General features: G+C 59.4%; 402 protein-coding genes, 15 tRNA genes, 2 pseudogenes and 1 riboswitch (2 of these 420 cut by a window edge). Of the genes and pseudogenes, 237 read left to right on the top strand and 182 right to left on the bottom strand.

Going from position 1 to position 461373, the window contains the following annotated elements; translation table 11 throughout:
• Both FY550_RS03005 and FY550_RS03010 read left to right on the top strand, forming a co-directional pair.
• A protein-coding gene (locus FY550_RS03005) for an Lrp/AsnC family transcriptional regulator (RefSeq protein WP_070981585.1) crosses the window boundary here: on the top strand, nt 1–201 show its final stretch. The gene continues 264 nt to the left of window position 1, outside the view; 201 of the gene's 465 nt are visible here — the last part of the coding sequence; its start codon lies beyond the left edge, outside the window; it ends in the stop codon at nt 199–201.
• Nucleotides 202–482: 281 nt separating this feature from the next.
• Nucleotides 483–1904: a sugar porter family MFS transporter gene (locus FY550_RS03010; protein ID WP_070981588.1), complete on the top strand. Its 1422-nt coding sequence runs from the start codon at nt 483–485 to the stop codon at nt 1902–1904.
• 110 nt (nt 1905–2014) lie between these two features.
• On the opposite strand, the gene FY550_RS03015 is transcribed toward FY550_RS03010, so the two are convergent.
• Together FY550_RS03015 and FY550_RS03020 are read right to left on the bottom strand one after the other, a co-directional pair.
• Nucleotides 2015–3709 carry an NAD-dependent malic enzyme gene (locus FY550_RS03015; protein WP_070981590.1) on the bottom strand — a complete coding sequence of 565 codons (1695 nt, stop codon included), beginning with the start codon at nt 3707–3709 and terminating at the stop codon, nt 2015–2017.
• Nucleotides 3710–3825: 116 nt separating this feature from the next.
• Entirely contained in the window at nt 3826–4665 is an 840-nt protein-coding gene (locus FY550_RS03020; RefSeq protein WP_070981592.1) for a CvfB family protein, read from the bottom strand.
• A gap of 84 nt (nt 4666–4749) precedes the next feature.
• Nucleotides 4750–4830: riboswitch (Fluoride riboswitch) on the top strand.
• Nucleotides 4831–4930: 100 nt separating this feature from the next.
• Here FY550_RS03020 and crcB point away from each other — a divergent pair.
• The 11 genes from crcB (at nt 4931) to FY550_RS03075 (ending at nt 15014) form a co-directional block, all read left to right on the top strand.
• Nucleotides 4931–5329, top strand: coding sequence for a fluoride efflux transporter CrcB (gene crcB / locus FY550_RS03025; RefSeq protein ID WP_070981594.1), 399 nt, complete (start codon nt 4931–4933; stop codon nt 5327–5329).
• Nucleotides 5326–5664 (top strand): DUF190 domain-containing protein, encoded by a 339-nt coding sequence (locus tag FY550_RS03030; RefSeq protein ID WP_070981595.1) that lies wholly within the window; start codon nt 5326–5328, stop codon nt 5662–5664. The genes crcB and FY550_RS03030 overlap by 4 nt, the downstream gene beginning before the upstream one ends.
• 143 nt (nt 5665–5807) lie before the next feature.
• Nucleotides 5808–6854, top strand: coding sequence for a phosphate ABC transporter substrate-binding protein PstS (gene pstS / locus FY550_RS03035; protein WP_139148772.1), 1047 nt, complete (start codon nt 5808–5810; stop codon nt 6852–6854).
• Between the two features lie 107 nt (nt 6855–6961).
• Nucleotides 6962–7909 carry a phosphate ABC transporter permease subunit PstC gene (gene pstC / locus FY550_RS03040; RefSeq protein ID WP_084388288.1) on the top strand — a complete coding sequence of 316 codons (948 nt, stop codon included), beginning with the start codon at nt 6962–6964 and terminating at the stop codon, nt 7907–7909.
• A 16-nt stretch (nt 7910–7925) separates the two neighbouring features.
• A complete protein-coding gene (gene pstA / locus FY550_RS03045) occupies nt 7926–8762 on the top strand; it encodes a phosphate ABC transporter permease PstA (protein ID WP_070981597.1) in 837 nt (278 codons plus the stop codon).
• A gap of 24 nt (nt 8763–8786) precedes the next feature.
• Complete coding sequence (gene pstB / locus FY550_RS03050; RefSeq protein ID WP_084388289.1) at nt 8787–9725, top strand: phosphate ABC transporter ATP-binding protein PstB; 939 nt, start codon at nt 8787–8789, stop codon at nt 9723–9725.
• Nucleotides 9726–9905: 180 nt separating this feature from the next.
• The gene (locus tag FY550_RS03055; protein ID WP_070981600.1) at nt 9906–11576 is read left to right on the top strand and encodes a BCCT family transporter; all 1671 of its coding nucleotides are present in this window, start codon (nt 9906–9908) and stop codon (nt 11574–11576) included.
• Between the two features lie 289 nt (nt 11577–11865).
• The gene (locus FY550_RS03060; RefSeq protein WP_149054349.1) at nt 11866–12591 is read left to right on the top strand and encodes an extensin-like domain-containing protein; all 726 of its coding nucleotides are present in this window, start codon (nt 11866–11868) and stop codon (nt 12589–12591) included.
• Nucleotides 12592–12795: 204 nt separating this feature from the next.
• Nucleotides 12796–13236, top strand: a complete 441-nt coding sequence (locus tag FY550_RS03065) for a VOC family protein (RefSeq protein ID WP_070981605.1) — start codon at nt 12796–12798, stop codon at nt 13234–13236.
• A 122-nt stretch (nt 13237–13358) separates the two neighbouring features.
• A complete protein-coding gene (gene purE / locus FY550_RS03070; RefSeq protein WP_070981607.1) occupies nt 13359–13859 on the top strand; it encodes a 5-(carboxyamino)imidazole ribonucleotide mutase in 501 nt (166 codons plus the stop codon).
• Between the two features lie 36 nt (nt 13860–13895).
• Nucleotides 13896–15014 carry a 5-(carboxyamino)imidazole ribonucleotide synthase gene (locus FY550_RS03075; RefSeq protein ID WP_070981609.1) on the top strand — a complete coding sequence of 373 codons (1119 nt, stop codon included), beginning with the start codon at nt 13896–13898 and terminating at the stop codon, nt 15012–15014.
• Between the two features lie 51 nt (nt 15015–15065).
• Here the strand turns inward: FY550_RS03075 and FY550_RS03080 are convergent, their stop codons facing one another.
• Complete coding sequence (locus tag FY550_RS03080; RefSeq protein ID WP_070981612.1) at nt 15066–15407, bottom strand: hypothetical protein; 342 nt, start codon at nt 15405–15407, stop codon at nt 15066–15068.
• A 363-nt stretch (nt 15408–15770) separates the two neighbouring features.
• Nucleotides 15771–17399, bottom strand: coding sequence for a ribonucleotide reductase N-terminal alpha domain-containing protein (locus FY550_RS03085; protein WP_070981614.1), 1629 nt, complete (start codon nt 17397–17399; stop codon nt 15771–15773).
• A 273-nt stretch (nt 17400–17672) separates the two neighbouring features.
• Here FY550_RS03085 and FY550_RS03090 point away from each other — a divergent pair, with 273 nt between their 5' ends.
• Nucleotides 17673–18371, top strand: coding sequence for a winged helix-turn-helix domain-containing protein (locus FY550_RS03090; protein ID WP_084388291.1), 699 nt, complete (start codon nt 17673–17675; stop codon nt 18369–18371).
• Nucleotides 18372–18444: 73 nt separating this feature from the next.
• Nucleotides 18445–20082, top strand: coding sequence for an ATP-binding protein (locus FY550_RS03095; RefSeq protein ID WP_149054350.1), 1638 nt, complete (start codon nt 18445–18447; stop codon nt 20080–20082).
• A 5-nt stretch (nt 20083–20087) separates the two neighbouring features.
• Here the strand turns inward: FY550_RS03095 and FY550_RS03100 are convergent, their stop codons facing one another.
• Both FY550_RS03100 and FY550_RS03105 read right to left on the bottom strand, forming a co-directional pair.
• Nucleotides 20088–21020, bottom strand: a complete 933-nt coding sequence (locus FY550_RS03100) for a LysR family transcriptional regulator (RefSeq protein ID WP_149054351.1) — start codon at nt 21018–21020, stop codon at nt 20088–20090.
• Nucleotides 21021–21175: 155 nt separating this feature from the next.
• On the bottom strand, nt 21176–22261 hold the full coding sequence (locus FY550_RS03105) for a metal-dependent hydrolase (protein ID WP_070981620.1): 1086 nt from the start codon (nt 22259–22261) through the stop codon (nt 21176–21178).
• Nucleotides 22262–22351: 90 nt separating this feature from the next.
• On the opposite strand from FY550_RS03105, the gene FY550_RS03110 reads away from it, so the two are divergent.
• Complete coding sequence (locus tag FY550_RS03110; RefSeq protein WP_070981623.1) at nt 22352–23044, top strand: uracil-DNA glycosylase family protein; 693 nt, start codon at nt 22352–22354, stop codon at nt 23042–23044.
• A gap of 74 nt (nt 23045–23118) precedes the next feature.
• Here the strand turns inward: FY550_RS03110 and FY550_RS03115 are convergent, their stop codons facing one another.
• Entirely contained in the window at nt 23119–25350 is a 2232-nt protein-coding gene (locus tag FY550_RS03115) for a TonB-dependent siderophore receptor (protein WP_070981625.1), read from the bottom strand.
• Nucleotides 25351–25505: 155 nt separating this feature from the next.
• Nucleotides 25506–25910, bottom strand: coding sequence for a DoxX family protein (locus FY550_RS03120; RefSeq protein WP_070981628.1), 405 nt, complete (start codon nt 25908–25910; stop codon nt 25506–25508).
• A gap of 219 nt (nt 25911–26129) precedes the next feature.
• Between FY550_RS03120 and FY550_RS03125 the strand changes: the two genes are divergently transcribed.
• Nucleotides 26130–26573 carry a VOC family protein gene (locus FY550_RS03125; protein WP_070981911.1) on the top strand — a complete coding sequence of 148 codons (444 nt, stop codon included), beginning with the start codon at nt 26130–26132 and terminating at the stop codon, nt 26571–26573.
• Nucleotides 26574–26660: 87 nt separating this feature from the next.
• On the opposite strand, the gene FY550_RS03130 is transcribed toward FY550_RS03125, so the two are convergent.
• The 7 genes from FY550_RS03130 to FY550_RS03160 all read right to left on the bottom strand — a co-directional run bounded on the left by FY550_RS03130 (nt 26661) and on the right by FY550_RS03160 (nt 35428).
• A complete protein-coding gene (locus tag FY550_RS03130) occupies nt 26661–27359 on the bottom strand; it encodes a phosphatase PAP2 family protein (protein ID WP_084388294.1) in 699 nt (232 codons plus the stop codon).
• Nucleotides 27360–27373: 14 nt separating this feature from the next.
• A complete protein-coding gene (locus tag FY550_RS03135; protein ID WP_149054352.1) occupies nt 27374–28090 on the bottom strand; it encodes a phosphatase PAP2 family protein in 717 nt (238 codons plus the stop codon).
• A gap of 251 nt (nt 28091–28341) precedes the next feature.
• Entirely contained in the window at nt 28342–31191 is a 2850-nt protein-coding gene (locus FY550_RS03140) for a valine--tRNA ligase (protein ID WP_070981635.1), read from the bottom strand.
• A 147-nt stretch (nt 31192–31338) separates the two neighbouring features.
• Entirely contained in the window at nt 31339–31770 is a 432-nt protein-coding gene (locus FY550_RS03145) for a DNA polymerase III subunit chi (RefSeq protein ID WP_149054353.1), read from the bottom strand.
• A gap of 117 nt (nt 31771–31887) precedes the next feature.
• Nucleotides 31888–32634: a glucose 1-dehydrogenase gene (locus tag FY550_RS03150; RefSeq protein ID WP_070981640.1), complete on the bottom strand. Its 747-nt coding sequence runs from the start codon at nt 32632–32634 to the stop codon at nt 31888–31890.
• Nucleotides 32635–32705: 71 nt separating this feature from the next.
• A complete protein-coding gene (locus FY550_RS03155; protein ID WP_233350264.1) occupies nt 32706–33806 on the bottom strand; it encodes a branched-chain amino acid aminotransferase in 1101 nt (366 codons plus the stop codon).
• A 125-nt stretch (nt 33807–33931) separates the two neighbouring features.
• Entirely contained in the window at nt 33932–35428 is a 1497-nt protein-coding gene (locus FY550_RS03160) for a leucyl aminopeptidase (RefSeq protein WP_070981645.1), read from the bottom strand.
• Between the two features lie 211 nt (nt 35429–35639).
• Here FY550_RS03160 and lptF point away from each other — a divergent pair, with 211 nt between their 5' ends.
• Genes lptF through FY550_RS03175 form a run of 3 tightly spaced genes read left to right on the top strand, consistent with a single transcriptional unit; the run spans nt 35640 to nt 38829 of the window.
• Nucleotides 35640–36725, top strand: a complete 1086-nt coding sequence (lptF, locus tag FY550_RS03165; protein WP_149054354.1) for an LPS export ABC transporter permease LptF — start codon at nt 35640–35642, stop codon at nt 36723–36725.
• Nucleotides 36725–37786, top strand: coding sequence for an LPS export ABC transporter permease LptG (gene lptG, locus FY550_RS03170; RefSeq protein WP_149054355.1), 1062 nt, complete (start codon nt 36725–36727; stop codon nt 37784–37786). Before lptF ends, lptG begins: the two co-directional genes overlap by 1 nt.
• Nucleotides 37783–38829 (top strand): protein kinase family protein, encoded by a 1047-nt coding sequence (locus FY550_RS03175; protein WP_070981649.1) that lies wholly within the window; start codon nt 37783–37785, stop codon nt 38827–38829. Before lptG ends, FY550_RS03175 begins: the two co-directional genes overlap by 4 nt.
• On the opposite strand, the gene FY550_RS03180 is transcribed toward FY550_RS03175, so the two are convergent.
• From FY550_RS03180 to FY550_RS03195, 4 genes are all read right to left on the bottom strand, one after another.
• Nucleotides 38802–39833, bottom strand: coding sequence for a glycosyltransferase family 2 protein (locus FY550_RS03180; protein WP_070981651.1), 1032 nt, complete (start codon nt 39831–39833; stop codon nt 38802–38804). The two genes, FY550_RS03175 and FY550_RS03180, sit on opposite strands and share 28 nt — an antisense overlap.
• Nucleotides 39834–39838: 5 nt before the next feature.
• Nucleotides 39839–42244: an ELM1/GtrOC1 family putative glycosyltransferase gene (locus tag FY550_RS03185; RefSeq protein WP_070981653.1), complete on the bottom strand. Its 2406-nt coding sequence runs from the start codon at nt 42242–42244 to the stop codon at nt 39839–39841.
• A gap of 135 nt (nt 42245–42379) precedes the next feature.
• Nucleotides 42380–44812 carry a mitochondrial fission ELM1 family protein gene (locus FY550_RS03190; RefSeq protein ID WP_168169373.1) on the bottom strand — a complete coding sequence of 811 codons (2433 nt, stop codon included), beginning with the start codon at nt 44810–44812 and terminating at the stop codon, nt 42380–42382.
• A gap of 145 nt (nt 44813–44957) precedes the next feature.
• Nucleotides 44958–45674, bottom strand: coding sequence for a hypothetical protein (locus FY550_RS03195; protein WP_070981913.1), 717 nt, complete (start codon nt 45672–45674; stop codon nt 44958–44960).
• A 231-nt stretch (nt 45675–45905) separates the two neighbouring features.
• Here FY550_RS03195 and cysC point away from each other — a divergent pair, with 231 nt between their 5' ends.
• The 8 genes from cysC (at nt 45906) to FY550_RS03235 (ending at nt 54773) form a co-directional block, all read left to right on the top strand.
• Nucleotides 45906–46556, top strand: a complete 651-nt coding sequence (gene cysC, locus FY550_RS03200; RefSeq protein WP_070981657.1) for an adenylyl-sulfate kinase — start codon at nt 45906–45908, stop codon at nt 46554–46556.
• Between the two features lie 77 nt (nt 46557–46633).
• The gene (locus FY550_RS03205; protein ID WP_070981659.1) at nt 46634–47611 is read left to right on the top strand and encodes a sulfotransferase family protein; all 978 of its coding nucleotides are present in this window, start codon (nt 46634–46636) and stop codon (nt 47609–47611) included.
• Complete coding sequence (locus FY550_RS03210; RefSeq protein WP_070981661.1) at nt 47612–48679, top strand: sulfotransferase; 1068 nt, start codon at nt 47612–47614, stop codon at nt 48677–48679.
• A gap of 20 nt (nt 48680–48699) precedes the next feature.
• Nucleotides 48700–49860, top strand: coding sequence for a glycosyltransferase (locus FY550_RS03215; RefSeq protein ID WP_070981663.1), 1161 nt, complete (start codon nt 48700–48702; stop codon nt 49858–49860).
• Between the two features lie 25 nt (nt 49861–49885).
• A complete protein-coding gene (locus FY550_RS03220; protein WP_070981665.1) occupies nt 49886–50917 on the top strand; it encodes a glycosyltransferase family 2 protein in 1032 nt (343 codons plus the stop codon).
• A gap of 7 nt (nt 50918–50924) precedes the next feature.
• Nucleotides 50925–52172: a glycosyltransferase gene (locus FY550_RS03225; RefSeq protein WP_070981667.1), complete on the top strand. Its 1248-nt coding sequence runs from the start codon at nt 50925–50927 to the stop codon at nt 52170–52172.
• Nucleotides 52173–52240: 68 nt separating this feature from the next.
• Nucleotides 52241–53479, top strand: coding sequence for a glycosyltransferase (locus FY550_RS03230; RefSeq protein ID WP_070981669.1), 1239 nt, complete (start codon nt 52241–52243; stop codon nt 53477–53479).
• A 49-nt stretch (nt 53480–53528) separates the two neighbouring features.
• The gene (locus tag FY550_RS03235) at nt 53529–54773 is read left to right on the top strand and encodes a glycosyltransferase (RefSeq protein ID WP_084388298.1); all 1245 of its coding nucleotides are present in this window, start codon (nt 53529–53531) and stop codon (nt 54771–54773) included.
• A 109-nt stretch (nt 54774–54882) separates the two neighbouring features.
• Here the strand turns inward: FY550_RS03235 and FY550_RS03240 are convergent, their stop codons facing one another.
• The 6 genes from FY550_RS03240 to FY550_RS03265 form a co-directional block, all read right to left on the bottom strand.
• Nucleotides 54883–56595 (bottom strand): ABC transporter ATP-binding protein, encoded by a 1713-nt coding sequence (locus FY550_RS03240; RefSeq protein ID WP_070981671.1) that lies wholly within the window; start codon nt 56593–56595, stop codon nt 54883–54885.
• 48 nt (nt 56596–56643) lie between these two features.
• Complete coding sequence (spt, locus tag FY550_RS03245; protein ID WP_070981674.1) at nt 56644–57858, bottom strand: serine palmitoyltransferase; 1215 nt, start codon at nt 57856–57858, stop codon at nt 56644–56646.
• Entirely contained in the window at nt 57855–58103 is a 249-nt protein-coding gene (locus tag FY550_RS03250) for an acyl carrier protein (RefSeq protein WP_070981676.1), read from the bottom strand. The genes spt and FY550_RS03250 overlap by 4 nt, the downstream gene beginning before the upstream one ends.
• Nucleotides 58104–58169: 66 nt before the next feature.
• Nucleotides 58170–59090 carry an NAD-dependent epimerase/dehydratase family protein gene (locus FY550_RS03255; protein ID WP_070981677.1) on the bottom strand — a complete coding sequence of 307 codons (921 nt, stop codon included), beginning with the start codon at nt 59088–59090 and terminating at the stop codon, nt 58170–58172.
• Complete coding sequence (locus FY550_RS03260) at nt 59087–60865, bottom strand: fatty acyl-AMP ligase (RefSeq protein ID WP_070981678.1); 1779 nt, start codon at nt 60863–60865, stop codon at nt 59087–59089. The genes FY550_RS03255 and FY550_RS03260 overlap by 4 nt, the downstream gene beginning before the upstream one ends.
• Nucleotides 60866–61058: 193 nt before the next feature.
• Entirely contained in the window at nt 61059–61520 is a 462-nt protein-coding gene (locus tag FY550_RS03265) for an HIT family protein (protein ID WP_070981679.1), read from the bottom strand.
• Between the two features lie 331 nt (nt 61521–61851).
• Here FY550_RS03265 and FY550_RS03270 point away from each other — a divergent pair, with 331 nt between their 5' ends.
• Nucleotides 61852–62673 (top strand): nucleotidyltransferase family protein, encoded by an 822-nt coding sequence (locus FY550_RS03270; RefSeq protein ID WP_070981681.1) that lies wholly within the window; start codon nt 61852–61854, stop codon nt 62671–62673.
• Nucleotides 62674–62691: 18 nt separating this feature from the next.
• Here the strand turns inward: FY550_RS03270 and FY550_RS03275 are convergent, their stop codons facing one another.
• Together FY550_RS03275 and FY550_RS03280 are read right to left on the bottom strand one after the other, a co-directional pair.
• Nucleotides 62692–63489 (bottom strand): phosphocholine cytidylyltransferase family protein, encoded by a 798-nt coding sequence (locus FY550_RS03275; protein ID WP_199287842.1) that lies wholly within the window; start codon nt 63487–63489, stop codon nt 62692–62694.
• 82 nt (nt 63490–63571) lie between these two features.
• Nucleotides 63572–64564, bottom strand: a complete 993-nt coding sequence (locus FY550_RS03280) for a metallophosphoesterase family protein (RefSeq protein WP_070981683.1) — start codon at nt 64562–64564, stop codon at nt 63572–63574.
• Between the two features lie 101 nt (nt 64565–64665).
• On the opposite strand from FY550_RS03280, the gene FY550_RS03285 reads away from it, so the two are divergent.
• From FY550_RS03285 to bfr, 7 genes are all read left to right on the top strand, one after another.
• On the top strand, nt 64666–65814 hold the full coding sequence (locus FY550_RS03285; RefSeq protein WP_070981685.1) for a CDP-alcohol phosphatidyltransferase family protein: 1149 nt from the start codon (nt 64666–64668) through the stop codon (nt 65812–65814).
• Nucleotides 65807–66808, top strand: a complete 1002-nt coding sequence (locus FY550_RS03290) for a diacylglycerol kinase family protein (RefSeq protein ID WP_149054356.1) — start codon at nt 65807–65809, stop codon at nt 66806–66808. Before FY550_RS03285 ends, FY550_RS03290 begins: the two co-directional genes overlap by 8 nt.
• The gene (locus FY550_RS03295; RefSeq protein ID WP_070981692.1) at nt 66805–67755 is read left to right on the top strand and encodes a hypothetical protein; all 951 of its coding nucleotides are present in this window, start codon (nt 66805–66807) and stop codon (nt 67753–67755) included. The genes FY550_RS03290 and FY550_RS03295 overlap by 4 nt, the downstream gene beginning before the upstream one ends.
• A gap of 59 nt (nt 67756–67814) precedes the next feature.
• On the top strand, nt 67815–68585 hold the full coding sequence (locus FY550_RS03300; RefSeq protein WP_070981695.1) for an aspartyl/asparaginyl beta-hydroxylase domain-containing protein: 771 nt from the start codon (nt 67815–67817) through the stop codon (nt 68583–68585).
• 97 nt (nt 68586–68682) lie between these two features.
• Nucleotides 68683–70203, top strand: coding sequence for an aldehyde dehydrogenase family protein (locus tag FY550_RS03305; RefSeq protein WP_070981698.1), 1521 nt, complete (start codon nt 68683–68685; stop codon nt 70201–70203).
• 149 nt (nt 70204–70352) lie between these two features.
• A complete protein-coding gene (locus FY550_RS03310) occupies nt 70353–70583 on the top strand; it encodes a (2Fe-2S)-binding protein (protein WP_070981700.1) in 231 nt (76 codons plus the stop codon).
• 158 nt (nt 70584–70741) lie between these two features.
• A complete protein-coding gene (gene bfr / locus FY550_RS03315) occupies nt 70742–71239 on the top strand; it encodes a bacterioferritin (protein WP_070981703.1) in 498 nt (165 codons plus the stop codon).
• A gap of 24 nt (nt 71240–71263) precedes the next feature.
• On the opposite strand, the gene FY550_RS03320 is transcribed toward bfr, so the two are convergent.
• The 3 genes from FY550_RS03320 to FY550_RS03330 are packed head-to-tail and all read right to left on the bottom strand — an operon-like array spanning nt 71264 to nt 73145.
• Nucleotides 71264–71491 (bottom strand): DUF1653 domain-containing protein, encoded by a 228-nt coding sequence (locus FY550_RS03320; protein WP_070981706.1) that lies wholly within the window; start codon nt 71489–71491, stop codon nt 71264–71266.
• Nucleotides 71488–72348: a tRNA cyclic N6-threonylcarbamoyladenosine(37) synthase TcdA gene (gene tcdA, locus FY550_RS03325; protein ID WP_070981708.1), complete on the bottom strand. Its 861-nt coding sequence runs from the start codon at nt 72346–72348 to the stop codon at nt 71488–71490. Before tcdA ends, FY550_RS03320 begins: the two co-directional genes overlap by 4 nt.
• Nucleotides 72345–73145 carry a pseudouridine synthase gene (locus FY550_RS03330; protein WP_070981717.1) on the bottom strand — a complete coding sequence of 267 codons (801 nt, stop codon included), beginning with the start codon at nt 73143–73145 and terminating at the stop codon, nt 72345–72347. The genes tcdA and FY550_RS03330 overlap by 4 nt, the downstream gene beginning before the upstream one ends.
• A gap of 87 nt (nt 73146–73232) precedes the next feature.
• Here FY550_RS03330 and FY550_RS03335 point away from each other — a divergent pair, with 87 nt between their 5' ends.
• From FY550_RS03335 to FY550_RS03355, 5 genes are all read left to right on the top strand, one after another.
• Nucleotides 73233–74123: a hypothetical protein gene (locus FY550_RS03335; protein WP_070981720.1), complete on the top strand. Its 891-nt coding sequence runs from the start codon at nt 73233–73235 to the stop codon at nt 74121–74123.
• A gap of 89 nt (nt 74124–74212) precedes the next feature.
• On the top strand, nt 74213–74935 hold the full coding sequence (locus FY550_RS03340; RefSeq protein WP_070981723.1) for an SIR2 family NAD-dependent protein deacylase: 723 nt from the start codon (nt 74213–74215) through the stop codon (nt 74933–74935).
• Between the two features lie 115 nt (nt 74936–75050).
• The gene (locus FY550_RS03345) at nt 75051–75998 is read left to right on the top strand and encodes a bile acid:sodium symporter family protein (protein ID WP_070981725.1); all 948 of its coding nucleotides are present in this window, start codon (nt 75051–75053) and stop codon (nt 75996–75998) included.
• Nucleotides 75995–76765, top strand: coding sequence for a tRNA-uridine aminocarboxypropyltransferase (locus FY550_RS03350; protein WP_070981727.1), 771 nt, complete (start codon nt 75995–75997; stop codon nt 76763–76765). The genes FY550_RS03345 and FY550_RS03350 overlap by 4 nt, the downstream gene beginning before the upstream one ends.
• 27 nt (nt 76766–76792) lie before the next feature.
• Nucleotides 76793–77080 (top strand): putative quinol monooxygenase, encoded by a 288-nt coding sequence (locus FY550_RS03355; protein ID WP_070981729.1) that lies wholly within the window; start codon nt 76793–76795, stop codon nt 77078–77080.
• Between the two features lie 13 nt (nt 77081–77093).
• On the opposite strand, the gene trkA is transcribed toward FY550_RS03355, so the two are convergent.
• The 6 genes from trkA to def all read right to left on the bottom strand — a co-directional run bounded on the left by trkA (nt 77094) and on the right by def (nt 82512).
• Complete coding sequence (gene trkA / locus FY550_RS03360) at nt 77094–78467, bottom strand: Trk system potassium transporter TrkA (RefSeq protein WP_070981732.1); 1374 nt, start codon at nt 78465–78467, stop codon at nt 77094–77096.
• Between the two features lie 152 nt (nt 78468–78619).
• On the bottom strand, nt 78620–78826 hold the full coding sequence (locus FY550_RS03365) for a dodecin (RefSeq protein WP_070981734.1): 207 nt from the start codon (nt 78824–78826) through the stop codon (nt 78620–78622).
• Nucleotides 78827–78871: 45 nt separating this feature from the next.
• Complete coding sequence (locus FY550_RS03370; RefSeq protein ID WP_070981736.1) at nt 78872–79561, bottom strand: nicotinamidase; 690 nt, start codon at nt 79559–79561, stop codon at nt 78872–78874.
• A 77-nt stretch (nt 79562–79638) separates the two neighbouring features.
• Nucleotides 79639–80967 (bottom strand): 16S rRNA (cytosine(967)-C(5))-methyltransferase RsmB, encoded by a 1329-nt coding sequence (gene rsmB / locus FY550_RS03375; protein WP_149054357.1) that lies wholly within the window; start codon nt 80965–80967, stop codon nt 79639–79641.
• Nucleotides 80964–81929, bottom strand: a complete 966-nt coding sequence (gene fmt, locus FY550_RS03380; RefSeq protein WP_070981739.1) for a methionyl-tRNA formyltransferase — start codon at nt 81927–81929, stop codon at nt 80964–80966. The genes rsmB and fmt overlap by 4 nt, the downstream gene beginning before the upstream one ends.
• A 76-nt stretch (nt 81930–82005) precedes the next feature.
• Nucleotides 82006–82512: a peptide deformylase gene (def, locus tag FY550_RS03385; RefSeq protein WP_070981741.1), complete on the bottom strand. Its 507-nt coding sequence runs from the start codon at nt 82510–82512 to the stop codon at nt 82006–82008.
• 215 nt (nt 82513–82727) lie between these two features.
• Between def and FY550_RS03390 the strand changes: the two genes are divergently transcribed.
• The 5 genes from FY550_RS03390 (at nt 82728) to aroE (ending at nt 87275) form a co-directional block, all read left to right on the top strand.
• Nucleotides 82728–83693 (top strand): LysM domain-containing protein, encoded by a 966-nt coding sequence (locus FY550_RS03390; protein WP_070981744.1) that lies wholly within the window; start codon nt 82728–82730, stop codon nt 83691–83693.
• 11 nt (nt 83694–83704) lie between these two features.
• Nucleotides 83705–84802, top strand: coding sequence for a DNA-processing protein DprA (gene dprA, locus FY550_RS03395; protein WP_070981746.1), 1098 nt, complete (start codon nt 83705–83707; stop codon nt 84800–84802).
• A 90-nt stretch (nt 84803–84892) separates the two neighbouring features.
• The gene (locus tag FY550_RS03400) at nt 84893–85465 is read left to right on the top strand and encodes an L-threonylcarbamoyladenylate synthase (RefSeq protein WP_070981748.1); all 573 of its coding nucleotides are present in this window, start codon (nt 84893–84895) and stop codon (nt 85463–85465) included.
• Between the two features lie 32 nt (nt 85466–85497).
• Entirely contained in the window at nt 85498–86445 is a 948-nt protein-coding gene (gene hemF, locus FY550_RS03405) for an oxygen-dependent coproporphyrinogen oxidase (RefSeq protein WP_070981750.1), read from the top strand.
• A complete protein-coding gene (gene aroE, locus FY550_RS03410) occupies nt 86442–87275 on the top strand; it encodes a shikimate dehydrogenase (protein WP_070981753.1) in 834 nt (277 codons plus the stop codon). Before hemF ends, aroE begins: the two co-directional genes overlap by 4 nt.
• A gap of 7 nt (nt 87276–87282) precedes the next feature.
• Here aroE and FY550_RS03415 read toward each other — a convergent pair whose 3' ends face one another.
• Nucleotides 87283–88089, bottom strand: coding sequence for a M48 family metallopeptidase (locus FY550_RS03415; RefSeq protein WP_199287843.1), 807 nt, complete (start codon nt 88087–88089; stop codon nt 87283–87285).
• A 101-nt stretch (nt 88090–88190) separates the two neighbouring features.
• On the opposite strand from FY550_RS03415, the gene FY550_RS03420 reads away from it, so the two are divergent.
• On the top strand, nt 88191–89048 hold the full coding sequence (locus tag FY550_RS03420) for an ATP-binding protein (RefSeq protein WP_070981756.1): 858 nt from the start codon (nt 88191–88193) through the stop codon (nt 89046–89048).
• Nucleotides 89049–89241: 193 nt separating this feature from the next.
• Here the strand turns inward: FY550_RS03420 and der are convergent, their stop codons facing one another.
• The 14 genes from der to FY550_RS03490 form a co-directional block, all read right to left on the bottom strand.
• Complete coding sequence (der, locus tag FY550_RS03425; RefSeq protein WP_070981758.1) at nt 89242–90648, bottom strand: ribosome biogenesis GTPase Der; 1407 nt, start codon at nt 90646–90648, stop codon at nt 89242–89244.
• 136 nt (nt 90649–90784) lie between these two features.
• Nucleotides 90785–91963: an outer membrane protein assembly factor BamB gene (gene bamB / locus FY550_RS03430; protein WP_070981760.1), complete on the bottom strand. Its 1179-nt coding sequence runs from the start codon at nt 91961–91963 to the stop codon at nt 90785–90787.
• Complete coding sequence (locus FY550_RS03435) at nt 91960–92637, bottom strand: YfgM family protein (protein ID WP_070981762.1); 678 nt, start codon at nt 92635–92637, stop codon at nt 91960–91962. Before FY550_RS03435 ends, bamB begins: the two co-directional genes overlap by 4 nt.
• Nucleotides 92638–92695: 58 nt before the next feature.
• The gene (gene hisS, locus FY550_RS03440; RefSeq protein WP_233350265.1) at nt 92696–93982 is read right to left on the bottom strand and encodes a histidine--tRNA ligase; all 1287 of its coding nucleotides are present in this window, start codon (nt 93980–93982) and stop codon (nt 92696–92698) included.
• A 57-nt stretch (nt 93983–94039) separates the two neighbouring features.
• A complete protein-coding gene (gene ispG, locus FY550_RS03445; RefSeq protein WP_070981766.1) occupies nt 94040–95155 on the bottom strand; it encodes a flavodoxin-dependent (E)-4-hydroxy-3-methylbut-2-enyl-diphosphate synthase in 1116 nt (371 codons plus the stop codon).
• Nucleotides 95152–96195 (bottom strand): RodZ domain-containing protein, encoded by a 1044-nt coding sequence (locus FY550_RS03450; RefSeq protein ID WP_070981768.1) that lies wholly within the window; start codon nt 96193–96195, stop codon nt 95152–95154. The genes ispG and FY550_RS03450 overlap by 4 nt, the downstream gene beginning before the upstream one ends.
• Before the next feature lie 18 nt (nt 96196–96213).
• Nucleotides 96214–96975 carry a type IV pilus biogenesis/stability protein PilW gene (gene pilW, locus FY550_RS03455; RefSeq protein ID WP_149054358.1) on the bottom strand — a complete coding sequence of 254 codons (762 nt, stop codon included), beginning with the start codon at nt 96973–96975 and terminating at the stop codon, nt 96214–96216.
• 158 nt (nt 96976–97133) lie between these two features.
• Nucleotides 97134–98297, bottom strand: coding sequence for a 23S rRNA (adenine(2503)-C(2))-methyltransferase RlmN (gene rlmN, locus FY550_RS03460; protein WP_070981920.1), 1164 nt, complete (start codon nt 98295–98297; stop codon nt 97134–97136).
• An 87-nt stretch (nt 98298–98384) separates the two neighbouring features.
• Nucleotides 98385–98813, bottom strand: coding sequence for a nucleoside-diphosphate kinase (gene ndk, locus FY550_RS03465; protein WP_070981772.1), 429 nt, complete (start codon nt 98811–98813; stop codon nt 98385–98387).
• A 156-nt stretch (nt 98814–98969) separates the two neighbouring features.
• On the bottom strand, nt 98970–99296 hold the full coding sequence (locus tag FY550_RS03470; RefSeq protein WP_070981774.1) for a HesB/IscA family protein: 327 nt from the start codon (nt 99294–99296) through the stop codon (nt 98970–98972).
• Nucleotides 99297–99354: 58 nt separating this feature from the next.
• Nucleotides 99355–100563, bottom strand: a complete 1209-nt coding sequence (locus FY550_RS03475; protein ID WP_070981776.1) for a cysteine desulfurase family protein — start codon at nt 100561–100563, stop codon at nt 99355–99357.
• A 63-nt stretch (nt 100564–100626) separates the two neighbouring features.
• Nucleotides 100627–101094, bottom strand: a complete 468-nt coding sequence (gene iscR / locus FY550_RS03480) for a Fe-S cluster assembly transcriptional regulator IscR (protein WP_070981778.1) — start codon at nt 101092–101094, stop codon at nt 100627–100629.
• Between the two features lie 67 nt (nt 101095–101161).
• The gene (gene cysE, locus FY550_RS03485; protein WP_070981780.1) at nt 101162–102046 is read right to left on the bottom strand and encodes a serine O-acetyltransferase; all 885 of its coding nucleotides are present in this window, start codon (nt 102044–102046) and stop codon (nt 101162–101164) included.
• A gap of 69 nt (nt 102047–102115) precedes the next feature.
• Nucleotides 102116–102883: an RNA methyltransferase gene (locus FY550_RS03490; protein WP_070981782.1), complete on the bottom strand. Its 768-nt coding sequence runs from the start codon at nt 102881–102883 to the stop codon at nt 102116–102118.
• 312 nt (nt 102884–103195) lie between these two features.
• Here FY550_RS03490 and FY550_RS03495 point away from each other — a divergent pair, with 312 nt between their 5' ends.
• On the top strand, nt 103196–103981 hold the full coding sequence (locus tag FY550_RS03495; RefSeq protein WP_325062972.1) for an inositol monophosphatase family protein: 786 nt from the start codon (nt 103196–103198) through the stop codon (nt 103979–103981).
• A gap of 92 nt (nt 103982–104073) precedes the next feature.
• Here the strand turns inward: FY550_RS03495 and secF are convergent, their stop codons facing one another.
• The 5 genes from secF to queA form a co-directional block, all read right to left on the bottom strand.
• Nucleotides 104074–104982 (bottom strand): protein translocase subunit SecF, encoded by a 909-nt coding sequence (secF, locus tag FY550_RS03500; protein WP_139148774.1) that lies wholly within the window; start codon nt 104980–104982, stop codon nt 104074–104076.
• 11 nt (nt 104983–104993) lie between these two features.
• Nucleotides 104994–106844 carry a protein translocase subunit SecD gene (gene secD, locus FY550_RS03505; RefSeq protein WP_149054359.1) on the bottom strand — a complete coding sequence of 617 codons (1851 nt, stop codon included), beginning with the start codon at nt 106842–106844 and terminating at the stop codon, nt 104994–104996.
• A 152-nt stretch (nt 106845–106996) separates the two neighbouring features.
• Nucleotides 106997–107338 carry a preprotein translocase subunit YajC gene (yajC, locus tag FY550_RS03510; RefSeq protein WP_070981785.1) on the bottom strand — a complete coding sequence of 114 codons (342 nt, stop codon included), beginning with the start codon at nt 107336–107338 and terminating at the stop codon, nt 106997–106999.
• 116 nt (nt 107339–107454) lie between these two features.
• On the bottom strand, nt 107455–108573 hold the full coding sequence (gene tgt, locus FY550_RS03515; RefSeq protein WP_199287877.1) for a tRNA guanosine(34) transglycosylase Tgt: 1119 nt from the start codon (nt 108571–108573) through the stop codon (nt 107455–107457).
• 57 nt (nt 108574–108630) lie between these two features.
• On the bottom strand, nt 108631–109680 hold the full coding sequence (gene queA, locus FY550_RS03520) for a tRNA preQ1(34) S-adenosylmethionine ribosyltransferase-isomerase QueA (RefSeq protein ID WP_070981789.1): 1050 nt from the start codon (nt 109678–109680) through the stop codon (nt 108631–108633).
• Nucleotides 109681–109828: 148 nt separating this feature from the next.
• On the opposite strand from queA, the gene FY550_RS03525 reads away from it, so the two are divergent.
• A tRNA-Leu gene (locus tag FY550_RS03525) sits at nt 109829–109916 on the top strand.
• A 210-nt stretch (nt 109917–110126) separates the two neighbouring features.
• On the opposite strand, the gene FY550_RS03530 is transcribed toward FY550_RS03525, so the two are convergent.
• Nucleotides 110127–111038 carry an ATP-grasp fold amidoligase family protein gene (locus tag FY550_RS03530; protein ID WP_070981791.1) on the bottom strand — a complete coding sequence of 304 codons (912 nt, stop codon included), beginning with the start codon at nt 111036–111038 and terminating at the stop codon, nt 110127–110129.
• A gap of 679 nt (nt 111039–111717) precedes the next feature.
• Here FY550_RS03530 and FY550_RS03535 point away from each other — a divergent pair.
• On the top strand, nt 111718–113496 hold the full coding sequence (locus FY550_RS03535) for a methyl-accepting chemotaxis protein (protein WP_070981792.1): 1779 nt from the start codon (nt 111718–111720) through the stop codon (nt 113494–113496).
• Between the two features lie 147 nt (nt 113497–113643).
• Here the strand turns inward: FY550_RS03535 and FY550_RS03540 are convergent, their stop codons facing one another.
• Entirely contained in the window at nt 113644–113937 is a 294-nt protein-coding gene (locus FY550_RS03540) for a DUF4282 domain-containing protein (RefSeq protein WP_070981793.1), read from the bottom strand.
• A gap of 213 nt (nt 113938–114150) precedes the next feature.
• Between FY550_RS03540 and FY550_RS03545 the strand changes: the two genes are divergently transcribed.
• Nucleotides 114151–114351 (top strand): DUF2158 domain-containing protein, encoded by a 201-nt coding sequence (locus FY550_RS03545; RefSeq protein WP_070981795.1) that lies wholly within the window; start codon nt 114151–114153, stop codon nt 114349–114351.
• An 84-nt stretch (nt 114352–114435) separates the two neighbouring features.
• Here the strand turns inward: FY550_RS03545 and FY550_RS03550 are convergent, their stop codons facing one another.
• The 4 genes from FY550_RS03550 to FY550_RS03565 all read right to left on the bottom strand — a co-directional run bounded on the left by FY550_RS03550 (nt 114436) and on the right by FY550_RS03565 (nt 117591).
• Nucleotides 114436–115224 (bottom strand): OBAP family protein, encoded by a 789-nt coding sequence (locus tag FY550_RS03550; RefSeq protein WP_070981796.1) that lies wholly within the window; start codon nt 115222–115224, stop codon nt 114436–114438.
• 187 nt (nt 115225–115411) lie between these two features.
• Nucleotides 115412–115837: a universal stress protein gene (locus tag FY550_RS03555; RefSeq protein WP_070981798.1), complete on the bottom strand. Its 426-nt coding sequence runs from the start codon at nt 115835–115837 to the stop codon at nt 115412–115414.
• Nucleotides 115838–116045: 208 nt separating this feature from the next.
• Nucleotides 116046–117155, bottom strand: a complete 1110-nt coding sequence (locus tag FY550_RS03560) for a Gfo/Idh/MocA family protein (RefSeq protein WP_070981922.1) — start codon at nt 117153–117155, stop codon at nt 116046–116048.
• 85 nt (nt 117156–117240) lie between these two features.
• Nucleotides 117241–117591: a glycine zipper domain-containing protein gene (locus FY550_RS03565; RefSeq protein ID WP_070981800.1), complete on the bottom strand. Its 351-nt coding sequence runs from the start codon at nt 117589–117591 to the stop codon at nt 117241–117243.
• A 421-nt stretch (nt 117592–118012) separates the two neighbouring features.
• Between FY550_RS03565 and FY550_RS03570 the strand changes: the two genes are divergently transcribed.
• Nucleotides 118013–118510, top strand: coding sequence for an NUDIX hydrolase (locus tag FY550_RS03570; RefSeq protein WP_070981802.1), 498 nt, complete (start codon nt 118013–118015; stop codon nt 118508–118510).
• 16 nt (nt 118511–118526) lie between these two features.
• Here FY550_RS03570 and ehuA read toward each other — a convergent pair whose 3' ends face one another.
• From ehuA to ehuB, 4 genes are all read right to left on the bottom strand, one after another.
• Nucleotides 118527–119309: an ectoine/hydroxyectoine ABC transporter ATP-binding protein EhuA gene (gene ehuA / locus FY550_RS03575; RefSeq protein WP_070981804.1), complete on the bottom strand. Its 783-nt coding sequence runs from the start codon at nt 119307–119309 to the stop codon at nt 118527–118529.
• A gap of 39 nt (nt 119310–119348) precedes the next feature.
• Entirely contained in the window at nt 119349–120041 is a 693-nt protein-coding gene (gene ehuD / locus FY550_RS03580) for an ectoine/hydroxyectoine ABC transporter permease subunit EhuD (RefSeq protein WP_070981807.1), read from the bottom strand.
• Nucleotides 120042–120043: 2 nt separating this feature from the next.
• The gene (gene ehuC, locus FY550_RS03585) at nt 120044–120712 is read right to left on the bottom strand and encodes an ectoine/hydroxyectoine ABC transporter permease subunit EhuC (RefSeq protein WP_070981809.1); all 669 of its coding nucleotides are present in this window, start codon (nt 120710–120712) and stop codon (nt 120044–120046) included.
• A gap of 116 nt (nt 120713–120828) precedes the next feature.
• Nucleotides 120829–121701 (bottom strand): ectoine/hydroxyectoine ABC transporter substrate-binding protein EhuB, encoded by an 873-nt coding sequence (gene ehuB, locus FY550_RS03590; RefSeq protein ID WP_070981812.1) that lies wholly within the window; start codon nt 121699–121701, stop codon nt 120829–120831.
• 244 nt (nt 121702–121945) lie between these two features.
• Between ehuB and FY550_RS03595 the strand changes: the two genes are divergently transcribed.
• Nucleotides 121946–122440 (top strand): glutathione peroxidase, encoded by a 495-nt coding sequence (locus FY550_RS03595; RefSeq protein ID WP_070981813.1) that lies wholly within the window; start codon nt 121946–121948, stop codon nt 122438–122440.
• Between the two features lie 295 nt (nt 122441–122735).
• Nucleotides 122736–125159, top strand: a complete 2424-nt coding sequence (ybiO, locus tag FY550_RS03600; RefSeq protein WP_070981924.1) for a mechanosensitive channel protein — start codon at nt 122736–122738, stop codon at nt 125157–125159.
• Nucleotides 125160–125205: 46 nt separating this feature from the next.
• Here ybiO and FY550_RS03605 read toward each other — a convergent pair whose 3' ends face one another.
• Nucleotides 125206–125610, bottom strand: coding sequence for a DUF7079 family protein (locus FY550_RS03605; RefSeq protein WP_070981815.1), 405 nt, complete (start codon nt 125608–125610; stop codon nt 125206–125208).
• Between the two features lie 163 nt (nt 125611–125773).
• On the opposite strand from FY550_RS03605, the gene fabV reads away from it, so the two are divergent.
• The 16 genes from fabV (at nt 125774) to FY550_RS03685 (ending at nt 160641) form a co-directional block, all read left to right on the top strand.
• Nucleotides 125774–126976, top strand: a complete 1203-nt coding sequence (gene fabV, locus FY550_RS03610) for an enoyl-ACP reductase FabV (RefSeq protein WP_070981817.1) — start codon at nt 125774–125776, stop codon at nt 126974–126976.
• Between the two features lie 22 nt (nt 126977–126998).
• Nucleotides 126999–127646, top strand: coding sequence for a DUF2959 family protein (locus FY550_RS03615; RefSeq protein WP_149054360.1), 648 nt, complete (start codon nt 126999–127001; stop codon nt 127644–127646).
• Between the two features lie 297 nt (nt 127647–127943).
• On the top strand, nt 127944–142799 hold the full coding sequence (locus tag FY550_RS03620; protein WP_149054361.1) for an Ig-like domain-containing protein: 14856 nt from the start codon (nt 127944–127946) through the stop codon (nt 142797–142799).
• 134 nt (nt 142800–142933) lie between these two features.
• A complete protein-coding gene (locus FY550_RS03625) occupies nt 142934–145174 on the top strand; it encodes a type I secretion system permease/ATPase (protein WP_070981928.1) in 2241 nt (746 codons plus the stop codon).
• Nucleotides 145158–146561 carry an HlyD family type I secretion periplasmic adaptor subunit gene (locus FY550_RS03630; protein WP_149054362.1) on the top strand — a complete coding sequence of 468 codons (1404 nt, stop codon included), beginning with the start codon at nt 145158–145160 and terminating at the stop codon, nt 146559–146561. The genes FY550_RS03625 and FY550_RS03630 overlap by 17 nt, the downstream gene beginning before the upstream one ends.
• A gap of 64 nt (nt 146562–146625) precedes the next feature.
• A complete protein-coding gene (locus FY550_RS03635) occupies nt 146626–147978 on the top strand; it encodes a TolC family outer membrane protein (protein WP_084388313.1) in 1353 nt (450 codons plus the stop codon).
• A 93-nt stretch (nt 147979–148071) separates the two neighbouring features.
• Nucleotides 148072–150036, top strand: coding sequence for an EAL domain-containing protein (locus FY550_RS03640; RefSeq protein WP_149054363.1), 1965 nt, complete (start codon nt 148072–148074; stop codon nt 150034–150036).
• A 74-nt stretch (nt 150037–150110) separates the two neighbouring features.
• Complete coding sequence (locus FY550_RS03645; RefSeq protein WP_199287844.1) at nt 150111–150785, top strand: transglutaminase-like cysteine peptidase; 675 nt, start codon at nt 150111–150113, stop codon at nt 150783–150785.
• 181 nt (nt 150786–150966) lie between these two features.
• Nucleotides 150967–152175: an aspartate aminotransferase family protein gene (locus FY550_RS03650; protein WP_070981936.1), complete on the top strand. Its 1209-nt coding sequence runs from the start codon at nt 150967–150969 to the stop codon at nt 152173–152175.
• Nucleotides 152176–152188: 13 nt separating this feature from the next.
• On the top strand, nt 152189–153247 hold the full coding sequence (locus tag FY550_RS03655; protein ID WP_070981939.1) for an arginine N-succinyltransferase: 1059 nt from the start codon (nt 152189–152191) through the stop codon (nt 153245–153247).
• The gene (astA, locus tag FY550_RS03660) at nt 153241–154299 is read left to right on the top strand and encodes an arginine N-succinyltransferase (protein WP_070981941.1); all 1059 of its coding nucleotides are present in this window, start codon (nt 153241–153243) and stop codon (nt 154297–154299) included. Before FY550_RS03655 ends, astA begins: the two co-directional genes overlap by 7 nt.
• Nucleotides 154300–154338: 39 nt before the next feature.
• The gene (gene astD / locus FY550_RS03665) at nt 154339–155838 is read left to right on the top strand and encodes a succinylglutamate-semialdehyde dehydrogenase (RefSeq protein ID WP_070981972.1); all 1500 of its coding nucleotides are present in this window, start codon (nt 154339–154341) and stop codon (nt 155836–155838) included.
• Entirely contained in the window at nt 155835–157190 is a 1356-nt protein-coding gene (gene astB / locus FY550_RS03670) for an N-succinylarginine dihydrolase (protein WP_149054364.1), read from the top strand. The genes astD and astB overlap by 4 nt, the downstream gene beginning before the upstream one ends.
• A gap of 95 nt (nt 157191–157285) precedes the next feature.
• Nucleotides 157286–158254: a carbohydrate kinase family protein gene (locus tag FY550_RS03675; RefSeq protein ID WP_070981944.1), complete on the top strand. Its 969-nt coding sequence runs from the start codon at nt 157286–157288 to the stop codon at nt 158252–158254.
• 165 nt (nt 158255–158419) lie between these two features.
• Complete coding sequence (gene eat, locus FY550_RS03680; RefSeq protein ID WP_149054365.1) at nt 158420–159853, top strand: ethanolamine permease; 1434 nt, start codon at nt 158420–158422, stop codon at nt 159851–159853.
• A 71-nt stretch (nt 159854–159924) separates the two neighbouring features.
• Entirely contained in the window at nt 159925–160641 is a 717-nt protein-coding gene (locus tag FY550_RS03685) for a type 1 glutamine amidotransferase (protein WP_070981945.1), read from the top strand.
• 10 nt (nt 160642–160651) lie between these two features.
• Here FY550_RS03685 and FY550_RS03690 read toward each other — a convergent pair whose 3' ends face one another.
• Nucleotides 160652–161884 (bottom strand): mechanosensitive ion channel family protein, encoded by a 1233-nt coding sequence (locus FY550_RS03690; RefSeq protein ID WP_070981947.1) that lies wholly within the window; start codon nt 161882–161884, stop codon nt 160652–160654.
• Nucleotides 161885–161967: 83 nt separating this feature from the next.
• Nucleotides 161968–163071, bottom strand: coding sequence for an FAD:protein FMN transferase (locus tag FY550_RS03695; RefSeq protein WP_084388314.1), 1104 nt, complete (start codon nt 163069–163071; stop codon nt 161968–161970).
• Nucleotides 163072–163347: 276 nt separating this feature from the next.
• On the opposite strand from FY550_RS03695, the gene FY550_RS03700 reads away from it, so the two are divergent.
• The gene (locus FY550_RS03700) at nt 163348–164820 is read left to right on the top strand and encodes a carbon starvation CstA family protein (protein WP_070981949.1); all 1473 of its coding nucleotides are present in this window, start codon (nt 163348–163350) and stop codon (nt 164818–164820) included.
• 121 nt (nt 164821–164941) lie between these two features.
• On the opposite strand, the gene FY550_RS03705 is transcribed toward FY550_RS03700, so the two are convergent.
• The 6 genes from FY550_RS03705 to FY550_RS03730 all read right to left on the bottom strand — a co-directional run bounded on the left by FY550_RS03705 (nt 164942) and on the right by FY550_RS03730 (nt 170279).
• Nucleotides 164942–165733, bottom strand: coding sequence for a transporter substrate-binding domain-containing protein (locus tag FY550_RS03705; protein WP_149054366.1), 792 nt, complete (start codon nt 165731–165733; stop codon nt 164942–164944).
• A gap of 110 nt (nt 165734–165843) precedes the next feature.
• Complete coding sequence (locus FY550_RS03710; protein ID WP_070981952.1) at nt 165844–166674, bottom strand: transporter substrate-binding domain-containing protein; 831 nt, start codon at nt 166672–166674, stop codon at nt 165844–165846.
• A gap of 62 nt (nt 166675–166736) precedes the next feature.
• A complete protein-coding gene (locus FY550_RS03715; RefSeq protein WP_149054367.1) occupies nt 166737–167465 on the bottom strand; it encodes an ABC transporter permease in 729 nt (242 codons plus the stop codon).
• Entirely contained in the window at nt 167465–168169 is a 705-nt protein-coding gene (locus FY550_RS03720) for an ABC transporter permease (RefSeq protein ID WP_070981959.1), read from the bottom strand. The genes FY550_RS03715 and FY550_RS03720 overlap by 1 nt, the downstream gene beginning before the upstream one ends.
• 9 nt (nt 168170–168178) lie before the next feature.
• Nucleotides 168179–168949 carry an ABC transporter ATP-binding protein gene (locus FY550_RS03725; protein WP_070981961.1) on the bottom strand — a complete coding sequence of 257 codons (771 nt, stop codon included), beginning with the start codon at nt 168947–168949 and terminating at the stop codon, nt 168179–168181.
• Nucleotides 168950–169223: 274 nt separating this feature from the next.
• The gene (locus tag FY550_RS03730) at nt 169224–170279 is read right to left on the bottom strand and encodes a succinylglutamate desuccinylase (protein ID WP_233350266.1); all 1056 of its coding nucleotides are present in this window, start codon (nt 170277–170279) and stop codon (nt 169224–169226) included.
• A gap of 122 nt (nt 170280–170401) precedes the next feature.
• Here FY550_RS03730 and FY550_RS03735 point away from each other — a divergent pair, with 122 nt between their 5' ends.
• The gene (locus tag FY550_RS03735) at nt 170402–170896 is read left to right on the top strand and encodes a hypothetical protein (protein ID WP_070981962.1); all 495 of its coding nucleotides are present in this window, start codon (nt 170402–170404) and stop codon (nt 170894–170896) included.
• A 1-nt stretch (nt 170897) separates the two neighbouring features.
• On the opposite strand, the gene FY550_RS03740 is transcribed toward FY550_RS03735, so the two are convergent.
• A complete protein-coding gene (locus FY550_RS03740; protein ID WP_070981963.1) occupies nt 170898–171215 on the bottom strand; it encodes a DMT family transporter in 318 nt (105 codons plus the stop codon).
• A gap of 31 nt (nt 171216–171246) precedes the next feature.
• Nucleotides 171247–171585 (bottom strand): DMT family transporter, encoded by a 339-nt coding sequence (locus FY550_RS03745; RefSeq protein WP_149054368.1) that lies wholly within the window; start codon nt 171583–171585, stop codon nt 171247–171249.
• A 149-nt stretch (nt 171586–171734) separates the two neighbouring features.
• On the opposite strand from FY550_RS03745, the gene FY550_RS03750 reads away from it, so the two are divergent.
• Nucleotides 171735–172316: a TetR/AcrR family transcriptional regulator gene (locus FY550_RS03750; protein WP_070981964.1), complete on the top strand. Its 582-nt coding sequence runs from the start codon at nt 171735–171737 to the stop codon at nt 172314–172316.
• A 9-nt stretch (nt 172317–172325) separates the two neighbouring features.
• Here the strand turns inward: FY550_RS03750 and FY550_RS03755 are convergent, their stop codons facing one another.
• The gene (locus FY550_RS03755) at nt 172326–172874 is read right to left on the bottom strand and encodes a lipocalin family protein (RefSeq protein WP_070981969.1); all 549 of its coding nucleotides are present in this window, start codon (nt 172872–172874) and stop codon (nt 172326–172328) included.
• 130 nt (nt 172875–173004) lie between these two features.
• On the opposite strand from FY550_RS03755, the gene FY550_RS17165 reads away from it, so the two are divergent.
• Nucleotides 173005–174660: a methyl-accepting chemotaxis protein gene (locus tag FY550_RS17165; RefSeq protein ID WP_149054369.1), complete on the top strand. Its 1656-nt coding sequence runs from the start codon at nt 173005–173007 to the stop codon at nt 174658–174660.
• 207 nt (nt 174661–174867) lie between these two features.
• On the top strand, nt 174868–176544 hold the full coding sequence (locus FY550_RS17170) for a methyl-accepting chemotaxis protein (protein WP_325062973.1): 1677 nt from the start codon (nt 174868–174870) through the stop codon (nt 176542–176544).
• 61 nt (nt 176545–176605) lie between these two features.
• Here the strand turns inward: FY550_RS17170 and FY550_RS03770 are convergent, their stop codons facing one another.
• From FY550_RS03770 to FY550_RS03780, 3 genes are all read right to left on the bottom strand, one after another.
• Nucleotides 176606–177694 (bottom strand): tartrate dehydrogenase, encoded by a 1089-nt coding sequence (locus tag FY550_RS03770; protein WP_070975712.1) that lies wholly within the window; start codon nt 177692–177694, stop codon nt 176606–176608.
• A gap of 305 nt (nt 177695–177999) precedes the next feature.
• Nucleotides 178000–178506 (bottom strand): hemerythrin domain-containing protein, encoded by a 507-nt coding sequence (locus FY550_RS03775; RefSeq protein WP_233350267.1) that lies wholly within the window; start codon nt 178504–178506, stop codon nt 178000–178002.
• Nucleotides 178507–178676: 170 nt separating this feature from the next.
• Nucleotides 178677–179855 carry a TauD/TfdA family dioxygenase gene (locus FY550_RS03780; RefSeq protein WP_070975718.1) on the bottom strand — a complete coding sequence of 393 codons (1179 nt, stop codon included), beginning with the start codon at nt 179853–179855 and terminating at the stop codon, nt 178677–178679.
• A gap of 292 nt (nt 179856–180147) precedes the next feature.
• Here FY550_RS03780 and FY550_RS03785 point away from each other — a divergent pair, with 292 nt between their 5' ends.
• On the top strand, nt 180148–181524 hold the full coding sequence (locus FY550_RS03785) for a glycosyltransferase (RefSeq protein WP_070975720.1): 1377 nt from the start codon (nt 180148–180150) through the stop codon (nt 181522–181524).
• Here FY550_RS03785 and FY550_RS03790 read toward each other — a convergent pair.
• Nucleotides 181509–182186 carry a TVP38/TMEM64 family protein gene (locus tag FY550_RS03790; protein WP_070975722.1) on the bottom strand — a complete coding sequence of 226 codons (678 nt, stop codon included), beginning with the start codon at nt 182184–182186 and terminating at the stop codon, nt 181509–181511. The genes FY550_RS03785 and FY550_RS03790 overlap by 16 nt on opposite strands.
• Nucleotides 182187–182383: 197 nt before the next feature.
• Here FY550_RS03790 and FY550_RS03795 point away from each other — a divergent pair, with 197 nt between their 5' ends.
• Nucleotides 182384–183289 (top strand): LysR substrate-binding domain-containing protein, encoded by a 906-nt coding sequence (locus FY550_RS03795; RefSeq protein ID WP_070975725.1) that lies wholly within the window; start codon nt 182384–182386, stop codon nt 183287–183289.
• 38 nt (nt 183290–183327) lie between these two features.
• Here the strand turns inward: FY550_RS03795 and FY550_RS03800 are convergent, their stop codons facing one another.
• Complete coding sequence (locus tag FY550_RS03800) at nt 183328–183768, bottom strand: DoxX family protein (RefSeq protein WP_084387899.1); 441 nt, start codon at nt 183766–183768, stop codon at nt 183328–183330.
• Between the two features lie 114 nt (nt 183769–183882).
• On the opposite strand from FY550_RS03800, the gene FY550_RS03805 reads away from it, so the two are divergent.
• Entirely contained in the window at nt 183883–184788 is a 906-nt protein-coding gene (locus FY550_RS03805; RefSeq protein ID WP_070975728.1) for a LysR family transcriptional regulator, read from the top strand.
• A 15-nt stretch (nt 184789–184803) separates the two neighbouring features.
• On the opposite strand, the gene FY550_RS03810 is transcribed toward FY550_RS03805, so the two are convergent.
• Nucleotides 184804–185613 (bottom strand): M90 family metallopeptidase, encoded by an 810-nt coding sequence (locus tag FY550_RS03810; protein WP_070975730.1) that lies wholly within the window; start codon nt 185611–185613, stop codon nt 184804–184806.
• A 48-nt stretch (nt 185614–185661) separates the two neighbouring features.
• Nucleotides 185662–187218, bottom strand: coding sequence for a carbon-nitrogen hydrolase family protein (locus FY550_RS03815; RefSeq protein WP_149054370.1), 1557 nt, complete (start codon nt 187216–187218; stop codon nt 185662–185664).
• Between the two features lie 193 nt (nt 187219–187411).
• Between FY550_RS03815 and FY550_RS03820 the strand changes: the two genes are divergently transcribed.
• Nucleotides 187412–188131: a glutathione S-transferase N-terminal domain-containing protein gene (locus tag FY550_RS03820; protein WP_070975732.1), complete on the top strand. Its 720-nt coding sequence runs from the start codon at nt 187412–187414 to the stop codon at nt 188129–188131.
• Between the two features lie 78 nt (nt 188132–188209).
• Here the strand turns inward: FY550_RS03820 and cadR are convergent, their stop codons facing one another.
• Complete coding sequence (gene cadR, locus FY550_RS03825) at nt 188210–188641, bottom strand: Cd(II)/Pb(II)-responsive transcriptional regulator (protein ID WP_070975734.1); 432 nt, start codon at nt 188639–188641, stop codon at nt 188210–188212.
• Between the two features lie 79 nt (nt 188642–188720).
• Between cadR and FY550_RS03830 the strand changes: the two genes are divergently transcribed.
• The 3 genes from FY550_RS03830 to FY550_RS03840 all read left to right on the top strand — a co-directional run bounded on the left by FY550_RS03830 (nt 188721) and on the right by FY550_RS03840 (nt 193667).
• On the top strand, nt 188721–191114 hold the full coding sequence (locus tag FY550_RS03830) for a heavy metal translocating P-type ATPase (RefSeq protein WP_149054371.1): 2394 nt from the start codon (nt 188721–188723) through the stop codon (nt 191112–191114).
• Between the two features lie 205 nt (nt 191115–191319).
• The gene (locus tag FY550_RS03835; protein ID WP_070975737.1) at nt 191320–192426 is read left to right on the top strand and encodes a YncE family protein; all 1107 of its coding nucleotides are present in this window, start codon (nt 191320–191322) and stop codon (nt 192424–192426) included.
• Nucleotides 192427–192503: 77 nt separating this feature from the next.
• Nucleotides 192504–193667: a M20 family metallopeptidase gene (locus tag FY550_RS03840; RefSeq protein ID WP_233350268.1), complete on the top strand. Its 1164-nt coding sequence runs from the start codon at nt 192504–192506 to the stop codon at nt 193665–193667.
• A 31-nt stretch (nt 193668–193698) separates the two neighbouring features.
• Here FY550_RS03840 and FY550_RS03845 read toward each other — a convergent pair whose 3' ends face one another.
• The gene (locus FY550_RS03845) at nt 193699–194118 is read right to left on the bottom strand and encodes a GNAT family acetyltransferase (protein WP_070975739.1); all 420 of its coding nucleotides are present in this window, start codon (nt 194116–194118) and stop codon (nt 193699–193701) included.
• A gap of 120 nt (nt 194119–194238) precedes the next feature.
• On the opposite strand from FY550_RS03845, the gene FY550_RS03850 reads away from it, so the two are divergent.
• The 7 genes from FY550_RS03850 (at nt 194239) to speB (ending at nt 199595) form a co-directional block, all read left to right on the top strand.
• Nucleotides 194239–194622, top strand: coding sequence for a winged helix-turn-helix domain-containing protein (locus FY550_RS03850; RefSeq protein WP_070975741.1), 384 nt, complete (start codon nt 194239–194241; stop codon nt 194620–194622).
• A 119-nt stretch (nt 194623–194741) separates the two neighbouring features.
• Entirely contained in the window at nt 194742–195548 is an 807-nt protein-coding gene (gene modA / locus FY550_RS03855) for a molybdate ABC transporter substrate-binding protein (RefSeq protein WP_070975744.1), read from the top strand.
• Nucleotides 195549–195623: 75 nt separating this feature from the next.
• Complete coding sequence (locus tag FY550_RS03860; RefSeq protein ID WP_070975746.1) at nt 195624–196211, top strand: malonic semialdehyde reductase; 588 nt, start codon at nt 195624–195626, stop codon at nt 196209–196211.
• 17 nt (nt 196212–196228) lie between these two features.
• Nucleotides 196229–196924, top strand: coding sequence for a molybdate ABC transporter permease subunit (gene modB / locus FY550_RS03865; RefSeq protein ID WP_070975748.1), 696 nt, complete (start codon nt 196229–196231; stop codon nt 196922–196924).
• Nucleotides 196925–196931: 7 nt separating this feature from the next.
• Nucleotides 196932–198032 (top strand): molybdenum ABC transporter ATP-binding protein, encoded by a 1101-nt coding sequence (gene modC, locus FY550_RS03870; RefSeq protein WP_070975751.1) that lies wholly within the window; start codon nt 196932–196934, stop codon nt 198030–198032.
• Between the two features lie 15 nt (nt 198033–198047).
• The gene (locus tag FY550_RS03875) at nt 198048–198560 is read left to right on the top strand and encodes a GNAT family N-acetyltransferase (RefSeq protein WP_070975753.1); all 513 of its coding nucleotides are present in this window, start codon (nt 198048–198050) and stop codon (nt 198558–198560) included.
• Between the two features lie 135 nt (nt 198561–198695).
• Complete coding sequence (gene speB, locus FY550_RS03880) at nt 198696–199595, top strand: agmatinase (protein WP_149054372.1); 900 nt, start codon at nt 198696–198698, stop codon at nt 199593–199595.
• Between the two features lie 18 nt (nt 199596–199613).
• On the opposite strand, the gene FY550_RS03885 is transcribed toward speB, so the two are convergent.
• Nucleotides 199614–201251, bottom strand: a complete 1638-nt coding sequence (locus FY550_RS03885; RefSeq protein WP_070975757.1) for a diguanylate cyclase domain-containing protein — start codon at nt 201249–201251, stop codon at nt 199614–199616.
• 463 nt (nt 201252–201714) lie between these two features.
• On the opposite strand from FY550_RS03885, the gene FY550_RS03890 reads away from it, so the two are divergent.
• The 5 genes from FY550_RS03890 to FY550_RS03910 all read left to right on the top strand — a co-directional run bounded on the left by FY550_RS03890 (nt 201715) and on the right by FY550_RS03910 (nt 205808).
• Nucleotides 201715–202845 (top strand): glycerophosphodiester phosphodiesterase, encoded by a 1131-nt coding sequence (locus tag FY550_RS03890; RefSeq protein ID WP_199287845.1) that lies wholly within the window; start codon nt 201715–201717, stop codon nt 202843–202845.
• Between the two features lie 94 nt (nt 202846–202939).
• Nucleotides 202940–203251, top strand: a complete 312-nt coding sequence (locus FY550_RS03895; RefSeq protein ID WP_070975759.1) for a hypothetical protein — start codon at nt 202940–202942, stop codon at nt 203249–203251.
• A 69-nt stretch (nt 203252–203320) separates the two neighbouring features.
• Nucleotides 203321–204052 (top strand): alpha/beta fold hydrolase, encoded by a 732-nt coding sequence (locus FY550_RS03900; protein ID WP_070975762.1) that lies wholly within the window; start codon nt 203321–203323, stop codon nt 204050–204052.
• A 77-nt stretch (nt 204053–204129) separates the two neighbouring features.
• Nucleotides 204130–204654, top strand: coding sequence for a GNAT family N-acetyltransferase (locus FY550_RS03905; protein WP_233350269.1), 525 nt, complete (start codon nt 204130–204132; stop codon nt 204652–204654).
• 5 nt (nt 204655–204659) lie between these two features.
• Nucleotides 204660–205808, top strand: a complete 1149-nt coding sequence (locus tag FY550_RS03910; protein WP_199287846.1) for an MFS transporter — start codon at nt 204660–204662, stop codon at nt 205806–205808.
• A 4-nt stretch (nt 205809–205812) separates the two neighbouring features.
• Here FY550_RS03910 and cra read toward each other — a convergent pair whose 3' ends face one another.
• The gene (gene cra, locus FY550_RS03915) at nt 205813–206814 is read right to left on the bottom strand and encodes a catabolite repressor/activator (RefSeq protein WP_070975764.1); all 1002 of its coding nucleotides are present in this window, start codon (nt 206812–206814) and stop codon (nt 205813–205815) included.
• A gap of 217 nt (nt 206815–207031) precedes the next feature.
• Here cra and ptsP point away from each other — a divergent pair, with 217 nt between their 5' ends.
• The 4 genes from ptsP (at nt 207032) to FY550_RS03935 (ending at nt 213492) form a co-directional block, all read left to right on the top strand.
• A complete protein-coding gene (ptsP, locus tag FY550_RS03920) occupies nt 207032–209917 on the top strand; it encodes a phosphoenolpyruvate--protein phosphotransferase (protein ID WP_070975767.1) in 2886 nt (961 codons plus the stop codon).
• The gene (pfkB, locus tag FY550_RS03925) at nt 209917–210870 is read left to right on the top strand and encodes a 1-phosphofructokinase (protein WP_070975775.1); all 954 of its coding nucleotides are present in this window, start codon (nt 209917–209919) and stop codon (nt 210868–210870) included. Before ptsP ends, pfkB begins: the two co-directional genes overlap by 1 nt.
• Before the next feature lie 100 nt (nt 210871–210970).
• Nucleotides 210971–212719: a fructose-specific PTS transporter subunit EIIC gene (locus tag FY550_RS03930; protein ID WP_070975777.1), complete on the top strand. Its 1749-nt coding sequence runs from the start codon at nt 210971–210973 to the stop codon at nt 212717–212719.
• A gap of 86 nt (nt 212720–212805) precedes the next feature.
• Nucleotides 212806–213492: a type 1 glutamine amidotransferase domain-containing protein gene (locus FY550_RS03935; protein ID WP_070975780.1), complete on the top strand. Its 687-nt coding sequence runs from the start codon at nt 212806–212808 to the stop codon at nt 213490–213492.
• 87 nt (nt 213493–213579) lie between these two features.
• Here the strand turns inward: FY550_RS03935 and FY550_RS03940 are convergent, their stop codons facing one another.
• Nucleotides 213580–215634: a choline transporter gene (locus tag FY550_RS03940; RefSeq protein WP_070975783.1), complete on the bottom strand. Its 2055-nt coding sequence runs from the start codon at nt 215632–215634 to the stop codon at nt 213580–213582.
• 275 nt (nt 215635–215909) lie between these two features.
• On the opposite strand from FY550_RS03940, the gene FY550_RS03945 reads away from it, so the two are divergent.
• Both FY550_RS03945 and FY550_RS03950 read left to right on the top strand, forming a co-directional pair.
• On the top strand, nt 215910–216572 hold the full coding sequence (locus tag FY550_RS03945; protein ID WP_084387901.1) for a YoaK family protein: 663 nt from the start codon (nt 215910–215912) through the stop codon (nt 216570–216572).
• Between the two features lie 145 nt (nt 216573–216717).
• Entirely contained in the window at nt 216718–217266 is a 549-nt protein-coding gene (locus tag FY550_RS03950; protein WP_070975785.1) for an O-acetyl-ADP-ribose deacetylase, read from the top strand.
• 12 nt (nt 217267–217278) lie between these two features.
• Here FY550_RS03950 and FY550_RS03955 read toward each other — a convergent pair whose 3' ends face one another.
• Entirely contained in the window at nt 217279–218094 is an 816-nt protein-coding gene (locus FY550_RS03955; RefSeq protein WP_070975787.1) for a helix-turn-helix transcriptional regulator, read from the bottom strand.
• Nucleotides 218095–218239: 145 nt separating this feature from the next.
• On the opposite strand from FY550_RS03955, the gene FY550_RS03960 reads away from it, so the two are divergent.
• The 4 genes from FY550_RS03960 (at nt 218240) to FY550_RS03975 (ending at nt 222510) form a co-directional block, all read left to right on the top strand.
• A complete protein-coding gene (locus tag FY550_RS03960) occupies nt 218240–218749 on the top strand; it encodes a 2Fe-2S iron-sulfur cluster-binding protein (protein WP_070975790.1) in 510 nt (169 codons plus the stop codon).
• Entirely contained in the window at nt 218746–219732 is a 987-nt protein-coding gene (locus tag FY550_RS03965; protein ID WP_070975792.1) for an FAD binding domain-containing protein, read from the top strand. The genes FY550_RS03960 and FY550_RS03965 overlap by 4 nt, the downstream gene beginning before the upstream one ends.
• Nucleotides 219729–222029, top strand: a complete 2301-nt coding sequence (locus tag FY550_RS03970; RefSeq protein ID WP_070975795.1) for a xanthine dehydrogenase family protein molybdopterin-binding subunit — start codon at nt 219729–219731, stop codon at nt 222027–222029. The genes FY550_RS03965 and FY550_RS03970 overlap by 4 nt, the downstream gene beginning before the upstream one ends.
• Before the next feature lie 229 nt (nt 222030–222258).
• Complete coding sequence (locus tag FY550_RS03975) at nt 222259–222510, top strand: hypothetical protein (protein WP_070975797.1); 252 nt, start codon at nt 222259–222261, stop codon at nt 222508–222510.
• 115 nt (nt 222511–222625) lie between these two features.
• On the opposite strand, the gene FY550_RS03980 is transcribed toward FY550_RS03975, so the two are convergent.
• The 3 genes from FY550_RS03980 to FY550_RS03990 form a co-directional block, all read right to left on the bottom strand.
• Nucleotides 222626–223621, bottom strand: coding sequence for a hypothetical protein (locus FY550_RS03980; RefSeq protein ID WP_070975800.1), 996 nt, complete (start codon nt 223619–223621; stop codon nt 222626–222628).
• Between the two features lie 145 nt (nt 223622–223766).
• Nucleotides 223767–224468, bottom strand: a complete 702-nt coding sequence (locus FY550_RS03985) for a response regulator (protein WP_070975802.1) — start codon at nt 224466–224468, stop codon at nt 223767–223769.
• A gap of 3 nt (nt 224469–224471) precedes the next feature.
• Nucleotides 224472–225959: an ATP-binding protein gene (locus FY550_RS03990; RefSeq protein ID WP_149054373.1), complete on the bottom strand. Its 1488-nt coding sequence runs from the start codon at nt 225957–225959 to the stop codon at nt 224472–224474.
• Between the two features lie 240 nt (nt 225960–226199).
• On the opposite strand from FY550_RS03990, the gene FY550_RS03995 reads away from it, so the two are divergent.
• Nucleotides 226200–226757, top strand: coding sequence for a gluconokinase (locus FY550_RS03995; protein WP_070975804.1), 558 nt, complete (start codon nt 226200–226202; stop codon nt 226755–226757).
• Here FY550_RS03995 and FY550_RS04000 read toward each other — a convergent pair whose 3' ends face one another.
• From FY550_RS04000 to FY550_RS04020, 5 genes are all read right to left on the bottom strand, one after another.
• Nucleotides 226758–227789: a LacI family DNA-binding transcriptional regulator gene (locus tag FY550_RS04000; RefSeq protein WP_070975806.1), complete on the bottom strand. Its 1032-nt coding sequence runs from the start codon at nt 227787–227789 to the stop codon at nt 226758–226760.
• Nucleotides 227790–227832: 43 nt separating this feature from the next.
• On the bottom strand, nt 227833–228708 hold the full coding sequence (locus tag FY550_RS04005) for an SMP-30/gluconolactonase/LRE family protein (RefSeq protein WP_070975808.1): 876 nt from the start codon (nt 228706–228708) through the stop codon (nt 227833–227835).
• Between the two features lie 92 nt (nt 228709–228800).
• Nucleotides 228801–229994 (bottom strand): fumarylacetoacetate hydrolase family protein, encoded by a 1194-nt coding sequence (locus FY550_RS04010; protein ID WP_070975810.1) that lies wholly within the window; start codon nt 229992–229994, stop codon nt 228801–228803.
• A 123-nt stretch (nt 229995–230117) separates the two neighbouring features.
• Entirely contained in the window at nt 230118–231515 is a 1398-nt protein-coding gene (locus FY550_RS04015) for a sugar porter family MFS transporter (protein ID WP_070975813.1), read from the bottom strand.
• A 177-nt stretch (nt 231516–231692) separates the two neighbouring features.
• Nucleotides 231693–233039: a glycosyltransferase gene (locus FY550_RS04020; protein ID WP_149054374.1), complete on the bottom strand. Its 1347-nt coding sequence runs from the start codon at nt 233037–233039 to the stop codon at nt 231693–231695.
• 171 nt (nt 233040–233210) lie between these two features.
• Here FY550_RS04020 and FY550_RS04025 point away from each other — a divergent pair, with 171 nt between their 5' ends.
• Complete coding sequence (locus tag FY550_RS04025) at nt 233211–233753, top strand: DUF2585 family protein (RefSeq protein ID WP_070975821.1); 543 nt, start codon at nt 233211–233213, stop codon at nt 233751–233753.
• Nucleotides 233754–233756: 3 nt separating this feature from the next.
• Here FY550_RS04025 and FY550_RS04030 read toward each other — a convergent pair whose 3' ends face one another.
• The 10 genes from FY550_RS04030 to FY550_RS04075 all read right to left on the bottom strand — a co-directional run bounded on the left by FY550_RS04030 (nt 233757) and on the right by FY550_RS04075 (nt 244811).
• Nucleotides 233757–234527 carry an SDR family NAD(P)-dependent oxidoreductase gene (locus tag FY550_RS04030; protein ID WP_070975824.1) on the bottom strand — a complete coding sequence of 257 codons (771 nt, stop codon included), beginning with the start codon at nt 234525–234527 and terminating at the stop codon, nt 233757–233759.
• A 95-nt stretch (nt 234528–234622) separates the two neighbouring features.
• Nucleotides 234623–235552: a Gfo/Idh/MocA family protein gene (locus FY550_RS04035; RefSeq protein ID WP_070975826.1), complete on the bottom strand. Its 930-nt coding sequence runs from the start codon at nt 235550–235552 to the stop codon at nt 234623–234625.
• Nucleotides 235553–235660: 108 nt separating this feature from the next.
• Nucleotides 235661–237451 (bottom strand): IlvD/Edd family dehydratase, encoded by a 1791-nt coding sequence (locus FY550_RS04040; protein WP_070975828.1) that lies wholly within the window; start codon nt 237449–237451, stop codon nt 235661–235663.
• 125 nt (nt 237452–237576) lie between these two features.
• On the bottom strand, nt 237577–238368 hold the full coding sequence (locus FY550_RS04045; protein ID WP_070975830.1) for an ATP-binding cassette domain-containing protein: 792 nt from the start codon (nt 238366–238368) through the stop codon (nt 237577–237579).
• Entirely contained in the window at nt 238365–239399 is a 1035-nt protein-coding gene (locus FY550_RS04050; RefSeq protein WP_199287847.1) for an ABC transporter permease, read from the bottom strand. The genes FY550_RS04045 and FY550_RS04050 overlap by 4 nt, the downstream gene beginning before the upstream one ends.
• Nucleotides 239400–239402: 3 nt before the next feature.
• Nucleotides 239403–240509, bottom strand: coding sequence for a sugar ABC transporter substrate-binding protein (locus FY550_RS04055; protein ID WP_070975835.1), 1107 nt, complete (start codon nt 240507–240509; stop codon nt 239403–239405).
• 46 nt (nt 240510–240555) lie between these two features.
• Nucleotides 240556–241758: an aldose epimerase family protein gene (locus tag FY550_RS04060; protein WP_070975838.1), complete on the bottom strand. Its 1203-nt coding sequence runs from the start codon at nt 241756–241758 to the stop codon at nt 240556–240558.
• 537 nt (nt 241759–242295) lie between these two features.
• Nucleotides 242296–243069, bottom strand: a complete 774-nt coding sequence (locus FY550_RS04065) for a FadR/GntR family transcriptional regulator (RefSeq protein WP_199287848.1) — start codon at nt 243067–243069, stop codon at nt 242296–242298.
• A gap of 207 nt (nt 243070–243276) precedes the next feature.
• A complete protein-coding gene (locus FY550_RS04070) occupies nt 243277–244200 on the bottom strand; it encodes a lysine exporter LysO family protein (protein ID WP_070975840.1) in 924 nt (307 codons plus the stop codon).
• A gap of 35 nt (nt 244201–244235) precedes the next feature.
• On the bottom strand, nt 244236–244811 hold the full coding sequence (locus FY550_RS04075; RefSeq protein WP_070975842.1) for a hypothetical protein: 576 nt from the start codon (nt 244809–244811) through the stop codon (nt 244236–244238).
• A 247-nt stretch (nt 244812–245058) separates the two neighbouring features.
• On the opposite strand from FY550_RS04075, the gene FY550_RS04080 reads away from it, so the two are divergent.
• On the top strand, nt 245059–245616 hold the full coding sequence (locus FY550_RS04080; protein WP_070975845.1) for a DJ-1/PfpI family protein: 558 nt from the start codon (nt 245059–245061) through the stop codon (nt 245614–245616).
• A gap of 19 nt (nt 245617–245635) precedes the next feature.
• Here the strand turns inward: FY550_RS04080 and FY550_RS04085 are convergent, their stop codons facing one another.
• From FY550_RS04085 to FY550_RS04100, 4 genes are all read right to left on the bottom strand, one after another.
• Entirely contained in the window at nt 245636–246556 is a 921-nt protein-coding gene (locus FY550_RS04085; protein ID WP_070975847.1) for a 2-hydroxyacid dehydrogenase, read from the bottom strand.
• A 77-nt stretch (nt 246557–246633) separates the two neighbouring features.
• Nucleotides 246634–247581, bottom strand: a complete 948-nt coding sequence (gene corA, locus FY550_RS04090; protein WP_070975849.1) for a magnesium/cobalt transporter CorA — start codon at nt 247579–247581, stop codon at nt 246634–246636.
• A gap of 117 nt (nt 247582–247698) precedes the next feature.
• Nucleotides 247699–249189 (bottom strand): chemotaxis protein CheW, encoded by a 1491-nt coding sequence (locus tag FY550_RS04095; RefSeq protein WP_070975852.1) that lies wholly within the window; start codon nt 249187–249189, stop codon nt 247699–247701.
• Complete coding sequence (locus tag FY550_RS04100) at nt 249186–250568, bottom strand: methyl-accepting chemotaxis protein (RefSeq protein ID WP_084387918.1); 1383 nt, start codon at nt 250566–250568, stop codon at nt 249186–249188. Before FY550_RS04100 ends, FY550_RS04095 begins: the two co-directional genes overlap by 4 nt.
• 411 nt (nt 250569–250979) lie before the next feature.
• Between FY550_RS04100 and doeA the strand changes: the two genes are divergently transcribed.
• The 6 genes from doeA (at nt 250980) to eno (ending at nt 258118) form a co-directional block, all read left to right on the top strand.
• Nucleotides 250980–252167, top strand: coding sequence for an ectoine hydrolase DoeA (gene doeA / locus FY550_RS04105; protein WP_070976128.1), 1188 nt, complete (start codon nt 250980–250982; stop codon nt 252165–252167).
• A gap of 77 nt (nt 252168–252244) precedes the next feature.
• Nucleotides 252245–253252, top strand: coding sequence for a N(2)-acetyl-L-2,4-diaminobutanoate deacetylase DoeB (doeB, locus tag FY550_RS04110; RefSeq protein ID WP_070975857.1), 1008 nt, complete (start codon nt 252245–252247; stop codon nt 253250–253252).
• Nucleotides 253253–253347: 95 nt separating this feature from the next.
• Nucleotides 253348–253827 carry an Lrp/AsnC family transcriptional regulator gene (locus FY550_RS04115; protein ID WP_070975859.1) on the top strand — a complete coding sequence of 160 codons (480 nt, stop codon included), beginning with the start codon at nt 253348–253350 and terminating at the stop codon, nt 253825–253827.
• Nucleotides 253828–253940: 113 nt separating this feature from the next.
• Nucleotides 253941–255602: a CTP synthase gene (locus FY550_RS04120; RefSeq protein ID WP_070975862.1), complete on the top strand. Its 1662-nt coding sequence runs from the start codon at nt 253941–253943 to the stop codon at nt 255600–255602.
• 10 nt (nt 255603–255612) lie between these two features.
• The gene (kdsA, locus tag FY550_RS04125) at nt 255613–256476 is read left to right on the top strand and encodes a 3-deoxy-8-phosphooctulonate synthase (RefSeq protein WP_070976130.1); all 864 of its coding nucleotides are present in this window, start codon (nt 255613–255615) and stop codon (nt 256474–256476) included.
• 340 nt (nt 256477–256816) lie between these two features.
• Nucleotides 256817–258118, top strand: a complete 1302-nt coding sequence (gene eno / locus FY550_RS04130; RefSeq protein WP_070975865.1) for a phosphopyruvate hydratase — start codon at nt 256817–256819, stop codon at nt 258116–258118.
• 534 nt (nt 258119–258652) lie between these two features.
• On the opposite strand, the gene fdxA is transcribed toward eno, so the two are convergent.
• Together fdxA and mutS are read right to left on the bottom strand one after the other, a co-directional pair.
• On the bottom strand, nt 258653–258988 hold the full coding sequence (gene fdxA / locus FY550_RS04135) for a ferredoxin FdxA (RefSeq protein WP_070975867.1): 336 nt from the start codon (nt 258986–258988) through the stop codon (nt 258653–258655).
• Between the two features lie 188 nt (nt 258989–259176).
• Entirely contained in the window at nt 259177–261729 is a 2553-nt protein-coding gene (gene mutS / locus FY550_RS04140) for a DNA mismatch repair protein MutS (RefSeq protein ID WP_149054690.1), read from the bottom strand.
• A gap of 419 nt (nt 261730–262148) precedes the next feature.
• On the opposite strand from mutS, the gene FY550_RS04145 reads away from it, so the two are divergent.
• From FY550_RS04145 to FY550_RS04190, 10 genes are all read left to right on the top strand, one after another.
• A complete protein-coding gene (locus tag FY550_RS04145; RefSeq protein ID WP_070975870.1) occupies nt 262149–264035 on the top strand; it encodes a hypothetical protein in 1887 nt (628 codons plus the stop codon).
• 157 nt (nt 264036–264192) lie between these two features.
• A complete protein-coding gene (locus tag FY550_RS04150; protein ID WP_070975872.1) occupies nt 264193–264687 on the top strand; it encodes a CinA family protein in 495 nt (164 codons plus the stop codon).
• A gap of 166 nt (nt 264688–264853) precedes the next feature.
• Nucleotides 264854–265939, top strand: a complete 1086-nt coding sequence (recA, locus tag FY550_RS04155; protein WP_149054376.1) for a recombinase RecA — start codon at nt 264854–264856, stop codon at nt 265937–265939.
• Nucleotides 265940–266036: 97 nt separating this feature from the next.
• The gene (locus FY550_RS04160; RefSeq protein ID WP_070975874.1) at nt 266037–266501 is read left to right on the top strand and encodes a regulatory protein RecX; all 465 of its coding nucleotides are present in this window, start codon (nt 266037–266039) and stop codon (nt 266499–266501) included.
• Between the two features lie 217 nt (nt 266502–266718).
• Nucleotides 266719–269328 carry an alanine--tRNA ligase gene (alaS, locus tag FY550_RS04165; RefSeq protein WP_070975876.1) on the top strand — a complete coding sequence of 870 codons (2610 nt, stop codon included), beginning with the start codon at nt 266719–266721 and terminating at the stop codon, nt 269326–269328.
• Between the two features lie 72 nt (nt 269329–269400).
• On the top strand, nt 269401–270651 hold the full coding sequence (locus tag FY550_RS04170) for an aspartate kinase (RefSeq protein WP_070975879.1): 1251 nt from the start codon (nt 269401–269403) through the stop codon (nt 270649–270651).
• 177 nt (nt 270652–270828) lie between these two features.
• Entirely contained in the window at nt 270829–271026 is a 198-nt protein-coding gene (gene csrA / locus FY550_RS04175) for a carbon storage regulator CsrA (RefSeq protein ID WP_070975882.1), read from the top strand.
• A 115-nt stretch (nt 271027–271141) separates the two neighbouring features.
• Nucleotides 271142–271234, top strand: a tRNA-Ser gene (locus FY550_RS04180).
• 88 nt (nt 271235–271322) lie between these two features.
• Nucleotides 271323–271399, top strand: a tRNA-Arg gene (locus tag FY550_RS04185).
• A gap of 71 nt (nt 271400–271470) precedes the next feature.
• Nucleotides 271471–271547, top strand: a tRNA-Arg gene (locus tag FY550_RS04190).
• A 46-nt stretch (nt 271548–271593) separates the two neighbouring features.
• On the opposite strand, the gene FY550_RS04195 is transcribed toward FY550_RS04190, so the two are convergent.
• From FY550_RS04195 to FY550_RS04225, 7 genes are all read right to left on the bottom strand, one after another.
• On the bottom strand, nt 271594–272625 hold the full coding sequence (locus FY550_RS04195) for a tRNA dihydrouridine synthase (RefSeq protein WP_233350270.1): 1032 nt from the start codon (nt 272623–272625) through the stop codon (nt 271594–271596).
• A gap of 146 nt (nt 272626–272771) precedes the next feature.
• Nucleotides 272772–274259 (bottom strand): tripartite tricarboxylate transporter permease, encoded by a 1488-nt coding sequence (locus tag FY550_RS04200; RefSeq protein WP_149054377.1) that lies wholly within the window; start codon nt 274257–274259, stop codon nt 272772–272774.
• A gap of 42 nt (nt 274260–274301) precedes the next feature.
• Nucleotides 274302–274829, bottom strand: a complete 528-nt coding sequence (locus FY550_RS04205) for a tripartite tricarboxylate transporter TctB family protein (RefSeq protein WP_084387904.1) — start codon at nt 274827–274829, stop codon at nt 274302–274304.
• Nucleotides 274826–275833 (bottom strand): tripartite tricarboxylate transporter substrate binding protein, encoded by a 1008-nt coding sequence (locus tag FY550_RS04210; RefSeq protein WP_084387905.1) that lies wholly within the window; start codon nt 275831–275833, stop codon nt 274826–274828. The genes FY550_RS04205 and FY550_RS04210 overlap by 4 nt, the downstream gene beginning before the upstream one ends.
• Before the next feature lie 133 nt (nt 275834–275966).
• Nucleotides 275967–276500, bottom strand: a complete 534-nt coding sequence (locus tag FY550_RS04215; protein WP_070975888.1) for a chromate transporter — start codon at nt 276498–276500, stop codon at nt 275967–275969.
• On the bottom strand, nt 276497–277063 hold the full coding sequence (locus tag FY550_RS04220; protein WP_407657385.1) for a chromate transporter: 567 nt from the start codon (nt 277061–277063) through the stop codon (nt 276497–276499). Before FY550_RS04220 ends, FY550_RS04215 begins: the two co-directional genes overlap by 4 nt.
• A gap of 11 nt (nt 277064–277074) precedes the next feature.
• Nucleotides 277075–278637 (bottom strand): gamma-glutamyltransferase family protein, encoded by a 1563-nt coding sequence (locus tag FY550_RS04225; RefSeq protein ID WP_149054691.1) that lies wholly within the window; start codon nt 278635–278637, stop codon nt 277075–277077.
• 242 nt (nt 278638–278879) lie between these two features.
• Here FY550_RS04225 and FY550_RS04230 point away from each other — a divergent pair, with 242 nt between their 5' ends.
• Complete coding sequence (locus tag FY550_RS04230) at nt 278880–279527, top strand: GntR family transcriptional regulator (protein ID WP_070975895.1); 648 nt, start codon at nt 278880–278882, stop codon at nt 279525–279527.
• 8 nt (nt 279528–279535) lie between these two features.
• On the opposite strand, the gene FY550_RS04235 is transcribed toward FY550_RS04230, so the two are convergent.
• The 5 genes from FY550_RS04235 to phbB form a co-directional block, all read right to left on the bottom strand.
• The gene (locus FY550_RS04235; RefSeq protein ID WP_070975897.1) at nt 279536–280162 is read right to left on the bottom strand and encodes an IMPACT family protein; all 627 of its coding nucleotides are present in this window, start codon (nt 280160–280162) and stop codon (nt 279536–279538) included.
• A gap of 15 nt (nt 280163–280177) precedes the next feature.
• Nucleotides 280178–280657 (bottom strand): LexA family protein, encoded by a 480-nt coding sequence (locus FY550_RS04240; RefSeq protein WP_070975899.1) that lies wholly within the window; start codon nt 280655–280657, stop codon nt 280178–280180.
• Between the two features lie 212 nt (nt 280658–280869).
• A complete protein-coding gene (gene phaC / locus FY550_RS04245) occupies nt 280870–282573 on the bottom strand; it encodes a class I poly(R)-hydroxyalkanoic acid synthase (RefSeq protein WP_070975901.1) in 1704 nt (567 codons plus the stop codon).
• A gap of 72 nt (nt 282574–282645) precedes the next feature.
• Nucleotides 282646–283824: an acetyl-CoA C-acetyltransferase gene (locus FY550_RS04250; protein WP_070975903.1), complete on the bottom strand. Its 1179-nt coding sequence runs from the start codon at nt 283822–283824 to the stop codon at nt 282646–282648.
• Nucleotides 283825–283885: 61 nt separating this feature from the next.
• Nucleotides 283886–284629 (bottom strand): acetoacetyl-CoA reductase, encoded by a 744-nt coding sequence (gene phbB, locus FY550_RS04255; RefSeq protein ID WP_070975908.1) that lies wholly within the window; start codon nt 284627–284629, stop codon nt 283886–283888.
• 266 nt (nt 284630–284895) lie between these two features.
• On the opposite strand from phbB, the gene FY550_RS04260 reads away from it, so the two are divergent.
• Together FY550_RS04260 and phaP are read left to right on the top strand one after the other, a co-directional pair.
• On the top strand, nt 284896–286011 hold the full coding sequence (locus FY550_RS04260; protein ID WP_070975910.1) for an AraC family transcriptional regulator: 1116 nt from the start codon (nt 284896–284898) through the stop codon (nt 286009–286011).
• 152 nt (nt 286012–286163) lie between these two features.
• On the top strand, nt 286164–286874 hold the full coding sequence (gene phaP, locus FY550_RS04265) for a TIGR01841 family phasin (protein ID WP_070975913.1): 711 nt from the start codon (nt 286164–286166) through the stop codon (nt 286872–286874).
• Between the two features lie 39 nt (nt 286875–286913).
• Here phaP and phaR read toward each other — a convergent pair whose 3' ends face one another.
• Nucleotides 286914–287450, bottom strand: a complete 537-nt coding sequence (phaR, locus tag FY550_RS04270; RefSeq protein WP_070975915.1) for a polyhydroxyalkanoate synthesis repressor PhaR — start codon at nt 287448–287450, stop codon at nt 286914–286916.
• 281 nt (nt 287451–287731) lie between these two features.
• Between phaR and smc the strand changes: the two genes are divergently transcribed.
• The 5 genes from smc to FY550_RS04295 all read left to right on the top strand — a co-directional run bounded on the left by smc (nt 287732) and on the right by FY550_RS04295 (nt 295811).
• Nucleotides 287732–291232 carry a chromosome segregation protein SMC gene (gene smc / locus FY550_RS04275; protein ID WP_149054378.1) on the top strand — a complete coding sequence of 1167 codons (3501 nt, stop codon included), beginning with the start codon at nt 287732–287734 and terminating at the stop codon, nt 291230–291232.
• A gap of 206 nt (nt 291233–291438) precedes the next feature.
• Nucleotides 291439–292953 (top strand): cell division protein ZipA, encoded by a 1515-nt coding sequence (locus tag FY550_RS04280; RefSeq protein ID WP_070975917.1) that lies wholly within the window; start codon nt 291439–291441, stop codon nt 292951–292953.
• A 134-nt stretch (nt 292954–293087) separates the two neighbouring features.
• Nucleotides 293088–295148, top strand: a complete 2061-nt coding sequence (ligA, locus tag FY550_RS04285; RefSeq protein WP_070975920.1) for an NAD-dependent DNA ligase LigA — start codon at nt 293088–293090, stop codon at nt 295146–295148.
• The gene (locus FY550_RS04290) at nt 295141–295416 is read left to right on the top strand and encodes a YheU family protein (RefSeq protein ID WP_070975922.1); all 276 of its coding nucleotides are present in this window, start codon (nt 295141–295143) and stop codon (nt 295414–295416) included. Before ligA ends, FY550_RS04290 begins: the two co-directional genes overlap by 8 nt.
• 134 nt (nt 295417–295550) lie before the next feature.
• Complete coding sequence (locus FY550_RS04295) at nt 295551–295811, top strand: hypothetical protein (protein WP_070975925.1); 261 nt, start codon at nt 295551–295553, stop codon at nt 295809–295811.
• An 83-nt stretch (nt 295812–295894) separates the two neighbouring features.
• Here FY550_RS04295 and FY550_RS04300 read toward each other — a convergent pair whose 3' ends face one another.
• Nucleotides 295895–297211, bottom strand: a complete 1317-nt coding sequence (locus FY550_RS04300) for a 2-hydroxycarboxylate transporter family protein (protein ID WP_070975927.1) — start codon at nt 297209–297211, stop codon at nt 295895–295897.
• Nucleotides 297212–297466: 255 nt separating this feature from the next.
• On the opposite strand from FY550_RS04300, the gene FY550_RS04305 reads away from it, so the two are divergent.
• Nucleotides 297467–299059, top strand: a complete 1593-nt coding sequence (locus tag FY550_RS04305; protein WP_070975930.1) for an ATP-binding protein — start codon at nt 297467–297469, stop codon at nt 299057–299059.
• A 43-nt stretch (nt 299060–299102) separates the two neighbouring features.
• Nucleotides 299103–299834, top strand: coding sequence for a response regulator (locus tag FY550_RS04310; RefSeq protein WP_199287849.1), 732 nt, complete (start codon nt 299103–299105; stop codon nt 299832–299834).
• Here FY550_RS04310 and mnmC read toward each other — a convergent pair whose 3' ends face one another.
• The 3 genes from mnmC to FY550_RS04325 all read right to left on the bottom strand — a co-directional run bounded on the left by mnmC (nt 299835) and on the right by FY550_RS04325 (nt 302968).
• On the bottom strand, nt 299835–301862 hold the full coding sequence (gene mnmC / locus FY550_RS04315) for a bifunctional tRNA (5-methylaminomethyl-2-thiouridine)(34)-methyltransferase MnmD/FAD-dependent 5-carboxymethylaminomethyl-2-thiouridine(34) oxidoreductase MnmC (protein WP_084387906.1): 2028 nt from the start codon (nt 301860–301862) through the stop codon (nt 299835–299837). It lies immediately after the preceding gene.
• Between the two features lie 219 nt (nt 301863–302081).
• Nucleotides 302082–302381 (bottom strand): YciI family protein, encoded by a 300-nt coding sequence (locus FY550_RS04320; protein WP_070975935.1) that lies wholly within the window; start codon nt 302379–302381, stop codon nt 302082–302084.
• Nucleotides 302378–302968 (bottom strand): septation protein A, encoded by a 591-nt coding sequence (locus tag FY550_RS04325; RefSeq protein WP_149054380.1) that lies wholly within the window; start codon nt 302966–302968, stop codon nt 302378–302380. Before FY550_RS04325 ends, FY550_RS04320 begins: the two co-directional genes overlap by 4 nt.
• Nucleotides 302969–303087: 119 nt before the next feature.
• Between FY550_RS04325 and FY550_RS04330 the strand changes: the two genes are divergently transcribed.
• Both FY550_RS04330 and FY550_RS04335 read left to right on the top strand, forming a co-directional pair.
• On the top strand, nt 303088–304053 hold the full coding sequence (locus FY550_RS04330; RefSeq protein ID WP_139148607.1) for a PHP domain-containing protein: 966 nt from the start codon (nt 303088–303090) through the stop codon (nt 304051–304053).
• Entirely contained in the window at nt 304050–304670 is a 621-nt protein-coding gene (locus FY550_RS04335; RefSeq protein WP_070975937.1) for an L-threonylcarbamoyladenylate synthase, read from the top strand. Before FY550_RS04330 ends, FY550_RS04335 begins: the two co-directional genes overlap by 4 nt.
• Nucleotides 304671–304714: 44 nt before the next feature.
• Here the strand turns inward: FY550_RS04335 and FY550_RS04340 are convergent, their stop codons facing one another.
• Both FY550_RS04340 and FY550_RS04345 read right to left on the bottom strand, forming a co-directional pair.
• Nucleotides 304715–305716 (bottom strand): ion transporter, encoded by a 1002-nt coding sequence (locus FY550_RS04340; protein ID WP_070976141.1) that lies wholly within the window; start codon nt 305714–305716, stop codon nt 304715–304717.
• 56 nt (nt 305717–305772) lie between these two features.
• On the bottom strand, nt 305773–306666 hold the full coding sequence (locus FY550_RS04345) for a CYTH domain-containing protein (RefSeq protein ID WP_070975940.1): 894 nt from the start codon (nt 306664–306666) through the stop codon (nt 305773–305775).
• Nucleotides 306667–306767: 101 nt separating this feature from the next.
• On the opposite strand from FY550_RS04345, the gene FY550_RS04350 reads away from it, so the two are divergent.
• The 3 genes from FY550_RS04350 (at nt 306768) to argA (ending at nt 310179) form a co-directional block, all read left to right on the top strand.
• Nucleotides 306768–307448 (top strand): TIGR00153 family protein, encoded by a 681-nt coding sequence (locus tag FY550_RS04350; protein ID WP_070975942.1) that lies wholly within the window; start codon nt 306768–306770, stop codon nt 307446–307448.
• Nucleotides 307449–307495: 47 nt separating this feature from the next.
• Nucleotides 307496–308761, top strand: coding sequence for an inorganic phosphate transporter (locus tag FY550_RS04355; protein ID WP_149054381.1), 1266 nt, complete (start codon nt 307496–307498; stop codon nt 308759–308761).
• Between the two features lie 107 nt (nt 308762–308868).
• Nucleotides 308869–310179, top strand: coding sequence for an amino-acid N-acetyltransferase (gene argA / locus FY550_RS04360; protein WP_070975944.1), 1311 nt, complete (start codon nt 308869–308871; stop codon nt 310177–310179).
• A 65-nt stretch (nt 310180–310244) separates the two neighbouring features.
• On the opposite strand, the gene FY550_RS04365 is transcribed toward argA, so the two are convergent.
• Nucleotides 310245–310484, bottom strand: a complete 240-nt coding sequence (locus FY550_RS04365) for a hypothetical protein (protein WP_139148608.1) — start codon at nt 310482–310484, stop codon at nt 310245–310247.
• 515 nt (nt 310485–310999) lie between these two features.
• On the opposite strand from FY550_RS04365, the gene FY550_RS04370 reads away from it, so the two are divergent.
• Genes FY550_RS04370 through FY550_RS04385 form a run of 4 tightly spaced genes read left to right on the top strand, consistent with a single transcriptional unit; the run spans nt 311000 to nt 314790 of the window.
• Nucleotides 311000–312490: a HAMP domain-containing sensor histidine kinase gene (locus tag FY550_RS04370; protein ID WP_070975948.1), complete on the top strand. Its 1491-nt coding sequence runs from the start codon at nt 311000–311002 to the stop codon at nt 312488–312490.
• Between the two features lie 7 nt (nt 312491–312497).
• A complete protein-coding gene (locus FY550_RS04375) occupies nt 312498–313037 on the top strand; it encodes a hypothetical protein (protein ID WP_070975950.1) in 540 nt (179 codons plus the stop codon).
• A gap of 43 nt (nt 313038–313080) precedes the next feature.
• The gene (gene glrR, locus FY550_RS04380) at nt 313081–314421 is read left to right on the top strand and encodes a two-component system response regulator GlrR (RefSeq protein WP_070975952.1); all 1341 of its coding nucleotides are present in this window, start codon (nt 313081–313083) and stop codon (nt 314419–314421) included.
• Nucleotides 314422–314445: 24 nt separating this feature from the next.
• A complete protein-coding gene (locus FY550_RS04385) occupies nt 314446–314790 on the top strand; it encodes a hypothetical protein (RefSeq protein WP_149054382.1) in 345 nt (114 codons plus the stop codon).
• A gap of 167 nt (nt 314791–314957) precedes the next feature.
• On the opposite strand, the gene xseA is transcribed toward FY550_RS04385, so the two are convergent.
• A complete protein-coding gene (xseA, locus tag FY550_RS04390; protein WP_070975957.1) occupies nt 314958–316289 on the bottom strand; it encodes an exodeoxyribonuclease VII large subunit in 1332 nt (443 codons plus the stop codon).
• A 132-nt stretch (nt 316290–316421) separates the two neighbouring features.
• Here xseA and guaB point away from each other — a divergent pair, with 132 nt between their 5' ends.
• From guaB to guaA, 3 genes are read left to right on the top strand one after another with little or no spacing between them, the layout of a single operon-like run.
• The gene (gene guaB, locus FY550_RS04395) at nt 316422–317888 is read left to right on the top strand and encodes an IMP dehydrogenase (RefSeq protein ID WP_070975960.1); all 1467 of its coding nucleotides are present in this window, start codon (nt 316422–316424) and stop codon (nt 317886–317888) included.
• Between the two features lie 17 nt (nt 317889–317905).
• Nucleotides 317906–318145 carry a hypothetical protein gene (locus tag FY550_RS04400; protein ID WP_139148609.1) on the top strand — a complete coding sequence of 80 codons (240 nt, stop codon included), beginning with the start codon at nt 317906–317908 and terminating at the stop codon, nt 318143–318145.
• Nucleotides 318142–319716, top strand: coding sequence for a glutamine-hydrolyzing GMP synthase (guaA, locus tag FY550_RS04405; protein WP_070975962.1), 1575 nt, complete (start codon nt 318142–318144; stop codon nt 319714–319716). Before FY550_RS04400 ends, guaA begins: the two co-directional genes overlap by 4 nt.
• 269 nt (nt 319717–319985) lie before the next feature.
• Here guaA and FY550_RS04410 read toward each other — a convergent pair whose 3' ends face one another.
• Nucleotides 319986–320564, bottom strand: a complete 579-nt coding sequence (locus tag FY550_RS04410) for a flavodoxin family protein (RefSeq protein WP_070975964.1) — start codon at nt 320562–320564, stop codon at nt 319986–319988.
• A 262-nt stretch (nt 320565–320826) separates the two neighbouring features.
• Between FY550_RS04410 and FY550_RS04415 the strand changes: the two genes are divergently transcribed.
• The 3 genes from FY550_RS04415 (at nt 320827) to FY550_RS04425 (ending at nt 322988) form a co-directional block, all read left to right on the top strand.
• Nucleotides 320827–321732 (top strand): LysR family transcriptional regulator, encoded by a 906-nt coding sequence (locus FY550_RS04415; protein WP_070975966.1) that lies wholly within the window; start codon nt 320827–320829, stop codon nt 321730–321732.
• Nucleotides 321733–321946: 214 nt separating this feature from the next.
• Nucleotides 321947–322441, top strand: coding sequence for a cupin domain-containing protein (locus FY550_RS04420; protein ID WP_070975968.1), 495 nt, complete (start codon nt 321947–321949; stop codon nt 322439–322441).
• A gap of 112 nt (nt 322442–322553) precedes the next feature.
• Nucleotides 322554–322988 carry a GFA family protein gene (locus tag FY550_RS04425; RefSeq protein ID WP_070975971.1) on the top strand — a complete coding sequence of 145 codons (435 nt, stop codon included), beginning with the start codon at nt 322554–322556 and terminating at the stop codon, nt 322986–322988.
• 139 nt (nt 322989–323127) lie between these two features.
• Here the strand turns inward: FY550_RS04425 and FY550_RS04430 are convergent, their stop codons facing one another.
• The 3 genes from FY550_RS04430 to FY550_RS04440 all read right to left on the bottom strand — a co-directional run bounded on the left by FY550_RS04430 (nt 323128) and on the right by FY550_RS04440 (nt 329735).
• A complete protein-coding gene (locus FY550_RS04430) occupies nt 323128–327261 on the bottom strand; it encodes a hypothetical protein (RefSeq protein WP_070975974.1) in 4134 nt (1377 codons plus the stop codon).
• 347 nt (nt 327262–327608) lie between these two features.
• Nucleotides 327609–329102: a DUF2252 domain-containing protein gene (locus FY550_RS04435; protein WP_149054383.1), complete on the bottom strand. Its 1494-nt coding sequence runs from the start codon at nt 329100–329102 to the stop codon at nt 327609–327611.
• Nucleotides 329103–329339: 237 nt separating this feature from the next.
• Nucleotides 329340–329735: a RidA family protein gene (locus FY550_RS04440; protein ID WP_070975976.1), complete on the bottom strand. Its 396-nt coding sequence runs from the start codon at nt 329733–329735 to the stop codon at nt 329340–329342.
• 154 nt (nt 329736–329889) lie between these two features.
• On the opposite strand from FY550_RS04440, the gene FY550_RS04445 reads away from it, so the two are divergent.
• Nucleotides 329890–331122 carry an amino acid deaminase gene (locus FY550_RS04445; RefSeq protein ID WP_070975978.1) on the top strand — a complete coding sequence of 411 codons (1233 nt, stop codon included), beginning with the start codon at nt 329890–329892 and terminating at the stop codon, nt 331120–331122.
• Nucleotides 331123–331383: 261 nt separating this feature from the next.
• Here the strand turns inward: FY550_RS04445 and FY550_RS04450 are convergent, their stop codons facing one another.
• Nucleotides 331384–332307 (bottom strand): LysR family transcriptional regulator, encoded by a 924-nt coding sequence (locus tag FY550_RS04450; RefSeq protein WP_070975981.1) that lies wholly within the window; start codon nt 332305–332307, stop codon nt 331384–331386.
• Between the two features lie 148 nt (nt 332308–332455).
• Here FY550_RS04450 and FY550_RS04455 point away from each other — a divergent pair, with 148 nt between their 5' ends.
• The 4 genes from FY550_RS04455 (at nt 332456) to FY550_RS04470 (ending at nt 336480) form a co-directional block, all read left to right on the top strand.
• Entirely contained in the window at nt 332456–333121 is a 666-nt protein-coding gene (locus FY550_RS04455) for a glutathione S-transferase family protein (protein ID WP_070975984.1), read from the top strand.
• Between the two features lie 69 nt (nt 333122–333190).
• Nucleotides 333191–334882, top strand: coding sequence for an FAD-binding oxidoreductase (locus FY550_RS04460; protein ID WP_070975986.1), 1692 nt, complete (start codon nt 333191–333193; stop codon nt 334880–334882).
• Nucleotides 334883–335047: 165 nt separating this feature from the next.
• Complete coding sequence (locus tag FY550_RS04465; RefSeq protein WP_070975989.1) at nt 335048–335542, top strand: glycoside hydrolase family 3 protein; 495 nt, start codon at nt 335048–335050, stop codon at nt 335540–335542.
• 47 nt (nt 335543–335589) lie between these two features.
• Nucleotides 335590–336480, top strand: coding sequence for a LysR family transcriptional regulator (locus tag FY550_RS04470; RefSeq protein ID WP_070975991.1), 891 nt, complete (start codon nt 335590–335592; stop codon nt 336478–336480).
• A 76-nt stretch (nt 336481–336556) separates the two neighbouring features.
• On the opposite strand, the gene FY550_RS04475 is transcribed toward FY550_RS04470, so the two are convergent.
• Both FY550_RS04475 and FY550_RS04480 read right to left on the bottom strand, forming a co-directional pair.
• Nucleotides 336557–337957, bottom strand: coding sequence for a PQQ-dependent sugar dehydrogenase (locus tag FY550_RS04475; protein WP_420843349.1), 1401 nt, complete (start codon nt 337955–337957; stop codon nt 336557–336559).
• A gap of 35 nt (nt 337958–337992) precedes the next feature.
• Nucleotides 337993–338421, bottom strand: coding sequence for a DUF2231 domain-containing protein (locus FY550_RS04480; RefSeq protein WP_070975996.1), 429 nt, complete (start codon nt 338419–338421; stop codon nt 337993–337995).
• A 187-nt stretch (nt 338422–338608) separates the two neighbouring features.
• On the opposite strand from FY550_RS04480, the gene FY550_RS04485 reads away from it, so the two are divergent.
• The 3 genes from FY550_RS04485 (at nt 338609) to FY550_RS04495 (ending at nt 342769) form a co-directional block, all read left to right on the top strand.
• Nucleotides 338609–339361: a DeoR/GlpR family DNA-binding transcription regulator gene (locus tag FY550_RS04485; protein ID WP_070975999.1), complete on the top strand. Its 753-nt coding sequence runs from the start codon at nt 338609–338611 to the stop codon at nt 339359–339361.
• A complete protein-coding gene (locus FY550_RS04490) occupies nt 339354–340484 on the top strand; it encodes an MFS transporter (RefSeq protein WP_070976001.1) in 1131 nt (376 codons plus the stop codon). The genes FY550_RS04485 and FY550_RS04490 overlap by 8 nt, the downstream gene beginning before the upstream one ends.
• 413 nt (nt 340485–340897) lie before the next feature.
• The gene (locus FY550_RS04495) at nt 340898–342769 is read left to right on the top strand and encodes a sensor domain-containing phosphodiesterase (RefSeq protein ID WP_139148610.1); all 1872 of its coding nucleotides are present in this window, start codon (nt 340898–340900) and stop codon (nt 342767–342769) included.
• A 54-nt stretch (nt 342770–342823) separates the two neighbouring features.
• Here the strand turns inward: FY550_RS04495 and FY550_RS04500 are convergent, their stop codons facing one another.
• Nucleotides 342824–343690 carry an aldo/keto reductase family oxidoreductase gene (locus FY550_RS04500; RefSeq protein ID WP_325062974.1) on the bottom strand — a complete coding sequence of 289 codons (867 nt, stop codon included), beginning with the start codon at nt 343688–343690 and terminating at the stop codon, nt 342824–342826.
• 115 nt (nt 343691–343805) lie between these two features.
• Here FY550_RS04500 and FY550_RS04505 point away from each other — a divergent pair, with 115 nt between their 5' ends.
• Nucleotides 343806–344729, top strand: a complete 924-nt coding sequence (locus tag FY550_RS04505) for a LysR family transcriptional regulator (RefSeq protein ID WP_070976008.1) — start codon at nt 343806–343808, stop codon at nt 344727–344729.
• A gap of 76 nt (nt 344730–344805) precedes the next feature.
• On the opposite strand, the gene FY550_RS04510 is transcribed toward FY550_RS04505, so the two are convergent.
• Nucleotides 344806–345402, bottom strand: a complete 597-nt coding sequence (locus tag FY550_RS04510) for a TetR/AcrR family transcriptional regulator (protein WP_070976010.1) — start codon at nt 345400–345402, stop codon at nt 344806–344808.
• A 101-nt stretch (nt 345403–345503) separates the two neighbouring features.
• Here FY550_RS04510 and FY550_RS04515 point away from each other — a divergent pair.
• Nucleotides 345504–346127 (top strand): annotated as a pseudogene (locus FY550_RS04515) (SDR family oxidoreductase); the annotation flags it as partial.
• 162 nt (nt 346128–346289) lie between these two features.
• Here FY550_RS04515 and FY550_RS04520 read toward each other — a convergent pair.
• Nucleotides 346290–347198 carry an alpha/beta fold hydrolase gene (locus FY550_RS04520; protein WP_070976014.1) on the bottom strand — a complete coding sequence of 303 codons (909 nt, stop codon included), beginning with the start codon at nt 347196–347198 and terminating at the stop codon, nt 346290–346292.
• A gap of 87 nt (nt 347199–347285) precedes the next feature.
• Here FY550_RS04520 and FY550_RS04525 point away from each other — a divergent pair, with 87 nt between their 5' ends.
• Nucleotides 347286–347756, top strand: coding sequence for a MerR family transcriptional regulator (locus tag FY550_RS04525; protein ID WP_070976018.1), 471 nt, complete (start codon nt 347286–347288; stop codon nt 347754–347756).
• Entirely contained in the window at nt 347743–347883 is a 141-nt protein-coding gene (locus FY550_RS04530; protein ID WP_084387908.1) for a DUF2256 domain-containing protein, read from the top strand. The genes FY550_RS04525 and FY550_RS04530 overlap by 14 nt, the downstream gene beginning before the upstream one ends.
• Before the next feature lie 72 nt (nt 347884–347955).
• Here FY550_RS04530 and FY550_RS04535 read toward each other — a convergent pair whose 3' ends face one another.
• Both FY550_RS04535 and FY550_RS04540 read right to left on the bottom strand, forming a co-directional pair.
• Nucleotides 347956–348426 carry a DUF3237 domain-containing protein gene (locus FY550_RS04535; RefSeq protein ID WP_070976021.1) on the bottom strand — a complete coding sequence of 157 codons (471 nt, stop codon included), beginning with the start codon at nt 348424–348426 and terminating at the stop codon, nt 347956–347958.
• 54 nt (nt 348427–348480) lie between these two features.
• Complete coding sequence (locus tag FY550_RS04540) at nt 348481–349386, bottom strand: LysR family transcriptional regulator (RefSeq protein ID WP_070976023.1); 906 nt, start codon at nt 349384–349386, stop codon at nt 348481–348483.
• 113 nt (nt 349387–349499) lie between these two features.
• Between FY550_RS04540 and FY550_RS04545 the strand changes: the two genes are divergently transcribed.
• Together FY550_RS04545 and FY550_RS04550 are read left to right on the top strand one after the other, a co-directional pair.
• Nucleotides 349500–350240 carry an SDR family oxidoreductase gene (locus tag FY550_RS04545; RefSeq protein ID WP_070976025.1) on the top strand — a complete coding sequence of 247 codons (741 nt, stop codon included), beginning with the start codon at nt 349500–349502 and terminating at the stop codon, nt 350238–350240.
• Between the two features lie 38 nt (nt 350241–350278).
• Nucleotides 350279–350497 (top strand): tautomerase family protein, encoded by a 219-nt coding sequence (locus tag FY550_RS04550; protein ID WP_070976028.1) that lies wholly within the window; start codon nt 350279–350281, stop codon nt 350495–350497.
• A gap of 71 nt (nt 350498–350568) precedes the next feature.
• Here the strand turns inward: FY550_RS04550 and FY550_RS04555 are convergent, their stop codons facing one another.
• Nucleotides 350569–351849 (bottom strand): MFS transporter, encoded by a 1281-nt coding sequence (locus FY550_RS04555; protein WP_070976030.1) that lies wholly within the window; start codon nt 351847–351849, stop codon nt 350569–350571.
• A gap of 252 nt (nt 351850–352101) precedes the next feature.
• Nucleotides 352102–352692: an NADPH-dependent FMN reductase gene (locus FY550_RS04560; RefSeq protein WP_070976033.1), complete on the bottom strand. Its 591-nt coding sequence runs from the start codon at nt 352690–352692 to the stop codon at nt 352102–352104.
• Nucleotides 352693–352916: 224 nt separating this feature from the next.
• Here FY550_RS04560 and yghU point away from each other — a divergent pair, with 224 nt between their 5' ends.
• From yghU to FY550_RS04610, 10 genes are all read left to right on the top strand, one after another.
• Entirely contained in the window at nt 352917–353783 is an 867-nt protein-coding gene (gene yghU, locus FY550_RS04565; protein WP_149054384.1) for a glutathione-dependent disulfide-bond oxidoreductase, read from the top strand.
• Nucleotides 353784–353978: 195 nt separating this feature from the next.
• Nucleotides 353979–355382, top strand: coding sequence for a protoporphyrinogen oxidase (hemG, locus tag FY550_RS04570; RefSeq protein WP_084387909.1), 1404 nt, complete (start codon nt 353979–353981; stop codon nt 355380–355382).
• Between the two features lie 165 nt (nt 355383–355547).
• Nucleotides 355548–356807 (top strand): dicarboxylate/amino acid:cation symporter, encoded by a 1260-nt coding sequence (locus FY550_RS04575; protein ID WP_070976035.1) that lies wholly within the window; start codon nt 355548–355550, stop codon nt 356805–356807.
• A 169-nt stretch (nt 356808–356976) separates the two neighbouring features.
• A complete protein-coding gene (locus FY550_RS04580; protein ID WP_149054385.1) occupies nt 356977–357633 on the top strand; it encodes a thermostable hemolysin in 657 nt (218 codons plus the stop codon).
• A complete protein-coding gene (locus FY550_RS04585) occupies nt 357623–359110 on the top strand; it encodes an AMP-binding protein (RefSeq protein ID WP_070976040.1) in 1488 nt (495 codons plus the stop codon). The genes FY550_RS04580 and FY550_RS04585 overlap by 11 nt, the downstream gene beginning before the upstream one ends.
• Entirely contained in the window at nt 359107–359793 is a 687-nt protein-coding gene (locus FY550_RS04590) for a TenA family transcriptional regulator (RefSeq protein ID WP_070976042.1), read from the top strand. Before FY550_RS04585 ends, FY550_RS04590 begins: the two co-directional genes overlap by 4 nt.
• Entirely contained in the window at nt 359780–360589 is an 810-nt protein-coding gene (locus FY550_RS04595) for an SDR family oxidoreductase (RefSeq protein ID WP_149054386.1), read from the top strand. Before FY550_RS04590 ends, FY550_RS04595 begins: the two co-directional genes overlap by 14 nt.
• 8 nt (nt 360590–360597) lie before the next feature.
• Complete coding sequence (locus tag FY550_RS04600; protein WP_139148611.1) at nt 360598–361233, top strand: tetratricopeptide repeat protein; 636 nt, start codon at nt 360598–360600, stop codon at nt 361231–361233.
• 12 nt (nt 361234–361245) lie between these two features.
• Nucleotides 361246–361905, top strand: coding sequence for a response regulator (locus FY550_RS04605; RefSeq protein ID WP_070976046.1), 660 nt, complete (start codon nt 361246–361248; stop codon nt 361903–361905).
• Entirely contained in the window at nt 361902–363269 is a 1368-nt protein-coding gene (locus FY550_RS04610; protein ID WP_149054387.1) for an ATP-binding protein, read from the top strand. The genes FY550_RS04605 and FY550_RS04610 overlap by 4 nt, the downstream gene beginning before the upstream one ends.
• 4 nt (nt 363270–363273) lie before the next feature.
• Here the strand turns inward: FY550_RS04610 and cyoD are convergent, their stop codons facing one another.
• The 5 genes from cyoD to FY550_RS04635 all read right to left on the bottom strand — a co-directional run bounded on the left by cyoD (nt 363274) and on the right by FY550_RS04635 (nt 369305).
• Entirely contained in the window at nt 363274–363621 is a 348-nt protein-coding gene (gene cyoD, locus FY550_RS04615) for a cytochrome o ubiquinol oxidase subunit IV (protein ID WP_070976051.1), read from the bottom strand.
• Nucleotides 363618–364241: a cytochrome c oxidase subunit 3 gene (locus FY550_RS04620; protein WP_070976054.1), complete on the bottom strand. Its 624-nt coding sequence runs from the start codon at nt 364239–364241 to the stop codon at nt 363618–363620. Before FY550_RS04620 ends, cyoD begins: the two co-directional genes overlap by 4 nt.
• The gene (locus FY550_RS04625) at nt 364238–366343 is read right to left on the bottom strand and encodes a cbb3-type cytochrome c oxidase subunit I (RefSeq protein WP_070976056.1); all 2106 of its coding nucleotides are present in this window, start codon (nt 366341–366343) and stop codon (nt 364238–364240) included. The genes FY550_RS04620 and FY550_RS04625 overlap by 4 nt, the downstream gene beginning before the upstream one ends.
• Nucleotides 366340–367230 (bottom strand): ubiquinol oxidase subunit II, encoded by an 891-nt coding sequence (locus FY550_RS04630; protein WP_070976058.1) that lies wholly within the window; start codon nt 367228–367230, stop codon nt 366340–366342. Before FY550_RS04630 ends, FY550_RS04625 begins: the two co-directional genes overlap by 4 nt.
• A gap of 422 nt (nt 367231–367652) precedes the next feature.
• Complete coding sequence (locus FY550_RS04635; RefSeq protein ID WP_168169264.1) at nt 367653–369305, bottom strand: methyl-accepting chemotaxis protein; 1653 nt, start codon at nt 369303–369305, stop codon at nt 367653–367655.
• Nucleotides 369306–369813: 508 nt separating this feature from the next.
• Here FY550_RS04635 and FY550_RS04640 point away from each other — a divergent pair.
• The 4 genes from FY550_RS04640 to FY550_RS04655 all read left to right on the top strand — a co-directional run bounded on the left by FY550_RS04640 (nt 369814) and on the right by FY550_RS04655 (nt 373418).
• The gene (locus FY550_RS04640; protein ID WP_199287850.1) at nt 369814–371274 is read left to right on the top strand and encodes a catalase; all 1461 of its coding nucleotides are present in this window, start codon (nt 369814–369816) and stop codon (nt 371272–371274) included.
• A 131-nt stretch (nt 371275–371405) separates the two neighbouring features.
• Entirely contained in the window at nt 371406–372263 is an 858-nt protein-coding gene (locus FY550_RS04645; RefSeq protein ID WP_070976065.1) for a Clp1/GlmU family protein, read from the top strand.
• Between the two features lie 141 nt (nt 372264–372404).
• Nucleotides 372405–372866, top strand: coding sequence for a GNAT family N-acetyltransferase (locus FY550_RS04650; RefSeq protein ID WP_070976067.1), 462 nt, complete (start codon nt 372405–372407; stop codon nt 372864–372866).
• A complete protein-coding gene (locus tag FY550_RS04655; protein WP_070976069.1) occupies nt 372867–373418 on the top strand; it encodes a putative glycolipid-binding domain-containing protein in 552 nt (183 codons plus the stop codon).
• 18 nt (nt 373419–373436) lie between these two features.
• On the opposite strand, the gene FY550_RS04660 is transcribed toward FY550_RS04655, so the two are convergent.
• Together FY550_RS04660 and FY550_RS04665 are read right to left on the bottom strand one after the other, a co-directional pair.
• The gene (locus FY550_RS04660; protein WP_070976071.1) at nt 373437–374162 is read right to left on the bottom strand and encodes a YebC/PmpR family DNA-binding transcriptional regulator; all 726 of its coding nucleotides are present in this window, start codon (nt 374160–374162) and stop codon (nt 373437–373439) included.
• A gap of 100 nt (nt 374163–374262) precedes the next feature.
• Nucleotides 374263–375510, bottom strand: a complete 1248-nt coding sequence (locus tag FY550_RS04665; RefSeq protein WP_070976073.1) for a cation:proton antiporter — start codon at nt 375508–375510, stop codon at nt 374263–374265.
• 327 nt (nt 375511–375837) lie between these two features.
• On the opposite strand from FY550_RS04665, the gene FY550_RS04670 reads away from it, so the two are divergent.
• The 3 genes from FY550_RS04670 (at nt 375838) to FY550_RS04680 (ending at nt 379020) form a co-directional block, all read left to right on the top strand.
• Complete coding sequence (locus tag FY550_RS04670; protein ID WP_233350271.1) at nt 375838–376932, top strand: type 2 periplasmic-binding domain-containing protein; 1095 nt, start codon at nt 375838–375840, stop codon at nt 376930–376932.
• 113 nt (nt 376933–377045) lie between these two features.
• Nucleotides 377046–377486, top strand: a complete 441-nt coding sequence (locus tag FY550_RS04675; protein WP_070976075.1) for a tripartite tricarboxylate transporter TctB family protein — start codon at nt 377046–377048, stop codon at nt 377484–377486.
• Between the two features lie 16 nt (nt 377487–377502).
• Nucleotides 377503–379020: a tripartite tricarboxylate transporter permease gene (locus FY550_RS04680; protein WP_070976078.1), complete on the top strand. Its 1518-nt coding sequence runs from the start codon at nt 377503–377505 to the stop codon at nt 379018–379020.
• Between the two features lie 111 nt (nt 379021–379131).
• Here FY550_RS04680 and FY550_RS04685 read toward each other — a convergent pair whose 3' ends face one another.
• Nucleotides 379132–380460 carry an MFS transporter gene (locus FY550_RS04685; protein WP_070976080.1) on the bottom strand — a complete coding sequence of 443 codons (1329 nt, stop codon included), beginning with the start codon at nt 380458–380460 and terminating at the stop codon, nt 379132–379134.
• A 135-nt stretch (nt 380461–380595) separates the two neighbouring features.
• Between FY550_RS04685 and FY550_RS04690 the strand changes: the two genes are divergently transcribed.
• Entirely contained in the window at nt 380596–381207 is a 612-nt protein-coding gene (locus tag FY550_RS04690) for a DUF1003 domain-containing protein (RefSeq protein WP_149054388.1), read from the top strand.
• A 48-nt stretch (nt 381208–381255) separates the two neighbouring features.
• Here FY550_RS04690 and FY550_RS04695 read toward each other — a convergent pair whose 3' ends face one another.
• Nucleotides 381256–382176: an AraC family transcriptional regulator gene (locus FY550_RS04695; RefSeq protein ID WP_070976082.1), complete on the bottom strand. Its 921-nt coding sequence runs from the start codon at nt 382174–382176 to the stop codon at nt 381256–381258.
• A gap of 212 nt (nt 382177–382388) precedes the next feature.
• Between FY550_RS04695 and FY550_RS04700 the strand changes: the two genes are divergently transcribed.
• Together FY550_RS04700 and tadA are read left to right on the top strand one after the other, a co-directional pair.
• On the top strand, nt 382389–383456 hold the full coding sequence (locus FY550_RS04700) for an NAD(P)-dependent alcohol dehydrogenase (protein ID WP_070976084.1): 1068 nt from the start codon (nt 382389–382391) through the stop codon (nt 383454–383456).
• Nucleotides 383457–383547: 91 nt separating this feature from the next.
• Nucleotides 383548–384084, top strand: a complete 537-nt coding sequence (gene tadA, locus FY550_RS04705; protein WP_070976086.1) for a tRNA adenosine(34) deaminase TadA — start codon at nt 383548–383550, stop codon at nt 384082–384084.
• Here tadA and FY550_RS04710 read toward each other — a convergent pair.
• The gene (locus tag FY550_RS04710) at nt 384071–386011 is read right to left on the bottom strand and encodes a GGDEF domain-containing protein (RefSeq protein ID WP_070976088.1); all 1941 of its coding nucleotides are present in this window, start codon (nt 386009–386011) and stop codon (nt 384071–384073) included. The genes tadA and FY550_RS04710 overlap by 14 nt on opposite strands.
• Nucleotides 385998–387500, bottom strand: coding sequence for a membrane-bound lytic murein transglycosylase MltF (gene mltF / locus FY550_RS04715; RefSeq protein ID WP_233350272.1), 1503 nt, complete (start codon nt 387498–387500; stop codon nt 385998–386000). The genes FY550_RS04710 and mltF overlap by 14 nt, the downstream gene beginning before the upstream one ends.
• 167 nt (nt 387501–387667) lie before the next feature.
• On the opposite strand from mltF, the gene purL reads away from it, so the two are divergent.
• Nucleotides 387668–391570, top strand: coding sequence for a phosphoribosylformylglycinamidine synthase (gene purL, locus FY550_RS04720; RefSeq protein ID WP_070976092.1), 3903 nt, complete (start codon nt 387668–387670; stop codon nt 391568–391570).
• Nucleotides 391571–391645: 75 nt separating this feature from the next.
• On the opposite strand, the gene FY550_RS04725 is transcribed toward purL, so the two are convergent.
• Together FY550_RS04725 and FY550_RS04730 are read right to left on the bottom strand one after the other, a co-directional pair.
• Nucleotides 391646–391966, bottom strand: coding sequence for a putative quinol monooxygenase (locus tag FY550_RS04725; protein WP_070976094.1), 321 nt, complete (start codon nt 391964–391966; stop codon nt 391646–391648).
• Between the two features lie 169 nt (nt 391967–392135).
• Nucleotides 392136–392549, bottom strand: coding sequence for a hypothetical protein (locus FY550_RS04730; protein ID WP_070976096.1), 414 nt, complete (start codon nt 392547–392549; stop codon nt 392136–392138).
• 79 nt (nt 392550–392628) lie between these two features.
• On the opposite strand from FY550_RS04730, the gene FY550_RS04735 reads away from it, so the two are divergent.
• The 12 genes from FY550_RS04735 to FY550_RS04790 all read left to right on the top strand — a co-directional run bounded on the left by FY550_RS04735 (nt 392629) and on the right by FY550_RS04790 (nt 400982).
• Nucleotides 392629–394443, top strand: a complete 1815-nt coding sequence (locus FY550_RS04735; protein WP_407657378.1) for a DEAD/DEAH box helicase — start codon at nt 392629–392631, stop codon at nt 394441–394443.
• 118 nt (nt 394444–394561) lie between these two features.
• Nucleotides 394562–394639, top strand: coding sequence for a pyrroloquinoline quinone precursor peptide PqqA (pqqA, locus tag FY550_RS17210; RefSeq protein WP_121171783.1), 78 nt, complete (start codon nt 394562–394564; stop codon nt 394637–394639).
• Nucleotides 394640–394671: 32 nt separating this feature from the next.
• On the top strand, nt 394672–395559 hold the full coding sequence (pqqB, locus tag FY550_RS04745) for a pyrroloquinoline quinone biosynthesis protein PqqB (RefSeq protein WP_233350273.1): 888 nt from the start codon (nt 394672–394674) through the stop codon (nt 395557–395559).
• Nucleotides 395556–396329 carry a pyrroloquinoline-quinone synthase PqqC gene (pqqC, locus tag FY550_RS04750; protein WP_199287851.1) on the top strand — a complete coding sequence of 258 codons (774 nt, stop codon included), beginning with the start codon at nt 395556–395558 and terminating at the stop codon, nt 396327–396329. Before pqqB ends, pqqC begins: the two co-directional genes overlap by 4 nt.
• Complete coding sequence (gene pqqD / locus FY550_RS04755) at nt 396326–396610, top strand: pyrroloquinoline quinone biosynthesis peptide chaperone PqqD (RefSeq protein ID WP_070976103.1); 285 nt, start codon at nt 396326–396328, stop codon at nt 396608–396610. Before pqqC ends, pqqD begins: the two co-directional genes overlap by 4 nt.
• On the top strand, nt 396607–397773 hold the full coding sequence (pqqE, locus tag FY550_RS04760) for a pyrroloquinoline quinone biosynthesis protein PqqE (protein WP_070976105.1): 1167 nt from the start codon (nt 396607–396609) through the stop codon (nt 397771–397773). Before pqqD ends, pqqE begins: the two co-directional genes overlap by 4 nt.
• Nucleotides 397774–397884: 111 nt before the next feature.
• Nucleotides 397885–398796, top strand: a complete 912-nt coding sequence (locus FY550_RS04765; protein ID WP_070976108.1) for a segregation and condensation protein A — start codon at nt 397885–397887, stop codon at nt 398794–398796.
• Nucleotides 398797–398820: 24 nt separating this feature from the next.
• Nucleotides 398821–399633: an SMC-Scp complex subunit ScpB gene (gene scpB / locus FY550_RS04770; RefSeq protein WP_070976110.1), complete on the top strand. Its 813-nt coding sequence runs from the start codon at nt 398821–398823 to the stop codon at nt 399631–399633.
• Between the two features lie 10 nt (nt 399634–399643).
• Nucleotides 399644–400579 carry a 23S rRNA pseudouridine(2605) synthase RluB gene (gene rluB, locus FY550_RS04775; RefSeq protein ID WP_149054389.1) on the top strand — a complete coding sequence of 312 codons (936 nt, stop codon included), beginning with the start codon at nt 399644–399646 and terminating at the stop codon, nt 400577–400579.
• Between the two features lie 70 nt (nt 400580–400649).
• Nucleotides 400650–400725: transfer RNA gene (locus FY550_RS04780), tRNA-Lys, on the top strand.
• A 48-nt stretch (nt 400726–400773) separates the two neighbouring features.
• A tRNA-Lys gene (locus tag FY550_RS04785) sits at nt 400774–400849 on the top strand.
• Between the two features lie 57 nt (nt 400850–400906).
• Nucleotides 400907–400982: transfer RNA gene (locus tag FY550_RS04790), tRNA-Lys, on the top strand.
• Nucleotides 400983–401033: 51 nt separating this feature from the next.
• Here the strand turns inward: FY550_RS04790 and FY550_RS04795 are convergent.
• The gene (locus FY550_RS04795) at nt 401034–402497 is read right to left on the bottom strand and encodes a M48 family metalloprotease (protein WP_149054390.1); all 1464 of its coding nucleotides are present in this window, start codon (nt 402495–402497) and stop codon (nt 401034–401036) included.
• Nucleotides 402498–402647: 150 nt separating this feature from the next.
• Here FY550_RS04795 and FY550_RS04800 point away from each other — a divergent pair, with 150 nt between their 5' ends.
• Both FY550_RS04800 and FY550_RS04805 read left to right on the top strand, forming a co-directional pair.
• Entirely contained in the window at nt 402648–402881 is a 234-nt protein-coding gene (locus FY550_RS04800; protein WP_070976151.1) for a sulfurtransferase TusA family protein, read from the top strand.
• A 58-nt stretch (nt 402882–402939) separates the two neighbouring features.
• Nucleotides 402940–404022 carry an AI-2E family transporter gene (locus tag FY550_RS04805; protein ID WP_070976154.1) on the top strand — a complete coding sequence of 361 codons (1083 nt, stop codon included), beginning with the start codon at nt 402940–402942 and terminating at the stop codon, nt 404020–404022.
• A gap of 18 nt (nt 404023–404040) precedes the next feature.
• On the opposite strand, the gene FY550_RS04810 is transcribed toward FY550_RS04805, so the two are convergent.
• On the bottom strand, nt 404041–404526 hold the full coding sequence (locus FY550_RS04810; protein ID WP_070976157.1) for a peroxiredoxin: 486 nt from the start codon (nt 404524–404526) through the stop codon (nt 404041–404043).
• Between the two features lie 228 nt (nt 404527–404754).
• Between FY550_RS04810 and dapA the strand changes: the two genes are divergently transcribed.
• The 4 genes from dapA (at nt 404755) to purC (ending at nt 408153) form a co-directional block, all read left to right on the top strand.
• Nucleotides 404755–405639, top strand: coding sequence for a 4-hydroxy-tetrahydrodipicolinate synthase (gene dapA / locus FY550_RS04815; protein WP_070976159.1), 885 nt, complete (start codon nt 404755–404757; stop codon nt 405637–405639).
• Complete coding sequence (gene bamC / locus FY550_RS04820; RefSeq protein WP_070976162.1) at nt 405636–406568, top strand: outer membrane protein assembly factor BamC; 933 nt, start codon at nt 405636–405638, stop codon at nt 406566–406568. The genes dapA and bamC overlap by 4 nt, the downstream gene beginning before the upstream one ends.
• Nucleotides 406568–407332 carry an MBL fold metallo-hydrolase gene (locus FY550_RS04825; RefSeq protein WP_070976165.1) on the top strand — a complete coding sequence of 255 codons (765 nt, stop codon included), beginning with the start codon at nt 406568–406570 and terminating at the stop codon, nt 407330–407332. Before bamC ends, FY550_RS04825 begins: the two co-directional genes overlap by 1 nt.
• A 107-nt stretch (nt 407333–407439) precedes the next feature.
• Nucleotides 407440–408153 (top strand): phosphoribosylaminoimidazolesuccinocarboxamide synthase, encoded by a 714-nt coding sequence (gene purC / locus FY550_RS04830; RefSeq protein WP_070976167.1) that lies wholly within the window; start codon nt 407440–407442, stop codon nt 408151–408153.
• A gap of 6 nt (nt 408154–408159) precedes the next feature.
• Here the strand turns inward: purC and tsaA are convergent, their stop codons facing one another.
• Together tsaA and FY550_RS04840 are read right to left on the bottom strand one after the other, a co-directional pair.
• The gene (gene tsaA, locus FY550_RS04835; protein WP_070976215.1) at nt 408160–408909 is read right to left on the bottom strand and encodes a tRNA (N6-threonylcarbamoyladenosine(37)-N6)-methyltransferase TrmO; all 750 of its coding nucleotides are present in this window, start codon (nt 408907–408909) and stop codon (nt 408160–408162) included.
• 129 nt (nt 408910–409038) lie between these two features.
• A complete protein-coding gene (locus FY550_RS04840; protein WP_168201478.1) occupies nt 409039–409473 on the bottom strand; it encodes a DUF2267 domain-containing protein in 435 nt (144 codons plus the stop codon).
• A gap of 194 nt (nt 409474–409667) precedes the next feature.
• Here FY550_RS04840 and FY550_RS04845 point away from each other — a divergent pair, with 194 nt between their 5' ends.
• Nucleotides 409668–410198, top strand: a complete 531-nt coding sequence (locus tag FY550_RS04845) for a GNAT family N-acetyltransferase (RefSeq protein ID WP_070976169.1) — start codon at nt 409668–409670, stop codon at nt 410196–410198.
• 41 nt (nt 410199–410239) lie between these two features.
• Nucleotides 410240–410725 carry a hypothetical protein gene (locus FY550_RS04850; protein WP_070976172.1) on the top strand — a complete coding sequence of 162 codons (486 nt, stop codon included), beginning with the start codon at nt 410240–410242 and terminating at the stop codon, nt 410723–410725.
• A 115-nt stretch (nt 410726–410840) separates the two neighbouring features.
• Here the strand turns inward: FY550_RS04850 and FY550_RS04855 are convergent.
• Together FY550_RS04855 and nadC are read right to left on the bottom strand one after the other, a co-directional pair.
• Nucleotides 410841–411770, bottom strand: a pseudogene (locus FY550_RS04855) (SDR family NAD(P)-dependent oxidoreductase).
• Nucleotides 411715–412572, bottom strand: a complete 858-nt coding sequence (nadC, locus tag FY550_RS04860) for a carboxylating nicotinate-nucleotide diphosphorylase (protein WP_070976175.1) — start codon at nt 412570–412572, stop codon at nt 411715–411717. Before nadC ends, FY550_RS04855 begins: the two are co-directional and overlap by 56 nt.
• 129 nt (nt 412573–412701) lie before the next feature.
• Here nadC and ampD point away from each other — a divergent pair, with 129 nt between their 5' ends.
• The 7 genes from ampD to FY550_RS04895 all read left to right on the top strand — a co-directional run bounded on the left by ampD (nt 412702) and on the right by FY550_RS04895 (nt 421901).
• Nucleotides 412702–413253: a 1,6-anhydro-N-acetylmuramyl-L-alanine amidase AmpD gene (gene ampD / locus FY550_RS04865; protein ID WP_168169266.1), complete on the top strand. Its 552-nt coding sequence runs from the start codon at nt 412702–412704 to the stop codon at nt 413251–413253.
• Nucleotides 413254–413655: 402 nt separating this feature from the next.
• The gene (gene aceE, locus FY550_RS04870; protein ID WP_070976177.1) at nt 413656–416343 is read left to right on the top strand and encodes a pyruvate dehydrogenase (acetyl-transferring), homodimeric type; all 2688 of its coding nucleotides are present in this window, start codon (nt 413656–413658) and stop codon (nt 416341–416343) included.
• Nucleotides 416344–416412: 69 nt separating this feature from the next.
• Nucleotides 416413–418500 carry a pyruvate dehydrogenase complex dihydrolipoyllysine-residue acetyltransferase gene (gene aceF, locus FY550_RS04875; RefSeq protein ID WP_070976179.1) on the top strand — a complete coding sequence of 696 codons (2088 nt, stop codon included), beginning with the start codon at nt 416413–416415 and terminating at the stop codon, nt 418498–418500.
• Nucleotides 418501–418747: 247 nt separating this feature from the next.
• The gene (adk, locus tag FY550_RS04880) at nt 418748–419416 is read left to right on the top strand and encodes an adenylate kinase (RefSeq protein ID WP_070976185.1); all 669 of its coding nucleotides are present in this window, start codon (nt 418748–418750) and stop codon (nt 419414–419416) included.
• A gap of 130 nt (nt 419417–419546) precedes the next feature.
• The gene (gene tsaB / locus FY550_RS04885) at nt 419547–420227 is read left to right on the top strand and encodes a tRNA (adenosine(37)-N6)-threonylcarbamoyltransferase complex dimerization subunit type 1 TsaB (protein ID WP_070976187.1); all 681 of its coding nucleotides are present in this window, start codon (nt 419547–419549) and stop codon (nt 420225–420227) included.
• Between the two features lie 15 nt (nt 420228–420242).
• Nucleotides 420243–421043: an undecaprenyl-diphosphate phosphatase gene (locus FY550_RS04890; RefSeq protein ID WP_070976189.1), complete on the top strand. Its 801-nt coding sequence runs from the start codon at nt 420243–420245 to the stop codon at nt 421041–421043.
• Nucleotides 421044–421049: 6 nt separating this feature from the next.
• On the top strand, nt 421050–421901 hold the full coding sequence (locus FY550_RS04895) for a class I SAM-dependent methyltransferase (protein ID WP_084387921.1): 852 nt from the start codon (nt 421050–421052) through the stop codon (nt 421899–421901).
• Between the two features lie 67 nt (nt 421902–421968).
• Here the strand turns inward: FY550_RS04895 and plsB are convergent, their stop codons facing one another.
• Nucleotides 421969–424431, bottom strand: a complete 2463-nt coding sequence (plsB, locus tag FY550_RS04900) for a glycerol-3-phosphate 1-O-acyltransferase PlsB (RefSeq protein WP_084387922.1) — start codon at nt 424429–424431, stop codon at nt 421969–421971.
• Between the two features lie 125 nt (nt 424432–424556).
• Between plsB and FY550_RS04905 the strand changes: the two genes are divergently transcribed.
• On the top strand, nt 424557–425687 hold the full coding sequence (locus FY550_RS04905) for a phospholipase D-like domain-containing protein (protein WP_070976191.1): 1131 nt from the start codon (nt 424557–424559) through the stop codon (nt 425685–425687).
• A gap of 1 nt (nt 425688) precedes the next feature.
• Here the strand turns inward: FY550_RS04905 and FY550_RS04910 are convergent, their stop codons facing one another.
• Nucleotides 425689–426354, bottom strand: a complete 666-nt coding sequence (locus tag FY550_RS04910; RefSeq protein ID WP_070976192.1) for a YecA/YgfB family protein — start codon at nt 426352–426354, stop codon at nt 425689–425691.
• A 167-nt stretch (nt 426355–426521) separates the two neighbouring features.
• Between FY550_RS04910 and FY550_RS04915 the strand changes: the two genes are divergently transcribed.
• The 3 genes from FY550_RS04915 to FY550_RS04925 all read left to right on the top strand — a co-directional run bounded on the left by FY550_RS04915 (nt 426522) and on the right by FY550_RS04925 (nt 430077).
• Entirely contained in the window at nt 426522–427028 is a 507-nt protein-coding gene (locus FY550_RS04915; protein WP_070976195.1) for a SprT family zinc-dependent metalloprotease, read from the top strand.
• Nucleotides 427029–427200: 172 nt separating this feature from the next.
• Nucleotides 427201–429159 (top strand): acetate--CoA ligase, encoded by a 1959-nt coding sequence (gene acs / locus FY550_RS04920; RefSeq protein ID WP_070976197.1) that lies wholly within the window; start codon nt 427201–427203, stop codon nt 429157–429159.
• Between the two features lie 252 nt (nt 429160–429411).
• The gene (locus tag FY550_RS04925) at nt 429412–430077 is read left to right on the top strand and encodes a response regulator (RefSeq protein ID WP_070976199.1); all 666 of its coding nucleotides are present in this window, start codon (nt 429412–429414) and stop codon (nt 430075–430077) included.
• Between the two features lie 63 nt (nt 430078–430140).
• Here FY550_RS04925 and FY550_RS04930 read toward each other — a convergent pair whose 3' ends face one another.
• The gene (locus tag FY550_RS04930; RefSeq protein ID WP_070976201.1) at nt 430141–434106 is read right to left on the bottom strand and encodes a hybrid sensor histidine kinase/response regulator; all 3966 of its coding nucleotides are present in this window, start codon (nt 434104–434106) and stop codon (nt 430141–430143) included.
• Nucleotides 434107–434509: 403 nt separating this feature from the next.
• On the opposite strand from FY550_RS04930, the gene FY550_RS04935 reads away from it, so the two are divergent.
• The 13 genes from FY550_RS04935 (at nt 434510) to FY550_RS04995 (ending at nt 444448) form a co-directional block, all read left to right on the top strand.
• Nucleotides 434510–434725 carry a hypothetical protein gene (locus FY550_RS04935; RefSeq protein ID WP_139148616.1) on the top strand — a complete coding sequence of 72 codons (216 nt, stop codon included), beginning with the start codon at nt 434510–434512 and terminating at the stop codon, nt 434723–434725.
• 77 nt (nt 434726–434802) lie between these two features.
• Nucleotides 434803–435684 carry a tRNA 2-thiocytidine(32) synthetase TtcA gene (ttcA, locus tag FY550_RS04940; protein ID WP_070976206.1) on the top strand — a complete coding sequence of 294 codons (882 nt, stop codon included), beginning with the start codon at nt 434803–434805 and terminating at the stop codon, nt 435682–435684.
• Nucleotides 435674–436384: an alpha/beta family hydrolase gene (locus tag FY550_RS04945; protein WP_139148617.1), complete on the top strand. Its 711-nt coding sequence runs from the start codon at nt 435674–435676 to the stop codon at nt 436382–436384. The genes ttcA and FY550_RS04945 overlap by 11 nt, the downstream gene beginning before the upstream one ends.
• A gap of 94 nt (nt 436385–436478) precedes the next feature.
• Nucleotides 436479–436554 (top strand) — tRNA-Val (locus tag FY550_RS04950).
• 25 nt (nt 436555–436579) lie between these two features.
• Nucleotides 436580–436656 (top strand) — tRNA-Asp (locus FY550_RS04955).
• Nucleotides 436657–436686: 30 nt separating this feature from the next.
• A tRNA-Asp gene (locus tag FY550_RS04960) sits at nt 436687–436763 on the top strand.
• 29 nt (nt 436764–436792) lie between these two features.
• Nucleotides 436793–436869 (top strand) — tRNA-Val (locus FY550_RS04965).
• A 35-nt stretch (nt 436870–436904) separates the two neighbouring features.
• Nucleotides 436905–436981 (top strand) — tRNA-Asp (locus FY550_RS04970).
• 250 nt (nt 436982–437231) lie between these two features.
• Nucleotides 437232–438335 carry a threonine aldolase family protein gene (locus FY550_RS04975; RefSeq protein ID WP_407657380.1) on the top strand — a complete coding sequence of 368 codons (1104 nt, stop codon included), beginning with the start codon at nt 437232–437234 and terminating at the stop codon, nt 438333–438335.
• 258 nt (nt 438336–438593) lie between these two features.
• Entirely contained in the window at nt 438594–440516 is a 1923-nt protein-coding gene (locus FY550_RS04980; RefSeq protein WP_070976208.1) for a PrkA family serine protein kinase, read from the top strand.
• Between the two features lie 96 nt (nt 440517–440612).
• Nucleotides 440613–441896, top strand: a complete 1284-nt coding sequence (locus FY550_RS04985) for a YeaH/YhbH family protein (RefSeq protein WP_149054392.1) — start codon at nt 440613–440615, stop codon at nt 441894–441896.
• A 12-nt stretch (nt 441897–441908) separates the two neighbouring features.
• Entirely contained in the window at nt 441909–443462 is a 1554-nt protein-coding gene (locus FY550_RS04990) for a SpoVR family protein (protein WP_070976210.1), read from the top strand.
• Nucleotides 443463–443593: 131 nt separating this feature from the next.
• A complete protein-coding gene (locus FY550_RS04995) occupies nt 443594–444448 on the top strand; it encodes a DNA/RNA non-specific endonuclease (protein WP_070976213.1) in 855 nt (284 codons plus the stop codon).
• 196 nt (nt 444449–444644) lie between these two features.
• Here FY550_RS04995 and FY550_RS05000 read toward each other — a convergent pair.
• The 3 genes from FY550_RS05000 to FY550_RS05010 form a co-directional block, all read right to left on the bottom strand.
• A tRNA-Leu gene (locus FY550_RS05000) sits at nt 444645–444731 on the bottom strand.
• A gap of 18 nt (nt 444732–444749) precedes the next feature.
• Nucleotides 444750–444836: transfer RNA gene (locus tag FY550_RS05005), tRNA-Leu, on the bottom strand.
• A gap of 154 nt (nt 444837–444990) precedes the next feature.
• A tRNA-Leu gene (locus FY550_RS05010) sits at nt 444991–445077 on the bottom strand.
• A 215-nt stretch (nt 445078–445292) separates the two neighbouring features.
• On the opposite strand from FY550_RS05010, the gene rnr reads away from it, so the two are divergent.
• From rnr to FY550_RS05055, 9 genes are all read left to right on the top strand, one after another.
• Nucleotides 445293–447848, top strand: a complete 2556-nt coding sequence (gene rnr, locus FY550_RS05015; protein ID WP_149054393.1) for a ribonuclease R — start codon at nt 445293–445295, stop codon at nt 447846–447848.
• The gene (gene rlmB / locus FY550_RS05020) at nt 447845–448705 is read left to right on the top strand and encodes a 23S rRNA (guanosine(2251)-2'-O)-methyltransferase RlmB (protein ID WP_084387924.1); all 861 of its coding nucleotides are present in this window, start codon (nt 447845–447847) and stop codon (nt 448703–448705) included. The genes rnr and rlmB overlap by 4 nt, the downstream gene beginning before the upstream one ends.
• Nucleotides 448706–448849: 144 nt before the next feature.
• Nucleotides 448850–449278, top strand: coding sequence for a 30S ribosomal protein S6 (gene rpsF, locus FY550_RS05025; protein WP_070976233.1), 429 nt, complete (start codon nt 448850–448852; stop codon nt 449276–449278).
• A 21-nt stretch (nt 449279–449299) separates the two neighbouring features.
• Nucleotides 449300–449527 carry a 30S ribosomal protein S18 gene (gene rpsR / locus FY550_RS05030; RefSeq protein ID WP_070976236.1) on the top strand — a complete coding sequence of 76 codons (228 nt, stop codon included), beginning with the start codon at nt 449300–449302 and terminating at the stop codon, nt 449525–449527.
• Between the two features lie 21 nt (nt 449528–449548).
• Nucleotides 449549–450403 carry a hypothetical protein gene (locus tag FY550_RS05035; RefSeq protein WP_070976239.1) on the top strand — a complete coding sequence of 285 codons (855 nt, stop codon included), beginning with the start codon at nt 449549–449551 and terminating at the stop codon, nt 450401–450403.
• A 12-nt stretch (nt 450404–450415) separates the two neighbouring features.
• Nucleotides 450416–450862, top strand: coding sequence for a 50S ribosomal protein L9 (gene rplI, locus FY550_RS05040; protein WP_070976242.1), 447 nt, complete (start codon nt 450416–450418; stop codon nt 450860–450862).
• Nucleotides 450863–451066: 204 nt separating this feature from the next.
• On the top strand, nt 451067–452452 hold the full coding sequence (dnaB, locus tag FY550_RS05045) for a replicative DNA helicase (protein WP_149054394.1): 1386 nt from the start codon (nt 451067–451069) through the stop codon (nt 452450–452452).
• 120 nt (nt 452453–452572) lie between these two features.
• Nucleotides 452573–452866: a hypothetical protein gene (locus FY550_RS05050; protein ID WP_070976244.1), complete on the top strand. Its 294-nt coding sequence runs from the start codon at nt 452573–452575 to the stop codon at nt 452864–452866.
• Nucleotides 452867–453398: 532 nt separating this feature from the next.
• Nucleotides 453399–453701 carry a DUF6482 family protein gene (locus FY550_RS05055; RefSeq protein WP_070976246.1) on the top strand — a complete coding sequence of 101 codons (303 nt, stop codon included), beginning with the start codon at nt 453399–453401 and terminating at the stop codon, nt 453699–453701.
• A 10-nt stretch (nt 453702–453711) separates the two neighbouring features.
• Here FY550_RS05055 and FY550_RS05060 read toward each other — a convergent pair whose 3' ends face one another.
• Complete coding sequence (locus FY550_RS05060) at nt 453712–455280, bottom strand: cryptochrome/photolyase family protein (protein ID WP_070976248.1); 1569 nt, start codon at nt 455278–455280, stop codon at nt 453712–453714.
• Between the two features lie 142 nt (nt 455281–455422).
• Between FY550_RS05060 and hemH the strand changes: the two genes are divergently transcribed.
• Nucleotides 455423–456409, top strand: a complete 987-nt coding sequence (gene hemH / locus FY550_RS05065; protein ID WP_070976251.1) for a ferrochelatase — start codon at nt 455423–455425, stop codon at nt 456407–456409.
• Between the two features lie 15 nt (nt 456410–456424).
• Here the strand turns inward: hemH and FY550_RS05070 are convergent, their stop codons facing one another.
• The 6 genes in view from FY550_RS05070 to FY550_RS05095 are tightly spaced (at most 12 nt apart) and all read right to left on the bottom strand, a layout consistent with a single transcriptional unit that may run on beyond the window.
• Nucleotides 456425–456796 (bottom strand): Na+/H+ antiporter subunit G, encoded by a 372-nt coding sequence (locus FY550_RS05070; protein ID WP_233350274.1) that lies wholly within the window; start codon nt 456794–456796, stop codon nt 456425–456427.
• Nucleotides 456797–456808: 12 nt separating this feature from the next.
• A complete protein-coding gene (locus FY550_RS05075) occupies nt 456809–457078 on the bottom strand; it encodes a K+/H+ antiporter subunit F (protein ID WP_070976253.1) in 270 nt (89 codons plus the stop codon).
• On the bottom strand, nt 457072–457557 hold the full coding sequence (locus FY550_RS05080; protein WP_070976255.1) for a Na+/H+ antiporter subunit E: 486 nt from the start codon (nt 457555–457557) through the stop codon (nt 457072–457074). The genes FY550_RS05075 and FY550_RS05080 overlap by 7 nt, the downstream gene beginning before the upstream one ends.
• On the bottom strand, nt 457554–459104 hold the full coding sequence (locus FY550_RS05085; protein WP_070976258.1) for a monovalent cation/H+ antiporter subunit D: 1551 nt from the start codon (nt 459102–459104) through the stop codon (nt 457554–457556). Before FY550_RS05085 ends, FY550_RS05080 begins: the two co-directional genes overlap by 4 nt.
• Entirely contained in the window at nt 459101–459445 is a 345-nt protein-coding gene (locus FY550_RS05090; protein WP_070976260.1) for a Na+/H+ antiporter subunit C, read from the bottom strand. The genes FY550_RS05085 and FY550_RS05090 overlap by 4 nt, the downstream gene beginning before the upstream one ends.
• On the bottom strand, nt 459445–461373 hold the 3' portion of the coding sequence (locus tag FY550_RS05095; RefSeq protein WP_070976263.1) for a monovalent cation/H+ antiporter subunit A. Its footprint extends 867 nt past the window's final position; 1929 of the gene's 2796 nt are visible here — the last part of the coding sequence; the start codon falls outside the window, past its right edge; it ends in the stop codon at nt 459445–459447. Before FY550_RS05095 ends, FY550_RS05090 begins: the two co-directional genes overlap by 1 nt.

Below are 461373 nucleotides of genomic sequence, written 5' to 3' on the forward strand. Positions count from 1 at the left end.
ACACACATTCTCGACATTCCGGAAGTCAGCGACTTTTATCGCATCAGCGGCGACTACGATTACCTGCTCAAGATCGTCACCCGAGATATTGCCAGCTTCGATCGGGTCTACCAGCGTCTGATCGACGGTTTCGAGATCGATACCGTGACCTCCTGTTTCGTCATGGAGGTGCTGGCCGAGGATCGCCCGCTGGCGTTGTGATAATGCTGTTGTCGTATGGCTTCGGTTGATGATCCATCCCGGTCCATGCTTTGTTTTCAGTGTCGCTTATGGGCAGGGAAGGTGCGGTCCGGCCTCACGCTGGCGGCGATTTCATGCGCCACAATCCGCGTATCGGTCATGTTCGGGCAGCGCTGCCTGGCGGTTGGTCGAATCGGTCTGGCGCAAACCGGGGATGATTAACTAGGCTTGTCAGTCTGTTTTGAAAATTAAAGTCACTTTAAATTGTATGCTGAAACGATTCAGCCTTGCGGGAGCAACTCATGAACCAGTCCTCTGCTTCGGCAGTACAACGTGGGCCCGGCGGCAGAACCCTGGTGATCCTGGTGTCCATCATTGCGGCACTGGGTGGCCTGCTGTTCGGGTATGATACCGGCATCATTGGTGTGGCCCTGCTGGGGCTGTCGAAACAGTTCGCCCTTGACGATACCCTCAAGCAGGTGGTCACCAGTGCAATCATTTGCGGGGCGTTGGTAGGGTGTCTGTGCACCGGACCCTTATCGGATCGGCTGGGGCGTCGCTGGTCCATCGTACTGGTCGGACTGGTCTTCAGCGCCGGTTCGATTCTCTCGGCACTGGCGCCGAGTGTCGGCGTGCTGATTGCGGCTCGCTTCATGCTCGGGCTTTCGGCCGGTAGCGCGACCCAGATCATCCCGGTCTATATCGCCGAGGTGACGCCACCGGCTCACCGGGGCAAGCTGGTGGTGATGTTCCAGTTCATGGTGGTCTTCGGCATTCTGGTGGCCTATCTGGTGGGTTACGGCCTGGGCGAACAGTGGCGCTGGATGTTCGGACTGGGTGTGATTCCGGCGGTCATCCTGATGCTGGGGATGCTGTTGTTGCCTGAAAGTCCCCGCTGGCTGATCAGTCATGGTCGGGAAGAGCAGGCGCAGGGCATTCTCGAACGCGTGCGTCAGAGTCGTGACGAGGCGCGCCAGGAAATCAGTGAAATCAAGGAGGTCGCCGCGCGACCCGAAGGTACCTGGCGGGATCTGTTCAGTGACTGGATCCGGCCGGCACTGATTGCCGGGTTCGGTATTGCCATGTTCTCTCAGATCACCGGCAATAACGCCATCATCTACTATGCGCCCACTATCCTCAGTAACGCCGGCTTTGATGAAAGCGCCTCCGTGCTGGCGGCGATCGGTGGCGCTGTCATGATCAATCTGGCCACGGTATTCGGCATCTTCATGGTCGACCGTATCGGACGCAAGCGCTTCCTGCTTTGGATGGTGCCCGGCTCCGCCGTGGCGCTGGTGATCATGGGGGCCCTTTTCCTGGGGGGAGCACCCGAATCGGGCGTCGGTCAGTGGGTACTGGTGGCTTGCCTGGCCATCTACATGGCGCTCAATTGCAGTTTCGGGGTCTGCCTGTGGCTGATCAACGCCGAGGTCTATCCGCTGTTCGTGCGTGGCAAGGGGGCCAGTGTCGGTGCCTTTAGCCACTGGATATTCAATCTGCTGGTCAGTCTGACCACGCTGTCGCTGATCAATGCGCTCGGGACTTCCGGGGCCTTCTGGCTCTATGCCCTGATTACCGTGCTGGCACTGGTGTTCATCGTGCGTTATATCCCCGAGACGAAAGGGCGGACCCTTGAGCAGATCGAAGCGGACCTCAAGGCTGGCACCTTTTATCCCAAGGATCGTCATAACAAGCAGGCGAGTGCCCTTGGCACCACGCGCTGACAGAAGCGGCGAGTGAGGCGCGCTCACTCTGCCGGGATGGTGTGATAAAAAAGGACCGGTCCCTTGTCAGGGCCGGTCCTTTTGCTTTCATGGGGCTGTCGGGCAGCCGATCAGTAGGAAGCGCGACGATAATGGCGATAGCGAGGCAGCCAGAAGTTGGCTTCTATCGCCTGATTGATATCCTCATCGCTGCTCTGCAGGGCCACCCCGTCTTCCTGGGCCCGTTTGGCGACAGCAAACGCGATGGTTCGGCTGACGCTCTGAATGTCAGACAGCGGTGGCAGAACCGCCCCATAGCCATCAATGGCTACAGGGGAGCAGTCTGACAGGGCGCGTGCGGCTGCCGTCAGCATGCCGTCAGTGATACGCGAGGCGTTGACGGCAATGGCGCCCAGGCCTACACCGGGGAAGATATAGGCATTGTTGCACTGGGCGATGGGGATGCGGCGTTCGTTGACCGTGACCGGCTGGAACGGGCTGCCGGTGGAGACCAGTGCTTCACCGTTGGTCCACTCGAGGATGTCCTTGGGTGTGGCTTCGACCCGTGAGGTGGGGTTGGAGAGCGGCATCACCAGCGGGGCGCTGCAGTGCTGGTGCATGGTCTTGATCACTTCTTCGCTGAACAGTCCACGCTGGCCGGAAACGCCGATCAGGATAGTGGGTTTTGCATTGCGCACCACATCGATCAGGGCCAGATCGCCTTCTTCATCCGTATCCCAATCGGAGAGATCTTCCCGACGCTGCACCAGCTGGCGCTGGAAATCGACCAGATTGGTCATGTCGTCAGTGAGCAGGCCATAACGGTCAATCATGTAAATGCGGCGGCGTGCTTCGGTTTCGCTCAGCCCTTCTTCCTGCATGGCCTCGACAATCTGTTCGGCGATACCACAGCCGGCGGAACCGGCGCCGACGAAGCTGATGGTCTGCTCGGAGAGCTTCTCGTTCTTGGCCTTGCAGGCAGCCAGCAGGGTGCCCAGTGCGACTGCGGCGGTGCCCTGAATGTCATCGTTGAAGCAGCAGACTTCATCGCGGTAGCGCTTCAGCAGAGGCATGGCGTTGGCCTGGGCAAAATCCTCGAACTGGATGATGGCATTCGGCCAGCGGCGACGGATGCCCTGAATGCACTGATCGACAAAATCGTAGTACTCATCTCCGGTAATCCGCTCATGGCGCCACCCCATGTACATCGGATCATCGAGCAGATCGGGGTTGTTGGTGCCGACGTCGATCACGACCGGGAGCGTATAGGCCGGGCTGATGCCCCCGCAGGCGGTGTAGAGCGAGAGCTTGCCGATGGGGATACCCATGCCACCGATGCCCTGATCGCCCAGGCCGAGGATACGCTCGCCATCCGTGATAACGACTACCTTGACGTTGTCCTTGGTAGCGCTGTGCAGAATATCGTTGATGTGATCGCGGTGCGGGTAGGAAATGAACAGTCCGCGATGTGAGCGGTAGATCTGTGAAAAGGACTGGCACGCTTCACCGACCGTGGGGGTATAGATGATCGGCAGCATTTCCTCGAGATGTTCTTCCAGCACGCGGAAGAAGAGCGTTTCGTTGCTGTCCTGGATCGAGCGCAGATAGATGTGCCGATCCAGGTCAGTGGTCTGCAGGCGGTACTGCTGATAGACGCGTTCGGCCTGCTCTTCGATGGTTTCGATATTCTGCGGCAGCAGTCCCACCAGATTGAAGGCCACCCGCTCCTCGAGCGTAAAGGCGCTGTCCTTGTTGAGAAGCGGCGTTTCGAGCAGCGTGGGACCGGAGTGGACGATATAAAGCGGGCGGGACGAGGTCTGCGACATGGGACGACTCACAGCATGGGAAGTTGAAACACACGGCATCGAGTATAACGCAACGAACCGTCACGGGAGATGACCCTGCCAAATGGCAAAGACTACCTTCAGCAGGGCCGTTGCCATCAGCGGCGCAACTCGATCCGGTCCGGGTGGATCAGGATCAGTTGGCGCTTGTAGAGACCGCCAATGGTTTTCTTGAAGGTGGCCTTGCTGACACCGAAGGTCTGCTTGATCAGCTCCGGTGAGCTGCGATCGCTGATGGCCAGGGTGCCGCCGCCGCTCTCAAGACGTGCCATGATCTGCTCGCCCAGGGCATCGGCGATCTGCTCGCGTGGCGGGTTAAGCCCGAGATCGATTCGACCATCATCGCGCACACGGCGAATATAACCCTGAATGCGCATGCCGGTCCGCAGGGGCTGATGGACTTCCGAGTGGTGCAACAGCCCGGTATGGGTGTTATCGACAATGGCATTGAAGCCCAGATCGGTAGGGCCGGTGATCAGCAGTTCAACCGGCTGCCCCTTGTCATAGCGAGGTGGCACCAGATCGAGATGCCGGTTAAGGCGCATGGTGGCGGTAATACGATGGGTGCGCTCATCCAGATAGGCATGCACCAGTCTGTGATCACCCGGTTCGGGATGTCCACGGACTTCCGAATGCGGCAGCAGCAGATCCTTGGGCAGGCCCCAGTCGAGAAACAGACCTACCGGGGTGCGCTCGATGATTTTGAGTGATGCAAACTCATCTACCTGAATCGCCGGCTGCCGGGTAGTGGCGATCGGGCGATCCTCGCTGTCCAGGTAGATGAATACGCTCAGCATGGTGCCGATACGGCAGTCATTATCGGCCGGCATATCGCGGCGGGGGAGAAGAATGTCGCCAAAGCGATCACCATCGAGGTAGAGCCCGAAGGAGACCTGTCTGACAATCTTCAGTGTATTGAAGCGGCCCATCTGCAGCATGACCGGTCTCCATTGGTTGAATCAGAGTCTTATTCTACCGCATTGCGGGGGATGACTTGTGCCCGCTTCGCGAGTGTGGCAAAAATTGATAAGGGAGATGGCATGCCTCCCGAATGCGCCCGTATTCAAACCATCACGTCCGTGATTGATGATGCCTGCAGTACGCAGCCGAAGTGCGTCTGCAGGCAGGAGATTCCTACCTGCGCCAGGTGCGTGCTTCGACGAGCGAAATATTCAGTCCGTTATCGTCGGAGGAAAAGAATTCATGTGGTTATCCATGGTTGCCATTGGTGCTGGCGCTGCACTCGGCGCCAATCTGCGCTGGTTGCTGGGCCTGGGGCTGAACTCGCTTTTTCCTGCCATTCCTCCGGGGACTCTGGTGGCCAATCTGCTGGGTGCCTGGTTGATCGGTATTGCCATCGCCCTGTTTGCGGCGCTGCCTGAACTTTCCCCTCAATGGCGCATGTTCATTGTGACCGGCTTTCTGGGCGCACTGACCACCTTCTCCACCTTTTCTGCCGAGATGTTTTCGAATCTGCAGGCCGGCCGTTACGGCATGGCGCTGACCGGAATCGGTATTCATGTGGCAGGGTCGCTGATCATGACCGGGCTGGGCATGGCCACCCTTGTCGCCATTCGTCAAATAATGGGAGTCGCGAAATGAGCAGCAGACATCAGGGATTCGAGGTCATTTTCATCGCGCCACAGTCACGTCGACATGGTCATCGCACGGCAATTGACGCCGTTGTGGCGACTGCCGAATCAATGGGGATCACTCGGGTGACACGCCGTGACGACGCCCTGGGCAGCGGTTTTGATGGCCATGTCCATTCGGCGCATTTCTTCGAATTGGCCGACCAGCCGGTGGAGCTGATGTACGTACTCGAAGGTGATCGCGCCGAGCAGCTGATCGATGCCGTGGACCAGGCCGGCATTGAGGTCTTCTTTCTGCGTCGGGCGGTCGAGTACGGTCAGTTGGGTCGTGCAGACGAAGGCTGATCGAGCGCCGGAGCGATTTCGATCTGCCTCCTTGTCTCGGGCCGAGGGCTGCAATAAAACTGACATATTGCCTTGTTAGCTTGTGTCCAGCCGGAAAGGCGAAGCCTCTCTTATCGCAGGGCAAGGTCTCAAGGAGTCAAGTCATGTTGAAGCGTGTTGCAGCCACTCTGCTCTCTACCTCGCTGGTACTGGGCGCTACCTCGGCCACGGCGGCTGAAACAATCACCGGTGCCGGGGCAACCTTCCCGTATCCGGTCTACTCCCAGTGGGCCGATGCCTATCAGGACAAGACCGATATCGGCCTTAACTACCAGGCGATCGGTTCAGGTGGCGGCATTCAGCAGATCACGGCGAAGACCGTAACCTTTGGTGCCTCTGATGCCCCCATGAAGCCTGATGAGCTCAAGAAGAACCATCTGGTGCAGTGGCCGCAGATCATGGGCGGTGTCGTGCCGGTCGTACACATTGAAGGCATCGACAAGGGCGCGCTGAAGCTGGATGGCAAGACGCTGGCCGATATCTACCAGGGCAAGATTACCCGCTGGAACGATGATGCCATTGCCAGGCTCAACCCTGACCTCGACCTGCCGGATCAGCAGATTACGCCGGTCTATCGTGCAGAGGGCTCGGGCACCAATTTCCTGTTTACTCACTACCTCACTCAGGTCAGCGAAGATTTCGCCAATAATGTCGGCGAAGGCAAATCCGTGGCGTGGCCGAGTGGTGTCGGCGCCAAGGCCAACGCAGGGGTGGCCAGCCAGGTCGGCAGCACCAATGGGGCGATCGGTTATGTCGAGTCTGCCTATGCGACCGAAAACAACCTGAACGTGGCCCAGCTCGAGAACAAGGCCGGTAATTTCGTGACGGCCAATCCCGACAGCTTCAAGGCAGCTGCTGCCAATGCTGACTGGGAAAACGCGCCCGGCCTGTACCTGGTGCTGACCAACCAGCCGGGTGACAACAGCTGGCCGATCGTGGGTGCCTCGTTCATCCTGATGCACACCAAGGTGCAAAATGCTGATGCAGCCAAACGTGCGCTCGACTTCTTCGACTGGGCGTACAAGAACGGGGGTGAGGCCGCTTCCAAACTGAACTATATCCCGATGCCACAGAACGTGGCGGATATGGTGCGCAAGGAAATCTGGTCGCAGATCAAGGGGCCGAATGGCCAGCAGGTCTGGCAGCAGTAAGCTCGCCGCTGATCTGTCGAGGAGGCTGCGGGCAATATGCCCGCAGCCGTTTTTCCATATCTCTCCGGCAATAATGCGAAGAGTATTTTCAGCGATGATGGGATGCCATGACTTCTACTCGTAGTGTCAGCGCCAGTCAGCAGCAGGATCTGCTGGGTGCCAACGCGCGTGAACAGGCCGCGCTCAGGCGCAATGGCATCATCGACAGGATCTTCGAGAAAGGAACACTGACGCTGGCGCTCGCCGTGCTGGCCTTGCTGGGCACCATCATGGCGTCGCTGATAGTGGCCGGCTGGCCGGCGCTACAGGAGCTGGGCTGGTCCTTTTTCACCGGTGATCGCTGGGCCGCCAATATCGAACACTTCGGCGCGTTGCCCGCTATCTATGGCACGCTGGTGACCTCGATTATCGCCATTATTATTGCTGTACCTGTGTCGCTGGGTATCGCGATCTTTCTGACCGAGCTGTGTCCGGTCTCCCTGCGCCGAGTACTGGGGACCATGGTGGAGCTGTTGGCCGGGGTACCCTCGATCATCTATGGCATGTGGGGGGTGGAGGTGCTCAGTCCTTTCCTGCGTGAGCATTTCCCGACGCTTTTTCCGGCCGGTACCGGACTGACGACAGCAGGGCTGATTCTGGCGATCATGATCATTCCCTTTATCACCGCCATTACCCGTGACGTCATGGTGACAGTGCCAGCGATGATGCGTGAGTCTGCCTATGGGATGGGCTGCACCACCTGGGAAGTGGTGCGCAATGTCATTTTTCCATCCGTTCGCGGGGGGATTGTCGGGGGTGTCATTCTCGGCCTCGGCCGTGCGCTCGGGGAAACCATGGCAGTGACTTTCGTCATCGGGAACAATCTGTTCCTGTCGCCCACGCTGACCGGACAGGGCACTTCCATTGCCGCTCTGATTGCCAACCAGTTTCCCGAAGCGGACGGTCTGCAGCGCTCGGCCCTGTTGCTGCTGGGACTGGTACTGTTCGTGATTACCTTTATCGTGCTGGCCATCGCTCGTCTGATGCTGCGACGTATCGAGAATCGGGCTCCCTGAGCCGAGGAGAAACGCGATGAATCCCGTTTATCAACGCCGTCGCCGACTCAATCGCTTCGTGATGGTGCTGTGTCTTGCTGCTGCCCTCTTTGGTATTGCCTGGCTGCTGATGATCCTGGTGTCGCTGCTGATTCAGGGGCTGCCGGCTCTTTCGCCCAGTGTTTTCTTCGAGCGTACCCAGATGTCGGGTGGGGGACTGGGCAATGCCATTCTGGGCAGTCTGGTCATGACTGCACTGGCCACTGTCGGGGGCTCGATCATTGGTATTGCCGCTGGCACATGGCTGGCTGAATATGGCGGCCGCTCGCATCTGGCCAACACCATACGTTTCATCAATGACGTATTGCTGTCGGCACCATCGATCATTGTCGGTTTGTATATCTACGCCATCATCGTGCTACCGATGGGCCACTTCTCGGGATGGGCCGGTGCTGCCTCGCTGATGGTGCTGATTATTCCGGTCGTTATCCGCTCGACCGAAGACATGCTGTTGCTGGTATCAGGCACCCTGCGCGAAGCAGCATCGGCCCTGGGGGCACATCGCTGGTGGGTTGTGATCCGGGTCTGCTATACCGGAGCAAAGGCCGGCATCATTACCGGGATTCTGCTGGGCTGTGCCCGTATCAGCGGGGAGACGGCGCCGCTGCTGTTCACGGCACTCAACTCCAACCAGTGGGTGTTCAACCTGAACAGCGAGATGCCCAACCTGCCGATGGTGCTCTACCAGAACATGACCATCAATTCATTCATTCCAGCCAAGGTTGATCTGGCGTGGACGGGGGCACTGATCCTGACGGCCGCCGTACTGATTCTGAATATCCTGGCGCGTTTCATTTCCGCCAGAAAAGGATGAACCATCAGGCTCGGGAGTCCTGACATGACCCAAACTCAAGCACGCTCCGCGCCCAACGCTGTCGAGGGCAGCTCCACTCCGGTCAGTGAGCGCCCCACCACACGCCAGGCGCACGATGGCGATCACGCTGCGGCTTCGACACCGGAAAGCAGCGATGAGACCCGCGCCCGTAACGAAACGAGCTCCTCGGGCAGTGAGCAGGCGCAGCATGAAGCCAAGTTGCTGGTGCGCGACCTGAATTTCCATTACGGGGATTTCCAGGCGCTGAAAAACATCTCCATGGCGGTCCCGGCCAATCAGGTCACGGCCTTTATCGGGCCTTCCGGTTGTGGCAAGTCGACCCTGTTGCGCTGCTTCAATCGTATTCACGATCTCTACCCGGGGCTCAAGACCCAGGGCGAGTTGCTGCTGGATGGGCAGAACGTCCTCGACCGCAAGGTCGACGTCAATCTGCTGCGCGCCCGTATTGGCATGGTCTTTCAGAAACCCACGCCGTTTCCGATGTCGGTCTACGACAATATTGCCTTTGGGGTAAAGCTTTACGAGCGCCTTTCGAAGCGTGATATGGATGAGCGCGTGGAGTGGGCGCTGAAGAAGGCGGCGTTGTGGGACGAGGTCAAGGACAAGCTCAAGCAGAGCGGTCAGGCGCTCTCCGGTGGTCAGCAGCAGCGCCTGTGCATTGCCCGTACCATCGCGGTCAAGCCTGAGGTGATTCTGCTGGATGAGCCGACCTCGGCACTCGATCCCATCTCCACGGGGTATATTGAAGATCTGATCAACGAGCTCAAGCGTGACTACACCATCGTGATCGTCACTCACAACATGCAGCAGGCGGCTCGCGTCTCGGATATTACCGCCTTCATGTATCTGGGTGAGCTGATCGAGTGTGATGATACCGATACCATCTTTACCCATCCGGCCAACAAGCAGACCGAAGACTATATAACAGGTCGTTATGGATAAATTCTTCCGGATAATCCAGGATTAATTCGGGGAAGAGGGGACGCCACCAGGCGTCCCTTTTTCATCCGGGCCCGGTCGACCCTTCAGCAAATCACGCATGACGATGGTGTCATCGTGACGTCTGGAGGGAGTTGACTAGACTGGTGACGATCATTCAAACGAAAGGGGAGCCAGCGCTTCATGGCCATTCCTCCACGTCAGCGTGTCTTTATCGCTTCGGCACTCGTGATTGCGATCCTGGTAGCAATAGGGGCCATCTTTCCCGATAGCTTCAGCGCAGGAGCTTCTGCAGCACTGAACGGTGTCACGCATCTGTTTGGCTGGTTCTACATGTTCTCGGTATTCGGGTTCGTGATCTTTCTGCTGGTGCTGGCATTCAGCAAATACGGCAAGATTCGGCTCGGCCCTCAGGAGAGCAAGCCCAACTACAGCTTTTTCTCCTGGGTCAGCATGCTGCTGGCCGCCGGCTTCGGGGTAGGGCTGGTGTTCTACGGCATGGCCGAACCGATGACGCATTTCGCCAATCCGCCCTATGGCGATATGGAAGGCGGTACCCCTCAGGCCGCGCGTTATGCCATCCAGTATGCGTTCTTCAACTGGGGTGTACACCAGTGGGCCGCTTTCTCGGTGGTCGGGCTGATCATCGCTTATACCCAGTTTCGCAAGGGGCAGAGTGGTCTGGTCTCTACGGTCATGTCACCGCTGACAGCAAAACTGGGACGCGGTCGAGTACTCGCCGGCGGCATTCTCAATACCTTTGCCGTAGTCGCCACGGTGATGGGTGTGGCGACGTCGATCGGACTGGCCGTGCTACAGATCAACGGCGGCCTTCATGCCGTTTTCGGCGTGGCCGAAGGCTTCAAATGGCAGGCCATCATCCTGTTTGCCATGTTCGTCTGTTACATGGCTTCGGCAGTTTCCGGGCTCGACAAGGGCATCAAGCGCCTGTCGAATCTCAACATGGCACTCGCCATCGGGCTGATGCTCTATGTCCTGATTACCGGGCCGACGATTGCCATCCTGGAAACCATTACTCTCGGCATTGGTGATTATCTGCAGAATTTCTTCATCATGAGTCTGCGCCTGTCGCCCTACAACGATTCCAGCTGGGTCGATAGCTGGACCGTGTTCTACTGGGCCTGGGTGATTGCCTGGTCGCCGTTCGTGGGGACTTTCGTGGCTCGCGTATCGCGGGGGCGTACCATCAAGGAGTATGTTTTTGGGGTTCTGGTCGTGCCGCCGCTGCTGGCCTGTCTGTGGATTGGCGTATTCGGCGGTGCCGCGCTGCACATGGATCTCTTCCAGGGGACGAACCTGGCGCAGGCAACCAGCGACAATATCACCACGGCTCTGTTCAACATGCTGGACCTGATGCCGTTCTCGTTTGTGATCTCGCTGATCGCCATGCTGCTGATCTTCATTTTTCTGGTCACTTCCGCAGATTCGGCGGCCTATATCGTTGCTCAGATGACCGACAAGGGGTCGCTCAATCCGCCGATGTACAAGAAGGTGACCTGGGGGATTCTGATCGCGGCCATCTGTCTGATCCTGATTACGGCAGGGGGCAAGAGCGGCTTGTCCGGCTTGCAGTCGGCTGCCGTGGTCTCGGCGCTACCTTTCACGCTGATTGTTTATGGCATGGTTTACATGATCCTCAAGGAGCTGCGGGCCGATCGTCGGGCGATGCTGCGTAATCTCTATCGTCAGCATGGTGATACCCCGGTGGGGGCAGATGCCTTCGAGGCTGATGAACTCTCGGGGACCCATGAGGAGCGTATTCGGCGCTCACCGGGGACCATTCGCAATCGTCAGATCAATTTCCGTGGCGGTACCAGCTCCGGGGATGAGTAACTCCGTGCAACCGGGGTGGCAGCGCTGCCCCGGTACATGCTGATAGGAAGAGGCAATGTGAATGATGCATTCTAACAATTAGCAGGTTAATGAATGTCGCAGTATATTGATTCTCGTCCGGGACGCCAGACCCGGATATGCTTCGTTTCCTGCATCCTTGATGCATTGCAACACCCCCACCTGTCCCGCGTACCTCCTACGCGGGATTTTTTTGTCTGTATAACTGGTGCCCGGGAGCAGGGCGACTGCTGGTTAAGGGATATGACTATTTTCGATAGAGGGAGATGACATGCGCTATCTCCTGCTGATGATTGTTGTTGCGGCTGGCGTTTTTCTGGCCGGTCTCTGGCAACACTGGGAAGGCTGGCCGTGGCGAGACGTTCCTCGGCGTTACAATCCGTTTGCCCCATTGCATGTTGATGATCCGCCATCCCTGTTGACTCGAATCAAACGCGAACGCATTGCGCACGATCCAAAGGCATGCCGGGCCACCCTGGAGCAGGCTCGGCGGGCCGGTGAAGTGGCGTATCGGGCGGTAGGCAGCCCCTCCATCGGTCAATGCCAGCTGCATCATGCTGTACGCATTCGTTCAACCAGCGTCGATTTCAACCACTCCTTTCTGGCGTCCTGCCCGCTGGCAGTCGCCTGGCTGCGTTTCGAGCGACATCAGTTGCAGCCGGCTGCCCGGGACCTTTTCGATGCCCCGGTACGCCATGTCATCCACTATGGCAGCTTCGCCTGTCGCAATATCTATCATCGCAAGGATGCTCGACGCAGTGCGCATGCGACGGCCGAAGCGCTTGATATTGCTGCCTTTCGGCTGGCGGACGGTACGTCTGTCAGCGTGCAGAAAAACTGGGCGAAGCACTCGGATGATGATCGACGCAGCCGTTTTCTGCATCGCATTCATGAGGGGGCCTGCCAGGAGTTCTCCACTGTACTGGGTCCGGGATACAACGCTGCTCACGCCAATCACTTCCATCTCGGCGTGGATGGGTTCAGTGTCTGTCGTTGAGGCGCAGCCTGGCAGGACAGGAGTTTTTGACTGCGTCAGCGAAAAAGGCGGGACGCAGTGATGTGACCTTCATGGAAGGCATTTGCGAGCGTGATAATGCTGCTCGCTCACCGTTTGTCACACAAGTCCCGTAACACCGGGGTGATCTACTGGTCATAATAAGCAGCACGCAGGGCCCGATTACGGACGAAAGGAGTACCGTGCATGTTCAGCCATATCCAGCTTGGCGCGCGAGATCTACCGCGGCTGGCCGCTTTCTACGACCATATCCTCGAACCGCTCGGTCTTGTGCGGCTGGAATCTGTCAGTGACGGCGGACCTCCGGATGTCATCTGGCGCCGTCCCGGTACCCAGTGGCCGCTGTTCATTCTGCAATATCCCTGGAACGGGCTGCCGGCCACCTGGGGCAACGGTAGTCAGGTGAGCTTTTCGGCGCCCTCCAGGGAGGCAGTGGATCTGGCCTGGCGACGGGTAGTCGATCATGGCGGGCTCAGCGAGGGTGTGCCTGATCTGAGACCCAATTATGGTCCGGATTTTTATGCGGCTTATGCCAGAGACCCGGAAGGCAACAAGCTCTGTTTTGCGTATGCAGAACGACTCGATGCCGTGATGGCAGGGGCCGAGATGGCGCATCAGCACGCCTGACGCGTGTGCCAGGTCGAAAGTGGTTTCAGCTCTTTCTCGGTGGTTCACTTGACGGTATGCTGCTCGGTTTTCCGGCCGCGGTCATGCGGTCGTTGCGCTGACACGAATTACGGGATCGCATCATGCAGGTACGCGTCGGGGTGATCATGGGCTCCACATCGGACTGGCCGGTCATGGAGCACGCCGTCAATATGCTCGAACAGCTGGGTGTGGCATGCGAAACACGCATTGTCTCCGCTCATCGCACGCCCGAGCTGCTGTTCGAGTACGCCGGGCAGGCTGCCGAGCGGGGTCTTGAAGTGATCATCGCCGGCGCTGGTGGTGCGGCGCACCTGCCGGGGATGGTGGCCTCGCGCACACCAGTGCCGGTACTGGGGGTGCCGGTGGAGTCGAAGGCGCTCAATGGCCTTGATTCACTTTTGTCGATCGTACAGATGCCGGGAGGAGTTGCCGTGGGTACGCTGGCCATTGGCAAGGCCGGTGCAACCAATGCCGGGCTGCTGGCGGCTCAGATCATTGGCACACATGACAGCAGTGTTCGCGAAGCCGTCGAGCGTTTTCGTGCCGAGCAGAGCCAGAAGGTAATGGATCAGCCTGACCCTCGAGCCTCGTCATCATCCTGATCTACCCAAGTTACACGAATAACGGAACCTCGCGTCATGCGCATCGGAATTCTCGGAGCAGGACAACTGGGTCGCATGCTGGCCCTGGCGGGTATGCCACTGGGTCAGCGGTTTGTATTTTATGATACGACCGGCTCGCCCAGTGCCGGCATCGGTGAGGTGATCAGTGATCCGGAGCGTGCCCAGGTCGAGAGCTTTCTTGAACAGGTCGATCTGGTGAGTTTCGAGTTCGAACATCTGCCGCTGGATCTGGTGGAATTCATCGAGACACGCAAGCCCGTATTGCCCGGTAGCCGAGCGCTGAAGATATGCCAGCATCGTGGCGAAGAGAAGGCCCTGTTTGATCGGCTCGCTATTCCCACGCCCGAATATCGACTGGTTGACAGTGCTGAAGCACTGTGCGCCGCTACCGAAGAACTGGGGGCGCCTGTCGTCGCCAAATCGGTCACAGAGGGCTATGACGGCAAGGGGCAGGCGGTGCTGCGGCATCCTGATGAAGCCGAGGCGGCCTGGCACCGCATTGGCCATCCGCAGCTGATCGTGGAAACAATGGTCGATTTCGTGCGCGAAGTGTCGATCATCGCTGTGCGCAGTCGCGATGGTGAGGTGCGCTGCTATCCGATGGCGGAGAATCAGCATGTCGAAGGCATTCTGCGCTATTCGGTGGCACCGTTGCCGGACCTGGCGGCTTCGACCCAGCAGCAGGCGAATGCGTATATCCAGTCATTACTCGAGGCGCTTGATTATGTCGGCGTGCTGACCCTGGAGCTGTTTCAGACCCATGATGGCCAGCTGTTGGCCAACGAGATGGCGCCCCGGGTGCACAACTCCGGTCACTGGAGCCAGGATGGCGCTGTCACCAGTCAGTTCGAGAATCATCTGCGTGCCGTGGCAGGGCTGCCGCTGGGCAGCACCGAGGCGCGCCTGCCCAGTTGCATGATCAACATGATTGGCCGGGAAGCCGATGCCAGGGCGCTGTTGTCACTGCCTGATGTACATCTGCACCGTTATGACAAGAGCGAGCGGCCCGGTCGCAAGCTTGGCCATGTCAATGTCGTGGCCAATGACCATGCCACGCTGCTGGAGCGGGTACGAACCTGCGTGACCTGTCTGCCCGAGGCACCGCCCGTCTCATTCAGTTTCGAGCATGACTGAACGCAAAACGCCCCGCAGTGCGGGGCGTTCGATGTAACGGGCGCCACTTTCTCAGTGCGTGGCAAGGCTTGAGTCGCTGCGGTTGACTGCCCGCAGCGGTACCACGTTGTCCCGGGGAACGTGACGATTGAGCCACTGATTGATGCGCTGTGGTCCGTAGCCTTCCATGGGATCCGCCATGCCCATGACATAGACGGCTTCGGTATTTTCGGCATGCAATCTCAACTGGCGCATCAGGTGTTCGGCGGATTGTTCGGTAGCGACCAGCCAGGTGGTTGCAGATAAGGCGGTCCACGAAACACAGCGATCGAGTTCGCGCTCGATGCGCTCGAAACGCCGGGTTTCCGGCGCTACAGTACAGGTCACGATATAGGCGTTAAGCTGAACGGACATCTGTTCCCTCCCGAGTCGATCGGTTAAGTCCTTGATTGCCTTGACTCGAACAGGGATGGCGGTCAAACTTTAATCACCAGTGGGTAGGCCATCGCCTGCTCGGCACGTGAAAGCGCCAACTTTCGACGTGCTTTTCATGACACCCCGGCGCGCCAACGCCGGGGTGTTTCTGTTTGTACCGGCTTCATGCTCTTTTGACAACGATTGAATAAATCATTGTTAATAAATATCTTTTTCTCAAGATGTCGGTAATTTCCGATAACATGAACACTCTGGCCTGGCTATGGCGGCTAACTCTGGAACGCAAAAATTCGAATCGAGCGACGACTTCGGCGGCCGTGTGCAATGGCCTTGCCGATGCCTTCATTTCAGAGTCAGCGAGCGAAGCCCCAGCCGCCAGGCCTTGTAGATGTAATAATCGAGTGCTTCGGCCGAGCGCTCTATCAGCGGTGGCATGATCGCCCAGGCCTGGTCGAATTCGCTTTGGAGCCGGGCCGTTTCCTCCAGTGACAGTTCTTCGCCCTCAAGAGGAATCGGTAATTGCGTCAGGTCAGGGGCAAGGCCATTGGCCATCAGGGCGAGATTACGGATACCGTCTCGTGAAATGTCATGTCGTAACGCTTCGGTGGCAAGGGTTTCCTCGGCAGCCGGCAAGTCGCACCACTGATCTCCGCGCTCATGCCGGATCATGCGTGCAGCGTCCTGTGGCAGAGCGCCCTGCTGCCAGAGCGAGCCATGAAAAGCGGGACAGGGGCCGCGCTCGCAGGCCAGTTGGTGTGAGGCTCGCATGATGGCATGCGCGAAATGGCTGATGAGGGTTTCAAGTGATGAGTATCGATCAGAGGGGGCGGCATCGATACCGTCCAGCGCAGCAGTAACACCACCGGGCGCAATGCCCTGTGAGCGGTAGTGGCACAGCGTATGACCTGATCGAGCATCGGGGGCCAGCAGCTCGATGGCGTTATCGAGCATGCGCACGGCCAGCCGAGCGGTATGTTGCAGCCGTTTGTGGTCAACATGTGACCCGTCAAGGTGGCGCTCGAGGTTGATGATGCCTCGCACAGCCGTTGCCACGGTATCGGCATCGCTGTTCAGCAGCAGGGCGCCATCCGCGCTGGGCCCATGTATCATGCCGGCATGGCGCTGCAGACTGGCCAGGTTGCAGGTATCGCGAAACATCAGTCCCGGACCGCTGTTGTGGCTCAAGAGCTGCAAGAGCCGTTGCCATAGCGTACGGGCGCGGACACACTCGTGAGGCAGACCGGGTTCCTGGGCAACCCGTTGCTCGTGTGCCAGATATCGCGCCTCGAAGGCGGCGCCGTAAAGTCCATTCAGTTCCGGACACTGATGGGGTGGCAGCAGGGTCCAGTTGCCGTCTTCCGCCAGCCTTTTCATGAACAGATCGGGTAGCCACAGCATAGTGGTGACGGTCGGATCAGACACGATCCCGGTCAGGAAAGTCTCCAGGTCGGCATGCCAGACATTCAGGCCGATACAGCATCCGGCAAATGAGGGTGGCCAGGTATCGGCAGCGAGTGATGACCAGTCCAGCGTATCCCCCGAACACCATTTGCTGGTGTAATTGCAAGCGCCGGGAGTGGCCAGTGTCATTATGCCTTCCAGGGTCGGTGCCGAGGATGTGCCGACATGACGCAACACCTGGGCAGCGGGCAGAAACTCGCCATTGCTCATCAGGGTAAAGAAGGTGAGTGCCTGTTCGTCGGGATGGGATTCGTGACGTGCCAGCCCCATCGCCACGCGCATCAGCAACCCGGGTGATGTTTCTTCGGGAAATGCCCGGAACGACCGGTTATCGATGCTGCCAAAGGGGTGAGTGGTGCATTGTGCCACTGCCCGAGCCAGGCGGGGCAGATCGAAACGGGTCAGCTGCGGTTCGAGCCATCCCGCTTCGATACCCTGCATGAGAGTATCGATGAAATCTCGGGCGCCGGCGGTCCTGTGGCTGCCCAACGAAGATGAATGAGGGCTCATCGTCGGCTCCCTGTGGCTGGTGAAACGAGGAACGGGTAGTATGACCCGGCCTTGCATGGCACGATCGCACCATGAGCGGGGATGGGTCCTGTGAAATAATGCAATATTCGCTGCGGCAATTGGGCCCGATTGAAAAATCCATTAGATTAATGGGCCCTGTTGAGCGGCAGATACGCTCGGCCGCGCGGATTACTTCCTACAAGCGCCGCGCCTGATAACGGCACGGATGCTCTCCTTCAAGACGATCGGACGGATACAGCCTTGAATACGCCCATGACTGCTCAGGAACACATTCTCATCATCGAGGACGACGAACGTCTGGCAGCCCTGACGCGCGAGTACCTCGAAGGCAATGGCTTTCAGGTCACCGTCGAGCATGATGGCAGCAACGGAGCGGAGCGTATTCTGGCCCTGCGCCCTGATCTCGTGATCCTCGATCTGATGTTGCCGGGTGAGGACGGTCTGTCAATCTGCCGGCGAGTACGTCAGCAGTACCCCGGACCGATCCTGATGCTCACGGCACGTACCGATGACATGGATCAGGTGCTTGGGCTGGAAATGGGGGCTGATGATTACGTTCCCAAACCGGTTCCTCCGCGTGTGCTGCTGGCGCGCATGCGAGCGCTGCTGCGTCGTGCTGATGCTGCCGAGGCGGCAGGGGGTGAAACACGACTCGAATTCCGCGATCTGGTCGTGGACTCTTCCACTCGCGAGGCCTGGCTCAATGGCGAGCGCATCGATCTGACCAGCGCCGAATTCGATCTGCTCTGGTTGCTGGCGTCCAATGCGGGCCGAGTGCTGACCCGTGAAGAGATATTTTCTGCTCTGCGCGGTATTCGCTATGACGGTCAGGATCGCTCGATCGATGTCCGTGTTTCCCGCATTCGCCCCAAGATTGGCGATGACCCCCATCACCCCCAGCGAATCAAGACAGTTCGCAGCAAGGGTTATCTGTTCGTCCGGGAGCTGTAATCATGGCGTCCGGCGTCCGCACTATACGCCTGTTCGAGGTTATATCGACCTGTAGCAGGGGAGGCGGACGCTGATGTCGCGAGGTTCGACCGGCGGGGTCTTCCTGCGTGTTTATATTGCCCTGGTAGCAGCGCTGCTGGTGATTCTGGCCGTCGGCCTTGTGGGTGTTTCACTGGTCAATGACTGGCGGGCGGACCAGTACCGTCAGCGTCTGGCCGAGGCGCCAATGACGCTGCTGACAGCACTGGTGGCTGCCCAGCCGGAGGAGCGCCGCAATGCCTGGCTCGAGCAGGAGCAGGAACGTACCGGTATGGGGTTGGCACTGACCGATACCGAAATGCTGGGGCTGGGCTATTGGGAACGGCGTGAGCTGGATCGGGGAGAAGTAGTGACTCGTCCCGCCAGTGGCGATTCGGGATGGCGACTCTTTCATCGCATGCCGGACTCGGACACGCTGCTGGTCGCGCATTTTACCGGTCTGTCCGAACGTCAGCCGCAGCAGCTGATGCTGATGCTGCGTCAGTGGCTCGATGCCGTGCCGGAAGACCAGCGCGAGGCGCGCTTCCAGACCCTGCGTGATCAGACCAGCCTGACCATGGGTATTGGCAGCGGCAGTCCGGCAGGGCTTTCCTCGAGTCAGCTGGAGCAGCTTGATGCCAACCAGGTGGTCATGAATGTTGAGCCTGAAAAGCCCAGTCTGACACTCTATACCCGGCTGGCGGATGGGCGCTGGATCACGGTCGGACCGGTCAGGCCCTTCGAGCCACTACCGGTGATCTCCATCGGTGTGGTGATGATGGTCATGCTGATTCTGATGGGCATCATCGTGTATCTGCTGGTGCGAGGCGTCGAATCGCGTCTGAGGCACATGGAGCGGGCCGCATCCCGTTTTGCCGCCGGTGATTTCGATGCGCGCGTCGAGGCGCGCGGCAGCGATTACCTCGGTCAGTTCGGGGCTGCCTTCAACAGCATGGCCGCTCAGGTACAGGCGGTACTCTCGGCCCAGCAGGAGATGATGCGGGCTGTTTCCCATGAGTTTCGTACACCGGTTGCCCGTATTCGCTTTGCCCTGCAGATGGTCGAAGACATGAGTGATTCGCCGACCATCAGACGTCAACTGGCGGAGGTCGATGGCGATATCGAATCGATTGACCGGTTGATTGATGAAATCCTCGCCTATGCTCGCCTCGATAGTGCTACCGAATCCGGCATGATGTTCGAACCGGTGCCAACGGCACTCATGCCGTTGGCTGAACAGGTGATCGGCTCGCTGGCACCCATGTATCCTGCGCTCGATATCACCGTGCGTGGCGATTCACCTACCGCTGATGTGGATGCCCGTTATATTCAGCGTGCCCTGCAGAATCTGGTCTCCAACGCCTGTCATCATGCTCGTCAGCGGGTCATGGTAACGATCAGCGTAGAGGAAGAGGTCGTCACTCTTGATGTCGAGGACGATGGGCCGGGGGTTCCTCGCCGTGATCGCAAGCGCATCTTCAAACCCTTCACCCGCCTTGATGACAGTCGGACTCGTCGTGGTGAGCGACAGGGCGGCTATGGGCTGGGCCTGGCCATCGTGGCCCGTGTGGTGCAATGGCATCAGGGGCAGGTCGCCGTCGATAGCTCGACTGTTCTGGGAGGGGCCAGATTCTCCCTGGTATTGCCCTTGCAGCGTGGCGATGAAGAGTCTTCGACTTCATCGACCCCATGAACACCTCAGCGGTGGCTGCCTTCACCCGCCGGCCGAATACCCGAGAGTACTGAAAATGAAGTTTCCCGGGCGGTACGCAGGAAATCTTCCATCCATGGCTGGCTCAGTTGTTCCTCGCGTATCGCGGCATAAAGTGTACGCCACAGACCGTGTTCTCCCAGTGACAGGGCGCGCACATAGCCGCGCTCGAGATATTCGGTCAGTGCCCAGTTGGGCAGGGCGCTGACGCCTCGCTCGCTCGCGACCAGCTGCATCATCATGATCGTCAGTTCGGCGGTGCGGATTTCGCGTGGGGCAATACCTGCCGGCGTCAGAAAATGCGAAAAGACGTCCAGTCGCGCCTGTTCTACCGGATAGGTAATGAGCGTTTCATCACGCAGGTCCTGTGGTTCGATCCAGTCCCGGCTGGCCAGTTTATGCTGGCGGGCTACCGCCAGCAGGCCTTCATAACGAAACAGCGGCGCATAGTGTATGCCGGTCAGCGGCTGGGGATCGGCGGTAATGACCAGATCCAGTTGTTCGCTGGACAGCAGGGGCAGGGGATCGAAGCTTTGGCCACTGGGGATGTCGACTTCCACCTCCGGCCAGTGATCGCGAAAGTGGTCGATGGTCGGCATCAGCCACTGAAAGCAGCTATGGCATTCAATGGCCATGTGTAACCGACCTTGTTCGCTCCCCGCCAGACGGCTCAGATCGCGTTCGGCCAGACGGATCTGTGGCAGTACCTGCTCGGCCAGTGTCAGAACACGCTGGCCCGCACGGGTGAATTGCACCGGGCGGGTTTTGCGATGGAAGAGCGGGCTACCGATACGCTCTTCCAGATCCTTGAGCTGATGTGACAGGGCAGACTGGGTGAGATGCACCCGTTCGGCGGCCTCCACCAGCGAACCGGTATCACGCAGGGCAATCAGGGTACGAAGATGACGGAACTCGAGCATTGTGAATTTTGTTCATTTTCCGAGTTGAGTGATTGAGCGCTTCTCAATCGTGCCTGTTCATGACACTGAACGCCAGCGCGACATTCGACGAGGCGCTTCATGAATCTGACAGGCGCACGTCGATTTGTCATTGCTTCATTCCGGGGGCGGCATGTTCAGAGCTCGTCTGTCGCCCGGCCGTGACGGCATTCCGAGGCCAGCAGTTGGGCATGTATCGCTGCCTGGCGGGCCAGGTCTGCCGGGCAGAAGGCTGTCGGGTCGACAATGCGTCTACCCAGTGCCTGCAGGGTGTTCAGTGAGCCATGGCGCCCATCAGAACTTCGCGCCGGAATCGCCTGCCAGGCGGCGTCTGGCGTATCCCGGCGGGCAATGGCAAAGGCGAAACTGTAGTTTCCCGGTAACCCCATACGCATGTCTGTCACTACCAGGCGGTTATCGATGATATCAAAGCGTCGAAATGGACCCGCGAACCATGCCAGCCGACGGCCTGCGGCAAACTTCAGTGTTGCAGGTGCCAGCTCGGTCGAGCGCGAGAAACTGTCCAGTTGTAGTTCATCAGCATCATCAAACAGGCTGATCATGCCCTCGAGCTGACGCTCGTCGTCGATGACGGTGACCCGCCACAGCAGACTGGTCAGCGGTGCCGGTTGAACCATGACGGCCTGATCCTCCAGCCCGCGGGCAGCCAGTTCCGGCGTCAGACGCGCCATGACCTCGGCTTTGGCGCCTATCGTAAAGGCCAGATAGAGCGACGACAGGCCGAGACCGATCATGGAGATGCGCCGCGGTTGACCCCGGATCAGGCCTGCGATCAGGGCGATCAGCATCGGCAGGGTATAAAGCGGATCGATAATGAAAATGGTCTTCCAGGCCACCGGCGGCGAGGAAATCGGCCACAGCAGCTGGGTACCGTAAGTGGTGAAGGCATCCAGTAGCGGATGGGTCAGCAGAATCAGGGCACAGAACCACCACCAGCGTTTGAAGCCAATGGCTCGTGTATGCCGCCAGCGCGATAGCAGTATCGCCAGCAGAGTAGCGACGCCGGTCAGTACCAGCAGGGAGTGACTGAAACTGCGGTGGTAGGTGTAATCGGCGACGGCATCACCGAAGTCGAGAAAACTATCGAGATCGGGGATTGTCGCCAGTACGGCGCCGGCGACGAGTGCGCGCCGGCCAAGCTGGCGGCCCAGTACGGCGCCGCCGAGGGTAGCGCCCAGACACGCCTGGGTGACCGAATCCATGTCCTCTCCTTGTGCTTCAGCGCAAACATGCCTTCCGCCCGCTACCCTGTGTAGCAGACAGCATCATCCATGGGTTTCAGGGAGTGTGGCATGCCGCTCGACAAGCGCCATCGCGAAGCCTTCAGGCAGTTATCAGCCGAGACCGAAGGCATCGACACGCAGATCTATCAGCGCTTCGGGCGCGATCCTGGCGAGCCCATTATCGGGCTGGGCAAGCGCAATGCGCGGCTGGGCTTCTTCGGACGTGATCCGGGTCGTGACGAGGTCAGGCACGGTGAGCCCTTTATCGGGGCTGGTGGGCAGATCGTTCGTCGGGTGCTCAGCGAACACCTGTATGGTGAGCCGCCGGCCGATTTCGAAGCGGCACAGAAGCTGGGCCGGGATTTCTTCTGGATCAATACGGTGCCCTACAAGCCTACGGGTAACAAGGCCTGGTCGATGAAGGTCAAGCGACGCTTTCATCCACTGATGCGCGAACTGCTGGTGACCCTCTGGGAGGGGCGCACCCTGATTACGCTGGGACGAGAAGCCTTTCTCTGGTTTGGCATCGATCAGCCGAAGGAAGAGCGTGATCGCTTGGAGGCGTTCTGGAAGCGGGAAGACCGTTTCGAGTCCTGCTGTGAGGTCACGCTGGAAGATCCGGAGGGTCGACAACAGACCTTCACGCTCTACCCGCTGCCGCATCCCTCGCCGCTCAATCAGACCTGGTATGCGCGCTTTCCCGGCCTCTTGAAGCAGCGGCTGGAACAGATCGAGCTGACATCTGATTCGCTGACTTTCTGACCGCTTTAGCCCACGAGGCATGAAAAGGGCGCCATCGCATTGCGATGGCGCCCGTACAGCCGTTGACCGACCAATCAGAAGCGATAGCTGACGGTGGCAGTCACGTTGCGTTCCTGGCCGTAGTAGCAGTTACGCAGGCTGGTGCAGGAAGAGACGTACTTCTTGTCCAGCAGGTTGTTGGCGTTGACCCGGACATTCAGCCCGTTCAGATCGGGCGTGAGCTGGCCCAGATCATAGGAGGCCATGGCGTCGACCAGAGTATAGGCCGGCACCTGCGTGGTGTTCTCATCATCCGCCCAGCTGCTGCCGACATAGCGTACCCCGGCACCCAGTGCCAATCCATTGAACCGACCACTGTCGAAGTCGTACTTGCCCCAGGCGGAGGCCATGTGGCGCGGGGCCTCGTAGGGTGTATTGCCTTCGGTGTCGTCCGTGGTTTTGACGTACTCCATATCGGTATAGGTGTAGGCCGCCAGCAGTGAGAACTGCTCGGTGAGATGGGTCTTCGCCGAGAGCTCTACCCCGTGGGTGCGCACCTTGCCGATGGGCTCATAGTAATTGGTGTCGGGGATCGATTCGGCCACATTGGTCTGGGTCAGACGGTAGACCGAGACGGTGTACTGATCCTCGGTGCCTGGCGGCTGATACTTGACCCCGGCTTCATACTGATTGCCCTCGGTCGGTCCCAGGATGTCACCATCTTCGCCTTCACGTGTATTCGGATTGAAGGACTCCGAATAGCTGAGGTAGGGCGAAATGCCGTTATCGAAGGCATAGAGCAGTCCCGCACGGCCGCTGAAGTGACTCTGGTTGTCGCGGGCGCTGGAGCCGTCATTGCGATCATCACTGGTCGCCCGGGCCCAGTCCTCGCGGCCGCTCAGATTCAGGCGCCAGCCGCCCAGTGCCAGCTGATCCTGCAGATAGACGCCGGTCTGCTCCACCTTGTGGCGGAAACTGTCGGCGGGTCTATTGTAGGTGACGCCGGGATTGCCATAGTCCGGATCAAAGGCGTTGATCGGGTTGGCATTGCCGAACTGCCAGGTACCGGTGTTCTGGCGGTGCTGGTAATCCAGCCCCACCAGCACGGTGTGTTTGACCGGGCCGGTATCGAAATCGGCCTGCAGCTGGTTGTCAACGGCATAGGCCTTCAGTGACTCATTGGAGCGGCTGGCACCGCGGTTCAGCATCTCGCCATCATCGACGTAATTCCTGCCATCGCTACCGACCGTGCTGTAGATCTGGTTGTAATCGATATCCATCGACAGGTAGCGGAAGTTCTGGCGCGCGGTGAAAATATCGTTGAAGCGATGCTCGAAGTGATAGCCGAACATCCGCTGGTAGCGATCGAAACGGTTGTAGCCGGGGTCACCATCGAAGAAGTGGCGGCTGATCTTGCGGCCATTGTGATCATGAATGGTGCCATCTGCCGGCACGAAGCCGTAGAAGCCGCTCTCGGGGTCATGTTGCAGATAGGCCATCAGCGTCAGCGTAGTGTCCTCGTCGGGGGCGAAGGTCACCGAGGGCGCAATGGTGTAGCGCTCCTGCTTGCTGTGGTGATACATGGTGTCCGAGGCGTCCGCCTGACCGACCAGCCGATAGGCGATGGTCTGGTCCTCATTGACCGGACCGCTGAAATCGAACCGGGCGGCGCGCTGACCGTTGGTGCCGAACTCCGTCTGCAGTTCGTGATAGGGCTGAAAGCGCGGACGCTTGCTGGTCAGGGCCACCATGCCGCCGGGCTGGTTCTGCCCGTAGAGCACTGAAGAGGGGCCCTTGAAGACATCGACACGCTCGAGGAAGTACGGGTCGATCTGGGGGGTGTTATAGGCGCCGGCATCGCCGAGTAACTTCAGCCCATCGAGATAGACATTATCGAGATTACTGGTCCCGCCAAAGCCGCGCAGGGTGATGAAGTCGTAGCGACTGTTGCCGGCACCGCGCCCACTGGCAAACACCCCCGGCGTGTAGCGCAGGGCCTGCTGGACCGATTCGGAGCCCTGATCCTCGATCTGCTGCCGGGTCACCACCGAAACCGACTGCGGCGTCTCGTTCAGTGGCGTATCGGTCTTGGTGGCACTGGTACTGGTATCGGCGGTATAGCCTTCGGTCGGCGCCAACGCGTCGCGCAGTCGATCCGACGTGACGGTGACGGTCTGAGCGGTGGTCGTCGTAGTGGCCGTGGTGGTGCTGGCGGTGTTATCGCCCTCGGCCAGTGCCGGCTGGGCCAGCGTGCCGAGTAGTGCGGTCAGCAGCAGGGAGCGGCCGACAGGAGGATGGAAATGGTAGCTGGGCGATGACGCTGACATGATCGCTTTGTTCCCTGGAATAAAGGCCCGTGCGGCGGGTCGTTTATCGAATACTCCGGTGCCTGAAAGAGAATGTTATTGATATTCAATCTCATTCGTGAGCCAATCCTACACCGGATGACAGGATTACGCACCCCCTCCGGCTCAGGATTGTTTCAGTCGGGCCGCACGGCATAACGGCCGCTGCCGATGAACAGCACGGCCAGGGCCGCACTGAGCAGTAGCACTTCCGTTTCGATGGCCCAACCACCGACCTGGTCGAGGGAGAACAGTGCGCCGCGCCTGAACAGCAGGAGGGCAACCAGCATATTGACCGCAGCGAGTGCGCCGCCCAGCCGGGCTCGCCATCCCAGTAACATCATCAGCGGGGCAACCAGCTCGCCCACAAAGACCAGCCAGGCAGCCTGTTCGGGCACGCCCCAGTGCTGTAACCGAGCGCCGATAGGGTGCACTGCGCTGCCATTGCCGACCTTGGCGATGCCATGCAACAGCAGGGTGATGCTCAAGCCCAGGCGCAGCAACAGCTTACCGACGGCTTCGTTGTAGAACAGGGTCATCATGATTCGGCTCCGATAATGGCGGCCATGACAGACTTTGCCAGCAATGCGGGTACAACCTGATGCAGGCCGCTCATTCGTGGAAAAGGCTCTCACCGGGCGGCCGTTACTTTGCCATCCCGGGCCATGGCATACCAGCGATCACTGGTTGAGCCTGCTATCATTGGCGCTGTCATGAGCATGATCGAGCACTATCGATCACCCATACGCGTGGAGCACTTTATGCAATATCTGCACACCATGGTTCGAATCAGCGACATCGATGAGTCGCTGCACTTCTTCTGCGATCTGCTCGGGATGAAGGAAGTGCGCCGACGGGAGAGCGAAAAGGGGCGTTTCACCCTGATCTTTCTCGCGGCCGACGAAGATGAGCAGCGCTCCAGCGAGCTCAAGAGCCCGGAACTGGAGCTGACGTGGAACTGGGATCCCGAAGAATTGACGAAGGATGCTCGCAACTTCGGTCATCTGGCCTATCGCGTGGAGAACATCTACGACACTTGCCAGAAACTCATGGACAACGGTGTAACGATCAATCGTCCGCCTCGTGATGGTCACATGGCGTTCGTGAAATCGCCCGACGGTATTTCGATCGAGCTGCTGCAAAAGGGCGATGCGCTGGATGCGCGCGAGCCCTGGGCGTCGATGGAGAATACCGGAAGCTGGTAACCCTGTAATTCCGGCTATTGTCGCAAAACCGCTCGATACACCGTATCGAGCGGTTTTTTCATGGCAAACGGGTGCTCCCGACAAGATCTAGCGTGTGGCGGGGCCGGGGATCAGGCGACCGATTCGTTCCACCAGCGTTGGAGCCAGCGGTGTGCACAAAAGCCAGGGCAGGATCAGCAGGGCGATCGACAGTGAGCCCATGTAGACATCGCTGAACCAGTGCGCGCCGACCATGATGCGTGGAGCGCTGAGCAGTACCACAAAGGCCATGCTCATCCATGCCGGTCGTCGATCGGCAAAACGCAGCATGAAGCCCGCGAAGATCATCAGCATCAATCCGTGATCTCCCGGAAAACTGTTATGAGCGCCATCCTTGGTAGGAATCGTAACGACATCGGTCAAATGGCGAGCGTGCTCGAAAAAACGCGTCGGGCTGGGATGACCGTAGCGGATGCCCTTGTCGGTCAGTAGCGCCATCAGTGCTGCGGTAAGCAGCATGGTCAGGCCAATACCCAGCCAGCGCCGGGTACGCTGTGGACGAGGGTCACGATGCATGGCATACCAGAACAGGACGCCCATGACGGCAAATGAGGCTGCGTCGAACAATCGATGATTCAGGATGGCCAGCAGATCATCCCACCATCCTCCCTGGGGCGAGATCAGGTCGTTGAAAAACCAGAAGATATGATCATCCAGATCGGTCCATACCATCAAATGCGGCAGACCCCAGCTGAGCAATAACAGAATACCCAGCGTGTTGAACAGCATGATGCGCTTGAGATACATGAGCCTTCCTTCCATCAGTGCCGCGGCCGGCTGATCACGCGCTGCTGAAGCAGTACCAGTGCGCGATCGAGAGGACCGACAAGTCCGTTGATAACAGGGGTGCAGAGCAGCCAGGGCAGGATGACCAGGGCCATGGCCAGTGAGCCCATGTAGACGTCGCTGACCCAGTGAGCGCCAACCATGATGCGTGGCGCGGTGGCGATTACGGTCATCAGCACCGCTGTCAGGGCAATTCGGCGCACCGCAAAGCGCAGCATGAAGCTGGCAAAGATCATGGCCATCAGTCCGTGATCACTGGGAAAGCTGTCCGATGCAGTATCCTTGGCCGGCAGGGTGGTCAGACTGCTCAGATGGTTGGCCTGGGGGAACCAGAGGGTGGGGCTGGGCCGCGCCAGCAGCAGATGATCATGCAGCAGACTGCCCAGCAGGGCAGCCACGATCGCCATGACCACCGAGATCGCCAGCCATTTGTGCCAGCTGCCCTGCCGATCCAGGCGCATGGCCATGAACAGCAGCACAAGCATGATGACAAACAGCACCTGATCGAATGCCCGGGTGTTGAGCAGCGCCATCAGTTCGGTCCAGTGGGGGTAGAGCGGCGTGATGAACTGATTGAAAAAGAAAAAGACATCGTCATCCAGTGATGTCCAGAACAACAGGGACGGTAGCCACCAGCTCAGTACCAGGGCAGCACCTGTCAGATTGTAGAAAAGTATCGGGCGCAGTTTCATGACGCGGATCGATGTTTACGGGCCAGCCCTCATGATAATTTAATCCTTTCATAAGGAACAGTGTTTTGTAACTGACTGTTCCTGAATGAACTACAGGCTCACCCAAATGATTGGCGTCTGCTTTGAGGGGATTTTATTGCTCGCAGGGGCTGGCTTGCTGGCAGGGCGACGGTTCACCTGATCCGGGGGCTGCAAGAAAAGGGCCCTGCAGTCGTCGACTACAGGGCCCTTTGCCCGGGGCTTGCGCCGGTTCAGGCTTCCAGCGCTTCGATGGTAGCTCGCTGCTCGCGCAGCACTTCACGATTTGACTGCGCCTCACGCAGTTTACCCTGTTCCTTTTCCACTACTTCGGCAGGAGCTTTTGCGGTGAAGTTCTCGTTGGCGAGTTTCTTCTCGATGCCGGCAATCACCTTATCCTGCTTTTCCAGCTCGCGATCAAGACGAGCCAGTTCGGCGTCCCGGTCAATCAGTCCGGCCATGGGCACCCGGACCTCCATGGCGCCAACACGCTGCACTGCAGATACCGGTACCTCATCGGGGGCGGCGAAGCGGACACTTTCCAGCCGCGCCAGTTTGCCGAGAAACAGCGCGTTGTCTTCCAGTCGCTGGCGGTCGCGCTTGTCACCGTGGGTGAGATAAACCGACAGGGTGCGCCCTGGCGCGATATTCATCTCGCCCCGGATCTCGCGGATGGCGACGATCACACCCTTGAGCCACTCGATGTCCTCGATGGCAGCTTCGTCGATGCGGGTGGTCTCCGCTACCGGCCAGGGCTGGGTCATGATCGAGGTGCCGAGACGCTCGACGTCGACACCGGCGAGGATCGATACTTTCTGCCAGATCTCCTCGGTGATGAACGGCATCATCGGATGGGCCAGGCGCAGAATGGCCTCGAGTACCTGCACCAGGGTCCGGCGAGTCCCCCGCTTGGCTTCCAGCGGAGCGGCTTCATCCCATAGCACCGGCTTGGAGAGTTCCAGGTACCAGTCGCAATACTCGTTCCAGATGAACTCGTAGAGCGCCTGGGAGGCGTGATCAAAGCGGTACTCTTCAAGCGCTTTGGTGACCTGGGCTTCGGTCTGCTGCAGCCGCGAGATGATCCAGCGATCGGCCAGCGACAGCGTTACTTCGCCATCAAGCCCACAATCCTCGCCCTCTGTATTCATCAGCACGTAACGGGCAGCATTCCACAGCTTGTTGCAGAAGTTGCGATACCCTTCCAGCCGGCCCATGTCGAACTTGATGTCGCGTCCGGTCGTCGCCAGCGACAAAAAGGTGTAGCGCAGGGCGTCAGTACCGTGTGCCTCAATGCCGGCCGGAAATTCCGTCTTCGTCGCCTTGGCGATCGATTTCGCCTTCTGCGGCTGCATCATGCTGTCGGTGCGCTTTTCGACCAGGGTGTCGAGCTCGATGCCATCGATCAGGTCAATGGGATCAAGCACATTGCCCTTGGACTTGGACATCTTCTGCCCCTGGGCGTCACGTACCAGTCCGTGCACATAGACGGTTTTGAAAGGTACCTCGCCGGTAAACTTCAGGGTCAGCATGATCATTCGGGCGACCCAGAAGAAGATGATGTCGAAACCGGTCACCAGGGTGCTGGTCGGGTGGAAGGTTGCAAGCTCCGGGGTCTGTTCCGGCCAGCCGAGTGTTGCGAAGGTCCACAGTCCCGAGCTGAACCAGGTGTCGAGTACATCCTCGTCCTGATGCAGGGCCAGATCGGCAGCCAGCCCGTGTTTTTCGCGGACTTCGGCTTCATTGCGCCCTACGAAGACGTTGCCCGCCTCGTCGTACCAGGCCGGGATCCGATGCCCCCACCAGAGCTGGCGCGAAATGCACCAGTCCTGCAGATCACGCATCCAGGCGAAGTACATGTTCTCGTAGTTCTTCGGCACGAAGCGGATATCGCCGTTCTCGACGGCAGCGATCGCCGGCTTCGCCAGCTCCTCGACAGCCACGAACCACTGATCGGTCAGCAGTGGTTCGATGACATCGCCCGAACGATCGCCATAGGGCAGGGTATTGGTGATGGTTTCGACCTTCTCCAGCAGCCCCAATGCCTCCATATCAGCGACAATACGCTCCCGTGCCTCGAAACGAGGCAGACCACGATAGGCCTCGGGCAGGGTCGGGTCGATATCGTCACGAGGCTGGCCGTCCAGGGTAAATACCTCGGCCACCTCGCGGATGTGCGCCTGGCGGGTGAAGACATTGATCAGTGCGCTGTCATGGCGGCGTCCCACAGCGTAGTCATTGAAGTCGTGGGCGGGCGTGATCTTGACGCAGCCCGAGCCCTTTTCCATGTCGGCATGCTCATCGGCGACGACCGGAATGCGCCGACCCACCAGCGGCAGCTCGACATACTGCCCGATCAGCGACGCGTAGCGTTCATCCTGTGGATTGACCGCGACACAGGTGTCACCCAGCAGCGTTTCGGGACGCGTCGTGGCGACAATCAGATGATCCTCGCCGGCAGCAGTGGTGACCCCATCGGCCAGCGGGTAGCGGAAGTGCCAGAACTGGCCCTGTTGCTCACGGTTTTCCACCTCCAGATCGGAGATGGCCGTCAGCAGCGTCGGGTCCCAGTTGACCAGCCGTTTGCCCCGATAGATCAGTCCTTCATCATGCAGTCGTACGAAGACTTCCTGCACGGCCTTGTAGAAGCCGTCGTCCATGGTGAAGCGCTCGCGCGACCAGTCGACGCTGGCGCCCATTCGGCGTAACTGACGGGTGATATGGCCACCGGACTGCTGCTTCCACTCCCAGATACGATGAATGAAGGTGTCACGGCCGAGTGTATGGCGATCCGGTTGTCCCTCGGCGGCCAGACGGCGCTCGACCACCATCTGGGTTGCGATGCCGGCATGATCGGTACCTACCTGCCAGAGCGTGTTATGGCCCTGCATCCGCTTGAAGCGTACCAGGGTATCCATCAGCGTGTCCTGGAAGGCATGACCCATATGCAGGCTGCCGGTCACGTTGGGCGGCGGAATCATGATCGAAAACGGGGTGCCCTGACCGCTGGGAGCGAACCGGTGGTCGGCTTCCCAGCGCTGATACCAGCGGGTTTCGATCGATTCGGGTTGGTAGGTCTTGTCCATGAGGCTCGCGGCGTTGTTGAAAAAGGCTGGAAAGGGCAGCGCGAAACGCTGAAATGGGAATGAGTATAACGTCAGCCCGAGCAGCGTTCTAACCTGGCGCGCATCGGGATATCGGAGAGCAGGCCTTGCGACGACCGGTATCGCTCATCAACCCTCGATGTGGTGGGCCTGAACGCTATAACCGCGACTCTTGTAGGTCTGCCAGCATTCGCGCTTGGCGTTGAGAATGCCCTGGTGCTGGTTGATGATTTCGGCGACTCGCTCGAAGCGTGAAAACCAGGCAGGAATCTGGGGATGCAGGTTGAGCAGGGCCTCGATGCCGGGTTCGGGCGTGTCCTGCCAGCCAATGGTGACCGGTGCGGGAGGCTCGCCTGCCTCACCCAGCAGCGCATGGGGGACGAAGGCATCGAAGCGGAAATTCCACAGCCGTTCATCGAACTCCCGTCCCATAGCTTCATCCTCGGTATGAATGTGCAGACGATACCCCTTGCGATGAATGGTCTCGGCCAGCCGACAGGCGAAGTCGAGGCGGGCGTCGAGTGTGGTCTGGGGAAGAATATAGAAATCGATGCGCGTCATGCGGTGTGCCTGAAAGTGTCTGCAGCGGGTCACGCCTCGGTGCAGGTCGGCCGGGAGCACCCGGCCGACCCGGGGCCTGTCATCGGGTCGGGCAGGAGGGCCTGCCGATGAGTCGGGTCATACGCCGCCGTCGATATCCAGACGGGCGCCGGTAGTGAAGGAAGCCTCGTCGCTGGCCAGCCAGAGTATGCCACCGGCAATCTCGCGTGCTTCGCCGGCACGACCCATGGGAATGCCCTTGCTCGAATTGTCCGGTTTGTCGGGATTGCCGCCGCTGGCATGAATGTCGGTGCGTACGACACCCGGACGAATGGCGTTGACGCGAATACCCTCGGCGGCCACTTCTTTCGCCAGCCCTTCGGTGAAGGTATCGATGGCCCCCTTGGAGGCGGCGTAGTCGACATATTCGCCCGAGCCGCCCCGGTGCGAAGCCGCCGACGAGATGTTGATGATCGAGCCGCCCTGGCCGCCATGCTTCGTGGACATCCGTTTGACGGCTTCACGGGCACACATGAAGGGGCCGGTGACGTTGACGCGCATCATGCGATCGACCCGTTCGAAGCTCATCTCGTCGACGCGGGCGACCTGATCGATGATACCGGCGTTGTTGACCAGCACGTCGAGTCGACCCAACTCGCGGTCGACGGTGTCGAACAGCCGCACGATATCGGCCTCAACCGCCATGTCGGCCTGCACGGCAATGGCGCGTCCGCCTGCCTGTTCAATCTCGCTGACGACCCGCTCGGCGGCTTCCGAGTCGCTGCGATAGTTGATGGCGACCTGATAGCCACGTTCGGCAGCCAGTGTCGCAGTGGCGGCCCCGATGCCGCGGCTGCCGCCGGTAATGAGCATGGTCCGGCTCATGACGTCTCTCCCTGGTTGCATGATCAGTTCCAAGGCAGGGCGAAGTGTTTTTCACCCTGCCTGTACAAGGCTCAGGCGAGCCGGGTCAGCCAGCCATGGGTATCCTCGGCCCGGCCATACTGCAGATCGAGCAGCTGTTTGCGCAGGCGCTTGCCGATTTCGCCGCCTTCCTCGCCAGCACCACCGATACGCCCATGCTCGGTGACCAGCTCGCCGATCGGGGTGATGACTGCTGCGGTACCGCAGGCGAAGACTTCGCTGATCTCGCCGGAGTTGACCCCCTCGCGCCACTCGTCGATGCTGATGGGGCGCTCCTCCGGGGTCAGCCCGGCATCGCGGCCCAGCTGCAGGATGGAATCCCGGGTGACGCCCTCGAGAATGGTGCCGGTCAGCGCGGGGGTGACCAGACGGCCATCACGATAGACGAAGAACAGGTTCATGCCGCCGAGTTCCTCGACCCATTTGTTTTCGACCGCATCCAGGAAAGCGACCTGATCGCAATCGTGGCTTTCGGCTTCCTGCTGGGCGGCCAGCGAGGCAGCGTAATTGCCACCGCACTTGGCGTAACCGGTGCCACCCGGCGCAGCGCGGTTATAGTTCGAGGAGAGCCAGATCGATACCGGCTTGACGCCACCCTTGAAATAGGCAGCGGCTGGCGAGGCGATGACATAGTAGTCGACTTCCTTCGACGGTTTGACGCCGAGGAACTTCTCGCTGGCGATCATGAAAGGGCGCAGATAGAGGCTGGATTCCTCGGCCTCGCTGGCCGGCGTCGGCACCCAGTCGATGTCCTGACGCACCAGGGTGCGCAGTGATTCGATGAAGGTGGCATCATCCAGTTCCGGCAGCGCCAGACGGCGTGCCGAGGCACGAAAGCGCGCGGCGTTCTTCTCCGGACGGAAGGTCCAGACCGAGCCGTCGGCGTGCCGATAGGCCTTGATGCCTTCGAAAATCTCCTGGGCGTAATGCAGTACCGAAGCGGCGGGGTCCAGCGTCAGTGGACCATAGGGCCGCAGCTCACCGCTGTGCCAGCCATCATTTTTCGTCCAGCGGACATGCACCATGTGGTCGGTGAAATAGCGGCCGAAACCGGGATTGGCCAGAATTTCGGCCCGCACGTTGGCCTCGGTGGCCTGGGTGGTCGGGCGGATGTCAAAAGCTGGGGTGGTCACTGCATCTTTCTCCATTGCCGGGCAGATGCCGAAGCGATGAGGACTCCGGCCAATCCGTTCAGAATGACACAAGGCATTGCATGCGGGGAAGCTCGCCCCGACAGCGGGGCGAGACAGTTACCCGATTACTCGCCGGATTGCCGCTCGGCGCAATCGAGCAGGTACTGCGACAACAGCCCTACCGGTCTTCCGGTGGCGCCTTTCTTGCCATTCCATGCAGTACCGGCAATGTCGAGGTGGGCCCAGGGCCATTCACCGACAAAGCGTGACAGGAAGCAGCCTGCCGTAATGGCGCCGGCCTTGCGCCCGCCTATGTTGGCCATGTCAGCGAAAGCGGAGTCGAGCTGGCTCTGATACTCATCCCAGAGCGGCAGGCGCCAGGCGCGATCCCAGGCGGTAGTGCCGGCTTCGGTAATCCGCTCGGCCATGGTGTCCTCGTTGCTCATCATGCCGATGGCGTGAGAGCCGAGTGCAATGACGCAGGCGCCGGTCAGGGTTGCAATATCAACCACCGAGGCCGGCTGATAGCGATCGGCGTAGGCCAGTGCATCGCACAGTGCGAGTCGGCCTTCGGCATCGGTATTGAGCACTTCGACCGTCAGACCCTTGAGGGTGGTCACGATATCGCCCGGCCGCATCGCCTGGCCATCGGGCATGTTCTCGGCGGAGGCGACGATGCCGATGACATTGAGTTTTGGCTTCATTTCCATGAGGGCACTCATGGTACCGAACACCCCGGCGGCGCCGCCCATGTCATACTTCATCTCGTCCATGTCCGCGCCCGCCTTGATCGAGATGCCGCCGCTATCGAAGCTGATGCCCTTGCCGATCAGCACATGAGGCGCTTCGTCAGGATCATCGGCGCCCCGATACTCCATCACGATCAGCCGCGAAGGCTCGGCGCTACCGCGACCCACGGCCAGTAGTGCTCCGGCGCCCATTTCCTCCAGCGCCTGTTCATCGTGTACGGTAACCGTGAGATCGCCGCTGCGTCCCATGGCTTCTGCCTGGGTGGCCAGATAGCTCGGAGTGCAGATATTGCCTGGCAGATCCCCCAGCCGGCGCGCGACATTGATGCCGTTGCCGATGGCAGCGCCAATGTGTACGCCGGTCTCGGCCTGATCGGCTTCACTGGGATCGCTGACCAGCAGGGCAAGCTGGCGCAGCGCGATCGGTTCGCTGCGCTGCGACTTGCATTCATCGAAGCGATAGGCGGCGCGCCGGGCGGATTCGGCGATCATGCGCGCCTTCCAGTCAATACCGCGCGGTCCCAGTTCGGTATCGGTAAAGGCAATGGCCGCTTCTTCGATCGGTAGCTTGAGCAGGGCGCTCATGGCCGCATCGAGTGCGGTACGAAAACGCGCTTCGTTGAGTTTCTCCTGCTCGCCGAAACCGACCAGCAGCAGGCGAGCGGTATTAAGCCCGGGGGCAAACGGAACCAGTTGGGTGGCGCCGAGGTCCCCGGTAAAGTCACCACGTTCGATCAGCTGACCGATCAGCCGCTCGCTGGCGTCGTCGAGCCGTGCCGCCGCCGGAGGCAGATGACTGCCCTTGATGACGGGCACGACGATACAATCGGCTTCCGCGCGCGCCGGATTGACGGTAAGGACTGAAAATTCCATGACGACTCCACAAGACAGGAAAACCTGGATTGGCGATAATGCCGGCGCCGTCGACGCCGGTAACGGCATTGAGGGCCCCTGAAGGCCGATTTGCGCATGATGGCACCAGTTTACGCAATGGTACGCGCTCTTGCATGCCACCAGGCAGAACCGGCAGGCATGATCGACATGAACATCTCCCGGTTGGAGCCGACGCAACGGAGACCCCGGCTTGATCGTTTATCGCTATCTGACCCGTGAAATCCTGACCACCATGGGCGCCGTGACCGGTGTCCTGCTGCTGGTCATCATGGGCAACAAGTTTATCCGTTACTTCAGTGACGTGGCCGAGGGTGACTTCCCGGCCAGTCTGCTGGGTAGCCTGATGCTCTATAACATGCCCAGTTTCGTGCAGCTGATCCTGCCGCTGGCGTTCTTTCTCGGCATCATGCTGGCCTATGGCCAGCTCTACCTGAACAGTGAAATGACGGTGCTGTCCGCCTGCGGCATCAGCCCGCGTTCGGTGCTGGGAGCAACACTCTGGCCGGCGGCACTGGTGGCGATACTGGTGGGGGGCTGCAGTCTCTGGCTGACGCCCTATGGCCTGGCCCACAATGAGGCGATGCTCGATCAGCAGAAGGATCAGGCCGATTTCAGTGCGCTGGCGCCAGGACGCTTTCAGGAAATTGGCGATCGCACGGTCTATGCCGAAAGCATCGATGGCGATAACAGTCGCATGCACAATGTGTTCATTGCCGAATCCGATCGGCGTGCCGATGGTTCCCGTCGCCAGATTCTGACGCGTGGTGAAAGCGGTTATCAGACCAGCGGTAGTGGCGACAACGGCAACAGTCGCTATCTGGTACTCACCGATGGCGCACGTTACGCCATTACGCCCGGTGATCATCGCGCCGAACGGCTGGAGTTCGAGACCTACGCGCTGCGCCTGCAGGACCAGGCCGAGCAGACCAGTTATGACGATACCGAGCTGCTCTCCACTGGTGCGCTGCTTTCGCGTCAGGACGAGGGCGCCATGGCGGCGCTGCAGTGGCGGCTGTCGCTGGCACTCATGGTGCCCATCCTGACCCTGATTGCATTGCCGTTGTCGCGCGCCAGCCCACGCCAGGGACGTTTTGCCAGGGTGCTGCCGGCCATCTTTATCTATATCGCCTACATGAGTCTGCTACTGGCCGCCCAGGATGCCCTGAGCAATGGACGTTACAGTGCTGCCATCGGCATGTGGCCGATTCATGTCATCTTTCTGCTGATGGGACTTTGGCTGTCGTGGCGCGATGGCGTCGTGGGAGGAAGACGCTGATGCTGCTCAATCGACTCGATCGCTACACGGCTCGCACCGTACTGGTGTCGATGTTCATGGTGCAGGTGTTGCTGCTTGGGCTGGACTTCGTCATCAATTTCATCAGTGACATCGAGGATGTCACCGATTCCTATACCACGTTCAACGTGCTCTTCTACACTTTTCTGCGCCTGCCATGGCGGTTCTATCAGTATGCGCCGGTCAGCGTATTGATCGGTGCACTGGTGGGGCTGGGGGCGATGGCCTCCAACAACGAGCTGACGGTCATGCGTGCGGCAGGCCGCTCATTGTTGCGTATCCTGTGGAGCGTGATGAAGCCGCTGGGACTGGTGATCATCATTACCATGCTGGTGGGTGAATTCGCGGCGCCCTGGAGTGAGCAGTATGCCCAGTCCTTTCGCGCCGAACAGCGTCAGGGCAGCAGTGTGGCGTCCGAGGATGGGGGCTGGCAGCGCGAGGGCGACAGCTTCTATCGCTTCGGTTCGATTCGCACCGACGATACGGTGATCGATTTCAATCGCTATCGCTACGATGGTCAGCAGCTGGTCGAGGCGCAGCATGCCGATCGAGTGGTGCATGAAGATGGTCAGTGGGTCCTGCACAATATTCGTACGACTCACATCAACGACGACAATACGACCACCTCGACCCGTGAGAGTGCCACCTGGCAGACCTCGCTGACCCCGGAACTGCTGCGACTGATCATTACCGATCGTGACAGTCGTTCGATGACCGACCTGTGGCGATATGCCCACTATCTCAATAGTCAGGGCCTTTCGGCGACCAGTTCGTGGCTCTACTTCTGGCAGAAGCTGCTGTTGCCACTGATGCTGGCCTCACTGGTGCTGGTAGCGGCCTCGTTCGTCTTTGGTCCGCTGCGTAGCGTGGCCGCGGGCACCCGGGTGTTCTACGGCACCATCGTGGGGCTGACATTCAAGTATCTGCAGGATCTGCTGGCGCCAGCGGCCACCGTCTTTGGCTTCTCCCCGATCTGGGCGATTCTGACACCCACCCTGGGCTGTTTCCTGCTGGGCTTTTATCTGCTGCGCCGCTCGGCATGACGGGGCTGCTGCGTCCGGTCTGGATGCGTCGACAGCTCAGCGGACCCTGGCGATGGTCCGGTGCCGGATGGCAGTGGTGGCTGGCTGGTCCCGACGGCAGGCAGCCTGCTCGCTGCCTTGATGACTACCTGCATCACGATGATTCATCAGCGGTGGTACAACTGCGTGCCAAGCAGTCGAGACCCCGCTGGTGCTATCGCATTGATGATCTTTCCGGGCCGGAGCAGCACTGGTTTGCCAAACGCATGGTACTGTCCCGGCGTCAGCGGCCAGGCGCGCTACTGGGGCTGAGTCATCGCTGGGTGGGTCTGGCCCATGGCAGCGCCGAGTTCCATCATGCCCTGATGTTGTCACAACGTACTTCACTGGGTGTGACCATGCTGGCGCTGGGCGAACGCCTCGAAAGCGGCATGCCGGCAGAGCAGGCACTGATCAGTGAGTGGCTGGGAGAGTGGACGACCTTTGGCCATGCCCTGGCGTCATCGCCTGGCGCCCGTCGGGTGGCGCTGATGAGTGCCCTGATGGAGGCGCTGCGTCAACTCTACAATGCCGGTATCTGCCATATGGATCTGCATCCCGGCAATCTGCTCGCCCCCCGGGCACGGCCTGGCGAAAACGACCGGCCACTACAGCTGAAAGTGATCGATTGTGCACGTGTCAGTCTCAAGGCTGCACCGGACGCTGCAACGGCGATTCATCTCGGGGTGCTGATCCATGAACTGAATGGCAAGCGCGATGGCCTCGATCCGGTGTTGGAACAGGCAGCGGGCCATCTGCTGAGGGCCATCGTCGGGCACCCGGGGCCGGCGGTCGAAAGGTTGCTCTCACTGGTGTTGCGTTACTCCACCAAGAAGCCTTTCTCGCGTCACTCATTGATCGCCCGCTCACCCGAACGATTGCCGCTCGATCGGATCGAACGCGAACTGCGAGAGATGATCGCACGTCGCCCACCCCAGACCATCGAGCCGGTCATGGCAGGCCCTGAACTGGCAGCTCTGATCGAAACCGCGCTGGATCAGGCAGCTGATATTCCGATGCGATGATGGTACCAGTAGTGCATCAGCCGGGCCGGCCATCGTCGGGTCAGAGGAGAGCGCAACAGCGTTTGCCCGAGCTGGGGACTGAAGGCATGACGTGCACGCCAGCATAGCCCGGCCCAACGCCCACTGGTGACCGCCGCCAGCGCTTCGGGCTGATGCCGGCGGCTGTGATGGTTGGCCTGCTCGATCCGGCGTAACCACTGCTCTGCCCAGATCAGGTAGTCGGCAGTCAATGCCTCACCCAGTTTGCCCGGTCGTGAAAGGTCGTAGTGCCCTGCCAGTTCCTCCTGAGAGGGCGCGAGCCCGATCTCTTCGAGCGCTCGTCGACAGATGGCCTCCTTGCGTTCTCGACCGACTTCGCCGGTCTGACGGGTAAAGCGTGCAGCGTGCTCCCGGCCACACACCAGAATCTGTGGCAGATTGGCCATGCGGTGAGTACGTGAAAGGCGCTGATGCAGGTCGTAGTCCTGACAGCGGGGAAATGACTCGTCATAACCACCGATCTCACGTAACAGCGCCGTGCGAGCGAGAATGGTGCGATTGGTCAGGGCGCAGTAAAAGGGCAGACTGGCATCGACTTCTGCAGCAGATACCGGGCGACGGCGAACGCGTTTCAGCATTCGGCCGTGCTCATCCATGAAATTGCAGGCACTGCCGATCTGAGCCAGTTCGGGATGACGATCCAGCATGGCGACCTGTCGGGTGAGTCGTTCGGGCCAGGCGCGATCATCGCTGTCGAGCAGCGCAATATATTCGCCTCTTGCCAGTGCCAGCCCGCGGTTGCGGGTGGCCGGAATGCCCAGGTTACCCGGATTGGTTTCAACCCTCAGTCGTGGATCGCGGTATTGAGCCAGCACGTCCAGCGTGGCATCGGTCGAGCCGTCATCGACAATCAGCAGCTCCAGGTCCGTATAGGTCTGTTCAAGGATGCTGTCGACCGCCGTCACGATATAGTGCTGACGATTATGGACAGGTATGAAGACAGTGACCCGTGGGGGAGAAGACATGGGGTTCACTCCTGCCAGTGACGTTCGCCGGCGCGGCGCCTGATCTCTTCAACGGTTGCCTGCATTTCATCCGGTACCGGCATGGCAGGCGGTTGGAAGGCAGGTTGATCCGCGCCCTGCAGTGGCTGACAGAGCCCACGGATACGCAGCGTTTCGCCGAGGTGCTTGAGATCGCGCGGCGTGCGTACGATGCCCTGGGAATGGAGGCGATCAAAGAAGCGGCCGCGCCAGTCCTGCTGGCGGTGGGTGCCGCGGGCGCTGGTCTGGCGGGTGCGCTGATTCATCCATTCCACGATCCTGGCCTGGCGCCGGGCCCTGCGAGAGAGGGGGAGTGGCTTCAGCTGATAGAGCCAGACAGGACGATGGGTTCTGATGGCTTCGGCCATCATGGAAGCGCTGTCATCAGAGACAATGAACCCATCCGAGAGCGCCAGCAGGGCGGGATGGAAGTGGTCCTGTTGTTGTGGCTGCCATTCGTTCAGATAGCTCGGGACGGCAAGCTCTTCGCGCAGCGCGTCGATGACCGCTTTCGGCGTCCGCGGGCTGGTTGTGATCAGCAGTGACCCGCCATGCTGCTCTGCCAGCCCGGCCGCCGTCTGGAGCATCTCTCTGGCATCCTCGGCCTCGAACTTCTGCAGGCTCGTGGTGCCGCCTACCAGCACGCCATACCAGGGGCGTGGCAGGTGGTCAAGCCGACGCTGCCAGGCTTTCAGAACATCGTCTGCCACGGCCGGTGGCCGGTTGAGGGGGAGCAGGTTGTGGTGAATGTGTTCGCGTGCCGGCAGACCATACTGAGGCGTGGTCACAATCAGGTCGAACCAGTGTAGCGGGGCCCGCGGGCGCCCCAGCCAGATCAGCTGAGTGCGGCCACCCGAGTGACGCTGAATCCAGCGGGCGATATTGACAGTGCGGCGTCCGGTGCTCATGACAATATCCGGCCACGGTCCCTTGAGCTCTCCCAACTGCTTCGCTTTGACGCCTCGCAGTGAAGGCCGGGTCAGTAGCATCAGGCGGGCTGGCTTGAAATCGATCAATGGCGGTTTTTCAACCACTCGCCAGTTCAGCTCCTTTCCCAGCGCACGCAACTGGGCATTATCACCGGCATGTTCGCTCAGCAGCAGCCAGACGACGGGCTGAGCCGACTCGGCGGGCTGTTCGGTTCGGGCGCCGGTCATGGCAGATTGGACAACTTCCACTCGATTGCTGCTGCCACGCCGGATATCGAGCTGCCAGACCAGCCGGGGATGATGTTGTGCCAGCGTCCGAAGCTGGCGTTGCCACCAGTGGATGCTGTGCAGGGCCGTATCTGCGGCCCGGGCATCTGCAGAGAGGTGCAGTCCGATATACAGCAGTCGCTGACTGTAGCGTGCCAGCCGTTCCAGCACCCAGGGAATATCCTCGCCGGGCAGATGTTCCAGCAGACCGGTGACGGCCACACCGTCGGCACAGTCGTCGCCGAGTGATTGCAGTGAGTGTTGGTTAACCCGGTCAACCGGTAGAGGCGCGTTGGCAGCAACCTGAGCTGACGGATGACACCAGATCAGGTCATGCAGTGACATGTCAGCGGCGAGTCGAATGGCTCCCTCGCTGGCGGTAAAGGCGGGAATCGACTGCTGTTCGAGCGTTTTCAGTGCGCCCTCGAACCAGGGGCTCGGCGCTTCGGCTGTAAAGGGGCCATAGTGACGGGCATCCGCTTCCCGTTCGAGCTCGAACCAGAGATCCTCCAGCGGATGGGCATGATAGGAGTAGGTGGTGGGTGTCGGCTGCCAGGGCTGTTTATGGAGTGCCGTGTAGTGCAGCACTCTCGCCGTCAGTTCCGAATACTCCTCATCACGGGTATTCCAGCCGCCATCCAGAGCTCCCCAGAGACCGGTCTTCTCAGCGGCGCTGGCAATCAGCTGGCGTTTGCTCTGCTGACGAGCCGTATCCAGATTCCACAGGGGCAGCATCCGGGCGCAATCGATCAGCATGACCGAAGTATCCTCCGGCGAGATCGATAGATAGCCATGTTCTGTCAGTGGCAGATCGAACAGGTGAGCGGGATCTTCCAGATAAATCTGATCGACATCGTTATAAATGGCGCGGCCTTTACCACCGGCAAACGCGGGGATGGCATAGCGGTAATTGGTAAAGCCGGTGCGCCACTGGCTTTGATCGAATCCATCCAGATCCTTCATCAGATAAACTCGGTACTCGCGATCCGGGTTGCGATGCTTTTCCACTGAAAACAGAAAGATGCGCTGAGCACGGACCTGTGCCTGTTCGGTTCCCAGGTAGATGCAAACCGGAGGGGCGTCTGGCGATGAATCGTTCAGGGCTGGAAAGACCACACAGTGCGGCATATCCGGGCTGGCGGCGCGTTCAATCTGCAAGGGGGCTTTCGGGATGGATGTACTGGTTGGCAGAGGCATGGAGTGTCCGGGTTATGAAACGATGTTCATGAAGATTAAGGAAACATTAACAACTCCTTGTGGGGAACGGAAGCAGTCGCTCTGCCCGCGATGCTGGCGAGAAGATTGGATTGAGCAGGAAGAAGCAAGGGCGGGCTACTCTTGCCGGTAGCGCTCGCCTGCGCGCAGTCGCATTTCTTCGACCGTGGCTTCGAGTTCATCATTCATGGGAATACTCCTGCGAGCTTCGGGATCAGACGCCGGCCCGTCAGCCAGGGGCTGGATCAGCCCACGGATTCGCAAGGTACGATCGAGCAGGTTCAGATCGCGCGGCCTGACCAGCAGACCCCGCGTAAAAAGAAAATCATGAAAGCGACCCTGCCAGTTCTGCTGTCGATGAACGCCACGATGATTGAGTTGCCGGGTACGTCGACAGAGCCAGTCATGCAGCGCGTTAAAAAGCCGGTTGGTAAAAGAGGGCGAGACACTTTCCAGTGCATAAATCCAGGTAGGCTGCCGGGTGGTAATGGCTTCGGCCATCATGGAAGCACTGTCATCGGAAACGATGAATCCGTCACAGAGCGCCAGATAAGCCTGATGCGGATTATCCCCCCCCTGGTGTGTCTGCCAGTCATAGGTAAAGGCAGGGACGTCAATCTGCTCGAAGAAGGCTGTAGTGACGTCGGGTGGTGTGCGCGGGCTTGTCGAGACCAGTAGTGAGCCGCCCCGGTCTCGCGCCAGTGCACAGGCCTGTCTGGCCATGCGTACGGCGTCTTCGACAGGGAAGGGTTTTGCTCGCGTAGCACCACCGATCATGACACCCAGCCAGGGGCGAGGCAGTGCGCTCAGGTGCTGGCGCCACGCCTCCCGGGCGGCATCATCATGATTCGGTCGGTTGAGTGGTAACAGGTTATGGATGATGTGATCGCGTGCCGGCAGGCCATACTGGGGTGTGGTGGCGATCAGATCGAAGTGATCAAGAGCGACCCGGGGCCGGCCCAGCCAGAACAGCTGAGTGCGTTGTCCTGATTCGCGGCGAATCCAGCGGGCGACATTGACACTGCGGCGGCCGATGCCCAGGACGATATCAGGCCAGGGAGGTGCGAACTGATTCCGATTGCCGGGATGCAGGATTTGCAGGGTTGGGCGGGCGCCCTGCAACAACCGCATTGAACGGGCTCGAAAGACCAGAGGTTTCTCCTCCCAGGGCCAGCCGAGCCAGTCGGCCAGTAGCCGGAGCTGGGCGTTGTCGCCCCGATGTACTCCGGTGAGTACCCATACGCTGGGCTGCGTATGCTCGGGCACATCTGACAGGCGGGCGCCTGGCAGTGTAGAGCTGACCACTTCCATTTTGCGTCGGCTGCCGCGACGAATATCGAGGTGCCAGCTCAGATGAGGGTGATGCCGGTTCAGTCGGCGGAGCTGTTGCCGCCACCAGTGCGTCATGCTCAGGGGCAGCCCCTGATGCACATTGGTGGAGAGTTCCAGGCCGACATAAAGCAACCGGCGGGAACGCTGTGCCAATTGCTCCAGCACCCAGGGGATATCCTCGGCGGGCAGATGTTCGAGCAGATGAGTGACGGCTACGCTATCTAGGGGCGTCAGTTCATCGGCTGGGCTTGTCTGCAGCTCGCTGATGAGCTCAGCCGGTGTGCAGGTCCGGTAACAGGCGGCAGGCAGAGGCGGATTGTCCGCATGTTGCGCCGGACGACACCAGAGCAGCGCTTGCAGGGAGAGATATTCAGCCGTATCGCGAGCGGTCCTGCCAGGAGAAAAGGCAGCGCTCGATAGCGCTTGTAACGTGCTCAGAGCACCTTCGAACCAGGGGCTGGGCGTCGCGGCGCTGAAAGGACCATAGCCCTGAACATCGGCTTCGCGCTCAAGACCGAACCAGATATCCGCCAGGGGGTGGGGCTGATAGGAGTATCGATCCGGCATCGGCTGCCAGGGCTGCTGATGCAGCGCCGTAAAGTGCAACAGGCGTGGTGTCTGATCGGCATACTCTTCATCGCGGGTATTCCAGCTGGCATCAAGCGGCGCCCAGAGCCCGGTTATATGCTCGACATGATGCAAAAGGTTCTGCTTGCTATAGCGTCTGGCCGTATCCTGATTCCAGTAATGCGCCATGCGCTCACAGTCGAGCAGCATGACGGATGTTTCCTCGGGGGAGAGCGCAAGATAACCATGCCCGCCCATCGGCAGATCGAAGAGGCGGGCAGGGTCCTCCAGATAAATCTGACCGACATCATTGTAGATGGCGCGCCCCTGACCTTCTGCCAGTGTCGGGATGGCATAGCGGTAATTGGTAAATCCGGTGCGCCAGTGGTGGCGATCAAACCCCGCCATGTTCTTCAGCAGGTAAATGCGATATTCCCGCTGCGGATCGCGAACCTTTTCGATGGAGAACAGGAAGATGCGCTGAGCACGCACCTGAGCCGTTTCGCTGCCGACATAAATATGAACCGGCGGCCGCCGCTCGCCAACGGGTTCCAGAACCGGCAGTACCACGCAGTGAGGCATGTGAGGGGTGGTAGCGCGTTCGACGTGGATCGGGCGCGAGGCAATCGAAGAGGTAGGCAATCTTGTCACATGGGTGTCCGGTCGCATTGCCGCCATGGTGCCCGGGAAATTTTAAGGTGGTGTTAAATGCTTTCCTTGATTGCAGACGAGGGAGATGTTGCGCCTTGCCAGGGTCGGCTCGATGTGGTGCCGACCCTCGATGGCATCGGGCGCGTCAGGCAGCGCGCCGGAACCAGTTTTTGACCGTTTTGGTGAACTGCTTGAGTGGTCGCGCATCGCGGATAACCACAATCATGACCTTGCGATAGTACTCCGGCGGGCAGGTGATCTCGCGAACGCCATGCCATGAATTGCCCCGACGGGTAAACAGAAAGCTCTGGTTTCCCATGGCAATTGATTCGATCTCTTCGTCGAACTCCTCGAATTCGGGCGCGCTTCGGGTCTTGAAGCGTCCGTGATCGTCCAGCACCACCGTCTGGCCACCCCATTCCGGTCGCCAATCCTCCTCCGTATTGAAGTAGAAGATATGCGAGCCCAGCTTCCAGTTGGCATCACAGTGTGGCGAGACCGAACAGCTGGCCGGCGTGTAATGCCAATGACACTTCAGTGTGAAGTGGTTCGTGTTCAGCATCCGCGCCAGGAAACGCCGATACTCGGGGCCATGCAGTTCTTCCATGAAGGCCTGCCAATGGGGTGACAGGGGCATACCGGGTTCGTAATCCAGCGACAGTCGGTCATGTGGCTTCTGTCCGTGCTGGCGCGTCTTGCCGAAGATGCGGTCAAAACGCTCCGCTTCCGGCAGGCTTTCCCTGAGTGCCCTGAATCCTTCATCGGTCAGCAGACCCGCCGGGTTGGCCCAGGGGTAAGGGTGCCGATTCAGGAAGGCCCGTTCATCCATCTTCTCCAGGGCCTCGAAATCGAGATAGCTCATCGTTGAAACCTGATCTGACGTCGGATTGGTTGGCTCGATCATCCGGCCTGCGCCCTGCGAAATCAACCTCGTCTGAACTATCAACGCCATTGGATCTGGCCGGGTAAGCGGATAGTGTCACCCAGTCGAAATTTAAGATAGCCATAATGTGAAGGTGTCATCGTATTGCGCTCGTCTATCCCGCTATACGGCACTATGCTGCCCTCATCCTATACATGCAGTGACGCGTCCATGGCTTTCGAGTATCGCGATAACGACAGTCCTGCGGACGTCGTCTGGAATACCGGCAGTGTCACGCCGGAAATGCGCAGCCGTCTCAAGCCGCATGCAGGACACTGTATCTGGCTGACCGGCCTTTCCGGATCGGGCAAATCGACCCTGGCCAATGCCCTGGAGGTCGAGCTCAACCGACGTGGCTGTCACACCATGCTGCTGGACGGTGACAATATTCGCCACGGATTGTGTCGTGACCTTGGCATGAGTCAGTCCGATCGCAGCGAAAACATTCGTCGTATCGGCGAGGTGGCGCATCTGTTCGTGGAATCCGGCCTGATTGTCATCACCGCCTTCATCTCTCCTTTCGCCAGTGATCGGCAACAGGCCCGTTCGCTGTTTCGATCCGGTGAGTTCCATGAGGTGTTTGTCGATACCCCGCTCGGACTCTGCGAGAAGCGCGATCCCAAGGGGCTGTATCGCCGGGCCCGGGCCGGGGAGATCCATGACTTCACCGGCATTGACAGCCCCTATGAACCGCCGATGCATCCGGAGTTGACCCTGCTTGCCGAGGACAGTCAGCAGCGTCATATCGAGCAATTGCTGGCGCTTTGCCTGTCCGCCGAAGCGGAGATCGCTAACGAGCCCGAGGCTGGCCAGGCACAATGAATTCATGAAAACAATGGCGCTTCGGCCGAGGGAGTCGACAGATATTCCCTGTCATGACAGTTACAACAGGAGCAGGCATGACCGTTGAAACGAGCCTGACCGAACACGAGACTCAGCGGGCAGTTGTGGTCATTGGTGCCGGTCGTAGTGGCACCAGCACCCTGACCCGGGGCGTGCAGTCGCTGGGTGTCGAGCTGGGCAACCGACTCAAGCGTGGTACTTCCAAGAACCCCAAGGGGTTTTTCGAAGATGAGGATCTGTTGTCGATCAACAAGCGACTGCATTACGAGTTCGGGCTGCAGGGGACCGGTACCAGCCTGCGTCCCATCGAAGAACAGGAGTGGCAGACCCGGCAATGGCGTTCCTTGCATGACGAGGCTGTCCGGGTCATCCGGGGGCGTTTCGGTAATGCGCCACTATGGGGCTTCAAGTCCGGGGGTGTCATGCGTTTGCTGCCTTTCTGGGAGCAGGTCTTCGACACGCTGGGCGTCGAGGTGAGCTATGTGATCGCGGCGCGTCATCCGCTATCCGTGGCTCGTTCGCGCGCCAAGCTCAGCGAAGTACGCGGCCGTCAGGAAAAAAGCGATCTGGAGTGCCTGATCCGGGTCGTGCCCTATTTTCACCTGCTGCGCAGTCACCGGTTCACGGCCGTCGATTACGATCAGCTGATGAGCGAACCGGAACAACAGATGTATCGACTGGCCGAACGACTCTCCCTGCCGATCACGGCAGAGGTCGAGCGTGAAATCGGCGTGTTTGGAAAGGAGTTCGTCAGCCCCGAACTGCGGCATCATCAGGGGGAAGACCCGGATGCTCGTGCGCGCCTCAATCCATTGATTGATCAGGTCTGGCAGTGGCTGGAAGGCCTGTCCAGCGACCGGATCACGACCGATGATCCCGAACTCTGGCGTGACATGGCGCGCCTGCGTGATGAGTTTCTGGCGATGGGGCCGGCGCTGCGTCATATCGATTATCTTGAAAGACGTCTGGCGTCTCCGGTCTCGAAGCTGCGCTGGTTCGGGCGGGGGCGCCGTCCCAATCGTGGTGCCGCCTGAATGGCCGATTCCGATACTGCACAATCCTTGCGAGGCGGGCTGACAGCCAAGCGAGTCGAGCGTGGCCGTCGTCTGGCCGGTGAGCTCACGCGTGGGGCCGGATGGGGCCTGCGCGGTGGGTGGCATTTATTGCAGGGCCATCATGGTGCGGCGCTCGCTGAAGCCGCCCGGATCGTGCGAGGTGTTCAGCCCGCCCGGGAGTCGATGCGTACCTACCAGCTGGTAGATCGTTTGCTGTCACGCAGTGGGTCAGCGCTGGCTGACTGGCGACCGGATGAGCAGTCGCCACAGCGATTCGTGTTCTTTGTCGGCTATAGCCGCAGCGGTCACTCACTGGTCGGTTCGCTGCTGGATGCCCATCCCTCCGTGGTCATTGCCCATGAGATGCATGCCCTCAAGCATCTCTACCGGGGCTACCCATTTGACCAGGTGGTCAGGGCGATCAAACTCAATGCCATGCTGTTCGATTATCTCGGTCGTGAATATACCGGCTACGACTATCAGGTGCCGGGCCAGTCGCAGGGGCGTTACGAGCAGTTGGCTGTAGTCGGTGACAAGAAGGGGAATGGCACTCTGCGACTGCTGCGCCGGTATCCGGAGCTGATCGATCGGCTGGATACGTTATTGCCAATGCCTTTCGAGTTCATCCATGTCATCCGCAACCCATGGGACAACATCGCCACTCGGGCGCGGCGTACGAATACCTCGCTTGAATCTGCAGCGCGGGGTTATCTGGCCAATACTGATCTGATGGCTCGACTGAAAGCCCGCTATCCCGATCAGGTAAGGGATGTCTATCTCGATGACCTGATCCATGATCCCCGGCAGACGCTGTCCACCCTGCTCGAAGCGCTGGGATGCACGCCGGTGACCGAATCGTATCTGGATGCGTGTGCGTCGATCGTGTTTCGCAAGCCCAGTCGCACTGGTGCTCAGGTGAGCTGGCCCGCTGCGCTGACACGTGAGGTGGAGGCTTCGCTGGCACGTCACGATTTTCTTCAGCGCTTTGCCGAAGCCTCCTATGCGCCGGCACGGCGTCAGTCACAAGGCCATGGGGTCGATTCTTGAACGCTCCCTCCGAGACTGGAATGGCTCGTCCGGCGCATATCGCCATGCTGATGGGAGCGCTACCGCTGGGGTCGCGGGAAAGAATGATGGTCAGCGTAGCGCAAGCCCTGATGGCGGCCGGGCATCGAGTGGATCTGCTGGTGCCGGGCAGTAGCCCGCATTGGCGCGACGCTGTACCCGAGGGCGCCCGATTGATCGAGTTGGGCCGGGGCTGGGTGGATCGCCTGCGTAACAAGCAGCGCCTGGTGGTCTGTGTACCGCTGCTCGCCCTTTATCTGCGTCGCGAGCAACCGGACGTCCTGTTCACCATGTCCATTCCACCCAATCTGGCGGGTCTGGCGGCCAAACGGTTGTCGGGGTCGAGGGTGCCGGTCTTGATTCGTCAGAGTAACGTGGTGCACCTGGCCTCAAGCGAGGCGTATCGCAGTGTCCGTTTTCGTCGGCGCGACCGAATGATTCCCTGGCTTTATCCCTCCGCTGCTGGTGCCATTGCGGTATCTCATGGGGTGGCGGATAACCTGCAGCAGGTGGCGTCGCTGCCGGCCGAGCGCATCCGGGTCATTTACAATCAGATTGTCGGCCCGGAGCTCCATCAGCGCGCGGCCGAACCGGTTGAGTGTGCCTGGCTGACGACGCACGAGACACCTGTATTGCTGGCCGTGGGGCGATTGGTCACCAAAAAGGACTATCCCACCCTGCTACGTGCACTGGCAGAATTGCGCCAGCGCTGCGGGGATGTGCGGCTGATCATACTGGGCGAAGGCGAGCAGCGCGAAGCGCTTGAAACCCTGCGTACCGAGCTCGGCCTTGAGCAGGCCGTGGCTCTTCCGGGCAGGGTGGAGAATCCCTTCGCGTGGATGGCCCGGGCCGATATGCTGGTGCTCTCATCAATCTCCGAAGGCATGCCCAGTGTTCTGATCGAGGCACTGGCCTGCGGCTGTCCGGTGGTTGCCACCGACTGCCCGGCGGGGCCGGCGGAGATTCTGGAGCATGGGCGCTATGGTCGATTGGTGCCGGTAGGGGATATACAGGCACTGACCGATGCCATTGAATCCACTCTGAGCGAGCCGATCGATCGCTCTCGGCTGGCACAGCGAGCCGATGATTTTTCCGTTGGCGGGGCGATCAGCCACTATCAGCAGGCATTACTGGAAGCAGCAGCCGGCGGCCGCCAAGACTGAACAACGCCTGGAGTCCGCCGCAAACATGCCGAAAGTGACGGTACTGATTCCTGTCTGGAATCGAGAACGCTACCTGGCAGCTGCCATTGACAGTGTGCTGGCACAGACCTTCGAGGATTTTGAGCTGCTGATCATCGACGACGGTTCGACTGATCGCTCGCTCGGTATTGCCCGGAGCTATGCCGACTCCAGAATACGGATTGTCTGTAATGAGACCAATCTCGGGAATACGGCTACTCGCAACCGGGGTCTGGCGCTGGCACGTGGCCAATATCTGGCCCTGCTGGACAGTGATGATGTGGCGATGCCGCAACGTCTGGCGCATCAGGTGGCCTTTCTCGAAGCACAGCCGTCGTATGCTCTGATCGGCACGACCAAGTCGTTGATCGATGCCAATGGACGAGCGATCACGAAGCGTAAACGCTGGCAGCGAGCGCAAAACGCGGAGGATATTTACGCTCAGCTGCTGTTTCGTTGCTGTATCTCTCAGCCCACGGTCATGGGGCGAACCGATATTCTGCAGCGCTATCGCTACGATGAATCACTGATGACCAGTCAGGATTTCGATCTGTTCATTCGGCTGGCCCGTGACTATCCCCTTTACAATCTGGGCGAACCGCTTGTCGCGGTGCGTCGTCACGATGAGCGCATCAGCGGGCAACATGAGCGGGTGGCCCACTATCAGCATCGTATTCTGCACGATCAGCTGGTTCACTTCGGTCTGACACCGACTCGTCAGGACGTGGAGCGTCATTTTTTGATATCACGCCCTCGAAGCTGGCATAAGCCTGATGCGTCATACATGAACTGGGCTCGGGAATGGCTGGCGATGCTGAGGCAACAGAATCGGCGCAATGGCGTCTATGACCCTGCGGCGCTGGATCGTGTTCTGGCGCGTTATTGGCTGACACTGGGACGCCATGCCGGCTGGTCTCCCATGTGCCAGATCCGAATGACGCTCGGGTCCCCGCCGTTACGGACTGCCACCGGTGCGCTGGGACGCCAGCTTGCAGGAGGCGAATGGTCTCGAGTGATGCGCATGATAAAAGGGGAGTAGCACAGGCGTGACGGTAGTGGATAAGGGACAGCGCATCGCGGTTCTCACTCGAGGGGTAACCGGTGGTGGTGTACAGCGTCGGATGCTGACGCTGGCCGAAACCCTGGTCGAACAGGGATATCAGGTGGATCTGTTGGTGCGTGCTCGCAAGCATCACCGTTCGAACGACGATATCGTTGGGGATGTCTCGGCGCTACCGTCGGGAGTGCGACTGATCAGACTGAGCCCGGGGTCACGTCTGCAGGCGCACTGGCAGCTGGTGCGAATGGATCCGCGTGGCGTCGGGGTGTTGTTGCGTCCGGTATTAATGCCCCTTGCGCCCAGCTCGGTCACGCTCTATCTGCCGGCGCTTGTCCATTATCTGCGCGAGGACAACCCCGACGGCCTGGTTGCGGCGACTACCTATCTCAATCTGATCGCTGTCTGGGCGGTTCGGGCGACCGGGCTTGAATGCCGCGTACTGCTCAGCGAGCGCGATGACCTGTCCCATCTGGTGTCACGAGATGGCAAGCGTAACAAGTGGCGCTGGCGATATGTGGGACATGTGATCCAGCGCTACTATCCATGGGCCAATGCCATCGTGGCAGTTTCCCGAGGGGTACGTACTGCGCTGACCGAGGTCAGCGGACTCTCGGAATCACAGGTCGAGGTGGTCGATAACCCGGTGATCGACAGACATTTCAACACCCAGGCCGAGATGCATGTCGAACATCCCTGGCTCATCGGGGAAAAGCGGATCCCGGTGATAGTGGCGGCTGGCAGGCTGGTCGCCAAAAAGGATTTTGGCACGCTGCTTGAAGCCATGAAACTGTTACGTCAGCGTCGAGAAGTGCGGTTGCTCCTGCTGGGGGAGGGGCCGGAGCGAAATGCCCTGGAACAGCAACGTGAAAGACTCGGTCTTGCGGACTGTGTGGATATGCCCGGCTTTGTTACCCATCCCGTAGCCCTGTTTCGCCGGGCGAGCCTGTTCGTTCTATCGTCACAACGTGAAGGGCTGCCCGGTGTTCTGATCGAGGCCATGGCGTGCGGTTGTCCGGTGGTCAGTACCGATTGCCCCAGTGGCCCGGCAGAGATTCTGGAAAACGGCAGGCTGGGCAGGCTGGTACCCCCGGGTGATGCGCAGGCACTGGCAGAGGCCTGTGCCGATACACTGGCGGCGCCGCTGCCGGCTGAGCAGTTGATTGCTCACACGCGACATTTTACCGCCGAACGTACCACTCAGCGTTATCTGGCATTACTGGGATTGTCGGATTGAGCGCCAGTGGTCGCTGACATTCGGTTGTGAGCGTAAATGACAACAATAGCGGGACAGGGGAAACAGGAATGGACGGCGAGGGTCGTCGTGTTCGACATGTTGCGCTCTTTGTGCAGGCGCTTTCCGGTGGTGGGGTTCAGCGGGTTCTGCTGACCATGGCCAGAGCGTTGCTGGCGCGCGGCTATCGAGTGGATCTGCTGGTCACCCGAGCTGAAGGCCTGCTGGCTGATCAGGTGCCCACGGGGGTTCAATTGATTGAGCTCGGCCAGGTGTCGGCGCCAATGACCCGATGGCTGATATTCCGAGCGGATCCGCTCGGTGTTACGGCGTTGGCAAGGCCTCTGATTTTGCCGCGACGTAATGGTGAAGCCATCGGGTCGCTTGCTGCTCTGGCGCAATATCTGCGCCAGTATTCGCCTGATGTGCTGTTTTCTGCCCGGGTCAATGCCAATCTTGCAGCCCTGCTGGCGGCGCGACTGGCCGGCGCATCAACGGCTGTTGTTGTCAGTGAGCGCGGCAGCTTCGAGGAAAAAGTGGCGTACTCACCCCGCTGGCGCTGGCGCTATGTAGTACCAGCCATTCGTCGGCTCTATCGAGAGGCGGCTGCCATCGTTGCGGTTTCGGAAGGAACGGCAGAGAGCTTCGTAAGCACAACCGGCATGAAGCGGGAAAAGCTGCAGGTTATTCACAATCCTGTTGTCGATGCTTCCCTGAGCGAACGCATGCAGAACGATCCGGGCCACCCCTGGCTGGTATCGCCCCATTCGGTGCCGGTATTGCTGGCGGTCGGTCGTCTGGAAAAGCGCAAGGGGGTCGATCTGCTGTTGACGGTACTGGCGCGAGTGCGTGAGCAGCGGGACGTTCGCCTGATCGTACTGGGAGAAGGCGAGATGCGCGCCACTCTGGAGCGTCAGATCGACGAGCTGGGACTTGCCGGGCACGTGGATCTGGTGGGCTGGCAGGATAATCCTTTTGCCTGGATGTATCGGGCCGATCTGTTCGTGCTGCCCTCCGATTATGAAGGGCTGCCGGGCGTGCTGATCCAGGCTCTGGCCTGCGGATGCCCTGTGGTCAGCACGGATTGCCCTGATGGACCGCGAGAAATCCTCGAGGATGGGCGTTATGGCCGGCTGGTGCCGGTACGTGATCCTGCCGCACTGGCTGATGCCATTCTGGAGACGTTGGCGAGACCGCCAAAGAGTGCTCTGCTGATAAAACGTGGACAGTACTTCACCATATCAAGCGCTATGGATAAGTTTGAAATCCTGTTTGATCAGATATCATGCCATCGTGCTAATAATCGATAAAACTGGCTTCTAGCCAGCCGGGACTGTTAGAGCAACCCAATGAGGTTTCATGAAACATATTGCACTTTATCTGCCCAGCCTCGCTGGCGGTGGCATGGAGCGCTCTCTTCTGAATCTTGGCGAGGGGATGCTGGCAATGGGCTATCAGGTAGATATTGTTGTTAATCGTCTCCGCGGAGAATACCTGAGTAGCCTGCCATCCGGTCTGAACGTGCTGGAGCTCAACGCAGGTAATATTGCAGGTTCTTTCATTCTGGCATTAAGGGCCGACAGTCGGCTGCTATATGAATGTTGCCGTTTAGGTACGTTCATGTTGAACGCGAAAAAGAAAATGAAGTATCTGTCAGGGTTGGTAGATTATTTGCGTGAGAAACAACCGTTCGCGCTCATTTCTGCCGGGGAGTTATGTAACCTCATGGCCGTATGGGCCAGGCAGGTAGCCAATACGAATACCAGGATTATAGTTTCCCAACGCAATATGCTTTCCAAGCCCATTGCGGCAAGAACGAGCAGCCATGCCAGATGGCGTCATATGGCGCGTTTCATCGAATATACTTATCCTGGTGCTGATGCTGTAGTAACAGTTTCAAAAGGTGTGGCCGAGGATTTATCTGTAACAGCGAAGGTGGATAGTGATGCTATTACCACTATCTATAATCCTGTGGTTACTTCATCATTGGCAGGCCGCGCTAATGAATCTGTAGCCCATCCATGGTTGCAGGTCGGTGATGGAGTGCCGACCATTGTGGCAGCGGGGCGTTTAAGAGCCCAAAAGAACTTTTCTCTACTGCTGAATGCTTTTGCTCTTTTAAGACATCATCGACCAGCTCGTTTAATAATCATGGGTGAAGGAGAAGAGCGTTCCAGTCTTGAAGCGCTAAGTCATGAGCTGGAAATCAGTGATTGTGTTGATATGCCAGGGTTTTCAGATAATCCCTATGCTGTTTTTTCCAGAGCTGATCTTTTTGTCTTTTCTTCCGCTTATGAAGGATTGGGAAATGTATTGATTGAAGCTCTAGCCTGTGGTTGCCCCGTGGTTAGTACGGATTGTCCCAGCGGCCCGGCAGAAATTTTGGAAGAAGGTCGTTATGGTTTACTGGTGCCGGTGGGAAATGTCGAAGCGTTAGCCGAAGCTATGTCATTAACCCTCGATAATCCACTACCTGCGGAGACGCTGAAACGCCGAGCTGCAGAGTTTAGTCTTGAAAGTAGTCTGAATCTTTATCTTGGATTGACAGATAGGGCAGTAACACCTGTTTTTGAAAAGCATGCTGTATATACGGTAGGCGAGTGAGGGTGCTTGCCAATTTGCCTGAGATTATCTGATTAACCGACTTGCCCTGTCTGCATTGAAGGAATACAGCCAGGGCGTCCCATTACATCAGATAGTGCCATAATCCCTGTCAGGCCGGGGCTTCGCTGGTTTCCGGCTTTTCCACTCGCGCCAGCTGTCCCTGTTCCAGTCGATAGACAATGTCCGCGGCCTGGACGAGGGCCGGCTGGTGAGATACGGCAACGATGGTCAGTTGATCGCCCAGCCCCTTGAGGGTTTGGCTGATAGCGGCTTCGGAAACCGGATCGAGTGCGCTGGTGGCTTCGTCGAGAATCAGCAGCCGGGGCTGGTGAGCCAGCGCACGTGCAATCACGATGCGCTGGCGCTGCCCACCCGAGAGCCGATTGCCGCGCTCGCCCACCGAATCGTGTATGCCCTTGTCCATCCGACTGACGAAGTCCCAGGCCTCGGCCTGACGCAATGCCCGCTCGGCATCCTCTTCGGTGAGCGAGGGGTCACCGAGGGTGACGTTGGCCAGTACACTGTCATGCAGTAGCAGGGTTTCCTGCGGGACATAACCGATCATCTTGCGCCAGGCGATCCGATCAATTTCGGAAGTAGGTACGCCATCGATGTGAACATTGCCCTGGGTCGGTTCCAGCAGCATGCACAACAGATCAAGCAGGGTGGTCTTGCCGGCGCCGGAGGGACCAATGATAGTGACGAAAGAACCGGCCGGGATGGTCAGATCGGTCTGTCCGAGGATGGCATGCTCGCCATAATGAAAGCGCACGTCCCGGAAGGTAATCTCATGCTCCAGGGTGGGAAAGCGGGTGCCTCCCGTCGGCTCCGCATTGTCCTGAGCAGCCTGCACGACATCCTTGAGCGCCCAGTAGGCACTCTCCTGGGTCTGCATCTGCTGGTAGCGGCGCTGAAGCTGATTGAGCTGCATGACGACTCGTGCCAGCAGGAACACCATGACCATGACCGAAGGTAGTGACTGCCCCCAGACCACCAGGGCCAGATAAAGTCCGATGGCAATGAACAGGGTCATGATCGGTTCCTGCACGGCCTGCATGGTCTCGCGTGCCATCACCTGACGTTCCATGGCGCGATTGAGACGCCGTGTCTGGCGGCGCAACAGGGTGTCGGCGACGTCATAGCGTGCCATTGCCTTGAGCGGTTTGACGGAGGCCATGGTGTCGGTCAGGCGCGAGAGGATATCGCGCATCAGCCGGGTCTGTTGTTTGCCGGCACGCCGGGCGGCGGCCACCAGACGATAAAGGCCGATCGACATGCAGAGCCCCAGCGCCAGAGAGGCCAGCGTGGCCTGCCAGCTGATCATCATGGCGACGATGACGTAGACCAGCACCTGAATGGCAATGGAAATCAGCGTGGCACAGTATTGATAGCCTGTGGCGGCGCGATTGGCTTCAGTGGCCACCGAATTGGCAATGCTGCCAGCCGGCTGGCGCAGGTAGTGCTCCCAGCGACTGGAGAGCAGGGACTGAATCAGTTCCAGTCGCAGATCGGTAGCAACCCGGGCGACGGCATAGCCGACCTGACGATTGGCCAGCAGGACCAGGGCGCTCTTGAGCGTCATGCCGATCACGATGACGGTCAGAATCACGCCAATGGTGGTCGGCAGGCCTATGGCGTTCATGGTATCGATGACCCGAGTGGAAAAACCATCGGTATCATGACTGTCACCCAGTGCCACGCTCAGCAGGGGAAGCACTGTGGTCAGGCCAATCCCCTCGGCCACGCCTGCAAACAGCAAGCAGATCAGCATGACGGCAGTGCGTCGGGGGTAGAGTCGAAAAAAGGCGAGCAGCAGTTTCATTGCGAAGGCCCCGGGCAGGCCGGTATTAACCGGCCTGCGTATCGAGTGTTATGCCGAATTGGAAGGATCGAGGATCGGACTCAGCGTGGCAAAGGCGCCCAGAATGCTGTCGACCTGTTCGTCACTGTGCGCAGCGCTGAGACTGATGCGCATCAGGGCCCGACCGTTGGGAGAAGCCGGTGGCAGCATCATGTTGACGTAAACACCGTGCTCGATCAGGGCATGCCAGAAGGCGATGGCCTGACGGGGCGAGTCGACCAGTGCTGCGACCACTGGCCCCGGAGTCGGTCCAAGCTCGAATCCCTGCTCGTGGAGCCCGGCATAGAGGCGCTCGGCATTGCGCCAGAGCTGATCACGCAGTGCCGGGCGCTGCGCCACAATGGCCAGCGCCTGGCGAACCGACGCGATAGTTGCCGGCGAGGGGGAGGCCGTGAAGATATAGGGACGGCTATCAAACCGCACCAGCTCCAGCTCGGGATGACGGCTGACAGCAAAGCCACCGATAGCCCCCAGACTCTTGCTGAAGGTCCCGACGATGAAATCGACGTCTGCCTCGACCCCTGTGGCTTCGGCCAGCCCTCGGCCGGTAGCCCCCATCACGCCCATGGAATGAGCTTCATCCACCAGCAGATAGCCCCCACGACGTCGCTTGACCTCGGCAATCTCCGCCAGCGGGGCGCTGTCGCCCAGCATGCTGTAAATGCCCTCGACAATGATCAGGGTATTGTCGAGCCCTTCCTCACGACGATCGGCAAGCCTGCGCAGGCGTTTGTCGAGATCAGAGGCATCATTGTGACGAAAGCGGATAACGTCGGCACCGGCCATGCGGCAGGCATCGTAGATGCTGGCATGACAGTCGGCATCGAGCACTACGCTGTCGCCCGGGCCGATCAGAGAGCTGATCAGTCCGAGGTTGGCCATGTAACCGGTTGAGAACACCATCGCCGATGGCATGCCATAGAACTCGGCCAGCTCTTCTTCCAACTGGCGATGGCTGCCATAGCTGCCATTGGCCATGCGCGAGCCGGTAGTACCGGTACCTGCTTCATCCAGCGCCCGATGAGCAGCAGCGATGCAGTCCGGGTCAAAGGTCAGACCCAGATAATTGTTGGTGCCGGCCAGAATGACCTTATGCTGGCCGATCCGGCCCAGGGTGGGTGAATAAACTTCATCAATGCGCGTGCCCAGCGGGCTGGGGTCGCTGTCGAGTGCCAATGAGCCACGGGCATCGCGCAATCTGTCAAACTTGTCGAAAAGACTCATTCGCCACTCTCGATCTTCACGATGACATCGGCCAACTGGCGGGGTGTACGTACATCGGTGATCAGATTGATCGGCACCGAGATGTCGAACTCGTCCTCGATATCAAGCAGCAGGTCCATCACATTGACCGAGTCCAGGCCAAGTTCATTGACCAGATCGGCGTCGGCGTGCAGTTCTCCACTTTCCGAGCTGAAACGCTCCAGATGCTGCATCAGTCGCTCGAGTATCTGTTCGTGTCGCGTCATGGCGTTGCCTGTTGAGTTTGGGCTCGATGTCGATCGGAATTCGGCAGCAACGTGCCGGAATATCGGTTAATGTCCTCGGTCGCGCCAGAGGGCCGGATCGGCCAGAGCACGTTCGAGGGTAATGGTCGGCTGCCAGTTCAGTGCTGTTGCAAGCGCCGTATTATCGCAGCGCCAATCCGGATGACGCAGCTCATTGACCTTGCCGGGGGTCAGCATGGGCGTTCGACCGGTGCGGCGTGCCAGTGCAAGATTACAATGTGCCAGCGCACGCAGCAGCGCTTCGGGCAATGGCAGTGAAAATACCCGCCCTCGGCGAATTCGGGCCGCAATGGCGGCGATCTGCGGCCAAGTGTAACCATCCGGCGTGCCATCGTGAAGTTCGAACGGTCCTGGGCCGATGGCAGGTGTTTCGAGCCATGCCCGGATCGCTGCTACCAGATCATCGACATGAAGTACGGCCAGATGGCCCTGTGGCGCGCCGGCTATCGGCATCAGGCCACGCAGCATGGTGTCGAAAAGGGGACGCAATTCGCGATCACCAGGCCCATAGACAGCCGGTGGGCGAAAGATGGTAATGCCTGGTGCACCGGTGTCATCGAGCTGCTGCTCTGCTTCTCGCTTGGAGCGGGCATACCAGGAGAGCGCCGGTTCACGTGCGGCCAGTGAAGAGAGCAGCAGCAGATGAGCGCAACCTTCGCTGCGAGCAGCCTCGAACACTTCTCGGGTCCCGGTGACATTGATCGCACGAAAGGTCTCGTAGTCGGCGCCGCGTACTGCGCCAGCACAGTGGATGACGCAATCGGCACCCGCCACGAGACGTTTTAACGCCTGCCGATCCTGAAGATCGCCTCTGATCCACTCGGTTGCTTCATTGGCACCACGCTCATGACGGGTCAGTGCCCGCACCCTGTGTCCATCCCGTTCGAGAACCGGACGCAAGGCGCTGCCGATAAACCCGGTCGCGCCGGTGAGGGCAATACACGTCAAGAGGATGCGGCCGCACTGGGGGTGGAGACAGCATCCATGGCTTCACGCAGTTGCGCTGCGTACTGGCGGCGCGCCTGGCTGCGCGAAATCTTGCCTGATGAAGTGCGAGGCAGCGTGCGTGGTGGCAGCAACGACACCGTGCAGCGCACGCCGAATTCACTGCGAATACCGGCTGACAGCTCCTTGATCAGTGCCGCGCGCGCCCGTTCATCGCTGAGAGTGGTCTGTAGCAGCACGACCACGTCTACCTCACTCTCTTCCGGCGGGGCCGACATGGCAGTGAGTTCGCCACGGTTGACGCCGGCCATCTGTGAAGCAAGTGCCTCGATATCCTGCGGCCAGATATTACGGCCATTGATAATGATCAGGTCCTTGTGGCGCCCGGTGACGTGCAACCCCTGACTGGTGAGATATCCCAGATCGCCGGTATCGAACCAACCGTCATCACCCAGTACCCGACGGGTCTGCTCATGATCATGGAAATAGCCGCTCATCAGGCTGGGACCACGAATGGTGACTCTGCCCACATGACGCTCGGGTAGCGGGTGGCCGTCGCCGTCACGAATGGAGATATCGTGACCCGGGAGCGGGTGACCGCAGTTGACGAAGCTGGTGGTGTTCAGACCAGCGACCCTGTCGTCATCAAGCGGTCGGGCTTCCCCGTGTTGCTCAAGCACATCACGGTCGACACGATCCAGCGATAGACCAATACCCAGTGGCGCGAAACTGACGGCCAGAGAGTTTTCCGCCATGCCATAGCTGGGTAGAAAGGCGCGACGATCGAATCCGGCAGCGGCGAAGTGTTCGGCAAAGCTGTCCAGCACATCCGGTAGTACCGGCTCTGCACCCACACCGGCAACGCGCCAGGCAGAAAGATCGAGGCGGTCGATATCGCTGCCGTGCAGGCGTCGAGTACACAAGTCGTAGCCGAACGGAGGTGCGAAGGCGATACTGCCCCGATTGCGGGTCATCAGTGTGAGCCACAGGCGAGGGCGCATGGCGAATTCGCGTGGGCCGAGATAGTCAACCGATAGCTGCGAGGCCATGGGCCCGAGCACGAAGCCGACCAGCCCCATGTCGTGATAGAAGGGCAGCCAGGAGACACATCGATCCTGAGGACGTACAGCCAGCCCGGAAGCCAGGATGGCGCGCAGATTGGCCATGATGGCGTGCTGGCGGATCTCGACTCCGCGTGGAAACCCGGTACTGCCGGAAGTGTACTGAAGGTAGGCAATTTCATCGGGGCCAGAGGGTTCCAGCACCATGTCTTCCGGGTTCGGTAATGCCCGTAAGGCATCGATATCACCATGAAAGGCCAGGGTATCGACCGAGGGGATTTCTTCGATATAGCGCACCATATGCGAGGGCGCAATAGCGACCCGAGCCCCGCAGCTTTCAATCAGCCGTTCCAGTCGGGCGACGTAGCGTTCGTGACCGCCGATACTCATCGGGATCGGCATGGGAACAGGTACCAGTCCGGCATACTGACATCCGAAAAACACCTCCATGAAGGCGGGATCGGTATCAGCAATCACGGCGACCCGGTCACCCCGTTCCAGGCCCAGCGACATCAGACGTCGTGCTGCCTCAATGGCGCGGCGACGCACCTCGACATATCCCAGCGGTGCCAGTAAACGGCCCCGGTTATCGTGAAAGTTGAAGCCGGTGCAGCCTTCGGCAGCATAGTCCAGTGCCTCGGGCAGTGTTGCAAAATCGGCAAGACGCTGGGGCTTGCTGTTAAAGGTAGGTGTCGCTGTGATACATAATTCGGTCATCAACAATGTCATCCTGTTGAAGGAGCGTACACCGGCAACCATTCCCGATTCGTGTACCCGCTCCGAAGGCCCTGGGTCGATCCGCCACTGGCTGGCAATTCCGGCAGATGATCCGGCTCTCCTGGCGAAACGATTGATACTGTATTCCCCGGCTCGCCCTGGAGCCGGGAAATGCGATGAAACAGCGAATGATTTATCCGGAAGGATGCGGCCAGGCAGCGCTGATGGTTTCGAACAGGAACTGCTGGGTAGTTTCATCGGTTTCGGTGGCCTGGCCCAGTTGGGGTGGGCCGGGCCAGCCCGGGTCGGCGAAGGTGACGCCTGAAAATTCGCGTGCCTGAGCGTAGCGGGGAATTACATGAAAATGGACCTGCGGATCAACCATCATCAGCATCAGATAGTTCAGCTTGTCATGATCGAAGGCATTGCGCAGTGCACTTTCGAGTTCCGCGGTTACGATGGCCAGTTCACTGAAAGCGGCAGCAGGCAGGGCGGAGAATTCGGTCTGAGGGCCTCGAGCCACCAGAACCAGTGACCCAAGTGTTGCCTGAGCCGGACGCAGCAGTACGCTCCAGTGTTCGTACTCCCTGATGACACTGGCAGGCGCTCCGAATTTTCGCAGCGTCTGATGAAGCTCTGAAGAATCGCTGCTCATCACCTTTCAATTCCGTTGATCAGGTCGATTACCGGACGAGGTGGCTATTATTACCCGTCCAGGACTTAAGGTTTTCTGAAAGCATATGGTAAATCGGGTCAGCTTGCATCCGCACCCGCCACGGGCTGCCGGGATGCGCAGGCTCGCATGAACGCGCTATGCTGTCACACCTGCCGATGTGGCATCTGAAAGCCGCCAATCAGTCAACAGGACATTGTACCGTGAGTTCTTGCCTTTCGTCATTGTGTGTCGCACAGCGAAATTGCCCAGCGTTGCCGAAAATTACCCTGGTATACCCGGCGCAGGCAGGCGCACCCGGCTGGAGTCGACCATGAACGCGACGAACGACCCGGAGACATCCTCTGTCGAGGCAATAGTGCTGGCCGCCGATCGGGGAGCCTGTGATCCGGTAGCGCTTGATGCCGGGACTCGCTGCAAGGCACTGGCGCCCGTTGCCGGCGTGCCCATGCTGGAGCGGGTACTGAATGCGCTTGAAGCGAGCCACCGGATCCGGCATGTGCATCTGGCCGGTCCGCCCCGTGACATCGTGGATGCCGAACCGACACTGTCTTTACTCCTGCAGGGCGAGCATTGTTACTGGCATGACAGTCGCTCTTCCCCGAGTGCCAGTACGGTAGCTGCGCTGGATGAGATCGAAAGGGAGCGAGCGGTACTGTTGACGACAGCCGATCATGCACTGCTCGATGGTGCAATGATCGATGAGTTTCTAGAGTCCGCGCAGGCGCGCCAGCTCGACTTCGCCGTGGCACTGGTGCGTTATGACACCATCATGGCCCGCTTCCCGGATATGCGTCGAACTGCGACCCGCTTTGCCGATGGTGCAGTATGCGGGTGCAATCTGTTTGCCTTTCTGACGCCTGCCGGCCGTGAGCTGGCCGGCTTCTGGCAGCGGGTGGAAAACAGCCGCAAAAAACCGTGGCGAGTCATCGCCGGCACCCTGGGCATACGCGGAGTACTGCGCTATCTGACTGGCCGGCTGACCCTCGATGAAGCGCTTGATCGGTTGTCATCCCGATTGGGCGTACGTATTGGCGCTGTCATGCTGGAGCGCCCTGAAGCCGCGGTAGATGTAGATAGCGCCGAGGATCGCCAGGAAGTGGAAACGCTGTTGGCCTCGATGCACGATCGATGATCGTCCCTTTAGCCGGTCTCAGTGACCGGCAGAGGCAGGGGTGGCGGTAATATTACTGGCCGTGATATCGCGGATCAGCGCCCGGGCATGCTCAAGGTCATGCGGGAAATCCAGCTCTGCCCAGCGTAGGCCTTCGATGGAGGCGGTATATACGGCACCGCTTTCGGCCAGTTCGTCGATCAGACTGAGATACCAGCGACTCAGCGCTTCGGTTGAGCGCATATTTCGCTCCAGCGCTTCCTGGAACAGGCGGCGACCGTCCCCCCTGAAGGTCATCATACCGATCGATTCACCATCGACGCTGTCAAGCGCAAGAGCCTTGCCGACCCGGGTCAGTCGTGCGCCGTCCATGGTGACCTTCATGTCATCAGCGTCATACTCTTGCTTGTGATCGATGGCGAGCGTAATCGGCTGCTGTTGCGGTGCATCGAGCAGACGATCGAGGACCGCGGGTTCGAACAGCGTATCGCCGTTGAGGATCAGAAAATCCTCTTCCATGGCGTTACGTGCCATCCAGCAGCTGGCAAGGTTGTCGGCCAGCTCGAAGAAGGGGTTGAAAACGATGTCGAGCAGGGTGTCCGGGTAGCGCTGGTGCAGTCGCTGCTCGACCATATCAATGGCGTAGCCGAGCACCACGGTGATGCGCTCGAAGCCGGCTGCGACCAGGGTGTCGATCTGGTGCTCGATAACAGCCCGTCCGGACAATTCGATCAGACACTTGGGGCGGTCAGCTGTATAGGGCAGCAGACGCTTCCCCTGCCCAGCACTCAGAATGATGGCGCGTCGTGGTCGAGTCCGTACGACTGAATCCTTCATGAAATCTCTCGCTGCAAATACGGATAAGGGGACTGGCGTCACGCAAGGCAACGGCCTGGCCGAGGCTCCGGTGTTTCCGTAATCAGGCCGCAGTGATGGTAGATGCGTTAACATCGGGCAGCCGGGCTGAATCGCGGGTAGTGAAATGCCAGTGACCGGAATGACCGCTCAGGGTACGGTATGTCACTGTCGTCGACCAGCCCTTCGTGATGGGCATGATGTCGAGCAGAGCGTAGCCGGCGGGTTCCGGGTGGCTCAGTGATGCCGAGGGTGCGCCCAGCGCCGGTGCCCGCCCGGTTGGCGTGTCCAGCCAGCCGAGCAGGGGACGATGGGCATGCCCGTGCAATACCAGTTCAACACCACAGCGCCGGATGACCTGCCTGAATGCTGCCATGTCGGTCAGCCTTTTGCGCCAGCGAATCATGCCGGGGCAGGGGACATGGTGAATCATCACAATTCGATAATCGCCCCGTTGGCCGGCCCGGGACAGGCATTCGGCCAGGCGCTCGAGCTGCGCATCGCCCAGCCCGCCGGTGGCCATCGTCCACGGGGTGGGCAGTGCTGTCGAAGTGCCGATCAAACTGATACCGCCGCGTCGTCTGACCCATGGAAAGGCGGCACGATTATCACGGCTTTGTGTCAGGCAGCTTCGGGAGGGGCTGGACGTGTCGGGCTCCGGATCATCCTGCATCCAGGGACCCCAGAGTGACAGCGGTGAGGCGCCGCGTTCGGGGGCGTAGGTATCATGATTGCCCGGAATGACCGATACCGTTTCGCCATCCCCCAGTTGCTCGAGCCAGTGGCGGGCCTGATGGCACTCCGAAGCCAGTCCCAGCTGGGTGAGATCGCCGGTCAGGGCAATGTGATCCGGCTGCTGGCAACCGATATCCTGTACCAGGGCATCGAGGATTTCGCGGCGGTGGACATGGCGCCGACGCCGACGCCAGGCCAGGTAGCCGGGGGCACGCTTGTTGAGCATTTCTCGCCAGTGCCGCCAGTCAGGTACCGTCAGGTGGGGATCGGAAAGATGAGCCAGCCGCCAGGCGTTGGCTGAGCGCGGCAGGGGTGAGGTCATGTCGGTGGTACCAGGATGAAGGATTTAGCGGTTGCGGCGTGAATCGAATAAGATACGGCAACCGCGGACAGGCGAATGAAACGAACGCAACGGATGCAATCATGACAGTAAAGGCAACGCTCGAAAAAGATACCACCACCCGCGTCTGGGGATTGACGCCCCGGGAACGGCTGGTGCGCGCGCTCTCGCGCATGAAGGGTGTTGTCCTGAGCGATGACGCAACCATCGCCGAAGGTGATGACGTACTATTACTGCGTGGCGATTATGTCTTCGATCAGCGTGTGCTCGAAGGCCTGGTGGGTTCCCATCAGGTCGTGCTGCGTGACCCGGCTGATCATACTCTGGTGGCCGTACGCATGAAGGTGGCCTCGGGGGACGTCCAACTGGCGGATGTCGATACCACAGGCCTTGATGAGATGACGCCGGGTGAAATCGGGCTGGGTTTGCAGTCAAAGCTGCGCAAGTTTGATACCCCCTGGGTGGCTCGGGTAGAGGACGGTAATCGTGAACGTATCGAAAATGCGCTCTACGACTCCGCCTACAAGGGGGTGACCGACCTGATTACCAAATGGGTCTGGCCATTGCCGGCGCGAGCGGTGACCCGTTTCTGTGCCCAGCGTGGTATACGCCCCAACCATGTTACCGCCTTCAGCTATCTGCTCACCCTGCTGGCGGGGGTGGCTTTCTGGTATGGCGCCTATGGTCCCGGGTTGATAGCGGCCTGGCTGATGACCTTTCTTGATACCGTGGATGGCAAGCTGGCGAGGGTGACGCTCAATGCCAGTCGCTTCGGCAATCTTTTCGATCATGTGCTGGATATCATTCATCCCCCCTTCTGGTATCTCGCGTGGGGGGTAGGCCTGGCGGTTCAGGTCCCGAGTATCATCTACTGGTTGATTTTCATCGGTTATATTGGCGGGCGATTGGCTGAAGCGGCTTTCAAGACTGCAGGTCCGTTTTCACTGTTCATCTGGGAACCGTTCGATTCCGTCAATCGGCTGGTAACGGCACGGCGTAATCCCTGTCTGTTACTGCTGACCCTGTGCTGGTTGCTGGGTCTGCCCTATATCGGACTGCTGCTGGTCATGGTCTGGACCATCATATCGACCGTAGTGCTTGTGGTTCGGGTTCTGCAGGCGCGTCAACAGGTCAGCCGAGGGGCAGCGGTGACGCCCTGGCTTTCGCGGGTTGATCCGAGAGCTGAGCGGCATCGGCTGGTGGTGCGCTGGTTCGTCTCCTCTCATGACTGAAGAGGGGGGCGGTTGTCGAACACTCGGTATCCTGTGTAACCCCGGTAGCGGTCGCTGCCGACGTTCGCTTTCGGCGATTCGCCGGCAGGCGCTTGCCATGGTCGCCGCCGATTATCGCGAGGCGAGTGATCCCGAGGCCATCGAGCCGATTCTGAGACAATGGCTGAACGATGGTGTCGAAGGGATCGTGGTGCTGGGCGGTGATGGCACGCTACAGGCAGTACTGACCCTGTTACTGCTGCGTTTCGAGCTTTCAACGAAGCAACTGCCGGCCCTGATCGTGGTGGGTGGTGGTACTACCAACATGAGTGCCAGGGCACTCGGGAGCAGATGTAAACCGCTGGCCGCCCTGGGCGCTGTAGAAGCCTGGCAGCAGGGTGGCGCGGCGCCTCGCAGAGTGAGCTGGCCGGTCGTATGTGTCGAGGATGGGCGTGTAGCTCGCTGCGGTTTTTTCTTTGGCGGTGGGGCGTTGACCAGTGGTGTCAGCTTTTTCCAACAGCGATTGCGCGATCAGGTCAACGGTCGCTGGGGGCCGCGCCTGGCCTTTCTGCGACTGTTTCTGGCGCTGCTTCGCGGAGGGCATCATCCCTTGTTGCCGTCCACACCAGTCAAGGTGCAGCAGGAAGGCATCATGTCCCATGAAGGGGATTGTCGATTATTGGCTGTCAGTACCTTCGAACACCTGATGCTGGGCGTGCGTCCCTTCTGGGGCAGTGGTGAAGGGCACCTGCGTCTGGCACTGATGGATGCTGACGCACCCGGCCCCTGGTGGCGATTGCCGCTGGTGCTGATGGGAAGCGGGGAGCTTGCTACCCGCTCGACAGCCGGCTATCTGAGTCTCCGCGCCGAACGTTTGCAGCTGCAGTTTGCTCAGGGCTGGATGCTGGATGGAGAACTCTATGGCATGTCCTCCGAGGAGGGAATGTCACGGTCGCTGACGTTGAGCGCCATCGGGCCGATCGATTTTCGCGTTTTCGGGAGAGAGGCGGCATGACCCAGCAGTCATCTGTCACGCTGCAGTCCCTGATTGCCGAGCAGAGTGCTCGCCCGGTGACGGCAGCGCTCGATCCGCTGATTCGCCGGGTCCATCAGCGCTTTGGCGATTCAGTACAGGCCGTACTGTTCTATGGCTCCTGTCTGCGTGATGGTGATCCTGGCGAGGGCCTTGTCGATCTCTACGCCATTGTCGATGATTATCGACGAGTCTATGAGCGTTACAGCTGGCGTCTGGCCAATGCCTGGCTGCCGCCCAACGTCTTCTATCTCGAGGCTGATGACCCAGAGGCTGCTCGCACGCTGCGTGCCAAGTGTGCTGTGGTCAGCGTGGCTGACTTCGAGCGTGGGTGCCAGCGGGCCTTTGAATCCTACTTCTGGGGGCGTTTTGCTCAACCCTCGCGTCTGGTGTTCTGGCGCAGTGCCAGCGTGCGCGAGCGGATCGAAAAAGCGCTGGCAGGTGCCGTGACCAGGCTCTGGAGCGAGGCGCTGCCATGCCTGCCGATGCGGTTTGATGCCGCAGTCGGCTGGCAGCAGACATTGGCGCTGAGCTACGGTGTGGAACTGAGACCTGAAGGCAGCGGTCGTTCTTCGCTACTGGTTCAGGAGGGGCGGGAGGATTACGTCCGGCTGACCCGGGCGCTGGCCGAAACGTTGCCCGGGCTCGAAACCGATCAGGACGATACATTCATCCATCATGCCGGTGATGATGCGCGATGCCGCGCCAGGCGGCGCTGGCGCTGGCGGCGCCGACAGGGTCACCTGCTGCATGTGCTGCGTCTGATGAAATCGATTGCCACCTTCGAGGGGGGCGTTGATTATGCTGCCTGGAAGCTCAAGCGCCATACCGGCCATACGATCAACGTGACACCTCGCTTGCGCGCCTATCCTCTGATTTTCGGTTGGCCGATTCTTTGGCGGTTGCTGCGCGATCGTGTGCTGCGCTAGTCGGTAGCAGTGATGGCGATACGTCCCTGGGGCCTTATTTTCTGCAAGGAGAGTCCATCATGACTGATTCCTCCACTCAGGCGCCCAGTCGCGCCGATAAACGTCGCAAACCGTGGTACATCCGTATCGGCCGGCGTCTGCTGGTCGGCATTGACCGGTTTATAGCTCGGCATTCCCTGGTCGGAGACCAGCCCTTTTTTGACACTTCCCGGTTTGCCTGGACCAAAACGCTGGAAGCCGATTGGCAGAAGATCCGGACCGAACTCGATGAAGTGCTGCGCGAGCGCGATCAGCTACCCAACTTCCAGGACATTTCCGAAGATCAGCAGCGCCTGTCCAGGGACGACCAGTGGAAAACCTTCTTTCTCTATGGCTATGGCTACCGCATGGAGGAGAACTGTGAGCGCTGTCCGGAGACCGCGCGTCTGATCGAGCAGGTACCTGGCATGAAAACCGCCATGTTCTCGATTCTGGCGCCGGGCAAGCATATTCCCGCCCACCGCGGACCCTACAAGGGTGTATTGCGCTATCATCTCGGTCTGCAGGTGCCCGAACCACGAGAGCAGTGTCGTATCCGGGTCGACGAACAGATAGCGCATTGGGAAGAAGGACGCAGTCTGCTGTTCGACGATACGTTCGATCATGAAGTGTGGAACGAGACGGAAGGACAGCGGGTCGTGCTGTTCATGGATGTGGAACGGCCCATGCGGTTTCCGGCCTCACTGGTCAATCGCCTTGCCTTCACCCTGATTCGGCTGTCTCCCTTTGTGCAGCGGGCCCGGCGTAATGAAAAGCGCTGGCAGCGCAACCGTGGTACGGCGCGTCACTGACGACCTGGACCATTGCCACATTGCGATGATGTAGCAAGAATTTCTAATCTGGGATCGCTTGCAATCGGCAAGCGATTACGATTCGAAGGAGCGCATCATGCAATACGCCAGTCCCGGCCAGGCAGATGCACTGGTCACGTTCAGCAAGCGCTACGAGAATTTCATCGATGGCGAATGGACGGCGCCCGAGGAAGGGCAGTATCTCGACAACCTGACCCCGATTACCGGCGAGGTCTTCTGTCAGGTACCGCGCTCCGGGGCTGCCGATATCGATCGTGCCGTACAGGCAGCTACCCGCGCGGCCCCGGGGTGGGCCGCCACTGCGCCGGCAGAGCGCGCCGGCATTCTGTTGAAGATTGCCGACCGCATCGAGAGCAATCTCGAGATGCTGGCAGTAGCCGAGACCTGGGATAACGGCAAGCCCATCCGTGAGTGTCTGGCGGCGGACATGCCGTTGCTGGTCGATCATTTCCGTTACTTCGCCGGCTGTATCCGCAGTCAGGAAGGCGGCATCAGCGAGATTGATGCCAACACGGTGGCCTATCATTATCACGAGCCCTACGGTGTGGTAGGCCAGATCATCCCGTGGAACTTCCCGATGCTGATGGCCGGCTGGAAGCTGGCGCCGGCACTGGCTGCCGGCAACGCCGTGGTACTCAAACCGGCGGAACAGACGCCTGCCTCGATCTGTGTGCTGCTCGGCCTGATCGGTGATTTGTTGCCGAAGGGTGTGCTCAACGTGGTTCATGGCGTAGGCGAGGAAGCCGGTGAAGCGCTGGCGGTGCATCCCGGTATACACAAGATCGCCTTTACCGGCTCGACCCCGGTGGGTAGTCATATCATGGCAAAAGCCGCCGAACGCATTATCCCGGCGACCCTCGAGCTGGGTGGCAAGTCGCCCAATATCTTCTTCGAGGATGTGCTCAGTCATGGTGATCACTTTATCGACAAGTGTGTCGAAGGGTTGATGATGACCTTCCTCAATCAGGGTGAAGTCTGCACCTGCCCCTCGCGAGCGCTCATCCACGAGGATGTCTATGACACCCTGATGCCACGGGTCATCGAGCGTGCCAAACAGATGAAGTTCGGCAATCCGCTTGATACCGAAACCGAAATGGGTGCCCAGGTCTCTCGTGAACAGTTCGACAAGATCATGTCCTACATGGAGATCGGTCGTCAGGAAGGTGCCGAGCTGCTGCTGGGTGGGGAGAAACAGACCCTGACCGGGGAGCAGGGCGGTGGCTTTTACGTACAGCCCACCATTTTCCGCGGACGCAACGATATGCGGGTCTTCCAGGAGGAAATCTTCGGGCCGACCCTCTCGGTGACCACCTTCCGTACCGAGGAGGAAGCGCTCAGGATTGCCAATGATACCGAGTTCGGTCTGGGGGCCGGCCTCTGGACCCGTGATATCAACCGGGCCTTCCGCATGGGAAGGGGGATTCAGGCAGGGCGAGTCTGGACCAACTGTTATCATCAGTATCCTGCCCATGCAGCCTTCGGGGGATACAAGAAGTCCGGTATCGGGCGCGAAACCCACAAGACCATTCTGGGCAACTATCAGCAGATCAAGTGTCAACTGATCTCCTACAGTGATGATCCGATGGGCCTCTATTGAGTCCATTCCTGTGCTATCGACGCCCCGCCATGCGGGGCGTTTTCATCACGGCTGCTGACAGCGGAGCGAATGAAAATTGTTCTCGATAAAGCTTGCATCAACGGGTGAGAATCATTTACGTTCACTGAGTCATCACTCGGGAGCGCGGAATGTTCGTCTGTCTGTGTCGAAAAATCACCGATCATCAGTTGCGCAATGCGGTCAGCGAGGGAGCTCGTTCATGGCAGGAAGTGCGCCGAATGACCGGATGTTCGGGCCAGTGTGGCAAGTGTGCCTGTACGGCAGAATCCATCGTTGAAGAAGCCTTGCTGAGCCACGCGGCCCGGTATACACAGTTGGTCAGTTGTCACGGTGATCTGGCAGTTGCGGCGGCAGGCTGAGGAAGGCATGAGGCGACGTGGGCCTTAAATGAGAATTTTTCGCAAGTCCTTGATTCGTAATATCCTCTACTCGAAATCTGTTATTTCATGAGAGATACTTCCGACGTGTCCAAAGGGCGCTGCGCGTCCTGCATGTTCATGTCAGCGGAGCTACCGTCATGAAAACCGATCCGAAGGTCATCGAGCATCTCAATCGATTGCTCGGCAACGAACTGATTGCCATCAATCAGTATTTTCTGCACGCCCGGATGTACAAGGACTGGGGGCTGGCCGGTCTCGCCAAATGGGAGTACGACGAATCCATTGACGAGATGAACCATGCAGATCGCTACATCCAGCGTATCCTCTTTCTCGAGGGTATTCCCAATCTGCAGGATCTCGGCAAACTGCACATCGGCGAAAATACCCGTGAAATGCTCGAGTGCGATCTGAAAATCGAGCAGGAAGGGCGCGAAGCGCTGATCGAGGCGATCAGCTACTTCGAATCGGTACGTGACTACGTTAGCCGCGATCTCGCGCTGGAGATTCTGGCTGATGAAGAAGAGCACATCGACGCCATCGAAACCGAGCTGAGTCTGATCGAAAAGGTCGGCATGGAAAACTACCTGCAACGTCAGATGCAGTTGCCCGGTCAGGAATCCGGCGACGAGGCCTGATCGTCAGTCATTCGGTAGAGCCGGTCAGCAAAAGGCCTGTTCCATTGCAAAACGGGCGACCGGCTCGCCGTCGATGTCCACACTCTCCATGAACATGGACAGCGGTCTGACCCACAGGCCGTACTCGCCATAAAGCGCTCGATAGACCACCAGCTGTTCTTCGGTTTCGCTGTGCCGGGCCGTCCCCAGTACTTCGTACAGGGCGCCCTTGTAGTGGCGATAAACGCCGGGAACAGGCCATTGATGTGTCATGGGGTTGATTCCGTGGACGATGGATCGGATGTGCCTTTCGGCCGGTCGATCAGCCGCTCGATGGCATGACCGGCTGCGGCGAAGCCAAAGGCGCCCGTGACGAAAGTGGCAGCGCCGAACCCGCCGGCGCAGCCGAGGCGGAGTGGTTCGCCACTGTCGGGACGGGTGTGGCAGACTTCGCCGGCGCCATCCGAATATCGGCGCTGCTCGCCTGAACAGACACAGGCCACCGAGAAACGACGTTTCGGATTGCGCGGGAAACCGTGCTCGCGTCTGAGCAGGGCGCGTACCTTCGATAGCAGGGGGTCCTGTTCGGTACGGCTCAGGTCCAGCACTTGCAGGCGAGTCGGATCAGTGAGTCCACCGGCACCACCAGTGACCGTCAGGCCAATACGTTGACGTCGACAGTAGGCGATCAATGCCGTTTTGGCCCCGACATGATCGATGGCATCGATAACATGGTCGGTGTCTGCCGGCAGCCGATCAGCAATGTTGTGCGGCGTCACAAAGGCAGCGACAGTCTTCACATCAATGAAGGGATTGATCAGTCGACAGCGTTCAGCCAGGACCTCGACCTTGGGTCGGCCGATCTGGCCATCCAGCGCATGCAACTGACGATTGACGTTGGTGATGCAGACATCGTCGAGATCGATCAGAGTCAGCCGCTCCAGGCCACTGCGCGCCAGCGCCTCGACCGTCCAGCTGCCGACGCCGCCGATACCGATGATGACCACATGAGCATGCCGCAGCCGTTCGACACCACTTTGGCCGTAAAGGCGGCGGATACCGTCGAAGCGCTGTGCGTAATCCTGCTCATGGGCGGCACTGTAACGTGATTCATCAAAAGCGCTGGTCATGATGGTTCAGTGTTCGGTGGTGGAATGGAGGTGGGCTCATCGACCGGACGCTGCTCAAGACGCTTGATCCGGGCGGGTGGGTTATGGCCGGCCCAGCCCAGGCGAGAGAGCAGGGCGGCGAAATCGTCAGCGACCGGTGCCTGCAGGCTGAGCCAATACCCGTCGATGGGATGTTCCAGCCCCAGTTCCACGGCAGCCAGCAACAGGCGATCGCTGTTCAGGCGATCACGAAAGAATCGGTTGTGCACGCCCTTGCCGTGTTTGGCATCACCGATAATGGGATGGCCACTACGGCTGAGGTGGCGGCGGATCTGATGACGGCGGCCGGTCAATGGCACGGCTTCCATCAGGGAGTAACGGCTCTGTGGGTAACGATCCACCTGAACCGGCAGCTCGATGCTATCAAGGCGTCGCACGCGAGTGGCCGCTGTCATGGCAGGTTGTTCGGCCTTGGGCCGCCGGCCATCCTCCTCACGCAGTGACCAGTCGAGCAGGGCATGCTCGGGGCCGATGCCTCGCACTACGGCCAGATAGCGCTTGGCCACGCGCTGTTCGCGAAAGGCCTCTCCCAGTCGGGCTGCTGTATGTCGATCAAAGGCGAACATCAGTAACCCGGAGGTGGGGCGATCGAGTCGATGAGCCGGATGGACATGTCGGCCAAGCTGATCACGCAGGCGCTGTAGCATGACCACTGGCGCATGTCGATCCAGCGCGCTGCGATGCACGAGGGCGCCGGCGGGTTTGTGCACCACGACCAGTTGCTCGTCCTGAAAGATGATATCGATGGGCTCGGACATCGGTTCCGAATGAGGCGCAATGAATGGGCTCGCCCTTGGGGGGCGAGCGTATCGATTATGGCAGATGTTGGGCAGGGGATGTACACAATGGCAGCAATTGCCGTGATCTGTGGACTGCTGGGCGCGCTGGGACAGGCGCTGTATTACTTTCTCGCCGCTCAGGTGCGGCTATCGACCGGACTGGGGTCGCGCGCTCTACTGGTCTTCAGCCACCTGCTGATGGGCCTGCTCTCGGCCATCGGAGTGATGGTGCTGTGGACGCCGGAGATGGCGCCGCTATTGACACTGCTGGGACCGCTGGCAGCGGCTTCCGGTTGTTATCTGCTCGGTCAGGCAGCGCTGTTTTCGGCGCTGCGTCATGATGTGGCGTCACGGGTATCGCCGTTACTGGGGCTCAAGGTGGTCTCGCTGGCGGTCATCACGACCCTGTTCGCCGGAGAGTTACTGGGACGGCTCGAGTGGCTGGGTGTGGCGATTTGCGGTATTGCGGCAATCGCCATGAGTCTGGCCGGTGGGGCGATCCGCTCACGTGCCCTGGGCTGGCTGATGCTGGCGGTACTGGGATACTCGGTCTCCGATCTGGGCGTTGTGGCACTGATGCATGATATCGGCGTCGAGGGATTACGCGGAATCATGCTGGCCGTCAGCGTGGTCTACTGCCTCAATGGGCTGGTAGTGTTGCCGGTCGGTTTCAGTCTGGGTCGAGCCGACTGGCGTCGGGTGCTGGGCACCTGGCCGCTGGCTGTGAGCTGGATGGGGTCGATGGTATTGCTGTTTGTGACCTTCAATGAACTCGGCGCCGTGCATGCCAATATCCTGCAATCGGCCCGCGGCATCCTGTCGATTGCCGTCGCTCTGGTCATGACCCGTCTCGGGATCGGGCTGACGGATGCGCTCAGCCGAGGGCGGCTGTTCTATCAGCGACTGGCTTGTGCGACCGCCATGGCAGTCGGCATTATCATTTTTCAGCTGGGCTGAGGCGGAGTCTGACTCTTCTGGTCGGGTCTGATAAAATTCGTCCGCACAGATGGCGTCATATGCGTCAGCAACAGGGATGGAAACGCAACATGTCGCATCTGGTTGTCCTGACCGGTGCTGGAGTCAGCGCCGAAAGTGGTATCCGGACCTTTCGTGATGGCGATGGGCTGTGGGAAAACCACAGAATCGAGGATGTGGCGACACCGGAAGCCTGGCATCGCGATCCCGAAACGGTATTGGCCTTTTACGACGAGCGCCGTCGACAGGTCCGCGCGGCGCAGCCCAATGCGGCCCATATGGCCCTGGCGGCCCTTGAAAATGAAGGTTTTCGGGTCAGTATCGTGACCCAGAACATTGATGATCTGCATGAGCGGGCGGGGTCGCGCTCGGTACTCCATCTGCATGGAGAGATTCTCAAGGCGCGTTCCAGTGCCGATCCTCGGTTGATCTATCGACTCGCCGATGATGAGGATATTCGTCCCGGGGACCACTGTGACCGTGGTAGCCAGCTGCGCCCGCATGTGGTGTGGTTCGGCGAGACAGTGCCGCTATACGGTACAGCCTGCGATGTGGTCGCCGATGCTGATCTGGTACTGGTGGTCGGTACCTCGCTGGCGGTTGCACCGGCTTCAGCGCTGGTGAACGAAGCTGAGTGGCATGTGCCACGTATTCTCGTTGATCCGGCCGCTGAAGAGGTGGCGCCACGCGGCGTTACTACCATGGCGACCAGTGCCACCGAGGGCGTCTCGCGACTGGCCGATTACTGGCGGCAACACCGCCGACTCGAACTGCCCGATTTTCTCGCCGACTGAACCGGCCTGATCCGGCGACCCCGCCGGAAGGCTCACCAGGGTGTGATCCACCGAAGGTGCCGTGGCGATCCGTACCGCCTGCGGGCGGTGATTCGTTGTTGACCGGATGGATAGCATGTTCACGACACTCAATCGTCTTTTTCCACTGTGGGCCATTGGTGCTGCAGTCATTGCGGCCCTGATGCCTGCTCTCTTCAACAGTGCAGCTGGCGCCATCCAGCCATTGTTGGCGCTGATCATGTTCACCATGGGCCTGACATTATCGCGAGCCGATTTCGTCGGTGTTCTGCGTTCGCCCCGGGCAATCGTCATCGGCGTGGTGTTGCAGTATGCGCTGATGCCGGCAGCGGCCTTTCTGATTTCAATGTTGCTCGGTCTTTCGCCGGCGCTGACCATTGGCATGGTACTGGTTGGGGCAACATCGGGAGGCACCGCCTCCAATGTGATGACCTGGCTGGCCGGCGGTAATGTGGCACTCTCGGTTAGCATGACGCTGGTCTCAACGCTGTTGTCGATCTTCATGACCCCGTTGCTGGTCTGGTTATGGATGGGGGCGTCGATCGATGTGCCGGTAGCTGGTCTGCTGTGGAGCATTGCAAAACTGGTGATCCTGCCGATCGTGGCCGGCTGTGTGGTACACCACTGGCTGTCGGAGTCGATTCGGCGCGTCGAACCGGCACTGGCAACGGTAGCGATGGCGGCGATCGTGATCATCATCGCCATCGTGGTGTCGCTCAATGCTGATCGCCTGAGCTCACTGGGACCGCTGGTAGCGCTGGCGGTCATGCTGCACAACGTCAGCGGTCTGGCGCTGGGCTATGGGCTGGCGCGTCTGTTGCGTCTCGATCGACGTGACAGTCGTACCGTCGCGATCGAGGTGGGCATGCAGAACTCCGGGCTGGCCGCATCGCTGGCCACCCAGTTCTTCTCGCCGACGGCGGCGTTGCCGGGTGCGCTGTTCTCGGTCTGGCACAATATTTCGGGGTCGCTACTGGCAGGTTACTGGAAGCGCCGGGCCCTGTCGGCGTCCTCGTCACGCGAATACGAAGAGGTCACTTCATGAGTCGTGATGCCTCGCGGCTGCTGGATGAAGCGTCGGATGCCAATGCGCCGGAGGGGCCGCCGCGGCGCCCCTTCACAGCGCGTGGCAGCTTTGTTGAGCGCTGCGATGAGTGCCGGTTGCCGGCACTCAACTGCCTGTGCCCCTATCGGGTGGAAGTCGCCAGTGAGGCCCGTTTCTGGCTGATCACCCATCGCCTGGAACATTACAAGCCGACCAACACCGGTCGGCTGATCGGTGATTGTCTGACGCATACCGAGACCTTTACCTGGTCACGCACCGAACCGGATCCCGGGTTGCTTGAGCGACTGAACGATCCGCGCTTCCAGCCCTTTCTGATCTATCCCGATGATCAGACGGACTACGCCGAGCGCGTGGTGTCATCGTTTGAGGAACATCGCGATACGCGTATTCCGGTCTTTGTGATGCTCGATGGGACCTGGCGCCAGGCGCGCAAGATGTTTCGTCAGAGCCCGTATCTGCAGCAGCTGCCGATTGTGTCGCTGCGCAGCGAGCGGGTTACCCGTTATCATCTGCGCAAGCCGGCTTCACCGCATCACCTGTGTACTGCTGAAGTGGCGGCAGAGCTGTTGCAACTGAACCATGAGCCCGAGGCGGCGGCGGTACTGGACGACTACTTTGAAGCCTTCAATGATTGCTATGCTGCCAGCCGTGTCCACCGCCGGCTGCATGAGGATACACCGGCGATGGCCCGGCTGCGGGCACGTCGTTCGCCTGATTACGCCCTCTCTGCCTATACTGGCCAGTAATTATTCAAGCCTGACAGGGAGCAGTCCATGGCACTGGGTATTATCGCCACCATCGAAGCACAGCCGGATCAGATCGAGTTTGTCGAGCAGACCCTGAAGGATGTGGTCCCCCCATCGCGTCAGGATGAGGGTTGTGAGTATTACACGCTGACCCGTGATCGTGAGAACGAGCGGGTCTTCGTCATGGTGGAACAGTGGCGCGATCGGGAAGCGCTCGATGCTCATCTTGCCAGTGAGCACTACAAGCAGATGGCGATGACACTTGAAAATCGTATTGCGCAGATGGCGGTACGCGAATACGACGTGCTGACCTGAGCCCGTAGCGGGCTCAGAAAAAGCTCAGTCCCACCTGGAAAAGCCGCTCGACCTCGCGCATGCGCCTTTTGTCGACGACGAACAGAATGACGTGGTCGGCACTTTCGATGCGCAGGTCATGGTGAGCGATCAGCACCTCTCGACCACGTACAATGGCGCCGATGGATACACCATCGGGGAGGGCGATCTCCTCGATGGTGCGGCCAACCACTTTCGATGAGCGTGCATCGCCATGGGCGATGGCCTCGATCGCCTCGGCAGCACCACGACGCAATGAGTGCACATTGACGATGTCGCCGCGGCGCACATGGGTCAGCAGACTGCCAATGGTGGCCTGCTGGGGCGAAATGGCGATATCAATCTCACCGCCCTGAACCAGATCAACGTAGGCGGGGTTGTTGATCAGGGTCAGTACCTTCTTGGCGCCCAGCCGCTTGGCCAGCATCGAGGACATCACATTGACCTCGTCATCATTGGTCAGTGCGCAGAAGATATCGCACTCCTCGATGTTCTCCTCGAGCAGCAGTCGCTTGCTGGTCGCGCTGCCGTGCAGGACCACGGTACGGTCAAGCCGCTCGGAGAGCTGGGTACAGCGCTCCAGACTCTGTTCGAGAATCTTGACCTGGTGGCTCTGCTCCAGGGTTTCGGCAAGCCGCTCGCCAATATGGCCGCCTCCCGCCACCATGACCCGCCGGAAACCACGATCAATACGTCGCAGCTCGCCCATGACGGTACGAATGTCCTTGCGGGCAGCGATAAAGAAAACTTCGTCATCGGCTTCGATGACGGTATCGCCATGCGGAATAATCGGGCGATTGCGACGATAAATGGCAGCTACCCGGGTATCCACGTTGGGCATGTGACGACGCAGGAACCCAAGCTCCTGGCCGACCAGAGGTCCTCCATAATAGGCCTTGACCGCTACCAGCTGGGCCAGGCCGCTGGCAAAATCCAGCACCTGGAGCGCACCGGGATATTCGATCAGCCGTCGAATGTGGTTGGTCACAACCTGTTCGGGACTGATCAGCACATCGACTGGAATGGCATCCTGGGAAAACAGTCCCTTGCGGGTGAGATAGGCGGTCGAGCGTACCCGGGCGATCTTGGTAGGCGTGCTGAACAGCGTATGCGCCACCTGACAGGCCACCATGTTGACCTCGTCGGAATTGGTCACGGCGATCAGCATGTCGGCATCCTCGCCGCCTGCCTGACGCAGGATGGCGGGGTAGGAAGCAGGCCCCTGAACAGTGCGGATGTCGAGCCGGTTGTGCAGGTCACGCAACATCGCGGTGTCGGTATCCACCACGGTGATGTCGTTCTCTTCGTGGGCCAGATGTTCGGCGAGCGTGCCGCCAACCTGGCCGGCACCCAGAATGATGATTTTCATGGCAGCCCGGGAAATTGAAAAAGCGGATCACGGTATTCGCGCAAGCATAAACTACTGCCCGCGCCGTCGCCCAGTTTAGCGTGCCGGTATTGCTATCAACGACAACGCCCCGGCATTACCGGGGCGTCGCGATCATCGGGATATCGATGGTATCAGTCCAGTCGGAAACCGACCTTGAGGCTGACTTGCCAATGACCCACCTGACCGTTTTCGATGTGACCACGCGTATCGGTGACCTCGAACCACTCCATGTTGCGTACGGTCTCATTGGCCTTGTTCAGTGCATTCTGTACCGCTTCCTCGATGCTGGTTTCCGAAGAACCGGTCAGTTCGACGGATTTATAGACGTGATCACTCATTGCACTCTTCCCTGAATGGGGTCCGAAAGCTCTGGAATCAGAGCTTCAGACCGGGTCCATGAAGTCGGCATCGATAATATCGATACCCTGGCGTTGTAGTCGCTGACGGGTGGCCGCATCGGAGTCGAAGCTGACCGGGCGCGTCAGTGACCATAAAAAACGAGTTTCGAAACCGGCCTGGACGGCATCCTCGGCAGTCCAGAGCACGCAGACCTCGCGTGCCAATCCGCAGACCCAGACATGCGTGACACCACGCTCGTTCAGCCAACCGGCCAGGCCGGTCGACGGCCGACTGCCATCAGGGCCGATGTTATGTCGGAAACCGCTATAACTGTCGACCCGTCGATCGGTGCCCTTGCGGATGATGGCATCAGCCCTGGACCAATCCAGTGCCGGATGCAGTTCTGCACCGCGTGATCCCTGCAGACAGTGATCCGGCCACAGGGTCTGGGGTTCACCATACAGCGTGGTCGATTCGAACGGGCGCCATCCGGGATGTCGACTGGCAAACGAGATATGGTCAGCGGGATGCCAGTCCTGAGTTGCCACGACATGACCGAAATGGTCTGCATCAAGCAGTGCACACAGCCCGGGCAGAAGGGCGTCACCTTCGGCACAGGCCAGTGGCCCGCCAGGCATGAAGTCGGGCTGTACGTCGACCACGATCAGGGCTCGACGCGCATGCTCGCAGGACTCGGCTTGGAGGGCAGACACGCTGCCTGTGTGTTCAGTCATGACAACTCGGCTGGCGACGATTCCGATATTCAGTATCGAAGCTTGTTGCCGAACTGACAAGGCAGCCCGGGAAACATTCAGGCACCGGCACTGCGTACCAGTACCGCATAGAAGAAACCATCATGGCCATTGATCTGTGGCAACAACTGGCGACCCGGTCCCGCAGGCCGACCCCAGTCGGCCTCGATCGTTATGGTGCGGGCATCCGGCGTACGGGCCAGAAAGGCCTCGATGCGCTGCTGATTCTCTTCCGGCATCACCGAACAGGTGGCATAAACCAGTCGCCCACCGGGAGCGAGCGTTGGCCACAAGGCATCGAGCAGCCGATCCTGCAGCTCTGCCAGAGTGGCAATGTCGCTATCACGGCGTAATCGTTTGATATCCGGATGACGACGGATGACCCCGGTGCCGGAACAGGGCGCATCCAGCAGAATCGCCTCGAACGGGGTGCCGTCCCACCACTGGCGTGAGGTAGCGTCGGCATGACAGATAGTGGCTGTCAGGCCGAGTCGGCCCAGGGTGCTCTCTACCCGGCTCAGTCGCTCGGCCTCGCTGTCCAGCGCGGTCAGTGCCAGATCGGAACGCTGTTCGAGCAGATGAGCGGTCTTGCCACCCGGTGCGCAGCAGGCATCAAGTACCCGAGCGCCTTTGGAGAGATCGGTCGTCAACAGGGGGGCTGCGAGCTGAGCTGCTTCGTCCTGTACACTGAGTTCGCCTTCGGCAAAGCCGGGCAGTTGCTCCACATCACAGGCCTGAGCCAGGGTGATTCCCTCGCTGGCATAATGACAGGGGGTAGCCTCGATGCCATTGGCTTCAAGGCGTTCGAGACAGGTCGCGCGATCAATACGCCGGGTATTGACGCGAAGCGTCATCGGGCCCGGTACATTGTTGGCGGCAGCAATGGTTTCCCACTCCTGTGGCCAGGCGCGACGGAGCCGATCGAGCAGCCATTGGGGATGAGACCAGTACGCTTCGGGACGTTTTTCGACACGTGCCAATAGGGTGTCCCGCTCCCGATCGGCGCGACGCAGACAACCGTTGAGTACTCGAGTCGCCCACGCCTTGTTGAGACTGCGAGCGGCCCCGGCGGTCTCACCCACCGCGGCATGTGTAGGAACGCGCATTTCATAGAGCTGATACAGGCCGATCAGCAGCAGTGCCTGAATATCAAGATCACGATGACGCAGCGGACTGCGCAACAGTTCGCTGGCCAGCGCTTCCAGCCGAGGCAATTGACGACAGACACCGAAGCACAGGGCGCGCATCAGCCCCCGGTCGCGTTCGCCTACCGCAGAGGTGTCGAGTCCGGCCAGTGAGCCCTGGCAGGAAAGTACCGGGACCAGGGCCCGGGCGGCGGCGGCGCGGACATTGACGGTGGTAGCACGTGAGCGGGATGCGGAGGTCATGAGGTTGATCCCAGGCGCATGCCGGCACCGTGCAGATGACGACGGTTATGCATCAGCTGCTCGATCGGCATGGGCTTGCCACCGGGTAGCTGGGCAATTCTGACTCTTAATACGCCATGACCGCAGGCGATGCGCATCGCATCGGTTGGCCCGGCCAGTAGTGTGCCGGGAGCAGTGGCGCTATCGGTCGCAGTACGGGGTTCGGCTACGGCTTCCCAGATACGCAGACGTTCCTCGCCCAGCCTGGTCCAGGCAACAGGCACCGGGTTGAAGGCCCGTACCCGGGCGGCGAGCACTTCAGCAGGCAGGCTGAAATCCAGTTCCGCTTCTGCCTTGCTGATCTTGGCTGCATAGGTGACCCCCTCGCTCGGCTGCGGAGTGGCCACAAGGTTGCCATCGGCCAGGCGGTCGAGTCCCTCGACCAACAGCTCGCAACCGAGTTCGGCCAGGCGGTCGTGCAGTGCAGCGGCCGTGGTGTGCTCATCGAGAGGCGTTTCTCGTACCAGTAACATGTCACCGGTATCGAGTCCTTCGTCCATGGCCATCAGGGTGACGCCACTGCGTTCATCGCGTGCCTCTATGGCACGCTGAATGGGAGCCGCTCCACGCCAGCGCGGCAGCAGTGAGGCATGGACATTGACTGCACCCAGCTTCGGGATATCGAGCACGGCCCGGGGCAGAATCAGTCCATAGGCGACAACCACCAACAGATCAATGTTGGCCTCGATCAGCGGTGCCCGTTCGGCTTCGCTCTTCAGCCTTTCAGGCTGGTGAAGCGGCAGGTCGTGTTCCAGTGCCAGCGACTTGACCGGGGAAGGCGTCAGTTGCCGCCCCCGACCGGACGGCCGGTCCGGCTGCGTAAGAACAAGCACCACCTCGTGGCGGCTGCCGAGCAGGGCGTTCAGATGGCCGGCAGCAAATTCGGGCGTGCCGGCAAAGGCGACGCGAAGACTTCGGGACATGGAAAAATCCGGATCGAGGAGCCCGGTACCGGAGTAGCGGGCCTGTCATTAGCAGGGCGGCGCCTGACGTTACCCTTCAGGTCATGGCTCGATGACGTTTTTGCATCTTCTTCTTGACCCGCTCACGTTTGAGGGGCGAGAGGTAGTCGACAAACAATACGCCATCGAGATGATCGCATTCATGCTGAATGCAGTGCGCCAGCAGGCCGTCGGCGTCGGTCTCCCAGGGCTGGCCGTTACGGTCAAGCGCCCTGAGGCGAACCCGCAGGGCGCGGGGGACCTCGGCATAATAGTCGGGAATCGACAGACACCCCTCCTGCAGTGGGGCGCGTTCATCGTCCAGCGCCTCCCATTCGGGATTGATCAGGACCATGGGCTGGTTCTTCTGCTCGCTGACGTCCATGACGACGATACGACGGTGTACATCCACCTGGGTGGCAGCCAGGCCGATGCCCGGTGCGTCGTACATGGTCTCGAACATGTCATCGACCAGTCGGCGTACTTCATCATCGACCTGCTCGACGGGGGCCGCCCGGGTGCGCAGGCGCTCATCGGGGTATTCGAGAATGTCCAGTAGGGCCATGAAATAGTCTTCCGGTATCGGGATTGCGGCATGACCGGCGTAACCGGCATCAAGTGATTGCCCGGTGCTGCCGTAAATCAGTCAGGAAGCAGATGGCATGAAGTGAGTACATCATGCCGTGCCTATGAACCTTATTGTAGTGCGCACGACCGGCCAACGGAACCGGCACGGCGTAGAGAGGAGCGTCAATGCCGCGGGTGGCAGGCAGGAGATGGATGGGTGCCTTGCTGGGATTGTGGCTGTTGCAGGGTCCAGGCCTGGCAGCAGGCGATGAAACCTATACCGTACAGCCAGGCGATACGCTATGGGATATCACCGAGCGTCTCGAAGTGCCGCCCTGGGCATGGTCGAGTGGTGACGCCTCGGAGCCGATGCCGCTGCGTAGCGGTGATCGGGTGTATCGCACGACGAACGGCATCCGTGTAGAGCGCTCGGAGGCTCCTGTAGTACGGCTATCGCCCCGTCTCAGGCAATTGGCACCACGTGAGATAGTGGCCCCGATACCAATGGCATCGATTCGGGTCTGGCTGACCGGGCATCGTATCGTGGAACAGTGCTGTGATGCGCTCCCTCGAGTGGTCAGTGGAGAAGAGGGGCAACTGGTCAGTGCTGCCGGGCAACGCATCCTGGTGCGTGGCGTGACAGGCCCGCGAGGCCGGTATTACGGGATCTATGCGCCGGGTCGCGCAATTCGTGATGAGCAAGGACAGGTATTGGGGTATTCGCTGGCGCTCTCGGGAGAGGCCCGGCTGGATCGTGTGGGCTCTCCGCTTTCGGTACTGACCCTGACGCAAGGCCGTCGGGAAATCACTGCCGGTGATCTGCTGCTTCCTCGCGAGGCCCGCATTCCGCCTGAAAACCTGCAACCGCATCCACTCCCTGCGGGTGTCTCGGGTCATATCGTAGCGGACCCGGCAACTGGCCGTGTGATCGCCGCGCACGATGTCATCACCATCGATCTGGGAAAACAAGATGGTGTGATACCCGGTACAGTGCTGGGTATTTATCGCACCGATCCTGAGGTGCGTGATCCGCTTGACCATCAGCGACTTGCATTACCCTCACGCCAGATAGGCCTGGCTCTGGTCTTTCGCAGTTATCAGCATGCTGGCTATGCGCTGGTCATGCATATCGATGAGCCGCTCTCACCAGGTGATCGGCTGGCAGCACCGCAGACATGACTGGTGAATCAATGACCTCGCGCCACTGGCTGGCACTGTCACTGTTACCGAAGCTGGGAGCTCGTCGGCTGGCGCAAATACGCCAACAGCAGCCGAGCTGGCCGGAAGGTTGGCTGGCGGCCTTGCCGGGTGAAGCCCGCCATCAGTTGATGGTCTGGCTGCATGATCCGCAGCGTAGTCCTCTCAACGAAGATATCGAACGCGCGATGGCCTGGCTTGAAGGCGGTTCGGGGCGACACCTTTTGACCCCGAGTCATCCTGCCTGGCCCGGACTGCTCGACGAATTGCCGGATCCGCCACCCGTGCTCTGGGGGTGGGGGGATTTGGCGGCATTGACGCCGCCGGCACTGGCCATGGTGGGAACGCGTCGTCCAACCCGTGAGGGGCGGGACAATGCACTGGGATTCAGCCGTGCTCTTGCGGAGTATGGGTTCACCATCGTGAGTGGCATGGCACTGGGTATCGATGGTCGCGCTCACGAAGCAGCGCTTGATGCTGGTGGATGGACGATCGCAGTGCTGGGGTGCGGTGTTGATGTGCTTTATCCGCGTACTCATCGACGTTTGCGCCAAAGGCTGCTTGAAAATGGCGGTTTACTGCTCTCGGAACACTTGCCGGGGACTGCGGCGCGAGCACCGTTCTTTCCCCGGCGCAATCGCATTATTACCGGCCTCTCGCTGGGAGTGTTGGTGGTCGAGGCGGCACGGCGAAGTGGTTCTCTGGTCAGTGCCCGCCTGGCCATGGAGCAGAATCGCGAAGTGTTTGCCCTGCCCGGTTCATTGCATAACCCACAGGCCAGTGGCTGCCTCTGGCTGATTCAGGAGGGGGCTCGGTTGGTAACCTGTCGGGACGAGCTGCTCTCCGAACTACCGGAATCAGGAAGAGTGGAAGGCGTCACACATCCGGCACCGATGGCGCCGATAAACGTCACGTGCCCTGACGATCCGCTCTGGACGCACCTGTCGAATGTACCCTGTCCTCTCGATCAACTGGTCGAACTCAGTGGTGTGGCTGTCAGTGATTGTCAGCAGCGCTTGTTGATGCTTGAACTGGAAGGCTGGGCGGCTCAGGCCCCCGGCGGTTGGGTGCGACGAAACACCACCGCGTAAAACCCACCGCGCCGGTCTGGAATGGTAGAGGCGCTACCATGCGAGCGTTACACTTGGTGCATCCGGTAACGACTGCAAAAGAATTCTCTGATGCCCTTTTCCGATCCCGGGCCGAACAAGGCCATATTGCAGCAGGCTCGGTCCGCCCTTGAGCAGGGGGAGGTCGTGGCTTATCCCACCGAAACGGTGTGGGGGCTGGGCTGTGATCCTGATAGCGACAAGGGGCTTGAGCATGTACTGGCGCTCAAAACCCGACCTGCAGACAAGGGATTGATTCTGATTGCCGATAGCGTGTTCCGCTGCGAGCCCTGGCTTGAGGGGCTCGACCCGCTCTTGAGAGCACGTTTCGCTGCACCAGCAGAAGTGCCGACAACCTGGCTGGTACCGGATAATGGCCGCGCCCATTCGCTGGTTCGTGGACGATTCACCAGCGTCGCCATCCGAATCAGTACGCATCCGGTAGCTGCAGCGCTCTGCGCAGCACTGGGCAAGCCGCTGGTGTCTACTTCGGCCAATCGGGCCGGTGAGCTCCCCTGCAGCAGTGCCAGTGATGTCCGCAAGATTTTCGGTGATCGCGTCATGGTGATTGATGGCGCACTGGGCGGGTACGATCGCCCCAGTCGCATTCGCGATCTGATGACCGGGGATATCCTGCGTGACTGAACCTTTTCCTCCCTTTGTATGGAGTCATACGCGTGTCACATGCCCATCTCGAACCGGTAAAGAGCTTTCTGATGGATTTTCAGGACCGCCTCTGTGCGGCGCTGGAAAAGGAGGACGGCGACGCCCGCTTTCACGAAGACAGCTGGACGCGCGAAGAGGGAGGGGGAGGCCGCACCCGGGTTATCGAAGGTGCATTGATCGAGAAGGGGGGCGTCAATTTCTCACACGTCTTCGGGCATGAATTGCCGCCCTCGGCGTCGGCTTCGCGGCCGGAACTGGCAGGGCGCAGTTTTCATGCCGTAGGCGTCTCCTGGGTGCTTCATCCGCGCAATCCGCATGTGCCCACGACCCATGGCAATGTGCGTTTCTTCATTGCAGAGAAGGAAGGGGAAGATCCGGTATGGTGGTTCGGTGGTGGCATTGATCTGACACCCTACTATCCCTTCCATGAGGATGTTCTGCACTGGCATCGCACCATAAGGGATGCCTGCGCGCCATTCGGTGATGATGTTTATCCGCGTTACAAGGCCTGGTGCGATGAGTATTTCTACCTGCGCCACCGGGATGAAACACGAGGTGTCGGGGGTATTTTCTTCGACGATGCCAATGAGGGTGACTTTGAGACCTGTTTTGCTTTCATGCAGGCGGTAGCCGATAGTTTTGTGCCGGCCTGGCTGCCGATTGCCCGAGCTCGCCGGGGTATCGAGTGGGGCGAGCGTGAACGCGATTTCCAGACCTATCGTCGCGGGCGTTACGTCGAGTTCAATCTGGTCTATGATCGCGGCACACTTTTCGGCTTGCAAAGTGGTGGTCGCACCGAATCAATCCTGATGTCGATGCCACCTGTCGCACGCTGGATCTATCAGTACCAGCCTGAGCCGGGTACGCCGGAAGCCGAACTCTATCGGGATTATCTGCGTCCCCGTGACTGGCTGGGGGAAATGACCGAGGCCCGGGAAGGAGAGCAGCAGGCACGATGAATCTGCCGACCGATCTTTACGCCGTTTTTGGCAATCCGGTCAAGCATTCGCTATCACCGGATATCCATCAGATTTTCGCCGAGCAGCTGGGCGAAACCCTTCATTATGAAGCGCGTCTGGCGCCGGTGGATAACTTTGCCGGCGCCTGGCGCGATTTCATCGACGCTGGTGGCAGTGGCGCCAATGTGACCCTGCCCTTCAAGCAGGAGGCGCTCGCACTGGCGGATACGCTGGGGGTGCGCGCGCGCCGTGCCGGGGCGATCAACACTCTGATGCTGGGACGGCGCGGTGAGGTGTTCGGTGATAACACCGATGGTGTAGGGCTGATCCGCGATCTTCAGCGGGCCCGGGCGCCACTTGCAGGCGCCCGGGTACTGGTGCTGGGCGCTGGCGGTGCCGTGCGGGGTGTGGTTGAACCGCTGCTTAACGAGGGGCCCGATCAGCTGGTGATCGCCAATCGCACCGAGGCGAAAGCGGTCGAGCTGGCCGAGGATTTCAGCGATCTGGGTTCGGTTAGTGGCATAGCCCTGTCGGCCATCAGCGGCAAATTCGATCTGGTCATCAATGCGACCAGCGCCAGCCTCGCTGGAGATCTGCCGCCTTTGCCGGACGATCTTTTCAATGAAGGGGCGCTGGCCTACGACATGATGTATAGCGTCGATCCCACTGTGTTTCTGCAATGGACTCGTGCACGTGGTGTGCGGGGCACCGATGGACTCGGCATGCTGGTTGAGCAGGCCGCCGAGTCCTTCTTTCTATGGCGCCAGCGGCGGCCTCTGACCGCGCCGGTACTGATGGCTCTGCGTGCCAGACTCATCTCCCGGCGCTGACGGAGATTCAGCTGCTCCCGGGGCGCTGACAGTTCGGTCGGATGCCGGCTTCATGTGCCTGTGTGGCGATCTGTTTCGCTTCGCCCATATGACTTTCGAGCGCCTGAATGCGTTGACCATTGCTCGGATGGGTGGAAGCCCAGGCAGGGGGCGCGTTACCGTCTGAAGCACGGGACATGTTCTGCCATAGCTGCAGGCTGGCTTCGGGATTGAAACCGGCGCGGGCCATCAGCTGTAATCCCAGTAGATCAGCCTCGCTCTCCTGCTTGCGTGAATAGGGCAACAGGATGCCGTACTGCGCGCCTGCTCCCAACAGGGTTGCGAGCTGTTCTCCACCGCTACCGGTGACGGCCTGGATGACGCCCAGCCCCGATTGAGTCAAAGCCTGGGTGGAAGTACGTTCATTGGCATGATCGGCCAGTACGTGGCTCATTTCATGCCCAACCACTGTGGCCAGCTGATCCTGGTTATCGGCGACTTTCAGCATCCCGCTGTTGATGACGACATAACCGCCCGGCAGGGCAAAGGCATTGGGGGTCTCATCATGAAATACGCCGACCTGCCAGTTGTCCGGTCCCTTGCCTGCTGGCAACTGATCGATGATGGCATTGGCCACACAGCTGGCGTAATCGGCGACGGCACCCGTTTCCCGTTCGTGGCTTTCGGCATACTGCCGATAGGCCTCGGCGCCCTGTTGCTGGAGCTGACTATCGTCGAACAGGGCCAGCTGGGAGCGCCCCAGTGGTGAGGTGGTACAGGCGCCCAGACTCAGGGGTAGCAGCATGCTCAGCACGACGGCAGCACGACGAAACATGATAGGCGAAACTCCTTATCTGCAAGTAGTGGGGGCTTCCCCCCTCGAAACTGTCATGAATGATGCCATCGAAAAGGGTGGCACGGGGATATTCAAAACACATGGATGACAAGCTGAACGAACGACTCGCTCGGTTGCTGGAGCGGCTGGAGCCCTTGTTGCCGCCGGAAAGCGTCGCGATTGATTGGCACTCTGATGTGGCTGCCTTGTGGGAGCGTCACGCACTTGGCGGTCGGCTGGTTCCGGTGGTGCCCCGTGATGCCCTGCATTTGTCAGCGCTGGTTGGCATTGATCGACAGAAACAGGCGTTGGTCGACAATACGCGAGCCTTTCTCGCAGGTCGACCCGCCAACCATGCGTTGCTCTGGGGGGCTCGCGGTACCGGCAAGTCGTCGATGATTCGCGCCTTGATCAACGATCTGGCGGCCGAGGGATTGCGACTGATTCAGGTGGATCGGCACGATCTGGCAAGTCTTCCGACGCTGGTCAATCGGTTGCGCGATAGCGATTATCGTTTTGTGGTCTATTGTGATGATCTCTCCTTCGAGAGCAACGATGATGCGTACAAGGCGCTCAAGAGTGTGCTGGATGGTGCACTCACCGGTCCGCCGGATAATGTGCTCCTATATGCCACGTCCAATCGTCGGCATCTGATGCCGGAGTCCAGCGCTGATAACCAGCAGACGCATATCGAGAATGGCGAGCTGCATCATGGCGATGCAGTAGAGGAGAAAATCTCGCTCTCTGATCGTTTCGGGCTGTGGCTATCCTTCTATCCCTTCAATCAGGAGACCTATCTCGAAGCTTGCGCCTGGTGGGTCGGGGAACTGGGAGGCACCTTCGATGAAGACGCTCGAGAGGCGGCCAACCGGCATGCCATTGCACGAGGGGTACGCAGTGGCCGTGCGGCGTGGCAGTTCGCGGCCGGCTGGGTCGGCCGTGCGCACACGACGAGCTGAGACGCTTTGGCGCCTCGCTTTCAGTGGCGCCCTGATGGCTCGGCCAGCCATGCCATTGAAAAGCGACCGGCAAGCAGCCAGTGCGTAAGGGTCATACTGCTGGCAGGGGATAAACGAGCAGCCACGAGCCGGTGTAACTCCGGCTCGATCGATGCAGAAGGCTGTTAAATGGGCGGGTGAGCTGCGTCAGGCGTCAGCGGCGATTGCGACGCGCCTCACGGGTACGCGATAGCTGGCGGCCACGCGCTCGCTCACGGTCACTGGCATCCGGGTTGCTGTCGTAGGGGTTGCGCCCCGAGCGGAACTCGAAGCGCATTGGTGTACCACGAATCTTCAGCACTCGACGAAAGGTATTGGTCAGATAGCGCTTGTAGGCTTCCGGCAGGGCATCGGTCTGATTGCCGTGCACCACGATCAGGGGTGGGTTGGCGCCCCCCTGATGTGCCATGCGCAGTTTGATACGACGCCCATTGACCAGGGGCGGCTGATGTTCACTGACGGCATCATGCAGCAGAGTGGTCAGACGGTTGGTTGACCAGCGGGTGGTCGCCGAGGCAAAGGCACGCTCGATCGAAGGGTAGAGATCCCCCACCGCGGTACCATGTAGCGCCGATATGAAGTGTAGATCGGCGTAATCGGCAAAGCCGAGCCGGCGCTTGAGTTCACTGCGCATCTTCTCCTTCACATCCGCTTCCAGTCCGTCCCACTTGTTGACTGCCAGAACCAGTGCCCGACCACTGGAGAGGACAAAATCGAGCAGGTGCAGATCCTGTTCAACCAGTCCGGTGCGGGCATCGAGCACCATGACCGCAACATGGCACTCCTTGATCGCTTCCAGCGTCTTGATGATGGAGAATTTTTCAGCCGTCAGGCTGACATTCTTGCGCCGCCGTACCCCGGCCGTATCGATCAGCACATAGGGACGCCCCCGACGCTCGAAGGGAATTTCGATGGCATCCCGGGTGGTCCCGGCTTCGTCATAGACCACCACACGTTCTTCGCCGAGCAGGCGGTTGACCAGGGTAGATTTGCCGACATTGGGCCGGCCGACGATACCGATGCGGATGCCATCTTCGAGCAACTCCGGGTGTGCTTCCTCATCACCGATCTCGGGAAAGGGTTCAAGCACGTGCTCGATCAGAGTCGTCACATTGCGTCCGTGGGCTGCGGCAATGGGGTGTGGATCGCCCAGGCCCAGCGACCAGAATTCGGCGCCAGCTACCTCTTCCTGCATGCCATCGGCCTTGTTGACGACCAGCCAGGTTTTTTTCTGATTGACGCGCAGATGGTTGGCAATCGCTTCGTCATCCGGCATCAACCCGGCTCGGGCATCGACCATGAACAGGACGATATCGGCTTCATCAATCGCCAGCAGTGACTGATCGGCCATGACGGCTTCGATGCCTTCATCCTCGCCGCCAATACCGCCGGTATCGATAACCGTATAGGACTTGCCGCCCAGTACGCCATTACCGTACTGCCGATCGCGGGTCAGGCCGGGATAGTCGGCGACAATGGCATCACGCGACCGTGTGAGACGGTTGAACAGCGTGGATTTGCCGACATTGGGTCGGCCGACAAGAGCGATAACGGGATTCATGATGGTCCGACGGACAGTGGATCGGGAAAAAGCAATGGCGCGCTGCCGTTACCGACAACGCGCCTTCATTGTAAACGAATCGGCGGGAGTCGCCGACCCTGTTGAGTGGTCCGGTGTAGAACGAACCACTCGAAGCTCAGTCGTTTTGGGCGGCGAGCTGCTTCAGGTCATAGGCAATCAGTTCACCATCATTGGTGAACACATAAAGATGATTGCCACTGGCCAGCGGCTGAACGCTGATGCCGTCTCCTCCCGGATGTGACCGGCCGGCAATCTCACCGGTCTCGGCATCCAGCAGGTGGATATAGCCCTGATAGTCGCCCAGTGCCAGCTCACCATTGATGAATACTGGTGCAGTCAGGTTACGACCGCTCAGTGCATCCTGCTTCCAGATGACCCGACCGGTATTGGCGTCCAGTGCGAGAATCTCGCTTTTGGCGTTAACGGTGAACAGGTGATCTCCCACCTGCACCGGCGTCAGATAGCTGGATTCGTCACGGCTCCAGAGGGTTTCGCCATTGCGTGCGTTGAGCGCCATGACACGGCCATTGTAGCTCGTGACGAAGAGCTGTCCCTGCTGGGTCAGCACCGGCTGACCGTCGAGATCGACCAGCTGCTCGACAGCGGTGCGGCCCTTCGGTACGGCGACGCGCATATCCCACAGCTGCTGACCGTTACGGTTGTCGAAAACGCCAAGACGACCGTTGGCGAAGCCGGCGAAAGTCACCGGCTCGATGGTCCGTGGCGTACCCGTGCCGCGCAGGGTCAGTGCCGGCTGGCTCGAGGTGTAAAGCCACTGCTGCTCACCGGTAAAGCGATCCAGTGCGGTCAGGGCTCCATCAACACTCTGTACGACCACCAGCGAGCTGTTGAGCTGCGGTGGAGCCAGTACTTCACTGGAAACCGTGGTGCGCCAGGCTACATCGCCACTATCGCCATCGACAGCCATCACCTGGCCATTGCGCGTACCGAAGTAGAGCCGACCGGAATCGAAAGTCAGTCCGCTGGAAACCTTTGCATCAAGATCCTTTTCCCAGCGCACCTGACCGTTGTCGATATTGATCGCCTTGAGATGGCCTGCAGCACTGGCGGCATAGATGGTGTCACCAGAGATGGCCGGCGTGATCGGGTAGCGGGCACGGCTCAGTGAGCCGATGCCTTCCGACCACTGACCATTGAGTTCAGCGGTCGGGGTGAAATCGGTCAGCGGCTGGGGTGGATTCTCCTGAACATTGCCGGAACAGCCTGCCAACAGGGCCAATGCTGCTGCACAGGTGAGGGCCCGCAATGCCGGGCGCGAAGCAGAAACTGTCATGAGGCCTCCGCAGGTGCCAGATCGTCGAGCTTGAGTTGAATACCGAAGGCCGGCTGATTGTTTTCCTGAGCCGTTTGCTGCGCCTGCTGCCATGCCTTGCGTGCATCGGCCGGACGATCGAGAGCCTTCAGAATATCGCCTCGTACATCCAGTGCGCGTGCCTCGAGAGCGCCGGAGATATCGCTTTTATCAAGCGTCGCCAGGGCCTGCTCCGGGCTGGACTGCGCCAGCTGGATGCGGGCCAGGTCCAGTTGGGCCAGCGAGCGAACGTAGCTGCGATCAGTGCGATCAATCAGGTTTTCAAGTGCCTGGGCCGCCTTGTCGAGGCTGTCATTCTCGACCAGCACCCGTGCCTCGATCAGTCCGGCCAGATCGGCATACAGGGTGCCACCGAAGTCACTCTTGAGCTGATTGGCCAGATCCAGCGCACTGCTGCGCGTCTTGTCATCAAGCGACTGGGCACTGCTGACCAGTGTAATGAGCTGACTGTAGCGCAACGACGCTGCCTGCTGCCGGCTCTCCTGATGATTCTGCCACCACTGCCAGCCCAGTACGGCAATCGCAGCAATGATGATGCCGCCGAGGATGGGTTTGCCGTAATCACGCCACAGCTGTTTGGCGCGTTCGAGCTCCTGATCTTCGTCGTCTTCCAGATGATTCCTGATTTCCGCCACGGGCGGTCTCCTGTTCGACTCTCGGTCCTGTCACCTGACGCCCATCGGGCGTCGGAGGTCAGACCCGCGGGGCAGATGGGCTCAGTGTCGTGATCAGCGTTTCGAAGTCCAGCATCTGCTGATCGACTTCGTTGCGCAGGTCCTTGATACCAATCATGCCGCTGCGCTGTTCCTCTTCCCCGAGAATCAGGGCATAACGGGCACCGCTGCGATCGGCCCTGCGGATCTGGCTTTTGAAACTGCCGCCGCCGCAGTGTACCTGTACGCGCAGCTCAGGCAAGCGACTGCGTAATTGTTCGCCAAGGGCAAGGGCATGACGCGCGCTGTCCTCACCCAGTGCCATGATATAGGCATCCAGAGTGTCATGCGCCCGTTCGGGAATCAGTGCCAGTGTTTCCAGCAGCAGGATCAGTCGCTCGACGCCCATGGCAAATCCGACAGCAGGCGTTGCGCGGCCTCCGAGCTGCTCCACCAGACCATCGTACCGGCCGCCGGCACATACGGTACCCTGGCTGCCCAGCGCGGTAGTGGTCCACTCGAAGACAGTGCGATCGTAATAATCCAGTCCGCGCACCAGCCGCGGATTGATGACATATTCGATACCAATGGTATCCAGCAGCGCGCGCAGCTGATCAAAATGCGTCTGTGACTCGGTATCCAGATGATCGATCAGTTTGGGGGCACCCTCGACCAAAGCCTGCATATCAGGGTTCTTGGTATCAAGGATGCGCATCGGATTACTGTGCAACCGACGCCGGGCATCTTCATCAAGCTGATCAGAATGCGCTTCGAAGTATTCGACCAGCTGCCGGCGATAGGCGGCTCTGGCCTCTGCGGAGCCAAGTGAGTTCAGTTCGAGTTGAACATGCTCGTACAAACCGAGCTGTTGCCACAGTCGTGCCGACATCAGGATGACTTCGGCGTCGATATCCGGGCCAGTCAGACCGAAGGTTTCCACGCCGATCTGATGGAACTGACGATAGCGTCCCTTCTGTGGCCGCTCATGGCGAAACATCGGGCCGGCATACCAGAGGCGCTGGGTCTGATTGTGCAGCAGACCGTTCTCGATGGCTGCTCGAACCACCGAGGCGGTGCCTTCCGGGCGAAGGGTAAGGCTGTCGCCATTGCGATCCTCGAAGGTATACATCTCCTTCTCGACGATGTCGGTGACTTCGCCGATGGAACGCTTGAACAGGGCAGTCTGCTCGAGCATCGGAGTGCGGATTTCGAGATAGCCGTAGCGCGCCATGAGCCGGCGCACCTGTTCCTCGAAATACTGCCAGAGTCTTGATTGCTCCGGCAGCAGATCATTCATGCCACGAATGGCCTGGAGTTTACTGGACACAATATTGCTCGGTGACTGAAGGTTGACGTTCATCGCCTCACGACGAGAGGGAACGGATCAGGCTTCGCGCGTGATTACGTTCTTTTCCTCGGCTTCTTTCTGGGCCACGCGTTCACGAATCATGGCTTCCAGGTCATCGACCAGGTGATCGTTGCGCAGCTTGCGAGCCGGCTTTCCGTCGATGTAAATGAGGTTGTTGGGGCTGCCGCCGGTCAGTCCCAGATCGGCTTCCTTCGCTTCTCCGGGGCCGTTGACCACACAGCCGATCACGGCGACATCCAGTGGTGTCATGACATCATCGAGCCGCTCTTCCAGCTCGTTCATGGTGCCGATGACATCGAAATTCTGTCGCGAACAGCTGGGGCAGGCAATGAAATTGATCCCGCGTGAACGCAATCGCAGGCTTTTGAGGATATCGTAACCGACCTTGATCTCTTCAACCGGGTCGGCGGCCAGCGAGATACGCACGGTATCACCGATGCCTTCCATCAGCAGCGTACCCAGGCCCACCGATGATTTGACGGTACCGCTACGCAGGCCACCCGCTTCGGTAATCCCCAGATGCAGGGGTTGCTCGATCTGACTGGCGATCTGACGGTAGGCATCGACGGCCATGAAGACATCACTGGCCTTGAGAGAGACCTTGTAGTCCTGAAAGTCCAGGCGATCGAGATACTCGATGTGGCGCAGAGCGGATTCGACCAGCGCGGCGGCGGTCGGTTCACCGTATTTCTTCTGCAGATCCTTTTCCAGCGAGCCGGCATTGACCCCGATACGGATCGGGATGCCGTTGTTGCGGGCGGCTTCAACCACTGCCCGAACGCGGTCCTCGCGACCGATGTTGCCGGGGTTGATGCGCAGGCAGTCGGCGCCCAGTTCGGCAACGCGCAGGGCGATGCGATAATCGAAGTGGATATCGGTGACCAGTGGTACCGAGGTCCGCTGTTTGATTTTACCGAACGCTTCCGCGCAATCCATGTCCGGCACGGAAACACGCACGATATCGCCACCTGCCGCGGCGATACGCTCGATCTGATCGACCGTGGCATCGACGTCCAGGGTATTGGTATTGGTCATGCTCTGTACCGAAATCGGGGCATTGCCTCCGACAGGTACATTACCAACATGAATCTGACGGGACTTGCGACGGTTGATCGGGGACTGGCTGATCATGATGTGGAATCACTCCCCAGGCTGAATCGGGCAACATTGTTACCACCGGCATGTGAAGACAGGTCGACCGGCTTGCCAAGATAGTCAAGCTCGACCTGGCTGGCGTTACCGATGGTCAGGTGAAAGGGTGGATTGCCCCTGATCGTGGTTGAGGTACCACCCTGTTGTAAACCGCGCAGTACGGTAGTGCCTCCGGCATCGCGCACATCAACCCAGGAGTCACCATTGAAGACAAGACGCATCTGATGCGGATCGGATGCGCTGTCGTTGCTGTTGTCCTGAGCGGTGTCGGTCTCTTCCGCACCGGAAATGCCAGCCGTGGCACCGTCCCGACCTTCAGGGGTGGAGACCTGCAGGGTGTCGCGCGCCTGGCCGCCATTACTCAATGGCTGGTTGGCGACAATCAGGGCTGCCGCCAGGTTGATGTCCTCGCTGCCCATTGAAAGCGATTCGGCCTTGTTATCGCTGCTCTCCGGGGGAGGGCCGCCAGCTTCGACATTCTGCTCGGGCAGGGGGGGAAGCGAACTGCCTTCGCCACTATCGGAAGCTTCGCTGTCGGCCGGCATGGTTGCTTCACCATTATTGGCGGTGGCGCTGTCATAGTCCGGGGTACTCTCCCGGTTCTGCCACCAGACGAGCGTTAGCGCAATCAGGGCGACGACCACGATCAGCGTGACCAGCCGAAAAAGGATACGGCCCCAACGGCTGGGAGGCTTGATGGTCGTTACCGGTCGGACCTGACGGGCATCAAGATCGTTCCGACCATGAATGCGGTCATGAGCGGCCACGACCCTGGAATCATTGATGCCGAGCAGGCGCGCATAAGCGCGCAAATAACCCCGACGATAGGTGGCAACGGGAACCTGCTCGTAATTGTCCTGTTCCAGATCGCCGACCAGGGAGGGACGAAGGTTGAGCTGCTCGGCTACTTCTTCCAGAGAGAGGCGCTGCTGTTCACGCTCCGCACGAAGCAGTTCACCCGGACTTTGTGTGGCGCCTTCGGGATCGGCCGAAACTGTCGAAACGTGAGGATCGCTCATGCAGGAGGTCCTTATCGGTTATTGGGTGGCAGGTGCATTGATCGCCGCGCCGCCAGGCCGTGTTGTCGGCGGAGCGGGATGCACGTTCGATTCGGCAGCATCCCTGCCACTGGATAGTTCTTGAGCCAGTCGACGGGTTTGCTCGTCCGGACCGGCCATCTGTTCATAGCGTGCCAGTTGACGGCTGGCGGTGGTGCGATCATCCAGCTGCAAGGCCAGCCGGGCAATTGTCAGATAGCTTCGCGTCAGCCCGGGATCAATGGCCTGAGCACGCTGCCATGCTGCCAGCGCCTGTTCGAGTTGCCCCAGCTGTTGCCGACACTGGCCAAGGTTGGCATAAAGCTGTGCCCGCTTGTCATAGCGCAGATCCCGGGTCGCCACTTCCAGCTGATGACAGGCTCGTGCAATATCACCACGTTCATAAAGAAACGCGGCATAGTTGTTACGAATTCGGGTAGCCTCACCATCTGCTGCCAGAGCCCGCCTGAAATAGCGTTCGGCGGCATCCTGCTCGCCCTGGCGTTGATAGAGCAAAGCCAGCCCCTGAAGGGCATCGGGATCGTTCGCGGATAGGTCGAGTGCATGATCCAGCGCCTGCTGGGCGCGTTCCAGATCATTGCGTTGCAGATAGGCCATGCCAAGACGGGTATAGGCGCCGGATGCTTCATCCTTTCCCCGGTTATGCCCATCACCCGTGGTGGTGGCGCAGCCGCCAACCCAGGTACTGGCAATCAGTACGCAGGCCACCAGAGTCGGCGTCCGGCAGAAACGATGAATCATGTGCTCCTCGGTCGGTAACGGGATCTTGATCGATTACCCCGTGATCGATCCATGGCCCGTGAAGGGACGCAATGCTCGAACCAGTGGCCTCGAACGACGACCATCAAAGCGCTGGGCGCCGATGAAGTCAAGGCATGCTGAATGACGCGTGACCGCTTTCATCCTGCATCCAGCTGCACGGTGCTGATGTAGCGTTGCGAGCGTTTGGTGCGGTCCTTGACCCGTCCTACCAGCTGACCACAGGCAGCATCGATGTCATCACCACGCGTCATGCGGATGGGAGCGGTATAGCCCAGCTCATAAAGCCACTGCTGAAAGCGCATCACCTGATTGCGGGATGGCTTTTCATAGCCGGAATTGGGGAAGGGATTGAAAGGGATCAGATTGATCTTGCAGGGCAGATCGGCAAGGATCCTGGCCAGCCCTTCAGCATGTTCACGCTGATCATTCACATCCTTCATCAGCGTGTATTCGACGGTGAGCATGCGCGTGTCGTCGCATTTGGCCAGATAACGACGACAGGCATCGAGCAGGGTGTCGATGTTGTACTTGCGATTGAGTGGTACCAGCGTATTGCGCAGCTCATCGGTGGGCGCATGCAGCGAGATGGCGAGACTCACATCCATGATGTCGCCCAGCTGATCGATACGCGGCACGACCCCGGAAGTAGACAGTGTCACTCGGCGCTTGGACAGGCCGTAGGCGCTGTCATCAAGCATCAGCTGCATGGCCGAGACAACATTGTCGAAGTTCATCAGGGGCTCGCCCATACCCATCATCACTACATTGGTGACGGCCTTGCGCCCATCACCGGTGCCCATTCGTCCACCGGCACTACGCTGAGCGACCCAGACCTGACCGATGATCTCGGCACTGCTCAAATTGCGCTGATAGCCCTGTTTACCGGTCGAACAGAAGCTGCAGTCCAGCGTGCAGCCCACCTGAGATGACACACACAGGGTGCGGCGATTGCCGTTCTCCGAAGGAATCAGTACCGTTTCAACATAGCTGCCATCCTCGACTTCCAGTACCCACTTGCGGGTACCGTCCTTCGAGTCACCTTCATAGACGACCTTCGGGGCGCGTATTTCAGCCTGTGCTTCGAGTTTGGTACGCAGCGCCTTCGAGAGGTTGGTCATGTCGGCGAAACTGTCGACCCCCTCCTGGTGGATCCACTTCATGACCTGAGTAGCGCGAAACGGCTTTTCACCAAGTTCGGCGAAGAATGTGCGCAGCTGCTCGCGTGAGAGACCGAGCAGATTGACGCGCGACGTTTCGGCCTGGGCAGCCTGAGCATGGGTCGGATGCGTTTCTCGAGTCATGGCAGCGAATACCTCATGAAAGGGCGACGGCATCGGGCACGCGTGAGACGAGGCGATAACCGGCATGCGGTTATCGCCGGCGTCGCTTCAACCGCGTGCGCAGATTTCGGCATCGCCGAAGAAATAATGAATTTCACGCTCGGCCGACTCGGGGGCATCGGAGCCATGCACGGCGTTGGCGTCGATGGAGGAGGCGAAATCGGCACGAATGGTACCGGCAGCCGCTTCCTTCGGGTTGGTAGCGCCCATCAGTTCACGGTTTTTGGCGATGGCGTTGTCGCCTTCGAGCACCTGCACCACAACCGGGCCGGAGGTCATGAAACCGACCAGATCATTGAAGAAGGGACGCTCCCTGTGCTCGGCGTAGAAGCCTTCGGCCTGTTCGCGGGTCAGACGCATCATGCGTGCTGCCACAACACTCAGGCCACCTTTCTCGAAACGGCTGATAATGTCGCCGATGGCATCTTTGGCGACGGCGTCGGGCTTGATGATGGACAGGGTGCGTTCCTGGGCCATGAATGCTCTCCTTGATGATTAAAGCGGCCATTACTGACCGTGAACGAAAATGCAACGGCGCCCATCGGCTCGAAATGAGACTCGATGGGCGCAGTAAAAATCGCGGCATTATACCGACCGGGGCAGTTGCTTGCACCCCTCGCCGAACAAGTGCGCTCAGACGCTGAAGCTTTCGCCGCAGCCGCACTCATCCTTGACGTTGGGGTTGTTGAAACGGAAGAACCGGTTCAGCCCCTCGTTGACATAGTCGACTTCGGTGCCATCGAGTATATGCAGCGCTTCGGGATCGACGATAATCCTGACGCCATGATCCTCGAAAACCTCGTCGCCCGAGGCAACTTCATCGGCGAAGTCAAGGATATAGCTGTATCCCGAGCAACCGCTCGGTTTGACGGCGACACGCAGGCCCATGCCTTCTCCGCGCTCATCGAGCACGTGACGGATCTGGTGCGCTGCGGCTTCGGTAATGCTGATCCGGGCCATCTGGATCTCCTCCCGGTAGTTGGCTACCGCTTATCAATGAGGGTAGCAGTCAGTAATGTCAATCCTGTTGCCGAGCATGCGCCTGCTCGGTCGGCACATCAAAACTCGGTCTGTTCTGTCTGGCCTGACGTAATGAAACCAGGGCCTGATGTAGCGATTGTCCGGCCTGATCGATCTCTTCGGCTGTGGTAAATCGGCCGAAGCTGAAGCGCAGCGATGCCAGTGCCCGCTCCCGCGGCAGACCGATTTCGGTCAGTACATAGGAAGGGTCCACACTGGCAGAATTGCAGGCCGAGCCGGTAGAAACCGCCACATCGCGCAGTGCCATCAGCAGTGCTTCCCCATCAACGCCATCGAACCCCAGATTGAGGATGTTGGGCACACTTGTACCACCCTCGCCGTTGATATGGACACCTTCACATTCCTGCAGGCCTGCCAGAAAGCGCTGACGCAGTGCGCTAACGTGTTGACGGTCTTCATCAAGGCTATCGGCGGCCAGGGCAAATGCCTGCCCCATACCCACAATCTGATGCGTGGCCAGCGTACCCGAGCGCATGCCGCGCTCATGTCCGCCGCCGTGAATCAGGGCTTCTATTCGGGTGCCACGACGAACATAAAGTGCCCCAATCCCCTTGGGACCGTACACCTTGTGACCCGACAGCGACAGCATGTCGATGGGCTGTTCGCTCATGTCCAGCTCGATCTTGCCCGCGGCCTGGGCAGCATCAACGTGAAAAGCAGCCCCATGTTCCCGGGCGATCCGGCCCAGCGCGTTGATATCACTGATACTGCCCAGCTCGTTGTTGACCGCCATCAGGGAGATCAGCACGGTATCCGGACGCAGGGCCTCGCGCAGCTTTTCAGGGTCGATGCCACCATCTGACGGCGGTGCCAGCCGAGTGACCTCGAAGCCTTCCTGCTCAAGCATGCTCGCCGTGTCGAGGACCGCCTTGTGTTCGATTGATGAGGTGATCAGGTGCCGTCCGCGTGCACGATTGGCACGCATGAAGCCGGTCAGGGCAAGGTTGTCGGCTTCGGTGGCACCGGAGGTCCAGACGATCTCGCGAGGATCGGCGCCGATCAGATCACTGACCTGTCGGCGGGCCCCTTCAACCGCCTGTTCGGCCATCCAGCCCGCCATGTGCGAACGGGATGCCGGATTGGCAAAAGTCCCTTCTCGGGTCAGATGCCGGGCCATGAGTTCGGCAACCTGCGGGTCGACCGGTGTGGTGGCCGCATAATCGAGATAAATGAGTGATGTATTCATGGTCGTCTTTCCAGCACCGGACGGAAGGCCTTTCAGAATAGCATTCCGATGACGGGCAGTTGGCTACTGAGCGATGATGGTGTTGATATCGGTACCGCTGCGCTGCTGACGCTGTGATACAGCGCGAATATCCTGACGATTCAGCAGTTCGCCGAGGGTAATGCCGCTCAGGAAGTCATGAATGGCATCCGAGAGATCGCTCCACAGGAAGTGGGTGAGGCAGGTCTCTCCATTATGACAGTCTCCTGCCCCCTGGCAGCGGGTAGCATCGATCGATTCGTTGACTGCATCGATGATACAGGCGACCGAGATATCTTCCGGCCGTGCCGCCAACAGATAGCCGCCCCCGGGGCCACGGACACTTCTGACCAGCGATTGTCGGCGCAGCTGGGCAAACAGCTGCTCCAGATAGGAGAGCGAAATCTGCTGACGGCGCGAGATATCGGCAAGACTGACAGGGGCGTCGCTACCCTGCAGTGCCAGATCCAGCATCGCCGTTACCGCATATCGTCCCTTGGTCGTCAGACGCATGGAGTACTCTCGTACAGGAGTGGCCGAATAGCGAAATTATGTAAATTCCGAGTGTTTTGGTCAACTACTATCCGTTGCCATGCGACTTCGGGGCATTGCTGTCCTTTCCATGGATATTACGGTGCTCGGGGTCGTCATGGCGCGGTGGTGAGCAGGGGAAATCGAGGTCGTCGAGCACGGCATCGAAATCCTCACGTTCCAGTGGCGGCAGCTCACGAATACGATGGGCGCTGTCGAGTCGGCGCAATACCCGGCACATCTGCTCCATGCGTTCGTCAACGGCATGCATGTGATCAAGAATGGCCTGTACGGACCGAGCCATCGGGTCCGGCATCTCCTCACTCATGCCATAGGCATCGAAGCCGAACTTGTCCTGTATGGCCTGGCGCCGGGCCGGGTCGATTTCGCTGCGACGCGACTGAATCGTAGACTCTTCACTGGCCTGGCGTACGATCTTGCCCGGAATGCCCACCACCGTTGCCCCGGCGGGCACCTCACGGGTGACCACGGCATTGGCTCCGATACGAGCATCGTTACCGACAGTAAATGGCCCCAGGATCTTGGCGCCGGCCCCGACAATAACGCCGTTACCCAGAGTGGGGTGACGCTTGCCGGTATTCCAGCTGGTGCCGCCCAGGGTAACGCCATGGTAGAGCGTGACGTCATCACCGATCTCGGCGGTTTCACCAATGACCACTCCCATGCCGTGATCGATGAAAAAACGTCGTCCGATGATCGCACCGGGATGGATCTCGATTCCGGTCAGCCAGCGGGTCAGGGTCGATAGGGTACGTGCCGGCCAGCGTGCGTGGTGATGCCAGAGCCAGTGCGCCAGACGGTGAGCGAGCAGGGCATGCAGACCGGGATAGTTGGTCAGTACCTCGAAGAAATTACGGGCCGCCGGATCGCGGCCGAACACGCTTTCAATGTCTTCGCGCAAACGAGCAAACATGATGCGATCCTGGCATTGCCTCGGGAAGAAAATATCGGCATGGCGATGCTGACGGTGTTGAAGCGCCCGTCACCGGGGATGATCATTGCCGTTTGGGTCACCATGTCGTTCGATCCGCGTCAGGATACCGCGCAATATGTTCAGTTCCATGCTGTCCATGCGTGAACGCAACAATAGACGACGCAGACGTGCCATCAGCTGACGGGGGTTGTCTGGATCGTGAAAGCCGATATTGATCAGGGTACGTTCCAGGTGCTCGAACAGTCGTTCGGTATCGGCGTGGCTGGCCAGGGGGTTGTCCCATTCGACGCCAAAGGGTTCCGGAGAGGTGACGGGCGTGGTAGTGAGCCAGGCCTGGCGACACTCATAGGCGAGCACCTGGACAGCGGCCGCCAGGTTGAGCGAGCTGTAGTGTTCACTGGTAGGAATGTGAACATGCCGGTGGCAACGCTGAAGTTCACTATTGGAAAGACCCACATCTTCTCGACCGAATACCAGTGCAAGACCGGTATCGGAGCCACTCAGCTCACCCGGCAGGGAAGCGGAGAGTTCTCGCGGCGAGCAGAGCGGCCAGGGCAGGGTGCGTGAGCGGGCACTGGCGCCAACCACCAGCGTACAGTCGGTAACCGCTGCTTCCAGCGTCTCGAACTGCTGCATGGCTTCGAGTATATCCTCGGCACCGGATGACCGAGCAAAGGCCTCGCCATCTCTCGGATCACAGCGTGGGGCCACCACGGCCAGTTGACTCAAGCCCATGGTTTTCATGGCGCGTGCGGCAGCGCCAATATTGCCTGGGTGACTGGTACCAATGAGAACGATACGAATACGGTCGAGCATGAAACGGGCTCACGGGGTCGAGGGCGGGATAGGGAGTACAGTAATGGGAAGGATTCTATCATGCGCGATGCGTATCTGCCGGCATGACTGGCTGAAGCGCAGTGGTTCTGCTAGCATCGCCGCACCTTCGCTGTCGCACGGGTCCATCTTCAATGGCGCCTGTCTTCTCCGGCAGCACCCGGTCCCGTTGATTCGAACATGAAGACGTCGCATCGTTTCGGTGATGTGGTGTCCGGTATCGGCCATTTGGGCCGGTGTCAGCGTGTCGCTCTTTAAAAGTCTTTCGATGCCCAGGGGTTGATGATGCAACCGATGGTTCAATTCGCACTGCGTGCACTGCGCGGTGCCCAGGAACAGTTCGTGCGTATCCGCGAACGTCTCGAAATTGCCCGCGAGGACAATACCCTCGATGATCTGCTGGCCGATGCCGGTGGTCGTGCCGAGTCGCTGATCGCTTCGCACTTTGCGCGTGGTTATCCTCAGCATGGTCTTGCGGGGCGTTACATTCCCCGTCGTGAGAGCAGTGGTGAAAGTCGTGGCTGGGAGTGGCAGATCGAACTCTTTCACGGCTATGCCAACCTCTCCATCGGTGCGCCGGGGTGTGCGATTTCTCTGGTCTGTCTGCACAACGGTCGCCCTGAATGTGCGGTGGTCATTTCACCCTTCACCGATGAGGAATTCGTCGCCAGTCGCGGTCGCGGCGTGCAGATGAATGGGCATCGATTGCGCGTCACCCGTCGTACCGCCGTCGACGGTGCCCGAGTGGCCATGGGGCTCCCTGAAAGCTGGATGCAGGCCCGCCATATTGATCGCTGGCAGTCGCTCAGCACCCGGCTGGGACCGCGCATGGGCCTGTTGAGAGCTTCCGGTTGTCCACTGATTGATCTGCTTGAACTGGCTGCCGGCCGTGTTGATGCGGCACTGGTGCTGGGGATTGATGAGCAGGATCTGCATATTGCCAATCTGATGCTCAAGGAAGCCGGTGCGCTGCTGGGATCACCCGAGGGGCATCCTCAGGTAGCACCGGAAGGCGTGCTGATGGCTGCCGCACCGCGCCTCTACAAGCAAATGGTACAGGCGGTCGGCACCGGGGCCTGACCATCGCAATGCCCAGCCTGAAAAAGCAAAAAGCCCGCCTCGATCGAGGCGGGCTTTTTTTGATACCGGTTTGATACCGGCCAGACAGTCCCTCAGGGAAGCTCTTCCTCTTCGGTCTGTTCCTTTTTTACCGGGATCAGATCGGCACGCTGAAGGCCGAAAACCAGCAGCAACGCCGCAGCGACATAGATGGACGAGAACGTTCCCAGCACCACACCGATGATCAGTGCCAGCGAGAAGCCGTGAATCATGTCGCCCCCCAGGAAGAACAGGGCGAACAGCACCAGCAGGGTAGTGCCTGAGGTCGACAGGGTACGCGCCAGCGTCTGATTGATGGCATCGTTATAAATGGCTGCCATGTCACTGGAGCGTGATTTGCGAATGTTTTCGCGTATCCGGTCGTAGACGATGATGGTGTCGTTGAGAGAGTAACCGATAACCGCCAGGACCGCGGCCAGCACGGTCAGATCGAAATCGATCCGGAACAGTGAAAAGATGCCCAGCAGGATAAGGACATCGTGGCCCAGAGAGAGCAGTACGCCGAGAGCGAACTTGTACTGGAAGCGAAAGGCGACGTACAGCGACACCACACCAAGCGCTACCAGCAGCCCAAGCCCACTCTGATCACGCAGCTGATCGCCAACCTGAGCACCGACAAACTCGGCGCGTACCAGGTCCACGCTTTCGCCATCGGCTCCCAGACTCTGAGTGACCTGGTTGCCGATGCTCTGATCGAAGCTCTGCTGCAGACGCACCATGATCTCACCCGGAGAGCCGAAGGTCTGCACCGAGAAGTTGGTGTAACCGGCACTGGCGAGAGTGTTGCGCACCTGGTCAAGCTCTGGTGGCGTGCTGTAATGCACTTCGACGAGTGTGCCCCCGGTAAAATCCAGCCCCAGATTGAGATGCTGAATGGCCAGCGAACCGAGCGCCACGATCAGCAGCACCAGAGAGACGACGTAGGCAATCCGGCGTTTGCCCATGAAATCGAATTGCGGCATTCCGGGCGTCCTCATATCCAGAGTTTCTTCAACGGCTTGCCGCCGATGGACAAATTGGTGATGGCACGGCTGACCACGACCCCGGTAAATACCGAGGTAATGATCCCCAGTGACAGGGTGACCGCGAAGCCTTTCACTGGTCCGCTGCCGATCGAGAACAGAATGATGGCGACCAGCAGAGTGGTGATGTTGGCATCCAGGATTGAAGTAAAGGCGCGATCATAACCATTGTGAATCGCCTGCTGGACCGAGGCCTGGCCGCGAAGTTCCTCGCGGATGCGTTCGTAGATCAGCACATTGGCGTCCACCGCCATCCCCAGAGTCAGTACGATACCGGCGATACCGGGCAGCGTCAGGGTGGCACCAAGCAGTGACATTGCGGCGATCAGTAGCGCCAGATTAATGGTCAGGGCCGCATTGGCAATCAGACCGAATGCCTTGTAGCGAATCACCATGAAAATCAGCAGCAGAGCAGCGCCGACCAGCACCGACAGGATGCCGCGATCGATGTTCTGCTGACCGAGGCTGGGACCGATAGTGCGCTCCTGCGCGAAATAGATCGGTGCTGCCAGTGAGCCGGAGCGCAGCAGAAGCGACAGTTCGCGAGCCTCGGTGGGGGAGTCCAGCCCGGTAATGCGGAACTGATTGCCCAGAGTACTCTGAATCGTCGCCAGACTGATGATGCGGCGAGTGGTATAGGTATCGCGCTTTTCAACCTGCTGGCCGTCCTCCATCACCTTTCGGGTACGGCTCTTGTGCTGAATATAGAGCACCGCCATGTTACGGCCGATGTTGTCACGACTGACCTGGGTCATCTTGGAGCCGCCGGCACCATCAAGATTGATGTTGACCTGTGGTCGCCCGTTCTGATCGAACGAGGTGCTGGCACTGGAAACCCGGTCACCGGTGATGATGACATCCTTCATCAGTGCAGCACTGCGTGAAGGATCATTGCGGAACTTGAAGCTCTCCTGCTCATCTGCGGGGGTATCCGACGCGGCTTCCAGTCGGAACTCGAGATTGGCAGTGGCACCAACCACTCGCTTGGCTTCGGCCGTATCCTGGATACCGGGCAGCTCAACCACGATGCGACTGGGGCCCTGACGCTGCACAAGGGGTTCGGATACGCCCAGTTCGTTGACGCGATTACGCAGTGTGGTCAGGTTCTGGTTGACCGCATAGTCCTGGATGTCGCTGACCGCCTGCTGGGTCAGCGTCATGGTCAGAATATGACCGCGTCCTTCCTGTGATTGCTGGAAGGTGAAATTATCGTATTGCTGCTGAAAGAGGTCTTCGGCCTTTTCCAGATCATCTTCACTGGCGAAGGTGAAGTGAATCGACTGATCCCCGACCTCATTGTTGCGATAGCGAATGCGCTCGTTACGCAGGGTTTCGCGCATGGCGCTGGCATTGACATCGAGACGCTGCTTGATGGCGGCATCCATGTCGACCTGCAGTAGAAAGTGAACGCCGCCACGAAGGTCAAGGCCGAGTTTCATCGGATGAGCGCCGATGGCGCGCAACCAGCCTGGCGTGGAGTCTGCCAGGTTGAGCGCGGCCACAAAATTCTGCCCCAGGGTATCCGAGATGACATCGCGCGCCTGAAGCTGCTTGTCATCATCTTCGAGACGGATCAGGCCGGTATTGTTTTTCAGGCTGCTTGACTTGACCCCGATGCCGGCATCGTCGAGTGCTTCGCGGGCCTGCTTCATGTCCGCCGCGGTCACGGCACTGGAACCGCTGGCACCACTGATCTGAACAGCGGGATCGGCGGGGTAGAGATTCGGCAACGCGTAGAGCACGCCCACGACAAGCACGAGGAGTATCAGCAGATACTTCCAGAGCGGATAGCGGTTGAGCATCGGGACCCTGTCCTGATTGGGTAGTGTTTCGAGGAAATTCTGGGCAGCGCATTGGTCACTGGTACGGACCGCTCATCCTGACAGCAGGGTGACGGTTGCTGTCCCGCGCCGAAAAAGGCACGGGACAAAAGCAGATGCGCCGCCTGCGGGTATCAGATGGACTTCAGGGTTCCCTTGGGTAGCACGGATGCTACTGCGTTCTTCTGAACGTTGACCTCGGTACCACTGGCAATCTCGATGGTCAGGAATTCCTCGCCAACCTTGGTAATGCGGCCTGCCAGCCCTCCGCTGAGAAGGACCTCGTTACCCTCGGAAAGTTCAGCCATCAGCTTCTTGTGTGCCTTGGCGCGCTTGGACTGCGGACGCCACAGCAGGAAGTAGAAGATCAGCACAAAGCCGACCAGCATCACGATCTGAGCGATTGCACCACCGCCGGCACCGCCGGCACCGCCCCCGTCTGCAGCGTGCGCAGCGGGAATCAGGAATTCGAACATGGATGTTCCTCTTCAGGGCTTGTTGTATGACCGTAAAATCGGGTCGTCGTGCCACTCCCTGCCGACGCCATCAGGCGCGATGACGGATCGCTTCGCTGACGGAGCGAAGTGGTCTTTCAGCCTGTCAACGGTGGTACTTCCAGACCGCGACGGGCGTAGAACCGTGCCACGAAGTCCGCCAATGTACCCGCTTCGATGGCACCGCGCAAACCGGCCATCAGGCGCTGATAGTGACGCAGGTTGTGAATGGTGTTGAGCTGCGCACCCAGCATTTCGCCACAGCGATCAAGGTGATGCAGGTAGGCGCGTGAGAAGTTGCGACAGGTGTAGCAATCACACGCTTCCTCGAGTGGGCGGGTGTCGGTGCGGTGTCGGGCATTGCGCAGGCGGATGACCCCATCATCGGTAAACAGGTGGCCGTTGCGAGCATTGCGGGTTGGCATGACGCAATCGAACATGTCGACGCCACGTCGCACGCCCTCGACCAGATCCTCCGGTTTGCCAACCCCCATCAGATAGCGCGGACTGTGATCGGGCATCAGCTCGGGTAGATAATCGAGTACGCCCATCATTTCATCCTTGGGCTCACCGACCGATAATCCGCCGATTGCCAGACCGTCAAAACCGATATCCAGCAAGTCTTTCAGCGAACGCTCGCGCAGTTCACGATACATGCCGCCCTGAATGATACCGAACAGTGCGGCAGGAGAATCACCATGCGCTTCGCGTGAGCGCGCCGCCCAGCGCAATGACAGCTCCATCGAGCGCTCTGCCTCCTCGAAGGTGGCCGGATAGGGCGTGCATTCATCGAAGATCATCACTACGTCCGAGCCCAGGGCGCGTTGCACGGCCATTGACTCTTCCGGCCCCATGAAGACCTTCGCGCCATCCACGGGCGAGCGAAAATGTACCCCTTCTTCGGTGATCTTTCGCATCTCTCCCAGTGAAAACACCTGAAAACCGCCGGAGTCGGTCAGGATCGGCCGGTGCCACTGGGCAAAATCGTGTAGATCACCATGAGCCGCGACGATCTCTGTTCCCGGACGCAGCCAGAGATGAAAGGTATTGCCGAGAATGATCTCGGCACCAATCTCTTCCACTGCGCCGGGCGTCATGCCCTTGACCGTGCCGTAGGTACCTACCGGCATGAAGGCGGGTGTTTCCACCGTGCCGCGGGGGAAACTCAGTCGACCGCGACGGGCGCGCCCATCAGTGGCCAGGCGCTCGAAGTTCATGAAACAGTCATTACGCATCGGGATCTCGGGCGGATTCTCGTCAGAAAAACAGTCAACTCATGTGGCGTCGGACGACGCCCGAGTCAGGAACATGGCATCGCCATAGCTGAAAAAGCGGTAACGTTGTTCAACAGCTTCGCGATAGGCGCGCATGACCGGTTCGAAACCGGCAAAGGCAGTGACCAGCATCAGCAGTGTGGATTCGGGTAGATGGAAGTTGGTGACCAGGGCATCGACGCAAAGCCACTGATAGCCGGGGTAGATAAAAATATCGGTATCGCCGGTCAGTGGTGCAATCTCGCCATCCGGTGACTGCTGGCAGGCACTTTCCAGACAGCGCACGCTGGTGGTGCCGACTGCAATGACGCGATTGCCTCGGGCCCGAGCCGCCCTGACCTGGTCGCAGACTTCGGGCGTAACCTCGATCCATTCGCTGTGCATGTGATGGTCGTGGATATTGTCGACCCTGACCGGTTGGAAGGTACCGGCGCCGACGTGCAGGGTAACGAAGGCATGTTCAATGCCTCGCTCACCCATCTCGGTCATCAGCGCTTCGTCGAAATGCAGACCGGCAGTGGGTGCGGCTACAGCGCCTTCACGGCGCGCATAAACAGTCTGATAACGTTCACGGTCGGCAAGCTCATCCTCGCGCTCGATGTAGGGAGGCAGCGGCATATGCCCGTGCGCATCAAGTAGCTCGATCAATGGTGTATCACCGAGAAAGCGCAGTTCGAACAGGGCGTCCCTGCGACCTTCGATCACGGCGTGGATATCACCTTCAAAAATCAGTTCCGTGCCGGGCTTCGGCGCCCGGCTTGCACGCAGATGAGCAAGGCCGCGATGCGCATCGAGCGGGCGCTCCAGCAACATTTCAACCTGGCCGCCACTGGCCTTGCGACCGAACAGCCGTGCCGGAATGACGCGGGTATCGTTGAATACCACCAGATCGCCGGGCGAGAGTCGGTCGAGCAGATCGGGGAAGCGCTGATGTTCAATCGATCCCTTCACTCCATCGACGCACAGCAGACGACAGTCACGACGCTGCTCACTGGGGTAACGGGCGATCAGCTCATCGGGTAGATCGAAATGGAAGTCGGTACGCTGCATGAAGGCTGGGGGCTCTGGCTTTGAAAGGCCGGTTCGGCGAGTGCGCATGATAGCGAAGCCGGGCTGGTAACGGAAAGACCGCCTCTTCATGAACAATGCATGCATTGACCCACTGGCTGGTACTCGTATAATACGCCCCGCCCCTGTTGCCGGTGTGGCGAAATTGGTAGACGCAGCGGATTCAAAATCCGCCGGGCTAATACCCCGTGTCGGTTCGAGTCCGACCACCGGCACCACTCTAATCAGTGGTTTACGACTTTCCCTTCTCCCTCCTGCCCTTGCGGCCCCGCGACTGGTCTCAGTTTGGACGCAGCGCTCACGTCCAATCTCGGCAACCGCGTTGCCACGGCATCCAGTCCACCATCGAACATGTGCGAGTAGTGTCTGGTTAAGATCAGGTCTGTGTTTGATGGCACCGTATTTGACTCTATGAAAGCTCTGTCAATTCAGGCGTCACGCATGCGATTGCGTGCCAGGGTGGGATGATTCTGATAATCGACTTCGTCGAACATCTGGCCCCATGCCAGGTCCTGTTCGAAGGATCGAAAATGCTTGAGTCCGCCGGTGGGCGTGAACGTGATTTCCCCGAAGTAGACGCGGGTTTCGGTGAGGTACAGGTCGACACGCGCGAATCCGAACCCCTCGGATAGCTTGAGCGCCACATCCATGGCTTCATCGAACATGGCCGGGCGCGGGATCGGCTGGCCCGTGGTAAACCGACGCTCGACAATGTCGACCAGATTCCAGCCGCTATCGTAGTAATCAAAGGACAGGTTTTCGAAACGGTCGTGATCGACCTCGATGAACAACTGCGGGGCGCGGCCCTGCTTGCGGAAGCAATAAAACTTGTAATCCTTTGGCACACCGCCGCGCTCATCGAGTAACAGCTTTTCGAACATCAGCTGCGGCTCTATGTCCTTGTAGTGCCGCTCGCGACTGGTGGCGTAAAAGTCATCCCTGAGCCACTGCCGCCCAAGCTCGTTAAGCATGTACAGCGGATAATCGCGCTTGTCCTTCACCAGCAGATTGAAGCCCGAGCCGTGGTTCGCCTTCATCACGAATTGATCGGGCAGCGCCTGATAAAGGTCGTTGTCGATCCGTTCGCAGACGCCATAGCACGGCACCAGATACTGTTCGCCTACCGTTGCCCTGACATAGTCCCGCACCTTCACCTTGTCGCTCAGTAGCGTAAACACAGGATCAGGATGGACGCGCCGGCGGCACATCTTCTCGTTGAAGGTGCGCGGGCGGGTCAGGCGTGGCCAATATCCGAACTCTCGACGGTAGACCATGGAGACGTATTGTCGATCTGGCAGGCGGCGAGTGATGGCGTGACGTGCAGTGCCGGCCAGGGGCATTAGCCATTTTCCAGAGGCCAGCGTCTTCTGGAGGGGCGCGGTTAATCCAGGCATAAATGATTCCCTCCCTCTCTTCTCCGGTGTACCTGAAATTCAATGCCAACATGTCGTAACAAAGCGTGACATTGTGAAGGAGTGATTTATATGCAGTTATGCTCATTTAGATATATTGCCTGCTGGGTGTTCTATTGCTTGTCTTCAGGAGCAGGCCAATGAGCATTGTCGGGCGATCGGATTACTGACGTTTCTCAACGATAAAATGCGATGGGTTTCGATCCTGATTCGGTATGGGGAGAAGCTATGTGCTGTCTGCAATTTCTCTCTTTTATCCGTTGAACATCTCCAGTCATTCCTTATGAAGTATCACGATAGATATGCTTTTCCCTGGACCTGACTGCCTCTCATATTGAGGTTCTCCATCCGAACCTGTTTCGGGTCTTTAGTCGGTTCAGCTGGTTGAATCAGGGAACCCCTCTTTTCTCCCTGTAACCACTCATTGCAACGCCTGTCTCTGTTTTTGATACGTGCCTGTGGCAATTTCGCGCATTGTGCTTGCCGGGAACTTCGGGATTAAAACCGAACTAAAATTAGACTTTAGTTGTATATGGCCTGGTCGATAAAAGGGAGGTATGCCCGATAAATCATCGGGTCGGATAAGCCATTGCATCGAGGAAGGGTCATGCCTGGGTTGGCAGGAAGTGTCAAATATCGCCTGGTAGCAGGGTTGGGGGCTTGCATCCTGCTGTTGGTCATCAGCGGAGTGATCGGAATCGGTAGTACTCGTCAGGCCAATCAGAACCTGGTCTCGGTGTATACCAACAATGTATTGGCAGTGCAGGCGCTGGCCAAAATCAATGAAACCCTGCTGAAACTGCGGGGTAACGGGCTTTCGGTGTTGGTCCGACGTGATGCAGCAGCAGGTGAGACCTTTCGGAGTAACCTGCTCGAAAGCAAAGGGGCCATTGAGCAGCACTGGGCCGAGTATCTGAAAACGGTCAAGCCGGGGAGTGAGGAGGCGGCTCAGGCGAAAGAAGTCGAGCAGACCATGTCGCAGATGTGGCAGGCCTATGAGCGTTATGCCACTGCAATGGCTCAAGGCGATTTTGACCTCGCCCTCAGACTGGCGACGGTCGATACGGCGGCTCGCACCCTCATGGTCAGTACGACCGATCAGCTGGCCAAACAGCTGAACATGAATATCGGTTTTACTCATGAGGCCTATGAGCATGGCGTGGCCGAGTACGAGCGCATGCGTGATCTGTTCATGGCCGCCATCGTGATCGTAAGCCTTTTGATCGCCGTATTTGCAGTGCGACTGGTACGCAGTATCGTGCGACCCCTGAATCAGGCGCGTGCGCTGGTGCATAACATTACCGAAGGACAACTTGATAATCGGGTCGAGATCGCCAGTAGTGACGAGTTCGGCGAGATGCTCAAGGGACTTCAGCGCATGGATGGTCGATTGGCCGATGTGGTCGGTGGCTTTCGCAGCGGTGCCGAGGCGGTCAGTAGCGCATCGCAACAGCTGGCAAGGGGTAACAACGACCTGAGCAGCCGGACTCAGGAACAGGCTGCCAGTCTCGAGCAGACAGCTGCCTCGATGGAAGAAATGACCTCCACTGTACGTCACAATGCTGACAATGCCGGTGAAGCCGATCGGCTGGCCGGGGAAATGGGGCAGCGTGCCCGTGAGGGCGGCGAAGTGGTTGTGGAGGCTGTCGCTGCGATGGAGGCCATCAACGCGTCAAGCCGTCAGATCGTTTCCATTGTCTCCATGATTGACGATATTGCCTTTCAGACCAATCTTCTGGCGCTGAACGCAGCAGTCGAAGCGGCCAGAGCCGGCGAACAGGGGCGTGGATTTGCAGTGGTGGCAGGTGAGGTGCGCAGCCTGGCGGGACGTGCTTCCGAGTCGGCAAAAGAGATCAGGGCTCTGGTGGACGATAGTGTCAGCAAGATTGAAAACGGCAGCGAGCTGGTTAATCGCTCTGGCCAGACCCTCTCCGAGATTGTCACTGGCGTGGATCGTGTCTCCGGACTCATCTCCGAAATCGCCGCGGCCAGCCGGGAGCAGACTTCCGGCATCGAGCAGGTAGGTACGGCAGTGGTGCAGATGGATCAGCTGACTCAGCAGAACGCTGAGCTTGTAGAAGAGGCTGCAGGCGCCAGCCGTGAACTGCATGAACGTGCCGAGTCATTGTTGGCGCAGGTGGCCTTTTTCCAACTTAATGAACGCGATGTTGCGCATGCCGCGGCGACCGGTACTTCCAGCACCTCCAGGGGCTCTTCGCGTGCACAAGCGCCTCGAGTCGAGCCACGCAGGTTAGAGCCCTCCGGTGATGCGCACAAGCCGGTAGCAATGGCATCTGATGCCCGAGCTGCGAGTGCTCCCCGTATGGCCGGGTCGTCCTCCACGCTTTTGAGCGAGAGCAGTGAGGAGGAGTGGGACACTTTCTAGAGCTGCCTGATGACTCTGGACGATTAACGGATGATTCCGAGGTTCTCTGCCTTTTAATGCTGCCAACGCCAGCGCCCCGGAGCCTGACAGGGCCCGGGGCGCTGGCGTTTGGCTCTGTTTGAAAAGTGGGGCGTTCGAAAGCTCGGCTCAATGATCCGAATCGAGCTTTCGGTTCTGTTCCTGACGCAACTCTCCAAGGCGATCGTGAATCGAGAAGAGCAGAAAGGCGAGTTCGCAGAAGACGCGCCAGAAAATCAGGGTGACAAACGTGCCCACCAGAATCATGAAGGCGGTACCTGCGCTGCCGCCGTAGCCTGAAATCGACGAAATGGCAGCCGAAAGACCGGAGAGGGCAATCAGGGCAATACCGATCCAGTACCCTATGCGGATCAGGGTGGGAGAAACGAATCTGTCAAAGGAGGCGAGATCGCTGAATTTCATCGAGGGGGCCCTTGCTGCCTGAGGAATACAGTGCCGGAGAGCGCGTGGCAAAGAGGCTTCATGGTACAGGAGAGCTTGCCCCCTGCTGCTGTGCCAATATTGCAGTATATGGCTCGCTGCTTTTACGTCGGGGATTTTCCGTGGCTGGAGCCTTGAAGTTACTGCTTATCGTCGACACTTCACACTCAAGTCAATCAACCAGGGAAATCCATCATGGATGAGCAGATCGCTGAAGGGTACATGGTCAAGCTGAAATCGGGCGGGCCGATCATGGTCGTTGAGAGTGTCGAGCAGCGTGACGTTTCTTGTGTCTGGTTCGACAAGGATCAGAATCTGCAGCATGCCCGTTTCAAACTCGGCACGCTGGTTGTACAGGATGCCGGCGCCAGTCAGCACGGGCCAATCAATCTGTAATGGAGAGGCCCGCAGGTCAGGTCGCCATTTGCCGAAAAACCCCGCTGAAAGCGGGGTTTTTGTCGTTATACGCTACCTTGACCATTAGCGCCTTTTGAAGGGGCGCTCCTCGAGTTGGGTCTGCAACGCTCGCCCGCTCTCCCAGAAATTGGCGTCCTGCATAACAGCAGGGGTTGGGATGTCAGCACGTTGCTGGCGACGCTTCGAAGTGGAAACGCCCAGCCGGCGGTCGCGTGCTTCGACCAGTGCTTCGTCAACCTGGCCATCCCCGGTAAAGGCCATCATCAATTGCGGCGCTCCATAGGGGAAGTCATGGCGGTCTATCTGCCAGGTATGAAAGGTCTTGCCGTAGGTCGTGATCAGATCCTCGAAGTAGGCATGTTCGGCAAGTTCGGGAATACCCGGAGCCACCAGTTGACCTGACTTGATCTCGTAGTGATGACTGTGCCAGAGCTTTTTCTCTTCTTCAGGGAGACGACTGAAACGTTCGGCACTGATGATGTATTCGATCCCGATCAGGCGGGCATCCGGGCGATTGGAGTCGAAGATGACGCACTGGTGCAGATCGGGCTCGAGATGAATACAGAAGTGACTGGCTTCCACCTGACGGCCCATGTCGTCGGCATACATATGAAAGCCGTTGAGATAGGTGTTCATTGCCTCCAGTGGATACTTGCGCTGCAGAGTGCCGGAAGCCATGTCGAGTGCGCGGTGCTTGAGGGGATGGCCGCGGCTGCTGCGTGCCATGCTCAGGGCGCGACGGCCCATGAGCGTGCCGATGGCCGCCACGGCGCCGGCAGCAACGCCGAGCCCGAAAGCGCCGATACCACCCCCCTGGCAGTGAGGACAGGATGATTCACGATGCTTTGTCATGCTGATTTCCTCTTCAACGTTCCTTGTTGCTCATGGCTCGCCCTGGAGAGCAGGGCACCTGCGATGACTGTAGTTAACGAAGCCCGGGGGGACCAGCAGACAGGTATCAGGTGAAAGCGGAAGGGTATGGACCGGGTAGCACATGCTCCCGGTCTGCAGGCAGGTGTTCCGATCGATGACTCGTGGTTCAGCGCACTGTTATGACGCGACAGGCAGCACGCTTGAGCACTTCGCGGGTAACGTGGCCAGCACTGTCGCCCTCCCCGCGGGTCAGACCTCGATGACCCAGCACTATGACATCGACATCCAGACGAATGGCTTCGCGCTCGATAATATCGGCCGGCGTGCCCTCGCAAACGAGAATGTGGTGGCGCACGTCGTACGGATTCACCACATCCAGTGCATTATCGATGATGGTGCGTCCGCTCTCGTGGCGGGCGTGCTCATGAGTATCTGCGCTGGTACCTGTTGTCAGATTGGCAGTGCTACCCGGCTCGGGTACGTGCAACAGGTAAAGTTCGCCTCCATCAGGGCGTGCCAGCTGTGCTGCGACATCCAGAGCCTTGTTGGCATTGCCTGATCCATCGAGAGGTACCAGCAGGGATTTATACATGAGCCTCCTCCGTGATTATCGGGTGAAGAGGGCGAACCCGGCACGCCCGGCCTGATGGGCTGCGCCGGGCGCGCCTGCTCCCGGTAAATTCAAAAGCGGTAAATGCGCACTTTTAATGTGCATCATTCATTATAGGTCTGCTGTCATACCTGCCAAGTCATGCCCTGAGGGGTTAATGAAGGCCCATGTCATGACAGGTCAATGACTGTTAGCCGCTAATGGTTTCCACGTTGATAATCCGGGGTGGAATGGCGGGTGATAGCTGTCGCACCTGATCGCTGCGAATCCTGTCACGATAGGTCAATGGCTCCAGCGACTGTGGCTGCCCTGATTCCATTGCCCGCTCAATGGCTGCCAGAATGCGCACATCCCGCAATCCTTCGATGCCGTCTGCTTCGGGTTCCCGATCATTGAGGATGCAATCCGAGAAGTAGTCGGTTTGCCCTCCGAATTGCTCTACGGCGCCAGGAGCCACAGTGGTCGTTCTACTGCCTCGAGTAATCGAATGCGTGATTGAAACGCCCGGCCCGAAGAAATAGCAGGGCGAAGCCTGCAGATGGCCTTCCATACCGACGACCGAGAAGTGATTGAAGACGGAAGCGGCATAGCCGACGATGAACTGCGCCATTCGACCTTCCGGAAAGCGCATCGTGACCGACCAGGTATCATCACAGTCGTAGTGTCGACCCGGTGTATTGTCCGCCATGGCACTCACCTCGATGGGTTCACTGGCGAACAGGTGCCGTACGGCGTTGATCGGATAGGTGCCCAGGTCCGGGACCGGTCCGGCCCAGTAGCCATTGAGCGCACGATGATTGCGTTCGTTGAGATTCTGCAAAAAGTGCGAACTGAAGGTGCGTGGCTGGCCGATCTCGCCCTGCCGCAACCGTTCGATCATGTCCAGCGTGCCGGGTTCATGATGCAGGCGATAGGCGATCATCAGCTTGGCGCCGCCCTGATCGGCGGCTTCAAGCATCGCTTCACAGTCCTCGACACTGGTGGCCATCGGCTTTTCAAGCAACACATGGACGCCTGCTCTCAGTGCCGGAACGGTATGCTCACGATGGCGGAAATTGGGTGAGGCGACATAGACGGCATCAATATCACCAGAGTGCAGCAATGATTCATAATCCTCATAGCCGCAGGTGCGGATGTGGTAACGCTCACCGAGTACCCGTGCCTTTTCGGGGTCACCGGTTACCAGGGCTGCCAGCTCGGAATTGGTAGTGCTGGAGATACCCGGCATAAAGGCACCCTGGGAAATTTCGCCGCCACTGACCACGGCGTAGCGGATTTTCCTGCGATGGTTTGAGTTCAATTTCAATCCTCCCTGATCATGCCCTGATGCAAAGACAGCGGCCGGAGCCGCTGTCTTCATCGAGCCGTCATCCATGAAGGCCGTTTCAAACGCGACGACCCAGCAACAAACCCGCGACAACGCCTACTGCCACGCCCACACCGATATAACTCCAGGCATTGCTGTGGACATGCTCATCAATGTCTCGTGCCGTGTGTTCGGTAAACTCCCATGCACGCTGACCTTCGGCACCGGCCCGCTGTCGAGCGTGATCCCAGTGCTCGTGAGCGTCTTCGCCCAATTCACGCAAGCGCCGCTTGGCCCGATTGCCCCGAGCACCGAGTTCTTCCTCATATTGACGCAGCGCGCGGGCACCCCGACGGCTCAGTTCCTGCTCATACTGGTTAAGCTTCGTGCGAGCATCACGCTCCCGGCGTGAGGGTAACAATCCGAACATGGGTGTCCTCCATTGACATTCATTGGCTGGCCGGATGGGGCCGAGCAGTCGGTCTCTTCTTTTTCGCCCTGGGGCGCCTTCTCAGGATAGTGCACATGACGTCCATGTTTCGAACCCGAGACACTTTCCATGGTCGAACAATATAGATGACCACCAGAATACTGAAGTGTTCGAAAATAAGGTTGGACAAAATTTTTACAGAGGCTATATTAGTTACGCTGGAAACGATTTGCCTTGTAACGTCCTGCGCTTTACGAATGACCCTCGTTTCTACCGAATTTCTCGTGATGCCATCGTGATGGCTCCTGACTCGCTTCGACATCCTCATGTCGGAGCTTTTTTTTGCTCATTCCCACCAGGTCCATACGGTGCTGACTTTTCTCCTGTAATAATGACGGCCTTTGTCGCGAGGAGAAGGTTCATGGAACAGGTGCAGCTGGTCGATCAGCACAATCGCCCTCGAGGAAGTGCGCCAAGGGCTGTCATGCGGCGTCTTGCTCTCTGGCACCGGGCCAGTTACGTGTTCGTTTTTGCTTCTGATGGTCGGTTATGTGTTCAGCATCGAACGGCTGACAAGGACATCTTCCCGGGGGCTCTCGACCTGGCGGCCGGTGGCGTAGTGGCTGCAGGGGAGGCGATGCATGTCGGTGCCCGCCGTGAACTGGCGGAAGAGCTGGGAATTCGTGGCGCATCGCTGCAGTGGTGCTTCAATTTCTCACATGTTTCGCCGGGACTGCATCTTCATGGCGGCGTATTCACGGTGCTTCATGATGGCCCTGTGGCCCTTCAGGCGAGTGAGGTGGCCGGTGTGGAATGGTGGCTGCCGGAGCACGCTCTGGCACAGGAGAATGTGACCCCGGACAGTCGAGTCGCGCTGGAGCGCCTGCTGGGGGCCGGGCTGATACCGCGCCCGGCCTGATGGCCCGCTCTATTCATCATTCATCAGGGTTGAGCACTGCGTGTAGAAACTCCCGGGTGCGTGCCTCCCGGGGCGCAGAAAATATCTCCTCGGGTGGCCCCTGCTCCAGAATCCGTCCCTGATCAAAAAAACACACCCGATCCGAGATCTGCCGTGCAAAGTGCATCTCGTGAGTCACCATCAGCATGGTGAGATCATGGGTGTCGGCCAGCTGACGAATGACCTTGAGCACTTCACCGACCAGTTCGGGATCGAGCGCCGAGGTGGGTTCATCAAACAGCATGATGCTCGGTCGCATCATCAGGGCGCGGGCAATACCGACCCGCTGCTGCTGTCCACCCGAAAGCTGACCGGGGTACTTGTCGGCCTGGTTGCCGAGATTGACCAGTTCGAGCAGCTCCGCGGCCCGTTCATTGGCTTCGGCCCTTGAGAGCCCCAGTACCCGACGTGGCGCTTCGGTAAGATTGCGGCGCACGGTCATGTGCGGGAAGAGATTGAACTGCTGAAAGACCATTCCCAGACGCTCGCGCATGCGGCGCAGGTGCGCTTCACGAGCCGGGGTCAACTGGTCTCCGCGCTGCTCGTGCCAGAGTGGGTCGCCACCCACGTAGACCACGCCGTCGTTGATCGGCTCCAGCGTCATCAGGATACGCAGCACCGTGGATTTGCCTGAACCCGAAGGGCCGATGATGGTGACCTTCTCATTGGGCTGTACCTCGAAATCGAGGTTATCGAGCACGGTAAAGTCGCCAAAGCGCTTGCTCACCCTGTCAAAACGAATAATTGGTTCGCGGCTCATGCGGGGATGTCCCTCTTGTCGTCTCGCAGGCTCATGGGCTTACTTCAGCGCTACACCATGACTGGGCAGGTGGTTGTCCAGCCAGCGAATGCCCCAGGCAGCAATCAGCGTCAGCAGTAGATAGAGAATGCCGACGATTGTCAGGGGAACCAGATAGTTGAAGGTACGATCACCAATGATCCGGGCGACATTGAGCATCTCCAGTACCGTGACCACCGAGAGTACCGGTACGTCTTTCATGATCGATACCAGATAATTGCCCAGGGCCGGAATGATGCGTGGAATGGCCTGAGGAAGAATGATGTGGGTAAAGGTGCGGCCCGGTGCCATGCTCAGTGCACGGGCGGCTTCGCGCTGACCGCGCGGTACCGCTTCCAGCCCGGCGCGATAGACCTCCGAGGTATAGGCGCTGTATTGCAGTCCCAGTGCCAGGGCGCCAGTCATGAAGGCCGGTAGTGTGAGGCCGAAATCGGGCAATACGTAGAACAGGAAAAACAGCTGAATCAGCAGCGGCGTATCGCGGATGAACTCGGTGATGGCGCGCGCCGGCCAGGCAATCAGGCGAGTGGGTGCTGCCTTCAGGGCGGCCAATACCAGCCCCAGCACCAGCGCGATGGCAAAGCCGATTACGGTAGCCTTGATGGTCACCCACATGCCGATCAACAGAATCGGCAGGATGGAGATGACGAAAGGCCAGAAACCACTGGTATCCCAGGCATATCCGAACAGCATGATCAGTTCTCCGTGCGCCAGCGGCCTACCCGATGTTCCAGCAGCTTCATCAGCGCTGTCAGTACCAGAGCCATGCCGAAGTACATGAAAAGCACCATGGTGTAGATGGTGGTGCTGTCCTGGGTGAAGTTACGGATCTGCTCCGCGCGAAAGGCGAGATCGCCCAGACTGATCAGCGAGACCAGTGCCGTATCCTTGAGATTCTGCACCGCCAGATTGCCGAAGGGCGGCATCATCTCTGGAATTGCCTGAGGCAGATCGATACGCCAGAGGCGCTGGCGCGGGGTGAAGTTGAGGGCAATGGCGGCTTCGTGCTGACTACGCGGTACGGCTTTCAGTGCGCCGCGCACGACTTCAGCGCCATAGGCGCCGATGTTGAGTGCCAGGGCAAGTACGCCTGCAGTCACAGGCGCCAGCTGCAGGTCAATGTCCATCGCCTGACCTACCACCGGCAGCGCAAAGTAGAGCCAGAACAGCTGTACCAGCAGCGAGGTGCCGCGAAAGATCTCGATATAGCCGATCGATATCCAGCGCAGCAGCCGAGTGTGCGCGCCGCGGCCGATACCGAACAGAAAGGCGAGCAGAGCGCCGAGGATGGTCGAATAGACGGTCAGCTCGACCGTGACCCACGCGCCTTGTGAAAGAGGTGCCAGATAGCTTTGCCAATCCATGACGGAAGCTCGATCAGGTCGTGGTCGATACCGTGATGTCTTTCAGGGGACACCACCGTGGATATTGTTGTTGCTGCAGGCCACGAAATGATTCGTGACCTGCATGGACAGGTGGTTTACTTGTCCGCGCTGCAAAGCTCCTGAGTGCTATGATCGAAGGACGCCTTGATATCGGTTTCGGTAAAACCGTACTGCGCCAGGGTATTGCGCCATTCGTCGGTTTTCTTGTATTGAGTGAGCTCCTTGTTGACGGCATCACGCAGAGCATCGTTGCCACTGGCAAAGGTAAAGCCACCCCAGCTGCGCACTTCCTTGCCGTCGATGACGGGGTCCTTGAATTCCTTGACCACTACGACATTGTCGCTCTTGCCGGCCAGATTGCTGGCAGTCAGGCCGGTTGCGGCATAGGCATCCGCGCGCCCGGTGGAGACAGTCGAAATGGCGTCGGCATTGCTGGAGATCTGTACGATCCGATCCTGGGGGACACCAAGCTTCTGCAGCATTTCGAGCTGGTCTGCACCGGACATGATGGCGACCTTGATGTCGTCTCGGTCGGCAAAGTCGGAGAAGGCGTGGATGTTCTTCGGATTACCCTTCTGGACCAGCAGGCCTTCGCCATAGGAGGAGTTGGGCTGAGAGAATTCGGCCTGCTTGCATCGATCAGGCAGGATAGCCATTTCAGCGGCGACCATGTCGAATCGATCAGCCTTGAGGCCCGGGATCAGCGAGCTGAAGCTGGTGGTCACCCACTTGATATTGTCGATGCCCAGTTCATCGACGATATGCTTGGCTACATCGGGGCCGGCGCCCTTGGCTTCGCCGTTCATGTCGGTGTAGCCGTAGGGGATTTCATTGGCAACGGCGATACGAATCGTGTTGCGACTTTTGATGGTATCGAGATCGGCTGCCTGGCTCTGACTCATCGTCAGACAGCCCAGCAGGGCAGTAGCAGCGAGAAGCGACGAGTGTTTCTTGAAATTATCGAGCATATGTTGGTCCCTACACGTACATGTTGGTCGTTATACTGAGATCAACCGTGCCTGACGGACAGGGTCCGTGGCCCGGTCAAACCGTGTATGGTCGAATTCAACATACGTGGTTTGTCAGTGAATGTTCAAGTTGCGACTGCCTTACCCACTGTCAAACCCTTTCGATTTTCTGCCCGATCCTCCTGGTCCGGCTGGGCCGGAACCAGGGGTTGATCGGCATTGTGCCCATAACGTGATCCTGACCATGCAAATCCATGACTATGACTGTCGGACACTGAACGGAGAGCCCTTCAATCTTCGAGCTCTGCGCGGCCAGGTGTTGCTGATTGTCAACGTTGCCAGCCGTTGTCGCTTTACCGAGCAACTCTCCGAACTGGATCGTCTTTATCGCATGCATCGCGATCAGGGATTTACCCTGCTGGGCTTTCCCTGTAATCAGTTTGCTCATCAGGCACCGGAAGCACCGGCACGCTTTGAACAGTTCTGTATTCACCATTACGGCATCACCTTTCCTTTGATGGAAAAGGTGCGGGTCAATGGCCCCGATGCTCACCCGCTTTTTGTTCGGCTCAAGCAACAGGCACCAGGTGTGCTCGGATCGACGCCCATCAAGTGGAATTTCACCAAGTTTCTGGTCGGCCGGGATGGGCAGGTCATTCGCCGATTCGGTCCTTCGCTACCCACAAGACGTATCGATAACGCCATAGTAAAGGCCCTGGAAACACCATTTTCCGCCTGAAAAGCCCGGCTATCGGACGTATTTCTGATCGCTCTCTCGCCAGTACATTGGTGTTGAATCAATGGCTTGTTGAGTATGGTGAACAGGTGAGGGGAGACGGTGCGCCAGCAGAGGAAGCCGGGGCCTTTGAAAGGCAGCCAACCATAAACCAGGTTAGACTCAGCCGTTACCTCATCGGTATCGGTACAGGTCAGTACTTCTCGGTACGGGATGAAACATGACCATGGAAAAGTACCAGGCGAGGTTCGACTGACATGAACAAGGCCATCGACAAGGGAGATTACCCGTGGCATTGATGAAGCTTTCAAGGTGGCTGCGCGTGCTGCCGTTCATCATGCTGTTGGCATTGATGATGCCGACCGCTCACGCTGCCTCCAGCGACGCATCGTCCGCTGAACAGCAGGCGCAACAGACCCCCTATGCCACACTGGCTGACATGCTCGAAAATGAGCAGACGCGACAACAGCTGATCGATCAGCTCAGGCAGCTGGCAACACAACAGTCCGATTCGGCTGCCGGAGAATCTTCCGAAAGTGCACCGCCTGCCGAGTCGCAGAAAACGTCGGCGGATACGTCAGCCGAAGCGATGTCATTACCGCGTCAGGTGGCCAGCATTACGCAGTCATTTGCCGAGAATGTTGGCTCGATGGTGACCGGCGCCATTGCCGCTATTGGCTCGCTGGGCAGTAGTTCGGCCGTCTCAAGTGAGCCGGCATTCGATATGAGTGCGTTTCTGGGTGCACTGTTCGAATTTGCGCTGGTAGTGGTTGGTACTGTCGTTGCCTTTTTCATTCTTCGTCGATTGGCCAGTCCTCTGTTTGCCCGGGCAGGCCATTGGGTACAGCGTGATGATGGGCCTTCCTACCTGCTCAAGCGCACCGTCGCCATCGTATTGTCCCTGTTACTGGATGTTGTGGTCATTCTGCTGGCCTGTGTGGTGGGTTATGCCATCGGTCTGTTTGGTGCCGGCGATCAGGGCAGTATCGCCACCCGGCAGTCACTTTTCATCAATGCCTTTGCCATTATCGAAATCGTCAAGGCACTGATTCGAATGGTATTCGCGGCCCGCTATGAAGGGCTGCGCCCCTTTGCCATGTCCGCCGAAGTAGCACGCTACTGGAATACGCGCCTGGCGCTGTTGGTAGGGTTTATCGGTTATGGTCTGATGGTTGCCGTACCGATCATCAATAATTCGGTTTCCCTGGCGCTGGGGCAGTTCGCCAGTCTGGTTATCATGGTGCTGGCATGGTGTTATGCCTTGTCGGTGATTCTTTCCAATCGTCGCGATCTGCATGATCGTTTGCTGGAAAGTGCCAAAAATGCGTCGCTCGGTTTCTTTGCCGTTCTTCAGCGCATTCTGGCCAAGACCTGGCATCTCTGGGCCATTGCCTATTTCACCGTATTGCTGGTGATGTCTCAGGTCGAACCTGAACAGGCGCTGCCCTATATTGTTCGTGCGACCGTTCAGACCCTGCTGGCTTTCGCCATCGGCGGTATCGTTTCTGCTCTACTGACACGGTTGATCGGTCAGCGTGTGATGCTGCCGGAGAACATGCGCAGCCGGTTACCGCTGCTCGAAAAACGACTCAATGCTTATGTGCCCAATGCCCTCAAGGTGATTCGGGTCATTCTGCTGGTGATCGTGGCACTGGTGGTGCTGGATGCCTGGCGGGTATTCGATCTGACGGGGTGGCTCGCTTCCGAGGCGGGCATCAATACTGTTGCCATGATCGTTCACGTGGCCATTATCCTGCTGATCTCGGCGCTGATCTGGGTCACTCTGGCCAGCGTCATCGAGCATCGCCTGAGCCCGGAAACCGGTGGTGGCGAGCCCAGCGCTCGCGAGAAGACCCTGCTTTCGCTGTTTCGTAACGCCATTGCCATCGCCATCGTGACGCTTACGGTCATGATTGTGCTGTCGCAGATCGGCATCAATATCGGCCCGCTGATTGCCGGTGCCGGTGTACTGGGTCTGGCCATCGGTTTCGGTGCACAGAAACTGGTCCAGGATGTCATCACCGGGGTTTTCATCCAGCTTGAAAATGCCATGAATACCGGCGATGTCGTCACGGCTGGTGGTGTAGTCGGTACGGCCGAACGTCTGACCATTCGCTCGGTCGGTATTCGCGACCTGTCAGGGACCTATCATGTGGTGCCATTCTCTTCGGTGGATGTGGTCTCCAATTACATGCGTGATTTTGCCTACCATGTGGGCGAATACGGGATCGCTTATCGGGAGAATGTTGATTACGCCATTGAGCAGCTTCACAAGGCATTTGAGGCACTCAAGGCCGATGAGAACCTGGCGCCCAATATTCTCGAGGATATGACGGTGCCCGGTGTGGTCGCACTGGCTGATAGTTCGGTCAATATCCGCATCATGATCAAATGTGCCCCGGGTACCCAGTGGGGTATCGGACGAGCCTTCAACAAGCTGGTCAAGGAGCACTTCGACGCGGCTGGTATCGAGATTCCATTCCCGCATACCACACTCTACTTCGGGCAGGATAAAAATGGCGGCGCCCCTCCGGCCAACATTCATGTGCTCGATGGCTATGAAGTGTTGGAAGGCCAGGCCAGTGCTGCTGGTCAAACGCCCGCGGGCAAGGCAAGTCCTGCTCCCGGTGCAAGTACCTCGAGCCGGAAGGAGGATGACGGCGATCGAGAGCGTCTGCCCGATAGCGATGAAGTGGATGGCTCGGATGACGGTGGGCGCTGATAGCCCGATTCGGAAGCTGTCATGCGGGGCGCCTTCGGGCGCCCCGTTATCGTTGAGGGGGGTTGGCACCATCGGGAGAGGGCATGAATACGCGGTCCATCAGATATTGCCAACGGTGACGGGTCATGGTGGTGGTCAGGCCTGATAAAAGCCACCAGAATCGTCTCTTCCATGGAGAGAGGCGCAGATTGTGACGCATCAGAGCGTGCAGTAGCGGTTCTTCCTCAAAATCGCGCCAGTTGCCCGCCATCGAGGCCTGGTAGCGTGCCAGCACGGGTGCCAGCTCAATCCGATAAATTTCCTCCAGGGTTGGTCGATCGAGGGCAAGACGGTTGATCTCCACTATCATGCGCTGGTAGTGATGCTCGACCGGCTCGCGATCAAGCCAGAGCGGCGCCAGGGCAGTCCAGACATGACGGCGATGATCGAGCAGTGCCTGAGCGTTGGTCATGACGGTACTCCATTCATCCCGAAGGTCGTGTTCGGCGAGATGCGACGAGTGTCCTGGTGAGGAAGGGCGGACAGTACGAGCTGCTGTCGTTAAAATACCGTCCAGTGATGGCAGTTCACAATGAATTGCCGCCCCATTTCGTCAGTCAGAGTCGAGGTTTTGCGTGGTCATACATCCCAAGGTTCGCGGTTTCATCTGTACCACTACCCATCCGGTGGGTTGCGATCGCAATGTGCTTGAGCAGATTGAAGCTACTCGAGCACGTGGCGTTGAATCCGATGGTCCTCGCAAGGTGCTGGTCATTGGCGCTTCGAGTGGTTATGGCCTGGCAGCACGTGTTACCGCAGCTTTCGGCTATGGCGCAGACACCCTTGGCGTGTTCTTTGAAAAGCCCGGCACCGAAAAAAGACCGGGCACTGCCGGCTGGTACAATTCAGCCGCTTTCGACAAGTATGCCAAACAGGCCGGGCTCTACAGCCGCTCGATCAACGGTGATGCCTTCTCACATGAGGTGCGTGATCAGGCCGTCGAGATGATTCGTAACGAGATGGGCGGTCAGGTGGATCTGGTGGTGTATTCACTGGCGTCTCCGGTACGCAAGCTACCCGATAGCGGTGAAGTGAAGCGCTCGGCACTCAAGCCAATTGGCGAGACATACCGTGCCACGGCCGTGGACACCAACCGTGATCAGATTATCGAAGCCGAAGTCGAGCCGGCTACTCAGGAAGAGATCGATAGCACTGTTACCGTGATGGGCGGTGAAGACTGGGAGCTCTGGATCGATGCGCTCGATCAGGCCGGCGTACTGGCCGAAGGCGCGAAATCGGTGGCGTTCAGCTATATCGGTACCGAAATTACCTGGCCGATTTACTGGCATGGTGCGCTGGGCAAGGCGAAGGAAGATCTGGACCGCGCCGCAGGTGAGATTGACCAGCGCCTTCGCCAGAAGGGAGGCCATGCCAATGTGGCCGTACTCAAGTCCGTGGTGACTCAGGCCAGTGCTGCCATTCCGGTCATGCCGCTTTATATCTCGATGGTCTATCGAATCATGAAGGAGCAGGGGCTGCATGAAGGTACCATCGATCAGCTCAACCGCCTCTATCGTGAGCGACTTTATACCAGCGCTCCGGTCGATACCGATGAAGCCGGGCGATTGCGAGTCGATGATCGTGAGCTGCGCGAGGATGTGCAACAGGCCTGTCAGGATCTCTGGCCCCGTGTGACCAGCGATAATCTGTTTGAGCTGACCGATTACGCCGAATATAAACGAGAGTTCCTCAAGCTCTTTGGTTTCGGTCGTGATGATGTCGACTACGATGCTGATGTCGATCCCCGGGTCGAGTTCGACGTGGTTGATATGACCTGAGAAGCCGATTTCGGGAGCTCGAATGCGTCAACTGAATCTGTCGTCGAGTCTGCTGTGCATGGTGCTACTGCTGGGTGGCTGTCAGAGCGCCTATTACAGCGCCATGGAACAGGCCGGCGTGCCTATCCGGACGTTGGTGGTCAATCGGGTTGAAGCGGCCCGGGATGCCCAGCAGGATGCCGGCGATCGATTCTCATCGGCGCTCGAGCGCTTTCGTAGCGTGGTCGATGTCCCCGAAAGCGAACTTTCTCATACCTACGATGCGCTGGCTGACGAGTATGAGGCCAGTCAGCGCGCCGCTCAGGCCGTACATCAGCGCGTCGATGCCATAGAGGGTGCTACCGATGCCCTGTTTGACGAGTGGGAAGGCGAGCTCGATGAGTATCACAATGCCGACTATCGCCAGCGCAGTGCTGACGAGCTGAAACAGGCACGCAAGCGCTATGCCGAGATGCTTGATGCCATGCATGCCGCCGAGCAAAGCCTGCAACCAGCGCTTGATCTGATGCATGACAACGTGCTGTTCCTCAAGCACAACCTCAACGCTCAGGCCATCGGGGCATTGCAGCCCGAAGTTGAGCGACTCGATGCCCGGGTAGCTCATCTGCGTCAGCAGATGCGTTCGGCCATCGAACGTTCCAATACCTTTATTTCGACCCTCCCTGAATAGTTTTTTCCCTTTCATCCCATCTTGCTGAACCTGCCCCATCTGCCTTTCGGCAGATGGGGTATCGCGTCTGATTAGATCCTGTGTACGTAAATAGTGCTTGTGTCTAATCCTTTTTGCTCTTTTGAGTTTGAGAAGATGCTCTATAAGGTTCTAGTCTGTTTCAAAAGTTACCTGGTTTTTCAATACGAGGTGAACTGAAACGGAAGCGGCTATTCCGAATTGCCGAGCGGTGCTGGGCGCGAAAGACCCTGACATCGGAGACCGGAGTACTTCAGACAGGGCAGGAGAAAACAATCAATGGCAGCATCGCTCATTGTCGCTCGCGTAGATGGCATGCTTCATCAATCGGGCGCTCAGGCTCTGATTGTTCAGGGAACCGTACTCACGCCACCTGCGACTCTGTTGACGTTGAATGGTGCTCGGCTTGTGCTTGCTGATGGCACTGTTCTGATGATACCGGCAGGTCAGCCGATGCAGTTGGCGCTGATGGAAGACGGCATGCCCACACTGGCGCTCACCGCCGAGTCCGATATCGCTGCTTCTGATCCTGATGTCGCTGCACTGCAGCAAGCCATTGCCCAGGGCGAAGACCCCACATTGATTCAGCAGGCACCGGCGGCCGGTATCGCTGCAAATGGAGGAGGCAGCGAGGGAGGCAGTCTGGCAGGTGATGGGGGCGCCGGCTCGACGTTTGATATCACGCGAACCGGCCGTGAAGAGCAGACCGCCTATACCTATCAGGCCGATTTCACCGGTACATCGCCAACAATAACGGTAACTCCGAACGCCTTTTCCCCAAACGGGGCCGATAACAATACTCCCGTATCCTCCGGTGGAAGTGTTATTGCTCCGAATGAAGACAACTCCACACCTGCTGGCTCTGTTACCGATAATGGATCGACCGGGGGCGGTAGCACTGCAACAGACCCGACCACCGGGGCTGATACGCCATCATCGCCGGGCGGGGATAGCTCTCCGGATGTCCCTGCCACCGGTGAGACGTCTGCTGAACCACCCGAGAGTGGCGGCGCTGCGACAGACCCGACCACCGGGGCTGGTACGCCACCAGTGCCGAGCGAGGAGAGTGCTCCGGATGTCCCTGCCACCGGTGAGACGCCTGCTGAACCGCCCGAGAGTGGCGGCGCTGCAACAGACGCGACCACCGGGGCTGGCACGCCATCAGTGCCGAGCGAGGAGAGTGCTCCGGATGTCCCGGCCACCGGTGAGACGCCTGCTGAACCACCCGCGAGCGGAGGTGCTGCAACAGACCCGACCACCGCGGCTGGTACGCCATCATCGCCGAGCGAGGAGAGCGCTCCTGATGTCCCGGCCACCGGTGAGACGCCTGCTGAACCAGCCGCGAGTGGAGGCGCTGCAACAGACGCGACCACCGGGGCTGGCACGCCATCATCGCCGAGCGAGGAGAGTGCTCCGGAGGTCCCGGCCACCGGTGAGACGCCTGCTGCACCACCCGAGAGTGGCGGCGCTGCGACAGACCCGACCACCGGGGCTGGCACGCCATCAGTGCCGAGCGAGGAGAGTGCTCCGGAGTTGCCGTCCAATGGAGACCCGGTGGCTCAACCGGCATTGAGTATCGCTCTCGATCCTATAGCAGCAGATAACATTGTTAATGCGACGGAATCCGTCGAGTCCGTACCGGTTTCGGGGCGAGCCTTCGGTAGTGCCTCTCCGGGCGATACGGTATCCCTGACTATTGGCAATACAACACTGACCACCACATTGAGCAGTGATCGTTCATTCTCATTGAACGTTCCTGGCGCTCAACTGGCAAACGATCATGTTGTCACCGCGACAGTGACTCATTTTGCCGAAGGTGGTGCACTGACTTCGACCGTTTCCAGAGATTATCAGGTTGATATTCAGGCACCTGAGGTCTCGATAACGCTAGCGCCCATCACAGGCGATAATCTGATTAATGTGGCAGAAGCTGACGGCCCCATTGCCATTAACGGCTACGTTGGTGGTGATGTTGTGGTAGGCGATACCGTTATCGTTACTATCGGAGCGCAGGCTTTTACCACTCATGTTATTGATGATCTGTCTTTCAGCATCAATATGCCCGCAGCTGTATTTGTCGATAGTGGCGACCATTCTCTATTGGCCATAGTCAGCAAGGTGGACGCAGCGGGCAATGTAGGGACTGCAACTGCATCGCAGAACTATTCGGTTCTTACTACGCCACCGGCACTGAATATCCAGCTCGATACCCTGGCCGGTGACAACATCGTCAACGCTGACGAAGCCAACCAGACCGTTCCGGTCACCGGTATGGTCAGCGGTGAATACGCTGCTGGCGATCTCGTCACCCTGACGGTCGGCAATCAGACTTATGTCGGTGCCGTGAATGCGGAGGGTACGTTCTCGATCAACGTGCCGGGCAGCCAGCTGGCGCAGAACGGTTCGCTCCAGGCCTTCGTCAGTCACACCGACGCGGCGGGCAATATTGGTACGGCCAATACGGCAGCCAGCTACGGCGTGGATACCGAGGCGCCGATCGTCACGATCTCGCTGGACGCTATCGCGGACGATGACGTGCTCAACGCCGCCGAAGCCGGACAGGACGTGGCCATCACCGGCACCGCCGGTGGCGACGCCGTGTCCGGCGATGTGGTTACGGTTAATGTCGGTGGTCAGAACTATACCGCCATCGTCGACCAGAACGGTGGGTTCAGCGTTGCCGTCGCCGGCACCATATTGGTGGCGGCCGGTACGGGTAATGTCTCGGCATCTGTCTCGCACACCGATGCCGCCGGCAACGTGGGTTCGGCAACGACCTCGCGTGACTACAGCGTCGACACCACGCCGCCGGCGCTGAGCATTCAGCTCGACACTCTCGCCGGCGACAATATCGTCAACGCCGCCGAAGCGGGGCAGGACGTCGCGATTACCGGCACCGCCGGTGGCGACGCCGTGCCGGGTGACACGGTCACGATTAACGTCGGGGGTCAGAACTATACCGCCATCGTCGACCAGAACGGTGGGTTCAGTGTCTCCGTCGCCGGCTCGGTCCTGGCCGCAGTTGATGCAGGCAACGTGTCGGCGTCTGTCTCGCATACCGATGCGGCAGGCAACGTCAGTAGCGCCACCACCTCGCGCGACTACAGTATCGACACCACGCCGCCTGCGCTGAGCATTCAGCTCGATACGCTGGCCGGTGACGATGTCATCAATGCCGAAGAAGCCGGGCAATCGATCCCGGTGACCGGCACGGTCGGCGGCGAATACGTTGCGGGAGATACGGTCACGCTGACGGTGGGCAATCAGACCTACACCGGCGCCGTGAATGCCGACGGCACCTTCTCGATCAACGTGCCCGGCAGTCAGCTTGCCCAGAACACGTCCCTCAGTGCTACCGTCAGTCACACCGACGCCGCCGGTAATATTGGCTCGGCCAATACGGCGGCCAGTTATGGCGTCGACACCGATGCTCCAACCGTCACGATCTCGTTGGACACCATCGCGGGCGACAACATCGTCAACGCCGATGAGTCGAATCAGACCATCCCGGTGGCCGGGTCGGTCAGCGGTGAATACGTCGCGGGCGATACCGTCACCCTGACAGTGGGTGATCAGGTCTACACCGGTGCAATTAATGCGGATGGTCGCTTCTCCGTTGCAGTCCCCGGCAGCCAGCTGGCGCAGCACGATTCACTCCAGGCGTCCGTCAGTCACACCGACGCGGCAGGCAATGTGGGTTCGGCCAACACCGCGACCAGCTACTCGGTGGATACCGATGCTCCCGTGGTTTCGATCTCGCTGGATACGATCGCCGGCGACAATGTGCTTAATGCCGCCGAAGCGGGACAGGGCGTGGCTATCACCGGTCAGGCCGGCGGCGACGCCGCGCCCGGTGACACGATCACGATTAACGTCGGTGGTCAGAGTTACATCACCACCGTGGGTCAGAACGGCACGTTCAGCGTCGCGGTGCCGGGTAGTGTTCTTGCCGCTACAGGCACCAATACCGTCAGTGCGTCCGTTTCGCATACCGACATCGCCGGTAACGTCGGCAGTGCCGAGGCCAGTCGCGATTATGCGGTCGATACCACACCGCCGGCGCTGTCGATTGCGCTTGATACCATTGCCGGCGACAACATTATCAATGCTGACGAGTCGAGCCAGACCATCCCGGTCACTGGATCCGTTTCGGGCGAGTTTGTGGCGGGCGATACCGTCACGTTGACGATCGGCAATCAGAGCTACATCGGCACCGTGAATGCCGACGGTACGTTCTCGATCAATGTGCCCGGCAGTCAGCTGGCACAGAACAGCTCCATTAGCGCTGCCGTCAGTCACACCGACACCGCGGGCAATATCGGCTCGGCCAATACCGCGGCCAGTTACAGCGTCGATACCGACGCACCCTTGGTCACCATCAGTCTCGGTACCATCGCCGGCGATGACGTCATTAACGCTGCCGAAGCGGAGCAGGATATTGCGATCACCGGCACCGTCGGTGGCGATACCGTGCCGGGTGACACGGTCACGATTAACGTCGGAGGTCAGAACTATACCGCCATCGTCGACCAGAACGGTGGGTTCAGTGTCTCCGTCGCCGGCTCGGTCCTGGCCGCAGTTGATGCAGGCAACGTGTCGGCGTCTGTCTCGCATACCGATGCGGCAGGCAACGTCAGCAGCGCCACCACCTCGCGCGACTACAGTATCGACACCACGCCGCCTGCGCTGAGCATTCAGCTCGACACTCTCGCCGGTGACGATGTCATCAATGCCGTGGAAGCCGGGCAGGACATAGCCATCACCGGCCAGGCCGGCGGCGAGGCCGTGCCCGGCGATGCGGTTACGGTTAATGTCGGTGGTCAGAACTACACCACCACCGTCGGCCCGAACGGCGCGTTCAGCGTTGCGGTGCCGGGCAGTGTGCTTGCCGCTGCGGGCACCAGTACCGTATCGGCTTCGGTCAGTCATGTTGATGCGGCCGGTAACGTTGGCAGCGCCGATACGACCCGCGATTACATTGTCGACGCTACCGCACCGGCGCTGTCGATCACACTGGATACCATTGCCGGTGACAACATCGTCAACGCCGACGAAGCCGGTCAGAGCATTCCTCCGGTCACGGGCGCTGTTTCGGGCGAGTTTGCGGCGGGCGATACCGTCACCCTGACGGTCGGCGACCAGAACTACACTGGCGCCGTGAATGCCGACGGCACGTTCTCGATTAACGTGCCGGGCTCGCAGCTTGCTGCTAATGGCTCGGTGCAGGCAGTCATCAGTCACACCGACGCGGCCGGTAATATTGGCTCGGCTAACATCGCGGCCAGCTATAGCGTCGATACCACCGCGCCGATCGTTACTATCTCGTTGGATACGATCGCCGGCGACAATATGCTTAATGCCGCCGAAGCGGGACAGGACGTGGCCATCACCGGCCAGGCCGGCGGCGACGCCGCGCCCGGTGACACGGTCACGATTAACGTCGGTGGTCAGAACTATACCGCCACCGTCGGCCAGAACGGTGCGTTCAGTGTTGTCGTCGCCGGTGCGGTACTGGCGGCGGCCGGAACCAACAGCGTCTCGGCGTCTGTCTCGCATACCGATGTGGCGGGCAACGTCGGCAGTGCCACGACCAGCCATGACTATGCGGTGGATACCACACCACCGGCGCTGAATATCCAGCTCGATACCCTGGCCGGTGACAACATCGTCAACGCTGACGAAGCCAACCAGACCATTCCGGTGACCGGGTCGGTCGTCGGCGAATACGCCGCCGGCGATCTCGTTACCCTGACGGTGGGCGATCAGGTCTACACCGGTGCGGTCAACGCCGATGGCAGCTTCGCGATCAATGTGCCCGGCAGTCAGCTGGCACAGAACAGCTCCATTAGCGCTGCCGTCAGTCACACCGACGCCGCGGGCAATATCGGCTCGGCCAATACCGCGGCCAGTTACAGCGTCGATACCGACGCGCCCGTGGTCACCATCAGCCTCGACACCATCGCCAGCGATGACTTGCTTAACGCCACGGAAGCTGGTCAGGACGTTGCCATTACCGGTCAGGCCGGCGGCGATGTGGTGGCAACCGACACGGTCACTATCTCGGTAGGTGAGCAGAGCTACACCACGGTGGTGGGCCAGAACGGTGCGTTCAGTGTTGTCGTCGCCGGTGCGGTAATGGCGGCGGCCGGAACCAACAGCGTCTCGGCGTCTGTCTCGCATACCGATGTGGCGGGCAACGTCGGCAGTGCCACGACCAGCCATGACTATGCGGTGGATACCACACCACCGGCGCTGAATATCCAGCTCGATACCCTGGCCGGTGACAACATCGTCAACGCTGACGAAGCCAACCAGACCGTTCCGGTCACCGGTATGGTCAGCGGTGAATACGCCGCCGGCGATCTCGTTAGCCTGACGGTGGGGAGCCAAATCTACACCGGCGCGGTCAATGCCGATGGCAGCTTCAGGATTGATGTTGCTGGGGCTGACTTGGCAGTTAACAACAGCATTGCCGCGGATGTGTCGCATACCGATGCGGCGGGCAATGTCGGCACGGCGAATACGGCGGTCAGCTACGGTGTCGATACCGACGCGCCGGAAGTCTCGATCTCGCTGGATACCATCGCCGGCGACGATGTGCTCAACGCCGCCGAGGCGAGCGAGCAAATCAATCTGACGGGGTCGGTGGGTGGCGACGCTGTGCCCGGAGATATCATCACGGTCTCGGTCGGTGGTCAGAACTACTCAACGGTGGTCGGTCAGAACGGCGCGTTCAGTGTTGCCGTCGCCGGTTCCGTACTGGCGGCGGCCGGAACCAACAGCGTCTCGGCGTCTGTCTCGCATACCGATGTTGCCGGCAATGTCGGTAGCGCGACGACTTCGCGCGATTACAGCGTTGACACCACGTCGCCGGCGCTGAACATCCAGCTCGACACCATCGCCGGTGATGATGTCATCAACGCCGACGAGGAGGGACAGACGATCCCGGTCACCGGCTCCGTTTCTGGTGAGTTTGCTACCGGCGATCTCGTCACCCTGACGGTGGGCCTCCAAGCCTATACCGGCACGGTCAACGTTGATGGTAGCTTCGCGATCAACGTGCCCGGCAGCCAGCTGGTGCAGAACGATTCGCTCCAGGCGTCCGTCAGCCATACCGATGCGGCGGGTAACGTGGGTGCGGCGAATACCGCGGTCAGCTATGGCGTGGATGCCGAGGCGCCGATCGTGGCGATCAGCCTCGATACCCTCGCCGGCGATGACGTCATCAATACCGCCGAGTCGGGGCAGACGATCCCGGTGACCGGCTCGGTCAGCGGCGAATACGCTGCCGGCGATCTCGTTACCCTGACGAGCGGTGATCAGGTCTACACCGGTGCGGTCAACGCCGATGGCAGCTTCGCGATCAATGTACCGGGCAACCAACTGGCGCAGAACGGTTCGCTTGAGGCCTCGATCAGCCACACCGATGCGGCGGGCAACGTGGGCTCGGCCAACACCGCGACCAGCTATGGTGTGGATACCGACGCGCCGATCGTGGCGATCAGCCTCGATACCCTCGCCGGCGATGACATCATCAATGCCGAAGAAGCCGGGCAGCCGATTCCGGTGACCGGCACGGTCAGCGGTGAATATGCCGCCGGTGATCTCGTCACCCTGACGGTCGGTGATCAGGTCTATACCGGCGCGCTTAATGCCGATGGCTCCTTCTCCATTGCTGTTCCCGGCAGCCAGCTGGCGCAGAGCGGTTCGCTCCAAGCGTCCGTCAGCCATACCGACGCAGCCGGCAATATTGGCAGCGCCAACACCGCGACCAGCTACGGCGTCGATGCCGAGGCGCCGGTAGTAACGATCAGCCTCGATACGCTCGGCGGCGATGACGTCATTAACGCCGCCGAAGCCGGACAGGACATGGCCATCACCGGCCAGGCCGGCGGCGACGCCGTGCCCGGCGATACCGTCACCGTCTCGGTCGGTGGTCAGAACTACACCACCTCCGTCGGCCAGAACGGCGCGTTCAGTGTTGCCGTCGCCGGTTCGGTACTGGCGGCGGCTGGAACCAACAGCGTCTCGGCGTCTGTCTCGCATACCGATGCGGCGGGGAATATCGGCTCAGCCAACACCTCGCGTGACTACAGCATCGATACCACGCTGCCGGCGCTTAGCATCCAGCTCGATGTGCTGGCCGGCGACAATATCGTCAACGCCGACGAGGCGGGACAGACGATCCCGGTCACCGGCTCCGTTTCTGGTGAGTTTGCTGCCGGTGATCTCGTCACCCTGATGGTGGGCCTCCAAGCCTATACCGGCGCGGTCAACGCTGACGGTAGCTTCGCGATCAACGTGCCCGGCAGCCAGCTGGCGCAGAACGGTTCGCTTGAGGCCTCCGTCAGCCATACCGACGTGGCGGGCAATGTGGGCGCGTCTAATACCGCGACCAGCTACGGCGTCGATGTTGAAGCGCCGATCGTCACGATCTCGCTGGACACTATCGCGGACGATGACGCGCTCAATGCCGCCGAGGCGGAGCAGGACGTGGCCATCACCGGTACCGCCGGCGGCGATGCCGTGCCCGGCGATACCGTCACCGTCTCGGTCGGTGATCAGAGCTACACCACCCCCGTCGGCCAGAACGGCGCGTTCAGTGTTGCCGTCGCCGGTTCGGTCCTGGCGGCTGCCGGAACCAACAGCGTCTCGGCGTCTGTCTCGCATACCGATGTTGCCGGCAATGTCGGCAGCGCGACGACCTCGCGCGACTACAGCGTCGACACCACGCCGCCGGCGCTGAGCATCCAGCTTGATACCCTGGCCGGCGACAATATCGTCAATGCCGAAGAAGCGGGGCAATCGATTCCGGTGACCGGCACGGTCAGCGGTGAATATGCCGCCGGGGACCTCGTTACCCTGACGGTCGGTGATCAGCGCTACACTGGCGCGGTCAACGCCGACGGTTCCTTCTCCATTGCCATTCCCGGCAGCCAGCTGGCGCAGAGCGGTTCGCTCCAGGCCTCCGTCAGTCACACCGACGCGGCGGGTAACGTTGGCTCGGCCAATACCGCGGCCAGCTATGGCGTGGATACCGAGGCGCCGATCGTGACGATCAGTCTCGATACCATCGCCGGCGATGACGTCATCAACGCTGCCGAAGCGGAGCAGGATATTGTGATTACCGGCGCCGCCGGTGGTGACGCTGCGCCCGGTGACAAGGTCACGATTAACGTCGGGGGTCAGAATTACACCATCCCCGTCGGCCAGAACGGCGCGTTCAGTGTTGCCGTCGCCGGTTCCGTACTGGCGGCGGCCGGAACCAACAGCGTCTCGGCGTCTGTCTCGCATACCGATGTTGCCGGCAATGTCGGCAGCGCCACCACCTCGCGCGACTACAGCGTCGACACCACGCCGCCGGCGCTGAATATCCAGCTCGATACGCTGGCCGGTGACAACATCGTCAACGCTGACGAAGCCAACCAGACCGTTCCGGTCACCGGTACGGTCGTCGGCGAATACGCCGCCGGCGATCTCGTTACCCTGACGGTGGGCAGCCAAAGCTACACCGGCGCGGTCAACGCCGACGGCAGCTTTGCGATCACCGTGCCGGGCAACCAGCTGGTACAGAACGGCTCGATTCAGGTCTCCGTTAGTCATACCGATGCGGCGGGCAATATTGGCTCAGCGAATACTGCGACCAGCTACTCGGTGGATACCGATGCTCCCGTGGTTTCGATCGCGCTGGACACCATCGCCGGTGACGATGTGATCAACGCTGCCGAAGCGGAGCAGGATATTGTGATTACCGGCGCCGCCGGTGGTGATGCTGCGCCCGGTGACACGGTCACGATTAACGTCGGGGGTCAGAATTACACCACCACCGTCGGCCAGAACGGCGCCTTTAGCGTTGCCGTGGCCGGCTCGGTACTGGCAGCGGCTGGCACCAATCAGGTCAGTGCCTCGATCAGCCACACCGATACTGCCGGCAACAGCGGTAGTGCAACCACTGCCCGCAGTTACGAGGTGGATATTCTTCCACCGGAGGCGATCGCGGATACCGCTGCCACCCAGCAGACACTCGCATTGGTGGTCGATGCCGAGCAGGGGGTGCTGGCCAATGACAGTGATGCCGATAGTCCGACGAGCACGCTGCGGGTGATCGCGATCAATGACACCTCTGAGAGTGTTGGCCAGGCCGTCACGGGGAGTAATGGCGGTACCTTTATGCTGGGCGCTGATGGGAGCTACCGCTTTGAGCCCGGCAATACTTTCGATGCCCTGCCGGCCGGTGAGACAACTACGACAGCTATCAGCTATACGGTCAGCGACGCACAGGGTAATGCCTCGATTTCCACGCTGACTGTGACCGTCACCGGCACCAATGATCTGCCAACGATCACCGGACAGGCCAGCGGCGATGTCACCGAGCGATCGATTGCAGAAGCAGGTGGCATAGAGAGCAACGATGTAGTGCATAGCAGTGGCTCGCTGGCTGATGTGCTCTCTGGTCTTCTCGATATCAACCTGTCGACGAACACGATAGTGCCCGGCATCGGGACGCTGGGTGTGCTTTCCATTGATGCAAATGGCCATTTCGATTACCGCGTGGACGGCGCCAATCCGGGAGCGCTTCTGGAAGGGGAAGTTCGGATTGAAGCGTTTGAATTTACCGATACTGCGGGGGGGCAGCATTCGGTCACGGTGGCTCTGGTCGGTACTGCTGAGGGGACGGTAATCGGGCAGCCGATCGTGGATGCATTGATACCTCAGACACTGGACCTGAGTGGTGAGCTGGCACTCGGGTTTGACGTAGCAGTTGATCCCGGTGCGGTTGTACCAGCACCGGGAACGCTGGGCACGCTGACGATCAACGCCGATGGCAGTTTCTTCTATCAGTTGGCAGGTAACAGTGCACCTGCATTGGCACAGGGCGAGGTGAAGATCGAAGCCTTTACCTATGCCGATGCTGATGGTAACCGCCATACCCTGACCATCGATCTGCTAGGCACCGGGGGTGTCCCCATCCCGTTTGATCCGAACGCAGAGGCCGGGAGCAGCGTTGGCAGCGACGTTGACGATTCAGAGCTGCTAACCACCAGCGGGACGCTGAATGTGGCCGATGTGGATACCGGCGAGAGTGTCTTCCTGCCCGAAAGCATTGAAGCGAACGAGGGTACGCTGGGGGCGCTGACGATCACATCCGACGGTCAGTGGACCTATCGCGTGGACAACGACCGCGTCCGCTATCTTGGGGCCGATGAAACGAAGCAGGAAATCTTCACGGTCAGGACTGTCGATGGCACTTCGCAGACCATTACAGTCACCGTACATGGTGCCAACAGTACTGCGGAGGCTATTGCGGATACCGCTGTTGCCAATGAAGACAGCGTGCTGGATATCGATGCTGCCAGTGGTGTGCTGGTTAACGACATCGATCCCGATGCCGGTGCTGCATTGGTGGTCAGCGCTGTCAACGGCACCAACGCTACCGTTGGGCAAACGGTTACCGGCAGCAACGGCGGCACCTTCGTGCTCAATGCCGATGGCAGCTACCGTTTCGATCCGGGTAGTGATTTTCAGGCATTGGCGGAAGGCAGTCAGCAAGCGACCTCCATCAGCTATAGCGTCAGTGACGGGCAGGGCAGTACGACTACCAGTACCCTGACCGTAACGGTGGAGGGGCGTGTTGATGCGCCAGTGGTAGCGGTGGTCGAGCACTCACTGGGCAGTACCAGTACCGGTCTGCTGGATGCCTCACTGGGGTTGAGCGCCGGCCTCTATACCGGGGGGGCAGCGACACTGACCGCTGCACTCGGTTCGATTATCGAGGGGCTTGGTGGAGCCGTAGGCGGTCTGGGGACCGTCGTCGGTGATCTGAGCGATGCCCTTGGTGGCAGTGATTCGCTACTGGGTGGTCTGGTCGGCGGCGTGGGGAGTGTCGTAAGCAACACAGGGACGGTGATCAGCGATGTCGGCGTTGCAGTCGGTGATATTGACCTGCTCAACGGGCTCACGCCAGCGACCACGCTGACCGTGGATGCCGGTATCGGTACCTCCCTCGCCGCCGGTGATGTCTACGCCGTGCAGGGGCTGGTGTATCTTAAAGCCGGCCATGACTACATCTTCACCGGAGCGACCCAGGGCGCAGCGTTGTTGGCTGTAGGCGGTGAAGCGCTGCTGGCGAGTTCTGCCATCAATGGCAGCTACAATTCGGTTGCCTTCACGCCCGACGCCAATGGCTATTATCCGATCGAGCTGTTTGTCGGTAATACCGGCAGTTCGAGCAGTACGCTGTCGCTGGGCGTCAGTGTCGATGGCGGAATTGCATTGTCGTTGTCGACGGCCAATTTCAATCTTTATACCGATCTCGATGCTCTGATATCGCTGCAATTGCCATGCTCACCACTGGCAATGGACGGTGACGGCGTCAGTTACTACCCGATTCATGAGAATCAGGGGATAAGTGGTACGCAGATTGAACTCGGAACCCCAGTGGCATCGCTGACGGATACGATCGGCCGCGAGACCCTGTCGCTGGGTGTTTCCGGTCTGCCAGCGGGAAGCGTACTCAGTGATGGTGCAGGCCACAGCGTGGTGGTTACGGGAGAAGGCGAGTCGATCACGCTCGATGGCTGGTCGCTGGAGACTCTGAAACTGCTCCCATCGGAAGGCTTTGTCGGCATCATTCCAGCCGTCTATACCGCTACGGCCATTGGGGTGGCCGGCGGCACTGCGTCCGCTACGGCCACGCAGAATGTAGTGGTCTTCGATCCTGCGCCAAATACGGGGACGGTAACTGAAGACCAGGCGCCGCAAACGCTGACCAGTGACGGTACCCTGTTGCTGGTGGATGACGATAATCAGCAGATCGCCATTGATCCTGCCAGTGTGATGGCTGCCTCGGGCAATCTGGGCACCCTGAATATCGATGCCTCTGGCCACTGGCATTACAGCGTGGCGAATGCTGCCACCCAAAGGCTTGGGAGTGGCGAGCATCGGGTCGATGGTTTTGTGGTCACTGCCGCCGACGGCTCGCAACGTACCATCAGTGTCACCGTCAACGGCGTCAACGACATGCCAGTGGCGATGGCCGATACCGTGTCGGTCAGTGGTCCGGGCGAAGAGAAGGTTGTTTATCTCTCCACCAGCGCCGGCGTCCTCGAGAGCTGGAATCTGACCACCGGAGTGCAAACCAGTCTCACCATGAAGACCACCAGTGGCTCGGCTGTGCCGACGCTGGGTGATATCTCGCAAAGCGCTACCTCAGGCCGGCTCTACGGCGTCAGCTTTTCCACGGCATCCAACGCCACCGTGCTCTACAGCATCCATGCCGGGACGGGAGTGGCAACATCACTGGGTACGCTGGCCGGTACGCTCGGACTGTCGGCACTGACCCTGACCCCCGGCGGTCAGCTGCTGGCGGCGAGCTATACCAATAATGGCCTGTATCAGATCAATCCGGTCAATCTTCAGATCACCCAGGTTGCCACCAATACCTACCTGTCCGGCGGCGATCTCAAGTATGTCGGTGGTCATCTGTATGGCTCTGATCAGAGTGGCAAGGTTTACGAGATCGCGACCAACAGCGATGGCAGCCTCAGGACAACCAACGGCAGTGCCGCTACAACGCTGGTCGCTACCATGCCGGCCCAGGTCTATGGGCTGGGAGAGGATGCCAATGGTCGCCTGTTGATCATGACTACCGACAACCGAGCCACGCCGATGGATGTTGATACCCACGCGCTGGGTACAGCGACGGCGTTGACCGCGCTGGGCAGCGGGACGCTTTACGGTACTGCCGGCGAAGTGGATGTGGCGACTGCAGGGACGCCGAGCGCCAGTGGCAATCTGCTCGGCAATGATAGCGACGTTGATAGTGGTGACACGTTAAGTGTCACCGCAGTCACCAACGCCGTGGCGGGTAGCACGGCCGCGCTGACTGCCAGCGGCAGTGTGGTGATCCAGGGCGTCTATGGCACGCTGACACTGGCTGCCGATGGCAGCTATAGCTACCACCTGGATACCGAGCGCCCCACCAGCCGTGGGCTATTCGGTGGCAAGACAGCGGATGACAGCTTCAGCTACACCATCAGCGATGGCCATGGTGGTACGGCGACCGCGACGCTGGCGGTACACGTCACGGGCAGTGCTCATGATCACGCTCCTACGGCTGCCGATTTCTCGGTGGCACTGACCACGACCAGTGTCAAAAATGATGTGGTCTATATCGACTTTGCTTCCAGCGGTGTGCTACGCGATGCCGAATCCGGTTCCGACCCGGGTGTCGTGATTACCTCGCTACCCACCAACGGGGTGCTCTACTCGGGGGCCACGGCAGTCACGTCAGCAGATATTGCGGCTGGCAAGGTCTTCGATGCCCATACGCTCACCTACAACCCGACCGACCAGAAATCCACTTTCCTGGGTTTCCTGGCACTGGGCGATCCCGGACCGAAAAACGACAGCTTCAGCTTTGTGGCAGTGGATGAGAGCGGCCAGCACAGCGAGCGCCATACCGTAACGCTTGAGAGTCCGGCACTGCTCGGTATCGGGGCTGGCACCTCGGTGACGGTGACTACCAGTACGACCAGCAGTGGTACCAGCGGCGCCGATCTCGAATACGGCACTTCCGGCAACGATATTCTGACTGGCGGCGACGGCAACGATCTGCTGTTCGGGTTTGGTGGCAACGATACGCTGTCCGGCGACAGTGGCAGTGATCGACTCTACGGTGGTGATGGCAGCGACACGCTGAGTGGTGGCAGTGGTGGCGATCGCCTGGAGGGTGGCAGCGGCAATGACATTCTCACCGGTGGCGAGGGGGGAGACACCTTTGCCTTCATGCGCGGTGATGAGGGCACTGGCACCAGCCCGACGGTCGATCGCATCACCGATTTCACCCGTGGCAGCGGCGGTGATGTCATCGACCTCTCCGACATGCTGGATCTGAGTTCCAATAACGCCGATCTGGCAGCGCAATATCTGCATTTCTCATCCGGGGATACGGCCGGTACTGGCGTCGCCGGGACCAGTTCGACGCTGGAGGTCAAGACTGCCGGACCCGAAGGGCCGGTGACTCAGAAGATCGTTTTCGGAGGTGTCGATTTTACCACCCTGGGTGGTTCGGACACCGAGATCATCAAATCACTGATTGATACCGGCAATCTCAAAACTCACCTGGATGGCTGAGCAATGGTTTGGCAGCGGGGTAAAGCGACAGTAACGCCACTTTGCCCCGGCTGATCCCGGCTTTGTCATGAATGTGACGACGTTATCGTTTTGTCGGCAGGGTCAGACAAACGGCAGGCAAGGAGAGTAATTCGGTGGAAGAACCCACTCCCTTACGTCCCGATCCCATCGGCGATCAGGAGCGCGATCCATTACTGGCTTCTCTCGTCTTCCTCGCCCGCTATCATGGCGAGCCGCGTTCGGAAGAGGTGATTGCCGATGGTCTGCCGCTGGAGAATGGTCGTCTGACGCTGGCATTGATGCCTCGCGCAGCCCAGCGGGCAGGGTTGTCGGCAAAACTGGTCAGTCAACGCCCCGAGCGGGTCGCCGATCTGCTGCTGCCCTGTATTGTATTGCTGCCTCAGCGCCGTGCCGTGGTACTGCTCGAGCGCGACATGGAAAATCATCAGGCGACCATTTATGTCCCTGAAGCGGATGGCACCCAGACCATCACGCTGGAAACGCTGGACGATTGGGCGACCGGCCAGGTGATCTACGTCCGCCGCGAGCATCGCTTCGATGAGCGGGCGCCCGAAACGGTAAGACTGGCGGAAGGGCACTGGTTCTGGTCAACGCTTAAACTGTCTACCTCGATCTATCGTGATGCCCTGATCGCCTCGGTGCTGATCAACCTGTTTGCCCTGGCAGCACCGCTGTTCACGATGAATGTCTATGACAAGGTGGTGCCCAACCTGGCTTTCAATACCCTGTGGGTGCTGGCCAGTGGCATGGGCATCGTGGTGGCATTCGACCTGCTGGTACGCCAGGTGCGGGCGTACTTTCTTGATACTGCTGGCAAGAAATCGGAAATCCTGCTCGCCTCAAAGATCTTCGCCAAGACCATGAATCTGCGTATGGATGCCCGCCCGGCGTCTGTCGGGGCTTTCGTCAAGCATTTGCAGGAGTTCGATTCGGTTCGCGATTTCTTCACTTCGATGACCATGACCACCCTGATCGATCTGCCGTTCGCGCTGTTCTTTCTGGTCGTGGTGTGGATCGTGGCTGGCCCGCTGGTGTGGGTGCCGGTGGTCGCCCTGCTGATCCTGCTTGCCTACAGCATCATCATTCAGTGGCCGCTCAAGCGCTCGATCGAACTGGGATCCCGTCTGGCAACTGAAAAGCACGCTCGTCTGGTAGAGAGCGTGGCCGGGCTTGAGAGCCTGAAGCTTGCCAATGCCCAGGGGGAGACCCAGCGTCATTACGAGCGTGCCGCAGGTGAAATCGCCAAATGGGGCGTACGCAGCCGCAATCTTTCGACATCGGTTTCGTCGCTGACCACCAGCATCAGTCAGATGGCTACCGTGGCGCTGGTGGTCTTCGGGGTTTATCAGATCAGCAATGCAGCGCTTTCGATGGGGGGGCTGATTGCTGCGGTCATGCTCACCGGACGTGCATTGCAGCCGATGGCTCAGATGGCGCTGCTGATCACCCGTTTCGGTCAGACACGCAGCGCCATGGCAGCGATCGAGCAGATCATGGCGCTGCCGGAAGAAGTCGAGGCCGAGAAGCGCTATGTCCATCGGGATCGGCTCAACATGCGGCTCGAATTCGATCATGTCGGCTTTCGGTACAATCCCGAGGCGCCGCTGGCGCTCTCCGATGTATCGCTGACCATCGCGCCCGGTGAACGCGTGGCCATTATCGGTCGTATCGGCTCCGGCAAGAGTACGCTTCAGCGTCTGATGACCGGGCTCTATCGTGCGACAGAGGGCAGTGTCCGCCTCGATGGCGTCGATCTCAATCAGCTGCATCCGGCGGACGTGCGACGCCATATCGGCCACGCCGGACAGGATAGTGCGCTGTTTTTCGGCTCCATCCGCGACAACATCATTCTTGGTCATCAGCATGCCAGCGATGCTGCCATCGAGCGTGCTGCCGATCTGGCCGGCGTGGCCGAGTTCACACGCCGTGATCCTGATGGCCTGGATCGTCAGGTGGGAGAGGGTGGACGACTGCTCTCCAGCGGTCAGCGTCAGGCGGTGATCCTTGCGCGAGCGCTGCTGGGCAATGCGCCGCTGTTGTTGCTCGATGAGCCCGGTTCGCATATGGATAACCGTGCCGAATACCGCCTGCGACGCATGCTGACAGCCTTGCCCCGCAGTCAGACACTGGTACTGATCACTCACAAGAGTTCGATGCTGGAAGTCGTCGAACGCGTGATTGTGGTCGACGCTGGCCGTGTGATTGCCGACGGACCCAAGCAGAACGTGCTCAAGGCACTCAATGAAGGCCGCATCCATGCGACGGCGGCGGATCAGCCCGGTAGTGGTGCAGATGTTCCGCAGCCGGAACGCGCTTCGGTGAACCAGGAGGCCCGTCATGGCACTCATGGCTGAACGACGCAAGCGCGCTCGACTGTCTCGTCAGGAACTCGAGCTGGTGGACGATGCCAGTGCCGCCATGCTGCTGGCCACGCCATGGCGATCACGTGTATTGCTCTGGGTGCTGCTGGCGGTGTTGATGAGTTTTCTGATCTGGGCGTCGCTGGCACATGTCGAGATCGTTACCCGAGGTACGGGCCAGGTGGTTCCTTCGACGCGATTGCAGACCATCCAGAATCTGGAAGGCGGCATCGTACGGGATATCTACGTCCAGGAGGGTGAGGTTGTGGCGCCCGGTCAGCCACTGGTGCGTATTGACCCTACCCGGGCGAATTCCGAACTGGCCGAACGTGAATCGACGCTGGCGGGTTTGCAGGCCTCGATTGCCCAGTATCGTGCCGAACTGAATTCGGTGACGGTCGATACCGGCGCTGACGACTGGCAGAACCAGGTCACCATCGAGCGTCAGCCGCTTGAGCTCGACGACGGGTTTCAGCAGCACAACCCCGGTCTTTATCAATCGGCTCGCTCGGCCTGGCTGGCACGCCTTTCGGGACTCGAGACCCAGCTGAGTCAGGCCGCCCAGGAAATCCGTCAGCGTGCCGAGGAACTGCGCGAGCTCAGGGGCAAGGCTGCCAGCGTTGCCAGCAGCCTGTCGCTTTTGCAGAAACAGCTCGATATTACTGCGCCGCTGGTACAGGAAGGCGTGGTCTCAAGAATGGAGTTGCTCCAGATCCAGCGTCAGGTCAATGACCAGCGTGGTGAACTGCAATCGACCCGTCTGTTGATTCCGGCCAAGCAGGCTGAGCTGGGTCAGGCCATCAGCAAGCGCAATGACCTGGCCACCCAGTTCCGTTCACGTAGTGCGAATGCTCTCAACGAAGCCCAGGGCAAGCTGGAAAGCCTGCAGCAGGGCCGTACGAGTCTGCAGGATCGGGTCGATCGGACTCTGGTGACGTCGCCGGTAAACGGCATCGTTCGCTCGATCAATGTCAATACCATCGGTGGCGTGGTCGATCCCGGCGCGAGTCTGATGGAGATCGTACCGATCGAGGATCAGTTGCAGGTTGAAGCCCGGGTCCAGCCGCGCGATATCGGTTTCATCCACCAGGGCATGCCCGCCACGGTCAAGATATCCGCCTATGACTTCACCATCTATGGCGGTCTCAAGGGGACGGTTACCCGCATCAGCCCGGATACGGTGCAGGACGAAGAGGGCAACAGTTTCTATGAAATCACCGTGCGCACACAGAGTAATCATCTGGGGAGTGCGCAGGAACCATTGCCGATCATCCCGGGCATGCAGGCCTCTGTTGATGTGCTGACCGGTAATCAGACGGTGCTGCAGTATCTGCTCAAGCCGATTCTACGGGCACAGCAGGGCGCACTGCATGAACGGTGACACAACACGCCGCTTTCGGTGTGGATAGTGCCATCCCGGATGGCTGCAGAAGATAAGGAGCAACATGAGACAGAGCGCCAGGATGAAACGCTGGTACTGGATGCTGGGGGCACTGTTGGCAAGCACATCGGTGCAGGCCCAGACCCTGACCGAAGCGGTCACCGAGGCCGTGCGCGAGCATCCGGTAACACGGACCGAGCTGGCGCGTTATCAGCAGCGCCTGGCAGAAGCTCGGGCACAGAAGGGGGCTTATCTACCCTCGCTCAATCTGGAGGGGCGCAGTGGCTATGGCAGTCATGAGAGTGAGGTCGAGGGCATCAGTCAGCAGAGTGATCCCCATGACTATCGGCGTGGTTCGATCACGCTGAGCCAGTTGATCTGGGATGGTAACCGGACTCTCAATCAGATCCGTCAGGCCAATGATGAGGCCGATTATCAGCGTTGGCAGGTCGCCTCGGCGGCCAATCGAATCGCGCTGTCGGCGATCCAGGCCTATCTGGATGTGTTGCAGCAACAGCGCCTGGTGGAGCTGGCTCAGAGCAACGTCGAACACCACCAGAGCACGGCTGCCGATATTCGTCGTCGTAGTGATGCCGGTGCCGGCACAACCACCGATACCAGCCAGGTTGAAGGGCGGCTGGCACGCGCCCAGGCCAGCCTGATTGCAGCGCGCAACAACCTCGAAGATGCGCGTTCCGCCTATATCCGATATGTCGGTGAAGCGCCCGGGCGTCTCCAGCTACCCGAGGATGTCAGTATGTCTGTCATTCCGGATGATCTTGATCGTGTAATGGCCATGGCCACGGCCAACAATCCGTTGCTGATTGCTGCGCGTCAATCGATCCAGGCTGCCGGTCATGAAGTGGCTGCCGAGCGGGGCGATTTTCTGCCGTCCTTCAGTGTGGAGGCCAGTCGACTGATCAGTCGCGACTATGACTTTGAAGGCAGTGATGCCGATGACTGGAGTGCCGAGATGGTGATGCGCTACAACCTCTACCGCGGCGGTAGTGACCTGGCAGAATTGCACGCTCGCGATCATGCCCTCGAGGCTGTCCGACACGACAGCGATCGGGCACTACGTGAAGTACGTGATGAGCTACGGCTGGCATGGAATGCTCGTGACTATCTGCAAAACGAATTGCCCTATCTCAAACAGCACATCGATGCCAGCGAGCAGACGCGTATCAATTACCGTAAACAGTTCGATATCGGCCGGCGCACCCTGCTCGATCTGCTGGATAGCGAGAATGAAGTCTACGATGCCCGTCGCTCTCGGCTGCAGGCAGAATTCGATCTGCGGCAGGCACGCTATCGAATCCTGGCCGCTACCGGGCAACTGCTCGATAGCATGCAGGTCAACGTTCGGCCTTCGGCCGATGGACAACTGACGGCCGATGATGGCCAGGCAGTCCCCTGATGCGATGCGGTAACACTCAACTGCGGGTGTTGGAGGCCGATATTGTGCCATCGGAGCCGAAAGCGTGAATTCGGCTCAAGTGGAGAGAAAACGATGACATCCAGTCATGAGGGTGCACGTCACCGTTACAGCAGCCTGCAGAATCGCCTGATTGGGGCGATTCTTACCCTGTTGCTGCTGTTTTCCATGGGCATTTTTACCATCCAGGTGTTGCAGTCGCGCGATGCGCTGGTCGATCGTCAGCGTGCCGAAATCAACAATCTGGCGCAGAGCCTCAGTCTGTCGCTATTGCCTTTCGTGCGGCAGGATGACTGGATGGGCTCTCGCGTACTGATGCAGTCGGTTTGTGATGGTGGTGCCGTCAGTCGCATTCGCCTTGACTCTACCGATGGGGATCATTCGGTCGTGATCGAACGCTCAGCCACCGAGAACTCGCCTGCCTGGTTCCGACATCTGGTGCCAATACCTCGAATCAGCGCCCAGCGTATGCTCTCCGGTGGCTGGATGCAGTTGGGCGAAATCAGGGTTGAAGCGGATGAAGCGCTGGCTTATGCCCAGCTCTGGGCCCTGGCGCGGCATCTGTTGCTCTGGATGCTGCTGGGCATGGCCTTGGCCGCCGTGATTGCGGTGGTCTGTCTGCGTCAGCTGTTCGGCCCGCTGTCGCGTCTTTCACGTCGGCTCGAAGAGATGCAGCTTCAGGGATTCGAGACCACGCTCCCTCCCAGTCGTTTGCGTGAACTGACCGGCATTACCGAGGCGGTCAATCGTCTCGGTAAGCGACTCAATGATCAGTTCGAGGCCCAGGCCGAGCAGGTAGTGCGTCTGCAGCGACTGGCCGAGCGTGACGATGTCTCCCGACTGGGGAATCGCGCCTATCTGGTGCGAGCCATGGATGACTGGCTCGCTGCACCGGTGGGCGGAAGCGCCATGATCATTCGTATCGATCAGCTTGAGACTATCTATCGGGAAGAAGGGTTTGCCGCTCGCGACACCGCCATTCGTGCGATTGGCGATTATCTGTCAGGCCTGCGCATCGGTGATGAGCCCCTGATGGCCGCCCGCCTGAGTGCCAGTGAGTTTGCCCTGATCCTCCCCGATCTTCTCCCGGAGCGTCGCGATCAGCAGGTTGAAGCGATCCTGGATCGTCTTGATGATATCGTCGATGCCAACCCGCTGGCGCTGGAGCGTAAATGGCATGCGCGTGCGGGGGTGGTACCGCGCGAGCCTGGCCTGGGGCGGGTGACATTGCTGAGTGCTGCTGATACCGCGTTGCGTGAAGCCGAAGAGGAAGACAAGCGCTGGATTGTCACGAAGCGGGTTTCGGCGCTGGATGAGCGAGGGCGTCACGAATGGCGCCAGGTCATCGAAACGGCGCTGACGCAGCATCGTTATCATTTCGTGGCGCAACCGGTGATGATGAACTCGGGCGGTGAGTACCATCGCGAAGTCTATATCAGGCTGGAAGAGGGTGGCCAGGAGCATCTGGCATCGGCCTTCATGCCGGTTGCACGGCAATTCCAGATGGCCGATCGGGTGGATCGATGCGTGTTCGACTGGCTGGCGGGCTGGCCTCGGCTACCGAACTTTCGCCTGGCGCTCAACCTGAGCATGGACACTCTGGTCAGTCAGAAGAGCCTTGATGATGTCATTCGCTGGCTGGAACGTCATCCACGCTGGGCAGCGCTGCTGGATATGGAAGTCAATGGTGAAGTGGTCGTCCGTCAGCGTGAAAATGTCGAACGGCTTTTTCGCTCGGTGCGTCGCCTGGGGACTCGTGTCGGTATTGATCGCTTCGGGCGCAATCTGCAGGCCATGCCAAGTCTGATTCGGCTGCGTCCGGACTACATCAAGATCGATCAGACCTTCTTCGTGCGTGATAACGTCAACGCTGAATTTCTTCACAGCCTGTGTATTGCCGTTCATCAACTCGATACTCGAGTGATTGTGACCCGGGTCGAATCCGAGGAGCATCGCGAACGCATCGTGGAACTCGGTGCCGATGGTTTTCAGGGCTATCTGACGCCTTCTCAACCGCTGTTGCCGATTGGTAATGACTGATGGGCCGCTACTGTTCGTCTGCGGGCACAGTGGCCCCTCTCTTGTCCGGCCGACCATGGCAATGCCTACGGAGAGTGCGCATTCTGTGCCGTCGCTCTTCGCTCAAGGTGCTGGCGAGTGCCCTGGTCATTACCATGTGTGGCTCGCTGGTCGCGCTTTCGGAAATCACCGACGACTCTGTCGTGGCCGCGGTCTATGGCGAGCAGGGGCGCAAACGGGTCGAGCAGTGGCGGAAGTTGATCGCGAATCTGCGTGGCGAGCCGGTGACGCGTCAGCTCCACGAGGTCAATGAGTTCTTCAATCGTCTGGCATTTCGCGATGATATCGAGGTCTGGCGGGTCGAGGACTATTGGGCCACCCCTCGCGAGTTTCTCGGCATCGGTGCTGGCGACTGTGAGGATTTCGCCATGGCCAAGTACCAGACGCTATTGATGCTGGGGGTGCCGGATAGCGCCATGCGACTGAACTACGTCAAGTACCGGCCCTGGAATCAGTTTCATATGGTGTTGACCTGGTTCAGCTCGCCCATGGCTGTCCCGCTGGTGCTGGATAACATCAGAACCGCGATTGTACCGGCCACACAGCGTACTGATCTGCTGCCGATCTACAGCTTCAATGGCTCCAGCCTATGGCTGGCACAACAGGGCAGTGCAGACAGTCGTGTCGGGGATGCCTCCCGGCTGAGTCAGTGGGATGCCTGGCAAATGCATCTCGACAATGGCGCTTTGCGCCCCCCGCCTCCTCGCTAGATGCCGGACTGGATTTTCTGCCGGTTCGAAGTTCCCGCGAGCTGTCCATAGGCGTTTCGTCCCCCTGGCATGGACGGCCCGGCTCGGAGTACCCTCATGGGATGATCGGTAGGTGACGGTTCACAAGACCCGAGCGACAATACCGATTTCCCACAGGACGTTGTACCGACGGAGAGCGACCATGAGCTGGACCCCCACCCGGGAAGACTTTGACCGTTATATGCTGCCCAATTATTCGCCACAGCGCGTCATTCCGGTGCGCGGAGAGGGCAGCCGGCTGTGGGACCAGGAAGGCCGCGAGTACATTGATTTCGCCGGTGGTATTGCCGTCAATGCGCTGGGACACAATCATCCTGCGCTGGTCGGTGCACTGAAGGAACAGGGCGAGAAGCTCTGGCATCTTTCCAATGTCTACACCAATGAGCCGGCGCTCAGATTGGCGCGTACCCTGGTCGAGAACACCTTTGCCGATCGGGTCTTTCTCTGCTCCTCCGGTGGCGAAGCGAATGAGGCCGCCCTCAAGCTGGCACGTCGCTACGCTCATGATGTCCATGGGCCTGAGAAGGACACTATTATCTCGTTCCGACAGTCCTTCCATGGACGTACTTTCTTTACTGTCAGTGTCGGCGGACAGCCCAAATACTCGCAGGGCTTCGGGCCAGTGCCTGGCGGTATCGAGCATGCCACCTACAACGATCTCGACAGCGTGCGTGAACTGATCAGTGAACGCACCTGCGCCATCATGGTCGAGCCGATGCAGGGTGAGGGCGGGGTGACGCCGGCCGATCCGACCTTCCTGCAGGGGTTGCGTGAGCTGTGCAATGAATACGGGGCTCTGTTGATCTTCGACGAAGTACAGTGCGGCGTGGGGCGCACCGGTAGCCTCTATGCCTACATGGATTATGGGATCACGCCGGATATCCTGACCTCGGCCAAGGCCCTGGGGGGTGGCTTTCCGATTGGTGCCATGATGACGACCGATGAGATCGGTCGGGTCTTTGTGGTGGGGACGCACGGTTCTACCTATGGGGGTAATCCGCTGGCCAGTGCTGTCGCTTACGCGGCTGTCGAAACCATTCGTCAGCCCGAGGTGCTCAAAGGGGTACAACAGCGCCACCAGCTGATTCGTGAACAGCTCGAGACGCTCAATCAACGCTTTGATTGCTTCAGTGAAATTCGTGGTATGGGGCTGCTGATCGGTGCCGAGTTCAACGAGCGCTACCAGGAGCGTGGTCGGGACGTACTGGCTGCGGCCATCAATGAAGGCCTGATGTTGCTGGTGGCTGGCCCCAATGTGTTGCGCTTCGCGCCGTCACTGATCATTCCCGAAGAGGATATCCGAGAGGGCATGGCGCGCCTGGAGCGTGCCATTGCGTCTCTGACGGTCTGAGCGGAGAGTCGTCATGCTGCTGGTAAGACCTGCCGGCATCGAGGACCTGCCGGCGCTGATGCGTCTGGCCGAGGCTTCGGTGCCCCGCCTGACCAATCTGCCTGCCCATCAGGAACGCCTGGCGGCGCGTCTGGAACAGTCGACGCGTGCGCTCTCTGCGCCCATCGAGGCGCCGGGCGAAGAGTGCTACACCTTTGTGCTCGAAGACCGCACCCCCTCAACCCCCGAGGTGGTCGGTACCGCCAGTCTGCGCGCCTGCGCCGGAGCCCGCGAAGCCTACTATACCTGGCGGCGCGAGATGCTGATTCACGCCTCTCAGCAGCTGGATGTGCGGCGTGAGGTCTCCATTCTGTCGCTCTCACATGAGCTGTCCGAGGCCTCATTGCTGTGTGCCTTTTCACTGGATGCGCGCTATCGCGGTACGCCTGCCGAGCGACTGCTGCGTCGCTCCCGCTTGCTGTTCGCTGCCCAGTACCCCGAGCGTTTCCGGACGATGATGGGGGTGGCGATGCCGGGCTGGCTGGATGACCAGCTGCGGTCGCCGTTCTGGGAGAGCGTGGGGCGACGTTTCTTCTCGCGTGATTTCCACGAGATCAACGAACTGGCGGGGATCCATTCCAAGAGTTTCATTGCTGAAGTCATGCCTCCATTCCCGCTTTACGAACCCCTGCTGAGCGATGGCGCGCGCAGCGTTATCGGCAGCATTCATGAGGCGCATCATGCTGCTGCGGCCGATCTGCGTGATGAAGGCTTCCGGGATTCCCGGCATATCGATCTGTTTGACGGCGGTCTGTTGCTCGAGGCGCCGTTCGATCAGTTGCACTGTGTACGCCATGGGCACTGGCATCCGGTACGCATCGATGATGCTCAATCCACGGCCGGACAAATGCCGGCACTGGTGGCCAATCAGCAGGCCGAAACATTTCGCTGCATGATGGTGCCGCATGCCCTCAGCGCGACACGGCAGTTGCTGCTTTCCTCTGCCCAGGCCGAGCAGCTCGGTGTTGAAGCCGGACAGGCGGTGCTGGCAGTGGCGCTGGCAGGGGATGACAGGGAGGTGCCGGTATGCTGATGCGACCGATCGAGTTCGAGGATCTTGATGCGCTACAGGCCATCGCGGTAGAGACCGGGGTCGGCTTTACCTCGTTGCCGGATAACCGCGAGTTTCTTGAAGCCCGTATTGCCGAAACCCGTGAGGCCTTTGATACCCGTGATGGCGACCCGGAACTTGCCACGGCGCCGGCGAATTACTTCTTTGTGCTCGAGGATGATGATCTGCCCACTGGCGTGCCACGCGCCGAGCGAATTGCCGGGTGCTGTGCGATCGAGGCGCGGGTCGGGCTGGATGTGCCTTTCTACAATTACCGTGTCGGTCGGCTGGCTCAGGCGTCACGCCAGCTGGACCTGCACCGTACCGTGGATACGCTCTTTCTCTCCTCCGACCATACCGGCGATGCTGAAGTCTGCTCGCTCTACCTGCGCCCCCAGTGGCGCGAGAAAGGCGCCCGCAATGCCACACTGCTGTCGCGCATGCGCTGGCTGTTCATGGCGACCTGGCGCGAGCGCTTCCCTGACCGGGTACTGGCAGAGATGCGCGGTCGTTTCGACGATCAGGGGCGCAGCCCCTTCTGGGAGAGTCTGGGGCGGCATTTCTTCCCCATCGATTTCCGTCATGCCGATCGGCTGACCGGACTGGGGCAGAAGAGTTTCATCGGCGAGCTGATGCCCCGCTATCCCATTTGTACCGCGCTGTTGCCCGATAGCGCTCGGGCCTGTATCGGTCAGGTCCACGATCAGACCCGTCCGGCACTGGCCATGCTTAATGCCCAGGGCTTGCGTTTCGAGGGGTATATCGACATTTTTGATGCCGGTCCGACGGTTGAGGCTTATCTGGATGATGTGCGTGCCGTGAGGCACAGCCGGGAACTGGAAGCAGTGATCAGTGATCGGGCTGAATCCCCCGGCGCCCCGAGAGTACTGGCCTCGACCACGCAGCAGTGTGCCACCTTTCGAGCCTGCTGGGTGGGGCGTGAGGTCGAAGAGGACCGTTTGATACTGCATCCCGATGAGGCCCGACGGCTGGGCGTAGAGAGTGGCGAGCGCTTGCGGGTGCTGGCTGACTGAAGCCGGCAGGGACGACCACCGAGGGAAACGAACATGACCATGTGTGTAAAGCAGCAACAGTTCATCGGCGGTGCCTGGCAAACCGGTACAGGAGCCGTCTTCGAGAAGCGCAATCCGGTGCGTGGCGAGCAGCTCTGGCAGGGTGCTGCTGCCGATGAAACGCAAGTGGCAAAGGCGGTAAGCGCAGCTCGTCAGGCCTTCCCGGCCTGGGCTAGAGCCGGCTTCGAGGCACGCAAGGCCATTGTCGAAGCCTTCCGCGAACGCCTCGAGCATCGTCGCGATCAGCTGGCACGTACCATCGCCGCGGAAACGGGCAAACCGCTGTGGGAAGCCGGCACCGAAGTACAGGCCATGATTGGCAAGATCGCCATTTCGGAGTCGGCCTATCATGAACGCACCGGTGAGCGTGCCAAGGAAATTCCCGGTGGACGGGCGGTGCTGCGTCACCATCCGCATGGTGTGCTGGCGGTGTTCGGCCCCTACAACTTTCCCGGCCATCTCCCCAATGGACATATTGTTCCGGCGCTGCTGGCAGGCAATACGGTGGTATTCAAGCCCAGTGAGCTGACCCCGGCCACAGCTGATCTCACCGTGCAGTGCTGGCAGGAGGCAGGACTGCCCGAGGGGGTGCTCAATCTGGTGCAGGGCGCGGTCCCGGTTGGCCAGGCGCTGGCCGGTAGCGCCGATATCGACGGATTGCTGTTTACCGGCAGCGCCAATACCGGCAAGCGCCTGCATGAGCAGTTCGGTGGCCAGGTCGACAAGATTCTGGCGCTGGAACTGGGCGGTAACAATCCGCTGGTCATTACCGATGGGTTCGACCCGGCGGCGGCGATCCTGACCATTATTCAATCGGCATTCATTTCCGGTGGTCAGCGCTGCACCTGCGCTCGTCGGCTGCTGGTGCCGGCTGGAGAGACCGGTGACCGGTTGATCGAATCGCTGGTACGCACACTCGAATCGCTGAAGGTCAGCGATCCCTTTGCCGAATGCGAGCAGTCACCCTTTTATGGGGGGCTGGCTACCTCCGAGGCCGCCGAGCAACTGTGCCGAGTCCAGGACGAGCTGGAGGCGCAGGGAGCGAAAGTGCTGTCGCGTATGCGTATCCTCGAGCCCGGGACCAGTCTGGTGTCGCCCGGCCTGCTCGAGGTGACCGGCATGACGCTGCCTGATGAGGAACACTTCGGACCACTGCTCAAGGTCTATCGCTACCGGGAGTGGGATGAAGCGATCGCGCTGGCCAATGATACCCGTTATGGCCTGTCGGCCGGATTGATCGGCGGTACCACACAGGATTGGGAAGATTTCCGGTTGCGCATTCGCGCCGGCATCGTCAACTGGAATCGTCAAACGACCGGTGCTGCTTCGGATGCGCCCTTTGGCGGTATTGGTGACAGTGGCAATCATCGCCCCAGTGCCTGGTACGCGGCGGATTACTGCGCCTGGCCGATGGCGTCGATGGAGTCCGAAACGGCGTCACTGCCGCAACAGCTGCCGCCGGGGATCTCGCTGGATGCGGTCACGGAGCATGACGCATGAGTGATGTCACTGCCGGAGAAATCAATTTCGACGGTCTGGTCGGGCCAACGCACAATTACAGCGGACTGGCGCATGGCAATCTGGCATCCGGCCGCCATGAAGGGATGATCTCCAATCCGCGCGAGGCGGCACTGCAGGGGCTGGCCAAGATGAAGGCCCTGCATGACGATGGCTTCCTGCAAGGGGTGCTGCCGCCACAGCAGCGCCCTGATCTGGCGGCCTTGCGCCAGCTGGGGTTCGATGGGTCGCCGGCACAGATGCTCGGCCGGGTCGCTCGAGACGCGCCGGCCCTGTTACGGGCTGTCTGTTCGGCGGCCGGGATGTGGACTGCCAATGCTGCGACCATTACCCCGAGTGCTGATGCCCCGGATGGTCGGGTACATTTCACTCCTGCCAATCTTCAATCCAGCTTTCACCGGTCACTGGAGACCCTCACCACCGGACGCGTGCTGGCGAGCATCTTCCGCGATGAGCACTATTTTGCGCATCATCCGGCGTTACCGTCGACGCCGGCGTTTTCCGACGAGGGCGCGGCCAACCATACCCGGTTATGTGGTGAGTATGGGGCGAGCGGTGTGCACCTGTATGTCTATGGGCGCCGGGCGTTCGAACAGGGCCCCGAGCCGAAGCACTTCCGGGCCCGCCAGACACTGGAAGCGAGCCAGGCCATTGCCCGTCAGCACGGGCTGAAAGAGCAACAGTGCGTGTTTGCTCAGCAACATCCTGACGCGATTGATGCCGGTGTCTTTCACAATGATGTCATTGCGGTCGGCAATGGTCCGGTGCTGCTCTACCACGAGTGTGCCTTCCTTGATGAAGACGCGGTATTGAGCGGTGTGCGCGATCGTATGGACGTGCTGGGTGAGCCGCTGCGGACCATCCGCATACCCCGGGAAGCCATCAGTCTTGAAACGGCGGTCAATACCTATCTGTTCAACTCTCAGCTGTTGAGCCGTCCCGATGGCAGCATGACGCTGATCGTTCCCTCGGAATGTGAAGAGGACCCGGAAGTCTGGCAGGCAATTTCGGCACTGATCCTTGAAGGTCATAATCCGGTCAGCGAGCTGCGCGCTCACGATGTCAAACAGAGTATGCAAAACGGCGGTGGCCCTGCCTGTCTGCGCCTGCGAGTGGTGCTGAACGAGCGCGAGCGGGCTGCCCTGCAGGGACGAGTGCTGCTCGACGATACGCTCTATAACGAACTGGTGGGCTGGGTTGAGCGGCACTACCGCGATCGGCTGACGATTGGTGATCTGGCCGATCCTTCGCTGGTTGATGAATCACTGACTGCACTGGATGAGCTTACCGGCATCATGGCACTGGGCTCGGTGTATCCCTTTCAGCAGTCCTGAGAGTGCGGTTCGGGAGATATCCCGAACCCTTTCTCGCCTGCACGCCCAACGACGCCTATGCTGGGCCCCGGAATCATCAAGTCAGGAGAAAGGTCATGTTTCTGGTCTGTGGAGAGGCGCTGTTCGATGTGTTTGCCGAATCCGGTAAGGTAGCGGCAGATGCGTCTTCGCTGGGGATGGAGGCCGTGGCCGGTGGGTCGCCATTCAACGTGGCGATTGGGCTGGCTCGCCTGGAGTGTGAGTCGGCACTGCTGACCGGGCTGGCCGATGATCTGCTGGGGCAGCGGCTACGGGCAATCCTGGCGCGTGAACAGGTGGAAACCGGATTTCTGGCCACGATCGAAGAGGCTGCCACAACACTGGCCATGGTCGGGCTCGATGAGCGAGGCTCGCCCCATTACGTATTCTATAACGCTCAGGGCGCGGATCGGCAGTTGACGGCCCGACATCTGCCAACACTCGATGAGCGCATTCATGGTATCCATGTAGGGTCCTATTCGCTGGTGGTCTCGCCCACAGCCGAGACGCTGGAAACCCTGGTGGCGCGTGAAAGCAGTCGCCGGCTGATCACCCTCGATCCCAACGTACGTCTGAAAATCGAACCCGATCTTTCACGATGGCGCGAGCGGCTGGGTGTCATGGCTCAGCATGCCCATGTCATCAAGGTCAGCGAGGAGGATCTGGTGTCGCTCTACGAGGCATCACCCGAAAGCGTGATTCGGGGTTGGCTTGACGGACCGAACTGTTCACTGGTGGTCCTGACTCGCGGTGAGCAGGGGGTCTGTGCCTTTACCCGCGGTGGTGACGTCATCGAGCTGCCCGCACGTCGTGTCGAGGTGGTGGATACGGTAGGCGCCGGCGATACCTTTCAGGCGGCACTGATCTGCTGGCTGGAAGAGCACGACTGCGCGACGCCGACAGGGGTTGCCAGCCTGGGGCGTGAGTCTCTGGAAACGCTGCTCGGATTCGCCAGTCGCGCATCGGCGCTGACCTGTACCCGGCGTGGCCCGGATCTGCCGCGACGTGCCGAATTGCAGGGGAGCGAGTTCGGCGAAGAGATCTGAAACACTCCCCGGGCCGATGCCATGTCGGTCCACTCCAGTGATAAAAAAACATTCACCTCATCCCCACCAGCCTGACATGATGAACATGCATCCGACGCCGATCGGTATCTTCGAGCGGCGTCGGTCATCGCCCACTCAACCAACAACAATGGTGAGGCATGCATCATGGCCAACAATCATCACGAGCGTCGCGTCGGTTATGAATCCGTCGAGTCGGATTATCTGGAAAAAAGGCAGCTGAAGCAGGGCGCGGCAGGCTGGATTCTGCTGGCCAGTCTGGGTGTTTCCTACGTGATTTCCGGTGACTATGCCGGCTGGAATTTCGGGCTGGCGGCAGGCGGCTTCGGTGGCATGCTGATTGCTACCATCCTGATGGCGATCATGTATACCGGCATGGTCTTCTCACTGGCCGAGCTTTCCTCCTCCCTGCCGACCGCCGGGGGTGGCTACAGTTTTGCCCGCCGGGTAATGGGGCCATGGGGCGGCTATATCACCGGTACAGCCATTCTGCTGGAGTACGCCATTGCGCCGGCGGCCATCGCCATTTTCATCGGCGGTTATGTCGAGTCGCTGATCGGCATCAACGGGCCACTGGTCTATGCGGTTTTCTATGTTGTCTTTGTCGGTATCCACCTGTGGGGCGCCGGTGAAGCACTGAAAATCATGATGGCAATCACGGCGCTGGCAGTGCTGGCCATCGTGGTCTTCATTCTGGGCATGCTGCCGCACTTCAGTGTTGCCAATCTGTTCGATGTCGCCCCGGGTACCGCTGCCGGTGCTTCCGCTTTCCTGCCGCACGGCTATCTGGGGATCTGGAGCGCGCTACCCTTCGCCATGTGGCTGTTTCTCGCCGTCGAGGGGGTGCCACTGGCAGCGGAAGAGTCGCGTGATCCGGGGCGTGACATGCCGCGCGGCATTATTACTGCCATGATCGTACTGCTGATTTTTGCCGCCTGTATTCTGCTGCTGGGGCCGGGTGGCGCTGGTGCGCAGCTCATGAGCGAGAGTGATGCACCACTGGTTGATGCACTGACGGCTGCCTATGGTGAAGGTAACTGGGCCTCGGGCTTCGTCAATCTGATCGGTCTGGCGGGTCTGATCGCGTCGTTCTTCTCGATCATTTTCGGCTATTCGCGGCAGGTCTTTGCGCTTTCCCGAGCCGGTTATCTGCCCCGTGTGCTGTCGATTACCAATCGGCGCCGGGCGCCGGCGCTGGCGTTGATCGTACCGGGCGTGATTGGTTTTCTGCTCTCGCTGACCGGGCAGGGTGATCTAATGATTACCATGGCCGTCTTCGGCGCGACCATCTCCTATGCGATGATGACGCTCTCTCATATTCTGCTGCGTCAGCGTGAGCCACAACTGGAGCGCCCTTATCGCACCCCGGGGGGCACCCTGACCTCGGGAGTCGCTTTCGGTCTGTCGATTCTGGCCTTCGCCTCGACCTTCGTGGTCAGCGTTCAGGCAGCGCTCTGGTCAGCGGTGTTCTACGCGCTCATGCTGGCATGGTTCGGCTTTTACAGCCGCAAACGACTGGTCGCGCGAGCCCCTGAAGAAGAGTTTGAAGCCATTGCGCGGGCCGAGGCCGAACTCGACTAGACAGGCACTGGCACATTTCGGCAGCGAGCCCCGAAAGGGAGACTCGCTGCCTGTACTCCTGGAGAAGTTGAATGCATATCGGTTTGCTGCAGTGCGACGATCTGGCACCGCATCTGCGCGAAAAACACGGCAATTACCCTGAACTCTACGCGTCGTTACTCAACGGGGTGGACCCCACCCTGACCTTCGAGACCTGGCGTGTTCATGATGGAGAACTGCCCGATCGAACCGATGGCTGTGATGGCTGGCTGATCTCGGGCAGCAAGGCGGGCATCTATGAGGAGCTCGACTGGATTCCCGGCTTGCTGCAATTGATTCAGCGGCTCTGGGAGGCCCGCGCGCCCGTGGTAGGCATCTGCTTCGGCCATCAGGCGCTGGCGCATGCCATGGGTGCCGAGGTCGGCAAGAGTGATCGCGGCTGGGGTGTGGGGGTGGCCTTCAATGAAGTGCTGGCTCACCAGTCCTGGATGACCCCCTGGCAGGAGGGCATGGATCTGATCATCAGCCATCAGGATCAGGTGCTGACACTGCCTGACAATAGCCGGTTGCTGGCTGAAAACGGTTTCTGCCCCTATTTCATGATTCAGTACGGCGAATGCTTTCTGAGCCTTCAGGGGCATCCGGAATTCAGTCGGACGCTGAGTGCCGATCTTATGGCCGGCAAGAGCGGCTCGATGTCGGACAGCCGTCGACGCCAGGGGATGGCGACGCTCACAGCGAATACCGATGAGCGCGTTATGGCGCGCTGGATTGTCAACTTTCTGCGCGATGCGGCCGGCTTCGTGTGATGTGAACAAGTCAGGCTTTGCGGTCTCGATCCACCGAGGTTGGCTCGTCAGACTGTTCGGCAGTACGATCGGGGGACAGACCACGTGAATCGCGGTCCTCTCCCGGCATCAACCCCGAGTGCCGCAGGGTCATGTCGGCATCGTTGAGACGCAGTCGTGAGGTTGGGATGGCGAGGGTGGCGCCATTCTCTTCGATGATCTCGCTGATGCGAATCAGGATCTCCTGCTTGAGTTCCTGAAAGGTTTGCCAGTCGGTCGGCACCGTGAAGGCATAAATCATCAGCTCCAGCGCGTAGTCGCCGAAAGTGACGAAATTGACGGTAATCAGCTCGTTCTGATCGATTCGGTCGTGCGCCTGCAAATAGCGTCGAATGTCGCCGGTGATCGTGCGGACCCGGCGAATATCCTCGTAGTGAATGCCCACCGTTTCCCACAGTCGGCGACTGAACATGCGCGTCGGGTTCTCGACAATAATCTGGTTGAATACCGCGTTGGGGACGTAGATCGGAGGGCCGGCAAAGGTGCGGATGGTGGTCAGTCGCCAGCCGATGTCCTCGACCACGCCTTCGATATCGCGCTCGGTGGACTTGACCCAGTCGCCGACCACGAACGGCTTGTCGATATAGATCACCATACCGCTGAAGAAATTGGCAATCAGATCGCGTGTAGCGAAACCGATGACCAGGCCACCAAATCCCCCCAGCGCCAGCAGGCTGGAGATGGAAAATCCCATCAGTTGCAGGGCCATCAGTACCAGCGCGGTCAGCAGCAGGGCACCGATGATCTTGGTGATGGCGGAGGCACTGGTAGGATCGACCGGTCGTGCCCGGCCGGCCGGTGGCGGAAAGACCAGGCGTTTCTCCAGGCGGGCAATCAGTCGTATACCGGCCCATCCGATGGCCACCAGGGTAAACAATCCCTGGGCGGTCGAGACATTGCGTTCGATCCAGCCGATGTGCAGCTGGGCGCCCAGCACACTGACGAGGATGGTCACGACCGTTAGCCATACCCAGAGGCGAAATGGGCGCCGGACACCATGAATCAGGGCGTCATCCCAGCGATGCCCGCTACGGCTGAGTCGGCGTTCCAGTCGGGCCAGTACGAAATAGAGTGTGGTATCGAGGATCAGGGCCACGACAATGGTGACGATCGGAATCCAGACCCAGCCGGGCAGTGAGAGGGTTCCGTCAATGCTTTCCTGCAGCGATTCGATCGGCGCCAGGCCGGTCCGGTCATCGGTCATGGGCTCTTGGGAGTGAAAAGTGTAGTCCCAGCATAACGCATCGGACGAAAACCGCTCCGTGACTGTTCAGGCCAACTGCAGTATCAGTCGGTTTTTTTCGCCAGCTGCACGTCGTTACTGTGCTCGAGTGCCGGAGAGACCCGGGTGGCGAGTTGCCCTGGCTGGCGCTCCATGAAGTAGACCGGCAGCTGTTGCTGGTTGGCTACCTGCATGCCTTCCTTTTCGCCAAGACAGAGCATGGCGGTGGCCCAGGCATCGGAGAGGGCGGCGTTGTGGCCGAAGACCGATGCCGATACCAGATCATGTGACGTCGGTCTGCCGGTGCGGGCATCGATGATATGGCCATAGGTGTGCCCATCGTCATCAAAAAAGCGCTGATAGGTGCCCGAAGTGTCGAGCGTCACGCCATGCTCGGAGTCGAGCGTTACGATACGCTGTACCTGTCGCTGACCGGGGACAGGGGCCTGCAGGCCCACCCGCCAGTGACTGCCATCCGGTTTATGGCCGCGAGCCTTGAGATCGCCCCCCATTTCGACCAGGTAGTTGTTGATGCCATGTGCTTCGAGCACGCGGGACAGCCGATTGATGGTGTGGCCTTCTCCCATTGACGAGAGGTCAATGGAGAGCTTCGGCAGGTCCTTGCGGATACGGCCGTTGTCGGTATCAACATGCACGTGATCAAGTCCTACCTCGCTCAGCGTCTGACGGATGTCGTGATCCGAGGGCACATGAAACTGCTCGTCCTGAAAGCCCCAGAGTCGGAAAAGCGGGGCGATGGTGGGGTCGAAGCAGCCCCGGGAGGCCTGGTTGACCTGTCGGGCAATACCGAGCAACTGGATGACCTGTTCGGGCGCCGGCTGCCAGTCGGTGCTCCGGCTGGCATTGAAGCGTGCCAGCCAGGAGTCATCGCGATAGGTTGAGATGGCCTTGTCAATATCGTCAAAGACCTGCTGGAAGTCCCGGTCAATGGTTTTCGCATCAGTGGGCTGACGGCTCCACCACTTGATATGCCAGGTCGTGCCCTGGGCATGCCCCTGAGCGAGCTGCATGTCCGGTGGACGCTCGCAGCCGCTGAGCAGGGCCGCCAGCAGCCCTGCAGCAAAAAGGCGCATGACAGGATAGGGGATGCGAAAAGCCAGGGCAGGAATGTAATTGGACATGGTGACAAGGCAACGAGCTGGTGACATATGAAGGCCGATCCCGGATCGGGCGGGCCCATTGTGCTCGATTGCGCAACAGTGCTCCAGTGCGCCTGCCTGTGCCCGCAGCTCTTCGGGGAGGAAAGGAGGGCCTGGACCAGAGTCGAATGGTGAGGGGGGCGGTCAGTCTCTACCCTGACCCGAGCGCCGGAGTGTCTCCGGTGTCGATCATCCGAACTCATCCAATTGTCCGCATGAAACACCGCCTGCATCGCGCGTTTCGGGTTGGCAGGTGTTATGCGTGTTCGTCATCAGGGGGCCGACATGGTGACCTTTCTGGCAGCCATTGTGCTGTTGATCGCAGGATATTTCACTTACGGAAAATTCATCGAGCGAGTCTTCGAGTCCAATCAGCGTCGGCCAACCCCGGCCTATACGATGCGCGACGACGTTGACTATCTGCCCATGGGGACCAAACGCAACTCGCTGATCCAGCTACTTAATATCGCCGGCGTTGGTCCCATTTTCGGTCCGATCCTGGGGGCCTTGTATGGCCCCGTAGCCTTCTTCTGGATCGTGGTTGGCTGTATTTTTGCCGGTGCAGTGCATGACTATCTCACCGGGATGATCTCGATTCGCAATCACGGTGCGCACCTGCCCCAGCTGGCTGGCAAGTTTCTCGGGCGGGCCATGAAGCATATCGTCAATGCCTTTGCGATCCTGCTGCTGTTGCTGGTGGCGACGGTTTTCGTTACGGCACCTGCGCAACTGCTCTCCAATATGCTGCCGATCGGTGTAGCACTGATCTCGCTGGCGATCTTTGCCTATTATCTGCTGGCTACGCTGCTGCCGATCGACAAGATCATCGGGCGGATCTATCCATGGTTCGGTGCACTCCTGCTGTTCAGTGCGCTGGGTATTGGTGTGGGCATGGTGATCACCGGAGCACCGATTCCGGAAATGAGTTTTACCAACATGCATCCGGACAATGCCCCGATCTTTCCGCTGCTGTTTCTGACCATCTCCTGTGGTGCCCTCTCAGGCTTCCACGCGACCCAGACGCCGATCATCTCGCGCACTACGCAAAACGAGAACAATGGCCGCAAGATCTTCTACGGCATGATGATCGTTGAAGGCATCATCGCCATGATCTGGGCCGCGGCGGCCATGAGCATGTTCCATGGCGATCAGACGCTGGCGGATGTGCTTGCTCAGGGTGGCCCGGCAGCAGTGGTCAGTGCCGTTTCGACCAATATGCTGGGCGCCATCGGTGGCACCCTGGCGGTGCTGGGTGTGATCGTACTGCCTATTACCTCGGGCGATACGGCCTTTCGTAGTGCACGCATGATCATTGCCGATTATCTGAAGATCGATCAGAAGGCGATGGCCAGAAGGGTGGCGATTGCGGCACCGCTGTTCGTGCTCTCTTACCTGCTGACAAAAATCGATTTCACGCTGCTGTGGCGCTACTTCTCCTGGGCCAACCAGACAACGGCTGTCATCGCCCTGTGGGTGGCCACCATGTATCTGTTGCTGGCAAGGAAACCCTACTGGATCACACTGATTCCGGCGCTGTTCATGACCATGGCGACCTTCACCTACATTGCCTGGGCCCCGATCGGCTTTGGATTACCGCTGACAGTGGCTTACGTGGTGGCAGCGCTGGGGACAGCCGCTGCACTGGCATTGTTCATGAAGCGGGTAAAACGTCTTTCCGGCGGCATTTTCGCTGTCGACGAACCGGCTTCTCCGACTGCCGAGACCGCATCGGCAGGCGTGGCCGCATCGCTTGGTTGAGTCCTGCCAGCAAGGCAGATGGGGCGCTCTATTGAGCGCTCTTTTTTATGCCTGGCGGGTGTGAAAAAAACGGCGGCGCCCGAAAGGCGCCGCCGTGATCATCGCAAGGAAGATGCCAGGGTCATTCGGTGGTGTCGGCATTATCCTTGCTGAAATACTGATCGTAGATCTTCTGGTAGGTCCCGTTGTCCTTGAGCGTTGCCAGTGCCTGATTGAATTTCTCGGCAAGCTCCTTGTCGCGCTTGCGAAAGGCAATGCCGAAACCTTCGCCGAAGTATTTCTTCGGTTCGGTCAGCTTGTCACCGGCCACTCGGTAGTCACGCTTCTTGTCATCCAGCATGGCGGCCTGGCCGGTAGGGTAGTCCAGGAAAGCCAGATCAAGGCGGCCGGCATCCATGTCAACGGCGACATCATCAGCACTGGCATAGCGTTTGATGTTGGCAATGCTGCCGTACTTGTCGGTGACGTAATTGTCCTGAACGGTCCCGCGCTGGACACCGATATCCTTGCCCTTGAGCGAGTTTTCATCGGGCGTCTGGATATCGCTGCTTGCCGGTACGAACCAGGCGGAAGGCGGCACGATATAGGGGTTTGAAAACAGCAACTGCTGCCGACGTTCATCGTTGATCGTCATGGACGACATGATGGCGTCGAATTTGCGCGCCATCAGCCCCGGAATGATACCGTCCCAGGACTGCTCTACCCATTTGCACTCGAGTTGGGCCTGCTTGCAGAGCGCATTGCCCAGATCGATGTCGAAACCCGTCAGGGTGCCATCAGGCTTGCGATATTCCATCGGAACATAGGGTATATCCACACCAATGCGCACGGTATCGTTGTCCCGGGCCTGAGCGGTGCCGGAACCGGCTACAATGGCAGCGCCCAGCAGTGAAACGGTCAGCAGTCTTTTCATTGTTCAAAGCATCCTTGGTCAATAACGCAGCGGTGAATCCTGTGCCCGAATCGGGCTTACAAGCCGTTACGACGTGATTATCAGCACGTTGTCCCCCCTCGTTGCAAGCGTCAGCGGCGTGAGGGTGGGCGAATGTCATAGTCGAAATACTGATGCATCAGGCGCTCGAAAGTGCCATCAGCATAGACCTCATCAAGCGCCTTGTTGAAGGCGGTGGCCAGGTCGCGATCGCGCGGGCGGACGGCGATGGCGTTGCCCTTGCCAAAGATTGATTCCGGCGAGTCGATACGCGGACCCAGTTGGGTAAATTCACTGTCCGGCTTGCCGATTTTCAGCGTATCCAGAGCCACCGGATAATTCAAAAAGACAAGATCAAGCCGGCCCGACTGCATATCCACGGCAGCATCGTCGGCGGTGGCGTAGCGATGGATATCGAGCACATCGCCGTAGCGTTCGGTGACATAGCGATCCTGTGTGGTGCCCCGCTGCACCCCAGCACTCAGCGCCGAAAGGCTCTTGTGATTCTCGAGATTGATGTCGCTGTTGCGCCGGGCGACCCATACCTTGGGCGACTGAGCATAAGGGTCGGTGAACAGCACTCGGCGGCTGCGTGCCTCGGTGATGCGCATCGAGGACATGATGGCATCATATTTGCGTGCCAGAAGGCCGGGGATGATGCCGTCCCAGTTCTGGACGATCCATTCGCATTTGAACTGCGCCCGCTCACACAGGGTATTGCCCAGATCGATATCAAAACCGGCCAGTTTCCCATCCGGCGTGCGGTACTCCATTGGTGGATAGGGCACATCGACAGCGATGCGCACAATATCCCGTGGACCGTCGCCGGAGGTGGCATCATCTGCCTGCACTACCAGACTGCTACCCAGTAGCGCCGGCAGCAGCAGAGCTGTAAAAAAGCGAGTGACGGATGATCGATTCATGAGGGGTCTCCTGCTTGTTGTGGTTGTGACAGAAGTGGGCCGGCCGGCGCCGGCCCGAAATATCAGCTGCTCGGCTGCAGGTGGCGCAGCAGGTGTTTTTCCAGCTGTCGGAAGCCTCCCTGAATGGCGAAACTCAATACCATGTAGATCAACGCCACGAATATGAACGCCGGGAACGGAGAATAGAAGCGGGCATAGACATAGTAGGCCGCTCCGGTCAGATCCATGATGGTAACCACGCTGGCAATGGCGCTGGCGTGCAGCATGAAGATGACCTCGTTGCCGTAGGCCGGCAGGGCACGACGAAAGGCGCTGGGCAGGATGATGCGGCGATAGGCCAGCACCTTCGACATACCGTAGGCACGGGCCGCTTCGATTTCTCCACGCGGCGTGGCCTTGATCGCACCACGAAAGATTTCGGTGGTATAGGCCGCCGTGTTGAGCGTGAAGGCGAGCAGTGCCGGGTAGGTCGGATCATCAATGAAAAACCACATCCAGGTATCCTGAATGCCCGGGATAAAGGCGAAGCCGTAGTAGGCCAGGTAGAGCTGAATCAGCAGGGGGGTGCCGCGGAACACATAGGTATAGAACCAGATCGGCCATTTGACCCATGGGTATTTCGAGCCACGGGCAATGGCGAGTGGTACGGCCAGCACGACCCCGATCAGCAGCGAAATGAACACCAGCTGTACGGTATTGACCAGGCCCTGCCAGTACTGCGCCAGGGTTGCCGGGGTGAATATATCGTTCTGTGCCAGCCACGGAGCGATTTCGGTCAGCCACTGCTCCATTATTCCTGCTCCTCGAAGCCGGTGTCATAGCGTTTGCGCAGCCATAGCATGACCAGCTCGGAGACGCTGGTAATGGCGAGATAGCCCAGGGCGACCGGAATCATGAACAAAAAGGGTTCGTGGGTCGCCTTGGTGGCCTCGGCGGCCACTCGTACCATATCGGTCAGGCCGATGATCGAGACCAGCGCCGTGGTCTTGAGCAGTACCATCCAGTTGTTGCCCAGCCCCGGCAGGGCGTGGCGCATCATTAACGGAAAGCGAACACGGCGGAAGGCGAGCCAGTTACTCATGCCATAGGCCCGAGCGGCTTCCATCTGCCCCTCTTCGACGGCGAGAAAAGCGCCGCGGAAGGTCTCCGACATGTAAGCGCCGAAAATGAAACCAATGGTCACCACACCGGCAATGAACGCATTGATATTGATGAAAATATCGATATCGAAGGCGTAATAGAGCTGGTCAGTCAGCATGTTGACGCCGATCTGGCCGCCGTAGAACAGCAGCATCATCAGCACCAGATCGGGGACGCCGCGGACCACAGTGGTATAGGCGGTAGCTGCCCCATGGGCGAGCCTGGATTTTGACAGTTTGGCACTGGCGGCCAGCAGGCCCAGAAACACTGCCAGAATCAGTGACAGCACGGCCAGTTCGAAGGTCAGTACGGCGCCATCGAGCAGGCGCGGGCCATAGCCCTGAAAATCGATCATGACACGGCCTCAGAAGCTGGGAGCAAGGAACTGCTTCAGTCGTTCCGAACGGGGATTGTTCAGGACATCCTGGGGCTTGCCGGACTCCTCGACCCGGCCCTGATGGAGAAACATCACCTGGCTTGAGACATCCCGGGCAAAGTCCATCTCATGGGTCACCACAATCATGGTGCGGCCCTCTTCGGCAAGTTCTCGCATGACCTTGAGCACGCCGCCAACCAGCTCCGGATCAAGGGCGGAAGTCGGTTCATCGAACAGCATTACCTCGGGTTCCATGGCCAGTGCGCGGGCGATGGCACCACGTTGTTGCTGACCACCGGAGAGCTGGGCCGGGAAGTAATCGGCGCGATCGGACAGTCCGACCCGTTCGAGCAGGGCCATGCCGCGCTCGCGAGCTTCCCGTTTGGGCACGCCGAGCACATGAATCGGTGCTTCGATGACGTTCTGCAGCAGCGTCAGGTGGGCCCAGAGGTTGAAGTTCTGGAAAACCATCGAGAGTTTGGCGCGAATGCGTTCGACCTGTTTCCAGTCGGCCGGCACCCGACCATTGCGCAGCTGGCGAAAGCTGATGTGCTCACCGTGTACCACGATGTCACCGGCATCAGGACGCTCGAGCAGGTTCATGCAGCGCAGGAAGGTACTCTTGCCGGAGCCGGAAGCGCCGATCAGGCTGATAACGTCACCCTGATGAGCTTCAAGGGAGAGCCCCTTGAGTACCGGATTGTCGCCGAAGCGCTTGTGCAGGTCATTGATAACCAGGGGTATGGGTTGGTCGGCCATGAAGGTGAATACTCGTGCTGTGGCATGGCTGGCAGGACGGCGGTCACCGGCACGACAGGAAAACTGTCGGCATAACTGGTACGTGACACGTGACGCGGTACCCGCTCGCTTGCCCGTCTTGTTGCTCTGTTGACTGCGTTACATCCTGTCTTCGGCTCGGGCATGTCGGCTTGCGACATGCCCGCCACCCGATTCGGGGCGCTCCAGTCTATCAGGGAGAAGCCCCGGGGTGGACTGCTGCATGACCAATGGCGTGTTCGATCAGGCCCAGGGATCAGCTCGAAGGCGCTGATACCGAGCGAACCAGTAGAGCGGCCCGTGCGCCACGCTCCACTTTTGCATTGGGAAAGACTACGTGCAGGGGCGTATCGCCCACCCGGGTTTCACCGTCGATGGCATCCATGGCGATCAATTCGTCGCTGTCGAAACGGGTAAAATTGGCGATATCGTCACTGAAGGCCAGCGTAAAGTCGTCACTGGTCCGCATCAGTTCGCGCTCGACCTGGAAGAAAGCCATCCGCTCGGCCTGATCGGTCGGCGGTGGGGTGCCTGTCAGCCGTGCCTGTAGCAGCTCGGCCATCGGTTCCAGCGCACTCAGGTCATTGGCGCCGAAGGGCGCAACCCGGCCCAGCTCGAGCGTAAAGCTGCAGACACCGTGATAATGGCGGCTGTAATGCGAAAACGTCCAGCTGTGGGTGTGCTGTGAGAGTGCGGCCTGGAGACCGGCACCCGCCAGTACCGGCCAGACCTCGGTCGGCGTGGCCGTGGCAGAAAATGGCTCAACGGCAAAGCGTGGGTAACGACTCTCACGAATAGCGGTATGCATATCGAGATGAAGGGGCACGCCGACAGCATCGGGTGCAGCGGTGTCGCCGGTGGCCCTGTGTGTGGCCCAGAAATCATCTACAGCCTGCATCAGCACACGGGCACGTGAGATTTCCTGACGTGAGTCGTCGGCATGCATGCCATCGCGCTGGAACAGTCGGTTGAGATTGGTCTCCAGGTAACGTGTGCCCGCACGGATGGCTGCAGCGTGACCAACTATCAGCAGGGCCGGGGCGGCAAGCTGCAGCTGTCCGGCATCGAGTCGGGCAGCGACCCGTCCCAACAGTTCGATGGGAGCGGTTTCATCGCCATGAATACCGACCGAAATCATGGTGGCCGCTGCCTGGCCTCGCGTCGTATCGGGGATCAGCTCGATGACACCGGGGGCACGTAATTCGGCGTGTCCGCCGGGCAGGCGAAAACGCTGCGGCAGTAAGGCCGCGTCATCTTCAATCATTCGAGCGAGGGCATCGCTCAGGGTACAGTCGGTCGTACTATCGGCCATGGGAGCGTTCCGGGAAAAGATTGGGGCCTGTCCCGCCTGGCGGGGCTTCTATACTGACCAGTCATTCACGGCGAGCGCAATGCCTGACTTGCCGAAAGCATTCAACCGCAGGAGACCATGCCATGAGCGGCAGTACGGTCATTGCCCTCAATGGGCCGCTCAACGCCGGCAAGAGCCACGTGGGACACGCGCTGATGAAGACTCTGCCGGATGCTCATTTCATCGAGGGCGACGATCATGGTGCACCCGCTGACAGCCCTCTGGAAGTACGTATTGGTGCCGCCATGACACGGCTGGAGACGCATGTTCTCGGCATGCGCTGTCGTTGGCTGATCATCGCCTTCCCCTTGCGCGACGAGGACATGGCACGGCTGCGTCGGGCCGCCGAGTGGCGCAGCGCTGACCTTTATTGTGTCACCCTCGCACCGCCTTTGGCTGTAACACGCACCAATCGGGGCGAGCGCGAACTGACACGCCGGGAGCAGCAGCGGTTGGTGCAGATGTACGAGGAGGGCTTCGATCGCCGTGAGTTCAGTGACCTGATACTCGATAACAGCCATGAGTCGGTCACCGGAACTGTTGACCGCATTCTGGCATGGTTGAAAACACGCGAGTGATTCAACCACTGACCAGCTTGAGACCGATCACCGAGATAATGATCAATGCGATCCAGCCGATTCGGGCGGGGTCGCGAGGCTCATTCCATAGTGTCATGCCGAGTATGGCACTGATCACGGTGCCGATAGCGGTGAACACGGCATAGGCAATACCGAGTGGAATGACGCGCATGGCGAAACTGATCAGCAACAGCGAGCTGCCGAATCCCGCGCACAACAGCAACAGCCCCAGCGGTTTCGAACCGCGATTGATCTTCTCCATCCCCATGACCCCTACGACCTCCATCAGGCCGGAGGCCAGCAGTGCCATCCAGTACATAGGCCTTCTCCGTAAAATCGATCAGGTTGACTCAGTGAGCGGAACGGGTTCGCAGACCGATCACACCAATCAGTAGAGTGATCACCAGTGTCAGTGTCAGCGGGTTGGCCGGTGCCCCGAGAAAGAGAATATCCACAGCGACCGTACCTGCGGCACCCAGCCCGACGAAGACCGTATAAACGGTGCTGGTGGGGAGATGACGTGCCATGCGTGTCGCCAGCGTCAGACTGGCGGCAACGAGGATCAGCGTGAGCAGCCAGTCGAGCACGCTATCAGCATATTTGGCACCCATCGCCCAGCCGACCTCGCAGAGCGCGGCCGGTAGCATCAGCCACCACTGGCGAGCGCTTGCCACTCTGTTCGATGTCATATTCACGCGGCTCCAGAACTCATATATTTACGAACTAACGTTCGTTAGTTATGATTCTAGCACTTCATTGTGGCAGGGCAATGTCTCTCGACGGGCCTACGGCATACGGCTCATTGTGCCCAGACTGGCTGACAGGATTGGAGAGTGCGATGACAACGACCGCAGAGCGCATCAGGGCGGTGGGGCTGCGACTTTTTGCCGAGCAGGGTTATGAGGCGACTCCACTGTCAATGATTGCCCGGGAGGTAGGAATTCGCACGCCTTCGCTCTACAACCACTTCGCCAGCAAGGAGGCGTTGTTCATGGCGCTGGCCGAGGAAGTTGAGGCGGACATGCTGGCCCATTTTAGTCGCAGCATCGAGCGTTTCCCGGATCGGCCGGTATGCGAGCGCCTCTACACGCTGATCGTGGAGACCTGTGACTTTATCTTTCAGCAGCATCGCGGCGTGTTCTACAAGCGCTTTCTATTGTTCCCGCCGCCGGCAGTGAAGGATGCACTCACCGCCATCAACCACGACAGCGAGCGCTATATTGATCAACTGCTGCATGAGCTCTTTCAACAGGGGCGCCGTAGCGGCGAGCTGGGTGACATCGATGAGCGTGACTTTGTCAGTGCCCTGTACTGTCTCATCGATGGCTTGTTCAGCGAGCGTTTTCTGTATTCTCGCGAGGAGTTCAATCGCCGACTGGAAGGCGCCTGGACAATCTTCCGGGCCGGCGTCAGTGCCTGACGAGCGTATTCATTTGCCCATGGTATCGCTTTGATGCGTGACTCGGAGCAGTGAGTCGGTCTCGAAACCGTTAAGATGGGCCTGTTCCAGCATGAGGCGATAATCCCTTTCTTCTGGGCGGGGCGTTCGGGCCAGCAGCCAGAGATAGTCATGCGTCGGGCCTGCCACCACAGCGTGCTGGTACCTCTCATCTACCCAGAGCACGTTATAACCAGCGTAGAAGGGGCCGAAAAAGGTGACCCTGAGCCGACCCAGCTGCGGATCATCCGTCTCGAAACGTGCCCGGCCGCGGGCCTCGTCCCATGCCTGCTTCTCCATGTCGAAGCCGCGATTGATGACATCGATATCGCCATCTTCCCGCAGCTCATAGGTCGCGGTGACATGGCTCAGGTTGCGTTCGAAGGAATGATCCAGCCGGGCAATTTCATACCAGGTGCCCAGATAACGCTGCATGTCGAAATCGGTGATGGCGCGAGCGCCCTCGGGAATGCGTGTTTCACCACCCAGGGCGGTGACCAGTCCCTGCATCAGTCCTTTCAGATCTGCCTTGTCCGGCATGTCTCTGCTCCCTTGTCCATTCGACCATTGCTGCCTCAAGTCTAGTCGCTTGTGGTCGATGAATTTCTGCGGGCGTCAATCTGACGCATGCATAAAAGATTATAAGTGTCAATGAATATGGGGAAGGGAGATGGCGAATGAAGCAGGTTGGGTAGATCAGGAGACAGTAGCACCAGCCGAGAGCGCCAGAGCTCGGGGGTGGTGGCGACGTCAACACAGGGCCGGTGAACGTGGTGGCAGGGGGAGTGGGGGAAGAACCCTGAAGAGCAAGCTCGGCATGACCCTGGCTTTGACCTGGCTTGCGATGATCGTGATTGTCTTCAGCATGGCATGGCAGAGCCGGACCAACATGTTCGAGGATCGCAAACAGGCGCTGACCAGCATTGTTCAGTTGGCCCAGGGCATTCTGGAAACCTGGCATCAGCGTGCCGAACAGGGTGAAGTAAGTAGCGAAGAAGCGAAGCAGAAGGCCTACGGCCTGATCCAGCAATTGCGTTTCGGTCCCGATGATGACAGTTATGTATTTGCCTTTAGCGGAGAGGGGCGCATTTTAAGCCATCCCCGCCGGGATATCGGCTCCGATGTGAGTGACAAGTCGTCCTACATGTCGATGCTGCGCGAAGCAAAAGCTCACGGTGCCGGCTTCGTTACCTACAAGGGGCATCTGGAGAAAGGCAGCGACAAGGTAGCGACCAAGGTCAGCCGAGTCAGTTATTACGCCCCCTGGGATGTCGTACTGGCAACGGGGGTCTACTTCAATGATGTCGATGAGATTTTCTACGCTCACCTGGTCAAGTATGGCCTGATTCTGTTGCTGGTGGGCGGGCTTGTATCGCTGGTGTTTCTGTTGATCATGCGCAATATCTACCGGGATCTGGGCGGCGAACCTGCCGAGGCCAGAACTGTGGTTGCCCGGATAACCGAAGGTGACCTGTCGCAATCGGTAGCGGTCAAGGCCGATGATGCAGGCAGTCTGATGTACGCCATCGAGCGCATGCGGGTGGAGCTGAGCGATACCATCGCCGTGATCCGGCGCTCGAGCGAATCGATCGATGTGGGCGCCCGCGAGATCGCCGCCGGTAACACCGATCTCTCTTCGCGGACCGAGCAGCAGGCGGCCTCGCTGGAAGAGACCGCTGCCAGCATGGAGGAGCTGACCGCCACGGTGCGTCAGAATGCCGACAACGCCGGTCAGGCCAGCCGCCTGTCGCACAGTACCACCGAATCGGTGCAGCAGGGTCAGGAAGTGATTACCCGGGTGGTCAGCACCATGGGCGAGATCCGCGAAAGTTCCGGCAAGATTGCCGACATCATCACCCTGATCGACGGCATCGCCTTCCAGACCAACCTGCTGGCGCTCAACGCGGCAGTCGAAGCTGCCCGGGCCGGTGAGCAGGGACGCGGCTTTGCGGTCGTGGCCGGCGAGGTGCGTCAGCTGGCGAGCCGTTCGGCGGAAGCGGCGCGCGACATCAAGGGCCTGATCGAGCGCTCGGTGAGCCAGGTCAGCACCGGCACCGAGCTAGTCGACGAGGCCAACCGGTCGATGGGCGAAATCCAGACCAGCGCACAGCGGGTCAGTGATCTGATGTCCGAGATTTCGGCCGCCTCCCGGGAGCAGACCGCAGGCATCGAGCAGGTCAACGATGCGGTCACCCAGATGGACCAGGTCACCCAGCAGAATGCCGCACTGGTGGAAGAGGCCGCGGCGGCCTCGGGGTCACTGGAAAGTCAGGCCGGTGAGCTGCATCGCTCGGTGGCGCGCTTCCGGATCGCCGAAGACGCCTGATGGCCGAGGGTCCGATAACGCCGTCCCGAATCATTCGGGGCGGCGTTGTCATGAGTGGGTCTTGATTGCTCGGGTCGAATGCAGTCAATGCGGCAGTGTCAATCGCTACTTTGGAATAATGTCAAGTTTCTCCGGTTGAGGCCGATGACTCTGCTGAACGTCCGGCGGGTGTTCGGACAGGGATTCAAAGGCACCGGAGACGGGGTGATGGCGAGCGATACAAGCTGGATGAAAGAGGAGTCACCATCGTGGGAGAACCACGACGATGGCCTCTCATTGTTGCAGCGCTTGAAGGGGAGAAAGCGGCAATCCGGGGCAGCACAAAAGGTGAACGGCTGGACACTCAGGCGCAAGCTTTGGCTCACTCTGGGCCTGATGTGGGTGGCCATGATTGCGATCGTGTTCAGCATGGCGTGGCAGAGTCGCGATCTGATGTTCAATGATCGCAAGGCGGCGCTTTCCGATACCATTGGCATGGTGCATACACTACTCAGTGGTTATGCCGCTCGGGTCGACAGTGGTGAACTCACCGAAGCAGAGGCGAAAAAACGTGCCGTGGCGGCCATTGGTGCCATGCGATTTGGCGCGGACCGCGACAACTATGTTTTCGTCTTCGACAAGCAATCCCATCTGGTTTATCACCCAAGGCGCGATGCGGGTACCGACATGTCCGGTTATACCGATCCCAATGGTGTCGCCGTGTATCGGGACCTGGCTTCGATTGCTGGTCAGCAGGGCAGCGGCTATCTCGAGTACTCCTCGCGTGATTCGACCAGCAAGGCACTGTTTCCCAAGGTCAGTTATGTCGAGCAGTTCAAGCCCTGGGGCTGGAATATGGCGGCAGGGGTCTATACCAATGACATTCAGGCGGCCTTCTATAACAAGCTGATCCAGTATGCGCTGGTACTGCTGGCAGCGGGTGGTCTGGTGACCGTGGCTTTCGTACTGATCATGCGCAACATCTACGCCAGTCTCGGGGGCGAGCCGTCAGAGGCGAGGAATGTCGTCGATCGCATTGCCGAAGGGGATCTGTCACAGCGGGTGCAGGTTCGTGGTGGTGATCATCACAGTCTGATGTACGCCATCGAGCGCATGCGGGTGGAGCTGAGCGATACCATCGCCGTGATCCGGCGCTCGAGCGAATCGATCGATGTGGGTGCCCGCGAGATCGCCGCCGGTAACACCGATCTCTCCTCACGGACCGAGCAGCAGGCGGCCTCGCTGGAAGAGACCGCTGCCAGCATGGAAGAGCTGACCGCCACGGTGCGTCAGAATGCCGACAACGCCGGTCAGGCCAGCCGCCTGTCGCACAGCACGACCGATTCGGTACGGCAGGGTCAGGAAGTGATTACCCGTGTGGTCAGTACCATGGGCGAGATCCGCGAAAGTTCCGGCAAGATTGCCGACATCATCACCCTGATCGACGGCATCGCCTTCCAGACCAATCTGCTGGCGCTCAATGCCGCTGTGGAAGCTGCCCGGGCCGGTGAGCAGGGGCGCGGCTTTGCGGTCGTGGCCGGCGAGGTGCGTCAGCTGGCGAGCCGTTCGGCGGAAGCAGCGCGCGACATCAAGGGGCTGATCGAGCGCTCGGTGAGCCAGGTCAGCACCGGCACCGAGCTGGTCGACGAGGCCAACCGGTCGATGGGCGAGATCCAGACCAGCGCACAGCGGGTCAGTGATCTGATGTCCGAGATCTCGGCGGCTTCCCAGGAGCAGACCGCAGGCATCGAGCAGGTCAACGATGCGGTCACCCAGATGGACCAGGTGACCCAGCAGAATGCCGCACTGGTGGAAGAGGCTGCGGCGGCCTCGGGGTCACTGGAGAGTCAGGCCGGTGAGCTGCATCGCTCGGTGGCGCGCTTCAGGATCGCCGAAGACGCCTGATGGCCGGGTGTTCGATAGCGCCGCCCCGAATCATTCGGGGCGGCGTTTTTTATGGCCGGTATCAGCGACGATCGCCATCCCGAATGGCATCGGCAATTGCTTCGCCAAGCTCACTGGTTGTGCCCTGGCCACCCAGGTCCGGCGTCAGTGGTGCCTGATCGGAGCCGGCCGCCAGCACGGCTTCGATACCATCGAGCATGGCCTGACCAGCCTTTTCGTGGCCAAGATGCTCCAGCATCATGGCACCACACCAGATCTGACCGATCGGATTGGCGATGTTGCGTCCGTAGATGTCCGGCGCGCTCCCGTGAACGGGCTCGAACAGACTGGGAAAGCGGTGTTCGGGATTGATGTTGGCCGAGGGTGCAACACCAATGGTACCGGTACAGGCCGGGCCGAGATCGGAGAGGATGTCGCCGAACAGATTGCTGGCCACCACGACATCGAACCAGTCCGGATGGAGCACGAAGTTGGCGGTCAGGATGTCGATGTGGAACTTGTCGACATCTATGTTCGGATAGTGCTCCGACATTTCCTGCACCCGCTCGTCCCAGTAGGGCATGGTGATCGATATCCCGTTGGACTTGGTCGCCGAGGTCAGCTTGCGACGCGGGCGTCGACTGGCAAGTTCGAAAGCGTATTTCAGTACTCGATCAATGCCGATGCGGGTCATCACCGTGTCCTGAATGACGACCTCGCGTTCGGTACCTTCGAACATTTTGCCACCGACGCTGGAGTACTCTCCTTCGGTATTCTCACGAACAACGTAGAAGTCGATATCGCCGGGCTCTCGGCCGGCCAATGGACTGCGTATACCCGGCATCAGCTTGCAGGGGCGCAGGTTGATGTACTGATCAAAATGGCGCCTGAACTGCAGCAGTGACCCCCAGAGGGAGATGTGATCGGGTACTTTTTCGGGCATACCCACGGCACCGAACAAAAGCGCGTCGAATCCCCCCAGCTGTTCCTTCCAGTCCTCGGGCAGCATCCGGCCGTGATTGAGATAGTAGTCGCAGCTGGCGAAATCAAAGTGCCTGAAATCGAGTTGCAGGTCGAAACGGCGTGCTGCGGCTTCCAGAGCGCGAATGCTCTCCGGTATGACTTCGTTACCGATACCGTCGCCGGGAATAACGGCGATACGCTGACTCATGGCAGGACTCCTGAGCGAACCGAATGGATGCTCTGACAGTCTAGCGGGTCACAAGCGACATGATGATCGGACCATCGGGCAATGGCTCGGGTCATGTCATGCCTGAGGCGTCTGGAGCATGTCAGAAGAGGACTTTGACTATCATCCTGATGGCCGGTGTCACGTCGATGAAAGCTTCAGATACGTATCGCCGTTTCATGACGATCCCCCTCTCGCCCGGTCGGACAGTCAGGGGATCATGTCATGGCCCGATGGAGTGGGCAGTGTCATGACAGAAAAGACGCTGATGGGTGTCTGAAAGCGAGTCAGTGGTTGTTGAGTCGATCCATCTCGCTGCGATACTCGCTTCCCAGCTGGCTTTTCTGTTCGTCGCTGAGCTTCTGACCGGCAGAGATGAAGAAATGCTTCTCCTCATCCTCGAAGTGATGCAGCGCCATTTCCTGCAGCTTTTTGGCATAGCCGATCCAGGCCGGCGAGCTGAAGTCGGTATTCTCCATCTGCTCGATAACCTCATCCATCTCATGATGTTCGGCAATGCCATGACGGGATTTGCCGATGGCGGTGTCATACTCCATCAGCGGGTTGTAGAAATAGCGCTCTTCGGCGGCTTCATGAGTCTGCAGGGCTGTCTTGACTCGCTGGAACAGCTCTTCGCGTCCTTCGCTGTCGCCATGGGTCTTCACCAATAGATCGAGCAGAGTGCGTTGGGTGTCATGGTCCTTGCGGATTTCATCAAAAATCGTGCTCATGGCCTCAATCTCCGGTCCCGGGAAGTATTGGTAATCCTCGATGGCGCGGGTCAGAGCGGCCATCGATCGTCTCACAGCGTAGACGTCTCGAGGCAATTACACAGGCAGAACACCAAAAACGCTGCTGGGATAAGATCCCGATAAAAGGGCGTATGAACATTAAAAAGCCCCGATCCGCAGATCGGGGCTTCCTGCCACTCAAGGGATGGAGCCTGGTGCTCCTCTGGCAGGGTTCAGTCGTGGCGACTGAGTACCCGTAACTTCGATTCGACCATGTCGTAGTCGAGATAGCAGCCCTGAAGATGGCGCTTGCCGGTATTGGGGTCGAACTGACCGCGCCCGTGCAGTACACGCCGATTGTCGAAGGCGATCATCTGGCCCGGGGAGAGTTCGAAATCGGCGCGATAGCGCGGCTCGCGTAGCCGGGCCCAGAAGTCGCGATAAGCGTCATACCAGGCTTCGATCTGTTCCGGAGCGAGATCGAGCGCATCGCGAATCCAGTTGTTGAAGCGGATTTCGCGCAGGACGCCGTGATCATCGACCCGGATGATCGGCTCGCGTACGGCAATATCATGTTTATCATCCTGGAAGCGTAGATCAATCGGGGTTTCCGCCAGCATGGTGAAGTGGTGGGGGGCTTCACGACGCATGGCTTCGGCCACGGCAAAGCCATCGGCAAAGGTTGAAGCACCCCCCTGAGCGTCATTCTCCAGGCAGTAAAGCAACTGGATATCCGGCGGATGACGCCAGTTGGGCAGATCGGTATGCAGTTCCAGCTCGATAGCGGTATAGGCCGCATTGTTGGGATTGGGCCTGGACTGGACATCGAAGCGAGCACCGAAGTTGGTGGCGCGCAGCGGACCGATCGATTCTGCAATGCGGATGACCTCATCCAGTTCGGTCGGCCCATTGTCGAGCATGACCAATCCATCGCGGATCAGTGCTTCCAGCCAGGCGCGTTTACCGGAAACGCTCTCGGTGAAGTCTCGGTGCTCAACATGGTCGGGCAGAAAGCCTTCGCGCCAGGCACGGGCTTCGGGGATAGCCGGCTGAAAATGATGTTGACCGGGACGGCGCTGATGCAGCCAGATCCCATCAAAGCAGCTTTCATGGCCATCGGGCCAGTTCAGTACCAGCATGTTATCGTCCAGTGAGACGTCCGGTACGCCAATCTCGTCATCAATGATCTTGTAGAGACGCTCGCGTGAACTGGTATGCCGACAGACGTCGCAGGGGCAGTGATCACGCAACCAGATGGGTGGCAGCCAGGTGTGCGTGCCATCCTCCCATGCCAACCCGATACGGGATCGTCCGTCAGGCTGCTCCAGCGTGGCCGAGGTGAGTGCCGGGCCTTCGCTGTAGTCCGCGAGTTCCTTCATATCGGTACGACTGCGTTCAACTGTCGAGGACATGGACGCTCCTTCTGATCGGTGACGGGTATAAATCCCGCTATCAATGAGGGGTTGCGGCACATGATGAGACAGGCATGGCAATGCGACAAATGATGAATATCGCCTCTGAGGCTTAGCTCAGCTGGGCCAATAAAGTGCAATGGCCCTGTTTTTTTAAGTCTGACGGTGGGTGTTCATTAGAGACGGTGGGATAAGCAGGACGTCGATGCCACAATAGGGAGAAAGGCCGATGGAATTCGGCGGACCAGGATGATGCAGCAATGGGTCATGGGAACGGCCGGGAGGACCGGCATTGAACATTCTGATGTTCACCAATACCTACCGTCCGATCGTGGGCGGCGTAAGCGAATCGGTGCAGCGCTTCGTCAATGCCTTCGAAGCACTGGGGCACCGGGTGCTGGTGGTGGCGCCGACCCTGTCGGGTCAGCCGGAGCGCGAGGAAAGTGTCATCCGCGTGCCGGCACTGCAACGCTTCAACGGTAGCGATTTTTCGTGGCCGATCATGCTGCCCGGTATTCTGGATGAGGCCATACGCAGTTTCGAACCGGATGTGGTTCATGCCAATCATCCCTTTCTGCTGGGCGATACTGCGGCGCGAGTGGCACGGACTCATCGTCTGCCACTGATCTTTACCCACCATACGCTTTATGAGCACTACACCCATTATGTGCCTGGTGATCCGGCGGCCATGCGGCGTTTTGCGATCGCGGTTGCGACCGGTTTTGCGCGCATGAGTGACGCCGTAATTGCACCCAGTGAAAGCATTCGTGATCTTTTGTATGAACGCGGATTGAAGCGTCCGGTTCATGTGGTCCCCAGTGGCGTGGACACCGAGCGTTTTCATGGCGGTGATCGGATCGGAATGCGTGCACGGCTGGGGCTGGGAGAAGAGGCCTGCGTCATCGGGCATGTGGGCCGACTGGCGCAGGAAAAGAATCTTGGCTTTCTGAGCCGAGGGGTGTGTCGCGCATTGCAGGAGCATGGTGACTATCACTTCCTGGTGGTCGGCAGTGGCGACGAGGAAGAACAGATTCGCGAACTGGCCATCGAGTACGGTGTCAGCGAGCGAGTACATCTGACCGGCGTATTACGCGATGGCGCGCTGGTAGATGCCTATAGCGCCATGGACTGCTTTGCCTTTGCCTCGCATAGCGAAACCCAGGGCATGGTGGTGGTAGAGGCGATGGCCGCCGGATTACCAGTCGTGGCTCTGGCGGCGCCCGGTGTGAGTGAGGTGGTCGAGGATGGCGTCAACGGTGTACTCCTCGAAAAGGAGTGCGAAGCCGATTTTGCTGCTGCGCTGTTGGCCCTGAACGATCCTTCGCGCCTTGCCGCCCTGCGCCAGGGGGCCTGGGATACGGCTGCACGCTTTGATCAATGGGTCTGCGCCGAGCGTTGTCTGGCAGTCTACCGGGCTGCGATGGCGGACAATAGTCGTCGGCGTGGGCGCCGGCGCCTGCATCGTACGCCCTGGCAGACGGCCCGGGCGCACCTCAACTCGGAATGGAAGCTGTTTCGACACCGCGGACGTGTGCTCAAGGCGGTGCTTGATGATTTTGATGACGCTGACGACTCGCTGCCACCGGATAGCGAGCGCGATCCGCTGAATCGAGAGGACCCTTCGGCAGCGCTTCCAGCAGGAGAACCCGGCGCTCAGGGCCCCTTGTGACGTCGGCCGAGATAGCGTAGCAGTAACAGTATGCCCAGTGCGGCGATCAGAGCACCGATAGCGACACCGGTATTACCGAGATGATGCTGCTGTAACAATACGCCAAGCTGGCTCCCGGCCACGGTGACAGCCACCAGTCCCGGCGCAATACCGATGACCGAGCCAATCAGGTAATCGGAAAAACGCAGTCGGCAGGCCCCGGCCACCATATTGGTAAAGGTGAAGGGCGCCAGTGGCAGCAGGTTGAAGATGATCATGGTGCGAATCCCGTGCCGGGCCAGGGCATCGGCCATGCCATGGATACGGTCGCTGCCATAGCGGGCCAGTACGTCCCGGCCGAGGGCGCGCCCCAGCCAGTAGGTGGCGATCGATGAGCACATGGTCCCGGCCAATGCATAGCCGGTGCCCCACCAGGGCCCGAAGATCAGGCCGGTAGCCCCCACCAGCACGGTCAGCGGAAAAACGATTACCGCAGCGACCGGATAAATGGCCAGCAATACCACCGGTGCCCACAGCGCCTCACGCATCTGCATGGTATCGGCAAGCAGCCGTTCCATGGTTTCAGGAGTGACGGTGTCGCCCATGGCCAGCCACTGCCAGAGGCATCCCAGTGCGATCATCAGGGCGACGATGGTGATCAAAAGCCAAAGTCGTCGCGACATGCTTGTATTCCCTTGCTGCGAATTGACGGCGCTGCCCGAAGGCCGTGAAATGCGACAGCATACGTCACAATATCTGGCGCTGCAGGTTCGTTGTGCCTGGCGCTTCCTTTCCTTGAAACTGCCCCCTGCCAGTGACCACAACCAGCGTCAGAGTTCCATGGCGGGCGTCGTTTCAGCACACTTTATGGAGAGTCGAGATGTCATCCCTGCCCCCGGTGACCTGGCTTCAGGCCTTCGAGGCGGCGGCACGCAGCCTGAGTTTTACGCGTGCCGGTGAGGAGTTGGCGGTGTCACAGTCAGCCATCAGCCAGCGCATTCGACTGCTCGAGGACCGCCTGGGCCAGGCGCTGTTCGTTCGTCATCCGCGCTCACTGACCCTGACCGAGGCAGGGCAGGCCTGGCTGCCCAGTATTCAGGAAGCTTTTGCCCGCCTGGCCCAGGGCACTGCCGAGGTATTCGGGCCGGAGCCGGATGCGCCGGTCATCATTCGGGCGACGCCGGCTGTACAGCAGTATTGGCTGGCGCCCCGGCTTTGTGCCCTGCATCGTGCCTACCCTGACCTGGCGTTACGGATCGTCACGGGCGTCTGGTCCCGGGATTTTGTCGGGGAGGACGCTGATATCGAGATTCGCTATGGTCAGGGAGATTGGGCAGAGACGGTGTGCGAGTCGCTGGGAGAAGAGCGGATGACGCCTCTGTGCACGCCTGCCATCGCCGAGCGCCTGGTCTCACCTGCTGATCTGGGCAATGAGACCCTGCTGCATGCTGCCGGGTTTGCCGTGGGATGGCCGGCCTGGCTGGCTGCCGCAGGGGTTGAGGAAATCGCTCATGATACGCGGCATCTGTGGTGTGATACCCAGGTCATGACGCTGCGATTGGCCGCGCATGGGTGTGGCGTGGCGCTGGCGCATCGGCGTCTGATGGGGCTTGCTGAAACGCTGGTAGCGCCTTTCGAGATCGAGTGTCCCACCGAAGAGGGCTTTTGGCTGACCCGGCCTGCCAGGCGCTCGCCTCGCGAGCCGGCGCGCCGGGTCTGGGCGTGGTTGGCCGATCAGGCCGGACAGGAAGCGGACAGCGATGGCTCGGGGACGCCGAAGGCATAAGGATCCATCGCCAGCGCCCGCTCATGCATCATGGGATTTCATGGCGTACGAGTACGCTTCAGGCAATAGCGGCCGCCGCCCAACAGCGCCAGTGCCAGGGCACTGACTGCCATGAAAATGGGGTATTCCCAGCCACCACCCGGGGCGGAGAACATCCAGCCATGCGACCAGTGGGGTACCGAAGCGGCGAATAGCTCGATCGCTAGAATCAGCGCCAGCCAGCGCACCCCGATGCCGGCAATCAGCAGTACGCCGCCGATCAGTTCCAGCGCCGTGATCGGCCACGCCAACCAGCCGGGCAAACCGATGGAAGCGAAAAAGGCGGCGGTGCCCGGGAGACCCCAGACCAGCACCTTGGTCGCCCCATGGGCGATAAACATCACGCCCAGGGCCAGTCGTAGCAGCAGGGCTGCAGCATCCGTACCGATGGCGTCTTCCAGCAGTGGTGCTGTCCGCGAGCGCTCAATCGATGTGGTCATGAATAATCTCCTGCGAGAGGGGGGTAGGCTGATTCATGGCCATAGTGTCGCGGCAATACTGTTGACGATAAACTGGCCAAAGGCGCAATCACTATCCCTGTTTTGGAAACAGTTATGGATACTCTTGAGGCCATGCGCGTTTTTGTCGAAGTGGCGCGTCAGGGCTCATTCACCACCGCGGCCGATCAGCTCTCACTCTCTCGTTCGGTCGTCAGCAAGCAGGTGGCGCAGCTTGAGCGACACTTTGATGCGCGGTTGATGCACCGTACGACCCGACAGTTGCGGCTGACCGAGGCCGGTCAGCTGATGCTGGAGCGAGCCGAGCATCTGCTGGCCGAGGTCGATGGTCTGGCGGGTAGCCTGCAAGAAGATCGGGTCGCCTCCAGTGGCCGGATCAGGCTCAGTGCGCCGCTCGCCTTTGGAGCGCGATGCATGGGAGAACTGCTGGCGGAGTATCATGCTCGTCACCCGGCAGTGCGCATCGAACTGGCGTTGAGCGATCGGCGTGTGGATCTGGTAGCAGAAGGATTTGATCTGGCACTACGCATCGGAGAGCTCGAAGACTCCTCTCTGATTGCCCGTCGCCTGGGCAGTTTGCGCCTGATCCTGTGTGCCTCACCGGCTTATCTGGCTCGCTGTGGTACGCCTGGACATCCTCGGGAACTGAATCGCCACGATGGTTTGCACTATAGCCTTGCCCGACACGGTCAGGAGTGGCGATTGGGTGAACAGCGGGTGCGTGCGCGCTCGGTGTTGCAGGCCAACAACGGTGAAGTGTTAAGGGATGCTGCCATCGCCGGCATGGGTATTACTCTGCAACCGGATTTCATGTTGCGCGAGGCATTGGCCAATGGCGAGCTGGTCACTTTGCTTGATGACTGGCCGCTGCCGACACTGGGGCTTCATGGTGTCTATCCCGATCGCACGCAGCCGCAGCGAGTTCGCCGGCTGCTTGATAGCTGTGAGGCGTTTTTCAATGAGCGCCGGATTCGCCCCGATAGCGATGAGATCATGCTTTGAGCGTTACGGTTATTATCAGAATATCGCTGTGGTCGGCGCATTGTGGGAGAGTTGCTGCCAGCGTTCGAGCGGGTTCTGGCGGAAGTAGCGCATCAGCAGTTCATGGAGTTCGGGCCAATGATTGGCCAACTGGGCGGGGGCAGTAAAGAAGGCTTCACAGCAGACCGCGAAGCATTCGCCCGGATGCGTCGCAGCATAGGCGTCGATGGGTGTGGGTCGTCCGGATTCGAGGCACGCCTGCAGCTCCTCCCAGACTGCCGTGAAGATCCGATACCACTGCCTGGCGGAAATGTCCGCCGGCAGTGGCGGACAGCCGTCGACATCCATCGAATTGGCCATGTCGAGCTTGTGAGCGAATTCGTGAATGACGACGTTGAAGCCGTTCCAATGGCCACTGGCGTCGAGATCCGCGCGCGAGAGTACAATCGGCCCCTGATAGGAGGTCTCGCCGGCGCGCTCATCGACGTACTCATGTACCACGCCGGCTTCGTCCATCTCCTCGACCCGTCGACGAAAGGCATCGGGCAGCACGATGACTTCATGAAGATTGGCAAAGGCCGACGCATGGTTGCGCCACCCCAGCGTCATCAGATCAATCTGAGCGGCCAGCACCAGACGATCGATATCATCCCATTCCATCTCCTCGGCCAGCGTCAGCCGCAATTCAAACAGCCGGCGCCAGGCGCGATGGCCCAGCTCGTTGAGGGTGGCTGCATCAAATCCGGCGAGGATAGGCAGCCGTATCACGGCTGCCTGCCACTCGGCTTCCGGCAGGGGATGATGGGTCAGGGCGTGGCGGGTGCGCAGTGATCGCAGCCAGCTCATGTTAGCGGCCCTCCTTGCAGCGCCGGTGGAGTACCGGCGCCTTCGGCATCAGTGCCCCGGATTACCCGATTTCCAGGACCAGTCGCGCCAGCGCAGGTCAAACAGATCCTTGCGGCGATCCTTGAGGTTGGTTACCGATCCTTCGCTACGGACTACCCGCAGTCGCGTCAGGTCGATGTCGGAGAACATCACCATCTCGGTGTTGGGCGTGGTTTCCGACATGACTGCGTCGTGAGGAAAGGCGAAGTCGGAAGGCGAAAAGACCGACGACTGGGCGTACTGGATGTCGAGGTTTTCGATCGACGGTACGTTGCCGACGCTGCCACAGGCCACGACGTAACACTCGTTCTCGATCGCCCGTGCCTGGCAGCAGTGACGCACCCGCAGATAGCTGTTCTTGGTATCGGTCCAGAACGGTACAAACAGGATGTCCATGTCCTGGTCGGCGAGCAGTCGTGGCAGTTCGGGGAATTCGACGTCATAGCAGACCAGAATGCCAACGCGTCCGGCATCGGTCTCGAAGACCTGCAGTTCATCGCCGCCATCGATGACCCAGTCACGGCGTTCCTGGGGCGTGATGTGCAACTTGGCCTGACGCTCGATCTCGCCATCACGATGGCAGAGATAGGCAACGTTATAGAGCTTGCCATCCTCGCCTTCCTCGATCATCGAACCGCCGATGATGTTGATGTTGTAGGAGACGGCCATGCGCGAGATTTCACTCTTGAAGCGTTCGGTGAAACCGGCCAGGAAACGGATGGCCTTCACCTGATCGGATTGATCGGTCAGCCCCATCAGCGGCGTGTTGAACAGCTCCGGGAAAACGGCGAAATCGCTCTGATAGTCGGCAATGGCATCTACATAGTACTCCACCTGCTGCAGTACCTGTTCGACCGAGGCGAACTCGCGCATCTGCCACTGTACCGCGCCGATCCGGACCTGGGTCTTGCGTGATTCCAGTACCCGCTCGACCGGTTCATAGAGGATGTTGTTCCACTCCAGCAGGGTGGCGTACCCCTGCGAGCGCTCATCCTCGGGCAGGTATTTTCTGAGCAGTCGCTTGACCAGGAAATCATTGGCCAGCTGAAAGGAGAGGATCGGATCGTACAGCTCCTTGCGCGAGACCAGATCGATATACTGGGTCGGCGAGAGCTCGCTGGCATGCTCGTAATAGTTGGGAATGCGTCCGCCGGCCAGGATGGCACGCAGATTCATCGAGCGGCATAGATCCTTGCGCGCCTCATACAGTCGCCGCCCCAGACGGTAGCCCCGATAGGTGGGATCGATCAGCACGTCCAGCCCGTAGAGGGCATCCCCCTGAGCATTATTGAGGATGATCTCGCGATTGCCGATCAGATCGTCGTAGCGGTGCGGATTGGAGAAAGTGTCGTAATCGACCAGTACTGTCAGGGCGACGCCCACGATCCGATCCTCGTCCTCGATCACGATCTGGCCATCAGGGAACTCGGCGATCAGGCGCTCGATGGTGTGTCGCTCCCATGCGCCGCCAATATCATCGTAAACGGCGTCCATGAGTCCCTTGAGCCGGGGGTAGTCATTCGGCTCGAGGTTGCGCAGGTTGAGGTGGAGATCCTCGATCGACATAAGTGGGGCGAATCCTCGGTCACGGTGATACGTACGAATACTGCCAGTCTAGCACGCTCCCAGGGCCCTTCTTCGGTCGGGTCGATGGCGGGGTGGTGCGACAGGGGCGGGAGGGCGCTGCTACAGTCTGAGGGTTGGGTTCGTCAGGGTCCGAGCCCCCTTTTCCTTCAATGGCCCCTCATCAGGAGTTGGCATGGCTCGCATTTTATACGATCTGTGTGGTGCGGATCAGCGTCTGCGTTTTTCTCCCTTCTGCTGGCGCACGCACATGGCGCTCAAACACAAGGGGCTGGATTATGAAGCCAGGCCGTGGTTATTCACCGACAAGGACGAGATTGCCTTCTCGGTGGAAGGAGATGGCAGCAAGGCCACCGTACCGGTGCTGGTTGACGATGATGACCGGGTAGTCACCGACAGCTTCGAAATCCTGCGCTACCTTGATCATGCCTATCCCGGCATGACCCTGCTGGCACATGATCAGGCAGAGTCGCGAGCGCGTTTCATCAAGTACTGGTCGGAGACCCAGGTGGCGCCGGCCATTTTCCGAGCCATCATTCTGGATATCTTCCACAATCTCGATGAGCGTGATCAGCCCTATTTTCGTGAGACCCGCGAAAAGCGCTTCGGCACCACGCTCGAGGAATTTCGCAATGTCGATCAGGGGCTGGAAATGCTGGATCGGGCGCTGACGCCATTGCGCTCGCACCTGCAGGATCTGCCCTTTCTCGATGGCCAGACGGCTGGTGGTGCCGACTACATCGCTTTCGGTATCTTCATGACAGCACATGTCATGCGTGCCGAGCCGCTGCTGGCCGAGGATGATGTGGTCATGCAATGGCAGAATCGTCTGCTCGACGAGTTCCAGGGCTTTGCCCGTAATGCCACCACGGTGCGTGATCTCGCCTCGAACTGACTCACCGGTCCAGAGTGCTCGTTGCCAGAAGGCCCGTTGCTACAACGGGCCTTCTGCATTGATGGCCGATAAGCCACTTCAACCCAGGTGGGTCGAGCCACGGGGCGGCAGCTCTGTCACCATTTCTGCCAGCCCCTGAACGATGCCGCAGTTCTCGACATGGCGATCATGGCCGCAGCGCCGTTGCAGCTCATGCAGCTGTGAGCGCAGTTGCAGCAGCTCACGGATACGGGCCTCGACATGGCCAACATGATTTTCGAGCAGATCCTCTACCGGCTGACACTCTTCCAGTGGTCGATCCATCAGCTCGAGCAGTGAGCGAATTTCCTCGTGACTCATCACCAGCGCACGGCAATTGCGAATGAAGCGCAACCGATCCAGGTGCGTCTGGTGATAGTAGCGATAGTTGCTGGCATCGCGGGCGGGCTCCGGCAGCAGCCCCTCGCGTTCGTAAAAACGGATGGTCTGGTTGGTGCAGCCGGCAGCGCTGGCCAGTTCGCCGATTTTCATCAATGTCTCCCGGTCGACTTGACCTTATAGCCACTTGAGGGTTTTTACTGCAACACAAATCTCCTCGGGTGACCAGTTCATGAGTGATGAAACTTCCCTGCAACGCGCGCAGTATTTTCAGCCGGTAGCACCGGATGCCGAGGCGTCGGCATCGGGCCCGGTCGTGCGTGCAGACAGGGGCTCGGCTGCTGGCGGGTGTCGTCACGGACACCACGAGCACGACCAGACCCATGAGCATGCAGGCTGTGACCACGACCATGAGCATACATGCTGTGGTCATGATCATGGGCACGATCACGACCATGGCGGCTGTGGCCATGATCATGGCAGTACCGAGCAGGCCGCGGAGCTTTCCGGCCTGCATGGCAGTGTGGCCGAAGGCGACAAGTGGCGTACCTCCATGCGCATCATGCAGATGGACTGTCCCGTCGAGGAGCAGATGATCCGCAAGAAGCTCGATGGCATGACGAGTGTGGAGCGCATGGATTTCAATCTTGTGCAGCGGGTACTGACGGTAGTCCACGCACCCGATGCGCTGGAAGAGGTTCTTGCTGCCATTCGCTCGCTGGGCTTTACCCCGGAACTGCCTGATGCCTCGGGTGAGCTGGGCGAGAAACCCGCACAGCAGACATCCTGGTGGCCGCTGGCGGCCAGTGGTGTAGCCGCGCTTGCCTCGGAAGCGGTTCACTGGTTTCAGGGGCCTGTCTGGCTGAGTGCGCTGCTGGCTGTTGCAGCCATTGCCGGCTGCGGCCTGACCACCTTTCGCAAGGGATGGACCGCAGTACGTAATGGCAATCTCAACATCAATGCGTTGATGAGTATCGCGGTCACCGGTGCACTCGCCATTGGTCAGTGGCCGGAAGCGGCGATGGTGATGGTGCTGTTCAACATTGCCGAGCTGATCGAGGCGCGCTCGCTGGATCGGGCGCGTAATGCCATCGAGGGGCTGGTCGAACTGTCGCCGGCGACCGCGACGGTTCAGCAACCCGATGGGCAGTGGCAGACCATGGCCATCGAGGAGATCGCCATTGGCTCACGGATCAGAGTGCGCCCCGGCGAGCGGATCGGGCTGGATGGCCACATTGTGGCCGGACAATCGAGTATCAATCAGGCGCCGATTACAGGTGAAAGCCTCCCGGTCGAAAAGAGCGTTGGCGATACTGTTTATGCCGGTACCATCAATGAGGTCGGGGAGCTCGAGTTTCGCACCACGGCAGCTGCCAGCGATACCACTCTGGCGCGCATCATTCACACCGTTGAAGAAGCTCAAAGCGCGCAGGCACCGACTCAGCGCTTCATCGATCGTTTTTCGCGGATCTATACCCCGGCAGTGGTTGTGCTGGCGGCCCTGGTGGCGGTCCTGCCGCCATTGATCGCCGGTGGTGCCTGGCTGGACTGGATCTACCGGGCACTGGTGCTGCTGGTAATTGCCTGCCCCTGTGCACTGGTCATCTCCACTCCGGTGACCGTGGTCACCGGGCTGGCCAATGCAGCGCGGCGGGGCATTCTGATCAAGGGTGGCGTCCATCTCGAGCAGGGGCGCACGCTCAAATGGCTGGCGCTCGACAAGACCGGTACGCTGACATATGGCCGGCCGGTGCAGACCGACTTCGAGGCATTGAATGGCGAGCCATCATGGTTACAGGCTCAGGCTACTGCTCTGGCAGCTCGTTCGGATCATCCGGTCTCCATGGCGATTGCCACTGCGGGCCGGGAAGCCCAGTGTGACGAAGTGACTGTCGAGCAGTTCGAGGCGTTGCCCGGGCGAGGTGTCAAGGGACGTATCGAAGGGCAGATGCTTTGGCTGGGCAATCACCAGCTGGTACATGAGCTCGATGTCTGCTCGCCGGAGATCGAGCGCCGGTTGGAAGCTCTGGAGCGACAGGGCCGATCGGTAGTACTGATGATGTCAGAGCATCGGGCGCTGGCACTGTTCGCCGTTGCCGATACGGTCAAGGAGACCAGCCGTGAGGCGATCGATGAACTGCATCGGCTGGGTATTCGCACCCTGATGCTGACCGGTGACAATCAGCACACAGCTGAATCAATCGGTAAATCGGTAGGTATCGACAGCGTACGTGGTGAACTGATGCCGGAGCACAAGTTGCAGGCCATCGAGGAACTGACCCTTCAGGGCCGTGTCGGCATGATTGGCGATGGCATCAACGATGCGCCGGCACTGACTCGCGCTGACATCGGGTTTGCAATGGGCGCAATGGGGACTGACACCGCCATTGAAACCGCCGATGTGGCACTGATGGATGATGACCTGCGCAAGGTACCGATGTTCATTCGGCTCTCAAGGGCGACCCGCTCGATACTGATCCAGAACATCGTCCTGGCATTGGGCATCAAGGCGGTATTTCTGGCCCTGACGCTGTTCGGGTGGGGCACCCTGTGGATGGCAGTATTTGCCGATGTGGGTGCCAGCGTGCTGGTGGTCCTCAATGGTCTGCGCATGTTGCGCGCCTGATATGGTGGTCGCTCGCTTCCTGTCCTTTTCCGAGTCTTCGTGCCCGGCCTGTTAGAGGCCGGGTGCAGAGCGTGTTAAGTTTGAATTCACCAGACTGGCAAAGCGTTCTGCTTCCGGTAAATGTCACCATGCTGATCCATGGTTTTTGATCGGCATGGGCAGACCGGATCCGCACAGCAATCAATCAGGCAAGGATGGAGCAGTAATGAGCGAATCGATCGGGCCGCGTATGGCGCCCCAAACCTCTCACCTGGTGAAGGTACTACTGATTGGTGCGGGGCTGGCGGCCATGCCCCTGGCAGCCAACGCAGCGCCGCATATCGACAAGAGCGTTCGAACAGGCAGCGGGCTTCATGAGATCGTTCATGATCATCAGACCGACCAGCTGTTCGTGACGGCTACCGGTCGGAAAGGCGAGGACGATACCAGTGCCGTGCTGCAGCTCGATCCCGAATCGCTCAAGGTTACCCGGCGTATTGCCACCCCGGCGCGAGCGTTTGGACTGGCGCTGAACAATGCCACGGATACGCTCTATACCACCAATACCGGTGATCGCTCGGTTTCGGTCATCAACGCCAAAACCGGCAAGGTCATGAAAACCATCCGGCTTGAAAATGAGCAGGCGCCGGTGATGGAAGGTAAGCAATTGACGCGGCCACGTGAGGCCGTGGTCGATGAAGCCCATAATCGGGTCTATATCTCCGGCGTCTCGCGTGATGGCATGGTCTGGGTGCTCGATGGCAGTAGCAATAAACTGATGGGTAACATCGAGGGCATTGGTGATACGCCTGCCGGGATGGCTCTGGACGTCGATAATCAGCGGCTTTATGTGACCCTGCTGGAGTCCGATGCCGTGGTCGAGATCAATCTCGATAATCATAGCGTGGTTCGTCGCTTTGAAGTGGATGGCAACGGCCCGGTCAGTGTGGCACTGGATCGCCAGCGTCAGCGTTTGCTGGTGGCCAATCAGGGCTCCGGTGATATGGACGTGATCAACCTCGATTCCGGCCAGGTCATGAAGCGTATCGATACCGGTGCCGGTGCATTGAATGTCACTCTTGATAGCAAGGATAACCGGATTTATGTGGCCAACCACGGGGCTGGCACGGTGACGGTGCTGGACGCCGATGATTATGATCGGCTGGCGACACTGCACATCGGCCTTCACCCGGATGGACTGACCGTGGATTCGAAAAGTCATGTGGCCTGGGTGACCAGCCGCGGAAGTGGCAAGGAGCACAGGAGTGACGACGCCGAGCATGCTCGCGAGGATGGCGAGCAGAACGATACGGTGAGTCGTATTCTGCCCTGAGAAGCCCTGAAATGGGGTGATTGTGGCGGGCATCTTCGTTTGCGAGGTGTTCGGAGTTATTCGGGAGTGCGAAAGCAGTGGCAAACAGCATAAGCGAGCAGGTGCGCGACTGGCTGGCCGGGCGTTTCGAGGAGATGACGGCGTGTCTGGAAACGCTGGTCAATATCGATTCCCACTCGTCTGACAAGGCTGGTGTTGATCGTGTGGGTGAAGTCATCGAGAGCTGGCTGGTCGAGGATGGTATCGCCGTTGAGCGCATCCGACGGCCGGAAGCGGGGGATATCCTGCTGGCAACACTGCCCGGCTGCGACGACGCTGAACAGGCGCCGATACTGCTGATGGGGCATCGTGACACAGTCTTTCCCACCGGGACTGTCGTTGAACGCGGTTACAGCTGTCAGGGCGATACGGCCTTTGGCCCCGGCGTGGCCGACATGAAGGCCGGGCTGGTGCTCAATGTTTTCGTATTGCGAGCGCTCAGGCACTGTACGGCCTTGCCGTTTCCGGTGCAGGCGTTGTTTACCGCTGACGAAGAGATCGGCTCGCCTGACGGCACGGCTTTCATTCGTCAGACCGCCGAAGGGGCCCGGGCCGTTTTCAATGCCGAGCCGGGGCGGGTCAGCGGTAATGTGGTCACTGCTCGCAAGGGTGGCGCCAGTTTTGTAATCGAGGTAACAGGGAAGGCGGCGCATTCCGGGGTGAGTCATGCCGATGGGGCCAGTGCCATCGAAGCATTGGCCCGAATGACCACCCGCATTCACGCCCTGACCGACTACGACAGTGGGGTGACCACCAATATCGGCACCATCAGTGGCGGTACAGCTCGCAATGCCGTCGCTCCCTTTGCCAGAGCCGAACTGGATACCCGGTTTGTCACGGCTGAGCAGCGGGAACACCTGATCGCTGAACTGAACGCCATCGTGGGCGATCCCGGTGTTCCGGGCACGATGGCGCGGCTGATTCCCAAAAGTGAGTTTCTGCCGCTGGAGAGCGTCATGAGCGAAGCGCTGTTCGCGCGTTATCAGTGTCAGGCACGCATTGTCGGCTTTGCGGTCGAGGGCGAGTTTACCGGTGGGTGTTCGGATGCCGGTACGACGGCCAGTCTCGGCATCCCGACGCTTTGTGGCACCGGCCCGGTAGGCGCACTGATGCATACCGAGGACGAGTACTGTCAGCTGGATACCCTGGTGCCACGCGCTCAGGCGCTGGCGCTGACAATTCTGGATCTGGCCGAGCGCTGAGAGGGGCGATGCAGAATCCGGTCATATCGGATCACTCATCGACAACCAATCGCTTGCCCAGGGTCGTGAACTCTCCGGTTTCATAGCCCAGCTCGTGATAATAGTCGATAAGACGCGGTTGGCCGGGGCGGACCATCATCATCAGCTTCGGGCATCCGCGCGCGATCAGCAGACTTTCAACGGCTTCGATCAGTGCGCGTCCGAAGCCGCGACCCTGGCGCTCCGGGGCTACCGCCAGATAGTACAGCCACCCGCGATGACCATCATATCCTGCCATGGCGCTGGCCATGACCTGTTCATCGATAGTGCCGATCAGAAACAGTGACGGGTCTTCCGCGCACTTGCGGGCGATGTCACGGTGCGGATCATTCCAGGGCCGGGTCAGGGCGCAGCGTTGCCAGAGCTGGATGACGGCAACTTCATCACTGTTACGGTAAGGGCGGAGCTGCATCACGATGGCATTCCTGTCGGCTCGAAAAGGGGCGGCTTGATGTTGTGCTGGCCTCGACCGATGATGCCCGCACGGTAGTCGGATGCAACCCCGGCTGGCTGATCGAGTGATGGAGCTGTCATGACCAATACCCCGCTGACCGAGACCACCACCCCTTATATCCGTCTGCGCCTTGTGCTGGCGCCGGGGCTGGTGTTTGGTCCCGGCAAGGCCGATCTGCTGGCTGGCATTGAAAATACGGGGTCGATTTCGGCTGCCAGTCGCGCCATGGGGATGAGCTATCGCAAGGCCTGGCAGTTGATGGAAACACTCAACAGTCATTTCGTGTCACCGGTAGTGGAAACCAGCAGCGGCGGCGCCCGCCAGGGTGGGGCACAGCTGACGCCGTTCGGACGCGACCTGCTCAAGCGCTATCAACAGCTGGAAGCACGCGCGCGGGCTGACGCCGCTTCCGAACTTAAGTATCTCTCCGGTCAGCTGAAAAAAGAGACCCCCACCGAGTGAGGAGCGCTTTGTGTCCGACGGCGGGGTGAATTATAGTCGTTATCGCTATGTTCAGTCGTGCATAACGGTGCCCGGGGTATCGGCGGCTGATTCACCCATCACTGACAGGAAAGTGACCGATGCCTGAACCCGGACCGACCGCCTGTAAACGTATCCTGCTGGGTGCCGCCCTGATGACCGCCAGTCTGCTGGCCACTACTGCGCAGGCTGGCCAGCAGATCCATGTTTATGCTGCAGCCTCGCTGACCGATGCCATGGATGCCCTGGCCAGCCGCTACGAGAAGCGTCACGAAAATATCGATATCGTACCGGTTTATGCCTCTTCCTCGACTGTGGCACGTCAGATCGCCCATGGCGCGCCAGCAGATATCTACTTTTCGGCCAATGAAAAATGGATGAACTGGCTGAGTGAACAGGGCGTGCCACTTTCCGATCGTGCTGATCTGCTCAATAATCGGTTGGCGCTGATCGCACCGAAGGATAGCGAGGTGGCACCCTTTACACCGGATGCCCGTCATCCGCTCGCAGTGAAGCTGCACGATGGTGATCGGCTGGCGGTGGGTGACCCGGATCATGTACCGGCCGGCATCTATGCCAAACAGTCACTCAAGAGCCTTGGCGAATGGGAGGCCCTCATGCCGCGACTGGCACGTGCCAATGATGTCCGGGCGGCACTGGCACTGGTCGAGCGTGGTGAGGTGCCAATGGGTATCGTATACGCCACCGATGCCCAGGCCAGCGACGGCGTGAAAACACTGGGCTACTTCCCGGCCGACAGTCACTCATCGATTACCTATCCGGTGGCGCTGGTCGGTGAGCATTCCGATGATGCAGCAAGGGCGTTTCGCCAGTGGCTGGCTGGCAGCGACGCGGCCACCATCTTCAAGCGCTTCGGCTTTCAGCCGGTTGCCCCGAGTGGCAGCTGACAATCGCTGTCGGGCATGACCCGTGCCGGTGGGGGCAGGCTCACCGGCATCAGTACAATTCCAACAGGAGATCCCATGAAGACGTTGCCACAGGCCGCACTGGAACAGCTCTTTCTCGATGCCCGCAGTCTGCATGAGTTTACCGATGAGCCGGTTGAGGAAAGCACGCTACGCGAGCTCTATGACATTGCCCGGATGGGGCCGACATCGATGAACTGCCAGCCGGCACGCATCGTATTCGTGACCACCGATGCCGCGCGTCAGCGTCTGGCCGAGTGCGTGGCCGAGGGAAATCGATCCAAGGTGCTGGGGGCGCCGGTGGTGGCAATCGTGGCGTGGGACAGTCGCTTCTTTGACTTCCTGCCGACCCAGTTCCCGGTTTTCGATGCCAAACCGATGTATGAGAACAACGCAGCTCTTGCCGAGGAGACCGCGTTTCGCAACTCATCGATGCAGGGGGGCTATCTGATCATGGCGGCCCGTGCGCTGGGACTCTCCTGTGGACCGATGTCAGGCTTTGACAAGGAGGCTGTCAACGCCGAGTTCTTCCCTGATGGCCGCTATCGAGTCAACTTTCTCTGTAACCTGGGGGTGGGCAAACCCGAGTCGGCGCATCCGCGTGGCCCGCGTCTTTCCTTTGATGAGGCGGCATCCATCATCTGACCGGAAAGCGATTGTTCATGCTGACCCCCCTGGAAATCGAAGCGCTGCTGATCAGTCTCAAGGTGGCGGGCGTGGCGGTAGCGGCCATTCTGCTGCCCGGTGTGATCATGGCATGGCTGCTGGCGCGCTTCGAATTCCCCGGCAAGTCTCTGATCGATGGCCTGGTGCATCTGCCACTGGTGCTGCCGCCTGTGGTGGTGGGGTATATGTTGCTGGTCACCATGGGTCGCCAGGGCGTGATCGGGCAGTGGTTGCAGCACTGGTTTCACTTCAGTTTGCCGTTTACCTGGCAGGGTGCAGCACTGGCCGGTGGGGTCATGGCCTTTCCGTTGCTGGTTCGGGCGGTGCGGCTCTCGCTGGAGGCGGTCGACCCCGGGCTGGAAGCGGCTGCGCGTACGCTGGGAGCCAATCGGCTGCGGGTGCTGGCCACCATTACTTTGCCGCTGGCGTTGCCGGGCATCATTACCGGCGCGGTACTGGCATTCGCGCGAGCGTTATCCGAGTTCGGGGCGACCATGACGTTTGCTTCCAACATTCCCGGTGAAACCCGCACCCTGCCGCTGGCACTCTATTCGCTGATCCAGATGCCCGGCAGCGAGGCTGCCGCTGCCCGGCTGTGTGTCATCTCGGTCGTGGTGGCGATGGTATCACTGATCGCTTCCGAAGCACTGGCGCGCCGCACTCGACGGCGTATGGCGTCACGGGATCGCTGAGGGCACGATGCTTGAAGTCGATGTGACACGCAGACTGGGCGATTTTACGCTTGAGGCCGCGTTAACCGCCCCCGATCAGGGAGTCACAGCACTGTTCGGTGAATCCGGTAGCGGCAAGACCAGCCTGTTGCGCCTGCTGGCTGGGCTGGACCGGCCCGACAGGGGAGTGATTCGTCTCGATGGCGAAGCGCTGGTGGATACCGGACGCGGTATCCATGTACCGGCGCACAAGCGTCAGCTGGGTGTGGTATTCCAGGAGGCGCGCCTGTTCCCGCACTACCGGGTGCGCGGCAATCTTTGCTATGCCTTGCACTCGTCAATGCACGCTGAATTCGAGCGCATTGTGACGCTGCTGGGTATTGATCATCTGCTGGATCGCATGCCCGGGGCGCTTTCCGGTGGCGAAGCGCGACGCGTATCGATTGGACGAGCGCTGCTGTCAGGGCCGCGCATGTTGCTGATGGATGAACCACTGACCGGACTCGATGGCGCCCGCAAACAGGAGCTGCTGGATTACATTACCCGGCTTGCCCGGGAGGTGGAGATCCCCATTATTTTTGTCAGTCATGACACCGATGAACTGATGGCGGTCGCGACTCGGCTGGCGCTGGTCGAGCAGGGGCGGATCACCGCCAGTGGCGAGTTGGATGATATGCTCGCGCGACTCGATCTCAGTGACCAGCTGGGAGGCTTCGAAGCCAGTTCGCGGTTGCATGCCGTGCTGGAAGCTCCCGAACCGGACTATCAATTGATTCGGGCGCGGCTACCGGACGGGCAACTGCTGCTGTTGCCAGCGGAGGCCGGTGAGCCCGGTGAGCGCATCGCGCTGCGCATTCGTGTACGCGACGTGGCGCTGGCGCTGGAGGCACCTGCCCGGACCAGTTTTCGCAATCTGCTCACTGCTACTATCGAGGAGCACGATGCCGAGCGTGAGCGCGCTACGGTCGAGCTGACGCTGCGGGTGGGAAAGGAACGACTGCGCTCGCGCGTGACTCGCCACGCTTTTGATGAACTTGGTCTGGAACGTGAGCGGCCAGTGGTCGCCATGATTCGCAGTGTGAGTCTGTCGCCCTCGGGGCAGTCGCCGCGTCGTAATACCATGAAGTGAACGAAAGGCAAAAGAATGCATGAGATCGAGCGCATCGAAACACCCACGAGGCGACCGCTGTCAGCACTGGCTGAATTGCTGGTCGATAGTGTGTCAGGGGGTGCCGCGATGGGGTTTCTGGCGCCGCTCTCACATGAGGCTGCCCGTCATTGGTGGCAATACGATGCGCTGGCGCCAGGGATGGATACACCGCTGTGGGTGGCGTGTAACGGCGAACAGGTTGATGGCGTCGTCCAGTTGAGCGCCTGTCAAAAGCCAGGTGGACGCCACCGCGGGGAAGTGCTCAAGCTGATGGTGCATTCGCGTGCTCGAGGGCAGGGCGTAGCTCGCCATCTGATGACAACGCTCGAGGCGCATGCCGGTGCGCTCGAACTATCGCTTTTGAGCCTTGATACCCGTGCAGGGTCGCCGGCGGAGACGCTCTATCAGCGCCTGGGCTGGGAGAAAATGGGTGACATCCCGGGCTATTCACTTGATCCCGATGGCAGCGGGCCCTGGGCGACGGCGTTCTACTTTCGGCGCTTGTAGACGCGGCATCAAATCGCGACACTGGCGCTTTCCGAAATCCTTCAGGTCGGCTGGCTGCCAATCCGACGGGTTTCCGGTCCTGCTCCCGTAGAGCTGCCACGCCCGTAGATATCGGGTGCACTACAAGGACACGGTATGTTCGGACTGCCCTATCAGGGTGTCGCCACCTTTCTCAAATCACCACTCGACGCTCATCGCCCCTTCGGTTTCGTGGGGATTCCCTATGATGGCTCAGTGACCTTTCGCCCTGGTGCCCGGCTGGCGCCAAATGCCATTCGTCGCGCCAGCATGATGTTGACCGATGGTCATCATCCGGAGTTCGCGACCGACCCCTGCGAGCGGGTTACGGATCTGGGCGATATCGATATTACCCAGGTGGCTCAGCACGCGGCTCTTGCACGGATCGAAGAGGCTGTTACTGCGTTGGGGCAGGCGCGGCCGTCGTGTCGGTTGATGATGGCTGGCGGTGATCATCTTACGACGCTGGGCGTATTAAGGGCACTGCGTCGCCGGTTCGATCAACCCCTGGCCCTGATCCATTTTGATGCTCACTGCGATACCTGGGCCCGTCACTTCGGGGATGATATCGGTCACGGGACCTTTTTGCGCAATGCCATTGAAGAAGGCGTTGTCGATCCGACGAGGACGATGAGCCTGGGGCTGCGCTCGCCGGTTGATCCGGTCACTCGGGAGTGGCTGATCGGTCAGGGTGGTTTGCAAATGAGTTCGCGACAGCTGATGCGCACCGAGGGTGAAGCACTGGCACGTCATGTGCGTGAGCGCATTGGCGATGCACCGGTTTACGTTACCTTTGACATTGATGTGCTCGATCCGGCGCATGCGCCAGGCACAGGGACGCCAGAGATCGGCGGCATCACCACCATGAAGGCGCTGGAACTGCTGGAGAGCCTGCGACACTGCAACATGGTTGGCATGGATGTTGTAGAGGTCTCACCTCCCTTTGACAATCATGATGTCACGGCGCTGGCTGCCGCCACACTACTGTGGACCTGGGCGGCGATGCTACCGCTGTAGATCAGAAGGGCAGGACGCTCAGTCGTCGTTGATCGATTCGATCCTGTGCGAGAACTGGTCGTCGCTGCCCTGGCAATAACCGACACTGTTGCGGCCATCGCGCTTGATCCGATAAAGCGCCAGATCTGCCTGCTTGAGCAGTTCGGCAGCGCTCAAGGGGGTAGTCGGGTACGAGACCGCTACCCCGGCACTGATAGTGACATGGCAGCTGGTAGGTGAGCGGGCATGCTCGATGCACTGAGCTTCGATGGCTGTACGCACGCCACTGGCAATATTGTGGGCCTCTTCCACGTCGAAGTCCGGCAGCACGATCACGAACTCTTCTCCGCCGATTCGGGCGATCAGATCCGAATCCCGCTGGAAGATGTCCGAGAGTGTGGCAGCCAGTATCTTGAGACACTCATCGCCTTCGGGGTGACCATAGTAGTCGTTGAAAGCCTTGAAGTGGTCGACATCGATCATGATCAGTGCAACGGGTCGATCGAGTCGATGGGTCAGCGAGAGTATCTGGGGCAGGCGACGATCAAGCAGGCGCCGATTACCGAGCCCGGTCAAGGCATCCAGTTCGATCAGCGCTGCAAGGTGAGAGTTGCGTTCATCGAGGTTGGTAATCAGATGCTGAAACTCTCGTGCCATGACCCCCAGCTCATCCCTGCGTGCCTGAAGCCAGGGGGGAGGCCTTTCCAGGCTTTCGCTGTTGTGGCGCAACCGCTTGGCATAGCGTGACAGACTGGTAATCGGTCGCAGTACCAACCGATGGAACAGGTACAGGGCAAGGATGAGGGTCGCCAGCAGCAGTCCGAACACCCCGAGCATGACCTGGTAGTACCCCTGCAAACCTGCCTGAAAGCGATCTCTGGGTAATCGGGTCTGCATCAGAAGCCGGTAATCCGGTGCCCCGGTGGGGCGAGACAGGCTCAGCAGCAGCGAGTTGTCATCGATCTCCTCGATGTAATCGTTGCTGCTGGAGTGTTCGGGGCGCCGGGCCGAGTCATGGATGGTGCGCATTGTCAGCAGGGTCGGGAGGCCATCAATGTTGCCCAGTGACCAGATGGCAGGCAGCCTGCGAGCCAGCGTCAGGTGTCCGGCCATGGGGCCGGTGCCATTATTGCGCGTGACCGGCCAACTGCTGCCCATGAGATAGTTCGGCACGGCCAGCATGAAATCATGGCCGGGCGAGTCGTCGGGGGTATCCTGCGTCAGGCTGCGCTGTAGGGCTCGTACCATTGGCAGCATCCAGGCGCATTGTCCACTCGCTTTCGGGCAGGAGTCCATTTGCCCACTGAGCGGGTTGCTACCAGCCACCCATCTGACGCTATCGGTCGAATCGGTCAGAAGCAGAAGTGAAATCTGGCCGCTCTCGAAGACCCGGGGGGTAATGTGGATGCGTGGATAATCCGGTTGTGCGCCGGTCATGAAATCATGGGTACTGTCCCAGCTGGCCCACTGATGCGCCATGCTGCTCAGGCTTTCCAGGCGATGCTCCATGGCCTGCTGGATATGACTGATATGCAACTGCGCGTGCTGATGCTCTTCACGAATCAGACCGGGCATCATCAGCTGGTAGAACGCGCATCCCAGCACGAACAGCATGACCAGGAAGGTCAGGGCCAGAGTCATGATGAACCGTGTACGCAGCGATGAAGGTAACAGCATCGGTCTTTCCGTTGATGTTCTGGCAGCTTGCGTACCGTAAGTATGCATATCGCAAAGCAGACTTAGGATGCCTGACGCAGAGCGTATCTGACTGCTGGATCTATCCGGTACGGACGATTTTTGACAAGAGGCTACGCTGGCACCACGTATACTCACATCGGCTTGACAATGTAAAAACTTGAGCACCGGCTTCATGACCTGATGCCCGGTGTCGTGGCAACCCCATGGCTGGTAAGCGGCCGTGGTTATCTGCGGCGGGCGCGATGGTTCGGTCTCTCGTGACAAATGCCTGAAGGACAGGATGAGCGGCAACCAGCTCTCGGGTGCATATACTGTAATGTGACCGCAGGGGCTGCAGGCTCTGTTGAGTGACGCAGCCGGGGCAAGAACTCATAACGACAGAAGAGAGCAAGGGATGATGAACGCTGATGCAGTGATACGCCAGGTCATGACAGGACTTGTCATGTTCAGCCTGCTGAGCGGACCGGCGCTGGGCAGTGAGCACGCTCCCGATGAGCCGATGGCCGTGGGCAAGCGACTCAGTGAGCAATCAGGCATTCCCTGGCATGCAGTGATCGCCCATCGCGGCGACTCCTTTGATGCCCCCGAGTCAACCCGACCGGCCTATCTGCTGGCTCGAGCACTGGGCGCCGATTATCTCGAACTTGATCTGCAGCGGACAAAAGACGGCCAGCTGGTTGCCTTTCATGATGATACGCTCAAGCGCACCACCAATGTGGAAGAAGTGTTTCCCGAGCGTGCCGATGATCCCATCAGCAGCTTCACCCTGGCGGAACTCAAACAGCTTGATGCCGGTAGCTGGTTCAACGAACGCTATCCGGCGCGTGCCCGGTCAAGCTACAAGGGACTCAAGATCCTCACCCTCGATGAAGTACGCAGTATCGCCGAAGGTGGTGACAATCACCCCGGTCTTTATATCGAAACCAAGGTGCCAAAACAGTTTCCCGGCATCGAGGCGGATCTGAAGGCTTATCTCGAGACACATCACTGGATGGGGGATCAGGCACTCCAGGCGCCGAAGAATTTTGATCAGAAAAGTCATGTCGGGGTGGCGTTCACTCCGGGTCGGGTCGTGCTGCAGACCTTTGAAAAATCGAGTCTGGTCAACCTGCAGCAGCAGATGCCCGAGGTGCCGAAGATTCTTCTGTTATGGCTGGGAGACGGCTATATCCCGGCGGATGAGAGTATTCGCAAGGGTGAAGATGAGTCGGCAGCTGATTTTTACGCACGTGAACAGGTCGCTTCACAGCAGGCTTACGCCGATTGGCTTGATTTTGCGAAATCGAATGGTGCGGTAGGTGTTGGCCCATCGGCGGTGCAATCGGAACATGATGGAAAATTCAGCAGTCAGTTCAGCTATATGGATCTGGCCAAACGCTGGATGGTCGACATGAGTCATGAGAAGGGATTGCTGGTGCACCTTTATACGGTGGACCAGCCACAGGATTTTCGTACCTATAGTAACCGCGGGGTGGATGGCTTCTTTACCAACCACACTTCGGCCCTGCTGCAGTTCTATGGCCGGCCATCCGATGAGAGCGTCGAGCACATCCTGCGGTCATGGAATTACTGATTGTCCATGGCGATGTCGTCTCGTCCGGCAGTGCGCTGTGTACGCTGATGTGCCAGGGTCCATGCACGTGACGTTTCAACCAGGGAGATAGCGCATGCGAGATGATGACAGCGACCAGTTCGATCGGCTCAATGAGCAGGTGCAACGGGCACTGGCTGATTGTCAGCTCTATGGTTCGGTGATTCGCTCAACCATCGGTGGCCGGGATGTGGTGATGACCGCTGCCGGCAAGGAGCGCCAGGAGACGGTGGTGGCGACCGCGTTGCTGGATTGGGCGGTCGAGCAATTTCGTTCCGGCGCGCTGGCGGGCGAGGATCTCAAACCCTATCTGCAACGGATTCATGCTGACCTCAGTGGTACCGGTGAGGCCAGCGGGGAGAACCGGGACCAGCCCACCTCGAATTGAAGATGCTGGCAGGTGACCCGCAGAGGTGAATGCTACGCTGAAAATTTCACCCCGCTGGGAGGCCGAGTCATGAGTGACAGCGATAATGATGTATCCAACAAGCATCCCCTGATTCTGTTGCCGGGCCTGCTCAATGATGAACGCTTGTGGACAGCTCAGCGTGCCGCGCTTGCTGATCGGGCCGAAATACATGTGCCCGATCTGACCCGATATGAGTCGATCGAGGCCATGGCCGAGGTTGTACTTGAAGAAGCGCCTGAACGTTTTGCCCTGGCAGGGCTTTCAATGGGCGGCTATGTGGCCCTGGCGATCATGCGTCAGGCGCCCGAGCGAGTGACCGGACTGGCGCTGATCGACACTTCTGCGGCGCCGGATAGCGCAGAGGGACGACAGGCGCGTCGCGGCATGATCGAAAAGGCTCAGCAGGATTTTGATGGGGTGATCGATACCCTGATCGGCAAGCTGCTTCACGAAACGCGTCAGCAGGATCTTGCCTTTACCGCGACCGTGCGCGCCATGGCACATGCCGTGGGTATCGAGGGTTTCCGCTGTCAGCAGCAGGCGATCATGGATCGTGCCGATAGTCGTTCGACTCTGGCCTCCATTCGTTGTCCCACCGCTGTCATCTGCGGCCGTGAGGATGGTATTACACCGCCCGAGGATCATCAGCGCATGGTGGAGGCGCTATCCGACGCAGAGTTCACTGTGATCGAGCGCTGTGGTCACCTGGCGCCGCTGGAGCAGCCGGAGCGAGTCAATGAAGCGCTGCTGGCCTGGTGGGCACGTCTGCCCGGGCAATAAAATGATCGTCTGACGGCATGCTATGCTCGTGATCAACGGCGCTATCCTTGATAGCGCCGTCATTTCATTGAATACATATGAGTGTATTTGCCGCCATGTCGTTGACTGTTCGCTCCGCCACCGATGATGACTTTGCCGCCATCTGGGCCATTTTCAGGCCGATTCTCGCCGCCGGTGAAACCTATGCCCTGGATACCGACCTGAATACCGATCAGGCGCGTGCGCTGTGGCTGGAAGCGCCACTAGCCACTTTTGTTGCCGAGCGTGATGGTGAAATTCTTGGCAGCTATTACCTCAAGGCCAACTTCGGCGGCAACGGCAAGCACGTTGCCAACTGCGGCTATATCGTCTCCGAAGCAGCGCGTGGTCAGGGAGTAGCTGGTGAAATGTGTCGCCACTCTCTGCACACTGCTCATGCGCTGGGATTTACCGCGATGCAATACAACAGCGTGATTGCGACCAACGAAGGCGCGATCCGACTGTGGCAGCGTCACGGTTTCGAGATCGTCGGGCGCCTGCCCGGGGCTTTCATCCATCCCCGCGCCGGGGCAGTCGACGCGCTGGTCATGTATCGAGTACTGACCGAAGGACCGCAGAACTGACATCCGTGGACTCATCTCCGGCGCCAGTAGCACTTCAGTGTGCGACTCGCGCCAATGGCGCGATTTTTCTGGGGTGTGGCATTGCCACTGCCTGCTGGGCGCCGATGGTGCCCATGGCGCGGGCACGCCTGGCCATCGGCGATGGCACCCTGGGGTTGATCCTGCTGGCGCTGGGAGCTGGTGGCATGCTGATGATGCCATTGAGCGGTCTGCTGGTACGACACTTCGGCAGTCGACGCATTGTCGTGCTGGCCGGTCTATCGCCGATGCTATTGCTGCCACTGCTGGCCATCGCGCCTACGGCCATCACGCTGGCACTCGCTCTGTTCCTGTTTGGTGCCCTGATCGGTGCCATGGATGTTTCGATGAACGCCCAGGCAGTGACCATCGAGGCGGTTGCCGAACACTCGCGCATGGCCACCTTTCACGGCCTGTTCAGCCTCGGTGGGTTGCTCGGCGCTGGTTTGATGAGTCTGCTGATCGGGCTCGGGCTACCGCTAGTCACGATTGCTGCGCTGTGTGGCGTGGCCATTACTCTGATGGTGCTGGCGGGGCGACGGCAACTGCTGGACGACCCGCCGGCTCCCCAGGGGAGTGCCGGATTCACCTGGCCGCGGGGTGCGGTGGTAGTGCTGGGGCTGCTCTGTCTGATTGCCTTTCTGGCGGAAGGAGCGGTACTCGACTGGAGCGCGGTCTTTCTGCGTTATTCGCGCGATGCCTCACCGGCACTGGCCGGTATGGGATACGGGCTGTTTTCACTGACCATGGCCGCCGGGCGACTGAGTGGTGATCGTCTGATTCGACGCTTCGGCCCGATACGGGTGCTGCGCTGGGGGGCACTGCTGGCCGCATTCGGATACGCAGTGGCGCTAATCGCGCCCTGGCCGGTAATGGCGCTGGTGGGGTTCATGCTGGTAGGGCTCGGGTTGTCCAACCTGGTCCCGGTGCTGTTTTCCGCGGCCGGTCGGGTACCCGACATGTCTCCGGGACTGGCCATTTCGGCGGTCACCACACTGGGGTATGCCGGTCTGCTGGCCGGCCCGGCGGCGCTTGGTCTGATTTCCGAGCTAACGTCACTGACGTTCGCTCTGGCATTGATCGCCCTGGCGCTGCTGGGTGTGATGGGGAGTGCCGGTCGGATTGCGCGGCGTTAGGTATTCAGCGCTGGATCAGGCGCCGTTCGACGATATCGCAGCCCGGTTCATACTCTCCTTCAATGGCGGCAAGTGCTCGCCTGAGCGCTAGCGCCGCGATTCGCTCATGCTGCTGAGGAAGAGAGTTGACGCGCATCGGCAGAAAATCCAGCAGCCGATTGTCGCCGAAGGTGGCAATACGAGGGGGCGTGGTCGAGGGCTGCGCTACCAGCACTTCAAGCAGTACATCCAGCGCCCCTTCCAGCAGTGCATAGGAAGCGGTCACCAGGGCATCGGGCATACCCGCCTGTTCAAGTTGGCGATGCATCAGTGCATTGCCGGTCACCCGGTCATAGTAGTGACCAATATGCACCTGTTTCTGCGCCCGCGGGGCTCCGACCGCGAGCGCCGCTTCGAAGCCGGCGCGTCGTTCGTTGCTGATCGACAATTCCGGCACGGCCTCGAACCATGCAATGTGCATCATGTCGGCTTTGATGACCGAGGTGGTCAGTCGGGCAGCGGCATCGCGGTTGTCGCTGGTCACGCACCGGAAATAGCGTGGGTCGAGTTGCCGGTCCACGGCAATGACCGGCAACCCATCGGCCATCAGCTCACGATAGAAGCTGCTGTCCTGTTCGAGTCGTGAGGCGGTGATCAGCGCATCGCAGCGTCTGGCTCGCAGACTGCGGGCCAGGGCACGTTCAGTCTCGGGCTCGTCATTGGAGCCCACAATCAGCAGTTGATAGCCCGCCTCGCGTGCACCGCGCTCGAGCAGCTTGGCCAGTCGGGCGTAACTGCTGTTCTCCAGATCCGGCAGGATAAATCCCAGTGTTCGGGTTGCGCCGCGTCGCAGGGCAGCGGCCTGGGCATCCACCTGAAAGTGATGGGTATCGACGACTGCCATGACCCGCTCGACGGTGCGTGGGCTGATGCGATGCTGATGGGCCTTGCCGTTGATGACATAGCTGGCCGTGGTACGGGATACACCGGCAAGGCGAGCGATTTCCGCCAGCGTCCTGGGTTTCATGGCTGTCATTCTCCTCTGTGCCGCGCAGCATCGGCCTAAGACTTGTGTCCAGGGAAGCCATGAATCGCTTGCTTCCCTGACTGAAAGCTTTCAGCATGTTGATATGGATAAGGTGACACGATTCAGCAAGCCTGTCAGCTACATCGGCGCCAACAGGATTGGTATGGCATGATGCAACGTGATCACTGCTCGACTTATTGCTTCAGGGGGATGCTGCATGCTGACGCTGACACCCGATGCCGTACTGCTGCGGCAGTCGGCCGGCGACTGGCGCGAGGCGCTCGACCGGGCCGGTGGGGCACTGGTCGAAGCCGGTCTGGGGGAGCCTGCCTACGCGCAGGCGTTGTTTGACCGTGAAGCGCAGTCTTCCACCTGGCTGGGCAATGGTATCGCCATCCCGCATGGCACACCGGAAAGTCGTGATTCCGTCCGGGCGACCGGTATTCGGGTGCTGCAATTTCCCGAGGGCGTGGAGTGGCATGATGGTAATCGGGTCACGCTGCTGATCGCCATTGCTGCGCAGAGTGATGAACACCTCGACATTCTGCGCGCCCTGACCCATGTGCTGGATCGCCCCGGAGTCGCTGAGCAGCTGGCCAGTGCCGAGAGTGCCGAAGCCGTTATCGAACTGCTGTCCCGACCGCCGATCACGGGGCGCTTCGATGACAGCACGATTGCCGCGGGGGTGCCAGTACAAAGTCGTCAGGGCCTGATTGCCATGGCCGCCGGTCGACTGCTGGATGCCGGCTGTGTCGGTCCTGCCTTCATGGTGGATATCATGGCGGCCCAGCCTGTGGCACTGGGTCAGAAACTGTGGCTTGTACAGGGTCAGCAGGATGTCCATCAGCCGGCTCTGGGGGTGGCGACGCCAGCGCACGCTCTGGACGATACGGCAGCTGTATTCTGCCTGGCATGTCCGGTGGATGATGATACCGAGATTACCCGGGCCTGGCAGGCGCTACTCGAACGGCTGTTTCAGTTGCTCGAGTCCGGCCAGGGCGAGCAACTGGCAACACTGGATTCGGCACGCCTGCTGAGCTGTCTCTCAGGTGAGAAGAGCAGTGCCGAAACCGTTCGTGTACGCGTGCGTAATGCCCATGGCCTGCACGCCCGGCCGGCCAAGCAATTGGTACAGGTTGCGCGCAGTCAATCGGTTCCCATTCGGGTACGACTGGAAAATGGACCGGGGGAGGCCGTTTCCGCTGCCAGTCTGACCCGGGTGTTAAGCCTGGGCGCCCGGCGAGGCCAGATGCTGGTGTTTTCTGCCGAGGGCCAGGGCGCTCGCGAGGCACTGGAGACCATGGCGGCTGAGGTGCGTGATGGGCTCGGTGAAGCGGTTACGCCGCTGAATGACACCAGTGAAGCACGCCCTTCGCGCAATCGCACCACACCGGTAGCCCCTGAGCCGCCGCCCGAGGCGGATACCCCGCTGATGGCAGTGCCTGCCTCGCCGGGCATGTCGATCGCGCCGGTTTTTGTCATGCGGCTGCCGACCTTCGAGTATGCCGAGCACAGTGATAATGCTGCCTGGGAACAGGCGCGCCTGGATCAGGCCATCAACGAAGCGCACGATCAGCTGGCAGCCCTGATTCGTACCGCCGGTGAAGAGGTGGCGGAAATCCTCTCCATGCACGAGGAGATGCTGGAAGACCCTGAACTGCGCGAAGCGGCTCGTGAGGCCATCAATGAGCACATGAGCGCTGAAGCGGGCTGGTGGCGTGCGATCGACACATCGGCTCGTGCCCAGGAAACCCTGGCCGATCGGGTGCTGGCCGAGCGAGCGGCCGATCTGCGCGATGTCGGACGTCGGGTGTTGGGCGTGCTGTGCGGCGTGACGATGCCGGATCCTCCCGATCATCCCTATATCCTGGTGGCCGAAGATCTCGGGCCGTCCGATGTGGCTCGCCTGGATACCCGGCGCGTGAAGGGTATGCTCACCGCACGCGGCGGGGCGACCTCACACAGCGCCATTCTCGCCCGAGCGCTGGGAATCCCTGCTGTGGTCGGCGCCGGTCTCGGCGTAATGTCATTGAACAATGATGTCGAGCTGATTCTCGATGGTGTACGAGGGCGCATCGTTGCTTCACCCGGCAGCGACAGGCGCGCGCGTACGGAACTCTCGATTCGCGAGCATGATCAGCGAGTGCGGGAAGCCTTCGAGGCGCGTTTCGAGCCTGCTGTTACCCGCGATGGGCATCGTGTCGAAGTGGGCGCCAACCTGGGCAATACCGCACATGCCGAGGATGCCGTCTCACGAGGCGCCGAGGGCGTCGGCCTGTTACGCACCGAATTCATTTTCATGGCCCATCCGCAGGCACCTGATCAGGAGACTCAGGTGGCCGAATATCGTCGTGCCTTCGAAGCACTGGGGACGGAACGACCGCTGGTAGCGCGCACCCTGGATGTTGGCGGTGACAAGCCTCTGGATTACTGGCCTGTCCCTCAGGAAGACAATCCCTTTCTGGGACTGCGTGGCATTCGCCTGGCACTGACTCGCCCGGATGTACTGGAGACCCAGCTGCGGGCGCTGATGATAGCATCCGAGGGGCGGCCGCTGCGGATCATGTTCCCGATGGTCAAGGACGTCGAAGAGTTTCTTGCCGCCAGGGCCATCTTTGAGCGGGTAGTTGCCGAGCTTTACCCCGATACCCGGCGGGCGCCGAACGTCCAGCTCGGGGTGATGATCGAGGTGCCTTCCTGTGCACTGCTGGCACCGAGTCTGGCTGAGCACGTCGATTTCTTCTCGATCGGTACCAACGATCTCACCCAGTACACCCTGGCCATCGATCGCGGTCATTCCCAGCTCTCGGCGCAGGCCGATGGTTTGCACCCCGCCGTATTGCAACTGATCCGCATGACGGTCGAGGCGGCGCATGCCCATGACTGCTGGGTGGGGGTTTGCGGTGAACTGGCCAGTGACGCCCAGGCCGTGCCGGTGTTGGTGGGGCTGGGCGTCGATGAATTATCGGTTTCAGCGCGTCAGGTGCCGATGGTCAAGGCATGGGTGCGTCAGCTGAATCTCGACGATGCACGCCGGCAGGCCGAGCTGGCACTGAAACAGGCGACCAGTGCGGCGGTGCGTGATGCACTGGAGGCGTTCTGATGGGGGAAGTGCTGGCGCTGTCGCTCAATCCGGCGCTGGATCTGTCGGTGGCGCTCGATACCCTGACGCCGGGTACGGTCAATCGCGCCAGCGAGAGCCGGATGAGTGCTGCCGGCAAGGGCAACAATGTGGCCCGTGTGCTGGCCGCACTTGGTCACGAGGTGACGGTATCGGGTTTCCTGGGACGCGATAATGCGGGCGTCTTCGAGCGGGCCTTCGCCGACTGGGGCGTCATCGACGAATTCGTCCGGGTTCCCGGCGATACCCGGATCAACATCAAGCTGGCAGAACAGTCAGGCCGAGTCAGCGATATCAATGCTGCTGGAGCGTCCATCTCGGCCGAGGCGTGGCAGCAGCTGGAACAGCGTTTTGATAAACAGTTGGCGCGTTCGCCGGCGGCGGTCGTCATTGCCGGTAGCCTGCCCCCCGGGGTGGTGCCGGAGCAACTGGGCAGGCTGATCGTTCTCGTTCGCGAGCGGGGTATTCCGGTCTGGCTGGATACCAGCGGCGAGGCGCTTATAGCCGGCCTGAAAGCTTGTCCAACGGCAGCGAAACCCAATGAGCATGAACTGGCCGAGTGGGTAGGTACGGCACTGAACGGCGAAGCCGAACAACTGGCCGCGGCGCGGCAACTGGTCGAGAGCGGCATTGATGATCTGTTTTTGTCGCTGGGTGAGCGCGGTGTGTGCTGGTGTTACCGCACCCCCGACGGGCAGACGATGATGCTGCGCGCCCGGCCGCCACAGGTGCGCGTGGTGAATACCGTGGGGGCCGGCGACACTCTGCTGGCCGGGTTGCTGCATGCCCGGTTGTCACAATGGTCCGGTGAGGCCGGTTTGCGCTTTGCCACTGCGCTGTCGGCTGATGCAGTCCGGCGTATCGGCGTCGGGCGCAGTGATGGGGACGATTTTGCAACGTTATGCGAGCAGGTCCGACTTGAGGCCGTGTCATGAAAGCGGCCGTCATGAACCCGATGCGCGTAGCGCACTCAGCAGCAATCATCGACCGGTGGGGGAGAGCCGCCACCGCAAGCGGTAGTCAGGAGAGGCCGGTATGAAAATCACCATTGTGACCCGGTGCCCGGGCGGCACGACCACATCCTGGCTGGCAGCGCGCCGGCTGGAGCAGGCGGCGCAGCGCCGCGGCTGGGAAGTCCAGCACGATCCGGTCGGCGAGTCTGACAGTCATCCGTCGGACGAGCTGATCGTAGTGGCCACCAGCGTGCCGGTCGATCTCTCGCCCTTTGCCGGTCGCCGGCTCTATCGCGACACGCTTGAGCAGGCGCTTGTCGATCCTGACGGACTATTGGCCCGCGCCGAGCAGCAGGCCTCTACCGAGCATCCGGCCGCAGAGGACGCGCAGCCGGCGACGGTGTCCACGACATCGCAGCTGGGCGGTCAGCATATCGTGGCGGTAACAGCCTGTCCCACCGGCGTTGCGCATACTTTCATGGCCGCCGAAGCGCTCAGCCAGGCGGGACGCAATCTGGGCCACCATATTCGGGTCGAGACCCAGGGCTCGGTGGGCGCTCAGAATGCCCTGACCGAGGAAGAGATCGCCGAGGCGGATGTGGTGCTGCTGGCCTGTGATATCGAGGTTGATGACAGCCGTTTTACCGGCAAGCGTATCTATCGGACTTCCACCGGTAGCGCGCTCAAGCAGGCGACGCCGACCATTGAAGCAGCGCTGGCCAATGCGGAAGTAGAGCGGCAAGGCGGTGAAGGCAGTGGTACCGCCGCGCAGGGTGGCGGAGTTGAAAAGGCGCGCAGCCTCAAGGAGAAGGGGGTCTACAAGCACTTGTTGACCGGGGTCTCCTTCATGCTTCCGATGGTGGTCGCGGGCGGGCTGTGTATCGCGCTCTCCTTCGTATTCGGTATCAAGGCCTATGAGCAGGAAGGCACGCTTGCTGCGGCGCTGATGCAGATCGGCGGTGGCAGTGCCTTCAAACTGATGGTGCCGGTACTGGCGGGCTATATCGCCTACTCCATTGCCGATCGACCGGGGATCGCGCCGGGCATGATCGGCGGCTGGCTGGCGAGTACCATTGGTGCGGGCTTCATCGGTGGCATCCTCGCCGGCTTTCTGGCCGGTTACTCGGCGAAGGGGGTGGTGCGCTATGTGAAGCTGCCGGCAAGCGTGGAGTCGCTCAAGCCGATTCTGATCATTCCACTGCTGGCGAGTCTGTTTACCGGGCTGATCATGATTTATGTGATTGGTGCACCGGTGGCCGCGATCCTCTCGACGCTGACCGATTTCCTCAACTCGATGGGGTCGACCAATGCCATCCTGCTGGGGCTGCTGCTGGGTGGGATGATGTGCATCGACATGGGCGGTCCGATCAACAAGGCGGCCTACACCTTTGGGGTTGGGCTGCTTTCCAGCGAGACGTATGCACCAATGGCGGCAATCATGGCTGCTGGCATGGTGCCACCGCTGGGGATGGGCATTGCCAGCATGCTGGCGCGGGCAAAGTTTGCCACCGCCGAGCGCGAGGCAGGCAAGGCAGCCTTCGTGCTGGGGCTGTGTTTCATTACCGAAGGGGCGATTCCGTTTGCCGCAAAGGACCCGCTGCGGGTCATCCCGGCTTGCGTTGTCGGTGGTGCGGTGACCGGGGCACTGTCGATGTTCTTCCATGTACAGCTGATGGCGCCGCATGGTGGCCTGTTCGTCATGCTGATTCCCAATGCCGTCAACCACGCCCTGCTTTATCTGCTGGCGATTGCCGTGGGCGCGGTCATTACCGGGTTAAGCTATTCGGTGATCAAGCGCGGCGAGCAGGCGGTGGCTTCCCAACCGGCCTGAGACGCCTCTCGGCGGCGCTGGCTACTTGAAATCTGCGCCGCCGTCATCATGAATTCTTCATCGGGATATCTACCCAAAGGGGGTAAATGATGAAGGTACTGATGGTACTGACCTCGCACGACGCCATGGGTGATACCGGTCACAAGACCGGCTTCTGGCTCGAGGAGTTTGCTGCACCCTATTATGTTTTCCGGGATGCCGGTGTCGAGGTGACCCTGGCGTCGCCAGCCGGCGGCCAGCCACCGGTGGATCCCAACTCGACTACCGAAGAGGCCAGCACTGACGAGACCCGGCGCTTCGAGAGTGACGAGGCCGCCAAAACCCAGTTGGCCAATACGCTGCCGCTCTCAACGGTTAATGCGGGGGATTTCGATGCGATTTTCTATCCGGGTGGTCACGGGCCTCTATGGGATCTGACCAATGATGCCGACTCGCAGCGTCTGATTCGTGAGTTTCTCGCTGCCGAAAAACCGGTTGCTACGGTCTGTCATGCGCCTACCGTGCTGCTCAACGTCAAAGACGAGAATGGTCGCTCGATCGTTGATGGACGTCGCGTGACCGGTTTTGCCAACAGTGAAGAAGAGGCGGTCGGCCTGAGCAGCGTGGTGCCCCATTTGCTGCAGGATGAGCTGGTGCGCCTTGGTGGCATCTATGAGCGTAATGACACCGACTTTGCGCCCTTCCAGCTGCGCGATGGCTTGCTGATCACCGGCCAGAATCCGGCCTCGAGTGCGCCCACGGCGAAACTGCTGCTGTCTGTCCTGCAGGAGTGAACACGCCTCGCTGGCCGTTGGCGCTCATGGCAAGGGCCACCCCGAGGGGTGGCCCTTTTATCGTCACACTGGTGGTGGCATCCCGCATTACTGTGTGGCCGCCACGCCTGGATCATCGGGGATATTGGCCGATGTACCCGGCGCCTCGCGGCTCACGTGCAAAAAGTGCAGGTGGCGCTCGTACTGATCGAGAATGTCCTCGATCACCTGCTCCTTGCTGTAGCCCATCAGGTCATACCCCTGACTACCTTCGAGCAGATAGACCTCAAGACGGTAGTAGCGAGTATTGGAAGAGGCGCGTACCGCAAAAGAGGGCGTCGAGAAGGCGCGCGGCCAGATCTGATAGGTGAAGTTCTGCTCTTCCGCGAGTCCGACGTTCAGCTCCAGATGCGGAATTGGCTCATCCACCCCTTCGATGACCTCAACCGAGACGCCCTTGAGCGCCAGCTCTGCACAGACCTCTTCCATGGCCGGACGACCGATCTCCTGTTGAAAGCGCTGCGCCTGGCGAGTATTGGGAAAGCTCATCGCCCGATTAAGACGCTGACGCCAGCTGCGCGCACCTCGTTCACTGCCGGTTCGGCTCGACAGGTGTCCTGCGAGGCTGGCGCGATAACTGTCTTCCTTGAAGGCTTCTTCCTTGAGCGACTTGTAGAGGCCGGTCATGACAAAGAAGATCACGAACGAGAAAGGCAGACCCATGATCACTACCATGCTTTGCAACGCACTGACACCGCCTGCCATCAGCAGCGCGAGCGTGAGCAGACCGATGATGACTGACCAGAAAATGCGCAGCCAGGTCGGCGCGTCGTTATTGACGTGGGAGAGCTTCGAGGTGAAGTTGCCCAGCACCAGCGCGCCGGAATCGGCTGAAGTCACATAGAACAGCATGCCAAGCAGCGTTGCCAGTGACGCTGTCCATGTCACATGGGGATACTGTGACAGTAGTGCGTAGATGGACTGCTCGGGATGGTTCATCGCCTGCTGTCCGAAATCTGCTGCTCCATCGAGAATCATGCTGATGGCACTGTTGCCGAAAATGGAGATCCACATCAGCGTGAAAATGAAGGGAATGATCAGGGTGCCAATGACGAACTCGCGAATCGTGCGCCCGCGTGAAATACGAGCCAGAAAGAGGCCTACGAAGGGCGCCCAGGCAATCCACCACGCCCAGAAAAACAGTGTCCAGCTATTGAGCCAGCCGGTCGGACGATCAAAGGCGAAGGTATTCATGGTCATGCCCATGAAGCGATTGACGTAGTCGCCGATATTGAGAATCAGGCCATTGAGCAGGAAGGTCGTCCTGCCTTCGACCAGCACGAACAGCAGCAGGATCACTGCCAGCAGGACATTGAACTCGGAAAGTCGCCGGATGCCCTTTTCCACGCCGGCGATGACCGAGATGGTGGCCAGCACCACCGATAGAAGAATCAAGCCTCCCTGGACCAGGAGGCTCTGCGGAATATCGAACAGAAAGGTCAGCCCATAGTTGAGCTGCACGACGCCAATCCCCAGGCTGGTAGCGATGCCGAAGACGGTGCCAATAACTGCTGCGATATCCACGCCATGGCCGATCGCGCCCTCGACGCGCTTGCCGAACAGCGGGTAAAGCGCGCTGCGAATGGTCAGGGGCAGATTGTAGCGATAACTGAAGTACGCCAGTGCCATGCCCATCAGCGCATACATGCCCCAGCCGGTGACACCGTAGTGGAACATTCCCCATACAGTCGCCTGGCGGGCTGCCGCGAGCGTGCCGCCCTCACCACTGGGCGGCGCCAGAAACTGGGTGACGGGTTCGGCGACGCAGAAGAACAGCAGGTCGATACCGATACCGGCGGCGAACAGCATGGCGGCCCAGGAGAGCAGGCTGAACTCCGGACGAGAATGCTTCGGGCCGAGGCGAATTCTGCCAAACCGGGAAAAGCCGATGACCAGGACGAAGCCAAGGTAGAGTGTGGCGGCCAGGAAGTAGTACCAGCCAAAGGTGTTACTGATCCACTTCAGTACGGCAAAAATGACGGTATTGGCCTGCTCGGTAAAGGCCATGCCCCAGAAGGAAAACAGCAGGATACAGATGGCAGAGCCGAAGAATACGACCGGGTTGAGCCGGTCTCTTGCGGCATCATGCGGGTGATGGGTCATACGTCTTCTCTTGCTTTTGATGAAATCGATGCTGCCCCTGTAACAGCGCACGCCATAACGATGCGTTGGCGATGGTGAATGACGTGGTTGAAAGGGATAAATGAGAACGAAATTTTATTGATTGAACGTTCAATAAAAATACATTGTTTATGCCAGACCTTCAATGTGCGACCGGTTCGCGCCTTTGGCAGGGGCGTCCTGATAAGGTTTCGCTGGTAGGCGGGGGCTCTGAAACTGCTCGGATGGGGTTGTCCAATGATTAACGGAGTTCCAGCGTGCTGACACGAATACCCGGCTGGGTCATGATCGGTAGCGTGCTGCTGGCCTTCTGTGCCGGCTATATCAATTGCATTGCCTTTCTGGGGTTTGCGGGCAATGCCGTCTCCCATGTCACCGGCAACATCACGCTGATGGCCCAACTGACGATCGAGCGGGCGTGGTACCCACTCTGGCAATTGACGCTGATTGTGATCAGTTTTCTGGTCGGAGCGATGATCAGTGGCATGCTGCTGCGCAGCGAGGCATTGAAGCTGGGCCGACAGTATGGTCTGGCACTGCTGATCGAGTCGCTGTTGCTGGCGATGGCCACGCTGCTGTTCCTGAATCGAGCCTATGGTGGCGAATGGCTCGCCTCCATGGCCTGTGGTCTGCAGAACGCGATGGTAGCGACTTACAGTGGCTCGGTGATTCGCACGACACACCTGACCGGGATCGTGTCGGATATCGGTGCCGCCATCGGCAGTTTTATGGTGGGAGAGCCGTTACGTACACGACAGTTGACGTTGCAGGGGGCAATTGCCGGTAGCTTTTTTACAGGCGCATTGAGTGGCGGCTGGCTGTTCGGGGCCATAGGATATGCCGTCCTGCTGGCACCGGCTCTGCTCGTGGGACTGGCAGGCGTACTTTATAGCCTGATGCGTCTGGAGCGGGCAGCATGAGAAAAAGCCTGTCGGTAAGTGCGTGGGCAGAGATCTGTCGGATGGCCCTGGGCTGATGAGCAAAAAACAGGCTCGGTAGCATGGCCCGGGCGAACTATGCTGCCGGAGGAGATCGTACCTGCACCGCTCAGAGAGAATACTTGCCATGCAACATCTGTTCGATCAGCAACTCAAGGTCATCCACGGTGATATTACCCGCCTGGAGGTGGATGTCATTGTCAATGCGGCCAATCATTCGCTGATGGGAGGGGGTGGCGTCGATGGCGCCATTCACCGGGCAGCCGGTCCGAAACTGAAACAGGCCTGCCGCGAACTGCGGGAGACTGACTGGCCCGATGGGCTGCCTGATGGCGAAGTGGCGCTCACCGAGGGCTTCGAGTTGCCAGCGCGTTACGTGATCCACACCGTGGGGCCGGTTTACGCGAAGACGAAAGACAAATCCCACCTGCTGGCCAGCTGTTATCGCAATGCCATGACTCTGGCCGCGCACAAGGGGTGCGAGAGCATCGCCTTTCCGGCGATTTCCACCGGCGTTTACGGTTATCCATTCGAGGAAGCCGCTGAAGTCGTATTGTCGGTCATGCGTGATGAATTACCCCGGTTGGAGATGACAGTAACACTCTGCTTTTTCAGTGAATCGGATGGCCGGGCCTTTCTGGAGGTTGCCCGCCGGAAGGGAGAACTCGATGGCTGATGAGTCCCGATATTATCCGACGGCATTGGCTGATGGCGGGTCAACGCCCAGATAGACCATTAGACAGGCACCCGGGAGATCCGGAATGCGCAGTGGCAGATAGTCGAATTCCCGGGTGTTGCCATCCGGCAGCTGCATCGATTTGCGGCCGCTACCGAGATCGAGCACATCCTGTTCGGCCCACAGTTCCCGAAAGATATCGCTGACGTCCAGCAGATCGGCAATCAGGGTCTGCATCCGTGGGTCGTGAGTATGTTCTGCTGCCTGTCTGCGAAATATCGAGACCAGGCTGCGTGCTGCATGGCGCCAGTCGGCCTCGTGCGTTTCCACACGCTCTCGGGTAAACAGCCACCACAGCTTGTTGCGGGGGTGACGCGCATCAGGGGAGTCGAAGTCGAACAGCGCGGTAGCGGCGGCGTTTTCCGCGATCACATACCAGTAGGCATCCATGACATAGGCGGGATCCGGTTCCAGACGGTTGAGCAGGCACTGCAGGATCGGGCTGACCTGTGAGGCGCGATCGATCGGACGGGGCGGTGCGGATCGCCCGGCCAGTACGTAGAGGTGTTCTCGTTCGGTTTCGTTCATCAGCAGCGCTCGAGCCAGTGAGGCCAGCGCCTGATCGGAAGGTTGCACATCGCGGTCCTGCTCCAGCGCGGTATACCAGGCGGTACCCATGCTGGCGCGTGTCGCTACTTCTTCCCGACGCAAACCCGGTGTACGCCGGCGTTGGCCTGGCGGCAATCCGGCCATTTCAGGCGTAATCGCGGCGCGCCTGGAGCGCAGGAATTCCCCGAGTGAGGGGGACGCTGTAGGTGATGAGGTCATGGTGAGCCTGCCAAACGTAGGATAACTTCCTGGCTTTTGCAGGATCGTAGCAAAGCTTAGGGTCTGGTGTGGGGGTCACGAGTGCGCAGGGTTTCGAAAAGACAACCCTGACAGGAAAGCAGTGACCGTGCAGCGAGGACCTGACATGCAGTGGATCATCAATGGCCTGGTTCGGGAGGCCGACATCGATTTCCGAACATCCCTTCTCGATCTGCTTCGCGAGCATCTTGAACTCACCGGCACCAAAAAGGGGTGCAACCAGGGCGCATGCGGCGCCTGCACGGTGCTGGTCGATGGTGAGCGAATCAACGCCTGTCTGGCGCTGGCCGTACAGTATCAGGATCGCTCGATCACCACCGTGGAAGGATTGGGACACGACGACGAGTTGCATCCCGTTCAGCAGGCCTTTGTCGAACATGACGGCTTCCAGTGTGGTTATTGCACTCCCGGACAGCTCTGCTCGGCAGTCGGCATGGCCGGCGAACTCAAGCGAGGCATGCCGAGCGCGGTCACGGTCGATCTGGTCAATACCGATATCGTGCCGAGTCATGATGAATTACGCGAGCGGATGAGCGGCAACCTGTGCCGTTGTGGTGCCTATAACGGCATTGCAGCCGCGATTGCCTCGACCCTGGCCACGGAGGTCTCCTCATGAGAGCGTTCGATTATCATCGAGCCGCCGATTCGGAGCAGGCTATCCGGGTAGCCGCTGGATACGATGCGGCCCGCTATCTGGGTGGGGGGACCAACCTGGTGGACCTGATGCGCGAGCACATCGAGCAGCCGGCGACGCTGATCGATATCACTGCGCTCTCGCAGGGCATTACCGAAACGACGGCGGGCGGGCTGCTGATCGGTGCCGGGGTCACCAATAGCGCACTGGCGGCTGATCATCGCGTGCGTCAGCGCTATCCGATGCTGGCCCGTGCACTGCTCTCTGGTGCCAGTGCCCAGATCCGCAATATGGCAACGGTTGGCGGTAACGTGCTGCAGCGCACGCGCTGTGTCTATTTTTATGACACCGCAGCGCACTGCAACAAGCGTGAACCTGGCGCTGGATGTGATGCCCTGGAAGGCTTCAATCGCAACCATGCCATTCTTGGCGCCTCGCCTGCCTGCGTGTCAGTACATCCCTCCGATATGAGTGTGGCACTGGTCGCGCTGGATGCCCGGGTACATCTGGAGGGGCCGGCAGGCAAACGCACCATGGCCTTCGTCGACTTCCATCGGCTGCCCGGTGAGCGTCCGGATATCGAAACCGAGCTGGCGCCTCATGAGCTGATTACCGCCATTGAACTGCCGGCACTGCCGCTGGCAGCGCGATCGACCTATCGCAAGGTGCGCGATCGGGCGAGCTACGCCTTTGCCCTGGTGTCGGTGGCCGCAGCTGTCGAAGTCACCAACGGCATCGTCAGCGATGTGCGTCTGGCGTTGGGCGGCGTGGCGCACAAGCCGTGGCGCGCCATAAAAGCCGAGCAGGCGATGGTTGGGCAACCGGCAACCGACGCGACCCTTGAAGCTGCCACCGAAGCCGAGTTGGCCGAGGCCCGCCCCCTGCGCGATAACGGTTTCAAGATCGAACTGGCGCGACGGGTCATGGTGTCTGTCCTCACCGAACTGATGGGAGAGCGGTCATGAGTAGCATCGATCTTCAGACGAGTGCTCATCCCGGCGTGGCACTGGCTCGGGATTACCGTACTCCCGACGGGCAACCGGATCCGCTGAGTGCGCCGGATCAGCCTCGCATCGGCATGCCTCTCTCGCGCCTCGATGGTCCACGGAAAGTGACCGGCAATGCCCGTTTTGCGGCCGAGTTTGCACTGGAAGGCATGGTCTACGCTGCGCTGGCTTACAGTACCATTGCCCGGGGACGTATTGCTCTGCTGGATACGACAGCGACAGAAGCCGCGCCGGGTGTCGTATTGGTAATGACGCATGAGAACGTGCCACCACTGCAATCGCCACCGGTCTTTCTGACCACAGCCAAAGGGGCGGCAGGTGACGATCATCCGGTGCTGCAGAATGATCGGGTGCACTGGAACGGTCAGCCGATTGCCGTAGTGCTGGCTGAAACCCAGGAGCAGGCCGACCATGCCGTAACACTGCTTCAGGTCGAGTATGTGCAGGAACCGGCCATGACAGACTTTGATTCGGCTGAAACGCGAGAGCCGAGTAATGTCCTTGGTGGTCCGGCGTCGGTAACGATCGGACATGCCGAACGTGCCTTCGAAGACGCGCCCTGCCGGGTAGATGCCATCTACAGGACGCCGCGGCACAATCACAACGCCATCGAACCCCATGCGGTAACCCTGGCCTGGCAGGGCGATGAGCTGATACTGCATGACGGCTCGCAGTGCGTCGATCATGTAGCGTACTCGCTGGCTCAGGTGTTCGGTATCGATGAGTCTCAGGTTCATGTGACCTCTCCCTTTGTCGGTGGCGGGTTCGGCAGCAAGACCCTGTGGCAGCATCAGATTCTGGCAGCGGCGGCGGCCCGGCTGGCTGACCGCCCGGTACGCATGGCGCTCTCACGCGAAGGCGTCTATCGCGTGGTAGGTGGGCGCGCCTGCACCGAACAGCGGGTCGCGATCGGCGCCGATGAAAAGGGTCATTTCCAGGCGCTGATTCATACCGGCAAGGCGGCAATGACCGCGCACAACAATCTGCCTGAACCTTTTACCCAGGCCACCAAATGCCTCTATGGCGCCGATCATATTCAGCTGGCGATCCGGGTAGCGGATCTGGACATGCTCGCCAATACCTTCATGCGGGCGCCGGGGGAGTCGGTCGGCACCTTTGCGCTGGAAAGTGCCATTGACGAACTCGCCGAACAGCTCGGTATCGACCCGCTCGAATTGCGTCGGCGCAACGAGCCCGAGCGGGATCCGACCAGTGGGTTACCGTTCTCTTCGCGCCACCTGCTGGAAGCCAGCCGCGCCGGAGCCGAGCGCTTTGGCTGGGCGCGGCGCAGTGTTCGACCGGGTGCGCGCCATGAAGGGGAGTGGCAGATCGGACTTGGATGTGCCACGGCGACCTATCCCTACATGCGCATGCCCGGGGCTGCGGCGCGTATCACACTGAGCCGCCATGGTCCGGTGCGTATCGACGTGGCTGCCCACGAGATGGGGATGGGGACTGCTACCGTGCAGACTCAGGTCGCCGCAGCCCGATTGGGGGTGCCGATCGAACGAGTGCAGTTCAACTACGGCGACTCCTCGCTGGCAGGCGTGGTACTGGCCGGCGGCTCCCAGCAGACCGCGGCGATCGGTGGCGCTGTCATTGCCGCCCATCGCGCGCTGGTGGAAGCGCTGCTTGAACTGGTGGGCAGTGATTCGCCGCTGGCCGGGCTCTCGTCCGATGACATTGAATGTCGTGAGGGTGGTCTCGGGGTGCCGGGCGATGCCAGTCGTTTTGAAACCTATGAACGGATACTGGACCGTGCCGGACACAGTGAGGTACTCGTCGAGGCCGATGCCGCCGAATCCGAGGAGCTGTCGCACTTTTCGATGCACTCCTTCGGTACGATCTTCTGTGAGGCAGCCGTCAGTACAATTACTGGCGAAGTGCGTGTTCGCCGCCTGCTGGGCGCCTTCGACTGTGGTCGGATCCTCAACGCGAAGACCGCGACCAGCCAGTTCCGTGGCGGCATGATCATGGGGCTCGGACTGGCGCTGATGGAGGAGACACAGTTCGATACGCGCAATGGTCGGATCATGAATCCGAGTCTTGCCGAGTATCATGTGCCGGTACAGATGGATGTGCCCGAGATCGAGGTGATGTGGACCGATATCCCGGATCCGCACACGCCGATGGGGGCCCGCGGTATTGGCGAGATCGGTATTACCGGGGTCGGGGCAGCGGTGGCCAATGCGGTGTACAACGCTTGTGGCAGACGTGTGCGTGAGCTGCCGATCACCCTCGACAAACTGCTTTGAGCGCGTGAAGACAGGGTGTGCAGGGCGTCGGGACACGACGGAAAAACTTGTACCGGAAAAAATCGGGGTAAAAACCTTGTACAAGACGTGTGCCTATGCCAAGGTGAGTTCATCGGGCGCAGGGAAGGCGCCCTGGTCGAAGGGAAATCGACCGTTTTCATCGGGCATGGATGCCCACAGTGCCAGCTGATTCAGGCTGGCAAACACTGCCAGGGAAGGAGTACACGTCATGGGTTATCAGGTTTCGTGTCACCGTTGCGGCAATCATCAGAACGCACCGCTTGATGTGCATGATGACTGGGAAGAAATCAGCTGCATGGAGTGCGGTGAATTTCTGGATACGGTAGGCAACTGGAAGGATGCACATTCGCCTTCCTATGCCCTGCAGATGCTCAATATGTCGAGAACGCTGACGCTGCAGATGGCACGCGAAAGCCAACCACTGAACGACCAGCACATTACTCGTAGAGCGACGGCGTAAGGACGCGCTGGTCCATCGACTACAAAGTCGCTTTTCGATCATGCAAAAGGGCCGCCCCGATGGGCGGCCCTTTTATATTTTATGAAGGCCTCGGTGGCCATGAACCATGGTGCGCTCAGGTGTGCTCGTTATTGGTTGGGCGCTGCGGACCCTGTGGTGCCATGGGCATCGATTTCATGCCGGGGCCATGTGGCTCTTGAGGAGCAGGGCCGTGAGGCGGGGCGAAGACTTCCAGCGCTGTCAGCTGGGCTGGCGTCAGGATGTCATCTAGCTGACGCTTGTAGTGTTCGATGGCGCTCTTCATGGCCTGATGATGTTGCTGCCTATCGGCTTTCGAGGGCTTGTCGGCAGAGGGCTGTTGCGGGCGCTTCAGTTCGTTCATCTGCTCGAAGAAGCTGCGGGTCGCCTGATCGAAGGCCTGCTGCTTTTCCTGATCGAGATGCCAGCTGGCCACCAGTGCTCTGGCGCCTGCCATGGGGGGATGACCTTTCGGGCCGCGCAGCTCGACATGACGCATCATCCCAAACACTTTCAACTGCTCGGGATCGAGAATCTTCGCCATGCGTTCCTGCTGCATCTGCTTGAGCTTCTCGAACGCGGCGCGCTTGTCGGCGTGTGAGTCGAACTGCTGCTGACGCAGTTGGGCGAGATCCTGCCGCATGGTGTCGCGAGCCTGTTGCAGTGCCTGCTGTCGGTCATGATCGAGATGCCAGCTGGCAATCAGGGCACGCATCAGCTCACCCTTCATATGGCCTTCATGCTGGCGCTGATGAAGCGCTTTCAGCACCTGCAACTGATCCTGGTCGAGCACTTTTGCCAATGCTTCATGATGTGCTTGCGCGGCTTTGCGGAAAGCTTCCCGATCAGGCTGGCCATCGTCGTCATCGGCTTTCAGCTGTTGCAGGCGCTGCTGAAAGGTTCGGTCCGCACGGGTAATCTGCGCTCGCTGCTGATCGCTTAACGACCAGCTGTCATAGACTCTGTCGAGATCCCGACTCATGGGGCTGCGAGCATTCTCCTGACTCCCGGAGTGACCGTTGGCCACGGCCAACGGTGACAGGCTGGCACTCATGGCAGTCGTTATGGCAGCCGCCAGTAGCAGCTTCTTCATGTGAGGCTCCTTCTCCCTGCAGGCTCGTTCGGGTATCGAGCGAGCCTGTTTGACGCTGTCAGTATTCCCGCAAGTTGTGCATCAAACGTGCATGCAGCGAGGAGCGAATCGACAATGCAGCGACCCATCATGCAAGGAGCATGCATTACTGCTGGGGTTCGTACTTGTAGCCCACGCCATAGACCGAATGGATGATATTGCGTTCGGGCCATGCGTCGGCGATCTTGCGGCGCAATTTCTTGATGTGGCTGTCAACGGTGCGTTCGGAGACGATGCGATGATCGCGGTACATGCGATCCATCAGCTGCTCGCGGGAAAAGATGCGTCCGGGCGCCTGCGCCATTACCCAAAGCAGCTGGAATTCCACTGCCGTCAGCCCGAGGTCACAATTATCGACCAATGCGCGCCAGCCTTCCCTGTCGAGGGTCAGTCCGACCAGTGCCGCGTTGTCGGAGGCATCGCCGCCTTCGATAGGCGCTATACGGCGCAGCACAGCCTTGACCCTGGCGACGACCTCGCGTGGCGAAAAGGGCTTGCAGATATAGTCATCGGCGCCCAGCTCGAGACCCAGCAGACGATCGATTTCCTCGACCCGGGCGGTCAGCATGATAATGGGCAGACGCGGATAGCGTGCCCGGATTTCGCGGCACAGGGTGAGGCCGTCGCAGCCTGGTAGCATGAGGTCGAGCAGCACCAGGCTGATATCGGTTGCATGCTGTTCGAGCCATGTCATGACCTGATCCCCATGCTCGATGGCGTGACTCTCCATGGCGCTGGCACGCAGATAATCCGCCACCAGTTCGGCAATCTTGGTTTCGTCCTCGACAATCAGAACGGTCTCGGTCATGACTTACTCCACGGTAGTGGCAAACGGGCGAACAAAATCTTGCGGATCAAGGGGAAAGCGAAGTGTCCAGCGCAGCCCGCCCAGTGGCGAGGGGGAAGGGGTCAGCGTCGCATGGTGGGTTTGCGCCAGTGCACTGACGATCGATAGCCCCAGACCACTGCCGCCACGGCGGCGATTACGGGAACTGTCGAGACGAAACAGCCTTTCGGTGAGCCGCTCAAGCGCTTCATCCGGCACACCCGGTGCGCTGTCTTCCCAGGTCAGCACAGCCTGCTGGTCCGTTTGAACCAGGGAGACCTTCAGGCGGCCTGGCGAATCGGTATAGGCCCGGCTATTGCTGAGCAGATTGCTCCATAACTGACGCAGGCGGTGAGGAGCGCCCTGGATCATGATGCCGGCGGGCAGGCTGCACTGCAGCGTAATACCGTGCTGGGCAAGGGCGTCACGACTGTCTTCGAGCTGGTCGGCAAGATGCGCGCCGAGATCGAGCCGGCTCATCGGGGCATCCAGATTGTGTGCATCGGACTGGGCCAGCAGACGCAGATCCTCGACCAATCGATTGAGCTGACTGACCTCCTGATGCAGTGACCCCAGGCTGCGCCCGTCCATGGGCCTGACCCCATCCTCGATGGCTTCGATCTCGCCTCGCAGTACAGCCAGCGGTGTGCGCAGCTCATGGGCGATATCAGCAACCCACTGCTGGCGATCACGTCGACCCCGCGCCAGAGAGGCGGCCAACGTATTGATGTCGCGCGAGAGGCGGGAGAGTTCATCGCGTCCGCGTGAAGTCAGCCGCACACTATAGTCTCCGTCCGCCATCGCTCGTGTCGCCAGAGCCATCGCCCGCGTTCTCCGGCCCAGCCAGAAGGCCAGTCCGCCGGCCAGTAGCAGGGCGCTGAGCAGCAGGGTGACCAGAATGATGACAAGGTTACGCAGCTGACGATGCAGGAAAACGCGATCGATGGAGTTGAATACGCCATCCGGGGCACGATAACCCAGAGAGCCGATCTGCTGCCCCGAAACCATGATGGGGGTATAGCGCAGTTCGCCGGGGTCTCGGCGCGATTCCCCCTCATGCGCATGAGGCCCGGGACGTCCGATGATGCGTGTTCCTGCCTCATCAAGCAGTACAAACTGGCGAGGATCGCCCAGTGCCGGCGGCAGGGGAGGTTGTCGTGAATTGTCTTCCGTCCGTGGCGCACCACTGCGTGGTGCCAGGGCTACTCGCAGCAAACGTTGCCAGGCCTCGCGATTGTTGGAGAGCCATTCCCAGCTGCCATGGGCGCGATAGCCATCAGCCAGCGTTGTGGTCAGCGTATCAAGACGCTGCTGCTGGCTGCGACGCAGGTAATCGATGAAGCTGTCATCAATACTGCGGGCGACCGTGAAATAGAGCGCACCGCTGACCAGCACATTGACCAGCACAATAACGATGAACAGCTTGAGTCCCAGGCGGGAGAAAATGGCCCGCCACCACTGGCGCGGAGACATGGGATAACTCTTTCAGTGGACAGGGCAGCCAGTATGTCAGCACCCTGTGCAAACAGCGTGCACTTTTCATCGTTGTTGTCACAAGCGTGTGTTCGCCTCGAAGAATGTGCTGTTTCGACCGCGGGAGAAGAGGGTTATCGGTATTGCCTTATCCATTGGTCTTAGGCGCTTGTGACGCTGCTCAGGCTCTGAAACAATGCCATGTTATCGGTAACATGGCGCGTCAACAGGGGTTTCATCATGGCAAATGGCACGGAAGGTTACAGACTGAAGCGATCGCGCCGCATTGTGGTCATGGGCGTATCGGGCAGCGGAAAATCCACCATTGGCGATGCCATCGGCGAACGTATGGGGATTCCTTATATCGATGGTGATCAGTATCACCCGCAGAACAACATCGAAAAGATGTCCCGCGGGGAACCGCTCAATGATGAGGATCGTGCGGGCTGGCTGGAACGGCTGGCTGAACTGATTGATGACTATCGCGAGCGCGACGAGACTGTGCTGGTGGGATGTTCATCACTCAAGCACAGCTATCGCGATATCCTGCGTCGGGGCGACGAGAATCTGATCTTCCTGTTTCTCGACGGCAGCTATAACGTCATTCTCGGACGGATGCAGGAGCGCAAGCACTTCTTCTCGGCTGATATGCTGACGACCCAGTTCGACACACTGGAGCGGCCGGGTGAAGAGGAAGCGATGCGCGTCGACATCGATGTCGACTTTCACGATGTCGTGGAAGCAGGCGTGCGCGCCATTGTCGACCGGGATGACGCGCTCACCGATCAGGGACGCTGATCATTCGCCTCGAGCTCGGGTACTCTCCCGCAGCGCGATCTCGAAGCCGAGATCCTGCAGCGGTTGCGTAACCCGGCCGTTTTCCAGCCGGGAAAGCATCTGCGTAGCGGCGGCAATACCGATCCGGCGACGTGGCGTGACCACGGTGGACAGGGTCGGCGTTGTGGCCTCGGTAATATCGAGGCCATTATAGCCGGTCAGCCCGAGCTGATCGGGGACCGTGATGCCCCGGCGCTGACACTCGAACAGGGCACCAGCGGCCAGGTCATCATTGCCGCAACAGACCATCTCCAATCCTGAATGACGCTCCAGCAGCGTGCCCAGCAGACATCCCCCCAATCGATAATCCGAAGGGGCTTCGGTCGTCAGACATGCGTCTGCACTCAATCCCGCTTCATTCAGTGCACGTTGCCAGCCAGCGAAGCGTCTGCGAGCGCGGTAATCCATGCGGGCGCCAATGAAGCCCAACTGTCGATAACCGAGCTCAAGCAGGGCGGTGGTCAGCGCGTGACCGGCAGCTTCATGGTCAAAACCGACGGCCATATCGAGGGGCGCTTCCGGCAGCTCCATGATTTCGCAGATCGGCAGTCCGGCTCGCGCCAGGCGCTGTCTGGCGCTTTCGGTATGCTGACTGCCGGAAATAATGAAACCATCGACGCCAAAGGAGAGATAGGTATCGATCAGGTGGGCTTCTTCCTCGCGGGAGTAGCTGGTATGTCCCAGCAGTACCTGGTAACCGCTGCCAACAAAGCCTTCATCAACGCCCCGAATGACTTCCGAAAAAACCGCATTGGATAGCGAGGGTACCAGCAGGGCAATCGAGCGACTGCGGGCGCTGGCCAGGGCACCAGCCTGGCGGTTGGGGATATAGCCGAGTTCGTCGATGGCTGCATCAATGCGCTGACGCAGCCCCTCCGAGACCCGCCAGGGTTCACGCAGGGCGCGCGAGATCGTGATCTTGCTGACCCCGACCCGGCGCGCAACATCATCAAGCGTGACACGACCGGAAGTGCGCCGCGTGCGTCGGGTCATGCAGTGTCATGCTCCATCTTGCAGGTGATCATCAACCGCTGCTTTATCCTTCGGGGGGTTGATAGCGCTGGTCGGGCAGACCCGGGGTCTCTACTCGCATCGAGAACAGCGAGCCGGATTCGGGCAGGCCCTCCAGTTGCTCATCAGTCAGCCCCTGGTTGGCCGTGGTGACATACAGGGTACAGCGATCAGCGTCACCGAAGGTCACCTTGGTCGGGTTGGGGGCCATCAAACGGTGTCGCTCGAGCAGATTGCCATGTTCATCGAAATGCGCCACGGCGCCGCCACCATAAAGCGCCAGCCAGTAATGGCCGTTTTCATCAACAGCCGCGCCGTCGGGATGGCCGTCGATATCAAGCTGGTTGAGGTCAATGAAGACCTCACCGGGGCCGATGCTGCCCTGTTCGATATCGAAAGGGTGACGATGAACGATTCTGTTCGGCGTATCGGCATGGTAGAGCCAGGCATCATCAGGGCTGAAGGCCAGACCATTGGAGATGGTGATGCCATCAAGATGATGCCTGAAATCGCCCTGAAAGCTGAAAAGCGCGCCTTCGGGGTGAGACTCTTCGGCATGCTTGGTGCCGATCCATAGCCGGCCGTGGCGGTCACAGCGGGCATCGTTGCACCATGCCAGTTCAGGCTGCTGCGGCCCGGGTGCGAGCAGTTCCAGCTTGTTGGCCTCGTCGTCGAGTCGCCAGAGACCTGAGCGCAGTCCTGCCAGAAAGCCGCCTGCCGGATGGACGGCGACACAGGCCAGCGCTTCGTCGACATGAAAAACCCTGTGCTCCCCGGTTTCCGGATTGAGCCGATAGAGGGCGCCCGAGGTAATATCGACCCAGAACAGCCGCCCCAGCTGGCCGTCCCACACCGGACCTTCGCCAAGGATCATGCGCAGGGGTACGTGCTGCTCCAGCATGGTGCTCTCCGATGTTTGCCTTGAAGGCGTTTATTGTGACAGCTGAGTATGGGTGTTGTCGCGCTGGAGCAACAGCCTCCCCCGTGCGGCTGTCAGAACTCGGCTGCGCCGGAGGGCGGGGGAAAACGCTGTATCAGATGGCGATAGAGTGCGCGCACCCCCATTGTCCAGGGGGCAATGGCGTCGCTGCGATCGACCCGGTTGATCAGCGCACCCAGCCTGGGGGAGGAAATGGTGACCCGGTCGTTGACGTGATGGGTGAAGCCCTGACCTTCGCCATCGCGATCGTCGGTTGGAGAGAACATGGTACCCAGAAACAGCATGAATCCGTCGGGATACTGGTGGTGGCTACCGATCGTCTGTTCGACCAGGTTCATGGGGTCGCGACTGATCTCGCTCATGTGGCTGGCGCCCTCAATGACAAAATCATCATCCTCGCCTTCAATACGCATGTGCACACTCTCCTTGCGCACATCGTCGATGGTATAGCGATAATCGAACAGACGAATGAAGGGGCCGATCGCACTGGAGCCATTGTTGTCCTTGGCCTTGCCCAGCAGCAGGGCACTGCGTCCTTCCATGTCGCGCAGATTGACATCATTGCCCAGGGTCGCGCCGCGCGCACGGCCACGGGAGTCAACCGCCAGCACGATTTCGGGTTCGGGATTGTTCCAGCGTGAGGCGGGATGCAGGCCGACAGCAGCACCGAAGCCGACTGACGCCATGGGGGGCGTTTTGGAGAAGACTTCCGCATCAGGGCCGATACCCACTTCGAGATACTGCGACCACTGACCACGTTCCTGCAGCTCACGCTTGAGCGTCATGGCTGCCTCGGAGCCTGGTGTAATGCTCGACAGGTCGCTGCCGATCAGGGCATGCAACTGCTCGCGGATCTCGCGTGCCTTGCCCGGGTCACCACCGGCCTGCTCCTCGATAACCCGTTCCAGCAGACTGACGGCAAAGGTGACGCCACACGCCTTGACCATCTGCAGGTCACAGGGCGCCAGCAGCCGCTCGGTGTGCGGGCTGGCATCGATCGAACGCTCAAGCCAGGGCAACAGGGGGCCCAGATCCTCGCCGGGGGCGGTATGAACCAGCTCATGAAGATCGTCGTGCTCGAGCAGGTCGGCCATGGTAGACGCATGCGCGGTAATATCATGGAGATGGCCGTTGCGAACGGTCACTATAGCGGGGCCGCCGATCGGGGCTCCCCGCCAGACACGGCCGACCAGCGTCGCTTCGTCCAGATCATCGGGCAGACAGGTCCGGGGGTCGATGGCTTGCATGAATACGGTTTCCTTGAAACAAACCCGTGCCCTTGGCCGACATCGGGTATCAGGGCAGATATGCGGCGGGTCGTGTGATCGGCCCACCGTGACACAATAATGACGACAGAAGCATCACTTCGGTCAACGACCGATTCGTCGCAATGCACGGCCAGCCATCAGGTTCCGTTCAATGTTCTCCAGTGAGATGCCCTTCGTTTCCGGTAGCAGCGCCAGAGTGAGGAGAATGAACAGGAAGTTCAGGCCCGCATAAAGCCAGAAGGTATGGGCATTGCCCAGGGTGTTGAGCAAGGTCAGGAAGGTGGCCCCAATGATCATGTTGGCTACCCAGTTGGTTACCGTCGAGCAGGCAACGCCGAAATCCCGTCCCTTGAGCGGCTGAATCTCGGAGCACAGGATCCACACCATGGGGGCTGCCGACATGGCATAGCTGATCACGAAGAGCCCCAGCAGCGAGAGCGCAAAATATTTGGCGAAGGTACTGGCCAGACCGTATTCGTAGAGAACACCGAGCAGCACCATGCAGGTCCCCATCACGGTAAACCCGATATACAGCAACGGTTTACGTCCGACGCGATCCACGAAGCCGATGGCAATGAACGTGGCCAGTGTCATGACCAGCCCGATAATGACGGTTCCCCAGAGTTGTTGTGAGGCACTGTCGTAGCCTGCCAGCTCCAGAATTCGTGGGGCATAGTAAAGAATCACGTTGGCACCGGTGAACTGCTGCATGAACTGCAGCACCATGCCCAGTCCGACCGATCGCCGGAAGTTGGTGTTCGAGCGGAACAGCTTCCAGCCTGCATCGCTGACGTTGAGACTTTCGCGGATGCGTCCCATCTCGGTATCCACCTGTTCACGATCATGGCCGCGCAGGCGCATCAGTACACGTCTGGCTTCTTCATCGCGATGACTGCTGGCCAGCCAGCGCGGGCTGCGCGGCAGGACGATCATGCCCAGTACCAGTAGTACAGCGGGAATGGCTATTACGCCGAGCATCCAGCGCCAGCCACCGGAATAGCTGAAGGCAGCGTTGGAAAGATAGGCCACCAGAATGCCGCCCATGATCATCAGCTGATAAAACGAGATCAGGGTGCCACGAATACGCTCGGGAGCGATTTCCGAAAGATAGATGGGTGCGATGTAGGACGAGATACCTACGGCGACGCCGAGCACGATCCGGGCGCCGATCAGTGCCTCGGGGGACCATGCCAGTGCCGAGGTCAGGGCCCCGGCGATGAAGATGATGCCGCTGATGGCCAGGGTCAGCTTGCGACCGAAACGGCGTGAGAAGAAACCGCCCCCGGCAGCGCCGAAGGCAGCCCCGAACATCATCGAACTGACGATGATCTCCTGGGTCTGGTCGCTGATGTGGAACTCTTGCTCGATAAAGGGCAGGGCCCCGGATATGACACCGATATCCATGCCGAACAAAAGGCCGGCGAGGGCAGCAATGGCGCCAATTACGTAGACGACCGGCATGGCCTTGCGATCATCGGAAATTGCGGATGAAGAAGTCATGGTGACTCCGGGGTTTCAGTGGACAGGAAGGTCTGACGAAACTGAATTCATGTTGAACATAACTGCTGAATGTTCAACATGAACTTTGGTGGCAGAAGTCGCACGATCCGCGTAATTCGGGCTCGGTAGCAGTGCAATCATTGCTGTGGTTGGCGGGCGGTGCCAGGAATCCCGTGATCAGGGACAGCCATGCCTGGAGGGGGTGTGGGGAGTCTCGAGCAAAACTGCACAGGTGTCGCGAGAGAGGACCTCATCAAACCCTTCCCGAGCGTCGCTGCTGCCCTGGAAGTACAGGGTGCGTTCGATATGTTCGACTGCACGCATGGCTCCTCCAGCCGAAGCGATCTCCTCGCTGAGGGTCAATGCTTGTCGACGATAGTTCGGCGCCGTCAGCAGGTGTTCCAGTGCCGAAGTCAGGCGGGCGACGGTCAGGTTTTGAGGCTTGAGCTGCAACCCCAGCTCATGGTGTACAAGACGTGCGGCAACACCTGGTTGATCGTAAGCCAGTGGAATGGCCAGTATTGGCACAGCGGCGCTCAGTGCATCCAATACCGTATTGAGGCCGCCGTGACTGATGCAGACATCACAGTGAGCAAGCAGATCCCGTTGTGGGATATGGGCCACGACTCGGGTGGCATCGACCGTGGCGGCCTGGTGAGGTGTCAGGCAGCCGCAGTGTGAAATGATCAATTGCACATCAAGACGGCGACAGGCTCGCGCCAGCAACCTGAAAATATCCAGGCGGTGGCCTTGCAATGTCCCCAGTGAGGCATAGATCAGCGGTCGTGCAGGGTCAATGGAAGCATCAAGTACGGGCGAAGATATCTCATCCATGGAAGAGCGAAGCGGGCCGACGGGCACCAGATGAGCGCTTTGTGACGTTCGGGGGAAGTCCAGGCCCGGTACGGTCTGGGTAATGCACTGCAGTTGGGAAATACAGTCATGCAGTTCGAAACGCGGGGGCAATCCCCACTGTCTGGCCCAGTGAGCGATGGCACGATTATGACGTCGCATCAGCCAGCGTGAGATGTTCTCGGCGACGCGGTTATGCTCCTCGCCCCTGGCAGTAGGATCATGGCGCCAGCCAAGCCAGGGAGGGGGAATGCCGGTATCACGGTCGATGGGAAGCGCCGAGGCAATCGAGACCAGCGGCAGTTGCAGATGCGCGGCGACCAGTCCTGCCCCGGCCTCCATCTGATCGCCCAGCACGATATCCACATTGCGCTCCCTGAGTAGTCCGGGTGCTTGCTGACAGAGTCTGTCGGTGCGTTCTGTCAGATCGCCAACCGTTTGGATCAGAGCTGGGGTCAAGCGCCTTTTCAGGCCGGCAATAGGCCGTCCGGCAAGTGCGGGGGAGGCCTCGAGCAGGCACACCTCAATGTTCGGATGCTGCAGGCGAAGTGTTGCACCTATGGGCAGTATGAACGTTACGACATGCCCGCGGGCAACCAGTTGCTCTGCCAGGCTCTCGAATACCCGCAGGTGACTGGCGTATGGCGGGCAGATCAGCGCGAGATGAGACATGGTATTTTCCGTAACAGTGCAGAATCCGAGCCTGGCAGGGGCTCGATCCGAACGCCCACCCAACTGCCACGACAGGTCAGAGCAGGGCACCGCCGGGCTGATGGAATGGGCCTTGGCCCGATCCCGGCCCGCTGATGCCGCTTATGAGCAGGTCATTTCGAGCATGCCAACATGAGCAGAAGGATTACTGTACAGCGTATCGCGGGTATTGCGACCGTGCCTGTCATTCAGCTGCTCTGGCTGCGTCTGATGGGACGCAGTTACTTCTGTCCGTGTGGAGAAATCCACCTCTGGCAGGGACAACTGGATCCGGCGCGAAATGCCCAGCAGTTTGCCGACTGGTATTCGCTGCTGCATGTGATCTTCGGTATGGGGGTGTACACACTCCTGACTTTGATGCGCCCTGGCTGGCGGCTGTATGAGCGGGCCATGATGGCACTGCTCAGTAGTGCCATCTGGGAGATAATGGAGAATGCGCCCTGGATTATCGAAGTTATCAATCGCTCATCTCAGGGGCCCCATTATAGTGGTGACAGCATTCTCAATTCACTGGAGGATACCCTGTTTGCCATGATCGGCTTCCTGCTTGGCTGGCGTTTGCCGAAATGGAGTCTGCTGCCACTGGCCGCAGCGCTGGAAATCAGCGTATCGCTGGCAATTCACGATGGGCTGATTCTCGGCACACTGCGGCTGATGGGAGGCAATGTTGACTGAAACTCAGCACCAACCGCCGTCGATAACGTACTCCTGGGCGCTGCACTGTGCGCTGTCATCGGCGGCCAGAAAGAGCACCGTAGGGGCAACATGTTCCGGTGTCAGCTCGGTCTTCAGACACTGATGCGCAAGGATGTTGTCGAGATCCTCAGGTGAAATCCACAGCTCCTTCTGACGCTCGGTCATGATACAACCCGGAATAACGGTATTGACCCTGATGCCGGAGGCGCCCAGATCTCGCGCCATGGTGCGCGTCAGGCCGTGCACGGCAGCCTTGGCGGTGGTATAGCCCGGCATGTTGCCCTGGGCGAGCTTCCAGCTGATCGAACCGAAGTTGATGATCGAGCCTCCACCCAGTCGTTCCATCTGCGGCGCGACGGCCTGAATGGCGAAGAACTGCGGACGCAGATTGATGGCCATGCGCTCGTCCCAGTATTCCGGCGTCACCTCCCGCCAGTCGTGACGATCGTCACGTGCTGCATTGTTGACCAGTACACCGATCGGGCCGTGTTCCTGTTCCACCCGCGCGATGACCTCCTGCAGGGCCTTGATATCGCGAATATCGCAGGGCTCGAAATGCGGCGCGTTGCCGGTTTCGCGCTCCAGATCGTTGACCAGCTGTCGGCTGGGCTCTTCGGCGATATCGATAAAGACCACGCGAGCCCCCTGCTGGCAGAAGGCGCGAGTGAGGGCCGCACCGATGCCGCTACCGCCCCCGGTGATGAAAACGGTTTTATTGCTCAGACTGGGATAGCGCGCATTTTCAGAAGCCATGATGTTGTCCTTGTCCATGAGAATTGAGGTAAGCAGAGCGCACTGTCTCTGCCCGGGTCGTAACGAAAGTCCGAGGTTGATCAGGTTCGGACGAGCTATTCATCAAAGGGCGCAACCACGATACGCTCGGCAAGCATGAAAGCATCTGCCACATGACGGAAAGGACGCACATCGACCTCACTTTGTCCCGCATCGATCAGCTCGGCGAAGCGCCGATAGAGTCCTGCATACTCGACATCTTCGCCGTCAATCAGTATCTCGCCATCAATACTCAGCCGGCTGCCCCCTTCCTCGAGCAATAGCGTGCCTCTTTCGGTTTCCACGGTGATCTGCCAGGTCTGTGGGCCAGTCTGCCGCCAGTCAAAATCGGCATGAATGGGCGTTTCACCGGCATCGGTGAAATCCAGTTCGGCCGCGATGGGGGCCTGGCAGTTCTCCGGTACCTCCAGCCGGGCGCGTTCAAGAAAGAACTCGTTCGGCAGGATGCGGGTCATGATCGACAGGGCATTGATGCCGGGATCGAAAACCCCCAGTCCACCAGGCTGCCAGACCCATTGTTGGCCGGGATGCCAGGTGCGTACATCTTCGCGCCACTGTACGTCGACATGGCGTATGGCGGCACTGCCAAGCCATTCCCGTGCGCGTTCCACCGCGGCAGCTTCACGGGCATGCCAGCTGGCAAAAAGGGTAACGCCAGTCTGTCGGGCCCGCTCAGCCAGGTCTTCGACCTCGCTGAGTGTCACTCCGGGAGGTTTCTCCAGAAAGACGTGTCGGCCGGCATTGATCGCCGCACAGGCTTGTCGATAGCGAACCTGGGGAGGCGTGCACAGCGAGACGGCATCAAGCTCGGGCGCCCCCTCCAGCATGGCATCAAGCGTGTCGAAACTCCTGATGCCATTAATATTGGCGTTACGGCTGGCACTGGCGATCAGTTCGAAACGCTCATTACGTTCAAGCGCCGGGAGATGCTGATCACGGGCGATCTTGCCTACGCCGGTAATGCCGATACGTATGGGAGAACTCATCAATCGATCCTTGTCCGGATTGAACACTACGCGAAAGCGTAGCGAACCTCAGGCGACATGCTACCGCTCAATCCGGCGCTTCCGGAGGCAGGACATGTCGGTGTTGGGTCAGTGATTATCGCGCGCCTCGCCATGAGTCTCGATGATACGAATAAATTCCGTTGCCGGTTCCATGCAGGCGCCCTGACCGTGCTGGCCGACCGTACGGCGATGGAGCTCCTGCCAGGGGCTCTGACTGGGCGCAATGGCGGGCGTCCACTGGCTGCGGCGAAGGGCGAGTACCTCGTCGCTGATCAGCACATCGACGCGATACTCGCTGAGATCGACTCGGACCCGGTCACCGGTCTCCAGTAGGGCCAGATTGCCTCCCCTGGCGGCTTCAGGTGACACATTGAGAATCGAGGGGCTGGCCGAAGTGCCACTTTGGCGTCCATCTCCCATGGTGGGCAGAACGGTGATGCCACGTTTGAGGAGTGCGGCCGGTGGCTGCATGTTGACCACCTCGGCGCCGCCCGGGTAGCCGATCGGCCCGCTATTGCGAATCACCAACAGTGAGTGCTCGTCGATTCCGAGTCCGGGATCATCGATACGAGCGTGATAATCCTCGGGTCCTTCGAATACCACGGCGTTACAGGTGAATACGCCTGGTTGTTCGGGATCACAAAGAAAGCGTGCCCGAAATTCCGTGTCGATGACACTGGTCTTCATGATGGCGCTGTCGAACAGGTTACCGCTGAGCACCACATAACCGGCAGATTCCCGCAATGGCTCGCTGTAAGAGCGAATCACATCATGATCAGGCTCGCTGACGTTAGCCAGATTCTCGCCCAGAGTCCGACCGGTGACCGTTCGGGCCTGCGGCTTGAGTACGCCTGCACTCAGCAATTCACGCAGTACTCCGGGTACGCCGCCGGCTCGGTAGAAGGCTTCCCCCAGATAACGACCGGCCGGCTGACAGTCGACCAGCAAGGGGATATGACGGCCCAGCCGATGCCAGTCATCAAGCGTGTGATCCACACCCATATGACGGGCGATGGCGATCATGTGAATAGGGCAATTCGATGAGCCGCCCAGCGCCGAGGCGGCAATCACGGCATTCTCGAAGGCTTCACGAGTCATGATATCCGAGGGGCGCAGGTTTTCATGCACCATCTCAACGATACGCTTGCCGGTCGCATGGGCCATCCAGCCTCGTTCGCGGTAGGGGGCAGGAATGGCGGCACAGCCCGGCAGCGACATGCCGATCACTTCTGCCAGCGCGTTCATCGACAGCGCTGTGCCCATGGTATTGCAGTGGCCGATCGAGGGAGACGATGAGGCGACCATCTGCATGAACTCCCGATAATCGATCTCGCCGGCCGCATGGCGCTTGCGGGCCTCCCAGATGGTTGTGCCGGAACCGGCCAGCTGACCCTGCCACCAGCCGTTGAGCATGGGGCCGCCCGAGAGCACGATGGCCGGGATATTGACCGTGGCCGCTGCCATCAGACAGGCCGGTGTGGTCTTGTCACAGCCGGTCAGCAGGACCACGCCATCGAGTGGATAACCGTGCAGGATCTCGACCAGCCCGAGATAGGCGAGATTGCGATCCAGCGCGGCGGTTGGTCGCCGTCCCTGTTCGGCCAGCGGATGCACCGGGAATTCCATGGGAATGCCGCCAGCGTCGCGAATACCCTCTCGTACGCGCCTGGCCAGTTCCAGATGGTGGCGATTGCAGGGCACAAGATCGCTGCCGGTCTGAGCGATGCCGATAACTGGCTTGCCGGACTGCAGTTCTTCCAGGGTGATCCCACTGTTCATGTAGCGCTCGACGTAAAGTGCTGTCATGCCCGGGTTATCGGGATTGTCGAACCAGCGACGAGAGCGCAGGAAGGCCGATGTATTGGAAGGATCCGTCATGTGGGAGGGTGATCCGGTTACGGGATTACCAGGCTGGAGTCATTTTTTGAATGTCTGACATAATCGGCTGGTGTTCAACATGGACCTTGGTGGTATACGCCAGCCCGGGCTGGCGTATGGAAGGCTCAGGCTGAAGCGGCCTGATCGACGTTGCGATAGGAATTGACCACGATATCGGTCAGCTCCTGGATCGAGGTATCAGCGGTCGCCCGGTCAAAGGTGATGCTGCCATGCTGAAGCAGGTTGATTCGGTCACAGACATCGAAGATCTGGGCATAGTTGTGTGCCACGATGATGACTGCCAGATCGGAGGTTTCCTTGAGTCGACGAATCAGATCAAGAATCTGTTTGCTCTCGCGCACCCCCATGGCCGCAGTGGGCTCATCGAGTAGCAGCACCTTGACATTGTCCGAGTAGACCGATCGGGCAACGGCAATGGCCTGACGCTGCCCGCCGGATAGCTTGGAGATTGGCACGTCCACCGAGGGGAGCCGAATGCCGATCTCGCGCAGCTGGGCATCCGCCTTCTCGCGCATGGCTGCATCGTTGAGCAGGCGCAGCGGCCCACCACGCAGAATCTCGCGTTTGAGGAACATGTTGCGAAAGACGCTCAGCTCATTGATCAGTGCCAGATCCTGATAGACCGGTTCGATCCCTATCCGCCGAGCATGTGTGACGGAGCCGAATTCGACCGGCTGACCATCGAAGTAGAGCGTTCCGCTGGAAGGGCGGTGAAACCCCGTAAGAATCTTCATCAGCGTCGACTTGCCGGCACCGTTGTCTCCCAGCAGCGCCAGTACCTCCCCGCGCTGCAGTCGGAAGGAAACATCGGAAAGGGCTGTGACCTGGCCGAAGCTTTTGGAGAGGTTCTCGCCGCGCAGGATATCATTGCCGGCCGAATGAGTAGCCGCTGTCATGTTTTTCCCCTTGCCCGCAGGCGACTGAGGTGCACGTTCATGATCATGGTGATCACGATGGCCAGACCGAGGATCATGTCGAAGGTGTAGGCGCTGACCCCGGAGATGGTGAAGCCATCCTTGAGAATGGCCAGTACCAGGGCGCCCAGTAGCGCACCAATGACCGTTCCCGAGCCGCCGGAGAGCAGCGTGCCCCCGATGACAGCCGAGGCAATGGCCATGAACATGATTTCGGTGCCCCCCGAAAGAGGGTCTATGGAACCGATACGGAAGGCATCAAGGATGCCGGCCAGGCCGCCCAGCATGCTGCACAGCATGAAGTTGCCGATCTTGATTCGCCCGGTACGAATACCGATCTGTGAGGCGCCCAGCGGGTTACCACCCGTGGCGATGGTGTGCAGCCCCCAGCGGGTGCGAAACAAAATGAACTGAAAGATCAGCGCTATGGCTGCCATCCAGATCAGCGCCCCGAAAACGTTACCGCCCAGAACAGCCGTCCAGAAATCACCTGCCTCGGGCTGTACCGGGAACCCCCCGGAGATGGTCAGTGTCAGGCCCTGGATAAAGAACAGCATGCCCAGTGTCGTCACGAAGGAGGAGACGCCCAGGCCGATAGTGATCAGCCCGTTGATCAGCCCGATCAGCGCTGCAACTACCAGTCCCAGCACGATGGCAATGCCCAGTGGCAGTCCCGCCTGCTGGGCGAAGTACATGACGAAGGGGGTGAGGGCATAGACCTGACCCACCGATAGGTCCAGCTCACCGCAGATCAGTACCATGACTTCGCCGGCGGCGATGATGGCGACCGCCGTTGCGAACTGCGAAAGCACTCCAATGTTGTTGATGGTCAAAAAGGCCGGAGACGTCGCCTGGAAGTAGATGACCAGTACAATGGCTGCCAGCAGGATGCTGGCTTCACGCCACTGTGCCATTTTACGGCCTACCCCGGAGAAGCCACCGACCTTGCCTTTTGTGGCTGCCGGCCCCTGGGTGGACCGGCTGTCTGCATTCTGGTGATCGGATGTCGTCATGCGTTATTCAACCGTAATGGGGCCGGAGCGCTTGACCAGTTGAGGCTGTCGGCTGTTGCCTTCGAACCGGGTTTTGGTATCGAGATAGGGCTGGACGCTCTCCTGGGTGACGAACTTCAGACCGGTATTGATGTTGGCCGGACCGGTCAGTCCACCCGACAGCTTGAACAGGAAGAGTTCGAGTACGGTGTAGAACCCCTGCAGATAAGGCTGTTGATCGATAGTGAAGTCCATGGCGCCGGCCTTGATGGCATCCAGAGTGCCAGGCAGCATGTCGAGGCCCCCGGCCCTGACGCCCTGCTCATGCAGATTGTGCTTTTGCATCAGCTTGCCGACAGCCATGGTGCTACCCGCATCGACAGCAAACATGGCCTTGACGTCCTTGTGGCCCAGATACCAGGACTCGACCCGGGAAACCTCCTCGTTAACGGTAGGGCCGGTAGCGACTTCACGTAGCTGAATATTTTTGCCGGATTCCTTGATGGCCTCTTTGGCACCATCGAGTCGAGGCTGAATATTGAGCTGCCCGGGTGTGGCGATGAAACCGGCAACTTCTCCCCCGTCCACCATGGAGGCGATACGTGCGCCCAATGCCTTGCCGGCCAGAAACAGATCCTGACCGACATAGGCCAGCCGATGGTTGTCGACATCCGCGTTGTAGGAAATAACCGGTATACCGGCCTGCAGGGCGCGATCGACAGGGTTGTTGAAGGCATTCGGGTCGACCAGGGCAATGGCCAGCCCGTCAGCCCCGCCGGCAATGGCAGCATTGATCGAATTGACCATTTCACTGGCGATCGACTTCTGCGATCCGGTCCACTGATAGGTGCAACCCAACAGGGCACAGGCGTCCTCGATGCCGTACTGGGTGGCGACAAAGAACGGATTGGTGGTGACGTGATTGACGAAAACGAACTTCCATTTCGGATGTTCGGGAAAGTTGCCGGCCCCGCCACCGTCTGCTGCCCGAGCCAGTCCCGGCATCCCCAGTCCGAGGGCGCCAAGTGACGCCAGTGCCCCGGTGCCTACTGCTCGCCTGAGCAGGGCGCGTCGCGAGGGTTCCATTTCCTTCATGGTTTCTTCATCCAGTGATGGGTGCTGCTCTTTCATGATGTTGTTCTCCGGTGGGCGTCGCTTTTCAGGGGGTGTCACGACTTCAAAGCGGCAGGAACTTGAAAATGGTGGTCTGGGTATAGGGTTGGCCCGGATTCAGCCGTGTTGAAGGGAAGTCCGGCTGATTGGGTGAATCGGGAAAGTGCTGTGCTTCAAGCGTGAAACCACCCCAGTGCTGATAGGTCTTGCCGTTCTTGCCCTTGATCTGTTTGAGAAAATTACCGGTATAGAACTGTACGCCCGGTTCGGTGGTATACATTTCCACCTGACGGCCGGATTCCGGATCAATGACCCGGGCATCAAGCGCCATGGGCTTACCGGGGTTGTCGAGCACCCAGTTGAGGTCGTAGCCACCCTGGTCGGGTTCGGCATAATGCAACTGAGGGTGGTCAGCATGGATGCGTGCCCCGATGGGTGTGAGCTGCCGGAAATCCATCGGGGTGCCCTGTACCGTGGCGATCTCCCCGGTAGGAATCAGCTGCTCGTTCATCGGCGTATAGTGGGAAGCATTGATCATTGCCAGCTGGTCGAGCACTGTGCCTTTGCCAGCGCCGGCAAGATTGAAATAAGTATGATTGGTCAGATTGATGACCGTCGGGGCATCGCTGATGGCGGTATAGTGGATACGCAGTTCGTTATCGTTGTTGAGCGTATAGCGTACGGTAACGGTCAGGTCGCCGGGGAACCCCATCTCGCCATCAGGGGAGAGCGTGCTGAGTTCTACCCCTCGCCAGCCGTTACCCTTGATGGTATGTGCCTTCCAGACATGTGTGTCGAATCCCTCAGGGCCACCATGGAGGGCATTGGGGCCGTTATTGGCAGGTACCTGATACTGGCTGCCATCGAGGGTGAATCGGCCACCGGCCAGTCGATTGGCATAGCGGCCGATCAGAGCACCAAAATAGGTATGATTTTTCTGTTGATCATCGAGATAACCCTGCAGCGTATCGTAGCCCAGAGCGATATCATCGAAGTGCCCATTCTTGTCCGGTACCCGAATGGATTGCACGATACCGCCATAGGTTAGAATGGAAACTTCCATGCCATTATTATTGGTCAGTTGATACCGCTTTATTTCCTGTCCATTGGGTAGTTTGCCGAAGTTGGAAATGCTGATATCACTTTGATGCTGCATGTCTGATTTCATTGAAGTCTCATGGCCGCTGGTGCCGGTTTCGGTTGCAATAGAGACCCCGGAAAAGGCAACAAGGCTGGCAATGGAGACGCAGGCAAGCGATTTATACATGGGAATCGACTCCCTCGAGGCAGTCATTTGCCTCACTGAATTTCGCTATGATATCTGCCCGGTTGCTGGCGCTTCGTAAATCCTGATGGATTTTGTGTGGCCCATTCGAAAGTCGTCAATTCAGGGCAAATACCCACTCCGGCACACCTGAAAAAAGACATGATCAGAAAGACATGATGTCGATCTGAATCTGTTGTTCAGTCACTTCGCTTGCAGGCGTGCGCCGGTTTGATCATTTATGACTGAAGCGCGCTGGCGGGTTTATTGAACATTAGTTGCATTATGTCGTACATGTTAGCACTAACACGATGGCCAGTAGTGCATGTGCCGTACTGTTTGAGTGCACAAAGTGCCAGTAAAACATGAGGTTGAAGGATGGCTTCAGTAAGGAAGGGGGAGGCAAAAAGAGAAGAGAAAACAGGAGTAAACTTTGGTAAAAGAAACTAAAGTCGATAATGGGATGAGTGGAACGTGACACCAGCGCCATCAGGTGGTAGTTGCCCGACAGCGACGGTCATTCAGGTGATACGGATGAGATTATGGGGACGATGACATGATCCATGCGCCTGCCATGTCCTGAGGGAGAGGTTCCTGAGCGGTATCCATGCCCAGTGCCATGGCCGTACCACGCAGGACTTCCCGGGCGGCTTCGAAAGCCTGGCCTGGCTGGCGCATACGAATACTCTCCATCAGGGCACGGTGACGGTCCAGGCTCTCTTCAGGATTGGGCGTACTGGTGTTGGATTCCACGACCACCAGCTGAATCGAAGGACGCAGGACATGCGAAAGACGTGACCATACCACGTTGTGTGTCGCGCGATAGATGGCGACATGGAAGGCCACGTCATGGTCATTGTGCATATGGCGGGGAGGGCCATCGGGGCTTGCATAGAAATCCCGATAGAGCGCGTTCCAGGCCTCTTCGATGGCGACCAGATCATGAGCCGTTGCCTGCTGTGCGGCTGTCATGGCGACGAAGGGCTCTACCGAAAGGCGAAAAACCAGAATTTCCTTCAGGATTTCCTGATTGGGAGCGGCGAATCGCGCGATCCAGTCAGTCACTACCGGATCAAGAATATTCCATGATTGCCAGGGAAGAACACGGGAACCATGGCCGGAAATACGTTCGATAATGCCACCGTCCACCAGCATCGAGAGCTGGCGTCGCACCACATTTCGACTCAGGTCGAACTGTTGGCACAGATCCAGTTCGCGAGGAATGAAATCGCCGGGTTGATAGTGCCCGGCCAGGATATCCCGGATCAGCATTTCGGCAATGTGGGGCATTCGATCAACAGAAGATGGTGCCATCCCTGACCTCATTATTCGTGTTACGGCCGCGAATCCTCGCTGATATAGCGTGAAGAATTCGCCACGCGAGTCATGACCATGAGTATGACAGGTTATCAGGCAGGGAGGCACGCAATGTCATTATTTAAGTGACGCAGCCCATCGTCGCCTGGCAGGCGTGAGGGATAGTGGATCTGCTGGCCCTGCAGGGACCGGACATACCGTGTTTCAGGTGCCGGAGCCCAGTGCCAGTACAGTCAGCATGATGGGTGGCGCGGCGAGCGAGAGTAGAAACCCGCTGACCAGGGCCAGTGGGACCCGCTCCAGGCCGCCAGCACGCTGAATCATCGGCAGGGTGACATCCATGGCAGTGGCCCCGGCATAGCCCACGCCCATCGCAGGACGCTGTCTTGTCAGCAGGGGGATCAGCAGCATGGCCAGCAGTTCACGGCCAAGGTCGTTGAATAGCGCAACACCGCCCAGCGCCGGCCCCAGCTGATCTCCGATGACGACAGCCGATAGCGAATACCACCCAAAACCTGCCGACATGGCCAGACCCTGTGCCCAGGGCCAGTCCAGTAGCGGAGAAACGAGCAGCCCCGCCAGCAGCGAGCTGCCTGCCAGTGTCATGGCGATGGCCAGCCCAAATCGATTGAGCACAATACTGTGCAACGCAACGCCGGCGTTACGCAGCTGGATGCCGATCAGTCCAAGCAGCACGTAAAGCGCCATCTCGGTGGCCCGATCGGCATGCATGGTCAGTTGTGGCCAGAGCAGACCCAGCGCTACACCCAGTCCGACGACGCCGATCAGTCGACCACCGTCCAATAGCGATACAGTCAGGGCGCCACCAGATGAGTCGTTACCGGTGGCCGGGCTCTGACGTCGATGTCGCCATCGATCGAGCAGCGCCAGGGCGCTCAGATTGAGCGAGGCGGTCAGCGCAAACAGTACCAGGGCCTGAACCCCCATGCGCGAAAACTGACTGGCAAGATCATCCAGCCCCGCCAGGGAGAGCCCCATCAGCAGGAGAATGAAGTGAATGGTCGCGCCGACGCTACGCGACACCAGAGTGCGCCAGCGTTCGTCATTCAGCACCACCAGATAGCCCAGGATCAGTGGTAACAGCAGTAGTAGCAGACCGATCAGCACTCCAGCGCGACTCCAGCGGGATAAATGGGACGGGGTTAATGTACCGTGGCCGGCTCGGGGAAAACTGTCAGCGACATCAGCTGTAGTCTTGCCGTACGCGTGCCTCTGTCGAACACTTCGACCTGTACCAGCAGACCAGGATAGTGCGGCGAGAAGTAAAAATGCAGTTGCCGCGTCGGTTTATCCGGGTCCCAAGCCTCGACATGTCGAGTGGCCAATACACCTGCCGGTGTTGGTAGCGTGCTGTCACCGATGATATGCCACTGGAGATGTCGGGGCCGACCACGATGATCAAGCCAGTCAAGCATACAGGGCGCCTCGGGCCTTCGACAGTGTTGCCGGAATGCTGCACGGCTCCACTGAAACAGCGCGCTTTCACGATCCGGCAGTTGCATCATCGCTTTGGCATCCAGTCGGTAGTCATCACCAAAACCGAACAGCCGGTAACGACTGTAAAACTGCCATGGTTTGATCCGATTCTGATCGCCAAGGCGAAAACGACTGAATTCGTAGCCGGTGGCAATCCGGATTGAAGCGTGCAGCGTGGCGCGCCAGCCATCTTCGTCGCGTGCGAGTGTATGGGTGACATTGGCATCCGGCCAGCTCGCCACATTCAGGTGATAACCGGCCCGAAAGGGGACCGGATCGCTCCTTGATGCATCGGCACGGGAGGTTGAGGCGCAAAAGGACAGTAGCCCGAGAACGCCGCAGAGAACTGCCCGATTGACAGGCGAAAATCGGCGAGCACGACGGGGTTGGCATGGCAAACAGTCATGGCCTGCTATGCTGGAGAGCGTTGGCTTGTGCCACATGAATGTCGTTATTCGCCATTTCCTCTTTATTGCCAGGGAGAGCACCATGTCGCGCATCCTGATGCTGGTCGGTGATTATGTAGAAGATTATGAAGCCATGGTGCCGTTTCAGGCCCTGCAGGCGATTGGCCATGAGGTTCTTGCCGTCTGTCCGGACAAACAGGCAGGCGATACTGTTCAGACAGCCATTCATGACTTCGGTGCTGAACAGACCTATACCGAAAAGCCGGGCCACAGGTTTCGCCTCAATGCCGACTTTAACAGTGTTGAAGCCGAGCACTTCGATGCCCTGGTGATACCCGGCGGCCGGGCACCGGAATATCTGCGCATCGATGAGCGCGTACTGGCGATCACGCGCGCCTTCTTCGAGGCTGACAAACCCATGGCAGTCCTCTGCCACGGCGCTCAGATTCTGGCTTCGGCTGTATCACTCAAGGGGCGGCGGGTCTCTGCTTATCCTGCCTGTGCGCCGGATGTGCGTCTGGCCGGGGGGAAGTATGCCGATATCGGGCTGGAAGAGGCCGTCACCTGTGGCAAGCTGGTCACCGCCCCGGTCTGGACCGCTCACCCCGCCTGGTTGAAGCAGTTCATCGCGCTGCTGTAACGATGATGGCTGCGCGGCTTCAGTAGCCGCGCTCCGGGTCCACGGTTTCCACCGTATCCCCGCGCTCCAGTGCAGCGATTGCCTCGGCGATCTGCTGCGCAGCGGGAGCGATCGGCGTGGGTGCCGCCACATGTGGCGTGATCAATACCCGAGGGTGTTGCCAGAGTGGGTGATCGGCGGGTAGCGGTTCTTCGGGGAAAACATCCAGCAGGGCGCCGCGCAGATGTCCTGTATCCAGTAACGCCTGCAGGTCTTCCAGTACCAGACTGCTGCCGCGTCCGGCATTGATGACTACTGCGCTCCTGGGCAACCGGCCAAGCCGCTCGTGATCAAGCAGATCCCGGGTCTGTGGGGTGTTTGGCAGCAGACTGAAAATGACCCGTGAGCTCTCCAGCAACTGATTCAGACCTTCATCACCATGGTAGCTGGTGAGATCGTCGAATGTTTTGGCCGAGCGACTCCAGCCCTGGACCGGATAGCCCAGCGCTTGTATTCGTCGGGCAACGACCTGACCCAGGGTGCCCAGGCCCACGATACCGACCGGCCAGCGGCTTTTCTCTTCCAGCGGCTGTTCCTGCCAGCACTGTTCGCGCTGCTGGTGCTGGTAGTGATCCATGCCGCGGTGAAAATGCAGCAGGCCATAGAGCAGATAATCGCCCATGGCGTCTCCCATGCCGGCATCACGCAGGCGCACCAGAGGCACGTTTCGAGGAAGGGCAGGGTTGTCGAGCAGAGCGTCGACACCGGCGCCGGTATTGAGGATGGCCCGCAGACGCTTGTCCTGAGCCTTGAACAGTGACTGCGGCGGTTGCCAGACCACCAGATAGTCCGCCGGCTGTTCACCGTCCTGCGCAGTGGTGCGAAGGGTGGCTTCAGGCAAATGGCGTGCCAGCTCGGCACGCCACTGCTCGGCATCGGGAGCGTGGATCAGAATCAGCATCGTTATCTCGTGTCAGTCATGCTTTTAAAGGCTATCCTGGCACGGTTATGTCGGCCGAGTCATTGCAGCCTGTTTGGCTACAGCCAGCCGCGATGCTTGAAGTACAAATAGGGTGAAAGCCCGGAGAGGAACATCACACCGATTGCCAGCGGATAACCCAGGGGCCAGTGCAGTTCAGGCATGACATCGAAATTCATGCCGTAGATGCTGGCAATCATGGTCGGCGGCAGGAAAACCACCGAAGCAATAGAGAATATCTTGATGATCTGGTTCTGCTGGATGTTGATGAAGCCCTGGGTGGTGTCCATCAGGAAGTTCACCTTGTCCGACAGGAAAGTGGTATGCGACATCAGGGCATCCACATCCTGTAATACTTCGCGGGCCTGTTCCTGAAGCTCGGGGTGACGCCGCAGATGGCGCAACAGGAAGTGCAGGGAGCGCTGGGTGTCCATCAGGCAAAGACGAATCTTGCCGACGCTATCCTCGACCATGGCGAGTCGATCGATGGCGTCTTCGAGATCGGAATCTTCCTCTTCCAGTACCAGATGGCTGACCTGCTCAAGGTCCCGGTGCATGTCTTCGACGCTATCGGCCAGATTTTCCGCTTTCTGTTCGAAGACAGTCACCATCAGTGCCGGTGGTGAGTCGACTTCGATCTGACCATGCCTGGCGCGCAGTCGCAGCAGGCGGAAGTCCGCCAGATCATCCTCACGCAGGGTGATCAGTCGTTGAGGCTGAAGGATGAAGGCGACCGTGGCATTGCTGTGTTTGCCTTCACTGCGGGAAAGAAACAGCGAGTGCACATGGACGCCGTCAGCGTCGGCGAAATAGCGCGCCGAAGATTCGATCTCCTCGACATCGGTACTGGCCGGCAATTCATCGGCGAGAAAGGCGTTGAGAGCTTCGCGTTCTTCCTCATCCGCTTCATGGGCATCGATCCAGGTCGCACGCGAAAGCCGATCGCTCAGAGGCGCGTCGGAGAGTTCCTGAATGCTCTGGTGCTCAAGGATGAAGGTGCGAATCATGAGCGACGTTCCTGAAACGAGTGAGCGGGCATGTCGGCGGCGCGCCGCGATGATCCCAGAGAGCGGCACGCTCTGCCAGTGCTTTTTGCCCGAATCACCCGGCCCGGGTGGGCCAGGTCAGACCCGGGCCAGGGCGTCCAGATCGCAGCTCAGGGACATATCCCGGGACAGCCTGGAGGCCAGGTTTTCGAGACAGAGCACGGTGAGAATGCGCAGACGCTCCTTTTCACCGATGGCAATCAGTCGCTTGGAGCTTTCAAGGGCCGATGCGTCAGCGCGCCTGTCACCACGCCAGCGGATGACCAGGCTATCGGCCGGGGCGTCGATATAGTCGATCAGACGTACTTCATCGATCATGAAGCCGATCGCGCTGTCGCCATGGTTGACCACCAGCACCTGCCCTGGGGCGGCTTCCGTACTGCGCCCGAGCAGTTGGCGCAGATCGATCAGAGACACCGTCCGCTCCAGACGGCGAAACGTCCCCGTGAACGGACCATCGCCACTCAGCGGCGTTATCTTCTCCGGTAGTGGCAGTACGGCATCAATCTGATTGAGTGGAGTGACGTACTGTCCTCCGGCGGTATAACTGATGAAGGCAAAACGCTGCCATTGCCGTTCTTCGCTGACCTTTCCTGAAGTGAGGCTCAACGAGGCATGAATATCGGCCAGCCCGCTCAGGGTGGCTTCTTCCAACAGTGCCTTGTGATCGATCAGTAGAGCGTCATCCAGTCCCGGTGAGCTCAACAGGCCACGGATGCAGTCTGCCTCGGCCTCGTCCCCCGCCAGGGGACGACATGCTGCGTCACTGTAATCCACCATGCGCTCGATGCGGGTAATGCCCAGTGCGATGAGACCGCGGGGGCCTTCGAGAATCACGATGCGTTGCGCTACCGGTGATGCGCTGCGATGACCCAGCAGGATAGCGGGATCGAACACCGGGATGGTGTTCTGACGCAGTATCTGGTTGCCCAGATAGCCGCTGACACGCGTCACCGGTGCAGAGAGCGGGCCGTATTCGGCCACCTCCCGAACGACCGCAGCATCTATTGCCAGGCGAAGCGTGCCGTGCTCGACGATCAGCGCCCGGTGTCGATCCGGCGGCAGCTCCACGGCGGCGACCTCCTCAGCCGTTGGTCCCTCACAGGCGGCGTCATCGAAGGTAAGCATCATGCCATCCAGTCTGAATAGTGCCTCCAGCTCGAGTACATGGATCGGACGCTGTTCATCGGGATGGATAAACACCCGAGGCGTGAGCGTATCGGGTGTGTTCCGACTGGCACCCAGGGTCTGCAATTGGTGATCCTCGATAGTCACCACATCGCGGACGTTGTGAACGCGCAAGCCGAAACGACCACCGCGAAAGCCGACGATGGCAACATGGTCGCCGGTCGGGCGGGGGGCATCATCATGATCGAGCGCCAATAGACGTGCCAGATCAACCGTGGGGATCAGCGCTCCGCGCAGCGCGAAGCTGCCCAGTGACCAGGCCGGCGCCAATGGTCTTGGCGCAAGGGTTTTCGGCAATGCAGTCACTTCCAGCAGGTGGCAGGCATCCAGGGCAATATCACTGCCATCAAGATCGAGAATACCGAAAATGCGCTCGCTCATGCCGCTGCACTCTTGCTGCCGGATTGATGCCTGCGCTGCTGATCGGCGTTTTCGGTCGCTTTGGTGAGCTGGCGGATCAATTGATCGACGTGATCGGCAGTGCTCAGCTGGGCTTCGGTTGTGGTGGCGATCTCTTCGATCGAATCGGTGGTCTGTTCCACGCCTTCGGCAATCCGGCCGAAGGCCTCGCGTGCGCGGCGTGAAATGTCATTGCCGCTGTCGATACGCTTGATGGATTCGGCCAGCAGACGATTGATCTGGCGTGTTGCTTCAGCGGATTTTTCCGCCAGCTTGCGCACTTCATCGGCGACTACCGAGAAACCGAGGCCATGCTCGCCTGCACGGGCAGCTTCAATGGCGGCATTGAAGGCCAGCAGATTGGTCTGCGAGGCAATCTCGCCAATAACGCCCACGATTTCCTCGATGTCTTCGGCCGATTTCTGAATGGCGGCCATCGCTTGCGTGGACTCCTGCAGGGCATGGGTGCCGGTTTCCGCATCACGTCGGGTGGTTCGTGCCAATTCACGAGTCAAACGGGTGTTTTCGGCAATTGAACCGATTGAGGCATTGAGCTGATGAATCGATACGCTCATAGCCTCCGACTGCGCCTGGATATGCTGTTCCAGTTCCACCTGGGCGGTGATGTCGGTGGCAAACTTGACCACCTTGTAAGGCTGACCATCGTTGTCGAGGATCGGGTTGTAGGTGGCCTGAATCCAGACCTTGCGACCGAATTTGCCCAGGCGCATGAAGCGGCCGGCAAAAAACTCACCGCGCGCCAGGGCCAGCCAGAAGTCACGATATTCGCTGCTGATGACATGTTCCTGAGTGCAGAACATACGGTGATGTTGCCCGAGGATTTCATCGGGCTGGTAGCCCAGGGTGTCGAGAAAATTGCGATTGGCGGAAAGGATGTTGCCCTTGAGATCGAATTCGATGACCGCCTGAGCACGATCAATGGCATTGAGTTTGCCTTCGTATTCCAGGTGGCGCCGCTTCTCTTCGGTAATGTCGGTGGCAAACTTGGCCACGCGGGTCAGGTTGCCATCTGCATCAAATATGGGGTTGTAGCTCGCCTGCAACCAGATATCACGGCCATGGCTGTCCAGTCGCTTGAACTCGCCTGAAACGAACTCGCCACTCGAGAGTTTTTTCCAGAAGCGGCGGTACTCTTCGCTGTCTGCATAGTCGTTGTCGCAGAACAGGCGATGGTGGCGGCCGATGATCGCTGCCAGCCGGTAGCCTGTTGCCTCCAGAAAGAGCTCGTTGGCATGCAGTACATGGCCTTCCAGGTCAAACTCGATGACGGCGTGAGTGCGATTGATGGCATTCCACAGTGACTCCAGGTGTTCTCTGGACGGGGCAAGGGCTTGCGACATGATGATTCTCCGAATGGCCAGATACCTGTGGATGCCGATGCCGGTGGTAATGAAGCAGTGCAGTACGGCCAAACAGGTGTTGTTCAACGAAGGTCATCGGAAAAATGCCTGAAAACTTTAACTATACCTGGACAGGGCAGGTGCTGGGCCCGGTCAGTGAAATAATGCGGCGTGCCGAGCTGGAAAGCTTTTGACCCGGTAGCGAGCATCGGTGCAGACTCGGGTTGGAGTGTAATAACAATCCGATCATGGTCGGCCGGCGAGTTACGACATGCTCATCATATCGTGATCGCGGCGCGGGATTGATTCCACGCCTCTGGCGCGCGAAACCCGGATGTTGTCACCCCGGGACAGACGGCCATCAGGCTGAATGTTCCGAACCCGAGTGCCATGAAAATCGAGCAAAAGTCGATGACGATTCCCTCTCTGCCCTTTACCCGCGAGGAGTACGCGCAGCGGCTGGCGCGAGTGCGGGCCTCGATGGCTCGTGCCGAACTGGACGTTCTGATCGTCTCCGACCCTTCCAACATGGCGTGGCTGACCGGCTACGATGGCTGGTCATTCTACGTTCATCAGTGCGTACTGATTGGCCTGTCCGGTGATCCGGTCTGGTATGGCCGTCGTCAGGATGGCAATGGAGCGATCCGCACCTGCTGGATGGATCCTGAAACGCACGTTGCCTGGTATCCGGATTACTATGTCCAGAATCCCGAAATGCATCCGATGGACTATCTCGCCCAGTCGATTCTGCCGCAGTGGGATTGGCATCGCGGCAACATCGGCGTGGAAATGGATAATTACTATTTTTCCGCTCGGGCCTATACCAGCTTGCGCGAGCATCTGCCGGAGGCGCATTTACAGGATGCCACGGCGCTGGTGAACTGGTGTCGCGCCATCAAATCGCCCACTGAAATCACCTACATGCGTCGGGCGGCCCGCATCGTCGATGAGATGCACGCCTCGATTCTCGACATGATCGAACCCGGACTGCCAAAAAATCGACTGGTGGCCGAAATCTATCGTGCGGGTGTCGAAGGGGCCGATGGCTACGGCGGCGATTATCCTGCCATCGTACCGTTGCTGCCGACCGGCGCTGATGCTGCCGCGCCGCATCTGACCTGGGATGACACGCCTTTCCGAAAAGGGGAGGGGACGTTTTTCGAGATTGCCGGCTGCTACAAGCGTTACCATGCGCCACTGTCACGAACCATTTTCCTGGGTCGGCCTTCGCGCGAATTCCTCCGGGGCGAATCGGCACTGCTGGAGGGCATCGAAAACGGGCTCGAAGTGGCCCGACCCGGCAATCGCTGCTGTGATATCGCCATGGCCCTGGGGGCGGCGATGGACAAATATGGCTTTGATCGGGGCGGCGCGCGCTGCGGCTATCCGATTGGTATCAGTTATCCACCGGACTGGGGTGAGCGCACCATGAGTCTGCGCCCCAGTGATGAAACCATTCTTGAACCAGGCATGACCTTTCATTTCATGCCCGGCATGTGGATGGATGAGTGGGGGCTGGAGATTACCGAGTCCATTCTGATCACCGAACAGGGTGCCGAAACCCTGTGTGAATTTCCTCGCCAGCTGTTCGTGAAGTGATCGTCTCGGGGAATGGTGACCTGCCTCACTCCGAATGACGTCTTCAGCGGTGGTGAACTGTCCGAAAAGGAGTTCGTATGCGTGCCAGTCCGATTTCCGCCACGGTCGATTTCGATGCCGATGGTGTCCAGCACGGTTTTCTCAAACTGCCGGTCTCCCATGATGAGTCCGCCTGGGGCGCGGTCATGATTCCGGTCACTGTGGTGAAAAACGGTGACGGCCCCACGGCACTGTTGACCGGTGGTAATCATGGGGATGAGTACGAAGGCATTACTGCGCTGCTGAAACTGTCCGGATCACTGCGAGCGGACGAGGTCAGGGGCCGGGTCATTATCGTGCCAATGATGAATCAGCCGGCTGCACAGGCGGGCAGGCGCACGTCTCCAATGGACCGCGGCAATCTCAATCGCAGCTTTCCCGGTGATCCCGATGGCGGGCCGACGAAGCAGATTGCTGACTACTTCACCCGCTATCTGGTGCCAATGTGCGATTATGCGCTCGATCTGCACTCCGGTGGACGTACCCTCGATATTCTTCCCTTTGCCGCTGCGCATCGACTGGAGGATCGTGATCAGGAACGTCGCAGCCTGCAAGGGGCGATCGATTTTGGTGCGGGTACGGCCATCATGATGTATGAACTTGATGCTGCAGCGCTCTATGACACCGTGGTGGAAAACCAGGGCAAGATACTGGTCACTACCGAACTGGGTGGTGGCGGCACCTCAACCCCTGCGAGCATGGAGATCAGTGAGCGTGGCGTTCGCAATTTCCTGATCTTTGCCGGGATCACCGAGGGCGAACTTCAACGACCGGCCAGACAAACCTTTGTCGAGATGCCGGATGCTTCCTGTTATGTGCAGAGCGAGCATGCCGGTCTGCTGGAGATGACCTGTGCACTGGGTGGTCTGGTGCGTCAGGGGGAAGTGGTGGCGCGTATTCATGATATGACACGTACCGGCGTCGAGCCGGTGGAATATCGGGCCGGTCGTGACGGCATGGTACTGGCCCGTCGGTTTCCGGCACGGGTCGACATGGGTGATACCATCGTGGTGATCGGTGAGGTAGTGGAGACGCTCGAGCGCTGAGCCCTGCCGGGGGAACAGGCATCGGGCGATAGCCTGGCGCAAGGTGCCCCGGCGTCTTCCTCGGGCATGGATGCCCCGAACTGCTGTGAGGCCTTGTGAAACTCGATCGCTTTGATCTGCAAATTCTCTCCATCCTGTCGCGCGATGGGCGCATTACCAAGTCGCGGCTGGCCGAGTCGATCAATCTCTCGGTCAGCCCCTGCTGGGAGCGTGTCAGACGTCTGGAGAAGGCCGGCATCATCGAAGGCTACAGCGCCCGCATCAACCCCAGGGTGCAGGTGCGTCGCACTCCGGTATGGATTCAGGTCGAACTCGATCATCATGGGCTCGATGTCTTCGAACGGTTCGAGCGCACCATGCGGGAAACGCCGGAGGTCACCGAATGCGTGGCCGTAGGCGGTGGCGTGGACTACCTGGTACGTGTCGAGGCGCTTGATATTGATCAGTATCAGCGACTGATCGATCAGTGGTTGATCAGCGGCCTCGCCATTCGCCGTTATTTCACCTATATCGTGACCCGGACGGTCAAATCCGGTCCGCCCCCGATGGAACTGAAGGATTCGACCGAGCGCTGACCGATCGATTGACTGTCCGAATTGAGCGCTTCCCCCGTTTCGTTTAGACTGGCGTCCCATCCTGGTCTGCCTCTCCGCGCGGGCCGTCGTTCAGCACTCGACAGGTTCCCTCCATGACGACGCGATATATCTTCGTGACCGGTGGCGTTGTGTCTTCTCTCGGCAAGGGCATCGCCGCTGCCTCCCTGGCCGCCATTTTGGAAGCGCGTGGCCTGAAGGTCACGATTCTCAAGCTCGACCCTTATATCAACGTCGATCCGGGCACCATGAGCCCCTTTCAGCACGGTGAAGTGTTTGTCACCGAGGATGGTGCCGAAACCGATCTCGACCTGGGTCACTACGAGCGTTTCATCCGCTCGCGCATGACCCAGGCCAACAACTTCACCACCGGTCGGGTCTATGAGCACGTTCTGCGCAAGGAGCGTCGCGGTGATTACCTGGGCGGCACGGTGCAGGTCATTCCGCATATTACCGATGAAATCCAGCGCCGTATCAAGGCGGGCGGTGACGGCTATGATGTGGCTCTGGTGGAGATCGGTGGCACGGTCGGGGATATCGAGTCCCTGCCTTTTCTGGAAGCCATCCGTCAGCTGCGTACCGAGGTTGGACCCAGCCGAGCGCTGTTTTTGCATCTGACGCTGGTGCCCTATATCAAGACCGCCGGTGAAACCAAGACCAAACCGACCCAGCACAGTGTCAAGGAGCTGCGCTCGATCGGCATCCAGCCGGATATCCTGGTCTGTCGTAGCGAGGTTGAGCTGGAGCAGGGCGAACGCAACAAGATTGCCCTGTTTACCAACGTCGAACAGCGGGCAGTCATCCCCATGCAGGATGCCGATACCATCTATCGCATTCCTTTGATGCTGCATGACTTCGGTCTGGATGAAATCATCTGCGACAAGCTGCGCATCGAAGCGCCCCAGGCCGATCTCGGGGAGTGGGTACATGTACTGGATGCCAAGCTCAATCCGCTCAAGACCGTCAATATTGCGATGGTCGGCAAGTACATGGAGCTTCTGGATGCCTACAAATCGCTGAATGAAGCACTGATTCATGCCGGTATCCAGACTCGGGTGAAAGTCAATATCGACTATATCGATTCCGAAGATATCGAGCGCGATGGTGTGGGCCGCCTTGAAGGCAAGGATGCGATTCTGGTGCCTGGCGGTTTCGGCTCACGCGGTGTTGAAGGCAAGATCGCTACCGCACGTTATGCTCGCGAACACGACATTCCCTATCTGGGAATCTGCCTGGGCATGCAGGTCGCCGTAATCGAGTTTGCTCGTCATATTGCCGGCTGGGGTGATGCCAACTCCACCGAATTTACCCATGATACCCGCCATCCGGTAGTCGGTCTGATTACCGAGTGGATTACCCCCGAGGGGCGGATCGAGGTGCGCGATGAAGCATCGGACCTGGGCGGTACCATGCGTTTGGGCGGCCAGAGCTGCAATCTGAAAGCGGGTTCGAAGGCACGCGAAATCTATGGCGCGGAAACCATTGTCGAACGCCACCGTCACCGCTACGAGATCAACGAACAGTTCATCGATGATCTTGAGCGCGCAGGGCTGGTGATCTCGGGCCGCAGTGTGGATAACGCGCTGGTCGAGATGGTCGAGCTGGCCGATCATCCGTGGTATGTGGCCTGTCAGTTCCATCCGGAATTCACATCCACGCCACGTGACGGCCATCCGTTGTTCACCGGCTTCGTCAACGCCGCGCTGACACATCGCGCAGCACGCAATCAGAAGGCTCAGGGGAGAGAAGATGGCTGATTCACAAGACATGAGCGCTCAGCGTGTGATCGAGATCGGAGGCGTCAGTCTGGCCAATGACCGGCCGCTGGCACTGTTCGGTGGCATGAATGTGCTGGAGTCGCGCGAGCTGGCCATCGAGGTGGCTGACGGCTGGGCTCAGGCGACCCGACGGCTCGGTATACCCTGGGTATTCAAGGCCAGTTTCGACAAGGCCAACCGGAGCTCGATCCACTCTTTCCGTGGTCCCGGTCTCGACAAGGGGCTGGCCATTCTGGACGAAATCAAAAAGCGCTTTGATGTCCCGGTGCTGACCGATGTTCACGAGCCGGCCCAGGCGGCACCAGCGGCCGAAGTCTGTGATGTGATTCAGCTACCGGCCTTTCTTGCCCGGCAGACGGATCTGGTTATGGCGATGGCTGCAACCGGGGCAGCGATCAACATCAAGAAGCCGCAGTTCATCGCACCTCACGAGATGCGCCATATCATCACCAAGTTCAGCGAGGCCGGCAACGAGCGTCTGACGCTGTGCGAGCGTGGATCGAGCTTCGGGTACAACAATCTGGTGGTAGACATGCTGGGGTTCGCCACGATGAAGGCGACCGGTTATCCACTGGTGTTCGATGTGACCCACTCCCTCCAGCAACCGGGTGGACGTGCCGACAGCGCTGGTGGTCGTCGCGCCCAGGTCGCCGATCTGGCGCGTGCCGGGGTGGCAGTGGGGCTGGCCGGCCTGTTTGTGGAAGCCCATCCTGATCCTGATCGGGCACTGTGTGATGGTCCTTGTGCATTACCGCTTGATCGGCTGCCGGGTTTTCTCGAGCAGGTGCAGCTGCTGGATCGCACCGTCAAGGGTATGGCGCCGCTTGATCTGGGTCCGGACGTGGCAGAATAGCCGAGACGAGAAATGTGGCGATCTTCGGATCGCGACAACCATCGGGATAACAGTGCTTCTGGTAGCATTGACGAGAGGGTCATCATCGATGGCCCTCTTTTTTTGTGCGCATGACCGACAACCGGTAGCCATCGAAATGGTATGCAGGATTGGCCCATCTCCGGGGTTGCGGTCTAAATTATCGGACAATGATTGGCTCGTGATGGGCAACAATGCCGCCGGGCGTGCTATCCTGGTGTCCGAAGAGGGCGCTGGCGAGTGATGCAATGCCCGGCGGCTATTGCGACATGGGCCCGGACGCTCGTTTCATTTCATTCAACCTCCACCAGGGACGCTCAAGATGGCAGAAATTGTTGATATCCAGGCGCTCGAGATCCTCGATTCCCGCGGTAATCCTACCGTGTTCGCCGAGGTGACGCTCAAGAGCGGTGCTCGGGGAAGTGCGGGGGCTCCGTCTGGCGCCTCTACCGGCTCGCGCGAGGCTCTGGAGTTGCGTGACGGTGATAAGTCGCGCTATCTGGGCAAGGGTGTCAAAAAGGCCGTTGAGGCGGTCAATACCCGAATTGCCGAGCGTCTCAAGGGGATGGATGCGCTGGATCAGCAGGCGATCGATGACGCCATGCGCGAGCTGGATGGGACCGATAACAAGGGGTCTCTGGGTGCCAACGCCATTCTCGCGGTCTCACTGGCAGTAGCCGTGGCGGCTTCCCGTGAGAAAGGGGTGCCGCTTTACTCGCATATCGCTGACCTCTATGGCACCCCGGGCCAGTATTCGATGCCGCTGCCGATGATGAACATCATGAATGGCGGCGAGCATGCCGATAACAATGTCGATATCCAGGAGTTCATGATCCAGCCTGTCGGAGCACCGACCTTTGCCGAAGGGCTTCGCATGGGGGCAGAGGTCTTTCATGCGCTCAAGAAGGTGCTTGCGGGTCGAGGCCTGTCTACCGCCGTAGGGGATGAGGGTGGTTTCGCGCCGGATCTTGAATCCAATGCTGATGCACTGGCGGCCATCAAGCAGGCGGTCAGTGATGCCGGTTATACGCTGGATCGTGACATTACGCTGGCGCTCGACTGCGCTGCTTCGGAGTTCTACCGGGAAGGGCAGTACCAGCTCTCCGGCGAAAACCGCAGCTACTCCAGCGAGGGCTTTGTCGATTATCTGGAGCAGCTGGTCAACGACTATCCGGTGGTGTCGATCGAGGATGGCCTGGATGAATCCGACTGGGATGGCTGGAAGCTGCTGACCGACCGTCTTGGCAATCGAGTCCAGTTGGTCGGCGATGATCTGTTTGTGACCAATACCCGCATTCTCAAGGAAGGCATCGACAAGGGGGTAGGCAACTCGATTCTGATCAAGGTCAATCAGATCGGATCGCTGACCGAGACGCTGGAAGCTGTACGTATGGCACGGGATGCCGGCTATACCGCCATCATTTCGCATCGCAGTGGCGAAACCGAGGATACCTTCATTGCCGATCTGGCAGTCGGTACCCGGGCTGGCCAGATCAAGACCGGTTCCCTGTCACGCAGTGATCGTGTTGCCAAATACAACCGGCTGCTGGTCATCGAGCATCAGCTGGGGGATCAGGCTCGCTACCAGGGGCGTTCCGAAATCAAGGGACAGTCGGGTTTTTAATAACCTGAGTCAATTTTGCATTATGGGATTTAATCCGGTCGGTGCATCCGGCCGGATTTTTTCATGATGGCTATCTGATAACTGATACAGCGTCTGGACTGGCTTGACCCCTGGTCGGCCAGCTACCAGTATGAGCCATATCCGGAGGCGAACGGGATCGCCTCGTCATTTCACTGTCTTCCTCTCTCAACTCATTGAATTAAAAGCCTTTCAGGGAAAAGGTTGAATTCGGTGACCCTCATTCTCCAATCACTCCGCCCACTCGGGCCAGAGCGTTATCAGCAATACTGATAACGGGACATGTTTGCCCTTGCGGAAAGGATTTCCGCCCGAACCAGGATGGTTCGGGACGTCAGGATGACGATCGGGCACAGGGATTTTGAATGGCGCGCGTGGTAGCGCAGGATGCGTGATCCACGCAGGGAAGTCGCCAATGGATATGAGCAAAGGGAATTGCTCGGCAAGGACGTAGGATACGGGCGGCTGCGGCCGCCCTTTTTAGTGTCCGTTGCAAGCGTCTGGAAGAGGCACTTGTCAGGCCGGTGGATTGCGGTCGAGCTGATCGCGTTTGTTTTTCACATCCTTCCACTCATCGGCATCCGACGGTGGGTCGATACGCTCGTTGATGTTGGGCCAGACTTCTGCCAGTTCGGCATTGAGTTCGATGAATTCTTCCTGATCCTTCGGAACCTCATCCTCGGAGTAGATGGCATCAACAGGGCATTCAGGCTCACATAGCGCGCAGTCGATGCATTCATCGGGATGAATGACCAGAAAGTTGGGCCCCTCGTAGAAGCAGTCGACCGGGCAGACTTCCACACAGTCGGTGTATTTGCAGCGAATGCAGCTTTCGGTCACAACGAACGTCATATCGCAGGCTCCCTGACAATGGTGGGCCCCGAACGCCATCGCGTCCGGTCATACCGGAGGCGGTTTCCGGCTGCGCACAGGTGTTATCGGACCATGGCCGGCCCGATGACACGAAGGCGTGAAAAGGGGGCATATTTTAGAGGGGCCGGCAGCGCTTCGACAAGCGTGCCGACCGCGTTCGAGCGCTGTTACAGGCGGTCCCGCCACTCATAGAGGAGCGCCATGGCCTCGCGAGGGGTCAGCGCATCGAGATCCAGTTCTCCCAGTGCCTCGACTATCGGGTGTATAGGGGCAGTGAACAGATCCGACTGTACCGGATCGGGTGAGCGCCTGGTGTTACTGTCGCCCGGACAGGTTGGGACATGGTCGAATTCCTGGGCTTCGAGTTCAGCCAGTCGAGTTCGGGCACGCTCGATGACGGCCGGCGGCACACCGGCCAGACGGGCAACCTGCAAACCATGGCTCTGACTGGCCGGGCCTGGTTCCACGCGGTGCATGAAGATAATGTCATGGCCATGCTCGGTGGCAGTGAGATGCACGTTATCGACACTGTCGAACTGATCGGCGAGGGCCGTCATTTCGAAGTAGTGCGTAGCAAACAGGGTCAGCGCGCCGGTCTGCACCAGATGCTCTGCCGTTGCCCAGGCCAGCGACAGGCCATCGAAGGTACTGGTGCCACGGCCGATTTCATCCATCAGCACCAGACTTTCGCGCGTGGCGTTATGCAGGATGCTGGCGGTCTCGGTCATCTCCACCATGAAGGTCGAGCGGCCTCCGGCCAGATCATCGGAAGACCCGATTCGGGTAAAGATACGGTCGACCAGGCCGACTTCGGCCCGGTCAGCTGGTACGAAGGCGCCGGTATGGGCCAGTAGCGCGATCAGCGCATTCTGACGCATGAAGGTGGACTTGCCCCCCATGTTGGGCCCGGTGATCACCAGCATGCGTGTCTGTTCGTCCAGGCGCAGGTCGTTGGGGACAAAAGGATTCGCGGAGACGTGTTCCACTACCGGGTGGCGACCGACTTCAATATTCAGTCCGGGCGCGTCTTGTATGACCGGGCGCGTCAGGGTCAGGCTTTCGGCACGTTCGGCGAAGGCCGTCAGCACGTCCAGAGTGGCCAGCGCCCGGGCAGTGGCCTGAAGTGGCTGCAATTCAGCATTGAGGCGCTCCAACAGGCTGTCATAGAGCATCTTCTCGCGCGCCAGCGCCCGGGTTTTTGCCGACAGGGCCTTGTCCTCGAACTCCTTGAGTTCGGGAATGATAAAGCGCTCGGCATTCTTGAGTGTCTGGCGACGAATGTAGTCAGCAGGCGCCTCGCGTGCCTGCGCACGAGGAATCTCGATGTAATAGCCATGCACCCGGTTGTAACCCACCTTCAGGCCCTGCAGGCCGGTGCGTTCACGCTCACGGGTTTCGAGCCTGACAAGATAGTCGCCGGCGTTTTCATGGAGGGTTCGCAGTTCATCAAGCTCGTCATCGAACCCCTCGCGGATGACCCCGCCATCGCGGATGACGACCGGTGGATTATCGATGATGCCTCGCGAAAGCAGGTCTGCCATCTCCGGCCAGGGCACCAGATGATGGCGCAGGTCGTCAATGGCCGTATCAGGGGCAAAATCGATCAGCTGTGCGGCCAGTTCGGGCAGGGTGCACAGGGCATCGCGCAGACGCGCCAGATCACGCGGTCGTGCACTGAGCAAAGCGACTCGCGCCAGGATACGCTCGATATCACCAATCCGTCCGAGCAGTTCGCGGAAAGGATCGATACGATCGCCATCGATCAGTGCACCGACTGCCGCCTGGCGTGCCTCGATACGGCCTCGGTCGCGTAGCGGCCGATTGAGCCAGCGACGCATCAGGCGTGAACCCATTGGCGTAGCGGTGGTGTCCAGCACGCTGGCCAGGGTGTTGTCGCGTCCACCGGCAAGATTGGTATCAATCTCCAGATTGCGCCGGCTGGCGGCATCGATCACTACGGCTTCATCACGCGCCTCTACGCTCAGCCCTGACACATGAGGCAGGGCTGAGCGCTGAGTATCGCGGGCGTAATCAACCAGTACCCCGGCGGCAACAATCGCCCGGGTCAGATGAGCACAGCCGAACCCCTGCAGGTCGTGAACACCGAATTGATCGCACAGCAGCCGCAGGGCTGTATCGTAATCGAAATGCCAGTCGTGCCAGCGTCGCAGTCCCGGACGAGAGACCAGGGTTTCGGGTAGACGCAGTGATTCGGCTACCAGCAATTCAGCGGGATCGAGGCGGTGAAGTTCGGCGAGCATGTCAGCTTCGCTTTCCACTTCCAGCACATTGAATCGTCCGCTGGAGAGTTCAAGCCAGGCCATGCCCCACTGCTGCTCCTGCGGATGCAGTGCCACCAGCAGATTGTCGCGACGCTCATCAAGCAGTGCTTCGTCATGCAGGGTACCCGGGGTCACGATGCGGACAACGCGTCGCTCGACCGGTCCCTTGGCGGTCGCCGGATCTCCGATCTGCTCGCAGATGGCGACCGATTCGCCCGCCTTCACCAGGCGTGCCAGATAGGACTCTGCGCTGTGATAGGGCACGCCCGCCATGGGAATAGAGGCACCGGCTGATTGCCCGCGAGCTGTCAGCGTAATGTCGAGCAGCGCAGCGGCACGCCGGGCGTCGTCATAAAAGAGTTCGTAGAAATCCCCCATGCGGTAGAACAGTAGAATATCCGGATGCTCGCGCTTGATGCGCAGATATTGCGCCATCATGGGCGTGTGCCGGTTGAGATCGTCCTGAGCCACGTTCAATCGGATTCCCGCTTCGTTGATAGGTGAGCCGGGGAGGCAATGGGGCAGGCGGCCTCGGTATGCTGGCCGAAGGCTGCGTCATCCCGCGTGGGCCGCGGACGATTGTGGCTGAGCATCGAAGCGCCGCTCTGCATCACCTCTTCCTGCGATGACGCAAGGTTACCATGAGCGCTGAAGGTCAGCAGCGTTCGACCTGGCGTTTTTACAGGAGCGGGCCGGCCGCCGGGTGTATTGAAATATTGCCGCGGATTGCAGAGGTGTAAGCCAGGTAAATTACTGTATGAATGTACAGTTTTCTGTCCCACCCTGAAGTCGTGTCCGGACACGACAACGACTGCCGACACGAGCCGGCAGGTAGCGATACGCACAGGGAGACTGTAATGACTGCACAGCCACAGCAATATAATGCCAGCAACGCACAGGTTACCGTGACCATCGAAGAGGGCGAAAAGCCGGGGGCCACTGCGCGGCTGGTGGAAAATATCGATGCGCTTCGGCAGACCACACCCGAAACCGCCGGCGAGCGGGTATGGGTCGAGTACCATACCGTACGTGGTTACGGGGGCGGGCTGTTCTATCACGAGCCTGATAACGTCACCAGCCGGGATGATGGTGGCGCCATGATCGTGACTGAAAACGGCGATCGTTTTCGCCGTGAATGGGGGACGAAGGAGAAGGGCGATGTGTTGCTGTGGGGGGCCGACCCTACCGGCACGCTCGGCTCGGCCGAGGCGGTGCAACGGATCGTCGATTCCGGATTGACCGGTACCATCGTCTTTCCCAACGAAGGCGTCTTCGTGATCGAGCGCACGGTAAGCATGCAACCGGTTTCTTCCGTGGCCAATGACGGTACGGTGAAGCGCCAGGGCGAGGCCCGTATGATCCTGCGTTCAAGGATGTGGTCGCACTTCGGTTACTTCCGTGACCGGGCGGCAATCAAGCCGGGGCCGGAAGTCAACGGTGCCATGTTCACGCATGTTTACATGGCGGAAGGCCTGGCCTTCTTCGGCCCGGATGAAAAGCGCGATGGGCATGCGTATCACGCCCTGGAGCTGGACGGTTACGTCAACAAGGTGACCCGCTGCTCGTTCAATATGCCCAATGACGGCATCGTGACCTGGGCGGGAGCCAACATTGATATTGTCTATTGTCACTTCATTGGCTGTCAGAACGCCGTGCGGACGCATGGGGAAGGCGAAATCGTCACTACCTATACCTTCACCGCCAATCTCTGTCAGTACGTTGGCCACCTGATGAACTGTGCCGGGCAGCTTTGGGGCTCACAGTTCAACAATAACACCTGGGAGGCGTGTAGCGGCTCCATGGTGGTGGCCCAGGTGGTCTTCAATTGCGGTTTCGTGACCAACTGGATCGAAGGCGGTGGCAATGCGGATGACCCCATTCGCATCATTGATAACACGACTTATCAGCAAAACCGGGAGAACTGGGCCGCTGGTAACAACTTCCACGGTGGTGGCTGGATCAACACCCTGGCGCCTTCGGATCACGAATACAACAACCGCTTTGGCGGAGTGAATCTGGATACCAACAAGGTGATTGTCAGCGAGGCCACAGGGTCGGGTGTTGCGCTTCGAACCGACGGACTCCAGCAGTATCTTGATGAGTGGAAGGGCTGCGTGGAGCTGGGTATTCGCTCGACTTCCAATAAAAACGGCGGCGCCGATATCGGGTTGAACTCGAGCAATGCCATCAACCTGCGTGCCAGCAATGGCTATATCAATATCCGCAAGGGTGATGGTGCAATCAGCGATGAGAGTAACAAACCGATCCTGAATTATCCGGTCAGCAAGCTGCGTGACCAGGAAGTGGACACTGCGCTGCAGCTGCAACCGGATCGCATGAACATGTTCAGCGCCAGAGTGCCGGTGCTGAATACCGACCCATCTGACAGTACTCAGCGCACTGTCCGTCGGGTGCCTTCGGCCATGCCATTCATTATTCACTGGAGCGGTGCCTATACCGCAGGCAAGGGCAGCGACGCCTCTGCCTACTTCGATGTCAGTGAAGTGAAGGACAATGCGATACATCTTTATAACAACCACATGGAGACGCGCAGCCCCAGGCTATGGGTGACCACCAATGATACCGATGCCGAATTCGACCACTGGGAGGTTATCGATGCCTATAGTGGGTCATGGCAAGCCTATGGTGTCTGCAAGGGCGTCAGGCTGTACTTTCGTGAGCGCACTACCGGTGAGTTCACGGTGCCTGACAGCTTTGACATGATGCTGGTCAACGGCTGGTAAACGATCACCGTACCGACATGTATTGGCCCCGACCCGGCTCGGGGCCTTTTTGTGTCTGCATGCCTGGGGTCCGTAGTGAAGAGGCGCGCTGTCGCCGTAGCGGCTGTGCTACTGTATGCACGACAGGATGTAGATCGCTGCCACGAGAATTCGACGCATGATCGATGAAACGATCCGACGCCTGGCAACCTCGCTGGGCGAGCATTGCCGCCGTTACGACTGCCAGGTCGTGACTGCCGAATCCTGTACCGGAGGCGGGGTGGCTGAAGCCATTACTGCCATTGCCGGCAGCTCGGGATGGTTCGAAACCGGGTACGTTACCTATTCCAATGCCGCCAAGCAGCGCCTGCTGGGGGTCTCGGAGGCATCGCTGGAACGCTGGGGGGCGGTCAGTGAGTCGGTGGTTCGTGAGATGGTGGCAGGGGCGTGTCAGGATAGTGGGGCCAGACTGGGGGTAGCCATCAGCGGTATTGCTGGTCCTGATGGTGGGTCTGCCGACAAGCCGGTTGGTACAGTATGGCTGGCGTGGGCGTACGGTGGTCGAACGACAGCCGAGTGCCATGTTTTTCCCGGTAATCGCGACGAGGTGCGGCGTGCCGCTGTCATCAGGTCCCTGGAAGGGTTGATCGAATCTCTCGAAACAGGTGCTTGAAGAATTTTCACCTGAATCATCGGCTGTGCGTTGGCGCTTATTTGTTATAAAATACTGGACAAACATACAGACATTTCGAGCCGTTCGATGACAATTTGCTTCGGTAATCCGGGTGGACCCGGTTGCATCGGACGTCTCCTTCGCCATGAATCGAGAGGAGGACTCCATGGCTCAGGATGAAAATCGCACCAAGGCGCTCAATGCCGCGCTTTCCCAGATCGAACGTCAGTTCGGCAAGGGCGCGGTCATGCGCATGGGCGAAGCCCCTCGGGTCGCCGTCCCTTCGGTGTCGACCGGTTCGCTGGGGCTGGATATCGCCCTGGGCGTCGGTGGTCTGCCCTATGGACGAATTGTCGAAATCTTCGGGCCGGAAGCCTCTGGCAAGACAACCATCACGCTGTCGGTCATTGCCCAGGCACAAAAGCAGGGCAAGACCTGCGCCTTTATCGATGCCGAGCATGCACTTGATCCCACTTATGCCGAAAAGCTGGGTATCAACATTGATGATCTGTTGGTGTCGCAGCCTGATACCGGCGAGCAGGCGCTGGAAATCTGCGACATGCTGGTACGTTCGGGTGGCGTCGACGTGATCGTGGTCGATTCGGTAGCCGCCCTGACGCCGCGCGCCGAGATCGAAGGCGAGATGGGCGATGCCCACGTCGGTCTTCAGGCGCGGCTGATGTCGCAGGCGCTGCGCAAGGTGACGGGGAACATCAAGAATGCCAACTGCATGGTGATGTTCGTTAACCAGATCCGCATGAAGATCGGCGTCATGTTCGGCAATCCCGAGACCACAACCGGCGGCAACGCGCTGAAGTTCTACTCCAGTGTGCGTCTCGATATCCGCCGTACCGGCTCGGTCAAGCAGGGCGACGAGGCCGTTGGCAACGAAACACGCGTCAAGGTTGTCAAAAACAAGGTCGCGCCCCCGTTCCGTCAGGCCGAATTCCAGATTCTCTATGGCAAGGGGATCTATCATGCCGGCGAGGTGGTGGATCTCGGCGTACAGTGCAACCTGGTCAGCAAGGCAGGTGCCTGGTACAGCTATCAGGGCAACAAGATCGGTCAGGGCAAGGCCAATGCAGCGCAGTATCTCGAGGAGAATCCTGAAGTCATGCAGGAGATCGAGGATGCCATCCGCGCCCAGCTGCTGACTGTGCCCGGTCAGAAAGAGAAGAGTGAACAGGGCAAACAGGAAGAAGAGGCTTCGGCGGCACCCGCTGATGCCGATGACCAGGATGAGCTACTGTAGGCTGCAGTCTGACGATATGCCGCAGTAGTAACGGAAAGTGGGGTGTGCGCCGAAAGCGCACACCCCTTTTTCATGCCTGGTAACCGGGAGGGCAAACATGAGTGAGATGCAACGTGATCCGCGCGAGGATGCCATCGTGCTATTGGCGCGCCGGGAGTATTCGGTTGTCGAACTGCGTGAACGGCTGGCACGCCACGAGCATGAGCCAGAGACGATCGAGCAGGTGTTGAATGCACTGCAAGCCGAGGGACTGCAATCCGATAGCCGATTTGCCGAGCAGTTTCTGCGTTCACGGGTTAACCGTTTGCAGGGGCCGCGCCGGATCGAAGCCGAATTGCGCCAGCGGGGTATCGACCAGGCGCTGATTGTCACGACCCTGTCAGAGAGTACAGTGGATTGGTTCGCGCTTGCCTGCCAGGCTTTGCGACGGCGCTTCGATGGACCCGGCAATGATCGGCGCGAGCAGGCCAAACGGCTGCGCTTTCTGGCCTCAAGAGGCTTCGACGGGGAACAGGGATATCACGCTCTTGAGCATGCCTGGACGTCTTCGGAAGAGCTCTGACCCTGCCTCGATTTGACCTGTTATCGGGCCATGGGCGTGCAGGCGCTTTAGTCAGGATGCGAAGTCGTTATACTGTTCGGTTCCATGGACGCTAACATGATGGCGTCATGAACGAATGGTATCCGCGAGCGCCGCTTTAGTAGCGCGCCCGGAGAAGCGCTGCCGACCATTGAACAGCGGCCACGCATCCAGCCCTTCCATCGCTCACGGAACATCTATGAAAAGCGCCGAGATACGAAAAGCCTTTCTCAATTTCTTCGAAGAGCGCGGCCACACCCTGGTACCTTCCAGCTCACTGGTACCGGAGAACGATCCCACGCTGTTGTTTACCAATGCCGGCATGGTGCCGTTCAAGGATGTCTTTCTCGGCCGCGACCAGCGCCCCTATGTTCGCGCCACTTCGGCGCAGCGCTGTGTCCGGGCAGGCGGTAAACACAACGACCTGGACAATGTCGGCTATACCGCCCGCCATCACACCTTTTTCGAGATGCTCGGCAATTTCAGCTTTGGCGACTATTTCAAGCGCGAGGCCATTCAGTATGCCTGGTCATTTCTGACCGAGGTGCTCCAGCTGCCGGCAGAGAAGCTCTGGGTGACGGTGCACCATAGTGATGATGAAGCCGCCGATATCTGGATCAATGAAATCGGGGTGCCAGCCGAGCGACTGGCAAGACTCGATGAAGACAATTTCTGGCAGATGGGGGACACAGGCCCCTGTGGTCCCTGCTCCGAAGTCTTTTATGACCACGGCCCTGATGTCTTTGGTGGTCCCCCCGGCTCGCCCGATGAGGATGGCGATCGCTATATCGAGATCTGGAACCTGGTGTTCATGCAGTACGATCGCGATAGTGCAGGGACCCTTCATCCCCTGCCCAGCCCGTCGATCGATACCGGCATGGGGCTGGAGCGTATGGCCGCTGTGGTACAGGGTGTGCACTCCAATTATGAGATCGACCTGTTCGTCAACCTGATCAAGGCAGCCGCCAGAGCGACCGGGCAGAGCGACCTCGATCAACCTTCATTACGCGTGATCGCCGATCATATTCGCTCCTGCGCCTTCCTGATTGTCGATGGCGTATTGCCCTCCAATGAAGGGCGCGGATACGTGCTGCGACGTATTATTCGAAGGGCGGTGCGGCACGGCCACAAGCTTGGTGCACGCGAACCCTTCTTTCATCAGCTGGTCGCTGCGCTCGATGACGAGATGGGGCAGGCCTATCCTGCCCTGCATGAGCGTGCCGCCCAAATCGAGAAGATCCTGTTGCGCGAAGAAGAGCAGTTCGCGCGCACCCTGGATCACGGGATGCGGCTGCTGGAGGAAGCGCTTGGCAATCTGGCAGGCAATACGCTCGATGGTGGGACCATTTTCAAGCTTTACGATACCTATGGTTTCCCGTTTGATCTGACCGCAGATATCGTCCGGGAGCGCGGCGTTGAGCTTGATGAGCAGGGCTTTGAAAGTGAGCTCGAAGCGCAGCGTGAGCGTGCCCGAGCCGCCAGCCGTTTCGGTGCGGATTACGGTAGCGAGATCAGCATTGCCGGGCGTACCGAGTTTACCGGCTACGATCAGCTGGAAGACGAGGCTGAAATCGTGGCGCTACTGGATGAGCATGGCGCCTCCTGCGAAGAGCTCAAGGCGGGGCAGGAGGGCACCATTGTCCTGTCGCGTACCCCTTTTTACGCCGAATCGGGCGGACAGGTCGGGGATCGTGGCCTGCTGGAAAACGATGAGGCGCGCTTCGAAGTGCGCGATACCCAGAAACAGGATGAGCACCATTTGCATGGTGGGCATCTGAAAATGGGTGTCCTGAGAGTGGGAGATCGGGTGAAGCCGACGGTGACTGCCGAGCGGCGCGAGGCCGTCATGCGCAATCACTCGGCGACCCACCTGCTGCATGAGGCCTTGCGCCGGGTGCTGGGTGATCATGTACAGCAGAAGGGCTCGCTGGTCGGCCCGGATCGACTGCGATTCGATTTCAGCCATTTCGAAGCGATTTCGCCGGAAGCGCTGGCGCAGGTCGAGTCAATGGTCAACGCTGAGATCATGGCCGACACACCGGTGACGACGCGTCAGATGAGCCTGGATGAGGCAAGGAATCTGGGCGCGCGGGCACTGTTCGAGGCGCGCTACGGTGAGGATGTCCGTGTACTGACCATGGGGACCAGCGATTTTTCGATCGAGCTTTGCGGTGGTACCCATGTCGCCCGGACCGGTCAGATTGGCCCCTTTCATCTGGTGGCCGAAAGTGGGGTGGCTGCCGGGGTGCGCCGTATCGAAGCGGTGACCGGAAAGGCGGCACTGACGTACTTTCATGAGCAGGAACAGCGCCTGAACGCGCTCGCGGAACAGCTCAGGAGCCGTCCCGATCAGCTTGAGTCACGCCTTGATAGCGTACTGGAGCGCAACCGGGAGCTCGAGCGCGAGCTTTCACAGCTGCGTGGCAAACTGGCCAGTCGGGCAGGGAATGACCTGGTCGGAGAGGCTACCGAAGTGGCTGGCGTCAGGGTCATTGCCCGTCGACTTGAAGGCGTTGGGGCGAAAGAGCTGCGTGGCATGCTCGATCAGCTCAAACAGAAGCTGGGCTCGGGCGTCGTGGTACTTGGTGTGGCCGGGGATGACAAGGTCAATCTGGTCGCTGGCGTTACGAAGGACCTGACCGATCGTCTCAGTGCCGGCGATCTGATCAATGTAGTAGCCGGCCAGGTCGGCGGTCGTGGCGGCGGACGTGCCGACATGGCACAGGCGGGGGGGAGCAACCCTTCGGCGCTGCCGCAGGCGTTGGATAGTGTGGCTGAATGGGTTGAATCACAGCTCAGGCAAGGCTGAGCCAACAATAACCGCGGCGAGATCGTGATTCGGCCGCTGGAAGGTGACCAACAGGGAGTGACGGATACAGCTATGGCGCTCTATGTACAAAAGTTCGGCGGTACATCGGTAGGATCGGTGGACCGAATCAAGGCGGTGGCCGAGAAGGTCAAACGCTTTCGGGACGAGGGACATCAGGTAGTAGTGGTGGTTTCGGCCATGAGTGGTGAAACCAATCGACTGATCGAACTGGCCGGTCAGATCAACGATGACCCCACACCGCGCGAAATGGACATGCTGGTTTCCACGGGTGAACAGGTCACCATTTCGCTACTGGCCATGGCGCTGCAACGTCTTGGTGTGGCGGCTACTTCCTACACGGGTGCACAGATCGGTATTCGAACTGATAGTGCGCATACTCGGGCGCGTATCCAGCGGATCGAAACCGATGATCTGAAGGCTGATCTTGATGATGGCCAGGTGGTAGTGGTGGCCGGGTTCCAGGGCGTCGATGAGGAGGGCAATATTACCACCCTCGGCCGTGGTGGATCGGATACCACGGGTGTCGCGCTGGCTGCGGCGCTGGGTGCTGATGAATGTCAGATCTACACTGACGTCGATGGTGTCTATACCACCGATCCGCGCGTCTGCAATGCGGCACGGCGACTGGAGACGATCACCGTCGAAGAGATGCTGGAGATGGCGAGTCTTGGATCAAAGGTGCTCCAGATCCGGGCCGTCGAATTTGCCGGCAAGTACAACGTTCCGCTGCGCGTACTGTCCTCTTTCGAGGACGGGCCGGGCACCCTGATCGTGGCTGAAGAGGAAGAGAGTGCCAACATGGAAGAACCGCTGATCTCCGGTATCGCCTTCAATACCAATGAGGCCAAGCTGACCGTACTCAATACGCCCGATGTACCAGGGGTGGCGCTGAAGATTCTGGGGCCGATCTCGGATGCCGGCATTGAGGTCGACATGATCGTGCAGAATGTGGCACCCACCGGTGACTACACCGACTTTACCTTCACCGTGGCCAAGAACGATTTCCGCCAGACTCAGCGTATTCTCGAGCAGCAGGTGCTGCCGAGTCTTGGTAGCGGTGAGGTGCGCGGCGATGACAAGATCGCCAAGGTCTCGCTGGTAGGGGTCGGCATGCGGTCTCATGCTGGCGTGGCGACACGCATGTTCGGTGTGCTTGGCAAGGAAGGCATCAACATTCGCATGGTTTCGACTTCAGAGATCAAGATCTCGGTCGTGATAGATGAAAAGTTCCTGGAGTTGGCGGTCAGGTCCCTGCATACCGCTTTCGGACTGGATCAGCAGAGTATTCAACAGGAAGGGTGAGCGAGCTGGTTACGGCGCCGCTGGAGAGCGGCGTCAGGCGCATGGAAGACATCAATCGGGCGCGATTGGTTAACCCAGGTTGGTCTGGCAGGCGCAGATGACGCATAATGCGGCGCTTGTTTGCCAACTGTTACTCACAATCCGTGCGCAGGCAGTATTACTGAAAAGGAGGTCATAATGCTCATTCTTACTCGCCGTGTCGGCGAAACCCTCATGGTTGGTGATGACATCACCGTGACCGTGCTGGGGGTAAAGGGCAACCAGGTGCGTATCGGTGTCAACGCGCCACGCAATGTTTCGGTTCATCGTGAAGAGATCTATCAGCGCATTCAGACTGAGCGTACCGAGGACGAAACCGGTGGCGAGGAGCGCTGATCGCGCTATCACCGGCTGGAGTGGTCGATAAGTATCTCACGGTTGCCAAAGGAATTTTTATCATTCTCTGGACAGGGCGCGGTCTCTTCTGTAATATGCGCGCCGTACCGATCAAGGAGAGGTGGCCGAGTGGCTGAAGGCGCTCCCCTGCTAAGGGAGTATAGGGTTTATAGCCCTATCGAGGGTTCGAATCCCTCTCTCTCCGCCATTTCGGTAGTGTCGTCGGCGTCGACGTAGCATGTGCTGAAAACAGCATCTCCTGCAAACGCCTTCATGAGTAACGGTATTCCTGTTACGCGCCCGTAGCTCAGCTGGATAGAGTACCTGACTACGAATCAGGTGGTCGGAGGTTCGAATCCTCCCGGGCGCGCCATCATGAATTGCAGTATCCGATATCGACCGATGGCGTGTGACGCCGACAGGTAAATATCGCAGATCTTACAAGCGCCCGTAGCTCAGCTGGATAGAGTACCTGACTACGAATCAGGTGGTCGGAGGTTCGAATCCTCCCGGGCGCGCCAGATTCCGAAAACCCTGCCAAACGGCAGGGTTTTCTCGTTTCCGCCCTCATTGCCGATCAGTCTGAAGCGCTGTGAAAGCCTCTTCTTTCTCTTCTCTCTCGCTGTGATCTGATGGGTTCAGGGTCTGCAGAAATGGAGAGAGCTCACGGATGCGCCGCAATTCGACAAAGCGCTCCGCAGCGTCCCTGTCATGCTGGCGCATGATATTGAGCCACTGCTTGAGCAGGGACACCACCACCTTCTCCGGTACCGACTGACTCGCCTGATACGCATATTCTTTCAGTATCGTACTGCGATCCTGCCAACGAGTGGGGGGCTGATGCTCCCCGGTGGCCTGCCAGTGACGAATGCGGGCTGCCAGCAGTGGGTCGGCCAGAGCCGCACGCCCCAGCATGACATGGTCACAACCGGAAATGGCGCGGGCGCGCTGATAATCTTCCAGCGTCCAGATATCACCATTGACGACGGTCTCGACACTCACATGCTGGCGAATACGCCGCACCCACTGCCAGTAGGCGGGAGGACGGTATCCCTCACGTCGGGTACGGGCATGGACGACCAGAGAAGCGGCCCCGCCAGCCTCAGCGGCCTGGGCGCATGCCACTGCCAGCCGCTTGTCCTCGAAGCCCAGTCGAAGCTTGGCAGTGACCGGAATGCCGCTCCCTTCCAGTGCCCGATGCACACCGGCGACGACTGCTTCGACCCGCTGTGGTGTTTTGAGCAGTGAAGCGCCCCCGTCATGGCGATTGACAGTTTTGGCAGGACATCCGAAGTTGATGTCAATGCAAGGCGCACCGAGCTCGGCAGCCCGGCGGGCATTGTCACCCAGTCTTTCCGGGTTGGAACCCAGTAGTTGCAGATGCACCGGCGTACCGCACGATGTTTCGGCTCGGTGAACCAGTTCCGGGCAGATACGGTGAAAGACCCGCGGTGGCAGCAGCGTATCGGTCACCCGGACGAACTCGGTGACGGCCCAGTCGAAACCGCCTCGGGCCGTCAGCAGATCACGAGTGATGACGTCGATGACGCCTTCCATGGGCGCCAGGCCGATGCGGCCGACAGCAGAAGTGGATGACATGACGTGCAACGAATCGGCGTGAGTGAGCGGTGTGGAGCCGCATGATACATCATGCGGTCACAGACGTTCATGAAAGTGATGGTGTCAGTAAGAGCAGCCGGAAAAAGGCCCGTCAGATGACGGGCCGCACATGGCGAGCGCGCCATTCAGGCAGGGCGATTTCGCCAGCGATGCCGCAGGGTCATCACAATGGAAATGACGGCCAGTGTCAGTAGTGCCAGTGAGATCGGCCGGGTGAAGAACAGGGTCCAGTCCTCGTTGGTCATCAGGGCGCGACGCAGATTGGTCTCGGCGATCGGTCCCAGAATCACACCCAGTACCAGCGGCGCCAGCGGGTAGCGGAGTTTGCTCAGGATATAGCCGAGCACACCGATGCCCAGCAGCAGATAGATGTCGGTCAGACGATTGTTGAGCGCATAGGCACCGATGACGCAGCAGGTCAATACCACCGGCACGATCACGTATTTGGGCACGCTGGTGACTCGCAGGAAGAGCCGCATGCTGGTCATGCAGACTGCCAGCATCAGAAAGGCGGCCACGAACATGGCCAGAAACATGCCATAGACCAGGTCGGCATGATCAAGAATCAACCGGGGTCCGATGCCGATGCCATGAATCATCAGTGAGGCCATCAATACGGCATCCACGGCGCTGCCGGGAATGCCCAGCGCGATCAACGGTATCAATCCACCCCCGGCGGTTGACGAGTTGCCCGACTCCGAGGCAATAACGCCCTCCGGGGTGCCGGTGCCAAACTTCTCCGGCGTTTTCGAGGCCCGCCGTGCCTGATCGTAGGCGATCAGATTGGCGATGCTGCCGCCGGCGCCGGGTACGGCGCCGATGAAAACGCCGACCAGCGATGAGCGCAGCAGCCCCAGCGGGCGCGACAGCGTCTCACGCATGGCGTCCAGCGGACGAAACGAAACATGGCTGGGAATCAGCGCCTTGCCATGTCGGACCTGCTCGGCGTCTTCCACCTCACCGAGCAACTGGCTGACGGCGAAAATGCCGATCAGCACCACCAGAAATGGAAAGCCGGCGGCCAGCAGGTCGGTATCAAAGGTAAAACGGGGCACTCCCATCATTGGGTCAGGGCCGATGGTGGCGAGCAACAGTCCCAGCAGGCCACTCATCAATCCGCGCAGTACCGAGCGCCCCACCAGACTGGCCACCACCGTCATGGCGAACACGATCAGCGAAAAATACTCCCAGGCCCCCAGCTTGACCGCCACCATCGCCAGCGGCGGCGCTGCCATGATCAACACGATGGCGCTGATGACCGCACCAAAGAACGAGGCCCAGACACCGATGGCCAGCGCCCGCCCGGGTTCGCCATTACGTGCCATGGGATAAGCGTCGAAGGTGGTTGCAACCGAAGAGGGCGTGCCCGGGATACCCAGCAGCGCCGCACTGATCAGTCCGCCCGTAGAGCCGCCGACATACACGGCCAGCATGGTGGCGATACCCTGTAGCGGGGGCATCTGAAAGGTCAGTGGCTGGGTCAGCACGATGGCCATGGTGATCGTGAAGCCGGGAATGGCCGCAGCGATAACCCCGGCGATCACCCCGATCAGCATGGTGAGCAGAGTGCTCAGGGTAAAGAGTTGGTCGATGCTGCTGAACAGCGCATCCATGATCGATCTCCCGGAAGCCTTGTTGTTATCGGAAGCGGAGACTCATCCCAGTACGCCGGTGGGCAACATGATGCTGAACACGCTTGCGAACAGCCATGCCAGCCCGAAGGAGAACACCAGCGAAATCGCGACGGCCACCCCCAGGCGGCGTGGCGTGCGGGCGCCCAGCAGGACCTGGGTGAGCAGTAGAAACAGCAGCGAAGCCACTGCAAATCCCAGCCAGGCTAGCGTCGCTATGTAGCCGGCGAAGAGCCCCAGTACGGCAAAGGCGAGACGGTGTTGCCAGAGCCACTGACGTACGGCTGCCTTCGGTATAGCCGCAGATCCTGGCAGCAGACGCAGCTGTTCCACGATGATCGCCAGGTTGAATAGGATCAGCGTACCCAGCACCAGCCGTGGAAAGCTGCCCGAACCCAGCGGTTCCCACATCGAGGCGGGTAGATCCTCGGCGTGCCAGAACAGCAGAGCGAAACCGCCTGCCAGCAGTGCATTGAAGACAATATGTGCCAGCGCGCTGCCGCGTACCCGGTCCGATTCGGACCGGGTGGCAGAGGTATGACCGGCGCTCATTTCTTCAGCTTCCCGGAGAGCCGGTTGAAGGTCTCATCGGTTTCGGAGAGATATTCGCCATAGGCTTCGGGGCCCATGTACTCCACTTCGGCACCAGCGTTATGGGCGCCCTGAATGAAGTCCTTGTCCTGCGACTCCTTTTTCAGAGCCTGCGCCAGAATGTCGATGCGATCCTGCGGCGTTCCTTTCGGTGCGACAATGCCGCGGACCACAGTCAGCTCGATATCGTCTCCCAGTTCCTTGAAGGTCGGAACGTCAGGTGTACGCTCGAGGCGCTTGTCGCTGCCCACCGCGAGAAAGCGCAGGTCGCCGTTTTTGACGAATTCGAGCGATGAAGAGATATCGCCGATTGCAGCGTCGATATGACCGCCGACCAGGGCTCGAATGCGTGCTCCGGTGCCTTCGAAGCCGACATAGTGGAACTGCAGGTTCTCGGCATCCTCGATCAGTGCTGCATCCACATGCGGGACGCCCCCCAGGGTGACACCCATGCGGATATCGCCGGGGTGGGATTTCGCGTATTTCACGAAGTCGCCATAGGTGTGCCACGGGCTGTCCCCGTTGACGACCAGATACTGAGGCGATGCGGTCATGGCCGCCACCGGTGTGAAATCGTCCCAGTTCAGCGGCGTCAAGCCTGTGTCATGGGAGACCAGCAGCCCCTCATGAACCTGACCGACCGTGTAGCCATCGGGTTTTTTTTGACTCAATTGCTTGAGGCCCAGGGTGCCGCTGACGCCAGGCTGATTGATGACCGGCATCGGCTGACCGAGATAGGGTTCGATGTGATTGGAGACGACCCGCATCAGGGTGTCGCTGCCGCCGCCCGGCGACCATGGCACGATGAACTGTACCGGTTTCTCGGGATAATCGGCAGCCTGGGCAGCCGGAAGCGCTGCACTCATGGCAAGGCCGAGCGCCAGGGCCAGCACGAGTGGCCGCGGGGATGTATGCGCTGTATCGCCGATAGGGATAAATCGCTGTTTCAGGGAATTGAATCGCATGGTGTTGTCCTTGTTTGATGGCGGATTGCGAAACGATGCCGTTATGCGTTGTGTTCAGTCTGTTGGTCGTCTTTGTTGAAACCTGCCTCCGATAGTGGATTGTGATCGATGGATTGATCTCTCAGCGGGGCGCTTATCGGCCCAGAAAGAGGGCGCCGTAGCCGAGCCCCAGACAGACCACGAAAGCGGGATGCAATCGGGTGCCCATCAGCAATGCGGCGGCCACCGTGCCGATACCCAGCGTCTGCCAGAGCCCCGGCCCCTGCATGCCTTCGCGAAAGAATGACCAGACCAGCGCGCCCATCAGGACCATGATGACCGGCCGGACCCACTGACTCATCGACTTCACCTTGATCGAGTCGCGAAAGCGGTAGAGCACACCGAGGGCGACCAGCATCAGAATCAGCGAGGGCGCCACGGTGGCGAAAACAGCGATCAGGGCACCGGGGGTTCCTGCCACGTCGAAGCCGATATAGCCGGCCATCTTGGTGGCAATCGGGCTGGGCAATGCATTGCCCAGTGCCAGCGTCTGGGCAAAATGTTCGGCACTCATCCAGCCATAACGCCCGACCACTTCGTTCTCGATCAGCGGAATGATGGCCGGCCCACCGCCATACCCGATGATGTTGGGAATGAAAAAGGCCAGAAACAGCTGCCAGTAGATCATTCGGTTTGGTCCTTCTGGTGGCGGCGAGGTTCGGGGCGCAACAGGGCAGCCATCAGCAGGACCGCGATGACGATGCCCGGGTGTACGCCCAGCCCGAAGATCAGGCCTGCGGCCACCAGTCCCATCAGTGCGGCGAGCCACCAGCCCAGCGATTGCCGCGCCTTCTGCCAGAAATCCCAGGTGAGCTGAATCATCATCACCATGACTACCGGCACCACGCCCTGGCCCATGCCGGCGATCCAGCGCTCGTCGCGGTGCGCCATATAGAGCCCCAGCAGTGCGATCATGGCGATGATGCAGGGCACCATCACAGCGAGGGTGGCATTGAGTGCTCCGATCAGTCCGCCGACACGATGGCCGATGGTGCCGGCCATCTTGGTCGCAATCGGGCCGGGCAGGGTATTGCCGATGGCCAGCACATCGGAGAACTCATCGTCGCTCATCCACTGGTAGCGCTTGACCACTTCTGCGTGCACCAGCGGAATCATTGACGGTCCGCCGCCAAAGCCCAGCAGCCCGATGCGCAGAAAAGCGAGACAGAGTCGCCCCTGGGTATGCAGCATGCCGCTCATGTTCAGAGCACCGCGATGGCAGAGTCGGCGCGCGGCTCGGTACCGCCACAGAGCACACCGCTGGCCGGGTCGCGAATGATGATCTGACCACGCCCGAAGCCGGTAAGATCAAATGCCAGTTCCATGTCGTGGCCGCGCTCGGCCATCTCGCGGACCAGGTGAGCGGGATAGCCATGCTCGATACCGATACGGCGGCCACCCATCCACTGCCAGCGCGGTGCATCGAGTGCCGCCTGTGGATTGAGTCCGAAATCGAGCAGATTCATCACCACCTGCATGTGCCCCTGTGGTTGCATGAACCCGCCCATTACGCCAAACGGCCCCAGCGCCTCGCCATTGCGGGTCAGGAAACCCGGAATGATGGTGTGAAACGGCTTCTTGCCGGGGGCAAGGGTATTGTCGTGATCGGGATCGAGGGTAAAGCCGTGCCCACGATTGTGCAGCGCGATACCGGTCTCCGGCACCACCACGCCCGAACCGAAGCCGTGATAGTTGCTCTGGATAAAGGAGACCATATTGCCTTCGCCATCGGCGGTGGCGAGATAGACAGTGCCGCCGGCCTGCGGTTCGCCCGGCACGGGGTCGATTGCCCGCTCACCGATCAGGCGGCGACGGGTCGCAGCGTACTCATGGCTGAGCAGCGTGGAGACCGGGGTGCGCATGTGTTCGGCATGGGCGATGAAGCGGTGTCCATCGGTATAGGCGAGCTTCATCGCCTCGCACTGGCGGTGCAGTACGCTGACATCATCCCGACCGTGCAGGTCGTTATAGCCGCTCATGATGTTGAGCCCCATCAGAGCCACCAGCCCCTGGCCGTTGGGCGGAATCTCCCACACATCGACGCCGCGGTAATTCGTCGAGATCGGTTCGACCCACTCCGCCTGATGAGCGGCAAGATCACTGGCACGCAGATAGCCACCGGTCTCGCGTGAGAAGGCATCGATGCTTTCGGCCAGTTCGCCGCGATAGAAACTCTCGCACTGCGTCTGCGCCAGTGACTCCAGGGTTCGAGCATGTGCCTCGCTGGTGAACAGCTCGCCGGGTTGCGGTGCTCGGCCGCCGGGCGTAAAGGTATCGAACCACGCCCGGGTCGAGGCCTGGGTGAAAACCGGACGAAAGCGCGCTTCGGCACGCTGCCAGAGTTCACTGATGACCGGTGAGACCGGAAAACCCTCGCGCGCCAGTTGAATGGCGGGCGCCAGCAGTTCGGCGAAATCGAGCCGGCCGAAGCGCTGTGACAGGGCTGCCCAGGCCGAAGGTGCGCCGGGTACGGTGACCGGTGTCCAGCCGTAGAGTGGCATCTCCTTGTGGCCTTCTCCTGTCACTGCTTCTCGGGTCAGGGCGGCTGGCGCCACGCCACTGGCGTTGAGTCCGTGCAGTTTGCTCTGACCGCTGTCATCACGTATCCAGACGAGCGCAAAGGCATCGCCACCGATGCCGTTGGAAGTCGGTTCAACTACGGTCAGGGCGGCCGCCGTGGCAATTGCGGCATCAACGGCGTTACCGCCGCGCGCCAGCATGTCGCGGCCGGCCTGCGCTGCCAACGGCTGAGTGGCGGCGACCATGCCATTACGGGCATAGGTGGCACTGCGCTGAGAAGCGTACGGATTCTGCTGGGAGAAGGGCGTCACCGGAGGTGGTCTCCATGCCGATGTTGTGAGTTGTTGTCGGCTAAGGCCGATGTGTATGCTGCTGACGAAACAGGAATCGATTAAATCCAGAAAATCGATTTTCTGTGACTTACTATGCTGAGCGCCGCTTGACGCTGTCAACGCCTGTTCACCTGCAAGAGAGTCATCCCGTTGCAATGACTGCCGAATCCGTTTCCGAGCTCTACGATGCCTTGCGTCGCGATTTGATCAACGGCTGCTATGGGGCCGGTGAAAAGCTCGCGATCACGACGCTGAAAAAACGTTATGGGGTAGGGCTGAGTCCACTACGCGAGACGCTTAACCGACTGGCAGCAGTGGGATTACTGGAGCAGTCCCATCAGCGTGGCTTCCGGGTGCCGCGTCTCACCCGGGCGGCACTGGATGATGTCGCCACGCTCAGGCGACAACTGGAAGGGGAGGCGCTGGAGCAGGCCATTGCCAGGGGAGACCATGAGTGGGAGGTCGAGCTGGTCGCAGCATTGCATCGACTCAGGCAGCATCAGGGGGATTTCGACAGTAGATCCCACGAACACTGGGAGTTGATGCATGCCCGCTTTCACAAGGCGCTGGTGGCTGGCTGTGGCTCGCCGTGGCGGTTGCGATTTCTGGAACAACTCTACGATCAGTTTGATCGCTATCGACGGCTGGCGCCACAGCTCGAGCAACGGCGCGAGCAGCTCGACGATCAGCATGCCCGGCTGGTCGAGTATGCGCTGGCACGTGATGCCCAACAGGCTCGGGCCCTGCTTGAGGCACACATTGAACTCTCCTGGACGGTCGCCCTGCAAAGCTGTAATGAGTAGCGAGGCCGTCAGCTCGTTGCGGGATCGTGCAGGCTCAGTCGCCCACCCACGCGCGAAGTGAGTTCGCTGAAGTCATTACCGCCATCCTCGGGCCAGGCGATCGTCAGGAGGACTCCTTCGGCGCCATAATCGGCGCTGAGCACTTCGCCCTCATGCTCATCCAGCCAGCTGCGGGCAAGATGCTCTGCCGCAAAATCGACACCCAGTGTCAGCTTGCGGCGGGGCACTTCAAGACGCGTCGGCAGTGCGTCGAGTGTTCGGCTCACCGTTTGAGCGTAGGCGCGAGCCAATCCGCCGGTACCCAGTTTGGTGCCACCGAAATAGCGCGTTACCACGCAGGCGATCCGGCCCAGTCCGCTGCCTTCGAGCACCTGATACATGGGACGTCCGGCAGTACCGCCGGGTTCACCATCATCGGCAAAGCCAATCGCCTGTTGTTCCCCCGGTGGGCCGGCAATGAAGGCCAGGCAGTGATGGCTGGCATCCGGATAGTATTGACGCGCCCGTGTTACCAGCTGTTGGGCAACTTCCGGTGTTTTCGCGGCGGCGCACCAGCCGATGAAACGACTTTTGTTAACCTCGATGTCGGCCACGTGGCAGTTATCGACACCGACGGCGGGCATGTAATAGCGCAAGGGTGATTCCGGAGGTCAGGCTGCCTGGTCCGGGGCCGGACGGCGGGCGACGCCCATCACCAGTCCCAGCACCTGGACATCATCATTTTTCAGATGAATCGGGGCCATTTCACGATTGGCCGGCTCGAGCCGGACACCGGATTTATCGATATAGAGTCGCTTGAGGGTAACTTCCTGATTATTGATCAGTACCACGGCGGTCTCACCGTTTTCAGCGGATTCGAAACGCTCGATGATGATGATATCGCCATCATGGATATTACAGTCGATCATCGATTCGCCGCGCACCCGTAGTGCGTAGGTGTTGCGTCTTACCATGCGCGAGGGGATGCGCACCGTCTCGTCGTTCTGGCAGGCCTCCATCGGCAGGCCGGCAGCCACCGTGCCCAGCAGCGGGATATCTACCAGGTCACTGGCGTCGATCTCCTCCCAGGCATCGTCGGTCAGTGGAATATTGGGGCGGCGGTGCAGAAAACGCGGTTCAGCGTACGGCATGCGATAACTCCCTGCGACGAAAACGAGGCATCCTGCGGGTAATCGACGAGGCTGACGCCTCGTGCAGGCCATCGTCACATTCCCTGACAGTGGCCGGAGAACCAACCGGCATCATAGCAGCCGCGCACGGGACGTGGAATGTAACGAATGGGGTAAGGTGCAGGGCGTTGTCCGGCAGTTGCCGGTTCAAGGCCTGAGGCTGTTCGCTTCGCTTATTTTCTGACATAGCGGCCGGGCGCCGCTTCGATAGGGGGGTATTCGGCACTGCCAGCATGATGGGTCGCTGGTCCCAATTCGTCACTGTGCTCGGCAAGCCAGGAGAACCAGTCCTCCCACCAGCTGCCCGAATGTTTTTCGGCTGTCGCAAGCCAGGTCTCGGGATCAGCCGGCAGCTCCGTGTTGATCCAGTAATGACGCTTCTGGTGGACAGGTGGGTTGATCACGCCGGCAATATGTCCTGAAGCACCAAGAACGAAGCGCTTATCCCCCGGTAGCAGATCAAGGCCGGTATAGATGCTGCGCCATGGCACGATATGGTCATCGTGTGTCCCGAACAGATAGGTCGGCACATTGATCCGGTTCAATTCAATCCGGACACCACAGCACTCGACATCGCCGGACTTGAAGTCGTTCTGCAGGTAGGCATGACGCAAATACCAGCAAAACATGGGGCCGGGAAGGCTGGTGCTGTCGTTGTTCCAGTACAGGAAATCCAGCGCCCTGGGCCTTTTACCCTTCAGATACTTGTCAACGTTGTAATTCCACCACAGCTCGTTGGGACGCAGTAACGAGAAGGTATTACCCATGTCTTCGCCGCGAAAGATGCCAGGAGCGCCTCCCTGACCGCCTATGGTTCGCTCGTAACGTGACACCAGTTCCTCATCGATGAAAAGTCCGATGGAGCCGGTCTGGGAATAGTCGAGAAAGGAGGTCAAAAGACTCAGGGTATTGGCCACATTCTTGTCTTTTCGTGCCGCCAGCACTGCCAGTGCGCAGGTTAAAAGGGTGCCTCCAATACAATAGCCGACGCAGTTCAACCGAGGCGACTCGCTGATGGAGCGTGTCACCTGGATGGCCTGGATGACCCCATCCTGGATGAAGTCATCCCAGGTCAGTTCGGCTTCTTCAAGATCAAAGTTGCGCCAGGAGATGAGAAAAACCGGATGCCCCTGTTCGAGTGCATATCGAATCAGCGAGTTCTCGGGACGCAGATCGAGCACGTAGAACTTGTTGATGGTAGGCGGAACAATGAATAGTGGAATCCTGTATTGCCGCTCGCTGAGCGATCGGTACTGGATGAGCTGGAAGAGTTCGTTCTCGAAGACCACGTCGCCCGGGGTCGTTGCCAGATCGCGACCGATCACGAAGTCGCCCGGATCGCTCTGGCGCATCTTGCCTTCCTGGATATCGCTGGCCAGATGCAACATGCCAAACAGCAGGCTGGTCCCTCCGCTGGTGATCCACTGGTCAAGTGCATCCGGGTTACTGGCGAAATAATTGCTGGGGGCATTGGCGGCAATGGTCTGTTCCACCAGATAGTGCAACCGCAACCGGGATTTTTCATCATCGATCTTCAGCTCTTCAATGAGCTTGATCATGTAACGCGAGTTGAGAAGATAGAAGGCGGCCAGCGAGCCGAAAAAAGGTAATCGCCAGTTGTCGCTTTCAAACCGTTTGTCGTTAAAACTGAAGGGGGTCTGAGTGAGCGACTGTAGACCGAGCTGATACCACTCCTGCTGATAATCCATCTGCAGCTGTTGCAGTCGCGAGACCGGGATATCGAACCATTGCGAATTGATCCGATCCCTGAACCAGGGCACTTCGCTCATCCAGAGACGCAGTTGCTGCAAGGCAATGGTCGTGACAAAGGGTACCTGTGCAGACCAGTAACTGCTGAACGAAGGTATCTGATACATGACACTGTCCTGAAATGACGTAAAAACAGTCGGGAGTGGTCGTGTTGTCATGCAGTATTCGACCGTCCGTATTCAGCGTTCGATGGCAAGCGCGACGCCCTGTCCGCCACCGATGCACAGGGTGGCCAGGCCCTTGCTGGCATCCCGCCGAATCATTTCATACAGCAGGGTCACCAGAATGCGGCAGCCCGAAGCCCCGATCGGATGACCCAGGGCGATGGCACCACCATTGACATTGACCCTGTCGGGGTCCCAGCCGAGTTCCTTGTTGACACTCAGCGCCTGGGCTGCAAAGGCTTCATTGGCTTCGATCAGATCAAGCTCATCCATTTTCCAGCCAGCCTTTTCCAGACAGCGCTGGGTCGCTGGCACCGGGCCGATCCCCATAATGGCCGGGTCCACGCCTGCGCTGGCGTAAGCAACGATTCGCGCCAGTACCGGTAGTCCAAGTGCCTCTGCCTTTTCGACACTCATCAGCAGGGCAGCCGCGGCGCCATCGTTCAGGCTCGAGGCATTACCAGCGGTCACGCTACCTTCCTTGTTAAAAGCCGGCTTGAGTCTGGCCAGGGAGTCGATGGTGGTTGCCGCGCGCGGCTGCTCATCGGTATCAAACACAATCGGGTCACCCTTGCGCTGGGGGATCGTGATGGGCGTGATCTGCTCGCGGAAATGCCCAGCCTCGATGGCAGCCACTGCCTTCTGCTGCGAAGCGGCGGCGAAGGTGTCCTGAGCCTCACGGCTAATTCCGTATCGGGCCGCCAGATTTTCCGCCGTTATGCCCATGTGACAATCGTTGAAGACATCCCAGAGCCCATCCTGAATCATGCTGTCGATGAGAGTGGCATGGCCCATCTTCAAACCGGTACGGGCGCGCGGCAGGACGTAGTTGGCCAGGCTCATGTTTTCCTGGCCTCCGGCCACGATTACCTCCGCGTCTCCGCAGCGTATGGCCTGTGTCGCCAGATGTAGCGCCTTGAGTCCCGAGCCACAGACCTTGTTCAAGGTCATGGAGGGAATACCTGCCGGCAGCCCTGCTCCAATCGCCGCCTGGCGCGCCGGATTCTGGCCCACGCCGGCGGCCAGGACCTGGCCGAGAATGGCTTCATCCACCTGCTCCGGCTCAAGCCGGGTCTGTTCGAGCAGCCGGCGAATCACGGCTGCCCCCAGCTCGGTCGCTGGCGTTCCGGCCAGGGTACCCTGGAAACTGCCCACTGCCGTACGGGTTGCAGCAACGATGACGACTTCTGTCATATGGCACCTCATAAAAATCAATACCTTACAGATAGCGATAATTTTTTCGCATTGCTGTCATCTACTGCATGTTCATGCCGCCGTTGAGCGAGAAGTCGGCTCCGGTGGCATAGGCGGACTCCTCTGATGCCAGCCAGGCCACCAGGCTGGCCACCTCCGCCGGCTGTCCCAGCCGGCCAACGGGAATCGTGGCGGTAATCTGTTCGAGTACTTCCGGGCGCATGGCATCGGTCATGGCTGTTGAGATGTAGCCGGGCGAGATCGTATTCACCGTGATGCCCTTGCCGGATACCTCTCGTGCCAGCGCCATGGTGAAACCGTGGATGCCGGCCTTGGCCGCCGAATAGTTGGTTTGGCCGAACTGGCCTCGCTGGCCGTTGACGGAGGAGATGTTGATGATGCGCCCCCAGCCCTTGTCGAGCATGTCGCCGATGATCTGTTTGGTGGTGTTGAAAAGGCTGTTGAGGTTGGTGTCGAGCACCGCTTGCCAGTTTTCCGGAGTGAGCTTGCGGAAACTGGCGTCCCGGGTGATCCCGGCGTTGTTGATCAAAACGTCGATGGGCCCAATCTGCTCGCGTAGTTCGGCGATGGCCTGTTGCGTGTTTTCCCAGTTAGCCACATCGAGCTCGCAGATGTGGAAATCGAAGCCTGCTTCGTGCTGGGCAGCCATCCAGTCCCGCTTGCGTTCGGAGTGCAGACTACAACCGGCGACAACCCTGAAACTTTCCTGATGCAAACGCTGGCAGATGGCCGTGCCGATTCCACCCGTTCCACCGGTGACGAAGGCAATCCTGTTATGGCTCATGGGCTTCCTTCCCCTGAATGTTGTGCAATAGCGATAACCGGCGCATATATCTCTGACGCGGCATCTGGATGACACATGATTCAATACTGATTCTGGGCACAGGCCTGTGAAGCGGAAGTGTCTTTCGATGACATCCTGTTGGCTCTGGATGACAGGCACCGCGGGTTGGTGAGATCGGCGCAGAAATATTGATTAGGCTTGAGCAAGCATGGGCGGGAATCAGGGAGACGCTTTACTGGATCGAACTTGTGTAATGGGTACGAACCATGTTCACAGTCAGCTACAGTCTTGTACGGCTTGTCGAAGAGATGCTGCGAGCCGAAGGCCTGAATCGTGCGGAACTGCTGCAGCAGGCCGGCCTGCCAGATGATCCGTTCACTGGCCGGGTGGGATGTCGACTACGCGACTTTGCGCAGTTGCTGAATCTGGCTGCAGTACGCCGTCGCAATCCGGCATTCGGCCTGAAGGTGTACGGTCGCACTCGTCCCGACAGCTATGGCGTGGTGGGCTACGCCATGCTGTCGAGCCCGACCCTGAAAGCGGCCATGGAACGTTTTACGCGTTTCCATCCTCTCATCGTCACCGGGCTGAATGTTTCCCTGACCACGGTGGACCAGCTGTCCTGTCTGCAGTTCGAGGCCTGTAGTGAAAAGGATGGCCTGCCGTATCAGTTCTTTGATTTCGAAATCGCGGCGCTGATGTTCTATTTGCGCTGGCTGTGTGACGACCTGCAATTCAGACCGATACAGGCCGAGTTCATGCATGCGGAGCCAATATATGCCGCTCCCTATCGTCGCCTGTTGCAATGTCATCTGAACTTTGGTGCCCCCCGCTATGCTCTGATCTTCGAGCGCGCCACGCTGGAGCGGCCGCTGAGTTTCGCGGATGACGCTCTGGCCAGGGTCCATGAAGCGCTGGCCGAGCAGCGGTTGAATGAACTGGGTTCACGATTGAGCGCCTGGCGTGTTCAGCAGCTCATCATGTCCCGCCTTTCGAGCGGGGAGCCTGGCATCGAGGATATTGCCGAGTCGCTCTGCGTCAGCAAGCGCACCCTGCAGCGCTGTCTCAAGAGAGAAGGGGCGCTCTACAAGGATCTGCTCAATGCTGCCCGACGTGACCAGGCACACTTCTTTTTGTGTCATTCACACATCACGCTGCAGGAAGTCGCCTATCGGTTGGGTTTTCACGAGCACAGCAGCTTCTTCAGAGCCTGCTCACGCTGGTTTGGCATGACGCCAGGACAGTACCGTGCCCATCACCGTCGGCTGCGAGAACAGCAGGAGAAGGAGTCTTCCACAGTCAGGGTATTTCGTCTGCCTGTCCGTGATGCGAATGAGGAAAATGCAACAACGTATGGCCGGGGTATTTTGACCCGACAATAATGATAAAACCGTGATTCACGTTTTTGTGCAGTGCAAAAAAAGAATTGCATTTCTCTTTTGTGCGCCGCAATAATGAGAGCCGTCTTTCGAGACGAAGTGCACGCATTGATGACTGCCGACTATCAGACCCGCACCAGGGCAGGAGGTACCAGATGTATTCCTTCGGCATGGAAAGAATGCAGAGTTTTCAGAAAGCCCATCTCGATGGCTTTCAACAGCTCATGGAAACCGTGTATCAGGATACCGAAGAGCTGTCGCGTCTCTATCTGAAGAATATTCACGCTGCGACCACTGACCACTGTGAACACGTGCGCAAGCTACTTTCGGTGCGTGATCCACAGGCCTTCTTCGATCTGCAGGCGACCTATCTGGCACGACCGAATGAGCAGGCCGAACGCTTCATGGAGTTCAATCGTCAGGCCTACGATCTGTTCTCTCATCTCCAGGCGGAAATCACCCGGCTGGCCGAGCGGCAGATCACTGCCACGGCGCAGCAGGTTCAGGAAATGGAAGAGGAGTTCAGCCGCAACGCCCCCTCCAGCGCCAACCCGGCGATGACCATGTTCAGGAGCGCCGTCGAAACCGCCAGTAATATGTACGAGAATGCGGATCGGGCAACGCAGCAGGCCTTCAATCACACCGGCACAGCGACCCGGCAGGCCGCCGAGGAGGGTGCCAGGGCTGCGCAGCAGGCGACGGAGGAGACGGCCAACGCCGCGCAGAAGGCTTCCGATGGTGCTGCCAGGGCGACTCGGCAGACGGCTGACGACATCGCTAAAGCGACCGGGCAGTCCACCGGTAATACGACGAAGAGCAAGGCGTCCGGTAGCAACCAGACCAATCAGGGTAAAAAGACAAGCTGATCCGTATTTGGTGAAGATCAGTTATCAGGATGACGACGATCACTCCTGTTCGTCGTCATCTTCTTTTCGATCTGCTTTCTTATGGGGCTGGGGAGGAAAACCGGAAAACATGTCCCACATCCGCCTGGAGTTGGCGTAAAGGGTTCTGGAATGTTCGACATGCTGATGCATCAGCTCCTGCAATACCGGCGTTTGGCGCTGCATGAACTCCTGCCATGCCCGGGTTGATTGCCTGCCGGCCTCGGTCTGAATATCGATAACGGTTTTGATGCTCTGTTCGAGATAGCGCCCCAGCTCGTTCTGGAACGGACCATAGAAACGGATCAGGTCGCGGAGCATATCACTGGAAAAGATAGGTTCGCCGTCGTTTTCGGCTTCCTGGATGATCTGCAACAGAATGACCCGGGTAAGATCCTCCCCGGTTCTGGCATCCACCACCTGGAAAGGCTCTTCCTCAATTACCATCCTGCGAATGTCGGCCAGTGTGACATGGCTGCTGGTGCGCGTATCATAAAGACGACGGTTGGCATATTTTTTGATCAGCCGGATATCGGTACACGGCTCACTGACTGACATGAGTTTTCTCGCACTGCAAAAAACACATGATAACCTGAATCCTCGGGATTGTCCGGACAGTTCTTGCCATTATTATTCTCTCGAACAGTATTACCGACACTCGGCCAACTCTGCTGATGCTGCATGATCAGGGGCTCTGCATAGGCTTGTGAAGTGTGGTCATCTGCAAAGTACCTGTTGCTTCCTGCTTGACGCCATCGATAACAGCGGGGAAAGTCAGGGCGCTTCGCCGGGGGGCGACGAAGCTGCAACATCAGCCAAGCGGGAGAAACGGGACGCGCATGCGCCTGACATCGATCAAACTGGCCGGTTTCAAGTCGTTCGTCGACCCGGTTACGGTGCCTTTCGAGGCCAACATGACGGCGATCGTCGGGCCCAATGGCTGTGGCAAGTCCAATGTCATTGATGCCGTACGCTGGGTCATGGGTGAATCCTCGGCCAAATATCTGCGCGGCGAATCGATGGCGGATGTCATCTTCAATGGCTCGACCGGCCGCAAGCCGGTAGGGCAGGCATCAATCGAGCTGACGTTTGATAATAGCGCCGGAAAGCTGGGCGGGCCCTATGCCGGTTATGCCGAGATTGCCGTGCGCCGCGTGGTCACGCGTGACGGGCAATCCCAGTATTTTTTCAATGGTCAGAAGTGCCGCCGACGCGATATCGCCGATCTCTTCATGGGAACCGGTCTGGGGCCACGCTCCTACGCCATTATCGGCCAGGGCATGATCTCGCGATTGATCGAGGCGCGACCCGAGGAGCTGCGCGCCACGCTCGAAGAGGCTGCCGGCATCTCGCGATACAAGGAGCGGCGTCGCGAAACCGAAAATCGCATGCGCCGTACCCAGGAAAACCTCGAGCGCCTGGATGATCTGCGTGAGGAACTGGATCGTCAGCTTGAACGTCTCAAGCGCCAGGCAGACGCGGCGCGCCGCTACCGTGACCTCAAGGAGCGCGAACACCGATTACGTGGTGAGCTGGCCCTGATGCGTGGCAATGCCCTGCGCGCGCAGCAGCGTGAGCAGGAAGCGCGAGTCAGCGAGCTGGAAACCGGCATTGAACGCGAATTGCTGAGCCTGCGTGAAAGCGAAACCCTGCTTGAGCAGACGCGCCAGGATCACGACGCCATGAGTGAAACCCTGGAGCAGCACCAACGCGCGTTCTATGACACCGGGGCTGAAATTGCCCGTCTCGAACAACAACTTGAGGCGGCGCGTGCTCGTGAGCGTCAGCTTGCCAGCGATATTGATTCGGTAGCGCGCGACATGGCCGAAATCGACCGGCTGGGCAGCGATGATGAGCAACGTCTGTCGCAGCTCAATGAGCGGCTCGCCGAACTCGACCCGGAACGTGAGCAGGCGGCCGAGGCACTGGAAACACTGGAGGCGCAACTCGAGGAAGCTGACGAGGTGCGTCAGAACGCTCAGGAGGCGTGGCAGACGTTTGACGAGCAGGATCGTGAGGCGCGGTTTGCTGCCGAACGAGCCCAGGGGGAAGTGCAGCGGCTTGAACGTGCCATTGCAGAGCTTGCCAGTCAGTTATCGCGAAGCGACAGCCGTCTGGCGGAGCTGCCCGAGGCAAGCGAGCTGGCGCAAGAGCGCAGTGAGTGCCGCGAACAGTTGGCCATGCTGGATGAGCAACGCGAAGAACTCGAACAACAGCGCCAGGCTGAACGCGCGCGTTATGACGAGGCCGAACAGGCCATCGAGACAGCGAGTGGCGAGCGCGAGCGTAATCAGGCACGTCGTCACAGCCTGGAAGGCGAACGCGCCTCTCTGGAGGCGCTGATCCGGGCGGCACTGGAGAGCGATGACGAGACCCTGGCGAATCATATCCAGGCGCATGAGCTGAAGAACCTGCCGGTGCTGGGTGAACGGCTCGAGGCCGATGAGCCCTGGGCGGCGGCAGCGGATCAGGTGCTGGCACCCTGGCTGTCCGCACGTACGGTAGCGCCCGGTACCTCGCTTGAAGCATTGACCACGCTGCCCGGTGGCGAGCTGCGACTGGTGGAGGAAGGTAACGACTTCGGTGCGCCACCCGCTGATACCCTGGCTGCCGTCGTTCGCGGTGTTCCGGCCCTGGGTGAGTGGCTGGGACGTATTCGGCTGGCACATTCTCATGAAGAAGCCATGGCGCAGCGCCCCGGATTATCTCCGGGAGAGAGCGTCCTGACACCGGACGGCCTCTGGCTGGGCAAACACTGGGCGCTGCGCCATGGCGGTGGTGAGCGTCATGACAGTGTGATTGCCAATCGTCAGCGTCGCGATGCCCTCGACACCGAACTGGCACAGCTCGATGAACAGCTCGAGGCCGTGGATGATCGGCTGCGCGAGGCTCGGGAGCGTCGCAGTCAGGCCAGTGAGGCACTTGAGTCATGTCATCGGCGCCAGCGTGAGCTCGATGGCCAGCGTCAACCACTGGTAGCGCGTGAAGGACAATTGGCGAGTCGGGTAGAGCACGTCGAGTCGCGCCGGCGTGAGCTCGAGGAAGAGCACGAATCGCTGACTGAAACTCTTGAAACGCGTCGCGAGGAGTTCGAGCAGGCACGTGCCACCCACAGTGAAGCCATGGCGACGGTCGAGGAGAATGCCGACCAGCGTGAACAGCTCGATGCTCGCCGGCGCGATACTCGCGAACACTGGGAATCGCTGTCGCATCAGTTGACGCCCCGGCGCGAGTCACTCAATCGTCTTGATATGGAACGCCAGCGGCTGGTCACCGAGCGTGAAGGCATCGAGTCACAGCGTGCCCGCGCGCGGGATCAGCGCGAGCGGCTTGAAGAGAAGCGTGAGCTTTTAATCGCGCAGCGCGAGGAAGGCGTCGAACCGATCGAGGAGATGAAGGAGCGGCTCGAAGAGTACCTCGATCGCCGCGCTCGCGAGGAGCAGGCGCTCAATGAGCGGCGTGATGAGGCCAGTGGACTGGCAGAGCGCATGCGCAGTCTGGAAAGTGGCCGTCAGGGCCATGAGCGACGTATCGAGGAGCTGCGAGGTCAGCTCGAACAGCGCCGGATGGAAGTTCAGGCACTATCGCTGAAGGGGGATGCCCAGTTCGAGCAGCTTCAGGAACAGGAACATGATCCTGATGCGCTTGCTGCCGGCTTGCCCGAGAATGCGGAAGAGTCGAGCTGGCAACAGGAGCTGGAGTCGGTCAGCGAGAAGATACGGCGATTGGGTGCGATCAACCTGGCCGCCATCGAGGAGTACGATCAGCAGGCGGAAAGGCGAGACTATATCGAGGGGCAGCATCGCGAGTTGACCGAAGCGCTGGAGACCCTGGAACGAGCGATTCGCAAGATCGATAGTGAAACGCGCAGTCGCTTTCGTCAGACCTTCGATGACGTCAATGCCGGATTCGGCGAGCTTTTTCCACGGGTGTTTGGCGGTGGTGCTGCCTGGCTGACCATGACCGGCGAGGATCTGCTGGATACCGGCGTGGCGATCATGGCACGTCCGCCGGGCAAGAAGAACACGACGATCCATCTGCTTTCCGGCGGTGAGAAGGCGCTGACTGCGCTGTCACTGGTATTTGCCATCTTTCAGCTCAATCCTGCGCCATTCTGCATGCTCGACGAAGTCGATGCGCCGCTCGATGATGCCAACGTGGGTCGCTATGCAAAGCTGGTTCGAGAGATGTCGGAGAGCGTGCAGTTCATTTATATCACGCACAACCGTATCGCCATGGAAGCGGGTGATCGTCTGATGGGCGTCACCATGCAGGAACCTGGTGTCTCGCGGCTGGTCGCAGTAGGGGTAGAAGAGGCCGCAGCACTTGCAGAGGCATGAATATGTCCCAAAAGTCGCTTCTATCGGAGTGAAATGCTTGCATCCCGGCTTAAATGAAGTTACCAACTTGGCATAGCCCAAGGGTGCAGGGATAATCGAACATGTTTACAGCGCTGGTATCCGTTCGGGTGCTCGCCGGTGAATTCAGATGATCGGGCCATGCGACGGACAGCGTGGCGCCCATATACAAAAGACAGGCAAGGTCCATGGAATTACGTGAATGGCTCATCATCCTGGGGCTGGTGCTGGTGACCATCATCATCGTCGATGGGGTGCGGCGTCTGCAGCGCCAGCGTCGTGGCCTGCGTCTTGATATCTCGCGTGATATCGATCCCGATGATCCACCCAGGGACCAGGACGATATACGCCGTGAGGAGCAGGTCAGCTGGGAGTTGCCCAATGGTGGCGCTCGTGTGGTGCGGCCCGAGCAGCATGAACACGATGACGAGCCCTCTGTAGCTGCCGGTTCGAATAGCCGTCATCAGGTAGATGAAGAAGTCGACCTGACGGACCGACGCGCTCCCGACTGGCAGGAACATAATCGTCGGATGGAAGAGCGTTGGCAGCGCCGCGGGGAAGCCGCCGGGCCCGAGTTTGAAGCCGATGAGTCTTTCGCGCGTGATCACGATGACGACGAGGCGGATGACTGGCCGTTCAACGATGAACTGCGTGGTCCTCGACTGGCGGCGAGTCGTGATGATGACAGGCTCGATCCGCTGGAAGATCCCGATAGTCCGCCGTTGATCCGCGACACCCGGGCACAGCGTGATGAGCGCTGGCAGGCGTTCGATGACTCCGATGCTTCTTCTCATCCTCATGATGAAGCGTTGGATGATGAAGAAGCGTATGACGAGCCGCCTCGCCGTCGTCCGTTGTCCGGCCTGCGTGACTGGGCGCAGTCGCAGATTGATGCGCTGGATCAGAAACGTTCGGAACAGACCCAGCGGCGAGAGGCAACTGCCCGGCAGCGGGAAGAGGCGAAAAAAGAGAAAAGTGCCGAACGTCGTCAGGCGCCTGCCTCGGCGGCCCGGAAGGGAGCGCCCGAGCATGAGCGCGTGCGGGATCTGCCGCCGCAGGATGATCAGCCGGCCATGCGGGAGTCTCCACCCCGGCCACCGTCTTATGCCGATGAAGAAGATCACCTGTCATCTCATGAGATGTCGGACGACTTTGCCGATGAGGCGTTCGAATCGTCACGTGGTATCGCCCGTCATCCGGCCGTGGAGCGTGCTCGTCGACATCATGTCTCGGCGGGAAGAGCCCGTAATGCGCTGTCGGATGCCGAAGAGATCATCGTCATCAGTGTCAATTCACGTGACGAGGAAGGGTTCAATCGTCCCGATCTGCTGCAGCTGGTGCTTGCCTGTGGTCTGCGCTACTGCGAAGAGATGGGCGTCTTTCATCGTTTCGAGACCGAGGCGGCTGACAGCGGGCTGCAGTTTTCCATGATCAACAGTCTCAAGCCTGGTACTTTCGATCTGGATGACATGGATGATGGCACTCTCCCGAGCGTGACCTTTCTGATGCCACTCCCCGGTGCTGAAGATGCTCCCATGGCATTCGAGGCCATGGTCGAAACCGCCATGGTGCTGGTGCGCAATCTGGGCGGTGAGCTCAAGGATGAAAATCGCAGTGTGATGACAGCGCAAACCATCGAGTTTGCCCGTCAGCGGGTGCGCGATTTCGAACGACGCTGGCGGTTGCATCGCCAGGCACACTGACTGTGGTGTTGTTATCCTGTTGCAGGGGCCCTTCGGGGCCCCTTTTGCGTTAATGCCGGGCAATACCTGCGGTGCAAGCCGGCGCGACGATTGCCTATAATGCGAATCCGTTGTGATCAGATTACAGGACGTCGATGAGCCAGCGTGACGATGACACGGCCCGCGAAGCTGCCCGGCTACGCCGCGAGCTGGAAGAGGCCAATTACCATTACTATGTCGAAGATGCGCCCGTTATTCCCGATGCCGAGTTTGATCGCATGCTGCGTCGGCTTCAGGAGATCGAGGCCGAGCATCCTGATCTGGTAACGGTCGATTCGCCGACTCGGCGTGTCGGCGCGCCACCTTCCGAGGGTTTCCCGGAAGTGCGCCATGCGATCGCCATGCTGTCACTGGATAATGCCTTCAATCATGATGAGGTGCGCGCTTTTGCCCGACGGGTGGCCGATCGGCTCGAGCGTGATCCGGAAACGATCGATTTCTGCTGTGAACCCAAGCTCGACGGCCTGGCAGTGTCACTCGTCTATGAACAGGGTGTGCTGGTACAGGGCGCGACGCGAGGCGATGGCCGCACGGGGGAAGGCATCACGGCCAATCTGCGGACACTGAAATCGATTCCGCTACGCCTGCGTGGCGAACATCCGCCCGAGTTGCTGGAAGTTCGTGGTGAGGTCTACATGTCGCATTCGGGTTTCGAGCGGCTCAATGAGCAGGCTCGCGAAACCGGCGGCAAGGTGTTCGCCAACCCGCGCAATGCAGCAGCTGGAAGCGTGCGTCAGCTTGATCCGCAGATCGCTGCCTCAAGGCCGCTGGAATTCTGTGCCTATCAGGTAGCGCGGATCGATGAGGCGCGCTGGGAGAGCCTGCACTCGGCACAGATGCACGGTCTGCGTCAGCTGGGCTTTCGTACCAGTCCGGCCCTGGAGGTGGTCACCGGTGCCGAAGGCCTGATCGATTTCTGTCAGCGTTTGGGCGAAAAGCGCGAGACGCTTGATTACGACATCGATGGCGCTGTCATGAAGGTCGACGACTACCGTTGGCAGCGTGAACTGGGCTATGTCTCCCGCGCGCCGCGCTGGGCGATGGCGTTCAAGTTTCCCGCCCAGGAGCAGACCACCACCATCAACGATGTGCGTTTTCAGGTGGGACGAACCGGTCGATTGACGCCGGTGGCCGAACTCGAGCCGGTGCAGGTAGCCGGTGTTACGGTCGCCAACGCCTCATTGCACAACATGGATGAGATTGCCCGTCTTGATGCGCGCATTGGCGATACCGTGATTGTGCGTCGTGCCGGCGATGTCATTCCTCAGGTGGTTCAGGTCATTGTTGAAAAACGCCCACAGCAGACCCGGGCGATCGAAATGCCCGCCGAGTGTCCGGTCTGTGGCTCACGGGTTGATCGTGCGGAGGGTGAAGTCGATGCCATTTGCAGCGGTGGACTCTTCTGTCCGGCGCAGCGCAAGGAGTCGCTCAAGCACTTTGCCAGTCGTCGTGCGCTCGATATCGACGGTCTGGGTGACAAGCTGATCGACCAGCTGGTGGAGCTGGAGTGGGTCAAAACACCGGCCGATCTGTTCCGGCTTGAGGTGGCGCGCCTGAGCGAACTGCCACGGGTAGCGGAGAAGTCTGCGACCAATCTGGTCAATGCCATTGATCGATCCCGTCAGACGACGCTGACACGCTTTATCTTCGCGCTGGGCATTCCTGAAGTGGGAGAAGCCACGGCGGGCGCGCTGGCGGCTCATTTCGGTACGCTCGAACGTCTGATGGCCGCTGATGAAACAGCATTGACCGCCGTGTCGGATATCGGTCCCATCGTCGCGTCGCATATCCACGCCTTCTTCGCCGAGCAACACAATCGCGACATTATCGACGATCTGCGCCGGATGGGCGTGACCTGGGAGGAAGTCGAGATCATTGATCGGCCGCAGCCGCTGGCGGGCCAGACCTGGGTATTGACCGGTACGCTCGAAGCGATGACTCGGGATGAGGCGAAGGCGCGACTGACGGCGCTGGGAGCAAAGGTCAGCGGTAGTGTCTCGAAGAAGACGCACGCCGTGGTGGCAGGTCCGGGTGCAGGCAGCAAGCTGGAGCGGGCTCATGAACTCGAACTGACGGTTTACGATGAAACTGAATTTCTGACCTGGCTCGAGGCGATCGAGCAGGGCGAGGGAGACGAGGAGGTGCGTGATGAGTGAGGGGCGTTTCATCGAGGTGCCCGCGCGCATGCTGCCAGCGGACACGCTGGAGCGACTGCTGGCCGAATTCGTCACCCGTCAGGGGTATGACACCACCGACACCGAGCAGGGGGAGCGCGGCTGGATCGATAGCGTCCGACAGCAGCTCGATCGCGGTGAACTGCTGATCGTGCATGATCTGCAGACCGAGTTTACCGAAGTGATGACACTTGAGCAGTGGCAGCGTTTCGGCCGTCAGCTCGCCGATGATGAAGAGGAGGGTGAGTAGCCCTTGAACGTACGTGTTTGAACTCGGTTCGGAAATTTCGTTACCGTAAGGCTGTAACGGCATGTGACTGTTTTTTTCTGCAGTCACTGCCGGATGTGATATCGGCCTTTGAGTGCGGCAACGAGAGGTTTTCGATGCAGTACCGCAGAGTCATGGCGGTTGGTCGTGATGACCAGGGCAGTATCAGCCGATTGTGCAATTTTTCCACGCCGTGGGTACTGGTCACCAGTGTGCAGGCGATCCGCGACATCGAAGCGGGGCACTGTCAGTACTATATTCAGGATGATCATGGGCTTTCGAATCTGATCGTCGTACGCAATGAGCAGGGCTGCCGATTGCAGACTGATCCGGCTGGCGAGTCGCGCAATACCCTGGCGAATCTTCTGAAGTGCTGAACTGAATTTGATAACGCCATGTAAAAGGCCCGCCGGTGATACCTGCGGGCCTTTTTCGATCACCTGTTGCGACCAGGGTGCCCTCAGGCGAACAGCAGAGGCACCATCAGGCTCGAGATCAGCAGGATCAGTGCACCGCCCAGCCGCGATGAGATCTGGGCAAAGGGCATCAGCTGCATTCGACCGGCAGCAGAGAGCACGGCGACATCACCGGTACCGCCCATGTTGGCCATGCAGAGACCGGCCGTGATCGCCGATTCGATCGGATAGAAGCCGACCAGCTTGCCCACCAGGCCCGCGCCGAAAGCAGCGCCTGCGACCACGGCAAAAACGATCAGCACATAGGTGATCGAGATGGCATCGATGACCTGGCCCAGATCGGTGTAGGCAATACCGATGCCGAACAGCAGCGCAAAGGTCCAGTTTCGTGCCACGAAACGGAACCACTGGGCGGCGGATTCGTTGAGGCTGTCGGGCAGCAGGCCGAGGATCTTCACCAGCGCCACGAGAATGATCATCAGCGCGTAGGGATGCAGCGGAATGAAACTGCCAATGATTTGCCCGCAGACAAAGAAGGACAGGGCGGCCACCAGACCGACGCCCAGACGGCCGATTTCCGGGGTGGATTCGCTGTCATCGATTTCCACACCCGGCATCATTTGTCCATTGCCGGTGAGCTGCGGTGCACGCTTGCCCAGGCCGTTGAGCAGGCCGCCAATGATAATGGCAAAGACATTCCCCAGCGCCAGTGCCGGTACCAGAATCGAGATGTAATAGCTGGCCGGTTGACCCAGCAACTGCTCGTAGATCTGGCTCATCGGCACGGCGCCGGCGCCCATGCCGCCGCCCATGATCGGCAGGGTGATCACTACGACCGCATCCTGTACCGAGAAGCCCAGCAGCCAGCCCACGGTAATGGCGAACAGGCAGGCAAACAGCACCGCGCAGATCAGTGGAAGCGCAAAACGGGCGCCGACCTTGACCAACACCTTCGAGTCCATGCCGAGGATGCTGCCGGTGATCAGGGCCGCAATATAGAAGTTGAGAAAGCCGCCACCCTTCATGAAACCGGTGACGTTGTCCACGACCCCCTGGGGGAGGGCGTTGACGTAGACCAGTGCCGCAGCACCGAAGATCGCCAGAATAGCGCCGCCGCCAAGATAGCTGCGAATAATCGGCAGTCGATCACCGACGAATCCCAGCAGTTCACCCAGCAGCATCATGATCAGCAGGGCACCGATCATGCCGGTAGGCAGGGTGTTGGTCACCATCGAGACGATCAGAACGCCGACGGCGATGGCAAACAGGGGCAGCGGCAGACCGAATATTCGGGTCGAGGCCAGACCGCTGGTAGCGGTATGCTGCGTGCTGTGCGCAGCGTGAGTCGACGAATCGCTCATCACGATCTCTCCTGAATTCCGGTCACACGAGCGAGCCGGAGGTGAGCTACAAGCATTGAAAGGTTCGGTGCTGCTCTCCGGCGATCGGACGTCGGGTTAGCGCACGACGGCGAGGATAAGGAATCGGTGGGGCTGGAACAGGATTGGATAAATTGACAAAGTGTTTTGTAATTAAAGAAATCGAATGATTGTTGTTCATCACAATGTCTGCCTCGGTGGGAATACCACCAAGGTCTCAGCGTTTCGGGAGCCAGCATGAGGTTTCGGCGCCAGCGCATACGGCTCGGCGTGCTGGCCGCGCTGCTGTCATTTTCGATGATTGTGGCGTCGCTGCTGCTGGCATGGTGGCTGTTCAGCGATCAATTGTGGGATACCACGCGGCGCCTTCAGGGCAATCGGGTCGAAGATCTGGCCACGACCCTGGCCGAGACCACGAAAGTACGCCATGCCCTGACAGGGACGACAACCTTCTCCGTTGACTCCCCGCTGCAGCAACACATGGAGGCTCTGCGCGAGCGGCTGGGGGTGGATTTCATCGTGGTAATGACACCCCGGTCGTTGCGGCTGACTCACCCCGATCCCTCCCGAATTGGTCATCACTTTCGTGGTGGCGATGAAGGGCGGGCGCTTGCGGGAGAGCGTTATGTCTCGACCGCCCAGGGAACCCTGGGCGCCAGCATTCGTGGGTTTGCACCCGTGTACGATCACGCGAATCGGGTTATCGGTGCGGTCTCGGTAGGCGTGACCCAGTCCCGATTGGCACCGCTCAAGGCTTCGTCCCGTCAGCAATTGCTGGCCTGGCTGACCATGATTCTGATCCTGGGAGGAGGGGGCGCCGCATGGCTGGCACGAACCATCAAGCGCCGCCTGCTCGATATGGAGCCGGACGATATTGCCCGACTGGTGGCCGAGCGCCGCGCCATGCTTGATGCCATGCACGAAGGGGTGGTGGCCATGGATGCCGAGCGTCGAGTGACCCTGATCAATCCAGCGGCGCATCGGCTGCTGGCCGAAGCTGGCGCCCGACCGCTTGAAACAGGGCAGCAGATCGATCCGCCCTGGGAGGAGAGCGCCGAAGCGGAATCGGGTGTGGATGTACGGCTTCGATTGGGCGGCGTGCAGTTTCTGGGCAGCCACCGGCCGATGTATCGAGAGCGTCATCAGGTCGGTACGGTCATGACCTTTCGCGACAGCGGTGAGCTTCAGGGACTGGCCGAGGAACTGACGGGTGTGCGTCGCTATGCCGAGGCGTTGCGCGCCAGCACTCATGAGTTCAAGAACAAGCTGCACGTCATGCAGGGGCTGGCGCAGCTGGGTGATCTGGCGGCGCTGCGTCATTATCTGCATGATCTGGTCGAGCATCGTCACGCGGCTTCGGCCTCGGTGGTGGAGCGTGTCCGTGAACCGATCCTGGCCGGTTTTCTGCTGGGCAAGCAGAGTGAGGCGCGCGAGCGCAATATTACCCTGACGCTGGTTGCGGAAGGCGCCATCCCGGCTGCTGCCGATAGTGCAACAGTCCATGCCCTGGTGAGCATCATCGGTAATGTGCTGGAAAATGCCTTCGAGGCGCTGACGACTCGCGAGGCCCCCATGGTCGCCATGCACATGGTGCTGGAGGACGATACCCTGTCGCTTGCCATCCAGGATAATGGCACAGGCATGACGGAAACCACCCGCCAGCGCATCTTCGATCAGGGCTTTTCCACCCGGGGAAAACAGCGTGGTCTGGGATTGAGTCTGGTGCGGGATCAGATCGAAACCGCTCAGGGTGAGATTGCCATCTACTCTTCGCCGGGTGAGGGAACGCTGGTAGAGATTACCTTCCCTTATTCTGCGGGTAGCGGGTAATGAAACGGTGCCGCTCTTGTTGGCGCCAGAATGGATGAAAGGAATGCGGGTACTGATTGTCGAAGATGACCCCATGGTCATGAAACTGAATATCGACTATCTGGCGCGGCTGGATGGCATGCAGCTGGTCGGACGCTGCAGCGATGTGACCACGGCGCGCGTGGTGCTCGAACGCGAGACGGTTGATGTGGTGCTGCTGGATATCTATCTCGGTCATCGCAGCGGCCTGGAAATCGTCAACTGGCTCCGTGCACGCCAGGCCGATACCGAGATTGTACTGATCACGGCGGCCTCGGAGCCCGATACCGTGCGCGAGGCGCGCCGGCTGGGCGTGACCGATTATCTGGTCAAACCCTTCGAGTTCCGACGTTTTCGCGAGGCACTGGAGACCTGTCGTCAGCGTCGTCGTGCGCTGGAGGAACTGTCTGGCGAGGTCGATCAGCGCTCGCTGGATGCGCTGTTTCGTGCCGAGGGGGCGGGCGCTTCCGGACGCAGTGGTGGTCTGCCCAAGGGTTTGACCCTGCACACCCTGCGCCAGGTGGTGGCGGCCATCCTGAGTCTCGAGTGTGATGAGTTTTCCACCGAAACACTGGCCGAGTCTGCCGGCATGTCCCGGGTATCAATCCGCAAGTACCTCAAGTATCTCGCCGGGCGCAGTCTGCTCAGCGAATCCTTCGCCTACGGCCAGGTTGGCCGCCCTTCCTTTGCCTATCATCGCCTCGATCCCGAGGCACTCCGGCAACTGCTCGACGAGCGATCTCCCTTCGAGCGCTGATTACCGGTTGCGGATCAGATCGCGGATCAGCCGGCGGCCGGGATGGACATGATCGACCAGTTCGCGCTCCAGCGGCATCGGCTCGCGACACAGCCGTGATGCCAGCATTTCGGCGGCCAGTGGCGCGCTGACCAGCCCGCGCGAGCCATGTCCGGCAGTAATCCACAAGCCGGGGAGACAGGCGCCGGGGGTGGCAGGGACACGGGTCGCATCACGGCGTAATAGCGCATAGTCGTGTTGCCAGCGCTCGGCTTCCGGGATCGGACCGATCCAGGGGGATTTGTCCGGGGTGGCACACCGGATGCCCACCCGCGCCTCGGGAGCGCGCGATTGCAGGCGTTGCGCCAGCTCTGGCAGGGCGGCGGCGAGTCGTTCGAGATTATGATGATGATCGGCCTGGCGGGGGCTGAGCGTCCGATCGTGAGGGGCAAAACTGGCACCAATGCTCTGGACGCCGTTCAGCGCCGGGGGGGTATACCCCTCGGCGCAAACGACGCAGCGGGGCGATGCGGCCAGGGCTTCGTCATCCAGGTAAAATTCGCTGACCTGACCGCGGATATACTGAATCGGCAGCCAGGAGGAGGAGATGAACGTTTCCAGGTGGTCGGCACAGGCCAGTATGACCTGATCGAACTCGGCTGTGGTGCCATCCTCGAGACGCAACTGCCACGCGGCACTGGTTCGTGCAAGCGCACTGACCCGATGAGCGCGATGGTGCACGCCCGGTGTGGTCATCAGCGTGTGGCAGAGGGCGCCAGGCGCCACCCAACCGGCGCCGGGATAGTAGAGTGCGCTGTTGACGCTGTCGGCCAGTGTGACGCCGGCCAGTGTTTCAGCCTGCTCACGATCGACCCGCGTCAGTAGCGCCTCGGGCAGGCCGAACGCTTCGATGCTGCGGCGCTGACGCTCGGTTTCCTGCCCGGTTGTGGCCAGCTGCAGCAATCCACAGGGCTGCCAAAGCGTGTGGTGGGGATCAAGACGCTCGAGGAAGTTGATCGCGTACTGCAGGGCAGTGAGATAGAAGCGACTCTGCGCATTGACCTCGGCGGCCAGGCGAACATACAACGCCCCTTGTCGATTACCCGAGGCGCCGCTACCCGGTGGGTGAGGGTCGAATACGGTGACCTGACGACCGCGTCGAGCCAGAGCGTGAGCGGTGGTGGCGCCGGCGAGTCCGGCGCCGATGATGGCAATGCGCGAGCCCTTTTTGGCAGCTTGCGGTGGCTGGTACCAGGGGGTTGCAGCGCGTCCGGGCTCGATGGGCGCGGCATCGGCGCTGGACAGGCTCAGATGACCGCTGAGCATTTCGCGCTTGCGCCCGAAACCGGGGACCTTGCGGCATTCGAAACCTGCGGCAGTCAATCCACGGCGCACGCTACCTGCACAAGTGAAAGTGGCCAGGGTGGCGTGAGGTCGACTGGCGGTAGCCATCGCCTCGAACAGGGCGGTTTGCCACATCTCAGGGTTCCGCCCCGGCGCAAAACCATCCAGAAACCACGCATCCACGCGACCGTCCAGGCCGGTCAGCATCTCGCTGGCCTCGCCGAAGTGAAGATCCAGAGTGACACGCTCGTCGAGCAACAGACGGTGTACACCTTTCACTGGTGACGGCCACTGTTGCATCAGCCGCCCTGCGGTTTCCGCAAGCGAAGGCCACACCGAGAGGGCCTGTTGCAGGGCAGCAGATGTGAAGGGATGCTTCTCTACCGAGATGATATGCAACCGGGCTTCGGGGGGAGCGTGAGCGACAAAACAGTGATAGGCGCACAGGACATTGAGCCCGCTGCCAAATCCTGTCTCTCCGATCACGAAGGGGCGATCTTCGCGCCACTGTTCGAACCGTTTGACAAGATTGTTGTGGTGGATAAAAACGTGTTCGGTCTCTTCGCGGCCGCCTTCCCGGGAGAAGTAGACATCATTGAAATCAATATCGAAGGGCGCCTGTTCGCGCCATTCGAGGCGTGCGGGTGTCAGCCCCAGCGAGTATGGAGAGGCGGCATGGCGGGCATGATGGCTGTTATCGGTCACGTTGGTGGGTCATCGAATGGAAATGGAAAATTCACGAAGCTGTATAAAAAATGACCAGATCGGAGAGAGCGCCGATTCATCACGGCTGTGCCGACATGTGCTCGCAGATTTCACAGGGTTATCCACACAGGCTGTGAGTAATCCACGAGCCCGGTCGAATACCGCCTCGAGACGGCCGCAGCGCAGCCGGCTCGAGTGGCATGGGAGGGGGCTCCCGGCTCAGGGCATAACCCGTTTGAAGGGCTTGACGGTCACGCTTTCATAGACGCCGGCGGCGACATAGGGATCGGCATTCGCCCACTGTTGCGCGGCCTGGAGTGATTCGAACTCCGCCACCACCAGGCTGCCGGTAAAGCCGGCTTCGCCGGGATCGTTGCTGTCCACCGCTGGCAGTGGCCCGGCCAGTACCAGACGCCCTTCGTCGCGCAGTTGCTCAAGGCGAGCCACATGATCAGGACGAGCCTGCTGGCGCAGGGGGGTGGAGTTTTCCACATCAGTGCTGTAGATGGCGTACATCATGGCTGATCTTCCTTGCGGGGTGAGGGGCGCTGATCATCGCTTGCGCCATTGCCGCCATCACGGGGCAGATGGCGGGCCAGATAAACGCCCTGAATCAGAATGAAGAGCAGGGTCAGACCCAGCATGCCGAACAGCTTGAAGTCGACCCAGACTTCTTCGCTGAAGTTCATGAACACGAAAACGTTAACCGCGCCCATGACAATGAAAAAGGCGACCCAGGCGAGGTTGAGGCGCATCCATACCGGCCGCGGGAGCGTCAGGTTCTTCTCCATCATGCGCTGGATCAGCGGTTTGCCACCGATCAGCGGTGACAGCAGAAAGGCCGCGGCAAAAAGCCAGTTGACCACGGTCGGTTTCCACTTGATGAAGGCACCATCACCGAGCAGCACGGTCGCGCCTCCCAGCAGGATCACCAGCGCCAGGGTGATCAGATGCATGCGCTCCACCTTCCGATAGCGCCACCAGGTAAACAGCACCTGAGCAATGGTGGCCGGAATCAGGACCGCGGTGCTGATCACGATGTCCTTCGTCCACTGATAGACGAGGAAGAACACCGCAATCGGCAGAAAGTCGACGAGCATCTTCATGCGCAGGCTCCAGCAGGACAGGGAGTGCGAGCGTTGACCCCGGACAGGGCAGCGCGCACCATAAAGGCCTCATTCTGACAAAGACGCTCACCCGCGTCATGCCAATGCCGTTGACTGCCATGTTTACTTCAGCCGGTGCTCAGGCTGCTACCGATGACTCATCCAATGCTCTGCCCGAGCGCATTGGCGATGCAAGCGGCATTGATCTGCATCTGCATTCCACTGCTTCTGACGGGCGTCTCACGCCCGAAGCGTTGATGCAGCTCTGCCATCGACGTGAGCTGCACACCGTGGCGGTCACCGATCATGACACCGTAGCCGGTCTTGATGAAGCACACCAGGCAGCGCAGCGTCTGAACCTGACGCTACTGCCTGGCGCCGAACTGTCATGTCGTTGGCGCGGCATTGGCATTCATGTCGTGGCATTGCTGCCCGGGGCGCCCGGTAGCGTGCTGGAAGCCGGCCTGGCGCAGTTGAGCGAGGCACGCCATCAGCGTGCGGCGGTTATTGCCCAGCGGCTGGAACGGGCCGGTCTTGATAGTGCACTTGAGCGAGCTCGCGAGCAGGCTGGTAGCGACCGTCCACTGGGACGACCCGATTTTGCCCGGGCGCTGGTTGAGGCCGGACTGGTGGCCGATCTGCCAGCCGCCTTCAAGCGCTACCTGGGCGCCGGTCGACCCGGCGATGTCAAAACCCACTGGCCTGAGCTGGCCGACGTCGTCGACTGGATCGTGCGCGACGGCGGAGTAGCCGTGCTGGCACATCCACTGCGCTATCGACTGACACGCCGCAAGCTGACCCAGCTGCTCGATGATTTCGCTGCAGCCGGTGGCGAGGGTGCCGAGCTGGTCAGCGGTTATCAGAACGAGCAGCGCACCCATGATCTGGCCGGTTTGCTCGAACGGCGAGGGCTGTATGCCTCGCTTGGCAGTGATTTTCATTATGAAGGTGGCGCGCTGGCACCCGGCACGCTGGGGCCATTGCCAGCCAGTGCTGTTGCCCCCATCTGGCAGCATCCGAAACTGAGCGATAAGCTGAAACAGTCGGCCTTCGAATCGCTGCCAACCACAGGGAGTGTGTCATGAGTCAGTTCTTCCGGATTCATCCCGAAACGCCGCAGAAGCGGCTTATCCAGCAGGCTCTGGAGATCGTGCGACAGGGCGGCGTGATCGCCTACCCCACCGATTCCGGCTACGCGCTGGGATGTTCACTGGGAGAAAAGAAAGCCATCGAGCGCATCAAGTGGCTGCGCTCGCTCGATGATCGGCACAATTTTACCCTGGTCTGCCCTGATCTCTCGGCCATTGGCACTTATGCCAGGGTCGATAATGCCGTTTTCCGGTTGCTCAAGGCATACACGCCAGGACCTTATACCTTCATCCTCAATGCGACCACCGAGGTGCCGCGCCTACTGCTGCATCCCAAGCGTCGCTCGATCGGCGTGCGCGTGCCGGATCATCCCATCGCCCGAGCACTGCTGGAAGCCCATGATACGCCGCTGATGAGCGTAACGCTGATTCCAGCCGGGGAGGAGTGGCCGATGACCGACGCCGAAGAGATCAGAGAGCGCTTCGGAGTACATCTCGACGCTGTCATCGATGGCGGTGCCTGCCATCTCGAGCCCACGACAGTGGTGGATTTGCGCGAACTGCCACCGCAAATCGTGCGTGAAGGGCGCGGGGATACCACGCCATTTCGCTGATCATCATCTGAAACAAGGCAAAATGATGGAAGGGCGAGACCGTTTCATGAGGTCTCGCCGTCCTCTCCCTGGTCATGCGGCGCATCGCGGCGCTCCTGCTCGAGTGTCTTGCGCTCGTTTTTCAGGGCTTCGCTTTCTTCCTTGAGTCGAGCACTTTCCTTCTCCAGCTTCTCGCGCTCCTTTTCCTGCGCCTCGAGATTGGGATCATCGCTGTCCTCATCGAGCCAGGTGCCACAGAAACGACAGTATTTGGCATCGCGTTCATGCCCTTCGTGTCCGCAACCCGGGCAGGCTTCCTCCGAATAGCGTTCGCGGCGGATGGAACGCATGACTTCAGCAGAAAAAACCCCCGTCGGCACTGCCAGGATCGAATAGCCGATGACCATCATCAGCGCGGAGATGAACTGTCCCAAAGGGGTGACCGGGGCGATATCGCCGTAGCCGACTGTAGTGAGTGTGACGATGGCCCAGTACATCGAGCGAGGGATGCTGGTAAAGCCGGCTTCATGCGGTTCGATCAGGTAGATGATGGCGCCGAAGATGGTCACCAGCGCCATGACCATCACCAGAAACATCAGAATCTTCTGACGGCTGCGCTTGAGCGCTTCCATCAGCATGTGGCCCTCGCCGACGAACTCCATCAGGCGCAACACCCGGAACAGGCGCATGATGCGCAGGATGCGTACCACCAGCAGGGACTGGCCACCGGGGATCAGCAGCGACAGCCATGACGGCAGAATGCTGAGCAGATCGATGATGCCGTATAAACCACGGGCGTAGCGCAGAGGACGATCCAGACAATACAGCCGCAGCAGATACTCGACGGTGAACAGGCCGGTGAACCCCCATTCGATGACGGCAAACCAGTAGCCATAGCGAGCATTCAGGTGGGGCACGCTATCGAGCATGACCACCAGGACGCTGAGCAGAATCGCCGCGATCAGTACCAGATCGAAGCCCTTGGCCAGCGGGGTATCCGATTCGAAGATAATCTGAAAGATCCGGGCGCGCAGCGAGCGATGCTCCGGTCTGGATGAGTCGGTCAAGGCATTCTCCGCAAGCTTCAACCACCCCGGCATGAGCACCGGAGTGGTCAGGTGGATCAGGCGGCCGAAGCCGAGGCGCGCAGGTGCGACAGCAGCATCAGGGAGAGCCGGCCGAACTCGCTGTCGAGCCACGCTCGCTGATTCAGATGACTGGCCAGTCGAGCGGCCAGGGTGGCCAGCGCCGGATCATCATGTCGGGTCAGCGACTCGAAAGCACGGCGTGCAGTGAACAGGTAACGGGTTTCACCGGTGTCCTGCCAGGCATCAAGGGCGGTCAATGCCCGTTCCAGGCAGTGCTCTGGTGAGTCGAGCTGACACTCTGGCAGAGGCCAGTGCTGTTCGCGCAGAGCAACCGCACGTTCGGCCTTGCTGGTATTGGAGGGGCGCATCGGTACCGAGTCTGCCAGTGCTTCGGCCAGTTGCCAGAGCAGGGCAGGCTCACTGCCGCGCAATTCCAGCTCGAGTTCGAAGATGGGCGTGCGATGCTCACCGGCCACGATCTCGCCGCGATCGAAAGCGACCTCTACCGCGTTATTCGTATCCAGCGGTAACTGCCAGACATGCCGCTCGAAGTCGGTTCGATAAACCGGAACCAGGGCCTCCCGAACCGATGCCTGTTCGAACACCGGCAGACCGAGTCGGGCAAGCCCCTCGGTATCGAGACACTCCTCGTCACGCGGCCATTCCCACTCGCCACGTTCGTGCAGGCCGCCCTGTCCCTGACCGGCGGTCTTGACCGTCTGTACGATCCGATCCCCGTCGCGGCGCAGGCGCAGCGCCACCCGTGCCTTTTCCAGATCCCGCTCGGGCGTATCGAAATAGGTATTGGCCAGCTGGTGTACGCTGGCAGTCATATCGGCCAGCCGCGGATGGGCGGGCAGCAGCCGTTCGGCATCGGCGCCGAGAGCAAACTTGAGCTCGATTTCCCGGGGAGAAGCAGTATTTAACATGGCAATTCGATCATCGACCGCAACAAGGATGAATTTTTCATGACGAAGGCCACACACATTTATATACTGGCGCAGCCATTTTCAACGCGACAGACGTCAACATGGTGACCTCCAACCCTTTTTCGGCGCTGTTTGGTCGATCGCCCTTCCAGCCATTGCTGGAACACATCGACAAGACTACCGAGTGTGCCGATCTGCTGCTTGAATTCTTCGAAGCGGCCCATGAGTCGGACTGGAGCAGGGCGACCGAGCTGCGCAATCGTATCAGCGATGGCGAGCACGAGGCGGATGAACTCAAGACCCGCATTCGTCTCAACCTGCCCAACAGCATGTTCCTGCCTGTCTCCCGTTCCGACCTGCTGGAACTGATCAGCGTTCAGGACAAGATAGCCAACAAGATCAAGGATGTGGCGGGTATCATGCTCGGCCGGCAGATGCAGTTGCCGGACAGTATGGTAGGCCCGGTGCGGGAGTATCTCCAGACCGCAGTGGCCACGGTACATCAGACGCGCCAGGCGCTGGCCGAGCTGGATGATCTGCTGGAGTCCGGCTTCGGCCGCAATGTCTCCGAAATGCTGAATCATCAGATCCGTGAACTGCATCGACTTGAGCATCTCGCCGACGATCAGCAGGTTGTGGTGCGTCGCCAGCTGTTCTCGCTGGAAAACGAGCTGCCTCCGGTCGACGTCATTTTCCTCTATCAGATCATTGACTGGATCGGCGAAGTATCCGACCGCGCCGAGCGTGTCGGCAGTCGTCTGCAGATCCTGATGGCCCGTTGAGCATAATGCTTCACGGCAAGCCAGTTGTTCGATAAGCGAAATCTCACATGACCATCATTGCGCAGCACGGCGAGCTCTTCGTCATCCTGGCCTGTCTGTTCGGCTTTTTCATGGCCTGGGGGGTTGGCGCCAACGATGTCGCCAACGCCATGGGGACATCGGTGGGCTCAAAGGCCATCACCATCCGCCAGGCCATCCTCATTGCCATCGTCTTCGAATTTCTCGGTGCCTGGCTGGCTGGCGGCGAAGTTACCTCCACCATCCGCAAGGGCATCATCGACCCCGATCTGCTCAAGAGCGATCCCCAACTGCTGGTCTATGGCATGCTGGCATCGCTGCTGGCCTCGGCCATCTGGCTGATGGTGGCATCACGCAAGGGGTGGCCGGTTTCCACCACACACTCCGTGGTCGGCGCCATTGTCGGCTTCGCTGTCGCCGGACTCGGTCCCGGCTCCGTGCACTGGACTGCCATTGGCCAGATTGTCTCGAGCTGGCTGACATCTCCGTTACTGGCAGGCGTGATCGCCTATCTGCTGTTTCGCTCGATTCAGCGCCTGATCTTTGAAAACGACGATCCCTTTGCGGCCGCCAAGCGTTATGTGCCGGGCTACATGTTTCTGGTGGGCTTCATCATCGCCATGGTGACCCTGCTCAAGGGGCTGAGCCACCTGGGCCTGCCACTGGGCTTTGGCGAGAGTCTGCTGCTCTCGCTGGGTATCGGTGCCGTGGTGATGCTGATCGGTATCCTGCTGGAACGGCGTATCGGGCGCACCAAGAAGAGTGACGATCGCTTCAGCTTCTCCGGGGTCGAGCAGATCTTCGGTGTCCTGATGATGTTCACCGCTTGTGCCATGGCCTTTGCCCATGGCTCCAATGATGTCGCCAATGCGGTCGGGCCGCTGGCAGCGGTGGTCAGTGTGGTCGCCCACCAGGGCAGTGTCGGGGCATCGGCCGAACTGCCATGGTGGATTCTGATTCTTGGCGGGGGCGGCATTGTTGTCGGACTGGTGACCTATGGCCACAAGGTCATTGCCACGGTGGGTACCGGCATCACCGAACTCACACCCTCGCGTGGTTTTGCGGCGACCCTGGCAGCGGCGACCACAGTGGTGCTGGCTTCCGGCACAGGCTTGCCGATCTCTACCACGCATACGCTGGTGGGCGCTGTCCTCGGCGTAGGACTTGCCCGAGGGATGCGTGCCCTCAATCTGCGAGTGCTGGGCACCATCGTGATCTCCTGGCTGGTCACACTACCGGCTGGCGCAGCACTGTCGATCGTGTTCTTTTTCATGCTCAAGGGCATGTTCGGCTGATCTGCCCGACATGGGAAGCGATGCTGCGCCTCATCATGGGGGCGCGGCATCGGGCTGCTGGCTGATATAGTCATGGTCCTGCCTCTCAGTAGCGCTCGGAGCTTCCCTTGGATACCGCCTTTCCCTTTGCCGACTGGTTTCGCAACTCTTCTCCCTATATCGATGCGCATCGTGGTCGCACCTTTGTCATTCTGGTCGAGAGCGAAGCCCTTGCAGATCATGAGCAGAGTTCGCTGATTCAGGATCTGGCTCTGCTGCATACGCTGGGGGTGCGTCTGGTACTGGTCTTCGGGGTGCGCGAAAGTACAGCGCAGGCTCTGAGCGTGGCCGGTATCGTGCCGCGTCGGCACCAGCAGCAGGTAGTGATCGATGATGCGGCCATGGCCGTGATCGAACGCGAGATTGCCCGACTGCGTCTGCTGATCGAAGCTCGGCTATCGCCAGGGCTGCCCAACTCTCCATTACATGGCATGGAAATCAACGCCCTTAGCGGCAACCTTGTCATGGCGCGTCCTGTCGGTATTCGCGATGGGGTCGATTTTCAGCATGCCGGCGAGGTGCGCCGGGTCCGTGCTTCTGCCATACGCGGTCTGCTCGAACAACAGGCCGTCGTGATACTGCCGCCACTGGGTTACTCCAGTACCGGCGAGGTCTTTGATCTCGATGCCGCCGAGGTGGCGCGCGAAACCGCCATTGCCCTGGAAGCTGACAAGCTGATCCTGCTCGGCCATGCGGCCGGTCTGCATGATGCCCGGGGCCGACTTTGCCATCAGCTCACGCCGGGTGAAGCGAATGCGCTGGAGGAGAGCGTCAATCCGCCTGCCGAGCTGCGGCGCCATCTGCACATTGCCTGCGAGGCTGCGCGTCAGGGCGTGGGGCGTACGCACCTGGTCAGTTGGCAGGACCGGGATGCACTGCTCGGCGAGCTTTTCACCCGTGACGGGGTGGGCACCATGATTACCCGCGAACGGTATGAGCAGGTACGTCCCGCCCGACTCGAGGATATTGGTGGGCTGCTGGCGCTGCTGCAGCCACTCGAGGCTCGCGGCGTACTGGTCACCCGTTCGCGCGAGCGGCTGGAGCAGGATATCGAGGATTACATCGTGATCGAGCGCGACGGCATGGTGATCGGCTGCGCCGCGCTGCATCCCTTCAGCGAGGCCGGCAGTGGTGAGCTGGCCTGTGTCGTTGTTCATGACAACTATCGTGGTGGCGATCGTGGCAACCTGTTGCTGAGTGCCATCGAGCGTGAAGCGCGTCGTCAGGGGCTCAGTGAGCTGTTTGCGCTGACCACCCATACGGCCCACTGGTTCTTCGAGCACGGCTTCGTTGAGGGAGAGGTCTCGACATTGCCCGAACGACGACGAGTGAGTTGGAACCCTCAGCGCAATTCCCGGGTGCTGGTACGCCCGCTATAGCACTCTGTTGGGAGCAGCTTCGGTGCCTGTTCTGATCGTGTCGCTCTGAACTGACATGTCCGATGCTATTGTCGCTTCCGAGCGACGCGCTTAATTAATTGATTTTCAGGTTTTTTTAAATTTTCCTGATGAATTGGTGTCGCCAAACGGCAACGCTTTTCGGCTTGCTCATGGCTATCGACGTGGCCTTTATCAAGTTGCGCGCGTTCGGATGAGCTGCTGCCTTTTATAAGCCCTTGTTTTGTAATGTTTTTCAGATTAATGGCACGGCTTTCGCTATAAGTGTAGGTGAGCGATAAGGCCATGAGCGTCGGCCTTGATGGGCAGCAGAGCGGTATCCTCCTCCCTGTGTGTTATCGATTCTGCTGCTCACGCTCCACGTGATGTGTATCGGTGAGTGATGAGGCGCCGCCGAGCAAGGCAAGGAATGGCGCGACCAGGCAAGGACGCCTGGGCATGGATGCCCACCCCGAAAGGGGATGAATATGAAAGCGGCGCTTGAGTGTGGCGCTTTCTACCGAAGAAGCCTGCGGATGATGCCCGTCATCCGGGCATGGTGGAAAACCTGGCTGTCAGTTTTCGCCATGTTGGCTTCGGATCCTTCGGGATCCATGGTGGCAAGGTACCTCTCCGGCCAGGCGGAGGCGGGAAATGTCACCACTTGACCCTTCAGTTCCCTGCGTACTTATGGGCCGGCTCTCTGCCGGCCCTTTTTTTATGCGCTTTTCAAGTCACCGATAAAGCGGATAGTGTATCCCGACTCTGTTATGCTGTGTTTATTCGTTACATTGTTTATCACACTGCCTGCCGGAACATGCCCATGACCTCCAGGGTTTCCCGCCGTTGGCGTCCACGCTCCCTGTTGCAGTTGGTAATCGTGGCCTTTTTCATGGTCATGCTACCGATCGCCGTACTGATCTTTCAGGCCGGCCAGGGGCTCTCGGAGCTCTCCCGACTCTCCGAGGTCAGCGCTCGGCAATCCGTCGATATTACTCGCCGTGCCCGTATGCTCAGCAGTCTTGCCACCGAACTGGAGCGCAGTGCCCGCCAGTATGCGGTGGTTGGTGATGTCAGCCTGCTGGGAATCTATAGCGACAAGCTCAATCGCTACAAGATACTGCTCGATGAGCACAGCCAGCTGATGCCCAACAATCCTACTATTGATGCCATTCGTGCCGAGCTGGGCGCCATGGGCTTTCTGGCCGGCTCACCCTCCAGTACCTGGCAGGTGAGGCTCAACGAGTTCGACTTCTTTTCCGCCAATACCGATGCGCTGGTCGAACAGACCCGGCAGCTGGTCGACAACCGGATCGATGTGATTCAGGCGCGCTCCCGCGATATTCGTCAGCATCTCTGGATGCAGACTCTGGTGCTGGTCTCGCTGTCGCTGCTGCTGATCCTGTTCTTTACCTGGCGCATCATCCGCCCGATCCGACAGCTCGAGCGGCGTATTCTGAGCATCGGTAGTGGCGATGAGCCGGATTCATCCGAGCTGATGCCGGGGCCTGCTGAACTGGTTCAACTGGGGGAGCGGCTCTCCTGGCTCTCCGAGCGGCTCAAGGAGCTGGAAGCGCAGAAGCAACAGTTTCTGCGCCACATGTCGCACGAACTTAAAACACCGCTGTCCAGTATTCGTGAAGGTGCCGGGCTGCTGGCTGATGGCATTGTCGGCGAGCTGACGCCACGTCAGCGAGAGATCGTGCTGCTGCTGGATGACAGCAGCCAGGAGCTGCAGACGCTGATCGAGCAGCTGCTCGATTACAACCTGCTGCAACACAATCGGCGGCTGACCATTACCCGGTTTGATGTGGCCACGGTCGTGCACGAAGTCGTATCACGTCATCGTCTCGCACTGGAACAGAAGGGCGTGAGCTGGGAGGTCCAGCGGGCGCCGGTTTACTGGCAGGCCGACCGCGTTCGCACCAGTCGCATCCTCGATAACCTGGTTTCCAATGTGGTCGCCTATGGCGAGGATAACGGCCGGTTGTGGATTCGGGTCGAAGCCCGCAATGAGCATCTTGTCGTGGAAGTGGCCAATACCGGTGTACCGATTGCCGAAAACGATCGACCACACCTGTTTGATCCTTTCTATCAGGGTGGGTCGCAGCGCAAGGGGCCACTCAAGGGGTCCGGCATCGGATTATCAGTGGCGGCCGAGAGTGCTCGTGCCCAGGAGGGTGAACTGGCACTGGTGGAGGACCCGCTGGAGCAGGCGGAAGTCTGTTTCCGGCTGACGTTGCCGTGGTTTCAGGTTGAAGACAAAAACAGTGCCGCCGATCGTGAAGGGGCGGCCTTGTCCCACAAGGGTTGAACGAGACATGAACTATCGCTGTCTACCCTGGCTTATCGCGCTGACACTGTTGCTGGGCGGATGCCAGATCGAACAGGAAAAACAGACCGCCGGGATACAATGTTACACCCACGGTATCCCGACGCTGGTGGATAATGCCTGCATGCTGCCGACCTGGGTGGCCTTTGGCCTCAAGTCGCAGACTGCCGATAAGGATTGGCGCGATCAGGTACTGGAATACATGGATGGCGATACGCTGCGCGAGAAGCTGGTGCGTGCCACGGCATTGGCGTGGGGAGACCCCGAGCACTGGAGCGAAGCGAACCGCCTGTTCGAGGACAATATCGATCATGCGCCGGCGGATATTCGCCCGCTGCTCGAGCAGTGGCAGGGTGAACTTGAGCTGCGTCGTCACATGCAGGCCAACAGCCACCAGCGAGGGCAGAATACTGCCGAGCTGAAGGCACGGATCGATAAGCTCAAGGCAGAAAACGATCGCCTCAGTGCGAAACTTGACGCGCTGACCGCCATCGAAGAAAGCATGAATCAGCGTCGGAGCTCGCCCTGACATACCGGGCCCGTACGCTGCGAGGGCCGTCAAGGAGTATGGAGTGAAAGCAGCGCATCTACTGCTGGTTGATGATGACGTGAGTCTGCTCAGACTATTGAGCATGCGTCTGGAGAGCCGTGGTTTTAGGGTGACTACGGCAGAAAGTGGCAGGGAAGCGCTGAACTGCTTCGAGCGGGACCGCCCCGATCTGGTACTTTCCGATCTGCGAATGGATGAAATGGATGGGTTGGCCCTGTTTCACGAGATTCAGGATCGTCAGCCCGGCCTGCCGGTCATCATCCTGACCGCTCACGGCTCGATCCCCGAGGCGGTAAGCGCCACCCGCCAGGGCGTTTTCGGTTTCCTGACCAAGCCCATCGATCGCCAGGAACTGTTCAACTTCGTGGATGAAGCGCTGGCTCAAACGCCCGGCGCTGCCACCGCAGAGGACAGCTGGCGTGCCGAAATCATTACCCGCTCCGATATCATGGAGCAGGTGCTGGAGCAGGCCCGCCTGGTGGCCGGCAGCGATGTCAGCGTGCTGGTCAGTGGCCCGTCCGGTTCCGGCAAGGAATTGCTGGCCCATGCCATTCACAAGGCCAGTAATCGGCGCAATCATCCCTTTATTGCCATCAACTGTGGGGCACTGCCCGAACAGCTGCTGGAGAGCGAGCTCTTTGGACACGCGCGAGGCGCCTTCACCGGTGCGGTCAGTGCGCACGAAGGGCTCTTCCAGGCGGCTGATGGCGGCACCCTTTTTCTTGATGAGATCGGCGATATGCCGCTGACGCTGCAGGTCAAACTGCTGCGAGCGTTGCAGGAACGTCAGATTCGTCCGCTGGGCAGCACCCGCAGCATAGCCGTGGATGTGCGAATCATCTCGGCGACCCACCGCGACCTTGATGCCGCCATGAAAGCCGGCGACTTTCGCGAGGATCTTTACTACCGCCTCAATGTGGTCAACCTGCGCCTGCCCCCGCTGAAGGAGCGGGCCGAAGACGTGCCGTTACTGGTCAAGCACATGGTGAGTCGCATTGCCGAGCGCCACAATGCTTCGGTGCAGGGCTTCTCTCCTGAAGCCATCAATCTGCTGGCGACTCGCAGTTGGCCGGGCAATGTGCGTCAGCTGTTCAATGTTGTCGAGCAGTGCGTGGCGCTTTCCGGTACGCCGATCATCCCCCGTGCGCTGGTCGAGCAGGCACTGGCATCGGATGAAAATGCGCTACCTTCCTTCAACGAGGCGCGCGCCGGTTTCGAACACGGCTATCTGGTCAAGGTGCTCAAGATCACCGAAGGCAATGTGACCCAGGCTGCCCGCATCGCCGGGCGTAACCGTACCGATTTCTACAAGTTGCTCAGCCGTCATGACCTGGACCCGGCAAGTTTCAAGGGAAAGGGATAGGCCTGGTTCGCGCGGACGTTTCTTGTGGAGGCTTCACTTAATGGCGCTGTCGTGAAGCTTCATGGGGTGATCATGGGGGAAGTGATGCGCGTTATCATGCCAACAGACAATGTCCATGACGCTGTCGATGCGGTCAGGCAGCACGGCTTTGCCGCCATTGAAGGCACCCAAACGCAGGCGGTGCCTTTTTGTCGACGGCTGGAAGAAGCATTGGCACCTTACGACGATATCGAGCCAATCACATCATTCCAGTGTGTGGCCAACCGCGGGTATCTGTATCTCGTCGTGGATCTGAACTGCCATGACAGTGGCAGTCAGGCCTTCAAAAGGCGAATTGAGCAGCTGGATGCCGCTGATCCGGGGGCTTGAGAGTCAGTCGGGACTCGAGAACTCACACGGCTATCTGGCCGGATAAACGTTGAACGCCTCGGTCTTGCTCACTTTCGCCGGTGCCCACCGCGAAGAGAGCGAGATGCGGGTCTGAAGCCGCGAGGCAGTCCGCACCTCCTGAGCGCAGGACCGCACAGCTGGAGGGGCTACTTCTTCAGTCGCCGCTTCACTTCCAGTTTGAGCCGACCCTCGCCCAGCCGTGCGGTAAGCGTTTCGCCCGGTTGGGTGTCGTGGGCACGGCGTACCACGCTGCCACCATCCTGTTCCAGAATGGCGTAGCCGCGCTCCAGCACACCCAACGGACTGACCGCATTGAGCGCACGGGCGCTGGCCTGTAGCCGCTGACGCTGAGCGCTGACAGTGCGGGTAGTGGCACCTTCCAGTCGCCGATTCAGACCTGTCAGTCGGGTACGCGCTTCCTGCAGCGCCCGCTCGGGAGAGTAGGCGCGCAGACGCTGTTGATCGTGGGTGAAATGTTCGCGCTCTCGGACCAGGCGCTGGGTCATCGCTCGTTGGGCCCGCTGCTCCAGGCGTGAGAGCTGCTGGCGCTGGGCTTCCAGCCGCTCGCCGGGGTGGCGCAGCCGTGCTCGTGCATGGTCGAGTCGCTGCTGGGCCTGATCGAGCTGGTAGCGGCCGGCGCGTTCGATACGCTGATTCAGCACATTCAGACGATGCCGCAGGTCCTGCTGATCCGGCACCAATCGCTCTGCTGCTGCCGAGGGAGTAGGGGCGCTGACATCTGCCGCGAGATCGGCCAGGGTCGAATCTATCTCATGCCCGACCGCACTCATCACCGGAATCGGACTGGCATGGATCGCGCGCATCAGCGCCTCATCGTTGAAGCACCAGAGATCCTCCAGACTGCCACCGCCGCGGGTCATCAGCAGCGCATCAAAACGGCCATCCCGGGCCGCGGCTGCCAGTGCCCGGATCATCGCAGGCGCCGCCTGATCACCCTGCACCGGTACCGGCAACAGGCTCACTTCGAGCAGCGGCCAGCGCGCCTTCAATACGGCGAGCACATCGCGAATCGCTGCCCCGCTGGCGGAGGTGATAATGCCCAGCTGACGCGGCGGAAAGGGCAGGGGACGCGCATTGGCGAATACCCCTTCGCCATGGAGCTTCTGTTTCAGCCGCTCCAGCGCGGCCAGCAGCGCGCCGCGACCGGCCTCCTGAACCGCTTCAACGATCAATTGATAGTCGCCGCGCGGCTCGAACACCGACACTTTTGCCCGTACCCGTACGTGATCGCCTTCACGCATCGGTGCGGCGACAAAACGGGCCCGATTGCGAAACAGCGCGCAGCTGACCTGAGCGCGATCGTCCTTGAGGGTAAAATAGAGATGCCCCGATGAGGGACGCGAAACGCGCGAGAGCTCACCCTCTACCCAGATCTCCCCGAAATTGCGCTCCAGCGCCTGACGCGCCTGACGATTGAGTTCGGAGACGCTCAGCGCGGTGGTGGCGGCTTCGGCCATGCAAGGCTCCCTGGGTGACGGGCGACTGAAGGAATATGAAAGAGCACATTGTACGACCCGCCAGGCAGCGTTAAAATATGCGATTAACTTTCCCCGCCTGTTCGTACAACTCGCTCAGTGGACGCCTGTCATATGCTGCGTATAGCCCAGGAAGCGCTTACGTTCGACGACGTATTACTCGTTCCCGGATACTCCGACGTCCTGCCGAAGAACGTCAGCCTTCGCTCCCGCCTCACTCGTAACATTACCCTCAACATTCCGCTGCTCTCCTCTGCGATGGATACCGTGACCGAAGCTCGCCTGGCGATTGCCATGGCGCAGGAAGGCGGTATCGGCATCGTGCACAAGAGCATGTCGATCGCCGCTCAGGCCGCCGAGGTCAAGAAGGTCAAGAAGCACGAGAGCGTGATCGTCAAGGACCCCGTCACCGTCAGCCCGCAGGCCAAGCTGCAGGACCTGTTGACCATGGCTGACGAGTACGGCTATTCCGGTTTCCCGGTGGTCCAGGGGGAGACCCTGGTCGGCATCGTGACCGGACGCGACATGCGCTTCCAGCCGGATCACAGCGACAGTGTCGAGGCGATCATGACCCCGCGCGAGAAGCTGGTGACCGTGCCCGAAGGGACGCCGCTTGATCAGATCAAGACCCGGCTGCAGGAAAACCGCATCGAGAAGATGCCGATCGTCGACGATCAGTTCCGCCTGCGCGGGCTGGTGACGGTGCGCGATATCGAGAAGGCGCGCACCTATCCCCACGCTGCCAAGGACAGTGACGGCCGCCTGCTGGTTGGCGCTGCTGTCGGCACCGGCCCCGAAACGCCGGATCGCATCCAGGCACTGGCCGAAGCCGGGGTCGATGTCATCGTGGTCGATACCGCCCACGGCCACTCCGCCGGCGTGATCGATCGCGTGCGCTGGATCAAGGAGCACTTTCCCGAGGTGCAGGTGATTGCCGGTAACGTTGCCACTGCGGATGCTGCGCGCGATCTGGCGAAAGCCGGCGCGGATGGGATCAAGGTCGGTATTGGCCCGGGTTCGATCTGCACCACCCGGATTGTCGCCGGGGTGGGCGTGCCGCAGATCACCGCGGTTTCCGAAGTGGCCGATGCACTGCGCGAACTGGATGTGCCGCTGATCGCCGATGGTGGTATCCGCTTCTCGGGTGATATCGCCAAGGCGATTGTTGCCGGCGCCCACTGCGTGATGATCGGTGGCCTGCTGGCCGGCACCGAAGAAGCGCCGGGCGAGGTCGAGCTTTACCAGGGCCGTACCTACAAGGCGTATCGCGGCATGGGCTCGATGGGCGCGATGTCGCAGACCCAGGGCTCCTCGGATCGCTACTTCCAGGACAAGTCCGAAGGTGTCGAGAAGCTGGTGCCGGAAGGTATCGAAGGCCGCGTGCCCTACAAGGGGCTGATGAGCGCTATCGTTCACCAGCTGATGGGTGGCCTGCGCGCCTCGATGGGCTACACCGGCTGCCACGATATCGACGAGATGCGCACCAAGCCGCAGTTCGTGAAGATCACCGGCGCGGGCTTTGCGGAGTCGCACGTGCATGATGTGCAGATTACCAAGGAGGCTCCCAACTACCGGAGCTGATCAGGTACTGCTGAAAGGTGGCTGCGCTCGATCATACGGCGTTAAAAATTGGCTTAAAGTACTCATTTACCGCGGTAAACTCCGTCTTTTCGCCAATTTTTGCCTTGTCTGAATCTTCGCTCGCCTACTTTTCAGCCAGCACCTGTATTCCTTGTAAGCCAAAAAAAGGCTTTGTATTTCAGGCGGGAAGCATCAGCTTCCCGCTTGCTGTTTTTATCGTCGCTGAACGTTTGCCTGCAGAGAAGAGCGCCTCATGACCGACATTCACGCCCACAAGATCCTGATTCTCGATTTCGGCTCCCAGTACACCCAGCTGATCGCTCGGCGGATTCGCGAGATCGGTGTCTATTCGGAGGTGCGTGCCTTCGATATCACCGAGGAGGAGATTCGCGAGTACAACCCCAACGGCATCATCCTCTCCGGCGGGCCGGAGTCGGTCGCCGAGCTGGATTCGCCCCGGGCGCCGGAGTGCGTCTATGAACTCGGCCTGCCGGTGCTTGGCATCTGCTATGGCATGCAGACCATGGCGGCGCAGCTGGGCGGCGGTACCGAGGGCTCCAACAAGCGTGAGTTCGGTTATGCCCAGATCAGCGTGGCCGGCGAAGACCCGCTGCTCGGCGGCATCATGGATCACGTGGGGGATCGGGGTGATGCGCTGCTGGATGTGTGGATGAGCCACGGCGACAAGGTCGCGCACGTGCCGGAAGAGTTCGAGATCACTGCCTCCACGCCGAGCTGCCCGATTGCAGCGATGAGCTGGGCGGAGAAGCGTCTTTACGGCGTGCAGTTCCACCCCGAGGTGACGCACACCGCCCAGGGCCAGCGCATTCTCGAGCGTTTCGTGGTCGAGATCTGCGGCTGTGAGAAGCTCTGGACGCCGGCGCGCATTATCGAAGATCTGGCCGCTCGGGTGCGCGATCAGGTTGGCGATCGTCACGTGCTGCTCGGCCTCTCCGGCGGGGTGGACTCCTCGGTGGTCGCGGCACTCCTGCACAAGGCGATCGGCGATCAGCTCACCTGCGTGTTCGTTGACAACGGCCTGCTGCGCAAGAACGAGGCCGACCACGTGATGGAGACCTTCGCCAGCCACATGGGCGTGCGGGTGATCCGTATCGATGCCGAAGACGAATTCCTCGGCAGGCTCGAAGGCGTCGACGACCCCGAAACCAAGCGCAAGCTGATCGGCAACACGTTTATCGACGTGTTCGACCGCGAAGCCGCGAAGATCGAGGGCGTAGAGTTTCTCGCCCAAGGCACTATCTACCCGGATGTGATCGAATCCGCCGCTTCGAAGACCGGCAAGGCGCACGTGATCAAATCGCACCACAACGTGGGCGGCCTGCCGGAGACCATGAAGCTCAAGCTGGTCGAACCACTGCGTGAGTTGTTCAAGGACGAAGTGCGCAAGCTCGGCCTTGAACTTGGCCTGCCGTACGACATGGTCTATCGCCACCCCTTCCCCGGGCCGGGCCTGGGCGTGCGCATTCTCGGTGAAGTGAAGAAGGAGTACGCCGATATCCTCCGGGAAGCGGACGCCATCTTCATCGAGGAACTGCACAACTTCGACTGGTACCACAAGACCAGCCAGGCCTTTGCGGTATTCCTGCCGGTGCGCTCGGTCGGCGTGGTTGGGGACGGCCGCCGCTACGAATGGGTGATTGCCCTGCGCGCGGTGGAAACCATCGACTTCATGACCGCCCGCTGGGCGCACCTGCCGTATGAGCTGCTGGAGAAGGTCTCCAGCCGCATCATCAACGAGATCAGTGGCGTCTCGCGCGTGACCTACGACGTGAGCAGTAAGCCGCCGGCGACGATCGAGTGGGAATAATCGTTTAGCTTCAAAGCGTCACTGAAAATGAAAAGCCTGCTGAAAAGCAGGCTTTTTTATGTCCATTCGCAGTAGCAAGGATAAAGAATTGAAGCGTGTAATACATACGGATTGTTTTTGATCCCGGCGCAGATGGCCGCGGCCACCCGGGTCGTGATCCCCCCCGTGTAGGGATTGATGGACGGGTAAGTCGCCCAGCGCCCTCCGATGAAGCGGGATGGCTCAGCAAGGGTCATGGATCGCGCCTCGTTGCCATGTGGCTTGCCCGTTCAGGCCGAGCGCGTCACCGCGAAACGGGCCGCAACTTCCGCGACACGAATGCCATAGCGACGTGCGGTTTCAAGGTCGCCCACCGACATCTCCTCGGGCGCGGCGTCGGCATCCGATTGCGCCATGGCGCCGATATAAGACCCGATCCGGTTCGGATCATCGCGCTTGGAGGCCTTCACGTTCGACGGCTTGATCGCAAGGCTCACCCAGATGCCGCCATGCTGTCCGGCGAGCAGGACGAAATATTGCAGCGTATTGAGCTTGTCGCCGTTGAGCGTGGCGCTGTTGGTGAATCCGCCGAAGATCTTGTCTTTCCACTGTTCGGCGAACCAGGGCTTCGAGGTGGCGTCGGCGAACTTCTTGAACTGCCAGCTCGGGCCGCCCATGTAGGTCGGCGAGCCGAAGATGATGGCATCCGCGGCGTGGAGAGTTTGCCACGCGCTTTCGGGAATGTTGCCTTCGGCGTCGATGGCGATGAGCGTTCCTGCCGCACCATTCGCGACTGCCTCGGCGAGGCGGTGGGTGTGGCCATAGCCCGAGTGATAGACGATGGCGGTGGTGATGGTTGCCTGGGTCATGTCTATGTCCTGATGTTCGAGGTTGGGTTGCATTGACGTTGCGCGTGGCCGGCCGGCTTACTGGTGGATCGGCAGCAGAGGGCGGAGGCGCCGGCAGATACAGGCCGCCCCTGGCCAGCAGGCCGAGCAGCAGCGAGATCGATTGATGTTCCCCGTGTGAAGTAACTCCCCAGACGCACTGTATCCTGCGATGCTGTTTTAATTGAGTATGCCAAACGGAACGCATTGTTCTCTTGAGAGAGAACAGCTATAGGGCATGCGGATGCACAACCTCGAACATCTTTTTATCTTCATTCGGGTCGCCGAGATGCGCAGCTTCAGCCGCGCGGCTGAAAGCATGGGCATTCAGAAAGGGCGTGCCTCGACCGTCGTGCGGCAGCTGGAAGAGGATTTGGGTACCCGGTTGCTGCACCGCACAACGCGCAGTGTGCAATTGACCGAGGACGGGCGACGCTTTCAGGAACGCGCGCGGGAACTGCTGACCGATTTTGATGATCTGCAGTCGATGTTTGCAGAGGAGGGCGTTGCGCTACGGGGGCGACTGCGAGTCGATCTTCCGACCGAACTGGCGCGCACGACGCTGGTACCAGCCCTGCCGGACTTCATGGCAGCCTACCCCGATCTGGAACTGCAGGTGTCGAGCACGGATCGGCAGGTGGATCCGGTCGAGGAGGGGTTCGACTGCGTTCTGCGGCTCGGGCCGATCGGCGACGAAACGCTGATTGCCCGTCCGCTGGGTCGGCTACGCATGGTGAACGCCGCCAGCCCAGCCTATCTCGCGCAGTACGGCACCCCTGTGGTGCTTGAGGATCTGCATCGGCAAGGCCACCGCACGATTCATTACAGCCGTGCCCTCGGTGCCCGCCCTTATGGATGGGAATACCCGGACGGTGACGACTACGCCACGCTGCCGCTGCCCGGCGCCCTGCATGTGAACAGCGTCCAGACCTACGAGGCCGCCGGCCTGGCGGGCATCGGTCTGATCCAGGCGGTGCTCACGGGAATAGGCCGCCACCTGGAGAGCGGGGCGCTGGTGGAAGTTCTGCCGGACTTCCGCCCCGAGCCACTCGATGTGTCCCTGGTCGTGGCCCATCGACAGAACCTGTCGCGCCGGGTCCGCGTCTTCATGGAATGGATCGAAGAGGTGCTGGCGCCCTATCTCGACTAAGGCGCCTTGATTGGACAGATGCACCCGAGTCATATGCTCGAACGCACCCCCGGGCGTGATCCTCGCGAAACATCAGAAGCTACTCTCGCCCCAATGCCATTTGCCCTATGGTCAGCGGCCTAAAGGCCATCTGCCCGCGCTCACATTTCCATTGTCGCCGTATGCGGCGAGGCATAGATTAGGAGTGCAACCTGGCAGGGCGGGAGGTGCGCTCATGGAAACGATTACACCGAATCAGGTTAGTAAGGTTGAAGCCGGGCGGGATCGGTACGGACGCGATGATCTGATGATCTGGGGCGTGTTGCCGCTGGCCATCAAGGTCTCCGGCCAGGAGACGAACGGCCAGTTCATGCTTTTCGAGCATGCCGGTATGGATAAGGGCGGGCCGCCGCGGCATGTACATTACGGTCAGGACGAGTGGTTTTATATCATCCGGGGCGTTTATGTGTTCGAAGTGGGTGATGCGCGTTGTCAGCTCGGCGCCGGTGCTTCGCTGTTTGCGCCACGCGAGGTGCCGCATGGCTGGGCCTGTGTCAGCGATGAGCCGGGTACGCTGCTGACCCTGATTACACCGGTGAACACTTTCGAGGATTTCATCCTCGAGACCACGCGTCATGCGAGCTTGCCGACCCGGGAAGACATCGAGCATGCCTTCGCCACGCACGGAATGAAGCTCACCGGCCCGCCGCTCGAGCTCGAAGCCGCCTGAGTCGTATCGTTACGTCGCGCCCGGGGATCATTTGTACGGCGGTATGTTCTGCACGAATGATCGCCGGGGCCGCGGCCATCGTTGGGACCGTCCAATTCGGAGGGAAGGTGCCATGAATCAGGACAAGCTCTATCAAGGCAGTTGTTTCTGTGGGGCGGTTCGGATCCGCCTGACCAGCGATCCCGTGGTCATGGGTTACTGTCATTGCGAGTCATGCCGGCATTGGTCGGCTGGGCCGGTCAACGCATTCACATTATGGAAGCCCGAGTCGCTGCAGGTGGTCGAAGGTGACGATCATATCGGCAGCTTCAACAAGACGCCGCAGAGCATTCGTAAGTGGTGTAAGAGTTGCGGTGGTCATCTGTTCACGGAGCACCCGGAGTGGGGCCTGGTCGATGTCTATGCGGCTGTGATTGATGATTTTGCTTTCCAGCCGTCGGTCCACGTGCATTATCAGGAGACGGTGCTGCCCATCAGGGATGGGCTGCCGAAGATGCAGGACGTGCCGGCGGAAATGGGTGGCTCGGGTGTCACATTGAACGAATGAGCGCGCCACGTGCTGGCTGCTGCCGTATTTCCTGTCACCGGTAATGTGCAGCTTCATAGACGTTTGATCATGCTGCTGCATCGCTGGAAGTGAGCTGGGGGAAGCCGTTACTACACGTGTGAGCTTCCTTGGAATGGTGTCAACGCTCAAGATCCCGTTTCATGATGCCTGAAACGGTCAGAAGCATGAGGGAGGTCACGATCCAGCCCAGAGCAATGTATAACGCTTTACCGAGATACCAGGCTGCATAGTAGGCCGTGCTTTCTTCTTGATTGAGCGTTCCGTCGGCGCGTGCTGCTGGTTTTCGAATCGAACAGTGCCGCGCATGATTCAGGTCGATGAGCGGCACAAAATTGTCCAGAGCATAAACAAAATTATTGAGTAAATGACCGAATAAGCCATCGATCCCCGGATTGCAAGGTAACGCGCGTGCTATCAATGTTTCCCCGGCAATTCGCGGCTCAAGGCGTGATTCCAGTACACTGTTAGAGGTATAAACCGATGTAATTGGCGCTATTCCTTGAGCTTGGGCCTGATAGGGCACATCCAGCACAATAGCGATACCGGGGGCAAGTTCGCCATGGGCCAGGTCTGCCCAATCGGCTGGTGGGAAAAGACTGCCAGTGCGACCGATATGTGTCATGACAGCGCCGAATAAAATACAAAGCCCGAACGTGAGAAGAGCTCGGCGTGCGGATAAGCCATACTGGAAACCGACACTGAACAAGAGCATGAATATTGCCTCAAGCACCGGCCACAAGGCGAGAAGCAGACAGGTCCATGCCATATAGATCAGCACGCTTTCCCAGGTAGAACCTGGTTCCAGGAGCGTGGCCTGCACCAGTAGCGCAATAACACCGAGCGCCAGCAGCAGAAAACCATAAGGAATTCGACGCGATTTTCTCTCTGGTTGGTTCTCCGAATGGGTATCGCACCTGGCAAAACTGCGACCCCACCATAACCTTACTGTACCGCGTAGTCGTATGGCGCTGGCGATATCCTTTTTTTCACGCAGAATTTCGTATCCTTGTGACACTTCACCGGCCTCGATATGAGCCAATGCAAAGCGATCATAAACCTGCGGTATGAAGGATTTTTTATCAAAGGTGCGATACCAGCGCATCATGCGTGAGGGCCACTTCACTAGTGGCAGGAGTTTCTTCACCATTCGTCCCACACCACGAAGGTAATCATGATCTCCCCGCTTTGGCTGGAATGGTGTTTGATGAGTCAGCCAGATAAGGCGACGAGTGTGTTCTTTCGGAGAGTATGAACCTGCGCCTTTTGAGGCTTTATCATCAAAGTGCTTTCCAAGACTTCCCGTGTGTGCAGGCTTGGATCCTGTTCCGGGTGACAGGCTGTTATAATCCTGGCTTTGGCTAGCGGTGGCGGCTTCGAGTCTATCAATATGAATACCGGCTGCCTGCAGTATTACTCGATGCGTCCCCAGGTGCCAGTTTCGCCCGAAGTCGTCTTTTAGTGAGCCGCATTTGAGGCCCTGAAGATTCAGGGCAACGGCCGATTGATCGCGCCGTAAATCACAATAGGGAGTCGTAAATCTCTGTTTTATCTGACTCCTGAGACGGGCTTGTGTCAGCGCAAACCTGAGTCGGTGAAGATGGTACCGGCCAGACGATTCATGAGACCGATAGTCGAAGGCAGTGAAGCGATTATCAAGTATCGGTCGCCAGAACCCTGAAAATTCATCGTTTGGCGTGCCCTTCTCTTCACCAATCGGGTTATCCTCCAACATGGCGACTCTACCACGATAGTCCAGTTCGAAACTGGCATTAAAAACATGTTCTCCGTATAGCAAACGCGCTCTGATAACTGTAGAAAGCTCTGGATTATCCTTGGGAGAGAGTGTGCGCTTGAGCTGGTTTGTAGCATCGTCGATATTCAGAAACTCTTGTATTTTGAATGGCCCATCGTCTGCCTGGATGGAGTCACAAAAAAACGCCAGGTAGGCTTCGCATTTCGCACGCTCATCCAGGCGCAAGCGGCTCTTCTGGCTATCCTCACGCATGACGTCATAGGTGCCGAGTCGTCCATTCAGTGCATGGATTGGTGCGGCGCTACCATCGATAACCACGAATGCTGCCGTTCCCGCGGAGTCTACCCTATTCTGTTTGTCCCAGAGTATGCGCCGCACCTTTGACTCCTCGGGGTTTAGGATCTCGATGAGTAATACGTCCTTGTAAAATGGCAGGCGGAAGACCGCCATTTTGTACTTATCGTCACGACAATACTTGGTAAGAGATTGGTATGGTTCGGTATTTTCGGTTTCATTATTAGCATCAGCCGAGTCGCTAGAGTTGGACAGTGACCATTCGATTTCACCAACTTCCAGGGCACCGGCGATATCGGCGTCGGCGAAGGAAACCCCCTGACGATATGTAAAATGCTCATCAAGCTCGGGTATCGGGGTGGCCTCAGAAGCTTTAGTGTCAAATTCAAATTTGACCTTGCCGATCAGCACGCTGCCGTGAACGCGTGTATTAGCCAGCAAAAGGCTGCCCTTTAGAGTAATCTGATTATCGCATCGGTTCGCTGATCCGGTACGATTGCTGCCGTCTGTGCCGATATCTATATTGCCGAGAACCTCGGTTTCCGAAAGATCCACAGCGATTGGTGTTCGGCTGTTCTTCTGACAAGCTCCTTGAACATTACAAGCGATGCTAACGCCAAGGTGAACGCTTGCATGATTAAGCAGAATCAGCCCATGGCACTGGCTTTTGATATCAATTCGAAAACCGGTGCTAATGGATGCCTTGTAAGCGTCGATCGCGGGCGGAGCGTAGCTGTTGCCTTGGTGGGTGGAATCCCCTAATTGGGAGTACATGATATTAATATCTTGCCGAATCGTCGCCTGTCTTGCATTGATCCAACACGACGCTGATTTATTGAGATCAAATTGGCTGACATAATGGCCTGCTGGGGCATTTTCCTCGTGCCCGCTTGTCTGTGACTTATTCGAGTTGTAGCCATTCACGCGACCAACCTGCAGGGTGCCGCCGATAGTAATATCTTCCAGAAACAGGGCACCTTCGATTCGACACCAGTCCGCTCCGACGCTTTCCTGTCCGGAGCTGTGATAGGGGCCGAACCGCACTGATTCGGCAATGTTTGCTGCCTTGAAAAACAAAAAGGCAGGCTCTCTCTGGGTGAGTCCAGTAACGAACAAGCCGCATTCGAACCAGATCGAACCTGCCTGCAGACCGATACCAAAGATTTGTCCGAAAACGATATTGCGTTCGAAGTCCTGACGATGATCAGGCCCGGAATCGATGACCCGCATAGCGAGCAGGCCTCCGATTCTTGTATGCTGCAGATTGAGTGCTTTCGGAGACTCGGTGGGATTATGCGTCAGTAGTCGGGAACCGCTGAGCCAGACATCGCCGCCAATACGTGCGCTGGCGAGATTGAACGTTCCGATAACAGCACTCTGCTGAAGTTGTATGTGTCCCTCCACCTGCATTCCATTGAAATCAAGTGCGCTTTTCAATGGCTCTCTGGAAGGAGGAAGCGCCGAGCAGGAATCCTGTTCATGGCAGAAATCTGAACAGTCCATCAGTATGCTGCCAGCTATTCGGGCATCGCGCGCTCTGACGATGCAGGGCGAGAGTGCCTCATCAGTAGCCAGCAATGAGGGCGTAGCGGACGCGCCCACCCAGCCAATATCTTCCTTTTGATCGTCGAAAAGGAACGGATTCCCGGCGAAAGGCCAGGTCTGACTCTGGTCGGTTGTTCCTCCCCGGCTTGTGTTCAGCTCTTTGGCCCGCGGGCCGCATTGACGCAGATCGAGCGCTCCCTCGATGCGAGCATTGTCGAGACGCAGAGCGCCGAAACGCGAGCCGCAAAGAGACAGATGTGACAAAGTGGCATTGGATAGATCGATATAGTGATCGAAATCACACCACTCAAGCTCGAGATAGATCGGCTGACCATTCGAGAACGGGCCCAGCCCGGCTAAATCAAGTACGCCTTCGATTCTGGTACGTGGTGCATTGTGCCACCCACTTTTGCCAGCTGGCGCCGTTGCTGTGGCACAGCCGATACGAATGCCGAAAGAAGTAACTTTAATACTATGTGGGCTGTCAGAATCGCGCGCGACATCAATATTCAGGAGTATTTTCCGAATGAGATCGGCACGAATTACTACATCGTCACCGCAGTCCGGCGGAACGAATACTCGTGCCGATTCAATGGCTTCGATGAATCCTTGTTCGAATTGAGATAGCGATCCTTCGGACGATTTCGATTTATTGTTCATGATTGAACTCGGCTCGTCTGCCATGACCCTGAAATCGATTATTGGCAGCTTTGGATAAATTCGCCAGTTCAAAGGAAACCAGAGTGCATACAAGACGCCACCGAAAGGGCAACCTGGCATACTGGCTGGATGAGAGTTCAATCAGGAAGGGTCAAGCGGTTCCCGCGGTGGTGTTCGCCAATGAGCCTGCGGTCAGAAGGTAATGCTCAGTGTAGATGCAGATAACGGCGAGGCTGGTCAGTAAAACCCCAGCCAGATTTCGTAATGTTGATAGGCGTGGTCAGGTCCTGATGGTGATCTGCGAATTCACCCGGATGGATGGTGATCCATCCGGTTGAGATCGTCTCTCACCGATGCACCCAGTCCAGGTGCTCGAACGCGCCCCGGGCGTGATCCTCGCGAAACATCTCATGATCGCGGCGCAGGCGATCGGCGGCTTCCGTAGTAAATTCCACCATATCCTCGATAAACAGTTCCGCCGGCTCAATGGCGTTCATGATCGCCGGTTCGATGTCGTAATCGATGCGTCCGGATTCATCGGAGAGGGCGTGTACATGAGCCAGCACGCCGCCGCAAATGCGGGCGTAGTTTTTCCATTCGCTTTTGGAGAGATCATCGAGATCGATATCATCACGAAACGGTGCGCGCTCGCGTGACATGTAGCTCAGGCCATCGAACTCGACATGGCCGTAGAATCGGTCGCCGTGGCTCAGGTGGACCGCCTGGGCGTGGCTGATGCGCTCGGCGCGGGTGTCCATCTCATAGGAAGAAGGTGGTACCAGCCCGGAGAGGGCGGAGCGTCGGGCCTGTTTGTATTCGATGATCAGGTCATCGGTGCCATCCCGCTCGGGGCCCTCGATCAATACGTAGTAGCGGTTGAGACCCAGCGAGGCGGTGCCCTGGTCGAGGCGGATCGCTACGTCCTTCACGCGCATGCCCTCGGCACGTTGGGGCACTTCGATATTATTCTCCCGGATCAGCCGATCGGTGATCTTTTGAAATTCCTCCCGCCGCGAGGTGATCGGTACCAGTTTTTCGGTCGAGCGAAAGCGACTTCCGGTCTCATCGAGGTAATCACCCATCAGCCATTCGGCACGCTCTTCATGGGCATCCTCGAACAGGTCACGGATGAGCGGCGGCGCGTTGTCGAAGCGCATCTCTTCATCCTGCTCGGTGCCCTCGCGCGCCAGCCGCTGCGTCCCTTCGATATACCCCTGCACGAAGTGGCGCACCACCTTGATCTGCTGCTTGCGTTTGAGCTCGCCTTCGGTCTCTGCGGCAATCATGAAGCCGACAGCACCACGTTTGATGTCCCAGGTGAACGGGGCGTAATAGGCCTCGTCGAAGTCGTTGACCGAGAAGATCGGCACATTGTTGACGTTGGGCATGACGCCGAAGTTCTCGGGATGCACATCACCCAGTGCGAGTACGGTGGGCATCCAGGCATCGTCGCCGGCCATGTCGCGATAAAACAGCAGCGCCGTGCCACGAAAGAACGAGTAGAGCGAATCGGAGAGCTTGTCGAACTTGCTTTCGGCCTCCTCGGAGCCTGCCGCGATGCGGGTGGCGTGATCCTCGCGCAATGTCTGACGGACGTGCTTGCGGCGCTCGTAGCCGGTCAGTGCTCGCGGGAGTAGCACGAACTCTCCGGCCGCCACCGCCTCGGCCAGGCGTTTGAAGGTCTCATAACGTGTCGCCACCACCGGCGCTGGCGCCTTGGTTGCATGATGCTCAAGTGCTGCGGCCAGTTCCTCCTTGCTCATCGAGGAGCGCCCCGGAATCTCCTGCTGCTGGGCCTGCTCATAGAGGGCCTTGCGCGTCTGTTCTGTTGGGCTGGTCATGAAATTCCCCTGCCTGTCCTGACGGTGCCTGAGGTGGATGGATGCCTACCCTTCAGCATGGACGACTTGAGTGCCGGGCGCCTGGTTTCCGGAGTTCAACCATAAGGCTCGCGACAGCGCCTCGGTGCGACGAGACGAGCTCGGTCGCCGCACGCGCGGGTGGATTTCGGGAGAAGAGTGGCAGGGATAAACAATGAGAAAGGCGCCGGTGTGAGGCGTATCACACCGGCTGGATGGTCAGCGATCAGTGGGGGCGCGATAGCATTTGACGTCGACCTCGACCTTGCAGTCGACCACCAGGTCCTGGACGCTGCAGATACGCGCCGGGGGGTGGTCGCCGAAGATCTCCCTGAAGACCTTGTTGAACGATGAGAAGTAACGGGCATCGGTGAGCACGGCGGTGACGTGCACCACGTCTTCGACGCCGTATCCGGCCTCGTGCATGATCGCCAGGCAGTTGTCGAAGGCCAGGCGCGTCTGCTCGACGATGCCCCCTTCGACGACCTCGCCATCGGTCATCGGCGTCTGGCCGGAGACAAACAGCCAGCCGTCGGCCTGGGTGGCGCGGGCGAAGGGGAGTGACTGGCCGCCGGTGCCGACACCACCGGTGGTGCCATAGCGCGTGATACTCATGGTGTGATTTCCTGATGGTTGCTGAAGTGTTTCGCCAGTGCAGTCGGTGTAACACTGATCGCTGCGTTGCGCGAGGCCGCCCAGGGGCTATCCGCCGGCGAGTGATCCTTTCAGGCCATGGCACTTGCCTGGTCTTTTTTCACTGGAGAAAGCCATGACTGCTGCTAGCCCCGCCGACAGGTTGCCGGCGACTCTCGAGAAAGGCGCGCCCGTGGCGTCGCATGCCAGCCTGCTGCAGGGTGTGTCGCTGCCGGCGGCGGCGATCTTCGAGGCGCCGCTGGCGCACAACCTGGCGTGGATGCAGCGCTTCGCCGATGCCCATGGCGCCCGTCTCGCGCCGCACGGCAAGACCACCATGACGCCTGGGCTGTTCCGGCGGCAGCTCGCCGCCGGCGCCTGGGGCATTACCTTGGCCACCGCGATACAGTGCCGGGCGGCCTTCGCTGCCGGGGTCGAGCGATTGCTGCTCGCCAACCAGCTGGTCGGTGAGCCCAACATGGCGATCATCGCCGAGCTGATCGAGGCCGGTGCCGAGTTCCATTGTGTGGTCGACGGGGCGGATAACGTCGCTGCGCTGGGGCGTTATTTTGCTGCTCGCGGGCAGAGGCTCAACGTGCTGATCGAGCTGGGTGTGCCGGGCGGGCGCTGCGGCTGTCGCGATGCTGACCAGGTTGCAGCGCTGGTGGCGGCGATCGCCGAGCAGCCGGCCCTGGTGCTGGCCGGTATCGAAGGTTACGAGGGCATGATCTCAGGTGGCGACGAGGTGGCCGCGGTGTGCGCTTACGGCGAACGGTTGGTGGAGACCGTCAGGGCACTGCGGGCTAGCGGGGTACTCCAGCGCGAGGCGCCGATCGTCACCGCCTCCGGGTCGAAGTGGTTCGATCTGATCGCCGAAGCATTCGACCGCGCGGAGTTGCGCGAGCACTACATGCCAGTGCTGCGCCCGGGATGCTACGTGGTCCACGATCACCGGCTCTACGCCGGCGCCATGGCCGCGGTGAAGGCGCGTCATCCCGGGCTCGAGGGTGAGCTCAAGCCGGCGCTCGAGGTGTTTGCCCACGTACAGTCACTGCCCGAGCCGGGACTGGCGATCGTCGCTCTGGGCAAGCGTGACATCGGTCATGAGCCGGACCTGCCGTTGCCGCTGCGGTTGTATCCAGTGGCTTCGACGACGACCGCGACGCCAAGAGACGTGAGCGCCTGGCGCACCACGCATATCATGGATCAGCACGTCTTTTTGGCCATTCCCGACGATGCCGAGGTGGCGGTCGGCGACGTGATCGCCTTCGGTACTTCGCATCCCTGTCTGACCTTCGACAAATGGCGCCGGGTGCTGCTGGTTGATGACGCACTGGGCGTGCGAGAGGTAATGGAAACCCGGTTCTGAGTGTTAATGGCACGGCGAACTGGAAGTGGCGGCAAAGCCCTGCTTCACCTCTTCATGAGCCTATCGAGGCCGAGCAGTACGGTGTCTCGATGGCCTCACTGGCGCTGTGTCATACATCGGATAGTGCCTCAGTGCGAGGATACGAACTCCGCTGTCGCATGCGCGAGGGCAGCTACTACGGCATCGAGGCGTACGTTAACGTGAAATACGTGCTGATGAGCGGGCTGGATCGCTGATCTGATTCACGCTGGGCGTTGCGCACTAGCGCAGTGGCCCGGCGCTCTGGCCGTAATGCAGTGCTTCTATCTCGCGCAGTCGCGGTGTGGCGAAATCGATGAACGCCCGCACCCTGGCGGCGGCTCGGCGCCCCTCGACATGGACGAGATGAATCGGCAGGGGTGCAGGCTCGTACGCTTCCAGCACGGTGTCGAGGGTGCCTGAGGCAAGATCCGCGCCCACCTGGTAGGACAGGACGCGGCACAGCCCCCAGCCCCGCCTGGCAATATCGATGGCGGCGGCCAGGCTGCTGACCGTAAGTTGCGGCGTCACTCTGACGGCCTGTGATCTGTCCGCGCCGAACCGCCACTCGTTCAGTGGACTGGCAGGGCCGATCGCCACGAGACGATGAGCCGTGAGATCGTCCGGGGTTTGCGGGAGCCCACGCTCGGCGAAATATGCCAGCGATCCGCATACGACCTGGCGCACCTGTCCGATACGGATGGCTGTGAGATCGGAAGAGGGCAGGTGGCCGATACGCACGGCGATATCAAAGCCTTCTTCAAGCAGATTGACGAGGCGGTCGACCATCAGCACATCGGCGCGCACCTGCGGGTGTGCATCGAGAAAATCGGTCAGTACCGGCGCCACGTGTATGCGTCCGAACTCCTGCGGACAGGTGAGTCGCAATTGCCCCACCGGCGTGTTGGCCGCCCCCGAGGCCGCATCATCGGCTGCCTGCAGCTGGGTGAGGATTTCCCGCACGTCTTCCAGATACGCACGGCCCGCGTCGGTCAGCCGGACCCGTCGGGTCGAACGGGTGAACAACCGGGCGCCGAGTGTCTGCTCGAGCGTGTTGATGGCCCGTGTGGCAGAAGGCGGGCTGATTCCCGCTGCGCGGGCACCCCGGGCGAAACCTTCGGCCTCGGCCACGGCCACAAAGACTTTCAGCGCCTGTAGTCGATCCATGGGACTTCGATTGTTTCAATAATCAAAATGGTTTCTTTCATGTTAAGGGTATTCTTCCATCTTTCGACGTTAAATACAGTAGGACTGCTCGGGGAGTCAATGCCGATCATGTCCTCCCCCCTGATCTCTCAAGAGAAGGAGTCCTGTGATGTCGAACGTCGATACCCTGAGTACTGCCCAGCCCTCGGCCCTGACTGAGGCGCCGGTAAAACTCTATCGCAATCCGAAATCCGGCCACTGCCATCGGGTCGAGCTGATGCTCGCGCTGCTGGGCGTGCCTTATGAAAATATCGATCTCGATATGGCCAATGGCGCTCATCGCGAGCCGGCCTACCTGAAGATCAGTCCGCTGGGGCAGGTGCCGGCCATCGATGACAACGGCATTACGCTGGCGGACTCCAACGCCATTATTACCTACCTGGTCGAGCGCTATGGCGAGCCTGCCCTCTGGATTGGTGGCGATCCGCTCGAGAAGGCGCGGGTCCAGCGCTGGCTCTCCATCGCGGCCGGCGAGATCGCCCACGGCCCCTGTGCCGCGCGGCTGGTGACGGTGTTCAACGCCCCCCTCGACCACGAAGCCGCCAAGGCGAGTTCGCATACCCTGCTGGCGATGATGGAGGCGCATCTCGACGGCCGCAAATGGCTGGTGAGCGATCATCCGACCCTGGCTGATATCGCCGGCTACAGCTATATCGCCCATGCGCCGGAGGGTGGTGTGAGCCTCGATCCCTACCCGCAGGTGCGCGCCTGGCTGTCACGTATCGAGGCGCTGCCGCATTTCGTCGGCATGGCACGCTCGCCGGTGCTCGCCTGAATCTTCGGTCACACCTGGCATTCGCCCCCCATACGACTTGAGTTCACAGCCAACGAGAGGAGGTTGGTCATGACGGAGACGACGTCTGCGCATACGACACCTTTTCATGCGGGAGAGCGCGAAGCTCAGCGGCGAGCCGGTGTTGCACGTCAGGCAGCCGCTTCCGGGAGCTTCATTCGCGATTATATGCCCGAGCAGCATCGTGAATTTTTCTCCAGTCTGCCGTTTCTGGTCATGGCGGCCGGCGACGATGAAGGTCGCCCATGGGTGACGCTGCTGGAGGGAGAAGAAGGCTTCATCGATACCCCCAATGCGCGGACACTGGCCATGACGGCCTCGCTCGGGCGCGATGATCCGCTGGCCTCGGCGCTGCATGCCGGCGCCGATGTCGGCCTGTTGGGGATCGAACTGGCCACGCGTCGCCGCAATCGACTCAATGGTGCGGTTCGCTCGACGGATGGCTGCCTGATGCTTGAAGTACAGCAGAGCTTTGGCAACTGTCCGCAGTACATCCACGAGCGAGAGTGGCAGCGGGTTGCCCCCGTTACTGTGCCCGAGGCGACTGTCTCGGAAGCCCTGGACGCCGGTCAGCGCGCGCGTATCGAAACGGCGGATACGTTTTTCATCGGTTCTGCCTTTGCAGGAAATGAGACCGATGAAGCGGCAGGGGGAGTACCTCGATCCCGCGGTTACGATGCCTCGCATCGCGGCGGTGAGCCGGGGTTCGTGCGCGTTACCGAGCGGGGGACGCTGCAGTTCCCGGATTATCCGGGTAACAACTTTTTCAACACGCTGGGCAATCTGATTCGCGACCCGAGGGTAGGGCTGGCGTTTGTCGATTTCGAGACGGGGGGACTGCTGCAGATGACCGGCCGTGCCTGTATCGACTGGGCGCCACAGCAAACGCATGATCCGAACGCGAAGCGGCTGATCGAGGTAACGGTGGAGCAGGTAGTGGACCGCCCGGGCGCACTATCACTGCGATGGTGGCAGGCGCAGGCGCCGTTGCAGCTCAAGGTCGTTGACAGAGTGGTCGAAAGCGATCGGATCACCTCCTTTTATCTGGCGGATGCCGGAGGTGGAGCGCTTCCCTCGTTTCAGGCTGGCCAGTACCTGCCCATCGAGCTGGACGTGCCGGGGCAGCCGGGTCTTGTCCGACGCAGTTACTCGCTTTCCGGAGCGCCGCAGGGCGGGGGTTGGCGGCTCAGTATCAAGCGCGAGGAACATGGCATTGCTTCACGCTTTTTACACGATACGGTAACCATCGGCGACCGGATCGCGGCGCGGCCGCCCTCGGGCGACTTCGTGCTGCCTCGCGACTCTCGACCGGTGGTACTGGTCAGTGCCGGTGTGGGGATCACGCCGATGCTGTCGATGCTGCATGCGCTCGTGGCCGAACGGGATGCCCGCCCGGTCTGGTTCGTGCATGGCGCGCGTAACGGCGCGGCGCACGCGTTCAGGGAAGAGGTCGAAGCGCTGGTGGCTGCTTCCGGTGAGACAACGGCCGCCAAAACCGCCACTGGTCCTATCAAACACCGGATTTTTTACAGCGCACCCGAGGCGAATGATCGCCCCGGAGAGGATTACGATGCCGAAGGCAGGATCACGGCGGAGGCACTGCTGGCGCTGGGGGCCGGCAGCGAGTCGCACTATCTGCTCTGTGGTCCGGCCCGATTTCTCGCTGAACTCAGCGCTGATCTGGAGGCCGGGGGCGTCCCGTCAGAGTGTATCGAATTCGAAACGTTCGGACCGGCGGGCTAGCAGCGAAAATACCGACAGAGCCTGCCGACCGCAGGCCGCTCTCTTCTACTGCAGCGGCCATGTCCCTGACGCAAGGAAGCTTGCGAGGTAGCTGCGGCGCATATATTCTCAAAATGAGAATGAAATTATTATTTGTTTTAATTTTGAGAATGCACGAGGTGCCCAGTGAGTGATGTGAACCTGGCGAAACGGTCGGCCGAGATCCTGAACAATTGCCTCTACGCCAACATTGCGACATCGCGCAACGATGTGCCCTGGAATACACCGGCTACGGCATTGCCGGATAACGAGCTGAACTTCTACTGGTCGTCCTGGCGATTGGCGGAGCACTCCCGAAACATTGCTGCCAATAGTTCGATATTCATGACCTTTTATGATTCGACGCGGGCGAGAGGCACCAACAATCTGAGGTGCCTTTATCTGCAGTGTGTTGCGCGGGAGGTCTCGGATCCGGAGGAAGCGCGCAAGGCTTTCGGCTTGCTCTATCCCGGTGAAAGCGTTGAGCTGACTAACCCTCTTGATGAGGGCGTCAAGCGTTTTTACTGCGCCGAGCCAAAACAGGCCTGGTTGAATTGCCTTTCCGAGAAGGAGCTGGAACCCGACACGCTGAAGATGAGAACGGAAGTTCCCCTGGATGAGCTCAGGCAGGCATTGCGCTGAGTAGTCGCTGACGGTTTTCAGAGGCGTGTGATCGAAGGAGTGGTGTAGTGGAGGATTTTGAATCTCTCAGAGTGTTTGTCTGTGTTGCCAGTGAGCTGAGTGTGACCGGGGCGGCGCGTCTTTTGGGCAAGAGCCCTTCGAATGTCACCACGCGGTTGCAGAAACTGGAGGCAAGCATTGGTGCCGAGCTGCTGGTGAGAACCGGGAAAAGCCTTGCCCTGTCCGCCGCGGGTGAGGTCTTTCTGGAGTATGCCGAGCGCATCCTCAGCCTCCGGGATGAGTCCCTGCATGTCGTTTCGGGAGGCCAGTCTCCCGGAACTCTGCGAATCGGAAGCATGGAAGCCACGGCTGCGAGTCGTTTGCCAGAGCTTTTGGCAGCTTTTCATCAATCCTTCCCCGAGCATCGGGTGAAGCTCAGCACCAGCCCGTCAATCAGGCTGCTCGACGATGTTCGAGCGGGCAAACTCGATGGCGCCTTTCTGGCTTTTCCACCTTCGTTTATCGACAGCCCGCTGTCGGAAAAGCTGGATGTGCTGGGATTGGCCTTCTGCGATGCCTGGGAGGAGTCACTGATCCTGCTGCATCCGGATACGGGGATCGACAATCCCGGGCTGGAAGATGTTTCAGTCAGAACGCTGGCGGCATTCCCACCGGGGTGCACCTATCGAAGCATGGCGGAGAGCTGTCTGCAGATACCCGAGCACAAGGAGTGGGTCATCCAGGAGTCGCCGTCCTACCATGTGATGGTAGCGCTGGCGTGTACCGGACGATGTGCCACGGTACTGCCCGAGAGTGTTTATCGGAAGATGCTGCCGCCCGACAACCTGCAATGTATTCCGCTTGGCCGGGTGACCACGAAGCTGGCGTGGCGCAAGGACTATGCCACGCCTGTGTTCGAGGATTTTCGAGCCACGCTGACAAACAGCATGGGCGGGTAAGCCGAATGCCTATCCGGCCCCGCCCGCGCGATGCTTTCTGACAGAGTGTGCATAACAGCATGGATGATCACCGCCATCAGGCGGTGGTCGTGGGCGCCTCGTCGTCAGTCGTGCCATCTCCTTCAGAAGTGGATTCATCTTTCGTCGAGGAGGAGGCGCGATCCTCGGCTTCGGTGGCCGAGGCGGCGTTCATGTCATCCTTCCGCTGCGTGCTGTCATTGCCATCGCGTGTGATCCGCCAGACCGTGTTGCTCATGTCGTCGGCCACAATGACCGAGCCATCCGGCGCCACAGTGACGCCCACCGGGCGGCCGCGTGTTTTTCCGTCCCCGGTGAGGAACCCGGAAACAAAATCAACGGGGTCGCCGGCAGGATGACCATTCTCGAACGGGACGAAAACGACCTTGTAGCCGGCAGGGTTCGAACGGTTCCAACTGCCATGCTCCCCGATGAAGACACCTTGCGTGAATTGACCGCCCACGGCAGCGTTGGAAAAGTCGACGCCGAGCGGGGCCCGATGCGAGCCGAGGCTGTAATCCGGTGCGATGGCTGATTTGACCTTCTGCGAATTTTGCGGGCGAACGCGGGGATCGACATGCTGCCCCCAGTAGCTGTAGGGCCATCCGTAGAAGCCGCCTTCCTGGATGGAGGTGAGGTAGTCGGGCACCAGATTGGGGCCGAGCTCATCACGTTCGTTTGCCACCGCCCAAAGCTGGCCCGTGCCCGGCTGAATGGTCAATGCCGTAGGATTGCGTATGCCGGTTGCGTAGGTTCGGTGGGCGCCGGTACCGGGGTCGATTTCCCAGATTCGGGCCCGATCGACTTCTGCCGCCATGCCGCGCTCGGTAATGTTGCTATTGGAGCCGATACCGACATAAAGGTAACGGCCATCGGCGCTTGCCGTTAGCGCCTTGGTCCAGTGGTGATTGATTTCGGCAGGCAGTTCGGTAATCACCTCGGGTGCGCTGCTGGCCCGGGTCTGCCCCTCGCGGTAATCGAAACGCACCAGTGCATCCTGATTGGCGACATAGAGATCATTACCGACCAGGGCAAGCCCGTAGGGGGCATTGAGATCGTCGGCGAAAACCGTCTGCATCTCATAGCGGCCGTCATCATCACCATCGCGCAGCAGGGTGAGTCGATCTCCACCTTTAACCGAGGTCGTCCCCCTGGACTTGATCAATCCGGCAATGAAGTCCTTGGGCCTGAGTTTCGGCGCATTGCCACCTCCCTTGCCTTCTGCAACGAGGATATCGCCGTTGGGCAGTACCAGCGTATGACGCGGTACCTTCAGATCTGTGGCAATGGCCTGAATCGAATAGCCCTCGGGCACGGTCGGTCTGTGGTCTCCCCATGGAGCGCGTTCCGGGACCGTCATGTTGGGCAAAAGCCCACGCTGTGGTGCAGGCAATTCGGGATTGGGGCCGTACTGCGGGTCACCTTCAGCGGCACTGGCACTGCTGACGATCAGCAGCATCGAAAGCGGCGCTGCGTAAACCATGCGAGATAGCATCATGACTGGCCTCCGGCGCCGAGACGGGCATAACCGATCCAGCTGGCCACGAACGCCAGCACGGTCATGACGATCGATAGCACAAGACCGGTGGGCATCATCGCCCACGCATCCCGGGCATGCACCAGCGCATTGATAAAGCCCAGCACACCACTGGCCAGTAGTAACAAACAGTAGATGGTCGCTGAACCACGATGACCATGGCTGCGAAAAAGCCCGGCGATGGCGAACAACAAGGCAAAGCCATTGAAGACGAGACCGCCGACGATCAGCCAGGAGGCAAAGGTTGCCCACTGGATGTGAAAACTCGACGAATAACTGTAATCGCTCAGGGCGGCACCCAGGAAAAGAGGAAAGGTGCCAGCAAGTAATATGCCATGAAGTGGGGCCAACCCACTTCGAGGCGTTCGTTCGGCAGTAGCGATCACGGCAAACTCCTTTTGCTGATCGGACGGCTTTGGCAGCCCGGATGCACTGTAGGCAATGTCATGAGAATGACTGTCAGGCAGTGTAGTTGATTCGTGGTCACCATCATTTTCATCAGCTTAAGCCCTGACTTGCCAGAATACGCAAAAAGCAGCAATATCATGCAAAAATATGCACAAGAGGGCATGAATGCTCAACGTCCCCGAAACCCGACAGCAGCAGCTACTGGCCAGACTTGCCAGTGGCGAACAACTGATCGCGCAGGAGCTCGCGAGAGAGTTCGGCGTCTCACTGGATACCATCCGCCGGGACATCATTGCCCTCGAACAACAGGGCAGGGCACAACGGGTTCGAGGTGGGGCGGTGTCGACTGCTCCGGCCTCGGCGCCTCTGCAATATCGGGTTTCGACCCACACGCGAGCCATCGATGCCATTGTCGCTCGGGCGGCAAGCCTGACCGACGATGTGGATACCTTGCTGCTTGATGGCGGCAGCACGGTACTTGCATTCGCCGAGCGACTGCAGCCGAAGACAGGGCTACTGGTCATGACCCCTTCGCCATGGGTCGCGGTAGCCTGTCAGAAAAATGGCATTGACGTTTTCATGCTGGGCGGCCAGTTGAGTGTGCGAGGCGGGGTCAATGTCGGCGATACAGCTCTATTGGCTACGGCAAGCCTTTATGCAGACATCGCCGTACTCGGCGCCTGCGGTCTTGATGCCGAATTCGGGCTCAGCGTTGACGACCTGCAGGAAGCGTATCTCAAGCACGCCATGTCCGGGGCCGCGCAGAGAACCCTGGTACTGGCCGCACGCGAGAAGATCGGGCGCCGCGCGCGCCACAGGGCAGTCGCTCTCGAGGAGATCGACTGTTTGATCACTGATGCCGGGTCGGAAGACGTAGCGGCATTCGGCAGCTCGGCTATGGAGATTCTGCATGCCTGATTCCCGGAGAGTCTGGTTCGCCGTAGCCGCCATGTTCTTTCTCAACGGTGGTTTGTTCGGCACCTGGGCGTCGCGCATTCCAGCAGTGGCATCGCAGTATGGGCTGGATGGGGGGTGGCTTGGGCTGCTGCTGCTCGTGCTGGCTTCAGGGGCTCTGGTTTCGTTTCCGCTGGCTGGCAGGGCTTCGGATACCGTCGGCGCTGCTCGCGCAACACTGGCCATTGCTGTTGCTTATGCCCTTGCCCTGGTGTTGATCGGCTGCACATCCAGCCTCTGGCTGACGGCTACAGCACTGTTTTTCTTCGGCGCCGGCCATGGGGCCATGGATGTCACCATGAACAGTTGGGCCGGTGAGGCGGAACGTTTCATCGAAAAGCCGGTCATGTCGTCGTTTCACGCCATGTGGAGCCTGGGGGCTGGTGTCGGGGCTGCGGTGGGTTATGTGGCCGTGAATCTGGACCTATCGCTGCTGGCGCACTTTGCGCTTGTTGCGGTCACGATGTCCGTGGGCACGATCCTGCTTGCGAATATTGGCTGGCAGTCCGAGACGAGGCCACGACCAGCGGGGGCGAAACGTTTTCCTCTACCCCGTGGTGGCCTGCTATGGGTCGGAATCATTGCCCTGTGCGCCTCTCTCGGCGAGGGCGCGATCGCTGACTGGAGCGCCTTGTTTCTGGTTAACGTCACCTCGGCGACCCTGGCTCAGGGGGCACTCGGGTATGCCGTGTTCTCGGTAGCCATGGTCGTCATGCGGTTGATCGGTGGTGGCGTGATTTCCCGGCTGGGACCGGTAAACGCTGCACGCTTCGCCGGGTGTTGCGCATCCATGGGTGTGCTGCTCGCCGTGCTTTCCACCAGTTTCATGACAGCGCTGCCTGGCTTCTTCTTGCTCGGTATTGGTTATGCCCTCATCATGCCGCTGGCCTTTTCGCGTGCAGCCAATGACTCTGATACCCCTCCCGGGGTGGCCATCGCCAGTGTGGCAACCCTGGGCTATGGCGGGATGCTGCTCGGACCGCCATTGATCGGCTTGACCGCCCACCTTGTTACGCTGCACTACGCCTTCGGAATCCTTGGCCTTCTGGCATTGTTTATCGTATTTGCGGCTTCATCGCTTGAGTGATCCTGGAAGGTTTCTGTCAACGCTGGCGCCAGACGGAAGGCATGAAGCGATCATGACCTCACTGTGAGGTATTTGTTAGGCAGTAGCGATTACGACAAGCGCCTTGTTACGGCCCGGTTTTTCTGTAGGTAATGTCATGAGGATGACGGTTAGCCGGTAGGATTGATGTGTTGCGTCTTCACTAAAGTGGCAGTTGTTGTTTAAGCGAAACTGTTTCGGCCATGTTGATGATTATTTGTTAATGCAGAAAGAGTTTTGATTGAAAAGAAGAATTCATCATTCATTAACATGGATTGGTATCGGTCATTATTTTTTTATTTAACCTGCTACCCATCCCGTCGATAAATAACAACAGGAATCGGTTTTCCGGCAGCAGCTTGTTAAGCCATGTGTTCCATTCAATCAGGGTCATCATGCTTGCATACAATAAACAGTCAAATCCGCTGGTAACGGATGAATGGCAACGAATACAGGCGCTGCAAGAGCTGGCCATACTCGATACGGAGCCGGAAGAGCGTTTCGATCGTCTGACACAGCTGGCAGCCCGGGTGTTCAATGTGCCCTATTCGCTGGTGAGTCTGGTGGATGAACATCGCCTCTGGTTCAAGTCGCGCTATCAGATAGAGGCGCTTGAATTATGCCGTGAGCGCACTTCATTTTGTTCCGAGGCTCTGAAGGAAGAGCAGCTACTGGTCGTGGAAGATACGCAGGCGCATGAGCTCTTTTCGGCAAGCCCACTGGTGACCGGTTTTCCGCATGTCCGGTTTTATGCCGGCGCCATTCTTCGCACTGCCAGTGGTTATCCTCTGGGCACGCTTTGCATCATGGATACCAGTCCGCGCTCATTGACTGAAAGTGAGCGCGTGATTCTGCTGGACATGGCACAAATGGTGGAGAGCGAGTTGCGCCTGACGGATCGAATCTCGCAGGAGCGGGCTCAGGCCGGGCTTCGCGCCAACCGGGATTCGCTGCTCTACTGTCTGAACTATCAGGGCATGATACATACGCTGACGTACGCGCTTCAGCGGCCTCGGGAGCCCGATACATCCTCGGTAGCGTATCTGTTGAGTCTGGAAGTTCATGACTGGAACCTGCTCAATCTTCGTTATAACGATTCCATCGAAGAGAGCCTGATCCTCCAGGTGCATGAGCGATTGCAATCGGTATTTGCCGCGGACCGAGCCAGTATCGGCCGCGTGGAACCGGAGCGTTTGGCAGTACTTTTTACTGTCGAGGATCAATCCGCCCTGGCCACCGTCCTTGATGAGCTGGAGCGCGTCTTGTCCCGGCCCTTTGTCGTCGGGCAGCAGGAAATCGAATTCGTCCAGAGGGTCATCCATTTTCCGTTGCGAACGGGGTTGGATGAAAGCCGCAAACTGCTGCAGATGCTCCACTATCTGGATACGCGGCAGTCCTATCCGTTAACCGGTCTGCAGATCCTGGATGCGAGTGTCTGGCTGGACAGGGTACACCATCTGCGCTCGATCAGAAGTCGGTTGCCGAATGCCATTCGTAACAACGAACTCAGCCTTCATTTTCAACCGAAGCTGGAAATCAGCCCGCACAGGCTGGCTGGCATGGAAGCGTTATTGCGCTGGGATGATCCTGCTCTGGGCAGAGTGTCGCCGCTTGAAATCCTGGAGGTCGCCGGACGGACAGGACTGTGTCGTGAGCTGGATATGTGGGTGATCAGAAATGTGATTCGCCAGCTGGCGCAATGGCAGCAAGCCGGCATTGATCTGGTGCCCGTGGCTATCAATATCATGCCCGAATTGTTGAGCCACCCACCTTTTACCGACTTTCTTTGCCGAGAGCTTCAACTGGCAGGACTGGATGGCCGCTGGATCGAGCTCGAAATTCTCGAACACGCCATCGTCAATGATTTCGAAGCCGTTTTTGCCAATATTCAGGTGCTGGCCGAATTCGGTGTCCGCTTTGCCATAGATGATTTTGGCACGGGGTACTCCGCCTTATCCTACTTGCCTCATCTTCCGGTGGATGTCCTGAAGATTGACCGTTCCTTCGTACACAGCATGCTGGATAACGAAAAGGCTGCGGCACTGATTGGTGCCATTGTGAGCGTAGGCCGACATGCCGGCTTGTCCATCGTGGCTGAAGGTGTTGAAACGTACGGTCAGTATGTTGCGCTGAAGGAACTGGGCTGTCATGCCGTACAGGGGTATCTCTTTGCACATCCTGCTCCGGCTGAAACTGCAGTACAGTGGCTCCGGGGCAGATTGCTGCCTACCCCGGCGTCACTCGCTCGAGCGGCAAGGTCAGAGTAAACTTCTTCAGCCTGAAGGCCGAACCCGCCGATTAGTGCTTCAGGAGGGATCGGGTCATTTCATCCCCTCCAGTACCTGCATTTCTTCCTCCGGAATCGTCAGCTTCGCCGCTGCCAGATTCTCGTGCAGATGCGTGAGTGACGAGGTGCCTGGAATCAGCAGGATGTTGGGCGAACGCTTCAATAGCCAGGCGAGCGCCACCTGCATGGGGGTAGCCTCGAGCCGGGCTGCGACCTCATCCAGTGTTTTTGACTGCAGCGGAGTGAAGCCGCCCAGGGGAAAGAAGGGCACATAGGGAATGCCTTGTGCAGCCAGCTCGCCGATCAGGGCATCATCATCGCGATGCGCCAGGTTGTACTGGTTCTGTACGCAGGCCACCGGGGCCATCTTCTGTGCCTCGCGGATTTGTGTCGGCGTGACATTGCTCAGGCCGAGATGGCGAACAAGGCCGCGCTCCTTCAGTTCTACCAGGGTGGTCCAGGGCGCTTCGAGCGAGCCCTCGGCCGGTCCGTGGACATCAAGCATGCTGCGCAGATTGACCACGTCCAGCACATCCAGCCCCAGATGGCGCAGGTTATCCTCCACAGCTTGTGTCAGTTCCTCGGCTGACAGTGCCGGCAACCAGGCCCCTGTTTTATCGCGGCGTGCGCTGACCTTGGTGACGATATGCAGATGCTCGGGATAGGGATACAGTGCCTCCCTGATGAGCTGGTTGGTGACATGCGGGCCATAGAAATCCGAAGTGTCAATGTGATCGACACCCGCCTCGACGACTTCACGCAGAACACGCCGAGCCATGTCCGGATCACGGGGCGGACCGAAAACACCGGGGCCAGCCAGTTGCATGGCGCCATAACCCAGACGCCGCACCTGCCATTCGCCGAGCTGATAGCGACCGGACTCATCAACGCTGGTCATCATTGTTCTCCTGTTCGGGGGACCATTAAAGGAACAGCTCTATGCTAGTGCGCAACAGCATGTGCGACTATCCGGTCAAATCAGGACAGGTTGTACGGTCAAGCGGACAGGTAATGCGATGAGAGTGGGACTGGAAGATCTCCAGGCAGTGATTGTCGTGGCACAAGCGGGTGGCTTTCGCGAGGCAGCACGCAGCATCAGTAGCAGCCCGTCGCGTCTGAGTGATGCGGTGCGACGAGCGGAATCACGACTGGGAGTCAGGCTGTTCCATCGCACGACACGCAGCGTGGTGCCAACGGATGCTGGCCGGGCGCTGCTGGAGCGGCTGACACCGGCCATGACTGAGGTGGCATCGGCTCTGGATGCCGTGAACGTCTTTCGTGACCGGCCGGCCGGCACGTTACGGCTGCATGTGCCGGTGAGCGCCTCGCGATTGGTGTTACCACATCTCGTCCCAGGCTTTCTGATGCAGTATCCGGATATTCAGCTCGACATTGTGGCCGACAGCAATGTGGTCAATATCTTCGAGGCCGGTTGTGACGCCGGTATTCGCTATGAAGAGTGCCTGGAACAGGACATGATCGCGGTGCCGATCGGGCCGCGCGTCCAGCGTTTTGCGGTGGCGGCGGCGCCAGCGTATCTACGGCGTTACGGCAGGCCCGGTCACCCCCATGAGCTGCTTGACCACCGGTGTCTGCTCGGGAAATACAGCACCGGCAGGTTGCCCGAGTGGGAGTTCGAGAAGGACGGCGAGGTGATCAGGGTGCGCCCCTCGGGGCCGCTGACCGTGAGTATCGGAGCCGCCGTGGATCTGGCCGTGGATGCAGCGGTCCAGGGGGTGGGGATCATTCAGTTGTTCGAACAATGGCTGACGCCCTACCTGCAGGATGGCTCGCTGGAGCCGGTGCTCGAGCCCTGGTGGTTGTCGTTCTCAGGCCCCTTCCTGTATTACCCGGACCGACGCCTGGTGCCGGCGCCATTGCGAGCGTTCATTGAACATGTGCGCGAGCAGAACCGGGCGAGTGGTGGGGTCAGATCCTGAGAACATATATTCGATATCGGTTGCTGCACGCCTGAAATGCGCAGTGTTGTAACGTTGGCCCGGCGGGCGATGACGATCATGACGCCAGCAGTTTCTCCAATCCCGCCGTTGCTGCCTGCGCCACCTGCACCAATCGTGCTTCGCTCATGCCCTTTCGCGCGCTGGCGGAAAGCCCGCACAGGGTGCTGATCACATAATCCGTCACCTGGTCAGCCGCTTGCGGATGCGTACGTGCGATGAATTCCCGTATCTGCGCCTGGCCCTGTTCGGCGGTGTATCGCGCCAGCGCTGTACTCTCCGACTGATCGCTGCCACACGCAGTTTCGAGCACCAGGCAGCCACGCTGCTCGGGATCGCGGCCATAGATATGGGCTGCATTCTCCAGTAACGCGGCAAGTGCCTGGATCGGTGGGTGCTCGGAGTGGAGACACGCTTTCAGCGTCAGGGCAGAAGACGAGTGGCCGTAATGCTCCAGCACACGGGCGAAGAACTCGGCCTTGCTTCCGAAGGCCTTGTAGAAGCTCGGGGGCTTGATGCCCAGTGCCTCGGTCAGCATTGCCAGACTGACCCCCTCGTAACCGTGCGCATGGAACAGTCGCTGACCGGTCTCCAGCGCCTCATCGATATCAAAACCTCGTGGCCGGCCACGCCCGGATAATTTTGTATCGGTCACTACAAAAACCCTTGTGAGTCTCTCTCTCGTGAATTATATAGTGACTACTACCAAATTGACTATGGAGCATGGGCATGGAAGAGTTTGCAGGCAGCAACGTGATGGTCGTGGGCGGCAGTCGAGGCATCGGGGCGGCCATCGTGACGGCGTTTGCCAAAGCGGGTGCTTCGGTACGCTTTACCTATTCGGGGTCTCGGGCAGCAGCGGAAGCGTTGGCGGAAAAAACCGGCGCCACGGCGATACAGTCTGATGCCGGGAATCGGGATGAGGTCATCGCGACGGTGCGTGAGGCTGGTCCGCTGGATGTGCTGGTCTTCAATGCCGGGGTTGCAGTACTGGGAGACCCTTTGGAAATTGAACCGGACGTCATCGATCATTTGATTGATGTCAATGTGCGAGGGCCCTATTACGCTTCGGTCGAGGCCGCCCGAAAGATGCCGGAGGGTGGACGCATTATTGTCATTGGCTCGATCAACGGCGATCGCGTCGCGTTTCCGGGGTTCGCCGCCTATTCCATGAGCAAGTCGGCACTGCAGGGCATGGCGCGAGGCCTGGCGCGGGATTTCGGCTCGCGCGGCATCACCGTCAATATTATTCAGCCGGGACCCACGGATACCGATATGAACCCCGCCGATGGTGAGCTTGCCGGGATGGTCACGGGGGCAATGGCGATCCAGCGGTACGGTACCGCCGAAGACGTTGCCAGCCTGGCGCTCTATCTGGCCGGGCCTCACGCCAGTGGCATTACCGGTGCGATGCATACCATTGATGGTGGTTATGGCGCCTGAACCAATGGCCCAGGAGGGGGCTCGCGGGGCGTTGTGACGCCTGGTAGGACATAAATGCGCGGGCAGCGATTGCCCGCGCTTTCCTTGCCAGAGGCTGGTTCAGGCGCTGTTGATTCGATCGATGAAATCATTCAGGTCACGATTGAAATGATCGGACTCTTCGAGAAACGGGGCATGACCCGAGTCGTTGTAAATCCTGCTCTCGATACGCGGGTTGAGGGTCCTGGCTCTTGCAATGGCAGGTTCCGGTTTGATCAGTGCATCATGAGCGCCGTAGATGAACAGTAGCGGTACGGTGGTGTTACTCAACCCATCAGCGGCCGGGATCGTCAGCGACATGACGGCGCGTTGCATCGTCCATGAGGCCAGCGCAGCATTGGCCAGCAGGCGTGCGAAGATGGGTCGCTCCGGCTGATGATAGAAGCAGAGCCCGAGGAAGGTGCGCTCGCCGTCCAGATGTGTTTGCAGATCCGGCGAAATCATGTCCCGATAGACCTCGGGATGGGGGGTAATCTGATCCGGCTTGAGTTCGACCACGCCATCGACGTAAACCGCGCCGGCAATGGTGTTATCGCCGTAGGCCGCGAGGTAGTTGGTAATCACGGCGCCACCCAGAGACCAGCCTACCAGTACTGGTCGATCAACCCCGAGTGCCTCGATGATTACTGCCAGATCGTCCGCCCAGCGCCGGCCCTCGGTATAGGCCGAAGCCTGTGTGGGTTTACCGGAGAGTCCATGACCACGAAGATCATAGGTGATCAGGCGGTGGCGCTGAAGGGCTGGATCGTCCAGCTGTTGTGCCCAGTTCAGTCGACTGCCCAGCAGGCCATGGATGAAAATGATCGGTGAGCCGGCGGGGTTGCCTGTTTCCTGCACGGCCAGGGTCACGCCATCCGGGGCCTTGACGGTGTAGTGATGCTGCTCGGCACGGGCCAGTGTTGAAGAGGCCAGCAGGACAAGAGTAAGCAGCAGTGGGACCAGCGTGCGATAGTACAGTGGTTGTGACATGAAACCTTCCTCGGAGTGTCGGGAGGGTTCCAGCCTCACCCTTGACACTGGTGTCAGGGTCAAGCGAAAAGAGCGAGCGTAACGTTCATGGCGTCTTATCCCTGCCCACGGGCACTATCCATCGGAGAGCTGGCCCGGCAGACCGGTGCGAGTCGGCGCTCGCTGCGCCATTATGATGAGCAGGGTCTGCTGGCATCGGCCCGTGCCGATAACGGTTATCGCCTTTTTCCGCCGGGGACCATTGTCCGGGTCCGGCAGATTCGCTGTCTGATTTCGGCGGGGTTCAGCCTGGAGGAGATCCGTACCTTCCCCGAGTGCATGCTGGCGGAGGAAGGCGCCGGGGCCTGTCCGGAAACCCTGGCGGTGCAGCGTCAGCGTCTGACCCATCTGGAGCAGCAGATCGCAGAGTTCGAGCGGCGGCGAGCGCTGCTGTGTCGCATCCTCGAAGAGTGTGAGTCGGCCATTGAACCGGTCGAGCAAGAGCCTGCGGAGGCCGTGATCCAGGCCACTCATTCATCAGCTCGGGCATTTACCTCTCAACATCATGGTTCACGCTAAACCACATCTGCCGAGCAAAACCTGCCCCGTCTGCCAGCGCTCCTTCAGTTGGCGAAAGAAGTGGGCGCGAAACCGGGAGCACGTTGTCTACTGTTCCGAGCGTTGCCGGCGGCAGGGTCGAGGGTAAGCCGCGCACTCGTGACGTTATCAGGACGCTGTTCGGGTGTATGCGCGAATCGTCGCAGAGACGAGTTGGCACTCAAAGCACCCGATACATCTCCAGAAATACGCCGTTGGCCGTACGCCGGCCGCTGCAGACAAACAGATGCTCCGTCAGCCAGCGCAGACGCTCGCCATAGACCTCGAACGTCGGCACGGCTCGAAAGTAGATCTCTTCCGGCGGAATATCGTTGAAGAAGCTCATGTCGTCATCGAACAGCCGCTCGCGCCACGCATGAGGAATGCGGCGAATGCCGTTGTTCTCGATATAGAACCGTTCACCTTCCCGGGTTTCCACTGCATAGCGAGCCGAGAGTCGGCAGAGACCGTGGCGATCGATGATCTGGCTGTCCACGCCGCCGGGGAGTACCCGGCCTTCAATGGCACCGCTGACCTGACCATTCAGGATCGGGATCAGCTGGCGCTTGCCATGGATGGGATCGTTGCTGATCCGAGTGGGTGTGTCGACGGTAATATCGATGCGAAACGAGAACTGAAGGGCCGGGGACATGAGGGCTCCGGAAGAATGGGATAGGTCACTCTAACACCGGCTATGGCGTGATCGTCAGGTTGTACCGAAGTGATCCCTGTACACCTCCACCACCCAGTCGATGAATACCCGAACCCGCGGCGATAACTGACGCCGCTGCGGGTAGACCGCCCAGAGTGGCAGCACCGGTTGCTCCCAGTCAGGCAGTACTTCCACCAGCTCGCCATGCTCAAGTCTGTCGGCAACACTGAATCGCGGCAGCTGAATCAATCCACATCCCTGCAGTGCCGCCATGACATAGCTTGCCGCATCATTGACCGTCATCCAGCCCCCGGCTTCGAATGCCTGGGATCGGCCTTTCACCATTACCTCCAGAGTGCTATCGACCGGCTGGTTACCGGAAAAGAAACGTACGACCTGATGATGAGTCAGTTCATCGGGATGACGAGGATGACCAGCGTAAGCCAGGTAGTCCGGACTGGCGCAGATCACCTGGGACATCTCGGCCAGCTTGCGCCCGACCAGACTGGAATCTTCCGGCACGCCGGCTCGCAGGGCACAGTCGATGCCTTCTCCCACCAGATCCACTCGACGATCGCCACTGGTGAGTACGACATCCAGTGCCGGATAGAGATGCCTGAATTCCCGGATGCGTGGCAGAACGATTCGTTGGGCGTGAGTGCCATGCATCTCGATCCTCAATATACCGCTCGGGCTGGCGGCACCCGGCTTCACCAGAGTTTCGGCTTCTTCCAGCTCACTGAGTAATTGAATGCAGCGCTCATGAAAGATCCGGCCTTCGGGGGTAGGGCGCACCTGACGGGTGGTGCGCTCCAGAAGACGAGCACCCAGGCGTGCCTCGAGCTGCTGAATGGCGAGCGTGGCAGTCGCGCGTGGAATCTCCAGCATGTTGGCGGCGCGGGTAAAGCTACCGGTCTCGACGATGCGCGTAAAAAGCGTCAGTGACTCAAAACGATCCATGATGATTGTTATGACTGGCTGAATAGTGTTGTCAGTATAGCGCCGATTATTTTTCCCGGGTCAACGACGATACTGGTTCCCGACGCCAACATTACTGAAACAGGAACCCGCTCATGAATCAGATCCATGAACATGTTGCCATTGTGACCGGCGCTTCCCGGGGGATCGGACGGGCCATTGCTTCGAAACTGGCCGCTGATGGTTTTGCCGTGGTCGTCAACTATGCCGGTAATACCGAACGTGCCAATGAAACGGTTGCCGATATCGAATCGGCCGGAGGTCGGGCACTGGCAGTGCAGGGTGATATCGCCGATCCGGCAGCAGTCGAGCAGCTGTTTGCCGCCACACAGGAAGCGTTCGGCAGACTCGATGTAGTGGTTAACAATGCCGGCATCATGCAGATGGCGAATATCGCGACCGACAACGTCGAAGTGCTCGATCGCACACTGGCTACCAATCTGCGCGGCAGCTGGCTGATCATGGCCAGGGCGGCCGAGGTATTGAGAGAGGGCGGTCGCATCATCGCGTTCTCTTCCTCGGTACTGGGCAAGTCGTTTCCCGGCTATGGGGCCTACATTGCCAGCAAGGCCGGTGTCGAAGGGCTGGTCAGGGTGCTCGCCAATGAGCTGCGTGGGCGTGAGATTAACGTCAACGCCGTGGCTCCCGGGCCGGTGGCGACCGAGCTGTTTTTCGAAGGCAAGAGTGACGAGCAGATACAGGCGATTGCCAATCTGTCGCCGTTCGAGCGACTCGGCAAGCCCGAGGAAATTGCCGATGTCGTATCTTTTCTTGCCGGTCCGCAGGGGCGCTGGATCAACGGTCAGATTCTCCGCGCCAACGGCGGGATGGTGTAACCCAGGCGCTTTTGCAGCGATTTCAGGAGGACAACATTATGCCCTTTGCCAACTACAAGTTTCCCGAAGGGATTCTCGATCATGCCCGCAAGGAAGACATCATTCATCGCACCACCGACATGTTCGTTGAATACTTCGGTGAAGAGGTGCGTCCCTACACCATGGTACTGGTAGAAGAGGTTGCCGATGGTGGATGGGGGCGCGCCGATGAGACGCTCACGCTTAAGAAGATGGGGATACAGCCCACCAAAGCCTGATGAATCTGTCTGAAAAAGTGCCGCCGGACCTTCTTCCGGCGGCATGTTCAGGGTCGGCCACCGATGGCGGCCTAATGGCGTTTCGCGAGCGGGACGTCGGCATGATCGCCAGAGACCGACCCTGAATCTGTAAGGGAGGCAGTAGTATGGCGTGCTCGCAGCAGGTGGCTGAGCGCAACGCCCGCGGCCAATAACCCGGCGCCAGCGCCCACCAGCATCGCCCAGCGTGGACCGGCGTGATCAGCAATGGCCCCGACGATAGGCGCGCCGATCGGTGTGCCGCCCATGGTGACGGCGATCCGCAATGCCATGACCCGCCCGCGCATGGCAGGTTCGGTCGTAAGCTGCATGAGGGCATTGGAGCCGGTATTGAAGGTCAGGGCGGAGAGCCCGGTCAGCACCAATACACCGGCAAACAGCCAGACATTGGGCGTTAGTGCCGCCAGTGCACAGCACAGCCCGAAACAGAGCGTAGCGATCGCCAGCAGGCGTATGTTCGGTCGTTCACGCCTGGCAGCGAGCAGGGCGCCACTGACCGAGCCGATCGCCAGCGCGGAGGTCAGCAGACCGTACTGATCGGCCTGACCGTGAAATACGCTCACGGACATGGTCGAGATATAGATCGGAAAGTTGAAGCCGAAGGTGCCGATCAGAAACAGCATGACCAGCATCGTTTTCAGATCGGGCCGCTGCCAGACGTATCGAAATCCTTCCAGCAGACCCCCGGCGCGGCGCTGCGAGCGGGGCGTCATATGCAGCTCGCTGCGTCGCAGCAGGCAGAGTGAACCGAGGACGGCGGCAAACGAGAGCGCATTGATCAGAAACACCCAGCCGGTCCCGATGGCGGCAATCAGCAGTCCTGCCACGGCCGGCCCGATCATGCGGGCGCTGTTGAATGACGTTGAGTTGAGCGCTACAGCGTTGGAGAGATACTGCTCGCCAACCAGCTCGTTAACGAAGGTCTGACGCGCCGGTGCATCGAAGGCAGTGACGCAACCCAGCCCAAGGGCGAACAGATAGACCTGCCAGAGCGTGACGACGCCAGTGACGGTAATCAGCCCGAGCCCCAATGCCAGCAGCCCAAGCAGGGCCTGAGTGAGCATGATCAGCCGGCGTCGGTCGAAGCGATCGGCGGCGTAGCCGGTCAGTGGCAGCAGCAGCAATTGAGGCCCGAACTGCAGAGCCATGGTCACGCCTACAGCACTGGCGTTGTGGTCGGTCAGGATGGTCAGCACCAGCCAGTCCTGGGCGACACGCTGCATCCAGGTACCGATGTTGGATACCAGCGCTCCGGCTGACCAGAGTCGAAAATTGTAAAGCCGCAGTGAGCGGAACAGCCGCGTATCGCTCATGCGCTACGCTAGTGCCGGTTGGGGAGCTATATCAGTACGACAGGGGTACGGCTGGAAAAAACAGTATACGCAGTGAATGTCATCTTCTGGCATCGGCAACAGGGAAGTTCCTTGGCTGAACGGAAACATGACGAGAATGAAGCGAACGGTGTCTCGTCTGCCACTCGAAGGTTAGCAGATTAATGGCCAACACCGCCTCTTCCTGGAGCGAGAGGCCGCTTGCAGGGCCGGTTTTCGATGCGCAGTCGGTATTCAGAAGGGCGGGCGTCGGTAGTCTCGCTGACGCCGGCCGGCCTGTACCCACCATCCCAGGTCATCGGTGAAGCGTTTGAAGGCACGCTCGAGAGAAGCGCCATCATCCCCCAGTGGTTGGCCGTGTTCATCCAGGGTGCTTTCGAGATTGCCCACGCTGACGCGACTCGAGACCACGATCATTCCCATCTCTGAGAGCGTGGCATGCCACGCCTCGGCTGCGTAGGTACCACCGAGACGGCCTGCGGAATAACTGACGATGCCGGCCGGGCGCCAGAACCACTCCTCGAGAAAGTGATCGGTCAGGTTCTTGAGGCCTGGCTGTGGTCCCCGGTTGTATTCGCCGGTCACGAAGACAAAGCCATCCGCCCGACGAATTTTCCTGGCCAGGGTTTCCATCACTTCCGGTGCCTCGCCAGGAGCGTATTCCTTGTACATGCGATTCAGCATCGGAAGAGCGAGAGCCCGGGCATCGATCAGTTCGGCCTTGAAGCCTCGGAGGTTGAGCGTGCGTACGGCGTAATCGGCCAGGCGGATACCGGTACGATCGGATCGGTAGGAACCGTAGAAAACGAGCAACTGATCGGACATCGGAATGCTCCTTGCATGACCCGGGAAAGGGAAGGGCGCGGTGGACGACCTCATCGCTCATTCTGGTTCGGATGGGCCTGACTGTCCCGGATATTCGATATCACCTGGCAAGGAACTCGGGCTCGCTGAATGATCGTTAACACGCTATTTTTCCATGGAATGCGCGGGTCAGCAGTCCGATGGATCGCTGACCTGACCCTTGTCTGAAATATCAGGAATGAATCATGAGTGACAACAGCGATTACACGCCGCCGAAGGTCTGGGAGCCGAAAGAGAGCGGAGGCAAGTTTGCCAGCATCAACCGACCGGTGGCCGGACCCACGCATGACAAGGCACTGTCGGTGGGCAAACATCCGTTTCAGCTCTATTCGCTGGCCACACCCAATGGCGTGAAGGCCGGTGTGATGTTCGAGGAGCTGCTGGCGCTGGGCCACAGTGAGGCCGAATATGATGCCTGGCTGGTCAACATTGGCGAGGGGGAACAGTTCGGCAGTGGTTTTGTCGAGATCAACCCGAACTCCAAGATCCCGGCCATGGTCGATCACAGTGGCGACAAGCCGATCAGAGTGTTTGAATCCGGCTCGATTCTGCTCTATCTGGCAGAAAAGTTCGGGGCCTTTCTGCCCACGGATATCGCCACGCGTACAGAAACCCTGAACTGGCTGTTCTGGCAGATGGGTAGTGCGCCTTTCGTGGGGGGCGGTTTCGGGCATTTCTACAGCTATGCACCGGTCAAGCTCGAATACCCCATTGACCGCTACACCATGGAGACCAAGCGCCAGTTGGATGTGCTTGATCGTCGACTGGCGGATAATCGCTATCTGGCCGGTGACGAGTACACCATTGCCGATATCGCCAACTGGGCCTGGTATGGGCAACTGGTGCTGGGCAGGCTCTACGATGCCGCCGAATTCCTGCAGGTGCATACCTACGAGCATGTCGTTCGCTGGGCCAAAGAGATCGATGCCCGTCCCGCGGTGCAGCGTGGTCGTATGGTGAATCGCACCTTCGGCGAGCCGGAAACCCAGTTGCATGAGCGTCACGATGCCAGCGACTTCGAAACGAAAACGCAGGACAAGATCGGCCAGTAAGGCGCTGACGGTTCGATTCGAATGGCCCGGCTTCGCGCCGGGCCTTTTTCGTCTTGCGAACACAGGGGGATGGCGTCGATGTGCCGCGGGTCATTCATCGCCCGAATGACCCGGGCCGGGTATTCTGTAGTGGCTGGCATCGGGTTCGGTAAGCTCCGGTGACCGGAGACAATGATTCAAGGTGAGAGCGCTGGTATGGAACAAGGCGGTTCGAACGACGGAATCCGGGATGTCGTGGTCATCGGTGGAGGTGCCAGCGGATTGGCGGCAGCCCGGATACTGGCGCAGCGTGGCAGGCAGGTGACGCTGCTCGAGCGTGGTGCCTGCGTAGGAGGCAATATCAGTACTCGGCGGGAAGGGGATTGGCAGATCGAGGTTGGCCCCAACACCCTGATCATGAAGCCGCCGTTGTATAGGTTGTTGGGCGAGCTTGAGTTGCTTGATGAAGCTCAGCCGGCCAACGCCGAGGCGCGCAAGCGCTTTATCGCGCTCAAGGGCCGGACGGTGGCACTGCCGACCCATCCATTGCGCGCCTTTACCAATCCGTTGATCGGTGCTTCGGGCTGGTCGCAGATCGTGCGTGAGCCGTTTGTTCGGCGGTCTCGCAAGCAGGAGGAGAGCCTGGCGGATTTCGTCGAACGTCGCCTGGGGCGTCGTGTGCTCGAGCACATGGTCGATCCCTTTGTTTCGGGTGTCTATGCGGGAGACCCGGCACGTCTTTCGGCACAGGCGGCGATGCCAAAGCTGGTGGCGCTGGAACGCGAATACGGCTCACTGATTGCCGGTGGGGTAGCGCGGCTGTGGCAGTCACGCCGCTCGCCCCCTGTGTTGCCGCAACAGTGGCGAGGTCAGCTGGTCAGCTTTCCTACGGGTTTGCAGCGTCTGGCCGAGCGGCTTGGCGAATGCATTACCGCTGAACCCGGCGGTGAAATCCGCTGTGATTGTGATGTGACGAGTGTGCAGCGTGAGGAGGCTCACTGGCGGGTGGGCACGGCCAATGGTGAGTACTGGCGGGCACGACAGCTGGTGATGGCCGTACCGGCGCCGGTCGCCGCCGAACTGCTGGCCCCGCTCGACCCGGCACTGGCTGAACCGCTGGCGGCCATCCCCTATCCGCCGGTCAACGCCATTGCTCTGGGCTTTCGTGAGAACGATATCACGCATCCACTGGATGGCTTTGGCGTACTGATTCCGAGTGTTGAGCGACGTCGCACTCTGGGAGCGCTGTTCTCTTCGACGATCTTTCCCGGACGGGCGCCCGATGGGCATATTCTGCTCAATGTCTTTCTCGGGGGGCGACGTCAGCCGGATTCGGCAGCTGGTGATGATGATGCGCAGGTGGCCCAGGCCGTCAGTGATCTGCGTGATTTGCTGGGGATTCGTGGCGAGCCGGTGTGGCAGCAGGTCAGTCGCTGGCCGCAGGCCATTCCGCAGTATGAACTGGGCCATGGCGAGCGGATTGCAGCACTGGATGAGGCACTGTCGCGACATCAGGGGCTGTCTTTGGTGGGCAACTGGCGTGATGGGATTTCGGTTGGCGATTGCCTGGAAAATGGCCGATTGCTGGGTGAGCGGCTGGCGTCATCGTTTGCCGAATGATTCGATAAAACATCATGCCATCAGGTACCAGGGGCAACCTCCCGGGGAGGCCACTGGTCTGATCTCCGGCCTGCTGCTACGCTCGCGTTCCCGCGCGCATCAGGGCAGTAGCGCTGGCCCTGAGCGGTGAATCATGTCCTGTATGCTCCCGAACGGAATGATCTGATGAAAGCAATACTGGCGGCGTACTGCCGCACCTCCCTGATTCTGCGCATCAGTATTGCGCTGGTACTGGGCGTCGCGTTCGGTCTGGTGGGCGGTGAAAGCGTCGCAGGCTGGCTGGCGCCATTCGGTGATCTGTTATTGCGGCTGCTGCAGTTTCTGATCGTGCCGATTGTGCTGTTCACTCTGATGGTGGGCGTCAATCAGTCCGAGCCCGGTAGCATGGGACGCCGAGGTGGCCGGGTCTTCATTTACTACGTGGTGACCTCGGCGCTGGCCATCGTGGTGGGGCTGATCGTGGCTTCGCTGTTCGAGCCGGGTCGAGGGTTGCAGCTCGCCAGTGATGCCCGGGTCAGCGTACCGGACAATCCCGGCTTTGTTCATGTACTGCTGAGTATTGTGCCTGACAATATCGTTGCGGCGTTTACCGAACCCAACCTGCTCGGGATCATCTTTACTGCGTTCGTCTTTGGCGTGGCGCTTTTGAAATTGCGACACAGCGAGCATCAGCATGAACTGGGCGAGCGGCTCTACAGTGTCATCGAGGGGTTGAACGCGGTGACCATGAAAGTCATGGCGGGCGTCCTTCAGTATGTGCCCGTTGGGGTCTTCGCCATCGTTGCTGAAACTGTCGGCCGTCAGGGAATGGCCACCATTCTCTCACTGGGCAACATGGTGGCGGTGCTGTATATCGCGCTGGCCGTTCAATTGGTTATCTACTGTGTGCTGATGCTGGCCTTCGGCGTACGCCTGCGTGATTTTTTCCGTGAGGCGCGTACACCGATGGCGACCGCTTTTGCCACTCAGAGCAGCAGTGGGTCGCTGCCCCTGTCGCTCGATGCTGCTCGTCGCCTGGGCATTCCGCAGTCGCTTTATGGGTTCAGCCTGCCACTGGGCGCCACCGTCAACATGGATGGTGCTGCCATTCGCATTGCGATCTCGGCGGTGTTCGCGTCCAACGTTGTGGGGGTACCCCTCGATCTGATGAGCATGATCGAGATTGTGCTGATCGGCACGCTGACCTCGATCGGCACCGCCGGTGTACCCGGTGCCGGAATCGTCATGATCGCGACCGTATTCGCCCAGGTGGGGTTGCCGATCGAAACCGTGGCGTTGCTGACCTCGATCGATGCGTTGGTCGGAATGGGGTGTACAGCGCTTAACGTCACTGGTGATCTGACCGGTACTGCGTTGATCGCCAGGGCTGAAGGGCGTCGAATCGCTGCCACTGGAATGGCGGAGCCGGAGAGAGAGACAGGCTGAATCGACGCGCCTTTGATCGGATAGACGTTTTCCATGACCCGCCCGCAGGCGGGTTTTTCATGTCATGTACCCGTAGCACAACCTCCTCTGGGCAAAGAAGTGCGGGCTTCATATTGCATTCAGCCAGACTTTTGATACTCGCTCCCAATCCTCTCGTGGAGCGTATGCAATGAGCGAAGCCAGGCAGAATCCTCGAACGCCCCTGAACCTGTACCGGGACATCGATTACAAGGTCGAGCCGGTCTGGGTCAGATCCTCGGATGCTGCAAGAGCAGACGTGGAAGCCTTCATCAAAGTGCGTTTTGCGGCGCTTCATGACGCCACTATCCGGCATTTCATGCCATCACTACTGACCCTGCGAGATGCCGAGGGCGTGATGCTGGCGGTGGCAGGTGCAAGAGCAGCAGGAGAGGAGACGCTTTTTCTCGAACGCTATCTGGATGAGCCGATCGAACATGCGCTGGCCCGAGTGCTGCACACCACCGTCGAGCGAGATCGAGTGGTCGAAGTAGGCAATCTGGCTGTCGCCGGGCCCGGCCATGCCCGGCTCATGATTATTGCCATGACTCGGCAGTTGGCACGAGCCGGTTTCGAATGGGTAGTTTTCACAGGTGGAACTTCGCTGTTCAACAGTTTTCGTCGTCTCGGATTGATGCCTCGGAGAGTAGCGCCTGCCGATCCGTCGCGGCTGGGAGAGGAGTGCCAGTGGTGGGGTCATTATTACGATGACACCCCTTTCGTGCACGTCGGCCATATCCGCCAGGGACTTGAACTGCTGAACGGGAATGGACGCCTTGAGCTGCGGAGAAGCCACCATGCTGCCTGAACGCTCTGGTATCGAGCGCCTTCGGCACACGCTGGCCTGCTGGGCACAGGAACCGCAGCGACTGGCGCTGTTGGGAGACAGGAATACCTTGACGTATTCCGAGCTGCTGGCCGCCATTGAAGCCCGTGAGAGCTGGCTTCGCCAGCATGCCATCAGGGTAGCGGCCCTGGCGCTCGATAATGGTCCGGATGCATTGATCTGGGATCTGGCCTTGCTGTTGTCCGGCATTCCTGTGGTGACTCTGGCGCCGTTTTTCAGTGCCGAGCAACGTCGTCACTGTCTTGACAGCTGCGCTGTCGATTGTCTGATCGGCGACGGCGTACCGAGCTTCGAGCTGAGCGCAGCCGGTTTTCATCATGATCGTGGCGCCTGGTGGCGAACGCCGGCAGGCGAAGTGTCGTTACCGAAGGGAACGGCAAAGGTGACCTATACCTCAGGAACTACCGGGCGACCCAGGGGAGTTTGTCTGGTGGCCGAACAGTTATTGAAGGTCGCCGGTGCGCTCGAAGGTGCCACTCGCGAAGCCGCTTCAAAAAGGCATCTGGTACTGATGCCACTGGGGGTGTTGCTCGAAAATCTGGGGGCCTATGCCGCCCTGCTTTCCGGGGCCGAGGTGATATTGCCCGGCAGTACGACACTGGGCCTGAAAGGTGCAACCGGGGTGGAGTGGCCCCGGCTGCTCCAGGTCGTCCATCGCACGCGGCCTGAAAGTCTGATTCTGGTCCCTCAGCTGCTTGGGGGGGTGTTGACTGCCATGGAACAGGGGCTGATCGACGCACGAACATTCCGCTTCATGGCAGTGGGTGGTGCCCCGGTAGCCGAATCGCTGCTGGAGCGGGCCAAAGCCCTGGCGTTACCGCTTTATCAGGGCTATGGCCTTTCGGAATGTGCATCGGTGATATGCCTCAATGTTCCCGGCGCCAATCGGCCGGGTAGTGTCGGGCGACCGCTGCCGCATATCAGGCTGCGACTTTCTGCAAGTGGCGAAGTCGAGGTCGCCGGTAGCCAGTTTGCGGGCTATCTCGGTGAGGCACCCATGACTGATGAATGGTTGAAAACCGGTGATCTGGGTGCGTTCGACGACGAAGGTTATCTGTTTCTGCACGGGCGCCTGAAGCATCAGTTCATTACCGGCTTTGGACGCAATGTCGATCCGGGCTGGATTGAAGCCGAACTGACTCAGGGTGGGCCGATTGCCCAGGCGTACGTGCAGGGTGAGGGCGCTTCTCATAACGCAGCGCTGATCGTACCGGCGACTGCTGAATGCAGTGATTCCGAAATCGCCGCCACGATTGCCGCGACCAATCATCGCTTGCCTGATTACGCGCGAGTGGGTGTATGGCACCGACTCGATGAACCCTTTACTCCCACCAACGGGCTGCTGACGGCCACGGGCCGCCTGCGTCGTGCGGCCATTCAGGCCCGATATGACGGGCTGATTATCTCACTGCTTCAATCATCGGAGGTTGTGTCATGAGTTTTTTCAACCAGCTGCAACAGGCTACGGCCGTTGAACGTCAGACCCTGTTTGAATTGCCGATTATCCGCGATGCCCTCGAGGGCCGGGTGACGCTGGAGAGTTATTGCGCCTTTCTGGAGCAGGCCTATCACCATGTGCGACATACTGCCCCGCTGATGATGGCATGTGGCTCCCGGTTACCGGCGCATCAGGAATGGCTGAGAGAGGCAACCTGCGAGTACATCGAGGAGGAGTATGGTCACGATCAGTGGATCCTGTCCGATATCACTGTCTGTGGCGGTGATGCCGAAGCAGTACGTTACGGTGAGCCTGGCTTGTCCATGGAGTTGATGGTGGCCTATCTCTACAACTATATCGATCGGCATAACCCGGTCGGTCTGTTCGGTATGGTTAATGTATTGGAGGGTACGAGTATTGCTCTGGCTACCCAGGCGGCCGATGCGATTCGCGAGACTTTGGCGTTGCCTGCCGAAGCTTTCAGTTATCTCCATTCACACGGCACGCTTGACCAGGAGCATATGGAAACCTACCGGGCTTTGATGGATCAGTTGACCGATCCTGACGATCAGGCAGCCGTCATTCATGTCTCGAAGGTGGTGTATCGGCTCTATACCGACATGTTCCGGGCTTTGCCACAGCCGGAAACTCAGGTTCGGGAGCAGGCCAATGCAGCTCTCTGAGTGTCGGGTGGTGCTGACCGGTGCGAGTGGCGGGATCGGCCAGGCCCTGGTAGAACAGCTTTGCGATGGGGGCGCTACTGTACTCGCTGTCGGACGAAGAATGGCAGAGCTGCAACCACTGAGTGAGCGATTTGGCGAGCGCTTGAGGCTGGTCAATGCGGATCTGACGTCCAGTGCAGGACGCCAGATGGTGGTCGAGGCAACTCGTCGGCTGGAAGGGGTCAATGTGCTGCTTAATGCAGCAGGTATCAATCGCTTTGCTCTGTTCGAAGCGCTCGATGAGACGCAGATCGAAGCCATGATGGCAGTGAATGTTACAGCGACGCTGCAGCTCACACGCCAGTTACTTCCCTTGTTGCGTAGTCAGCCTGAAGCGCTGGTGGCCAATCTCGGCTCGACCTATGGCTCTATCGGCTATCCGGGATACGCCACCTACTGTGCCAGCAAGTTTGCTCTCCGGGGGTTTACCGAAGCCTTGCGCCGAGAGTACGCCGATACGCGTGTCAGAGTGCTCTACATTGCGCCGCGAGCAACGCGTACAGGAATGAACGACAGCGCTGCCATGGCGTTGAATGCTGCGCTCAAAAGTCATGTGGATGAACCGACTCATGTGGCTCGTGCGGTGATCAGAGCCATTGGGGAGTCTGGCAATGAGTTTTATCTGGGATGGCCGGAGAAGCTGTTTGTTCGTCTCAATCAGCTGTTGCCGGGTCTCATTGATCGTGCGCTTCGCAAGCAGTTGCCGGTAGTACGGCGCTTTTGTCGTCACGATGGTGTCAACGGGGAATCCTCATGAGGTGCATCATGTTAAGAACATGGCTGGTTATCATGGCATTACTGGGCAGCCATTCGACGCTGGCGGCGGATCATGACCGACTCGCAGCGATCCAGCAGCGATGGGCTGAGATTCAATATCGTATGCCGGAAGAGAAAAGGGCAGATGCCTTTGAACAACTGGCAGAGCGTACCCGGGCCTGGACCAGCTCGGCGCCCGGTGAAGCCCCGGCATGGATATGGCAGGGCATTGTGCTCAGTAGCTGGGCAGGTGCCGAGGGAGGTTTGAGTGCTCTTGGCAAGGCAAAGGAGGCCAGAGGCGATTTTGAAAAGGCCATTGCCATTAACCCCTTTGCTCTGAAAGGCTCGGCTTATACCAGTCTGGCGGTTTTGTATGATCGTGTCCCGGGATGGCCGATCGGCTTCGGTGATTCCGACAAGGCAGAAAAACTGCTTGAGCATGCGCTCAATATCAATCCCGGCGGAGTCGATACCCTTTACTTCTGGGCTGATCACCTCTACCGGGAAGGAGAGTATGCCCGGGCACGTACCGCCCTGCTCAAGGCGCAGAAAGCTGCCCCCAGAGCTGGCAGAGAGCTGGCTGATCAGGGGCGGCAGCAAGAGATCGCAACCCTGCTGAGCCAGGTCGAAGCGCATCTGAACTGATGGAATCCATTCATGCGAATACTGTTGGTTGAGGATGAGCGCGGGCTCGGGGAAGGCATCCGAACCGGGCTGAAAAACGAGGGATACACGGTCGATTGGCTGGAGGATGGCGATAGTGCGCTGAAAGCCCTGCAGAACGAGGAGTTTGATCTGCTGGTATTGGATCTGGGGCTGCCCCGGCTCGATGGCATGACCGTGTTGCGTCAGATCCGGCGTAATGATGCTGAACTGCCGGTACTGATCCTGACGGCCCGGGATGCCACCGAAGATCGGATTCGTGGTTTGGACGCCGGGGCCGACGACTATCTGCCCAAGCCTTTTGACCTCAATGAACTCAAGGCCCGCATCCGGGCGTTGTTGCGCCGTCGAAACGGTCCTTCCCGACTGTTTCTGGAGCATGGCGGTGTGCGTCTTGACCCGGTGGCCCGCCAGGTGACCTATCAGGAGCAATCGGTGAACCTGACGCCGCGTGAGTACCAGCTGTTGCATGAGCTGATGGCCAATCCGGGCAAGGTGTTTACCCGTGAGCGGCTGATGGGCGTGCTGTACGGATGGGACGAGGGGGTCGAGAGCAATACCCTGGAGGTGCATATCTATCATCTGCGCAAGAAGCTGCGCAGCGATCTGATCAGAACGGTGCGCGGGATCGGCTATCGGATCGATGCACAATGACCTCGATACGCCAGCGAACAGTGGCACTGGTGCTGGGCGCGCTGGCGATCGGCACCCTGGTGATCGGCGTGTTCAATTTCCGGGACAGCAGTCACGAAATTGCCGAAATCTATGATGCGCAGTTGGCTCAGACGGCTCGTATCCTGCAGGGCATATTGCATACCCCACTGGCAGCCGGCACCCGCCGTGAGCTTTATCAGTCGGTCAACGACGCGCTGGCCAATGCCGGACACACACGATACGGCCATCCTTACGAAAGCAAGATGGCCTTTCGGGTCTGGCGTCGCGAAGGAACGGATATCGTCAGTTCCGCCAGTGCACCTCCTCTCTCAACGATGCCGCAACATCCCGGGTTTACCGAAATCAGGGCGGGCGGAGTAGGATGGCACGGCTTCCTGCTGCCGGATGACAAAGAGGACATGATGATCTGGGTCGGTGAGCGTGATGATGTTCGCGCCGATCTCGTCGACCGCATCGTACGGCATACCCTGACGCCCAATGTGATTGGGCTGTTTCTGCTGGCACTGCTGGTCTGGCTTGCCGTGGGATGGGGACTGCGGCCCTTGCGGCGCATGGCGCAACTGATACGCCAGCGGGATGCCGAGTCACTCGCTCCACTGAAGCTGGCGCCGTTACCGACCGAACTCGAACCGATGCAAGCGGCGCTCAATCGGCTGTTGCAGGAGATCGATACGCTGCTCAAGCGGGAGCGACGGTTCATTGCCGATGCTGCCCATGAATTGCGTACACCACTGGCGGTACTGAGGCTGAATGCCCAGAACGCACTCGAAGCGCGCTCAGAGCAGGCGCGCATTGAGTCCCTCGGCTATATCATCAGCGGCACCGATGGTCTGGCACGGGTATTCAATCAGTTGCTGGTACTGGCCCGAATGGAGCCGAAACCGGAGTGGCAGGATGAAGACCGAATGGAGGTCTATCATGTCCTGCAGCAGACGCTGGTCGAGCTCAGTGGCTGGGTGCTGGACAAGGGCCTGGATTTTGTCCTCGATGCAGAGCCGGGTCATGCACAGGTCCGGGGCGACCCCACCATGCTGGGCATTGCCATTCAGAATCTGGTCACCAATGCGGTTAACGTCTCGCCGGCGGGCGGGGAGATCCGTGTTGTGCTGGAGGTCGAAGAGGCGCACTGCGAGATCAGGGTGCTGGATCAGGGGCCCGGCCTCGACCAGGAACAGGCGGCGCGGATGTTTGAACGCTTCTACAGTCGCGGCTCTGCAGAAGGCGCCGGCCTGGGATTATCGATTGTACAGACCATTACGCATCATCTGGGGGGCACGGTGACGCTGGAGAATCGCAGCGAAGGGGGCGCCTGCGCCACCCTTCGATTACCGCTGGTGCATTGATGCGCTAGAGCGCCAGCGAGGGGATCATGCGGGTATACAGATTGAATATGATCCACAGGGTCCCGCCACACATGATGGCCAGGATCAGTACCGAGAACAGGATCAGCTGCAGATCCTCGCGCTTGTTCCTGGCCAGGGTAATGTGCAGAAAGAACCTGAAGTGCACGATGATCTGGATCAGGGCACAAAGGCCGATGACGCCGTAAAGTTGCATGCGTGAGATGTCGGTAAAGGCTACCAGGCCGAAAGGGATCAGTGTCAGTACCAGCGCCAGAATGAAGCCGACGATATAATTCTTCAGCTCGCTTGCACGCTCTTGAGCGCGCTCGTTGGAGAGTGTCTTGCCGCTCATGCCAGCCCTCCGAGATAGACCAGCGAAAAGATGCCGATCCAGACGATATCGAGGAAATGCCACAGTATGGCCAACCGGGTGAGGCCGACCTTTACATTGGTATCCAGGCCGTAGACGGCGATCTGCCCGAGCAGGGCCAGCAGCCAGATACAGGCCGAGGTAACGTGCAGACCGTGCAGGGGAACGAGTGCGAAAAAGGCAGAAAGGAAGCCGCTGCGACTGGGAACACCGCCCTTGTCGAACATCTTGTTAAAGTCGAGCAGTTCATGGCCGATGAAAGCCAGCCCCAGAACCAGGGTGATCAGCAACCAGATGATCAGCCACTTCTTGTCCTCACGGTACTTGAGCGATAGCGAGGCCATGCCGAAGGTGAAGCTGCTGACCAGCAGCAGCATGGTCTCGATAAAGGCACTTTTCATCTCGAACAGATCGCTTGGCCCCGGACCGCCGGCCTGACCGCCCAGCATGGTCACATAGGTGGCAAACAGCAGGCCGAAGATGATGAGATCGCTCATCATGAAAACCCAGAAGCCGAAAACGAACTCCTCATTGGCACTGTGCGCTTCGGCGTGGGGCGCCCCCAGATTAAGCCCCGGATGTTGTGACGGTTGTGTACTCATTGCACGGCTCCCTGCTCGGGTGGCACGGCCAGTCCCTTGTTGGCCGTGGTGCGCTCATGATCACGGGTAATGGGGGTGGTTCTGGCGACCTCATTCAGCCAACGCTCATGGGTGCGGCGTACTTCGGCGGCCGTGATGATACGCGTGGTGTTGCGCACATACCCCCGTGCAATCACGGCAATCAGCGTGGCGACACCCGCGCCAATGACCAGCCACCACATGTACCAGGTCAGACCGAAGGCCATCAGAAAGCCGGTTACGGCGGTGATGAAGCCCATGGCAGTGTTGGCCGGCATTTCGATATCAACGTACTGCTCCGGATGCTGATAGGCCTTGCCGCCACTTTTTTGCTCGTAGAAGGGATCATGGCTATATACCTCGGGCAGTACCGGGAAGTTGTACTCCGGAGGCGGTGACGGCGTGGCCCATTCGAGGCTGCGGCCGTCCCAGGGATCCCCGACGGGCACCGCGTTCTCGTGACGCATGCGAATGCTCTGCCAGAGTTGCATGAGCAGGCAGAAAACCGCGAACAGAATGATGAGCGCGCCGACGCCGGCTGCCAGCGTCCAGGGGAGATAGGCGGGTGAAAAGAAGGTGACCGTACGGCGAGGCATGCCCAGCAGACCCAGTGCATAGAGGGGAAAGAATGCCAGCATGAAGCCGATGATCCAGGAAAAGGCAGCGCGGTACCCCCAGCGTTCTTCCAGTCGGAAACCGAACGCCTTGGGAAACCAGTAGTTGTAGGCTGCCAGCATGCCGAACAACAGACCGGGGATCAGCATGTTGTGAAAGTGTGCTACCAGAAACAATGAATTGTGGACCTGATAATCGACACTTGGCGTGGCAAGAATAATGCCCGAAAGGCCGCCGATGGAGAACAGGATCAGAAACCCGAGGGCATAGACCATGGGGATCGAGAAGCGCACACGCCCTCGATACATGGTCAGCATCCAGTCATAGATCTTCACACCGGTGGGTACACCAATCAGCATGGTGGCGATGCCAAAGATCGCATTCACATGGGCACTCTGACCCATGGTGAAGAAATGGTGCAGCCAGACCGTGAAAGAGAGTACGGCAATGCACATGGTGGCGATAACCAGGGTGGTGTACCCATAGAGCTGTTTGCCGGAGAAGTTGGCAAAGACTTCCGAATAGATCCCGAAAGCGGGCAGGATCAGGATATAGACCTCGGGATGGCCAAAGGCCCAGAACAGATTGATGTAGTTCATCATGTTGCCGCCGAGGTCGACGGTGAAGAAATGGAAGTCCAGATAGCGGTCCAGTGCCAGCAGTGCTGTGGCAACGGTCAGCGGGGGCATGCCGAAGATCATCAGGATGGCCGTGCACAGGGATACCCAGCAGAACAGTGGCATGCGCATCAGATTCATGCCCTGGGTGCGCTTTTTATAGATCGTGACCGCAAAGTTGATACCGGTCATGGTCGAAGAAAGGGTCGATAGCGTGACAGCCCATATCCAGTAATCCACGCCGGCACCCGGATTCGCAGCACTCTCGGTGAAGGGGGGGTACCCGCTCCAGCCACCAGTGGAGAAGGGAGCCAGTACCAGTGACACCATTACGAGCGCGGCACCGGCCGCGGTCAGCCCGAGGCTGATGGTGTTCATGACGGGGAAGGAGAGATCGCGGGTGCCGATTTGCAGCGGCATCACGTAGTTGATGACGCCGGTAAGAAAGGGCATCGCCATGAAAAAGATCATGATGGTGCCGTGCGTGGTGAACAGCTGTCCGAAGTGTTCGGGTGACAGGAAACCACCGCCCAGGCCGAAGGCTTGCTGCGCCCGCATGATGGCGGCCTCGATGATCGCTCGCAGCAACATGACCAGCGCAATCACGATAAACATGATGCCGATACGCTTGTGATCGGGGCTGGTCAGCCAGTCACGCCACAGGACCTTCCATTTGCCATACCAGGTCAGCAGGCCGGCCACGATCAGCGCGCCGAGAATGACCACGGCGGCTGCTCCGGTCGCAATAATACCGTTGATGATGCTGGAGGTGGTCGGGTCCTTCAGCATCTCCCAGAAGGGGAGCGCATCCCAGCCAAGCCGGCCGAGCAGGAGATCGGAAAGATGATTCATTGTGCCGTCTCCCCATGCGGATGATCGGATTGCGGAAGAGACGAGGCGCGTGTCGCATGCTTGAGGGGAATCGCCTGGACAGGCGCCGTGGTCCCGGGGTGGGTTGAGTCATTCTCCAGGGTTGCAGCAGGTCCAGCGCGTGGTGGTCTGGCCACCGGCGCAGCCCAGTCGGCATGAGGACTGTTGACGATGGTCGAGAAAAGATCGCTTGATACGCGGGAGAACCGGACCGTATCCCCGTCAAGACCGAGTGCCCGGGCCACCTCCTCGCTGGTGCCTCGCTTCGAGAGGGCCGTGTAGGCTTCGCGGCCAAGTGGCTGACCCTGCTGTTTCACGCGCTGAACAAACTCATCAAAGGCTTCGGCGCTGACGGCGTCGACATCGAACTGCTGCTTGTAGAAGTTTTTGCCGTTGTACTGCACGTTACGGCCCTTGAAAGTGCCGGTGTGACTGGCTTTCAGGTGCAGGCGAGTGATCATGCGATTCATGACGTCCATCTGACTGCCAAGGGCAGGAATGAAAAAGGTCTGCATGACCGAAGCGGAGGTCAAACGAAAGGAGATCGGGCGATCAACCGGAATCACGAGCCTGTTGAGTGTGGCAATACCCTGGTCGGGATAGATGAACAGCCACTTCCAGTCGAAGCCGACCACCTCCACCTGCAGGGGTTTTTTCGGTCCATCAAGTGGCTTGTAGGGATCGAGTTTCGTGGTCTGTTGCCAGAGCACGTAACTCATGATGGCAACCACGATAAAGGGCACGCCCCAGATGAGGGTGTCCATGATCTTCGAGAAGGCCCAGCTCGGGCGATAAACAGCCTTGCCGTGATAGCGATAGCGCCAGGCGATGATCGGGGTAAAAATGAAAACCGGTAATACCACGATCATGCACATGCCGATCACGAACCAGAAGTGTTCGTATTGCGCACGAGCGATGGGCCCCTGAGGATCAAGAAAACTGATATGGCCATCACTACAGCCGGTCAGAGCCGAAGCAAGGATAAGCAGGGGAAGCCCCCTACGGATAACATGTTGCTTTGTCCGGCCCCGTGCTCCTGTGACGGGGGATCGGTTCGAAATATTCATTTTAGCGCCACTTCCCTGGCAGGAGAGACCTTAACCATGTCTGAAGTGGCAATATAGTAACGTGTTGAAATATTTCAATGCCGCAGCACGTTTTTGGCATCGTTTGCCGAGTGCTGGCCTGCATGGAGAGTCGGCACGCTTTGAGATCGGGGTCAGTATGGATCAGCCCGGTGGGGATGGAAAAGGCAGGGTCACGGCCTGCCCCGGGCAGGCCGTGATCGGATTCAGAAGGTTTCCCACTCCTTTTCGGCAGTGGCGGTCTCTGCAGCGCCCGATACCGTATCCGATGATGCCTGGCTGGTGGAGAGGGCTGCGGTTTTGGCCGAGTGTGCACCGTGACTGGCAGGAGAGGTGCGCTCCAGCTTGAACCAGGCAATCTCGGTTTCCAACTGGGTGACCTGATCACGCAGCATTTCGGTCGCGTTGGCCGCTTCCTGGACCAGGCCGGAGTTTTGCTGGGTGACCTGATCCATCTGGCTCACGGCGATATTGATCTGCTCGATGCCGTTACTCTGTTCACTGGAGGCGGTCGAGATTTCATCCATCAGATCAGTCATGCGGCCCGCGCTATCGACCACACGCTGGATCACCTGCCGGGCTTCGCTCACTACTGCACTACCCTGTTCCACCTTCGTTTTCGAGCTCTCCAGAAGCGCGCGGATCTCCTTTGAGGCATCGGCACTGCGTCCGGCCAGCCCTCGCACTTCATTGGCGACGACGGCGAACCCACGCCCCTGCTCACCGGCCCGCGCTGCCTCGACCGAAGCATTCAATGCCAGCAGGTTGGTCTGGAAGGCAATCGAGTCGATCAGCTCAATGATATCGGTGACCTGGCGTGAGCTGGCATTGATCTCTTCCATGTGCGAGACGACCCGGTTCATCATTTCGCCTCCCTCACCAGCGGTAGTACTGGTTTCAACGGCAAGCGCGCGCGCCTGGTGTGCGTTATCGGCATTCTGGTGCACGGTCTGGGTCAACTGTTCCATGCTGGCAGCCGTTTCCTCGATGGAGGCTGAATGCTGTTCTGTCCGTGCCGACAGATCCTGGTTGCCATCGGCAATCCGGCGGGTGCCGGCACTGATGGCAAGCCCGGCCTGACTGACATTACCCAGCACGCTGACCAATCGCACACGCATACCTTCAATGGCATAAAGCAGACTGCTGCGATCTCGCGGTGATAGATCAAGTGGATGACCAAGATCTCCTGAAGCGATGCGCTGAACCACCTGCTTGGCATGTTCAGGGTCACCCCCCAGACTGGTCAGTACATTGCGAATGATCCAGCTCATCACCAGCGTGATGATGAGCCCGATCACCAGCGAGACCAGTCCCATCTTCATCATGTTGCGCCAGAACGTGGCGTTGATATCGGTGATATACACATTGGTAGCGAGATACCAGTTCCATTCAGGCACGCGCTGCACATAGTTCAGCCGCGATTCGTTCTGATTCTTCTGATCGTTATAGGAGGTATAGAGAAAGGTCCCGCCCTCGGAAGGTTGCGCCACCTTGCGCAATTCGCGATAGAAGTAGATGCCGTTATCATCGCGGAAATTGCTCATGTCGGTGCCGGCGTCGCGTTTGGGGTGCCAGACCAGTTTGAGATCATTGTTGAAGATATAGATATAGCTGCCATCGTGAGTCAGCTCACCGACATTGCGAATGGCCAGCTTCTGTGCCTGTTCCCTGGTCAGTTCGCCGCTCTGGACCTGGTCGACATAGCTTTCAGCAAGATTATGTGCGCTGGTGATCAGATGCTTCAGACCCGCCATGCGTTCATCAATGAGCATCTGTTTACGCTCGAACCCTCCCCAGCCCACGATGATCATCATTCCGATCCACATCAGCGCCAGTGTGCCCCAGAGTTTCGAACGCATCGAAATTCCTTTTGCGACCCCCATCCCGGTTTCTCCTTTTCATTTATTCATATAGACAAATGGAGGTATCGGTGGATTTCCGGGAAAATTGAGCATCGGCGGAGAAAGAGCACTGAGCAGGCCTTCACGCGGCTCTTCGGACGATAATATTTACCGATGCTGGTGATTGTTAATAGCTATAATTTTCGAGTTCCAAAAAGAGTGAATCTATCGCCAGCCCCCGTCATTCCGGTGTCATGGTCACATGGCGCGCCTGAACCACTTCGCCACCGGCACCTGTGAGGCGCTTTCGACGCGACTGATCGGGTAGACATTTCGTGCCCTTTTTCCTTAGATGGTGCGGGTGTTCGCACCGGTTGATACCCGGCACCGCCATTTTGCTGCCATTGAGGGCGGGTGGTGACTGACCCCGGAATCGACACCGCAAGGCAGCCTTTCGGGAAAGGGTGCGAGCCACGCAAGAGCACGGTTGGAGAACCGTGCCCACAAGGTAATGGAGGGGAACATCGTGACCAGCGATAACCGCAAGCCCACAACGACCGATGCCGGTATTCCGGTAGCCAGCGACGAGCATTCCCTGTCTGTCGGACCTGATGGCCCGATCGTCATGCACGATCACTATCTGATCGAGCAGATGGCCAATTTCAACCGTGAGCGCATTCCCGAGCGCCAGCCCCACGCCAAGGGCAGCGGTGCCTTCGGTCATTTCGTAGTGACCGAGGATGTCAGCCGATATACCCGAGCAGCGGTGTTCCAGCCCGGTACCAGAACCGACGTGGCCATCCGCTTCTCCACCGTTGCCGGTGAGCGCGGTAGTCCGGACACCTGGCGCGATCCGCGTGGCTTCTCCCTGAAGTTCTATACCAGCGAAGGCAACTACGACATGGTGGGGAACAACACGCCGGTGTTCTTCATCCGTGATCCGATGAAGTTTCAGCACTTCATTCGTTCCCAGAAGCGGCGCGCTGACAACAATCTGCGCGATCATGACATGCAGTGGGACTTCTGGACGCTGTCGCCGGAATCTGCCCATCAGGTCACCTGGCTGATGGGCGATCGCGGTATTCCGAAGACCTGGCGTCACATGAACGGCTACTCCAGCCATACCTACATGTGGGCCAACGCTCAGGGCGAAAAGTTCTGGGTCAAGTATCACTTCAAGACCGATCAGGGCATCGAGTGTCTGACCCAGGAAGAGGGTGACCGGCTCTCCAGCGGCGATGGCGACTACCATACCCGAGATCTGTTCGATGCCATTCAGCGCGGCGACTATCCGAGCTGGACGCTGTACATGCAGGTCATGCCGTTCGAGGAAGCGGAAACCTATCGGCTCAACCCTTTTGATCTGACCAAGGTCTGGCCACATGAGGACTATCCGCTGATCAAGGTTGGCAAGCTGACGCTGGATCGCAATCCGACTGATCACCATACCGAGATCGAACAGTTGGCCTTCGAGCCCAACAACCTGGTTCCCGGTATTGGCACCAGCCCGGACAAGATGCTGATCGGCCGGATCTTCTCCTATGCTGACGCTCACCGTGCCCGTCTTGGTGTCAACTACAAGCAGATTCCGGTCAATGCCCCGGTCGCGCCCGTCCACAGCTACAGCAAGGATGGTGCCATGCGGGTGCAGAAGGTATCCGACCCGGTTTATGCGCCGAACTCCAAGGGTGGCCCGGCGGCCGATGGCGAGCGCTATCCGACGGATTCCACCTGGCAGACCAGTGGCCAGATGGTGCGGGCGCCCTATACCCTGCGCCAGGATGACGATGACTTCAGCCAGGCCAATGACCTGATCAACAAGGTCATGGATCAGTCCGAGCGCGATCGGCTGGTATCGAACGTGGTCGGTCATCTGTGCGGCGGTGTGAGCGAGCCGGTACTGGAGCGCGCCTTCGAATACTGGCGTAACATTGATGCCACCATCGGCCAACGTATCGAAGAGGGTGTTCGAGCCAACAAGGGCTGAATCCCTTCGGGATCGATTCGCTTCATGAGTGAATGAACGGGCCCGCCATCTTCGGATGGGCGGGCCCGTTGTTATTGTTATCCCCGGCAACCGGATTAACGGCATTCATTCACACGCCACAGGGGCATTGGATGACCGTTGACGAAACCGAGATCAGACTGCCTGCCGGTTGGCAAACGGCCATTGAGCAAATACTGGCAAACGGTGGTGGCCGCGTGCTGGTGCTGGGAGCGGTGGATAGTGGCAAGAGCACCTTCTGTCGAGCGCTGATGGCCGCGGCGGATCGAAGGGCGTGTACATATACGCTGGTGGATACCGATCCGGGTCAGAAGATGGTGGGACCGCCGGCGACACTAAGCCGTTCGCAGCCCACTACCCCGGACCGACTGGCGGCCATCGCCTTTGTTGGGACCACCAGCGCGGCAGAGGCCCTGAGTGGCGTCAGACAAGGCTTGCCGCGGCTGATGAAACACCATGGTCAAACGACATTGACCGTGATCAATACCAGCGGCCTGCTCAGTGGGCGAGGGCGGGCGCTCAAGGCGACCGTGATTGACGCCGCACGACCGCAGCTGATTGTAGTTCTGGGCGATGATCCGGCATTGGACGCAATTCTGCAGCCACACCGGCGCCTGCCTGTCCTGCGACTGGCCGCCTCACCGCATGCTCGGCGACGCGGTCGAAATGAACGACGTCGCGCCCGGATGGCCGCCTTTGCAGAGTACTTCGGGGAGGCGGCCCATGCAGTGACGCTACCTCTGAAGTGCGCGCGTTGGCAGGGCGATCGAGAGCCGATACCACGTCAACTGGTGGGGCTGGCGGATCAAAATGGTCAGGACAGGGCGCTGGGGGTGATACTCGAGCGACCTGATCAGTCGGGCGTATCACTACTGGCGCCCGAGTGTGATATCAGCGCAATCAGACTGCTTCGTCCGGGCAGACTCTTGCTCAGTGAAAGTTGGGAAGCCATGCCGATTGGTATCGATTGAACGAGATGGCCTGGAGCAGGGGCATGACTTCTCGGTGACGAGTCAAAGGTTGTATGTGCCATTGTTCTGTTGTCCGCTTCATTGCCAGAAATCTTCACCCGGGAGAGGATGAGGCATGCACACTAAAGTCGCAGATTGCTTATGACCATTCGTGATTATCGGCCCGAAGATCTGGAGCGGATCCTGACCATCTACGCGCAGGCGAAGCCCGATGAGTTTCGATTCGAGAAGTCAGAGTTCGATGTGGTGGGGCTGGAGCAGGATGCCCAGCGGTTTGATGATTTTCAGCGTTCCCGTGTGCAGGTCTGGGCAGATGAGAATGAGAGTGTTGAGGGCTATATCACCTGGCAGGGCCAGAAGATCGGAAGTCTGTTTGTGCATCCCCGGGCCCGGGGCAGAGGCGTGGGTCGAGCCCTGGTGGCAGCGGTGCTGGCGCGTCTCGAAGGAGAGGTCCGGTTGAACGTAGTCAGCTCCAATACTCCGGCGCAACAGCTTTACGACTCGCTGGGCTTTCGGCTGGTGGGCGAATTTCTCGGCTTCTATCGCGACAACGAGGTGCTGGTCAGCGAAATGCGTCGGCCGGCTGCAGAGATGGAGAGTTGAATGACACATGAGCTGTTCTGGCGCGCGCTGGAATACGCCGGTACGGAGCGTCTACGGGTGATGACCTCGGCCGAGGGGCTGCTCGCCCATGGTGTGGCGGTTGGCCGAACGCCTGAATGCCCCTATGCGTTTGACTATCGGGTCCGGCTGGATGAACAGGGTCGCTGTCGCCGGCTTGGGTTACAGGCGTTGCTGGAAGAGTGGAGGCTTGAACTCACAAGTGATGGTGAGGGGAACTGGCAACTGAATGGAGTCGATCGTGAAGACCTGGCCGGTTGCATCGATATTGATCTGGCGTTCACGCCCTTCAGCAATTCCCTGCCGATCCGGCGTTACAACTGGTCAGCCGGAGACACCTGCGAACTGGCCGTGGTGCACCTTACCCTGCCGGAGATGAAAGCGCATCCGGCACGCCAGCGCTACACCTGTCGTGAGCCCGGATACAGCTTCGACTATCACAACCTCGACAGTGGTTATGAGAGCGCCATCATGATCGATGGCGATGGCTGGGTCATCGAATATCCCGGTCTGTTCAGGCGAGAAGCGACCTGAGGCCAACTGTCAGCCCGGTCAGGCTTCGGGTATCTCGGCGTTGTGAAAGACATTCTGCACATCGTCGAGATCGTTGAGCAGGCCGAGAAACTTCTCCATGGCGGCGGCATCCTCACCCTCCAGTGGCGTGGTGGTCTGAGCCACGAACTGGATCTCATCAACCTCGAAGTCGAGTTCACCAAAGGTATCGATCAGCGCCTGTTTGGCTTTGGCATATTCGGTATGCGGAGCAAATACGGTCAGACGACCATCTTCACTTTCGATGTCGGTGACATCAACATCGGCCTCCATCAGCGCTTCCAGTACGGCGTCTTCGTCTTCGCCGGCAAAGGCCAGGATAGCGCAGTGATCGAACATGTGGCTGACACTACCGGGCGTGCCGATCTTTGCCTTCATTTTGGTGAAACAGCCGCGGACGTCGCCGAAGGTGCGGTTGGGATTATCGGTGAGACAATCGACGATCACCATGCAGTTACCGGGGCCGAAACCTTCGTAGCGGGTCGGCGAGAAGTCCTCACCACCGCCGCCTCGCGCCTTGTCCAGTGCCTTGTCGATGACATGCGTGGGCACCTGATCCTTGCGGGCGCGCTCGATCAGACCGCGCAGGGTCAGATTGCCCGCCGGATCGACACCTCCGGATTTGGCACTGACATAGATCTCGCGGCCGTACTTGCTGTAGACCTTTGTCTTGGCGTCGGCCGTTTTGGCCATGGAAACCTTGCGGTTCTGATAAGCCCTGCCCATGTCGCTGCTCTCACCTTTATCGGGAACCGGCGCATCTTACTCAACCCCGATCGACCTGAATAGCGCTATTTGGCGCCTTGAAAGGGGGGCATTCAGAGCTTTACTTCCTGCTGCTGCGTGCAGCCATGCGCTGGCGAAGTCGATCGCGCCACCCCAGCAGATGCCCCGAGGAGATGCCATGGAAGATTACGGAGATCAGCACCACGAAACCGACCAGAGTCCAGACTTCGTCAATTCGCTCGAACTGACCGTGGCTGACGGCATAGGCGAGATAATAAAAGGAGCCGATACCGCGGATACCGAACAGACTGACGATGCCCCGATCCGACGAGGGCATACCGGAACCCAGCAGACCCAGCAGTCCGGCCAGCGGCCGCACGAGAAAGAGGATCAGCACGCCCACGATGGCTATGGGCCAGGAGAGATCCGTGAGCAGGGGGCCGGCGAGAAAACCGCCGAACAGCACTAACAGCAGCATCATCAACAGATGCTCGATCTCCACGCTGAAATCGTGCAGGCGAATGTGAAAATCGTGCTCGTCTTCCTGGATGCGTAGCACCATGGCGGCGACAAAAACGGCAATAAAGCCATAGCCCTGAATGGCTTCGGCACCGGTATAGGCAACAAAAGTGACCCCCAGAGCGGCAAACCCGGGGCCCTTGCGTGCCAGGGAGATCCGGCTGCGATGGAACATCATGGCGCCCAGCACTCGCCCGATCAGCCAGCCGGCGCCAGCGCCTGCCGCGACCCGCCAGAGCACGTCGACGCCCAACCAGCTCCAGAGCCAGCTGCCGAGCTCACCCTGATGAGCTGCCAGCGCAATGGCCAGATAAATGAAGGGAAAGGCCAGCCCATCGTTGAGACCCGCTTCGGACGTCAGACTGAAGCGGACTTCATCACGTGGCCCCGAGCGGGGCGGTCCGACCTGAACATCAGCGGCCAGCACGGGGTCGGTGGGTGCAATGACGGCCCCCAGCAGTAATGCTGTCGCCCAGGGCATGCCCAATACGCCAACGGCCAGCAGGGTAATGATGGCAATTGTCAGGGGCATCGTGAGCCCCAGCAGGCGTGCGGTATTGGTCCACTCGCCGGGAATCAGACGACGATCAATGCGCAATCCGGCGCCCGCCAGCGAGATGATCACCGTCAGCTCGGTCAGAAGCTGGGTGAGACTCGGAAAGGCACGAGGATCGAAATTGGGGTTACCCAGCCAGCTGAACAACCCGAAGCCGATCAGTATGCAGAGTATGGGCAGTGACAGCGGCACGTTCCTGAGCAGGATCGGCATCCACGCCACCAGCAGAATCAGCAGGCCAAGCCCGCCGAGGATAATGATATGAGGCTCCATGCAGCACCACTTGCAAGCCCCGGGTAACGGGGCGTTATCGGTATTCGCCATACATCCCTGTATGGCCGTCGCGATAAGTTAGCAGTATTGAGTGTCAGAGCCAGCCCGGTTTGCCAACGTAAAGCCCTTTACTCCTGTTTCATGGTTACTACAAAAGTGCAATGTGTTGCGATGTATGATGTATGACATCTTTCAGGTGCAACCAGAGGAGCAGATCGACGATGCTTGTTTCGGCAGAAAATTTCAGAAAAGCCGAATAAAAAATACTGCTGAGTGTGTGTCGATATCGTCAGGTAGTGCCTCGGCTAACAACACGGATGGACAAGCATGAAAGCGCTCAATTCATTCCTTCCGAGAGGTGAGAACATGTTGGGAAAAAACATCGCAGCGAAACTGAAGGGAGTGCTGATTGCCGCAGTGCTATCCACAGTGGCAACCACTTCTGCCATGGCGGCCGAACACGCCCTGAGAGGCAATGTCCGTATTGTCATTGGCTCGACTTCTACCGGTGGCGATACCTATCAGATTTCCAATATCGTGGCCAATCAACTGGAGAAAAAGCTCGATCTGAATGTCAAGGTAGATGCCGTGGGTGCCAGCTCGGCATTTCGTATTCTATCCCGCGACTCCCGCGGGCATACTTTGATGATTTTCCATGATCAATCCTATCTGGGGGATCTGTATGGCGTGCCTGGATATTCCAATATATTTGACGATTACAGGATCGGTCCGACGTTGGCGATCAATCCAGGAAATGCCTACCTCGTTGCCAGGAACTCCCCCTACAAGAGTATGGATGATGTCATGAATGCCGCCGCCGAAGGCAAGCGTGTTCGTGTGGCCATTCAACCAGGTGGTGTCTCGGAAATCGGCTTTAGCGCCATGAAAAATGCACTCAAGCTTCAGCATCCCGGCAAGGAAGAAAATCTGGTTGCCATTAATACCGGCTCACAATCCGACAAGAATCAGCAGCTGTTCAACGATCAGGCCGATGTCATCAATGGCAGCGTGCAGGCCAACGGACAGTTTACTCATTTGCCGGCTGATGATCAGAAGGCAATGCGTTTTATCTGGCTGACCGCCAATCACGACACCATCAAGCAGGCGCCTGAGAGCGGGTACGGCAAGACCGGACGCGAAGAACTACTGAAATATGTCGAGCCCAATGTCACGGTGGCGATGGGGAAGGATGCGAATTTTACTTTCGATAAGGAGTTCTTCTTCCTTTATAACAAGGATATGGATCCAGAAATCGTCAATGAGATCGACCAGGCTCTGAGCGAAATCTATCAGAACGGCGATATCCAGAAGGCCGAGAAGAAGGCATTCTTTATCCCTGATTTTCGCAAGTCGGATGAGTCCGAGAAGCACCTGAAGCAGAAAATGGCGGAATACAGGAAGGTGATCAATAACATTCAGTGAGTGTTCCGCAAGGCCGGGAAAGAAACTGACTCCCGGCCTGCGTCCTGGAGTGGTCGGTAAAACAATCAAGTCTTCAAGCGATAACAGTCGCGATCGTAAAGGGTGGACGGAATATGTCGACTGGTCTTTATCCCCTTTTTGATATTTCCATAAAGTTCGAGCAGTCGCATCTGTTTTTCCCTGAACTGGTGAGCTGGGCGCTTGGCGTCGTGTTTCTGATTATCCTGGTGACCCGTACCAGGCCGCTTTTGCAGGCTTTCAGCGATCGAAATCGAGGGGTGCTGTTCGGCCGGGGGATGGACAGGTTTCGCTTCTGGGGGACGCTGGCACTGATCGTGGTCTACTTCATTGCCATGAATGAAATGGGGCAAGTTTGGCCCTATACCGGCTACGGTTTTCTATTCTCCTCGATCATTTTTATCTTCCTGTTGTCGCTGCTGTATCTGCACGACAGAACCCCTCGCCATCTCGTAATCATCACCCTGAATGCTGTCATTGCCCCACTGGTGGCATGGCTGATTCTTGCCAGATTGTTCAATATCACCCTGCCATGAGCCCGGAGTAATCGTCATGGAATTTGTCTCCCAGCTGGATATCACTTTCTTCCTGTTGGCCTCTCTGGGTGCCATCGTGGGTATCTTCTTCGGCGCTATTCCCGGCATGACAGCCACCATGGCCGTGGCCGTGTGTTTGCCGCTGACCTATGCACTGGATATCAATCACGGTCTGGCACTGCTGCTGGGACTATATGTTGGTGGTATTTCCGGTGGTATGGTACCGGCCGTACTACTCAATATCCCGGGTACACCTTCCTCGATTACCACGACCTTCGACGGTTACCCGATGGCTCAGAAAGGGGAGGGGGAGCGGGCGCTGAAGATCGGAATTGTCGCCTCCATCTTTGGTGGTCTTTTCAGCGCAGCGGTACTGTTTTTCTTTGCACCGGTGCTGGCCGATCTGTCGATCAGATTCTCCTATGTAGAGAAATTTCTGATCATCTTTCTGGCACTAACGGTCATTGCCGCCCTGAGTCGCAACATGCTGATCGGTATCTTCAGTGGTCTGCTGGGCGTGTGGTTCAGTCTGATCGGCGCCTATAGCATCTCGGATGGCGGCAATGGCCATACCCGGCTAATGTTCGACTTCATGGACCCATGGCTGCATGAAGGATTCTCGCTACTGCCGGTGCTGATCGGTCTGTTTGGTATTACCACTATTCTGCTGGAAGCCGAAAAGGGAGTGCGTAACGACCTTTCCGGTGCCGGCGTCAATTTTGGCAAGGGCCAACGATTCAGCTTCTCGCAACTTCGTGGGCAACTGACCAATCTGACACGCTCTTCGGTGATCGGTACCTTCGTCGGTATTTTGCCCGGGGTGGGCGGTAGTGCGGCTTCGGTTCTCGCCTATACCCAGGAAAAGAACTTCTCGCGCGATTCCTCTCAGCTCGGCAAGGGGGCGCCTCAGGGCGTGGTGGCTTCCGAATCCTCCAACAATGCGCTAACCGGTGGGGCGCTGATTCCACTGCTATCGTTGGGTATCCCGGGAGATTCGACCACAGCAGTGCTGATCGGGGCCTTTACTCTGCAGGGCATTCAGGTTGGACCACTGTTCATCGGCGACAATACCGATACTTGGCACCTGATGATGGTGGCGCTGGTGGCCGCCAACGTCATCATGTTCGCGGTGATGTTTCTGGCGATTCGTTATATCGCTCGTATTGTCATGGTGCCCAAACACATTCTCTATCCCATCATTGTGATGATGTGTGTAGCCGGTGCTTACGCCATCAACTATGGCATCATGTTTGATGTCTGGACGTTGCTGATCTTCGGTGTGCTTGGCTTCATGATGACCAAAATCGGGCTCGAGATCGCCCCCTTCGTGATTGGCTTCATTCTGGGGCCAAATGCCGAGGTTTATTTCGTCAAGACGATCGAGTCCTATGGCAATCTGAGCGTATTTTTCACCAAAAGCCCGATTGCGGTCTTTTTGTGGGGGCTGATTGCGCTATCAGTGTTCTTCTCTATCTATCTGAATATCCGTAACCGAAAACAGCAGCTGAGGGGCGCCGAGGGGGCGGCCTCGTAGTAAAAGATCCCTTTGTCTGATCTTCGCGCCCGCAACCACCCGCCCCCTCATACCGAGGGGGTGAGCTAACGAGTCAGGCCGTTTTCGTGCAACATTCAGGACCGCTGATCATTACTGATTCGAAGCCTCGCTTTCCGACACTGCAGTGTCGGACTCCAGACCCAGCTCCAGCTGGGTTTCCTCATGAGCCGCTTCTTCGGTCCAGGCGCTCCCCAAAGGTGCGGTTTCCGAGGGTACGACCACATAGTGCCCCTGCTCGGTCGAGGCGTTGGTGGGGTGACGGCGGATGCAGTAGACCCCGAAGAGCGTCATCAGCACATGCATCAATGCCAGATCCCAGAGGAAACCATCAGGACCGAACCACTCCATCAGCAGTCCGGCACTGAACGGGCCGAGAATGGCGCCGATACCCAGTGCCAGTACCAGACTGGCACTGGCGGCGATGGTCTGACGGTCGGTCAGGAAATCGTTGGCGCAGGCCAGAAAGATCGAGTAGAGCGTGAGCGTGGTGCCGCCCAGCAGAGCGCCCAGCGCCGTCAGTGTCCAGGCAGACCAGCCGCTGACGAGGGCGCCTGCCAGCGCCAGCCCGGTGGCAATGATCGCTACGATCACGATGACCCACTGACGGTCTGCCTTGTCGGAAAGTTTGCCCAGCGGCCACTGAAGAATGGCGCCACCAAAGATGAAGGCGCTCATGAAGGCGGCCACCTGGGTGACGTTCAAACCACTGTTGGTCGCAAAGACAGCGCCCATGCCAAACACGGCACCGTTGGTAACGCCGGTCATGAAGCAGCCCACGGTACCGAGAGGAGAGATCCGATAAAGCTGCCGCAGGCTCATCGCCTCGGGCTGTCCGCTATCCGGTTGCGGCGTGTAGCTCAGCAGAATGGGTACCAGTGCCAGCGACACCAGCATCGACACCAGCAGGAAGAGCGTATAGCCGCCTGGATCGGCAGCATTCAGCAGCAATTGTCCCCCGCCCATGCCGAGGTAACTGATCACCATATAGATCGCCAGCAGGCGACCGCGCAGACGATTGGAGGCGTACCCGTTGAGCCAGCTTTCCGCGACGACATAGAGCCCGGCATAGGTAAAACCGGTGACGAAGCGCATGGCGCCCCATGTCCAGGGGTCGACGAAAATGGCCTGGATCAGAATCGCGACTGAAGTGATCGACGCCAGTGCAGCAAATACTCGCACGTGACCGACTTCGCGCAATTTGCGTGGGGTCAGTGTCGAGCCCAGCAGGAAACCGACAAAGTAGGCCGACATCACGATCCCGGTGACGGTATTGCCAAACCCTGCCGAAGAGGCTCTTACCCCCAGCAGACTGCTCTGCAGTCCATTGCCCAGCATCAGCAGGCCTACGCCCAGAAGGAGAGTCCATAGGCTCCAGGCGGCTGACAGGGTCGTGGGGCGTCGCGCTTCGGTGGTGCTCATGATGATCGGTTCCCCTTGCAGGTGTCGGTAGCATCCTGTCGAATCATGGTCGAAATTGCTTCCATGGGCCTGTAGCGGGCCCTGAAGTCATTAACGTCGCTCGCACTGCGAGCCTGATTCGACAGTGAGGCTTCCATGGCCCTCTCTTCCCGTAGTCTGGCAAAACATGTGCTGCACAAGGAGTGGGAGCAGCTCTCCCGGCGTGAACGTCGCGTCATCGAGCATCTGCAGCAGCGCTCTCATATCAGCCGTAATATCAATCAGGAATTCGCTGACGGTCGCAGCTTCGGTGAGCGACTGTCGGATCGCATTGCCACTTTTGGCGGCTCCTGGACCTTTATCCTGCTGTTTCTGGCCGTGCTGGGCACATGGATATTGCTTAATAGTGTCGTACTGGCCACATGGGCGCATGCCTTCGACCCCTACCCCTATATTCTGCTCAATCTGTTTTTGTCCCTGCTGGCGGCGATTCAGGCGCCCATCATCATGATGTCACAGAATCGGCAGGCCGCACGGGATCGACTGGAAGCAGCACATGACTATGAGGTCAATCTGAAGTCCGAGCTGGAAATTCGCGAATTGCACGACAAGCTCGATCAGCTGCGTGAACATCAATGGCTGGCCCTGATTGAACAGCAGAATCAGCAGATTCGTCTGCTGGAGATATTATTGAGTGAGCGAGAGGTCACGCCTTCATGTCATCACGATCCGGCTGTCATGCCGGGACTGTACATCAGCGGGCGATAAGCTGGAGTTGTCCTGCGTGGCGTAGTCGAGAACGCCGCTGGAGTCATATCAGGAAGGTTCGGCCAGCGCATGTTGCCGACGCAGTTCATCGATCGGACTGATACCGAAATAGCGCTTGTATTCACGACTGAACTGGGAGGCACTTTGATAGCCGACGCTGGTTGCCGTGGTCCCCACCTGTTCGGCACGTCGCAGCATCAGGCGTGCCCGCAGCAGTCGGATACGCTTCTGATATTGCAAAGGTGAGTGACAGGTCAGCTCGCGGAAGTGGTAATGGAAGGAAGAGGGGCTCATGTTGACATGCTCGGCCAGCCATTCCACCGACAGTGGCTCGGTATAACCGTGATGGATCAGCTCCAGGGCACGGGCGATGCGGCCGTAGTGGCTTTGATGATGCAGCAGATGATGTAATGAGGCACCCTGAGGACCACGCAGTGCCTCGAACAGGACTTCGCGGATGCGGGCCTCGCCCAGCGCCTGACGTGTCAGCGGATCATGCAGACATTCGAGCAGGCGTACGACACTGTCTCCCATGGCCGGATCAATGGGCACAGCCGCCATCGGTTGCGGCGTATCCGACATTGGCTCCGGCAGGATTCGAGTCAGTTCACCCAGCATGGCTGGATCGATGCGCAGGGTCAGCCCCAGCATGGGATGCCCGGGATCAGCCCGGGTTTCACATTCAAAGGGCAGCGACATGGCCTGCACCAGATAATGCCCCGCGCCGTAATGCATCGCCCGGTCGCCGAGGTAAGCGGTCTTCCCGCCCTGCGCGATAATAATCAGGCCCGGTTCATAGCACTGTGGGGTGGCGGGCTCGCCATGATGTGCCGCCATCAGCTGTACCCCCTCCAGTGCAGTAGGTGTGAAACCATCGCGATCAATCAGCGGCCTGATCAGTGCGCTCATGCGCTGATTGGCGGAGGCAATATCCGTGGGTTGGAGCGTAGCGGTGTCTGCAGTCTTCATCGCCGGGTACGAAGGCCATATCGATGTCTGTTGGCATATTATGCATGAAAGAGCTGGTGTAACAGGTGTTTTATCTCTCGATGTGGAGGATTGTGCAAATCACTTCGAGGATGATGCATGGCTGACCAACGAGGCATGTCACATACTTGAGGCACTTGATCAGTGCCCGATCGAATATCAGGCACCCAGTCTCTTTCATCATGAGGTCTTGTATGCCAACACAGGTTCAGGCGTATGCCGCCCATGCGGCTGACAAACCGCTTTCCGCCTATCGGTTCGAGCGACGTGATCTGCGTGCCGATGATGTCGCCATCGATATCCTCTACTGCGGCGTCTGTCATTCCGATCTGCATTTCGCGCGTAACGACTGGGGCATGACGAGTTATCCGATCGTACCCGGGCATGAGATTGTCGGACGCGTCACGGCAGTGGGATCCGCAGTGACCGGCCATCAGATCGGTGATGTTGTCGGCGTGGGGTGCATGGTGGATTCCTGCCGTCACTGTCAGGCCTGTAACGAGGGTCTGGAGCAATACTGCGAGAACGGCTTTACCATGACCTATGGCAGTGCCGATCGCCATGACGGCACCATGACCCAGGGCGGCTACTCCGATGCCATCGTGGTCAGTGACCGCTTCGTGGTCCGCATGCCTGAAGGCATCGATCTGCCTTCTGCGGCACCGCTCATGTGTGCCGGCATTACGACTTATTCTCCGCTCAAGCACTATGGCGTGAAACCCGGCCACAAGGTTGGTGTGATCGGCATGGGCGGGCTTGGCCATATGGGCGTCAAGCTGGCAAAGGCGCTGGGTGCCGAGGTGACGTTGTTCACTCGCTCACAGAGCAAGGTGAGTGAAGCGAAGCGTCAGGGTGCCGATCACGTGGTGATCTCGTCCGATGAGGCGCAGATGGCCGAAGTCGCCGAGACCTTCGATTTCATGCTCGACACCGTACCGGTCCAGCATGATCTTAACCCCTATCTCAATGCGCTGCGGTATGACGGCACCCACATCCTGGTGGGACTGCTTGAGCCGATCGATCCGGCGGTCAATGGCGGCTCGCTGATCTTCAAGCGTCGTGTACTGGCAGGTTCATTGATCGGCGGCATGCCGGAAACCCAGGAAGTGCTCGACTTCTGCGCTGAAAACGGTATTACCTGCGATGTCGAAATGATCAATATCGATCAGATCAACGAAGCCTTCGAGCGCATGCAGAAGGGTGATGTGAAATATCGCTTTGTTATCGACATGGCTTCGCTCAAGGCGCAGTCTGCCGCCTGAGATGGCCCTTGCCATGTGATGCAGTTTTTAACCGGCGTCCCAGGGCGCCGGTTTTTTGTATCATGGCTGCTTCCGTCAGCAGGAGAGGAACATGGGCAGCGACGAATATTATATGCATCGAGCGCTCGATCAGGCGCATCTGGCGCTTGCGGCCGGCGAAGTGCCGATCGGGGCGGTAGTCGTCAATGCTGCCGGAGATATCATCGGTGAGGGCTTCAACGCCCCGGTTACCCGCCATGACCCCACAGCGCATGCAGAAATCCGAGCACTGCGTGATGCCGGTGAACGGCTCGGTAATTATCGGCTGGGGGGATGTAGCCTGTTCGTAACGGTTGAGCCCTGTCTGATGTGCACTGGCGCCATTATTCAGGCACGCATCAAACGGCTGGTTTATGGCGTTGCCGAGCCGAAGACCGGGATGGCCGAGTCCCGGGCCAACCTGTTTGCGCAGCCCTGGTTCAATCATATGGTGCTGGTGGATTCCGGTGTCCGGTCCGGCAAGGCTCGACGACTGATGAGAGAGTTCTTCGCCGCACGTCGCTTGCATCAACAGGAAGTCGCTTCGCCGAGCAAGGGGCAGGTCTCGGATGACCCGAACTGGCGGGATGATACGTCTACGTCGGCATGATCCTGTCGCGGCCGGCCTGCTTGGCGCGATAGAGCGCCATATCGGCATCATCAATCAACTCTTCGATATCAAACAGCCCGTCAGCGCAGTCGAAACCGATGCTGACCGTCAGCCACCCCCCCGTATGAGGCTGTTCAAGCTCGAGCAGATTTACCTCCCGGCGGATGCGTTCGGCACACAGAGCCGCTTCGTCTTCCTCGGCTTCGGGCAGAAAGGCCACGAACTCTTCTCCACCATAGCGGGCAAGCAGTCCGCCACTGGCTTCGATCGGACGACGAGCGACTTCGGCAACACACTTGAGATAGTGGTCTCCGCGAGCATGGCCAAAATGATCGTTGACCGTCTTGAAATGGTCGATATCGATCAGTAATACGGCACCGCCGTGGCTGCTCAGCCGTTCGGTGGCCCACTCCATGAAGTAGCGGCGATTGGGCAACTGGGTCAGCTCGTCGTGACGGGCCAGCCATTCGACTTCAGCCTGCAGGGCAATGCGGGCCTCGACTTCGTTGCGTAATCGACGATTGGCGTTCACCACGCCGCTGTGCTTGCTGCGCAGCCGCTGGTGGTAATACATCACCAGGTAGAGCATTAGCGCAAAGGCCAGGCCGGTCAAGAGCAGCAGGGCAGGCAGACTGGCACGCTCGGCAAACAGTCGATCCATGGTTGGCTGAGTGCAGAGCGTGAAGTTGCTGTCGCCCAGGGTGACCAGATTGCAGTAACGATCTTCGCTGAGGCGGTGGCCGTTACCGGTACTGAATAGCCCTTGCTGATCATGATGAATGGTGAACAGAAAGTCGTCGGTAGCCGTCATCCGTGCACCCAGTTGATGAAACAGCTCAGAGAGCGACAGGTTGAACACCACAGCACCTCGGCCGGGACGCTCTTCACTGCCCTCATCGATCGGGAAGTAGAGGCCGATCGAGCGTTCCGTGGCGTGGACATCGAATATTCCAGCGCTACTTTGCTGCCCATAACCAAAGACCTGCTGTAGCGCCTCCCGAACGGCGGGGGTATCTGTGGGAGGGGGCGACTCTCCGGCATGGCGGCTGACAACCCGACGCAGCCGGCGCTCACGATCGAACCAGCCAATGGATTCGATATCGGGAAAGTCCCTCAGCATCAGCTGACTTCGTTGTTGCCATTCCGTTTGCCCGGGTAATCCCGGTGTGCTCTGCCAGCTCTGACTGAAGCGCTGCATGGCTCCGTTCTGAACGGCCAGCATGCGCCCCATGCTTTCGCTCAAGGTGTCACCAGCAGAGAGGGCCAGGTGATTGACCTGATACAGGTTCTGGCTGTTCTGAAAATGCCACAGTGTCAGGGTAATGATGACCGCCAGCAGAGCCCCGGCCTTGGCCAGCCGAATCGGACGGCGGTGGCGCCCGAGCTGACGGTGCAGGTCGATCGCTTCCGCCAGTAACAGCAACCCCAGTGTCAGGCCGCTCGGCGGTGTCAGTCCGGTATCCTCGTTGAAATCGAAGTGGAGCTGTTCAAGCAACTGAGTGAGACTGAGCAGCACGGCGACCGTGCATAACAGAGGTGCGATCAGATGGGGGCGTCTGAAGAGTAGCGGCGGCAGAACCAGCAGCAACAGTGTCAGCGTGATAAGAATCGATGGCCGCAGCGCATAGAAGGCGTTTTCTCCCGGCCAGAGATCGAAAAGATGCGCCCAGGTGCTATAGCCGATCCAGCTGTCAGGCAGAATGAAGCTGAGCACGAAAAGCACCAACATGGCCAGCGCCGGGAGACTGCTCAGACGCGCTACCCGATACATTTTCATCCGACGCAGGAGCAGGCTCAGGCCAATCAGCGCCATGGTGCTCCCCAGCAGGCTTTGCTGACTGCTGCCAATGATCAGTTCTACCCCGATGCTCAATAACGCCAGCAGGTTCAGCAACAGGGGAAGTCGTCGCAGATCAGGGTGCGGCATCAGGGGCGACGACGTTAAATAATGAGGAACGCGAGGCAGTTCGGTTATCGATCAAGGGGGAGAATTGACGTTGGCTGCGTGTAACGTAGCTTAGAATCTCATGGTAGCGACGAATGTTGCGGACATAATAGACCGCACCCTTGCCACGGGCGAAGCCGTGAGGAAGCGTCTGATACCAGCGGCTTTCCTGCAAGCGTGGCAGCATTTCCCGGACATCTTCCCAGCTGTCGGGGTCGAGACCCTGTCGATCTGCCAGCAGACGAGCATCGGCAAGATGGCCCATGCCAATATTGTAGGCTGCCAGCGCCATCCACAGCCGATCCGGAGAGGGAATGTCGTCGGGTAGTCGCTCCACCAGCTCCTTGAGATAGCGCGCCCCACCATCAATGCTCTGGACAGGATTGATACGATTATCGACCCCCATGCGAGCGGCAGTGGTGCGGGTCAGCATCATCATGCCGCGAACGCCGGTCGGCGATGTGGCTCTGGGATTCCAGTGTGACTCCTGGTAGCTGATGGCAGCGAGCAGCTTCCAGTCAAAGCCGGTTTTACGCGCGGCGGCGAGAAAGTCATCCGTCCATTTGTCGAGATGCTTGCGCGTCTGACTGATGAAGCGTCGGGCGCCGACATACTCCAGGTAGTCGTCGTGTCCGAAATAGCGCCGCTTCAATCGCGCCAGTTCGCCGTTGGCGCGCATCCGATCGATAAAGCGATTGGCTCGGTTGAGCAGCGAGAGATCCCCGTTATCAGGGAATGCCCAGGCCAGTGTCAGCGGCTGGCCCAGCTTGAAGCCGTTTTCCACGCCGGGAAAGAAAATGCGACTGAGCTTGAAGGCATGAGCATAGATGACTGCAGCATCAAGCTGGCCATTGGCCACCATGGCGATCAGATCGGTATTTTCCAGTTTGTGGGTCTCCCGCCAGACCAGTTTCGGGTGATCGCGGCGTGCGTTGCGCAGTGCCAGCACGTTACCGGAATTGGCCAGTACCCCGATTTTCAGCTCCTCCAGGTCCTCCACTGAGGTTGGCGGATGCAAACCGCGGCGATAGATGACCATCGGTTGCAGTGACATGATCGGGCGGGAGTAGCGAATGCCTGGCGTCAGGGGGTCGAGCACCAGCCCTGCGGCCCCGAGATCGGCGGCACCACTGCGCACGGCATCGAGCACGCCTTCGATGTGATGGCTGCGATCGACGGCGAGGCTGACTCCCAGCTCACTGGCAAAGCGGCGCACCAGCTCGTATTCGAAACCGGTTGGTCCCTGGCGGCCCTCGTAATAGGTCGTCGGGGTATTGCGCGTATAGAGCTGGAGAAAGTCGCGGGTATGAATGGCCGCCAAAGTGGAACTCTGGCCGGGCAGCCAGTCGAATCGCGGCAACAGATTGCGCTCGGGCGTCGCGAGCGACCCCATTCCGACCAGCAGCACCAGCAGCCATCGGCGGTGATAAAGTGCCTTGGGCATATTCGGGTCAATGGCTGTAGACGTCATCACCATACGCGCCCGCGCGCGTCGGGACCAGACATTTGCACCCGGGTCTTAGCCAGCCAGTGTGCTTTCCAGTATCATGACGAGCCGGTACAAGGCCGCGCCGAGGCGCTGCCGGGCCTGATTGCCCGACACACCCATCATGCTAGTTGCAGAGGCTTTTGTTCGTCATGCTCGAACTGCGAGGCCAGAGCGCCCTCTCTTCCTTCCGCCATGCCCGCCTGCTCGATCGTCTGCGTGAAGTTGCCGATTGCGTGACAGAGGTGACCGCCAGCTGGCGCTACTTTGTCGATGTCGATGATATCGATACGCCAACCCGTGAACGACTGGAGCAGCTGCTCGAAGCCAGCACAAAGCCGGAGTCGGCGCGCTCGGAAGGGGCGCTCTATCTGGTAGTGCCTCGTCTGGGGACGCTGTCACCCTGGGCATCCAAGGCAACGGACATCGCGCACAATTGCGGTCTTGATGGGGTCCGCCGCATCGAGCGTGGCACGGCATGGCGAGTGCAGACATCCGATATGCCCTCTAAGGAACAGGCCGAGGCGATCATGGCCGAGCTGCATGATCGCATGACGCAGACCGTGCTGTTCGACTCGAGTGACGCGGCCCGGTTGTTCAATCATCCCGAGCCGCAGTCCGAGACCTCTATCGACATTCTGGCCGATGGACGCGAGGCGCTGGTAGCTGCCAATGGCGAACTGGGGCTGGCGCTGGCGGAAGATGAAATCGACTATCTGGTGAATGCGTTTACCGAGCTGGGGCGCAACCCCAGTGATGTCGAACTGATGATGTTCGCCCAGGCGAACTCCGAGCACTGCCGTCACAAGATCTTCAACGCCGACTGGATCATCGATGGCGAGGCCCAGCCGCGTTCACTGTTCAAAATGATCCGCAATACAACAGAGCACAGTGGCGCGGATGTGCTTTCAGCCTACAGTGATAATGCGGCGATCATCCGTGGTCATGAGGCGGGACGCTTTCTGGCCGACCCTGAAAGCCGGCGCTATACCCAGCACCATGAGCCGATCCACATTCTGATGAAAGTGGAAACGCATAATCATCCGACTGCGATTGCGCCCTGGCCGGGGGCCTCGACCGGTGCCGGTGGCGAAATCCGGGACGAGGGCGCCACCGGGCGTGGTGGCAAGCCCAAGGCCGGAATGACCGGGTTTTCGGTCTCCAACCTGCGTATTCCCGATTTCATTCAGCCATGGGAAGCCTTCGACTACGGCAAGCCCGAACGTATCCGCAGCGCGCTGGACATCATGCTGGAAGCGCCGATCGGTGCGGCTTCGTTCAATAACGAGTTCGGCCGCACAGCGCTCAATGGCTACTTTCGCACCTATGAGCATGATTTCATTGGCCAGGGTGGCATCGAGCGCCGCGGTTATCACAAGCCGATCATGCTGGCCGGTGGTTACGGCAACATTCGCGATGAGCATGTGACCAAGGGCGATATTCCGGCCGGTGCGAAGCTGATCGTGATGGGCGGTCCGGCGATGCTGATCGGTCTCGGCGGCGGCGCGGCTTCGTCGGTGACATCCGGTAGTGCCGGCGCCGAACTCGACTTCGCCTCGGTGCAACGTGACAACCCGGAAATGGAGCGTCGTGCCCAGGAGGTCATTGACCGTTGTATTGCGCTGGGCATGGCCAACCCCATCGCCTTCATTCATGACGTCGGTGCCGGCGGTCTCTCCAATGCGTTGCCGGAGCTGGTCAAGGATGGCGGTCGTGGCGGTCGTTTCGAGCTGCGCGATGTGCAAAGCGCCGAGCCCGGTATGACACCGCTGGAGATCTGGTGCAATGAAGCCCAGGAACGCTATGTGCTGGCAGTGGCCCCGGATGATCTGGCGCGCTTTGAAGCACTCTGTGAGCGTGAGCGGTGCCCGTTTGCCGTAGTGGGCGAGGCTACTGAAGCGCATCGCCTGACGGTGACCGATAGCCACTTCGAGAGTACGCCGATCGATCTGCCGATGGACGTGCTGTTCGGCAAGCCGCCGAAAATGAGTCGCAGCTTTGAGCGTTACGAGCCCGAATTGCCCGGCGTGATGCTTGATAACCTCGATCTGCACGAAGCCTTTACCCGGGTGCTGCAGCTGCCGGCAGTGGCCTCCAAGAGTTTTTTGATCACCATTGGCGATCGCTCGATCGGCGGGATGACCGCACGTGACCAGATGGTCGGGCCCTGGCAGGTCCCGGTGGCGGACTGTGCTGTCACTACGGCGTCCTACGACACCCATGCCGGTGAAGGGATGGCGGTGGGTGAGCGTACTCCGACTGCGCTGATCTCGGCGGCCGCTTCGGCACGGCTGGCTGTGACCGAAGCGATCACCAACCTGATGGCGGCACCGGTCGAACGCCTCGAGGATATCCGCCTGTCGGCCAACTGGATGAGTGCAGCCGATCATGTCGGCGAAAATCAGGCGCTGTATGACGCGGTATATGCGGTAGGCATGGAGCTCTGTCCGGCACTGGGCGTGGCAATCCCGGTAGGCAAGGATTCGATGTCGATGCAGACCGGCTGGCAGGAGGACGATCAGCAGAAGGCCGTTACTGCACCGCTGTCACTCATTGCCACTGCCTTTGCGCCCGTCAGCGATGCACAGCGGACCCTGACGCCCCAGCTGCGCACGGATGCCGGCGACACCGATCTGATTCTGATCGATCTGGGCCGAGGCCGGAACCGACTGGGGGCTTCGGCGCTCGCTCAGGTTTACGGCCAGGTCGGCAACGAGGCACCGGACCTCAACGACCCCGAGGATCTGAAAGCGCTGTTTGCGGTCATTCAGGGGCTCAATCGCGATGGGCGATTGCTGGCTTATCACGATCGCAGTGATGGCGGCATGCTGGTGACCATCGCCGAAATGGCGTTTGCCGGCCATGTCGGTGTGACCATTGGCCTGGATTGGCTGGTCGATCAACCGCTACAGGCGATGGATGTTCTTTTCAACGAAGAACCCGGTGCCGTGATTCAGGTTCGCCGCGAGGATACCGAAGCAGTTCTCTCGCAGCTTTCGGCCAGTGGGCTGGGGGGCTGTTCGGGTGTGGTGGCGCGTCTCTCCGAGGACGATCAACTGCGGGTGACGCTGTTTGGCGAACCTCTGATTGAAATGTCGCGCGTAGAGGCCATGCGCAGCTGGAGCGAGACCAGTTACCGAATGCAGCGACTGCGTGATAATCCCGAATGTGCCGATCAGGAGTTCGATACGCTGCTGGATACCCGGGACCCGGGGCTTTCCGCCAATCTCACCTTCGATGTCGATGAGGATATCGCCGCACCCTATCTCAATACCGGCGCGGCCCCGAAGGTGGCGATCCTGCGCGAGCAGGGTGTCAATGGCCAGATGGAAATGGCCAATGGCTTCGTGCGGGCCGGATTCGAGGCCATCGATGTCCATATGTCGGATATTCTGGCCGGGCAGGTGGATCTGACGGATTTTCGCGGTGCCGTGGCCTGTGGCGGATTCTCCTACGGTGATGTGCTGGGCGCCGGTGGTGGCTGGGCCAAGTCGATCCTGTTCAATACCCGCGCCCGTGATCAGTTTGCGGCTTTCTTCGAGCGCGAGGACACTTTTGCGCTCGGCGTGTGTAACGGCTGTCAGATGTTCGCCCGGCTGCACGAGCTGATCCCCGGCACCGAGCACTGGCCGACTTTTGTGCGCAATCGTTCGGAGCAGTTCGAGGCGCGGGTATCGATGGTACGCATCGAGCGCAGCCCGTCGATCCTGCTGGATGGCATGGCGGGGTCGACCTTGCCGATTGCGGTCGCCCATGGCGAAGGGCTGGCAAGCTTCCGGGACGATGGCCATCTGCGACGTGCTCAGGCCAGTGGCACCGTGGCATTGCGCTATATCGACAATCACGGTGAGCTGACAACCCGGTATCCGGCCAACCCCAATGGTTCACCGGCCGGTATTACCGGCATGACCAGTCAGGATGGCCGGGTCACCATCATGATGCCGCACCCCGAGCGGGTGACGCGGGCGATCACCAACTCCTGGCAGCCTGACGGCTGGACACAGGATGGTGGCTGGATGCGGCTGTTCCGCAACGCTCGCAAATGGCTGAACTGACAGCGCGACAGAGATGAAAACGCTCCCGTCGGGCAGACCGGCGGGAGCGCGGGCAGGCAGTCTGCAGGACTGAAATCAGTTCTGCGGACGCGCCGCCGGGTTGAAAAAGCGCACCATCGGCTCATCAGCCAGCAATGGGGCGGTACCTTCCTTGAATGGGGCGTAATGTGGCATCTGCATATGCTGCTCGAAAGCGTCGCGATCAGTATAGACCTCGTGCAGAATCACCTTGTTACTGCCGTCTTCGGGTACAAGTACATCGAACTGGTGACAGCCATGTTCATTGGCCAGTGACTCGTTGGCATCGTTGTGGGCAAGCGCCAGAAAGGCATCGAGTTCACCTTCGCGCACGTTGAATTCGGCAATGACCACAAACTGTCCCACGGCTTCACTCATTGGAGTCTCCTTGCTGTAAGCGGTAATGCCAATTTCTGCCATCGGCAGGTGGCGCATACCGGTCAGGGGTGATCTATGTTGGGGTGGCTGCCACTACTGTCGCTGTCTGACGGCAGAAGCGCAACCGGAGAGCGGCCTGCAACCGTTACCAGCACGGTCAGGTGTATTGTCAGTGCACTCGGGGGGCTTCTCCCATGCCGAGTCGCTCATGCAATTCGGCGACAGCGCTGCGCAGTAACTCGAGCAAGCCGGGCAGCAGTGCGATGCCCTGTTCAGGACCCTCGACAAATTGCTCGACACTGACATGAATACCCTCACCATGAATCACCAGTTTGGCGGCCTTCAGCGTATTCATGACATCATTGGTGGCTTCGAGCAAAGCGGTGCGGTCACTACCGGCACCGGCCTGCCAGGCGCCAGGAAGCATGAGCTGAAAGAAGGCGGGTTCATCCTCGGCCACCACCAGCACAAACTCCAGACCTTCATGGGTGATGCGCAGTGCATGGGCATCGATCAGCTCGCATTCATAGGATTGCGACTGCAGGTCGTGCAGATAGCGCGCCAGTTGCGCATTGGGTTGCATGAGCTGACTCCTCGATGATGAATGATGTCCCGTGGTGTCATGTCGGCTATCACGGGACCGGAAAACAGGTGATATGGACATGGTAGCCCTGCGACCCTATCAGCAGGAGGCCGTGACCCGGGTCGTGCGTCACTTTCGTGACAGCAGTGAGCCGGCAGTGGTGGTGTTACCCACCGGTAGCGGCAAGAGTCTGGTCATTGCCGAGCTGGCACGCCTGGCACGGGGCAGGGTACTGGTACTGGCCCATGTGCGCGAGCTGGTTGAGCAGAATCATGCCAAATACGAGGCCTATGGTCTCAGGGCCGATATCTTCAGTGCCGGCCTGGGGCGGCGCGAGAGCGAACGCCAGGTTGTATTCGGTTCGGTGCAATCGGTGGTCAATCACCCCGGAGCCTTCGCCGATGGCGCGTTTACCCTGCTGGTGATCGATGAGTGTCATCGTGTGCCGCCGGATGTCGCCGACAGCGAACGCAAGCCGGCAAAACCTTCGAGTTATCGCCGTGTCATTGATCATTTGCGTGCGGCCAATCCGAATCTCAAGGTATTGGGGCTGACCGCTACGCCTTATCGACTGGGTCAGGGGTTTATCTATTACCGTCACTATCATGGCATGGTATGTGGCCCCGAAAGCAGCTTCTTTCGTGCCTGCGTTTTCGAACAGCCGCTGCGTGTGATGGTGCGACAGGGCTATCTTGCCGAGCCGAAGCGTATCGATGCCACCCTGGCAATGTATGATTTTTCCCGCCTTGAGCCGAAGCGGGGCGGACGCTTTGCCGAGGAGGAACTCAACCGGGTCGTACAGGGTAATCGCGCCACGCCACGGATTGTCGATGATGTGCTGATGCACGCTCGTGCCCGTCAGGGGGTGATGATTTTTGCCGCTACCGTGGCGCATGCCGAGGAGATCGTCGGCTACCTGCCCGGAGATACCACGGCGTTGATTACCGGTACCACGTCCGGGGATGAGCGTGAACGCCTGATCAGTGCCTTCAAGACCGGGGCTTTGAAGTATCTGGTCAATGTCTCGGTGCTCACCACCGGTTTCGATGCCCCCCATGTCGATCTGATCGCCATTCTGAGGCCGACCGAATCGGTGGGTCTTTATCAGCAGATTGCCGGCCGCGGCCTGCGTCTTGCAGCGAACAAGCACGACTGCCTGATCCTTGACTATGCCGGTAATCCCTGGGATCTCTATGCCCCCGAGATCAGTACACCCAAACCGCCTGGTGATAGCGAACCGGTACAGGTCGAGTGTCCGCAGTGCGGTTTTGCCAACATCTTCTGGGGCAAGCGAGATGGCGAACTGGTGATCGAGCATTACGGACGTCGCTGCCAGGGGTTGGTTGATGCGCATGGCGCGCATGTCTCCGGTGAGGTAGCAGCGTCCGGTGAAAGCGTGCACCAATGCGATTTCCGCTTTCGCTACAAGGTATGTGATCAGTGTGGTGCGGAAAACGATATTGCCGCACGCCGCTGTCATGGTTGCCAGGCGTTGATGGTGGATGCGGACGATAAACTGCGTGATGCCCTGCGGTTGCGCGATGCCAGGGTACTGCGGGTCAGTGGCATGACCCTGGAGGAAACCGTTAATGGTCGAGGACTGCGTCGGCTGAAGATTACCCACCATGATGAGGAGGGCGCGACGCTGGAGGAGTGGTTTGCGATGGAAACACCAGCGCAGCGCCGCGTATTTCATGCTGCCTTTCTGCGCTACCACATGCGCGCACCAGGGCTCGACTGGCGACCCTCATCAATCGATGAAGTGCTTGAGCAGCAATATCGACTGCGTGCTGCAGACTTCGTGATCGGCCGCCGGGTGGGGCGCTACTGGCAGGTTCGTGACAAGCTGTTTGATTATGAAGGACGGTATCGTACTGCTGATAGTGCCGGCTGAAAGCGAGTTATGCGTTAAATAGCGAATGACGATTTGCTACAATGGAGGTATTGCCAAATCGGCAATGCACTCCGCCGCATCCGCGGCCCATGAATCGTTCGTAACCAGGAGTTTGGCCATGAGCTGGACAACCCCCGAAGTCAAGGAAGTCTGTGTGGGTATGGAAGTCAACGACTATCTGCCTGCCGAATTTTGAGCACTGACAGCACTCCGCGCCTGCGGATTCGTGTGCTGGGGGCAGCCGCCGGTGGCGGCCTGCCTCAATGGAATTGCCGCTGCGAGGTCTGCCGCCTTGCACGTACCGAGCCGAATCGGGTCAAACCGCGTACCCAATCCTCCATTGCGGTCTCCGTGGATGGCCAGCGCTGGGCTCTGATCAATTGCGCGCCCGAAATCCTGACGCAGCTTCATCGCGAACCGGCACTGCATCCGTGTGAAGGGGAGCGTCATACACCGATCGAAGCAGTGCTGCTGACCAATGGTGATGTCGATCATGTCGCCGGCCTGCTCAGTCTGCGTGAGCGTTCGCCCTGGCGACTGTACGCCACGCCGGAGATTCATGGCGTATTGCGTAACAACCCGATTTTCAACGTGCTGGCGCCTGATTGCGTTGAGCGACTCGATGTGGCGCTTGATAGCCATATCGAGCTGCTCCCCGGGCTGTTGGTTCGTATTTTTGCCGTGCCCGGCAAGACGGCGCTCTATCTCGAGGGTGATGAGGTCGAGATCGGTGCCGAGGGCGAAGCGACCATCGGCGTGGAGTTTGCTCTCCATGGCCAGCGGATTTACTACATTCCGGGCTGTGCAACGCTGACGCCCGGGCTGGCCGCGCGGCTTGAAGGCGCCGATGCGCTGCTGTTCGACGGCACCCTGTGGCGCGATGACGAAATGATTATTGCCGGGGTTGGACAGAAGACCGGTCAACGTATGGGGCACATGTCGATGTCCGGTACCGATGGCAGTATCGCGGCGCTGGCCGGGCTGAATCTCGGACGGCGCATATTCGTGCATATCAACAATACCAATCCGGTGTTGATCGAGGACTCGCCCGAGCGGCGCGAGGCTGAGCAGGCCGGTTGGGAAATTGCCTTTGACGGCATGGAGATTGAACCTTGAATCAGCCGTCCGTAACCGAGCAGGCGACGCTGACCGCCGATGGGCTTGAGGCGAGACTGCGCGAGATTGGCGAGCAGCGCTATCATCATCGCCACCCGTTCCAGCTGATGCTGCAAAACGGTGAACTCGATCGACGTCAGGTGCGCGCCTGGGCACTCAATCGCTACTACTATCAGGCGATGATTCCGATCAAGGATGCGTCTTTGATGGCTCGCCTCGAAGATCCCGAATGGCGCCGCGAGTGGCGTACCCGGCTGGTCGACCACGACGGTGAGGCGCCGGGAGAGGGCGGCATCGAGCGTTGGCTGAAACTGACCGATGGGCTTGGCTTCGAGCGCGAGCTGGTACAGTCGACCCGTGCCATTCTGCCGGGCACTCGTTTTGCAGTGGAGGCCTATGTCCATTTTGTGCGGGATCGCTCGCTGCTTGAAGCGATCGCCTCATCGCTGACCGAGCTGTTCTCGCCGAAGGTGATTGGTACCCGCGTTTCCGGCATGCTGGAGCACTACGATTTCATCTCCGAAGAGACGCTGGCCTATTTTCGGCCGCGTCTTACCCAGGCGCCCCGTGATGCCGAGCGGGCACTGAGCTACGTGCGCGAGCACGCGCGCCGTGCTGATCAGCAACAGGCCGTGATGGCCGCGCTTGAATTCAAATGCGATGTGCTCTGGACCATGCTTGATGCACTGCATCATGCCTATATCGATGGTCATGTGCCGCCGGGCGCCTGGGATGGTGAGAGTGGCCTGGTGGCCGGAGCGACACCATGAGCGCGTCGCTCGACGAAGACTCGATTGTTCGATTGCCTCGAGGCGTTCGCCTGCGGCATGACCAGGCGCGTGGCGGCTGGGTGCTGCTGGCGCCAGAGCGAGTGTTTCAGCTCGATGCCATTGCGCATGCTGTGGTCGAGCGGGTCGATGGTGAGCGCAGTGTGGCCGCTATCATTGATGATCTGGCGACCAGTTTCGAGGCCGAACGTGAGCGAATTCATGATGATGTTCTCGCCCTGTTCCGATCCCTGATCGACAAGGGCATTATGGAGGTGGCATGACCAACGCCACGACAGCCGCGGCGGAGCCCGCGGCACCGAGCATTGCGCCCCCGATGGGCATGCTGGCCGAGCTGACTCATCGCTGCCCGCTGCAATGTCCCTATTGTTCCAATCCGGTCGAGCTCGAGCGCAAGTCCAACGAGCTCGATACCGCGGCCTGGCAACGGGTCCTGCGTGAGGCGGCCGAACTTGGTGTGTTGCAGGTGCATCTCTCCGGTGGCGAGCCGGCAGCGCGGCGCGATCTGGTCGAGCTGGTCAGGACCTGCGCCGAGGTAGGGCTCTACTCCAATCTGATTACTGCCGGCGTCAATATCTCTCCGGATAAGCTGCGGGAGCTCTACGATGCCGGACTCGATCATGTTCAGCTCTCCTTCCAGGGCGCGACTGCCGAGGTGACCGAGGAGGTCTCCAATCTGCCTGGCGCCCATGCCAAAAAGCGTGCCTTCGCCGGCGAGGTGCGTGCGCTGGGGCTACCGCTGACCGTCAATGCGGTCATTCATCGTGCCAATATCCATCAGATCGATGACTTCGTTGACCTGGCGCTGGAACTGGACGCCCGTCGCCTCGAAATTGCTCACGCGCAGTATTATGGCTGGGCGCTGGCCAATCGTGCGGCACTGATGCCGAGGCGTGGCCAGGTGATGGAGGCGATCGATCGTGTCGAAGCAGCCCGTCAGCGCTTGCAGGGTCGGCTGACCATCGACGCTGTGGTACCGGATTATTATGCGCGCCTGCCCAAACCGTGCATGAATGGCTGGGGGCGCCAGTCGCTCAATATCACGCCCTCTGGCAAGGGGTTGCCCTGTCATGCGGCTGAAACCATTCCCGGGCTGGAGTTCTGGAATGTGCGCGACCATTCGCTGGCCGAAATCTGGCAGCAGTCACCAGCCTTTAACGCTTTTCGTGGTACCGATTTCCTGCCGGATGCCTGTCAGAGCTGTGACCGTCGTGAGATCGACTGGGGTGGCTGCCGCTGTCAGGCGTTGATGATGACCGGCGATGCGACCCAGATGGATCCGGTGTGCGAGATGTCACCCTATCATGATGACATTCAACAGCTCGCCATTGTGGATGCCGAGCGTGACGAGCCGTTTCGCTATCGTCGCTTTGAGCGCCGTCGGCCGGTGCAGGAGAGCGATACCCCGACCGAAGTCTCTTCCTGAGCGGGCTGCAGCGGCAGGGGTGTCGGCGGCGGTCAAGCCTGATAGACTGGCTCCTGGCGTCCCTGTACCGGGGATATTCCATCCCGCCTGAACCGACCTGCTTGCGTTGCCATGAGTGAGACTCTCGATGCGTCATCCCACGAGGATCGATTGGCTGCGCCTTCGCGGGAGGTCGCTGCGCTGGTGCGTGGCGAGCCTCTACATGAGCTTCCGGAAGATCTTTACATTCCGCCTGAAGCGCTGCGTGTCTTCCTGGAAACCTTCGAAGGTCCGCTGGATCTGCTGCTTTATCTGATTCGGCGTCAGAATCTGGACATACTTGCCATCAATGTGGCGGCGGTGACGCATCAGTACATCGAGTATGTCGAGTTGATGGAGGTCAGCGGGATCGACCTGGCGGCTGAATATCTGCTGATGGCGGCTATGCTGGCAGAGATCAAGTCGCGATCGCTGCTGCCTCGGCCGCCGGCCAGCGAGGAAGACGAAGACGAAGACCCCACGGCGGCTCTGGTGCGGCGGTTACAGGAGTACGAACAGCTGAAGCAGGCAGCCGAGGGACTTGATGAGCTGCCACGGGAAGGGCGTGACTGGTTTCCTGCCGCAGCGGCGCCACCGACACTTGAAGTGCGGATTCGCCATCCCGATGTCGAGCTGTCCGAGCTGCTGGGCGCGTTATCGAAGCTGATGCAGCGAGCCGATTTCAATCAGGCGCATACCATCACGCGTGAAGCACTCTCGACTCGTGAGCGGATGATGGCAATTCTTGACCGGGTAAGCCCCGATCATTTTACGCCTTTCGAGGCGCTGTTTACTCCGGAAGAAGGGCGTGCCGGGGTAGTGGTCACCTTCATGGCACTGCTGGAGCTGACGCGTGAGCGCTTGATCGAGCTGATTCAGAATGCGCCACTGTCGCCGATTCATGTGCGGGGGCGAGCAACGCATGAGTTTGAAGAGGATGAAGGGGAAGGCGCTTATGAAGGGGCGCTATCGGTGGCGGGCGCCGGGGAACGGGATGACGAATAAGGCCATGAGTGGTGGGAGAGGGCGATGAGCCCCGAGCTGGATCGCATTCTGGAAGGCGCTCTGCTGGCGGCTGGTGAACCACTGAGTCTGGAGCGCCTGGAAGGTCTGTTCGACGAGGGTGCTCGACCCGAGCGGCGCCTGCTGCGCGAGGCTCTCGATACTTTGCATAAGAGGCTCGAGGGGTCGGCGCTGCGACTGGAGGAGACAGCCTCCGGCTATCGCCTGCGGGTGGATGATGCGCTTTCTCCATGGGTCTCGAGACTCTGGGAGGAGCGTCCTCAGCGATACTCCCGGGCGCTGCTGGAAACGCTGGCTCTGATCGCCTATCGTCAGCCCGTTACTCGAGGAGATATCGAGGATGTCAGGGGCGTATCGGTGAGCTCATCGATCATGCGCACCCTGAGTGAGCGCGGCTGGATTCGGGTGATCGGACATCGTGAAATGCCCGGTCGTCCGGCGGTTTACGCGACGACCCGCGCCTTTCTCGATGCGTTCGGGCTGAAAACACTGGATGAGCTGCCGCCCATGCAGGCCCTGAGAGAGGGCGAGACCGCTGATTGGCTGGAGCAACTGGTCGCTACCGAGCCTGAAGCCGAGCAAGAGGGCTCATCTGCCAGTGAGTCAGAACAGGGAGCGGCCTCAAGTACTGCACAAGAGAAATCGCACGCCGCGACGGCGTCCGAACGGACCGGACTGAGTCTGGCCGACATCGGTGATCGTTTCGCGCAGCGCGTGCAGACCGGTGATGACACTACCGGTGATGCTTCGGAAACCCCGGTCGAACGTGATGACACGCTTGATGAGCGGGACACGAATACTTCTGAACAACGGGACTGACGTGCAAACGATGGATACGGAAAAACTGCAAAAGGTGCTGGCACGTGCTGGCAAGGGCTCGCGGCGTGAGATGGAGAGCGCCATCAGCGCCGGACGTGTCACTGTCAACGGGGCTACTGCAGCGCTGGGTGATCGCGTCAGCATCAATGATCATGTCAGCCTGGATGGCCGTTCGGTCGTACTGACGGCCAGCGCAGAGTCATCGCGTCGGGTGATCATGTACAACAAGCCCGAGGGGGAACTGTGTACCCGCAAGGACCCCGAAGGGCGACGGACGGTGTTTGAACGACTGCCACGCCTGAAGGGGGAGCGCTGGATTGCGATCGGTCGTCTCGATATCAATACCAGTGGTCTGCTGCTGTTTACCACCGACGGTGAGCTGGCGAATCGTCTGATGCACCCCTCGATGCAGATCGAGCGTGAATATGCTGTCCGGATCATGGGTGAGGTGACCATGGAGCATGTCCAGGCGATGGTCGAAGGCGTCATGCTCGAGGATGGCCCCGCCCGCTTTACTGATGTTCAGGAGTTTGGCGGGGAGGGCATCAATACCTGGTTTCACGTTGTGATCATGGAAGGTCGCAATCGTGAAGTGCGTCGTCTCTGGGAATCCCAGGGGCTGACGGTCAGTCGGCTCAAGCGGGTGCGCTACGGCAATATCTTTCTGGACAAGCGGGCTCGCGCCGGCGAGTGGACCGAGTTGAATCAGGAAGAGATTGACGAACTCTCTGGCATGGCGGGTCTGGAACCCCGCAGGGTGCCCGAAATGACGCCTGATGAGCGTAATCGCTGGAGCCGTGACAAGCGCAAGCGTCGTCCCGTACGAGGGCTCAAGAATACCGGTCGTCATGCTGATTCCGAAGGACGCCGCTCGGGTGAGCGCGAGTCGGGAGAGGCACGACGAAGCGGTCGGGGCAGTCGTGGCAAGGGGCGTCACTCGCACTGAGCGCGCTCATTGCTGCTTTGAGCCTTGCATCTGCGCGTTTTTGAAAGTAATATTTGCGCCGCTGTTGCGCGGGTCGTTAGCTCAGTTGGTAGAGCAGTTGGCTTTTAACCAATTGGTCGCAGGTTCGAATCCTGCACGACCCACCATCGCAACGGCAGATAGCCTGAAAGGGCTGTTGTGATGAGTATGGCAGCGGGTCGTTAGCTCAGTTGGTAGAGCAGTTGGCTTTTAACCAATTGGTCGCAGGTTCGAATCCTGCACGACCCACCAGTATCCTGCTGCCATGGCAGGTCGGTTTCGTGTAGTGACCGGGTTATATCTGCCTCAGGGTCGTTAGCTCAGTTGGTAGAGCAGTTGGCTTTTAACCAATTGGTCGCAGGTTCGAATCCTGCACGACCCACCAGACTGCCGCGCCTCGCCCCGAATGGGGCGGGGCGTTTTGCTGTCCGGCTGTTCAGAATTTATCAATGGCTTGCTGATAGCCATGAAAGGCCTTGCGCCGTTCGCGAATTCGACTGGTGAGTGCATAGTCATCTGTCTGGCGAGACAGTTTCTCGGCAATATCGAGTTGATCCAGTCCACTATCAATGTGCCCGGTGAGCTGTAGCTGTTCGGCCAGTGCCAGATGCCCCCAGGCATCATGACCGCTGCGCCCGGCGGCTTCTGCCAGCAGATTCCAGACGTCGGGATCTTCATCATGGTCACGGGCGATGTCGCGCAGCCGGGTAAAGGCCTGCTCCGGATCAAGCGCCAGCTGTGCTTCGGCGGCTATCATGCGGGCGGGGAAGTAGTCCGGTGCCAGTTCGAGAATCTGCTGTGCCCGACGCAGTGCTTCCTGGTGACGGTCGGCATCGAGAGCCGCATCGGCAGCGCTGGCTGGCACCATCAGCAGGTCAGGCTGCTGCGCGGCGATGCGATCGAATTCGGCGAGAGCGCGATCAGGGTGGTGGTGGACCGAGTCCACCAACGCCTGCAGATAGTCGAGTGCCAACGGATGGGCATTATCTTCACGGAGCTGAGTGCGGACCTCTTCGGGATGCTCCATATTGCCCGCCAGCATGACCCGGGCGCGAATCATGTCGTACTCCGGGCCGGCGTCGTGGGACATGGCGTGATATTGCGCAGCCCGGGCTCGGATATCGCTCAAGCGTGACTGGGTAAGCGGGTGAGTCAACAGGAACTCGGGCGGTGAGTTGCCCTGCAGGCTGGCCAGCTGCTCCATGGCCGCGAACATGCGGGCCATGGCTTCAGGGTCCATATTGGCGCACGCCAGGGTCTGGAGGCCGACCCGGTCGGCTTCCTGCTCATACTGACGCGAATAGGCCAGCTGGTTCTGTATTGCGGCCGCCTGAGTGCCGGCAATGGTCGCCATGCCAAGATTGCTGCCGCTGCTGCCGCCTGCCCCTGCTGCGATGACCATACCGGCCAGCAGTGCCGCCATGGTAGGGAACTGGGCACGTTCGGAAGCGGCCATCTGGCGGGCGAAGTGGTGTTGCGAGAGATGGCCGAGTTCGTGAGCCAGTACCGATGCAAAGGCATCGTGACCGGGCGCATAGCGAAACAGACCGGTATTGACGCCGACTACGCCACCGGGCACAGCGAATGCGTTGAGCATGCGACTGGAGACCAGCGTCACGATAATGTGCGGATTGCTCAGGTGCGCGCAGGGCACCAGTTGATCGACCAGCGAACGTACCCAGGTGTGGGTGATCGGATCTCGCCATTGTGACGTTTGAGCACGGAACTGACGTAGCCATGTTCGTCCGAGCTGATATTCGTTCAGCCCCTGAAAGCTGGCTTGTGAACTGCCAAGATCAGGCAGGCCATAGCTGCTTTCGGCGGTGGTCGGCAGTGCCGTGACCAGCAGGGTACCTGCCAACAGGAGGCTACCCAAGCGCTTGCGGGATGACCCGGACATCAGTGACTCCATGAGAACGACGTCGGGAGGGGCGCTGCGGTTGCGCTCCGGCAGGCCCGGCGCGATCCGTCAGGCATTGAATTGTCTGGCAAAGTGCCCTTAAATCGGGACGATTTCAAGACCCGGCATGTGTGTGTACCAGGGAGGGGCATGGACGAGAATATTGATCGGACGCTGGATGCTACCGGATTGAGTTGTCCGATGCCGCTGCTCAAGGCCAAACAGGCGTTGGCCGAAATGAACAGCGGAGAGCGACTGTATGTACGGGCAAGCGACCCCGGGTCATGGCGCGACTTTGAAAGTTTTGTTGCGATGAGCCGCCATGAGCTTGTTTCCCGCGAGGAGCGCGACGGTCTTTTCCACTATGTGCTGATCAAGGGGTGAACGAAGTTATCTTCGTTTTCCTCATTCATCCTATCCCGCAGAGCAGGCATTTTCCCAGATGACATTCAAGGCCCTGATGAAGCGGCTGGTCAGCCGTTATTTCTCCGATGAGGAAGCGATCGTGCTGGGGGGCCTGCTGATCACCGGACTGCTGGTCGTTCTGCTGTTCGGCGGCATGCTGGCCCCATTTTTCACGGCACTGATCATTGCCTTTGTGCTGCAGGGGGGCGTGAGCTGGCTGGAGCGGCGGGGATTGCCGCGACTGGTGGCAGTCGGGCTGATTTTCGTACTGTTTCTGGGCGTACTGCTGACGCTGGCACTGATTGTGCTGCCCCTGGTCTGGAATCAGCTCGCTCATCTGACCCAGGAAATCCCCGACCTGCTGGGACGCAGCCGCATACTGCTTGAAGAGCTGCGAGATCGCTATCCGACCATCATAACTCCCGATCAGATTCAGCGCTGGATCTCCGCAGCCGGCAATGAGTTCTCACTGCTGGGGCGTCGCCTGCTGAGTCTGTCACTGAATTCTCTGGGCAGCCTGCTGGGCGTGGTGATCTATCTGGTGCTGGTACCGATCCTGGTTTTCTTCATGCTCAAGGATCGCGAACGACTGATCGGTTTTCTGCTTTCCATGTTACCGAAAAAACGCGCCCTGATGACCCGCATCTGGCGGGAGATGGATGACCAGATCGCCAATTTCATTCGCGGCAAGTTCATCGAGATCGTGATTGTGGCAGTGGTGTCCTGGATCACCTTCTGGGCGCTGGGGCTCCCCTATGCCACTCTGCTGGCGTTGATCGTGGGCCTGTCGGTACTGGTGCCCTATATCGGTGCGGCGGTGGCCACCCTGCCGATTGCTGCGGTAGCAGGCCTCACCTTTGGCTTCAGCGAGCATTTTGTCTGGGTCATGGTGGCCTATGCCATTCTGCAGGCACTGGATGGCAATGTGCTGGTGCCCGTGCTCTTTTCCGAAGCGGTCAATCTGCACCCGGTGGCCATTATCCTTGCGGTGCTCTTCTTCGGCGGGATTTGGGGGTTCTGGGGAATATTCTTTGCTATTCCGCTGGCGACCCTGCTCAAGGCGCTGATGTTTGCCTGGCCGCGCAATCGTGACCGGATACAGCAGGAAGATGCTGCCTGAGCAGGGTGACAGGATGGGCTATGTGATGGGGTCGCCTGCATGCAGGGCGCGTGCCGCGGCCAGTACTTCCTCGGCGTGCCCCTCGACCTTTACCTTGCGCCAGACGCGTGCAATACGGCCAGTGGCATCGATCAGGAAGGTACTGCGTTCGATGCCTTCATGCTCCTTGCCATAGAGCTTTTTCATTCTGATGACATCAAAGGCACGGCAGAGCTGTTCATCGGGATCACTGATCAACTCGAAGGGAAAGCACTGTTTGGCCCGAAAGTTCTCGTGTTTTTTCAGGCTGTCACGCGAGACGCCGTAAATCACGGTATCCACGGCATGAAAGTCATCGCTCAGATCGCGAAAGTTCTGGCCTTCGGTGGTACAGCCGGGGGTAGCATCCTTCGGATAGAAATAGAGCACTACCTGACGTCCTTCCATATGGGTCAGGTTGATCTGCTGGTCGCTGGTCGCCGCCAGGGTCATGTCGGGGACGGCATCACCGGCTACAAGGCTCATGGCACGGACTCCTGATGAAATGAGAAGCGTGAAAACGAGTGCGGGCTCATTACATGCCGCCCGATGGGACATGTAAAGCGATGCTGCGCTGTCTGTACACCTCGGAACACGCTGAGTACCATTGGAGCCCTTGTTCGGGCAGGGTGCGTTGGCAGGCCTTCTGTTGCCAACCGTCACCGGTTCGCTCTGGTTTCATGATTCACTGCATCCACGGAAGAGGTTCGCGGGATGATCACAGGCAGCATCGTCGCCCTGGCGACGCCGATGAAGGCTGGTGGCGAGATTGACTGGGACGCACTGCGTCGTCTGGTCGAATTCCACCTCGAGCACGGGACCGACGCTATCGTTGCCGCGGGGACTACCGGTGAGCCAACCACCATGTCGGTCGAGGAACATTTCGATGTCATTCGCACCGTAGTGGAAACGGTCGGGGGACGCATTCCGGTTATTGCTGGCACCGGTGCCAATGCGACCTCCGAGGCCGTGGCGCTGGCGCGCTATGCGACCGATGTTGGCGCCGATGGCTGTCTTTCGGTCTGTCCCTATTACAACAAGCCCACTCAGGAAGGGCTCTATCAGCATTTCAAGGCAGTTGCTGAAGCCAGCGATCTGCCCATCATTCTTTATAATGTGCCCGGTCGAACCAGTGTTGATCTCTATAACGAGACGACCCTGCGACTGGCCGAGGTCGACAACATTGTCGGTCTCAAGGATGCCACCGGCAATCTCGAGCGTGCCGAGGATCTGATCGAACAGCTGCGCGACAGCGACTTCGCACTCTATTCCGGAGATGACCCCACGGCCTGTGAGTTCATGCTGGCTGGTGGGCATGGGGTTATTTCGGTGTCTGCCAATGTCGCTCCCAAAGCCATGCACGACATGTGCGAAGCGGCCCGTCGTGGTGAGTTCGAAATGGCACATCAGATCAATACCCGACTGATGCCACTGCACTCGGCACTCGGGATCGAGGCCAATCCGATTCCGGTGAAGTGGGCGCTCAATCAGATGGGGCTGGCAGCCCCGGGGATCCGATTGCCGCTGACCTGGCTATCCGAAAAGTACCGACCCACGGTCGGTGAAGCTCTTCAGCTGGCAGGAGTCATGAACACATGAGGTCACAGTATCGCTGGGTAATGACCGTGCCCCTGATGGCACTAATGGCCGGATGTAGCGGCGGTTATTACTATGATCGCAACGCCGAATACAAGGCGGCCGAGATGTCACCCCCTCTCGAGCTGCCGGCGCAGCGCAACCAGCGGCTTTATCAGAATGCCATGCCGGTGCCCGATGCCAGCAACGATTTCATGGCCAGCGATGATTTCGAAGCGCCGCGGCCGCAATCCATGTCGTCGCGTCAGTCCCGGCAGTTCGTGGAAAGTCGTCAGGCTCAGGGACAGCACTGGCTGGTCGTCAATGCAGCCCCCGGGGCCATCTGGCCGCGATTGCAGTCTTTCGTTACCCAACAGGGTTATCAGGTGTCCAGCGTCAACGGCAATGAAGGCCGTATCGTGACTGATGCCGGCACGCTATCCGTGCGTCAGGGGCTACGCAACAACTCCAGTGAGGTGTATTGCCAGCAGCAGGATGCCCCCAATGAACGTTGCCTGAACGCGTTAACAGGCTTTCTCAACCAGCAGGCGCCCGAAGGTGGTGTCTCGATGGTGGCGCAGAACCTGTCACGCAATGATCGTGTCCGGCTTGAGAACCGTGGCGGTAACTGGCAGCTGGCGGTTGCTCTTGATTTTCCGCGCGCCTGGTCCGAGTTCTCCTACCAGCTGCACAACAATTTCGCCAACGACGACCGCAAGTTTGTGGATGAGGACCGTTCACAGCGCGTCTTCATGGTGCGTTATCGCCCGGCAGGGGATGGCGGCAGCTGGATACCCTTCATGGGTGGCAAGCCTGACCTCAAGCCCTATCGCCTGATGATCGATCCAGAGGGGGATAGCGTGCACATGACGGTCACCGATCCGCAGGGGGGCAAGGTTGATCCAAAGGTAGCCCGCTCGCTGCTGGATGCGGTGGCGTCGACGCTGCGCTGATGATCCGTTTCGCCTCACTGGGCAGTGGTAGTCGCGGCAATGCCACTCTGGTGGAAACCCGTGAGACCCGCGTGCTGGTCGATTGTGGTTTTGGCGTTCGTGAGGCGATCGGACGCATGAAACAGCTGGGAGTTGAGCCACAGGCGCTTGATGCGCTGCTGGTGACCCATGAGCATCGCGATCATCTCACTGGAGTAGCAGCGCTGGCGCGGCGTTACCGATTACCCGTGCATCTCACTGTCGGCACCTGGCTGAAAGCGAAGCTGGCGCCGTCGATCGAGACGGTTCTGATAACACCGGAACAGCGATTCGAGTTGCGTGATCTGGCAGTCGATCCGGTGACGGTGCCACATGACGCCCGAGAGCCGGTTCAATTCCTGTTCGAGTGTGGCGGGCGACGCCTGGGATTACTGACCGATCTGGGGTGGGCCACCGAGCATGTGCGGCGCCGCTATCGACATTGTGATGCGCTTGTACTGGAGAGCAATCATGACCCCCGGATGCTGGCTGAAGGACCTTATCCTCCGAGCCTCAAGCGACGGGTAGGGGGGCAGCGCGGTCATCTCTCCAATGCTCAGGCCGGAGAGTTGTTGCAGCAGTTGGGCACCGATCGTCTGCAATGGCTGGTAGCATCGCATCTCTCGGAGAAGAACAATCGCCCCGAACTGGCGTACGAGGCGATCAGTCCGCTATTGGACGGGGACTGTTCCCGGCTGGTGATTGCGGCACAGAACGAAACTACCTCCTGGCAGCAGATTGCCTGACGACTGCTGACATGTCTGCCTCAAGGCATGTCTGGACAGGGCAGGCGGGGCGCTGCGTTCAACCGGTCGGACTCGGGTCCGGTCGATACTGTTTATCGGAGACTGTCATGGAAAAACGCGGCGTACTCTATTCGGGCAAGGCCAAATCGGTCTATGAAACCGACGATCCGGATCGGCTGATTCTGGAGTTTCGCGACGATACCAGTGCCTTTGATGGCAAGAAGGTCGAGCAGCTGGCGCGCAAGGGCATGGTCAACAACCGCTTCAATGCCTTCATCATGGAGCGGCTGAAGGAAGCCGGCATTCCAACGCACTTCGAACGTCTGCGTTCGGACACCGAATGTGAAGTGAAGCGTCTGACCATGATTCCGGTCGAGTGCGTGGTGCGTAACCTGTCGGCGGGTGGTCTGTGCCGTCGATTGGGTGTCGAGGAAGGCCTGACGCTCAATCCGCCGACCTTCGAGCTCTTTCTCAAGAATGATGAAAAAGGCGATCCCATGATCAATGAGTCGCTGGCCGAGACCTTTGGCTGGGCGACTCGTCAGCAGCTGCAGCTGGCCCATGAACTCACTCTGCGGGTCAATGACGTGCTTCGGGAGTTGTTCCTCGAAGGCGACATGCTGCTGGTTGATTACAAGCTCGAGTTCGGCCTTTTCCATGGCGAGATTACTCTTGGCGATGAGTTCTCGCCGGATGGTTGCCGTCTCTGGGATGCGCAAACCCGCGAGAAGATGGACAAGGATCGCTTTCGCCAGGGGCTGGGTGGTGTTATCGAAGCCTATGAAGAGGTGGGGCGACGTATCGGGGTCAACTTCGACTGACGTTACTCATGTAGCGACGGGTACCAGGGCATCCACGATGACGCGGGCCTGGGGTTCATCGCTTTCGACATGAAAGCGGACATCGACATCATGCAGGCGCACACCATAACGACGTTCATCCTTCCTGAGGCGTCGATAGGCCGGCCGGGGGTCCTGTGCCAGTACCTCACGGATCAGTGAACCGAGTACCTCGGCCTCGGGATGCGTTGCCAGCTGCTGTTCGGCGTCGCGCGTGAAGTCCACCGGCAGTAGTGTCGGAGTGTCGGCAGCATAGCCACCTCGCGCCTGCTCGACATGGTCGGCCCAGGGTAAATAGGGCTTGATATCCACTACGGGTGTGCCATCAACCAGGTCATGAGCACGTAGTCGAAGTTGAACGCCGCTTTCAGTGTCAATATCGACCAGTTCGACCAGCGAGAGCCCGAGCCGATTGGGACGATGCGTCGAGCGTGATGCAAAGACGCCAATCCGGGTGTTGCCCCCCAATCGAGGTGGGCGTACCAGTGGGGTCCACCGCTCGGGGCTGCGATGAAACAGGAAGCTCAGCCACAGGTGACTGAATTTCTCCAGACCGCGAACCGCATCGGGATGATCGAAGGGTGCCTTGAGGTTCAGGGTGGCCGTGGCACTGGGTGCAAGAGCAGGCTGACGTGGTATACCGAACTTGTCGGGATAGCAGCTACTGATCGTGCCGATGACACTGAGCGTCAGCGAAGCCGGTAACGAATTGTCGGTGAGCGGAGGCTGATCATTCATGGACGTATTATGCCACTTGCCATCAAATGCGCCATGTTGAACCGGGGCTAGCACGGCTGGCATGAAAAGCGGCCGGTCAGGACCGGCCGCCAGCGAATCGCTCTGCATCCGCATATGTTCGGCTTCAGGTCAGGCTGCCTTCGGCCAGAGTGATTGAATCTCATTGGGCAACTGATCGGTCACGCGATTGATCTGACCCTGATCCAGTTTTTGCTCCAGCAGATGGAAAACGCCGCGCGTGGCCTGATGCACATCAAGCTCATTATGGCCCACGGCGTGGTGGCGAACGTGCTCAAGGAATTCTTCGGCAGTGTGGTATTTCTGCGGCGTATCAGCCGGTTTCCAGCCATCAAAGAAGATGCCGGTCAACATTACCGGGAGTTGACTGGAAAGACTGGCCGCCATATCTACCGTGATACGATCCCGCAGTGTATGCAGTACCGCGCGCAATGCACCATACGCCTGCTCGGGTGTATCGAGATCGAGTTCCTTTTTCAGATCCTGCAGCCAGATATCGGTTTCCTGAACGCTACGGCTGAGAACATCGGGACGGTTCTGACTCATGACTTGCCTCCCTGTCATGTAGCATGAATCCGTGCGGCAGGTCATTGCCGCAATCTCATGTTCAGTTCTGGATGATGATGCGCATCCTTGTCAAAGATTGACCCGCTGACTTCACCCACTGTTACGAAATACGGCAGAATGCTTGCGTTGGTCACCCGGAGGTGACCGGTTAAGACAGTCCAGGAGAGTGGCTGATGCTGGATCGATTACGGTTACGGGAAGCCAGAACCGAGGATGCGGCTGATCAGGCCGAAGTCTTTTATCATGCTGTCATGCAGGGTGCGGCAGGCCATTACAATCGGGAGCAGCGTGAGGCCTGGGTAGCGGCGCTGCCACGGGAAGCTGCCGCCTGGGTGGTGCGCCATCTTCACTATCGAACTGTTATTGCTGAACTTGATCGGCGTTGCGTAGGGTTTTGCGAGCTTGATCTGGAGCCGACACGTCGTACCGCTGCCATTGTCACTCTTTATGTCTGGCCATCGCTGGCCGGAAGAGGCATTGGTAGCCGTCTGCTGGCAGCAGCACTGGCTCAGGCGTATGAGGCTGGAGTCTCAGGAGTGACGCTCGAATCCAGTCTGATGATGGCGCCCTGGTTGCGTGCCAACGGTTGGGAGCATTTGGGCAGTGATGTGGTCGAACGAGAAGGTGTTTCGCTGCCTCGTGAACGGTTCCGTCATGCATTGACGGCCGATGACAGTATCTTTCGGCAAAATGCCGGGGCCTGAGCAGCATTTTCTTGCCCGCTTGCAACGAAAACGGTAATCGCATGGCTGACGCATACGACCCACTTCTGTTTGTGGAAAAACGCATTAATACCAGTTTTTTGACGATGGCCTTTGCGGTCTCGGTGGCGGGAGGTATCACCCTCCTGATGCTGGCCTGGCAACAGCACCGCTGGCAGTTGCCGGTGCCTATCGGTCTGCTGTTGCTGGCCTGGGGCATGATGATGGGCGGTAATCTGCGTCGGCGTCGTCAACTCTCACCGATACTGCGCCTGGAATCCGATCGTCTGCGTTATATCGGCGCACCGGCGTGGGCGCCGCGCTTGCACGACATTCCCTATGATGAGATTACCTCCATTGAAAAGGAGAACCGCTCGGTCATGCGTCTGCGATTGGCCTCCGCGAGAAGACCCCGCACGATACCGATCGGGCTGCTGCCCAGGGCCGAACGTCGTCGTTTCAGTGAAGCGCTCAGGGCGCGCTGTCATAATAACGACGCTTCCAGCGCTCGATCGATAGCGGAGTCCTGAAGACGAGCGGTTCATCAGAATGCCGGTAATAACCCGCGCGTTCCCGGGCGGTTACCACAATGAAAGGGCCCGTACCATGGGGTATGGGCCCTTGCCGTAATCCGACATTCCTCGATCAGGAGATAAAGTCGATGATGCCGCCTTCCACACGCAGTGCCGCGCCGGTAGTGGCAGAGGCCTGAGGAGAAGCCGCATAGACGCTCATGCTGGCCACCTCATCCACCTCGGCCATGCGCTGGATGATCGAGCTGGGCCGGTTCTCCATGACAAATTCGGCGCCCACTTCCTTCACCGACTTGCCACGCTCCCTGGCCATGCCTTCCAGCATGTTCTCCACGCCCTCGGAGCGGGTAGGGCCGGGCAGAATCGAATTAACGGTGACGCCAGTTCCGGCCAGTGCCTTGGCCAGGCCGCGTGCCAGCGAGACCACGGCTGTCTTGGTCACACCGTAGTGAATCATGTCGGCCGGGATATTGTAGGAGGATTCGCTTCCCAGGAACTGGATACGGCCCCAGCCGCGCTCCCGCATGCCGCGTGCATAGTGCCGCGCCACCCGAACACCGCTCATGACGTTGACCTAGAAGTAACGTTCCCACTCCTCATCATCGATGTCGAAAAAGTCCTGGGGGCCGAAGATCCCCATGTTATTGACCAGAATGTCGGTTTCAGGCTCGGCCTCGAAGAGCGCTTTTGCGCCCTCGGCAGAACCGAGATCGGCGGCGACACCCGAGACAGCTGCACCGGGCACCGCCTCCTGAATCTGGCGAATGGCCTCATCAACGCGGGTCTGGGTACGGCCATTGACCACGACCCGAGCGCCGGCGTTGGCAAGTCCTCTGGCAATGGCCAGGCCTATGCCTGCTGTAGAGCCGGTGACAATGGCATGCTTGCCGGAAAGATCGATCTGCATGAAACCTCCGTGAAACGAATGGTGGGATAAGCCCTGAACCGTGGTGAAAGTTAGCAGACTATCTTCAGATTTGTCGGTGCTACCCTGGCACATCAGCCAAAGTGATCGGCATTGACATGTTGATGGCGCGCACATCACAGGTCAGATCGTGCAGCACCAGGCGATCGATGCCGGTATCGGCCAGTTCCCGCAGCGCGGTTTCATCGCTGGAGGTCATGGCTTCCAGACGAACACGACTGGCATTGCGTCTGACTGCCTGCGCGATCTGGGCCGGCGTAAAACTTTCCAGACGTACGAAGTCTGCCTGCGAAGCTGCGGCTGCTTCCAGATCTTCAGGGCGGTCAATGGCTACACCCACCGTCAGGTCTCCGGCAATATCGCGCGCCTCGGCGACGGCACGTGCGATATCACCGCAGGCGGCGATATGGGCAGATTCGATCAAAAACGCGTCATGCAGTCCGGTGCGATGGCTGAAGCCACCACCGCATTTGACGGCATATTTCTGTGCCAGTCGCAGTCCCGGCAGCGTCTGTCGCGTGGCAACCACTTCAATGCCGGAATCGGCCAATAGGTCAACACAGTGCCGCGTACGGGTGGCGGTGGCTGACAGGGTACGCAACACGTTGAGCGCAGCTTCCCGACCCGCCAGCAGTGAGCGTGCGGCGCCATGCAGGGTGAGAAATGGGGTATCGGTAGCAACCCGATTACCATCGAAATGGGCCCATTCAAGGCGGATGGTAGGATCCAGGCGACGAAAGAGCTCTTCCACCCAGGGGACGCCGCAGAGTATGGTCGTTTCATGCGCGATGATGTAGGCGTCGGCCTGACGATGGCCGGGGATGAGCTGGGAGGTGATGTCACCGGGACCAATATCCTCGGTAATCAGCCGTGCCGCACTGATGCGGATGTCTTCGGCAAGGGCTTCCTGAAACTTCATGGACGGACTCTCTCGAACAGGCATGATCCATGGGGCCGGGCAATCATGACAAATCCAGCGGTCACGACGCTATCAGTATAGAACAGGGGAGTGAGCTTGCAGCAGGATTGGAGAGGATATCGGAAGACGTTGGAAGCGATAGAGGAGCATCGTCTGATCGGCGTCCGGCAGGTCGCATCGCCCAACTGCAATGCGCGTCCGACCGATGAGCTTTCGCTGATCGTGTTGCATGCCATCAGTCTTCCGCCCGGCATATTTCATGGGGATGCCATCGAGCGACTGTTTACCAATCGACTGGATGCTCGGGAACATCCCTTTTTTGCCACCATCGATGGTCTCAGGGTCTCGGCTCACCTGCTGATCCGCCGTGGTGGTGAGTGTATACAGTTCGTCCCCTTTGATCGCCGTGCCTGGCATGCCGGTCGTTCCTGCTGGCAGGGACGACGGGAGGTCAATGATTTCAGTGTGGGAATTGAACTCGAAGGTGATCACCGACCCTTTACCGCAGCGCAGTATCATCGTTTGAGCGATGTCCTTCAGACCATGGTGCACTCGTATCCGGAATTATCCCTCTCCCGTCTTGTGGGTCATGAGCAGATTGCACCGCTGCGCAAGAACGATCCCGGGCCCGGTTTCGACTGGCAGTATCTTCATCGCTGTCTGGAGGGCAGGCGTCATTGAATGCGTGGCATCGCCCGCCGTGGGCGACTACAGTGTGATCACGATTCCCGCTATGCTGACCTTCTGTCCGATGTATTTACCCGTCGAATCAATGTCGCGTAATACCAATGGTGCAGCCCTCAATTGGCACGGCGCGGCGTTTCAGGTATCTTTTTCCACCAATTCTGATACTACCGCAGTGAGTCGCTACGCCTGCTCCCGGCAGTTCACGATAATGCGCCGGCCGCGTCGTTTTCCCGGTATCAACGTCCTCGGTCATTGTCGACATTCGTGTCGATATCATGGACTTCATACGGTCACGACTCCCACGAGACGACCCGCCCGGAACCGCGCGCCCCTGAACAGTGCCACTGGCCCCACAAGGGCCTACCGATCACTCATCTTCTATTCGGAGAGATATCTATGAGTCTGGAGGCAAGAGAGGATCTCGATCCGACCGAAACCCAGGAATGGCTGGAGTCCCTGGCGTCGGTCCTCGATCGGGAAGGTGAGGAGCGTGCTCAGTACCTGTTGACCCGACTGGCTGATCGACTGCGACGGGATGGCAAGATTCCGCCGTTTTCCGTCAATACGCCCCATCGCAACACCATCCCGGTACATCGTGAAGCGAAAATGCCGGGGGATATGTTCCTGGAGCGCAAGATCCGCTCGGCGATTCGCTGGAATGCCGTGGCTCAGGTACTGCGTGCCAACAAGAAGCACAAGGGACTGGGTGGCCATATTGCCAGCTATCAGTCCTGCGCTACGCTCTATGAGACCGGTTTCAACCACTTTTTCCGTGCCGACAGCGATGAGCAAAAGGGTGATCTGGTCTATATCCAGGGGCATGTGACCCCCGGTATTTATGCGCGCTCCTATCTCGAGGGGCGACTGACCGAGGAACAGATGGATGGCTTCCGTCAGGAAGCGGAAGGCACCGGGTTATCCTCCTATCCTCACCCCTATCTGATGCCGGAATACTGGCAATTCCCGACCGTGTCGATGGGGCTGGGTCCGATCCAGGCCATCTATCAGGCGCATGTCATGAAGTATATGCATGCCCGCGAACTATCGGACATGGGCGATCGCAAGGTCTGGGCTTTCCTCGGTGACGGTGAGTGCGACGAGCCGGAGTCACTGGGTGCCCTGCATCTGGCCAGCCGGGAGAAGCTCGGCAACCTGATCTTCGTGATCAACTGCAACCTGCAGCGTCTTGATGGCCCGGTGCGTGGTAATTCCAGCATCATGGATGAACTGGAAGGTGTCTTCCGTGGCGCCGGCTGGAATGTCATCAAGGTGGTCTGGGGTGGCCTGTGGGATCCGCTGCTCGAGCGTGACAGTAAAGGGATGCTGCAGCGCCGCATGGACGAGGCGGTCGATGGCGAGTATCAGAACTACAAGGCTCAGGGGGGCGCCTATACCCGCGAGCACTTCTTCGGCAAGTATGACGAAACCCGCAAGCTGGTCGAGGACTACACCGACGAGGACATCTTCCGTCTCAACCGCGGCGGGCATGATCCGCAGAAGGTCTATGCGGCCTATCATGAAGCCTTCCACAACGCCGGCGATCGGCCCACGGTGATCCTGGCGCATACCGTCAAGGGTTACGGTATGGGCGGTGGCAGCGGCGAAGCCGATATGGAAGCCCACCAGATCAAGTCCATGGATGTGGATGCGCTCAAGGCCTTCCGTGATCGCTTCGGCGTGCCGATTTCCGACAAGCAGATCGAGGATGGCAACATCCCGTATTACAAGCCGGAAGATGATACGCCGGAGATGAAGTACCTCCATCTCCAGCGTGAACGGTTGGGGGGCTATCTACCGTCACGGCGTACCGATTTCGAGCAGCTTGATATCCCCGGGCTCGATGACAAGATGTTTGCGACCCAGACGAAAGGCTCCGGTGATCGTGAAGTCTCGACCACAATGTCCTTCGTGCGTGTGCTGGGCGGACTCGTCAAGAACAAGCAGCTCGGCTCGCGTGTGGTGCCGATCATTCCGGATGAAGCACGCACCTTCGGCATGGAGGGCATGTTCCGCCAACTGGGTATCTATGCCGCTGAAGGGCAAAAGTACGAGCCTGTCGATGCTGGCCAGATCATGTACTACCGCGAGGACCAGAAGGGTCAGATCCTCGAGGAAGGTATCACCGAAGCCGGTTCCATCTCGGCCTGGCTGGCTGCAGCAACTTCGTATGCCAATCATGACCTGACGCTGATTCCGTTCTACATCTACTACTCGATGTTCGGCTATCAGAGGGTTGGTGATCTGGTCTGGGCGGCCGGTGATCTTCAGGCCCGCGGCTTCATGATCGGGGGCACGGCGGGGCGCACCACCATCAACGGTGAGGGGCTTCAGCACCAGGACGGGCACAGTCATGTGCTGATGTCGACGGTACCCAGCTGCCGCTCCTACGATCCCTGCTATGGTCATGAGCTGGCAGTGATTCTGCAGGATGGCATGAAGCGGATGTACCAGGATCGTGAGAACTGCTTCTACTATCTCACGGTAATGAACGAGAACTACCATCACCCTGAAATGCCCGAAGGCAGTGAAGAGGGCATCATTCGGGGCATGTACCTGCTCAGTGAAGGCAAGGCCGGGGGCAAGAAGTCTCCGCGGGTACAGCTGATGGGCAGTGGTACCATCCTGCGCGAAGTCGAGGCGGCTGCCGAACTGCTCGCCGAGAATCACAATGTGATTGCCGATGTGTGGAGCGTCACCAGCTTCAACGAGCTGCGCCGCGAAGCGCTCGAATATGATCGTCAGCAGTTTCTGGTACCGGACGAGAAGCGCGAAAAACCCTGGGTCACGCAGCAGCTGGAAGGCCGTGAGGGCCCGGTCATCGCCTCGACCGATTACATGAAGCTCTACGCTGACCAGATTCGCGCCTGGGTGCCACAGCACTTCTACGTACTGGGCACTGACGGCTTCGGTCGCTCGGATACTCGCGAAGCACTGCGTCGCTTCTTCGAAGTAGACCGGTATTTCGTCACCGTGCAGGCACTACGGGCGTTGGCAGAACGTGGCGAGATCGAGGCGAAGGTCGTGACCGACGCCATGAAGAAATACGATATCGACCCGGCCAGGCCCAATCCGTTGGTGAGCTGATGACCCCCGATGGGCGAGGCTGCGGCCTCGCCCTTTCACAGGCCATGGCCAGGTGAGAGGAGCGCGACCTTGAGTAGTGAAATCATTAAGGTCCCCGACATCGGGGGCAGCGAAGGCGTCGAGATCATCGAGGTCTCGGTACAATCCGGTGATACGATCGAACCCGAAGACACCATGATCGTGCTGGAGTCCGACAAGGCCAGTATGGATGTGCCTGCGCCGAAGGGTGGCAAGGTTAAAAAGTTGCTGGTCCAGGAAGGCGACAAGGTCTCCGAGGGCGATGACATCCTCGAGCTGGAGATTGACGGCGAAGAGGAAGGCAGTGATAGCGAGTCCTCTGGCTCCAGCGAGGAACAGGAGTCTGACGAACAGGCGCCAGCCGAAACCTCACAGCAGAAAAGCGAAGACTCGAAGCCGAAGCAACAGAAGAAAAAATCCGGTAGTAGCGCCGGCGGCAAGCGTACGGTTGAAGTTCACGTGCCGGATATCGGTGGCAGTGAGGGTGTTGAAATCATCGAAATTGCTGTCAGCGAAGGCGATGAGATCAATGAAGAAGATGCCCTGATTACGCTGGAGTCCGACAAGGCTTCCATGGATGTGCCCAGCCCCTACAGTGGCAAGCTGGTATCGCTTTCCGTCAGTGAGGGGGACAAGGTTTCCGAAGGGGATCTGATCGGAACCATGGAAATCGCCGGTGAAGGCGGTGAAGAGGATGATGACGCCTCGGACGAGGACGACGAACCGGAAAGCCGCGATGAGCCGGAAGATGCCGGTGATGAAGACGATGACGACGAGGATGATGATGAAGCCGAGTCGGGCGGTCGTCAGGAATTGCGTGTGCCGGATATCGGTGGCAGCGAGAACGTCGAGATCATTGAAGTCGCCATCAGTGAAGGTGACGAGGTCAGCGAAGAAGACGCGCTGATTACGCTGGAGTCCGACAAGGCCTCGATGGACGTGCCAAGTCCTTACAAGGGCAAAATTGTCGAGGTCAGTGTCAGCGAAGGCGATACGGTTTCCGAGGGAGATCTGATCGGCTATATCGAGGTGGCTGGTAGCCAGCCCAGGCCGAAGAAGCAGCAACAGTCGAAATCGTCCGACAAGAGCGATCAGAAGGCGTCAAGGCAGGAAAGTGCACGTCGTGAGCAGCCCGCCGAAGAGAAGAAGGACGAGGGTAGCTACGGTGGTGAACAGGCGCCGCGTCAGAGTGAAGAGCAGCAGCGCAGTAGTGCCAGTGTTCATGCCGGGCCTGCCGTGCGGCTGATGGCGCGCGAGCTCGGTGTGGATCTGGCCGAAGTAACGCCCGGCGGACCGAAGAATCGAATCCTCAAGGAGGATGTCGATGCCTTCGTCAAGCAGGTCATGCAGGGCCGCAAGGACAGTGGCAGCAGCAAGACCCAGTCACCCTCTGAAAGTGGTGCAGGTATTCCGCCGATTCCGGCGGTCGATTTCAGCAAATTCGGTGAAATCGAAGAGAAACCGATGGGCCGACTGATGAAGGCCGGGGCTACCAACCTGCATCGCAGCTGGCTGAACGTGCCACACGTCACCCAGTTCGACGAGGCTGATATCACCGAGCTGGAGTCCTTCCGTAAATCGATGAAGGAAGAGGCTCAGGCGCAGGGTGCCCGTTTGACGCCACTGCCGTTCCTGCTCAAGGCAGCAGCTCATGCGCTGGCAAAATATCCTCAGTTCAACGTCTCGCTGCATCCTGACGGCGACAGGGTGATCTGGAAGAAGTATGTCCATATTGGCATGGCTGTTGACACGCCCAATGGTCTGATGGTGCCAGTCATTCGTGATGTGGATCAGAAAGGGCTGATTGAACTGGCGAAGGAAGCCGGCGATCTGGCTGCACGCGCCCAGGACGGCAAGCTCAAGCGAGACGAGATGCAGGGCGGCTGCTTTACCATCTCCAGTCTCGGCTCGATTGGCGGCACCGGCTTCACGCCGATCGTCAACGCGCCCGAGGTGGCTATCCTCGGCGTTGCCAAATCGCAGACGAAGCCGGTATGGGATGGTGGACAGTTCCAGCCACGGTTGATGATGCCGCTGTCGCTCTCCTACGACCATCGCGCCGTCAATGGTGCTGATGCGGCACGTTTTACCGCCTATCTGGCACAGCTGCTCAGCGATATTCGTCGCCTCGTGTTGTAACTCATTCGAAGTCATGGATGCTGAAAAGCGGCCTGCGGGCCGCTTTTTTGATCAACATGATTCGGGCGGCATTCTGACAGGTTGGTCATGGTGGCGGGGGCAATGCTTGTGCCATGCCAATGCTGCCGGTATCGTCTGTAACATCGCCTGCTGGCATGACATGGCCAGTCCCATCGAACAGAACCGGTCCCCGGGGCCGGTTCTGTTTATGCTTCAGAATTGATGACACCAACAAGGAGCGGTATTCATGCGCTTGATCCTTCTGGGCCCCCCTGGTGCGGGCAAGGGTACGCAGGCAAAATTCCTTTGTGAGCGCTACGGAATCCCGCAGATTTCCACTGGTGATATGTTGCGTACCGCGATTCGTGAAGGCAGTGAGCTGGGCCAAAAGGTCGAGGCAGTCATGAATGCCGGTGAACTGGTTTCCGATGATCTGATTGTTTCACTGGTTCGCGAGCGTATCGCGCAGGATGACTGTGCCAACGGTTTTCTTTTCGATGGCTTTCCGCGCACCATCGCTCAGGCTGAAGCGACTCGGGAAGCAGGCGTGCGTCTGGATCATGTCATCGAGATCGCAGTTGACGAAGAAGAGATTGTCAGCCGACTCTCGGGCCGTCGTGTCCATCCCGGCTCCGGCCGCGTTTATCACATCGAGCATCAACCGCCCAGAGAGGTGGATATCGATGACGAGAGCGGTGAACCACTGATTCAGCGTGATGATGATCGCGAGGAGACGGTCCGGGATCGATTGCGGGTCTATCGTGATCAGACTCGCCCGCTGGTCGATTACTACCAGCAGATGGCCAGTGACTCGCCTGCTGAAGCCCCTGTCTATCATCGAGTGGAAGGTATCGGCAGTGTCGAGGAAATCCGGGCACGGATTCTGGCGGCGCTGGAAGATACACAACAGGCCTGATTGCCATCGGACGTCGCGCTTCGTTCGCTGATCCCGGGAGTGTGCCGGTTCGCCGAACGGAGCGCCGTGCTTTTGACGTCATCTCCGCCCTTCGTATAATGCCCACCAGTCTCAGGCACGGTAACCCCTCATGACACGACTTCTGGCTCTGGATACTTCGGCCGAGAGCTGTTCTGCGGCACTCTGGTGTAATGGAGAGGTAACCGGAACCTGTGAACATGCACCACGACAGCAATCCCGTCGTCTGATGCCCATGATTGATGAGTTGCTGGCGTCCAGTGGTGTGACGTTGTCATCGCTGGATGCCATTGCCTATGGCCATGGCCCCGGCTCGTTTACCGGTATCCGTATTGCGGCAGGCACGGCCCAGGGATTGGCATGGGGCATCGAGAGACCGTTGCTGGGGATCTCGACTCTGGAGACTCTGGCGCTTCAGGCGTACCTGAGCAGTGGGGCCGAACTGGTTCTGCCTGCGCTTGATGCCCGCATGGGCGAGCTCTACAGCGCCCTCTATCGGGTCCGTGAGGGGCGTCCGGAGGTACTGCTCGACGAGCGGGTTCATCCGCCGGAAGAACTGATACTACCACCGCTGAACGACGGCGATGTCCTGCATGGCATCGGCAGTGGTTGGAAGCTTGCACAACAACTACCCAAGGCTGTTCGATCCCGGGCCTGCGAGGTTGAGGCCGATAGGGAACCGGACGCCTCGGCCATGGTCCGGCTGGCAGCCACCAGGCTTGAGGCCGGGAACTTCAAGGCGATTGCTTACGCGATCCCGGTGTATCTACGGGATCAGGTTACCACGCGCTAATCCGAGGCATGTTCCATGGAGTGGATGCACGTCGTCATCCTTGCATTGCTACAGGGCATTACCGAGTTTCTGCCCATTTCCTCTTCCGCTCATCTGATTCTTCCTTCCCAGGTGCTGGGCTGGCCCGATCAGGGTCTGGCGTTCGATGTGGCCGTCCATATCGGTACCCTGTTGGCCGTTATCATGGCTTTTCGTCATGAGGTAGTGGCGATTACAAGAGGTTGGTTCGTCCAGGTTTTCCGGAGCCAGCCGAATCCGGAAGGCCGGTTGGGCTGGGCCGTGATCATCGGAACGCTGCCGGCAGTCATCATCGGCTATTTTTGCGAGGGGCTGGTCGAAACCTGGGGGCGCTCGGCGGCCGTCATTGCCACGACCACGGTGGTCTTCGGTATCGCATTATGGTGGGCGGATCGTTCCGGTGCACGTGTTCGCGATAACGATCGACTTGGCTGGCGCCATGCCGTACTGATCGGCCTGGCTCAGGCGCTGGCACTGATCCCCGGTACTTCCCGATCCGGCATTACCATTACGGCTTCGCTGCTGCTGGGCTATACCCGTCAGGCTGCGGCTCGTTTTTCCTTTCTGCTGTCGATTCCCCTGATTCTGGCGGCCGGTAGCCTCAAGGGCATCGAGCTCTGGCAGACTGGCAGTGATGCCCAGTGGTTCGATGTGGGCGCTGGTGCCGTACTTTCCTTCATTGCAGCACTGCTGTGTATCCGTCTCTTTCTGGCAGCGCTGGATCGGATCGGTATGTGGCCTTTTGTCATCTATCGTCTGATCCTGGGACTATGCCTGTTCATATTTGTGGTGGTCTGAGCCGTCATGGCGTCATTGCCCTTCGTGGCTGAAGCTCGCCCGCTGCGTGTGATCGAGCCGGTGGTGCGTCCTGCCGGCGATCAGCTCGGTGTTGTCGGAACAGAAAGCAGTGCTTCGCGGGCATTGGCGCTGGCCGAATGGCTCGGAGTGCGCCTGCGATCGTCGGATGCCGACCGGCTGCCGTTCGAGCTGCAGCTCTCGGATACCGGTCTGGCTCTGGCGGGTGACCGTCGCAGTTTTGGTGCACCGGTGCAGGTGGACTTTCTGGCCGGCCGCGCCGCGCATCGTCAGCAATTTGGTGGAGGGCGAGGACAATTGGTGGCGCGAGCCTGCGGCCTGAAGCGAGGTGTAACGCCTCAGGTCGTGGATGCCACGGCCGGTCTGGGGCGAGATGCCTTTGTTTTGGCTGGCCTGGGGTGTTCGGTGTTGATGCTGGAACGCAGCGCTGTCATTGCAGCGCTGCTGCACGATGGTTTGCTGCGAGCGGATGGAGAGGCAGCGCTGGCGCCGATCATGGCCAGGCTGAATCTGGTTGCCGCCGATGCGTCCGTGTCATTGGCAGCAGCCATGGCAGAGGCGTCGACCTCGCCCGAAGTGATTCATCTTGACCCCATGTATCCTCACCGCGGTGGTTCGGCACTGGTGAAAAAGGAGATGCGTCTGTTTCGGGCGCTGGTGGGTGATGACGTCGATACCCCCCAATTGCTGGAGGCAGCGCTGGATGTGGCCACTCATCGTGTGGTCGTCAAACGTCCGAAGGGTGCCCCTGTCATCGATGGCCCCTTGCCGCAGCACAGCCTGGAATCCCGCGGTACCCGCTATGATCTCTATGTACACCGCTCGCTGGAGCGACGCTGATGCTCCTGCCGCTGGGGCACTCCTCGAATAATCGTCCTGCTCTGATTGTTACGCCTTCAAGGGTTTATCATTCCTCCTTCGTTGCCTGGTCGGCGGTTGTGGAGCGTGCTGTCATTTGGGTCAGACGATGGCGCAGTTCGGGGTCGAACAGCAATCTGCTGTGACGCAGGGCTTCGATCAGACGCTCATCGAAATGCAGATAGCCATTGTGATCCGACCATAGCCAGCCCTGTGTTTCGAGACTATCGAGCAATCCGCTGAACAGACGCTGATCGAAATACTCCGGCGCGTTGAGCCCCTGCAGCAGTGTCAGTCGCTCTGCCAGCTGGCGACTCTGCTCGGCCAGAGCATCACGTGTGAGCTGACCCGGGGGGTAGCGCATCAGGGTAGAGAGCAATAGAAATCCGCGTTCCAGAGTGGGCTGAATGGTCCGACCCAACAGGTGGAGTCGCTCCCGGGCTTCGGTATGCGCAGCAGGACGTTTCCAGCGGGTACCGTCGCGTTCCAGCAGCCCCTCGGCCGTGAACGCATCCAGCAATCGTGTCAGCCAGTCGAGGCTCAATTCGCGATGGCCGAGAAAAAGTTCCTGGCGCAGTGTGGGCCAGGCCGGCGCGATTAGTTCATGCAGCTCATGGGCGTCCAGACGCGAATTGTTGCGAAAGGCGAACGCGACCAGTGCATGAGCGGCGAACAGATGCAGGATATTGTTGCGATACCAGGTCAGCAGGGTGGCTTGTTCACTGGAAACGGTAGAGAGCGCGCCGAGGGACTGGTCGAGCTGCTCGATCATGCCGAGTGAGACGCAATGTGCGACCCAGGCTTGTGGCTCGCCCTCCGGCAGCCGCACTCGTTCTCCGCCGGGGACATGACGTTGCAGGGCGACCAGAGTAGCCAGCTGACGATAGAGCAGAGTGGTTTCAATGGTCCTGTGGGAGGTTCCCAGCACTACCATGGCGACCAGTGCGACCGGCGTCATCGAGGCGGCGGCATTGATACGTGATGCCAGCTCGAAACCAAGATCGGTAATTGTTTCACGCCGCCAGGCTTCGGGCTGTTCCCTGGCGCGCTGACGCCAGTCAGGCGCCTGGTCGTCCAGCCAGAGGCCCAGAGTCAGCGGTTCTCCGAAGCTGACGTGGACCTGGCCAAACGGTTGGCGCAGATGCCGCAGTACACGTAGCAGGCGTAATGGGCTCTCCCGACGCTTGTTGCCAGTACGTAGTTCGCGTATATAAGCGCTGGATTCGAGGACCTTTTCATAGCCGATATACACCGGTATGAAAGTCAGCGGTCGTCCATGCCGGCGTTGCCAGGAGCCCAGTGTCATGGCCAGCATCCCGGGCTTCGGTGGCAGCATACGACCGGTGCGCGAACGTCCCCCCTCGATGAAATACTCAACAGGATGGCCTGCCAGCAGCAACTGGTGCAGATATTCATTGAACACTGCGCTGTAGAGTCGGTTGCCGCGAAAGGTACGACGCATGAAGAAAGCACCGGCTCGGCGTAACAGTGGTCCGATGAGCGGCATGTCAAGATTGCGCCCGGCCGCGATGTGCGGCGCCATCAGCCCATGGCGATAGAGTAGCCAGGAGAGCAGTAGATAATCGATATGGCTGCGATGGCATGGCACATAAACGAGTTCGTGACTGCCTGCCAGTGCCTCGACTTCCTCGAAGTCGTGCATCCGGACACCGTCATACAGCTGCTGCCAGAGTCTGCCCAGCAGCTGATAGAGGATCCTGAGTACCGGCCAGGACATGTTCGAGGCGATTTCGAAACCGTAACGCAGCGCTCTGCGCTCAGCGCGTCGCCGCGGTTGCTGGCGCTCCTGGGCGGCGGCGTCAATGGCGGTAGTAACGTTCGGGCGCTGTACCAGCCTGTGCACCAGGGTGCGCCGATGGGAGAGGTCAGGACCAATGGCCTGACGGCGGGTGCGATGAAAGTCACGGCGCAGCAGGCGCTGGATACGAGGCACCGGGTCCCGGCCGTTAATGGCATAGCGCGCAATCAGTCCCTGCAGGGAAACAGGCTCCCCGGGGCGTGCCTCAACGATTCGTGCATTGACGATCATGGTCATCAATCGTCGCAGGCGTCCGCCCAGCGGCCAGTCATCGGCTGTCAGCAATCGCCATGCACCGGCGGCTTCCCGCTCCGGCATGCGTCCCCAGAAGATGGTGACAGGGATCAGTTGCACGTCTTGTTCGGGAGCGTGTGCCACTGCCCTGATCAGATTGGACAGCGAAGGCGAATAGCGTTTCTGGCCGCTGTCGCGGTGCAGCCATTGCAGTGCCTCATGATGCCCCTCTGGCAGTATGATCCGACGGTCGGCTCGGGGTAGCTCATGGCGCCGGCACAGCAGGCGCACTGCCAGCCGATCGGAAAGGGCTGGTCCGGGCAGCACATAGACGACCGGTGCAGTGTCATCTGCCTCGGGTTCCGGCAGTGGCTCGACGCTACGAAAGCGGATCAGCGGTGCCAGTAGTGCTTCAGCAGCCCGGGCGGCGCCCCGGCGGAGAAAAGTCGGTACAGTCATCAGGACCCCGGGCAATCGTGACGGACAACAGTATAGCGATCGCAGTATCGACGGCGAGGTACGTTATCATCAACGGGCGCCCCCCCGAGCAGATCAGGTAATGAGTGAGCACAGGAGGAAATCGGATGAGAGAGCCATGGCGCGATGGCAATGCCGTGACACTGTTGCCAGAGGCGCAGCGTTTTCTGCCTGCCCTGTTCGACGCCATCGAAGCAGCCGAGCACCTGATCGATATCGAGCTATACGCCTTTGAGGATGGCGTGCTCGGAGAGCGTATGATGGCTGCGCTAGCCCGTGCCGTGCAGCGCGGTGTCCGAGTCAGACTGCTGCTGGATGCCTGTGGTAGCTGGGCGCTGTCCACTGCCAGTCGGCGACGAATGCTTGACAGTGGCATCATGTTACGCTTTTTTCATCCGCTCTCCCTGCGCCATTTCAGTCGTTTTCTCTCGCGCGATCACCGTAAACTGGTGGTGGTGGATGAACGGCTTGCCTTTACCGGCGGCTTCGGAATGACCGATCAGTTTCTCAATGCCTGGTTCGATGTGGCAGTGGCGGTGCAGGGAAACTGTGTCGCCGACTGGCAGGCCCTGTTCGAACGCGTCTGGAATTCACGACCGGCCCATCCCCCTCACGAAGTCGAATCCCGGCCAACGTCTCAAAAAACGCGCACACCCCCCACCGCATCGCACGACACCCATGGCATGCGCGGGCGAGTGGTCTGGGGGCAGGGCTATCGTTATCAGGCCATACGGCGCTCGTTACATCATCATGTGAATACTGCCGAACGGCGTATCTGGCTATGTACGCCCTATTTCGTGCCCACTCGCAGTCTGCGTCGGTTGCTGCGGCGTGCGGCACGTCAGGGCGTGGATGTGCGACTGCTGCTGGCGGCGCGAGACCATGATCATCCGGCCGTTCGATACGCCGGGCAGCGTTTCTATACGCATCTACTGCGTGCCGGGGTGCGCATTTTCGAGTTTCAGCCTGCCTTCATTCATGCCAAGTTCGGCCTGTGTGATGACTGGTGCACCATCGGCTCCTGCAATTTTGATCATTGGAGCCTGCAATGGAACCTGGAAGCCAATCAGGAAATCGATGACCCGGCTTTTGCGGCCGAGCTGGAGAGGCTGTTCGAGCGCAATTTCTGCCAGAGCCGCGAGGTGACGGTTTATCAATGGCAGCAACGCTCACGCTGGCAGCGTCTGCGAGAGTGGTGCTATGGCACGCTCGATGCCCTGATTACCCGTTTGCGCTGATTCAGCGCCCGCGACGTCTCGACTGTGATTTTCCCGAGCGTGGTCCGGCGCCTGGTTTATGATGCTTGCTCGGTGTTTCAGCAGGTGCTCGATAGAGCAGATAGAGATCCAGGGTCAGTTCGGGTAATTGCTCGGCCAGTCGGGTCGCCTCTTTGGCATCCTGGCCGACACCAGCAAGCTCGGGGTCTTCTTCGTCAAAGAGACCGGAAAGAATCATGAAGGGAAGTAGCAGCTCGGCTGCCTGGGCTTCGTAATTTCCGAACCAGGCTGTTTCATCGCTGAAAACGCCTTCCATGAATCCGGCACACCAGAGCCTGACCGGATGCTCCTGATCTGCTTCTTCTTCACTCATGTCGAGATCGAAGGGAAGATCGGGGACATCACCCGCCTCGAAGGCGCGGGCAGCATTGGCACACAGCTCTTCAAGTGCCGACTCGATGGCCTGCTGCTGTGCGGCATCATCGAACTCGGGAGGGGTATCGAAGATGGTAGTCAGTCGGGCGTCACGTTCGGTTGGCGCAGTGGTAATGGCCTGAGCGACCAGATAACCATGGGCTCCGAACAGGTCGAGTGCCTCATCGCTGACTCGCTCCGAATCGAGAAAGTCGTATAGCAGATCAAGCTGATCGTCATCGAGCAGCGGATACGGCTGGGGTGTCTCGGCCATGAGAGCGGCTCCGGTTATCGAAAGTGGGGCGCTTTACGTTCAGCGACGTGGCAAGCATTCTATCATCCTGCACTACGGCTGCTGCATGTGATGCATGCCATCACTGCGCCCAGGGGCGATCACTAGGGTGGCCCCGGGCAGCCATTGACTGTCAGGACCTCTCGAGCATGACCGATGAACAATTGCAGCAGCGTCTGCTGAATTGCGCAGAATGTTGCTGGCAGCAGGCAAGCGCGCATTATCCTGCTCTGCCGCAACCGCGAATCTGGTTCGATCTGCGCGGGCGCAGTGCCGGTCAGGCGCATTACCAGCGTGGTGGACTGCGGTTCAACATGACGCTTTATCGCGATCAGCCGGAGACTTTCCTCGCCGAAGTCGTCCCTCATGAAATGGCGCACTGGGTGGTGCATCACAGCGTCCCGCACCGGGTTCGTCCCCATGGGCACGAGTGGCAGTCGGTCATGCGTGAACTGTTCCGATTGCCCCCCCGCGTGACTCACACCTTCGATACCTCTCGCGCCACCCCGGTTCCCTACGGCTACCGCTGCCATTGTGCGCGCTTGCACCGTTTTACCGCTCGTCGCCATGCATTGGCACGTCGGGGACGTCGCTATCGTTGCAGATACTGCCAGGGCGTACTGCATTATCAGGGGAGAATTGATCCACACAGCTGATACAGCGGTATGGCATTCTGTCATGGCGCATCAAGTTCCTGTTTTGACAAGGCAACTCTCGCGCGGTCACGACCAAGGTCTAATGGGAGAGGGCCGGGTATCTCCGGCTATCCTGACCCGACAATCCGAATTCCGACTGCCCGACGTGGGCACCCATACTGGAGGGCCAGCCATGACAGAGAGTGTCAGTAGTGCCAAAGCGCAGCGGTATCCGATTGATCCGGATATTCGCTCACGGGCCTGGCTCGACGAGGCGCAATATCATGAGATGTATCAGCGTTCGATCGAGGATCCGGATGGGTTCTGGCGTGAGCAGGCGAAAACGCTGGCATGGTTCAGGGAACCCGAAACCATTTCCAGATCGACTTTCTCGGCCAATGGTACGGATATCCGATGGTTCGAGGATGGCACACTCAACGCTGCCTGGAACTGTCTTGATCGGCATCTTGAAACACGCGGAGACCAGCCGGCGATCATCTGGGAAGGAGATGATCCTGCAGATACGCTGACCCTGAGCTTTCGCGAGTTGCATGCCAGGGTAGGGCAGTGTGCCAATGCGCTGAAGTCGCTGGGTGTGTCGCGTGGCGATACCGTGACGCTCTATATGCCGATGGTGCCTGAAGCCGCCATTGCAATGCTGGCATGCGCACGCATCGGTGCGCTGCACTCGGTCGTCTTCGGCGGGTTTTCTCCCGATGCGCTGGCCGGTCGTGTTCAGGACTCCGGATCACGAGTGGTGATTACTGCCGATGAGTCGGTTCGGGGTGGGAAACATATCCCGCTCAAGGATAACGTGGACGAAGCACTGAGTCGTGAAGGCACGGAGATCGTCGAGCACGTGCTGGTCGTTCGTCGCACCGGTGGTGAAGTCGCCTGGCACGATCGGGATCGCTGGTACCACGAAGTGGTTGATGGGCAGTCCGATGAGTGCCCGGCCGAGGAGCTGGGGGCCGAGGAGGGGCTGTTTATCCTTTATACCTCGGGTTCGACCGGCAAGCCGAAAGGACTCAAGCACACCATTGGCGGTTATCTGCTTTATACCTCAATGACACATCGTTATGTATTCGATTACCACGACGGTGATGTGTACTGGTGTGCCGCCGATGTCGGCTGGATTACCGGGCACTCCTACATTGTCTATGGACCGCTGGCCAATGGGGCGACGACACTGATGTTCGAAGGGGTGCCGAGTTATCCGACTCATGGTCGGATTGGCGAAGTCATCGATCGTCACGGTGTCAATATTCTCTACACCTCGCCTACCGCGGTACGGGCGCTGATGGCGCACGGTGAACACATCATGGACTCGAGTTCACGTGACTCGCTGCGCATTCTCGGCAGTGTGGGCGAACCGATCAATCCGGAGGCCTGGTCCTGGTTTCATCGCGTAGTGGGTAACGGTCGCTGCCCGATCATGGATACCTGGTGGCAGACCGAGACAGGCGGACACATGATTACGCCACTGCCCGGGTTCTCCGAAATCAAGCCCGGCTCGGCAATGAAACCCTTCTTTGGTGTTCAGCCGGCGCTTTATGATAACGAGGGCAATCGCCTGGAGGGCGAGGCTTCCGGCAATCTGGTCATCGAAGCCAGCTGGCCTGGTCAGGCACGCACCATCTGGCACAACCACGAGCGCTTTGAGCAGACCTATTTTGCAATGCATGAAGGGGTCTATTTCACTGGTGATGGTGCTCGGCGTGATGCGGATGGCGACTACTGGATTACCGGGCGAATCGATGATGTGCTCAACGTCTCCGGCCACCGCCTGGGGACTGCAGAAATCGAATCCTCACTGGTGGCGCACGAGGCGGTTGCCGAAGCGGCAGTGGTCGGTTACCCCCATGATGTCAAGGGGCAGGGCATTTACATTTATGTCACTCTTGCTGACGGAGTAACGCCGAGCGAAGAGCTGCGCAAGGAGCTGATTACCCAGGTGCGCCATGATATCGGCCCCATCGCAACGCCGGATATCATCCAGTGGGCGCCGGGTCTTCCCAAGACACGCTCCGGCAAGATCATGCGTCGCATTCTGCGCAAGATTGCTTCCAATGAGCTTGACGGGCTGGGAGATACCAGCACCCTGGCGGACCCCACGGTAGTTGAGGAGCTGATTGAGCATCGTCCTCGATAATAAAAGGGGGTATCGTGCAATCGACAGGCGGGCCAGTGACCCGCCTGTGTCATTTGCGGCGCTGATACGACCAAAGGGGGGCTTATCCTTTGGTATTCAAAAAGCACTGCGGTAGTATGCGCTGAAGGCGTGACAATTTGACGCACCTCGCAGCGCCGACGATCTGGTCGCCCGGCCGCATACTGACTGGCGGCTCTATAAATACAGCGCTGACACCTTCGTCGAGGTGTGGCAGGGTTTGGAGGAGACTGCATGGCGTTTGCCCAGAAGTTCATCGTCGCCGACGATCATCCATTGTTTCGGGCGGCCCTGACGCAGTCATTGCGTCAGGTGGCAGCCAATGCCGAAATTGTCGAAGCCGATACCATGGATGCGACCCTGGATGCGGTAACCCGTCATCCGGATGTTGACCTCATTCTGCTGGATCTTCGCATGCCTGGAGCGCATGGTTTTTCCGGTCTGATTCAGTTGCGGGGTCAGATGCCGGATATCCCGGTTGCCGTTATCTCGGGAAGCGAGGAAGTACACGTGGTGCGACGGGCGATCGACTACGGCGCTTCGGGATTTATTCCCAAATCCGCCTCTCTGACGGTGATCTCCGAAGCCATTGGCGAGATTCTTGACGGCGAGGTCTGGTTGCCGCCGGCAGTGGCTGATGCCCTGGGCGATGGCAATGAAGAGGAAGCGAAATTCGCTGAAGCGATTGCTTCGCTGACGCCACAGCAGTTTCGTGTGCTCAATATGCTCACCGAAGGTCTGCTCAACAAGCAGATCGCCTACGATCTGAACGTTTCGGAAGCCACCATCAAAGCCCACGTGACGGCCATTCTGCGCAAGCTTGGGGTTCATTCACGTACCCAGGCAGTCATCGCCGCCCAGAAGCTGGAAGTGGACCCACCGAAGATCGAAGAAAACTAGCGTATTTCGTTATTTCGCTGACGCTGCGCCCGGGTATTCCCCGGGCGCAATGCGTTCGGTTGCCTATTCGCCTGGCGGGGTGGCGGAAGTATGGCGCCGGGCCTGCAAGGTACGGGTGAGCAGAGCGCGCAGGGCAGCCGGTCGTACCGGCTTCATCAGTAGATGATACCCGGCCAGCTTGACCTCTTCGGCAACCTCATCGGTACGATCGGCCGTGATCACGATGCCCGGGACTTCCGATGAGAAACGCTCGCCCAGTGCTTCCAGAGCCATCAGACCGGTAATTTCGTTATCCAGATGATAGTCGGCGAGAATGGCGTCGGGATCGCCGTCCAGGTTACGCAGCACCGATTTGCTACCCCCGATCGAGGTAGCGGTATAGACTTCACAGTCCCACCCTTCCAGCATCGCCTTCATGCCTTCAAGCGTCATGTTCTCATTATCGATGCAGAGAATGCGGGCGCCCTTGAGCTTGTTGGCGGCTCGATGCGGTCGAGCGGTTTCGCTTCGTCCGGTTTCGGCACGTTGACCTCGTTGCCAGGGCACGGTCAGCGAGAAGACAGTGCCTCGTCCGAGCCAGGAGCGAATTCGAATGGGATGCTCCAGTACTCGTGCCATGCGATCGGCTATCGATAATCCCAGGCCCAGCCCTTTTTCGCTCTCGCGATGCCGAGAGGTCTGATCGAGCCGACGGAATTCCTGAAAAATTTCTTCCTGTTTGGTCTCGGGGATGCCCGGGCCGGTGTCCCAGACCTCGATTGTCAGCTGTTCGCCGTGGCGCCTGCAGCCCAGCAGTACCCGACCCTGTTGGGTATAACGCAGTGCATTGGAGAGAAAGTTCTGGATGATGCGTCGCAGCATCTGAGGATCGCTGTCGACCATGGAGCGGGTTTCCACCACATCAAGATCCAGTCCGCGATCGGCGGCCATGACTTCGAATTCGGCACGCAGGGGCCGGAATATCTCTTCCAGTGCAAATACCTGACGGCGCGGGGTGAGTGCCCCCGAGTCGAGCTTCGAGATGTCCAGCAGAGTGCCTAACAGCTCTTCAGCAGCCTGCAGGGAATTGTCGATGTGCTCGAGCGTGCCTGAATGTTCGGTTTCCTCGAGGCGTTGTGAAAGCGCCGATGTAAACAGGCGAGCAGCATTGAGTGGCTGCAGCAGGTCATGACTGGCAGCAGCCAAAAAGCGTGTCTTGGATGTATTGGCAGTTTCCGCTACCTGTTTGGCCTGGCGCAGAGCGCTTTCGGCTTCGGCACGCACCTGGTTTTCCTGACGCAGTGCCTCGTTGACCTCGGAAAGTGCCTGAGTACGTTCGCGTACGCGCTCTTCGAGGTGTTCGTTGGTCTCCTTGAGCGCGATTTCGGCCAACCGGCGCTCGGTGATGTCCTGATAGAGGGCAAAGAAACCGAGAACGCGTTGTCCTTCACGAAAGTGCGGCGTATAGGTCGCCAACAGATAGCGGGTGCCACCCTCGCCATCAGTCATTGACAGCTCCCATGACACTCGCTCACCGGCCAGCGCACGCAGCATCCATGGCGCACGCTCGCGCCACATGACCGGACTCATGACTTCCTCGGCACGTTTGCCGATGGCATCCAGCCGATCGATGCCCATCACCGACTCATAGGCGCGATTGGTAAAGAGGTAGTGACAGTCGCGGTCGAAGTAGGCGATGAGTGCCGGGACGTTATCGGTATAGATGCGGATGTTGTTTTCCGAGCGGATCAGGGCTTCTTCGGTACGTTTCTGGCTGGTGATGTCCTGATAGGTGTAGACGAACCCTCCGCCCGGCATCGGGTTGCCCTCGACATCGATGACGGTACCGTCCTGGCGATAGCGTTGATAATGGTGCGGCTGACCGGTGCGAATATTATCGATCAGCAGATTGACATGCTCTTCCGGATCGCCCGGTCCGTATTCGCCCTGATGGGCGTTGTAGCGAAAGATGCGGTCGATCGGTACGCCTACCCGGATCAGGTTGTCGGGAAAGTCGAACAGCTCCAGATAGCGCTGATTCCATACCACCATCTGCAGATTGTGATCGACCACCATGATGCCCTGAGCCACATTCTCGATGGTGGCCTGCAGCAGCGCTCGGTTGAATTCCAGCACCTGAGAGGCTTCATCAACGATCGAGACCACGTCCGAAATGGCGACATCGCGGCCCGACAGGGCTGAATTCACCACAATGCGTGCCGAGGAGGCGCCAATGGCCGAGGAGAGCAGACGTTCACTGAACTGAATGAGATCAATGGAGGCCGGGGAGCCGGGAGCCAGTGCCTGTTGATTCTGGCTGGCATACCGTTCGAAGGCGCGTTCAACCTGCTCCTCGCTGAGAAACCGCTTGCACAGATTCTGTAGATCACCGACGGATGTGGAACCGCGCCAGGGGCGATTGATGGAGGTTTGTCGGGTTTCGACACTATCGACGAACAGGGAAGCCTGAATGCGCTCGACCACGCGCTGGTCGGTCACCTGTGAGATGAAGATGTAACAGAACAGGTTGACGCCCAAAGACAGCAGTACGCCATGGGTCAGCGGATCGCCCAGTGCCAGTCCGAACAGGTGAAGTGGGCTGAGCAGGGCAATGCCGAAGGGGCCGCCGGTGACCAGGGTTTCGGGTAGCAGGCCGGCTCGCGCCAGTGCTGGTACCAAAAGCGTCCAGCTCCAGATGGCGAAGCCCAGCGTCATGCCGACGCTGACGCCCAGACGATTGCCGCGCTTCCAGTAAAGTCCCCCGATCAGGGCAGGCGCCAGCTGGGCCAGGGCAGAAAGCGACAGCCAACCCAGTGCGGCCAGTGAGCTTGATTCCGCTACCAGCCGATAAAATCCGTAGGCCAGTGCCATGATCAGGACCATGATCAGGCGTCGGGTCCTCAGCACCCAGCGGGCATAGTCACCGCGATGCGCATCGAACCACTTCAGGCGCAGCAGTAGCGGTATGACCAGTTCATTGGAAAGCATGATGGCCAGCGTGACACCGGCCATGATGACCATGCCGCTGGCGGCGGCGAATCCACCCACGAACGTCAGCAGCGTCAGCCAATGACTGCCGGTAGCCATTGGCAGATGCAGTATCCACTCGTCAGGGCTGATGCCGGTATGGCCGAACAGGCTGAGGCCGGCACTGGCCAGTGGCAGGACAAAAAATCCCGAGGCCAGCATGTAAAGAGGAAACAGCCAGCGTGCCCTGGCACTGTCATCGCCATGGGTATTTTCCAGCACGGTGACATGGAACTGGCGAGGTACACAGAAGACGGCCAGCATCGCCAGCAGGGTCTGGGTCCAGAAACCGTTGCCAAAGGAAGTCTCGCTGAACTGCCGGTTCAGCTCGAGTGCCGCCCAGGCTCGCTGACTGAGGTCATCCAGCCCGCCAAACATGCCCCATGTAATGACGATGCCCAGTACCAGAAAGGCGACCAGCTTGATGATCGATTCAAAGGCAATGGCCTGAATCAGACCTTCATGGTGCTCGGTGGCATCGGTATGTCGGGTGCCGAACAGAATGGCGAAGAGTGCCATCAGAATGGCCACATAAAGTGCGGTATCACCAAAGAGAGGAGAGCGCACCATGTCACTGTTAACGGTCAATACAGTGACGCTGGCGGCCATGGCCTTGAGCTGCAAGGCCACGTAGGGCAACGCACCCACCAGTGCCACCAGACTGGTAAAGGCGGCCAGTGCCTGTGACTTGCCATGGCGCGAGGCGATGAAGTCGGCGATTGATGTGACATTCTGACGTTTGGCGACCCGAATCATCTTGGCCAGAACCGGCCAGAACAGAAGAAAGGCCAGAATGGGACCGATGAAAATACTGGCGTAGGGCAGCCCGGCCTTCGCCGCCTGGCCGACACTGCCGTAGAAGGTCCAGGAGGTACAGTAGACGGCCAACGCCAGGCTGTAGACCATCGGCCGTCGTCGTGCCGGCCCTCTTAGTCGTGCGCGCCGGTCTCCCCACCAGGCAATGAGGAACAAGGCAGCGATATATCCAATCGATATCGCTATCAGCAACCAGCCCTGAAACATGATGTTCTCTCCGTGACCCGGCTTCATTGACGTCATTGCCCGCCGGTGGACTGGCGGGCGTGATCAGTCGCCGCCTGCCGGGCAAGGAAACGTTGCGATAAGTATCACATCATGGCCTGCGCATCATAGACCGGCTTGCTTTCGGATGGCCTGTGCGGGTCGTTCGACCAATGTCGTCGCGACCTGGGCGGGCAGGAGAGGGCAGAGTATGAAAAAGCGGGAGATCGCGCTCCGGCTGGAAGAAATGTTCTGTTAGCCACTGCATGATCGGGAGTCTGCCAATGGCGCAAAGAGAAGGCCTGTCGAAGCCGGGTTATTGCCGATCAGGAAAAACCATCGTCAAAAGTACTGAATGGACGTCAATGTCACAGGCCCGCGATGACAGCAAGGAAGTATCATGGTCATGAGTTCTATGCTGACACTGGGTATTGGCCTGCTGTTGCTGCTGGCGGCTTGCTGGCATTACGCGTGGCGTACCCATGACATTCGACCACTGATTCTGTTCTGGTCTCGGCGGCTATGTCTGTCACGTGGTGAGTCATATTGCCAGCGTCTGGCGATCATGATGCTGCTGACCGGTATGCTGATGCGCTACATGACGCCAGCAATGCCCGGCTGAGGCGCCACGGTTCGCACCTGCCGGGCGCGCGGTGATAGAATCGCTGTCCTTTTCGCAGCCCGAATCAGACCGACATCATGCAAGAGCTGAGCCAGCAACGCACTGCCGCCGAGCAGGGCAGAAGCAAGCGCGAATTCGACAAGCTGCAGAAGCGGCTGCGCCGACTGGTCGGCAATGCCATCACCGATTACGGCATGATTCGTGACGGTGATCGGGTCATGGTTTGCCTCTCCGGCGGCAAGGATTCCTATACCATGCTGGAGATCCTGCGCAACCTGCAGCGCAATGCGCCGGTTGAATTCGAACTGGTCGCCGTCAACATGGACCAGAAACAGCCCGGTTTCCCCGAGCATGTATTGCCCGAGTATCTGGAAGCTGCCGGGATCGAGTATTACATCATCGAGCGTGATACCTACTCGATCGTCAAGGAAAAGGTACCCGAGGGCAAGACCTATTGTGGCCTCTGTTCGCGTCTGCGGCGCGGTACTCTCTATGGTTTCGCCGAAGAAATCGGTGCTACCAAGATTGCGTTGGGCCATCATCGTGATGACATGCTGGAGACGCTGTTTCTCAACATGTTTTTCGGTGGCACGCTCAAATCGATGCCGCCCAAGCTGCTCTCCGATGATAATCGCAATATCGTGATCCGACCGCTGGCCTACTGCAGCGAACAGGATATTGCATCCTTTGCCGAGGCAATGGCGTTTCCCATCATTCCCTGCAATCTGTGTGGCAGCCAGGAAAATCTGCAGCGACAGGTGGTCAAGGAAATGCTCGGTGAGTGGGATCGCAAGCATCCCGGGCGTATAGAGACCATGTTCAAGGCCATTACCAATGTGGCGCCCTCGCAGCTTGCCGATCGCGAGCTGTTTGATTTCGAAGGACTGGAAGCGCGCCGGGAAGCACTGAATCATGGTCGGATCGATGCGGTGGATCTGACCCATCCCGATGCCCTCTGATACCATCCGGGTTGCGCCGGTGTCGGCGCCGACGTTCGCCGCTTGTCTGATTGATCCGACACCGGGCGTCAGCTGGTTCGATGTCGAGCATTACGGCCGTGTGCGACTCAGTGGCGTACCGGAGGTCGGGCGACTGTTGCTCGCTCATGGGGCTGGCGCGGGCCCCGAGCATGTACTGATGCGTTCACTGACAGACGCACTGGCCGAGCAGGGGGTGCAGTGCGCCGCCATCGAATTCGATTATCGTGCTCGGGCACGGGAGGCGGGCAAGCCTCGTCCTCCTCCGCGCGTGGATCAGCTGATATCACCTTTCGCTGATTGGGTGGCACTGATGCCGCCCGATACCTGGTGGGGTGGACGCTCCATGGGTGGGCGAGTGGCATCGCAGCTCGCGACCGAGCAAGCGTGCCCCGGGCTGATCCTGTGTGCCTATCCCTTTCATCCGCGTGGTACTCCCGAACGTACTCGTCTGTCACACTGGCCGCAGCTGCGGTGCGCAACGCATGTCTTTCAGGGCAGCCGTGATCCCATGGGCAGTCGTGAAGAGGTTGGCGGTTACCCGCTGCCTGCTCATGTAGCAATGCACTGGCTGGAGGAAGGCGATCATGATTGGCGAACGCCTCGCAATAGCGCCGTGACCCAGTCAGCGCTGATCACGCAGGCCGCCAGGGGTATTGTCGGAAGCATGATTCAGGCATGATGATGACGTCTTGTTCAGCGGGATTGAAGATAAGCCGCTGAGGGGATTGACTTTGGCAGTGTGGCCGGTAGAATGCAGCGCCACGTGACCGAGAGGGTGGTTAGCTCAGCTGGGAGAGCACCGGCCTTACAAGCCGGGGGTCACAGGTTCGATCCCTGTACCACCCACCATCACGCAGGAAGTGCTGTCGTCAGCGGACCGGTAGTTCAGCTGGTTAGAATGCCGGCCTGTCACGCCGGAGGTCGCGGGTTCAAGTCCCGTCCGGTCCGCCATTTCGACGTCTTCCTTCCGTTATTGATCGAGGACCGGTAGTTCAGCTGGTTAGAATGCCGGCCTGTCACGCCGGAGGTCGCGGGTTCAAGTCCCGTCCGGTCCGCCATTTCGATATCGGAATCCCTACGACTGCGGGGGTGGTTAGCTCAGCCGGTTAGAGCACCAGCCTCACATGCTGGGGGTCACAGGTTCGAGTCCTGTACCACCCACCATTGCCGAGCGGCTGTTGCCGAACGGTCAATGATGCGGACCGGTAGTTCAGCTGGTTAGAATGCCGGCCTGTCACGCCGGAGGTCGCGGGTTCAAGTCCCGTCCGGTCCGCCACCTATACGACTCCGCAGTAGTCGGCCGTTAACGGCCAGAGATATCGGGCCCCATGATTCAAACGGATCATGGGGCCTTTTTCGTGCCTGCTTTGAAACGCACCAGAGCCCCGGCAGCAGGCGGCGGCAGCACCTTGTCCATGCTTCCTGTATTTTCGTGGAAAAGAAAATCCGCCATGAGGACTTGCGTCAGGGTCCCAACCGCCGTAATGCTGTAAATACACAGCATGGCTACAAGCGGAAGCGGTAAAATGTCGAAAACAATCGCTCAGGATGATCTCCTGGCGGCCGGAGAGCGCGTGATGGCAGAAAGTCAGCCGCGGTTTCTGGCCAGTGACAATACCTCCGGTATCTGTCCCGAAGCGATGGAAACATTGCTGGAAGCCAACGCGACCGACGATCTGGCATACGGCAATGATCGATGGACGCAGTTGGCGAGTGATCGTTTCAGAGAATTTTTTGAAACCGATTGCGAAGTTTTCTTTGTCTTCAACGGTACGGCAGCCAACTCGCTGGCGCTGGCCTCGATGTGCCAGTCCTATCACAGCGTCATTTGCCATCAGTTGGCGCATATCGAAACCGACGAGTGCGGTGGTCCGGAATTCTTCTCCAATGGTTCCAAGCTGCTCAACGTTGGCGGCGAGAACGGCCGCATTACTCCCTCAGGCATTGCCACGACCGTTACCCGCCGGGGAGATATTCATTACCCTCGTCCCAGAGTGGTCTCCCTGACTCAGGCGACCGAAGTCGGCACCGTCTACGGATTCGATGAGCTGCAGGCCATTCGGGAAGTGGCCGATCGATATGATCTCAGGGTCCATATGGATGGGGCCCGATTTGCCAATGCCTGTGCTTCTCTGGAGTGCTCCCCGGCAGACCTGAGCTGGCGCAGTGGCGTTGATGTGCTCTGTTTTTCCGGAACCAAGAATGGGCTGGCCTTTGGTGAGGCGGTCATCTTCTTTGATCGTCGCATGGCCGAAGACTTCGAGTATCGCTGCAAGCAGGCCGGGCAGCTGGCCTCCAAGATGCGGTTCATCTCCGCCCCCTGGCTGGGATTGCTGAATAGCGGGGCCTGGTTGACCAATGCGCAACATGCCAATGCCATGGCCAATCGTCTGGCAAAAGGGCTACGGGACGTTGAAGGCGTTGAGCTGATGTTTCCGGTACAGGCCAACAGCCTGTTCCTGGAGCTGCCCAGTCAGGTGCAACAGGTACTGCGCGAGCGAGGCTGGACCTTCTATACCTTCATCGGTGAGGGCGGTGTACGTTTTGTATGCAGCTGGAATACTACGCCCGAGCTGATCGATGCACTGCGCGATGACATCATCGCGGCGCTGGCATCCATGACGCGATAATGGTATGGCTGTTGATATGGCCACTGCAGAGCGTGGCCATCATCCCATCTTTCCACTGAATTCAGCCTGTTGTGGCGCCCGGCGCGGCAACAGAGACAATATTCGATATCCGGTGATCCATCCTGCGGCTTTTTCGTAGCAGGCAACAACAGGGAGCGGATGTGAAAAAAACGCAGGAGAGTTTTATCGAATAACCCAGACCCGACCGCTCGGTCACTTTGATGGTCCACCGGGAGGTCAGATCGCAAGGAGACGTCCATGAGCATCTTCGATCATGTCCAGCAGCGTTTCGAGCGTACCCGTCAGGAAGAACTGTCTCTTGAAGAGTATCTCGAACTCTGTCGTGACGACCCTTCCGCCTATGCCAGTTCTTCCGAGCGCCTGCTTCAGGCAATCGGCGAACCCGAAGTCGTGGATACTTCCCGCGACCCTCGTCTCTCTCGCATCTTTTCCAACAAGCTGATCCGGCGCTACCCGGCTTTCGAGGAATTTTACGGTATGGAGGAGGCCATCGAGCAGATCGTCTCCTACTTCCGTCATGCCGCTCAGGGGCTCGAAGAGCGCAAGCAGATTCTCTATCTGCTGGGCCCTGTGGGTGGCGGCAAATCTTCACTGGCAGAGCGGATCAAGGCACTGATGGAACAGGTGCCCTTTTATGCCATCAAGGGCTCGCCGGTTTTCGAGTCGCCGCTGGGGCTGTTCTCGGCCGAAGAAGACGGCGAGATGCTCGAACGTGAATATGGTATTCCGAACCGCTATCTGCGTAGCGTGATGTCTCCGTGGGCAGCCAAGAGACTCAGGGAGTACGGTGGCGATATCTCGCAGTTTCGGGTGGTCAAGCTCTATCCCTCTCGATTGCACCAGATCGCGGTCTCCAAGACCGAGCCGGGTGATGAAAATAATCAGGATATTTCGGCGCTGGTCGGTAAGGTCGATATTCGCAAGCTTGAACTCTACTCCCAGGATGACCCTGACGCTTACAGTTTCTCCGGTGGGCTGTGCCGTGCCAATCAGGGGCTGATGGAATTCATCGAGATGTTCAAGGCGCCGATCAAGGTGCTTCATCCGCTGCTGACTGCTACTCAGGAAGGCAACTACAACCCCACCGAGGGCATGGGGGCCATCCCCTTTGATGGTGTGATCCTGGCGCACTCCAATGAGTCCGAGTGGCAGCAGTTTCGTAACAACCGCAACAATGAAGCCTTCCTCGATCGTGTCTACATCGTGAAGGTTCCTTACTCGCTGCGGGTCTCCGAGGAGATGAAGATCTACGAGAAGCTGCTGGAGCATTCTTCGCTTGCGGATGCGCCCTGCGCGCCCGATACGCTACGCATGCTGGCCCAGTTCTCGGTACTTTCCAGGCTCAAGGAACCGGAAAACTCCAGCATCTATTCAAAGATGCGTATCTACGATGGTCAGAACCTCAAGGATACCGACCCGCGTGCGAAATCGATTCAGGAGTATCGCGATGCGGCCGGCGTGGATGAAGGCATGGATGGTCTATCCACGCGTTTTGCCTTCAAGATTCTCTCCAAGGTATTCAACTTCGATGCTACCGAGGTGGCGGCCAATCCTGTGCATTTGCTGTATGTGCTGGAACAGCGGCTCGAACAGGAACAGCTGCCGAAGGAGACTCACGAACGCTACCTGCGGTTCATCAAGGAGTTTCTGGCGCCACGCTATGTGGATTTCATCGGTAAGGAGATCCAGACCGCCTATCTGGAGTCCTATTCCGAATATGGTCAGAATATCTTTGATCGCTACGTGACCTATGCGGATTTCTGGATTCAGGATCAGGAGTATCGAGACCCTGAAACCGGCGAGATGTTCGACCGTCAGGCGCTCAATGAGGAACTGGAGAAAATCGAGAAGCCGGCTGGCATTTCCAATCCCAAGGATTTTCGCCATGAGGTAGTCAATTTTGTTCTACGCGCCCGGGCGCAGAACAACGGCCGCAACCCGAGCTGGCAGTCCTATGAGAAGCTCAAGGGAGTGATCGAACACAAGATGTTCGCCAATACCGAAGAGCTGCTGCCGGTGATTTCGTTCAATGCCAAGGCTTCGGAAGCGGATCGTCGTAAACATGAGGATTTTGTCGACCGCATGGTCGCCCGAGGTTATACCGAAAAGCAGGTTCGTCTGTTGTCGGAGTGGTATCTGCGTGTACGTAAATCGCAATAACGCAGGCGCTGACCATCCGATCGCATCCCGACTGTGCTGTCCTGCAGTCGGGAACTGAACAAGGCCGGGCAGTGCCCGACATGACGGGAGGTGGCGATGAGCTACTTCATTGATCGACGGCGTAACGCGCGCAACAAGAGTGCGGTCAATCGCCAGCGTTTCCTGCGCCGCTACCGCAGCCATATCAAGCGAGCCGTGGAAGATTCCGTCAATCGGCGCTCGATTACCGACATGGAGCGCGGAGAGAAGGTCAGCATTCCGGCACGGGATATTTCCGAACCGAATTTTCGCCATGGCGCCGGCGGGCGACGCAGTATTGTCAGCCCCGGCAATCGCGAGTTTGTTCAGGGCGACCGGCTACGCCGTCCCGAAGGGGGTGGTGGAGGCAGTGGCGCTGGCGAAGGGTCGGCTTCCAATCAGGGAGAGGGAGCAGATGAGTTTGCCTTCTCCCTGACGCGTGAGGAGTTTCTCGACTTCGTTTTTGATGGGCTGGAGCTGCCTCATCTGGAACGCAAACAGCTGGTGGATATTAATGATCGCCGGCCGGTGCGCTCCGGTATTTCCCGAAGCGGCGTCCCGGCGCGCATGAATATCGTGCGTTCGATGCGTCAGGCGCATGCGCGTCGTATCGCCATGCGGGCGCCGATAAGACGGGCACTGCGTGAGGCCATGGAGGCACTGGAGCAGGAAGAGCGCAAGGATCCGGTATTGCGTGATCCCATTCGTATTCGGGCACTGCGTGAAGAGATCGAGCGGCTCGAAAAACGACTTGAATCCGTGCCATTCATCGATACTCATGACCTGCGCTACACCCATCTGATCGATCAGCCCCAGCCCTCCAACAAGGCAGTGATGTTCTGTGTCATGGATGTTTCGGGGTCCATGACCCAGTCTCACAAGGACATTGCCAAGCGCTTTTTTCTGCTGCTGTATCTTTTTCTCGAGCGTAATTACGAACGTGTTGAGCTGGTCTTCATTCGTCATCACACCGCTGCTCGTGAAGTCGATGAGGAAGAGTTTTTCTACTCGCGTGAAACGGGAGGCACGATTGTCTCCAGTGCGCTCAGTCTGCTTGATGACGTCATCGAGCAGCGTTATCCGCCGGGGCAATGGAATCTGTATGTCGCCCAGGCAAGTGATGGGGATAACTGGGATGATGACTCCGGGCATTGCCGCAAGCTGCTTTCCGAACGTCTGATGCCGCAGCTCCAGTATTACGCCTATGTCGAAATCACCCCACACGCTCATCAGACCCTCTGGGAGGAGTACGAAAGGGTACAGGCCGACTATCCGGAACGTTTTTCGATGCGCCAGATTGTCGAAGCCGGCGATATCTATCCGGTCTTTCGGGAACTGTTCAAACGCCGTGAAGCGGCGTGAGGAGCGTGTGCGATGGCAGACATTCATACCCGGATACAGGACGAGGAATATCTCGAGAAGGGCTCGGACTGGTCGTTTGCCGATCTGGAGTTCTATGAGCGTGAAATTGCCAGGATTGCGGCGGACTACCGACTGGATATCTATCCCAATCAGATCGAGATCATCACTTCCGAGCAGATGATGGATGCCTATGCCAGTGTGGGCATGCCTGTTGGTTACAATCACTGGTCGTTTGGCAAGCAGTTCCTCTCTGTCGAACAGGCCTATCGACGTGGACAGATGGGCCTGGCCTATGAACTGGTGATCAATTCCGATCCCTGCATCGCTTATCTGATGGAAGAAAATACCCTGATGATGCAGATTCTGGTCATGGCCCACGCCTGCCATGGTCACAATTCCTTCTTCAAGGGTAACTATTTGTTCCGTGCCTGGACGGATGCTTCGGCGATTGTCGATTATCTGGTATTTGCTCGACGTTATATTGCCGAATGTGAGGAGCGCCATGGTGTGGATGCCGTCGAGCAGCTGCTGGACGCGTGCCATGCGCTGCAGAACTACGGTGTTGATCGTTACAAGCGCCCGTCACCGATATCTCCCGAGGAGGAGGCGAGGCGCCAGAAGGAGCGTGAGGCCTATCTGCAGGCTCAGCTCAACACCCTGTGGAGCACCATTCCGCAGTCGCAGCGTAACGAGCAGACCAGCAATGAGGAGGATCCGCTGGGGCTGCATGACCGTGGCCGTTATCCGGCCGAGCCGCAGGAAAATCTGCTGTATTTCATTGAAAAGAACGCCCCACTGCTGGAACCCTGGCAGCGCGAGGTGGTGCGTATCGTGCGCAAGCTGGCGCAGTACTTCTATCCCCAGCGTCAGACCCAGGTGATGAATGAAGGCTGGGCCACCTTCTGGCACTACACCATCATGCATCGACTCTACGATGAGCAACTGATCGATGAAGGCATCATGATGGAATTTCTGCAGTCTCACACCTCGGTTGTGGCGCAGCCGGCCTTTGATACACCGTGGTACAGCGGTATCAATCCCTATGCCCTGGGATTTGCCATCTTTACCGATATCAAGCGTATCTGCGAATCACCGACCGAGGAGGACCGGCAATGGTTTCCGGAGATGGCAGGCAGCGACTGGCTGGAGACACTGCATTTCGCAATGAATAACTTCAAGGATGAGTCCTTCATTCAGCAGTTTCTGTCACCCCGGGTTATTCGCGAACTCAAGCTGTTTGCCATCATCGATGACGATACCGATGAGATGATCGAGGTCAGTGCCATTCATGATGACCGGGGCTACCGTCATGTGCGTGAAGCACTGGCCAGTCAGTATTCGCTGGGATATCGCGAGCCCAATATTCAGGTCTGGGAAGCCAATATTCATGGTGATCGCTCGCTGACCCTGCGCCATGAGCGCAGTGACCGACGACCGCTTGACAAGACGGTCTATCCGGTATTGCGCTACATGCATCAACTATGGGGCTTTCCGATTCATCTCGAGTCCATGGAGGAGGGCGAGCACGTCACGCACTATCATTGGCCGATGGCCGAGGATCACTGATGGCGCCAAAGGCGGTTCGGTACCCGGCTGGAGATGGCTGTGGATTCCGCGTTTTAACCACCCCCTGATATACTTCCCCGCCGGCGATTCGAACGCCGAAGAACGACAGAAACAAGCAGGGGAACAAGGGTATGGCGGCACGGGCTCCGCTAGGACTGATGCGGCGATTGCCGCGAATGGGAAAGGCCGGCATTCTGGGCGCTGCTGTACTGGGTGGCCTCTGGTATTGGCAGGAACGCGATTATCGTGCGCAGATGAGCTGGATGGGCCCACCCGAAGCCCAGGTGTGGTATGACTGGCATACACTGAATAGAACGCTGCGCAATGATGGTTACATGGTGGGGTGGTCGGACCTGCGTCGTAATCCGCTCTGGGTGACCTATCGGCTGACGCGTGTGGCCGACCCCGAGGCGGGACCGCGACCGAGTGGATTCCGTGAAGATATCAGAGCCATCTGGCGGACGACCAGCAGCGACTACACCGGCACAGGCTATGATCGTGGGCACATGGCACCCAATTACGCCATTGCTGTGGTTAACGGACGCGCTGCCCAACAGGATACGTTTCTGATGACCAATGTGGCGCCCCAGCGTCCGGCGCTCAACCGCAAGCTCTGGCAGCGACTCGAGGAAGTCATCATCGATGATTTTGTCCCGCATTTTGGGACGGTATGGGTTACCGATGGCCCGATCTTTGACTCATCTGTTACCCGGCTGCCTTCGTTGATCGAAATTCCGGATGCTTTCTACAAGATTCTGGTAATACCCGGACGCCACCCGAAGATGCTGGGGTTCATCATGCCACAAAAGGTGTCGGGCAATGAGCCGCTGGATCGTTTTGTGGTCAGCGTCGATGAAATCGAAGCGCGTACTGGCCTGGATTTCTTCAGTCAGTTGCCGGATGGGGTCGAGCATCAGCTGGAGTCGCGTAGCGATCCGGGCGCCTGGCAACTCAAGCGTTATGCCCGACAACCCTCTCGTTACTAACGAGATTCGAGCGCCTGGAGGCACGCGTCAGGATAAGTCCGGTGGTGGCTGTAACACTGCCGGCGCATGAGGGCAGGGAAGCGCTCACGGATACCTGTAAAAGCCATCGGGGCGAAGATGGAATCGGAGAGACATCAAGGGGAAAAGTAGAAAAAGGATGCAGTAAGTACTGCGATCAATCCCGATGAGTTCGGGATGGTGCCCGGAAGAGGACTTGAACCTCCACGACCATACGGTCACCAGCACCTGAAGCTGGCGCGTCTACCAATTCCGCCATCCGGGCCTGTCTGTCAATCGATTGTGGTGCCCGGGAGAGGACTTGAACCTCCACGTCCTTAAGGACACCAGCACCTGAAGCTGGCGCGTCTACCAATTCCGCCACCCGGGCAATCGATTGTGGATCAGTAAACCGATTCGTACTGATCAGGGGCGTGCATTATCAACAAATCTGAAGATGACGCAAGCCCGAAAGCTACTATCCGTACCGTACCACCTGCCTGGTAGCACCTTCCGAACGCGGTCCGATGGGACATGTCATTCGGTGGTGCCCGGGAGAGGACTTGAACCTCCACGTCCTTAAGGACACCAGCACCTGAAGCTGGCGCGTCTACCAATTCCGCCACCCGGGCAGGTGGCCCGAAATAATACGGAAATTTTTCCGTGATGCAAGAGGTTGCAGGAGATCATGGGGCAATTGATTGGATGATGCCGCTCGGCAGGGGTTGGGGTCGCCGCCCTGCGACCGGTATACTTGTTGCATGATCTGCTCTTTCCGTGCCGTCTCGTGTCCACCTTTCGCCGCATTTAACTCCCGTCAGGGCAATAACAGTTTCAAGGAAGTCTTATGAGTCAATGGAATACCGGCGACGACCCGCAGGCGGCGCGCGAAGCCAGTCGCTATGAAAACCCCGTTCCCAGCCGTGAATACCTGCTGGAGCAGTTGGTCGACTACGGCAAGCCGATTTCTGCCGAAAACATGTGTCGTCGCCTCGGTATCGAGGATGAAGAGCAGCAGGAGGCCGTACGTCGTCGTCTTAATGCCATGGCCCGTGATGGGCAGGCCATCGGTACCCGTGATGGCAGTTTCGAGGCGATCGACCCCAGCTCGCTGATCGATGGTCGGGTAGTCGGTCATCGCGATGGCATCGGTTTCATGGTGCGTGATGACAAGGTCAAGCCTGATCTGGTCATTCCGCCGCGTCAGATGCGGCGTCTGTTCGATGGCGACCGTATCCGTGCCCGCATCAGCGGTCGGGATCGGCGGGGACGTGATGAAATCAGTATCAACGAGATTCTCGAGCGACGTACCCAGCAGCTGGTAGGGCTCTATCGCGAGCGCGGCCCCGATATCGGCGTGCTGGTGCCCGAGAACAATCGTATTGCACACGAAGTGATGATCCCTGCGGGCAGCGAGGCCGGCGCAAAGGATGGCCAGGTGGTCATGGTGCGCATCACCGAGCAGCCTGAGCTGCGTCAGCAGCCCATGGGCGAGGTGATCGAGGTGCTGGGAGAGCGCATGGATCCCGGCATGGAAATCGATATTGCCATTCGCCAGCATGATTTGCCCGAGGCGTTCCCCGAGGAAGTGCTGGACCAGATTCGCCACATGAGTGAAGAGGTTCGGGAAGAGGACAAGGGGGCGCGTGTCGATCTGCGTGATTGGCCACTGGTCACTATCGATGGCGAAGATGCCCGGGATTTCGACGATGCCGTCTATGCCTGGAAGACGAAATCCGGGGGCTGGAAGCTTGTCGTGGCGATTGCGGATGTGTCGCATTATGTACCGGCCGGTTCAGCGCTGGATGAAGAGGCCTATTCGCGCGGCAATTCGGTCTACTTTCCAGGGCAGGTTGTGCCGATGCTGCCGGAGCTGCTCTCCAACGGTCTGTGCTCGCTCAATCCGGATGTCGATCGGCTCTGCATGGTCTGTGAGATGAATATCTCCCAGCAGGGTGCGATCAGCCGCTACAAGTTCTATGAAGGCATCATGCGCTCGAAGGCGCGGCTGACCTACACCAAGGTCGGGACCATGCTTGAGGATGCCGACAGCGAGGCCGGGCAGGCCCTGCGTCGTGAGCATGCCTCGCTGGTGAAGCCGTTGGAGGCGCTTCATGGTCTCTACCAGACCCTGAGACAGGCACGCAGTGTGCGTGGTGCGATCGATTTTGAAACCACCGAGACGCAGATCGTTTTCAATGATCAGCGCAAGATAGAGCGTATCGTACCGCGGGTTCGCAACGATGCGCACAAGCTGATCGAGGAGTGCATGCTGGCGGCCAATGTGGCGACCGCCCGTTTTCTCGACAAGCACAAGCTGCCGGCGCTCTATCGGGTGCATGCGCGTCCCGCCGAAGAGCGTCTGGATAACCTGCGTGTCTTTCTTGGTGAGCTGGGTCTGACGCTGGATGGCAGTGGCGAAAACGGTGAGCCCACGCCCAGTGACTTTCAGCGTCTGCGTGAAGCGATCAGTGATCGTCCGGATGCCGATATCATTCAGATGGTCATGCTGCGCACCATGACTCAGGCGATCTATACGCCTTACAACGAAGGTCACTTCGGACTGGCTTATCCGGCCTATGCACACTTTACATCACCGATCCGGCGCTACCCCGATCTGCTGGTGCATCGCGCCATCCGTTCGGTGATTCGCAGCAACCGCAACAGCGGTCATGTTGAACGACTTGCCGATACCCCGATCGACAAGCCGCAACGATGGTGCCCCTACACATTCGAGCAGATGATCGAGCTGGGCGAGCACTGCTCGATGACCGAGCGGCGCGCTGATGATGCCACCCGGGATGTCGAGGACTGGCTGAAATGCGAGTTCATGTCGGACAAGGTGGGAGATATCTTCGAAGGCAGTATTGCGTCGGTTACCCAGTTCGGCCTGTTTGTGCGCCTTGATGAGCACTTTGTCGAAGGGTTGGTACATATCTCTTCCCTGCCTTCGGACTATTATCAATACGAAGCCGAGCGTCATCAGCTCAAGGGTGATCGGGGTGGTCTCACCTATCGTCTTGGTGATGGTGTGACAGTCCAGGTGGCCCGGGTTGATCTTGACCAGCGACGCATCGATTTCGAGCTGACCGAGGCGCAGCCTCGTTCCAGACGTCGGGTGCGCAAGAAGCCGGGTGCATCCCCCGAGGGCGTTAGCGAATCGACCGATAAGCCTGAAGAGAAGAAAAAGCCGCGCAAGCGCAAATCACGGCCGGGTAAGCGTGAACGCGAGCGCAATCGCCGCTCCGGACACGAGGCTGCGCAGCACGAAGGGAGTTCGGCAAAGGGTGAAAAAACCGCTAAATCCCGTGATGGAAAAAAACCGGCTGCCAGTGCGAAGTCAAAACGCAAGGGAGAAACTTCCGGCAGCGGAAACAAGCGATCCGACGGTAAGCGCTCATGAGTCGTGCCTCCTCGGGTAATCGCCGTCACTCGAATGGCCCTGCTCGCCGCGAGGGGCGTGGGCGGCGCAGTACCGCCCGCTCCCCTGATCTGCCGAAAGGGCTCGATCCTGTTTTTGGCGTGCATGCCGTTGAATCGCTATTGGAGGCCGGCCAGCTTCCGGAACTGATCTGGGTGCAGTCCGGGGTGGCCTCGCGCCGGCTGGAAGCGCTGGCCATGCGTTTACAGCAGACTGGAGCAGCACTGCTTGAACAACCCCGCGAGCAGCTCGATGCGGTCGCCGAGGGCGCACACCAGGGTATCATCGCCTTCTGTCAGCCGCTGGAGTTCAGCAACGAAGAGGCACTCTTCTGGCGCCTTGATGAACCTTGTGAGACGCCTGCCTTACTGCTGATTCTTGATGGCATTACCGATGTGCACAACTTCGGTGCCTGTCTGCGCAGTGCCGATGGGGCAGGGGTTACTGGCGTCATCGTGGCAAAGGATCGCTCGGCACCGCTCAATGCTACCGTGCGCAAGATTGCCAGTGGCGCTGCAGAAAGCGTTCCCGTTTATCAGGTGACCAATCTGGCTCGCACCATGGGTCGGCTGCGTGACACCGGTATATGGCTGGTGGGCGCAGCCGGTGAAGCCTCGGCCGAGTTGTTCGACATTGATCTCGACATGCCCTGTGCCATTGTCATGGGCTCGGAAGGCAAGGGGCTGCGCCGCTTGACCCGGGAGCACTGTGATCATCTGGTGCGGTTGCCCATGTCCGGTCGAGTGGAAAGTCTGAATGTATCGGTGGCGACCGGTATCTGTCTCTATGAAGCTGTACGCCAGCGCTCGGCTGCTGTCAGCAGGCTTGCAACAGGCTGATCGCGTCCTTACAATTACGCGGTTTTGCGATATACGGCTTGTTGCATTACAGCAGCTCGTAATTGCAAAGCCTACTCAGAATGACTCCTTGCTTCCCCATGGGCATTGGCCCTGGTTGAAGCTGCCAAACCGAAAGGAGATGACATGCGTCATTATGAAATCGTGGTCATGGTCCATCCGGACCAGAGCGAGCAGGTGCCGGCGATGATCGAGCGCTACACCAGCATCGTGACCGAAAACGGCGGTACCGTTCATCGTCTCGAAGACTGGGGTCGGCGCCATCTGGCTTATCCGATCAACAAGATTCACAAGGCACACTACGTTCTCATGAACGTCGAGTGCAGCAATGAAGCTCTGGAAGAGCTGGAAAATATCTTCCGCTTCAATGATGCCATCATTCGTAACCTCGTGGTCCGTGCTTCCGAAGCTGTGACGGAACCGTCGCCCATGATGAAATCCTCCGAGGAAAAGGGTTCTCGTCGTCGCGAAGAGCGTCCCCGCGGTGAGCGTGGTGAACGCAGCGAACGTAACGAAGAGCAGACCGAATCCGAATCCGAATCCGCCTCTTCCTGATCCAGTCAATCGGAGACTCTCATGGCTCGTTTTTTCCGTCGTCGCAAGTTCTGCCGTTTTACTGCAGAAGGCGTGAAATATATCGATTACAAGGATCTTGATACCCTCAAGTCCTATGTGACCGAAACCGGCAAGATCGTTCCCAGCCGGATTACCGGTACCCGGGCGCGTTATCAGCGCCAGCTGTCCACGGCGATCAAGCGCGCACGCTATCTGGCGCTGCTGCCTTATACTGATCGTCACCAGTAATTCCCGATTGGTCCGGGGCCCATGACGGACGCCGCCAGATGGCTGATGCAGAGTGTCTACCGGGGAATGGCCGTTGCCTTTTTGACGGCTTTGATCCCCTGGACGTTCTGGATCGGTGCCGCCATCAGTTCGCTGTTTACGCTGCGACGCGGTCTGTCCGCGGCACTGCCGGTGGTTATTGCCGTTGCACTGCCTTCCGCCTGGTGGTGGTGGCAGGGCGATCGGGTGCCGCTGGCCAGTGTTACGCTGACTACCGTGATGGCTGTCATGCTGCGAACCCGAGTGCGCTGGGGCGAGGCCCTGATCGCTGGCACGGCGCTCACCGCATTACTGATTCAGTCCGGGCTGTTCACGCCGCAGGATGCCATGCGCATCATCGGCGAAGTACGTTCGAGCGCCCCTCAGGTAGATCAGTTGTTATCGGAGTACGCTGCCCGCGGTGTACCGATCGATCGCCTGTCGGCGTTGATGCTGGCTGCGGTCAACGGCTGGATGGCGTTGTTCGCCGGTATTGGCTGCCTGATTCTGGCGCGTAGCTGGCAGGCGAAACTCTATAACCCCGGCGGATTCCGGGAAGAGTTTCATCAGTTTCGCCTTTCGGGGCGCGATCTGCTGCTGTTGCTGGGTGTCAGCCTGCTGTGCGCTCTGGTCAATCTGCCGGCGCCTGCACTGGTAGCCTGGGTGCCTCTGCTGATTGCCGGGTTTGCGCTGGTCCACGGATTGATTGGAATGCGTTCGCTGAGCGTGTTCTGGCTGGTCGGGTTCTACGTGGTGCTGGTAACTACCTGGCCCACTTTGGTTATTCTGCTGCTGCTGCTGGCGCTGATGGATACCCTGGTCGATTTTCGGGGACGTCTGGCTGGTAGCCAACACTAAGAGGTTTACGCGATGGAAGTCATTCTGCTCGATAAGCTGGGCAAGCTGGGCACCCTGGGTGACCGGGTCAATGTCAAGCCTGGCTACGGCCGAAACTATCTGGTGCCGTACGGTCTGGCCGTACCCGCCACGAAGGAAAACATTGCCGCATTTGATGAGCGTCGTGCCGAGCTTGAGCGTGAAGCGCAGGTACGTTATGCCGAGGCCGAGCGACGTGCCGAGCAGCTCAACGAGATCGAGCTGTCGCTGGTGGCTCGTGCTGGCGATGAAGGCAAGCTGTTCGGTTCGATTGGCCCGCGCGATCTGGCAGATGCCATTGCTCAGGCGGGTATTGATGTGGCACGCAGTGAAGTGCGTATGCCCGATGGACCTATTCGCCAGACCGGCGAATATGACATCGACCTGCAGCTGCATGCCGATGTGATCGCCAGCGTTCGCATCGTGGTCGTCGCCGAATAATTCGGTCGGGCCATGTGGGCACAGTGCCGATGCCATCGGCGCTGCGCGAGGGGTACGGGAAACTTTCCGTACCCCTCGTTTTGTCCGTGCCTGGTGAGTGGTTCATATGCTGCCTGTCTGGTGGTCGCCGATGACAGAGCGGTTGGCAACGGCGTATTCTGATATCGCTTGCCGTTATCCTTTCCCGAGTCTTTGGGACCGTTGATGAATGAAGTGATCGCCTACGATCAGGAAACCGCCGCGCTCAAGGTTCCTCCACACTCGCTGGAGGCCGAGCAGTCGGTACTGGGTGGACTGATGCTCGATAATTCAGCCTGGGATGAGATCTCGGACCGTCTGATCAGCGACGATTTCTATCGATTCGAGCATCGCGATATCTTCAATGCCATGGGGCAGCTGGCTGAAGAGGGGCGGCCGCTGGATGTGGTCACTCTTTCGGAGTCGCTGGAGTCACGCGACCGGCTGGAACGTATCGGTGGCCTGGCATACCTGGCCGAGCTGGCGCGTAACACGCCCTCCGCCAGTAATATTCGTGCCTATGCTGATATCGTTCGCGAGCGCGCCACTCTGCGAAAACTGATCCAGGCGGCCAATCAGATCGCTGAAGGGGCCTTCAATCCCCAGGGACGCCCGGCGGATGAGCTGGTCAATGAGGCCGAGCGACTGGTCTTCCAGATCTCCGAGTCGCGCCCCAAATTCGGTGGTCCGGTAGGCATGAGTCAGTTGCTGACCAAGGCTGTCGACCGCATCGATGAGCTGTTCAATCTAAAGGGGCAGATGACCGGTCTGTCGACCGGCTTTCGTGATCTCGATGACATGACGTCAGGGTTGCAGCCTTCCGATCTGGTGATCATTGCCGGGCGCCCCTCGATGGGCAAGACCACTTTTGCGATGAATCTGGTCGAGCACGCCGTGGTCAGCAGTGACAAGGCTGTGGTGGTGTTTTCGATGGAGATGCCGGCAGAGTCGCTGATGCTGCGTATGGTGTCGTCGCTCGGGCGGATCGACCAGACCCGAGTGCGAAATGGTCAGCTCGAGGACGAAGACTGGCCGCGTCTGACATCGGCGGTCAACCTGCTCAAGGACAAGCAACTCTACGTGGATGACACGCCGGCGCTGTCGCCCAACGAGATGCGTGCCAGAACTCGCCGTCTGGCGCGTGAGGCGGGAGGTATCGGCCTGATCATGATCGATTATCTGCAGTTGATGCAGGTGCCAGGCATGTCGGAGAACCGGACGGCCGAAATCTCCGAGATTTCTCGCTCGCTCAAGGGGCTGGCGAAGGAGTTCAACTGTCCGGTGGTGGCGCTTTCGCAGTTGAATCGTTCACTTGAGCAGCGCCCCAATAAACGCCCTGTGATGTCGGACCTGCGCGAATCGGGTGCTATCGAGCAGGATGCTGATGTGATCGCCTTCGTGTATCGCGATGAGGTGTATAACAAGGACAATCCCGATAACAAGGGACTGGCCGAACTGATCATTGGCAAGCACCGTAACGGCCCGGTAGGGACCGTACATATGGCCTTTATTGGCAAGTATACCCGTTTCGAGGATCTCGCCCCGGGGAGCTACGGTCAGTACGAGGAGTAGCACGGGAAAGGTCGACTTTTCTGAAAATGGCCAGAATCCTGATTCTGCCGCCCAGCATGATGTGCCACTGATATGGTCAGGGCGGCAGTCGTAATCGAATTTCCGATGGAGTGATCAACCATGGCAGGATACAAGCGCGGCCGTCGCCGCCAGCCTCGTGAAGAGAAGCGTGGCACTCTGGAGAGTGTTGAAACCGAAGGCCCGTTCAAGGAGTGGTTGGGCATGCCGGATCTTTACCGGCATACCCTCGTGGTGGATGGCGAAACCTACAGTTATCAGGTCGAAGAGTCCGAGCTGCCGGTAGCCGTGGGAGACTATGTGGTGTTTCGTTATCGGGATACCAAAGGGGGCCGCTGGGTGGATCGGCGTTCACTGGGTGTTGCCATCGACCCTTCCAGCTATCAGCGTGACTGAGCGGTAGCTGACTGACCTGCCCGACGGTGGTAAAAGGCGACCGGTTGGCGGGTCAGTGCCTTCCGGTGCTCCTTGTCTCCAGCCGTCTTTTTGAAGTTTAAACGCTCTACTCCCTCCTTTATACCGTTATCTTGTGTCAGTAATTCTCTTTGCTGATTTCACTCAGGGTTGCTTCATCAAGAGTCTGCAAGAATCGGGGCAGTGCCTCGGCATATCCGCCCAACGCCTGCGTTAATGCACGCACAAGTTGGTAACCGCTTTTGTCTGTTGCCACACTCTCTGGTATGGGCAATTTAATCCTGCCGCTGACGGGTGACACGTTTCAAGACAGTCAGCCCGGCACCTGACTCATTCCGTGCGCTGTCACAGGACACTGCACGAAGTGGGCTGCTCATCGCTGAACCTGTAGCCGCAGAGGGTACGATTCTCCTTTCATGTCATCAGAGCGTCATCCGTGGGCTTCAGGATAATATGGCAATCGCCGATATGAATCATGTACCGGGCAGGGGCCCGAGCAACAGGAGTACTCGCCATGGAATTGCAGCAACTCAGGCGGGCCGTCAGGGAACAGGCGGATATGGAAATTCATGTGGTACGACACACTGGCAGCCAGCTCTATCAGGTCGAGTGCTTGCCGACCGATGGAGATAGTCAGTTGCTTCGAAGAAGTGGCAAGCCGAAGCTCTATCGATCACTGGACGCGGCGGAAGATGATCTGCGCCGCGCTGGTGTACACAGGGCCTGGCTGGTGCATCAGGTGCCCAATGATGAAGTAGTTGGCCGGCCGCCGAACTATCATCATCCACTGACATCACGTATTCCGCTAACCTTTTGAAGCTGTCGTTTCAGCTTCGATAGCCTGCAAGATGATCGCCCTGGCCGTAGGCCGGCTCAAAATGAATCTCTTCCAGAATCTGCCGGGCCTTGTCACGCTGTGCCCGGCGTCGCTCGTCGCTCATGCGGTGTAGTGAGCCGTAGATCAGCTTCATGCGATGATTTTTCGCCAGTTCACGTTCGTGCCGCTCGAGGAAATCCCAATAAAGGCTGTTGAAGGGGCAGGCGTTATCGCCAGTGGTCTGTTTGACGTCGTAATGACAGTGACGGCAGTGATCCGACATGCGATCAATGTACTTGCCTGAAGCGCAGTAGGGCTTCGAGCCGAGATAACCGCCATCGGCATGGAGCACCATACCCAGCGTATTGGGAAGTTCTACCCATTCATGGGCATCGGCATAGACTGCCAGATACCAGTCGCACAACGCTTCCGGTTTGACGCCGCAGAGCAGGGCGAAATTGCCGGTCACCATCAGTCGCTGAATATGATGAGCATAGGCATTATCGTGGGTCATGGTGATGGCGCGATTCAAACAGCGCATCCTGGTATCACCACTCCAGTAGAAGTCGGGCAGCCCTCGCTCGGCCCGGAGCCGATTCTCGCGCTTGTAGTTCGGCATTCTTGACCAGTAAACACCGCGCACGAATTCGCGCCACCCGAGAATCTGACGAATAAAGCCCTCAACCGCATTGATTGGCGCGTGGCCTTCCTGCCAGGCACGTTCGGCAGCTTGGCAGACTTCTCTTGGCGATAGCAGCCCGGTGTTGAGTGAGGCCGACAATCGGGAGTGAAACAGAAAGGGTTCATGGTCGCTGATGGCATCCTGATAGCGACCGAAATCGATCAGCAGATGGCGGATGAAATGACGTAGATCGCTGAGTGCCTGGCGTCGTGTGACCGCCCAGTTGAACCCCTTGAGCGTTCCGAAGTGATCACTGAAGTGACGCTCGACCAATGCCATGACCTCCCTGGTGGTCGCATCCGGCTGGTGGCGGGGCGGATCAGGTACATCGAGCTTATTGGGTAACGCTTCACGATTGTCGTGGTCGAAATTCCACTGACCGCCGGCCGGTTCATCGTTTTCCATCAGGATGCCGCTCTCGCGGCGCATGTTCCGATAAAAGTGTTCCATGCGCAGCTGTCGGCGGTTACCTGCCCAGCGAGCAAATTCGTCCGGTGAGCAGAAGAAACGATCATCCTCGGTCAAGTGCCATTGTGGGGTATGATCCCTGCGCTGGCTGATACGTTCGTGTAACCGCCAGTCGCCGGGGCGCGTGACATGAATCTCGCTGCAGTGATACAACCGGGCCAGGCGCTCGGCTTCATCCAGCAGATCCTGGCAGTTATCCGCATCCTCCAGACCACTGTAATGGACCTGGTAGCCGCGATTGCGCAGGGCTTCGGCAAAATGGCGCATGGCGGAAAACAAAAGCACGATTTTCTGAGGATGGTGCGGTACGTAGCGCCCTTCGCCATCGACCTCACACAATGCCAGTACGGCATTGCTCGGCGGATCACGCAGCAATGGCAGATCGAAGCTCAATTGATCGGCGAGAATCAGAATCAGGGGTCGTGACATATACGCCGGGCCTTTTGGAAGTCCATTTATCTGACGGTCATGATCATTTCAATATCAGATATAGCGACATTTCATCCCGTCGACAGGGTAGTTGCTGATAGAATCCCTGTATCGGAAAAAAGAGACAGACCAGGAGTTTTCAATGGCGGAGGCTACCTTCGGTGTTTTGCTGGCCAATCTGGGCACGCCAGATGCACCTACGCCGGCAGCAGTACGACGCTATCTGGCAGAGTTCCTCTGGGACCGTCGAGTCATCGATGTGTCCCGACCGGTCTGGTGGATGATTCTTAACGGTATCGTGCTGCGCACTCGGCCGAAAAAGGTGGCCGAGGCCTATGCTTCGGTATGGGAAGAGGAAGGCTCACCGCTGCTGGCTATCGGCCGTCGTCAGCAACGGGCATTGAAGGCTCGACTCGATACTCATTTCGATGCTGATATCCCGGTTGAGCTGGCCATGACCTATGGGCGCCCGACCATGGAAGCGGCCGGACTGACCTTTCGCAAGGCCGGTGTGGAACGCATTCTGGTGCTACCGCTTTATCCCCAGTATTCCCGTACCACGACTGCGCCCGTATTCGATCGGCTGGCGGATGCGCTGGCACCCTGCCCGCATCTGCCCGAGCTGCGAATGGTACGCGACTATCATGAAGAGCCGGGTTATATCGATGCACTGGCTGCCAGTGTGCGTGAACACTGGGAGGCGCGGGGTCGGCAGAATCATCTGCTCATGTCCTATCATGGCATTCCGAAGCGATACGCCAACGAGGGCGATCCCTACCCGAAACACTGCACGCGAACCAGCCATTTGCTGGCCGAACGACTTGGCCTGCGAGACGATCAGTGGACCATGACCTATCAGTCCCGATTCGGTCGCGAGGAGTGGCTCAAGCCTTATACCGATGAAACCCTGACCGCCTGGGGCAAGGCCGGCCATGATGGCGTCGATGTGATCTGCCCGGCCTTTGCAGCGGATTGCCTGGAAACGCTCGAAGAGATTTCGATCCAGAACCGCGAGTTCTTTCAGGACAATGGCGGTGGCGATTACAGTTATATACCAGCGCTCAATGATCGAGAGGATCACATTGCACTGCTTGAACAGCTGGTGGTACGTCACACCACCGGTTGGTGACGATAGGGCGCGATCTCAGCGATCGCGCTCGCTGCCCAGTTCATAGGGCTCACCCTGAGTCTGCTCGGTGCGCTGCAATCGGTGATGCATGCCGGTCATGGTCAGCAGATGGGCACTCACGGGGGTGGTGATCATTACAAACAGGGTGATCAGTATTTCACGGCCGCTGGGATCGCCGGTCTGCACCCAGAAAAAGAGCATCGACGCGAGCAGGGTACAGCCCACCCCCAGCGTGGAATTCTTGGCGGGGCCATGCAGACGCTGGAAAAAATCACGAAAGCGCAGCAGCCCCAGCGCACCAATAACTGCGAAGATGCCTCCGGCTACCAGCAGCAGGGCGATCAGGCCTTCCAGCCAGGGTACCAGCCATTCGGGCATGAACATCATGTCATCTCCCTCCTATTCGATGATGTCGCCGCGCAGCAGATACTTGCATACGGCGACAGTGCTGATGAATCCCAGCATGGCAATCAGCAGGGCGGCCTCGAAATACAGGCTGGTATCCTGCCAGAGCCCCTGAATGATGATCATGCCGATGGCATTGACGTACATGGTGTCCAGAGCGGCAATGCGATCAGGCAGACTCGGGCCGATCAGCACCCGGTAGAAGTTCATGACCAGCGCCAGCGTGAATAGCGCCGAGCTGATCCAGAAGGCCCAGGTCAGCATTGGAAGATCTCCTTGAGCGGCTGCTCATAACGTCGCTGGATCTGCTCGATCAGCGCCTGTGTATCTTCAACATCGAGCGCGTGGATCAGCAACGTCCCATCATGCATGCGCAAGTGAGCCGAAATGGTGCCTGGCGTCAGCGAGATGGTGCTGGCCAGGATGGTAATCGGAAACGGCTCGGTCAACGACAATGGATAAAGGACAAAGGCAGGCCGCGGTTGTCGCCGAGGCGCGAGAATCAGCCGGGACACTTCCAGGTTGGCAACAATGATGTCCCATATCAGTACGGCGATGTAGGCCACCAGTTTCAGCGGCCGATGCACTGTGGGTTGTGGCTCCCAGAAGCGCCCGATCAGAATGGGAATCAGCAGGGCCAGTACCAGCGCCAGCAGGGCATTGCCAGGCGTCAGGGCCGTCAGGCACATCCATATCACGAACAGCAACAGGGATAGCAGTGGCATGGGGAGCAGACGCTTCATGAACTCTCTCCTCCTGCGTGAGGGACAACAGCGCCCGGAGTCAGCATGGGCGTACCGAGAATAGCCTCCAGATAGTGATCGGGATTATTCAGCTGTTGTGCAGTCGCCGCCGCGTATTGGCTCACGGGTCCGGCCAGCAGCGTCAGCAGCGGAGAGGCTGCGATCAGACCGGTGATGCCCAACCCGCGGCGCCAGCCCATTTTCGGCCCATCAGGATCGCCTTCACCGGTTCGCCAGAAGATGGTCGAGCCGGCGCGCGAGGCCGAAATAATGCCGCATAGCCCGGCGAGCAGCAGGATTGGCCAGAGCCAGAGGGCCTGAATGCCTTCGGCACTGGAGAGCACCAGTGCCTTGCCAATGGCGCCTGAAAGCGGCGGCAGACCGATCACGGCAATCATGCCGATGAAATACAGCGTCCCCAACCGGCCGGGTTGTACCAGCGGCCGGCTGCGCACTGCTCGGGTACCGGCCCGACCGCGCTGACTGCCAATCATGTCGGCCAGTAGAAACAGCCCACCAGTCACCAGAGTAGTATGTACGATGTAGTAAAGCGCTGCGGTGATACTGTCCAGATGCCCCATGCCAAAAGCGCAGAGCAGAGTACCCACCGAGATCATGATCAGATAGCTGGTCTGCAGACGCAGGTCGCGGGCCGACAGCACGCCGATTGCAGCCACGGCGAGCGTTGCCAGACCACACCACCAAAGCCAGGGTTGAGCGAGCCCGGCCAATGGCCCGGCATGATCGGCGAAAACAAGCGAATAGACACGCAAAATGGCGTAAAGGCCTATTTTGGTCATGATGGCAAACAGCGCTGCCACGGAAGCGGGTGCCGCTGCATAGGCGCGGGGAAGCCAGAAGTGCAGTGGCAGCATCGCCGATTTAAGCGCAAAGACACTCAGTAACAGCAAACCGCCGGCATGCACCAGACCCTGCTGATGGGCATCCAGGCCTGCACTGATCTGGCGTGCCATGTCAGCCATGTTCAGGGTGCCCAGTGCGCCATAAAGGATGCCGAGCGCGAACAGGAAAAGGGAAGAACCGGCCAGGTTGAGGGCAACATAATGGACCCCCGCACCGGTTCGACTGCGCCCGCCGCCATGCATCAGTAGTGCATAGGAGGCAATCAGCAGAACTTCGAAAAAGACGAACAGGTTGAACAGGTCACCCGTCAGAAAGGCTCCGTTGATCCCCAGCAGCTGCAGCTGGAACAGTCCCTGAAAGTTGGTGCCGTCTTCATCCTGACCGGCGCTGGCATAGAGGATGGCACCCAGTGCCAGTATCGCGGTCAGCAGGATCATCATGGCAGAGAGCCGATCGAGCACCAGCACAATACCGAAGGGTGGTTGCCAGTCGCCCAGGGCGTAAAAGCGAATCACACCATCGCCTGCGGTATGAACCAGAAAGATGCCGGTGATCACCAGCGCCAGGGTCGTGCCGATTCCTATCGTACGCTTGATGAGCACTGCGCCGCCACGGCGCAGCAGCAGCAACACCGCAGCACACAGCGGCAGTACGATGGGAGCAATGAGCAAATGCTGGCTCACGATGCCTCCCGGGACTCTTCGCGACGCTGGCCGTCGACATGATCACTGCCAAGATCACCACGGGCGCGCATGGCGAGAATGACCACGAAGGCGGTCATGGCGAATCCGATGACGATGGCCGTCAGTACCAGCGCCTGGGGGAGCGGGTCCGCCATTGGCATATCGGTGCCGACAATGGTGGAGGCCGCGGTGTGCAGCCCGCCCATGGAAAACAGGAAGAGGTTGACGGCATAAGTCAGCAGTGTCAGCCCGACGACTACGGGAAAGGTGCGTCCACGCAGGGCCAGAAAGATGCCGCTGGCGGTGAGGACACCGGTACAGATCGAGTAGATGAGTTCCATCAGGACTTCTCCCGGGACGGACGATGCGGAGTGGTGACCTTGCCGAGATTGGCCAGGATCATCAGGGTGGCACCGACGACGGCAAGATAGACGCCGAGATCGAACAGCATGGCTGTTGCCAGCTCGATGTCACCGATTACCGGAATGTGAAAGTGGCCATAGGCTGAAGTCAGAAACGGATGATCAAACAGCCAGCTACCCAGTCCGGTCAGCAGGGCGATGGCGACCCCGGTCACGGCGATCGGCTGATACTGAAAGGGCAGCCTGCGCTGTGTCCACTCCACGCCGCGTGCCATGTAGAGCAGGATCAGTGCCACGCCGGTGACCAGGCCGGCGATAAAGCCGCCGCCGGGCGCGTTGTGGCCGCGCAGGAAAATATAGATCGCCACCATCAGCGCGAATGGCAGCAGTGCCTGGGACACTACCGATAGAATGACCGGATAACGCTCACTGATCCATGCCCGGCCTTCCATATCGCCGGAGGGCATGGCCAGACGAAGACGGTTGAGCAGTTTGTAGATGGCCAGTCCGGCGATACACAGGACGGTGATTTCGCCCAGCGTATCGAAACCGCGGAAATCCACCAGAATGACGTTGACCACATTATGGCCGCCACCGCCGGGCACGCTGTTCTCGATCATGAACTGCGAGATACGCTCGATGGGGTGGGTCAGTACGGCATAGTTAAGGCTGGCCACCACGCCGCCAAAGGCAGAGGCCAGCAGACCATCACGCAGGAGCCGGTAACCGCTGGATTCGCGTGGTGTGGTCTGAGGCAGGAAGAACAGTGCCAGCATCAGCAGAATCATGGTGACTACTTCCACCGCCAGCTGAGTCAGTGCCAGATCGGGGGCGGAGAAGCGGGCAAAGGCAAGCGATACCAGCATGCCTACTACCGACAGCAGGATCAGTGCTACCAGTCTGCGGTGATGCAGAAAGGCTGTACCGAGTCCCGCCAGACAGAGCAGCAGACCGCCGGTGGCGACCACGCCATCGATCGGTTGAGGCGCTGCCGGGCCGTCGAGACCGGGGATGGCCATCAGACCGAGGGCGGCGAACAACAGGGCCGTCAGCATCAGCCAGAACATGTAGCGCTGTAATGAACCGTTTTCGAAGCGTCCCAGCAGTTTTTCGGCACTATTGATGAGTCGCTGATTGGCCGCTTCGAACACCAGACGGGCATCACGACCACGAAACTGACGCTGAAAGCGGTAAAGATAGTGGCGTAATACATAGACCAGTAGCCCGCCGGCCAGTGCAATGGCACTCATCAGCAGTGGCAGGTTGAAGCCATGCCAGATGGCGAGATCGAGTTCGGGCAGGCCCTCGGTCGGCATCATGGCGAGTGCCGCCACTTTCAGCAGTGCACCGACGGTCAGCGCCGGCAATAGACCTACGGCGATACACAGCACAATCAGGATTTCGATGGGCAGCCGCATGTAGCGCGGTGGCTCATGTGGCTCCTTTGGCAACTGTTTCGGCTCGCCATTGAAGAACACGTCATGCACGAAACGCAACGAATAGGCGACCGAGAATACGCTGCCCAGGGTGGCCAGTACCGGTACCAGCCATGAAAGTCCACCGAACATCTGGGTTTCGAGGCTCTCGGCCAGAAACATTTCCTTGGAGAGGAAGCCATTGAGCAGGGGGACCCCGGCCATGGAGGCCGAGGCTACGGTAGCCAGCACCGTGGTATAGGGCATGTAGCGCCAGAGACCATTGAGCTTGCGGATGTCCCGGGTGCCGCACTCATGGTCAACAATACCCGCTGCCATGAACAGCGAGGCCTTGAAGGTGGCGTGATTGATGATATGCAGCACGGCGGCAATGGCAGCCAGGCGTGAATCGAACCCGAACAGCAGGGTGATCAGTCCCAGATGACTGATGGTAGAGAAGGCCAGTACGCCCTTGAGGTCCTGTTTCATCAG

It is taken from the genome of Kushneria phosphatilytica (genome assembly GCF_008247605.1).
Taxonomy (GTDB): domain Bacteria; phylum Pseudomonadota; class Gammaproteobacteria; order Pseudomonadales; family Halomonadaceae; genus Kushneria; species Kushneria phosphatilytica.

Bases quoted from the DNA above. Each gene is read 5' to 3' on its own strand.
- FY550_RS03010 (WP_070981588.1), top strand. From the start codon at position 483: ATGAACCAGTCCTCTGCTTCGGCAGTACAACGTGGGCCCGGCGGCAGA.
- FY550_RS03015 (WP_070981590.1), bottom strand. From the start codon at position 3,709: ATGTCGCAGACCTCGTCCCGCCCGCTTTATATCGTCCACTCCGGTCCC.
- FY550_RS03020 (WP_070981592.1), bottom strand. From the start codon at position 4,665: ATGCTGCAGATGGGCCGCTTCAATACACTGAAGATTGTCAGACAGGTC.
- crcB (WP_070981594.1), top strand. From the start codon at position 4,931: ATGTGGTTATCCATGGTTGCCATTGGTGCTGGCGCTGCACTCGGCGCC.
- FY550_RS03030 (WP_070981595.1), top strand. From the start codon at position 5,326: ATGAGCAGCAGACATCAGGGATTCGAGGTCATTTTCATCGCGCCACAG.
- pstS (WP_139148772.1), top strand. From the start codon at position 5,808: ATGTTGAAGCGTGTTGCAGCCACTCTGCTCTCTACCTCGCTGGTACTG.
- pstC (WP_084388288.1), top strand. From the start codon at position 6,962: ATGACTTCTACTCGTAGTGTCAGCGCCAGTCAGCAGCAGGATCTGCTG.
- pstA (WP_070981597.1), top strand. From the start codon at position 7,926: ATGAATCCCGTTTATCAACGCCGTCGCCGACTCAATCGCTTCGTGATG.
- pstB (WP_084388289.1), top strand. From the start codon at position 8,787: ATGACCCAAACTCAAGCACGCTCCGCGCCCAACGCTGTCGAGGGCAGC.
- FY550_RS03055 (WP_070981600.1), top strand. From the start codon at position 9,906: ATGGCCATTCCTCCACGTCAGCGTGTCTTTATCGCTTCGGCACTCGTG.
- FY550_RS03060 (WP_149054349.1), top strand. From the start codon at position 11,866: ATGCGCTATCTCCTGCTGATGATTGTTGTTGCGGCTGGCGTTTTTCTG.
- FY550_RS03065 (WP_070981605.1), top strand. From the start codon at position 12,796: ATGTTCAGCCATATCCAGCTTGGCGCGCGAGATCTACCGCGGCTGGCC.
- purE (WP_070981607.1), top strand. From the start codon at position 13,359: ATGCAGGTACGCGTCGGGGTGATCATGGGCTCCACATCGGACTGGCCG.
- FY550_RS03075 (WP_070981609.1), top strand. From the start codon at position 13,896: ATGCGCATCGGAATTCTCGGAGCAGGACAACTGGGTCGCATGCTGGCC.
- FY550_RS03080 (WP_070981612.1), bottom strand. From the start codon at position 15,407: ATGTCCGTTCAGCTTAACGCCTATATCGTGACCTGTACTGTAGCGCCG.
- FY550_RS03085 (WP_070981614.1), bottom strand. From the start codon at position 17,399: ATGAGCCCTCATTCATCTTCGTTGGGCAGCCACAGGACCGCCGGCGCC.
- FY550_RS03090 (WP_084388291.1), top strand. From the start codon at position 17,673: ATGACTGCTCAGGAACACATTCTCATCATCGAGGACGACGAACGTCTG.
- FY550_RS03095 (WP_149054350.1), top strand. From the start codon at position 18,445: ATGTCGCGAGGTTCGACCGGCGGGGTCTTCCTGCGTGTTTATATTGCC.
- FY550_RS03100 (WP_149054351.1), bottom strand. From the start codon at position 21,020: ATGCTCGAGTTCCGTCATCTTCGTACCCTGATTGCCCTGCGTGATACC.
- FY550_RS03105 (WP_070981620.1), bottom strand. From the start codon at position 22,261: ATGGATTCGGTCACCCAGGCGTGTCTGGGCGCTACCCTCGGCGGCGCC.
- FY550_RS03110 (WP_070981623.1), top strand. From the start codon at position 22,352: ATGCCGCTCGACAAGCGCCATCGCGAAGCCTTCAGGCAGTTATCAGCC.
- FY550_RS03115 (WP_070981625.1), bottom strand. From the start codon at position 25,350: ATGTCAGCGTCATCGCCCAGCTACCATTTCCATCCTCCTGTCGGCCGC.
- FY550_RS03120 (WP_070981628.1), bottom strand. From the start codon at position 25,910: ATGATGACCCTGTTCTACAACGAAGCCGTCGGTAAGCTGTTGCTGCGC.
- FY550_RS03125 (WP_070981911.1), top strand. From the start codon at position 26,130: ATGCAATATCTGCACACCATGGTTCGAATCAGCGACATCGATGAGTCG.
- FY550_RS03130 (WP_084388294.1), bottom strand. From the start codon at position 27,359: ATGTATCTCAAGCGCATCATGCTGTTCAACACGCTGGGTATTCTGTTA.
- FY550_RS03135 (WP_149054352.1), bottom strand. From the start codon at position 28,090: ATGAAACTGCGCCCGATACTTTTCTACAATCTGACAGGTGCTGCCCTG.
- FY550_RS03140 (WP_070981635.1), bottom strand. From the start codon at position 31,191: ATGGACAAGACCTACCAACCCGAATCGATCGAAACCCGCTGGTATCAG.
- FY550_RS03145 (WP_149054353.1), bottom strand. From the start codon at position 31,770: ATGACGCGCATCGATTTCTATATTCTTCCCCAGACCACACTCGACGCC.
- FY550_RS03150 (WP_070981640.1), bottom strand. From the start codon at position 32,634: ATGAGCCGGACCATGCTCATTACCGGCGGCAGCCGCGGCATCGGGGCC.
- FY550_RS03160 (WP_070981645.1), bottom strand. From the start codon at position 35,428: ATGGAATTTTCAGTCCTTACCGTCAATCCGGCGCGCGCGGAAGCCGAT.
- lptG (WP_149054355.1), top strand. From the start codon at position 36,725: ATGCTGCTCAATCGACTCGATCGCTACACGGCTCGCACCGTACTGGTG.
- FY550_RS03175 (WP_070981649.1), top strand. From the start codon at position 37,783: ATGACGGGGCTGCTGCGTCCGGTCTGGATGCGTCGACAGCTCAGCGGA.
- FY550_RS03180 (WP_070981651.1), bottom strand. From the start codon at position 39,833: ATGTCTTCTCCCCCACGGGTCACTGTCTTCATACCTGTCCATAATCGT.
- FY550_RS03185 (WP_070981653.1), bottom strand. From the start codon at position 42,244: ATGCCTCTGCCAACCAGTACATCCATCCCGAAAGCCCCCTTGCAGATT.
- FY550_RS03195 (WP_070981913.1), bottom strand. From the start codon at position 45,674: ATGAGCTATCTCGATTTCGAGGCCCTGGAGAAGATGGATGAACGGGCC.
- cysC (WP_070981657.1), top strand. From the start codon at position 45,906: ATGGCTTTCGAGTATCGCGATAACGACAGTCCTGCGGACGTCGTCTGG.
- FY550_RS03205 (WP_070981659.1), top strand. From the start codon at position 46,634: ATGACCGTTGAAACGAGCCTGACCGAACACGAGACTCAGCGGGCAGTT.
- FY550_RS03210 (WP_070981661.1), top strand. From the start codon at position 47,612: ATGGCCGATTCCGATACTGCACAATCCTTGCGAGGCGGGCTGACAGCC.
- FY550_RS03215 (WP_070981663.1), top strand. From the start codon at position 48,700: ATGGCTCGTCCGGCGCATATCGCCATGCTGATGGGAGCGCTACCGCTG.
- FY550_RS03220 (WP_070981665.1), top strand. From the start codon at position 49,886: ATGCCGAAAGTGACGGTACTGATTCCTGTCTGGAATCGAGAACGCTAC.
- FY550_RS03230 (WP_070981669.1), top strand. From the start codon at position 52,241: ATGGACGGCGAGGGTCGTCGTGTTCGACATGTTGCGCTCTTTGTGCAG.
- FY550_RS03235 (WP_084388298.1), top strand. From the start codon at position 53,529: ATGAAACATATTGCACTTTATCTGCCCAGCCTCGCTGGCGGTGGCATG.
- FY550_RS03240 (WP_070981671.1), bottom strand. From the start codon at position 56,595: ATGAAACTGCTGCTCGCCTTTTTTCGACTCTACCCCCGACGCACTGCC.
- spt (WP_070981674.1), bottom strand. From the start codon at position 57,858: ATGAGTCTTTTCGACAAGTTTGACAGATTGCGCGATGCCCGTGGCTCA.
- FY550_RS03250 (WP_070981676.1), bottom strand. From the start codon at position 58,103: ATGACGCGACACGAACAGATACTCGAGCGACTGATGCAGCATCTGGAG.
- FY550_RS03260 (WP_070981678.1), bottom strand. From the start codon at position 60,865: ATGACCGAATTATGTATCACAGCGACACCTACCTTTAACAGCAAGCCC.
- FY550_RS03265 (WP_070981679.1), bottom strand. From the start codon at position 61,520: ATGAGCAGCGATTCTTCAGAGCTTCATCAGACGCTGCGAAAATTCGGA.
- FY550_RS03270 (WP_070981681.1), top strand. From the start codon at position 61,852: ATGAACGCGACGAACGACCCGGAGACATCCTCTGTCGAGGCAATAGTG.
- FY550_RS03275 (WP_199287842.1), bottom strand. From the start codon at position 63,489: ATGAAGGATTCAGTCGTACGGACTCGACCACGACGCGCCATCATTCTG.
- FY550_RS03280 (WP_070981683.1), bottom strand. From the start codon at position 64,564: ATGACCTCACCCCTGCCGCGCTCAGCCAACGCCTGGCGGCTGGCTCAT.
- FY550_RS03285 (WP_070981685.1), top strand. From the start codon at position 64,666: ATGACAGTAAAGGCAACGCTCGAAAAAGATACCACCACCCGCGTCTGG.
- FY550_RS03290 (WP_149054356.1), top strand. From the start codon at position 65,807: ATGACTGAAGAGGGGGGCGGTTGTCGAACACTCGGTATCCTGTGTAAC.
- FY550_RS03295 (WP_070981692.1), top strand. From the start codon at position 66,805: ATGACCCAGCAGTCATCTGTCACGCTGCAGTCCCTGATTGCCGAGCAG.
- FY550_RS03300 (WP_070981695.1), top strand. From the start codon at position 67,815: ATGACTGATTCCTCCACTCAGGCGCCCAGTCGCGCCGATAAACGTCGC.
- FY550_RS03305 (WP_070981698.1), top strand. From the start codon at position 68,683: ATGCAATACGCCAGTCCCGGCCAGGCAGATGCACTGGTCACGTTCAGC.
- FY550_RS03310 (WP_070981700.1), top strand. From the start codon at position 70,353: ATGTTCGTCTGTCTGTGTCGAAAAATCACCGATCATCAGTTGCGCAAT.
- bfr (WP_070981703.1), top strand. From the start codon at position 70,742: ATGAAAACCGATCCGAAGGTCATCGAGCATCTCAATCGATTGCTCGGC.
- FY550_RS03320 (WP_070981706.1), bottom strand. From the start codon at position 71,491: ATGACACATCAATGGCCTGTTCCCGGCGTTTATCGCCACTACAAGGGC.
- tcdA (WP_070981708.1), bottom strand. From the start codon at position 72,348: ATGACCAGCGCTTTTGATGAATCACGTTACAGTGCCGCCCATGAGCAG.
- FY550_RS03330 (WP_070981717.1), bottom strand. From the start codon at position 73,145: ATGTCCGAGCCCATCGATATCATCTTTCAGGACGAGCAACTGGTCGTG.
- FY550_RS03335 (WP_070981720.1), top strand. From the start codon at position 73,233: ATGGCAGCAATTGCCGTGATCTGTGGACTGCTGGGCGCGCTGGGACAG.
- FY550_RS03340 (WP_070981723.1), top strand. From the start codon at position 74,213: ATGTCGCATCTGGTTGTCCTGACCGGTGCTGGAGTCAGCGCCGAAAGT.
- FY550_RS03345 (WP_070981725.1), top strand. From the start codon at position 75,051: ATGTTCACGACACTCAATCGTCTTTTTCCACTGTGGGCCATTGGTGCT.
- FY550_RS03350 (WP_070981727.1), top strand. From the start codon at position 75,995: ATGAGTCGTGATGCCTCGCGGCTGCTGGATGAAGCGTCGGATGCCAAT.
- FY550_RS03355 (WP_070981729.1), top strand. From the start codon at position 76,793: ATGGCACTGGGTATTATCGCCACCATCGAAGCACAGCCGGATCAGATC.
- trkA (WP_070981732.1), bottom strand. From the start codon at position 78,467: ATGAAAATCATCATTCTGGGTGCCGGCCAGGTTGGCGGCACGCTCGCC.
- FY550_RS03365 (WP_070981734.1), bottom strand. From the start codon at position 78,826: ATGAGTGATCACGTCTATAAATCCGTCGAACTGACCGGTTCTTCGGAA.
- FY550_RS03370 (WP_070981736.1), bottom strand. From the start codon at position 79,561: ATGACTGAACACACAGGCAGCGTGTCTGCCCTCCAAGCCGAGTCCTGC.
- rsmB (WP_149054357.1), bottom strand. From the start codon at position 80,967: ATGACCTCCGCATCCCGCTCACGTGCTACCACCGTCAATGTCCGCGCC.
- fmt (WP_070981739.1), bottom strand. From the start codon at position 81,929: ATGTCCCGAAGTCTTCGCGTCGCCTTTGCCGGCACGCCCGAATTTGCT.
- def (WP_070981741.1), bottom strand. From the start codon at position 82,512: ATGGCCCTACTGGACATTCTCGAATACCCCGATGAGCGCCTGCGCACC.
- FY550_RS03390 (WP_070981744.1), top strand. From the start codon at position 82,728: ATGGGTGCCTTGCTGGGATTGTGGCTGTTGCAGGGTCCAGGCCTGGCA.
- dprA (WP_070981746.1), top strand. From the start codon at position 83,705: ATGACCTCGCGCCACTGGCTGGCACTGTCACTGTTACCGAAGCTGGGA.
- FY550_RS03400 (WP_070981748.1), top strand. From the start codon at position 84,893: ATGCCCTTTTCCGATCCCGGGCCGAACAAGGCCATATTGCAGCAGGCT.
- aroE (WP_070981753.1), top strand. From the start codon at position 86,442: ATGAATCTGCCGACCGATCTTTACGCCGTTTTTGGCAATCCGGTCAAG.
- FY550_RS03415 (WP_199287843.1), bottom strand. From the start codon at position 88,089: ATGTTTCGTCGTGCTGCCGTCGTGCTGAGCATGCTGCTACCCCTGAGT.
- FY550_RS03420 (WP_070981756.1), top strand. From the start codon at position 88,191: ATGGATGACAAGCTGAACGAACGACTCGCTCGGTTGCTGGAGCGGCTG.
- der (WP_070981758.1), bottom strand. From the start codon at position 90,648: ATGAATCCCGTTATCGCTCTTGTCGGCCGACCCAATGTCGGCAAATCC.
- bamB (WP_070981760.1), bottom strand. From the start codon at position 91,963: ATGACAGTTTCTGCTTCGCGCCCGGCATTGCGGGCCCTCACCTGTGCA.
- ispG (WP_070981766.1), bottom strand. From the start codon at position 95,155: ATGATCAGCCAGTCCCCGATCAACCGTCGCAAGTCCCGTCAGATTCAT.
- FY550_RS03450 (WP_070981768.1), bottom strand. From the start codon at position 96,195: ATGAGCGATCCTCACGTTTCGACAGTTTCGGCCGATCCCGAAGGCGCC.
- pilW (WP_149054358.1), bottom strand. From the start codon at position 96,975: ATGATTCATCGTTTCTGCCGGACGCCGACTCTGGTGGCCTGCGTACTG.
- rlmN (WP_070981920.1), bottom strand. From the start codon at position 98,297: ATGACTCGAGAAACGCATCCGACCCATGCTCAGGCTGCCCAGGCCGAA.
- ndk (WP_070981772.1), bottom strand. From the start codon at position 98,813: ATGGCCCAGGAACGCACCCTGTCCATCATCAAGCCCGACGCCGTCGCC.
- FY550_RS03470 (WP_070981774.1), bottom strand. From the start codon at position 99,296: ATGGCCCGGATCAGCATTACCGAAGCCGCAGCGCACCAGATCCGTCAC.
- FY550_RS03475 (WP_070981776.1), bottom strand. From the start codon at position 100,563: ATGAATACATCACTCATTTATCTCGATTATGCGGCCACCACACCGGTC.
- iscR (WP_070981778.1), bottom strand. From the start codon at position 101,094: ATGCGTCTGACGACCAAGGGACGATATGCGGTAACGGCGATGCTGGAT.
- cysE (WP_070981780.1), bottom strand. From the start codon at position 102,046: ATGTTTGCTCGTTTGCGCGAAGACATTGAAAGCGTGTTCGGCCGCGAT.
- FY550_RS03490 (WP_070981782.1), bottom strand. From the start codon at position 102,883: ATGCTCGACCGTATTCGTATCGTTCTCATTGGTACCAGTCACCCAGGC.
- FY550_RS03495 (WP_325062972.1), top strand. From the start codon at position 103,196: ATGGTTCAATTCGCACTGCGTGCACTGCGCGGTGCCCAGGAACAGTTC.
- secF (WP_139148774.1), bottom strand. From the start codon at position 104,982: ATGCCGCAATTCGATTTCATGGGCAAACGCCGGATTGCCTACGTCGTC.
- secD (WP_149054359.1), bottom strand. From the start codon at position 106,844: ATGCTCAACCGCTATCCGCTCTGGAAGTATCTGCTGATACTCCTCGTG.
- yajC (WP_070981785.1), bottom strand. From the start codon at position 107,338: ATGTTCGAATTCCTGATTCCCGCTGCGCACGCTGCAGACGGGGGCGGT.
- tgt (WP_199287877.1), bottom strand. From the start codon at position 108,573: ATGAACTTCGAGCGCCTGGCCACTGATGGGCGCGCCCGTCGCGGTCGA.
- queA (WP_070981789.1), bottom strand. From the start codon at position 109,680: ATGCAGCGTACCGACTTCCATTTCGATCTACCCGATGAGCTGATCGCC.
- FY550_RS03530 (WP_070981791.1), bottom strand. From the start codon at position 111,038: ATGCCCCTGGCCGGCACTGCACGTCACGCCATCACTCGCCGCCTGCCA.
- FY550_RS03535 (WP_070981792.1), top strand. From the start codon at position 111,718: ATGCCTGGGTTGGCAGGAAGTGTCAAATATCGCCTGGTAGCAGGGTTG.
- FY550_RS03540 (WP_070981793.1), bottom strand. From the start codon at position 113,937: ATGAAATTCAGCGATCTCGCCTCCTTTGACAGATTCGTTTCTCCCACC.
- FY550_RS03545 (WP_070981795.1), top strand. From the start codon at position 114,151: ATGGATGAGCAGATCGCTGAAGGGTACATGGTCAAGCTGAAATCGGGC.
- FY550_RS03550 (WP_070981796.1), bottom strand. From the start codon at position 115,224: ATGACAAAGCATCGTGAATCATCCTGTCCTCACTGCCAGGGGGGTGGT.
- FY550_RS03555 (WP_070981798.1), bottom strand. From the start codon at position 115,837: ATGTATAAATCCCTGCTGGTACCTCTCGATGGATCAGGCAATGCCAAC.
- FY550_RS03565 (WP_070981800.1), bottom strand. From the start codon at position 117,591: ATGTTCGGATTGTTACCCTCACGCCGGGAGCGTGATGCTCGCACGAAG.
- FY550_RS03570 (WP_070981802.1), top strand. From the start codon at position 118,013: ATGGAACAGGTGCAGCTGGTCGATCAGCACAATCGCCCTCGAGGAAGT.
- ehuA (WP_070981804.1), bottom strand. From the start codon at position 119,309: ATGAGCCGCGAACCAATTATTCGTTTTGACAGGGTGAGCAAGCGCTTT.
- ehuD (WP_070981807.1), bottom strand. From the start codon at position 120,041: ATGCTGTTCGGATATGCCTGGGATACCAGTGGTTTCTGGCCTTTCGTC.
- ehuC (WP_070981809.1), bottom strand. From the start codon at position 120,712: ATGGATTGGCAAAGCTATCTGGCACCTCTTTCACAAGGCGCGTGGGTC.
- ehuB (WP_070981812.1), bottom strand. From the start codon at position 121,701: ATGCTCGATAATTTCAAGAAACACTCGTCGCTTCTCGCTGCTACTGCC.
- FY550_RS03595 (WP_070981813.1), top strand. From the start codon at position 121,946: ATGCAAATCCATGACTATGACTGTCGGACACTGAACGGAGAGCCCTTC.
- ybiO (WP_070981924.1), top strand. From the start codon at position 122,736: ATGAAGCTTTCAAGGTGGCTGCGCGTGCTGCCGTTCATCATGCTGTTG.
- FY550_RS03605 (WP_070981815.1), bottom strand. From the start codon at position 125,610: ATGACCAACGCTCAGGCACTGCTCGATCATCGCCGTCATGTCTGGACT.
- FY550_RS03615 (WP_149054360.1), top strand. From the start codon at position 126,999: ATGCGTCAACTGAATCTGTCGTCGAGTCTGCTGTGCATGGTGCTACTG.
- FY550_RS03620 (WP_149054361.1), top strand. From the start codon at position 127,944: ATGGCAGCATCGCTCATTGTCGCTCGCGTAGATGGCATGCTTCATCAA.
- FY550_RS03630 (WP_149054362.1), top strand. From the start codon at position 145,158: ATGGCACTCATGGCTGAACGACGCAAGCGCGCTCGACTGTCTCGTCAG.
- FY550_RS03635 (WP_084388313.1), top strand. From the start codon at position 146,626: ATGAGACAGAGCGCCAGGATGAAACGCTGGTACTGGATGCTGGGGGCA.
- FY550_RS03640 (WP_149054363.1), top strand. From the start codon at position 148,072: ATGACATCCAGTCATGAGGGTGCACGTCACCGTTACAGCAGCCTGCAG.
- FY550_RS03650 (WP_070981936.1), top strand. From the start codon at position 150,967: ATGAGCTGGACCCCCACCCGGGAAGACTTTGACCGTTATATGCTGCCC.
- FY550_RS03655 (WP_070981939.1), top strand. From the start codon at position 152,189: ATGCTGCTGGTAAGACCTGCCGGCATCGAGGACCTGCCGGCGCTGATG.
- astA (WP_070981941.1), top strand. From the start codon at position 153,241: ATGCTGATGCGACCGATCGAGTTCGAGGATCTTGATGCGCTACAGGCC.
- astD (WP_070981972.1), top strand. From the start codon at position 154,339: ATGTGTGTAAAGCAGCAACAGTTCATCGGCGGTGCCTGGCAAACCGGT.
- astB (WP_149054364.1), top strand. From the start codon at position 155,835: ATGAGTGATGTCACTGCCGGAGAAATCAATTTCGACGGTCTGGTCGGG.
- FY550_RS03675 (WP_070981944.1), top strand. From the start codon at position 157,286: ATGTTTCTGGTCTGTGGAGAGGCGCTGTTCGATGTGTTTGCCGAATCC.
- eat (WP_149054365.1), top strand. From the start codon at position 158,420: ATGGCCAACAATCATCACGAGCGTCGCGTCGGTTATGAATCCGTCGAG.
- FY550_RS03685 (WP_070981945.1), top strand. From the start codon at position 159,925: ATGCATATCGGTTTGCTGCAGTGCGACGATCTGGCACCGCATCTGCGC.
- FY550_RS03690 (WP_070981947.1), bottom strand. From the start codon at position 161,884: ATGACCGATGACCGGACCGGCCTGGCGCCGATCGAATCGCTGCAGGAA.
- FY550_RS03695 (WP_084388314.1), bottom strand. From the start codon at position 163,071: ATGTCACCAGCTCGTTGCCTTGTCACCATGTCCAATTACATTCCTGCC.
- FY550_RS03700 (WP_070981949.1), top strand. From the start codon at position 163,348: ATGGTGACCTTTCTGGCAGCCATTGTGCTGTTGATCGCAGGATATTTC.
- FY550_RS03705 (WP_149054366.1), bottom strand. From the start codon at position 165,733: ATGAAAAGACTGCTGACCGTTTCACTGCTGGGCGCTGCCATTGTAGCC.
- FY550_RS03710 (WP_070981952.1), bottom strand. From the start codon at position 166,674: ATGAATCGATCATCCGTCACTCGCTTTTTTACAGCTCTGCTGCTGCCG.
- FY550_RS03715 (WP_149054367.1), bottom strand. From the start codon at position 167,465: ATGGAGCAGTGGCTGACCGAAATCGCTCCGTGGCTGGCACAGAACGAT.
- FY550_RS03720 (WP_070981959.1), bottom strand. From the start codon at position 168,169: ATGATCGATTTTCAGGGCTATGGCCCGCGCCTGCTCGATGGCGCCGTA.
- FY550_RS03725 (WP_070981961.1), bottom strand. From the start codon at position 168,949: ATGGCCGACCAACCCATACCCCTGGTTATCAATGACCTGCACAAGCGC.
- FY550_RS03730 (WP_233350266.1), bottom strand. From the start codon at position 170,279: ATGGCCGATAGTACGACCGACTGTACCCTGAGCGATGCCCTCGCTCGA.
- FY550_RS03735 (WP_070981962.1), top strand. From the start codon at position 170,402: ATGAGCGGCAGTACGGTCATTGCCCTCAATGGGCCGCTCAACGCCGGC.
- FY550_RS03740 (WP_070981963.1), bottom strand. From the start codon at position 171,215: ATGTACTGGATGGCACTGCTGGCCTCCGGCCTGATGGAGGTCGTAGGG.
- FY550_RS03745 (WP_149054368.1), bottom strand. From the start codon at position 171,585: ATGACATCGAACAGAGTGGCAAGCGCTCGCCAGTGGTGGCTGATGCTA.
- FY550_RS03750 (WP_070981964.1), top strand. From the start codon at position 171,735: ATGACAACGACCGCAGAGCGCATCAGGGCGGTGGGGCTGCGACTTTTT.
- FY550_RS03755 (WP_070981969.1), bottom strand. From the start codon at position 172,874: ATGCCGGACAAGGCAGATCTGAAAGGACTGATGCAGGGACTGGTCACC.
- FY550_RS17165 (WP_149054369.1), top strand. From the start codon at position 173,005: ATGGCGAATGAAGCAGGTTGGGTAGATCAGGAGACAGTAGCACCAGCC.
- FY550_RS17170 (WP_325062973.1), top strand. From the start codon at position 174,868: ATGGCGAGCGATACAAGCTGGATGAAAGAGGAGTCACCATCGTGGGAG.
- FY550_RS03770 (WP_070975712.1), bottom strand. From the start codon at position 177,694: ATGAGTCAGCGTATCGCCGTTATTCCCGGCGACGGTATCGGTAACGAA.
- FY550_RS03775 (WP_233350267.1), bottom strand. From the start codon at position 178,506: ATGGCCGCTCTGACCCGCGCCATCGAGGATTACCAATACTTCCCGGGA.
- FY550_RS03780 (WP_070975718.1), bottom strand. From the start codon at position 179,855: ATGTCCTCGACAGTTGAACGCAGTCGTACCGATATGAAGGAACTCGCG.
- FY550_RS03790 (WP_070975722.1), bottom strand. From the start codon at position 182,186: ATGTCGCGACGACTTTGGCTTTTGATCACCATCGTCGCCCTGATGATC.
- FY550_RS03795 (WP_070975725.1), top strand. From the start codon at position 182,384: ATGTCATCCCTGCCCCCGGTGACCTGGCTTCAGGCCTTCGAGGCGGCG.
- FY550_RS03800 (WP_084387899.1), bottom strand. From the start codon at position 183,768: ATGACCACATCGATTGAGCGCTCGCGGACAGCACCACTGCTGGAAGAC.
- FY550_RS03805 (WP_070975728.1), top strand. From the start codon at position 183,883: ATGGATACTCTTGAGGCCATGCGCGTTTTTGTCGAAGTGGCGCGTCAG.
- FY550_RS03810 (WP_070975730.1), bottom strand. From the start codon at position 185,613: ATGAGCTGGCTGCGATCACTGCGCACCCGCCACGCCCTGACCCATCAT.
- FY550_RS03815 (WP_149054370.1), bottom strand. From the start codon at position 187,218: ATGTCGATCGAGGATCTCCACCTCAACCTGCGCAACCTCGAGCCGAAT.
- FY550_RS03820 (WP_070975732.1), top strand. From the start codon at position 187,412: ATGGCTCGCATTTTATACGATCTGTGTGGTGCGGATCAGCGTCTGCGT.
- cadR (WP_070975734.1), bottom strand. From the start codon at position 188,641: ATGAAAATCGGCGAACTGGCCAGCGCTGCCGGCTGCACCAACCAGACC.
- FY550_RS03830 (WP_149054371.1), top strand. From the start codon at position 188,721: ATGAGTGATGAAACTTCCCTGCAACGCGCGCAGTATTTTCAGCCGGTA.
- FY550_RS03835 (WP_070975737.1), top strand. From the start codon at position 191,320: ATGAGCGAATCGATCGGGCCGCGTATGGCGCCCCAAACCTCTCACCTG.
- FY550_RS03845 (WP_070975739.1), bottom strand. From the start codon at position 194,118: ATGCAGCTCCGCCCTTACCGTAACAGTGATGAAGTTGCCGTCATCCAG.
- FY550_RS03850 (WP_070975741.1), top strand. From the start codon at position 194,239: ATGACCAATACCCCGCTGACCGAGACCACCACCCCTTATATCCGTCTG.
- modA (WP_070975744.1), top strand. From the start codon at position 194,742: ATGCCTGAACCCGGACCGACCGCCTGTAAACGTATCCTGCTGGGTGCC.
- FY550_RS03860 (WP_070975746.1), top strand. From the start codon at position 195,624: ATGAAGACGTTGCCACAGGCCGCACTGGAACAGCTCTTTCTCGATGCC.
- modB (WP_070975748.1), top strand. From the start codon at position 196,229: ATGCTGACCCCCCTGGAAATCGAAGCGCTGCTGATCAGTCTCAAGGTG.
- modC (WP_070975751.1), top strand. From the start codon at position 196,932: ATGCTTGAAGTCGATGTGACACGCAGACTGGGCGATTTTACGCTTGAG.
- FY550_RS03875 (WP_070975753.1), top strand. From the start codon at position 198,048: ATGCATGAGATCGAGCGCATCGAAACACCCACGAGGCGACCGCTGTCA.
- speB (WP_149054372.1), top strand. From the start codon at position 198,696: ATGTTCGGACTGCCCTATCAGGGTGTCGCCACCTTTCTCAAATCACCA.
- FY550_RS03885 (WP_070975757.1), bottom strand. From the start codon at position 201,251: ATGCTGTTACCTTCATCGCTGCGTACACGGTTCATCATGACTCTGGCC.
- FY550_RS03890 (WP_199287845.1), top strand. From the start codon at position 201,715: ATGTTCAGCCTGCTGAGCGGACCGGCGCTGGGCAGTGAGCACGCTCCC.
- FY550_RS03895 (WP_070975759.1), top strand. From the start codon at position 202,940: ATGCGAGATGATGACAGCGACCAGTTCGATCGGCTCAATGAGCAGGTG.
- FY550_RS03900 (WP_070975762.1), top strand. From the start codon at position 203,321: ATGAGTGACAGCGATAATGATGTATCCAACAAGCATCCCCTGATTCTG.
- FY550_RS03905 (WP_233350269.1), top strand. From the start codon at position 204,130: ATGAGTGTATTTGCCGCCATGTCGTTGACTGTTCGCTCCGCCACCGAT.
- cra (WP_070975764.1), bottom strand. From the start codon at position 206,814: ATGAAACCCAGGACGCTGGCGGAAATCGCTCGCCTTGCCGGTGTATCC.
- ptsP (WP_070975767.1), top strand. From the start codon at position 207,032: ATGCTGACGCTGACACCCGATGCCGTACTGCTGCGGCAGTCGGCCGGC.
- pfkB (WP_070975775.1), top strand. From the start codon at position 209,917: ATGGGGGAAGTGCTGGCGCTGTCGCTCAATCCGGCGCTGGATCTGTCG.
- FY550_RS03930 (WP_070975777.1), top strand. From the start codon at position 210,971: ATGAAAATCACCATTGTGACCCGGTGCCCGGGCGGCACGACCACATCC.
- FY550_RS03935 (WP_070975780.1), top strand. From the start codon at position 212,806: ATGATGAAGGTACTGATGGTACTGACCTCGCACGACGCCATGGGTGAT.
- FY550_RS03940 (WP_070975783.1), bottom strand. From the start codon at position 215,634: ATGACCCATCACCCGCATGATGCCGCAAGAGACCGGCTCAACCCGGTC.
- FY550_RS03950 (WP_070975785.1), top strand. From the start codon at position 216,718: ATGCAACATCTGTTCGATCAGCAACTCAAGGTCATCCACGGTGATATT.
- FY550_RS03955 (WP_070975787.1), bottom strand. From the start codon at position 218,094: ATGACCTCATCACCTACAGCGTCCCCCTCACTCGGGGAATTCCTGCGC.
- FY550_RS03960 (WP_070975790.1), top strand. From the start codon at position 218,240: ATGCAGTGGATCATCAATGGCCTGGTTCGGGAGGCCGACATCGATTTC.
- FY550_RS03965 (WP_070975792.1), top strand. From the start codon at position 218,746: ATGAGAGCGTTCGATTATCATCGAGCCGCCGATTCGGAGCAGGCTATC.
- FY550_RS03970 (WP_070975795.1), top strand. From the start codon at position 219,729: ATGAGTAGCATCGATCTTCAGACGAGTGCTCATCCCGGCGTGGCACTG.
- FY550_RS03975 (WP_070975797.1), top strand. From the start codon at position 222,259: ATGGGTTATCAGGTTTCGTGTCACCGTTGCGGCAATCATCAGAACGCA.
- FY550_RS03980 (WP_070975800.1), bottom strand. From the start codon at position 223,621: ATGAAGAAGCTGCTACTGGCGGCTGCCATAACGACTGCCATGAGTGCC.
- FY550_RS03985 (WP_070975802.1), bottom strand. From the start codon at position 224,468: ATGACCGAGACCGTTCTGATTGTCGAGGACGAAACCAAGATTGCCGAA.
- FY550_RS03990 (WP_149054373.1), bottom strand. From the start codon at position 225,959: ATGTCTCCGCGCCAGTGGTGGCGGGCCATTTTCTCCCGCCTGGGACTC.
- FY550_RS03995 (WP_070975804.1), top strand. From the start codon at position 226,200: ATGGCAAATGGCACGGAAGGTTACAGACTGAAGCGATCGCGCCGCATT.
- FY550_RS04000 (WP_070975806.1), bottom strand. From the start codon at position 227,789: ATGACCCGACGCACGCGGCGCACTTCCGGTCGTGTCACGCTTGATGAT.
- FY550_RS04005 (WP_070975808.1), bottom strand. From the start codon at position 228,708: ATGCTGGAGCAGCACGTACCCCTGCGCATGATCCTTGGCGAAGGTCCG.
- FY550_RS04010 (WP_070975810.1), bottom strand. From the start codon at position 229,994: ATGCAAGCCATCGACCCCCGGACCTGTCTGCCCGATGATCTGGACGAA.
- FY550_RS04015 (WP_070975813.1), bottom strand. From the start codon at position 231,515: ATGACTTCTTCATCCGCAATTTCCGATGATCGCAAGGCCATGCCGGTC.
- FY550_RS04020 (WP_149054374.1), bottom strand. From the start codon at position 233,039: ATGTCTCATCTCGCGCTGATCTGCCCGCCATACGCCAGTCACCTGCGG.
- FY550_RS04025 (WP_070975821.1), top strand. From the start codon at position 233,211: ATGAGCAGAAGGATTACTGTACAGCGTATCGCGGGTATTGCGACCGTG.
- FY550_RS04030 (WP_070975824.1), bottom strand. From the start codon at position 234,527: ATGGCTTCTGAAAATGCGCGCTATCCCAGTCTGAGCAATAAAACCGTT.
- FY550_RS04035 (WP_070975826.1), bottom strand. From the start codon at position 235,552: ATGAGTTCTCCCATACGTATCGGCATTACCGGCGTAGGCAAGATCGCC.
- FY550_RS04040 (WP_070975828.1), bottom strand. From the start codon at position 237,451: ATGACGGATCCTTCCAATACATCGGCCTTCCTGCGCTCTCGTCGCTGG.
- FY550_RS04045 (WP_070975830.1), bottom strand. From the start codon at position 238,368: ATGACAGCGGCTACTCATTCGGCCGGCAATGATATCCTGCGCGGCGAG.
- FY550_RS04050 (WP_199287847.1), bottom strand. From the start codon at position 239,399: ATGACGACATCCGATCACCAGAATGCAGACAGCCGGTCCACCCAGGGG.
- FY550_RS04055 (WP_070975835.1), bottom strand. From the start codon at position 240,509: ATGAAAGAGCAGCACCCATCACTGGATGAAGAAACCATGAAGGAAATG.
- FY550_RS04060 (WP_070975838.1), bottom strand. From the start codon at position 241,758: ATGTATAAATCGCTTGCCTGCGTCTCCATTGCCAGCCTTGTTGCCTTT.
- FY550_RS04065 (WP_199287848.1), bottom strand. From the start codon at position 243,069: ATGGCACCATCTTCTGTTGATCGAATGCCCCACATTGCCGAAATGCTG.
- FY550_RS04080 (WP_070975845.1), top strand. From the start codon at position 245,059: ATGTCGCGCATCCTGATGCTGGTCGGTGATTATGTAGAAGATTATGAA.
- FY550_RS04085 (WP_070975847.1), bottom strand. From the start codon at position 246,556: ATGCTGATTCTGATCCACGCTCCCGATGCCGAGCAGTGGCGTGCCGAG.
- corA (WP_070975849.1), bottom strand. From the start codon at position 247,581: ATGATTCGCACCTTCATCCTTGAGCACCAGAGCATTCAGGAACTCTCC.
- FY550_RS04095 (WP_070975852.1), bottom strand. From the start codon at position 249,189: ATGAGCGAGCGCATTTTCGGTATTCTCGATCTTGATGGCAGTGATATT.
- FY550_RS04100 (WP_084387918.1), bottom strand. From the start codon at position 250,568: ATGTCGCAAGCCCTTGCCCCGTCCAGAGAACACCTGGAGTCACTGTGG.
- doeA (WP_070976128.1), top strand. From the start codon at position 250,980: ATGACGATTCCCTCTCTGCCCTTTACCCGCGAGGAGTACGCGCAGCGG.
- doeB (WP_070975857.1), top strand. From the start codon at position 252,245: ATGCGTGCCAGTCCGATTTCCGCCACGGTCGATTTCGATGCCGATGGT.
- FY550_RS04120 (WP_070975862.1), top strand. From the start codon at position 253,941: ATGACGACGCGATATATCTTCGTGACCGGTGGCGTTGTGTCTTCTCTC.
- kdsA (WP_070976130.1), top strand. From the start codon at position 255,613: ATGAGCGCTCAGCGTGTGATCGAGATCGGAGGCGTCAGTCTGGCCAAT.
- eno (WP_070975865.1), top strand. From the start codon at position 256,817: ATGGCAGAAATTGTTGATATCCAGGCGCTCGAGATCCTCGATTCCCGC.
- fdxA (WP_070975867.1), bottom strand. From the start codon at position 258,988: ATGACGTTCGTTGTGACCGAAAGCTGCATTCGCTGCAAATACACCGAC.
- mutS (WP_149054690.1), bottom strand. From the start codon at position 261,729: ATGATGGCGCAATATCTGCGCATCAAGCGCGAGCATCCGGATATTCTA.
- FY550_RS04145 (WP_070975870.1), top strand. From the start codon at position 262,149: ATGACTGCACAGCCACAGCAATATAATGCCAGCAACGCACAGGTTACC.
- FY550_RS04150 (WP_070975872.1), top strand. From the start codon at position 264,193: ATGATCGATGAAACGATCCGACGCCTGGCAACCTCGCTGGGCGAGCAT.
- recA (WP_149054376.1), top strand. From the start codon at position 264,854: ATGGCTCAGGATGAAAATCGCACCAAGGCGCTCAATGCCGCGCTTTCC.
- FY550_RS04160 (WP_070975874.1), top strand. From the start codon at position 266,037: ATGAGTGAGATGCAACGTGATCCGCGCGAGGATGCCATCGTGCTATTG.
- alaS (WP_070975876.1), top strand. From the start codon at position 266,719: ATGAAAAGCGCCGAGATACGAAAAGCCTTTCTCAATTTCTTCGAAGAG.
- FY550_RS04170 (WP_070975879.1), top strand. From the start codon at position 269,401: ATGGCGCTCTATGTACAAAAGTTCGGCGGTACATCGGTAGGATCGGTG.
- csrA (WP_070975882.1), top strand. From the start codon at position 270,829: ATGCTCATTCTTACTCGCCGTGTCGGCGAAACCCTCATGGTTGGTGAT.
- FY550_RS04195 (WP_233350270.1), bottom strand. From the start codon at position 272,625: ATGTCATCCACTTCTGCTGTCGGCCGCATCGGCCTGGCGCCCATGGAA.
- FY550_RS04200 (WP_149054377.1), bottom strand. From the start codon at position 274,259: ATGGATGCGCTGTTCAGCAGCATCGACCAACTCTTTACCCTGAGCACT.
- FY550_RS04205 (WP_084387904.1), bottom strand. From the start codon at position 274,829: ATGAGCGCCGGTCATACCTCTGCCACCCGGTCCGAATCGGACCGGGTA.
- FY550_RS04210 (WP_084387905.1), bottom strand. From the start codon at position 275,833: ATGCGATTCAATTCCCTGAAACAGCGATTTATCCCTATCGGCGATACA.
- FY550_RS04215 (WP_070975888.1), bottom strand. From the start codon at position 276,500: ATGATCTACTGGCAGCTGTTTCTGGCCTTTTTCATTCCCAACATCATC.
- FY550_RS04220 (WP_407657385.1), bottom strand. From the start codon at position 277,063: ATGCTGCATACCCAGGGGCGACTCTGTCTCGCTTTTCTGCGCATCGGG.
- FY550_RS04225 (WP_149054691.1), bottom strand. From the start codon at position 278,637: ATGGTCGCCGCCACTCAGCCGTTGGCAGCGCAGGCCGGCCGCGACATG.
- FY550_RS04230 (WP_070975895.1), top strand. From the start codon at position 278,880: ATGACTGCCGAATCCGTTTCCGAGCTCTACGATGCCTTGCGTCGCGAT.
- FY550_RS04240 (WP_070975899.1), bottom strand. From the start codon at position 280,657: ATGCCGTACGCTGAACCGCGTTTTCTGCACCGCCGCCCCAATATTCCA.
- phaC (WP_070975901.1), bottom strand. From the start codon at position 282,573: ATGTATCAGATACCTTCGTTCAGCAGTTACTGGTCTGCACAGGTACCC.
- FY550_RS04250 (WP_070975903.1), bottom strand. From the start codon at position 283,824: ATGACAGAAGTCGTCATCGTTGCTGCAACCCGTACGGCAGTGGGCAGT.
- phbB (WP_070975908.1), bottom strand. From the start codon at position 284,629: ATGAGCCATAACAGGATTGCCTTCGTCACCGGTGGAACGGGTGGAATC.
- FY550_RS04260 (WP_070975910.1), top strand. From the start codon at position 284,896: ATGTTCACAGTCAGCTACAGTCTTGTACGGCTTGTCGAAGAGATGCTG.
- phaP (WP_070975913.1), top strand. From the start codon at position 286,164: ATGTATTCCTTCGGCATGGAAAGAATGCAGAGTTTTCAGAAAGCCCAT.
- phaR (WP_070975915.1), bottom strand. From the start codon at position 287,450: ATGTCAGTCAGTGAGCCGTGTACCGATATCCGGCTGATCAAAAAATAT.
- smc (WP_149054378.1), top strand. From the start codon at position 287,732: ATGCGCCTGACATCGATCAAACTGGCCGGTTTCAAGTCGTTCGTCGAC.
- FY550_RS04280 (WP_070975917.1), top strand. From the start codon at position 291,439: ATGGAATTACGTGAATGGCTCATCATCCTGGGGCTGGTGCTGGTGACC.
- ligA (WP_070975920.1), top strand. From the start codon at position 293,088: ATGAGCCAGCGTGACGATGACACGGCCCGCGAAGCTGCCCGGCTACGC.
- FY550_RS04290 (WP_070975922.1), top strand. From the start codon at position 295,141: ATGAGTGAGGGGCGTTTCATCGAGGTGCCCGCGCGCATGCTGCCAGCG.
- FY550_RS04295 (WP_070975925.1), top strand. From the start codon at position 295,551: ATGCAGTACCGCAGAGTCATGGCGGTTGGTCGTGATGACCAGGGCAGT.
- FY550_RS04300 (WP_070975927.1), bottom strand. From the start codon at position 297,211: ATGAGCGATTCGTCGACTCACGCTGCGCACAGCACGCAGCATACCGCT.
- FY550_RS04305 (WP_070975930.1), top strand. From the start codon at position 297,467: ATGAGGTTTCGGCGCCAGCGCATACGGCTCGGCGTGCTGGCCGCGCTG.
- FY550_RS04310 (WP_199287849.1), top strand. From the start codon at position 299,103: ATGCGGGTACTGATTGTCGAAGATGACCCCATGGTCATGAAACTGAAT.
- FY550_RS04320 (WP_070975935.1), bottom strand. From the start codon at position 302,381: ATGATGTACGCCATCTACAGCACTGATGTGGAAAACTCCACCCCCCTG.
- FY550_RS04325 (WP_149054380.1), bottom strand. From the start codon at position 302,968: ATGAAGATGCTCGTCGACTTTCTGCCGATTGCGGTGTTCTTCCTCGTC.
- FY550_RS04330 (WP_139148607.1), top strand. From the start codon at position 303,088: ATGTTTACTTCAGCCGGTGCTCAGGCTGCTACCGATGACTCATCCAAT.
- FY550_RS04335 (WP_070975937.1), top strand. From the start codon at position 304,050: ATGAGTCAGTTCTTCCGGATTCATCCCGAAACGCCGCAGAAGCGGCTT.
- FY550_RS04345 (WP_070975940.1), bottom strand. From the start codon at position 306,666: ATGTTAAATACTGCTTCTCCCCGGGAAATCGAGCTCAAGTTTGCTCTC.
- FY550_RS04350 (WP_070975942.1), top strand. From the start codon at position 306,768: ATGGTGACCTCCAACCCTTTTTCGGCGCTGTTTGGTCGATCGCCCTTC.
- FY550_RS04355 (WP_149054381.1), top strand. From the start codon at position 307,496: ATGACCATCATTGCGCAGCACGGCGAGCTCTTCGTCATCCTGGCCTGT.
- FY550_RS04365 (WP_139148608.1), bottom strand. From the start codon at position 310,484: ATGGCCTTATCGCTCACCTACACTTATAGCGAAAGCCGTGCCATTAAT.
- FY550_RS04370 (WP_070975948.1), top strand. From the start codon at position 311,000: ATGACCTCCAGGGTTTCCCGCCGTTGGCGTCCACGCTCCCTGTTGCAG.
- FY550_RS04375 (WP_070975950.1), top strand. From the start codon at position 312,498: ATGAACTATCGCTGTCTACCCTGGCTTATCGCGCTGACACTGTTGCTG.
- xseA (WP_070975957.1), bottom strand. From the start codon at position 316,289: ATGGCCGAAGCCGCCACCACCGCGCTGAGCGTCTCCGAACTCAATCGT.
- guaB (WP_070975960.1), top strand. From the start codon at position 316,422: ATGCTGCGTATAGCCCAGGAAGCGCTTACGTTCGACGACGTATTACTC.
- guaA (WP_070975962.1), top strand. From the start codon at position 318,142: ATGACCGACATTCACGCCCACAAGATCCTGATTCTCGATTTCGGCTCC.
- FY550_RS04410 (WP_070975964.1), bottom strand. From the start codon at position 320,564: ATGACCCAGGCAACCATCACCACCGCCATCGTCTATCACTCGGGCTAT.
- FY550_RS04415 (WP_070975966.1), top strand. From the start codon at position 320,827: ATGCACAACCTCGAACATCTTTTTATCTTCATTCGGGTCGCCGAGATG.
- FY550_RS04420 (WP_070975968.1), top strand. From the start codon at position 321,947: ATGGAAACGATTACACCGAATCAGGTTAGTAAGGTTGAAGCCGGGCGG.
- FY550_RS04425 (WP_070975971.1), top strand. From the start codon at position 322,554: ATGAATCAGGACAAGCTCTATCAAGGCAGTTGTTTCTGTGGGGCGGTT.
- FY550_RS04430 (WP_070975974.1), bottom strand. From the start codon at position 327,261: ATGAACAATAAATCGAAATCGTCCGAAGGATCGCTATCTCAATTCGAA.
- FY550_RS04435 (WP_149054383.1), bottom strand. From the start codon at position 329,102: ATGACCAGCCCAACAGAACAGACGCGCAAGGCCCTCTATGAGCAGGCC.
- FY550_RS04440 (WP_070975976.1), bottom strand. From the start codon at position 329,735: ATGAGTATCACGCGCTATGGCACCACCGGTGGTGTCGGCACCGGCGGC.
- FY550_RS04445 (WP_070975978.1), top strand. From the start codon at position 329,890: ATGACTGCTGCTAGCCCCGCCGACAGGTTGCCGGCGACTCTCGAGAAA.
- FY550_RS04450 (WP_070975981.1), bottom strand. From the start codon at position 332,307: ATGGATCGACTACAGGCGCTGAAAGTCTTTGTGGCCGTGGCCGAGGCC.
- FY550_RS04455 (WP_070975984.1), top strand. From the start codon at position 332,456: ATGTCGAACGTCGATACCCTGAGTACTGCCCAGCCCTCGGCCCTGACT.
- FY550_RS04460 (WP_070975986.1), top strand. From the start codon at position 333,191: ATGACGGAGACGACGTCTGCGCATACGACACCTTTTCATGCGGGAGAG.
- FY550_RS04475 (WP_420843349.1), bottom strand. From the start codon at position 337,957: ATGCTGCTGATCGTCAGCAGTGCCAGTGCCGCTGAAGGTGACCCGCAG.
- FY550_RS04485 (WP_070975999.1), top strand. From the start codon at position 338,609: ATGCTCAACGTCCCCGAAACCCGACAGCAGCAGCTACTGGCCAGACTT.
- FY550_RS04490 (WP_070976001.1), top strand. From the start codon at position 339,354: ATGCCTGATTCCCGGAGAGTCTGGTTCGCCGTAGCCGCCATGTTCTTT.
- FY550_RS04495 (WP_139148610.1), top strand. From the start codon at position 340,898: ATGCTTGCATACAATAAACAGTCAAATCCGCTGGTAACGGATGAATGG.
- FY550_RS04500 (WP_325062974.1), bottom strand. From the start codon at position 343,690: ATGATGACCAGCGTTGATGAGTCCGGTCGCTATCAGCTCGGCGAATGG.
- FY550_RS04505 (WP_070976008.1), top strand. From the start codon at position 343,806: ATGAGAGTGGGACTGGAAGATCTCCAGGCAGTGATTGTCGTGGCACAA.
- FY550_RS04520 (WP_070976014.1), bottom strand. From the start codon at position 347,198: ATGTCACAACCACTGTACTATCGCACGCTGGTCCCACTGCTGCTTACT.
- FY550_RS04525 (WP_070976018.1), top strand. From the start codon at position 347,286: ATGGCGTCTTATCCCTGCCCACGGGCACTATCCATCGGAGAGCTGGCC.
- FY550_RS04530 (WP_084387908.1), top strand. From the start codon at position 347,743: ATGGTTCACGCTAAACCACATCTGCCGAGCAAAACCTGCCCCGTCTGC.
- FY550_RS04535 (WP_070976021.1), bottom strand. From the start codon at position 348,426: ATGTCCCCGGCCCTTCAGTTCTCGTTTCGCATCGATATTACCGTCGAC.
- FY550_RS04540 (WP_070976023.1), bottom strand. From the start codon at position 349,386: ATGGATCGTTTTGAGTCACTGACGCTTTTTACGCGCATCGTCGAGACC.
- FY550_RS04545 (WP_070976025.1), top strand. From the start codon at position 349,500: ATGAATCAGATCCATGAACATGTTGCCATTGTGACCGGCGCTTCCCGG.
- FY550_RS04550 (WP_070976028.1), top strand. From the start codon at position 350,279: ATGCCCTTTGCCAACTACAAGTTTCCCGAAGGGATTCTCGATCATGCC.
- FY550_RS04555 (WP_070976030.1), bottom strand. From the start codon at position 351,849: ATGAGCGATACGCGGCTGTTCCGCTCACTGCGGCTTTACAATTTTCGA.
- FY550_RS04560 (WP_070976033.1), bottom strand. From the start codon at position 352,692: ATGTCCGATCAGTTGCTCGTTTTCTACGGTTCCTACCGATCCGATCGT.
- yghU (WP_149054384.1), top strand. From the start codon at position 352,917: ATGAGTGACAACAGCGATTACACGCCGCCGAAGGTCTGGGAGCCGAAA.
- hemG (WP_084387909.1), top strand. From the start codon at position 353,979: ATGGAACAAGGCGGTTCGAACGACGGAATCCGGGATGTCGTGGTCATC.
- FY550_RS04575 (WP_070976035.1), top strand. From the start codon at position 355,548: ATGAAAGCAATACTGGCGGCGTACTGCCGCACCTCCCTGATTCTGCGC.
- FY550_RS04580 (WP_149054385.1), top strand. From the start codon at position 356,977: ATGAGCGAAGCCAGGCAGAATCCTCGAACGCCCCTGAACCTGTACCGG.
- FY550_RS04585 (WP_070976040.1), top strand. From the start codon at position 357,623: ATGCTGCCTGAACGCTCTGGTATCGAGCGCCTTCGGCACACGCTGGCC.
- FY550_RS04590 (WP_070976042.1), top strand. From the start codon at position 359,107: ATGAGTTTTTTCAACCAGCTGCAACAGGCTACGGCCGTTGAACGTCAG.
- FY550_RS04595 (WP_149054386.1), top strand. From the start codon at position 359,780: ATGCAGCTCTCTGAGTGTCGGGTGGTGCTGACCGGTGCGAGTGGCGGG.
- FY550_RS04600 (WP_139148611.1), top strand. From the start codon at position 360,598: ATGTTAAGAACATGGCTGGTTATCATGGCATTACTGGGCAGCCATTCG.
- FY550_RS04605 (WP_070976046.1), top strand. From the start codon at position 361,246: ATGCGAATACTGTTGGTTGAGGATGAGCGCGGGCTCGGGGAAGGCATC.
- FY550_RS04610 (WP_149054387.1), top strand. From the start codon at position 361,902: ATGACCTCGATACGCCAGCGAACAGTGGCACTGGTGCTGGGCGCGCTG.
- cyoD (WP_070976051.1), bottom strand. From the start codon at position 363,621: ATGAGCGGCAAGACACTCTCCAACGAGCGCGCTCAAGAGCGTGCAAGC.
- FY550_RS04620 (WP_070976054.1), bottom strand. From the start codon at position 364,241: ATGAGTACACAACCGTCACAACATCCGGGGCTTAATCTGGGGGCGCCC.
- FY550_RS04625 (WP_070976056.1), bottom strand. From the start codon at position 366,343: ATGAATCATCTTTCCGATCTCCTGCTCGGCCGGCTTGGCTGGGATGCG.
- FY550_RS04630 (WP_070976058.1), bottom strand. From the start codon at position 367,230: ATGATCGTGGTATTACCGGTTTTCATTTTTACCCCGATCATCGCCTGG.
- FY550_RS04635 (WP_168169264.1), bottom strand. From the start codon at position 369,305: ATGCGTTCGAAACTCTGGGGCACACTGGCGCTGATGTGGATCGGAATG.
- FY550_RS04645 (WP_070976065.1), top strand. From the start codon at position 371,406: ATGACCGTTGACGAAACCGAGATCAGACTGCCTGCCGGTTGGCAAACG.
- FY550_RS04650 (WP_070976067.1), top strand. From the start codon at position 372,405: ATGACCATTCGTGATTATCGGCCCGAAGATCTGGAGCGGATCCTGACC.
- FY550_RS04655 (WP_070976069.1), top strand. From the start codon at position 372,867: ATGACACATGAGCTGTTCTGGCGCGCGCTGGAATACGCCGGTACGGAG.
- FY550_RS04660 (WP_070976071.1), bottom strand. From the start codon at position 374,162: ATGGGCAGGGCTTATCAGAACCGCAAGGTTTCCATGGCCAAAACGGCC.
- FY550_RS04665 (WP_070976073.1), bottom strand. From the start codon at position 375,510: ATGGAGCCTCATATCATTATCCTCGGCGGGCTTGGCCTGCTGATTCTG.
- FY550_RS04670 (WP_233350271.1), top strand. From the start codon at position 375,838: ATGAAAGCGCTCAATTCATTCCTTCCGAGAGGTGAGAACATGTTGGGA.
- FY550_RS04675 (WP_070976075.1), top strand. From the start codon at position 377,046: ATGTCGACTGGTCTTTATCCCCTTTTTGATATTTCCATAAAGTTCGAG.
- FY550_RS04680 (WP_070976078.1), top strand. From the start codon at position 377,503: ATGGAATTTGTCTCCCAGCTGGATATCACTTTCTTCCTGTTGGCCTCT.
- FY550_RS04685 (WP_070976080.1), bottom strand. From the start codon at position 380,460: ATGAGCACCACCGAAGCGCGACGCCCCACGACCCTGTCAGCCGCCTGG.
- FY550_RS04690 (WP_149054388.1), top strand. From the start codon at position 380,596: ATGGCCCTCTCTTCCCGTAGTCTGGCAAAACATGTGCTGCACAAGGAG.
- FY550_RS04695 (WP_070976082.1), bottom strand. From the start codon at position 382,176: ATGAAGACTGCAGACACCGCTACGCTCCAACCCACGGATATTGCCTCC.
- FY550_RS04700 (WP_070976084.1), top strand. From the start codon at position 382,389: ATGCCAACACAGGTTCAGGCGTATGCCGCCCATGCGGCTGACAAACCG.
- tadA (WP_070976086.1), top strand. From the start codon at position 383,548: ATGGGCAGCGACGAATATTATATGCATCGAGCGCTCGATCAGGCGCAT.
- FY550_RS04710 (WP_070976088.1), bottom strand. From the start codon at position 386,011: ATGCCGCACCCTGATCTGCGACGACTTCCCCTGTTGCTGAACCTGCTG.
- mltF (WP_233350272.1), bottom strand. From the start codon at position 387,500: ATGACGTCTACAGCCATTGACCCGAATATGCCCAAGGCACTTTATCAC.
- purL (WP_070976092.1), top strand. From the start codon at position 387,668: ATGCTCGAACTGCGAGGCCAGAGCGCCCTCTCTTCCTTCCGCCATGCC.
- FY550_RS04725 (WP_070976094.1), bottom strand. From the start codon at position 391,966: ATGAGTGAAGCCGTGGGACAGTTTGTGGTCATTGCCGAATTCAACGTG.
- FY550_RS04730 (WP_070976096.1), bottom strand. From the start codon at position 392,549: ATGCAACCCAATGCGCAACTGGCGCGCTATCTGCACGACCTGCAGTCG.
- FY550_RS04735 (WP_407657378.1), top strand. From the start codon at position 392,629: ATGGTAGCCCTGCGACCCTATCAGCAGGAGGCCGTGACCCGGGTCGTG.
- pqqA (WP_121171783.1), top strand. From the start codon at position 394,562: ATGAGCTGGACAACCCCCGAAGTCAAGGAAGTCTGTGTGGGTATGGAA.
- pqqD (WP_070976103.1), top strand. From the start codon at position 396,326: ATGAGCGCGTCGCTCGACGAAGACTCGATTGTTCGATTGCCTCGAGGC.
- pqqE (WP_070976105.1), top strand. From the start codon at position 396,607: ATGACCAACGCCACGACAGCCGCGGCGGAGCCCGCGGCACCGAGCATT.
- FY550_RS04765 (WP_070976108.1), top strand. From the start codon at position 397,885: ATGAGTGAGACTCTCGATGCGTCATCCCACGAGGATCGATTGGCTGCG.
- scpB (WP_070976110.1), top strand. From the start codon at position 398,821: ATGAGCCCCGAGCTGGATCGCATTCTGGAAGGCGCTCTGCTGGCGGCT.
- rluB (WP_149054389.1), top strand. From the start codon at position 399,644: ATGGATACGGAAAAACTGCAAAAGGTGCTGGCACGTGCTGGCAAGGGC.
- FY550_RS04795 (WP_149054390.1), bottom strand. From the start codon at position 402,497: ATGTCCGGGTCATCCCGCAAGCGCTTGGGTAGCCTCCTGTTGGCAGGT.
- FY550_RS04800 (WP_070976151.1), top strand. From the start codon at position 402,648: ATGGACGAGAATATTGATCGGACGCTGGATGCTACCGGATTGAGTTGT.
- FY550_RS04805 (WP_070976154.1), top strand. From the start codon at position 402,940: ATGACATTCAAGGCCCTGATGAAGCGGCTGGTCAGCCGTTATTTCTCC.
- FY550_RS04810 (WP_070976157.1), bottom strand. From the start codon at position 404,526: ATGAGCCTTGTAGCCGGTGATGCCGTCCCCGACATGACCCTGGCGGCG.
- dapA (WP_070976159.1), top strand. From the start codon at position 404,755: ATGATCACAGGCAGCATCGTCGCCCTGGCGACGCCGATGAAGGCTGGT.
- bamC (WP_070976162.1), top strand. From the start codon at position 405,636: ATGAGGTCACAGTATCGCTGGGTAATGACCGTGCCCCTGATGGCACTA.
- FY550_RS04825 (WP_070976165.1), top strand. From the start codon at position 406,568: ATGATCCGTTTCGCCTCACTGGGCAGTGGTAGTCGCGGCAATGCCACT.
- purC (WP_070976167.1), top strand. From the start codon at position 407,440: ATGGAAAAACGCGGCGTACTCTATTCGGGCAAGGCCAAATCGGTCTAT.
- tsaA (WP_070976215.1), bottom strand. From the start codon at position 408,909: ATGAATGATCAGCCTCCGCTCACCGACAATTCGTTACCGGCTTCGCTG.
- FY550_RS04840 (WP_168201478.1), bottom strand. From the start codon at position 409,473: ATGAGTCAGAACCGTCCCGATGTTCTCAGCCGTAGCGTTCAGGAAACC.
- FY550_RS04845 (WP_070976169.1), top strand. From the start codon at position 409,668: ATGCTGGATCGATTACGGTTACGGGAAGCCAGAACCGAGGATGCGGCT.
- FY550_RS04850 (WP_070976172.1), top strand. From the start codon at position 410,240: ATGGCTGACGCATACGACCCACTTCTGTTTGTGGAAAAACGCATTAAT.
- nadC (WP_070976175.1), bottom strand. From the start codon at position 412,572: ATGAAGTTTCAGGAAGCCCTTGCCGAAGACATCCGCATCAGTGCGGCA.
- aceE (WP_070976177.1), top strand. From the start codon at position 413,656: ATGAGTCTGGAGGCAAGAGAGGATCTCGATCCGACCGAAACCCAGGAA.
- adk (WP_070976185.1), top strand. From the start codon at position 418,748: ATGCGCTTGATCCTTCTGGGCCCCCCTGGTGCGGGCAAGGGTACGCAG.
- tsaB (WP_070976187.1), top strand. From the start codon at position 419,547: ATGACACGACTTCTGGCTCTGGATACTTCGGCCGAGAGCTGTTCTGCG.
- FY550_RS04890 (WP_070976189.1), top strand. From the start codon at position 420,243: ATGGAGTGGATGCACGTCGTCATCCTTGCATTGCTACAGGGCATTACC.
- FY550_RS04895 (WP_084387921.1), top strand. From the start codon at position 421,050: ATGGCGTCATTGCCCTTCGTGGCTGAAGCTCGCCCGCTGCGTGTGATC.
- plsB (WP_084387922.1), bottom strand. From the start codon at position 424,431: ATGACTGTACCGACTTTTCTCCGCCGGGGCGCCGCCCGGGCTGCTGAA.
- FY550_RS04905 (WP_070976191.1), top strand. From the start codon at position 424,557: ATGAGAGAGCCATGGCGCGATGGCAATGCCGTGACACTGTTGCCAGAG.
- FY550_RS04910 (WP_070976192.1), bottom strand. From the start codon at position 426,354: ATGGCCGAGACACCCCAGCCGTATCCGCTGCTCGATGACGATCAGCTT.
- FY550_RS04915 (WP_070976195.1), top strand. From the start codon at position 426,522: ATGACCGATGAACAATTGCAGCAGCGTCTGCTGAATTGCGCAGAATGT.
- acs (WP_070976197.1), top strand. From the start codon at position 427,201: ATGACAGAGAGTGTCAGTAGTGCCAAAGCGCAGCGGTATCCGATTGAT.
- FY550_RS04925 (WP_070976199.1), top strand. From the start codon at position 429,412: ATGGCGTTTGCCCAGAAGTTCATCGTCGCCGACGATCATCCATTGTTT.
- FY550_RS04930 (WP_070976201.1), bottom strand. From the start codon at position 434,106: ATGTTTCAGGGCTGGTTGCTGATAGCGATATCGATTGGATATATCGCT.
- FY550_RS04935 (WP_139148616.1), top strand. From the start codon at position 434,510: ATGAGTTCTATGCTGACACTGGGTATTGGCCTGCTGTTGCTGCTGGCG.
- ttcA (WP_070976206.1), top strand. From the start codon at position 434,803: ATGCAAGAGCTGAGCCAGCAACGCACTGCCGCCGAGCAGGGCAGAAGC.
- FY550_RS04945 (WP_139148617.1), top strand. From the start codon at position 435,674: ATGCCCTCTGATACCATCCGGGTTGCGCCGGTGTCGGCGCCGACGTTC.
- FY550_RS04975 (WP_407657380.1), top strand. From the start codon at position 437,232: ATGTCGAAAACAATCGCTCAGGATGATCTCCTGGCGGCCGGAGAGCGC.
- FY550_RS04980 (WP_070976208.1), top strand. From the start codon at position 438,594: ATGAGCATCTTCGATCATGTCCAGCAGCGTTTCGAGCGTACCCGTCAG.
- FY550_RS04985 (WP_149054392.1), top strand. From the start codon at position 440,613: ATGAGCTACTTCATTGATCGACGGCGTAACGCGCGCAACAAGAGTGCG.
- FY550_RS04990 (WP_070976210.1), top strand. From the start codon at position 441,909: ATGGCAGACATTCATACCCGGATACAGGACGAGGAATATCTCGAGAAG.
- FY550_RS04995 (WP_070976213.1), top strand. From the start codon at position 443,594: ATGGCGGCACGGGCTCCGCTAGGACTGATGCGGCGATTGCCGCGAATG.
- rnr (WP_149054393.1), top strand. From the start codon at position 445,293: ATGAGTCAATGGAATACCGGCGACGACCCGCAGGCGGCGCGCGAAGCC.
- rlmB (WP_084387924.1), top strand. From the start codon at position 447,845: ATGAGTCGTGCCTCCTCGGGTAATCGCCGTCACTCGAATGGCCCTGCT.
- rpsF (WP_070976233.1), top strand. From the start codon at position 448,850: ATGCGTCATTATGAAATCGTGGTCATGGTCCATCCGGACCAGAGCGAG.
- rpsR (WP_070976236.1), top strand. From the start codon at position 449,300: ATGGCTCGTTTTTTCCGTCGTCGCAAGTTCTGCCGTTTTACTGCAGAA.
- FY550_RS05035 (WP_070976239.1), top strand. From the start codon at position 449,549: ATGACGGACGCCGCCAGATGGCTGATGCAGAGTGTCTACCGGGGAATG.
- rplI (WP_070976242.1), top strand. From the start codon at position 450,416: ATGGAAGTCATTCTGCTCGATAAGCTGGGCAAGCTGGGCACCCTGGGT.
- dnaB (WP_149054394.1), top strand. From the start codon at position 451,067: ATGAATGAAGTGATCGCCTACGATCAGGAAACCGCCGCGCTCAAGGTT.
- FY550_RS05050 (WP_070976244.1), top strand. From the start codon at position 452,573: ATGGCAGGATACAAGCGCGGCCGTCGCCGCCAGCCTCGTGAAGAGAAG.
- FY550_RS05055 (WP_070976246.1), top strand. From the start codon at position 453,399: ATGGAATTGCAGCAACTCAGGCGGGCCGTCAGGGAACAGGCGGATATG.
- FY550_RS05060 (WP_070976248.1), bottom strand. From the start codon at position 455,280: ATGTCACGACCCCTGATTCTGATTCTCGCCGATCAATTGAGCTTCGAT.
- hemH (WP_070976251.1), top strand. From the start codon at position 455,423: ATGGCGGAGGCTACCTTCGGTGTTTTGCTGGCCAATCTGGGCACGCCA.
- FY550_RS05070 (WP_233350274.1), bottom strand. From the start codon at position 456,796: ATGATGTTCATGCCCGAATGGCTGGTACCCTGGCTGGAAGGCCTGATC.
- FY550_RS05075 (WP_070976253.1), bottom strand. From the start codon at position 457,078: ATGCTGACCTGGGCCTTCTGGATCAGCTCGGCGCTATTCACGCTGGCG.
- FY550_RS05080 (WP_070976255.1), bottom strand. From the start codon at position 457,557: ATGAAGCGTCTGCTCCCCATGCCACTGCTATCCCTGTTGCTGTTCGTG.
- FY550_RS05090 (WP_070976260.1), bottom strand. From the start codon at position 459,445: ATGGAACTCATCTACTCGATCTGTACCGGTGTCCTCACCGCCAGCGGC.